The organism is Nonomuraea wenchangensis (genome assembly GCF_900111685.1).
GTDB classification, from domain to species: Bacteria; Actinomycetota; Actinomycetes; order Streptosporangiales; family Streptosporangiaceae; genus Nonomuraea; species Nonomuraea wenchangensis.
The window spans coordinates 49,986-495,156 of sequence record NZ_FOHX01000007.1 but is presented as its reverse complement, the minus strand read 5'-3'; the positions used below and the strand labels follow the sequence as shown (position 1 = coordinate 495,156).

General features: G+C 73.4%; 432 protein-coding genes, 3 pseudogenes and 2 riboswitches (1 of these 437 running past the window's edge). Of the genes and pseudogenes, 226 read left to right on the top strand and 209 right to left on the bottom strand.

The window, feature by feature from the left end; genetic code table 11:
* The 3 genes from BMW85_RS23975 to BMW85_RS23965 form a co-directional block, all read right to left on the bottom strand.
* Positions 1 to 1,185: the 5' portion of an RICIN domain-containing protein gene (locus BMW85_RS23975; protein ID WP_091085228.1), read on the bottom strand. 480 nt of this gene lie to the left of the window's left edge; the window shows 1,185 of its 1,665 coding nt (coding positions 1–1,185); its start codon is at positions 1,183 to 1,185; its stop codon lies beyond the left edge, outside the window.
* A gap of 99 nt (positions 1,186 to 1,284) precedes the next feature.
* Positions 1,285 to 2,160 carry a MurR/RpiR family transcriptional regulator gene (locus tag BMW85_RS23970; RefSeq protein WP_245775023.1) on the bottom strand — a complete coding sequence of 292 codons (876 nt, stop codon included), beginning with the start codon at positions 2,158 to 2,160 and terminating at the stop codon, positions 1,285 to 1,287.
* Positions 2,161 to 2,208: 48 nt separating this feature from the next.
* Complete coding sequence (locus BMW85_RS23965; RefSeq protein ID WP_091085222.1) at positions 2,209 to 2,961, bottom strand: sugar isomerase domain-containing protein; 753 nt, start codon at positions 2,959 to 2,961, stop codon at positions 2,209 to 2,211.
* Between the two features lie 109 nt (positions 2,962 to 3,070).
* On the opposite strand from BMW85_RS23965, the gene BMW85_RS23960 reads away from it, so the two are divergent.
* Complete coding sequence (locus tag BMW85_RS23960) at positions 3,071 to 4,015, top strand: N-acetylglucosamine kinase (RefSeq protein ID WP_091085220.1); 945 nt, start codon at positions 3,071 to 3,073, stop codon at positions 4,013 to 4,015.
* A gap of 242 nt (positions 4,016 to 4,257) precedes the next feature.
* Here the strand turns inward: BMW85_RS23960 and BMW85_RS23955 are convergent, their stop codons facing one another.
* Positions 4,258 to 4,785 carry a hypothetical protein gene (locus tag BMW85_RS23955; RefSeq protein ID WP_143082381.1) on the bottom strand — a complete coding sequence of 176 codons (528 nt, stop codon included), beginning with the start codon at positions 4,783 to 4,785 and terminating at the stop codon, positions 4,258 to 4,260.
* 167 nt (positions 4,786 to 4,952) lie between these two features.
* On the opposite strand from BMW85_RS23955, the gene BMW85_RS23950 reads away from it, so the two are divergent.
* The 4 genes from BMW85_RS23950 to BMW85_RS23935 all read left to right on the top strand — a co-directional run bounded on the left by BMW85_RS23950 (position 4,953) and on the right by BMW85_RS23935 (position 9,515).
* Positions 4,953 to 5,462: a SigE family RNA polymerase sigma factor gene (locus tag BMW85_RS23950; protein WP_091085214.1), complete on the top strand. Its 510-nt coding sequence runs from the start codon at positions 4,953 to 4,955 to the stop codon at positions 5,460 to 5,462.
* The gene (locus BMW85_RS23945; protein WP_091085212.1) at positions 5,459 to 6,547 is read left to right on the top strand and encodes a hypothetical protein; all 1,089 of its coding nucleotides are present in this window, start codon (positions 5,459 to 5,461) and stop codon (positions 6,545 to 6,547) included. Before BMW85_RS23950 ends, BMW85_RS23945 begins: the two co-directional genes overlap by 4 nt.
* 80 nt (positions 6,548 to 6,627) lie before the next feature.
* Positions 6,628 to 8,916, top strand: coding sequence for a polysaccharide lyase 8 family protein (locus BMW85_RS23940; protein ID WP_091085209.1), 2,289 nt, complete (start codon positions 6,628 to 6,630; stop codon positions 8,914 to 8,916).
* Between the two features lie 128 nt (positions 8,917 to 9,044).
* The gene (locus BMW85_RS23935; protein ID WP_091085207.1) at positions 9,045 to 9,515 is read left to right on the top strand and encodes a molybdopterin-binding protein; all 471 of its coding nucleotides are present in this window, start codon (positions 9,045 to 9,047) and stop codon (positions 9,513 to 9,515) included.
* Positions 9,516 to 9,536: 21 nt separating this feature from the next.
* Here the strand turns inward: BMW85_RS23935 and BMW85_RS23930 are convergent, their stop codons facing one another.
* The 7 genes from BMW85_RS23930 to BMW85_RS23895 all read right to left on the bottom strand — a co-directional run bounded on the left by BMW85_RS23930 (position 9,537) and on the right by BMW85_RS23895 (position 14,839).
* A complete protein-coding gene (locus BMW85_RS23930; protein ID WP_091085389.1) occupies positions 9,537 to 10,568 on the bottom strand; it encodes an ABC transporter ATP-binding protein in 1,032 nt (343 codons plus the stop codon).
* Positions 10,565 to 11,428: an ABC transporter permease gene (locus tag BMW85_RS23925; protein WP_091085205.1), complete on the bottom strand. Its 864-nt coding sequence runs from the start codon at positions 11,426 to 11,428 to the stop codon at positions 10,565 to 10,567. The genes BMW85_RS23930 and BMW85_RS23925 overlap by 4 nt, the downstream gene beginning before the upstream one ends.
* 5 nt (positions 11,429 to 11,433) lie before the next feature.
* On the bottom strand, positions 11,434 to 12,237 hold the full coding sequence (gene modA / locus BMW85_RS23920) for a molybdate ABC transporter substrate-binding protein (protein WP_425434363.1): 804 nt from the start codon (positions 12,235 to 12,237) through the stop codon (positions 11,434 to 11,436).
* A gap of 13 nt (positions 12,238 to 12,250) precedes the next feature.
* Entirely contained in the window at positions 12,251 to 12,661 is a 411-nt protein-coding gene (locus BMW85_RS23915) for a TOBE domain-containing protein (RefSeq protein WP_091085198.1), read from the bottom strand.
* Positions 12,662 to 12,870: 209 nt separating this feature from the next.
* On the bottom strand, positions 12,871 to 12,975 hold the full coding sequence (locus BMW85_RS23910; RefSeq protein WP_218155897.1) for a TetR family transcriptional regulator C-terminal domain-containing protein: 105 nt from the start codon (positions 12,973 to 12,975) through the stop codon (positions 12,871 to 12,873).
* A gap of 260 nt (positions 12,976 to 13,235) precedes the next feature.
* Positions 13,236 to 13,940, bottom strand: a complete 705-nt coding sequence (locus BMW85_RS23900) for an N-acetylmannosamine-6-phosphate 2-epimerase (protein WP_091085196.1) — start codon at positions 13,938 to 13,940, stop codon at positions 13,236 to 13,238.
* Positions 13,937 to 14,839: an ROK family protein gene (locus tag BMW85_RS23895; RefSeq protein ID WP_245775022.1), complete on the bottom strand. Its 903-nt coding sequence runs from the start codon at positions 14,837 to 14,839 to the stop codon at positions 13,937 to 13,939. Before BMW85_RS23895 ends, BMW85_RS23900 begins: the two co-directional genes overlap by 4 nt.
* Here BMW85_RS23895 and BMW85_RS23890 point away from each other — a divergent pair.
* Complete coding sequence (locus BMW85_RS23890; RefSeq protein ID WP_091085190.1) at positions 14,831 to 15,229, top strand: sialidase family protein; 399 nt, start codon at positions 14,831 to 14,833, stop codon at positions 15,227 to 15,229. The genes BMW85_RS23895 and BMW85_RS23890 overlap by 9 nt on opposite strands.
* Positions 15,230 to 15,234: 5 nt before the next feature.
* On the opposite strand, the gene BMW85_RS23885 is transcribed toward BMW85_RS23890, so the two are convergent.
* On the bottom strand, positions 15,235 to 17,076 hold the full coding sequence (locus BMW85_RS23885) for a SpoIIE family protein phosphatase (protein ID WP_091085188.1): 1,842 nt from the start codon (positions 17,074 to 17,076) through the stop codon (positions 15,235 to 15,237).
* 187 nt (positions 17,077 to 17,263) lie between these two features.
* Here BMW85_RS23885 and BMW85_RS23880 point away from each other — a divergent pair, with 187 nt between their 5' ends.
* From BMW85_RS23880 to BMW85_RS23865, 4 genes are all read left to right on the top strand, one after another.
* The gene (locus tag BMW85_RS23880) at positions 17,264 to 18,400 is read left to right on the top strand and encodes an aromatic ring-hydroxylating oxygenase subunit alpha (RefSeq protein WP_091085185.1); all 1,137 of its coding nucleotides are present in this window, start codon (positions 17,264 to 17,266) and stop codon (positions 18,398 to 18,400) included.
* A gap of 189 nt (positions 18,401 to 18,589) precedes the next feature.
* Positions 18,590 to 18,796, top strand: a complete 207-nt coding sequence (locus tag BMW85_RS23875; RefSeq protein ID WP_091085183.1) for a cold-shock protein — start codon at positions 18,590 to 18,592, stop codon at positions 18,794 to 18,796.
* A 151-nt stretch (positions 18,797 to 18,947) separates the two neighbouring features.
* The gene (locus tag BMW85_RS23870; protein ID WP_091085181.1) at positions 18,948 to 19,178 is read left to right on the top strand and encodes a hypothetical protein; all 231 of its coding nucleotides are present in this window, start codon (positions 18,948 to 18,950) and stop codon (positions 19,176 to 19,178) included.
* 172 nt (positions 19,179 to 19,350) lie between these two features.
* On the top strand, positions 19,351 to 19,644 hold the full coding sequence (locus BMW85_RS23865; RefSeq protein ID WP_091085179.1) for a hypothetical protein: 294 nt from the start codon (positions 19,351 to 19,353) through the stop codon (positions 19,642 to 19,644).
* 25 nt (positions 19,645 to 19,669) lie between these two features.
* On the opposite strand, the gene BMW85_RS23860 is transcribed toward BMW85_RS23865, so the two are convergent.
* Entirely contained in the window at positions 19,670 to 20,602 is a 933-nt protein-coding gene (locus BMW85_RS23860; RefSeq protein WP_091085177.1) for an alpha/beta hydrolase, read from the bottom strand.
* A 75-nt stretch (positions 20,603 to 20,677) separates the two neighbouring features.
* Between BMW85_RS23860 and BMW85_RS23855 the strand changes: the two genes are divergently transcribed.
* Both BMW85_RS23855 and BMW85_RS23850 read left to right on the top strand, forming a co-directional pair.
* Positions 20,678 to 21,247: a TetR/AcrR family transcriptional regulator gene (locus BMW85_RS23855; protein ID WP_091085175.1), complete on the top strand. Its 570-nt coding sequence runs from the start codon at positions 20,678 to 20,680 to the stop codon at positions 21,245 to 21,247.
* A 92-nt stretch (positions 21,248 to 21,339) separates the two neighbouring features.
* Complete coding sequence (locus tag BMW85_RS23850; RefSeq protein ID WP_091085173.1) at positions 21,340 to 21,654, top strand: hypothetical protein; 315 nt, start codon at positions 21,340 to 21,342, stop codon at positions 21,652 to 21,654.
* 11 nt (positions 21,655 to 21,665) lie between these two features.
* On the opposite strand, the gene BMW85_RS23845 is transcribed toward BMW85_RS23850, so the two are convergent.
* On the bottom strand, positions 21,666 to 21,869 hold the full coding sequence (locus tag BMW85_RS23845) for a hypothetical protein (protein ID WP_091085171.1): 204 nt from the start codon (positions 21,867 to 21,869) through the stop codon (positions 21,666 to 21,668).
* 72 nt (positions 21,870 to 21,941) lie between these two features.
* Complete coding sequence (locus tag BMW85_RS23840) at positions 21,942 to 22,382, bottom strand: MarR family winged helix-turn-helix transcriptional regulator (protein WP_091085169.1); 441 nt, start codon at positions 22,380 to 22,382, stop codon at positions 21,942 to 21,944.
* A 97-nt stretch (positions 22,383 to 22,479) separates the two neighbouring features.
* Between BMW85_RS23840 and BMW85_RS23835 the strand changes: the two genes are divergently transcribed.
* Entirely contained in the window at positions 22,480 to 23,364 is an 885-nt protein-coding gene (locus tag BMW85_RS23835) for an alpha/beta hydrolase (RefSeq protein ID WP_091085166.1), read from the top strand.
* 17 nt (positions 23,365 to 23,381) lie between these two features.
* Here BMW85_RS23835 and BMW85_RS23830 read toward each other — a convergent pair whose 3' ends face one another.
* The gene (locus BMW85_RS23830) at positions 23,382 to 24,131 is read right to left on the bottom strand and encodes an SbtR family transcriptional regulator (protein WP_091085163.1); all 750 of its coding nucleotides are present in this window, start codon (positions 24,129 to 24,131) and stop codon (positions 23,382 to 23,384) included.
* 82 nt (positions 24,132 to 24,213) lie between these two features.
* Here BMW85_RS23830 and BMW85_RS23825 point away from each other — a divergent pair, with 82 nt between their 5' ends.
* The gene (locus BMW85_RS23825) at positions 24,214 to 25,134 is read left to right on the top strand and encodes an NmrA family NAD(P)-binding protein (RefSeq protein ID WP_091085162.1); all 921 of its coding nucleotides are present in this window, start codon (positions 24,214 to 24,216) and stop codon (positions 25,132 to 25,134) included.
* A 9-nt stretch (positions 25,135 to 25,143) separates the two neighbouring features.
* On the opposite strand, the gene BMW85_RS23820 is transcribed toward BMW85_RS23825, so the two are convergent.
* From BMW85_RS23820 to BMW85_RS23775, 10 genes are read right to left on the bottom strand one after another with little or no spacing between them, the layout of a single operon-like run.
* Entirely contained in the window at positions 25,144 to 26,730 is a 1,587-nt protein-coding gene (locus BMW85_RS23820) for a dipeptide ABC transporter ATP-binding protein (protein ID WP_091085159.1), read from the bottom strand.
* The gene (locus BMW85_RS23815) at positions 26,727 to 27,566 is read right to left on the bottom strand and encodes an ABC transporter permease (RefSeq protein ID WP_091085157.1); all 840 of its coding nucleotides are present in this window, start codon (positions 27,564 to 27,566) and stop codon (positions 26,727 to 26,729) included. Before BMW85_RS23815 ends, BMW85_RS23820 begins: the two co-directional genes overlap by 4 nt.
* 22 nt (positions 27,567 to 27,588) lie before the next feature.
* The gene (locus BMW85_RS23810) at positions 27,589 to 28,494 is read right to left on the bottom strand and encodes an ABC transporter permease (protein WP_091085154.1); all 906 of its coding nucleotides are present in this window, start codon (positions 28,492 to 28,494) and stop codon (positions 27,589 to 27,591) included.
* Positions 28,491 to 30,101 (bottom strand): ABC transporter substrate-binding protein, encoded by a 1,611-nt coding sequence (locus tag BMW85_RS23805; RefSeq protein ID WP_091085152.1) that lies wholly within the window; start codon positions 30,099 to 30,101, stop codon positions 28,491 to 28,493. The genes BMW85_RS23810 and BMW85_RS23805 overlap by 4 nt, the downstream gene beginning before the upstream one ends.
* Entirely contained in the window at positions 30,098 to 31,177 is a 1,080-nt protein-coding gene (locus tag BMW85_RS23800) for an LLM class flavin-dependent oxidoreductase (RefSeq protein ID WP_091085149.1), read from the bottom strand. The genes BMW85_RS23805 and BMW85_RS23800 overlap by 4 nt, the downstream gene beginning before the upstream one ends.
* On the bottom strand, positions 31,174 to 32,244 hold the full coding sequence (locus BMW85_RS23795; protein ID WP_091085147.1) for an LLM class flavin-dependent oxidoreductase: 1,071 nt from the start codon (positions 32,242 to 32,244) through the stop codon (positions 31,174 to 31,176). The genes BMW85_RS23800 and BMW85_RS23795 overlap by 4 nt, the downstream gene beginning before the upstream one ends.
* Positions 32,241 to 33,422: an LLM class flavin-dependent oxidoreductase gene (locus BMW85_RS23790; RefSeq protein ID WP_245775021.1), complete on the bottom strand. Its 1,182-nt coding sequence runs from the start codon at positions 33,420 to 33,422 to the stop codon at positions 32,241 to 32,243. Before BMW85_RS23790 ends, BMW85_RS23795 begins: the two co-directional genes overlap by 4 nt.
* Complete coding sequence (locus BMW85_RS23785; RefSeq protein WP_091085384.1) at positions 33,419 to 34,741, bottom strand: NtaA/DmoA family FMN-dependent monooxygenase; 1,323 nt, start codon at positions 34,739 to 34,741, stop codon at positions 33,419 to 33,421. Before BMW85_RS23785 ends, BMW85_RS23790 begins: the two co-directional genes overlap by 4 nt.
* Entirely contained in the window at positions 34,738 to 35,652 is a 915-nt protein-coding gene (locus tag BMW85_RS23780; RefSeq protein WP_091085144.1) for a glutathione S-transferase C-terminal domain-containing protein, read from the bottom strand. Before BMW85_RS23780 ends, BMW85_RS23785 begins: the two co-directional genes overlap by 4 nt.
* 14 nt (positions 35,653 to 35,666) lie before the next feature.
* Complete coding sequence (locus BMW85_RS23775) at positions 35,667 to 36,179, bottom strand: flavin reductase family protein (RefSeq protein ID WP_091085141.1); 513 nt, start codon at positions 36,177 to 36,179, stop codon at positions 35,667 to 35,669.
* A gap of 409 nt (positions 36,180 to 36,588) precedes the next feature.
* Here BMW85_RS23775 and BMW85_RS23770 point away from each other — a divergent pair, with 409 nt between their 5' ends.
* The 3 genes from BMW85_RS23770 (at position 36,589) to BMW85_RS23760 (ending at position 39,252) form a co-directional block, all read left to right on the top strand.
* Positions 36,589 to 37,593 (top strand): hypothetical protein, encoded by a 1,005-nt coding sequence (locus tag BMW85_RS23770; protein WP_091085139.1) that lies wholly within the window; start codon positions 36,589 to 36,591, stop codon positions 37,591 to 37,593.
* Between the two features lie 495 nt (positions 37,594 to 38,088).
* Complete coding sequence (locus BMW85_RS23765) at positions 38,089 to 38,427, top strand: histone-like nucleoid-structuring protein Lsr2 (protein ID WP_091085137.1); 339 nt, start codon at positions 38,089 to 38,091, stop codon at positions 38,425 to 38,427.
* Positions 38,428 to 38,577: 150 nt separating this feature from the next.
* Complete coding sequence (locus BMW85_RS23760; protein WP_091085134.1) at positions 38,578 to 39,252, top strand: DNA alkylation repair protein; 675 nt, start codon at positions 38,578 to 38,580, stop codon at positions 39,250 to 39,252.
* An 8-nt stretch (positions 39,253 to 39,260) separates the two neighbouring features.
* On the opposite strand, the gene BMW85_RS23755 is transcribed toward BMW85_RS23760, so the two are convergent.
* On the bottom strand, positions 39,261 to 40,541 hold the full coding sequence (locus BMW85_RS23755; RefSeq protein WP_091085132.1) for a hypothetical protein: 1,281 nt from the start codon (positions 40,539 to 40,541) through the stop codon (positions 39,261 to 39,263).
* Between the two features lie 164 nt (positions 40,542 to 40,705).
* Here BMW85_RS23755 and BMW85_RS23750 point away from each other — a divergent pair, with 164 nt between their 5' ends.
* Positions 40,706 to 41,191 (top strand): hypothetical protein, encoded by a 486-nt coding sequence (locus BMW85_RS23750; RefSeq protein ID WP_143082380.1) that lies wholly within the window; start codon positions 40,706 to 40,708, stop codon positions 41,189 to 41,191.
* Positions 41,192 to 41,256: 65 nt separating this feature from the next.
* On the opposite strand, the gene BMW85_RS23745 is transcribed toward BMW85_RS23750, so the two are convergent.
* The 9 genes from BMW85_RS23745 to BMW85_RS23705 all read right to left on the bottom strand — a co-directional run bounded on the left by BMW85_RS23745 (position 41,257) and on the right by BMW85_RS23705 (position 51,516).
* The gene (locus tag BMW85_RS23745) at positions 41,257 to 42,129 is read right to left on the bottom strand and encodes an aldehyde dehydrogenase family protein (RefSeq protein WP_245775020.1); all 873 of its coding nucleotides are present in this window, start codon (positions 42,127 to 42,129) and stop codon (positions 41,257 to 41,259) included.
* Positions 42,122 to 43,543, bottom strand: a complete 1,422-nt coding sequence (locus BMW85_RS23740) for an aldehyde dehydrogenase family protein (RefSeq protein WP_218155906.1) — start codon at positions 43,541 to 43,543, stop codon at positions 42,122 to 42,124. The genes BMW85_RS23745 and BMW85_RS23740 overlap by 8 nt, the downstream gene beginning before the upstream one ends.
* A gap of 14 nt (positions 43,544 to 43,557) precedes the next feature.
* Positions 43,558 to 44,478: a deoxyribose-phosphate aldolase gene (deoC, locus tag BMW85_RS23735; RefSeq protein ID WP_245775019.1), complete on the bottom strand. Its 921-nt coding sequence runs from the start codon at positions 44,476 to 44,478 to the stop codon at positions 43,558 to 43,560.
* A complete protein-coding gene (locus BMW85_RS23730; RefSeq protein WP_091085122.1) occupies positions 44,471 to 45,469 on the bottom strand; it encodes an ABC transporter permease in 999 nt (332 codons plus the stop codon). The genes deoC and BMW85_RS23730 overlap by 8 nt, the downstream gene beginning before the upstream one ends.
* The gene (locus BMW85_RS23725) at positions 45,466 to 46,962 is read right to left on the bottom strand and encodes a sugar ABC transporter ATP-binding protein (RefSeq protein ID WP_091085120.1); all 1,497 of its coding nucleotides are present in this window, start codon (positions 46,960 to 46,962) and stop codon (positions 45,466 to 45,468) included. The genes BMW85_RS23730 and BMW85_RS23725 overlap by 4 nt, the downstream gene beginning before the upstream one ends.
* A complete protein-coding gene (locus BMW85_RS23720) occupies positions 46,959 to 47,894 on the bottom strand; it encodes a sugar-binding transcriptional regulator (protein WP_091085117.1) in 936 nt (311 codons plus the stop codon). Before BMW85_RS23720 ends, BMW85_RS23725 begins: the two co-directional genes overlap by 4 nt.
* Entirely contained in the window at positions 47,884 to 49,392 is a 1,509-nt protein-coding gene (locus tag BMW85_RS23715; protein ID WP_091085114.1) for an FGGY-family carbohydrate kinase, read from the bottom strand. Before BMW85_RS23715 ends, BMW85_RS23720 begins: the two co-directional genes overlap by 11 nt.
* A gap of 2 nt (positions 49,393 to 49,394) precedes the next feature.
* Entirely contained in the window at positions 49,395 to 50,459 is a 1,065-nt protein-coding gene (locus tag BMW85_RS23710) for a galactitol-1-phosphate 5-dehydrogenase (protein WP_218155896.1), read from the bottom strand.
* A gap of 67 nt (positions 50,460 to 50,526) precedes the next feature.
* Positions 50,527 to 51,516: a substrate-binding domain-containing protein gene (locus BMW85_RS23705; RefSeq protein WP_091085113.1), complete on the bottom strand. Its 990-nt coding sequence runs from the start codon at positions 51,514 to 51,516 to the stop codon at positions 50,527 to 50,529.
* A 309-nt stretch (positions 51,517 to 51,825) separates the two neighbouring features.
* Here BMW85_RS23705 and BMW85_RS23700 point away from each other — a divergent pair, with 309 nt between their 5' ends.
* Positions 51,826 to 53,415, top strand: a complete 1,590-nt coding sequence (locus BMW85_RS23700) for a pectate lyase family protein (RefSeq protein ID WP_091085110.1) — start codon at positions 51,826 to 51,828, stop codon at positions 53,413 to 53,415.
* Complete coding sequence (locus BMW85_RS23695; protein ID WP_091085108.1) at positions 53,412 to 53,645, top strand: hypothetical protein; 234 nt, start codon at positions 53,412 to 53,414, stop codon at positions 53,643 to 53,645. The genes BMW85_RS23700 and BMW85_RS23695 overlap by 4 nt, the downstream gene beginning before the upstream one ends.
* A 71-nt stretch (positions 53,646 to 53,716) precedes the next feature.
* On the opposite strand, the gene BMW85_RS23690 is transcribed toward BMW85_RS23695, so the two are convergent.
* From BMW85_RS23690 to BMW85_RS23665, 6 genes are read right to left on the bottom strand one after another with little or no spacing between them, the layout of a single operon-like run.
* On the bottom strand, positions 53,717 to 54,157 hold the full coding sequence (locus tag BMW85_RS23690) for a DUF8243 domain-containing protein (protein WP_091085106.1): 441 nt from the start codon (positions 54,155 to 54,157) through the stop codon (positions 53,717 to 53,719).
* A gap of 3 nt (positions 54,158 to 54,160) precedes the next feature.
* Positions 54,161 to 55,420, bottom strand: a complete 1,260-nt coding sequence (locus BMW85_RS23685; protein WP_091085102.1) for a hypothetical protein — start codon at positions 55,418 to 55,420, stop codon at positions 54,161 to 54,163.
* 6 nt (positions 55,421 to 55,426) lie between these two features.
* Positions 55,427 to 56,161, bottom strand: a complete 735-nt coding sequence (locus BMW85_RS23680) for a hypothetical protein (RefSeq protein WP_091085100.1) — start codon at positions 56,159 to 56,161, stop codon at positions 55,427 to 55,429.
* Positions 56,158 to 57,081 (bottom strand): DUF6895 family protein, encoded by a 924-nt coding sequence (locus BMW85_RS49670; RefSeq protein ID WP_091085097.1) that lies wholly within the window; start codon positions 57,079 to 57,081, stop codon positions 56,158 to 56,160. Before BMW85_RS49670 ends, BMW85_RS23680 begins: the two co-directional genes overlap by 4 nt.
* Complete coding sequence (locus BMW85_RS23670) at positions 57,078 to 57,689, bottom strand: hypothetical protein (RefSeq protein WP_091085095.1); 612 nt, start codon at positions 57,687 to 57,689, stop codon at positions 57,078 to 57,080. The genes BMW85_RS49670 and BMW85_RS23670 overlap by 4 nt, the downstream gene beginning before the upstream one ends.
* 5 nt (positions 57,690 to 57,694) lie before the next feature.
* Positions 57,695 to 58,015 carry a hypothetical protein gene (locus BMW85_RS23665; protein WP_091085093.1) on the bottom strand — a complete coding sequence of 107 codons (321 nt, stop codon included), beginning with the start codon at positions 58,013 to 58,015 and terminating at the stop codon, positions 57,695 to 57,697.
* A 218-nt stretch (positions 58,016 to 58,233) separates the two neighbouring features.
* On the opposite strand from BMW85_RS23665, the gene BMW85_RS23660 reads away from it, so the two are divergent.
* The 3 genes from BMW85_RS23660 to BMW85_RS23650 all read left to right on the top strand — a co-directional run bounded on the left by BMW85_RS23660 (position 58,234) and on the right by BMW85_RS23650 (position 62,348).
* A complete protein-coding gene (locus BMW85_RS23660) occupies positions 58,234 to 58,599 on the top strand; it encodes a hypothetical protein (protein WP_143082378.1) in 366 nt (121 codons plus the stop codon).
* A 165-nt stretch (positions 58,600 to 58,764) separates the two neighbouring features.
* Complete coding sequence (locus tag BMW85_RS23655; protein WP_091085089.1) at positions 58,765 to 59,916, top strand: hypothetical protein; 1,152 nt, start codon at positions 58,765 to 58,767, stop codon at positions 59,914 to 59,916.
* The gene (locus BMW85_RS23650; protein ID WP_091085085.1) at positions 59,913 to 62,348 is read left to right on the top strand and encodes a lanthionine synthetase LanC family protein; all 2,436 of its coding nucleotides are present in this window, start codon (positions 59,913 to 59,915) and stop codon (positions 62,346 to 62,348) included. Before BMW85_RS23655 ends, BMW85_RS23650 begins: the two co-directional genes overlap by 4 nt.
* Here BMW85_RS23650 and BMW85_RS23645 read toward each other — a convergent pair.
* The 10 genes from BMW85_RS23645 to BMW85_RS23600 form a co-directional block, all read right to left on the bottom strand.
* Positions 62,314 to 63,276 carry a helix-turn-helix domain-containing protein gene (locus BMW85_RS23645; protein ID WP_091085084.1) on the bottom strand — a complete coding sequence of 321 codons (963 nt, stop codon included), beginning with the start codon at positions 63,274 to 63,276 and terminating at the stop codon, positions 62,314 to 62,316. The two genes, BMW85_RS23650 and BMW85_RS23645, sit on opposite strands and share 35 nt — an antisense overlap.
* Positions 63,277 to 63,327: 51 nt before the next feature.
* A complete protein-coding gene (locus BMW85_RS23640; RefSeq protein ID WP_091085081.1) occupies positions 63,328 to 64,038 on the bottom strand; it encodes an SDR family NAD(P)-dependent oxidoreductase in 711 nt (236 codons plus the stop codon).
* Positions 64,035 to 65,081 carry a 2,3-butanediol dehydrogenase gene (locus BMW85_RS23635; RefSeq protein ID WP_091085079.1) on the bottom strand — a complete coding sequence of 349 codons (1,047 nt, stop codon included), beginning with the start codon at positions 65,079 to 65,081 and terminating at the stop codon, positions 64,035 to 64,037. Before BMW85_RS23635 ends, BMW85_RS23640 begins: the two co-directional genes overlap by 4 nt.
* Complete coding sequence (locus BMW85_RS23630) at positions 65,078 to 66,364, bottom strand: MFS transporter (RefSeq protein WP_091085076.1); 1,287 nt, start codon at positions 66,362 to 66,364, stop codon at positions 65,078 to 65,080. The genes BMW85_RS23635 and BMW85_RS23630 overlap by 4 nt, the downstream gene beginning before the upstream one ends.
* 33 nt (positions 66,365 to 66,397) lie before the next feature.
* Positions 66,398 to 66,931: a 2,4'-dihydroxyacetophenone dioxygenase family protein gene (locus BMW85_RS23625; RefSeq protein ID WP_091085074.1), complete on the bottom strand. Its 534-nt coding sequence runs from the start codon at positions 66,929 to 66,931 to the stop codon at positions 66,398 to 66,400.
* A 115-nt stretch (positions 66,932 to 67,046) separates the two neighbouring features.
* On the bottom strand, positions 67,047 to 68,993 hold the full coding sequence (locus BMW85_RS23620) for an ABC transporter ATP-binding protein/permease (protein ID WP_091085071.1): 1,947 nt from the start codon (positions 68,991 to 68,993) through the stop codon (positions 67,047 to 67,049).
* A gap of 85 nt (positions 68,994 to 69,078) precedes the next feature.
* Complete coding sequence (locus BMW85_RS23615; RefSeq protein ID WP_091085069.1) at positions 69,079 to 69,555, bottom strand: (2Fe-2S)-binding protein; 477 nt, start codon at positions 69,553 to 69,555, stop codon at positions 69,079 to 69,081.
* Positions 69,556 to 69,572: 17 nt separating this feature from the next.
* Positions 69,573 to 71,894 (bottom strand): molybdopterin cofactor-binding domain-containing protein, encoded by a 2,322-nt coding sequence (locus tag BMW85_RS23610; RefSeq protein ID WP_091085066.1) that lies wholly within the window; start codon positions 71,892 to 71,894, stop codon positions 69,573 to 69,575.
* Positions 71,891 to 73,099: an oxygenase MpaB family protein gene (locus BMW85_RS23605; protein WP_091085064.1), complete on the bottom strand. Its 1,209-nt coding sequence runs from the start codon at positions 73,097 to 73,099 to the stop codon at positions 71,891 to 71,893. The genes BMW85_RS23610 and BMW85_RS23605 overlap by 4 nt, the downstream gene beginning before the upstream one ends.
* A gap of 31 nt (positions 73,100 to 73,130) precedes the next feature.
* The gene (locus BMW85_RS23600) at positions 73,131 to 74,345 is read right to left on the bottom strand and encodes an oxygenase MpaB family protein (RefSeq protein ID WP_091085062.1); all 1,215 of its coding nucleotides are present in this window, start codon (positions 74,343 to 74,345) and stop codon (positions 73,131 to 73,133) included.
* 159 nt (positions 74,346 to 74,504) lie between these two features.
* On the opposite strand from BMW85_RS23600, the gene BMW85_RS23595 reads away from it, so the two are divergent.
* From BMW85_RS23595 to BMW85_RS23580, 4 genes are all read left to right on the top strand, one after another.
* Positions 74,505 to 75,185: a TetR/AcrR family transcriptional regulator gene (locus BMW85_RS23595; RefSeq protein WP_177240842.1), complete on the top strand. Its 681-nt coding sequence runs from the start codon at positions 74,505 to 74,507 to the stop codon at positions 75,183 to 75,185.
* A 219-nt stretch (positions 75,186 to 75,404) separates the two neighbouring features.
* A complete protein-coding gene (locus BMW85_RS23590) occupies positions 75,405 to 76,346 on the top strand; it encodes an arabinan endo-1,5-alpha-L-arabinosidase (RefSeq protein ID WP_218155895.1) in 942 nt (313 codons plus the stop codon).
* Positions 76,347 to 76,453: 107 nt separating this feature from the next.
* Positions 76,454 to 77,635, top strand: a complete 1,182-nt coding sequence (locus BMW85_RS23585) for an MFS transporter (protein ID WP_218155894.1) — start codon at positions 76,454 to 76,456, stop codon at positions 77,633 to 77,635.
* A 54-nt stretch (positions 77,636 to 77,689) separates the two neighbouring features.
* Positions 77,690 to 78,052, top strand: coding sequence for an anti-sigma factor antagonist (locus tag BMW85_RS23580; RefSeq protein WP_091085054.1), 363 nt, complete (start codon positions 77,690 to 77,692; stop codon positions 78,050 to 78,052).
* A gap of 16 nt (positions 78,053 to 78,068) precedes the next feature.
* Here the strand turns inward: BMW85_RS23580 and corA are convergent, their stop codons facing one another.
* Positions 78,069 to 79,070, bottom strand: a complete 1,002-nt coding sequence (corA, locus tag BMW85_RS23575; protein WP_177240840.1) for a magnesium/cobalt transporter CorA — start codon at positions 79,068 to 79,070, stop codon at positions 78,069 to 78,071.
* A 170-nt stretch (positions 79,071 to 79,240) separates the two neighbouring features.
* Between corA and BMW85_RS48550 the strand changes: the two genes are divergently transcribed.
* The 4 genes from BMW85_RS48550 to BMW85_RS23555 all read left to right on the top strand — a co-directional run bounded on the left by BMW85_RS48550 (position 79,241) and on the right by BMW85_RS23555 (position 82,003).
* Positions 79,241 to 79,735, top strand: coding sequence for a hypothetical protein (locus tag BMW85_RS48550; RefSeq protein WP_177240839.1), 495 nt, complete (start codon positions 79,241 to 79,243; stop codon positions 79,733 to 79,735).
* A gap of 36 nt (positions 79,736 to 79,771) precedes the next feature.
* On the top strand, positions 79,772 to 80,185 hold the full coding sequence (locus BMW85_RS23565; RefSeq protein ID WP_091085046.1) for a hypothetical protein: 414 nt from the start codon (positions 79,772 to 79,774) through the stop codon (positions 80,183 to 80,185).
* A gap of 82 nt (positions 80,186 to 80,267) precedes the next feature.
* Positions 80,268 to 81,098 (top strand): aldo/keto reductase, encoded by an 831-nt coding sequence (locus tag BMW85_RS23560; RefSeq protein ID WP_342743436.1) that lies wholly within the window; start codon positions 80,268 to 80,270, stop codon positions 81,096 to 81,098.
* A 68-nt stretch (positions 81,099 to 81,166) separates the two neighbouring features.
* Entirely contained in the window at positions 81,167 to 82,003 is an 837-nt protein-coding gene (locus tag BMW85_RS23555; RefSeq protein ID WP_091085042.1) for a hypothetical protein, read from the top strand.
* Here the strand turns inward: BMW85_RS23555 and BMW85_RS23550 are convergent.
* Together BMW85_RS23550 and BMW85_RS23545 are read right to left on the bottom strand one after the other, a co-directional pair.
* Positions 81,993 to 82,451 carry a hypothetical protein gene (locus BMW85_RS23550; RefSeq protein ID WP_091085040.1) on the bottom strand — a complete coding sequence of 153 codons (459 nt, stop codon included), beginning with the start codon at positions 82,449 to 82,451 and terminating at the stop codon, positions 81,993 to 81,995. The two genes, BMW85_RS23555 and BMW85_RS23550, sit on opposite strands and share 11 nt — an antisense overlap.
* A gap of 107 nt (positions 82,452 to 82,558) precedes the next feature.
* Positions 82,559 to 82,999, bottom strand: a complete 441-nt coding sequence (locus BMW85_RS23545; protein ID WP_091085038.1) for an SRPBCC family protein — start codon at positions 82,997 to 82,999, stop codon at positions 82,559 to 82,561.
* 241 nt (positions 83,000 to 83,240) lie between these two features.
* Here BMW85_RS23545 and BMW85_RS23540 point away from each other — a divergent pair, with 241 nt between their 5' ends.
* Positions 83,241 to 84,890 carry a hypothetical protein gene (locus BMW85_RS23540; RefSeq protein WP_091085037.1) on the top strand — a complete coding sequence of 550 codons (1,650 nt, stop codon included), beginning with the start codon at positions 83,241 to 83,243 and terminating at the stop codon, positions 84,888 to 84,890.
* Positions 84,891 to 84,907: 17 nt separating this feature from the next.
* Here the strand turns inward: BMW85_RS23540 and BMW85_RS23535 are convergent, their stop codons facing one another.
* Both BMW85_RS23535 and BMW85_RS23530 read right to left on the bottom strand, forming a co-directional pair.
* On the bottom strand, positions 84,908 to 86,173 hold the full coding sequence (locus BMW85_RS23535; RefSeq protein ID WP_091085035.1) for an NAD(P)/FAD-dependent oxidoreductase: 1,266 nt from the start codon (positions 86,171 to 86,173) through the stop codon (positions 84,908 to 84,910).
* Positions 86,174 to 86,201: 28 nt separating this feature from the next.
* Positions 86,202 to 87,080, bottom strand: a complete 879-nt coding sequence (locus tag BMW85_RS23530; protein ID WP_177240838.1) for an MBL fold metallo-hydrolase — start codon at positions 87,078 to 87,080, stop codon at positions 86,202 to 86,204.
* Positions 87,081 to 87,141: 61 nt separating this feature from the next.
* On the opposite strand from BMW85_RS23530, the gene BMW85_RS23525 reads away from it, so the two are divergent.
* Positions 87,142 to 87,714: a TetR/AcrR family transcriptional regulator gene (locus BMW85_RS23525; protein ID WP_091085030.1), complete on the top strand. Its 573-nt coding sequence runs from the start codon at positions 87,142 to 87,144 to the stop codon at positions 87,712 to 87,714.
* 2 nt (positions 87,715 to 87,716) lie between these two features.
* On the top strand, positions 87,717 to 89,453 hold the full coding sequence (locus tag BMW85_RS23520) for an SDR family oxidoreductase (RefSeq protein ID WP_091085029.1): 1,737 nt from the start codon (positions 87,717 to 87,719) through the stop codon (positions 89,451 to 89,453).
* Positions 89,454 to 89,476: 23 nt separating this feature from the next.
* On the opposite strand, the gene BMW85_RS23515 is transcribed toward BMW85_RS23520, so the two are convergent.
* Positions 89,477 to 89,944 (bottom strand): hypothetical protein, encoded by a 468-nt coding sequence (locus BMW85_RS23515; RefSeq protein WP_091085026.1) that lies wholly within the window; start codon positions 89,942 to 89,944, stop codon positions 89,477 to 89,479.
* 187 nt (positions 89,945 to 90,131) lie between these two features.
* Between BMW85_RS23515 and BMW85_RS23510 the strand changes: the two genes are divergently transcribed.
* Positions 90,132 to 90,923: a DUF1206 domain-containing protein gene (locus BMW85_RS23510; RefSeq protein ID WP_091085025.1), complete on the top strand. Its 792-nt coding sequence runs from the start codon at positions 90,132 to 90,134 to the stop codon at positions 90,921 to 90,923.
* Between the two features lie 143 nt (positions 90,924 to 91,066).
* A complete protein-coding gene (locus tag BMW85_RS23505) occupies positions 91,067 to 91,555 on the top strand; it encodes a hypothetical protein (RefSeq protein WP_143082376.1) in 489 nt (162 codons plus the stop codon).
* A 64-nt stretch (positions 91,556 to 91,619) separates the two neighbouring features.
* On the opposite strand, the gene BMW85_RS23500 is transcribed toward BMW85_RS23505, so the two are convergent.
* Positions 91,620 to 92,102, bottom strand: coding sequence for a MarR family winged helix-turn-helix transcriptional regulator (locus tag BMW85_RS23500; RefSeq protein ID WP_091085020.1), 483 nt, complete (start codon positions 92,100 to 92,102; stop codon positions 91,620 to 91,622).
* Between the two features lie 76 nt (positions 92,103 to 92,178).
* On the opposite strand from BMW85_RS23500, the gene BMW85_RS23495 reads away from it, so the two are divergent.
* The 4 genes from BMW85_RS23495 (at position 92,179) to BMW85_RS23480 (ending at position 96,626) form a co-directional block, all read left to right on the top strand.
* A complete protein-coding gene (locus BMW85_RS23495; RefSeq protein WP_091085372.1) occupies positions 92,179 to 94,317 on the top strand; it encodes an MMPL family transporter in 2,139 nt (712 codons plus the stop codon).
* 128 nt (positions 94,318 to 94,445) lie between these two features.
* Entirely contained in the window at positions 94,446 to 94,886 is a 441-nt protein-coding gene (locus tag BMW85_RS23490) for a hypothetical protein (protein ID WP_143082375.1), read from the top strand.
* 69 nt (positions 94,887 to 94,955) lie between these two features.
* On the top strand, positions 94,956 to 95,651 hold the full coding sequence (locus tag BMW85_RS23485) for a transglutaminase domain-containing protein (RefSeq protein WP_091085016.1): 696 nt from the start codon (positions 94,956 to 94,958) through the stop codon (positions 95,649 to 95,651).
* Positions 95,652 to 95,660: 9 nt separating this feature from the next.
* Positions 95,661 to 96,626 (top strand): GlxA family transcriptional regulator, encoded by a 966-nt coding sequence (locus BMW85_RS23480; RefSeq protein ID WP_091085013.1) that lies wholly within the window; start codon positions 95,661 to 95,663, stop codon positions 96,624 to 96,626.
* A gap of 15 nt (positions 96,627 to 96,641) precedes the next feature.
* Here BMW85_RS23480 and BMW85_RS23475 read toward each other — a convergent pair whose 3' ends face one another.
* The 14 genes from BMW85_RS23475 to BMW85_RS23415 all read right to left on the bottom strand — a co-directional run bounded on the left by BMW85_RS23475 (position 96,642) and on the right by BMW85_RS23415 (position 108,802).
* A complete protein-coding gene (locus BMW85_RS23475) occupies positions 96,642 to 96,854 on the bottom strand; it encodes a hypothetical protein (RefSeq protein WP_177240837.1) in 213 nt (70 codons plus the stop codon).
* Between the two features lie 26 nt (positions 96,855 to 96,880).
* Positions 96,881 to 97,492, bottom strand: coding sequence for a LysE family translocator (locus BMW85_RS23470; RefSeq protein WP_245775018.1), 612 nt, complete (start codon positions 97,490 to 97,492; stop codon positions 96,881 to 96,883).
* A gap of 57 nt (positions 97,493 to 97,549) precedes the next feature.
* A complete protein-coding gene (locus BMW85_RS23465) occupies positions 97,550 to 98,521 on the bottom strand; it encodes a helix-turn-helix transcriptional regulator (protein WP_091085008.1) in 972 nt (323 codons plus the stop codon).
* 46 nt (positions 98,522 to 98,567) lie between these two features.
* Entirely contained in the window at positions 98,568 to 99,332 is a 765-nt protein-coding gene (locus BMW85_RS23460) for a TSUP family transporter (RefSeq protein WP_091085005.1), read from the bottom strand.
* A gap of 94 nt (positions 99,333 to 99,426) precedes the next feature.
* Positions 99,427 to 100,656: a M20 family metallopeptidase gene (locus BMW85_RS49665; protein WP_177240836.1), complete on the bottom strand. Its 1,230-nt coding sequence runs from the start codon at positions 100,654 to 100,656 to the stop codon at positions 99,427 to 99,429.
* Positions 100,656 to 101,651: a ketopantoate reductase family protein gene (locus BMW85_RS49660; protein WP_177240835.1), complete on the bottom strand. Its 996-nt coding sequence runs from the start codon at positions 101,649 to 101,651 to the stop codon at positions 100,656 to 100,658. Before BMW85_RS49660 ends, BMW85_RS49665 begins: the two co-directional genes overlap by 1 nt.
* Positions 101,648 to 102,418, bottom strand: coding sequence for an SDR family NAD(P)-dependent oxidoreductase (locus BMW85_RS23450; protein ID WP_091085003.1), 771 nt, complete (start codon positions 102,416 to 102,418; stop codon positions 101,648 to 101,650). The genes BMW85_RS49660 and BMW85_RS23450 overlap by 4 nt, the downstream gene beginning before the upstream one ends.
* Entirely contained in the window at positions 102,415 to 103,716 is a 1,302-nt protein-coding gene (locus BMW85_RS23445) for an MFS transporter (RefSeq protein ID WP_091085000.1), read from the bottom strand. Before BMW85_RS23445 ends, BMW85_RS23450 begins: the two co-directional genes overlap by 4 nt.
* Positions 103,713 to 104,630 (bottom strand): polysaccharide deacetylase family protein, encoded by a 918-nt coding sequence (locus BMW85_RS23440; RefSeq protein ID WP_091084998.1) that lies wholly within the window; start codon positions 104,628 to 104,630, stop codon positions 103,713 to 103,715. Before BMW85_RS23440 ends, BMW85_RS23445 begins: the two co-directional genes overlap by 4 nt.
* On the bottom strand, positions 104,627 to 105,643 hold the full coding sequence (locus BMW85_RS23435; protein WP_091085367.1) for an Lrp/AsnC family transcriptional regulator: 1,017 nt from the start codon (positions 105,641 to 105,643) through the stop codon (positions 104,627 to 104,629). Before BMW85_RS23435 ends, BMW85_RS23440 begins: the two co-directional genes overlap by 4 nt.
* Positions 105,644 to 105,773: 130 nt before the next feature.
* The gene (locus BMW85_RS23430) at positions 105,774 to 106,391 is read right to left on the bottom strand and encodes an ATP-dependent Clp protease proteolytic subunit (RefSeq protein ID WP_091084994.1); all 618 of its coding nucleotides are present in this window, start codon (positions 106,389 to 106,391) and stop codon (positions 105,774 to 105,776) included.
* 2 nt (positions 106,392 to 106,393) lie between these two features.
* Positions 106,394 to 106,957 carry a ClpP family protease gene (locus tag BMW85_RS23425; protein WP_091084991.1) on the bottom strand — a complete coding sequence of 188 codons (564 nt, stop codon included), beginning with the start codon at positions 106,955 to 106,957 and terminating at the stop codon, positions 106,394 to 106,396.
* Between the two features lie 170 nt (positions 106,958 to 107,127).
* The gene (locus BMW85_RS23420; RefSeq protein WP_091084989.1) at positions 107,128 to 107,988 is read right to left on the bottom strand and encodes a DUF2268 domain-containing putative Zn-dependent protease; all 861 of its coding nucleotides are present in this window, start codon (positions 107,986 to 107,988) and stop codon (positions 107,128 to 107,130) included.
* 43 nt (positions 107,989 to 108,031) lie between these two features.
* Positions 108,032 to 108,802 carry a hypothetical protein gene (locus BMW85_RS23415; protein ID WP_245775017.1) on the bottom strand — a complete coding sequence of 257 codons (771 nt, stop codon included), beginning with the start codon at positions 108,800 to 108,802 and terminating at the stop codon, positions 108,032 to 108,034.
* Positions 108,803 to 108,857: 55 nt separating this feature from the next.
* Here BMW85_RS23415 and BMW85_RS23410 point away from each other — a divergent pair, with 55 nt between their 5' ends.
* The 9 genes from BMW85_RS23410 to BMW85_RS23370 all read left to right on the top strand — a co-directional run bounded on the left by BMW85_RS23410 (position 108,858) and on the right by BMW85_RS23370 (position 116,450).
* Positions 108,858 to 109,859: an AAA family ATPase gene (locus tag BMW85_RS23410; protein ID WP_091084987.1), complete on the top strand. Its 1,002-nt coding sequence runs from the start codon at positions 108,858 to 108,860 to the stop codon at positions 109,857 to 109,859.
* Positions 109,856 to 110,803 carry a DUF58 domain-containing protein gene (locus BMW85_RS23405; protein WP_091084985.1) on the top strand — a complete coding sequence of 316 codons (948 nt, stop codon included), beginning with the start codon at positions 109,856 to 109,858 and terminating at the stop codon, positions 110,801 to 110,803. The genes BMW85_RS23410 and BMW85_RS23405 overlap by 4 nt, the downstream gene beginning before the upstream one ends.
* A complete protein-coding gene (locus BMW85_RS23400; protein WP_091084982.1) occupies positions 110,800 to 111,747 on the top strand; it encodes a VWA domain-containing protein in 948 nt (315 codons plus the stop codon). Before BMW85_RS23405 ends, BMW85_RS23400 begins: the two co-directional genes overlap by 4 nt.
* Positions 111,748 to 111,758: 11 nt before the next feature.
* Positions 111,759 to 112,349 (top strand): class I SAM-dependent methyltransferase, encoded by a 591-nt coding sequence (locus BMW85_RS23395; RefSeq protein WP_091084979.1) that lies wholly within the window; start codon positions 111,759 to 111,761, stop codon positions 112,347 to 112,349.
* Positions 112,346 to 112,885, top strand: a complete 540-nt coding sequence (locus BMW85_RS23390; RefSeq protein WP_091084978.1) for a TrmH family RNA methyltransferase — start codon at positions 112,346 to 112,348, stop codon at positions 112,883 to 112,885. Before BMW85_RS23395 ends, BMW85_RS23390 begins: the two co-directional genes overlap by 4 nt.
* Before the next feature lie 39 nt (positions 112,886 to 112,924).
* A complete protein-coding gene (locus BMW85_RS23385; protein ID WP_177240854.1) occupies positions 112,925 to 113,722 on the top strand; it encodes a glycerophosphodiester phosphodiesterase family protein in 798 nt (265 codons plus the stop codon).
* Positions 113,723 to 113,798: 76 nt separating this feature from the next.
* Positions 113,799 to 115,232: an MFS transporter gene (locus tag BMW85_RS23380; RefSeq protein ID WP_091084972.1), complete on the top strand. Its 1,434-nt coding sequence runs from the start codon at positions 113,799 to 113,801 to the stop codon at positions 115,230 to 115,232.
* Positions 115,233 to 115,346: 114 nt separating this feature from the next.
* Positions 115,347 to 115,967: a hypothetical protein gene (locus BMW85_RS23375; protein WP_091084970.1), complete on the top strand. Its 621-nt coding sequence runs from the start codon at positions 115,347 to 115,349 to the stop codon at positions 115,965 to 115,967.
* Between the two features lie 138 nt (positions 115,968 to 116,105).
* Entirely contained in the window at positions 116,106 to 116,450 is a 345-nt protein-coding gene (locus BMW85_RS23370) for an RNA polymerase-binding protein RbpA (protein WP_091084968.1), read from the top strand.
* A gap of 56 nt (positions 116,451 to 116,506) precedes the next feature.
* Here BMW85_RS23370 and BMW85_RS23365 read toward each other — a convergent pair whose 3' ends face one another.
* The 4 genes from BMW85_RS23365 to BMW85_RS23350 all read right to left on the bottom strand — a co-directional run bounded on the left by BMW85_RS23365 (position 116,507) and on the right by BMW85_RS23350 (position 122,547).
* Positions 116,507 to 117,058 carry an FxsA family protein gene (locus BMW85_RS23365; protein WP_091084965.1) on the bottom strand — a complete coding sequence of 184 codons (552 nt, stop codon included), beginning with the start codon at positions 117,056 to 117,058 and terminating at the stop codon, positions 116,507 to 116,509.
* A 92-nt stretch (positions 117,059 to 117,150) separates the two neighbouring features.
* Positions 117,151 to 117,915, bottom strand: coding sequence for a polyprenol monophosphomannose synthase (locus BMW85_RS23360; protein WP_393181807.1), 765 nt, complete (start codon positions 117,913 to 117,915; stop codon positions 117,151 to 117,153).
* Positions 117,908 to 119,665, bottom strand: coding sequence for an apolipoprotein N-acyltransferase (gene lnt / locus BMW85_RS23355; RefSeq protein ID WP_245775016.1), 1,758 nt, complete (start codon positions 119,663 to 119,665; stop codon positions 117,908 to 117,910). The genes BMW85_RS23360 and lnt overlap by 8 nt, the downstream gene beginning before the upstream one ends.
* A gap of 530 nt (positions 119,666 to 120,195) precedes the next feature.
* Positions 120,196 to 122,547, bottom strand: coding sequence for a HelD family protein (locus BMW85_RS23350; RefSeq protein WP_245775015.1), 2,352 nt, complete (start codon positions 122,545 to 122,547; stop codon positions 120,196 to 120,198).
* 172 nt (positions 122,548 to 122,719) lie between these two features.
* Here BMW85_RS23350 and BMW85_RS23345 point away from each other — a divergent pair, with 172 nt between their 5' ends.
* Genes BMW85_RS23345 through BMW85_RS23320 form a run of 6 tightly spaced genes read left to right on the top strand, consistent with a single transcriptional unit; the run spans position 122,720 to position 129,338 of the window.
* Positions 122,720 to 123,919 (top strand): ROK family transcriptional regulator, encoded by a 1,200-nt coding sequence (locus tag BMW85_RS23345; RefSeq protein ID WP_091084957.1) that lies wholly within the window; start codon positions 122,720 to 122,722, stop codon positions 123,917 to 123,919.
* Positions 123,920 to 123,954: 35 nt separating this feature from the next.
* Positions 123,955 to 125,295 carry an ABC transporter substrate-binding protein gene (locus tag BMW85_RS23340; protein WP_091084954.1) on the top strand — a complete coding sequence of 447 codons (1,341 nt, stop codon included), beginning with the start codon at positions 123,955 to 123,957 and terminating at the stop codon, positions 125,293 to 125,295.
* A 2-nt stretch (positions 125,296 to 125,297) separates the two neighbouring features.
* Positions 125,298 to 126,239, top strand: coding sequence for a carbohydrate ABC transporter permease (locus tag BMW85_RS23335; RefSeq protein ID WP_245775014.1), 942 nt, complete (start codon positions 125,298 to 125,300; stop codon positions 126,237 to 126,239).
* Positions 126,236 to 127,069, top strand: coding sequence for a carbohydrate ABC transporter permease (locus BMW85_RS23330; protein WP_091084953.1), 834 nt, complete (start codon positions 126,236 to 126,238; stop codon positions 127,067 to 127,069). The genes BMW85_RS23335 and BMW85_RS23330 overlap by 4 nt, the downstream gene beginning before the upstream one ends.
* Positions 127,066 to 128,337: a family 4 glycosyl hydrolase gene (locus BMW85_RS23325; RefSeq protein ID WP_091084950.1), complete on the top strand. Its 1,272-nt coding sequence runs from the start codon at positions 127,066 to 127,068 to the stop codon at positions 128,335 to 128,337. The genes BMW85_RS23330 and BMW85_RS23325 overlap by 4 nt, the downstream gene beginning before the upstream one ends.
* Positions 128,334 to 129,338, top strand: coding sequence for an N-acetylglucosamine kinase (locus BMW85_RS23320; RefSeq protein ID WP_245775013.1), 1,005 nt, complete (start codon positions 128,334 to 128,336; stop codon positions 129,336 to 129,338). Before BMW85_RS23325 ends, BMW85_RS23320 begins: the two co-directional genes overlap by 4 nt.
* A gap of 15 nt (positions 129,339 to 129,353) precedes the next feature.
* Here the strand turns inward: BMW85_RS23320 and BMW85_RS23315 are convergent, their stop codons facing one another.
* The 8 genes from BMW85_RS23315 to BMW85_RS23280 all read right to left on the bottom strand — a co-directional run bounded on the left by BMW85_RS23315 (position 129,354) and on the right by BMW85_RS23280 (position 136,076).
* The gene (locus tag BMW85_RS23315) at positions 129,354 to 130,022 is read right to left on the bottom strand and encodes a FadR/GntR family transcriptional regulator (protein ID WP_091084944.1); all 669 of its coding nucleotides are present in this window, start codon (positions 130,020 to 130,022) and stop codon (positions 129,354 to 129,356) included.
* Entirely contained in the window at positions 130,019 to 131,146 is a 1,128-nt protein-coding gene (locus tag BMW85_RS23310; protein WP_091084942.1) for an L-talarate/galactarate dehydratase, read from the bottom strand. Before BMW85_RS23310 ends, BMW85_RS23315 begins: the two co-directional genes overlap by 4 nt.
* Positions 131,147 to 131,213: 67 nt before the next feature.
* Positions 131,214 to 131,681, bottom strand: a complete 468-nt coding sequence (locus BMW85_RS23305) for an Lrp/AsnC family transcriptional regulator (RefSeq protein ID WP_091084939.1) — start codon at positions 131,679 to 131,681, stop codon at positions 131,214 to 131,216.
* Positions 131,682 to 131,705: 24 nt separating this feature from the next.
* On the bottom strand, positions 131,706 to 132,299 hold the full coding sequence (locus tag BMW85_RS23300) for a GTP-binding protein (protein ID WP_091084937.1): 594 nt from the start codon (positions 132,297 to 132,299) through the stop codon (positions 131,706 to 131,708).
* A 715-nt stretch (positions 132,300 to 133,014) separates the two neighbouring features.
* Positions 133,015 to 133,524 (bottom strand): helix-turn-helix transcriptional regulator, encoded by a 510-nt coding sequence (locus tag BMW85_RS23295; protein ID WP_218155893.1) that lies wholly within the window; start codon positions 133,522 to 133,524, stop codon positions 133,015 to 133,017.
* Positions 133,525 to 133,822: 298 nt separating this feature from the next.
* Positions 133,823 to 134,092, bottom strand: coding sequence for an ATP-binding protein (locus tag BMW85_RS23290; RefSeq protein WP_091084935.1), 270 nt, complete (start codon positions 134,090 to 134,092; stop codon positions 133,823 to 133,825).
* Between the two features lie 71 nt (positions 134,093 to 134,163).
* Positions 134,164 to 134,943 (bottom strand): protein phosphatase 2C domain-containing protein, encoded by a 780-nt coding sequence (locus BMW85_RS23285; RefSeq protein ID WP_091084933.1) that lies wholly within the window; start codon positions 134,941 to 134,943, stop codon positions 134,164 to 134,166.
* A 38-nt stretch (positions 134,944 to 134,981) separates the two neighbouring features.
* Entirely contained in the window at positions 134,982 to 136,076 is a 1,095-nt protein-coding gene (locus BMW85_RS23280) for a M24 family metallopeptidase (protein WP_091084930.1), read from the bottom strand.
* Positions 136,077 to 136,244: 168 nt separating this feature from the next.
* Here BMW85_RS23280 and BMW85_RS23275 point away from each other — a divergent pair, with 168 nt between their 5' ends.
* On the top strand, positions 136,245 to 137,444 hold the full coding sequence (locus tag BMW85_RS23275; protein WP_245775012.1) for a PP2C family protein-serine/threonine phosphatase: 1,200 nt from the start codon (positions 136,245 to 136,247) through the stop codon (positions 137,442 to 137,444).
* Between the two features lie 5 nt (positions 137,445 to 137,449).
* Complete coding sequence (locus BMW85_RS23270; protein WP_091085355.1) at positions 137,450 to 138,346, top strand: 5'-3' exonuclease; 897 nt, start codon at positions 137,450 to 137,452, stop codon at positions 138,344 to 138,346.
* 30 nt (positions 138,347 to 138,376) lie between these two features.
* Here the strand turns inward: BMW85_RS23270 and menD are convergent, their stop codons facing one another.
* Positions 138,377 to 140,038 (bottom strand): 2-succinyl-5-enolpyruvyl-6-hydroxy-3-cyclohexene-1-carboxylic-acid synthase, encoded by a 1,662-nt coding sequence (gene menD / locus BMW85_RS23265; RefSeq protein WP_091084924.1) that lies wholly within the window; start codon positions 140,036 to 140,038, stop codon positions 138,377 to 138,379.
* Complete coding sequence (locus BMW85_RS23260) at positions 140,035 to 140,928, bottom strand: o-succinylbenzoate synthase (protein ID WP_245775011.1); 894 nt, start codon at positions 140,926 to 140,928, stop codon at positions 140,035 to 140,037. Before BMW85_RS23260 ends, menD begins: the two co-directional genes overlap by 4 nt.
* Before the next feature lie 100 nt (positions 140,929 to 141,028).
* Between BMW85_RS23260 and BMW85_RS23255 the strand changes: the two genes are divergently transcribed.
* The 3 genes from BMW85_RS23255 to BMW85_RS23245 all read left to right on the top strand — a co-directional run bounded on the left by BMW85_RS23255 (position 141,029) and on the right by BMW85_RS23245 (position 144,098).
* A complete protein-coding gene (locus BMW85_RS23255; protein WP_091084920.1) occupies positions 141,029 to 142,180 on the top strand; it encodes an AMP-binding protein in 1,152 nt (383 codons plus the stop codon).
* Between the two features lie 43 nt (positions 142,181 to 142,223).
* Positions 142,224 to 142,535 (top strand): hypothetical protein, encoded by a 312-nt coding sequence (locus tag BMW85_RS23250; protein ID WP_091084917.1) that lies wholly within the window; start codon positions 142,224 to 142,226, stop codon positions 142,533 to 142,535.
* A 174-nt stretch (positions 142,536 to 142,709) separates the two neighbouring features.
* Positions 142,710 to 144,098, top strand: a complete 1,389-nt coding sequence (locus BMW85_RS23245; protein ID WP_091084915.1) for an RNA polymerase sigma factor — start codon at positions 142,710 to 142,712, stop codon at positions 144,096 to 144,098.
* 100 nt (positions 144,099 to 144,198) lie between these two features.
* On the opposite strand, the gene BMW85_RS23240 is transcribed toward BMW85_RS23245, so the two are convergent.
* Positions 144,199 to 144,597 carry a hypothetical protein gene (locus BMW85_RS23240; RefSeq protein ID WP_177240833.1) on the bottom strand — a complete coding sequence of 133 codons (399 nt, stop codon included), beginning with the start codon at positions 144,595 to 144,597 and terminating at the stop codon, positions 144,199 to 144,201.
* Between the two features lie 114 nt (positions 144,598 to 144,711).
* Between BMW85_RS23240 and BMW85_RS23235 the strand changes: the two genes are divergently transcribed.
* Both BMW85_RS23235 and BMW85_RS23230 read left to right on the top strand, forming a co-directional pair.
* Positions 144,712 to 145,272: a TetR/AcrR family transcriptional regulator gene (locus BMW85_RS23235; protein WP_177240832.1), complete on the top strand. Its 561-nt coding sequence runs from the start codon at positions 144,712 to 144,714 to the stop codon at positions 145,270 to 145,272.
* A gap of 156 nt (positions 145,273 to 145,428) precedes the next feature.
* The gene (locus BMW85_RS23230) at positions 145,429 to 145,614 is read left to right on the top strand and encodes a DUF5999 family protein (protein ID WP_091084907.1); all 186 of its coding nucleotides are present in this window, start codon (positions 145,429 to 145,431) and stop codon (positions 145,612 to 145,614) included.
* A gap of 9 nt (positions 145,615 to 145,623) precedes the next feature.
* Here BMW85_RS23230 and BMW85_RS23225 read toward each other — a convergent pair whose 3' ends face one another.
* Positions 145,624 to 146,244 (bottom strand): alpha/beta hydrolase family protein, encoded by a 621-nt coding sequence (locus BMW85_RS23225; RefSeq protein ID WP_091084906.1) that lies wholly within the window; start codon positions 146,242 to 146,244, stop codon positions 145,624 to 145,626.
* 82 nt (positions 146,245 to 146,326) lie between these two features.
* Between BMW85_RS23225 and BMW85_RS23220 the strand changes: the two genes are divergently transcribed.
* A complete protein-coding gene (locus tag BMW85_RS23220) occupies positions 146,327 to 146,698 on the top strand; it encodes a hypothetical protein (RefSeq protein ID WP_091084903.1) in 372 nt (123 codons plus the stop codon).
* A 22-nt stretch (positions 146,699 to 146,720) separates the two neighbouring features.
* Here BMW85_RS23220 and BMW85_RS23215 read toward each other — a convergent pair whose 3' ends face one another.
* The 13 genes from BMW85_RS23215 to BMW85_RS23155 form a co-directional block, all read right to left on the bottom strand.
* Positions 146,721 to 147,521 carry a tetratricopeptide repeat protein gene (locus tag BMW85_RS23215; protein ID WP_091084901.1) on the bottom strand — a complete coding sequence of 267 codons (801 nt, stop codon included), beginning with the start codon at positions 147,519 to 147,521 and terminating at the stop codon, positions 146,721 to 146,723.
* A gap of 112 nt (positions 147,522 to 147,633) precedes the next feature.
* Positions 147,634 to 150,516, bottom strand: a complete 2,883-nt coding sequence (gene gcvP / locus BMW85_RS23210) for an aminomethyl-transferring glycine dehydrogenase (protein WP_218155892.1) — start codon at positions 150,514 to 150,516, stop codon at positions 147,634 to 147,636.
* A 56-nt stretch (positions 150,517 to 150,572) separates the two neighbouring features.
* Positions 150,573 to 150,686: riboswitch (glycine riboswitch) on the bottom strand.
* Positions 150,687 to 150,786: riboswitch (glycine riboswitch) on the bottom strand.
* A 49-nt stretch (positions 150,787 to 150,835) separates the two neighbouring features.
* On the bottom strand, positions 150,836 to 151,456 hold the full coding sequence (locus BMW85_RS23205) for a MerR family transcriptional regulator (protein ID WP_091084899.1): 621 nt from the start codon (positions 151,454 to 151,456) through the stop codon (positions 150,836 to 150,838).
* Between the two features lie 147 nt (positions 151,457 to 151,603).
* Positions 151,604 to 152,074 carry a bifunctional nuclease family protein gene (locus tag BMW85_RS23200; RefSeq protein WP_020539830.1) on the bottom strand — a complete coding sequence of 157 codons (471 nt, stop codon included), beginning with the start codon at positions 152,072 to 152,074 and terminating at the stop codon, positions 151,604 to 151,606.
* A 130-nt stretch (positions 152,075 to 152,204) separates the two neighbouring features.
* Positions 152,205 to 152,858, bottom strand: a complete 654-nt coding sequence (gene ftsR, locus BMW85_RS23195) for a transcriptional regulator FtsR (RefSeq protein ID WP_177240831.1) — start codon at positions 152,856 to 152,858, stop codon at positions 152,205 to 152,207.
* Positions 152,855 to 153,367: a double zinc ribbon and FHA domain-containing protein gene (locus BMW85_RS23190; RefSeq protein ID WP_091084893.1), complete on the bottom strand. Its 513-nt coding sequence runs from the start codon at positions 153,365 to 153,367 to the stop codon at positions 152,855 to 152,857. The genes ftsR and BMW85_RS23190 overlap by 4 nt, the downstream gene beginning before the upstream one ends.
* Before the next feature lie 292 nt (positions 153,368 to 153,659).
* The gene (locus tag BMW85_RS23185) at positions 153,660 to 156,164 is read right to left on the bottom strand and encodes a mannose-1-phosphate guanyltransferase (protein ID WP_091084891.1); all 2,505 of its coding nucleotides are present in this window, start codon (positions 156,162 to 156,164) and stop codon (positions 153,660 to 153,662) included.
* A gap of 4 nt (positions 156,165 to 156,168) precedes the next feature.
* The gene (gene clsA, locus BMW85_RS23180) at positions 156,169 to 156,750 is read right to left on the bottom strand and encodes a cardiolipin synthase ClsA (protein WP_091084889.1); all 582 of its coding nucleotides are present in this window, start codon (positions 156,748 to 156,750) and stop codon (positions 156,169 to 156,171) included.
* A 60-nt stretch (positions 156,751 to 156,810) separates the two neighbouring features.
* Positions 156,811 to 157,602 (bottom strand): GNAT family N-acetyltransferase, encoded by a 792-nt coding sequence (locus BMW85_RS23175; RefSeq protein WP_091084886.1) that lies wholly within the window; start codon positions 157,600 to 157,602, stop codon positions 156,811 to 156,813.
* A 30-nt stretch (positions 157,603 to 157,632) separates the two neighbouring features.
* Positions 157,633 to 158,226 (bottom strand): phosphoribosylanthranilate isomerase, encoded by a 594-nt coding sequence (locus BMW85_RS23170; protein WP_091084884.1) that lies wholly within the window; start codon positions 158,224 to 158,226, stop codon positions 157,633 to 157,635.
* 10 nt (positions 158,227 to 158,236) lie between these two features.
* Positions 158,237 to 158,647 (bottom strand): hypothetical protein, encoded by a 411-nt coding sequence (locus tag BMW85_RS23165; RefSeq protein ID WP_245775010.1) that lies wholly within the window; start codon positions 158,645 to 158,647, stop codon positions 158,237 to 158,239.
* A gap of 125 nt (positions 158,648 to 158,772) precedes the next feature.
* A complete protein-coding gene (locus tag BMW85_RS23160) occupies positions 158,773 to 159,444 on the bottom strand; it encodes a response regulator (RefSeq protein ID WP_091084882.1) in 672 nt (223 codons plus the stop codon).
* Positions 159,441 to 161,033, bottom strand: coding sequence for a sensor histidine kinase (locus BMW85_RS23155; protein ID WP_245775009.1), 1,593 nt, complete (start codon positions 161,031 to 161,033; stop codon positions 159,441 to 159,443). Before BMW85_RS23155 ends, BMW85_RS23160 begins: the two co-directional genes overlap by 4 nt.
* 128 nt (positions 161,034 to 161,161) lie before the next feature.
* Between BMW85_RS23155 and BMW85_RS23150 the strand changes: the two genes are divergently transcribed.
* Entirely contained in the window at positions 161,162 to 161,752 is a 591-nt protein-coding gene (locus tag BMW85_RS23150; RefSeq protein ID WP_091084880.1) for a class I SAM-dependent methyltransferase, read from the top strand.
* A 292-nt stretch (positions 161,753 to 162,044) separates the two neighbouring features.
* Here the strand turns inward: BMW85_RS23150 and BMW85_RS23145 are convergent, their stop codons facing one another.
* The 4 genes from BMW85_RS23145 to BMW85_RS23130 all read right to left on the bottom strand — a co-directional run bounded on the left by BMW85_RS23145 (position 162,045) and on the right by BMW85_RS23130 (position 165,504).
* A complete protein-coding gene (locus tag BMW85_RS23145) occupies positions 162,045 to 162,842 on the bottom strand; it encodes an enoyl-CoA hydratase/isomerase family protein (protein ID WP_091084879.1) in 798 nt (265 codons plus the stop codon).
* 13 nt (positions 162,843 to 162,855) lie between these two features.
* A complete protein-coding gene (locus tag BMW85_RS23140; protein WP_091084877.1) occupies positions 162,856 to 163,791 on the bottom strand; it encodes an alpha/beta hydrolase in 936 nt (311 codons plus the stop codon).
* A gap of 9 nt (positions 163,792 to 163,800) precedes the next feature.
* Positions 163,801 to 164,484 (bottom strand): gamma-glutamyl-gamma-aminobutyrate hydrolase family protein, encoded by a 684-nt coding sequence (locus BMW85_RS23135; RefSeq protein WP_091084875.1) that lies wholly within the window; start codon positions 164,482 to 164,484, stop codon positions 163,801 to 163,803.
* A gap of 159 nt (positions 164,485 to 164,643) precedes the next feature.
* On the bottom strand, positions 164,644 to 165,504 hold the full coding sequence (locus BMW85_RS23130) for an SDR family NAD(P)-dependent oxidoreductase (protein ID WP_091084872.1): 861 nt from the start codon (positions 165,502 to 165,504) through the stop codon (positions 164,644 to 164,646).
* Between the two features lie 88 nt (positions 165,505 to 165,592).
* Between BMW85_RS23130 and BMW85_RS23125 the strand changes: the two genes are divergently transcribed.
* Together BMW85_RS23125 and BMW85_RS23120 are read left to right on the top strand one after the other, a co-directional pair.
* On the top strand, positions 165,593 to 166,180 hold the full coding sequence (locus tag BMW85_RS23125; protein WP_091084870.1) for a TetR family transcriptional regulator: 588 nt from the start codon (positions 165,593 to 165,595) through the stop codon (positions 166,178 to 166,180).
* A 289-nt stretch (positions 166,181 to 166,469) separates the two neighbouring features.
* On the top strand, positions 166,470 to 167,582 hold the full coding sequence (locus BMW85_RS23120) for a globin domain-containing protein (protein WP_245775008.1): 1,113 nt from the start codon (positions 166,470 to 166,472) through the stop codon (positions 167,580 to 167,582).
* 27 nt (positions 167,583 to 167,609) lie between these two features.
* Here the strand turns inward: BMW85_RS23120 and BMW85_RS23115 are convergent, their stop codons facing one another.
* Complete coding sequence (locus BMW85_RS23115; protein ID WP_177240830.1) at positions 167,610 to 168,407, bottom strand: helix-turn-helix domain-containing protein; 798 nt, start codon at positions 168,405 to 168,407, stop codon at positions 167,610 to 167,612.
* Positions 168,408 to 168,700: 293 nt separating this feature from the next.
* On the opposite strand from BMW85_RS23115, the gene BMW85_RS23110 reads away from it, so the two are divergent.
* The 6 genes and pseudogenes from BMW85_RS23110 (at position 168,701) to BMW85_RS23090 (ending at position 171,932) form a co-directional block, all read left to right on the top strand.
* Complete coding sequence (locus tag BMW85_RS23110) at positions 168,701 to 169,780, top strand: WD40/YVTN/BNR-like repeat-containing protein (RefSeq protein ID WP_091084862.1); 1,080 nt, start codon at positions 168,701 to 168,703, stop codon at positions 169,778 to 169,780.
* Between the two features lie 3 nt (positions 169,781 to 169,783).
* A complete protein-coding gene (locus BMW85_RS23105) occupies positions 169,784 to 170,092 on the top strand; it encodes a ubiquitin family protein (protein ID WP_143082374.1) in 309 nt (102 codons plus the stop codon).
* 37 nt (positions 170,093 to 170,129) lie between these two features.
* Positions 170,130 to 170,411, top strand: a pseudogene (locus BMW85_RS23100) (recombinase family protein); the annotation flags it as partial.
* Positions 170,412 to 170,551: 140 nt separating this feature from the next.
* Positions 170,552 to 171,007 carry a hypothetical protein gene (locus tag BMW85_RS23095; RefSeq protein ID WP_143082372.1) on the top strand — a complete coding sequence of 152 codons (456 nt, stop codon included), beginning with the start codon at positions 170,552 to 170,554 and terminating at the stop codon, positions 171,005 to 171,007.
* Positions 171,004 to 171,237, top strand: coding sequence for a helix-turn-helix domain-containing protein (locus BMW85_RS50435; RefSeq protein ID WP_218155891.1), 234 nt, complete (start codon positions 171,004 to 171,006; stop codon positions 171,235 to 171,237). The genes BMW85_RS23095 and BMW85_RS50435 overlap by 4 nt, the downstream gene beginning before the upstream one ends.
* Complete coding sequence (locus tag BMW85_RS23090) at positions 171,234 to 171,932, top strand: transposase (protein WP_218155890.1); 699 nt, start codon at positions 171,234 to 171,236, stop codon at positions 171,930 to 171,932. Before BMW85_RS50435 ends, BMW85_RS23090 begins: the two co-directional genes overlap by 4 nt.
* Positions 171,933 to 172,080: 148 nt before the next feature.
* On the opposite strand, the gene thyX is transcribed toward BMW85_RS23090, so the two are convergent.
* From thyX to BMW85_RS23075, 3 genes are all read right to left on the bottom strand, one after another.
* Positions 172,081 to 172,863 (bottom strand): FAD-dependent thymidylate synthase, encoded by a 783-nt coding sequence (gene thyX, locus BMW85_RS23085; RefSeq protein WP_091084856.1) that lies wholly within the window; start codon positions 172,861 to 172,863, stop codon positions 172,081 to 172,083.
* Positions 172,864 to 172,951: 88 nt separating this feature from the next.
* Positions 172,952 to 174,226, bottom strand: coding sequence for an amidohydrolase family protein (locus BMW85_RS23080; protein WP_091084852.1), 1,275 nt, complete (start codon positions 174,224 to 174,226; stop codon positions 172,952 to 172,954).
* A 70-nt stretch (positions 174,227 to 174,296) separates the two neighbouring features.
* Complete coding sequence (locus BMW85_RS23075) at positions 174,297 to 176,423, bottom strand: anthranilate synthase component I (RefSeq protein WP_091084850.1); 2,127 nt, start codon at positions 176,421 to 176,423, stop codon at positions 174,297 to 174,299.
* A gap of 235 nt (positions 176,424 to 176,658) precedes the next feature.
* Between BMW85_RS23075 and BMW85_RS23070 the strand changes: the two genes are divergently transcribed.
* From BMW85_RS23070 to BMW85_RS23055, 4 genes are all read left to right on the top strand, one after another.
* Positions 176,659 to 178,095, top strand: a complete 1,437-nt coding sequence (locus tag BMW85_RS23070; RefSeq protein ID WP_091084847.1) for a glycosyltransferase family 39 protein — start codon at positions 176,659 to 176,661, stop codon at positions 178,093 to 178,095.
* Positions 178,096 to 178,230: 135 nt separating this feature from the next.
* On the top strand, positions 178,231 to 181,731 hold the full coding sequence (locus BMW85_RS23065; RefSeq protein ID WP_091084844.1) for a S8 family serine peptidase: 3,501 nt from the start codon (positions 178,231 to 178,233) through the stop codon (positions 181,729 to 181,731).
* A gap of 80 nt (positions 181,732 to 181,811) precedes the next feature.
* Positions 181,812 to 183,407, top strand: a complete 1,596-nt coding sequence (locus tag BMW85_RS23060) for a CocE/NonD family hydrolase (protein WP_218155889.1) — start codon at positions 181,812 to 181,814, stop codon at positions 183,405 to 183,407.
* The gene (locus tag BMW85_RS23055) at positions 183,389 to 184,333 is read left to right on the top strand and encodes a helix-turn-helix transcriptional regulator (protein WP_091084842.1); all 945 of its coding nucleotides are present in this window, start codon (positions 183,389 to 183,391) and stop codon (positions 184,331 to 184,333) included. The genes BMW85_RS23060 and BMW85_RS23055 overlap by 19 nt, the downstream gene beginning before the upstream one ends.
* Here BMW85_RS23055 and BMW85_RS23050 read toward each other — a convergent pair.
* Entirely contained in the window at positions 184,324 to 185,214 is an 891-nt protein-coding gene (locus BMW85_RS23050; protein WP_177240828.1) for an SDR family oxidoreductase, read from the bottom strand. The two genes, BMW85_RS23055 and BMW85_RS23050, sit on opposite strands and share 10 nt — an antisense overlap.
* A gap of 77 nt (positions 185,215 to 185,291) precedes the next feature.
* Between BMW85_RS23050 and BMW85_RS23045 the strand changes: the two genes are divergently transcribed.
* The 4 genes from BMW85_RS23045 (at position 185,292) to mctP (ending at position 188,553) form a co-directional block, all read left to right on the top strand.
* Positions 185,292 to 185,855 (top strand): VOC family protein, encoded by a 564-nt coding sequence (locus BMW85_RS23045; RefSeq protein WP_091084838.1) that lies wholly within the window; start codon positions 185,292 to 185,294, stop codon positions 185,853 to 185,855.
* Positions 185,855 to 186,496 (top strand): carboxymuconolactone decarboxylase family protein, encoded by a 642-nt coding sequence (locus BMW85_RS23040; protein ID WP_091084836.1) that lies wholly within the window; start codon positions 185,855 to 185,857, stop codon positions 186,494 to 186,496. Before BMW85_RS23045 ends, BMW85_RS23040 begins: the two co-directional genes overlap by 1 nt.
* Before the next feature lie 240 nt (positions 186,497 to 186,736).
* On the top strand, positions 186,737 to 186,946 hold the full coding sequence (locus tag BMW85_RS23035; protein WP_091084832.1) for a DUF3311 domain-containing protein: 210 nt from the start codon (positions 186,737 to 186,739) through the stop codon (positions 186,944 to 186,946).
* Positions 186,943 to 188,553 (top strand): monocarboxylate uptake permease MctP, encoded by a 1,611-nt coding sequence (gene mctP / locus BMW85_RS23030; RefSeq protein WP_091084829.1) that lies wholly within the window; start codon positions 186,943 to 186,945, stop codon positions 188,551 to 188,553. Before BMW85_RS23035 ends, mctP begins: the two co-directional genes overlap by 4 nt.
* Before the next feature lie 20 nt (positions 188,554 to 188,573).
* Here mctP and BMW85_RS23025 read toward each other — a convergent pair whose 3' ends face one another.
* On the bottom strand, positions 188,574 to 188,933 hold the full coding sequence (locus BMW85_RS23025) for a DUF6285 domain-containing protein (RefSeq protein ID WP_091084826.1): 360 nt from the start codon (positions 188,931 to 188,933) through the stop codon (positions 188,574 to 188,576).
* 68 nt (positions 188,934 to 189,001) lie between these two features.
* On the opposite strand from BMW85_RS23025, the gene BMW85_RS23020 reads away from it, so the two are divergent.
* From BMW85_RS23020 to BMW85_RS23000, 5 genes are all read left to right on the top strand, one after another.
* The gene (locus BMW85_RS23020) at positions 189,002 to 189,784 is read left to right on the top strand and encodes a CPBP family intramembrane glutamic endopeptidase (RefSeq protein ID WP_091084823.1); all 783 of its coding nucleotides are present in this window, start codon (positions 189,002 to 189,004) and stop codon (positions 189,782 to 189,784) included.
* Positions 189,785 to 189,847: 63 nt separating this feature from the next.
* On the top strand, positions 189,848 to 191,038 hold the full coding sequence (locus BMW85_RS23015) for an acyl-CoA dehydrogenase family protein (protein ID WP_091084820.1): 1,191 nt from the start codon (positions 189,848 to 189,850) through the stop codon (positions 191,036 to 191,038).
* Complete coding sequence (locus BMW85_RS23010) at positions 191,035 to 192,003, top strand: phosphotransferase family protein (protein ID WP_091084818.1); 969 nt, start codon at positions 191,035 to 191,037, stop codon at positions 192,001 to 192,003. The genes BMW85_RS23015 and BMW85_RS23010 overlap by 4 nt, the downstream gene beginning before the upstream one ends.
* A 45-nt stretch (positions 192,004 to 192,048) precedes the next feature.
* Positions 192,049 to 192,768: an ABC transporter ATP-binding protein gene (locus BMW85_RS23005; protein WP_091084815.1), complete on the top strand. Its 720-nt coding sequence runs from the start codon at positions 192,049 to 192,051 to the stop codon at positions 192,766 to 192,768.
* Positions 192,765 to 193,601, top strand: a complete 837-nt coding sequence (locus BMW85_RS23000) for an ABC transporter permease (RefSeq protein WP_091084812.1) — start codon at positions 192,765 to 192,767, stop codon at positions 193,599 to 193,601. The genes BMW85_RS23005 and BMW85_RS23000 overlap by 4 nt, the downstream gene beginning before the upstream one ends.
* Here BMW85_RS23000 and BMW85_RS22995 read toward each other — a convergent pair.
* The gene (locus tag BMW85_RS22995) at positions 193,555 to 194,178 is read right to left on the bottom strand and encodes a TetR family transcriptional regulator (RefSeq protein WP_091084810.1); all 624 of its coding nucleotides are present in this window, start codon (positions 194,176 to 194,178) and stop codon (positions 193,555 to 193,557) included. The genes BMW85_RS23000 and BMW85_RS22995 overlap by 47 nt on opposite strands.
* Positions 194,175 to 194,627 carry a hypothetical protein gene (locus BMW85_RS52015; protein WP_143082371.1) on the bottom strand — a complete coding sequence of 151 codons (453 nt, stop codon included), beginning with the start codon at positions 194,625 to 194,627 and terminating at the stop codon, positions 194,175 to 194,177. The genes BMW85_RS22995 and BMW85_RS52015 overlap by 4 nt, the downstream gene beginning before the upstream one ends.
* 138 nt (positions 194,628 to 194,765) lie before the next feature.
* Between BMW85_RS52015 and BMW85_RS22985 the strand changes: the two genes are divergently transcribed.
* Genes BMW85_RS22985 through BMW85_RS22970 form a run of 4 tightly spaced genes read left to right on the top strand, consistent with a single transcriptional unit; the run spans position 194,766 to position 199,455 of the window.
* Positions 194,766 to 195,539, top strand: a complete 774-nt coding sequence (locus BMW85_RS22985) for a hypothetical protein (RefSeq protein ID WP_091084804.1) — start codon at positions 194,766 to 194,768, stop codon at positions 195,537 to 195,539.
* A complete protein-coding gene (locus BMW85_RS22980; protein ID WP_091084802.1) occupies positions 195,536 to 196,696 on the top strand; it encodes a hypothetical protein in 1,161 nt (386 codons plus the stop codon). The genes BMW85_RS22985 and BMW85_RS22980 overlap by 4 nt, the downstream gene beginning before the upstream one ends.
* Positions 196,697 to 196,699: 3 nt before the next feature.
* On the top strand, positions 196,700 to 198,127 hold the full coding sequence (locus tag BMW85_RS22975; protein WP_091084799.1) for a hypothetical protein: 1,428 nt from the start codon (positions 196,700 to 196,702) through the stop codon (positions 198,125 to 198,127).
* The gene (locus BMW85_RS22970; protein WP_091085344.1) at positions 198,124 to 199,455 is read left to right on the top strand and encodes an AAA family ATPase; all 1,332 of its coding nucleotides are present in this window, start codon (positions 198,124 to 198,126) and stop codon (positions 199,453 to 199,455) included. The genes BMW85_RS22975 and BMW85_RS22970 overlap by 4 nt, the downstream gene beginning before the upstream one ends.
* Here the strand turns inward: BMW85_RS22970 and BMW85_RS22965 are convergent.
* Entirely contained in the window at positions 199,452 to 200,381 is a 930-nt protein-coding gene (locus tag BMW85_RS22965; RefSeq protein ID WP_091084797.1) for a GNAT family N-acetyltransferase, read from the bottom strand. The genes BMW85_RS22970 and BMW85_RS22965 overlap by 4 nt on opposite strands.
* Before the next feature lie 100 nt (positions 200,382 to 200,481).
* On the opposite strand from BMW85_RS22965, the gene BMW85_RS22960 reads away from it, so the two are divergent.
* The 6 genes from BMW85_RS22960 to BMW85_RS22935 all read left to right on the top strand — a co-directional run bounded on the left by BMW85_RS22960 (position 200,482) and on the right by BMW85_RS22935 (position 204,244).
* The gene (locus BMW85_RS22960) at positions 200,482 to 201,027 is read left to right on the top strand and encodes a TetR/AcrR family transcriptional regulator (RefSeq protein ID WP_091084795.1); all 546 of its coding nucleotides are present in this window, start codon (positions 200,482 to 200,484) and stop codon (positions 201,025 to 201,027) included.
* Positions 201,028 to 201,116: 89 nt separating this feature from the next.
* The gene (locus tag BMW85_RS22955) at positions 201,117 to 201,575 is read left to right on the top strand and encodes an ATP-binding protein (protein WP_091084793.1); all 459 of its coding nucleotides are present in this window, start codon (positions 201,117 to 201,119) and stop codon (positions 201,573 to 201,575) included.
* 73 nt (positions 201,576 to 201,648) lie between these two features.
* Entirely contained in the window at positions 201,649 to 202,194 is a 546-nt protein-coding gene (locus tag BMW85_RS22950; protein WP_091084790.1) for a helix-turn-helix domain-containing protein, read from the top strand.
* Positions 202,195 to 202,197: 3 nt separating this feature from the next.
* On the top strand, positions 202,198 to 202,560 hold the full coding sequence (locus BMW85_RS22945) for a hypothetical protein (protein ID WP_091084787.1): 363 nt from the start codon (positions 202,198 to 202,200) through the stop codon (positions 202,558 to 202,560).
* The gene (locus BMW85_RS22940; protein WP_091084784.1) at positions 202,557 to 203,450 is read left to right on the top strand and encodes an ABC transporter ATP-binding protein; all 894 of its coding nucleotides are present in this window, start codon (positions 202,557 to 202,559) and stop codon (positions 203,448 to 203,450) included. The genes BMW85_RS22945 and BMW85_RS22940 overlap by 4 nt, the downstream gene beginning before the upstream one ends.
* Positions 203,447 to 204,244, top strand: a complete 798-nt coding sequence (locus tag BMW85_RS22935; protein WP_091084783.1) for an ABC transporter permease — start codon at positions 203,447 to 203,449, stop codon at positions 204,242 to 204,244. Before BMW85_RS22940 ends, BMW85_RS22935 begins: the two co-directional genes overlap by 4 nt.
* Here the strand turns inward: BMW85_RS22935 and BMW85_RS22930 are convergent.
* Both BMW85_RS22930 and BMW85_RS22925 read right to left on the bottom strand, forming a co-directional pair.
* Complete coding sequence (locus BMW85_RS22930) at positions 204,216 to 204,509, bottom strand: hypothetical protein (protein WP_091084780.1); 294 nt, start codon at positions 204,507 to 204,509, stop codon at positions 204,216 to 204,218. The two genes, BMW85_RS22935 and BMW85_RS22930, sit on opposite strands and share 29 nt — an antisense overlap.
* A gap of 84 nt (positions 204,510 to 204,593) precedes the next feature.
* The gene (locus BMW85_RS22925) at positions 204,594 to 205,553 is read right to left on the bottom strand and encodes a Ppx/GppA family phosphatase (RefSeq protein ID WP_091084778.1); all 960 of its coding nucleotides are present in this window, start codon (positions 205,551 to 205,553) and stop codon (positions 204,594 to 204,596) included.
* Between the two features lie 221 nt (positions 205,554 to 205,774).
* Here BMW85_RS22925 and BMW85_RS22920 point away from each other — a divergent pair, with 221 nt between their 5' ends.
* Positions 205,775 to 206,590: a formylglycine-generating enzyme family protein gene (locus BMW85_RS22920; protein ID WP_177240852.1), complete on the top strand. Its 816-nt coding sequence runs from the start codon at positions 205,775 to 205,777 to the stop codon at positions 206,588 to 206,590.
* A 4-nt stretch (positions 206,591 to 206,594) separates the two neighbouring features.
* Positions 206,595 to 207,791 carry a UDP-N-acetylglucosamine--N-acetylmuramyl-(pentapeptide) pyrophosphoryl-undecaprenol N-acetylglucosamine transferase gene (locus tag BMW85_RS22915; RefSeq protein ID WP_091084745.1) on the top strand — a complete coding sequence of 399 codons (1,197 nt, stop codon included), beginning with the start codon at positions 206,595 to 206,597 and terminating at the stop codon, positions 207,789 to 207,791.
* Here BMW85_RS22915 and BMW85_RS22910 read toward each other — a convergent pair.
* From BMW85_RS22910 to BMW85_RS22885, 6 genes are all read right to left on the bottom strand, one after another.
* Positions 207,737 to 208,648: a hypothetical protein gene (locus BMW85_RS22910; protein ID WP_091084743.1), complete on the bottom strand. Its 912-nt coding sequence runs from the start codon at positions 208,646 to 208,648 to the stop codon at positions 207,737 to 207,739. The genes BMW85_RS22915 and BMW85_RS22910 overlap by 55 nt on opposite strands.
* 30 nt (positions 208,649 to 208,678) lie before the next feature.
* Positions 208,679 to 209,599 carry a hypothetical protein gene (locus BMW85_RS22905; protein ID WP_091084740.1) on the bottom strand — a complete coding sequence of 307 codons (921 nt, stop codon included), beginning with the start codon at positions 209,597 to 209,599 and terminating at the stop codon, positions 208,679 to 208,681.
* 11 nt (positions 209,600 to 209,610) lie between these two features.
* Positions 209,611 to 210,504 (bottom strand): hypothetical protein, encoded by an 894-nt coding sequence (locus BMW85_RS22900; protein WP_245775007.1) that lies wholly within the window; start codon positions 210,502 to 210,504, stop codon positions 209,611 to 209,613.
* Positions 210,505 to 210,604: 100 nt separating this feature from the next.
* Positions 210,605 to 213,442 (bottom strand): NACHT domain-containing protein, encoded by a 2,838-nt coding sequence (locus BMW85_RS22895; protein ID WP_091084736.1) that lies wholly within the window; start codon positions 213,440 to 213,442, stop codon positions 210,605 to 210,607.
* Between the two features lie 60 nt (positions 213,443 to 213,502).
* Positions 213,503 to 215,371 carry a propionyl-CoA synthetase gene (locus tag BMW85_RS22890; RefSeq protein WP_091084734.1) on the bottom strand — a complete coding sequence of 623 codons (1,869 nt, stop codon included), beginning with the start codon at positions 215,369 to 215,371 and terminating at the stop codon, positions 213,503 to 213,505.
* A gap of 72 nt (positions 215,372 to 215,443) precedes the next feature.
* Positions 215,444 to 216,373, bottom strand: a complete 930-nt coding sequence (locus BMW85_RS22885) for a GNAT family N-acetyltransferase (protein WP_091084731.1) — start codon at positions 216,371 to 216,373, stop codon at positions 215,444 to 215,446.
* Positions 216,374 to 216,503: 130 nt separating this feature from the next.
* On the opposite strand from BMW85_RS22885, the gene BMW85_RS22880 reads away from it, so the two are divergent.
* Together BMW85_RS22880 and BMW85_RS22875 are read left to right on the top strand one after the other, a co-directional pair.
* On the top strand, positions 216,504 to 217,442 hold the full coding sequence (locus BMW85_RS22880) for a hypothetical protein (RefSeq protein WP_091084728.1): 939 nt from the start codon (positions 216,504 to 216,506) through the stop codon (positions 217,440 to 217,442).
* 53 nt (positions 217,443 to 217,495) lie between these two features.
* Positions 217,496 to 218,011, top strand: a complete 516-nt coding sequence (locus tag BMW85_RS22875) for a hypothetical protein (RefSeq protein WP_091084726.1) — start codon at positions 217,496 to 217,498, stop codon at positions 218,009 to 218,011.
* A 12-nt stretch (positions 218,012 to 218,023) separates the two neighbouring features.
* Here the strand turns inward: BMW85_RS22875 and BMW85_RS22870 are convergent, their stop codons facing one another.
* Positions 218,024 to 218,830, bottom strand: coding sequence for a class I SAM-dependent methyltransferase (locus BMW85_RS22870; protein ID WP_091084725.1), 807 nt, complete (start codon positions 218,828 to 218,830; stop codon positions 218,024 to 218,026).
* A 135-nt stretch (positions 218,831 to 218,965) separates the two neighbouring features.
* Here BMW85_RS22870 and def point away from each other — a divergent pair, with 135 nt between their 5' ends.
* The 5 genes from def (at position 218,966) to BMW85_RS22845 (ending at position 222,427) form a co-directional block, all read left to right on the top strand.
* Positions 218,966 to 219,505, top strand: a complete 540-nt coding sequence (gene def / locus BMW85_RS22865; protein WP_091084722.1) for a peptide deformylase — start codon at positions 218,966 to 218,968, stop codon at positions 219,503 to 219,505.
* Between the two features lie 7 nt (positions 219,506 to 219,512).
* Positions 219,513 to 220,145 carry a helix-turn-helix domain-containing protein gene (locus BMW85_RS22860; RefSeq protein WP_245775006.1) on the top strand — a complete coding sequence of 211 codons (633 nt, stop codon included), beginning with the start codon at positions 219,513 to 219,515 and terminating at the stop codon, positions 220,143 to 220,145.
* Positions 220,138 to 221,544 carry a pyridoxal phosphate-dependent decarboxylase family protein gene (locus BMW85_RS22855; protein ID WP_091084718.1) on the top strand — a complete coding sequence of 469 codons (1,407 nt, stop codon included), beginning with the start codon at positions 220,138 to 220,140 and terminating at the stop codon, positions 221,542 to 221,544. Before BMW85_RS22860 ends, BMW85_RS22855 begins: the two co-directional genes overlap by 8 nt.
* A gap of 70 nt (positions 221,545 to 221,614) precedes the next feature.
* Entirely contained in the window at positions 221,615 to 222,031 is a 417-nt protein-coding gene (locus tag BMW85_RS22850; RefSeq protein ID WP_091084716.1) for a CBS domain-containing protein, read from the top strand.
* A 33-nt stretch (positions 222,032 to 222,064) separates the two neighbouring features.
* Positions 222,065 to 222,427 carry an MmcQ/YjbR family DNA-binding protein gene (locus tag BMW85_RS22845; RefSeq protein WP_091084713.1) on the top strand — a complete coding sequence of 121 codons (363 nt, stop codon included), beginning with the start codon at positions 222,065 to 222,067 and terminating at the stop codon, positions 222,425 to 222,427.
* Positions 222,428 to 222,451: 24 nt separating this feature from the next.
* Here BMW85_RS22845 and BMW85_RS22840 read toward each other — a convergent pair whose 3' ends face one another.
* Entirely contained in the window at positions 222,452 to 223,330 is an 879-nt protein-coding gene (locus tag BMW85_RS22840) for a hypothetical protein (RefSeq protein ID WP_143082370.1), read from the bottom strand.
* Between the two features lie 62 nt (positions 223,331 to 223,392).
* Positions 223,393 to 224,262 carry a D-alanyl-D-alanine carboxypeptidase family protein gene (locus BMW85_RS22835; protein WP_091084711.1) on the bottom strand — a complete coding sequence of 290 codons (870 nt, stop codon included), beginning with the start codon at positions 224,260 to 224,262 and terminating at the stop codon, positions 223,393 to 223,395.
* A gap of 102 nt (positions 224,263 to 224,364) precedes the next feature.
* On the opposite strand from BMW85_RS22835, the gene BMW85_RS22830 reads away from it, so the two are divergent.
* The 8 genes from BMW85_RS22830 to ptsP all read left to right on the top strand — a co-directional run bounded on the left by BMW85_RS22830 (position 224,365) and on the right by ptsP (position 231,090).
* Positions 224,365 to 225,126 (top strand): DeoR/GlpR family DNA-binding transcription regulator, encoded by a 762-nt coding sequence (locus BMW85_RS22830; RefSeq protein WP_091084708.1) that lies wholly within the window; start codon positions 224,365 to 224,367, stop codon positions 225,124 to 225,126.
* Positions 225,123 to 226,172 carry a 1-phosphofructokinase gene (gene pfkB / locus BMW85_RS22825; RefSeq protein WP_091084706.1) on the top strand — a complete coding sequence of 350 codons (1,050 nt, stop codon included), beginning with the start codon at positions 225,123 to 225,125 and terminating at the stop codon, positions 226,170 to 226,172. Before BMW85_RS22830 ends, pfkB begins: the two co-directional genes overlap by 4 nt.
* Positions 226,173 to 226,236: 64 nt before the next feature.
* Positions 226,237 to 227,364 carry a mannitol-specific PTS transporter subunit IIC gene (gene mtlA, locus BMW85_RS22820; protein ID WP_218155888.1) on the top strand — a complete coding sequence of 376 codons (1,128 nt, stop codon included), beginning with the start codon at positions 226,237 to 226,239 and terminating at the stop codon, positions 227,362 to 227,364.
* A gap of 3 nt (positions 227,365 to 227,367) precedes the next feature.
* Complete coding sequence (locus tag BMW85_RS50430) at positions 227,368 to 227,676, top strand: PTS sugar transporter subunit IIBC family protein (protein WP_218155887.1); 309 nt, start codon at positions 227,368 to 227,370, stop codon at positions 227,674 to 227,676.
* Entirely contained in the window at positions 227,669 to 228,097 is a 429-nt protein-coding gene (locus BMW85_RS22815) for a PTS mannitol transporter subunit IIA (RefSeq protein ID WP_091084703.1), read from the top strand. The genes BMW85_RS50430 and BMW85_RS22815 overlap by 8 nt, the downstream gene beginning before the upstream one ends.
* Positions 228,094 to 229,098 (top strand): zinc-dependent dehydrogenase, encoded by a 1,005-nt coding sequence (locus BMW85_RS22810; protein ID WP_091084701.1) that lies wholly within the window; start codon positions 228,094 to 228,096, stop codon positions 229,096 to 229,098. The genes BMW85_RS22815 and BMW85_RS22810 overlap by 4 nt, the downstream gene beginning before the upstream one ends.
* 17 nt (positions 229,099 to 229,115) lie before the next feature.
* A complete protein-coding gene (locus BMW85_RS22805) occupies positions 229,116 to 229,439 on the top strand; it encodes an HPr family phosphocarrier protein (protein WP_091084698.1) in 324 nt (107 codons plus the stop codon).
* Complete coding sequence (gene ptsP, locus BMW85_RS22800) at positions 229,432 to 231,090, top strand: phosphoenolpyruvate--protein phosphotransferase (protein ID WP_091084695.1); 1,659 nt, start codon at positions 229,432 to 229,434, stop codon at positions 231,088 to 231,090. Before BMW85_RS22805 ends, ptsP begins: the two co-directional genes overlap by 8 nt.
* Positions 231,091 to 231,117: 27 nt before the next feature.
* Here ptsP and BMW85_RS22795 read toward each other — a convergent pair whose 3' ends face one another.
* Both BMW85_RS22795 and BMW85_RS22790 read right to left on the bottom strand, forming a co-directional pair.
* Complete coding sequence (locus BMW85_RS22795; RefSeq protein ID WP_091084693.1) at positions 231,118 to 233,619, bottom strand: ATP-dependent Clp protease ATP-binding subunit; 2,502 nt, start codon at positions 233,617 to 233,619, stop codon at positions 231,118 to 231,120.
* Positions 233,620 to 233,712: 93 nt separating this feature from the next.
* Positions 233,713 to 234,357, bottom strand: coding sequence for an SDR family oxidoreductase (locus BMW85_RS22790; protein WP_091084690.1), 645 nt, complete (start codon positions 234,355 to 234,357; stop codon positions 233,713 to 233,715).
* A 22-nt stretch (positions 234,358 to 234,379) separates the two neighbouring features.
* Between BMW85_RS22790 and BMW85_RS22785 the strand changes: the two genes are divergently transcribed.
* Positions 234,380 to 235,072 (top strand): HAD family hydrolase, encoded by a 693-nt coding sequence (locus BMW85_RS22785; protein ID WP_091084688.1) that lies wholly within the window; start codon positions 234,380 to 234,382, stop codon positions 235,070 to 235,072.
* A gap of 80 nt (positions 235,073 to 235,152) precedes the next feature.
* Positions 235,153 to 236,577 carry an NADP-dependent phosphogluconate dehydrogenase gene (gene gndA, locus BMW85_RS22780; protein ID WP_091084685.1) on the top strand — a complete coding sequence of 475 codons (1,425 nt, stop codon included), beginning with the start codon at positions 235,153 to 235,155 and terminating at the stop codon, positions 236,575 to 236,577.
* Positions 236,578 to 236,591: 14 nt separating this feature from the next.
* On the opposite strand, the gene BMW85_RS22775 is transcribed toward gndA, so the two are convergent.
* Positions 236,592 to 237,371: a thioesterase family protein gene (locus BMW85_RS22775; RefSeq protein ID WP_091084682.1), complete on the bottom strand. Its 780-nt coding sequence runs from the start codon at positions 237,369 to 237,371 to the stop codon at positions 236,592 to 236,594.
* Between the two features lie 119 nt (positions 237,372 to 237,490).
* Here BMW85_RS22775 and BMW85_RS22770 point away from each other — a divergent pair, with 119 nt between their 5' ends.
* Complete coding sequence (locus tag BMW85_RS22770) at positions 237,491 to 238,309, top strand: helix-turn-helix domain-containing protein (RefSeq protein ID WP_091085338.1); 819 nt, start codon at positions 237,491 to 237,493, stop codon at positions 238,307 to 238,309.
* A 41-nt stretch (positions 238,310 to 238,350) separates the two neighbouring features.
* Entirely contained in the window at positions 238,351 to 238,782 is a 432-nt protein-coding gene (locus BMW85_RS22765; RefSeq protein ID WP_091084680.1) for a type II toxin-antitoxin system PemK/MazF family toxin, read from the top strand.
* Here BMW85_RS22765 and BMW85_RS22760 read toward each other — a convergent pair.
* Both BMW85_RS22760 and BMW85_RS22755 read right to left on the bottom strand, forming a co-directional pair.
* Positions 238,779 to 239,684 (bottom strand): DUF4184 family protein, encoded by a 906-nt coding sequence (locus BMW85_RS22760; RefSeq protein ID WP_091084677.1) that lies wholly within the window; start codon positions 239,682 to 239,684, stop codon positions 238,779 to 238,781. The genes BMW85_RS22765 and BMW85_RS22760 overlap by 4 nt on opposite strands.
* Before the next feature lie 284 nt (positions 239,685 to 239,968).
* Complete coding sequence (locus tag BMW85_RS22755; RefSeq protein WP_091084675.1) at positions 239,969 to 240,868, bottom strand: hypothetical protein; 900 nt, start codon at positions 240,866 to 240,868, stop codon at positions 239,969 to 239,971.
* 104 nt (positions 240,869 to 240,972) lie between these two features.
* Here BMW85_RS22755 and BMW85_RS22750 point away from each other — a divergent pair, with 104 nt between their 5' ends.
* The 6 genes from BMW85_RS22750 to BMW85_RS22725 all read left to right on the top strand — a co-directional run bounded on the left by BMW85_RS22750 (position 240,973) and on the right by BMW85_RS22725 (position 246,819).
* Positions 240,973 to 242,313: an NAD(P)/FAD-dependent oxidoreductase gene (locus BMW85_RS22750; protein ID WP_091084672.1), complete on the top strand. Its 1,341-nt coding sequence runs from the start codon at positions 240,973 to 240,975 to the stop codon at positions 242,311 to 242,313.
* 89 nt (positions 242,314 to 242,402) lie between these two features.
* Entirely contained in the window at positions 242,403 to 243,137 is a 735-nt protein-coding gene (locus BMW85_RS22745) for a DUF3152 domain-containing protein (RefSeq protein ID WP_091084669.1), read from the top strand.
* A gap of 118 nt (positions 243,138 to 243,255) precedes the next feature.
* Entirely contained in the window at positions 243,256 to 244,368 is a 1,113-nt protein-coding gene (locus tag BMW85_RS22740; protein WP_091084668.1) for an MBL fold metallo-hydrolase, read from the top strand.
* Between the two features lie 43 nt (positions 244,369 to 244,411).
* Positions 244,412 to 245,326, top strand: coding sequence for a pirin family protein (locus tag BMW85_RS22735; protein ID WP_091084666.1), 915 nt, complete (start codon positions 244,412 to 244,414; stop codon positions 245,324 to 245,326).
* Between the two features lie 86 nt (positions 245,327 to 245,412).
* Positions 245,413 to 246,054, top strand: coding sequence for an ArsR/SmtB family transcription factor (locus tag BMW85_RS22730; RefSeq protein WP_218155886.1), 642 nt, complete (start codon positions 245,413 to 245,415; stop codon positions 246,052 to 246,054).
* Positions 246,055 to 246,105: 51 nt separating this feature from the next.
* Complete coding sequence (locus tag BMW85_RS22725; RefSeq protein WP_091084664.1) at positions 246,106 to 246,819, top strand: SRPBCC family protein; 714 nt, start codon at positions 246,106 to 246,108, stop codon at positions 246,817 to 246,819.
* A gap of 76 nt (positions 246,820 to 246,895) precedes the next feature.
* Here the strand turns inward: BMW85_RS22725 and BMW85_RS22720 are convergent, their stop codons facing one another.
* Complete coding sequence (locus BMW85_RS22720) at positions 246,896 to 248,224, bottom strand: NAD(P)/FAD-dependent oxidoreductase (protein ID WP_091084662.1); 1,329 nt, start codon at positions 248,222 to 248,224, stop codon at positions 246,896 to 246,898.
* An 89-nt stretch (positions 248,225 to 248,313) separates the two neighbouring features.
* Between BMW85_RS22720 and BMW85_RS22715 the strand changes: the two genes are divergently transcribed.
* Positions 248,314 to 248,943 carry a TetR/AcrR family transcriptional regulator gene (locus tag BMW85_RS22715; RefSeq protein WP_245775005.1) on the top strand — a complete coding sequence of 210 codons (630 nt, stop codon included), beginning with the start codon at positions 248,314 to 248,316 and terminating at the stop codon, positions 248,941 to 248,943.
* Positions 248,944 to 249,026: 83 nt separating this feature from the next.
* The gene (locus tag BMW85_RS22710) at positions 249,027 to 250,838 is read left to right on the top strand and encodes a hydroxysqualene dehydroxylase (RefSeq protein ID WP_091084660.1); all 1,812 of its coding nucleotides are present in this window, start codon (positions 249,027 to 249,029) and stop codon (positions 250,836 to 250,838) included.
* Between the two features lie 81 nt (positions 250,839 to 250,919).
* On the opposite strand, the gene BMW85_RS22705 is transcribed toward BMW85_RS22710, so the two are convergent.
* From BMW85_RS22705 to BMW85_RS22690, 4 genes are all read right to left on the bottom strand, one after another.
* The gene (locus tag BMW85_RS22705; RefSeq protein WP_091084657.1) at positions 250,920 to 251,879 is read right to left on the bottom strand and encodes a coiled-coil domain-containing protein; all 960 of its coding nucleotides are present in this window, start codon (positions 251,877 to 251,879) and stop codon (positions 250,920 to 250,922) included.
* A gap of 150 nt (positions 251,880 to 252,029) precedes the next feature.
* On the bottom strand, positions 252,030 to 252,815 hold the full coding sequence (locus tag BMW85_RS22700) for a phosphotransferase enzyme family protein (protein ID WP_091084656.1): 786 nt from the start codon (positions 252,813 to 252,815) through the stop codon (positions 252,030 to 252,032).
* An 85-nt stretch (positions 252,816 to 252,900) separates the two neighbouring features.
* Positions 252,901 to 253,788: a hypothetical protein gene (locus BMW85_RS22695; RefSeq protein WP_091084653.1), complete on the bottom strand. Its 888-nt coding sequence runs from the start codon at positions 253,786 to 253,788 to the stop codon at positions 252,901 to 252,903.
* A gap of 44 nt (positions 253,789 to 253,832) precedes the next feature.
* Positions 253,833 to 254,600, bottom strand: coding sequence for a bestrophin-like domain (locus BMW85_RS22690; RefSeq protein WP_091084651.1), 768 nt, complete (start codon positions 254,598 to 254,600; stop codon positions 253,833 to 253,835).
* Between the two features lie 224 nt (positions 254,601 to 254,824).
* On the opposite strand from BMW85_RS22690, the gene BMW85_RS22685 reads away from it, so the two are divergent.
* Positions 254,825 to 255,163, top strand: coding sequence for an avidin-fold protein (locus BMW85_RS22685; RefSeq protein WP_245775004.1), 339 nt, complete (start codon positions 254,825 to 254,827; stop codon positions 255,161 to 255,163).
* A gap of 3 nt (positions 255,164 to 255,166) precedes the next feature.
* Here BMW85_RS22685 and BMW85_RS22680 read toward each other — a convergent pair whose 3' ends face one another.
* Positions 255,167 to 255,811, bottom strand: coding sequence for an Lrp/AsnC family transcriptional regulator (locus BMW85_RS22680; protein WP_245775003.1), 645 nt, complete (start codon positions 255,809 to 255,811; stop codon positions 255,167 to 255,169).
* Between the two features lie 108 nt (positions 255,812 to 255,919).
* On the opposite strand from BMW85_RS22680, the gene BMW85_RS22675 reads away from it, so the two are divergent.
* The 12 genes from BMW85_RS22675 (at position 255,920) to menC (ending at position 267,715) form a co-directional block, all read left to right on the top strand.
* Positions 255,920 to 257,506, top strand: coding sequence for an ABC transporter substrate-binding protein (locus BMW85_RS22675; protein WP_091084649.1), 1,587 nt, complete (start codon positions 255,920 to 255,922; stop codon positions 257,504 to 257,506).
* Positions 257,507 to 258,568 carry an ABC transporter permease gene (locus tag BMW85_RS22670; RefSeq protein WP_091084647.1) on the top strand — a complete coding sequence of 354 codons (1,062 nt, stop codon included), beginning with the start codon at positions 257,507 to 257,509 and terminating at the stop codon, positions 258,566 to 258,568.
* Positions 258,565 to 259,425 (top strand): ABC transporter permease, encoded by an 861-nt coding sequence (locus BMW85_RS22665; RefSeq protein WP_091084644.1) that lies wholly within the window; start codon positions 258,565 to 258,567, stop codon positions 259,423 to 259,425. The genes BMW85_RS22670 and BMW85_RS22665 overlap by 4 nt, the downstream gene beginning before the upstream one ends.
* Complete coding sequence (locus BMW85_RS22660) at positions 259,422 to 260,198, top strand: ABC transporter ATP-binding protein (RefSeq protein WP_091084642.1); 777 nt, start codon at positions 259,422 to 259,424, stop codon at positions 260,196 to 260,198. The genes BMW85_RS22665 and BMW85_RS22660 overlap by 4 nt, the downstream gene beginning before the upstream one ends.
* Positions 260,195 to 261,127 carry an ABC transporter ATP-binding protein gene (locus tag BMW85_RS22655; protein WP_091084639.1) on the top strand — a complete coding sequence of 311 codons (933 nt, stop codon included), beginning with the start codon at positions 260,195 to 260,197 and terminating at the stop codon, positions 261,125 to 261,127. Before BMW85_RS22660 ends, BMW85_RS22655 begins: the two co-directional genes overlap by 4 nt.
* The gene (locus BMW85_RS22650; protein ID WP_091084637.1) at positions 261,124 to 262,116 is read left to right on the top strand and encodes a M24 family metallopeptidase; all 993 of its coding nucleotides are present in this window, start codon (positions 261,124 to 261,126) and stop codon (positions 262,114 to 262,116) included. The genes BMW85_RS22655 and BMW85_RS22650 overlap by 4 nt, the downstream gene beginning before the upstream one ends.
* A 93-nt stretch (positions 262,117 to 262,209) precedes the next feature.
* A complete protein-coding gene (locus BMW85_RS22645) occupies positions 262,210 to 262,977 on the top strand; it encodes a DsbA family protein (RefSeq protein WP_091084634.1) in 768 nt (255 codons plus the stop codon).
* Positions 262,974 to 263,606, top strand: coding sequence for a vitamin K epoxide reductase family protein (locus BMW85_RS22640; RefSeq protein ID WP_091084631.1), 633 nt, complete (start codon positions 262,974 to 262,976; stop codon positions 263,604 to 263,606). Before BMW85_RS22645 ends, BMW85_RS22640 begins: the two co-directional genes overlap by 4 nt.
* 46 nt (positions 263,607 to 263,652) lie before the next feature.
* Entirely contained in the window at positions 263,653 to 265,239 is a 1,587-nt protein-coding gene (locus BMW85_RS22635; RefSeq protein ID WP_091085322.1) for a Na+/H+ antiporter, read from the top strand.
* Between the two features lie 45 nt (positions 265,240 to 265,284).
* The gene (locus BMW85_RS22630; protein WP_091084629.1) at positions 265,285 to 265,830 is read left to right on the top strand and encodes an acyclic terpene utilization AtuA family protein; all 546 of its coding nucleotides are present in this window, start codon (positions 265,285 to 265,287) and stop codon (positions 265,828 to 265,830) included.
* A gap of 53 nt (positions 265,831 to 265,883) precedes the next feature.
* A complete protein-coding gene (locus BMW85_RS22625; protein WP_091084626.1) occupies positions 265,884 to 266,618 on the top strand; it encodes a GNAT family N-acetyltransferase in 735 nt (244 codons plus the stop codon).
* Positions 266,615 to 267,715 carry an o-succinylbenzoate synthase gene (menC, locus tag BMW85_RS22620; protein ID WP_177240826.1) on the top strand — a complete coding sequence of 367 codons (1,101 nt, stop codon included), beginning with the start codon at positions 266,615 to 266,617 and terminating at the stop codon, positions 267,713 to 267,715. The genes BMW85_RS22625 and menC overlap by 4 nt, the downstream gene beginning before the upstream one ends.
* 4 nt (positions 267,716 to 267,719) lie before the next feature.
* Here the strand turns inward: menC and BMW85_RS22615 are convergent, their stop codons facing one another.
* Positions 267,720 to 269,036: a serine hydrolase domain-containing protein gene (locus tag BMW85_RS22615; RefSeq protein WP_091084623.1), complete on the bottom strand. Its 1,317-nt coding sequence runs from the start codon at positions 269,034 to 269,036 to the stop codon at positions 267,720 to 267,722.
* Positions 269,037 to 269,274: 238 nt separating this feature from the next.
* Here BMW85_RS22615 and tuf point away from each other — a divergent pair, with 238 nt between their 5' ends.
* Positions 269,275 to 270,435, top strand: coding sequence for an elongation factor Tu (tuf, locus tag BMW85_RS22610; RefSeq protein WP_091084620.1), 1,161 nt, complete (start codon positions 269,275 to 269,277; stop codon positions 270,433 to 270,435).
* Positions 270,436 to 270,498: 63 nt separating this feature from the next.
* Here the strand turns inward: tuf and BMW85_RS22605 are convergent, their stop codons facing one another.
* From BMW85_RS22605 to BMW85_RS22580, 6 genes are all read right to left on the bottom strand, one after another.
* Positions 270,499 to 273,237, bottom strand: coding sequence for a glycoside hydrolase family 2 TIM barrel-domain containing protein (locus BMW85_RS22605; RefSeq protein ID WP_091084618.1), 2,739 nt, complete (start codon positions 273,235 to 273,237; stop codon positions 270,499 to 270,501).
* 102 nt (positions 273,238 to 273,339) lie between these two features.
* Entirely contained in the window at positions 273,340 to 276,750 is a 3,411-nt protein-coding gene (locus BMW85_RS22600) for a phosphodiester glycosidase family protein (protein WP_245775002.1), read from the bottom strand.
* Between the two features lie 82 nt (positions 276,751 to 276,832).
* A complete protein-coding gene (locus BMW85_RS22595) occupies positions 276,833 to 279,073 on the bottom strand; it encodes a hypothetical protein (protein WP_091084614.1) in 2,241 nt (746 codons plus the stop codon).
* 67 nt (positions 279,074 to 279,140) lie between these two features.
* Positions 279,141 to 280,001 (bottom strand): sugar ABC transporter permease, encoded by an 861-nt coding sequence (locus tag BMW85_RS22590; protein WP_091084612.1) that lies wholly within the window; start codon positions 279,999 to 280,001, stop codon positions 279,141 to 279,143.
* Positions 279,998 to 280,981 (bottom strand): carbohydrate ABC transporter permease, encoded by a 984-nt coding sequence (locus tag BMW85_RS22585; RefSeq protein ID WP_091084610.1) that lies wholly within the window; start codon positions 280,979 to 280,981, stop codon positions 279,998 to 280,000. The genes BMW85_RS22590 and BMW85_RS22585 overlap by 4 nt, the downstream gene beginning before the upstream one ends.
* Before the next feature lie 3 nt (positions 280,982 to 280,984).
* Positions 280,985 to 282,280 carry an extracellular solute-binding protein gene (locus BMW85_RS22580; RefSeq protein WP_091084608.1) on the bottom strand — a complete coding sequence of 432 codons (1,296 nt, stop codon included), beginning with the start codon at positions 282,278 to 282,280 and terminating at the stop codon, positions 280,985 to 280,987.
* Positions 282,281 to 282,484: 204 nt separating this feature from the next.
* On the opposite strand from BMW85_RS22580, the gene pulA reads away from it, so the two are divergent.
* The 3 genes from pulA (at position 282,485) to BMW85_RS22565 (ending at position 287,801) form a co-directional block, all read left to right on the top strand.
* Entirely contained in the window at positions 282,485 to 285,976 is a 3,492-nt protein-coding gene (gene pulA, locus BMW85_RS22575) for a pullulanase-type alpha-1,6-glucosidase (RefSeq protein ID WP_091084605.1), read from the top strand.
* Positions 285,977 to 286,115: 139 nt separating this feature from the next.
* Complete coding sequence (locus BMW85_RS22570) at positions 286,116 to 286,877, top strand: hypothetical protein (protein ID WP_245775001.1); 762 nt, start codon at positions 286,116 to 286,118, stop codon at positions 286,875 to 286,877.
* Positions 286,878 to 287,075: 198 nt separating this feature from the next.
* Positions 287,076 to 287,801, top strand: coding sequence for a VIT1/CCC1 transporter family protein (locus BMW85_RS22565; RefSeq protein WP_091084604.1), 726 nt, complete (start codon positions 287,076 to 287,078; stop codon positions 287,799 to 287,801).
* A gap of 55 nt (positions 287,802 to 287,856) precedes the next feature.
* Here BMW85_RS22565 and BMW85_RS22560 read toward each other — a convergent pair whose 3' ends face one another.
* Positions 287,857 to 288,216, bottom strand: a complete 360-nt coding sequence (locus BMW85_RS22560) for a spore germination protein GerW family protein (RefSeq protein WP_091084601.1) — start codon at positions 288,214 to 288,216, stop codon at positions 287,857 to 287,859.
* A gap of 45 nt (positions 288,217 to 288,261) precedes the next feature.
* Positions 288,262 to 289,893, bottom strand: a complete 1,632-nt coding sequence (pgi, locus tag BMW85_RS22555; RefSeq protein ID WP_091084598.1) for a glucose-6-phosphate isomerase — start codon at positions 289,891 to 289,893, stop codon at positions 288,262 to 288,264.
* A gap of 187 nt (positions 289,894 to 290,080) precedes the next feature.
* On the opposite strand from pgi, the gene BMW85_RS22550 reads away from it, so the two are divergent.
* From BMW85_RS22550 to BMW85_RS22540, 3 genes are all read left to right on the top strand, one after another.
* Positions 290,081 to 292,384: a phosphoketolase family protein gene (locus tag BMW85_RS22550; protein WP_245775000.1), complete on the top strand. Its 2,304-nt coding sequence runs from the start codon at positions 290,081 to 290,083 to the stop codon at positions 292,382 to 292,384.
* Entirely contained in the window at positions 292,360 to 293,547 is a 1,188-nt protein-coding gene (locus BMW85_RS22545; RefSeq protein ID WP_091084593.1) for an acetate/propionate family kinase, read from the top strand. The genes BMW85_RS22550 and BMW85_RS22545 overlap by 25 nt, the downstream gene beginning before the upstream one ends.
* A 76-nt stretch (positions 293,548 to 293,623) precedes the next feature.
* On the top strand, positions 293,624 to 294,607 hold the full coding sequence (locus BMW85_RS22540; RefSeq protein ID WP_091084590.1) for a DUF1838 family protein: 984 nt from the start codon (positions 293,624 to 293,626) through the stop codon (positions 294,605 to 294,607).
* A gap of 12 nt (positions 294,608 to 294,619) precedes the next feature.
* Here BMW85_RS22540 and BMW85_RS22535 read toward each other — a convergent pair whose 3' ends face one another.
* Together BMW85_RS22535 and BMW85_RS22530 are read right to left on the bottom strand one after the other, a co-directional pair.
* Positions 294,620 to 295,669 carry a PAS domain-containing sensor histidine kinase gene (locus BMW85_RS22535; protein ID WP_091084587.1) on the bottom strand — a complete coding sequence of 350 codons (1,050 nt, stop codon included), beginning with the start codon at positions 295,667 to 295,669 and terminating at the stop codon, positions 294,620 to 294,622.
* Positions 295,670 to 295,781: 112 nt separating this feature from the next.
* Positions 295,782 to 296,429, bottom strand: a complete 648-nt coding sequence (locus BMW85_RS22530; protein WP_091084585.1) for a response regulator transcription factor — start codon at positions 296,427 to 296,429, stop codon at positions 295,782 to 295,784.
* Between the two features lie 156 nt (positions 296,430 to 296,585).
* Between BMW85_RS22530 and BMW85_RS22525 the strand changes: the two genes are divergently transcribed.
* The 3 genes from BMW85_RS22525 to BMW85_RS22515 are packed head-to-tail and all read left to right on the top strand — an operon-like array spanning position 296,586 to position 298,874.
* On the top strand, positions 296,586 to 297,077 hold the full coding sequence (locus BMW85_RS22525; protein ID WP_434094153.1) for a cation:proton antiporter regulatory subunit: 492 nt from the start codon (positions 296,586 to 296,588) through the stop codon (positions 297,075 to 297,077).
* A gap of 9 nt (positions 297,078 to 297,086) precedes the next feature.
* Positions 297,087 to 298,247 (top strand): cation:proton antiporter, encoded by a 1,161-nt coding sequence (locus tag BMW85_RS22520; RefSeq protein ID WP_091084580.1) that lies wholly within the window; start codon positions 297,087 to 297,089, stop codon positions 298,245 to 298,247.
* Positions 298,248 to 298,265: 18 nt separating this feature from the next.
* Positions 298,266 to 298,874, top strand: a complete 609-nt coding sequence (locus BMW85_RS22515) for a pentapeptide repeat-containing protein (RefSeq protein WP_091084577.1) — start codon at positions 298,266 to 298,268, stop codon at positions 298,872 to 298,874.
* Positions 298,875 to 298,892: 18 nt separating this feature from the next.
* On the opposite strand, the gene BMW85_RS22510 is transcribed toward BMW85_RS22515, so the two are convergent.
* On the bottom strand, positions 298,893 to 299,906 hold the full coding sequence (locus BMW85_RS22510) for a hypothetical protein (RefSeq protein WP_218155885.1): 1,014 nt from the start codon (positions 299,904 to 299,906) through the stop codon (positions 298,893 to 298,895).
* Positions 299,907 to 300,029: 123 nt separating this feature from the next.
* On the opposite strand from BMW85_RS22510, the gene BMW85_RS22505 reads away from it, so the two are divergent.
* On the top strand, positions 300,030 to 300,320 hold the full coding sequence (locus tag BMW85_RS22505; protein ID WP_091084574.1) for a hypothetical protein: 291 nt from the start codon (positions 300,030 to 300,032) through the stop codon (positions 300,318 to 300,320).
* 118 nt (positions 300,321 to 300,438) lie between these two features.
* Here BMW85_RS22505 and BMW85_RS22500 read toward each other — a convergent pair whose 3' ends face one another.
* From BMW85_RS22500 to BMW85_RS22480, 5 genes are all read right to left on the bottom strand, one after another.
* On the bottom strand, positions 300,439 to 301,566 hold the full coding sequence (locus BMW85_RS22500) for an FAD-dependent monooxygenase (protein ID WP_091084571.1): 1,128 nt from the start codon (positions 301,564 to 301,566) through the stop codon (positions 300,439 to 300,441).
* Between the two features lie 29 nt (positions 301,567 to 301,595).
* Complete coding sequence (locus tag BMW85_RS22495) at positions 301,596 to 303,170, bottom strand: MFS transporter (protein WP_091084568.1); 1,575 nt, start codon at positions 303,168 to 303,170, stop codon at positions 301,596 to 301,598.
* A gap of 157 nt (positions 303,171 to 303,327) precedes the next feature.
* A complete protein-coding gene (locus BMW85_RS22490; protein ID WP_091084565.1) occupies positions 303,328 to 304,728 on the bottom strand; it encodes an FAD-binding oxidoreductase in 1,401 nt (466 codons plus the stop codon).
* A 19-nt stretch (positions 304,729 to 304,747) separates the two neighbouring features.
* On the bottom strand, positions 304,748 to 305,050 hold the full coding sequence (locus BMW85_RS22485; protein WP_091084562.1) for a hypothetical protein: 303 nt from the start codon (positions 305,048 to 305,050) through the stop codon (positions 304,748 to 304,750).
* A gap of 75 nt (positions 305,051 to 305,125) precedes the next feature.
* Positions 305,126 to 306,061 carry a hypothetical protein gene (locus BMW85_RS22480; RefSeq protein ID WP_143082369.1) on the bottom strand — a complete coding sequence of 312 codons (936 nt, stop codon included), beginning with the start codon at positions 306,059 to 306,061 and terminating at the stop codon, positions 305,126 to 305,128.
* Positions 306,062 to 306,316: 255 nt separating this feature from the next.
* Between BMW85_RS22480 and BMW85_RS22475 the strand changes: the two genes are divergently transcribed.
* On the top strand, positions 306,317 to 308,029 hold the full coding sequence (locus BMW85_RS22475; protein WP_091084557.1) for a sialidase family protein: 1,713 nt from the start codon (positions 306,317 to 306,319) through the stop codon (positions 308,027 to 308,029).
* A gap of 31 nt (positions 308,030 to 308,060) precedes the next feature.
* Here BMW85_RS22475 and BMW85_RS22470 read toward each other — a convergent pair whose 3' ends face one another.
* The 3 genes from BMW85_RS22470 to BMW85_RS22460 all read right to left on the bottom strand — a co-directional run bounded on the left by BMW85_RS22470 (position 308,061) and on the right by BMW85_RS22460 (position 310,422).
* The gene (locus BMW85_RS22470; protein ID WP_091084555.1) at positions 308,061 to 308,426 is read right to left on the bottom strand and encodes a PRC-barrel domain-containing protein; all 366 of its coding nucleotides are present in this window, start codon (positions 308,424 to 308,426) and stop codon (positions 308,061 to 308,063) included.
* 160 nt (positions 308,427 to 308,586) lie between these two features.
* Positions 308,587 to 309,120, bottom strand: coding sequence for a DUF4142 domain-containing protein (locus BMW85_RS22465; protein ID WP_177240825.1), 534 nt, complete (start codon positions 309,118 to 309,120; stop codon positions 308,587 to 308,589).
* Positions 309,121 to 309,219: 99 nt separating this feature from the next.
* Positions 309,220 to 310,422 carry an erythromycin esterase family protein gene (locus BMW85_RS22460; RefSeq protein ID WP_091084549.1) on the bottom strand — a complete coding sequence of 401 codons (1,203 nt, stop codon included), beginning with the start codon at positions 310,420 to 310,422 and terminating at the stop codon, positions 309,220 to 309,222.
* Between the two features lie 242 nt (positions 310,423 to 310,664).
* On the opposite strand from BMW85_RS22460, the gene BMW85_RS22455 reads away from it, so the two are divergent.
* Positions 310,665 to 310,952 (top strand): HesB/IscA family protein, encoded by a 288-nt coding sequence (locus tag BMW85_RS22455; protein ID WP_091084547.1) that lies wholly within the window; start codon positions 310,665 to 310,667, stop codon positions 310,950 to 310,952.
* Positions 310,953 to 311,088: 136 nt separating this feature from the next.
* Here BMW85_RS22455 and BMW85_RS22450 read toward each other — a convergent pair whose 3' ends face one another.
* Positions 311,089 to 312,069: an acetylxylan esterase gene (locus BMW85_RS22450; RefSeq protein WP_091084544.1), complete on the bottom strand. Its 981-nt coding sequence runs from the start codon at positions 312,067 to 312,069 to the stop codon at positions 311,089 to 311,091.
* A 121-nt stretch (positions 312,070 to 312,190) separates the two neighbouring features.
* On the opposite strand from BMW85_RS22450, the gene BMW85_RS22445 reads away from it, so the two are divergent.
* Complete coding sequence (locus BMW85_RS22445) at positions 312,191 to 312,478, top strand: hypothetical protein (protein ID WP_177240824.1); 288 nt, start codon at positions 312,191 to 312,193, stop codon at positions 312,476 to 312,478.
* 7 nt (positions 312,479 to 312,485) lie between these two features.
* Here BMW85_RS22445 and BMW85_RS22440 read toward each other — a convergent pair whose 3' ends face one another.
* Positions 312,486 to 312,992: a methyltransferase family protein gene (locus tag BMW85_RS22440; RefSeq protein ID WP_091084540.1), complete on the bottom strand. Its 507-nt coding sequence runs from the start codon at positions 312,990 to 312,992 to the stop codon at positions 312,486 to 312,488.
* A 121-nt stretch (positions 312,993 to 313,113) separates the two neighbouring features.
* Between BMW85_RS22440 and BMW85_RS22435 the strand changes: the two genes are divergently transcribed.
* Complete coding sequence (locus BMW85_RS22435) at positions 313,114 to 313,689, top strand: type II toxin-antitoxin system prevent-host-death family antitoxin (protein ID WP_245775030.1); 576 nt, start codon at positions 313,114 to 313,116, stop codon at positions 313,687 to 313,689.
* On the opposite strand, the gene BMW85_RS22430 is transcribed toward BMW85_RS22435, so the two are convergent.
* The gene (locus BMW85_RS22430; protein ID WP_245774999.1) at positions 313,641 to 313,751 is read right to left on the bottom strand and encodes a DUF1918 domain-containing protein; all 111 of its coding nucleotides are present in this window, start codon (positions 313,749 to 313,751) and stop codon (positions 313,641 to 313,643) included. The genes BMW85_RS22435 and BMW85_RS22430 overlap by 49 nt on opposite strands.
* A gap of 62 nt (positions 313,752 to 313,813) precedes the next feature.
* On the opposite strand from BMW85_RS22430, the gene BMW85_RS22425 reads away from it, so the two are divergent.
* Positions 313,814 to 314,356, top strand: coding sequence for a GNAT family N-acetyltransferase (locus tag BMW85_RS22425; RefSeq protein WP_091085312.1), 543 nt, complete (start codon positions 313,814 to 313,816; stop codon positions 314,354 to 314,356).
* 1 nt (position 314,357) lies between these two features.
* Here the strand turns inward: BMW85_RS22425 and BMW85_RS22420 are convergent, their stop codons facing one another.
* Positions 314,358 to 315,023 carry a class I SAM-dependent methyltransferase gene (locus BMW85_RS22420; RefSeq protein WP_091084533.1) on the bottom strand — a complete coding sequence of 222 codons (666 nt, stop codon included), beginning with the start codon at positions 315,021 to 315,023 and terminating at the stop codon, positions 314,358 to 314,360.
* Positions 315,024 to 315,116: 93 nt separating this feature from the next.
* Here BMW85_RS22420 and BMW85_RS22415 point away from each other — a divergent pair, with 93 nt between their 5' ends.
* Positions 315,117 to 315,878 (top strand): SDR family NAD(P)-dependent oxidoreductase, encoded by a 762-nt coding sequence (locus tag BMW85_RS22415; RefSeq protein ID WP_091084530.1) that lies wholly within the window; start codon positions 315,117 to 315,119, stop codon positions 315,876 to 315,878.
* Between the two features lie 27 nt (positions 315,879 to 315,905).
* On the opposite strand, the gene BMW85_RS22410 is transcribed toward BMW85_RS22415, so the two are convergent.
* Genes BMW85_RS22410 through BMW85_RS22385 form a run of 6 tightly spaced genes read right to left on the bottom strand, consistent with a single transcriptional unit; the run spans position 315,906 to position 322,080 of the window.
* Entirely contained in the window at positions 315,906 to 317,087 is a 1,182-nt protein-coding gene (locus BMW85_RS22410; RefSeq protein WP_091084527.1) for a M20 family metallopeptidase, read from the bottom strand.
* On the bottom strand, positions 317,084 to 317,908 hold the full coding sequence (locus tag BMW85_RS22405; RefSeq protein ID WP_091084524.1) for an ATP-binding cassette domain-containing protein: 825 nt from the start codon (positions 317,906 to 317,908) through the stop codon (positions 317,084 to 317,086). The genes BMW85_RS22410 and BMW85_RS22405 overlap by 4 nt, the downstream gene beginning before the upstream one ends.
* On the bottom strand, positions 317,877 to 318,806 hold the full coding sequence (locus tag BMW85_RS22400) for an ABC transporter ATP-binding protein (protein ID WP_245774998.1): 930 nt from the start codon (positions 318,804 to 318,806) through the stop codon (positions 317,877 to 317,879). Before BMW85_RS22400 ends, BMW85_RS22405 begins: the two co-directional genes overlap by 32 nt.
* Positions 318,793 to 319,626: an ABC transporter permease gene (locus BMW85_RS22395; RefSeq protein ID WP_091084519.1), complete on the bottom strand. Its 834-nt coding sequence runs from the start codon at positions 319,624 to 319,626 to the stop codon at positions 318,793 to 318,795. Before BMW85_RS22395 ends, BMW85_RS22400 begins: the two co-directional genes overlap by 14 nt.
* A gap of 11 nt (positions 319,627 to 319,637) precedes the next feature.
* Positions 319,638 to 320,576: an ABC transporter permease gene (locus tag BMW85_RS22390; protein ID WP_091084516.1), complete on the bottom strand. Its 939-nt coding sequence runs from the start codon at positions 320,574 to 320,576 to the stop codon at positions 319,638 to 319,640.
* Positions 320,577 to 320,583: 7 nt separating this feature from the next.
* The gene (locus BMW85_RS22385) at positions 320,584 to 322,080 is read right to left on the bottom strand and encodes an ABC transporter substrate-binding protein (protein WP_091084514.1); all 1,497 of its coding nucleotides are present in this window, start codon (positions 322,078 to 322,080) and stop codon (positions 320,584 to 320,586) included.
* Positions 322,081 to 322,169: 89 nt separating this feature from the next.
* On the opposite strand from BMW85_RS22385, the gene BMW85_RS22380 reads away from it, so the two are divergent.
* From BMW85_RS22380 to BMW85_RS22370, 3 genes are read left to right on the top strand one after another with little or no spacing between them, the layout of a single operon-like run.
* On the top strand, positions 322,170 to 322,937 hold the full coding sequence (locus tag BMW85_RS22380; protein WP_091084511.1) for a FadR/GntR family transcriptional regulator: 768 nt from the start codon (positions 322,170 to 322,172) through the stop codon (positions 322,935 to 322,937).
* A gap of 29 nt (positions 322,938 to 322,966) precedes the next feature.
* The gene (locus BMW85_RS22375; RefSeq protein WP_091084510.1) at positions 322,967 to 323,920 is read left to right on the top strand and encodes an adenylate/guanylate cyclase domain-containing protein; all 954 of its coding nucleotides are present in this window, start codon (positions 322,967 to 322,969) and stop codon (positions 323,918 to 323,920) included.
* Between the two features lie 38 nt (positions 323,921 to 323,958).
* A complete protein-coding gene (locus tag BMW85_RS22370) occupies positions 323,959 to 325,476 on the top strand; it encodes an acyl-CoA synthetase (RefSeq protein WP_091084508.1) in 1,518 nt (505 codons plus the stop codon).
* A gap of 26 nt (positions 325,477 to 325,502) precedes the next feature.
* Here the strand turns inward: BMW85_RS22370 and BMW85_RS22365 are convergent, their stop codons facing one another.
* A complete protein-coding gene (locus tag BMW85_RS22365) occupies positions 325,503 to 325,862 on the bottom strand; it encodes a hypothetical protein (RefSeq protein WP_218155884.1) in 360 nt (119 codons plus the stop codon).
* 4 nt (positions 325,863 to 325,866) lie between these two features.
* Positions 325,867 to 326,898, bottom strand: coding sequence for a LysR family transcriptional regulator (locus BMW85_RS22360; RefSeq protein ID WP_091084506.1), 1,032 nt, complete (start codon positions 326,896 to 326,898; stop codon positions 325,867 to 325,869).
* 63 nt (positions 326,899 to 326,961) lie between these two features.
* Here BMW85_RS22360 and BMW85_RS22355 point away from each other — a divergent pair, with 63 nt between their 5' ends.
* Positions 326,962 to 328,272, top strand: coding sequence for an MFS transporter (locus tag BMW85_RS22355; RefSeq protein WP_091084503.1), 1,311 nt, complete (start codon positions 326,962 to 326,964; stop codon positions 328,270 to 328,272).
* Here BMW85_RS22355 and BMW85_RS22350 read toward each other — a convergent pair.
* The 6 genes from BMW85_RS22350 to BMW85_RS22325 all read right to left on the bottom strand — a co-directional run bounded on the left by BMW85_RS22350 (position 328,226) and on the right by BMW85_RS22325 (position 333,313).
* Positions 328,226 to 328,705, bottom strand: a complete 480-nt coding sequence (locus BMW85_RS22350; protein WP_091084500.1) for a sensor histidine kinase — start codon at positions 328,703 to 328,705, stop codon at positions 328,226 to 328,228. The two genes, BMW85_RS22355 and BMW85_RS22350, sit on opposite strands and share 47 nt — an antisense overlap.
* Before the next feature lie 92 nt (positions 328,706 to 328,797).
* Entirely contained in the window at positions 328,798 to 329,607 is an 810-nt protein-coding gene (locus BMW85_RS22345) for a transglutaminase family protein (RefSeq protein WP_091084498.1), read from the bottom strand.
* 85 nt (positions 329,608 to 329,692) lie between these two features.
* Complete coding sequence (locus BMW85_RS22340; protein ID WP_091084496.1) at positions 329,693 to 330,337, bottom strand: response regulator; 645 nt, start codon at positions 330,335 to 330,337, stop codon at positions 329,693 to 329,695.
* Positions 330,328 to 331,527, bottom strand: a complete 1,200-nt coding sequence (locus BMW85_RS22335) for a sensor histidine kinase (protein WP_091084494.1) — start codon at positions 331,525 to 331,527, stop codon at positions 330,328 to 330,330. The genes BMW85_RS22340 and BMW85_RS22335 overlap by 10 nt, the downstream gene beginning before the upstream one ends.
* 44 nt (positions 331,528 to 331,571) lie before the next feature.
* Positions 331,572 to 332,402 (bottom strand): hypothetical protein, encoded by an 831-nt coding sequence (locus BMW85_RS22330; RefSeq protein ID WP_091084491.1) that lies wholly within the window; start codon positions 332,400 to 332,402, stop codon positions 331,572 to 331,574.
* A complete protein-coding gene (locus BMW85_RS22325; RefSeq protein WP_091084489.1) occupies positions 332,399 to 333,313 on the bottom strand; it encodes an ATP-binding cassette domain-containing protein in 915 nt (304 codons plus the stop codon). Before BMW85_RS22325 ends, BMW85_RS22330 begins: the two co-directional genes overlap by 4 nt.
* A 152-nt stretch (positions 333,314 to 333,465) precedes the next feature.
* Between BMW85_RS22325 and BMW85_RS22320 the strand changes: the two genes are divergently transcribed.
* Positions 333,466 to 334,527, top strand: coding sequence for a DUF5685 family protein (locus BMW85_RS22320; protein ID WP_218155883.1), 1,062 nt, complete (start codon positions 333,466 to 333,468; stop codon positions 334,525 to 334,527).
* A gap of 6 nt (positions 334,528 to 334,533) precedes the next feature.
* Here BMW85_RS22320 and BMW85_RS22315 read toward each other — a convergent pair whose 3' ends face one another.
* A complete protein-coding gene (locus tag BMW85_RS22315; protein WP_091084486.1) occupies positions 334,534 to 337,368 on the bottom strand; it encodes a hybrid sensor histidine kinase/response regulator in 2,835 nt (944 codons plus the stop codon).
* A 157-nt stretch (positions 337,369 to 337,525) separates the two neighbouring features.
* On the opposite strand from BMW85_RS22315, the gene BMW85_RS22310 reads away from it, so the two are divergent.
* The 7 genes from BMW85_RS22310 to BMW85_RS22280 all read left to right on the top strand — a co-directional run bounded on the left by BMW85_RS22310 (position 337,526) and on the right by BMW85_RS22280 (position 343,719).
* Entirely contained in the window at positions 337,526 to 338,212 is a 687-nt protein-coding gene (locus BMW85_RS22310) for a response regulator (protein ID WP_091084483.1), read from the top strand.
* Between the two features lie 8 nt (positions 338,213 to 338,220).
* The gene (locus BMW85_RS22305; RefSeq protein ID WP_245774997.1) at positions 338,221 to 339,096 is read left to right on the top strand and encodes a glutamate ABC transporter substrate-binding protein; all 876 of its coding nucleotides are present in this window, start codon (positions 338,221 to 338,223) and stop codon (positions 339,094 to 339,096) included.
* 104 nt (positions 339,097 to 339,200) lie between these two features.
* Positions 339,201 to 339,944 carry an amino acid ABC transporter ATP-binding protein gene (locus tag BMW85_RS22300; protein WP_091084480.1) on the top strand — a complete coding sequence of 248 codons (744 nt, stop codon included), beginning with the start codon at positions 339,201 to 339,203 and terminating at the stop codon, positions 339,942 to 339,944.
* Between the two features lie 13 nt (positions 339,945 to 339,957).
* Entirely contained in the window at positions 339,958 to 340,785 is an 828-nt protein-coding gene (locus BMW85_RS22295) for a glutamate ABC transporter substrate-binding protein (protein ID WP_091084478.1), read from the top strand.
* Positions 340,786 to 340,790: 5 nt separating this feature from the next.
* A complete protein-coding gene (locus BMW85_RS22290; protein WP_091084475.1) occupies positions 340,791 to 341,459 on the top strand; it encodes an amino acid ABC transporter permease in 669 nt (222 codons plus the stop codon).
* Positions 341,456 to 342,250 (top strand): amino acid ABC transporter permease, encoded by a 795-nt coding sequence (locus tag BMW85_RS22285; protein WP_091084472.1) that lies wholly within the window; start codon positions 341,456 to 341,458, stop codon positions 342,248 to 342,250. The genes BMW85_RS22290 and BMW85_RS22285 overlap by 4 nt, the downstream gene beginning before the upstream one ends.
* A gap of 74 nt (positions 342,251 to 342,324) precedes the next feature.
* Complete coding sequence (locus BMW85_RS22280; protein WP_091084470.1) at positions 342,325 to 343,719, top strand: amidase; 1,395 nt, start codon at positions 342,325 to 342,327, stop codon at positions 343,717 to 343,719.
* On the opposite strand, the gene BMW85_RS22275 is transcribed toward BMW85_RS22280, so the two are convergent.
* From BMW85_RS22275 to BMW85_RS22270, 3 genes are read right to left on the bottom strand one after another with little or no spacing between them, the layout of a single operon-like run.
* Positions 343,689 to 345,836: an ATP-binding protein gene (locus tag BMW85_RS22275; protein ID WP_091084467.1), complete on the bottom strand. Its 2,148-nt coding sequence runs from the start codon at positions 345,834 to 345,836 to the stop codon at positions 343,689 to 343,691. The genes BMW85_RS22280 and BMW85_RS22275 overlap by 31 nt on opposite strands.
* 28 nt (positions 345,837 to 345,864) lie before the next feature.
* The gene (locus BMW85_RS52575) at positions 345,865 to 345,972 is read right to left on the bottom strand and encodes an MFS transporter small subunit (protein WP_425434358.1); all 108 of its coding nucleotides are present in this window, start codon (positions 345,970 to 345,972) and stop codon (positions 345,865 to 345,867) included.
* The gene (locus BMW85_RS22270; protein ID WP_091084465.1) at positions 345,969 to 347,342 is read right to left on the bottom strand and encodes an OFA family MFS transporter; all 1,374 of its coding nucleotides are present in this window, start codon (positions 347,340 to 347,342) and stop codon (positions 345,969 to 345,971) included. The genes BMW85_RS52575 and BMW85_RS22270 overlap by 4 nt, the downstream gene beginning before the upstream one ends.
* Positions 347,343 to 347,430: 88 nt before the next feature.
* On the opposite strand from BMW85_RS22270, the gene BMW85_RS22265 reads away from it, so the two are divergent.
* Both BMW85_RS22265 and BMW85_RS22260 read left to right on the top strand, forming a co-directional pair.
* Complete coding sequence (locus tag BMW85_RS22265) at positions 347,431 to 349,221, top strand: DUF2264 domain-containing protein (protein WP_245774996.1); 1,791 nt, start codon at positions 347,431 to 347,433, stop codon at positions 349,219 to 349,221.
* A 96-nt stretch (positions 349,222 to 349,317) separates the two neighbouring features.
* Positions 349,318 to 349,491, top strand: a pseudogene (locus BMW85_RS22260) (glycerophosphodiester phosphodiesterase family protein); the annotation flags it as partial.
* Between the two features lie 311 nt (positions 349,492 to 349,802).
* Here the strand turns inward: BMW85_RS22260 and BMW85_RS22255 are convergent.
* Complete coding sequence (locus BMW85_RS22255) at positions 349,803 to 350,612, bottom strand: DUF1206 domain-containing protein (protein ID WP_091084461.1); 810 nt, start codon at positions 350,610 to 350,612, stop codon at positions 349,803 to 349,805.
* Positions 350,613 to 350,705: 93 nt separating this feature from the next.
* Here BMW85_RS22255 and BMW85_RS22250 point away from each other — a divergent pair, with 93 nt between their 5' ends.
* The 4 genes from BMW85_RS22250 (at position 350,706) to BMW85_RS22235 (ending at position 355,546) form a co-directional block, all read left to right on the top strand.
* Entirely contained in the window at positions 350,706 to 352,097 is a 1,392-nt protein-coding gene (locus tag BMW85_RS22250; RefSeq protein ID WP_091084459.1) for a tetratricopeptide repeat protein, read from the top strand.
* Positions 352,098 to 352,374: 277 nt separating this feature from the next.
* On the top strand, positions 352,375 to 353,532 hold the full coding sequence (locus BMW85_RS22245; RefSeq protein WP_177240822.1) for a tyrosine-type recombinase/integrase: 1,158 nt from the start codon (positions 352,375 to 352,377) through the stop codon (positions 353,530 to 353,532).
* Between the two features lie 117 nt (positions 353,533 to 353,649).
* The gene (locus BMW85_RS22240; protein WP_091084454.1) at positions 353,650 to 354,474 is read left to right on the top strand and encodes a PIG-L family deacetylase; all 825 of its coding nucleotides are present in this window, start codon (positions 353,650 to 353,652) and stop codon (positions 354,472 to 354,474) included.
* A gap of 67 nt (positions 354,475 to 354,541) precedes the next feature.
* Positions 354,542 to 355,546 (top strand): carbohydrate kinase family protein, encoded by a 1,005-nt coding sequence (locus BMW85_RS22235; RefSeq protein ID WP_091084451.1) that lies wholly within the window; start codon positions 354,542 to 354,544, stop codon positions 355,544 to 355,546.
* A gap of 138 nt (positions 355,547 to 355,684) precedes the next feature.
* Here the strand turns inward: BMW85_RS22235 and BMW85_RS22230 are convergent, their stop codons facing one another.
* The 3 genes from BMW85_RS22230 to BMW85_RS50425 are packed head-to-tail and all read right to left on the bottom strand — an operon-like array spanning position 355,685 to position 362,714.
* Positions 355,685 to 359,782 carry a TIGR02680 family protein gene (locus tag BMW85_RS22230; RefSeq protein WP_091084448.1) on the bottom strand — a complete coding sequence of 1,366 codons (4,098 nt, stop codon included), beginning with the start codon at positions 359,780 to 359,782 and terminating at the stop codon, positions 355,685 to 355,687.
* Positions 359,779 to 360,987 carry a TIGR02678 family protein gene (locus tag BMW85_RS22225; protein ID WP_091084445.1) on the bottom strand — a complete coding sequence of 403 codons (1,209 nt, stop codon included), beginning with the start codon at positions 360,985 to 360,987 and terminating at the stop codon, positions 359,779 to 359,781. Before BMW85_RS22225 ends, BMW85_RS22230 begins: the two co-directional genes overlap by 4 nt.
* Entirely contained in the window at positions 360,984 to 362,714 is a 1,731-nt protein-coding gene (locus tag BMW85_RS50425; protein ID WP_218155881.1) for a TIGR02677 family protein, read from the bottom strand. The genes BMW85_RS22225 and BMW85_RS50425 overlap by 4 nt, the downstream gene beginning before the upstream one ends.
* Positions 362,715 to 362,854: 140 nt before the next feature.
* Here BMW85_RS50425 and BMW85_RS22215 point away from each other — a divergent pair, with 140 nt between their 5' ends.
* The 8 genes from BMW85_RS22215 to BMW85_RS22180 all read left to right on the top strand — a co-directional run bounded on the left by BMW85_RS22215 (position 362,855) and on the right by BMW85_RS22180 (position 371,307).
* Positions 362,855 to 363,274, top strand: a complete 420-nt coding sequence (locus BMW85_RS22215) for an SRPBCC family protein (protein WP_091084441.1) — start codon at positions 362,855 to 362,857, stop codon at positions 363,272 to 363,274.
* 195 nt (positions 363,275 to 363,469) lie between these two features.
* Complete coding sequence (locus BMW85_RS22210) at positions 363,470 to 364,813, top strand: alpha/beta hydrolase (protein ID WP_245774995.1); 1,344 nt, start codon at positions 363,470 to 363,472, stop codon at positions 364,811 to 364,813.
* 124 nt (positions 364,814 to 364,937) lie between these two features.
* Complete coding sequence (locus tag BMW85_RS22205; RefSeq protein ID WP_091084436.1) at positions 364,938 to 367,736, top strand: Na+/H+ antiporter subunit A; 2,799 nt, start codon at positions 364,938 to 364,940, stop codon at positions 367,734 to 367,736.
* Positions 367,733 to 368,536 carry a Na(+)/H(+) antiporter subunit C gene (locus tag BMW85_RS22200; protein ID WP_091084433.1) on the top strand — a complete coding sequence of 268 codons (804 nt, stop codon included), beginning with the start codon at positions 367,733 to 367,735 and terminating at the stop codon, positions 368,534 to 368,536. Before BMW85_RS22205 ends, BMW85_RS22200 begins: the two co-directional genes overlap by 4 nt.
* Positions 368,536 to 370,146, top strand: coding sequence for a Na+/H+ antiporter subunit D (locus BMW85_RS22195; RefSeq protein WP_091084430.1), 1,611 nt, complete (start codon positions 368,536 to 368,538; stop codon positions 370,144 to 370,146). The genes BMW85_RS22200 and BMW85_RS22195 overlap by 1 nt, the downstream gene beginning before the upstream one ends.
* Positions 370,143 to 370,688: a Na+/H+ antiporter subunit E gene (locus BMW85_RS22190; protein ID WP_091084428.1), complete on the top strand. Its 546-nt coding sequence runs from the start codon at positions 370,143 to 370,145 to the stop codon at positions 370,686 to 370,688. The genes BMW85_RS22195 and BMW85_RS22190 overlap by 4 nt, the downstream gene beginning before the upstream one ends.
* Complete coding sequence (locus tag BMW85_RS22185) at positions 370,685 to 370,957, top strand: MrpF/PhaF family protein (protein WP_091084425.1); 273 nt, start codon at positions 370,685 to 370,687, stop codon at positions 370,955 to 370,957. Before BMW85_RS22190 ends, BMW85_RS22185 begins: the two co-directional genes overlap by 4 nt.
* Entirely contained in the window at positions 370,954 to 371,307 is a 354-nt protein-coding gene (locus tag BMW85_RS22180) for a cation:proton antiporter (RefSeq protein ID WP_091084422.1), read from the top strand. The genes BMW85_RS22185 and BMW85_RS22180 overlap by 4 nt, the downstream gene beginning before the upstream one ends.
* Here BMW85_RS22180 and BMW85_RS22175 read toward each other — a convergent pair.
* The 4 genes from BMW85_RS22175 to BMW85_RS22160 form a co-directional block, all read right to left on the bottom strand.
* Positions 371,220 to 371,762, bottom strand: a complete 543-nt coding sequence (locus BMW85_RS22175) for a DUF6328 family protein (RefSeq protein ID WP_091084419.1) — start codon at positions 371,760 to 371,762, stop codon at positions 371,220 to 371,222. The genes BMW85_RS22180 and BMW85_RS22175 overlap by 88 nt on opposite strands.
* Before the next feature lie 66 nt (positions 371,763 to 371,828).
* Positions 371,829 to 373,859 carry a xanthine dehydrogenase family protein molybdopterin-binding subunit gene (locus BMW85_RS22170; protein ID WP_091084416.1) on the bottom strand — a complete coding sequence of 677 codons (2,031 nt, stop codon included), beginning with the start codon at positions 373,857 to 373,859 and terminating at the stop codon, positions 371,829 to 371,831.
* The gene (locus BMW85_RS22165) at positions 373,856 to 374,827 is read right to left on the bottom strand and encodes an FAD binding domain-containing protein (RefSeq protein WP_091084413.1); all 972 of its coding nucleotides are present in this window, start codon (positions 374,825 to 374,827) and stop codon (positions 373,856 to 373,858) included. The genes BMW85_RS22170 and BMW85_RS22165 overlap by 4 nt, the downstream gene beginning before the upstream one ends.
* Positions 374,824 to 375,312, bottom strand: coding sequence for a (2Fe-2S)-binding protein (locus BMW85_RS22160; RefSeq protein WP_091084411.1), 489 nt, complete (start codon positions 375,310 to 375,312; stop codon positions 374,824 to 374,826). The genes BMW85_RS22165 and BMW85_RS22160 overlap by 4 nt, the downstream gene beginning before the upstream one ends.
* Positions 375,313 to 375,419: 107 nt before the next feature.
* On the opposite strand from BMW85_RS22160, the gene BMW85_RS22155 reads away from it, so the two are divergent.
* Together BMW85_RS22155 and recD2 are read left to right on the top strand one after the other, a co-directional pair.
* Entirely contained in the window at positions 375,420 to 376,562 is a 1,143-nt protein-coding gene (locus BMW85_RS22155) for an acetate/propionate family kinase (protein WP_091084408.1), read from the top strand.
* A 28-nt stretch (positions 376,563 to 376,590) separates the two neighbouring features.
* Positions 376,591 to 378,762, top strand: a complete 2,172-nt coding sequence (gene recD2 / locus BMW85_RS22150) for an SF1B family DNA helicase RecD2 (RefSeq protein ID WP_245774994.1) — start codon at positions 376,591 to 376,593, stop codon at positions 378,760 to 378,762.
* A gap of 1 nt (position 378,763) precedes the next feature.
* On the opposite strand, the gene BMW85_RS22145 is transcribed toward recD2, so the two are convergent.
* Complete coding sequence (locus BMW85_RS22145; protein ID WP_091084403.1) at positions 378,764 to 379,330, bottom strand: riboflavin biosynthesis intermediates N-glycosidase; 567 nt, start codon at positions 379,328 to 379,330, stop codon at positions 378,764 to 378,766.
* 20 nt (positions 379,331 to 379,350) lie between these two features.
* Positions 379,351 to 380,325 (bottom strand): helix-turn-helix transcriptional regulator, encoded by a 975-nt coding sequence (locus tag BMW85_RS22140; RefSeq protein WP_177240820.1) that lies wholly within the window; start codon positions 380,323 to 380,325, stop codon positions 379,351 to 379,353.
* Between the two features lie 63 nt (positions 380,326 to 380,388).
* Between BMW85_RS22140 and BMW85_RS22135 the strand changes: the two genes are divergently transcribed.
* The 16 genes from BMW85_RS22135 to BMW85_RS22060 all read left to right on the top strand — a co-directional run bounded on the left by BMW85_RS22135 (position 380,389) and on the right by BMW85_RS22060 (position 397,233).
* On the top strand, positions 380,389 to 381,543 hold the full coding sequence (locus BMW85_RS22135) for an epoxide hydrolase family protein (RefSeq protein ID WP_091084399.1): 1,155 nt from the start codon (positions 380,389 to 380,391) through the stop codon (positions 381,541 to 381,543).
* Positions 381,544 to 381,598: 55 nt separating this feature from the next.
* Positions 381,599 to 381,841: a hypervirulence associated TUDOR domain-containing protein gene (locus tag BMW85_RS22130; protein WP_091084397.1), complete on the top strand. Its 243-nt coding sequence runs from the start codon at positions 381,599 to 381,601 to the stop codon at positions 381,839 to 381,841.
* Complete coding sequence (locus tag BMW85_RS22125; protein WP_091084394.1) at positions 381,838 to 382,170, top strand: DUF3140 domain-containing protein; 333 nt, start codon at positions 381,838 to 381,840, stop codon at positions 382,168 to 382,170. The genes BMW85_RS22130 and BMW85_RS22125 overlap by 4 nt, the downstream gene beginning before the upstream one ends.
* A 158-nt stretch (positions 382,171 to 382,328) precedes the next feature.
* Positions 382,329 to 383,681: a TrkH family potassium uptake protein gene (locus tag BMW85_RS22120; protein ID WP_091084391.1), complete on the top strand. Its 1,353-nt coding sequence runs from the start codon at positions 382,329 to 382,331 to the stop codon at positions 383,679 to 383,681.
* Complete coding sequence (locus BMW85_RS22115; RefSeq protein ID WP_177240819.1) at positions 383,674 to 384,336, top strand: potassium channel family protein; 663 nt, start codon at positions 383,674 to 383,676, stop codon at positions 384,334 to 384,336. The genes BMW85_RS22120 and BMW85_RS22115 overlap by 8 nt, the downstream gene beginning before the upstream one ends.
* 53 nt (positions 384,337 to 384,389) lie before the next feature.
* Positions 384,390 to 384,836, top strand: coding sequence for a CBS domain-containing protein (locus tag BMW85_RS22110; protein WP_091084389.1), 447 nt, complete (start codon positions 384,390 to 384,392; stop codon positions 384,834 to 384,836).
* Positions 384,837 to 384,967: 131 nt separating this feature from the next.
* The gene (locus tag BMW85_RS22105; protein ID WP_177240818.1) at positions 384,968 to 385,324 is read left to right on the top strand and encodes an STAS domain-containing protein; all 357 of its coding nucleotides are present in this window, start codon (positions 384,968 to 384,970) and stop codon (positions 385,322 to 385,324) included.
* A 110-nt stretch (positions 385,325 to 385,434) separates the two neighbouring features.
* Positions 385,435 to 387,777 carry a SpoIIE family protein phosphatase gene (locus tag BMW85_RS22100; RefSeq protein WP_245774993.1) on the top strand — a complete coding sequence of 781 codons (2,343 nt, stop codon included), beginning with the start codon at positions 385,435 to 385,437 and terminating at the stop codon, positions 387,775 to 387,777.
* Between the two features lie 22 nt (positions 387,778 to 387,799).
* Complete coding sequence (locus BMW85_RS22095; protein WP_091084381.1) at positions 387,800 to 388,768, top strand: hydroxyacid dehydrogenase; 969 nt, start codon at positions 387,800 to 387,802, stop codon at positions 388,766 to 388,768.
* Between the two features lie 54 nt (positions 388,769 to 388,822).
* On the top strand, positions 388,823 to 389,833 hold the full coding sequence (locus BMW85_RS22090; protein WP_281249597.1) for an aldo/keto reductase: 1,011 nt from the start codon (positions 388,823 to 388,825) through the stop codon (positions 389,831 to 389,833).
* Between the two features lie 133 nt (positions 389,834 to 389,966).
* Positions 389,967 to 392,612 (top strand): beta-glucosidase, encoded by a 2,646-nt coding sequence (locus tag BMW85_RS22085; RefSeq protein WP_091084379.1) that lies wholly within the window; start codon positions 389,967 to 389,969, stop codon positions 392,610 to 392,612.
* A gap of 77 nt (positions 392,613 to 392,689) precedes the next feature.
* Positions 392,690 to 393,709 (top strand): LacI family DNA-binding transcriptional regulator, encoded by a 1,020-nt coding sequence (locus tag BMW85_RS22080; protein ID WP_091084376.1) that lies wholly within the window; start codon positions 392,690 to 392,692, stop codon positions 393,707 to 393,709.
* Between the two features lie 135 nt (positions 393,710 to 393,844).
* Positions 393,845 to 395,128: an ArsB/NhaD family transporter gene (locus BMW85_RS22075; protein WP_091084373.1), complete on the top strand. Its 1,284-nt coding sequence runs from the start codon at positions 393,845 to 393,847 to the stop codon at positions 395,126 to 395,128.
* A gap of 92 nt (positions 395,129 to 395,220) precedes the next feature.
* Positions 395,221 to 395,610, top strand: coding sequence for an STAS domain-containing protein (locus BMW85_RS22070; protein ID WP_091084371.1), 390 nt, complete (start codon positions 395,221 to 395,223; stop codon positions 395,608 to 395,610).
* A gap of 105 nt (positions 395,611 to 395,715) precedes the next feature.
* The gene (locus BMW85_RS22065; protein WP_091084369.1) at positions 395,716 to 396,180 is read left to right on the top strand and encodes an OsmC family protein; all 465 of its coding nucleotides are present in this window, start codon (positions 395,716 to 395,718) and stop codon (positions 396,178 to 396,180) included.
* 93 nt (positions 396,181 to 396,273) lie between these two features.
* Positions 396,274 to 397,233 carry an Acg family FMN-binding oxidoreductase gene (locus BMW85_RS22060; protein ID WP_091084366.1) on the top strand — a complete coding sequence of 320 codons (960 nt, stop codon included), beginning with the start codon at positions 396,274 to 396,276 and terminating at the stop codon, positions 397,231 to 397,233.
* Between the two features lie 37 nt (positions 397,234 to 397,270).
* On the opposite strand, the gene BMW85_RS22055 is transcribed toward BMW85_RS22060, so the two are convergent.
* Complete coding sequence (locus BMW85_RS22055) at positions 397,271 to 398,116, bottom strand: universal stress protein (protein ID WP_091084364.1); 846 nt, start codon at positions 398,114 to 398,116, stop codon at positions 397,271 to 397,273.
* A 99-nt stretch (positions 398,117 to 398,215) separates the two neighbouring features.
* Positions 398,216 to 398,407, bottom strand: a complete 192-nt coding sequence (locus BMW85_RS22050) for a DUF1918 domain-containing protein (RefSeq protein WP_177240817.1) — start codon at positions 398,405 to 398,407, stop codon at positions 398,216 to 398,218.
* Between the two features lie 204 nt (positions 398,408 to 398,611).
* Here BMW85_RS22050 and BMW85_RS22045 point away from each other — a divergent pair, with 204 nt between their 5' ends.
* The 7 genes from BMW85_RS22045 (at position 398,612) to BMW85_RS22015 (ending at position 406,775) form a co-directional block, all read left to right on the top strand.
* On the top strand, positions 398,612 to 399,613 hold the full coding sequence (locus BMW85_RS22045) for a hypothetical protein (protein ID WP_143082366.1): 1,002 nt from the start codon (positions 398,612 to 398,614) through the stop codon (positions 399,611 to 399,613).
* A gap of 576 nt (positions 399,614 to 400,189) precedes the next feature.
* The gene (locus tag BMW85_RS22040) at positions 400,190 to 401,530 is read left to right on the top strand and encodes an extracellular solute-binding protein (protein ID WP_091084357.1); all 1,341 of its coding nucleotides are present in this window, start codon (positions 400,190 to 400,192) and stop codon (positions 401,528 to 401,530) included.
* A 57-nt stretch (positions 401,531 to 401,587) separates the two neighbouring features.
* A complete protein-coding gene (locus BMW85_RS22035) occupies positions 401,588 to 402,544 on the top strand; it encodes a carbohydrate ABC transporter permease (RefSeq protein WP_091084355.1) in 957 nt (318 codons plus the stop codon).
* Entirely contained in the window at positions 402,541 to 403,371 is an 831-nt protein-coding gene (locus tag BMW85_RS22030) for a carbohydrate ABC transporter permease (RefSeq protein WP_091084352.1), read from the top strand. The genes BMW85_RS22035 and BMW85_RS22030 overlap by 4 nt, the downstream gene beginning before the upstream one ends.
* Positions 403,368 to 404,777 carry a GH1 family beta-glucosidase gene (locus BMW85_RS22025; protein ID WP_091084351.1) on the top strand — a complete coding sequence of 470 codons (1,410 nt, stop codon included), beginning with the start codon at positions 403,368 to 403,370 and terminating at the stop codon, positions 404,775 to 404,777. Before BMW85_RS22030 ends, BMW85_RS22025 begins: the two co-directional genes overlap by 4 nt.
* Positions 404,758 to 405,756: a LacI family DNA-binding transcriptional regulator gene (locus BMW85_RS22020; RefSeq protein ID WP_091084348.1), complete on the top strand. Its 999-nt coding sequence runs from the start codon at positions 404,758 to 404,760 to the stop codon at positions 405,754 to 405,756. Before BMW85_RS22025 ends, BMW85_RS22020 begins: the two co-directional genes overlap by 20 nt.
* Positions 405,757 to 405,767: 11 nt before the next feature.
* Positions 405,768 to 406,775 carry a phosphotransferase family protein gene (locus tag BMW85_RS22015; protein ID WP_091084347.1) on the top strand — a complete coding sequence of 336 codons (1,008 nt, stop codon included), beginning with the start codon at positions 405,768 to 405,770 and terminating at the stop codon, positions 406,773 to 406,775.
* On the opposite strand, the gene BMW85_RS22010 is transcribed toward BMW85_RS22015, so the two are convergent.
* Both BMW85_RS22010 and BMW85_RS22005 read right to left on the bottom strand, forming a co-directional pair.
* Positions 406,719 to 408,977, bottom strand: coding sequence for a M64 family metallopeptidase (locus tag BMW85_RS22010; RefSeq protein WP_091085296.1), 2,259 nt, complete (start codon positions 408,975 to 408,977; stop codon positions 406,719 to 406,721). The two genes, BMW85_RS22015 and BMW85_RS22010, sit on opposite strands and share 57 nt — an antisense overlap.
* A 58-nt stretch (positions 408,978 to 409,035) precedes the next feature.
* Entirely contained in the window at positions 409,036 to 409,917 is an 882-nt protein-coding gene (locus tag BMW85_RS22005) for an anti-sigma factor (protein ID WP_091084344.1), read from the bottom strand.
* 119 nt (positions 409,918 to 410,036) lie between these two features.
* Between BMW85_RS22005 and BMW85_RS22000 the strand changes: the two genes are divergently transcribed.
* The 3 genes from BMW85_RS22000 to BMW85_RS21990 all read left to right on the top strand — a co-directional run bounded on the left by BMW85_RS22000 (position 410,037) and on the right by BMW85_RS21990 (position 413,603).
* The gene (locus BMW85_RS22000; RefSeq protein ID WP_177240816.1) at positions 410,037 to 411,254 is read left to right on the top strand and encodes an FAD-dependent oxidoreductase; all 1,218 of its coding nucleotides are present in this window, start codon (positions 410,037 to 410,039) and stop codon (positions 411,252 to 411,254) included.
* A gap of 61 nt (positions 411,255 to 411,315) precedes the next feature.
* Complete coding sequence (locus BMW85_RS21995; RefSeq protein ID WP_020540076.1) at positions 411,316 to 412,653, top strand: class II 3-deoxy-7-phosphoheptulonate synthase; 1,338 nt, start codon at positions 411,316 to 411,318, stop codon at positions 412,651 to 412,653.
* A gap of 179 nt (positions 412,654 to 412,832) precedes the next feature.
* Complete coding sequence (locus BMW85_RS21990; RefSeq protein ID WP_091084339.1) at positions 412,833 to 413,603, top strand: SAM-dependent methyltransferase; 771 nt, start codon at positions 412,833 to 412,835, stop codon at positions 413,601 to 413,603.
* A 49-nt stretch (positions 413,604 to 413,652) separates the two neighbouring features.
* On the opposite strand, the gene BMW85_RS21985 is transcribed toward BMW85_RS21990, so the two are convergent.
* Positions 413,653 to 414,027 (bottom strand): thioredoxin family protein, encoded by a 375-nt coding sequence (locus BMW85_RS21985; RefSeq protein ID WP_091084337.1) that lies wholly within the window; start codon positions 414,025 to 414,027, stop codon positions 413,653 to 413,655.
* A gap of 200 nt (positions 414,028 to 414,227) precedes the next feature.
* On the opposite strand from BMW85_RS21985, the gene BMW85_RS21980 reads away from it, so the two are divergent.
* On the top strand, positions 414,228 to 415,568 hold the full coding sequence (locus BMW85_RS21980) for a pentapeptide repeat-containing protein (protein WP_091084334.1): 1,341 nt from the start codon (positions 414,228 to 414,230) through the stop codon (positions 415,566 to 415,568).
* Positions 415,569 to 415,618: 50 nt separating this feature from the next.
* Here BMW85_RS21980 and BMW85_RS21975 read toward each other — a convergent pair whose 3' ends face one another.
* Genes BMW85_RS21975 through BMW85_RS21965 form a run of 3 tightly spaced genes read right to left on the bottom strand, consistent with a single transcriptional unit; the run spans position 415,619 to position 416,722 of the window.
* Positions 415,619 to 416,053 (bottom strand): SRPBCC family protein, encoded by a 435-nt coding sequence (locus BMW85_RS21975; protein WP_091084332.1) that lies wholly within the window; start codon positions 416,051 to 416,053, stop codon positions 415,619 to 415,621.
* Positions 416,037 to 416,372, bottom strand: a complete 336-nt coding sequence (locus BMW85_RS21970) for an ArsR/SmtB family transcription factor (RefSeq protein ID WP_091084330.1) — start codon at positions 416,370 to 416,372, stop codon at positions 416,037 to 416,039. The genes BMW85_RS21975 and BMW85_RS21970 overlap by 17 nt, the downstream gene beginning before the upstream one ends.
* Positions 416,369 to 416,722 carry a VOC family protein gene (locus tag BMW85_RS21965; protein WP_091084328.1) on the bottom strand — a complete coding sequence of 118 codons (354 nt, stop codon included), beginning with the start codon at positions 416,720 to 416,722 and terminating at the stop codon, positions 416,369 to 416,371. The genes BMW85_RS21970 and BMW85_RS21965 overlap by 4 nt, the downstream gene beginning before the upstream one ends.
* Before the next feature lie 109 nt (positions 416,723 to 416,831).
* On the opposite strand from BMW85_RS21965, the gene BMW85_RS21960 reads away from it, so the two are divergent.
* Complete coding sequence (locus tag BMW85_RS21960) at positions 416,832 to 417,506, top strand: permease prefix domain 1-containing protein (RefSeq protein WP_091084325.1); 675 nt, start codon at positions 416,832 to 416,834, stop codon at positions 417,504 to 417,506.
* A gap of 76 nt (positions 417,507 to 417,582) precedes the next feature.
* Here BMW85_RS21960 and BMW85_RS21955 read toward each other — a convergent pair whose 3' ends face one another.
* A complete protein-coding gene (locus BMW85_RS21955) occupies positions 417,583 to 417,918 on the bottom strand; it encodes a PadR family transcriptional regulator (protein WP_091084323.1) in 336 nt (111 codons plus the stop codon).
* Positions 417,919 to 418,028: 110 nt separating this feature from the next.
* Between BMW85_RS21955 and BMW85_RS21950 the strand changes: the two genes are divergently transcribed.
* The 8 genes from BMW85_RS21950 (at position 418,029) to BMW85_RS21915 (ending at position 426,039) form a co-directional block, all read left to right on the top strand.
* On the top strand, positions 418,029 to 419,195 hold the full coding sequence (locus BMW85_RS21950) for a cytochrome ubiquinol oxidase subunit I (RefSeq protein ID WP_091084320.1): 1,167 nt from the start codon (positions 418,029 to 418,031) through the stop codon (positions 419,193 to 419,195).
* A gap of 11 nt (positions 419,196 to 419,206) precedes the next feature.
* Positions 419,207 to 419,971: a cytochrome d ubiquinol oxidase subunit II gene (locus BMW85_RS21945; protein WP_091084317.1), complete on the top strand. Its 765-nt coding sequence runs from the start codon at positions 419,207 to 419,209 to the stop codon at positions 419,969 to 419,971.
* A 6-nt stretch (positions 419,972 to 419,977) separates the two neighbouring features.
* Positions 419,978 to 421,699 carry a thiol reductant ABC exporter subunit CydD gene (cydD, locus tag BMW85_RS21940; protein ID WP_091084314.1) on the top strand — a complete coding sequence of 574 codons (1,722 nt, stop codon included), beginning with the start codon at positions 419,978 to 419,980 and terminating at the stop codon, positions 421,697 to 421,699.
* Positions 421,696 to 423,390 carry a thiol reductant ABC exporter subunit CydC gene (gene cydC, locus BMW85_RS21935; RefSeq protein WP_245774992.1) on the top strand — a complete coding sequence of 565 codons (1,695 nt, stop codon included), beginning with the start codon at positions 421,696 to 421,698 and terminating at the stop codon, positions 423,388 to 423,390. The genes cydD and cydC overlap by 4 nt, the downstream gene beginning before the upstream one ends.
* Positions 423,391 to 423,472: 82 nt before the next feature.
* The gene (locus BMW85_RS21930; protein ID WP_091084309.1) at positions 423,473 to 424,096 is read left to right on the top strand and encodes a hypothetical protein; all 624 of its coding nucleotides are present in this window, start codon (positions 423,473 to 423,475) and stop codon (positions 424,094 to 424,096) included.
* Positions 424,093 to 424,416, top strand: a complete 324-nt coding sequence (locus BMW85_RS21925; RefSeq protein WP_091084307.1) for a winged helix-turn-helix domain-containing protein — start codon at positions 424,093 to 424,095, stop codon at positions 424,414 to 424,416. The genes BMW85_RS21930 and BMW85_RS21925 overlap by 4 nt, the downstream gene beginning before the upstream one ends.
* Complete coding sequence (locus BMW85_RS21920) at positions 424,413 to 425,306, top strand: ABC transporter ATP-binding protein (protein WP_091084304.1); 894 nt, start codon at positions 424,413 to 424,415, stop codon at positions 425,304 to 425,306. Before BMW85_RS21925 ends, BMW85_RS21920 begins: the two co-directional genes overlap by 4 nt.
* Entirely contained in the window at positions 425,299 to 426,039 is a 741-nt protein-coding gene (locus BMW85_RS21915) for an ABC transporter permease (RefSeq protein ID WP_091084302.1), read from the top strand. Before BMW85_RS21920 ends, BMW85_RS21915 begins: the two co-directional genes overlap by 8 nt.
* A gap of 78 nt (positions 426,040 to 426,117) precedes the next feature.
* Here the strand turns inward: BMW85_RS21915 and BMW85_RS21910 are convergent, their stop codons facing one another.
* The 7 genes from BMW85_RS21910 to BMW85_RS21880 form a co-directional block, all read right to left on the bottom strand.
* Complete coding sequence (locus BMW85_RS21910; RefSeq protein WP_091084300.1) at positions 426,118 to 427,359, bottom strand: S1C family serine protease; 1,242 nt, start codon at positions 427,357 to 427,359, stop codon at positions 426,118 to 426,120.
* Positions 427,360 to 427,526: 167 nt separating this feature from the next.
* A complete protein-coding gene (locus BMW85_RS21905; RefSeq protein ID WP_091084297.1) occupies positions 427,527 to 427,718 on the bottom strand; it encodes a hypothetical protein in 192 nt (63 codons plus the stop codon).
* A 249-nt stretch (positions 427,719 to 427,967) separates the two neighbouring features.
* A complete protein-coding gene (locus BMW85_RS21900) occupies positions 427,968 to 428,192 on the bottom strand; it encodes a hypothetical protein (RefSeq protein WP_091084294.1) in 225 nt (74 codons plus the stop codon).
* 55 nt (positions 428,193 to 428,247) lie between these two features.
* Complete coding sequence (locus BMW85_RS21895) at positions 428,248 to 429,783, bottom strand: acyl-CoA synthetase (protein WP_091084291.1); 1,536 nt, start codon at positions 429,781 to 429,783, stop codon at positions 428,248 to 428,250.
* Between the two features lie 88 nt (positions 429,784 to 429,871).
* Complete coding sequence (locus tag BMW85_RS21890; RefSeq protein WP_091084288.1) at positions 429,872 to 430,717, bottom strand: MetQ/NlpA family ABC transporter substrate-binding protein; 846 nt, start codon at positions 430,715 to 430,717, stop codon at positions 429,872 to 429,874.
* Positions 430,718 to 430,727: 10 nt separating this feature from the next.
* Positions 430,728 to 431,384, bottom strand: a complete 657-nt coding sequence (locus tag BMW85_RS21885; RefSeq protein ID WP_177240815.1) for a methionine ABC transporter permease — start codon at positions 431,382 to 431,384, stop codon at positions 430,728 to 430,730.
* Positions 431,381 to 432,334: a methionine ABC transporter ATP-binding protein gene (locus tag BMW85_RS21880; RefSeq protein WP_091084287.1), complete on the bottom strand. Its 954-nt coding sequence runs from the start codon at positions 432,332 to 432,334 to the stop codon at positions 431,381 to 431,383. The genes BMW85_RS21885 and BMW85_RS21880 overlap by 4 nt, the downstream gene beginning before the upstream one ends.
* Before the next feature lie 377 nt (positions 432,335 to 432,711).
* Between BMW85_RS21880 and BMW85_RS21875 the strand changes: the two genes are divergently transcribed.
* The gene (locus BMW85_RS21875) at positions 432,712 to 433,146 is read left to right on the top strand and encodes a MarR family transcriptional regulator (protein ID WP_091084284.1); all 435 of its coding nucleotides are present in this window, start codon (positions 432,712 to 432,714) and stop codon (positions 433,144 to 433,146) included.
* Between the two features lie 56 nt (positions 433,147 to 433,202).
* Here BMW85_RS21875 and lon read toward each other — a convergent pair whose 3' ends face one another.
* A complete protein-coding gene (gene lon, locus BMW85_RS21870; protein WP_091084281.1) occupies positions 433,203 to 435,560 on the bottom strand; it encodes an endopeptidase La in 2,358 nt (785 codons plus the stop codon).
* 176 nt (positions 435,561 to 435,736) lie between these two features.
* Between lon and BMW85_RS21865 the strand changes: the two genes are divergently transcribed.
* The gene (locus BMW85_RS21865) at positions 435,737 to 437,446 is read left to right on the top strand and encodes a sensor histidine kinase (protein ID WP_143082365.1); all 1,710 of its coding nucleotides are present in this window, start codon (positions 435,737 to 435,739) and stop codon (positions 437,444 to 437,446) included.
* A 308-nt stretch (positions 437,447 to 437,754) separates the two neighbouring features.
* Complete coding sequence (locus BMW85_RS21860; protein ID WP_091084276.1) at positions 437,755 to 438,417, top strand: response regulator; 663 nt, start codon at positions 437,755 to 437,757, stop codon at positions 438,415 to 438,417.
* 46 nt (positions 438,418 to 438,463) lie between these two features.
* On the opposite strand, the pseudogene tnpA reads toward BMW85_RS21860, so the two are convergent.
* Positions 438,464 to 438,806: pseudogene (tnpA, locus tag BMW85_RS48545) on the bottom strand (IS200/IS605 family transposase); the annotation flags it as partial.
* Between tnpA and BMW85_RS21850 the strand changes: the two are divergent.
* Together BMW85_RS21850 and BMW85_RS21845 are read left to right on the top strand one after the other, a co-directional pair.
* A complete protein-coding gene (locus tag BMW85_RS21850) occupies positions 438,792 to 439,037 on the top strand; it encodes a hypothetical protein (RefSeq protein ID WP_177240810.1) in 246 nt (81 codons plus the stop codon). The pseudogene tnpA and the gene BMW85_RS21850 overlap by 15 nt on opposite strands.
* A gap of 265 nt (positions 439,038 to 439,302) precedes the next feature.
* The gene (locus BMW85_RS21845) at positions 439,303 to 439,947 is read left to right on the top strand and encodes a biliverdin-producing heme oxygenase (RefSeq protein ID WP_091084272.1); all 645 of its coding nucleotides are present in this window, start codon (positions 439,303 to 439,305) and stop codon (positions 439,945 to 439,947) included.
* Here BMW85_RS21845 and BMW85_RS21840 read toward each other — a convergent pair.
* Complete coding sequence (locus BMW85_RS21840) at positions 439,931 to 441,079, bottom strand: Fic family protein (protein ID WP_091084271.1); 1,149 nt, start codon at positions 441,077 to 441,079, stop codon at positions 439,931 to 439,933. The genes BMW85_RS21845 and BMW85_RS21840 overlap by 17 nt on opposite strands.
* A 120-nt stretch (positions 441,080 to 441,199) precedes the next feature.
* Between BMW85_RS21840 and BMW85_RS21835 the strand changes: the two genes are divergently transcribed.
* Both BMW85_RS21835 and BMW85_RS21830 read left to right on the top strand, forming a co-directional pair.
* Entirely contained in the window at positions 441,200 to 441,832 is a 633-nt protein-coding gene (locus BMW85_RS21835; protein WP_091084268.1) for a TetR/AcrR family transcriptional regulator, read from the top strand.
* On the top strand, positions 441,829 to 443,229 hold the full coding sequence (locus BMW85_RS21830; protein WP_091084266.1) for an MFS transporter: 1,401 nt from the start codon (positions 441,829 to 441,831) through the stop codon (positions 443,227 to 443,229). Before BMW85_RS21835 ends, BMW85_RS21830 begins: the two co-directional genes overlap by 4 nt.
* Here BMW85_RS21830 and BMW85_RS21825 read toward each other — a convergent pair whose 3' ends face one another.
* Positions 443,230 to 444,459 carry a cytochrome P450 gene (locus BMW85_RS21825; protein WP_091084263.1) on the bottom strand — a complete coding sequence of 410 codons (1,230 nt, stop codon included), beginning with the start codon at positions 444,457 to 444,459 and terminating at the stop codon, positions 443,230 to 443,232.
* Between the two features lie 55 nt (positions 444,460 to 444,514).
* Here BMW85_RS21825 and BMW85_RS21820 point away from each other — a divergent pair.
* Positions 444,515 to 445,171 (top strand): FG-GAP and VCBS repeat-containing protein (locus BMW85_RS21820; protein ID WP_245774991.1); only part of this gene is annotated, 657 nt, incomplete at its 3' end.

Here is a 445,171-nt window from a genome sequence, read left to right as displayed (position 1 = left end):
GGTGGGCGCGGGGTCGAGGCCGTCGAGCAGTTCGGTCACGAACTCGCCCTTGCCGTCGGCCACCACGGCGCCACCGTCCCGGTTGTCCTTGATGGAGAGCTTCTTGCCCCCCGCCCGGTTGGCGAAGTTGGTCTTGTCCTGGCCGGCCTCCGGCAGCCACTGCTGGGACTTGTCCTTCTTCACGCACGCGGCCGTCACGACGGTGTCCGCCATGGCGAGGCAGCGGCCGGTGGCGGCGTTGCGGATGGTGAGGTAACCGTCGCCGTCGATGGCGCGCTGCCAGGTCTGCGCGGCGCCGTTCGCGCAGGTGCGCTGTACGACCTGGGTCGCGCTCCCGTCGAGGCACCTGCCGCCGTCCACGGCCTTGACGCGGAACTGCCACACCGGGCTCGGCTGGTCCTGGACGAGGTACGGGCTGAAGGCCACGTTCCTGATCTTCTCCAGGGCCGGCTGCTTGACCGGGGTCGGCTCGAAGTAGCGGAAGTCGTCGATCCGGCACGAGTCGAGGTGGTAGTTGGCCGCGAGGTCGCTCGTGCACTCCTTGCGGGTGCCCATGTCGCGGCAGACCGGGTCGTTGCCGTTCACCCCGCCGCCGTCGCAGTGGGAGAGCCCGAAGCTGTGGATCAGCTCGTGGGTGAGGCCGGCCTCGCTCCAGCACCAGCGCGGCAGGATGACGTTGCCGCCGCTCATCCCGGCGTTCGCGCCGCCGCCCGTGCAGGAGTCGGTGATCTCGTTGTCCCGGACGAAGTACAGCGGCTTGACCCGGTTGGCCTTCCAGAGGGTGCGCACCTGTGCCGGCTGGGAGTCGAGGTTCTCCTCCATCGCCTTGCCCATCTCGGCCCGGTTGCGGCCCTTCGTGAACGGCAGCCTTGCCACCACCGGGCGGCAGCCGGCGTCCTGCACGACCCGCAGCCGCCGGGAGATCCCGAACCGCTCGGCGCTGGAGTCCACCGTCTGGTCGGTCTCCCAGAGGGTGTTGAGCAGCGCGGCGCTGTCGGCCTCCCAGGCGTCCTGCCCCGGCTGGTGGACGTAGATCGGCAGCACCCAGCCCTTGTCGCCGGCGTCCGCGCCGTCGCAGGCGAACGGCGAGCGGGCCGCCGGCGCCGTCACGGCGACGGCGGGCGAGGGAACCACCAGAACCGCCGCCGCCATCGACAGCAGCAGCGTCATGAAGATCGATCTCATCGTGCTCAAGCAGAGCTCCTTTCCTTTCACAAGGGAGGAGTCCGGCTGCTCGCCTTGATTACGCGACTTCGCGAGATTTTTTCGGAAGTCTGCGCGGGGTCAGAGTTTGTGCGACTCCACGGCCTGCGACGTGAGGTCGAACGCCTCGGTGGTGCGGTCGAAGGTGCGCTGCGCGATCATCACGTACACCAGGTCGAGCACCACGAGCTGGGAGTGCTTGGCCGCCAGCGACTCCGGCCGGAACGTGGTCTCGCGGGCCGAGGTGGTCAGCACCAGGTCGGCGGCGTCGGCCAGCGGCGAGCGGGGGAAGCTGGTGAGCGCGACCGCCACCGCGCCGGCCGCCCGCGCCCGGCTCAGCACCTCGACCGTCTGCCGGGTGGTGCCCGAGTGGGAGACGCCGATCGCCACGTCGTCGCCGGTGAGCAGGGCGGCGCTGGTCAGCCCGCTGTGCACCTCGCACCGGGCCCAGGAGGCGATGCCGATGCGCTCCAGGCGGTACTGCATCTCCAGCGCCGACAGCCAGCTCCCGCCCACGCCGAACAGGTCCACCCGGCGGGCGCCCGCGACGAGGTCGGCCACCCGCTCGGCGACGCGCGGGTCGATCTGGGCGGCGGTCTCCTGGATGGTGCGCGCGTCGGCGCCGGCGATCACTTCGAGCACCCGCTCGGGCGGGTCCTGCGGGCCGATCTCGCGGCCGAGGTCGATCTCCCAGCGGGCCTGCTCGGCCCGCCCGGTCTCGGCGGCGATCGCGATGCGCAGCGCCCGGTAGTGGTCGTAGCCGATGGTCCGGCAGAACCTGGTGACGGTGGCCGGGGCCACGCGGGCCCGGTCGGCCAGCTCGACCAGGGCGAGCGTGGTCATCTCGGCGGGGTCCGCGAGCACCTGCTCGGCGACCCGTACGAGGGCGTTGGGCAGCGTCGGAAGCAGGGTGTGGATGCGGTTGAGCACCGGGGTCACGTCAGACAGCTGCGCCACGTACGTCATCCTTCCACGATGCTCCGCGGTGCAGAGGCATGGCGGGCGTCAGGCGCCGCGCCGGAGGCGGCCGGCGTAGCGGGCCTCCAGCGCCTGGTTGTGCGCGTCGCCCTCGGGGATGTTGGCCGACAGGTAGACCGGCGGGGCCTGGCCGGCCGCCAGCAGCCGGGACACCGTCTCGGCCACCATGAGCTGCGCGAGCAGCGCCGAGGTGATCGTCGAGACCGCGCCGAACGAGCCGCCGCCGGGCAGCTCCAGCACCGAGTCGCCGCGCGGCGCGCCGTTGTCGAGCACGACGTCGGCCAGCTCGAACAGCTTGCGGCCCGACGGATGCCGGGCCGGCACCGCCCGGCTGTGCCGCAGCGAGGTCAGCGCGATCAGGCCGTGGCCGCGCTCCTTGACCAGGGCGGCCAGCTCGACCACGCAGCCGTTCACGCCGGAGCTGGAGATGATCACGAAGACGTCCTGGGGCGCGACCGGGGCCAGCTCGTAGATGCGCCGCGCGATGCGCGGGTCACGCTCCAGCTCGGGGTCCTGGAGCACGCTGGGCGGCTCGCCGCCGAAGATCACCAGGTCGCGGAGGGTGAGGCGGTTCGTGGGGACCAGGCCGCCCGCGCGGCCGGCGATCTCCATCGCGATCGCCTCGGAATGCCCGGAGCCGAAGGCGTTGACCACGCCGCCGGCGCCGAGCGAGGCGGCGAGCAGGTCGGCCGCCCCGGCAATCTCCTTCTCCTGCTGGGCGGGCAGTTTCGCGAGCAGCTCCGTGACCACGGCCACGTAGTCCGCACCTGTCAGCGGCATGAGCGCTTCCCCCGGATCGTAAGTTTTTTTATGATTCGCCAGATACGGCGAAACTTGTATCACAGCGGATCCGGCCCCCGCCTTCCCACCCCCTCGGAGGAAGTGATCCATGGAACTGTTCCTCGGCATCGACGCCGGCGGCACCTCCACCCGCGCCCTGCTCGCCACGCGCACCGGCGAACGCGCCGGTCAGGGCCTCGCGGGCGGCGGGAACCCGGCCGCGCACGGCGTCGAGGCGGCGCTCGCCGAGATCACCGCCGCCGTACGGCAGGCGCTCGGCGACGTGGACCCGCGCCGGGTCGCGGACGGCGTCATCGGGCTGGCCGGGCTCGGGGCGCTGGAGGACCCGGCCGTCCACGCCGCGTTCGGGCGTGCGTGGGCCGCGTGCGGCTTACGCTTCCCGGTGCGCGCGGTCGAGGACCCCCTGCTCGCCTTCGTCGCGGGCACCCCGGAGCCGTCCGGGCACGTCCTGCTCTCCGGGACGGGCGCGGGCGCGCTGCGCGTCGAGGACCGGCGGGTCACCCGCGTCGGCGACGCCCTCGGCTGGCTGCTCGGCGACGCGGGCTCCGGGTTCTGGCTCGGCCGGGCGGCGGCGCGGGCCGCGGTCCGCCAGCTCACGGCGGGAACCCCGGGCGAGCTGGCCCGGCTGGTCGCCGAGGCGGTCGCCGGGCCGGGAGCGGCCCTGACCCCGCGAACCGCGGACACCGTCATCATCCGGGCGCAGGCCGCGCCCGTGCCCACGCTGGCCCCGCTCGCCCCGCTCGTCGCGCGGGCCGCCCTCGCCGGCGACCCGGCCGCCGCCGGGATCGCGGAAGCCGCCGCCGACCGGCTGCTCGGCACGCTGGCCGAGGTGCGCGCGCCGGACGAGACGACGCCGATCGTCCTCGCCGGCGGCGTCCTGACGGCGCCCGGTCCGGTCCGCGAGCACGTCCTGCGGCGGTGCGCGGCCCGCTGGCCCGCGCCGATCTCCGTCGCCGGCGACACCGCCGCCGCGGCCGCCTGGCTGGCCGCCGGAGCGGAGGCGCCGCACACCGCCTGGTTCCCGCGCCCCTGACCAGGGCCTGCTCACCCTCGCAAGATCGCACTCAGCCCGCTCATGAGGACGTCGCCTTCGCAAGCTCCTTCACGGGCGGCCTTGAGTGCGCAGCCGGCTCGCCGACGTGGCCGTCCTGCGCGCCTGGGCCGCCGAGCTCGACCGCGTGTACGGGACCGAGCTCGACCGGAGCGGGTCACTGTACGGCGGTCGGGGGGCGGGCCGCGTCTCGCTCCCGTTCCAGTGCCGCGATGACGACCGGCTCAGCGCGGCGGGCCGGCCGGGCCCCGGCACCGGCATCCGGCCAGGGCCCGGCCGGAGCGCCCGCCGGGCGGGCGCGCCGCCGGCCCGCCTGGGCACGAGCCCACCGGCGCGTAGCGGCGAGGAGGGACGCGCCGCAGCGCCGGCCGGGCCGGCGGCGGCTGCGGGGTGACCCGGCGCCGGTCCTGGCGCTGCCCGCCGGTGCGGGCGTGGCGGCGCACGATGCCGTAGAAGCCGCCGGACAGGCACATGGCGACGACCGCGACGAACCTGAGCACGTCGGGGACGCCGGTCACGATGAGCTCACCGGCGGGCTGGATGAGGAAGCCGGTGGCGAGGGTCCACACGACGAGGCCCATGACGGCGGCGGCCCGCAGGTCGGCCGCGAACGCCGCGTAGCAGCACCCCGCCAGCCCCATGACGGCGAAGCGCACCTCGAGCTGGCCGATGGGCACCACCAGGGCGGTGATCGCGCAGGCGGCCACCGCCGCGAAGAACCCCACCCCGATGCTGAGCTCGATGGAGGGCACGCGGCGGACCCGGGGGCTGCAGGAGATCACAGCTCCCCATTCAACGGCCAGGAAGGACGGCCGGGCAACACGATTGACGCGGTGATGGCTTTTCTCGCACCGCCCGCCCCTCGGGTGCAACCTTTCGCTCGCGCGGTCGCGTTGGCATGGGGCGAGAGGAGATCACATTGGATCGTCACGAGGGCTTCCGCGAGTTCGTGCTCGCCCGGCAACAGGCGTTGATGCGGACCGCGTACCTGCTCGTGGGCGACCGTCACCTCGCCGAGGACCTGTTGCAGAGCACGTTGACGAACGTCGCCAGGCACTGGCACAAGCTGGCGGCGGGCGGCAACCCGGAGGCGTACACCCGCAGGGCGCTGGTGAACCAGTACATCTCGTGGCGGCGCAGACCCCGCTTCGAGGTGCCGAGCGCGGAGCCGCCCGAACAGGGCGTCTCCTACGACGAGGCGACGCTCGACCGCGTCGTGCTGCGCCGGGCGCTGGCCAAGCTGACGCGCAAGCAGCGCGCGGTGATCGTGCTGCGGTTCTGGGAGGACCTGACGGAGGCCCAGACCGCGGAGGCGCTCGGCTGCTCGCTCGGCACCGTCAAGAGCCAGACCCATCACGCGCTGGCGCGGCTGCGCGCGCTGGCGCCGGAGCTGAGCGAGGACTTCGAGGCCCAGGAGGTGTCCAGATGAGCAGGCTGCGCGCGGCACTCGGCGAGCTGGCCCAGGAGGCGCCCGACGTGGCGCCGACGACGGACCTGGCAGCGCTCGCGGTGGCGAACCATCAACGACACAGGAGAAACATCACCATGGCAACGGCCTTTTTCGCGACGGTGGCGCTGGTGGGCGCGGTGACGGCGGGTGTGACGCTGACCGGGTCCGGCCAGGCCGCCCCGGCCACGTCGTCGGTGCCCGACCTGCCCTCGGGCAAGGTGGGCGAGCTCAGCTACGCGTACCGCACGAAGTGTGAGATCGACTTGCCACAGACGCCGTCTTTCGACTGTTCCGCGGTCGAGTGGCGAGTCGTCACCCGCACGGGCAGGACCTACCGGGTGCCGCAGGCGCTCGCCAACACCCCCGACCACACGCAGCCGCCGGTCGCGATCAGCAGGGACGGGCGGATGTTCGCCTACTACAGCAGGCAGGAGGGGGCGCACGTGGTCCACGACCTGGTGGCCGGCACCCAGGTCGTCTCGCGGGTTAAGGTGAAGGAGTCGCAGATCGGCCGCGGCTCGATGCTGGTCGTCTCCGACGACGGGCGCCACCTCGGCTTCGACCCGCGCGAGGGGAGCAAGTACCCGGGGCTGCTGATCGACGTGCGCACCGGCAGGACGACCACGCTGAACGGCAAGTACGAGGCGATCGGCATCAAGGACGGGCTGGTCGAGCTGATCCGCTACCGCAAGACCGACCTGTGGCTGATGCCGGTCACCGGCGGCGGCAAGCCGGTGCGCTTCCACGGCACGTACATCATGTTCAGCGAGCCCGCCCCGGACGGGCGCACGGTGGCCGCCGTGGAGTTCGAGAAGAGGAGGCTGACGCTGCTCGACACCAAGACCGGGCGGGTGGTGCGGAAGGTGACGGTCAAGGGCGCCCCGGTCAAGGGCGGACCGGACTCCGTGCGGATCTGGGCGAGCGCGTCCGAGGTGATGCTCGACTACCAGGTGAGAACGGAGCTGCGCAGCTACGCGGTGAACGTCGACACCGGGAAGGCCCGGCTGGTGCACAAGGTGTCCCTCGCAGACTCGCAGGACGTGAAGCTGCCGGCCGAGTGGTGACGGCGAGGGCGCGATGAGTGGTCCTCTGCCGACATAGGATCTTCTCATCTGTGATCAGCCCTCATGCCCGAAAGGCCGCCATGATTCACCCCCTCAGCCGGCGGTCCGCCCTGCTGGGCGCCTCGGCCGTGGCCGGTGCCGCCCTGTGGGAAAGGCCGGCTGAGGCGGTGAGCACCGCCGCGTTCGACGCCGCGCGGGAGCGCTGGGTGAGCCTGCTGGCCGGCGGCGCGTACGACCCCGCCCACACCGACAAGATCCAGGCCGTCGAGGGCTCGGCGAACGCGGTGCTGCGCAAGCTGAAGCCGGACCCGCGCCGCCCGAGCCTGTGGCCCGACCTGCCGCTGTCCAACCCACGTACGGGCGACTTCAACCGCTCCTACAACCGCATGCGCACGCTCGCGCTCGGCTGGGCCACCCCGGGCACCGCCATGCACGGCGACCCCCGGGTGGCCGAGACCGCGGTCAGGGCGCTGGACTTCCTGTACGAGCACGCCTACCACGAGCGCCTCGACCGCCGGGGCAGCAACTGGTACTGGTGGGAGATCGGCGTGCCGCGCGCGCTGACCGACACCTGCGCCCTGCTCTACGACGGCCTGCCGAAGGACCACCTCGCACGCTGGCTGCGCCCGCTGCGCCGCTGGTGCCCCGACCCGGAGCGGCGGATCAGCCACCCCGGCGTGACCGAGACCGGCGCGAACCGGGCGGGCAAGGCCATGGCCGTCGCGATGCGCGGGCTGCTCACCCACGACGCGCGCCTGGTCAGGCGGGCCAGCGACGCGGTCTCCGACCTGTTACGCCGCACGAAGGGGCCCGGCGACGGCTTCTACCACGACGGGTCGTTCATCCAGCACGACGTCTACCCCTACACGGGCAGCTACGGCGTGGACTACCTGGAGAGCGTGGCCAAGCTGATCGCCATGCTCGCGCGCTCGCCGTGGGAGATCCCCCGCATCGGCAACGTGTACGAGATCGTGGACCGCTCGTTCGTGCCGTTCGTCTTCGACGGGCTGATGATGGACTGCGTCCGCGGCCGGCAGATCTCGGTGCAGGGCCACCGCGACCACCATTCGGGGCAGAAGACCGTCGAGGCCGTTCTCACCCTGCTGGACAGCGCGCCCGAGCGGCACGCCCGGCGCTGGCGTCCGCTGGTGAAGGGCTGGCTGACCCGCAATCAGGCGATCCCGTACGGCACGCACGCACCGCTGGCGAGCCTCGCGCGGGCCGAGGCGCTGCTGGCCGACGACTCGGTGCCGGTCGGGCCGCGTACGACGGGCACGTACGTCTTCGCCGACATGGACCGCGTCGTGCACCGCCGCCCGGGCTGGGCCTTCGCGATCGCGATGAGCTCGGAGCGCATCGGCGCGGCCGAGGCCATGAACCAGGAGAACCTGCACGGCTGGTACACCGGCGACGGCATGACGTACCTCTACACCGACGACCTCACCCACTGGAACGACGACCTCTGGCCGACGATCGACCCGTACCGGCTGCCGGGCACGACGGTCGACACCCGCAGGCGCGCCGACCTCACGCACGGCACCCGCCGCCTGCCCCCCACTCCTTGGGCGGGCGGGGTGGCGCTGGACGGCGAGTACGGCGTCGCCGCCATGAAGCTGGTCGCGGGCGGCTCGTCGCTGCGCGCCAAGAAGGCGTGGTTCCTCCTCGACGACGCGGTGGTCGCGCTCGGCGCCGGCATCACCGCCTCCGACGGCCGCCGGATCGAGACGGTCGTGGAGAACCGCAACACCCACGCCGAGCACCCGCCGCTGACCAGGGGCGAGCGGTGGCTCCACCTGTCCGGCGTGGCCGGGTACGCGCTGCTGGACGGCGCTGAGATCAAGGTCACTCGCGAGCAGCGCACCGGCCGCTGGCGCGACATCGACAAGGGCGCCACCACCGGCGGCGACACGACCCCCGTCACCAGGCACTACACGACGATCGTCATCGACCACGGCGCCGATCCGCGTAAGGCGCGCTACGCCTACGCCGTGCTGCCCGGGGCCTGCCCCGAGCGGACCGCCGCCTACCGGCGGCAGGTCGAGGTCCTCGCCAACAACGGCACGGCGCAGGCCGTCTCCCGCGGCGACCTGATCGCCGCGGTGTTCTGGCGGGCGGGCAGCGTCGAGACCCCGCACGGGAAGCTCTCCGCCGACGGTCCGTGCGCGCTGGTGCTGCGCCGCGACCGCGGGCGGGTGCGGGTCGCCGTCTCCGACCCGTCCAGGACCGCCGACGAGGTGCGGATCAGGCTGCCGTGGGCGGTGCGCTCGGTCGTGAAGGGCGGCCGTGGCGTGCGCAGGTCCAAGAAGTCGATCAGGGTGGAGGTCGGCGGCACCCGCGGCCGCACCCACGCCGCTGTCGTACGCATCTGAGCACGTATTCCGCTGATCCCTCTGGCACCTGCCAGGAGGACAAGCTTCAAGCCTCGCATGTAAGTGTGAGCTCGATGGCCGCCGGGCATGGGCAGGGTCAGACGGTTGCCCAGGCGAGGAGGCGTCCCGTGGAGCCCACGTCGATCGAGCAGGGGACGAACGGTCCGGTCCGCCTGACCGGTGAGGTGCGCGAGCCCGCCTGGCTGAGCATGGCCGGGCTGCGGTCGATGCCGCAGCGGGAGATGACGGTGAGTTTCGAATGCCGTAGGTCCGGGTCGCGGCGGCACTTCTTCACCGGTCCCCTGCTCATCGACGTGATCGGCGCGGCCGGGCCGCTGTTCGACCCCGGCGAGCGCAAGGACCGGCTCCGCTTCCTGGTCGCGGTCCTGGGCAGGGACGGCCATCGCGCCGTCCTGTCGTGGGGCGAGCTCGACCCCGAGTTCGGCAACACCGCGGCGCTGCTGGCCGTCAGCATGGACTGCCGCGATCTGGACGAGCAGGGCCCGCACCTGGTGATGCCGGGCGACCGCTGCGGCGCCCGCCACATCAGCCAGGTCACCGACCTCAGGGTCTGCGCCGACGAGCGGTTATGGGGCTGAGTCCCCCGCCGGACCCGGCGCTCATGCCGGGTAGGCGTGGGTCTCGGTGGCCTTGACCGACGCCCAGATGCGCTGGCCCGGGGTCAGGTCGAGGTCGGCGACGGCGGCGGGGGTGATGTCGGCGAAAGCGGTGACGGGGCCGTCGAGGTGCACCCGTACGTTGTCGCCGTGCCGTTCGATGCCGCCGATCCTGGCCTGCCACAGGTTGCGCGGGCTGCCGTCGGGGCGGCTGCGGTAGAGCGCGACGGCGGCCGGCGGGAAGGCGACGAACGCCGGCCCCTCCAGGTTCTCGGAGGTGTGCAGCGGCCACTCGCCCACCTTGACCAGGGCCCCGTCGGCCACGCCCCGGTAGAGGTTGAGCCCGACCAGGCGGGCCACGTAGTCGGTGCGCGGGCGGCGGGCGACCTCGGCCGGCGTCCCCTGCTGGACGATCGTGCCGCCCTCGATGACGATCAGCCGGTCGGCCAGCACCATCGCGTCGAGGGGGTCGTGGGTGACCAGCACGGTGGCGCCGTCGAAGTCGGCCAGGTGACGGCGGAGCTGGGAGCGGATCTCCAGCCGGGTGTGGGCGTCGAGCGCGGCGAGGGGTTCGTCCAGCAGCAGCAGCTCCGGCCGTACGGCCAGCGCGCGGGCGAGCGCGACCCGCTGGGCCTGCCCGCCGGACAGTTCCCGGGGCCTCGCGGCGGCGCGGTCGGCCAGCCCGACCCGCTCCAGCAGGGCGGCGGCGGCGCGGCGGGCCTCGGCCTTCGGCACGCCCTGGCAGCGCGGCCCGAAGGCGACGTTGTCCAGGGCCGACAGGTGCGGGAAGAGCAGGTAGTCCTGGAACACCATGCCGATCGGGCGCTGCTCCGCGGCCAGGGTGTGCAGCGGCCGGCCGTCGAGGACGATCTCGCCCTCCGACAGCCCGGTCAGCCCGGCCAGGGCGCGCAGCGCGGTGGTCTTGCCCGCGCCGTTGGGGCCGAGCAGCGCGACCACCTCGCCGGCGGCGACGTGCAGGTCGAGATCGAGGGTGAACGCGGCCCGGGTGACCACCAGGCGGGCATCGAGGCTCACGCGGCGCTCACCCACCGGTCGCGCAGGCTGGCCAGGATGATCACCGACACGGCCAGCAGCACGAGGCTGAGCACGATGGCGGCCTCCGGCTCGGTCTCCAGGGCGAGATAGACGGCCAGCGGCATGGTGCGGGTGGTGCCGGGGAAGTTGCCGGCGAAGGTGATGGTCGCGCCGAACTCGCCGAGCGCCCGCGCCCAGCACAGGACCGCCCCGGCGACCACGCCGGGCATGACCATCGGCAGCGTCACCCGGCGGAAGACGGTCCAGCGGGAGGCGCCGAGCGTCGCGGCGGCCTCCTCGAAGCGCTGGTCGGCGCCGCGCAGCGCGCCCTCCACGCTGATCACCAGGAACGGCATCGCCACGAACGCCTCGGCCACGATCACCCCGGCCGTGGTGAACGGCAGCGTGACGCCGAAGCTCGACTCCAGCCACTGCCCGACGAGTCCGCGCCGGCCGAGCACCAGCAGCAGCGCCACGCCGCCCACGACCGGCGGCAGCACCAGCGGCACGGTGACCAGCGCGCGCACCAGACGGCGCCCGGGGAACTCCACCCGGGCCAGCAGCCAGGCGAGCGGCACCCCGAGCAGCAGGCAGCAGGCGGTGGCGACGGTGGCGCACGCCAGCGACAGCCGCAGCGCCTCCAGCACGTGCGGCTCGGCCAGTCGCTCCAGCAGCGTCGGCCAGGGGGCCCGGATCAGCAGCCCGGCGAGCGGCAGCACCAGGAAGACCAGGCCGGCGACGGCGGGCAGCACCAGCATCCACGGCAGCCGCCCGGCGACGCCACGGCCCGCGGCCCGCCGGCCGCCGGACCCGGCCGACGGGCCCGGCGGGCCGGCGTGCTCAGGTGTGGAGAAGTCCATGGCGGTCAGGGGGCCTCGAAGCCGGCCTTGGTCAGCACGTCCTTGCCCTGCTGCGACAGCACGAGGTCCACGAACTGCCCGGCCAGGTCACCGGCGGGGGCCTTGGCCAGCGTGGCGATCGGGTAGTCGTTGATCGCCTGGTCCGCCTCGGGGAACTCGATGCCGGTCACCTTGCCCGCCGAGGCGATCACGTCCGTCCTGTAGACCAGCGCCGCGTCCACCTCGCCCAGCTCGACCTTGGTGAGGGTGGCCTTGACGTCCTGCTCCAGGGTGACCGGGGTGACCTTCAGCCCGGCCGCGTCCAGCGCCTTGACCGCCGCCGCGCCGCACGGCACCTGCTCGGCGCAGAGCGCCACCTTCACCTTGGCGTCGGTGAGGTCCTTCAGCTCGTCCACCTCGGCCGGGTTGTCCTTCGGCACGGCGATCTGCAGCTTGTTGCGGACGAACGTGACCGGCGAGGCCGCCAGGGACGCGTCGGTGACGGTCTTCATCGTGGCCGGGCTCGCCGCCGCGAACACGTCCGCCGGCGCCCCCTGGACGATCTGCTGGGCCAGCGTCGCGCTGGAGCCGAAGTTGAACCTGACGGTCGTGCCCGGATGCGCGGCCTCGAAGGTCTTGCCGAGCTCGGTGAACGTCCCGGTCAGCGACGCCGCCGCGAACACCGTCACCTCCCCGGCCCCGCCACCGGCGGCCGAGGACGAGCCCGCATCGGGGGTCGCGGCCGGCTCGCCGGAGCCGCAGCCGGACAGGCCCGCCAGCGCGAGCGCGACGGGCAGGGCGATCGCCCATCGGGGAAGACGCCTTGACACCAAGGGGGGCTCCTCACAAGGTACTGGCCACGCGCTCGTGACCGGGGATCTCCACGACGACGTTGGTGGACTTGATCACGGCGACCGCCACCACCCCCGGCTCCAGACCCAGCTCGTCGGCGGCCTGACGGCTCATCAGCGACACCACGCGGAACGGCCCCGCGGCGATCTCCACCTGCGCCATCACCGCGTCGCGGATCACCTCGGTGACGATCCCGCGAAAGCGGTTGCGCGCCGACGAACGGCCGCCCTCGACCGTCTCGACCTGGGCGCGGGCGAACGCCGCCAGGTCGGCGCCGTTGACCTGCCGGTGACCGTGCTCGTCCCGCTCGGCGGTCAGCCGGCCCGCGTCCACCCACCGCCGGACGGTGTCGGAGCTGACCCCGAGCAGCGCCGCGGCCTCGCTGATCCGGAACGTCGTCACAAGCCCTCACCCTACCTTCCGCACATACAAGCCTGAAGAGCCACCTGCCACCGCAACAGCGGCCCGATCCTCCTGCCCACCCTGGCATCCACGAGCCGTACGAGATCCGCCGCCGCAGCGTCCGCCGATCCATCCTCCACCCGCCGGAGCACTCCCCGCGCGGAGGGCCGCCCGGGCTGCGGAAACCGGGGGCGGTGCGACGGGCCGGATCAGGCGAGCAACCGGTCCACCAACCCGTCGAGGTAGTCAGGGGTGAGCGGGCCCGCGCCGAACAGGAGACGGATGTAGATCGGCGCCAGGAGATGGTCCAGCACCTCCAGCGCGTCGCGCGGACGCTCGGCGCGGTGCTCGGCGTGGCGGTGCTCGGGGCGATCGTCACACGCGGGAGTCCGGCGGCGCCTCTTTCGAGTCGGCCCTCGACAGCGCCTTGCTCGCGGCGGGTGCCGTGACGCCGGCCTGCGCCGTCTTCACCGGCCGGTGGCTGACCGCCGAAGAGCCAGGAGGCCGTGCTGTCGGTGAGCCGCCGCTGACGGCCTTTCCCGGCCGGCTCACGTCTTGAGCCACGCCCAGCCGGTCAGGAGCGGGGCGTGGTGCTCGTGACGCGCTCGGCGAACCAGCGGGTGATCGTCGTGGGGTGGGTGATGGCGGTGCCGACGACGACGGCGTACGCGCCCGCCTCGACGGCCGCCCCCGCCTGCTCCGTCGTGTGGATGCGGCCCTCGGCGACCACCGGGACGGGCAGGTCGGCGGCCAGCCTGGCGAGCAGGTCGAGGTCGGGTCCGTCCGTCCTGCGGGAGTAGGGCGTGTACCCGGCCAGGGTGGTGCCGACGACGTCCGCGCCGGCCTCGGCGGCGGCGACGCCCTCCTCGTACGTGGAGACGTCGGCCATCACGAGCCGGCCGGTCCGCTCGTGCACGGCCGTCACGGTCCCGGCGAGATCGCGGCCGTCGGGCCGCGGGCGGCCGGTGCCGTCCACGGCCACGATGTCGGCGCCCGCCTCCGCGACGGCGAGGGCGTGCTCCAGGGTCGGCGTGATGTGGACGTCGGCGTCGCCGTCCTTCCACAGGCCGATGAGCGGCAGGTCCAGGGCGGCCCGGATGCGGCGGAGGTCCTCGACGCCCTGGGCGCGGATCCCGGCGGCGCCGCCCGCCGCGGCGGCCTCGGCGACGCGGCGCATGGTGTCGGGGTCGCGCATCGACTCACCGGGGTATGCCTGGCACGAGACCACGAGCCGGCCCCGGATCGCCTCCAGCACGGGATGAGCGGCGGTGGGAGTCATGGGTCCTTCCTGAGGGGTCGTTCGTCGTCGTCCGGGGTCAGGGCCAGGCGGGCGGCGCCGAGGAGGGCGGCGGTGGAGGAGAGGGCGGCGGCCCGGACCGGGACGTCCCGCAGGGCGGGCAGCGTCTCGGCGGCGACGGCCGCGCGCAGCGGCCCCCACCAGGGCTCGCCGCATCCGGCGACGCCGCCGCCGACGATCACGATCTCGGGGTCGAGGACGTTCATCAGCCCGCCGATCGCCTGGCCGAGCGCGCTCGCGCCGGCGGCCAGGACCTCGGCGGCCACCGGTTCGCCGGCCGCGGCCAGCCGGGCGACCTCGGCGAGGCCGCCGGTGGTCGCCGTCCCGGCCCGGCGGTGGTACTCGCGCAGCAGCGCGGGCCCGGACGCGACCGCCTCCACGTGCCCGTGGCCGCCGCACGGGCACGGCAGCCCGGCCGCCGCGGCCACGGGCACGTGCCCCGCGTGCCCGGCCACCGCGTGCGCGCCGTGCCGGACCCGCCCGCCGAGGACGAGCGAGGCCCCGACGCCGGTGCCGACGGCGACGAGCAGGACGTCGGCGTGACCGGCGGCGGCGCCGCGCCACTGCTCACCGAGCGCGTGCGCGTGCACGTCGTTGTCGACGGCCACCGGCAGGCCGAGCCTGCGCGACAGCTCGCCGCGCAGGTCGGTGCCGGCCCATCCGGCGAGTGCGCTGGTGGCGGAGACGACCATCCCGCGTACGGGGTCGATGACGCCCGCGCTGCCGACGCCGACGGCGGCGACGTCGTCCCGGAGGAGGGAGCGGACGAGGCCGGCGGCGGTGGCGAGGATCGCCTCGCGGCCCTCGGCGGCGGGGGTGGGCCCGGTCGCAGCAAGGCCGTCGAGCGCGCCACCGGCGCCGTCACCCAGAACATGCGGCACAACTCCGTCCGCTCCCGCCACCTCGCCACCTCCACCGACGGCGGCGCGACGTTCGGGGCGGCCACGGCCGGCGCGGTGCTCAACGACCCGCTGTGCAACGCCGACGAGCTGTCCTACCTCACGCCCGCGCAGCGCGGCTCGAACGGCGCGCCCGTGCGCACCGCGACGGCCCTCTACAGCGGCAACGCCCACGCGAGCGCCCGCAGCGACCTGACCGTACGCCTGTCCACCGACGACGGCGCCACCTGGCCCACCCGCGCGCTGATCAGGACCGGCACGGCCGGCTACTCCACCATGGCCGCGGGCCAGGTCGGCGTGCTCTACGAGATCGGCGACACCGGCGGCATCGTCTTCGCCCGCTTCACGCTCGACTGGCTGCGGACCGCCTGACGCGCCTACCCGTGCGGCACCCGGATGGCGAGCAGCGCGATGTCGTCGTCCGGGTGGTCCCCGGCCACCGCGGCCACGGCGTTCAGCAGGTCGGGCAGCGGCCGGTCCCTGGAGGCGGCCAGCACGGCGGCGACCTCGGCCGTCGCCTCGTCGATGGTGGTGCCGGGCCGGTCCACGAGCCCGTCGGTGTAGAGCAGCAGGACCGAGCCCGGCTCCAGGAACCGCTGGTGGTCGTGGCGCGGGCCGGGGTCCAGGCCGGGGAACAGCAGGACGCCGTGCTCCTCCAGGCACTCGGCGGGCGCGCCCGGACGCGCCAGCAGCGGCGGCGGATGTCCCGCGTTGGTCCAGGTGAAACTCCAGTTCCCGGACCTGGCGGCCGGGGCCAGGTGACCGAGGAGGAGCGTGCCGCTCATGTTCAGGCTCAGCACCCCGCAGGCCCGCTGGAGCGCGGTGACGGCCGCCGCGGGCCCCAGCCCCGGATGGTCGAGCACGGCCTGGCGCAGCATGGCGCGGGTCTGCCCCATGACGGCGGCGGCCTGCATGTCGTGGCCGGTGATGTCCCCGACCGCGACGGTCAGGGCCGAGGGCGCCGGGGTCTGGCCGGGCAGCGGGAAGGCGTCGTACCAGTCGCCGCCCACGAGGTCGTCGGCCGCCGCGGCCAGGTAGAGCGCGGCGAGGTCCAGGCCGGGGGCGGCCGGCAGGTCGGTCAGCATCGCGCTCTGCAGCTGGCGGGCGACGCTGACCCGCTCGTCCAGCACGCTGGCCCGCTGCACCGCCTGGCTGACGTAGCCGGCGATCGCGGTGAGCACCGCCCGCTCCGACGGGCCCGCGTGGTGCGGCTCGCCCCAGCCGATCAGCAGCACCCCGTGCACCTCGCCGGCGTGCGTCAGCGGCACGCACACCAGCGCGCGGACGTCCAGCAGGGCGAACGCGCCCGCGACGTCCTCGCCGTACGCGTGGGCCAGCTCGCCGGGGTCGGCGGCGGAGACCAGCCGCCGCTCGCGCGCCGCGTGGGCCAGCGGGTGGTTCTCGTCCAAGGCGCAGGAGAGCGCGGGGCCTCCGCCGGGCGGCACCGGCTCCGTCTCGGTGTCCGGCATCGGGCGCAGCCGGCCGTCCTGGATCAGGCTGAGGCTCGTGCGCACGGGCTTGAGCGGATCGCCGACCAGGTTGCGCAGCAGGTGCTGCACGTCGTCCAGCGTGGCCGCGCCCGCCAGCTCCTGCGAGGCGCGCAGCAGCAGCTCGGCGGCGTCCCAGCCGGCCTGGGCGCGTACGCCCGCCTGTTCGGCCGCCGCCCTGGCCCGCTCCGCGACGCGGTGGTCCCGCTCGGCGTGCTGCTGCGCCATCAGCGCGCTCCTCGCGGCGGCCCGCGACCGCAGCTCCGCCGAGCAGGCGGCGGCCAGGTCCGCCAGATCCGCCAGTTGCGCGTCGGTCCACGCCCGCGCGCTGGGACCGGCCGCGCACAACACGCCCAGCACCCGGCCGGAGACGGTCAGCGGCATGCCCGCGTAGGAGACCAGGCCCCATCGCCGTTCTGCGACCGGCGGCTGCGCGGCGAAGCGGGCGTCGTCCCGCACGTCGGTCACGATCAGCGGCTGGCCGGTCGCCGTCACCCGGCCGCACAGCGAACGTGACAGCGGCAGCCCGTGCAGGGCGTTCCGCCCCTCCTTGAGCCCGACCAGGCCGGGCAGCGCCAGCCGGTCCGCCTCCGCCAGCACCACCAGCGCCACGGGCACGTCCATGACGCTCGCCGCGAGCCGGGCGAACCGCTCCATCCCCACGTCGGGGACCGGCGCCGGACCGGCCCGCCGAGTGGCCGAATCGCGCATCTCCATCCGCTCGGTTCTCATCTCGATCTACGTACCATGGGGACAACGCCGTCCTACCCCGAACCCCGGCCACCCGATCGAAATTCCCCCAAAACCCCAGGTCAACGGGGTGCAGGAGGGTCAGGCGGAAGGCGGGTCTTGATGCGCCGCCGTCCTGATCATTAGTCTCCGACGAGGGCTCTGCGCACGTGCCCGCATTGGAGGTCCGGTGAGCCCGGATACGCCCCCCGACTTCGCGCGCGTCGCCGCCGGTTACGACCCGGATCCCGCGCTGTCGATGTCCCTGCACGCCGACGCCTACACCGATCCCGCCTGGTTCGCCGTCGACCAGCGGGAGATCTTCGCGCGCACCTGGCAGTGGCTGTGCCACGGGGAGAAGCTGCGCGAGCCGGGCGGCTACGTGACGGCCACGGTGGCCGGCATGCCGATCGTGGCGGTCCGCGACGAGGCCGGCGAGCTGCGGGCGTTCTACAACGTGTGCAAGCACCGGGCGCACGAGCTGCTGTCGGGCTCGGGGGTGCGGCGCAGCATCGTGTGCCCGTACCACGCCTGGACCTTCGACCTGACCGGCCGGCTGCGGCGGGCGCGTCACACCGGCGCCATGCCGGGCTTCGACGCCTCCGCCGTGTGCCTGGACCGGATCCAGGTGACCGAGTTCGCCGGCATGGTCTACGTCAACCTCGACCCGGCGGCGGCCCCGCTGGCGGAGCAGGCGCCCGGCCTGGAGGCGGAGATCCTGGCCCGCGCCCCGGACGTGGCCGGGCTGACCCTCGCCCGCCGGCTCACCTACGACATCGCCTCCAACTGGAAGAACGTCGTCGACAACTTCCTGGAGTGCTACCACTGCCACGTGGCGCACAAGGACTTCGTGTCCCTGGTGGACATGAGCACCTACAAGGTCACCACGTACGGGATCTACTCCAGCCACATGGCCAGCGCCGGCACGGCCGCGAACTCCGCCTACGACGTGTCGGGCGCGACGGTCACCGAGCACGCGGTCTGGTGGCTGTGGCCCAACACCTGCCTGCTGCGCTACCCCGGCCGCGGGAACTTCATGGTGCTGCAGATCATCCCCGACGGGCCCGAGCGCACCCGTGAGACCTGGGACTTCTACCTGGAGACCGCCGAGCCCGACGCGGCGGAGCTGGACAGCATCCGCTACATCGACGAGGTCCTCCAGGTGGAGGACATCGCCCTGGTGGAGAGCGTGCAGCGTGGCATGCGCACCCCCGCCTTCACCCAGGGGAAGATCGTGTACGACCCGGACGGGTCCGGCCTGTCGGAGCACGCCCTGCACCACTTCCACGGCCTGGTCCTCGACGCGTACCGGCGTGCCGGTGCGTGAGCACGTGGGGAGGGTGTGTTAGCCTGAGCGGGTTGCAGTTATGGTACCCATAGGACTTATGCGCGCCTGACAGAGTGATCTTCGGGCGCGTTTTTTGTTTGGCCGGTTCTCCGGGGGGTTCATTGCGGCGGCACGAGATTCACGAGGTGTGAATTCTCAGTTAAACGGCACTGTCTGAAGGAGATCGACATGGCCACCGGTACCGTCAAGTGGTTCAACTCGGAAAAGGGCTTCGGCTTCATCGCGCAGGACGGCGGCGGCGCCGACGTCTTCGCCCACTACTCCAGCATCGTCTCCAACGGCGGCTACCGCGAGCTGGTCGAGGGCCAGAAGGTGTCCTTCGACGTCGTCCAGGGCCAGAAGGGCCTGCAGGCGGAGAACATCGTCACCGCCTGACCCCGGCGCGCATCGCCGCCGACGCCCGCATGTGACGTGCGGGCGCCGGCGGCTCGCCACGCCCGGATGGCCGCCGGATCGCCAGTGCGGCGTCCGGCGCATTTTCCCAGCTGGCTCGCTTTATGCCCTGGATAGGCGCATACTTGTTCAAATGAGACGCACTGCGCCCACAGTCCGGCGACGCCCGCCCGGCAGCCCCTTCAACACCCCGGAAATCCCGGCTCAGCCGGTCGAGGAATACACGGTCGGCGACCGGGTCAGCCACGACAAGTACGGCCTCGGCCGGGTGCTCGCGGTCGAGCAGGACGTCGCCGTTCTCATCGATTTCGGCACCGCGACCTACCGCGTTCCCGCGCCCAACGCCAAGCTCGTGAAGCTGTGACGATCGTCGGCAGGCCGTCCTACGCTCCGGAGGACGCACCATCACCGAGCCACCAGGTCACCCTGTACGCCGTCGCGTAGTCGAAAGCGCCGTCTTCGGCGCCCGCGACCGGTCCGGCCCCGAGGCCGCCCACTGGACCTGCCCGCACGGGCAGCACGTCGGCCAGGGCTGTGTGACCTGCTACCACGCCGCGGCCGAGGCCGACCCGTCGCTGCCGCTGTGGGATGCCGTGGCGTGGTTCACCTCGCCGAAGCCGATCCCGATCAAGGTGCTGCACGACGTGCACCGCCACGACCGCCATTTCCTGCTCGACCAGCCCTCGACGCCTCTGGTGTTCCTGCTGAGCGGGCAGGCCCGCGCGGCTCGGGCGGTGGAGGCGGTGGCGGGGCTGATCGGGTTCCTCGTCGCGAACCGGAGCGTCGTCGACGACTTCACCGTGACGGAAGTGCGCGCCGTACGGTTCTGACCGTCCCCCGCCCACCGCCCCTCGATCAGAGGTGGGCGGCGAGGAAGTCGAGGATCTCCGCTCGCGCCGCCCCGGCCTGGGGCGCGAGGCCCGGCATGCTGAGGAAGGCGTGCCCCGCGCCGGCGTACTCGGTGAGCCGCGCGGGCGTCCCCGCCGCGCGCAGCCGTTCGGCGTAGCGGCGGCCGTGATCGGCCACCGGGTCCTCGGTCGGCACCACCACGAGCGCCGGGGCCAGCCCGCCCAGCTCGTCCGCGTGCAGCGGCGAGAGCGCGCGGGCGTCGGTCCCCGGCGGCACGGCGAGCCGCTGGACGAGCCGCAACTGGGGCAGGGAGAGCGCCGGGCTGCCCGCGTGCCGCTCGATCGAGGGATGGTCGAACATCGTCCCCGTCACGTCGGCCGCGGGGTTGACCAGCACCTGCGCCCGCAGGCCGAGGCCGGCCTCCCTGGCCCGAATGGCCGCCAGGGCGCTGATCAGCCCGCCGCAGCTCTCCCCGAAGACGGCGCCCCGCGCCGGGTCCACACCCCATTCAGCGGCGTGCTCCACCACGTGCCGCAGGACGTCCCAGCCGTCGTCGGCCGCCGCCGCCAGTGTGGTCCCGGGAGCGAGGAGGCGGTGCTCGACCGAGACGACGACCGCGGGCAACCGTACGGCGAGGTGGCTGTTCACCCAGTCGCTCTGCACCGCCGTGCCGACGAAGCCGCCCCCGTGCACGTGCAGCACGAACGGCAGGTCCGCGCGGCCGCCGTCGGGACGGTGGATCCGTACCGGGAGCTCGCGGCCGGGCAGGGACACCTGCCGCCAGCCGATCGAGGCGCCCGGTTCCGGGTCCCCGGTGATCACGCGGGCCGCGGGGGACGCCCGCAGCCGGTTCTCCGCCTCGCGGTAGGCGATCAGCTCCGCGTCCGTGACGGTGTCCCAGTCCGGCTCCGGCGGACGCTGCGCGGTGACCTCACTCATGACTCTCCCCTTGCCCTAGTTTCGCTACCTAAGGTTTCGATACCCAAGGTAGCGCAAACCGGTAACGTATGGGGCATGGCCTCCACTATCTCCGGCCGGCCGCCCGGCCGGCCCCGCGCCGGCCTCCACGACGTGGTCTTCGCCGCGACGCTGCGCACTGTCCACGAACTCGGCTACGCCCGCGCCACCGTCGAGCGCATCGCCGCCGCGGCCGGCGTGGCCAAGACGACGATCTACCGCCGCTGGCCGTCCAAGGGCGAGCTGATCGTGGACTGCCTTCTGGACGCCTTCGGCCCGGTGCCGCTGGAGGGCGCCGACCGGACCGAGCTGATGTCCTCCGCCGTCCGCTGGATCGCGGCGAAGATCGGCGAACCGGGGGTGGGCGACGCGTTCGCGGGCGTGTTCAGCGACGCCGTCAGCGACCCGGGCCTGCGCGAGGTCCTGGCCACGCGGCTGCAGGACCCCTACCGGCGCGCGCTCCAGGACGCGCTCGGCGAGCCCGAGAGCCGGGTCCTGTTCTTCATCGACGTCGTCGTCGGAGCCCTGCTGCACCGGATGGGCATGACCGGCGAGCCGATGGTCGACGCCGACGTCGCCGCCCTGACCGAGATGGTCCTGGCACACTTCGCCACCGGCCCGGCCTGACCGCGCGGACCGGGCGAGGGCGCGGTGAACGTTTCAGCCCCGAGGCCGAGCTGAACCGGCAGGCCGCGCAGGCGGGCGAGGTGTGTCCGAGCGTGTCCGTCTCGTCCAGCCTCGTGTACACGGCGCCGGACGGGTCGGCGTACGTCTACCAGGCCACCGCGTCCGGCACCTGCGTCACACAGACGCCGGCGCCGAGCTACCCGGTGCCGCGCAGCGAGACCCGGCAGGCCGGCGGATCCACCCCGTCGGCCGCCGCCCAGGCCGGCTCCCAGGCCGCCCGCGCGGCGATCCTCGCGGCGGGCGGGTCCTGCACGGGCTGGACCACCACGTCGGCCCTGGTGTGGGCGGCGCCCGACAGCAGCTGGCACGTCTACGACGTGACGGTCTCCGCCTCCTGCGCCAACTGACGGGCGCGGGCTCAGCGGTCGCGGCCGGTCAGCCGGCGCAGGCCGAGGAAGCCGAGCACCAGGCCCACCACGAGGACGATCGGGCCGATGACCGCCCAGGTCGTGACGCCGCTCATGACGCTGCCGCCAATGACGCCCAGCCCTTGCAGCGTCCACACGAGCCCGGTCAGGGCCAGCAGGACACCGGGAACGAGGAAGATCCATGCCTTGACCATGTGAACGCTCCTCACGCGTTTTCGCTCGATCCTGCCGTACGGGCCGGGCGACGCCCACCCCCGAGGCCGGGGTCAGGGCCGTTGTTCGGCTTCGAGCGCGGCCCGGATCGTGCGCAGGGCGTTCGCCAGCTCCTCCAGGGCGCCGGGCGACAGCAGGCGGGAGGTCCAGCGGGCGATCTCCTCCTCGTACGTCCGCCGCGCCCCGCTCAGGGCCGACACGCCGGAGGGTGTGAGTTCGAGGAAGGACGAGCGGCCGTCGGCGGGGTTCGCGACGCGGCGGCACCAGCCGGCCTCCACCAGCCGGTCCACCGCCTTGCTCGCCGCGCCGACGGTGATGGCGACCTCGTGCACGAGGTCGAGCACCCGGCACTCGTGACGCCCGGCGATCACCGTCAGCAGGTCGTACTGGCCCAGCCGGAGGCCGTGCTCGGCCCGCAGCCGGACGTCCACGGCGTTCCAGAGCCGGGTCTCGACGCGGACAAGGTCCACGAACAGCTCTCCGCTGCCGGCCATGACGACTTCCCTTCCGATCGCGGGAACAAGATTCCTTGGAATCTTGTTGCCAGGTGCATTCCAAGGAATCTATCCGACCTGACCTGGAGGGTCACTCATGAGCCGTCAACAGCGTGAAGCCCTGGACGCCCTGCTCCGCAACGCGCCCAAGAGCCCGGACGCCACGGTCGCGGAGGCGCGGGCGGGTTTCGACCAGATGTTCCAGGCGCCGGCGCCGGACGGCGTCACCGTCCGCGACACCACCCTCGGCGGGCGTCCCGCGCTGGAGCTGGAGCCCGCTGATCGGGCCGCCGGGACCGTGGTGCTCTACCTGCACGGCGGCGGGTACGTCGTCGGCTCCCCGCGCACCCATCTCGCCCTGGCGGGTGACCTTGCGCGCCGCGCCCGCACCAGGCTGGTCTCGCCCGACTACCGGCTCGCCCCCGAGCATCCGTTCCCCGCGGCGGTCGAGGACGGGCTGGCGGCCTACCGCGAGTTGCTCGGGCAGGCCGACAGCCCGTCACGCATCGCCCTGGCGGGCGACTCCGCGGGCGGCGGGCTGGCGATCGCGACGCTGCTGGCGGCGCGCGAGGAGGGGCTGCCCATGCCGGCGGCGGTCGCGACGTTCTCCCCCTGGACGGACCTCACGTTCAGCGGGGCGAGCATCGAGACCAAGCTCGGGATCGACCCCATCTTCGTCCGGTCCGACCTGGAGGGATATCGCACGCATTACCTGGGACAGCAGGACCCGTCCGCGCCGACGGCCAGCCCCGCGCTGGCCGACCTCGCCGGGCTGCCGCCCCTGCTCATCCAGGCGGGCTCGAACGAGCTCCTGCTGGACGACGCGGTCCTCCTCGCCGCCCGCGCGGCCGCGGCCGACGTGGACGTGACGTTGCGGGTCTGGGGCGGGCTGCCGCACGTCTTCCAGCACCACACGGCGCTCGTCGAGGAGGCGGGGCAGGCTCTCGACGAGGCGGCGAGGTTCCTCTTCCCCCACGTCTGAGCGGGAGGGGGCACCGTTCAGCCTCGCCCGGCGAGGCGGCGACGGTGGGCGCGCTGGCGGCAGGTGGGACCGCAGTAGCGGGGCGGCCGGCCGGTGGTGTGCACCCGCAGCACCGCGCCGCACTCCGCGCAGTGCAGTGGCCCGGTCGTTCCGTGACGCGCGGGGGCACCCGTGCCGTCACGGAACGGCTCAGGTTCCGTGACGGCACGGGTGCGCAGGCCGTCCAGCAGCAGCCGCACCAGCTGTGCGCCCCGCACCGGGTCCCGGCGCGCCGAGCGCAGGGCGACACCGCCGACGGCGAGCGCCGCCAGGTCGTCGGCCCGCAGGTCGGCGCGTATCGCGCCGGCCTGTCTCGCCTCGCGCAGCAGGCGCTCCAGTGCCTCGTGGAAGCGCCGGGCGCCGGCCGCCAGCACGGCGCGCGGCCAGCCGTGGTCCTCGCTGAGCGCGTCGCAGACGGGCCGGCGGCCCGCCGACCGGTCGATCGCCTCCAGCAGGAACCCGAACAGCGCGTCACCCGGCGCGGCCCGGGCCCGCCAGCGGCCTGCGGCGGCCACCATCTCCTCGACGTGTTCGGCGAGCACGGCCTCGATCAGGATCTCCTTGCTCGGGAAGTGCCGGTAGACGGTCCCTGCCCCCACCCCGGCGCGTCGCGCGATGCGGCCGAGTGACGCCCCGGTCCCCTCCTCGGTGAAGACCCGCGCCGCCGTACGGAGCACGAGTTCCCGGTTGCGGCGGGCGTCGGCGCGCCCGGCGGGTGCTGCTGTCACGTCACGAAATCCTTGTCTGCGGCGGCGAAGCGGGTGGAGCATCCCGGACCACGCCAGTATCCCCGTCCTACGGAGAGGGACCATGACCACCGCGACACCGAACATTTCCGACGCCCCCGTCCTCGTCACCGGAGCCACCGGCAAGCAGGGCGGCGTCACCGCTCGCCGCCTGCTCGCCGGCGGCCGGCGCGTACGCGCGCTGGTGCGCGACCTGACCACGCCCGCCGCCGCCGGGCTGGCCGCCGCGGGCGCCGAGCTCGTACGCGGCGACCTCGACGATCCGGCGAGCCTGCCGCCCGCGTTCGACGGCGTGGCCGCCGTGTTCGGCATACCGCCGGTGGCCTTCGGGCCGGACGGGCTGGACACGGATCTCGAGGTGGCCCGCGGCCGGGCGCTGATCGACGCGGCGGCCGGCGCGGGGGTCGAGCAGGTCGTGTTCAGCACCCTCGCCTCGGCGTCGGCCGCGTCGCGGGGGTCGGCGGGCAAGGCGCTGATCGAGGAGTACCTGCGCGAGCGCGTCGCGCTGCCCACCGTGCTGCGCCCGGTCCGGTTCATGACGAACTATCTCGCCTCCGGGATCGCCGGGATCGACGGCATCTTCGGGGGCGTCCACCGGCACCTCTTCCCGCCGGACGAGCCCATGCAGGTCATCGCGCTGGAGGACGTCGCCGAGTTCGCGGCGCTCGCGTTCGCCGACCCCGCCCGGTTCGCCGGACGGACCCTCGAACTGGCGGGCGACGATCCCACGCCGGTGGCCGCCGCCGCCACGATCAGCGAGGCCACCGGCATCCCGGTCCGGTACGAGCGGCTCACCGACGACGAGATCGCCCGGCTCGGTCCGGACATCGCCGACACCAGCAGGCGCTGGCAGGCCGGCCACCGCTGGCACGCCGACATCGAGGCGCTGCGCGTCATCCATCCGGGGTTGCGCACCCTCGCCGACTGGCTCGCCGAGTCCGGCGCCGCCGCCCTCCGCGCCCGCCTCGCCCGCACCCCGGCCTGAACCGGCCGCTCACGCCGCCGGCACGCCCAGCCGCGGCACCGCCGCGACCAGGGCCCGCGTGTACGGATGACGCGGCCGGATGAAGACGTCCTCCACGTCCCCCTCCTCCACCACCCGGCCGTCCTTCATGACCAGCACCCGGTCCGCGACGTGGTGCACCACGCCCAGGTCGTGCGAGATGAACACCATCGCGGTGCCGTACTCGGCCTGGACGTCGGCGAGCAGGTCGAGCACCTGGGCCTGGACGGAGACGTCCAGCGCGGAGACCGGCTCGTCGCACACCAGCACGTCGGGGCGCGGCCCGAGGGCGCGGGCGATGGCGACGCGCTGGCGCTGGCCGCCGGACAGCTCGCGCGGATGGCGGCCGGCCGTCCCCGGCGGCAGCCCGACGCGCTCCAGGAGGTCGAGCACCCGCTCGCGGCGTTCCCCGGCGGGCAGGCGCAGCGGCTCGGCGACGAGCCGGCCGACGGTGTGGCGGGGGTCGAAGGAGTCGAGCGGGTTCTGGGAGATGAGCTGGACACGGTGCCGGAGGGGGCGGCGGGCGCGTTCCGGCTGGTTGCTCCACTGCCGCTGGTGCAGGGCGACGCGGCCGTGCGCGGGTTCGAGCAGGGCGAGGGCGAGGCGGGCCAGCGTGCTCTTGCCCGAGCCCGACTCGCCGACGACGCCGAGCGTCTCCCCCTCGTGGAGGGTGAAGGAGACCTCGGCGACGGCGGGACGCCGGTCGTAGGAGTGGCTGAGCGCGGTCGCGGCGAGCACCTGCCCGGACAGGTTCGGGGCCGGGCGGGTGCGCGGCGTCCCGGTGGTGAGCCGGGTGCCTCGGGAGGCGGCCGAGGGCACGGCGGCCAGCAGCGTCCTGGTGTAGTCGTGCGCGGGCGCGGCCAGCACCTGCCGGACCGGGCCCTCCTCCACGACGCGGCCGTCCTTCATGACGAGGACGCGGTCGGCGACGGCGGCGACCACGGCCAGGTCGTGGCTGATCAGCAGCAGCGCCGTGCCGGCCGCCTTGCGCTCGGCGAGCAGGCGCAGGATCTGGGCCTGCACGGTGACGTCGAGCGCGGTGGTGGGCTCGTCGGCGATGATCAGGGCGGGGTCGGCGGCGATGGCGGAGGCGATGAGCACCCGCTGCCGCAGCCCGCCGGAGAGCTGGTGGGGGCGCTGCCCGGCGCGCAGCGCGGGCTCGGGCACGCCCACGGCGTCCAGCAGCTCCAGCACCCGCCCGGCGCGGCGGGCGCGCGGTACGACGTCGTGGACGGCGAGCACCTCGGCGATCTCGGCCGCCGCGGTGCGCAGCGGGTCGAGGGAGACCAGCGCGTCCTGCAGGACGAGGCCGGCGAACCCGCCGCGCAGCCGCCGCCAGTCGGCCGGGGTGAAGGCGAGCGCGTCGCGCCCGGCGACGTGGAACGACGCGGCGCGCACGGCGGAGCCCGGCCCGGCCAGGCCGAGCAGGGCGCGGGCGGTGACGCTCTTGCCGGAGCCGGACTCCCCGACGATCGCCACGCACTCGCCCGGCTCCACGGACAGGGAGACGCCGCGCACGACCTCGGCCGGGCCGAAGCCCACCCGCAGCTCCCGTACGTCCAGCAGCGGTGACGTCATGGGGTCCTCCCTTCGAAACGGCGCTGCAGGCGGCGCCCGGCGACGGTCAGGCAGACGACGGTGAGCGTGATCGCCAGGCCAGGGAAGACCGCCTCCCACCAGGCGACCCGCAGGTAGTTGCGGGCTTCGGAGAGCATCGCGCCCCACTCGGCGGCGGGCGGCTGCGGCCCCATGCCGAGGAAGCTGAGCCCGGAGCCGGCGATGATCGCCGTGCCGAGGCCGATCGTGGCCAGCACGGGGATCGGGCCGAGCACGTTGGGCAGCACGTGCCCGGCGATGATCGCCGCACGGGGGCGGCCGAAGGTGACGGCCTGCTCGACGTAGCCGGAACGGCGGACGACGAAGGTCTGGGCGCGGATCACGCGGGCGTAGTTGGGGATCTGGGCGACGGCGATGGCCAGGATGACGTTGCCCGTGCCGGGGCCGATGATCGCCACGACGAGCAGCGCGAGCAGCAGCTCCGGCAGCGTGGACAGCACGTCGAACGCGCGGGTCAGCGTCTCCTCCAGCCATCGCGGCGACAGCCCGGCGGCCAGGCCGAGCAGCACGCCGCCGGTGACGGCGAGCGCGGTGGCGGCCACGCCGATGCTGATGGAGTGCCGGGCGCCGTGGACGACCCTGGCCAGCACGTCGCGGCCGAGGTGGTCGGTGCCGAGCCAGTGGGCGCCGCCGGGCGGGGCGAGCGCGGCCAGCGGGTCGGCGGCCAGCGGGTCGGCGGCGGTGAGCAGGCCGGGCGCGGCCACGGCCACGCCGAGCAGGGCGAGGAACGCCACCGGCAGGAGCACCGCGACGGGCGGGATCCTCAGGGGCGGCGCGTTCCGGGTGAGCGCGCTCATGGCCGGACCTCCGGGTACGCCCTCATGTCCGGATCCTCGGGTCGATGGCGCGGTAGGCCAGGTCGAGCAGCGTGCTGATGGTCACGTACACGACGGCCGACAGCAGCACCACGGCCATCACGACGGGCATGTCGCGGCCGGTCACCGCCTGCATGGCCACCTGGCCGAGCCCCGGCCGCCCGAACAGGATCTCGGTGATCACCGCGCCGCCCAGCAGCGTGCCGGTGAACCAGCCGGCCAGCGTCACGGCCGGGATGAGCGCGTGCCGCAGGGCGTGCCGGGCGACCAGGGCGCGCTCGGTGAGGCCGCGCGCCCTGGCCGTGACCGCGAAGGGCTGCTCCAGCGCCTGCTCCAGCCCGCCGCGCAGCACCTGGCCGAGCACGCCGGCGATGGGCAGGCCGAGCGCGAGCGCCGGCAGCACCAGCGCCCGCGGCCCCTGCGCCCCCGAGACCGGGAACCAGCCGAGCGTGAACGAGAACACCGACAACAGCACGATCCCGATGAGGAACGGCGGCACCGACACCGCCACCAGCTCGGCGGCCGAGGCCGCGCCGCGCGCCCACCTGCCCCGCCCGGCGGTGGCGAGCGCGATGACCCCGGCCAGCACCACCCCGGTGCCCGCCGCGGCGAGGGTGAGCTGCGCGGTGGGCCCCACCTGGCCGGCCAGGATCTCGCCGACGCCGCGCTGCGCCTGGTAGGAGCGGCCGAGGTCGCCGTGCAGCAGCCGCCACAGGTAGGACACGTACTGGACGATCTCGGGCCGGTCGAGCCCCCACTCGGCGACGATCCGCGCCCGGATCTCCGGGGTGTCGGGGCCGTCGCCGACCAGGATGTCCACGGTGTCGCCCGGCGCCAGCAGCAGGGCGACGTACGAGGCGGTGGCGGCGGCCCAGAGCACCGCGAGGCCCGTGCCCAGCCGTCTGATCATGTGCCGATCCGCACGTCGTACGCGCTCGCGGGCGTGCCGGAGGCGGGCTCGAAGCCGAGCCCCTGCACGTTCCCGCTCGCCGCGATCTGGTCGGCCGGCACGTAGATCGGGAACACCACCGCGTGCTCCGCCACGGCGGCCCGCTGCACCTGGGCGTAGAGCTTCTTCCGCGCGGCCTGGTCGGACGTGGCCGAGGCGGCGGCCAGCCACTTGTCCACCCGCGGGTCGGCGAAGTGGGTGCGGTTGATGGCGGCCTTCGCCGGCAGGATGAGGTTGAGCGCGGCCCCGGCGTCGGCGTCGCCGCGGGAGTTGCCGAACAGCTCGTACGCGTCCTCCTCCAGGGCCTTCTGCGCGCTGCCCTGGTCGACGATCCGCACCTGGAAGTCGATGCCCGCGTTCTGCTTGACCTGGGCCTGGATGGCCTGGGCGAGGACGTCCCTGCGGTCGCGTACGAACGGGGCGGAGGCGACCTCGCGCACGGTGAGCCGCTCGCCGTCCTTGACGCGGTAGCCCTCGGCGTCGCGCCCGGTCCAGCCGGCGGCGTCGAGCAGGGCGTTGGCCTTGGCGACGTCGCCGCCGAAGGAGCCCTCCAGCGAGGCGTCGTAGAAGGGGCTGCGCCGGCCGACGACGCTCCACGCCCTGGTGGCGGTGCCCCGGTAGACCGAGCGCAGCACGGCGTCCACGTCCACGGCCTCGCGGAACGCCTGGCGCACCCGTTCGTCGTCGAAGGGCGGGTGCGAGGTGTTGAAGTAGTAGGAGTAGGAGGTGCCGGAGTTGAGCGACGTGTGCAGCGCCAGGGAGGGGTCCTTCTCGATCAGGGCGACCTCGGTGGCGGGCACTCCCTCGATGACCTGGACCTGGCCGGAGGTGAGCGCGCCGACCCGTACGGCGGCCTCGGGCAGGAACCGGTAGGTGATCTCGGCCAGGTGGGCGGGGCCCCGGTGGGCGGCTCCGGCGGGCGGCCAGCGGTAGGCGGGGTTGCGGCGGTAGTGGATCTCCTGGCCCTGGACGTACCGGTCGAGGATGAACGGCCCGGTCCCGACCAGGTCGGGACCGCCGAACTTGAGGTCCTTGGCGCTCTTGAGCGACTTCGGCGAGATCTGCCCCGCGTACGGCGAGGCGAGGAAGTCCAGGAACAGCGCGTCCGGCTCCTTGAGGGTGATCCTGAGCCGGTGCGGCGCGACGACCTCGGCCTTCTTGAAGGACCTGAGCTGGATGGCGGCCACGGCCGCGTTGTAGCCGGGCACGAGGAACTGGTCGAGGTTGGCCTTGACGGAGGCGGCGTCGAACGTCGCGCCGTCGTGGAAGGTGACGTCCTCGCGCAGGTCGAGCGTGTACGTCAGCCCGTCGTCCGACACCGTCCACGACTTGGCCAGCCAGGGGCGGTAGGAGCCGTCCTCGTCCTTGGCGAGGAGCGCGTCGAACTGGTTGAACACCAGCAGCCTCGCCTTGTTCTGCGACCACTGCTGGGGGTTGAGCGTGATGGGCTGCGTCTCGACGGCCCAGGTGAGCGTGGCGGGGGCGGCCTGCTCGGCGGCCGGCGCGCCACAGCCGGCCAGGACCGCCAGCAGGACGGCGGAAGCGGCGGCGGGGGCGAGGCGTCTCACGGGCGGTCCCAGGCGTCGGCGAGCAGCTCGTACGAGCGCACGCGGTCCTCATGGTCGTGGGTGATGGTGGTGACCAGCAGCTCGTCGGCCCCGGTCACCCGGCGCAGCACGCGCAGCCCGTCGGCCACCTGGCCGGGCGAGCCGACGAACCGGGTGTCGAGGCGGTCCTGGACGAGCGCGCGGTCGTCGTGGGTCCAGACGTGGGCGTCGGCCTCGGCCGCGCTCGGGTACGGGATCGCGCCCGAGCCGGTCCTGATGCTGCGCACCCACAGGTCGTAGCCCTTGGCCAGCTCGCGCGCCCTGCCCTCGTCCGGGGCGACGACCGCGTCCGCGGAGACCATGACGTACGGCTCGGCCAGCGTGGCGGAGGGCTTGAACGCCTCCCGGTAGGCCATGACGGCCTCCAGCACGCTGGAGGGGCTGACGTGGTAGTTGGCCGCGAACGGCAGCCCCCGCTCCCCGGCGACCCGGGCGCTCTGCCCGCCGCTGCTGCCGAGGATCCAGACCTCCAGGTCGGCGCCCTCGCCGGGCACGGCCCGTACCTCGTGGGTGCCGGCCAGGAAGGCGAGCACGTCGTCGATCTGGTCGGCGAAGTCCGGCGTCCGCGCGCCGGGCTGCTGCAGCAGGGTGGCGGCGTGGGCGAGGTGGGGGTGCTGCGCCAGGCGGGAGTAGTCGAACGGCGGCGGGATGAGCAGCCCGTCCACGACCTCGGCGGCGCGCGGCTCGGCGGTGAGTTCGGCGCGGCGCCGGCCGGAGCGGCCGATGCCGAGGTCGATGCGGCCGGGGTGCAGCGCGTCGATGAGGCCGAACTGCTCGACCACCGACAGCGGCGTCTGGTGCCCGAGCTGCACGGCCCCCGACCCGACGCGGATCGTGTTCGTGGCCGCGGCCACGAGGGCGATGAGCACGGCCGGGGCCGAGCTGGCCACGCCGGGCGCGAAGTGGTGCTCGGCCAGCCAGTAGCGGCGGTAGCCGAAGCCCTCGGCGCGCCTGGCCAGGTCGATGGTGTCGCGCAGCGCCCGCGCGACGGTGCCGCCCGACACGACGGGGGCGAGGTCGAGGATGGACAGCGTCACGCGGCACCCCCGGAGGAGACGGCGACCGGAGCCACGGGAACGGCGGCGGGGAACGGCCGGCTGGGGATCTCCGCGCGCAGCACGGGCGCGATCTCGGCCTGGAACAGCTCCAACGCCCGCCGGTGCTGCGCCTGGGTGAGCCCGTCGGCGTCGGCGTGCAGGTGCATCACCTCGTGGCCGAAGCGCTTGTGGTAGCGCAGCACCTTGTCGACGATCTGCTGCGGGCTGCCGACCAGGATGGAGCCGCGTTCGATGGCGTCCTCCAGGGTGGGGAAGACCACCGGCAGGCCCAGCTTCCGCTGGAACTCGACGCGGGCGTCGAAGACCGGCCGGTAGGTGGCGATCGCCTCCTGGGAGGTGGGGGCCGCGTAGTAGCCGGCGCTGCCGGCACCCACCAGGGCGTCGGCGGGGTCGTGGCCGTAATAGGCCCAGCGTTCGCGGTAGTGGTCGATCAGCTCGGCGTACGGTTCGACGGGGTGGGTGACGTTGGCCGAGAACAGCGGGTCGCCATACCTGGCGGCCAGGTCGACCGACTCCTTGCTGGTGGCGCTGCCGTGCCAGACCCTGATGGGCCGCTGCAGGGGGCGGGGCCAGGTCTCGGCGTCGGTGAGCGAGGGGCGGAAGCGGCCCTGCCAGGTGACCTTGTCCTCCCGCCACAGGCGGCGGAACAGCTCGTAGCCCTCCCGGTTGCGCTCCCACTGGTCCTCGGCGGTGACGTGGAACAGCTCGGCCTGGGCGGCGCCGTTGCCCTTGCCGATGATCAGCTCAAGCCGGCCGCCGGACAGGTGGTCGAGCGTGGCGTAGTCCTCGTAGGCGCGCACCGGGTCGAGCAGGCTCAGCGTGGTGACGGCGGTGAACAGCCGGATCCTGGAGGTGAGGGCCGCGATGTGGCTGAGCACGACGGGCGGCGAGGAGGAGATGAACGGCCGCTCGTGCCGCTCCCCCACCCCGAACCCGTCGAAGCCCAGCTCCTCGGCGAGCACCGCGTTGCCGACGACCTCGCGGAAACGTTCGGTGGGTGAGCGGTCGTCGTTGTGCACGATCAGCGTGATGAGCAGAAATTTCATGACACCTCCGCGTAGCGGTTGGAGGGGCGCGGCAGGCCGAGCAGCCCGCGCAGCGTCGCGGCCTCGTAGGCGTGCCGGAAGGCCCCGCGCCCGCGCAGCTCGGCCGTGAGCCCACGGGCGATCTGCTCCAGGTCGTACGGCAGCGCGCCCGGCCGCAGCCGGAACCCCTCGACGCCCGCGCGCCGCCACTCCAGGAGCACGTCCGCCAGCTCGGCCGGGGTGCCGGTGAAGATCGCGGCGTCGGAGACGAGCTCGGCCCCGTCCAGCTCGTCGAGGCGCGCCTTGCGCCGGGCCGCGTCCGTCCCCAGGAAGACGACCAGGTCGGCGAAGATCCTCAGGTCCGCCGACAGCCCCCTGACCTCCTCGACGACGGCGCGGGCGTGCTCGGCCGAGTGCGGGGTCACGTAGACCACGTCCGCGGAGGCGGCGGCGAACTCGTAGGGCAGCCGGGAGTGCGCGAGCGCGGTCACCACGGGCTGCCCCTGCGGCGGGCGCGGCGTGATCGACGGGCCCTTGACCGAGAAGAACGGCCCGGCGAAGTCGGCGTAGTGGAGCTTGTCACGGTCGAGGAAGCGGCCGGTGGCGACGTCGCGGATCTCGGCGTCGTCCTCCCAGCTGTCCCAGAGCCGCCGCGCCACCTCCACGGCGTCGGCGGCCTCGGCGAACAGCTCGCGTACGTGCGGGTGGGCGGACAGGTCCGCGCCGCCCGGCCGGTTCAGCACCTCCTCCAGCGGCGGGAACGCGCGGCGGCCGAAGTGCCGCGCCTCGAAGGACCGGGCGGAGACCTGCGGCCGCCAGCCGGCCCGTCCCCCGCTGACGTGGTCGAGCGTGGCGATGCCGACGGCGACGTGGAACGGCTCGGTGTGGGTGGTGGTGGCGGTGGGGACCAGCCCGACGTGGCTGGTGAGCGGGGCCAGCCGGGCGGCGAGCAGCACGGCGTCGAACCGGCCGCGCACCTGGTTGGCACGGTCGTCGGCGCCGTCGGTCAGGGTGGACTGGAGGCCGAGGGCGTCCTCGATGGTGACGAAGTCGAGCAGGCCGCGCTCGGCCTCGGCGACCAGGCCCGCCCAGTACCGCGCGGAGAAGACGTCGGCCGCGGACTCGCGCCAGGCGGCGGGGTGCCAGCCGGCGCCGTCCAGGGCCACGGCGAGGTGCAGTGCGGCGAGGTGCAGTGTCACGTGAGCTCCAGGTGTTCGCGCAGGGTGGAGCCGGTGTAGTGGGTACGGAACGCGCCGCGTTCGCGCAGGATCGGCACCACCCGGTCCACGAAGTCGTCCAGGCCGCTGGGCGTCAGGTGCGGCACGAGGATGAATCCGTCGGCCGCCTCGGCCTGGACGTGCTCGTCGATCTGCCGGGCCACCGTCTCCGGCGTGCCGACGAACGTCTGCCGCCCGGTGACCTCGATGACCAGCTCGCGGATCGACAGGTGCTTCTCCTCGGCGAGCGCCCGCCACTTGGCGGCCACGGCGGCGCGGTCCTTGATGGCCACCCGGCCCTGGGAGACGCCTCCGGACAGGTCGGGCTCGACGTCCGGCAGCGGGCCCTCCGGGTCGTACGCCGACATGTCCCGCCCCCACACCTGCTCCAGGAACGCGATCGCGGTCTGCGGCCCGACCTGGGCGCGGCGGATGGCGGCGGCGTTCGCGGCGGCCTCCTCCTCGGTGTCGCCGAGCGCGAACGTAGCACCCGGCATGATCTTGAGCTGGTCGGGCCGGCGGCCGTGACGGGACAGCCGGCGTTTGACGTCGGCGTAGAAGCGGCGGCCGTCCTCCAGCGAGCCGTGCGGGGTGAAGATGACGTCGGCGTGGGCGGCGGCGAACTCCCTGCCCTCGTCCGAGTCGCCCGCCTGGATGATCACCGGCCGGCCCTGCGGGGAGCGCGGCACGGTGGAGCGGCCCTCGACGTCGAAGTGCTCGCCGTGGAAGCGCACCTCGCCCACGGCGTCCGCGTCGCGCAGGAACCTGCCCGACGCGCGGTCCGCCGCGACCGCGTCCGGCGCCCACGACTCCCACAGCTCGCCGGCGAGCCGGACGAACTCGGCGGCCCGCCGGTAGCGGTCGGCCCGGTCGAGGTAGCCGCCGCGGCGGAAGTTCTCGCCGGTGAAGGCGTCGGAGGTGGTGACCACGTTCCAGGCGGCCCGGCCGTCGCTGAGGTGGTCGAGCGTGGCCAGGCGGCGGGCCAGCTCGTACGGCTCGTTGAAGGTGGCGTTGACCGTGCCGGCGAGGCCCAGCCGCTCGGTCACCGCGGCCAGCGCGCTCAGCACGGTGAGCGACTCCGGCCGCCCGGCCACGTCGAGGTCGTGGACGCGGCCCTTGAGCTCGCGCAGCCGCAGCCCTTCGGCGAGGAAGAAGAAGTCGAACGTGCCGCGCTCGGCGGTCCGCGCCAGGTGGACGAAGGAGGCGAAGTCGATCTGGCTGCCGGAGCGGGGGTCGGCCCAGACGGTGGTGTTGTTGACGCCGGGGAAGTGCGCGGCCAGGTGCACGCGCCTGCGGCTCATCGCCGCCACCCCGGCGGCGTGTCCCAGGACGCGGGCAGGCCCTCGGTCGTCTCGCGGAAGGCGGGCAGCCGGTGGAGGTCGCGGGCGTACGGCCACAGGTGCTCGAAGTCGGGCAGTTCGCGCTCGCTGATCAGGTGGCCGCGGTTGTGCTCGGCGTCGAACCTGGCCAGCGTCACCCACAGCCGCACGTCGGCCTCGGTGATCGTGTCGCCGGTGAGGTAGCGGCGCTCGGCCAGGCGCTCGTCGAGGCGTTCCAGCGCGGCGACGACGCGGTGCCGCTCCCGCTCGCGTTCGCGCTCGGTGGCGGCGCGGGCCACGCGGGTCACGCCGGCGTTGACGTCGTGGTAGATCCAGGCGTTCAGCGTGTTGATCTCGGGGCGCAGGGCCTCCGGGTAGAGGTCGATCGAGTCGCCGGCCCACTGCCCGAACTGGGTGGCCAGGTCGAGGGTGATGTCCGGGAAGTGGTTGCTGACGATGCGGCCGGTCTCGCGGTCCCACAGGACGGGGACGGAGATGTGGCCGCCGTACCCCTTCTCGGTGGCGTCGTACGCCTGCTCCAGCAGGGTGAAGCCGTTGACCGGGTCGGGGCCGCGGCGCTCGCGGAAGGCCCAGCCGCGGCCGTCGCGCTCGTCGTCCACGTACGACAGGGAGACGACGTCCTCCAGGCCCTTGAGCTTGCGGACGATCGCGGCGCGGTGGGCGTACGGGCAGACCCAGGCGGCGTAGAGGTGGTAGCGGCCGGGCTCGGCGCGCAAGCCGCTGGAGCCGTCGGCGGTGACGCGGCCCTGGAAGGGGTAGAGGGGGCGGTTCCAGTCCGGGGAGTGGTGCAGGCGGCCGGAGCCGTAGTGGCCGTAGGCGACGTGGTCGACGGGGCTCGCGTACACCGGCTGCCTGGTGCGGATGGTGGTCACGGAGAGGCTCCAGGTCAGGATTCGGGGTGGGCCAGGAAACGGCCGAAGCGGCCCTGGTGGTAGAGCAGCGGGCGGCCGGGGCCTCGCAGCTCCGCCTCGACGACCAGCCCGACGACCAGGATGTGGTCGCCGACCTCGGCGGTCTCGTACGGCAGGCACACCAGGTGCGCGGAGACGTCCTGGAGCAGCGGCGCGCCCAGGGGTCCCGGCCGCCAGCGGGTGGGCTCGGCGAAGCGGTCCACGCCCCTGCTGGCGAAGCGGGCGGCCACCTCGGCCTGGTCGTGGGCGAGCACGTTGACGGCGAAGTGGTCGGCGGCGCGCAGCGACGGCCACGTGGTGGAGGAACGGTCCACGTAGAAGGAGACGAGAGGCGGGTCGAGGCTGACGGAGGAGAAGGAGGTGGCGGTCAGCCCGGCGGGCCGGCCTCCGTGCTGGGCGGTGATGACGACGACGCCGCTGGCGTGCACGGCGAGGGCGCGGCGGAACAGGTCGGAGGTGACGGCGAGGCCGGACGGGGCCGCGGTCATGCCGCCACCCCCGTCCGTACGCGGGGCTTGGGGACGCTGACTGAAGAGATGATCACGAGAGATCCTCACGACGAACGGCATGCTCGCGCGCCGCCCGGGGTCGTCCGGGACGCGCGGCGTTGACCTGGATCGGCGGCGTGGGCTGCGGCGGCCACGCCGGGAACATGAAGACGGGGCGGGCTCGTACGGCCCGCCGACGATCGTGATCAGCGACACTGGGCGCTGGCGACGTGGCAGAAGTCCACGTGGGAGCGCCTGGTCAGGAGAAGACCCTGCCTCATGGATCAGACGCTAGGCCGACACCCGCGATAAGTCAATATTTCCTACTGGTATTGCCGGAAATCTGAAAGGCGAGCAGGGCGGCGTGTCAACGGGCGGGCGGCGGCCGTCGCGCGCTTAGCGTGAGCGCATGCGTGACCGGACGGGCCGGCGGTGGGCGGACTTCAAGGAATCACCGTTCCTCCCCGCGACCGTGCTCGTGGTGATCGTCGCCGCCGCGGCGGGACTGTTCGCCGGGTCCTACACCTACGCCATGGCCGCCCCGACCCCGCACCGCGTGCCGGTGGCGGTGGTGGGCACCACTCACCAGACCGTGCGCGGCAAGGCCTTCGCCGCCGGCCTGGAGCAGCGGCTGAACGCCTCGCTCGCCCTGTCCTTCGAGCCCGACTTCGAGCGGGCCCTGCGGGCGGTCGAGGAGCAGCGCGTCTTCGGCATCGTCGTGGTGCGCGGGAACGACGCCACCTTCTACGTGTCGAGCGCCTCCGGCGCGTCGGTGGCGCAACTGCTCACCGAGGCCGCGCCCACGGTCGCCCGGCAGGTCGGCATGCGGCTGACGGTGCGGGACCTGAAACCGCTGCAGCGGGGCGACCCGCGCGGGCTGGCGCTGTTCTACATCACGCTCGCGGCCGTGGTCATCGGGTTCGTCGGGGCCGTCCAGCTCAACGCGAACGCGGGCGGGCTCGCCCCGTGGGAGCGCGTCGCGTTCACGGGGGCGTACGCGGGGATGGGAGCGCTGGCCATCGTGGCCGCCGTCGACTGGGTGCTCGGCGCGCTCCGTCTGCCGCTGCCGGAGTCCTGGTTCATCCTGGCGCTGACCATGTTCGCGTCGGGGATGGTGTTCTCCATGTTCCGCACGCTCGTGGGGCGCTGGGCGATGGTGCCCACGTGGGGGCTGATGGTGCTGCTCGGCAACCCCTCGTCGGGCGGCGCGGTGTCCTGGCCGCTGCTGCCGTCGCCGCTGGGCGTGATCGGACGCTGGCTGCCGCCCGGAGCCTCGGTCAACGCCCAGCACACCGCCGTCTACTTCGGCGGGCATCAGCGGCTGATGCCGTTCCTCGTGCTGGGCGCGTGGGCGCTGGTGTCGTCCGCGGTCTTCCTGATCCGGGAGAACAGGAAGGGACCAGAACGCGGATGACGGGAGACATGAGGGTCTTGAAGTCCGATTCAATTTCGGATTCGGCGGAAACGGGACGGGATTGCCGCTCGCGGGCCGCGACGCCCGAAACTGGCGCGCCTTCCCGGATCCGTACGGGCGGGCGGCCCGCGACAGGCCCGTTTTCCCGCGTACCCCGCACGGGTGTGGGCCACGCGCCGCGCCCGCGCGGACGGAGGCGCCTGCCCGCCCGCCGGCCGCCCGCGCGTTTCCCCTGGTCATAGCGATCCTGCCGAACCTGCGTGGGCCGCGGCTCCGGCCGCCCGTGAAGGCCGGGGAAAGGCGAATCGGCGCGGCGGACGGACCGCGACGCGCGCAACGCCGAAGATCGCCGGTCAAGGGCGGACCGCGTCAAAGCGCGGGCCGGTGGGCCGTGCGGACCCGGTCCACTATTCGCGACATGGCATTTGTGAGGATGCGTGCGTCTCTGAAGGGGACTACAGTATCCGCAAGCAACATCGGGGTTTGGAGCACCTTATGGCGAAGCGCATCGTTGAATCTTTTCTCGACGACCTCGACGGCAGTGAAGCGGAGGGCACCACGCGGTTCGCTCTCGACGGCACCGCCTACGAGATCGACCTGTCCGGCGAGAACAGAGAGAAATTGGAGAAGGCTCTGGCGCCCTTCATCACCAAGGCGCGTGCCGTCCGCGCGGGCAAGGAGCGGGGCCGTCGCGGGAGCGCCGGTTCGGCCCGTGAGATGGGCAGGGAGAAGGCCACCGAGATCCGCAAGTGGGCCAAGGCGCAGGGCCTGCCCGTGAGCGAGCGGGGCCGGATTGCCGCGACTCTGATCAAGCAGTACGAGGCCGAGCATTAAGAAGTAACCGCATTTGCCGGCTACTCCTGTATCAGCTTCCGCGCCCTCGCCGCGACACCCCGGTCCCGGCGAGGGGCATCATCGAGAACCGCCGCGCATTTTCTGCGAAGAACCCGGGATTTGACGCCGAAACGACGGGAGGCCGGCCTGATGGTGGCCGAAGTGACGGTGGCCGAGGTGATGGCCGAACTGACCGCTCTGGAGGATCCGAAGATCCGCGCGGTCAACGCGAGGCACGGCGACGATCACGGCGTCAATCTCAGCGCGCTGCGCGCCCTCGCCAAGCGGCTCAAGACGCAGCAGGAGCTCGCGCGCCGGCTCTGGGAGACGGGTGACGCCGCGGCCCGGCTGCTGGCGCTCCTGATCTGCCGCCCGAAGGCGTTCGAACGCGACGAGCTGGACGCCATGGTGCGCGAGGCGGGCTCGCCGAAGGTGCACGACTGGCTGGTCAACTACGTGGTGAAGAAGAGCCCGCACGCCGAGGAGCTGCGGCCGGCCTGGCTCGCCGACCCCGACCCCGCGGTCGCGAGCGCCGGGTGGGCGCTCACCACCGAGCGCGTGGCGAAGAAGCCCGCCGGGCTCGACCTCGCGGGGCTGCTCGACGTCATCGAGGCCGAGATGAAGGGCGCCCCCGACCGCCTGCAGTGGGCGATGAACCACTGCCTGGCGCAGATCGGCATCGAGCACCCGGGGCACCGCGCCCGCGCCGTCGAGATCGGCGAGCGCCTGGAGGTGCTCAAGGACTACCCCGTCTCGCCGGGGTGCACGTCCCCGTACGCGCCCGTCTGGATCGACGAGATGGTGCGCCGGCGGCACGACGCGTAGGGCGTGCCTCAGCCCGCCGCCAGGGTCTGGGCCGGGCCGCCGATGTCCTGCCAGGCGCCGCCGGACCAGCGCAGGATCCGCGAGCGGTTCCCGCTCAGGACGTACACCGCTCGCCGGCCGACCGCCACCTCCGCCCCGGCCGGGCCGATGTCCCGCCACGTCTGGTCGGCGACGCCGTTGCCGGCGTCGGCGAGGACGCGCAGCCGGGAGCGCGACGGGTCGGCGGAGAACAGGCCCGCCCGGCCGCCCCACAGCTCCGCCGCCCCACCGGCCGCGTAGGCCCAGGTCGGCCAGGGCTCGGTCCGGTCGTCCGGCTGCCAGCGGTTGACCCGCGCCTGGTCGGGGGTGAGACCGTACAGGTCGTCGCCGGTGAGCGCGAACGACGCGCCCGCCGTGCCGATCCGCTGCCAGGTGAAGGGGTCGCCGGTGTAGCGGTAGATGAAGTCCGTTCCCGGCTCGGTCGCGAACAGGCCGGGGTCGCCGCCGTACAGCCGCGTCGCCGGGCCGCCGATCGTGGTCCACGACGTGCCCTCGCCGTCCCACGCGGCGACCGATCCGCCGTCGGCGGCCAGCCGGAAGACGTGCTCGCCGCTGATCGCGAAGTCGCGGCCCGGCTCGCTGATCAGCGACCAGCGGCCGGGCTCCCCCTCGTAGCGGTAGAGGCGGCCGTCGGAGCGGGTCGCGAACACGCCCGCGGGCCCGAGGTAGAGGCGCTCGGCCTCGTCGCCGATCCTGGTCCACCCGGCCGCGTCCGTGCCGTCCCAGCTGAAGACGCCGACGCCGGCCGGGCCGACGGCGAACACGGCGTCCTCGCGGGGCGGGCCCCATGTGAGCACCAGGACGAGCGCGGCGAGGAGCGTGAGCGCGGTGCCACCGGCCGCCAGAAGCAGCGGACGCGACCGCCGCCGCCCCGCCCCCACCGCCACGGGCGGGCCGCCGACCGCCGCCACGGGCGGGTCACCGGCCGCCTCGGCGACCGCCGCCGGTGCGGGCGCCGGCCGCTGGGCGGCGGTGGCCGCCGCGTGGAGCCGGGCTGCGGTCGCCAGTCGCGCCCGGCGGGTGTCCTCGTCCGGGGTGTGGTCCCGTACCAGCCGGTTCAGCAGCTCCAGCGGGATGATCTTCAGGCCCGCGCGGTACTCGCCCCAGAGCGTCTTGCCCACGTGATAGCGCGCGGCGAGCCCGCGCACGGTCGACCCGGCCGTGAGGGCCAGCAGGAACTCCGCCAGCGCGTTCGCCTGCTCCGTGCTGCCGCGAGGGCCGCCCTGGGGCCTGCCCGCCCTCCGGTTCATCCCAGCCGCCTCCTCCCCCGTTCCCTCCATCGATGATCAAGTCAACAGAAGGAGTTGTCCGCGGACAACACGTTGTCCGCGATCGATCAGGGGCTCTCCCGTACAACAACGGCGCCGGTCACCATCGGAGTCGCCAGATGATCAGCGTCCACGGGAGGATCTTCATGACCGTCATCGCGCGGCTCGCCACGGCGGCCGTACTCACCACCGCACTCGCCGCCTCACCCGCCGCCGCGGCCGGATACACCCCGGAACGGGCGTGCGGCAGCGGTTTTCAGGTCCTGAACGAGCACACCAGGCCGGTGACCGACCACACGAACACTCTCTACGGTCAGGTGTTCCTGCTCTACAACGGCCTGACCGGGGAGCACTGCGCCGTCACCATGAAGAGATACTCCGTCGGCACCCCTACCAAGACCTCGGTGACCCTTCGCGTGCACCGCGATCACTTCGTCGCCCAGCACGACGAGACGGACGAGGACGCCTTCAGGTACTACGCGGGACCGGTGAAGGTAAAGGCGAACGGCAGGTGCGTCGCCTTCAAGGGGACCACCGACACCGCCGGCGCCGCGGACGCCTCCAGCGGATGGGGCCGCTGGGTCGAGTGCGGCCGCAAGCAGGTCCTGGAAGGCGGCCTCCGCCGGTCATGACACCCGCCGCCGAGCGCTGTGCCGCCTCCCGGCCCGGCTTCCGGGAGGCGGTGAACGGAGGGCGGTCAGCGGCCGATGGGGTGCCAGACCGTCTTGATCTCCAGGAAGGGGCGGACGCGGGCGAGCCCGGGGTCGGCGTCGGCCCAGTCGTCCTCGGGCCCGGGCCGCAGGACGCGCTTGAGCGTGGTCGCCGCCAGCTCCTCCAGCTCGGCCGCGAGGCCGCCCGCGCCCGCCAGGTCCAGCGCGTTCACGTCGGCGTGCCCGGCGAGCGGCGGGGCCAGCTCGGCGAGGCGGCCGGTCAGGATGTTGGCCACGCCGCCCGGCAGGTCGGAGGTGGCGAGGGCCTCGGCGAGCGTGACCGCGGGCAGCGGGGCGCGCTCGTCGGCGACCAGCACCGCCGTGTTCCCCGACGTGATCACCGGGGCGAGCACGGAGACCAGCCCGAGCAGCGAGGAGCCGCCGGGCGCGAGCACGCCCACGACGCCGGTCGGCTCCGGCTCGGACAGGTTGAAGAACGGGCCCGCCACCGGGTTCGCGCCGCCCACCACCTGGCTGATCTTGTCGGCCCAGCCGGCGTAGTAGACCCACCGGTCCACGGCGGCCGACACCAGCTCCTGGGCCCGCGCCGCGCTCACGCCGTCGGCCGCGGCCACCTCGGCGGCGAACTGCTCGCGCCGCCCCTCCATCATCTCGGCGACCCGGTAGAGGATCTGGCCCCGGTTGTAGGCGGTGCGGCCCGACCAGCCGGGGAACGCCTTGCGCGCCGCCACCACGGCGTCGCGCACGTCCTTGCGCGAGGCCAGCGCGGCGTTGGCGAGGTGGGATCCGTCCGCCGACGTCACGGGGTAGGACCTCCCTGATTCCGAGCGCGGGAACGCGCCGCCGACATAGAGCTTGTACGTCCTGCGCACCGCGATGCGCGGCGGGGTCTCAGCCAAGGTAGGCCTCCAATCCGAGCAGTCCGCCCTCGCGGCCGTACCCGGACTCCTTGTAACCGCCGAAGGGGCTGGCGGGATCGAACACGTTGAAGGTGTTGGACCACACGACACCGGCGCGCAGCCGGCTCGCGGTCCAGAGCATGAGGGAGCCCTTCTCCGTCCAGACGCCGGCCGACAGCCCGTACGGCGTGTTGTTCGCCTTGGCGACGGCCTCCTCCGGCGTGCGGAAGGTGAGCACCGACAGGACCGGCCCGAAGATCTCCTCCCGGGCGATCCGGTGCGCCTGCGTGACGCCGGTGAACACGGTCGGCCGGAACCAGTAGCCGCGCTCGGGCAGCGGGCAGGCCGGCGACCAGCCCGTGGCGCCCTCGGCCTCGCCGGCGGCGGCCAGCTCGCGGATCCTGGCGAGCTGCGCGGCCGAGTTGATCGCCCCGATGTCGGTGTTCTTGTCCAGCGGGTCGCCCAGGCGCAGCAGCTCGATGCGGGCGCGCAGCCGCGGCAGCAGCTCCTCGGCGATCGACTCCTGGACCAGCAGGCGCGAGCCGGCGCAGCAGACGTGGCCCTGGTTGAAGAAGATGCCGGACACGATGCCCTCGACGGCCTGGTCGACGGCCGCGTCGTCGTAGACGATGTTGGCGCCCTTGCCGCCGAGCTCCAGCGTGAGCCGCTTGCGGGTGCCCGCGACGGCGCGGGCGATCTGCCGGCCCACCTCGGTCGAGCCGGTGAAGGCCACCTTGTCGGCCTCGGGGTGGGAGACGACGGCCCGGCCGGTGTCGCCGGCGCCGGTCACGATGTTGACGACGCCGGGCGGCAGGCCGGCCTCCTGGCAGATCTCGGCGAACGCCAGCGCCGTCAGCGGCGTGGTCTCGGCCGGTTTGAGCACGACCGTGTTGCCGGCGGCGAGGGCGGGCGCGACCTTCCACGCGAGCATGAGCAGCGGGAAGTTCCACGGGATGACCTGCGCGGCCACGCCGAGCGGCCTGGTGCCGAGGCCGGTGTGCGCGAGCTTGTCGGCCCAGCCGGCGTAGTAGAAGAAGTGCTGCGCGACCAGCGGCAGGTCGACGTCGCGGGTCTCCTTGATGGGTTTGCCGTTGTCGAGCGACTCCAGCACGGCCAGCTCGCGGGCGCGCTCCTGGATGATGCGCGCGATGCGGAACAGGTACTTTCCGCGCTCGGCGCCCGGCAGCGGCGACCACACCCGCTCGAAGGCGCGGCGGGCGGCGGCGAAGGCGCGGTCCACGTCGGCGTCGCCGGCGGCGGCCACCTCCGACAGCGGCTCCTCGTCGGCCGGGTTGACGGAGACGATGCGCCGGTCGCTCTCGGCCGCGACGAACTCGCCGTCGATGAACAGGTCGTACGACGGCCGGATGGACACGATGGCTCGTGACTCCGGCGCGGGCGCGTACTCGAAGATCTCCACGCCTCTCCCTAGTCGATGGTGTAGTAGTCGGGCCCGGAGTACTGGCCGGTGCCGAGCTTGGTCCGCTGCATGAGCAGGTCGTTCAGCAGCGTCGAGGCGCCCAGCCGGAACCACGCGGGGTCCAGCCAGTCGTCCCCGGCGATCTCCTTGACCAGCACGAGGTAGCGGATGGCGTCCTTGGTGGTGCGGATGCCGCCGGCCGGTTTCACGCCGGCCTGCCGCCCGGTGGCGGCCTGGTAGTCGCGGACGGCCTCCAGCATCACCAGCGTGACCGGCAGGGTGGCGGCGGGCGTGACCTTGCCGGTCGAGGTCTTGATGAAGTCGGCCCCGGCGTGCAGCGCCAGCCATGACGCGCGGCGTACGTTGTCGTAGGTGACCAGCTCGCCGGTCTCCAGGATGACCTTCAGGTGCGCCTCGCCGCACTGCTCCTTGACGGCGACGATCTCGTCGAACACCTTGGCGTAGTCGCCCGCCAGGAACGCTCCACGGTCGATGACCATGTCGATCTCGCTCGCCCCCGCCTCGACCGCGGTGGCCGTGTCGCTCAGCTTGACCTCCAGCGACGTGCGGCCCGCGGGGAAGCCGGTGGCGACCGAGGCGAGCCCGACCCCGGTGCCGGCCAGCGCCCGCGCCGCGGTGGAGATCATGTCGGGGTAGACGCAGAGCGCGGCGACCGAGGGCACGCTGGGGTCGGCCGGGTCGGGGCGCACGGCCTTGGCGGCCAGCGCGCGTACCTTGCCGGGGGTGTCGGCCCCTTCGAGCGTGGTGAGGTCGACCATGCGGATGGCGAGGTCGATGGCCTGCCGCTTGGCCGTGGTCTTGATCGACCGGGTGGCGAGGCCGGCGGCCCGCCGCTGGACGCCGACCTCGTCGACGCCCGGCAGTCCGTGCAGGTAGGCCCGCAACGAGCCGGGGATGGTGTCAGGCACGAGCGCCACGCCTCTCGATGAGCAGGTTGAGTACGAGGGCGACCAGCAGGATGAGGCCGGTCACCACCATCTGGAAGAAGGAGCCGAGGCCGAGCAGGTTGCACAGGTTGCGCAGCACCGACAGCAGCAGCACCGCGACGAACGTGCCGAACACCCCGCCCCGGCCGCCGAACAGGTTCGTTCCGCCGAGCACGACGGCCGCGATCGCGTCCAGCTCCAGCCCGTTGAACGCGGTGGGCTGGCCCACGGTCAGCCGGGAGGTGAGCAGCACCCCGGCCAGCGCGGCCAGCGCGCCCGACACGGCGAACACGGTCGTGATCACCCCGCGCACCGGCAGGCCGGAGAGCCGGGCGGCCTCCTTGTTGCTGCCGACGGCGTAGACGTACTCGCCGAAGGTGGTGCCGCGCAGCACCACGGCGGCGAGCACGGTGATCGCCACGAAGATGATGCCGACGATCGGCACGTAGCCGATGAACCCGCCGCCGAGGAGCTGGAACCCCTCCGAGCCGCCCGCCTCGGCGGGCTTGCCGTCGGTCAGCAGGTACGTGAGCCCGCGCACCGCCGTCAGCCCCGCCAGCGTGGTCATGAACGACGGCAGCGTCAGGTACGCCGACAGCCCGCCCATGAACGCGCCGAACACCGCGCCGGCCGCCACGCTGACGAGGATGGCCGGCAGCACCGGCACGCCTGACCCCATGAGCAGCGCGATCGTCATCCCGCCGAAGGCGGCCACGCTGCCCACGGACAGGTCGATGCCGGCCGTCAGCACGACCATGGTCATGCCGATGGCCACGATCCCGGTGAGCGAGGACTGCTGGAGCAGGTTGGCGATGTTGCGGCCGGTCAGGAACTGCGGCGCGAGCAGCGAGGCGACCACGCACAGGCCGAGGAAGACCAGCAGCAGGTTGGACTTGACGATCAGGTCCGCGCCACGGCGGGCGCGGGGGCGGCCTTCCTGGGCGGCGGTGTCGGCCACGGTGGAAGCTGTCATGGTGCGGCTCCTGTGATGACGGTGTGCGCGATGACGTTCTCGGGGCTGACCCGGGGGTCGAAGTGCGCGACGTTGCGGCCCTCGTACAGGACCTCGATCCGGTCGGCGTTGGCGGTCAGCTCGTTCAGCTCGCTGCTGGCGAGCAGGACGGCCACGCCCTGGTCGGCCAGGTGGCGCACCTGGCGGTAGAGGTCGGCCTTGGCGCCGACGTCGAGGCCGCGGGTGGGCTCGTCCAGCAGCAGGACCCTGATCCCGCCGCGGGTGATCCACTTGGCCAGCACGACCTTCTGCTGGTTGCCGCCGGAGAGCTGGCCGACGAGCTGGCCGGGGCCGGACGCCTTGACGCCGAGGTCGGCGAGCGCCGGCGCGGTCAGCCGGCGGCCGGTCCGGCCGGGCAGCAGCCACGGCGGCCGGCCGAGCGCGCCGACGGCGGCGTTGCGGCTCACGGACAGGCCCAGCATGAGGCCCTGTTCCTTGCGGCTCTCCGGCACCAGGGCGAGGCCGGCGCGGACGGCGGCGGCCGGGCTGGTGACCTTGAGCGGGCGGCCGTCCAGCCGGGCGTCCACCTGGGCCTTGAGGTCGCCGAACAGGGCGCGCAGCAGGGTGGTGCGGCCCGCGCCGCCGAGCCCGGCCAGCCCGACGACCTCGCCGGGCCGTACGTCGAGGTCGCGTACGTCGAGCAGCCCCGGCACGTGCGCCCGTTCGACGCGGAGCAGCGGCTCGCCCTTGGGGGCGGGCCGGTCGGTCGCGCCCACGAGCTCCCCGGCCTCGCCGATCATGGCGGCGACGAGCTCGTCCGGGCCGGTCGAGGCCAGGTCGTGCACGCCGACCGCGCGGCCGTCCCGCAGCACCGTGGCCCGGTCGCCGATCTCCATGACCTCGTCCATGCGGTGCGAGATGAAGATCACCGACCGGCCCTCGGCGGTGAGCGACCTGATGACCTCGAACACGGCCAGCAGCTCGCTCTCGCCGAGCGTCGCCGACGGCTCGTCCATGACGATCACGCGGGCGTCGGCCGTCAGCGCCTTGGCGATGGCGGTGAGCTGCTGCGCCGCGATCGGCAGGTCGCCGACGCGGGCGGTCACCGGGAAGGTCGCGCCCACCCGGTCCAGTGCCGCGCGGGCCAGCTTGGCGCGCTGCCCCCGCCGGACGAAGGGGCCGAGCCTGGGGGCCCGGCCCAGCAGCAGGTTCTGCGCCACGGTGAGGTCGGGCAGCAGGTCGAGCTCCTGGTAGATCACCGCGATGCCGGCCGCCAGCCCGGCGTGCGGGGTGGCCGGCGCGTACGGCTGCCCGTCCAGCAGGATCGTGCCCTCGTCCGGCCGGTACGACCCCGCGAGGATCTTCATCAGCGTGCTCTTGCCCGCGCCGTTCTCGCCGAGCAGGCAGTGCACCTCGCCGGGCCGCACGCTCAGCTCGACGCCGTCGAGGGCGACGGTGCCGGGGAAGCGTTTGACGATCCCGGTCATGCGCAGGCGTTCCGTGGTGGCCGTCATGCCGCCTCCAGCAGGTGTCGGGCGTTCTGGTCGTCGGTGATGAGCACGTCGCACAGCCCGCTCGACACCACCGCCCGGCACACCGCCCGCTTGGCCGTGCCGCTGACCAGTGCCACCGAGGTGGTGGCCGAGCGCAGCACGTCCAGGGACAGGCCGAGGGTGCGGCCGTCGAGGTCGGGGTCGACGATCTGGCCGCGCGCGTCGATGAAGCGGCCGAGCACGTCACCCACCGCCCCGGCGCGGGCGAGGCGGGCCAGGTCGTCCGCGTCGATCTGGCCGGAGTCCACCAGCACCGAGTCGCTGCCCATGCCGCCGGGGCTGTAGAGGAACAGGTCGGCCCGGGTGGCGAGGGCCAGCACGTCGGCGACGGCCCGGTCGCTCTCCAGCACCGCGCGGGTGCTCTGCTGCTGGAGGATCGCCGGCGCGGCCAGCAGTGTGGCGGTGCCGCCGCCATGGTGGGCGATCATGCTGGCCATGCTGTGCGCGCTGGTCGGCTGCCGTGAGCGGCTGAGCGCGCCGTTGATCTGCACCACGTGGACGCCGGTGGCCCAGCCGGGGGTCAGCCCGCCGGCCAGCCGGTCCAGGGTGCGGCCCCACGACACGCCGATCAGGCGGGGCGCGGGCCGCATCTCCATGAGGTGGTCGGCGCCGGCCGCGCCCACCCGGTCGCGGACCTGCTCGGGGTCGCCGTCGACCGAGACCACGACGGCGTCGCGGAGCGCGTACCGCTCCTTGATCGCCTGCTCCAGCGCGCGTACCCGGGAGCGCGGGTGCAGCACCTCGATGCGCACGATGCCGGCCTCTCGCGCCTCGGCCAGCATCCGGCCCACCTTCCAGCGGGTCAGGTGCAGGGCGTGCGCGATCTGCTCCTGGGTCTCGCCGTCCTCGTAGTAGCGCACGGCCACCTGGTAGAGCTGGTCGTCATCGCTCATGGCGGGCTCCGCTGAGCTTGTGGGAGATCTCCGTCGTGGCGGCCGTGGCCTCCAGGTAGTCGGCGTAGCCGGCCCGGTACGCCTGCGTGTGCGCGGCGGCCGGCTCGACGGTGCGGACCTTGGGCGCGTACGCGGCCGCCGCCTCCGCCAGCGAGGCGTGCCGCCCGGTGCCGGTCGCGGCCAGCACCGAGCAGGCCCGCAGCGTCAGGTTGTCGCCGGTGACCAGGTGGACCGGGCGGCCGAGCACGTCGGCGGTGGTCCGCAGCCACAGCTCGTTGTGCTGGATGCCGCCCGAGACGAAGATCTCCTCCACGGGGACGCCACCGGCGGTGAAGGAGTCGATGACCTGGCGGGTGCCGTACGCGACGCCTTCCACGGCCGCCCGGTAGACCTGCTCGGGGGTGCTGGCCAGGGTGAGGCCCAGCACCGCGCCCCTCAGCCGCGGGTCGCGCAGCGGGGTCCGGTTGCCCATGAAGTAGTCGAGCACGATCAGTCCGTGCTCGACCGGCGGCAGCTGCCCCGCCGCCTCGATGAGCCCGCCGATCTCGGCGCGCGGGCGGCCGATCAGGCCCTCACCGGTCCAGGCGAGGACCGAGCCGGCGCTCACCTGCCCGCCCTCGACCAGCCAGCGCCCGGTGCGCAGCGCGTCCGGGTACGGCCCCCACACCGTGGGCGGGAAGACCGGCTCGGCGATCTCGGTGACGAAGGCGTTGGAGGTGCCGCAGACGATCGACACCTGGCCCTCGTGGCCGCCGCCGATCGCCAGCAGCGACAGGTGGGCGTCGATCCCGCCGGACACCACCGTGGCCGGGCCGGTCACGCCCAGCTCCTCGCGGGCCGCCGCGGCGAGCGGCCCGACGGGGTCGCCGACGGGCACGATCTCGTCGGGGAGCTTGGCGGCCAGGTCGGCGACGCCGAGCTGCTCGTACAGGTCGTGCGGGAAGCCGGCGCCGCGCGGGTCGTAGTTGCTCTTGCAGACCGCGTTCATGCGCGAGCCGGCCCAGCGGCCGGTGAGCCGCCACACCATGTAGTCGACGGCCTCGACGATCCGCGCGGCGGCCCGGTAGGTCTCCGGCTCGTGCCTGGCCAGCCACATCGCCTTGGGCACCAGCCACTCGACGGCGTCGCTGCCGCCCGCGTAGCGGAGGACCGGGTGACCGGTCCGCGCGGTCAGCTCCGACTCCTCGCCGGCCCGGCCGTCCATCCACAGCAGCGCCGGGCGCAGCGGGCGGCCCCGCCCGTCGAGTACGGCCACCGTCGAGGCGGTGGTCGCCACCGCGACCCCTTCGACCTGCGGGCCGCCGGCCTCGGCGAGCGCCTGCCTGGCGGCCGACACGCTCGCCCGCCACCAGTCGTCCGGGTCCTGTTCGGCCCAGCCCGGCCGGGGGAAGCGGGTCGGGTACCGCTCGGCACCCGACCCCAGCAGCGCCCCCTCTGCGCCGTAGACCGCCGCGCGGGCGCCTTCGGTCCCCAGATCGAGGGCGAGGAAGGCAGCCATGCTCACTCCTCGTTCGGCAGGAAGAGAACCTTGGAGCTGAAGATGGAACGTTCCCCGAGAGCCGCCATGGTCTCCGGCAGGGCGTCCAGCCCCAGCTCGTGCGTGATCATGAACTTCCACGCCAGCTCGCCCGAGGCCAGCGCGCGGGCCGCGACCCGCCACTCCTCGCCGGGGAACGGCGCGGAGAAGGAGTTCCAGGCGCCGTGCAGGGTCACCTCGCGGCGCAGGAACGAGCTGAACGTGGCCTTCGGCAGCACCACGGGGTCGTGCGGGATGCCGATGAACACCGCCTCGCCGTGCCGGGCCGTCAGCGCCACCGCCTGATCAACCGTGGCGGGCACGCCGGCGGACTCGATCACGATGTCGTAGCCGTCGCCGGCCACCTCGGCGGCGGCCTCCGCGGCGGTCGCGGTGCGGGTGGCGCCCGCCTCGACCGCCATCGCGGCCTTCTGCTCGTTCAGCTCGACGACCAGCACGTCGGAGGCGCCGGCGAGCTTCGCCCACTGGACGGCGAACAGCCCGATCGGGCCCGCGCCCACCACCGCCACCCGGCGTCCGCCGCGCATCCTCGTCCGCCACAGCGCGTGCAGGGCGATGGCCGCCGGGTCCAGCATGGCCGCGGCCCGGGGGTCGAGGTCGGCCGGCAGCACCATGAGGTTCTCGTCGGGGACGGTGACGTACTGGGCGTACGCGCCGTCGCGGCGGCTGCCGAAGTAGCCGTAGTTCTTGCACAGGCTGAAGTGGCCCTGGCTGCACGGCTCGCAGGCGTGGCAGGGGATCAGCGGGGGGACCGTGACGAGGTCGCCCTCGCGTACCCGGCCCTTGGCGGCCAGACGGTCGCCGAGCCGGACGACGTGGCCCGAGAACTCGTGGCCGCAGATGATCGGGAAGTGGTAGGCCACTCCCGGGTGCAGCATGCGCGCGATGTCCGATCCGCACACTCCGCAGGCCGCCACCCGCACGAGCGCCTCGTCCGGGCCGGGCTCGGGGACGGGGACCTGCTCGACCCTGATGTCGCCCGGGGCGTGGAGCACCGCCGCCTGCATGGTTTCCGCCGTCTGGTACAACCGTCTCGCCTTCCTACTTTCGGATGCCTGGGCTCCGGGGCGCCCGGGTCGCGGGCGCCTCGGACCCCTACTTCGTGGATGCCTGGGCGAACTCGCCGTCGCCGACGTACCCGGCCGCGTTGGCCTTGTCGATCAGCTCGGTGCCCGCGTCGATGGAGGACTCGACCTGCTCGCCCTTCTGGACCTTGAGCACGGTCTCGATCGCCTTCGAGCCCAGGGAGATGGGGTCGTTGAGCGCGGTGGCCACGTACTGGCCGTCCGGGATCTGCTTGACCGCCTCCATGAGGCCGTCGACGCCGGAGACCAGGACCTTGTCCTTGCCGTTCTCCTTCAGCACCTGCATCGCGCCGAGCGCCATGTCGTCGTTGTGCGCGTACACGGCGGCGACGTCGGGGTGCACCTGGAGCAGGTCCTGCATCGCGGTGACCGCCTTGGAGCGGACGTAGTCCGAGTACGGGCCCTCCACGATCTTGATCTTGTCGTTGCCCGCGACGGCCTCGTGGAACCCGGCGCTGCGGTCGCGCGCGACGGCGCCGCCCGCGTCGCCGCGGATCTCGATGACCTTGCCGCCCTTGTCGCCGAGCGCCTCGCTCAGCCGCTTGCCGACGAGCGCGCCCATCGCCTTGTTGTCCCGGCCGACGTGCGCGACCGCGCCGTCGGGGACCGGCCGGTCCACGGTCACGACCGACACGCCGGCCGCCTTGGCCGCGGCGATGCCCGGCTGCACGCCCTGGGGGTCGACCGGGTTGACGAGCAGGACGTCGACCTGGCGGGTGATCAGGTCCTGGATGTCGTTGTTCTGCTTGGTCACGTCGCCGCCCGCGTCGGCGAAGTAGAGCGTGGCGCCCGCCTCCTTGGCGGCGGCCTCCGCGCCCTCGCGCAGTTGCACGTAGAAGGGGGACTGCTGGGTCGCCTGGCTGAAGCCGATGGCGACGGGGCCGGCGGACTTCTGGTCGCCCGCATCGGCGGACCCGCCGGGGTTCGAGGACACCGAGCAGGAGGTCAGCGCGGCGACCAGGAGGAGAGCGGGGATTGTGAGCAGCCGAAACTTACTCATAGGGGCCTCCGTATGTGACGTAGGTAACGCACCGTAAGTCGTGAATTAACCTCGATGCAACACTTGAGCCAAAGATTGCTCATATGAGCAGAGTTGGGGCCCTTGCCCTGTTCATCTGTTGATGGTCACAGCCGTTTTCGCAGGTCACAGCCGTATCGCCGGTCACAGGCGAGGCGCGGCATGAAAGTTTCATGGCGCGTTGACACTGAGGAAAGCGCTTTCCTACGGTGTGGGAGCGATGCGCACGCGCTGGGGGGACCCGGACGCAGGCCCACCGGGCCTGCCGGACCAGCAAGGAGTTCGGCTGTGATGAGCAAGTTCGACAGGAGAGCCGTGGCCGCCCGCGGGACGAGGACGAGACGGGCGGTCGTGGCACGGCTCGCCGCCGCACTGGCCGCGGTGACCGCCGCGGCCGCCGTCGGCACGGCCCTGCCCGGCCTCCAGGCGTCGGCGGCGACCGGCACCGTCACCGGCTACGCCAGCGCCAACGGCGGCACCACCGGCGGCGCGGGCGGGCAGACTGTGAGGGCCACCACGGGCACCGCGATCCACCAGGCCCTGTGCAACCGGGCCAGCAGCAGCACCCCGATCACCATCCAGGTCGAGGGGACCATCAACCACGGCAACACCGCCAAGGTGTCGGGCGGAAGCTGCAACACCGCCGCCGGCGTGATCGAGCTCAAGCAGATCAGCAACGTCACGATCGTCGGGGTCGGCGGCGGGGCCGTCTTCGACCAGCTGGGCATCCACATCCGCGAGGCCGGCAACATCATCATCCAGAACGTGACCGTCAGGAACGTCAAGAAGTCCGGCTCCCCCACCTCCAACGGCGGCGACGCCATCGGCATGGAGAGCGACGTGCGCAACGTGTGGGTCGACCACGTCACGCTGGAGGCGTCGGGCGGCGAGTCGGAGGGCTTCGACGGCCTGTTCGACATGAAGGACAACGTCCAGTACGTGACGCTGTCGTACAGCATCCTGCGCAACTCCGGCCGCGGCGGGCTCATCGGCTCCAGCGAGAGCGACCGCTCCAACGGCTACGTCACCTTCCACCACAACCTGTACGAGAACATCGACTCCCGCACCCCGCTGCTGCGCGGCGGCATCGCCCACATCTACGACAACCACTACGTGAACCTGCACGAGTCCGGCATCAACTCTCGCGCCGGCGGCCGCGCCAAGGTGGAGAACAACTACTTCGAGGACTCCAAGGACGTCCTCGGCACCTTCTACACCAGCGAGGCCGGCTACTGGCAGGTCGCGGGCAACATCTTCGACAACGTGACCTGGTCGAGCCCCGGCAGCGAGAACAACCCGGCCGGGCCGAACGTGCAGTCCAACACCTCCGTCAGCGTCCCCTACTCCTACAGCCTGGACACGGCGAGCTGCGTGCCGGACGTGGTGCGGCGGACGGCCGGGGCCAACAAGGGCCTGCAGGTGTCGAACGGCAGCTGCACGCCCCAGTCCCCCACCGCTTCGCCCACGTCGTCCCCGACGTCCACTCCCACGACGACCCCGACCTCGTCGCCCGGCGGGACCAACCTCAGCATCGGGGCCGGCTCCGACGGCTCCAGCAAGGCGAGCGGCACGAGCTACGGCAACGTGCGCGACGGCGACCTCAGCACCTACTGGTCGCCGTCCGGCTCGACCGGCGACATCTCGATCAAGTGGGGCTCGGCCACGACGGTCTCCAGGGTCGTCATCCGTGAGGCGGCCGGCTCCTCGGGCGCCATCGGCTCCTGGCAGCTCCTCAACGGCGGCACCGGCGCGGTGCTGAAGTCGGGCAGCGGCGCGGGCACCATCACCTTCACCGCCACCTCGCTCACCAAGATCACCTTCAGGATCACCGGCGCGTCCGGCACCCCGAAGGTCGCCGAGTTCGAGACCTACGCCTCGTGACCCGACCGGCCGGGGCGCGACACCGTCCCGCCCCGGCCGGCGCGCCGGCTCCCGACGAGTACGGGCCCGGCGGCTATCGGCAGGTGCAGGGGGTCTTCGTGACCGTCGACGTCCGCCACTGCAACGAGGAGCCGCCGAACGACGACCCGCACTACCCGTACAGCTTCCTCCTCGGCAGACGGTCGGACGGCGACCCGTGGAAAATCATCGACATGGGCGGGCTGGGCTAGCGGGTGCGCCTGACCGGTATTCCGCCTTCATCAGCTCGAATGGGCATGACGACTTGATTGTCGTTCCGGAGTCAGGCGTACAGGTAGTTGTGGGTCCAGTAGGAGCCGCTGAGGAATTCCCGGCCGCAGTTGAGGCAGGGCGCCGCGCGTCCTTCGTCGGCGAACTCGAAGAGATTGTGTTCACCGCTGAGGGTGTCGCGCAGCAGTTGCTCGTCGTGCAGCCGGCTCTCGACCGCGTGCACGACGAGATCGAGCGCGGTCGGCGTACGCCCGCAGGCGCATTCCGGGTGCCCCGAGGCGGGAATGACGAAGAACTCCTCGATCGAGAAGAGCGGCAGGCGCAGCAGGCCCTCGATGTAGCGGAGCTCGGCGGGCGGCGTCTCGACGACGATCGCCTGGCGGGCCAGCACGTCCGTGACTCGCCGCATCTCCTCGTCGTCGATCGTGACCGCGGATCGCGCGCCGCCGCGGCGGTGGTATTCCTTCAGCTCCTGAACAGCGGGGATGTTCATGGATCATCCTTTCCGGGGTCTCGCGCCGGCTTTTCTTCTCGCGAACGCCGCCGACCGCCACGCGGGCCGGGAAAGCGTCGTGACGGGGCCCGACAGTTCGCGGTGATGGACCTCGGCCTCGCGGTCCCCGTACAACATCGTGACGTTTATGCGGAGATTCTCGTACCCCGGGCGGAACCGCACCGCGTCGGTCGCGTGGAACAGGTCGGAATTGAAGACGACCGCGCGGTTCCGCCGGTACGGAATCGTCATGCTGCGCGCCCGCCGCTCCCGCAGGAAAGGCCGGATGAGGTCCGAACGGCCGTTGTAGGTGTCGAAGTCCCACGAAAGAGGCGCGTCGAGGTCGTGCACCACCAGCCCGCCCGATCCCGGGTCGAGATTGGCGCTGTCCGGGGTGATCCAGAAATTCACGTTGACGGCCGCGAAATCGGCGTGCGTGGTCGCGTCCGCGGGCAGTTCGGGGCCCGATTTGAAACCCCACATCTGGCGCAGCGGATAACGCTCGCCGATGAGCCTCGGCAACGCCTCGCGCAGCTCCTCGGCGATCTGCATCAGCAGCGGGCAGGCGAAGCCGTCCTGGAAGAACGCGCCCAGCCGGCCGTGCGCGTACCGGTTGCCGGACCAGATCGTCGAGTCCAGGCAGAAGCGGTACAGCCCGTCGAGGGCCTCGTCGGTGAGGAAACCGTCCACGAACACGACCCCCGGCGGGTTCGCCAGGTACTGTTCCTCGACCGCGGCGGGATCCCAGCGGGAGGACAGTGCGCGCGCCACCCGCGGCGTGTCCCGTACGTGGAGCAGGCGGTTGTAGGCGTCGGCGAGCACCGGGTCGGCGGCGGCGTCCAGCGGCTCGCGCGCGTCCGCGCCCCGGGCCGCGAGCCGGTCGTGCGCCCGCCGGTAGGCATCGATGACGGGCGCGTGCTCCTCGCCCAGTACGCCCTGGCGGCGCAGGTGGCCGAGCTGCTGCAGGTCGTGCCGGAGCTTGGGCACGCTCATGGGGACGGCCGCGCGCGGGGCCGGGCCGGAGCCGGCGCCCCAGCGCAGCTCGGCGGCGATCGCCGCGCACTCACCGGCCGCCGTGAGGTCGCGCCGCTCCAGCAAGGAGTGGAGCTGGTCCTGCATCCAGGCCAGACCGCTCTCGCCGGTGCTCAGCTCGGCCCGCCACAGGGGCAGCGCCTCGTCCCGCCGCCCCTCCTCCACCAGGCGCAGCGCCCGCTCCCTGCGGGAGGACGGGCCGCCCGCGTGGTCCTCGGTCCGGGTGCCCATGGGCGGTCAGCCGTACCCGAGGGCGCCGTTGTCCTGCAACTGCGCGGCGTAGCGGGCGAGCTCGTTGAGTGTCACCGCGGCGTACAGCGGGATGAAGGGGCCGATCACCGTCTCCTCCCGCTCGCGCATCCGCAGAGCGGTGAACGGGCTGCGGGTCGCGACGCCGGTGCCGGTCCCGGTGCCCGTCCCCGTGGTGTACGTGGTCCAGGTGACGGCGGTCAGCGTGCCCGCCACCTCGTCCCGCTCCACGGCGATGCTGTCGTGCTCCGCCTCCTCGGCGCTCGTCCCGTCGGCCACCTCCTCGTGCTTGAGGAACTGGGCCGCGTGCAGGTTGACGAGATAGTGCAGCAGGTCCTCGCTCAGCCCGCGCACGCCGGTCCCGGCCGCGCAGCCGGCGGCGAGCGCGGCCACGACGGCCCGGCCGCGGTGCTCGACGACCGCGTCGAGGAAGTCCGCGAGGAACACCTGCGTGGTCGGCACGTCGTCGATGTGGTCGTGCGCGTACTCCTGGAACCAGTGCAGCAGCTTCTTGTTCGCGAACACCGCGTAGATCAGCCGGTCGGTGACGGCCGTCTGGTCGGGCGCGAGCGCCTCGCCCGTCAGATACTCGGCCAGGATCTCAGAAGGCCCGGTGACGAACTGCTCGCGCAGCAGGAAGTCGCTCTCCATGGCCCGGAACAGCGCGTCGAGCCGCCTGACCCGGCCCGCCCTGGCGATGGTCCTGGAAGGTCTCTCGCTCATGTCCGCTCGCCTCCGATGAGCTCCGGTACGGGCGCGCCGCGCGTGGCCCACAGGCCGGTGGTGAGGGCGAGCAGCGTGACCAGGGTGGTGTGGTAGTCGCGCAGGAACCGCCGCCGCGGGTCGTCGCCGTCGGGCCTCGGCAGGTCGCCGCCGGCGCCCGCCGGGCCGGCGAACCCGCCGTCGGGCCGTGCGTGGGCCAGCAGCTCCGTAAGCTCCCGTTCCATGGGCGCGAGCCCCGCGCAGGCGGCGGTCATGACCAGCTCCGCGGCCAGGTCGTGGTTGCCCGACCCGCGCACGCACCGCCACCACCCGGGCAGCCACTGGGCCAGGTAGGCGACGGTGTCCGGGGGCAGCGCGGCCGGCCGCGCCCCGAAGTCCGTGAGGTAGAACACCTCGTGGGTCATCGGGTAGCCGGTGCCGTCGGAGATCGTCCAGGGCTCGGGCAGCGCGCCCAGCCAGCTCCCCCGCGCCGACGCCCGAGGCGGTTCCGCGAGGCCCAGCCTCGCCAGGTTGTGGCGCAGCGCGCTCTCGCGCCAGGCCGGGATCTCCAGCCCGCCGGCCAGCGCGGTGCCGGCCAGATGGGCGAACCAGGCGTGCAGGCGCTCGTCGTGGTGGCCGCACTCGTACGCGCTCGCGTACAATCCGACGCTCTCCACCAGCTCGGGGCGGGCGGCGGTGACGCGCAGCAGGCAGTCGCCGCGCTCGGCCTCGTCCCACGCCCACGTGACGAGGCGGTGGCAGCGCTCGCGCAGCGCCGGGTCGCGTCCGAGCAGCGAGGCCGTCAACGCCAGCTCGGAGAGCGGTTTGAGCAGCAGGACGAGCTCGTGCTCGTCACGCGCGTGCGCACGCACCCCGAACTGGCCGAGATGCCCTTCCACCCAGGAGAGCGCGGCCTCGGCCGGACCGCTCAGGGCCGTCATGACACGACCACCGTCGCCTCGCGCCCGGCAGGGTCACGTCCGGGGTCGCGTACGTACGCGAGCAGGCGCAGCTCCCACCTCAGCCCGGACGAGGAGAACGCGCCCGCCAGCGCGCCCAGGTGGGCGGCGGCCTGGTCGGCGAACCTCCGCACGGCCCGCTCCGCCCGGCCGTCCCCGCCGTCCCCGCCGCCCGCCGGCGCGCTGCCCGCCAGCACGGTGAGGGCTCGCGCGGCCGGCAGGTACTGCCCACGGTGCAGGAGCACGCAGGCGTCCCTGGCGACCTCGCACGGGTCCTGCCGCAGGGCGCCGTCCAGCGGGAGGCCGGCCGCGCGCGCCCGGCTGAGCAGACGGTACCGGTCGCCGTGCCCCTCGTCGTGGCCCTCGCCGGCGTCGTCGGGGATGCTCAAGGTCACGCCGAGGACCTGGTGGAGCAGCGTCCGCAAGGTCCGCCACTCCACGACGTGGGCGCGGGCCGGGGCCGCCAGCTCCCGGATCACGCGTTCCAGCGCTTGCCCGGCCGGCCGGTCCAGGCCCTCGACGCGCCAGCGCAGCAGCAGGTCGACGAGCCGGGCGAGCGGGGCGCCCTCCTCGGGCGCGTGCGGCACCACGCGCCCTATTCCTTCACCGACCGGCCGACGATGTGGACGTGCAGGCAGAAGTCGATGATCGGCCCGCGCACCTCGACTCCGGCGGACTGCAGTCCCACCTTGAGCCCGCGTACCGCCTCGAACTCGTCGCGGCTCAGCACCGCCTGCGCCGGGCAGTGCTCGTCGTCGTCCCGGCACTCCATGTCCAGCTCGCCGGCCTTGCCGACGAGCTTGGACAGGGCCTGGTCCTGCTCCTCGGTGAGGTCGAGGCGGCCGAGGTCCACGGAGAGCTCCGCGCCGCTCTCGAACCGCAGCGAGAGCTCCTGATCGTTCCGGCGAACACGCATGTCGTTCCACTCTCTAGAAGGGCCGGACCGGCCCTGACCGGCTATCTTGCCGACCGGGATCGGCCGGAAACGCGCCGCCGGAATGGTCTCGGGAAAGACTCGGGCAGGTGAGCCGGCGCTTCCGTCCCGAACGGCAAAAGAAGCGGGCGGCGCCCTGGCAGCGGCAGGAGAGGCGGGATAGCGTCACGAGTGACCGGCCGAGCATGGAGAGTGATCGCATGTCCTTCCGGGCGGACAGACTACGTGTTCAGCTTCCGTGCGGCGCGGAGGGCAGCCTCGTGGACGCCGCCGGAGACGAGGCCGCCCAGCCGGCGCTCGCCCGCGAGGGCACCTACATCTGCACGTGCTACCTCACGAACCTCGACTACTGCCACTGCTCGATCGTCATCACGCAGGAGCGGGCGCGACTGGTGAGCCCCGAGGCCCTGCCGCTGCTGAAGAAGCAGCTCGAACACCGCCTCGCGGAGGTGGATCTCCTGGCGGAGGCGGCCAAGAGACAGCTCCAGGCGCACCTCGACGACATCTCCCGCGCCGAGCAGGCGCTGCGTGAGCGCCAGGCGGAGGACCAGACCCACGGCGAGTGACCGCGACGAGCCGCCGTTCGTGCATCGGAGGGGTTCCCATGTCTTTCCAGGCGAGCAAACTGCGCGTGCAGCTTCCGGCCGACGGCGGGGACGAGCCGCCGGCGGCCCTGATGCACTCCGGCGCACTTGAACAGCGCCTGGCGGGGTCGTCGTCGTGAGAGCGTTGTGAGCGCCGGCCCCGTGGGGGAACGCACGTTCCGCGCCAACCCCCGCTACGAGCTCGTACCTGCCGAGCAGCCGCCCGAGGAGGACGACGGCGACTTCTACGGCGTCCTGCGGCCTCGGGGTGACTGCGGGCTCGCGGTGCGCTCGTGCTCGCCGGAGACGGCGCTGCTGTTCCTCACGCTCGCCGAGCCGGGCCGCGTTCCCGTGTTCGCCCGCAGGGCGCTCGCCGAGGACGGCGGGCGGGCCCTCGCCAGGCTCGTCGCCGACGGCGTGCTGGAGGTCCTGACCGACGAGGGCTTCCGATACGGGTACGCCGCCGCGGACGCGGTGCTGCCGGGGCGTTCGCGCGGCGGTCAGGGCCGGATCGCCGCGTTGTCCGTCGCGGCGCTGCGCTACGGCCAGGCGCTGGCGGACCTGCCGGCGGAGGCGCTGGCCGGCCGGCTCTACGGCTACGGTCACCAGCCCGTCTCGGCCGAGCTGCTGCACCGCCTGCCCGACGAGGCGGCCGTGGACGCCTATCTCGGAGGGGCGCCCGGCGGGCTGGGCGAGCGGGCCCGCACCGGCGGCTGGACGGAGACGACCGGCGACCTGGCCGGCCCGTCGCCCTGGCGGCACTGGTCCGTGGAGGCGGGGCGGCGCGGGTGGGGGCGGTCCGGGGTGACGTACAAGCTGTACGTCAGCCCTTCGGCCGAGGCGATGCCGGCGGCGCTGGCCGAGATCACCGGCGGCCTCGCCAGGACGCCGGGCGTGACGGGTTTCAAGACCGCTCGCGAGGCCGCGGGGATCTGCCGCCCCGACAAGATCGTCATCTATTTCGACCGGCTCGACGACCTGCGCGAGGGCGCGTCCCTGCTGGCCGGGCGGGTGGGCGGGATGGCCGCGCACGGCGTCGCGTTCAGCGCGGCGGTCACCCTCGACGGGCTGGTGTCCTGGGGCGCGGACCCGCCGCGCGCGGGCGCCCAGGCCACGAGCTGGCGGATGTGGGTGGCCGGCCGGCTGGCCGAACATCTGGTCACGGCGCGTACGGCGCACTCGGGCATGCCGCCCTGGCGGTTCGCCCTGGAGCGGCTGCGCCTGTCCGGCGTCGACACCGACACGTGGGTGCCGACGGACGGCATGTGGAGCGAAGCCGCGAGGGAGGGACACGGATGACGGTGCTCGGGCCCTTCGTGCTGCCGGGAGACGTGGTCGTGGCGCCGGTGGCCGGGCTGCCGCCCGAGCTGCGGGAGCGGATCGAGCACCGGCCGGGCGACTACTGCGTCACCCGGCCGCGCTCGCGCGCCACCACGAGTGTCATCGACGAGGGCACCGCCTCGCTCCTCGAACGCTTCCGCGAGCCGACCACGATCGTGGACGCCGTCATCACCTTCAGCTCGGCCACCGGGCTCGAACCCCGGCGAACGCTGGACGAGGTCTTCCCCGTCCTCGCCGGCTTCGTCAGGGACGGCCTGCTCCTGCCGGCCGGGTCCGCGCTGACGGAGCCCATCGAGGCGGCGCTCGGGCCCGGCGACGTCGTCGGGGACGCGGAGATCGTCGAGACGGTGCAGGTCCTGCTCGACACGGAGGTCCACCTGGCCCGCCTGCCCGGCGGCTCGCCCGCAGCGTTGAAGATCGCCAGGGAGGGCTCGGAGGGCGACCTCGTTCCCCTGCTGCGCCGCGAGGCGGCCGTTCTCCGTCTCCTCGACGGCCGCGCCGGGCCCCGGCTGCTCGGCTCCGGTGAGCACGCGGGCCGTCCGTACCTGCTGCTGTCCTGGGTCGCGGGCGTGGACGCGCACGACGCGGCGGACGAGGCCCGCAGGCTCGGCGGGCCCGAGGGCGTCGGCGCCCTGCTCGGCCTGGTGGAGCGGGTCGTGGCCGCCTTCGCCGCCCTGCACGCGCTCGGGGTGCTGCACGGGGACGTGCATCCCCGCAACGTCCTGGTAGGCCCTGATCAGGAGGTCGTGCTGCTGGACTTCGGCCTCAGCGCCCATCATGGGGCCGGTCCTGCGCGGCCGCGGGGCGGCGGCGTCGACTTCTTCCTCGAACCGGAGTCCGCCCGCGCCCGCCTGGCGGGGCGGTCCGGCGAGCCTCTGACGGCGGCCGGCGAGCAGTACGCCGTCGCCGCGCTCGCCTACCTGCTGCTGACCGGCGCCCACACCCACGCCTTCTCCCTCCATCCCGAGCACATGCTGCGCCAGCTTCGCGACGAGCCGCCGCTGCCGTTCGCGGGCCACGGCGCGGCGGAGCTGCCGGCGACCGAACGGGTCCTGCGCCGGGCGCTGGCGAAGAGCCCCGGCGACCGCTACCCGTCGCTCGCCGCCCTGTCGCGGGCCCTGCGGACCGCCGCGCGCGCGGACCAGACGGCGACGGGCCCGATGGCGGGCCGGGCGGCGGGCGGGCCTGAGCGGGCGCTGCTCGATCGGGTGCTCTCCCGGCTCGACGTGCCAGGCCCGCTGTTCGACGGCGGGCTCGTGCCGCCGACCGCGTCCCTCATGAACGGCGCCGCCGGCTTCGCCTACGCGCTGCTGCGGATCGCCGAGGCGCGGGCGGACGGGCACCTGCTCGCGCTCGCCGACGCCTGGGCGGTGCGCGCCGCGGCGGCCGCCGCGGCCGGCGGGGAGGCGGGTGCGGCGGCGTTCGTCAACGAGAGCCTCGGCATCGTGCCCGAGCTCACGGGTCGCGGCTCGCTCTACCACCAGGTCAGCGGCGTCCACCTCGTCCAGGCCCGCGTCGCAACGGCGCGGGGCGACGCGCGCTCGCGGGACGCGGCGGTGGAGGCGTTCCTGGGGGCGGCGGAGGCGCCCTGCCCCGAGCTCGACCTCGCCTTCGGCCGCTCGGGGCTGCTGCTCGGCTGCGCGACCCTGCTGGAAGGGTGCGTGGGTCCGGCCCTGGAGGGGAGGCTGCGGGCGTCGGGTGCGAGGCTCAGCGAGTCCGTACGCGCCGACCTGACCCGCGCCGCCCCCGTCGCGGACGGGCACCGGCTCGGGACCCTCGGCGCCGCCCACGGCTGGGCGGGCTGCCTGTTCGCCCTCCTGCGCTGGGCGCGGGCGTCGTCCTCGCCGCCGCCCGAAGGGGTGATCGGCTTCCTCGACCAGTTGGGGGCGCTCGCCCACCCCGCGGGCCGGGGCCTGCTCTGGCCGGTCAAGGCGGGCGGCCCGCGGCCGGATCCGCTGCTGGGCGCGAGCTGGTGCAACGGCACGGCCGGGCTCGTGCCCCTGTGGTGGCTGGCCCACGAGCTGACCGGCGAGCACCGGTACGAGGAATGGGCGCGGGGGGCGGCGTGGAGCGCGTACGAGGCGCCGCTGCCCGGCCCCGCCGACCTGTGCTGCGGCCTCGCCGGGCGCGCGTACGCGCTGCTCGCCCACCATGCCAGGACCGGGGACCCGACCTGGCAGGCCAGGGCCAGGCTGCTCGCGGCGCACGCGGCGACGCGGGTGCGCGAGGCCGCGCAGCGGCCCGACAGCCTCCACAAGGGCGAGGTCGGGGTCGCGCTGCTGGTGGCCGAGCTGGACACGCCGCGCTGGGCCCGGATGCCCCTCTACGAGGGCGACGGCCCGCTCTCGGGGGCGCTCACGCCGCCTCCGCGCGGGCCTCGCTCGGGGTGAGGCCGAAGCGGGAGCGGAAGAGCCGGGCGAAGTGCGCCTGGCTGGAGAACCCCCACCGGTGCGCGACGTCGGCGATCGTCGTCTCCCGCGCCCCGGGGCCGGTGAGCTCCTGATGCGCCCTGGCCAGGCGCCGCTCCGTGATGTGCCGGGCCGGGGTGCGCCCGGTCGGCTCGAAGATGCGCGCCAGATGGCGTACGGAGATGCCCATGACCCCGGCCACCTGCGCGGCCCCGAGACAGGGGTCGTGCAGGTGGCGTTCGATGTAGTCCTCGGCCACGATGAGCTGCGAGCGGTAGGAGTCGGGCCGGGGCCGGCCGCCCGTGCGCTCCTCGGCGAGCTGCCTGAGCAGGTCGAGCACGGTCCGCTCGGCGCCGGCGGGGTCATGGTCGCCGCGCAGCGCGGTCAGCCCGCCGAGCAGGGAGCCGAGCGCGGCCACGAGCGCGCCCTCCCGCGCCGTGCCGCGCCCGAAGAGCATCGGCCCCGGCAGCTCGCCGCCGACGCACGCCCGCGCGAACAGCCCGCGCGGCACGTCCACGAGGATCTGCCGCATCGAGGAGGAGAACCCGAACAGGTAGGGCCTGCGCGTGTCGTAGACGACGAGCTCCCCCGCCGTGGCCGCGAGGCAGCCGTTCTCGTGCAGGAACACGGCCTCGCCCTTGAGCAGCAGGGTCGCGAACACCGAGTCCTTGGGCGCCGACCTGACGGTCTGCGGGCTGCGCTCGATCGCGTGGGCGTTGCCGGTGATGTCGGCGAGCCGCAGCCCGCCCAGCCCGAGGTTGGTCTGCCTGGCGAGCAGGCCCTGCTCCGAGTACGAGGTGCAGGACAGGCCGACCAGCGCCTTGCGGTTGTATTCCTCCCAGTAGCCGATGCGCTCGCCGGGTTCGAGGTGCTCGGTGGTGGCCTGGGAGATCACGGAGAGGGCGGACATGCGACCTCCTGATGTTCGTGCATGTCAGGGGGACTTCAGCTTAGGGGACGGTCATCCGGCCAGGTAGCCTCCGTCGACGGGGACGACCGCGCCCGTGACGTACGAGGCCGCCGCCGAGCACAGGAACGCGACCACCGTGGCGACCTCGCGCGGCCGGCCGAGCCGCCCGGCCGGGATGCGGGCCAGCACCTGGGCCTTGGCCTCGGGGTCGTCGAGCACGCCGCGCGCGAGCGGGGTCACCACGAAACCGGGCGCGACGGCGTTGACCCTGATGCCGTCGGCGGCGTACTCGGCCGCCAGCGACTTCGTGAGCTGGGAGACGCCGCCCTTGCTTGCGCTGTAGGCGGGCCGGTCCCTGCTGCCGGAGAAGGCGAACATGGACGAGACGTTGACGACGGCGCCGCCGTTCTCGGCCAGGGCCGGGCGGGCGGCCTGGCAGGCGACCATGGTGGCGGTCAGGTTGATCTCGATGACCCGCTGCCAGCGGGCGAGGTCGTACTCCTCGCGGTCGTGGCTGACGCCCGCGCAGTTGACCAGGGCGGCTAGCGGCTCGCCCGCCGACAGCAGGCCGGCCAGCCCCGCGCGGTCCAGGACGTCGTGCTCGACGACGCGGACGCGGGGGTGGTCCGGCAGGTCGGCGGGCGGCAGGCCGAGCGCGGTCACCTCGGCGCCCAGCTCGGCGAGGAGCACGGCCGTGGCCGCGCCGATGCCGGACGTGCCGCCGGTGACGAACGCCCGCCGGCCCGCGAACTCCCCGCTCATGGCCGATCCCCCGGTCGTACCAGCACTTTGACCTCCTGCTCCGGTCCGCGCAGCAGCGCCTCGAATCCGTCCTTGACGACGTGTTCCAGGGGGATGACGGAGGTGACGACGGCGCTCAGGTCCTCGCCCTCCTCGGCGACCATCCGGATCAGCTCCGGATAGACGTCGCGGTAGCCCACGCTGGTCATGATCGTCTGCTCGTCGTTCACCAGGGCGAAGGCGTCCAGCGTGACCGCGCCGGTCAGCCCGAGGAACATCACCCGCCCGCCGCGCCGGGTGGCGGCCAGGGACGCCCGCAGGGTGTCCTGCGAGCCGACCGCCTCGAACGTCACGTCCGCGCCCTCGTCGCCCACCAGGTCGGCGAGGTCAGCGCCGGTGGCGGCGGCGCCCAGGCGGAGGGCCAGCTCGCGGCGGGCCGCGGACCGGTCGGCGGCGACGACGCGGCCCCCGTGCCTGGCCGCGTGCCGGGCGGCGAACCGGGTGACGAGCAGCCCGATCGGGCCGAGCCCGAGGACGGCGACGCTCTCGCCGGGCCGGAGCGCGGCCCGGCGCACCGCGTGCAGGGCGACGGCGGCCGGCTCGAACACCGCCGCCTGCTCAAGGGAGACCTCCTCGGGCAGCCGGTGCAGCATGTAAGCCGGCACGGTGGCCCGCTCGGCCAGCCCGCCGTGCCCCATGAGCCCGGCGAACCCGAAGTGCCGGCAGATGTTGTACTCCCCCGCCAGGCAGCGCGGGCAGCGTCCGCACCGGTAGTGCGGCTCGACCGCCACCCGGTCCCCCGGGGCGAGGCCGGTGACGCCGTCGCCGGTCTCGCTGACGGTCCCGCAGAACTCGTGGCCGAGGACGAGCGGCGCGGCCACGCCGGACTCCGGGTGCGGGTCGCCGACAGGGACGGCGTGCGGGCCGTCGGCGTACTCGTGCAGGTCGCTGCCGCAGATCCCGCAGTAGGCCACCTCGATCGTCACCTCGCCGGGGCCGGGCGGCCGGACCTGGACGTCCTCGACGCGGACGTCCCCGGCCCCGTGCCAGACGGCCGCCCTCATGCCGCGCTCTCAGCCGGTACGGCGGCGGCGCGGCGGCGCAGCACGGCGGGAGCCGTCTCCTTGAGCGCGAAGCAGAGCGCCACCACGGCCACGGCCCCGCCCGCGGCGATGAACATCGCGGACTGCAGCCCCCACTGGTCGGAGGCCCAGCCCGCGACCATCGGCCCGAGGAACCCGCCGGCCAGCTCGCCCACGCCCATGATCACGCCGAGCGCCGTGGCCAGCGCCGCGCGGGGCACCGTCTCGGCCGGAATCGTGGCCATGAACAGCGTGAAGCAGCCGAGCCCGGTATAGGTGACCACCATGATCGCGCCGAGCAGCACGGGGCTCTCGACGTAGACGACGGCGAGCGGGCAGCACACCGCGAGCACCGTGAACCCGATCAGCGCCGGCTTGCGCCCGATCCGGTCGGAGATGGCCGGGGTCGCGAACCCCCACAGCACCCACGCCACGCCCAGGCAGGTCATGACGCCGCTCATCGTGCCGGGGTCGAAGCCCTTGACCTCGGTCAGGTACGTCGGGGTGAAGGTGATGATGGTGACGAACCAGGTGAGGTAGCAGCAGGCGATGAGCATGCAGACGACGATGTTGCGCAGCTTGAGCACCTCGCGCAGCGGCACCTTGACCGCCGCCGCCCGCTGCTCCCGCGGCTCCCGTGGCGCCTCGGCGAGCGTGCGCGGCGACTTCTCGCGGACGAACCGCCAGATGAGCGCGGCGACGATCAGCCCGGGGATGATCGTGACGTAGAACGCGACCCGCCAGTTCCAGGTCTCCGCGATCCACACCACGGCGAGCGGCGCCACGATGCCGCCGAGCAGCCCCGCCGACGAGCCCTGCAGCAGGCCCATGTTGAAGCCCCGGCGGCTCTCCCGCGACGCCTCGACCATCAGCGACTGCGCCATCGGCAGCACCGCGCCCTCGGCCGTGCCCATCAGCGCCCGTGCCGCGAGCAGGCCGGCGAACCCGCCCATCAGCCCGGACGAGGCGGAGAACAGCGAGAACAGCACCACGGCCGCGACCAGGATCGGCTTGCGCCGGCCGAGCGCGTCCGACAGGCGGCCGGCGAACATGCCGGCCAGCGCCCAGGTGAGCGCGAGCACGCCGGACAGGGTGCCGAGCTGGGCGTTGGACAGGCCGAACTCCGCGTCCATGTACGGCGCAAGGAACGACAGCGCCTGACGGTCGAAGAAGACGAACCCGAACGACAGGAAGAGGATGACGAGGAGGCGGTTCTCGTACCGGTCGGCCGTCCGGGAGCCGGCCGCGGCGGTGGTGGCAGTCATGACGATCTCACTTAGGGGGTGTGCGCCGGGGGCTCAGCGGAACAGGGAGTTGACGTAGTCGGCGCCGATCCCGACCTTCTCGTAGTGCTCGCGGCACATCTTGATGTAGTCGTGGACGTCGAAGAAGCCGTCGGGCTCGCCGTTCTCGTCGAGCCAGATGAGCGGGCCCTTGACGATGAAGAACGTCTTCATCGGCTCGCCGCTGTCGTAGGAGACCAGCGTGTGGCCCTCGCCCGGGGCCTCGTAGACGAAGTCGCCCGCGGTCGCCGTCCAGGGCCGCTCCAGGTAGCCCCACTTGCCGGAGATCGTGTACGCGAACACCTCGTGCGGGTGGTAGTGCCGGTTGACCAGCCCCGCCTCCTTGGCCCGCAGGATGTCGGCCCAGCTGTTGTCCTTGACGTTGATCCACAGCGGGCGGGAGCCGACGGTGTCGGTGAACGGCACGTAGTAACGGTCGTCGTCGGTGGCGACCTTGGAGAGGTAGACCTCGGGGAGGGCGTCGGGCCGGAAGGAGTTCTCGATCGGCCGGAGGTCCTTCCAGAACTCACCGGTGGGCATGTCGGGCATGTGAACGGCCCCTTTCGTGGCGTGTTTCCCGGAAGTGAATCCCGGAGGGGCCGATGCCGTCTTTCCCGAAGCAGACCTCACCACTTGCAGATTTCGGACATTCCTCCACAAATGATCATGGGTGGGCCGGGCTGGACGGCCGGCCGAGGGAGTCGCCGTCGTCGGCGTTCAGCGGGGCGACGTGCCACTCGCCGTCGCCGAGCAGCCGGAGCTCCTGGGCGTGGTGCCGGTCGACGGTCGAGCGGTGGCTGACGCTGACCACGATGGTGCCGGGCAGCCGGGTCCGCACCAGCCGGTAGAGGACGAGCTCCAGGCCCTCGTCCAGCGCCGAGGTCGCCTCGTCGAGGAAGACCACCTTCGGCCTGGTCAGCAGGATCCGGGCGAACGCGACCCGCTGCTGCTCACCCGGCGAGAGGATCTTGGCCCAGTCCTGCACCTCGTCGAGCCGGTCGGCGAGGTGCGGCAGCGCGACGTCGCGCAGGGCGGCGCGCAGGCTCTCGTCGTCGGTGCTGCCCTCCTTGCCCGGATAGGTGACGACGGCGCGCAGGTCGCCGAGCGGCACGTACGGCAGCTGCGACAGGAACATCGTCTCGTTCGCCCCGCCCGGCCGGGTCAGCGTGCCGCTGGTGAACGGCCACAGCTCGGCGAGGCTGCGCAGCAGCGTGGTCTTGCCGGTGCCGGACGCCCCCGTGACGACCAGCGTGTCGCCCTCCTCCAGCCGCAGGTCGAGCGGGTCGATGAGCTGCCGCCCGTCCGGCGTGCGGACCTCGACGGCCGTCAGCTCGACCTCGGTGTCGGCGCTCGGCCGGGTGGTCACCTCCGGCAGCGCCCTCGCCTCCTCGTTGGCGACGACCAGGCCGTGCAGCCGGATGATCGCCGCCCGGTAGCCGGCGAAGGCGTCGTAGGCGTTGCGGAAGAACGACAGGCCGCTCTGGATCTCGTTGAACGCCGACGCCGACTGCGTGAGGTCGCCGAGGCGGATCTCGGCGGCGAACAGCCGCGGCGCCTGCAGGACGTAGGGCAGGGGCACGATGCTCTGGCTGATCGCGAGGTTCCAGCCGTTGAAGCCGATGGTCCGATTGAGGTAGCGCTTGTAGTTGGCGACGACGGGGGCGAACAGCCGCCGCAGCCCCGTGCGCTCGGCGACCTCGCCGCGGTAGAACGCGACCGCCTCGGCGGCGTCGCGCAGGCGGACCAGTGCGTAGCGGAAGGCGGCGTTGTACTTCTCGTTCCTGAAGGCCAGCCAGATGATCGGCCGGCCGATCCAGAACGCGATGACGGAGGCGAACATGACGTAGACCAGCCCGATCCAGAACATCGCCCGGGGGATCTCCGCCCCGAACAGGAAGAGCCTGCCCGACAGGTGCCACAGGATCGCGGTGAACGACACGATCGAGATGACCGCCGAGATCGCGCCGAACAGCAGCGTGCCGGCCGTCCCGCCGTTGCTGGGCAGGTTGGGCAGCGGGCCGTAGCCGGCGGTGAGCACGTCGATGTCGGACTGGATGCGCTGGTCGGGGTTGTCGATGGTGTCGTCGATGAACCGCGACCGGTAGTAGGCCTTCCCGTCGAGCCAGTCGCCGGTGAGCCGGTCGGTGAGCCAGGCCCGCCAGGCCAGCACGAACCGCTGGAGCAGGAACAGGTCCAGCAGCAGCCGGCCGATGTGGACGGCCGCGAGCACGCAGAAGATCCAGAGCGACGTCCAGAAGCCCTGCTCGCCGGAGTCGCGCACCGGGACCTTGCCGGTGGCGATGCCCTGGACCGCGACCTGGAGGCTGGAGAGCATGTCGTTGCCCTGGTAGCTGAACAGCACGTCCAATCGCACGCCGGTGACCACCGACAGCAGCAGGGCGCTGAGCCCGAGCCAGACCTTGACGCTGTCGCGGCCGGTGAAGTACCCGCCGGTGATGCGCCAGAACTGCCGCCCCCAGGTGGTGGTCAGGCCGATGAGGACGAGGGCGGCGAGGGTGCACGCCGCGGCGATCGCCCAGGCCCTGGCGATCCACAGCAGCGAGATCCAGAGCTCGGAGCTCCAGTCGAGCGTCGGGGTGAACAACTCCATTCCGGAAACGTATACGCACGGAGAGTGACGGGCGCGCGAATAAGCCCAACTCGGCGGCAGGAGTCGCCCGGCCGGGGTCCTGCCGTCACATGCTCTCGGCGCCTTTCCTGATGGCTTGGCGGATGCGGACGTAGGTGCCGCAGCGGCAGATGTTGCGGATGCCGTCGAGGTCGGCGTCGGTGATCGTACGGCCTTCCGCGGCCACCCGGTTGACCAGGGCGACGGCCGCCATGATCTGGCCGGGCTGGCAGTAGCCGCACTGCGCGACGTCCTGCTCCAGCCAGGCCCGCTGCATGGGGTGCAGCTCCTGGCCGACCGTGGCCGGCAGGCCCTCGATGGTGGTGACCTCGTCGGACGGCCGCAGGTCCTTGACGGGGATGGCGCAGGGGTTGACCGCCTTGCCGTTGAGGTGGCTGGTGCACGCCTTGCAGACGTTGATGCCGCAGCCGTACTTCGGGCCGGTGATGCCGAGGATGTCGCGCAGCACCCACAGCAGGCGTACGTCGTCGGCGACGTCCACGGTGACCTGCTCGCCGTTGACGCGGAAGGTGTGTTCGGGCACTCCTGGGGCTCCTCGGTTCAGCGGGCGTGGTCGAGGCCGTCGGTCGGGGACGGCGGGACCGGCGGGACGGTGGGCTTGGGGGTGAAGGAGAGCGTGCCGTGGTTGATCGGGAAGGTGGTGGGCATCGTGCCGGTCGCGCGGCCGTAGGCGCAGGCGACGGCGGCCATCGACCCGGCCACGGCCAGCTCCCCCGCGCCGCCCGGCTGCTCGGACGTGCTCGGCATGACGATGACCTGGAGGTCGAGCGGGGTGTTCCACTGCCGGGTGTAGAAGTAGTTGTCCCAGCTCGCCTCCAGGAAGTAGCCGTCGCGCAGGTGCAGGCTGGAGGTGAGGGCCAGCGCGATGCCGTCGGAGATGCCGCCCATCATCTGCGCCTCCAGCCCGCGCGGGTTGACGGCGAGCCCGACGTCCACGGCGAAGACGACCTTGGTGACGCGGGGTCCTGTCACGGCGTCGCGGACGGTCCTGTTGACGGTCTCGGGCCGGCAGTCGATCTCCACCAGGCAGGCGCTGACCGATTTGTACTCGGCGTGGAAGGCGATGCCCTGCGCGGTGCCCGGCGCCATCGCGCGGCCCCAGCCGCCCGCCTCGGCCGCCCGCGCCAGCACCGCCCGCGAGCGGTCGTCGCGCAGGAAGGAGTGCCGGAACCGGTACGGGTCCTTGCCCATCCGCGCCGCGAGCTGGTCCACGACGAGCTCGCGGGCGCAGGTGACGTCGGGCGAGTAGACGTTGCGCATGCTGCCGGTGTTGAAGTCCTTGTCGGTCTCGGCGAGCAGGTGGCTGCTGGCGCCGAAGTCGTACGACATGGCCTGGCTGAGGTGGAAGAACGTCTGGGAGAAGCCGACGTCGCCGACCGGGAGCCGGGCGGCCAGCGCGGTGAAGATCTCGCCGAGCCCGTGGCCGAGGTCGGTGGAGACGCTGGTGTGCCGCTGCTTGTAGCTGAGCACCGTCTGGCCGAGGTAGGCGGCCCTGACCCGCGAGGTGGCCATCGGGTGCACGCGGCCCTGGCGGGCGTCGTCGGCGCGGTGCCACATGAGCTTGACCGGCTTGCCGATCTTCTGTGACACCTCGGCGGCCTCCAGCGCGGCGTCGAAGAAGAGCTTGCGGCCGAAGGAGCCGCCGCCCTCGGTGACGTGCACGGTGACCTTGCCGACGGGCAGTCCGAGCTTGGCGGCGATGGCCTGCTGGGCGACGATCGGCGACTTCAGCGCGGACCAGATCTCGGCGCGGCCGGCCCGTACGTCGGCGATCGCGCAGTTGGGCTCCAGCGCGCTGTTGCCGCGGAAGTGGAAGGTGAACGTGGCCTCGACGGTGGGCGTCGGCGGTCTGAGCCCGAGCGGCAGCTCCGCGGCGGCCAGCTCGCGCAGCACGCTCTCGTCGGACTTGCCGGCCGCGGTCCCGGGTTTCCAGGTGACCCGCAGGGCGCGTACGGCGTCGATGCACTGCCCGAACGTCTCGGCGCGCACCGCCACGCCGGTGGCGATGACGACGGCGTCGGTGACGCCCGGCATGGCGCGGACCTCGGCGAGGTTGCTCACGGAGTCGACCTTGCCGTTGATGGTCGGCGGGCGGCAGACCATGGTCGGCTTGGCGTCCGGCACGTCGAGGTCCATGGTGAACTTCTTGCGCCCGGTCACCGCGGCGAGCGCGTCGATCCGGTTGTGGGGCCGGCCGATGACGCTGAAGCCGGCGCGCGGCGCGAGCTCCACGCTCACCTGCCGGGTGCTGGCGCTCGCGGCCTTGACGGCGAGCGCGCCGATGTCGAGCCGGCGGCCGGACGGGGCGACGACCGCGCCGCCCTCCAGTCGCAGCTCGGCGGCGGGCACGCCGAGCTCGGCCGCCGCCGCCTGCGTCAGCCGCAGCCGGGCGACGGAGGCGGCGACCCGGATCGGCGTGTACGTCGAGACGGTCGTGTTCGAGCCGCCGGTGAGCTGGTTGAACAGCAGCTCGGGCCGGGCGTCGGCGAGCGTGACGCGGACCCGCTCCAGGGGCACGGCCAGCTCCTCGGCGATCAGCATGGCCGTGGAGGTGGTGATGCCCTGCCCGACCTCGGCGCGCGGCAGCGCGAAGGAGACCATGCCGTCCGTGCCGACCTCGACCGAGATCAGGTTCGAGGTCGGCAGGGCGGCCGCGGTCATGACGTCGTTGAGGTCGAGGAGCTCGGTGAGGTCGGGCGAGGGCAGCCCGGCTGCCGCCGCGGCCTCCGGGGAGACGGCGGCGGCGGGTGTGGCGGCGGGTGCCGAGGGGACGAGCTCGGCGGCGGCCACCAGGGTCGGGGCCGCCACGACGTAGCCGAGGAACCGGCGGCGTCCGATGGTCTCGTCGGTCGGTCCGGTCATGTGCCGGGGCGGTTGGTCGTCGGGATCTCGATCTTGGTCTCCTTGCCCTTGGTGAGGAAGAACAGGATGTACTGCCGGACGGCCTCGTCGATGACCCAGGCGATCGAGGGCACCAGCGGCAGCGGGATGAGCCCTTCGCGGAACTTGACCAGCTTCGGCCAGGCGGAGCTGATCAGCGGGTCCCACACCGGCTCGCGCCGGATGCCGTCCCAGTCGGCCACCTGGTCGCCGACGAGGTAGCGGGCGAGCGCGTTGCACAGGGGCCGGCTGACGCTGCCGGGGCTGGTCTGCTCGGCGAGCTGGCCCAGCAGGATGTCGGTCAGCTCCACGCCCTCGGGCGTCGGGCCCATGTTGCGGGGCAGGATCTGGTCGGACTGGGCGTTGGCGGCGTCCCAGGTCATCGGGATGTACTCGTCCCTGATGCCGAGCATGTGCGCGGTCACCTGCCACACGTGCAGGTAGGCCGCCGACTCGGCGGGCTTGATCGGCACCTGCCATTCGAGCATCTTGCGCATGGCGTAGGTCGGCAGGGTGTGCCAGGTGACCAGCATGTCCTCCTGGCTGATGGGGATGTCGCCGCCCCAGTGGGGCGACTGCTGGAGCAGGTGCCGCACCGCCGCGTGCACCAGCCGCGTCTTGACGGACTGGACGATGCACGTGCCCTCGGGCCGGTAGGCGTCGAGCGCTCCGACGGCGAAGCCGAGGAGGCTCGTCTTGGCGACGCGGTCCTCCATGTCGGCCCCGCCCTTGGAGTAGTAGACGGCGCGGGCCTCCTTGGGGATCGCGGTGCTCAGCATGCCGCCGCCGACGCCGTTGAGCAGGTTGAGGTAGAGGCCGCGCGACTTGTTGAAGGTGGCCGCGGTCTCCAGCTTGGCGCGGTCCGCCCACGGCGGCAGCTGCCTGGCCTTGTCGATGAAGGCGACGAGGTCGCCCGGCAGGCCGGCGGGCAGGGGCTGGTCGTTGCGGTTCCAGTCCCAGAGGAGCCGGTTGACCTCGGGGACGGCGCCGCGGTCGAGCAGCGAGGCGGCGAGCGGGTCGGCCTCCTCGTCCCAGACCCAGCGCGGGTCGAGGCCCGCTCCGGCGCCCGCGACCGAGCCCGTGGGCGACCAGGTCCACGCCTGTGCCGGGCTCGCGATGCTCAGGGCGCCCATCGCCCCGAGGGCGCCACCCGTGATCAGCATCTTGCGCCTGCTCAGATCCGCCATGGGCGGGAGCTCCTTTCTCGGTGTCCTCGCGTCAGGAGGGGCGGTTGCTGTCCGGGATCTCGATGCTGATCGGCCGCGCCTCGGACAGGAAGAGCAGGGCCGCCTTGCGAAGGAACTCGTCGAAGAGCCAGTACGCCTCGGGCGCCAGCGGGAACGGCAGCAGGCCCTCGCGGACGGCGATGAAGGGCCCCCAGGCGACCTTGAGCAACGGGTCCCAGATCGGCTCCCTGCCGATCTTCAGCCAGTTCGCGATCTGGTCGCCCAGCATGAAGCGGGTGAACGCGCCGAGAATGGGCTTGCTGAGGATGCCGGCGTCGACCGACGAGCCGAGGTTGAGCAGGATGTCGGCCAGCTTGATGCCCTCGGGCGTCGGCGCCAGGATCGGGGTGAGCACCTGCGCGGCCTGGCTGTTGGCCTCGGCCCAGGAGGCGGGGATGTACTCGTCCTTGATGCCGAGCATGTGCGCGCCCACCTGCCAGGAGTGCAGGAAGGCCGCGGACTCGTTGGAGGGGATGGGCACCTTCCAGGCGACCAGCTTCTGCATGACGGTCGTGGGCAGGCTGTGCCAGGTGACCATCATGTCGCGCTGGCTGATGGGGATCTCCTCGTCGGCGACCTGCGACCAGTAGGGCGACTGCGGCAGCAGGTGCCGCACCGCCGCGTGCACCAGCCGGGTCTTGACCGCCGTCACGATCATCTCGCCGTCGGGGCAGTAGGCGTTGTTCGAGCCGATGTCGTAGCCGAGCTTGGCGGTCTTCGAGATGCGGTCCTTCATGTCGGCGCCGCCCTGCGAGTAGTAGACCGCGCGCGCCTCCTTGGGGATGACCGTGCTCATCATGCCGCTGGCCAGGCCGTACAGGACGCCCAGGTAGAGCCCGCGTTTCTTGTTGAACTCGACGGCGAGGTCGAGTTTGCCCTGGTCGGCCCATGAGGGCAGTTGCCGGGCGCGCTCCATGAAGTCGCGCAGGTCCGCGGGGAGGCCGGCCGGGAGCGGCTGGCCGTTCTTGGTCCAGGTGCGCAGCAGGGTGTTGACCTGGGTGACGTCGCCGCGGTCGAGCAGTGAGGCGACGAGCGGGTCGGCCTCCTCGTCCCAGACCCAGCGCGGGTCGAGGCCCGCTCCGGTGCCGGCCACCGATCCGGTGGGCGACCAGGTCCACGCGTGTGCCGGGCTCGCGATGCTGAGCGCGCCCACCGCGCCGAGCGCGCCACCCGCTTTCAGAATGTTGCGCCGGCTGAATCCGTCCATTGCCGCTGTTCCTCCTTCTCCCGAGGCCGGGGGGAGTGCCTTCTGATACGGTGAAACAACGTACGATTCTGCGTATCATCAGAGCACACCGTGAGCGACATCACAAGACCGCGACCGCGGCTGTTGGCGCTTGAGGCAGAATCAGGACAGGAGGTGATCGTGGAATCTGTGCTGTCCGGCCTCTCGACGCCGTCCGAGTCGGAGTCGTTGCTGGAGCGCGCCTATCTTGATGCGGTCGAGCAGGTCGGCGACACCGACGAGCTGCGCGGCCGCATCCTCGACGCGGCCTACGAGCAGTTCAGCCGCATGGGTATCCGCCGCTCCACGATGGAGGACGTCGCCCGGCGGGCGAAGGTCTCGCGGATCACCGTCTACCGCCGTTTCACCACCAAGGACGCGCTGGTGGAGGACGTCGTGCGACGCGAGTTCCGCCGCTACTTCGACCAGTTCCTCATCGACATCGAACGCGCGGACACCCCCGCCGAGCGGGTGGTCCTGGGCTTCGTGAGCTCCATGCGCGCGATCCGCGGTAATCCGCTGATCGGCGGGCTGATCGACGTGGAGCCCGACCTGCTGGTCCCCTCCATGGTCAGCGACGGGGGGCGGACGCTCGCCGTCGTCCGGCAGTTCGTCGCCGGCCAGCTCCGCCGCGAGCAGCGGGCGGGGCACGTGCCCGCCGACCTTGACATCGAGCTCGTGGCCGAGCTCATGGTCCGGGTGTCGGCCTCGTTCCTGGCGATCCCCAGCGAGATCGTCGACCTCGACGACGACGCGCAGCTCGCCTCCGTGGCCAGACGCTTCCTCGTCCCGATGCTGCAGCCGCCGCCGGACGGGGACTGACGGCCCCGTCATGAAACTTTCGGCCCGCGCGGGGCGGGCCGCACCCCGCGCGACCTCGGGCGGGGCGCCGATCCGGCGGGGCGGCCGGCCCGGCCGGGATTGACCGTGCCCGGCGACGGCTCCTAGCGTCTGCTCCTGCCCCCGGACCTCACACAGATGGGTGGAGTCATGAAAACCCTGCAGTCAATCCGACGCAGAATGTTAGCGCTAACATCACTGGTGGCGCTCACGCTCGGGCTCGCCCCGGCGGGGTACGCCGACGGGTACACGGCCGCCGCCTACCCCGGCCCCGGGGTGGTGACCGGCGACATCGGGGTGCACGACCCCTCGGTGGTCCGCCGGCCCGGCGGCGGCTACCTGCTCGCCCACACCGGCGACAACCTCGCGCTGAAGACCTCCGCCGACCGCACCGCCTGGCGCAACGCCGGGGTCGTGTTCCCGGGCGGAGCGCCCTGGACGACCTCCTACACCGGCGGCGGCCGGAACCTGTGGGCGCCGGACATCTCCTACCACAACGGGAAGTACTACCTGTACTACTCGGCGTCCACCTTCGGCTCGAACAACTCGGCGATCTTCCTGGCCACCAGCACCACCGGCGCGTCCGGCTCGTGGACGAACAACGGACTGATCATCTCCACCAGCTCCTCCAGCACCTACAACGCGATCGACCCCAACCTGTTCGTGGACGACCAGGGCCGCTGGTGGCTGAGCTTCGGCTCGTTCTGGACCGGGATCAAGCTGATCCAGCTCGACCCGGCCACCGGCAAGCGGCTCGACGGCACCGTCCGTGGCATCGCCCAGCGGCCGGGCAGCACCGCGGTCGAGGCGCCGTACATCTACAAGCACGGCGGCTACTACTACCTGTGGGTGTCCTTCGACGCCTGCTGCCGCGGCGCGGCCAGCACGTACCGGATCATGGTGGGCCGCTCGGCCAGTGTCACCGGGCCCTACCTCGACCGCAACGGCGTGGCGATGACCTCGGGCGGCGGCACCCAGGTGCTGGCCGGCCACGACTCGGTGCACGGGCCCGGCCACCAGGCGGTCTTCGGCGACGTCGACGGCGACATCCTCGTCTACCACTACTACGCCGACAACGGGACGGCGCTGCTCGGCATCAACAAGATCGGCTACGACGCGGCCGGCTGGCCGTACGTGTACTGAACCGGAGGCAGGGCAGGCGGGACGCGGTCAATTTGTCCCCGTTAATATTCATTCGTACGTCGATGCCCCGCCTGCCCCCCGGAGAGCCCTCCTTGATGGACCTTGCCATGCGCCGGCGCAGGCACGCGCTGTTCCTGCTGTTCTTCCTGCCGGGCGTCGCGACCTCCTCGTGGGTGACCCGCACCCCCGACATCCGCGACCGACTGGGGGCCTCCACCTCGCAGATGGGCTGGATCCTGTTCGGCCTGTCGCTGGGCTCCATGATCGGCATCCTCCTCTCCGGGCGCCTCACCTCCCGGTACGGCACCAGGCCCGTCATCATCACCGGCGCCCTGATGATCATCGCGAGCCTGGCCGTCATCAGCGCCGGCGTCCTGCTGGCGTCCGTGCCGCTGGTCACGGCCGGCCTGGCCGTGTTCGGCGCGGGCATCGGGGCCGGTGACGTCGCCGCGAACGTCGACGCCGCCGACGTCGAGCGCGTCACCGGCGTCACCACGCTGCCCACCCTGCACGGCTGCTTCAGCCTCGGCACCGTCGTCGGCGCCTGCGCGGGCATCGGGGCCACCGCCGCCCGCCTCGATGTCCACTGGCACCTGGCCGCCGTCACCCTGGTCTCGGTCGCGATCTTCCTGTACGCCGCCCGCTCCGTCCCCGCGGGCACCGGCCTCGGGACGCCCGGGGAGTCCGAAGCGTCCGGTCCGCGGCCGGCGGTGTGGAAGGACGGCAGGCTGCTGCTGATCGGCGCCATCGTGCTGGCCATGGCGCTCGCCGAGGGCGCCGCCAACGACTGGCTGCCGCTGCTCATGGTGGACGGGCACGGACTCGACACCGCGGCCGGGTCCCTCGTCTACGCCGGGTTCGCCGCCGCCATGACCGCGGGCCGCTTCGCCGGCACGTACTTCCTCGACCGGTTCGGCCGCACGGCGGTCATCCGCGCCAGCGCCGTCTCGGGGGCGCTCGGGCTGCTCCTGGTGATCTTCTCCGACAGCGCCCTGCTGGCCGGGGCGGCCGTGCTGCTCTGGGGGCTCGGCGCGGCGCTGGGCTTCCCCGTCGCGCTGTCGGCCGCCGGGGAGAGCGGGCCCGACGAGACCGCCCGCGTCAGCCTGGTGGCCGTCATCGGCTATGTCGCCTTCCTCGTCGGGCCGCCCGGCCTCGGGTTCCTCGGCGAGCACTGGGGGCTGCGCGCGGCCATGCTCGTGGTGCTCGGCTTCGTCGTCTCCGCCGTCTTCCTGGCTCCCGCCGTCGACACCCGTCGCCGTTCCGTCACCGATGACCTGCCTGTTCGGTAACGATCGGCCCGTCCCCGGATGCCGGGCGGGAGCGCGACCACTACGATGACAACCATGATCGCGCAGGACGGTGAGAGCGAGCGGCCCAGGAGCCTCACCCTGACCTCCAGGGTCGTCGACGGCATCACCGTGATCGCCGTCGACGGGCTGCTCGACGCCACCACGCGCGAGGAGTTCGCGGAGTTCCTGTCCCAGGCCGGCCCGGCGCTGATCCTCGACCTCGCCGGGGTGACGTTCATGGACTCGCGCGCCCTGGGGCTGATCGTGCACCGCTGGCAGACGACGCTCTCCTCCGGCGGCAGGTTCGCGCTCATCGGCGTCGACTACGCCCGCGCCCGGGTGATCTGGATCACCGGCCTCGCCGAGCGCCTGCCCCTCCACGACAGCCTGGAGGAGGCCCTGGCCGCCCTCGCCTGACGGCCTCCGGCCGGCTTCACAGCCAGCCGCTCCCGCGCAGCAGCCGGTACACCACGAGCACCGCCACCGCCATCGTCCCCAGACACAGCGGGTAGCCGTACGCCCAGTGCAGCTCGGGCATGTGGTCGAAGTTCATCCCGTACACACCGGCGATCAGCGTCGGGACGGCGATGATGGCCGCCCAGGAGGAGATCTTGCGCATGTCGGCGTTCTGCTGCATGGCGACCTTGTTCTGCTCGCTGCCGACCAGCGCCAGATGGGCGCTGAGCGCGCTGGACAGCAGCTCGTTGTGCTCGTCCACCTTGCCGTCCACCCGCAGCAGGTGGTCCAGGACGTCGCGGAACAGCTCCCGGTTGCTCGCGCACAGCTCCACCCGGCCCTTGACGATCTCCTCCAGGACCGGGATCAGCGGGTCCTGCGCGGTCCGGAACTCCAGGACCTCCCGCTTGAGCGAGTAGATGTCCGCGGTCACGTCGGACTGCTCGCCGCTGAACACCCGCCGCTCCAGCGCGATCAGGTCGTGCTCGACCTCGTACGAGACCAGGGAGTAGGTGTCGACGACCGCGTCGCAGATCGCGTACATGACGCCCGACGGCCCCGCGGCCAGCAGCTCGGGGTCCGACTCCACGCGCCGGCGCACCTCCTTCAGCGGGTTGGCGCCGCCGTGCCGGACGGAGATGACGAAGTCGTGGCCGAGGAACAGGTTGATCTCGCCGATCTCGATGTCGGAGGTCTCCTCGACGTACAGCAGCGTCTTGAGCACCACGAACAGGGTGTCGTCGTAGCGTTCGAGCTTGGGCCGCTGATGGGCCTTGATGGCGTCCTCCACCGCCAGCGGGTGCAGGCTCACCTCGCTGCTGATCAGGTCGAACTCCTCCTGCGTGGGCTCGTGCAGACCGATCCACAGGAAGCCGCCGCCCCTGGTGCGGGCGGCGCTCCAGGCGTCGCTGATGTCGCCGGTGATGGTCTCGCGCGTGCCGTCGCGGTAGATCGCCATGTCCACAATCACAGCGAGCATTCTCGCGCGGACCGTCGCCGCCCGCCCCTGCCAGGGGCGCGCGCAGATGGCGTCACATGCCCTTTTAGCCGGAATCAAGGCGTTCGCAGGTGAATGATGCGATCGGTAAGCAGGTTGAAATCGGTCCCGCGCATTCTGGGGTCACCGCCTCCCCAGGAAGGACGCTCCCCATGACCGCCACCCGCGCCCTCGCCGCCCTCGCCGTCACCGCCACCTCCGCCGCGATCCTGATGACCCCGGCCGCCGCCCAGGCCGCCACCGACACCACCACCGCTGCCGCTCAGTCGGCGCCCGTCGCCTGGGGCCCGTACTACGCGCCCGGCAAGGCGGCCAAGACCGCCGGCAAGCTGACCGCCACCGGCGAGGACCACGCCGACCTGCCCACCGCCGCCGTCGTCACGATCTCGGGCACGGTCGAGGACTCCACCAGGTCCGCGTCCTGCGGCTGGGCCGTCTTCCGCGTCACGTACCGCTCCGGCAACGAGCTGCCGAGCAGGAACCACTGGGTGCGCGACTGCTCCTACCGCACGCCGAAGCGCTTCTCCGTCAAGCACCACGACGTCTACCAGGTCGAGCTCAAGGTCTGCTCGGAGGCCAAGGCCGCCAAGCCGTCGCTGAACTGCCTGTACGCCGGCACCTGGAAGACCCTCTACCTGTCCAAGTGAGGCGTGGGACGGCCGTGGCCGGGTAGCCGCAGCAACGTGCATCACGACGGAAAGACGCGGCGCTTCGGCTTCGCCTTCGAGGACCGGTACCGGCCGCTGCTGCGCCTGCTGGGCATCAGGCCGGACACCTGCGAGCTGACGCTCGGCGACGATGTGCTGCGGGTCCGGTTCGGGCCGTGGCTGGTGCTGTCGCCGCGCGCGAACGTGGCCGGCGCCGAGTTGTCGGGGCCGTACTCGGCGGTCAAGGCGATCGGGCCGCACCTGTCGCTCGCCGACGGGGGCCTCACCTTCGGCAGCAACACCCGGCAGGGGGTGTGCATCCGCTTCCGCCGGTCGGTGTCGGGCGGCGAACCCCTCGGCGTGCTGCGCCATCCCGCGCTGACGGTCACCGTCGAGGAGCCCGCCCGGCTCCTCGACGAGCTGCGGGCCGGCCAGTGGGCCGCCACGTGAGCGCCGGATTTGACCTGGAGCGCGCTCCAGCGGACAGGGTGGTCCCATGCACAACGCCATGAGGACGCGTACCCTCGGAAACTTGCAGGTCGGAGCCATCGGGCTCGGCGCCATGCCGATGTCGGTGGCCGGCCACATGCCGGACGAGAACCAGTCGATCCGGACGATCCACGCGGCCCTGGACGCCGGTGTGACCCTGGTCGACACGGCGGACGCGTATACGCCCTCCCACACCGACGTGGGCCACAACGAGCGGCTGGTCGCCCGCGCCCTGTCCCTGTGGCCGGGCGACTCCGCCGCCGTGCTCGTCGCGACCAAGGGCGGCCACACCCGGACACCCGGCGGATGGGACGTGGACGGCAGCCCCTCCTATCTCAAGCGGGCCTGCGACCGCTCGCTGAAGGCCCTCGGCGTGGACGTCATCGGCCTCTACCAGCACCACCGGCCCGACCCGAAGGTGCCGTACGAGGAGACGATCGGCGCGCTGAAGGATCTGCACGACGCGGGCAAGATCCGCTTCGCCGGGATCTCGAACGCCGATCCCGAGCAGATCAGGCTCGCCCACGCCATCCTCGGCGACCGGCTGGTGAGCGTGCAGAACGAGTTCTCGCCGCGCTTCCGCTCCAGCGAGCCCGAGATCGACGTGTGCGCCGAGCTCGGCATCGCCTTCCTGCCCTGGTCGCCGCTGGGCGGGATCGGGCGTACCGGGGAGCTGAGCGGCCACCCCGCCTTCCACGCGATCGCCGGCGATCGCGGCGTCTCGCCGCAGCAGGTCTGCCTCGCCTGGGAGCTGGCCCGCAGCCCGGTCGTCATCCCGATCCCGGGGGCGAGCCGCCCGGAGACCATCCTCGACTCGGTCGCGGCGGCGGAGCTGGAGCTCACGGCGGAGGAGCTGGCCCGGCTCAGCGCTTGATCGACTTCGCGCCGGAGCGCCGATAGGGTGAGCGCCCGACCTCCGCTCACCCCCCTCGGAAGTGTCCCGTGCCGCCTCGCCGCCGCTCCACCCTGCTCGCCCTGATCGTGACGGGTGTCTATGTCGCCGCGGTGGCCGTGGCCGGCGTCGTCGCGGCGGCCACCGGCGACCTGGCCCTGCTGTGGCGGCTGACGATCATGCAGGAGCCGGACGCCGGCGCGACGGGCCAGGACGTGCTGATCGCCGTCCTGGCCTCCGTCCCCTGGGCCTGGGCCCTGTGGCAGTGCCTGCGCGGTCCCCTGGAGACGGCGTCCCGCGAGGAGGAGGAGCCGAGGGTCCGGCGGGCGCGGTTCGCCCTGTACGCCGCCGCGGCCACCACGCTGCTGCTCCACCCGCTCCCGGCGCCCTGGCCGTGGTGGGCGGACACCGTCAGCGCGCTGTCGATGTGGGCGGTCGCCGTGCTGATCCACCCGGTGCTGGTGCGCCCGGCGCTGCGGCCCCGCCTGGCGCGGGCGGAGACGATCAGGAGCGCGGGCGCGGTGGCGTTCGGGGGCATGACGGTCCTCGCGCTGCTGGGCCTGGTCGGCCTGCCCGAGATCGACCCGCTCTACCTGGTGGTCGGGGTGGCGACCCTGATCTGGACGGTGCTGGTGCTGCTGGCGCAGCGCGACCACGAGCGCTGGCGTCCCGTCACGGTCGCGTACGGCATCGCCGCCCTGGTGACGCCGTACGTGTCGGTGCTGGTGGCGGCCGTTCTCGTGATGTCGGGCACGCCGGTCGAGCCCGTCTCGGCCCCCGTCGGCGGCCTCGGGGCGCTCGCCGGGGCGCTGCAGGTGATCTGGCTGGCCCGTTCCGGCCACGACCTGGCGGCGCCCGCCTCCCGGCCGGTCCCCGTCACAGGATGACGCGGCCGACGAGCTGGCCGCCGTCGGCCCGGACCGCCAGGCAGTACGCGGTCCGGTGACGGGGCCAGTCCGCCTCCTCCGGCACCAGCGCGGCCACGGTGAGCCCCGACCTGCGCTCGGGCACGTACCGCATCCTGGGCGCGCATCCCTCGCGGGCGAGGGCGCCCAGCGCCTCCTCTCCCGGCCACGGCTGGTCGGGCACCACGTACGTGGTGGCGTACTCCGCCGCGTGCGGCTCCGAGCAGGACATGAGCGTCACGACGAAGCTCTGGGGCATCGGCGCGAGGCAGTCGCCGGGCCGCAGTTCGGAGGCGTGCAACTGCTCCACGCCGGGTTGCGCCGCCCCCGCGGGCGCGGGGACGGCCGAGGACGCGGGCGCGGGCGCGGCGGAGCAGCCCGCGAGCGCACCCGCCAGGAAGGCGGCCACGGTCAGGTGACGGGGGGTCATGAGGCCGGATCGTGGCAGGTGCACATCACGAGTTGATCGCCGTCGCGGCTCGGTCGGGTGGCCGTCACCGCACCGCCGCGTCCCGCGGCGGTGCGCCGGTCAAGGGTTCAGAGGGCTGGAGCGCGGTCGGCCAGGATGCCGGCGCGGGCGAGCTGCACCGCGCGGGCCTGGCGGGCGGCGTAGCCGAGCAGGGGGCCGAAGGCGGCCCGCAGCCGCAGCTCGTCGGCCACCTCGGTGCCGCCGTCGCGGGCGGTCAGGCCGAACCGGTAGGCCAGCTTGACCCCGCCGGGGCTGTCCACCTCGCCCTCGACGGCGTCCTCGGTGGAGCGCAGCGTGACCCTGAGCAGGTTGTCGTAGCGCAGGAAGCCGAGGAAGCGGAAGCGCTCCACGCTGACGTAGCGGACCAGATCGGCCTCGCGCCGAACGTCGCGCACCTCCACCACCAGCGGCGACAGGCCGATGTAGCTGGCCGGTTCGCTCAGATGGGCCCGTACCGCGTCGGGTGGGGCGGGAACGTGGAAGGTGTTGCGCAGGAGGGTCTCGGGCACCGCTCACCTCGGCTCGGCGGGAAGAGGTTCCCAGCTTGGCGGTGCCGCCGCCCCCTGTCCAGAAGGCCGCGCCAGATCGGCGGGCGTACGGGCGTTTTTTCGGCATCCTGCCCATGCCAGGAAAGAACGGCTACTACCCTGCTGTCGCGGTACGCAATCTCCCCGTCACCGTTGGTGAGGAGCAGCCTGTGCGACGGTCCGTCCGAGACAGCGGGAGCCTGGCGCGGCCGTACCGCGGCTGGTGTGGCTCGCCTACCTGGTCCTCCCGCCGTCCGCCGGGGAGGAGCGCAGGCTGGTGCTCGCGCACCGGCTCGCCGCCGCCGGGCTGGCCCGCCATCGCGGGCGCGACCAGGCGCGGCTGCGCCGTACGGTGCTGCGGCGGGCGCTGCGGGCCCGGATCCCGCCCTGGTCCGGCCGGTTCACGCGGCTGGAGGTGGTGCCCGCCGTCACCCGGGGCACCGACGCGGCCTTCACCGGGGAGCTGATGGCGTTACGGCCGGCGGCGCGGGCGGCGTACGCGCTGCTGCGGCTGGAGGGGCGGCCCGCGGGCGAGGTGGCCGCGATCCTGGCCGGCGCGCGGGTGAGCGATCCCGAGGGCGCGCTGGCGGAGGTCGCGGCGCTGGAGGGGCGGTTCGGCGACGGCGCGGCGGCGATGTTCCGTCCCTCCTCCGACCCGACGCTCGCCCGCTGCTACGGCCGGCTTCCCGGCGGCCGGCCGCGGGCCGGGCTGGTCGCCGGCGCGGTCGCGGCTGCGCTGGCGGCGGCGGTCGCGGTGCCGCTGCTGCCCGGCACGCCCGAGGTCGTCGCCGTCGGCGTGGCCGGCGACCGGCCCGGCCCCGCCGCCGTGTCGGCCGCGCCGGACGCCTGGCGGCGCAGCACCGAGCTGGACCTGTCCACGTGGGGGCCGCGCGGCGCGCTCACCGGCGACGCCGCCCTCGTCGCCCGCGCCCTGCGCGCCTGGGGACGGCCGACCGGGCAGCTCCTGTACGCCGGGCGGGTGGACGGCGCGACCGTGGTGCTCACACGTGACGGCGAGCAGGTCGCCCGCTACACCGAGGCGGGCGGGCCGGGCAGGCTGGAGGTGTTCCCCGCGCCGCGCGCCAGGCCCGGCGGGGCTCCCCCGCTCACGCTGCGCGCCACGGCGGCGGGCAGCCGTTACCTGGTGCCGCCGTGGGTGCGCGAGATGTCGGCCGCGCCGCTGTCCGGGCGCTCCCCGGTGTGGCGGGTGGTCGGGATCGAGGACGGGGTGACCGCGCCGGTGCCGGCGGCGGGCGGGCGGTGCCACCGGGGGCCGATGCTGCGGCTGCGGGCGCCGGAGATCGCGCCCGGCCTGCCGTACACGATGCTCGATCTCGGCGGGATCTCCCCCGCCGAGGCCCGCTACCGGCCGCCGGGCCCGGCGGAGGCGGGCGCGCTGGACGGGTTCGGCGTCTGGAAGGGGCTCGGCTGCGCGGTCGAGTGGCCGGCCGGCGGGGCCGAGGTGGCGACGGCGTGGGAATTCTGGCGCGGCGCGCTGCCCGAGGGGGCGCACGGGCGCTGGATCTGCCTGCGGCTGGCCGACGTTCGGGGCGGGAGCCTGGTGCGGGGCGTGCTGTTCACCACGCATGGCGGGCGCACGTCCGCCTGGCGCACCGGCGACCGGACCGGCACCTGGGACTGCAGCAGGCTCAGGCGCGACGTGGTGGCCGGGGCGTGGTGGCGGGCGCCCTCAGGGCGGCACTACTACGTCGCGGCCGGGAGCCGGGGGGTCACGCGGATCACGCTGGACCGGCGGGCGACGCCGGGCCGGTACGCGGCGACACGCACCCGCGCGCCCGCCCTGTCGGCGACCGGCGGGCCGGCTCTGTCGGCGACCGGCGGGCCGGGCCAGGAGGTCGCCGTCCTCCGCTGACGGCGCGGGCCGCGCGTTCAGCGGTGGCCCGCGGCGGGAGCGCGCTGGGGTGCCGGTGCGTGGAGGGCGGTCAGCACGGCGTGGGCCGTGCGCCGTCCCGAGACGAGGGCGCCCTGCTGGGAGCCGGTGTCGCGGTGGTCGCCGCAGACGTACACGCCATTGGGCAGCCGGACGGGGCTGCGCAGCGGATGCGGCGGCGGCATCGCGGGCAGCGCCTCCGGCACCTGGTACGTCGCCAGGTGCTCCCAGGACGAGGTGTCGCCGTAGATCTCGCTCAGCCGCTCGCGCACCGGGCGTTCCTCGCCGGTCACGCCGAGGACGGACGTGGAGATCAGCGCCCGCCCGTCGGCCGCGTACGTGCGCGCCGCGTCGGTGAGCACGATGGTGTCGGTGATCGCGCCGGTGGCGTCGATGACCTGGACGGGCTCGCCCAGCGGCGAGCGCGGCGCGACGTGGTAGAAGGTGGTGACCGCGCGCATCTCCGGCACCTCGATCCCCGGCAGCAGCCGGCCCGCCGTGCCGGGGTCGGCCGCCACCACCACCGCCGCGCCGTCGTACGTGCCGCCGCCCTCGACCTCGACCGCCCCGGACGCGACGCGGGTGACGCGGGTGCCGAGGGTGACGGTCCCCGGCGGCAGCCGGTCGGCGAGCTGGCGCGGGATCTCGCCCATGCCGAACGCGGGCACGCCGGTCCTGCCGCGCGCGAAGGAGCGCCACAGCAGGTGGAAGACCCGGCTGGAGGTCTCCAGGCCGCGTTCGAGCAGCACGCCGGCGAGGAACGGGCGCAGCAGGCCGTCGATCATCGCATCCGACATGCCCCAGGCGAGCAGCTCCTCCAGGGTCGTACGGTCGTGGCCGCGGCGCAGCCGGGAGGCGGGGAAGGCCACGTCGCGGGCGGTGATCGCGGCCAGCACGGCCTTGTCGCGCGGGGTGCCGATCCCGGACAGCAGCCCGCTGAGCGCGTGTCGGGGATGCCGCCACGGCAGCATCACCCGGGAGCGGACGCCGCCCGCGCCGCAGACGAGCAGTCCCGAGGCGAACGGCCGTACGTCCAGGGCGGCGAAATCGAGGACGCGGCGCGCCTCGGGGTAGCCGGTGAGCAGCACCTGGAAGCCGCGGTCGAGCCGGAACCCGTTCACGACGTCGGTCCGTACCCGGCCGCCGACGCCGTCGGACGCCTCCAGCACCCGTACCGGGATGCCGGCCTCGTGCAGGTGGACGGCGCAGGCCAGGCCGGCCAGGCCGGCGCCGACGACGATGACGGGCGCTTGTCGTTCGCTCATGGGCTCCGCCTACCCGCGAGCCTACGGATCAGGCCGAGGGCTCCGGGGTCCAGCGGAACGCGTCCCGGTGCCGCTCGATCCGGCCGAGGCCGGGGAAGGGCAGGTGGTAGGCGTGCACGAGCAGGTTCTCCGCGGCGGCGAGGGCGAGGAGGCGGCGGCGGCTGCGTACGGATCGGGCGGCGTCGCCGTCCCACGGGGTGCGCCAGGACGGGTGGCGGAGCTGGAGCGGGTCGTAGAAGGTGTCGCCGAGGCAGAGCAGCCGCTCGCCGCGCGAGCGCACCAGGTAGGCGGTGTGCCCGGGCGTGTGCCCGGCGGCCTCGACGGTGTGGAGGCCGGGCAGGATCTCGGCGTCGTACGTGAACGGCCGCAGCCGCTCCCCGAGGATCCGGATGGCCTCGCGCGCCGGTCCCCGCTGCTCGGGGAGCGCGCTCTCGGCGGCCGACGACCAGAAGGCGATCTCGGCGGCGTGCGCGTGCCCGACGGCGCCGGGGTAGGCGGGCTCGCCGGGCCAGACGGCGCCGCGTACGTGGTCCTCGTGCAGGTGGGTGAGGACGACGGCGGCCGGCTCCGGCAGCCCGGCCGCGCGCAGCCCGTCGGGGAGCCGGCCGACGAGGGGCCGGATGTGGGGGCCGTAGCCCAGGAAGTCCTTGCCGAGGCCGGTGTCGATCACGGCGAGGCCGTCCGGGGTCTCGACGCAGAGGCAGTTGTAGCCGCAGGTGAGCGTCCGCCTGCCGAGGCCCTCCGCGGCGACGGCGGCGGCCAGCTCGGGCTCGGGCACGCCGCTTCCCGGGGTGAAGAACGACGACAGCTCGGGCTCCAGGGGCGGTCCCGGCTGGCCGTCGCTGATCACCGCGCAGGCGAGGTCGCCGATTTGGAACCGGTGGATGAGCAGGCCGTTGTCGCGCACGTCCGCATTCTGCCCTCTTTCCGTTTCGCGCAAAATATATAGACCGGTCTATTATGTCACCATGACCGAACAGACCAAGGGCGGCCGGACGAGCGCCCGGCTGGTGGAGTCGATGCTGGAGCTCATCCAGGCACGCGGCTACAGCGGCACCGGCCTCGCCACCGTGACCGAGCACGCCCGCGCACCCAAGGGGTCGCTGTACTTCCACTTCCCCGAGGGCAAGGAGGCCCTGGGCGAGAAGGCGATCGAGCTGGCCGCCGAACGGTTCCGCGCCCTGCTGGCGGACGCGCCCGACGGGCCGCCCGGCGAGGTCGTCGCACAGGTCGTCGAGGTGCTGGCCGGGATGCTCGCCGACAGCGACTTCCAGCTCGGCTGCCCCGTGTCGGTGGTCGCGCTGGAGATGGGCGGGCAGAGCGAGCGGCTGCGGGAGGCGTGCGCGCGGGCCTTCGACTCCTGGATCGAGCCGGTCGCCGCCCACCTCGCCGCGCACGGCCGCTCCCCCGCCGAGGCCAGGACGCTGGCCACCGCCGTGGTGAGCACGGTCGAGGGCGCGATGATCGTCTCCAGGGCCCAGAGGTCGGTGGAGCCGATGCGCTGCGCCGCGCACGCCCTCGCCGTGCTGCTGGCGGCCTGAGCATGGGCGAGCGGCATGCCCTGGTGTTCGGGGCGGCGGGGTACGTCGGACGCTCCCTGGTCCTGGAGCTGGGCCGGGCCGGCGCGCGGGTGAGCGTGGCCACCCGCGGTCAGGAGTCGTACGAGAGGCTGGCCCGCTGGCTGGCCGCGCGCGGGCACGACCCGGCCCCGGCCGGCGTGCGCGCCGACTTCGCGGCCCCGTCGCTGCTGGCGGACGGGAGCTGGGACGACGTCACGGAGATCTACAACTGCGCCGGGGCCTACCGGTTCGGGATGACGGCCGAGCAGGCCCGCCGGGCCAACGTCGACAGCGTGCGGGCCATCGTCGCCTTCGCGGCGCGGCTGCCCCGGCTGCGGCGGCTGGTCCACGTGTCCGGCTACCGGGTGGGCGGGCAGGACCCGGGGGCGTGGAGCGAGGAGCGGCGGCGGGCGGCGTACGCGGCGCTCGGCGCGTACGAGGCGTCGAAGGCCGAGGCGGACGCCGTGCTCCAGGCGGAGGCGGACGAACTGGGCGTGCCCTGGTCGATCGTCAACCCGTCCAGCGTGATCGGCGAGGCCGGCCAGTACCTCGGGCTCGCGGCGAGCGTCGCCGAGATCTGGCGGGGGCGCCTGGCCGCGCTGCCCGGGAGCGGGCGGACGTTCGTGCCCGTGGTCGAGGCCGGTCACCTCGCCCGGTTCATGGCCCTGCTGCCGGAGGACCCGGGGGCGGTGCGGCGGGCGTACTGGGTGCTGGACGAGCGCACGCCCGCCCTGCCCGACCTGCTCACGCTCGTCGCCCGGCACTACGAGGTGCCCGCGCCCCGGCTGCGGGTGCCGGTGGCGCTGGTCAGGCGGCTGCCCTCGCGCCTCACCAGGACCGATCCCGAGACGCTGACGTTCCTGTCGGAGGAGCGCTATCCCACCGGGCCGGCGGCGGAGTTCGTCGCCCGGCACGGGCTCGACCGGCCGGACACCGCCGGCGCGATCCGCCGATGGGCCGACGAGCTGGCGGCGCACCGGTTCGGGGAGGCGCCGGAGGACGGGCGGCGGCGGTTCACGACGGTGGGCGGGGTGCGGACGTTCGAGCTCGGCCCGGCGGGCGCGCCCGCCGTGGTGCTGCCCGGGCTGCCGGTCAACGCCGACACGTGGGCGGGCGTGGCGGCGGCTCTGGGGGACGTACGGGTCGCCGACCTGCCAGGGCTCGGGCTGAGCGGCGGCGGGCCCGGCGACTGGGGTGCCTGGATGGCGGCGCTGGTGTCCGGGGGCGTGGACCACGTGGTGGCCCACTCGATCGGCGCGGCGGCGGCGCTGGAGGCGGGGGCCTCGGGGACGCCGGGCCGGCTCACGCTGGTCTCGCCGTTCTTCCTGCAGCCGCGTACGGCGTCGTGGGCCCCCGCCACCCGCCTGTACCTGCGGCGGGCCGGCGCCGAGACGCTGGCCCGGCGGCTCACCGGGGACCCCGCGCACGCGGACGCCCTCCGGACGAGCGCCGCCGACCTGCGGCGGCCCGGCGTCGCGGCCCGCGTCGCCCACGCCCTTGCGGCGGCCGGCAGCCGCCGATGGCGCGCTGACCTGCGGGAGCGGCTGCGCGCGTACGAGGGCCGGCTGCACGTGATCGTCGGCGACCGCGACCCCCTCACCCCGGAGGGCCGGACGCTCCTGAACGCCCTCCCCCATGCCACCGTCACCGTCATCAGGGGCGCGGGCCACCACCCACAGCTCACCCATCCGGAGGAGCTCGCCCACGCCATCAGCGGCTGAAACCGAACGAAGGCGGGCGTGGGTCAGGGGTGGGCGTCGGCCTGTTCCAGGCGGACGAATGTGGCGCCCGCCGCGGCGGCGCGCGCGCCGAGGACGTGGCCGTCGCACATGCGTGTCTCCGCGCCGGCCCGGTCGATGACCTTCCACGTCACCGGCTCCTCGCACGGGCGGCCGAACCGGTCGTGGCGCCACTCGCGCCGGCAGACCCGGCAGGTGGAGATCCCCGCGCGGGTGGAGAGGGTGTTGCCGTGCTCCGGGCAGACGCCCCACGGCATGCCGCACGGCCGCGCCTGGAGGGCGGCGAGGTCGCCGGCCGCGCGCCGCAGGTCCTCGGCGCCGGCGGACAGCCGCTCGCGGGCCTGCCAGGCCGCCCCGAGGTGGTCGTGCTCGGGCGTCCCTGCGGGAGCGCTCAGGCAGAGCTCGCGCACCTCGGCGGCGAGCGCGTCGGCGCGGCTCGCGAGGGCGCGCAGCTGCGCGGGGGTCACGGTCATGCGGGCTCCCCTCCCGACGACGGAACGGCTCTCCGGAGGCAGATCCTACGTCCGCGGGCCCGTCCCCGTGCGCCGTTCACGATCATGCCTCCTCCGCGCCCCCGCCGGGCGGCCTGACCTGGAAAACGCCTAGGCGCCCCGTTCCGGGGAACTTCGATGGTCTTCCAACGCATGACCGGAGGATTGTATGAGCGAGACGGAGACCCTGGCGCGACGGGCGACCGACAGCCCGGCCGTGGACAGGCTTGCGCGCGTCGGCCTGGTTTGCCGTGCGGTGCTGTACGCGCTGATCGGCGTGCTGGCGATCCAGATCGCCTTCGGCGGCAACGGTGGCCGCGAGGCCGACAAGAACGGCGCGATCAGCGAGGTGGCGTCGCTGCCGTTCGGCTCGGTCATTCTGTGGATCATGGTGGTGGGGTTCGCCGCCCTGATCGTCTGGCAGGTCGGTGAGGCCATCAAGGCCCACAAGCTCAAGGACCGGGTCGAGTCGATCAGCCGGGTCGTGGTGTACGCGTTCATCTGCACCGCGCTGCTGACCATGCTGCTGACCGGCGAGACGAACTCCGACGACGAGCGGTCCCGGGACATCACGGGCAAGCTGCTCGACCTTCCCGGCGGCCAGCTCCTGGTCGGCGCGGTCGGGCTCGGCATCATCGCGCTGGGCGTCTACTGGATGCACTACGGCTTCAAGAAGAAGTTCCGCGAGAACCTGAAGCCGATGCCGGCGAAGGCGAGCGCCATGATGGACCGGCTCGGCCTGGCCGGCTACCTGGCCCGTGGGCTGATCGCGGCGGGTGCCGGCGTGTTCGTGATCCAGGCGGCCGTCACCTTCGACCCCGACAAGGCGGGCGGCATCGACGCCACGCTCAGGGCGTTCGCCGACACCCCGGCCGGTCCTTGGCTGCTGGCGGTGGTGGCGCTGGGCCTGCTGCTGTTCGGCGTGTACTGCCTGGGCGAGGCCCGCTGGCGCCGTACCTGACCGGAACGCCGGAATACGATGTCCCGCGGGCGGAGCGCCCCCGCGGGACATCGGGCTGTCCGGGACCGGCCGCGCCGCTAAGTTGATCGTTTTCTCACGTGCGCTTGATCCACTGTTGAGGCCGCAGGCCGTAGGTTCCGAACATGCGTGCAGACATCACCTGGACGGACACGGCCGCCGTATGGGGCGCCGCCGGGATTCCAGCGGCGGGCATTCCGGTGACGGCCATCGTGACGCTGGCCGTGTGCGCGGTGGCGACGCTCGCGGTCGGCTGGCGGACCAGGGCGCGCGCGGTGCGCCAGGAGCACGCCCGCCGGGCGACCCAGGACCTCATCGCCGCCGTCGGCGACCTGCGCGCCGATCTCAAGGCGGCCGGCACGAGCGCCGAACGCGGACTCGCCGTCGCGCGGTGGCGTTCGCGGTGGATGCTCGGCGCCGCCCTGCTCGACCTCGTGGACCCCGGCTACGCCGACGCCGTGCGGGTCAAGGGCCGCCGGCTGTACGCCGATCTCATGGCCGCGGGGAAGGACGCCCCGCCGCGCGGGCTGCCGCGTACGAACATCGTCAGGGAGCTGGCCGCCCACCGCGCCCGCCGCATCCGCCCCACGGCCCGCCCACTCGTCCCGCGCTGACCGAAACGTCAGAGAACGCAACCGTTCCCGCCCCGCGCTCGAAGAGAAGAGCAGCAGGACACGGTCAGCGAGAGCGGGGCGCCGAGCGCAGCACGGCGAGCTCCTCGTTCATGGCGTCGAGGAAGGCGGCCACGGTGCGGAGCTCGTCGGGGTTGAAGCGGGCCAGCGCGTTGCCGGTGCTGCGCCCGAGCGGCCGGAAGAACGCGGCGGCGAACTCCTGCGCGGTGGCGAGGTAGTGCAGGTGGACCACGCGGCGGTCGTGCGCGTCGCGCACGCGGCGGATGTGCCCGGCCCGCTCCAGCCGGTCGAGGCAGGCCGTGACGGCGCCGGAGGTGATGTTGAGCTCGTCGCGCAGCCGGCTCGGGGTGATCGGCGTCGGCGCGTCGTAGATCATGATGAGCGCCTGGACGTCGGTCGTGTGCAGCCCGTGCTCGTTGGCGAACTCGTGGGCGATGCGGTTGAACTCGGCCGTCATGCGGCGCAGCCGCGCCGCGAACGCCTGGAGCCCGAGCTCCTCGCCGTCGCCCCCCTCGGTGTCGCCGTTCATGTCCCCATGCTACATTAACTCGATAATTGAGAGACTTAGTTATTGAGTTATCGCTCGTGACGGAGAGGTGATCGCCATGGCGCGGCGACATGTCCGCTGGCTCGTCCCGGCGCTGCTGGTGCTGGTGTGGCTGGCGGTGGGCGGCGGCCTCGGGCCGTTCGCCGGCAAGCTGGGCGAGGTGTCCACGAACGACCAGGCCGCGTTCCTGCCCCAGAGCGCGGAGTCCACGCGGGTGCTGGAGGAGCAGGAGAAGTTCCGGCAGGGCGAGGCGCAGCCGGTCATCGTGGTCTGGACGGCCGACGGCGGCGACGCCACCCTCACCGAGGCGCAGCAGGCCGCCGCCACCAAGGCGATCACCGCGCTGAACGGCGCGCGCGACGTCGTCGGCACGCCCTCCCCCGCCTTCCCCTCCGACGACAGGCGCGCCCTGCAGGGCGTCGTCCAGCTCAACCCCGAGCTCGCGAGCTCCGAGCTCCGCGACGCCCTCGACCGGATCGGCGACGCCGTGGCCGTGGACGGGCTGAAGGCGCAGCTCGCCGGGCCCGCAGCCTCCCGCGCCGACCTGGCCGGCGCCTTCGCCGGCATCGACGGTCTGCTGCTCCTGGTGGCGCTGGTGACCGTGCTGGTCATCCTGCTCGCGGTGTACCGGAGCGTGCTGCTGCCGCTGGTCATCATCGTCGGCGCGGTCTTCGCGCTCGGCCTGGCCTGCGCCGTCGTGTACGTCCTGGCCGACCGCGACATCGTCCGCGTCGACGGCCAGGTCCAGGGCATCCTGTCCATCCTGGTGATCGGCGCGGCCACCGACTACGCGCTGCTGCTGACCGCCCGCTTCCGCGAGGAGCTGGCCGCCGGCCGCGACCGGTACGCCGCCGGCCGGGTGGCGCTGCGGCGCTCGGTCGAGCCGATCCTCGCCAGCGCCGCCACCGTGGCCCTGGGCCTGCTGGCCCTGCTGCTCAGCAACCTGACCAACAACAAGGCCCTCGGCCCGGTCGGCGCGATCGGCATCGCCTGCGCCGCGCTCAGCGCCCTCACGTTCCTGCCCGCCGCCCTCGTCCTGCTCGGCCGGGCCGCACTGTGGCCGGCCAGGCCGCGCTCGGCGGAGGCAGGGGCGAGCGGGATCTGGAGCCGCGTCGCCGGCTGGGTGGACCGCCGCCCGCGCCGGCTCTGGGTCGCCACCGTCCTGCCTCTGGCCGCGCTCGCCCTGCTCGCGCCGCAGCTGGAGGCGCGGGGCGTGCCCCTCGACGAGACCTTCGTCGGCGAGACCCCCTCGGTGGCCGCCCAGGCGACGCTCAGCGAGCACTTCCCCGGCGGCTCGGGCCAGCCGGCCGTCATCGTCGCCCCGGCCGAGCGGGTGAAGGACGTGGTGGCCGCGGCCGAGGCCGTCAGGGGCGTCTCGGAGGCGGCGCCGGTCAGCGCGGACCGCCGGCCGGGCGGCGCCCCCACGGTCGTGGACGGCAAGGTGCTCGTGGAGGCCACGCTGCGCGACGCGCCGGACAGCGACGCCGCCCTGGACACCGTCGCCCGCCTGCGCGCCGCCCTCGACCGCGAGCAGGGCACCCTCGTCGGCGGCTACAGCGCTCAGCGCCTGGACACCACCGACACCGCGCGGGAGGACACGCTGGTCATCGTCCCGGTGGTGCTGGTGATCATCCTGCTCATCCTGGTCCTCCTGCTGCGCTCGCTGGTGATGCCGCTGCTCCTGGTGGCCACGGTGGCGCTGAACTTCCTGGCCACGCTCGGCGTCTCGGCGCTGGTCTTCACGCACCTGTTCGGCTTCACCGGCAGCGACGCCTCCGTCCCGCTGTACGGGTTCGTCTTCCTGGTCGCGCTGGGCGTGGACTACAACATCTTCCTCATGTCCCGCGTACGCGAGGAGACCGGGCTGCACGGGCCGCGGGAGGGCGTGCTGCGCGGGCTGGTCACCACCGGCGGGGTGATCACCTCGGCGGGCGTGGTGCTGGCCGCCACCTTCGCCGCGCTGGTGGTGATCCCGCTGTCCTTCCTGGTGCAGATCGCGTTCATCGTCGCGTTCGGCGTGCTGCTCGACACCCTGGTGGTGCGGTCGCTGCTGGTCCCCGCGCTGGTGCGGGAGCTCGGCGGCCGGGCCTGGTGGCCGAGCCGCCTCGGCCGCCTGGCGGACGCCGGGGCCGGCGATGCGGCGAAGGTGCCCGCCCTGGCCCGCTCCGACGACCAGCACCAACCCGGAGACGCCTGACCGCCCCGCCCTCCCGTTGCCGAAGCAGGCCGAACAGAAGCAGACTCAGCAGGGTGCCTCTGATCCCTGAGTCCATCCCCCGGGCCCCGTCCACACCGGCACCGCCGCAGAAGTCCGGACGTTCACGCATGGCTCGCCGGAGCGGCTGCCTGGCCTTGCTCCTGGTGCCGCTCCTGCTGCTCGCGGCGCGCGTCATGGTGCCGGTGTGGATCAATGACCAACGGCTGGCGCGGATGGTGGACCGCATCCGGGAGTATCCGCTGCCACCCGGGACAGGCTTCGGGTACTTCGACCCGCAGGTCGAGGTGAGCGGCGACTCCGGCGACTGCCTGTACACCATCCGCTTCGAGCTCTTCACCGAGCGGCGCGTCCAGGAAGTGCTGGACCACTACCGCCAGGCGAGGATCGAAGACCCCGACGGAGACCTCGGCGACTACGAGGTGGCGGCCTTCACGCTGTTCGACGAGCCCGGGGCCTCTGTGGACGGCACCTCCGGCACCAGCTCAGTGATCATCCATCTGGACGGCATGTACGACGACGACGGCTGGGCGGACAGGCGCTGCGACTGACGCGGCGGAGCCTCTGATTTCGCCAATGGTGTCTCTTCAGGGGCGGGGGCGTCCCTATGCTCCCGTTCCATGAGCATCTCGGGCGCGGAGAGCGCGCCGTACCTCGCCGCCACGCCGATCCTCGACCACGACCATCCGCGGGTGCTCGCGCTCGCCGCCGAGGCCCGCGCGGGCGGGGCGGCGGGACGGGGCCTGCTGGTCGCCGCGCACCGGCTCATCGCCGCCCGGGTACGGCCCGTGTACGCCCTGGACGACGAGCAGCCGGCGTCCCGCACCCTGCGCCGCGCCCGGGGGTCGTGCAGCCAGCGCCTGGCGGTGCTGGAGGCCGTCTCCCGGGCCTGCGGCATCCCCACCCGGGTCAGGGGCCTGCTGGTGGACGGCCGCTTCTGGCACGCCCGCTTCCCGCTGCTGCGCCCGGTGGTCCCCGACCTGGTGGTGCTGGCCTGGCCGGAGTTCCGGCCGGCGGACGGCTGGCTGCCGGTCTCGGAGCTCTACGGCGACCTCGACACGCTGCGGGAGGCCGCGCCGTTCACCAACACGGGCGCGGAGACGTTGTTCGACGCCGTGGCGCGCACCGCCGTGGACTGGGACGGCGGCGGCTGCGCGGCCTGCGACCTGTCCGGGCACGTACAGGCCGACCTCGGCCGGTACGTCTCACGGGACGCGCTGTTCCTGGAGCACGGGCAGACGGTGTGCCGGCCGGTCCGGTTCGCCGTTGACCCGGTCATGAGCCGGTACGCCGCTTCCGCCGGGAAAGCGAACTAGATTCGTCTCATGGACGTGCGCCGGATCGCGGTCGTCGGCTACGACGGCGCCGAGCTGATCGACATCGCCTGCGTCACCACGAGCCTCGGCATGGTCAGCGAGTACGGGCGCGCCCGCGTCCCGTACCGCACCGTGCTGCTGACGCCGGGTGGGCGCCCGATCAGCCTGCCCACCGGGCTGAGCCTGCAGGGCGGCCAACCGCTGGAGCGCGTCACCGGCCCGTTCGACACCGTGCTCGTCTCCGGCGGGCTCGGGCACGAGAAGGCCGCGGGCAACCCGCTGATCGTCGCCCACGTACGCCGGCTGGCCCGCGAGAGCCGCCGCATCGCCTCCATCTGCACCGGCGCGGGCATCCTGGCCGCCGCCGGCCTGCTGGAGGGGCGGCGCGTCACCACCCACTGGCGCTACGCCACCGAGCTGGCCGCCCGGCACCCCGAGGTGACCGTGGACGCCGACCCCATCTACATCCGGGACGGCAACGTCATCACCTCCGCCGGGGTGACCAGCGCGCTGGACCTGTCGATCGCGCTGATCGAGGAGGACCACGGCGCCGAGATGGCCCGGCTGATCGCCCGCCACCTGGTGATCTACCTGCAGCGGCCCGGCAACCAGGCGCAGATGAGCATCTTCACCGCCGCCCCGCCGCCCGGCAACGACGTGGTGCGCGGCGTGGTCGAGCACGTGCTCGCCGGGCTGGACGGCGACCTGTCCGCCGCCGCGCTCGCCGCCCGCGCGGGGATCAGCGTCCGGCACCTGACCCGGCTGTTCCTCGCCCACCTCGGCCGCACGCCCGGGCAGTACGTCAGGCACGCCCGCCTGGAGGCCGCCGCCCACCTGCTGGCCGGCACGTCCCTGCCGATGCCGGCCGTCGCGGCCCGCTGCGGCTTCGGCTCCGCCGAGACCCTCCGGCAGGCGTTCACCACCAGGTATGGCATCGCGCCGTCCCGCTACCGCCAGGTCCACGGAGGCCAGTGAGCGGCCGGTGAGCGGTCAGCGGCGGCCGTACTTCTTGTGGACGGCCTGCTTGCTGACCCCGATCGCGTCGGCGATCTGCGACCAGGCGAGCCCGGCGACGCGGGCCCGGCGGACCTGGCCGGCCTCCAGGCGTTCGAGCTCGCGGCGCAGCGCGGTGGTGGCCCGCAGGGCCAGCAGGGGGTCGTCGTCCTGCGTCTGCCGCATCAGGGTCGCCAGGTCGTCGGTCATGTCCTAACGGTAGTCCAGGCCGGTCGTCACCGGGACTCGGCGACCAGCCGTACGCCGAGGCCGATGAGCACAATGCCGGAGATCTGCTCCAGGCGGCGGCGCACCGCCGGCCGGCCGAGCCAGTCGGCGGCCCTGGCGACGGCCCAGATGAGCAGGCCGTACCAGAGCAGGTCGATGAGCACCCACACGACGGCGAGGGTGACGAGGGTGGCGGGCCCGGCCTGCCCGGCGGGGACGAACTGCGGCAGGAACGACAGCGCGAACACCGCCGCCTTGGGGTTGGCCAGGCAGGTGCCGAGCCCGGCGAGGTAGGCGGCCCGCCGTCCTGGGGCGGTGGCGACCTCGGGGGCCGGGGCGCCCTTGCGCGCCTGGCGGAGGGCCTGCACGCCCATCACGACCAGGACGACCGCGCCGGCGACGCGCATGACGTCGTACGCGAGCTGGGAGGCGACGAGCAGCGCCGACAGCCCGAACGCGGCGGCGAGGCCCCACAGCAGGATGCCGGTCTCGTTGCCGAGGGTGGCCGCCAGGCCGCCGCCGCGGCCGGAGCGGATGGTCTGGCGCAGGATGATGGCGGTGCTGACGCCGGGGACCATGGCGACCAGGACGCACGCGCCGGCGAACGCGAGAAGATACATGGCGGGCATCGTGACAGACCAGGGAGGCCGCACGCCGCCCCTTTTTACGCGGTCCCGTCAGCCGTAGAGCTTGTGCAGCTCGGCCACGGCCTCGCGCATGAGGGCCCGCAGCTCGGGCGGCTCCAGCACCTCGACGTCGGCGCCCATGCGCAGCAGCAGCCAGCGCGCGTGCGTGATCGACTCGACCGGCAGGGTGAGCGTGAGCCAGCCCTCCGGGTCGGGCTCGCCGGCGGCGGCCAGCGCGGCCTCGACGACGTCCCGGCCCAGGGTGAACGCCAGCAGCTCCCCCCGCCCGGGCGCGAGCTTGACCACGCACTCGGCGGTGTACATCCGCTCGCGGAACTCCTTGGCGTAACCGGTCCAGAACGCGGCCAGCTCGAAGCCCTCGGGCCGCTGGAAGTGCCCGGGCAGCGTCTCCAGGGTCAGCACCCGTGCCACCCGGTAGGTGCGGGGCGAGCCGCCCGGCGGCGCGGCCACGAGATACCAGGAGCCGCCCTTGAGCACCAGCCCGTAGGGGTGGACCACCCGGTCGACCTCCTTCTGCCCCCACCGCCGGTAGGTGATGTGGATCGGCCGCTGGTCCCACACCGCCTCGGCGACCTCGCCGAGGTGCGGCACGTCGTCGCCGGAGCGGTACCAGCTCGGCACGTCCAGCAGGAACCGCTCGCGCATCCGTGAGGCGTGCGAGCGCGGCTCGGGCGGCAGCGCGGCGAGGAGTTTCAGCTCGGCGGTGGCGACCACGTCGGCCAGCCCGAGCTCGGCGGCCGGTCCCGGCAGCCCGGCCAGGAACAGCGAGGACGCCTCCTCGGCGGTCAGCCCGTTGAGCCGGGTGCGGTAGCCGTCGAGGAGCTGGTAGCCGCCCGCCGGGCCGCGGTCGGCGTAGACCGGCACGCCGGCCGCCGACAGCGCCTCGACGTCGCGGTAGACGGTGCGGACCGAGACCTCCAGCTCGGCGGCGAGCTCGGGCGCGGTCATCCGGCCCCGCGTCTGCAGGAGCAGGAGCAGCGAGAGCAACCGGCTGGCACGCACCTTTCCATTGTATTGCCGCGCCCTTGCCGCGTTCAGAGGGAAAAGGTCAGCCGGCGAACTGCTGCCAGGCGAGCCTGACCACCATGGCGACCACCACGCACAGCAGCACCACCCGGACGAAGGCCGCGCCGCGCCTGATCGCCATCCGCGCGCCGAGCTGGGCGCCGGCGACGTTGCACACCGCCATGCCGAGCCCCAGCGCCCACTGCACGTGCCCCTGCACGCCGAAGACGAGGAGCGCGCCGACGTTCGTCCCCACGTTGATGATCTTCGCGGAGGCCGACGCGGAGACGAAGTCCAGCCCGAGGATGGTGGTGAAGGCGATGATGAGGAACGTTCCGGTGCCCGGCCCCATGATCCCGTCGTAGAAGGCGATCCCCACGCCGGCCACCGCGACGGCGGCCACGACCCGCCGGTCGGTCCGTAACCGCGGCTGCGGCAGGGCGCCGAGCGAGGGCCGCAGCGTCACGAACGCGGCCACGCCGAGCAGCACCACCATCACGGCCGGGCGCAGCACCTCGGTGGAGATCGCGGCGGCGGCCCAGGCGCCGAGTCCCGCGCTCAGCACCGCCAGCCCGGCTCCGGGCAGCGCCACCTGCCGGTCCACCTTGGTCGAGCGGGAGTAGGCCACGGCCGCCGAGGCGGTGCCGAACACCGACGACAGCTTGTTGGTCGCCATCGCCTCCACGGGCGGCAGCCCCGTGATCATGATGGCGGGCAGTTGCACCAGCCCGCCCCCGCCCACGACGGCGTCGATCCAGCCGGCGGCCGCCGCCGCGGCCAGCAGCACCAGGACCTGCTCCAGCGGCACGCGCCACTCCCCCGATTTCCCCCGAGAAACCCCAAGAGTGTACAAGCGCCACTTCAGGTGATGGCGGAGGGGCCCGGACGGGCCCCTCCGGGGATCAGCCGGCGGCCAGGGCGTGGAGCAGGCCCGCGGTCAGCGCGGACCGTTCCAGCATTCCGGCGACGCTCACGTGCTCGTGACGGGCGTGGGCCCCGTCGCCCACCGCGCCGAGCCCGTCCAGGACGGGCACGCCGAGCGCGGCGGCGAAGTTGCCGTCGCTGGCCCCGCCCACCGCGCACTCCCGCAGCTCGATCCCCATCCCGGCGGCCACCTCGCGGGCCAGGCCGAACAGCCGGGCGGTGCCGGGGCCGCGCTCCATCACCGGCCGGTTCCAGCCGCCCCGCAGCTCGAACGAGGCCCGCTCGTCGTGAGGCCGCAGCGCGGCGAGCGCCGCCCCGATCCGGTCCGCCTCGGCCTGGCTGGCCACCCGTACGTCCACCTCCGCGTGGGCCGCGCCGGCGACCACGTTGGAGCCGGTGCCGCCCGACACGACACCGACGTTGAGCGTGGTGCCGGCGTCGGGGTCGGCGAGGTCGTGCAGGTGGCGCACGACCCTGGCCAGCTCGTCGATGGCGCTCGCGCCCTTGGCCGGTTCGAGCCCGGCGTGCGCCTCGACGCCGGTGATGGAGAGGTGAAAGATGCCGACGCCCTTGCGCGCGGTCTTGAGCGCCCCGTCCGCGCTCGCCTCGAAGACGAGCACCGCGCCGGCGTTCTTGGCGGACTCCTCGATGAGCGGGCGCGACAGGGGGCTGCCGATCTCCTCGTCACCGTTGAGCAGCAGCCGCACCGGCGGGCGCGGCAGCCCGGCGGCGTCCAGCGCGCGCAGCGCCCACACGAGCTGGACCAGGCCGGCCTTCATGTCGAACGCGCCTGGGCCGGTCGCGAGGTCGCCGTCCACGGTGAACGGCCAGCCGGCCAGCGTCCCCGCGGGCCAGACCGTGTCGTAGTGGGCCAGCAACAGCACCGGCGCCTCGCCGTGGCCCAGGTAGTCGTTGACGCGGGCGTCGCCGTACACGGCCGGCTCGCCGCGTCCCCCGGCCCCGCCGTACGCGCCGCCGTCCAGCTTCTGGGTGGCCGACGGCGGCCCGAGCCGCTCCTCCAGCCAGCCGTCGAGCCAGCGCAGGCCCGCGTCGAGCAGCGCCTTGTCGTTGCTGGGCGTCTCCAGCGACACGTACGCGGCCAGGTCGGCGATCAGTTCCTCGCGATGAGCGCCGATCCAGTCGCGCAGCTCCACCGCGACGCCCTCCTGGTCGCTCTCCTCGTTCGCCGCCTCGTTCTGCGTGGTCATCAGGCGTCCTCCAGCGCGGCGAGGTGCTCCTCGCCCATCGGCGCGCGTCCGGCCTCGACGTCGGCCAGGCGGGCGAGCACGCCGCGCAGCAGCGGCGTGTCCACCTGCCCGGCCTCTGCCTCGGCCAGGACGGCACGGTAGTGGTCGTGAACCTCGACGGGACGGTGGCGGACGGCGATGTCGCGCCAGATGCCGCTGCGGTCCTTCGGCTGCGTGCGCAGCCATGCCGTCAGACGGTCCGTCGCCTCTTCACGTACCCGCTCGGGGGCCTCCGGAAGATAGGCGGCGGGCTCGAACGCGTCGAACGGCTCCAGCCGCAGCCCCAGCCGCCCGGCCACGGCGAACACCTCGGCCACCAACGCGTGCATCAGCGGCCGGTGCCGGTCGATGAGGTCGGCCATGGGGGCGTCGGCCAGCGCGGTCGCGGTCAGCATGGCGCCGAAGCCGAGCTTGGACCACAGGTGGCCGAGGACGTTGCCGGTCGCCTTGGCGCCGAGCGGCGCCAGGTCGGCCACCAGGTGGTCGACGCGGGGGCTCGCCGAGCCGTCCAGCTCGCCGATGACGAACGCCCCCGGGCCGCCGTCGCGGATCACGCCCGGCTCGACCACGTCGGCGAACAGGTTGACGAACGCGCCGATCACCCGTTCCCGACCGACGTGCTCGGCGATGAGCGGCTCGTTGAGCCCGTTCTGGACCGAGACGACGTAGCCGCCGGGGGCCAGGCGGGGCGCGATCCAGGCGGCGGCGGTCGCCGTGGCCTGGGCCTTGACGCACAGCAAGACTTTCGTCAGCGGCCCTGACACCTCCTCGAGGGTGGCCGCGTCCACCTCGGCCCGCTCGTCGCCGCCGGCCCGGCGCAGCACCAGGCCGCGCTCGCGGACGGCGGCCACGTGCGCGGCGTCGGCGTCCACGAGCCGCACCCGGTGCCCGCCCCTCGCCAGGTGGAAGGCGATGGTGCCGCCGATGGCGCCGCCGCCCACGACTGTGTAGCTCATGCTTGTTGTACCTCGCTCGTTCCCGTCCAGTGCAGGGGCAGGGCGGTCGTGCCGGCCGCGGCCCCTCCGTCGACGCGCAGCACCGCGCCGGTCACCCATTCCGCCTCCGGCCCGGCCAGCCAGCGCACCGCCCGCGCCACGTCGGGCGGCAGGCCGCGGCGGCCGAGGGGGTTGGCCGAGACGGCCGCGGCGTACTCCTCGGTGACCGGGTTGGCGGCGCTGTCCACCGTGACGAAGCCGGGGCTGACCGCGTTGACGCGCACGCCGAGCGGGCCGAGCTCGACGGCGGCGGCCTTGGTCAGCATCTCCAGCGCCGCCTTGGAGGTGCAGTAGTGCGCCGCGCCTGGGCGGGCGCGCAGCGCGGCCCCGGAGGCGATGTTGACCACCGACCCGGTACGGCCGCTCGCCGCGCAGGCCCGCCCGAACGCCGCCGTGATCAGCATGGGGGCGCGCACGTTGACGTGCTGCACGCGGTCCCACTGCGCGGCGGTCATCTCAAGGAACGGCGTCGCCGGGTAGATGCCGGCCGCGTTGACCACGACGTCGACCGGCCCGTACGCCTCCCAGGCCCGCCCGACCAGCGCCTCGGCGGCGCCCGCGTCGGCAAGGTCGGCGGCGAGCACCGCGGCGCCGGTGCGCCGGGCCAGCTCCGCCAGCGGTTCGGGGCGCAGGTCGGCGGCGGTCACGCGGGCCTGCCCGGCGTACAGCTCGCAGATCGCGGCCCCGATGCCGCCGGCCGCCCCGGTCACCAGGATGTGCCGGCTCATGTCAGCTCCTTGCCCTTGGTCTCCGGCATCGTGGCGTAGACGGCGACGCCGACCAGCGCGGCGGCGGCCACGTACAGCCAGACCTGGTCGCGGTGGCCGTTGGAGGCCATCCAGGTCGTGACGTAGGGGGCGGTGCCGCCGAAGATCGCCACCGACAGCGCGTACGGCAGCCCGATCCCGGTGGTGCGCACCTCGGCGGGGAACTGCTCGGCCATGATCACCGCGCAGTTGGCGGAGTAGCCGACGATGAGCACCATGCCGACGATCTCGATGGCGAGCAGCGAGCCGAACCCGCCGTCGAGGAACTGGAACGCCGGCCAGGCCAGCACCAGGAACCCGATCGCGAAGGCGAGCATCGTGGGCTTGCGCCCGATCCGGTCCGACAGCAGCCCGCCGAACGGCAGCAGCACCAGGAAGACCACCACCGCGATGGTGTTGGCGAGCAGCGCCCGGCTGAGCGGGATGCCGGTGGCGACGTGGGCGTAGGTGGGCATGTAGCTGACCCAGATGTAGTAGATCAGCGTCCCCGCCACGGTCACCCCGGCCACGCGCAGCGCGGCGCGCGGGTGGTCGCGGAGCATCGCGAGCAGCGGGTTGGCCCGGGTGCGGCCGGAGGAGGCGGCCTTGGCGAACGCCTCCGTCTCCGGGACCGAGACCCGCAGCCAGAGCCCGACCAGGCCGAGCAGCCCGCCGAGGCCGAAGGCGACCCGCCAGCCCCAGCTGTGCAGCGCCGCCTCGTCGAGGGTGGAGGTGAGCACGAAGCCGAGCGCGGAGGCGATGAGCACGCCGCCGCCGACGGACACCTGCTGCCAGGACCCGGCGAAGGCGCGCCGGCCGGACGCGGCCGACTCGATCAGGAACGCCGAGGAGGTGCCGAACTCGCCGCCCGCCGAGAAGCCCTGCACCAGGCGGGCGAGGACCAGCACGATCGGGGCGGCGATGCCGATGGTCTCGTAGCCGGGGCAGATCGCGATGACGAACGAGGCGCCCGCCATGAGCGAGATCGTCAGCGTCAGGCCCTTCTTGCGGCCGTGCCGGTCGCCGTACGCGCCGAGCACGGCCCCGCCGATCGGCCGCATGAGGAAGCCGACGGCGAAGACGGCCAGCGTGGACAGCAGCGCGGCGGTCTCGTCGCCGGTGGGGAAGAACTTCGCGGAGAACACCGACGCGAACGTGGTGTAGATCGCCCAGTCCACCCATTCGACGGTGTTGCCGATGGCGCCGGCCACGATCGCCTTGCGCTGCGCGGGGCTCAGCCGGGTGGACGGGGCGGCGCTGGTGGGGGTGGTGGTGCTCATCGGGCGTGCTTCCAGACGTGCTCGGCGACCTGGGCGTGGGTGGCGTACCAGATGCCCTGGTGGGCGGCGATGTGGTCGAGCAGCTCGGCCAGCGCCGCCATGCGCGAGCGGTGGCCGATGATGTGGGGGTGCAGGGTGAGCTGGAACAGCCCGCCCTCGGCGTAGGCGGCGTCGAACTCGTCACGCCAGATGCCGGCCACCTGGCGCGGCGGCGTGTACGGCCGCAGCGCCGCGTAGCGGTCCATCATCAGGTAGGGGGCGTCGTCCCTGATCCACTCCACCGGGATCTCGACGACGCCGGTGGGCTCGCCGTCGGCCAGCAGCTCGTACGGCTCGTCGTCGGCCATGAGCGAGGAGTCGTAGCGCAGGCCCAGCTCGCGGGTGATGGCCAGGGTGTGGTCGGAGAAGTCCCAGGACGGGGTGCGGATGCCGACCGGGCGGGTGCCCGACAGCTTCTCCAAAGTGTCGGCGGCGCGCAGCGCCAGCTCACGCTCGTCGGCGGCGCTGAGCAGCATGTTGCGCTCGTGGATCCAGCCGTGCATGGCGACCTCGTGGCCGGCGGCGACGTAGTCGCGCACCTCGCCGGGGTGCAGCAGCGCGGAGACGGCCGGCATGAAGAACGAGGCCGGGATGCCGTGCCGCTCCAGCAGGCGCAGCACGCGCGGGGCGCCGACGCGGGCGCCGTACTCGCCCTGGGAGAGCTTGCCCGGCCGGGTCTCGCCGTCGCGCAGCGGGATCGTCTCGTGGTCGGAGTCGAAGGACAGGGCGACGGCGGCGCGGGCGCCGCCGGGCCACGACCCGGGGCGCAGGCTGCGTCCGGCGCGCACCCGCGCGACGTGGCCGCGCCAGGTCTGCTCGTCCCACTGCCAGGGCTGCGGGGTGTCGGGGGCCGGGGCGTCGGGGGTTGCGGTCATGCGGGGTTCTCCGTTGATCGTGCGGCGGGCGTGGGGGCCCAGGCGCGTTTGAGCGTGGTGAGCTGGAGGGTGACGTCGGCGGCGCGCAGGCCGGGCAGGGAGCCGACGTCGTCGGTGAGGTAGCGGAACAGGGCGCCGTAGTGGCGCAGCGCGACCTGGGCGGCCAGGTTGAAGCGGCCGGTGGTGGCCGACAGGTAGCGGGTGCCGGGGTGGGCGGCGAGCTGCCGGCCGGCGCGTTCCAGCAGGCCGGGCTCGACCTCCAGCCAGAGCATGAACTCCAGCGCGTAGCCGAGCACCTCGGGCTCGGTGAGGGTGCGGAAGCGCAGGCAGCCGCGGCGCACCAGCGACTCCACGCGCCGCTTGACGGTGGACTCGCTGCTGCCGGCGACCTTGGCCAGCGCCTTGTAAGGCAGGCGGCCGTCCTCGCCGAGCGCCTGGACGATGACCTGCTCCAGCTCGTCCAGGCGGTCCGGCGGGCCCTCGCCGAAGAAGTCCTCGAACGGCGGCTCGGCCGCGTCGCGCAGCTCGGCGGTGGCCGCCTCGTCCAGGACGCCGGGGTTCCAGTCGTGGTTGGAGACGAACGTGCGCATGACGGCGTGCGTCTCGCTCTCGCTGACCCGGTCGCCGCCCCCGGGCACGTCGGCGATCATCACCCTGCCGATGGCGGCGTGCGTGGGCACCACGAACTCGGCCACGCAGTCGGCGCTGCCCGACACGACCGCCACGAACCTGGCCTCGGGGCGGGCCGCGATCGCCGCCGCCACGTCGTACGTGGTGCCGGGGCGGCAGCGGATGCGGCTGAGCACCGGGACGCCGAGGCCGCAGCGCAGCACGTCGACGACGCCGATGACGCGCAGGAGGCCGCGCTCGCCGAGGGCGGCGGCGCGGCGCACGACGGTGGACTCGCTCGCGCCCACGAGCCGCGCGACCAGGCTCCAGGGGGCCCGGCCGTTGAGCTGGAGTGCGGCGGCTATGGCCCGGTCCAGCTCGTCGACTTCGACGTCATCTTGCATGGAGACCATGCTCACTGACGGAATCCCCCGAGCGCAAGTAAAGAAATGACGCTATCCCCCTCACGGAGGCCCGGACATGGCGAAGGCGGCGCGCCGTGGGGGCGCGCCGCCTTGAGCGGATGGTCGGGGATCAGCGGGTGGGGGCGAGGACCCGCTTCCTGGAGGCGTAGATGTCGTCCACCAGCCGGTAGGTCCGCGCCTGCTCGGCCGTGAAGATCCGGTCGCGCTCGATGTCCTTGCGGATCTCCAGCGGCGACCGGCCCGTGTGCCTGGCCAGGATCTCCTCCTGCTGGTCGCGCATCCGCAGGATCTCCCTGGCGTGGATCTCCAGGTCGCTGCCCTGCCCGCGCCCGCCCTCGGTGTGCGGCTCGTGCAGCAGCACCCGCGCGTGCGGCAGCGCGGCCCGTTTGCCCGGCGCGCCGGCCGCCAGCAGCACGGCCGCCGCCGAGGCCGCCTCGCCGATGCAGACGGTGTGGATCTCCGGCCGGACGAACTGCATCGTGTCGTAGATGGCGCTCATCGCCGTGAACGACCCGCCGGGCGAGTTGATGTAGATGCTGATGTCCTGGTCGGGATCGATCGACTCCAGCGTCAGCAGCTGCGCCATCACGTCGTTGGCCAAGGTGTCGTCGATCGGCGCCCCCAGGAAGACCACCCGGTCCTCGAACAGCTTGTTGTACGGGTTGAGCTCCTTGATGCCGTAGGAGGTGCGCTCGGTGAACGACGGCAGCACGTAACGCCCGCTCATCTTCAGTTCATCCCTTCGGCGATGTGGTCGACGAAGCCGTACTCCAGGGCCTCCTGGGCGGTGAACCACCGGTCGCGGTCCGAATCGGCCTGGATGCGCTCCAGCGGCTGGCCGGTGTGCCGGGCGATGATCTCGGCCATCCGCCGCTTGGTGAAGCGCATGTTCTCGGCCTGGATCTGGATGTCGCTGGCCGAGCCGCCGATGCCCCCGAGCGGCTGGTGCATGACCACGCGGGAGTTGGGCATCGCGTAACGCTTGCCCTTGGCGCCCGCGCACAGGAGCACCTGTCCCATCGACGCGGCGAATCCCATAGCGACCGTCGCCACGTCGCACGGAATGAACTGCATCATGTCGTAGAGCGCCAGCCCGGCCTGCACGGAGCCGCCCGGGGAATTGATGTAGAGGGTGATGTCGCGTTTGGGGTCCTCGGCGGCCAGCAGAAGGAGCTCCCCGCAAAGCCGGTTGCAGATCTCATCGTCGACCTCCTGACCGAGAACGACGATGCGCTCCTTGAGCAGCCGCTGGCCGAGCTGGTCGGGCCAGGCCGCGTGCTTGGTCTCCGTCATGGGGGTCGCCTTCCTGGTGCGGTTGATCGCTGCGGAAAACGCTAGTCCCGGCCTTACCGAATAACGGAGATTTTTCGCTGGGGGCGCATTTCTCTAAAAGCGCATTCCACCCTCGGCGAATTCAGCTCGACATTCTTTCGCCAATGTGCGAGGCCCCCGGGAAACGCCGGTCAGCGCACGCCGCCGCGCCGCATCAGCTCGGCGGCCGGGAGCAGGGTCGCCTCCGCCGCCGTCAGCCCCGCGGCCTCCAGCGCGCGGTCCACCAGCCGCAGCCCCACCGCGTAGCCGGCCATGTCGGGAACGCCGCGCGGCTCCTGACCGAAGGCCCGCATCGCGCCGTCGCCCAGCACGTACGCCGGCGTGTGCCGCATCCCCTGCAGGTCGAAGTCCTTCATGATCAGCTCGTACGCCCGGTCGAACTCCTCCCCGGTCACCATCGCCGACCACGGCCCCATCGCCTCCGGCCCGGACAGCTCCCGCACGAACGCCTCGGCCAGCCCCTCCGCCACCACGTGCTCCCCCACGGTCACCGTCACCGGGTTCCACTCCACGTTCGTGAAGCGCACGTTGTGGTGGAACTCGTGCACCGCGCAGTGCGCGATCCGCCCGATCACCTCCTCGCCCGGCCAGGCCAGCAGGAACAGCCAGCCGGGCGAGCCGCCCATGCCGTAGTAGCCGCCCGAGCGCCCCATCAGGTTCTCGTCGTCGGGGTTGCCGAGCACGAACATGACCTGCAGCGACTCGGGCTGCGCGGCCCCGCTCAGCCGCTCGGAGGCGCGCTCCAGCTCCCGCCGCACCTGGCCGAGCACGTCGGCCTCGATCATCCGCTCGACGGCGGGCAGGTAGCGCGGGTCCTCGGCGTCGACGCGGAAGCCGCCCGCCTGATGGTGGATGTCCACGATGTCGCCCGGCATCGGGATCGCCGAACGCATCGGCGCGAGCATCCCGGCCACCGCCGCCGGCCGCTCGTCCAGGGGCCGCCGCAGCAGGGCGGCCATCGTCGTCAGGGTGTCGTGCACGATGAACTCCATGACGGCGACGCTAGAACCTCACGTCACGTGAGGGTCAAACGCCTTAGAGCGGCGACTCCTCGCCGTTGTCGTCCCCGGGTGACCTGCCCGGCGTGAGCGGCCCGCTGCGCGTCGGCGACGGCGACAGCGACGGCGAGGGCCGCGGCTCGGTCGTCTCCGGCACGGGCGGCGGCGTCGGCACGAACACCGTCGGCGGCAACTGCCGCGGCTGCGGCTCGCTGTCGCTGCGCCCGAGCACCAGGAGCAGCAGCATCGCCGTCACCAGGGCCAGCAGCAGCGCCAGCGCCAGCGCCGCCATCAGCACCCGCCGCCGCGTCTCGGTCAGCGGCCGGCGCCGCGTCACCGGCCCCGGCAGCGCGGGCGCGCGGTCGGTCAGCCAGTACGGCACGAAGTCCGGCCCGTGCGCCTGCCCGATGAGCGTCCCGCCCACCATCACCGGGTTCAGGAACCACTCCGCGCCCGGCTCCCCCGGCACGTACGGCGCCGCCACCCACGGCGCGCTGCCCAGATCGCTGTCCAGCACCTCGGGCGCCCCGTCCAGCACGGCCGTCCGCTGCCGGCCCGCCCGCCCGAACCAGGGGCGTCGGCCCGACCGCTCGCCACCCGCGCCCCTGATCGCGGTGATGAACCGCTCGCGCGCCGCGGCGTCGAACGCGGCGCCTCTCGTCAGCACGGCCAGCGACACCGCACGCCCGTCGGACGCCTGGCCGAGGTACACGAAACCGGCCGGCGCCTGGTGCAGGCGCGCCTGCACCACGAAGGGCCCCAGGCGGGGCGGATCGCCGTACTGCAGCGGACTTGCCACGTTTGCCATGAAAGCACAGACGTGGCGTCGTGCACGTTTGCGGCGCGTTTGGTGGAATGGCGTCATGAGCGTCGCCGAAGAGTTGCCAGGCGGATCCGACGCGGCCCTGCTGCGTCAGAGTCTCGACGAGGTCCGGCGGGTCATCGTCGGACAGGAGCACATGGTCGAGAGACTCATCGTGGCCCTGCTCGCGCGCGGTCACTGCCTCCTGGAGGGAGTGCCCGGCGTCGCCAAGACCCTCGCCGCCTCCACCCTCGCCACCGTCGTGGGCGGCACGTTCGCCCGGATCCAGTTCACCCCCGACCTCGTGCCGAGCGACATCATCGGCACCCGCGTCTTCCACCCGTCGAACGAGAAGTTCGACGTCGAGCTCGGCCCCGTGTTCGTCAACTTCCTGCTCGCCGACGAGATCAACCGCGCCCCCGCCAAGGTCCAGTCCGCCCTGCTGGAGGTCATGGCCGAACGGCAGGTCACGCTGGCCGGCGTCACCCACCCGCTGCCCAGGCCGTTCATCGTGCTCGCCACCCAGAACCCCATCGAGTCCGAGGGCGTCTACCCGCTGCCCGAGGTGCAGCGCGACCGGTTCCTCTTCCGGGTCCGCGTCCCCCACCCCAGCGCCCACGAGGAGCTGGAGATCCTGCAGCGGATGAGCGTCACCCCGCCCCTCCCCGAGCGGGTGCTCGAACCCGACCGGCTGCTCGCCCTCCAGCAGGCCGCCGAGGAGGTCTCGGTCCACCAGCTCGTCGCCGACTACGTGGTACGCCTGGTCATGTCCACCCGCGCCCCCGCCGAGTACGGCCTGGCCGACCTCGCCGACACCATCGAGATCGGCGTCAGCCCCCGCGCCACCCTCGGCCTGGTCGCCGCCGGCCGCGCCATGGCCCTGCTCCGCGGGCGCGACTACCTGCTGCCCGACGACGTGCGCGACGTCGCCGTGGACGTCATGGCCCACCGCCTCATGCTCACCTTCGACGCCCTGGCCGACGGCGTCGACCCCGAACAGGTCGTCAAGCAGATCCTGCACGCCGTCCCCCCGCCCCTCGTCGTCTGGAACCAGAGCCGTTGAGCGCCTCGACCGCCGAGCAGGCGCTGCGCAAGCTGGAGCTCACCGTCACCCGGCGGCTCGACGGGCTGCTCCACGGCGCCCACCAGGGCCTGCTGCCCGGCGCCGGCAGCGAGGCCGGCGACAGCCGCGTCTACGTCCCCGGCGAGGACGACGTACGCCGCATGGACTGGAACGTCACCGCCCGCACCACCGTCCCCCACGTCCGCGACCTCATCGCCGACCGCGAGCTGGAGACCTGGGCGCTCGCCGACCTGTCCGCCAGCATGGACTTCGGCACCGCCGGCACCGACAAACGCGACCTGGTGATCTCCGCCGTCGGCGCGATCGGGTTCCTGTCCAGCCGCCTCGGCGACCGGTTCGGCGCGCTCGTCATGCACGACGAGTTCATCCACCGCATGCCCGCCCGTACCGGCAGGCCCGCGCTCTACGGCCTCCTGCACTCCCTCATGGACGCCCCGCGCGGTGAGCCCGTGCCCGACCCGCCCGACCTGGCCGAGGGCATCGAGGTGCTGGCCGCGACGCGCCGCCGGCGCGGGATGCGGCTGATCGTCTCCGACTTCCTCGACGCCCGCCCCGAGCTCGACCCCGACGCCGAACGCCCCTGGGAGCGCCCCGTCAGGAGGCTCGCCGCCCGCCACCAGGTCCTCGCCGTCGAGGTCATCGACCCCCGCGAGCTCGAACTGCCCGACGTCGGCCGGGTCGCGTTCGCCGACCCCGAGACCGGGAAAGTACGCGAGGTGCACCTGACGCCCAAAGTCCGGCAAGCCTACGCGGAAGCCGCGGAGTTGCAGCGCGAGGGCACCCGCCGGGCACTGCGCCGGGCCGGCATCGCCCACCTCGTGCTGCGCACCGACCGCGACTGGGTCTTCGACGTCGCGCAGTTCGTCCTGCGCCAGCGGCGCATGAGCCACGTGGCTCGCAAGGCCCACGGGAAGGTGACATGACGTTCCTCGCCCCCGCCTGGCTGTGGCTGTTCGTCCTCGTGGCGCTGCTGGTGGCCGGCTACGTCGTGGCCATGTTCGCCCGCCGCCGCTACACCGTGCGCTTCACCAACCTCGCCCTGCTCGACCTGGTCGCCCCCGCCGGCCCCGGCTGGCGCCGCCACGTCGCCCCCGCGCTCTTCCTCGTCATGATGTCCCTGCTGGTCGTCGGCGCCGCCAAACCCGCCGACCAGGTCCGCGTCCCCCGCGACCGCGCCACCATCATGATCGCCCTCGACGTGTCGCTGTCCATGGACGCCGACGACGTCCAGCCCAACCGCATCGCCGCCGCCAAGGCCGCCGCCCAGAACTTCGCCCGCGAGCTGCCCGACCGCTTCAACGTCGGCGTCGTCTCCTTCGCCCGCTCGGCCAACGTCGTCATCTCCCCAACCACCGACCACCAGGCCGTCATCACCGCCATCGGCACCCTCACCACCCGCCCCGGCACCGCCATCGGCGAGGCCGTCTTCAACGCACTCGACTCGCTGCGCTCCTTCGACCAGCAGGCCGCCACCGACCCGCCACCCGCCGCCATCGTCCTGCTCTCCGACGGCGACAACACCTCGGGCCGCTCGGTCAACGAGGCCATCGAGGCCGCCCAGCAGGCCCACGTGCCGGTCTCCACCATCGCGTACGGCACCCAGGAGGGCACCGTCGACATCGACGGCCGCCCGGTGAACGTCCCCGTCAACAAGCAGACCCTGCAGTCGCTGTCCGACGGCACCTCCGGCCGCGCCTACACCGCCGAGTCCGGCGCCGAGCTGCGCGACGTCTACGAGCAGATCGGCACCTCGCTCGGCTACAAGCTGGTCAACCAGGAGATCACCCAGTGGTTCATCGTGGCCGCGATCCTGGCCGGACTGCTGGTGGCGGGCGCGGCGGTCATGTTCGGTACCCGTATCCCGTAACGTTTCACCACGTGGCCCACTACTTCTCCGAGCGGCCGGGCGCCGCCAGCCGGCCGGGCACGGTCGATCTCGTCCTGCCCGACCTGCACCTGCGGCTGGAGACCGACAGCGGGGTGTTCTCCCCCGAGCGGGTCGACGTGGGCACGCGGGTGCTGCTGGAGAGCGTCCCGCCGCCGCCCCAGGAGGGCGACCTGCTCGACCTGGGCTGCGGCTACGGCCCGATCGCGCTGACCATGGCCTCCCGCGCGCCGCGGGCCACCGTGTGGGCCGTCGACGTCAACCGCCGCAGCGTGGAGCTGACCGGCCGCAACGCTCAAGCCGCGGGCCTTGACAAAGTAAGGTCTGTGCATGTGGACGAGGTGCCGGACGACGTCCGCTTCCGGGCGATCTGGTCCAACCCCGCCATCCGCATCGGCAAGCAGGCCCTGCACGACATGCTCACCAGGTGGCTCACCCGGCTGACGCCCGACGGCGTGGCCTACCTGGTCGTCCAGAAACACCTCGGCTCGGACTCCCTGCAGCGCTGGCTCGGCGAGCAGGGCTGGCACGCCTCCCGCGAGGCCAGCCGGGCCGCCTACCGCATACTGAAGGTGACCCGATGAGAAGGCAGCTGCGCCCCACCGACGTCAAGCGGCTCAACCGCACCTGGCGCAGGAACACCGGCAACCGGCTGGGGATGATCCTGGAGTCGGTCACCGGCCCGTTCAACGTCGGCTCCATCTTCCGCAGCGCGGCCGCGTTCGGCGTCGACGAGATCTGGCTGGCCGGCAACGCCACCCCGCCCACCAACCCCAAGGCGGGCAAGACCGCGCTGGGCACCGAGCGCCTGGTCACCTGGCACGAGCCGGTGCCCGCCACCGAGGCGGTCAAGGCCGCCAGGGAGGCCGGCTACACCGTGCTGGCCATCGAGCTGACCGCCGAGGCGAGGCCGCTGCACCGGGCCGATCTCAACCGTGACGTGTGCCTCGTGGTCGGCAGCGAGGACCACGGCTGCTCCCCCGCCCTGCTCGACGCCGTCGAGGGCGCCTGCTACATCCCGCAGGTGGGGCGGGTGGGCTCGTTCAACGTGGCGGTGGCCGCCGCCATCGCGCTGGCCGAGGCCCGCCGCCAGGAGTGGCAGAATCTCGCCGATTCGTAACCTCAGCGTTCATCCCGAAAGGGCATACTTCTGGACGTGCTGAGCCGTCGATACCCCTTCCTCGACCATCCAGGCCCGCTCGCCTTCGCCCACCGAGGCGGCGCGGCGGAGGGCGCCGAGAACTCCGCGGCCGCCTTCGAGCGGGCGGTCGGGCTCGGCTACACCTATCTGGAGACCGACGCGCACGCCACGGCCGACGGCGTGCTGCTGGCCTTCCACGACCACACCCTGGACCGGGTCACCGACCAGCGGGGGCGCATCTCCGAGCTGCCCTACCGGGCGGTCCGGCGGGCCCGCATCGCCGGCGTCCACGAGATCCCCCTGATGGAGGACCTGCTCGGCACCTGGCCGGAGGCGCGCTTCAACATCGACGTCAAGGAGGCGGCCGCGATCGCCCCGCTGGCCCAGGCGGTGCGGCGCACCAACGCCTACGACCGCGTCTGCCTGACCTCCTTCTCCGACGAGCGGCTGGTGCTGGCCAAGGCGGCGATGGGCCGCGACGTGTGCTCCGCGCTCGGGCCGCGGGGCGTGGCCGCCCTGCGCGCCGCCGCCACGACCTCGGGCTACGGCCGGCTGCTGACCCGTCTGTCGCGCGCGGGCGTCCCCTGCGCCCAGGTGCCCGTGGGCTTCCGCGGGCTGCGCGTCACCACGGACCGCCTGATCCGCACCGCGCACGCCATCGGCATGCAGGTGCACGTGTGGACCGTCAACGACCCCGCCCGCATGGAGCGGCTGCTCGACCTCGGAGTGGACGGCATCATGACCGACAACGTCACCGGCCTGCGCGAGGTGCTCACGCGGCGCGACCAGTGGCACCCGGGCAGCCTGGCGGCCTAGCCGCTCCCCCGCCCCGAGCACTCAGCCATCACGACCCCCGGCCAGTGGTCCGGCCATCTAGGAGCGACCCGACATCATGCCCGTACCCGCACCCCCCGCGGCTCTGGACGAATCCCCCGCAGCGCGCCGGCGCGAGCAGCGCGGCTGGTACTTCTACGACTGGGCGAACTCCGCCTTCTACACCACGGTCATCTCGGTCTTCCTCGGCCCCTACCTGATCCCGGTGGCGCGGAGCGCGGCCTGCGCCCAGGACTTCCCCGGCGTGCCGGCCGAGCGGTGCTCGGCCGACTTCGACAACCTGATCGCGGCCAACCCCGGCCTCGGCTACGTGGACGTCCTCGGCGCCGACATCCGGCCGGCCGCCTTCTTCGGCCTGATCACGACGGTCGCGGTGTTCCTGCAGATCGTGCTGCTGCCGATCGCGGGCGCGCTGGCCGACCACACCGGCCGCAAGCGGGAGCTGCTCGGCGGGTTCGCCTACGTCGGCGCGCTGGCCGCCATGGGCCTGTTCTTCGTCGAGGGCGACCGCTACATGCTGGGCGGCGTGCTGTTCGTGCTGGCCAACCTGGCCTACGGCTGCTCGATCGTGGTCTACGACTCGTTCCTGCCGCAGATCTCCACGCCGGAGGAGCGCGACGGGGTGTCCTCGCGCGGGTGGGCCATCGGCTATCTGGGCGGCGGGCTGCTGCTGGCGCTCAACCTGGTGCTGTACCTGCAGCACGAGAGCCTGGGGCTGGCCGAGGGCGAGGCGGTGCGGATCTGCATGGCCTCCGCTGGGCTGTGGTGGGCGACGTTCACCATCGTGCCGCTGCTGCGGCTGCGCAACCGGCCGGTGCCCGCGCACGAGACGACGGCGCTGCGCTCGGTCGGCGGCAGCTTCCGCCAGCTCGGCCGCACTCTGTCGGAGCTGCGCCGCTACCCCCTGACGCTGCTGTTCCTGGTGGCCTACCTGGTCTACAACGACGGGGTGCAGACCGTGATCGGCAACAGCGCGGCCTTCGCCTCCGAGGCGCTGAAGCTGGACAAGACCGTGCAGATCACCGCGATCCTGATGGTGCAGTTCGTGGCGTTCTTCGGGGCGCTGGCGCTGGGCGGGCTGGCGCGGCGGTTCGGCACCAAGCGGACGGTGCTGGCGAGCCTGGTGCTGTGGACGGCGATCGTGGCGACGGCGGTGTTCGTCCGTGAGGGCGAGGCGCTGCAGTTCTACCTGATGGCGTTCGCGATCGCGATCGTGCTGGGCGGCACGCAGGCGCTGTCGCGCTCGCTGTTCTCGCAGGTCATCCCGAAGGGCCGGGAGGCCGAGTACTTCAGCCTGCTGCAGATCAGCGACAAGGGGTCGGCGTTCATCGGCTCGCTGACGGTCACCATCGCGCTGCAGCTCACCAACAGCTACCGCATCGCCATCGTGTCGATGGTGATCTTCTTCGTGGTCGGTTTCGTGCTGCTGGCGCTGACGAACCTGCCCAAGGCGATCCGCGCCGCGGGGAACGAGGTGCCGGCCAGGATCTGACGGGCGGGTGTCGGTGCGGCGCCCATAATCGAGAGCAGTGCTCTTGACGTATGACATCGCTCTGCGAGAGCATTGCTCTCGTCAGAGAGCGTTGCATCAACCAAGGAGCGCCGCATGCCCGTCCGTCTCACCTCCGCCGCCTTCGCCGGGTCCGGCGTGCTGTTCCTGCTCTATCCGCTGCTGCGCCCCGCCACGGACGACGCCGCCGCGATGGCCTCCGCCGGCTGGGTCGCCGGGCACGCGGCGGCCATGGGCGGCTTCATTCTGCTCGCGCTCGCCCTGCTCGGCCTGCACCAGGTGCTCGGCGACCGGCTGGCGCTGCGCGCGGCGGTGGTGACGTGGCTCGGCGCGGGACTGACGCTGCCCTACTACGGGGCCGAGGACTTCGGGCTCAACGTGATCGCCCAGCGCTCCCTGCGCGACGGGACGCCCGCGCTGATGGAACTGGCCGAGGAGTTTCGTTACGGGCCGGTCGCGGTGACCATGTTCGCCGTGGGGCTGGTGCTGCTCGGCGTGGGCACGGCGCTGGCCGCGGTCGCGGTGTGGCGCTCGGCCGCGCTGCCCAGGTGGAGCGCGGTCCCGCTGGCGGTCGGGTTCGCGCTGTTCATCCCGCAGTTCTTCGGGCCGTACTCGCTGCGGATCGCGCACGGCGCGCTCATCCTGGCCGGGGCCCTGTGGCCGGCGCTCGCGCTGGCCGTCATGGGGCGGCGCCGCACCGTCCCTGCGAGCGTGTGAAGAACCCGTGTGAAGAACCCGAGCCCTTCAGCGCGATTGGATCTCCCCGAGGGTGGGAATCCCATCACGGTACCAAGCGTTAGACACCGTGGGAGACAGACCCCCCACGCATGGGGGCCCTGTAGGAGGCATTGAGACATGGGCGAGCGCGCGCTTCGTGGCACCCGGCTCGGGGCAACCAGCTACGAGAACGACCGTAACACGGATCTGGCACCGCGCCAGGAGGTGTCCTACACCTGTCCTAAGGGCCATCGCTTCGATGTTCCGCTTGCCGCCGAGGCCGAGATCCCCTCGACGTGGGAGTGCCGCATGTGCGGCGTGACCGCGGTACGAGTGGACGGCGAGCAGCCGGAGTCGAAGAAGACGAAGCCCCCGAGGACACACTGGGACATGCTTCTGGAACGGCGATCCATCGAGGACCTTGAGGAGGTGCTCAACGAGCGGCTGGCGGTCCTGCGGGCCCAGCGCCGCAAGAGCGCCTGACATCCTCTCACGGTGAAACCCCCGGGCCCTTCCGGCCCGGGGGTTCCTTCGTGCGTTCAGGCCCTCGGCGGGCGTCCTAGCGCGCCGCGTGGCTCTTCGCCGCGTGGCTCTTCCTGGCCGCTGTGGCCCCGATCGTCGTGGTCCTCCTTGATCACCTCGCCGGTGACCACCCGGCCGCCCTGCGGCGCCTGCCCGCCCGGCGCCGGCGGGAACATGTCGGCGTACGGGGAGGCCGCGGCCAGGCGCTTGATCCGCCGCTCGAAGAACCACACCCCGAGGCGGCGCATCAGCGGCCGCGTCACCGGCAGCACGAAGGCGAGGCCGGCGAGGTCGGTGAGGAAGCCCGGCGCCACCAGCAGCGCGCCGCCCGTCAGCACGAGACCGCTGTCGGCCAGCTCACGCTCGGGCATCCGGCCCGACCGCAGCGACTCCTGCAGCGCCCGCCAGGCCCGCCGCCCCTCGCGTCGGATGATCCAGGAGCCGAGCAGGGCGCCGGCGATGAGCAGGGCCACGGTCGCCGGCCCGCCGATCGCGGACCCGACCTGGAAGAGCAGCCAGATCTCCAGCACGGGGACGATCAGGAAGCTCAGGAGGAGCAGCAGCCGCATCGTTCGTATCTCCGATTCCGCACGCGCACGCCAGGACCGCGTACGTCAGGAACAACGTCCGGCGGGCCCAGGACGTTCCTGACCGGGGGACGTCACCGGCCGCGCCGGCGCAGGCGTCCCGGCAGGCCCGTCACGCCCCACAGGCCGATCCGCCACAGCGCCTCGGACATGATCTTCCCGCTCATCTTGCTCTTGCCGGTGGTGCGCTCCACGAACGTGATCGGCACCTCCACCACCCGCAGCCCGTGGCGGGCGGTGCGCAGGGTGAGGTCCACCTGGAAGCAGTAGCCCTGCGACTCGACGCCCGACAGCCCCACCTTCTCCAGGGTGGCCGCGCGGTAGGCGCGGAAGCCGGCGGTCGCGTCGCGCACCGGTAGGCCCAGCATGACCCGGGTGTAGACGTTGGCGCCCTTGGACAGCAGCTCGCGCCGCTGCGGCCAGTTGACGACGCGGCCGCCGGGGACGTAGCGCGACCCGATCGCCAGGTCCGCCCCCTCCCCCAGCGCGGCCAGCAGCTTCGGCAGCTCCTCCGGCTGGTGCGAGCCGTCGGCGTCCATCTCCACCAGCACGTCGTAGCCCCGCTCCAGGCCCCAGCGGAAGCCGGCGATGTAGGCCGCGCCGAGGCCCTGCTTGCCGGGCCGGTGCAGGACGTGCACCTGCTCGTCGCCGTCGGCCAGCCCGTCGGCGACCTCGCCGGTGCCGTCGGGGCTGTCGTCGTCGGCCACGAGCACGTGCGCCTCCGGCACGGCCGCCCGGACGCGCTCGACGATGGAGGGCAGGTTGTCGCGCTCGTTGTAGGTCGGGACGACGACGAGCACCCTGCCGAGCGTCTCCATGTCCGGTCGTCCCTCACCCATCGGCTCGCCGCCTGCCACGCCATGCGGCGACTCCGGCCGCCGCCGCTCCCATCGTCATCAATGCCCATTCCGGCCAGGCGCCCACCTTGGTGGCGAGCGTCTCGCTGGTGCGTACGGGCACCTTCACCACGTTCATGTCCGCGACCAGCTCGCGGGTCTGCCAGGAGACCTTACCGTCAGGCGTGACGAACGCGGAGATCCCGGTCGTCGCGGCGGTCACGACGGCCCGGTTGTGCTCGACCGCGCGCAGCTGCGACATGGCGAGCTGCTGCGGCGGCAGGTTGGACAGGGCGTAGCTGGCGTTGTTGGTCTGCACGACGATCGGCGTGCCGCCGGCCCGGACCGTGCCGCGCACGGTGGCGTCGTAGGCCACCTCGTAGCAGTTGACCGCGCCGATGGTGACCGGGCCGAGCTTGAGGTCGCCGGGCCGGTCGCCGGGGACCGACTGGCGGCCCACCAGGCTCGCCCGCTCCCACAGGGCCAGCACGAGGTCCTTGAACGGGGTGTACTCGCCGAACGGCACCAGGTTCTGCTTGTCGTAGTAGGCGCCGGGGCCGGTGACCGGGTCCCAGGTGAGGCTGCGGGTGGCGCGGCTGTCGTCGCCGATGGCCACGACGGCCCCGACGAGCGTGGGCACGCCGACGTCGCTCACCGAGTCCTGGATGATCTGGCGGGCGGTCTCGTCACGGTAGGGGTCGATGTCGGTGGAGTTCTCCGGCAGGACGACGATGTCGGGCTTGGGCAGCTTGCCCTCGCGGACGGCCTGGGCCAGGCGCTTGGTCTCGCCGGCGTGGTTGCGCAGCACGACGGCGGGCTCGTCGCCCAGGACGTACATGCCGCGGCCGGGGACGTTGCCCTGCACGATGCCGACGTTGATCGAGCGGCCCTCGTCGCCGGGGCGCGGCACGGCCAGCGTCAGCAGGGGCACCGCCAGCGCCAGGAGCGCCGGAGCCGCCCGCAGCCACGGGCGGGCCGCCGGAGGCCGGACCAGGACGGCGTGGGCCAGCAGGGCCCCGCACAGGGCCACGGCGAACGACACCAGGGGCGCGCCGCCGAGCGCGGCGTACTGGGTGAACAGCGACTCGCCCTGGCTGAAGGCCACCCGCGCCCACGGGAAGCCGCCGATCGGCACCAGGCCGCGCGCCCACTCCATCGCCACCCAAAGGCCGGCGAACCACAGGGGCCAGGCGCGCAGCCGGAACACCGGAGCGGCCAGGGCGGACATGACGGCGTAGAAGACGGTCTCGGTGACGACCAGCATGACCCAGACGTCGTCGCCGATGGTCCGCACCCAGGCGAGGGCCGGGAACAGGAACACCGCCGCGGCGAGCGCGCCCACCCAGGCCGCGCGTCTCGGGCGGGCGCCGTACAGGGAGGCGGCGACGAGCGCGAGGCCGAGGGGCGCGAGCAGCCACCAGCCGAGCGGCGGGAACGCGGCGAACAGCGCCAGCCCGCCGGCCACGGCCGCCCCCGCGCGGCCCAGCACCCGACTCCGCGGCTCCCGGCTCCGCGGCTCCCCGCTCTGCGGCTCCAGGCTCCGCGGCTCGCGGTCCGGACCGTCACGGCGGCCGGAGTCCGCCGGCTCGCGGGCGAGGGGACCGGAAGCCCCGTTTCCTTCGCCGGCCTGCGCCTCGGCCGCGGACGGCTCGCCCTCGCCGGGGGTTCTGGCGCCCTCCGGCTCGGGGACCGGCGACGAGGAGGCGAGGCCGGGGCCCGTCGAGGGCGGCGGGCTCGTGCGTTCCTGAACCACTCCGGGTCTCCTCAGCCACCGTCGAACACCTGATTGCTCGCGAAAACGCTACCGCCCCGTGGCCGCGCTCATGCCAGCGCGCGCCCGCGCGAGGGGGATTTCAGGATGCGGAACGGGTGGCGGCAGGGTGATCCCGCGGCCGACGGGACCACCCGGCGCACTCGCAGGTCCGGCGCACGGGAGCGGGAAGAGGGCCCGGGAAACCCTTCGGACCGGACCCGTCTCGTCGGCGGCGAGCGCGGAATTCCGTTGTCTACTGGGCTCCCGGACCCGTCCCGGGTCCAACCCCCCGCCCGGTTGGGGTGCCCCGACTCGACGGACCGACGGCCCTGCACCTGGCTGTGTGGACGAAGTCACGCTCCGTCACGGACGCAGGATCCGGCGATGTCAGAGACGGCCAACCGGCCAAGTCCCGTGCTGGACTGCGCAGCAAACTACCGACTCCACCTCAGATGTCAACCGTGTCCCGATCAGCGGGAACATCAAGTTTCCGCAGGTGGGACATGCGGGGACGGCCACCGCAAAGCCGATCAAAGCCCGACGGAGGGTGCTCCCGGCCTGCTCGGCAGCCCGCGCAGGGGCGCGGGAAGCGGGCGTTCGTGGACGACGCCGAGCCGTTGCGTCGCTCGCGTGAGAGCAACATACAGGTCGCTGAGCCCGCGTGGCGACTGGGCGGCGATGAGCTCGGGCTCGGCCACCACGACGGAGTCGAACTCCAGGCCCTTGGCGTCCGCCACCCCCATGACCGCGACGGGGGCGTCCAGCGCCTCCGCTCCCCCGGCCCGGCCGGCTCCCGGCGTGACGACGACCGCGCCGGGCACGACCTCGGCGACCCGCGACCCGAGCCGGTCGAGCAGCGCGTCCGGCGCCACGACCGCGACCTTGCCGCCCTCCCCGACCTCGGCCTTGACCAGCTCGGGCAGCGCCGCCAGCGGGGCGGCCCACGGCTCGGCGCCGCTCTCGCGCACCGACATGGGTGCCTCCAGCGCGGGGTCGATCGCGGCGAGCACGCCGGCGGCGACCGCCATCAGCTCGACCGGCGTGCGGTAGTTGACGGTGAGCCGCTCCTGCCGCCAGCGCCCGGCCACGTACGGGTCGAGCACCTCGGCCCACGACCGCGCCCCGGCCGCCGAGCCGGTCTGCGCGATGTCGCCGACGATCGTCATCGACCGGGTGGGGCAGCGGCGCATGAGGGCCCGCCAGGCCATCGGCGACAGCTCCTGCGCCTCGTCCACGATGACGTGGCCGTAGGCCCAGGTGCGGTCGGCGGCGGCGCGTTCGGCGGTGGTGAGGTAGGGGCCGTCGCCGCGCTGGCGCTCGGCCAGCCGCTCGGCTTCCATGACGTCGGACAGGCCAGTCAGCTCCAGCACCTCGCGGGCGTAGGCGAGCTCCGCCTCGCGCTCGTGCTCCTCGGCCCGGCGGGCGGCGGCCAGCTCCTCCTCGGCCTGCATCGCGGTGGCGCGCAGCACCTGCTCGTCGATGTCGCCGAGCAGCTCGGCGGCCTCGTCGAGGAGCGGCACGTCCGACTCGGTCCACTCGCCGGCCCGTGGGCCCTCGCGGCGCAGCAGCGCCCGCTCGTCGGGCGTGAGGTGCGCGGCGGCGTGGCCGAGGCGCTCGGGCGAGCCGTAGAGGCCGAGCAGCAGCCGCTGGGGCGTCAGGTACGGCCACAGCCGGTTGAGCGCCGACTTGACGGCGGGCTCGGTGCGCAGCTCCTCGCGCAGGTCGGCCAGCTCGTCCTCGTCGATGAGCCCCTTGCCGATCTTGCGGGCCTGCTGGCGGGCGAGCGCGTTCAGCAGCGAGCGGACGAACACCGCCCGCGCCTGGTTGTGCGGCCGGCGCGAGCGGGCGGCCTTGTTCCTGGCGGCGTCCAGCATGGACCGGTCGACGGTGAGCGTGATCCGGCCGATGGTGATCTCGATCGGCTTGCGCGGCACCTTCTGCCGGTCGCGCACGGCCCGCGCGATGACCTCGACCATGCGCGGGTCGCCCTTGAGCGCGGCCACCTCGGGCCGTTCCCTGGCGGTGGCGGTCACGCCGGGGTAGAGCTCGCCGACGGTGGACAGCAGCACGTCGGTCTCGCCGAGCGAGGGCAGCACCTGCTCGATGTAGCGCAGGAACGTCAGGTTGGGGCCGAGGATGAGCACGCCGCGGCGCTCCAGCCGCTGGCGGTGGGTGTAGAGCAGGTAGGCGGCCCGGTGCAGGGCCACGACGGTCTTGCCGGTGCCGGGGCCGCCCTGGACGACGAGGACGCCGTTGAGGTCGCCGCGGATGACCCGGTCCTGCTCGGCCTGGATGGTCGCGACGATGTCGCGCATGCGGCCGGTGCGGCGCTCGTCGAGCGCGGCCAGCAGCGCGGCCTCGCCGTTGAGCGTGGCGCGGTCGTCGTCGCTGAGCGCGGCGAGGTCGAGCAGGTCGTCGTCGACGCCGATCACCGCGCGGCCCTTGGTCTGCAGGTGGCGGCGCCGGGTGACGCCCATGGGGGCGGCCGGGGTGGCGCGGTAGAAGGGCTGCGCCACCGGGGCGCGCCAGTCGATGAGCAGGCGCCGCTGGTCGTCGTCGGTGAGGCCGAGCTTGCCGATGTAGAGCCGGCCCTCCTCCTGGTGGTCCAGCCGGCCGAAGACGAGGCCGCGCTCGACCGCCCACAGCCGGGCCAGCCTGGTGGCGTACATCTCGGCGAACGTGTCGCGCTCCGACCTGTTCTGCATCGTGCCGACGGCTCCCGAGGCCAGCACCTCCTTGAGCTGCCGCTGGGTGCGCTCGCGCAGGGCGTCTAGCCGGTCGTAGAGCGCGGTGACGTACTCCTGCTCCTTGGCGAGCTCCGTTTGACGCGTTGCCGCCTGACCATTAATGTGGTTAATGGGACACTCCGGGCCATTCTGCATGTTGTTACGACAAACGATGACATTAGCATGCCGGTCGCGGCACTCCGCTCGGTTTTCCTTCCCTCTCCTCTCTCCGTTACGGCTTCGTATCGCCTCTTGACCGTTCGCGCCAGGGATCCTTATGTTCCTCGTGAGTTAGGAAAGTTTCCTAACTTCGAGTGAAGGAGACGCCGTGGACGGCCCGGTGCCGGGGACCCCCAGTCTGCTACGCGCCATCAACGACCGGGCGGCCCTGCGGGCACTTCTCGACCGAGGCCCGCTCACCCGCCCCGAGATCGGCGCGCTCACCGGCCTGTCCAAGCCCACGGCCTCGCAGCTCCTCGCCCGGCTCCAGGAGGCCGGGCTGGTGGTCCTGGACGGCGTGCGCGAGGGCCTGCCGGGGCGGACGGCGGAGGTCTACCGGATCAACCCGGCGGCGGCGTACGCGGGCGCGCTCGACGTCACCCCCGACCGCATCGAGGCGCGGATCGCCGACCTCACCGGCGCCGTCGTCGGCGAGCACACGCTGCCCACGACCCGCCGCCGCCCGGCCGGCGAGCTGGTGGAGCGGCTCGGCGCGGCGCTGGCGGGCGCGAACCCGCCGGACAAGCTGCGCCGCGTCGTCATCGGCGTGCAGGCCGCGATCGACCCGGCGACCGGCCGGCTGGGGTACGCCGCAGCCAAGGACGTCCCCGGCTGGCAGATCCCCGACCTGGTGCCCACCCTGTCCGCCGGCCTCGGCGTGCCGGTGGACGTCGAGAACAACGTCAACCTCGTCGCGCTCGCCGAGCAGGCGCACGGCGCGGCCCGCGACAGCCGGGACTTCGTGCTGCTGTGGGCCGACGAGGGCATCGGCTCGGCCGTCGTGCTCGGCGGGCGCATGCACCGGGGCGCGACCGGCGGCGCGGGCGAGGTGGGCTACATGCCCACGCCGGGCGCGCCGACCGCCCGCGAGGCCGGCCGCTACGCCAACCACGGCTACCAGGCGCTCACCGGCGGGCCCGCGGTGCTGAAGCTGCTGCGCTCGTACGGCGTGCGCGGCGCCGACTTCCGCCAGGCCGTCGCGAACGCCGTGCGTCTCGCGGCCGGCACCGGGCAGCGGGCCGACGACGCGCGGGCCGGGCTGCGCGACATCGCCGCCAGGCTGGCGGTCGGCCTGGCCGCCATCACCTCCGTCATCGATCCCGGGCTCATCGTGCTGACCGGCGGCGTCGTGCTGCCGGGCGGCGAGACGCTGCGCGAGCTCGTCGAGCACGAGCTGCACGCCCTGACCATCCCCCGGCCCCGCGTGCGGCTGTCGAGCGTCGAGGGCAACCCCGTGCTCGCCGGCGCGCTCGACCTGGCCCTCGACACCGTGCGTGAGGAGGTGTTCGGCTCCACCGTCCGCTCGTGACCCCCGTCACCCCCCCACCGCAGGAGGCACCCCCCGTGCGCTTCGTCCCTCTGGCGGCCGCCGCGGCACTGCTGTGCTCGGCCGCGCTGACCGCCTGCACCGCAGGTAAGGAGGCCGGGCCCTCGCTCGGCGCTCCCCGGCCCTCAGGATCCGCCTCGCAGGCCCTGCCCGCCGCCACCATCGAGCTCTGGCACGGCTTCTCCACCGACGCCGAGGTGAAGGCGTTCGAGGAGGCCATCGCGACGTTCAACCAGAAGTATCCGCAGATCACCGTCAAGGCCACCAAGGGCGTCCAGGACGACCAGATCACCCAGGCGATCCGCGGCGGCAACGCCCCCGACGTGGCCGCCTCGTTCACGACGGACAACGTCGCCCAGTGGTGCAGGTCGGGAGCGTTCCAGGACCTGACGCCGGTGATCGCGCAGGACGGGATCGACCTGTCGGTGCTGCCGGCCGCGGCCCGCTCCTACACCGCCTTCGAGGGCCGCCAGTGCACGCTGCCGCTGCTGGCCGACGCCTACGGCCTCTACTACAACAAGGCGCTGATGAAGGGCCACGAGCCGCCGCGGACGCTGACCGAGCTGGCGGAGCTGGCCAAGAAGCTGACCGTCCGCGACGCCGACGGCACCATCAAGGTCGCCGGGTTCATCCCGAGCGTCCAGTACTACGAGAACAGCCCGAGCCACCTCGGCCCGATGGTGGGCGCGAAGTGGTACAACGCCGACGGCACCTCGGCGATCGGCTCCGACCCGGCCTGGCGCGAGCTGCTGACCTGGCAGAAGGAGCTGGTCGACTGGTACGGCCACGACAAGCTGGAGAAGTTCAGGAAGAGCCTGGGCGACGAGTGGAGCGCCGAGCACCCGTTCCACAAGGGCAAGGTCGCGATGGTCCTGGACGGCGAGTGGCGCAACGCGATGATCGCCCTCGACGCCAAGGGCCTGGACTACGGCACCGCTCCCCTGCCGGTCGCCGACGACCGGCCCGAGCTCTACGGCAGCGGCTTCACCGCCGGGACCGTGATCGGCGTGCCGAAGGGCGCGAAGCATCCGCAGCAGGCGTGGGAGCTGGTGAAGTACCTGACGACCGACACCGGCTCGCTGGTGACGCTGTCGAACGCGCTGCGCAACGTCCCCACGACCAAGGCCGCCATGGACTCGCCCGACCTGGTCAAGGACGCCAACTTCCAGACCTTCCTCGACATCTTCGCCCATCCGAGGACCGCGACCCTGCCTGCCAGCGTGAACAGCGTCTTCAACCAGGAGGCGTTCGCCGCGTTCGTCGCCAAGTGGGAGCGGGGCTCGGTGAAGGACCTGGAGGCCGGGCTGAAGGACGTGGACCGGCAGATCAACGACAAGCTGAAGCTGTCCGGAGGCTGATCGTGACCTCCCCGCCCGCCGCGCCGCGTCCCCGGTGGTGGCACGGCGAGGGCGCGCGTGCCCTCCTGTGGCTGTCGCCGTGGATCGCCGGGGTGTCGGTCTTCTTCGTCTACCCGCTGCTGTCCACGGTGTACTTCTCCTTCCACCGCTACGACATGTACACCCTCGAGTTCGCCGGGCTCGACAACTACCGTTATCTGCTGCGCGATCCCCGGGTGGGCGTCTCGGCGCGCAACACGCTGTGGCTGGTGGCCGTGATGGTGCCGGCGACGGTGCTGTTCTCGCTGGCGCTCGCCCAGCTCGTGGTCCGGCTCAAGGCCGGGGCGGGGCTGCTGCGCACGGTGTTCTACCTGCCGTCGCTGGTGCCGATGACGGCGGGCACGATCACGTTCGTCTTCCTGCTCAACCCCGGCACCGGCCCGGTCGACCACCTGCTGTCGCTGGCAGGGGTGCGGGGTCCTGACTGGTTCGGCGACCCTGACTGGTCGAAGCCGAGCCTGACGCTGCTGTCGCTGTGGGGCTGCGGCCAGCTCATGGTGATCTTCCTGGCGGCGCTGCTGGACGTGCCCAGACACCTGTACGAGGCCGCGGCCATCGACGGCGCGGGAGCCTGGCGGCAGTTCCGCAGCGTGACGCTGCCGACGATCGCGCCGGTGCTGATGTTCGCCCTGGTCACGAACGTCATCTACGCCCTGCAGTACTTCTCCCAGGCGATGGTCGCCTCCCGGGTCGCCTCGGGCTCGACCGACTCGCCAGGCAGCTCGTTCTCGCCCGGCTATCCGGAGGAGTCTCTGCTCACGCTGCCGCAGTGGCTGTTCCAGGTGGGCTTCCGCGACTATTCGATGGGGTACGCCTGCGTGCTGGCGCTGCTGCTGTTCGCCGTCTCGATGATCTTCACGCTGGTGCTGCTGCGGCAGTTCCGCCGGGCCGAGGAGGCGTCGTGAGCGCCCGGAGGCGGCGGGTGCTGCTGTGGGTCGCCACGCACGCCTTCGCGGTCGCGCTGGCGCTGATGTTCCTCGCGCCGGTGGCGTTCATGGCGCTGACCGCGCTGATGACCGACGAGCAGGCGCTGACCAGCGACCTGTGGCCGCGGAGCTGGAACTGGGCGAACTTCGCCGAGGTCTTCGACCGGTCGCTGCTGCTGCGGTGGGCGGGCAACACGCTGCTGTACGCGGCGCTCGGCACGCTGTTCACGGTGGTGTCGTCGGTGCCGGTGGCCTACGCGCTGGCAAGGTTCCGCTTCCGTGGGCGGCGGACGGCGTTCCTCGTGGTGATCGCCGCGATGATGCTGCCGCCGCAGGTCGTCGCGGTGCCGATCTACCTCGTGTGGGCGCGGCTGGGGCTGACCGACAGCCTGTGGCCGCTGATCCTGCCGATGCTGCTCGGCGACGCGTTCTCCATCTTCCTGCTGCGCCAGTTCCTGGTCACGATCCCGCGCGACTACACCGACGCGGCGAAGGTGGACGGCTGCTCGGACCTGCGCACGCTGGTGCGGGTGGTGCTGCCGATGGCGCGCCCGGCGGTCGCGGCGGTCGCGCTGTTCCAGTTCTTCTACTGCTGGAACGACTACTACGGGCCGCTGCTCTACGCCGGCGTGCAGCAGGACCACCTGACGCTGTCGCTCGGCCTCGCGACCTTCAAGGCGTTCCACAGCGTGCAGTGGAACCTCACCATGGCGGCCACCCTGCTGGTGACCGCGCCGGTGATCGTGCTGTTCTTCCTCGCCCAGCGGGTGTTCATCGAGGGCGTGACCTTGACGGGGGTGAAGGGATGAAGGTGGCCGTGGTCGGGGGCGGCTCGACGTACACACCGGAGCTGGTGGACGGGTTCGCCCGGCTGCGCGAGGAGCTGCCGGTGTCGGAGCTCGCGCTGATCGATCCGGACCCGCGCCGGCTGGAGCTGGTGGCGGGGACGGCGCGGCGGATGCTCGCGCACGCCGGGCATCCCGCGCGGGTGCTGGCCACCTCCTCGGCCGCCGAGGGCGTGGCGGGGGCCGCGGTGGTGCTGTTCCAGCTCAGGGTGGGCGGGCAGGCGGCCCGCGAGCTGGACGAGACGGTGCCGGGGCGGTGCGGCTGCGTCGGGCAGGAGACGACGGGCGCGGGCGGGCTGGCCAAGGCGCTGCGCACGGTCCCGGTGGTGCTGTCGATCGCCGAGACAGTACGGAAGCACGCGCCGGACGCCTGGATCGTGGACTTCACGAACCCGGTCGGCATCGTCACCCGGGCGCTGCTGGACGCCGGGCACCGGGCGATCGGGCTGTGCAACGTCGCGATCGGGTTCCAGCGCCGCTTCGCCGCGTGGCTGGGTGCCGATCCTTCGCGGGTGTCGCTCGGGCACGTCGGGCTCAACCACCTGTCGTGGGAGCGCGCGGTGTTCCTGGACGGGGCCGACGTGCTGCCCGCGCTGCTGGAGCGGCACGGCGCGGAGCTCGCCGCCATGGTGGGGCTGCGGCCGGAGCTGCTGGCCCGGCTCGGCGCGGTGCCGTCCTACTACCTGCGTTACTTCTACGCCCACGACGAGGTGGTGCGCGAGCAGCGGACCGCGCCGTCGCGGGCGTCGGAGGTGGCGGCGCTGGAGGAGCGGCTGCTGGAGCTGTACGCCGACCCGTCCGTGGTGACCAAGCCCGAGCTGCTGGCCTGGCGGGGCGGGGCGTTCTACTCGGAGGCGGCGGTGGCGCTCATCGCGTCCCTGCTCGGCGACCGGCGGGACGTGCAGGTGGTGAACGTGCGCAACGGCGGCACGCTGCCGTTCCTGCCGGAGGAGGCGGTCGTCGAGGTGCCCGCGGTCATCGGGGCGTCGGGCGCCCGGCCGCTGCCGGTGCCGCCGGTAGAGCCCCTGTACGCGGGGCTGATCGGGCACGTCTCGGCGTACGAGACGCTGGCGCTGGAGGCGGCCAGGCACGGCGGCGCGGACCGGGTGCGGGACGCGCTGCTCGCCCACCCGCTGGTCGGGCAGGACGAGCTCGCGGAGGAGCTGACGGCGCTGCTGCTGGAGGCGGGCCGCGCGCACCTGCCGTGGGCGCGCGGGCCGGTGGGCGCGTGAGCGGGCGGCTGGTCCTGGCCGTCGACGGCGGCAACAGCAAGACGGACGTCGCCGTCGTGTCGGAGGACGGCCGGGTGCTGGCCGAGGCGCGGGCGGGGGCGTTCGCGCCGCAGCGGGACGGCGTCGCCGCCGCCGTGGACGTCGTCTCGGCGGCCGTCGCCGCCCTCGCCGGGGGCGGTGGGCGGTTCGACCAGGTGTCGGCCTGCCTGGCCGGGGCGGACCTGCCCGAGGAGGAGGAGGCGCTGGCGCGCGAGTTCGCCGCACGGGGGCTGGGCGCGGACGTGATGGTGCGGAACGACACGTTCGCGCTGCTGCGGGCGGGGGCGTCCGCGCCGTGGGGCGTGGCCGTGGTGTGCGGGGCGGGCATCAACGCCGTCGGCGTCTCGCCCGGCGGCGCGGTGGCCCGGTTCCCGGCGCTCGGCCGGATCAGCGGGGACTGGGGCGGCGGGCTCGACCTCGGCGAGGAGGTCCTGTGGCACGCCGTACGCGCCGAGGACGGCCGCGGCGTCCCGACCGTGCTCGCCGGGCTGGTCACCGCGCACTTCGGCACGGCGAGCGTGACGGAAGTGGTGCTCGCGCTGCACACCGGCCGGCTGGACGACGGGCGGCTGCACGAGCTGGCGCCCGGCGTGTTCGCCGCCGCGGCGACCGGGGACGCGGTGGCCGCGGCGCTGGTGCGACGGCAGGCCGAGGAGGTGGCGCTGATGGCCGAGGTGTGCCTGCGCCGGCTCGGCCTGCTGGGGACGCCGGCCGAGGTGGTGCTCGGCGGCGGCCTGCTGACGGCGCGCGACCCGCTGCTGACGTCCCTGCTGGAGGGCGAGTTCGCGCTGCGGATGCCGCTCGCGGTCCCGGTGGTGGCGGAGGAGCCTCCGGTGCTGGGCGCGGCGCTGCTCGGCCTGGACCGGCTGGGCGCCCCTGAGGCGGCCGGTGACCGCCTCAGGAGCCACTACCGGCACTCGGCCCTCCCTGACCCCCCTGGCGCCGCCAAGGCGGTCTTCTGAGGATCAGGGACGGGATCACGGGGAGTCGCGGAGGAGGCGGGCGCGGCTGTTGGCCAGATGGACGCGGACGGCCGCCCGCGCGGCCTCGGCGTCCCCCCGCTCGATCGCGGCGTGGATGTCGTCGTGCTCGGCGACGATCCTGGCGAAGGCGGCCGGGCCGGGATCGAGCCGGTCGCGCGGCACGACGATCATCGCGGGGCCGAGCGAGCCGAGCAGGCCGGCGTAGTACCGGTTGCCGGTGGCGAGGGCGATCCGCAGGTGGAACAGGTGATCGGCGTGGACCGCCGCGCCGGGGTTGCCCGCCGCCGCCGCGAAGGCGTCCAGCGCCTCGCGCAGCCCCGCCAGCGCCGCCTCCGTACGCCGGGCGGCGGCGAGCGCGGCCGACTCCGTCTCGAGCCCCATCCGGAAGTCCAGCAGGTCGAGCACCTCCTGCCGGGTACGGGCGGGCGCCGGGTCGAAGCCGGTCGCGCTCGGCAGGGCCAGCACGAAGCTGCCGCGCCCGTGCTGGGTCTCGACCAGCCCGGCGGCCTTGAGCCTGGCGACGGCCTCCCGGACGACGGTCCGGCTCACCCCGTGGGCGCTGATCAGCTCGCTCTCGGTCGGCAGCCGCTCCCCCGGCCGGATCACGCCCTCCCGGATGCGCGCCGTCAGGGTGTCGACGAGCTGCTGGGTGCGGCTGGTCACGGCGTCTCGAAGCGTTCGGCGGTCCACGCGGCGGCCCGCTCGCTCAGCGTGACGCCGATGCCGGGCCGCTCGGGGACGAGCATGCGCCCGTCGCGGATCTCCAGCCGCTCCTCGAACAGCGGCTCCAGCCATTCGAAGTGCTCCACCCACGGCTCCAGCGGGTACGCGGCGGCCAGGTGGAGGTGGATCTCCATGGCGAAGTGGGGGGCGAGCTGGAGGCGTTCGTGCCCGGCCAGGGCGGCCAGGCGCAGGAACGGGGTGATGCCGCCGATGCGGGGCGCGTCCGGCTGCAGGACGTCCGCGCCGCGGGCCCGGATCAGCCCGGCGTGCTCGTCGACGCTGGTGAGCATCTCGCCGGTGGCGATCGGGGTGTCGAGCGCGGCGGCCAGGGCGGCGTGCCCGTCGTGGTCGTAGGCGTCCAGGGGCTCCTCGATCCAGACCAGGCCGAGCTCTTCCAGCGCCCGGCCCATGCGGGCGGCGGTGGGGCGGTCCCACTGCTGGTTGGCGTCCACCATGAGCGGGACGTGGTCGCCGAGGTGCTCGCGCACCGCCCGTACCCGGGCGAGGTCGGCGCGGGTGTCGGGCTGGCCGACCTTGATCTTGACGCCGCCGATGCCGCGCTCCAGCGCCGCGGTGGCGTTCTCCAGCACCTGATCGAGGGGGGCGTGCAGGAATCCGCCCGAGGTGTTGTAGCAGCGCACGGAGTCGCGGTGGGCGCCGAGCAGCTTGGCCAGCGGCAGGGCGGCGCGCCTGGCCTTCATGTCCCACAGGGCGATGTCGAGCGCGGCGATGGCCTGCGTCGCCAGGCCGCTGCGGCCCACGGACGCGCCCGCCCAGCACAGTTTGTCCCAGAGGCGGGCGATGTCGTTGGGGTCCTCGCCGACGAGGTCGTTCGCGATCTCCTTGGCGTGGGCGTACTGGCCGGGGCCGCCGGCGCGCTTGGAGTAGGCGAAGCCGATGCCCTCGTGCCCCTGCTCGCTGGTGATCTCGGCGAACAGGAACGCGATCTCGGTCATCGGGCGCTGCCGGCCGGTGAGGACCTTGGCGTCGCTGACGGGGGTGTCGAGGGGCAGGTAGACGGACGAGAGCCGGACGCGGGCGACGCGGTCCGCTGAAGTCATCATGACGACATGCTAGGTCGTCATGATGACTTCAGCGATGCGGGGGTTCCCTCGCGCCTGTCGCCGGCGGTCAGGGGACGTCGGGCGCCGGTTCGGGGGCGACCTCGGGGGTGCGGTGCTCGTACGGCGTGCTGAGCACCACCGTCGTACGCGTCGAGACGTGGGCGGCGGCGCGGATCTGCTGCAGCAGGTCCTCCAGCGCCACCGGCGAGGCCACCCGCACCTTGAGAATGTAGCTCTCGTCGCCCGCGACGCTGTGGCAGGCCTCGATGGCCGTCAGGTGGGCGAGGCGTTCGGGGGCGTCGTCGGGAGCGGCGGGGTCGATCGGCTTGATCGACACGAACGCGGTCAGCGGCAGCCCGATCGCGTCGTGGTCGACGATCGCGGCGTAGCCGCGCACGACGCCGCGCTTCTCCAGGCGGCGCACCCGCTGGTGCACCGCCGAGACCGAGAGCCCGGTCTCCCTGGCCAGGTCGGTGAAGCTCATGCGGCCGTCGCGGGCCAGCAGCGTGACGATCCGGCGGTCGATCTCCTCCATCGGATCAAAGGTAGCCGGTCATGGTCACGACATGGTCCCGACAGGGGACGCTCCCCGGCGCATCGCGTGCTCGACGAGCGTGATGAGGACCTCCCTGCCGGAGTCGCGGCGGCGGGCGTCGCAGCGCACGATGGGGATGTCGGGCTCCAGGCCGATGGCGTCGCGCACCTCCCCGACGGTGAAGTGCTGCGTGCCCTCGAAGCAGTTGAGCGCCACGACGAACGGCTGGTCGCGCTTCTCGAAGTAGTCGACGGACGGGAAGCAGTCGTCGAGCCGCCGGGTGTCGGCGAGCACGACGGCGCCGAGCGCGCCCATGGCGAGCTCGTCCCACACGAAGAAGAAGCGTTCCTGCCCGGGTGTGCCGAACAGGTAGAGCATGTAGTCGTTGGCGATCGTGATGCGGCCGAAGTCCATGGCGACGGTGGTGGTGAGCTTGCGCTCGACGCCGGACAGGTCGTCGACGTGCGTGCCGACCTGCGTCAGCGTTTCCTCCGTCCGCAGTGGCCGGGTCTCGGACACGGCGCCCACCATGGTGGTCTTGCCCGCGCCGAATCCTCCGGCGATCAAGATCTTGATCGCCGTCGGCAGTCGCCAATGGTCAGAGCGACCGAATTCCATCCAGCACCGCCCGTACATCTCCCGCGCATGCGCGACCCCGCCTTGAGGTGCCGTGGTCAGTGGTACCTGTCAAGGTGTGTTGAGAGGGTCGATCCACATGCCTGGCATCGAGACACCCTAGCAACGCCACATTTTCCACTCAAGCCGCAAGTTTTTACAAGAAACCAAATGTCACGGTTTGTAGCGCTGAGCACTCTTATACGCCGCCTTACCACTCGATCAGTCAAGAAACGCTGTCAGGTGATCCGACAGACCCTTTACGCCGCTCCTCACAGTCCGAAAAGCCGTCGGGCCCTGACCAGGCAAGCGAGCCGCCACCGCAGGTGAGAACCGGTGCGGCGCTCTTTCGCCCCCGCACCGCGGGCGGCCCTTGAGGGGTCTGCTGGGGCGGTCGCCGGACGGGGACGCCGGGGGCGGACGGGGCGTCCGGACGCCCCGGTCGTGCGGCAGGCGCTCGAACGACTTCCGGCACCGGGCGTATCGGGGGACCGCTCCGACTTCCGGGTGCGTACGCCCTGAGCGTCCTCATCCCCCAAGCACGGCCCCGCCGCCCACCCGCGAGCCGATGCCGGCGGGGGTCCGTGCGCCACGAGCAGGCCGTACTACGTCCAACGGACGCCCGTACGCGCGCGATAACGGACGTGGGTTGCCGTCCCCGGCAGCCCGATTGCACGCAAGCACTTCCCACTCCGGGACGCCGCACCCGCGGATTCGGTCAGGGACGGCCGGCGCGGCCAGGAGGGCGAAATCCGGAGCGTGGCCTTCCTCCCCCATCCGCCGAGACCTTGGCGGCGAGGGCCACGCGGGACCCGATGCCGAGCTTGGTGTAGATCTTGCCGAGGTGGTACTCGACCGTCTTGACGCTGATGAGCAGTTCGGCGGCGATCTGCCGGTTGGTCAGCCCGTGGGCCACCAGTGTGGCGGTGCTGAGCTCCTGCGGGGTGAGCCCGAGTCTGGCCGTGGCGTGCGTCTCCAGCCCGCACGCCTCCAGCTCGCGCAGACAGTGTTCGGCCTGCGACCGGGCGCCGAGCCGGACGAAGACCGCCCGCGCGGCGGCCAGCCGCCCGGCCGCGGCCCGCCGCCGCCCCGTCCTGCGCAGCAGCCGCCCGAGGTCCAGCAGCACCCGCGCCTCCTCCAGCGGGCACACGCCGTGCTCCACCAGCGCCAGCGCCCGTACGAAGCTCTGCTCGGCCGGGCCGGGCTCGTTCCTGGCGGCCAGCAGCAACCCGCCGAGCCTGACCGCTCCGCCCGCCCTCGCGCCCCGGTGCTCCCAGCCTTGTCCTCCCCCGTGGCGGTCCGCCCCGGGCGATCACCCGTACCGGCCTCGAAGAGAGCGGCCAGGAGCCGTTCCGCCTCGGACAGGTGCCCGGCCGCGATCAACGCCTCGATGCGGCGCGGACGGGGATCGGGAACGAAGAGGCCGGCGCCGTCACAGGCCGGCGGCGCATCCTCGGCGCCAAGCAGGGCCAGCGCCACACCGGCCTGGGCCAGGCCGAACACGTGACGCCAACGGCGTGCCACGCTCATGGCGGCACGCGCGTGCACCAGGGCCTCCTTGTCCCTGCCCAGGGCGGCGAGGGGCGCCGCGCAGGCGGCCAGCAGGAGAGGCAGGAGCCATCGCTGCCCCAGCGCCGCCGCCTCGGCCAGCGCCGGACGAGCGCGGTCTTGCCGATCCCCTCGGGTCCGTCGATGACGACCGTCCTGGCGTGGCCCGCGATGGCCGCGCGCAGCTCGGCGTGCAGCAGGGCGAGCTCCGCCGTACGCCCGACGAACGCCGTACGCTCGACGAACATCGCCGTTCTCCCTCCGCCCCAAGCCCCCTACGACTGGGAAGAGGTGGGGCGGCCGGGCCAGATACCTGGGGTCAAGCCCTGGGGAGCCGGGCCCACATGGCGGTGGCGTCGTCGTGGAGCTTGCCGCGCATCGGCCCTCGGGCGGTCTCCAAGGCGCGCACCGCCTCGACGGCCGCTCGCGGGCCTCGGGTCTCCAGCTCAGCGGCCAGGTCGTCCCAGGTCCAGCCGTACCAGTCGACAAGCCGGGTGACGCCGTCGGTGCACAGTCCGGCCGCGCGCAGCTCGCGCAGGTCGACGCTGCCGTGTACGGCCTCGGCGGCGGCCTCGGGGCGGGCGGCGGCCACCCAGAATCCGCCGGGGGCGTTGCGCAGCCGCCGTACGAGCTCCAGCGAGTACGGACGCCCGCCCGGCAGCCGCTCCAGCCGGTCGTCGGCCACCACCCGCACCCCGCCGCCCGCCAGGCCGAGCAGCACCGGGGAGTCCCCCAGCACGAGATAGTCCAGCCGGCCGCCCGCGACCCGGACCAGGGCGACGGTCGCCGACGGCGAGTCGGGGTTGCCCAGGTCGCAGCCACCCCCGTGCGCCTCGGCGGTGATGGCGATGGCGTCCGCCAGCAGCGCGCGCAGCGGCGCGGGCGCCGGGGTGGGCGCATCGGCGGACAGCCGGGCCGCGAGCGCCCCGCCGAGCCGCGCCACCAGCCATGCGACGTCGTGCGCGCACCCGCTGTCCACCCCGGCCGGCGCCGTCGCCCCGTCGATGACGACGGCCCACGACGGCCCGGCGATGGCCAGGTCCTCGTTCGGCCGCGCGGCGTCGCCGGGAGCGCAGGCAGAGGCGATCTCGGTGAACATCTACGCCAGGAGGGACGGCGCGAGCCGCGGTACGCCGTTCAGACGATCACCAGCTCGCGCGGCGTGTTGTTGAGCCGCTCCCCGCCGCTCTCCGTGCACACGACGATGTCCTCGATGCGCGCGCCGTGCCGCTCCGGCAGGTAGATGCCGGGCTCGACCGAGAAGGCGTGCCCGGGCTCCAGCGGCTCGCCGTTGCCCGCCACGATGTACGGCTCCTCGTGCGTCTCGATGCCGATGCCGTGCCCGGTGCGGTGGACGAAGTAGTCGCCGTAGCCGGCGGCGGCGATCAGCTCGCGCGCGGCGGCGTCGACCGACTCGCAGGACACGCCGGGCCGGACCGCCGCGCACGCGGCCTCCTGCGCCTCGCGCAGCACCTCGTAGTAGGCGGCGAACTCGGCCGGCGGCTCGCCGACGCTGTAGGTGCGGGTGGAGTCGGAGCAGTAGCCGTTGTGGAGCTGGCCGCCGATGTCGACCACGACGGGCTCGCCCGGCCGGATGACCCGGTCGGACACGTCGTGGTGGGGGCTCGCGCCGTTGGGCCCGGAGGCGACGATCACGAAGTCGACGGTGGCGTGCCCGGAGGCCAGGATGGCCTCGGCGATGTCGCGGGCCACCTCGCGTTCGGTGCGCCCGGCGCGCAGCAGCTCGGGCACCCTCCGGTGGACGGCGTCGATCGCCTCCCCCGCCTCGCGCAACGCCGCCACCTCGGCCGGGGACTTGCGCATCCGCAGCTCCCGCAGCACGCTGCCGGCCAGCACCTGCTCGGCGCCGGGCAGCACCTCGCGGAAGCGCAGCGACGACATGGCCCACATGCGGTCGGCCAGCCCCACCTTCGCCACCTCGCCGAGGCGGGCCGCGGCGAGCGCGTAGGGGTCGTCGGTCTCGTCCCAGGCCACGAACTCCAGCCCGAGCCGCGAGGCGGGCGAGGCCTCGGCGGCGGGCAGCTCCAGGCGGGGCACCATCATGAAGGGCTCGCCGGACGCGGGCACCACGAGGCACGTCAGCCGCTCCAGCGGCTTGGCGTCGTAGCCGCTGACGTAGCGCAGATCGGGGCCGGGCGTGAGCAGCAGGGCGTCGAGCCCGCCCTTGGCGGTGGCCTCCTGGACGGCGGCCAACCGGGACACGGGATACAAGTCTGAGGACGTCACCAGGCCAATCTACTCTCGGCCGCCCCTCCTAAAATCCGCGGAAAGCTCTTCCCGGCATCTCGGATCGCTACAGACCGTGCCTAATCGATCACGTAGTGTGGGAACAATTGTCCAGATCCACTGCGCTTTGGAAGCGAGATTATGGTCGACGTCATGAGCTCGGCCGGGCTGCTAGGGCCGGACACCGACGCGGAGATGCTGGCCGCCAGGCTGGCTCACGCGCAGCGGCTCGGCAACCTGGGCTGGGCCGAGTGGCACTTCCGCACCGGCGAGACGACCTGGTCCGACCAGGTGTACACGATCTTCGGCCGCGACCCGGGCAAGGGTCCGATCGCGCTGCCCCGGCTGGCCGAGCACGTCGTGCCGGCCGACGTCGCCGCGCTGGACCGGCTGCTGTGGGCCGCGCTGCGCTGCGTGGAGCCGGTCCAGGCCGAGCTGCGCATCCGCCGGGGCGGCAACTGGAGCGACCTGCGCGACGTACGCCTGGTGCTGGAGCCCCTGATGGGCGACGGCGGGGCGGTCGGCCTGCACGGCGTCATCCAGGACATCACGGGCCGCCGGCGGGCCGAGCGCATGATGTCGGAGTCGCGCCGCCAGCTCCTGGAGGCGCGCGAGCGGGCCGCGGAGGAGCGCCACGTGATGCTGGCGCTGCGCGAGGCGATCCTGCCCGACCCGGCCTGCCCGCCAGGTCTGCCGCACATCCGGGTCGCGGTCCGTTACGTCCCCGCGGAGAAGACCGCGAACCTCGGCGGCGACTGGTTCGAGGCGTCCCCGGCCCCCGACGGCCGGCTGCTGCTGGCGGTCGGCGACGTCTCCGGCCACGGCCTGCCCGCCATCGCGCACATGGCCCAGCTCCGGCACGCCCTGGTCGGCCTGGCCATGACCGGCCGGCCCGCGCACCGGCTGCTCGACTGGCTCAACGAGCTGGTGCTGCACCAGATCAGGGACACCACCGCCACGGCGGTCATCGGGCATCTCGACCCGGAGACGCGGGTGTTCGCCTGGAGCCAGGCTGGGCACCTGGCGCCCGTCCTGGTCCGTGACGGGACCGCGACGCCGCTGGAACCGCCCCGGGGGGTGCTGCTGGGGGCGGCGGAGGGGCGGCCGTACGAGCTGGCCACGACCCGGCTGAAGCCGGGCGACGTGCTGCTGATGTTCACCGACGGGCTGGTGGAGCGGCGCACCCGCGACCTCGACGTCGGCCTCGACCTCGTCATGGCCGCCGCCCGCGAGGTGCCGGGCCGTGACCTGGAACACGACCTGGAGTCCGGGCTCGACAAACTGCTGGCCGACATCGGCGGCCCCAATCCCGAGGACGACGCGTGCCTGCTGGGGGTGGGCATACTGGGGTAGTGCTGATGCTCCTGGACACCCCGTCCCTCTACTTCCGCGCCTTCTTCGGCGTGCCGGAGACGATCAAGGCTCCCGACGGCACGCCGGTCAACGCGGTCCGCGGCCTGATCGACATGATCGCCACGCTCGTACGCGACCACTCCCCCGCCGAGCTGGTGGCCACGATGGACGCGGACTGGCGGCCGGCGTTCCGGGTGGCGGCGATCCCAACGTACAAGGCGCACCGGGTCGCCGAGGGCGACGCCGAGGAGGTGCCGGAGACGCTGGTGCCGCAGATCGCCGTGATCAACGACGTGCTGGACGCGGTCGGCATCGCCCGCCTGGAGTCGTCCGGGTACGAGGCCGACGACGTCATCGGCACGCTCACCCACCGGGCGGGACGCGGCGCGGTGGACATCGTCACCGGCGACCGCGACCTGTTCCAGCTCGTGGACGACGCCCGCCCGGTCCGCGTGCTCTACACCGCGCGCGGCATCCGCAACCTGCAGATCGTGGACGAGGCGTTCGTCACCGCCAAATACGGCGTCCCCGGCCGGTCCTACGCCGACTTCGCGACCCTGCGCGGCGACCCCAGCGACGGCCTGCCCGGGGTGCCGGGCGTCGGCGACAAGACCGCCGCCGCCCTCATCACCCGCTTCGGCTCGCTGCCCGCGCTGCTGGAGGCTCTGGACGCGGGCGGTGCCGAGGGCTTCCCGGCAGGCAGCCGGGCCAAGCTGGCCGCCGCCCGCGACTACCTGCGCGCCGCGCCCGCGGTCGTCAAGGTCGCGCACGACGCGCCCCTGCCGGACGCCGACCTCGCCGTGCCGGCCAAGCCGCGCGACCCGGAGGCGCTGGTGGCACTGGCCGACCGCTGGGGCCTGGACGGCCCGCTCAACCGGCTCCTCGCCGTGCTCGACCGCTGATCGGCCCGCCCGCCGGGCCCGCGTGGCGGGTCAGGCGGCCAGTGCGGCCCGGATCGCCGCCTGCGCGGCTTCGCGCAGGCGGGCGTGCACGCGTACGTTCTCCTCGCGGTCGGTGCGCACCTCGACGATCCGCGGCCCCTCGCCGCGCATGGCCTTGGGCAGGTCGGACAGGTCCGGCAGCAGCGTGTACGGCGTCCCGGTGGCAGCCGCGACGTATCCGAGGTCGACGCCGTGCGGCGTGCCGAAGACCCGCTCGAACGGGTCGCGCACCGCGGCCTGCGGCAGCAGCGAGAAGATCCCGCCGCCGTCGTTGTTGACCACCACGAAGCACACGTCGGGCCGCGGCTCGCGGGGCCCGAGGATCAGCCCGTTCTGGTCGTGCAGGAACGTCAGGTCGCCGAGCAGCGCGTACGACGGCCCGTTGTGCGCCAGCGCCGCCCCCATCGCCGTGGACACCAGCCCGTCGATGCCGGACGCTCCCCGGCTGGCCATGAGCCGGATGCCGCGCCGCGGCCGCATCGCCTGGTCGAGGTCGCGGATCGGCATCGAGGAGCCGCAGAACAGCAGCGCCCCGTTGGGCAGCGCGTCCACGAGGTCCCTGGCCAGGCGCGGCTCGCTGAGGCCCGAGGCGTCGAGCACGTCGTCGACGGCCGCCCTGGCGGCCCGGTCGGCGTGCCTCCAGTCGTGCAGCCAGCTGTCGTCGCCGGCCGCGACCGGGATCTCCACGGCCTGGGCGACCTGCGTGGCCGAGCGGGTCGGGTCGGGCCAGCGGCCGAGGTCGGGGGCGACCACGATGTGCTCGCCGGCCCGGCCCAGCCAGGACAGCAGCGGCCGGGACAGCCCGGGGCGGCCGAGCGTGACGACCACGTCGGGCAGGTGGTTGTCGGCGAACTCGGGCGTGCTCAGCAGGTGGTGGTAGGTGGAGACGGCGTGGTCGCCGTAGCGGGCGCCGCCGTTGGGCTCCGACAGCACTGGCCAGCCCGCCATGCCGGCGGCGGCGACGTAGCGGCGCACGTTGGCGGCGCCGTCGCCGACGACGAGCACGCCGCGCCGGGTGGGCGGGATGTGCAGGGCGATCGGCGGGGGCGCGACGCGGGCGCGCACCCAGGGGCCGTTCGCGCCGCCGTCCAGCGGCTCGCACCAGGTGGTGTCGCCGTCGGGGATCAGCGGCTCGCGGAAGGCCAGGTTGAGGTGGACGGGGCCGGGGTCGGACGGGCCGGTGGCGCGCTGGTAGGCGCGGCAGGCGAGCGAGCGCCAGTAGGCGACCTGGCCGGGGCGGTCCTCGGGGGCGCCGACCTCGGCGAACCAGCGTGTCGCCGAGCCGTACATCTTGAGCTGGTCGATGGTCTGGTTGGCGCCGGTGCCGCGCAGCTCGGGCGGCCGGTCGGCGGTGAGCACCAGCAGCGGTACGCCGGACTCGGCCGCCTCGATCACGGCCGGGTGGAAGTTGGCGGTGGCGGTGCCGGAGGAGCAGATGAGCGCCACCGGCCGCTCGCTCCGCTTGGCCAGCCCCAGCGCCAGGTACGACGCCGAGCGCTCGTCGATGCGCACGTGCAGCCGCACCCGCGACTCGGCGTGCAGCGCCAGCGCCAGCGGGGCCGAGCGCGAGCCGGGGGCGAGCACCACGTCGGTCAGGCCGCAGCGCACCAGCTCGTCGACGAGCACCGTGGCCAGTGCGGTAGCGGGGTTCAACGTGACGCCTCCTGCATCCGGCGAAGCCACTGGGGAGAATCAATCTCAAATGCCGACAAAAGCTGAAAATTCACCTCGGGACGGCGGACGGTCAGCTCGCCGTCCACGGGCACCAGCGAGTCGTCCACGACGTCGCCGTCGAGCAGCGCCATCGTGCCGAGCCCGCACGCGTACGGCAGCGACGGCAGCGCGGCCGCCAGCGCCAGCCCCGCCGCGAGCCCCACGGACGTCTCCACCGCGCTGGAGACCACGGCGGGCAGCCCGCACGCCTCCACCACGCGCAGCGCCTCGCGCACCCCGCCGAGCGGCTGCACCTTGACCACCGCCACGTCGGCCGCCTCGGCCGCGCGCACCCGCAGCGGGTCCTCGGCGCGGCGGATCGACTCGTCGGCGGCGATCGGCACGTCGCAGGCCCGCCGGACGGCGGCCAGCTCCTCCAGGGTGGCGCACGGCTGCTCGGCGTACTCCAGGTCGTACTTGTCCAGGCGCCTCAGCCGGGTGACGGCCTCGTCGACGCTCCACGCGCCGTTGACGTCCACCCGCAGCCTGCCCGACGGCCCGAGCGCGTCGCGCACGGCCTCCACCCTGGCCACGTCGTCGTCGAAGCTTTGACCGCGCTCGGCCACCTTGACCTTGGCCGTGCCGCATCCGGAGCGCCGTACGATCGCGTGCGCCTCCTCGGGGTCCACGGCCGGGACCGTGGCGTTGACGGGGACGCGCTCGCGCACCGGCGCCGGCCAGCCCTCGAAGGCGGCCTCGCGGGCGCAGGCGAGCCAGCGGGCGCACTCGCGCGGGCCGTACTCGGGGAACGGGGAGAACTCACCCCATCCGGCGGGGCCGCGCAGCAGCACGCCTTCCCTGACGGTCTGCCCCCGGAACCGTGTCCGCATCGGGATCCTGAAGACCACCGGAGCCTCGGGAGAACGCGCCACGACCCTCCCCCGCTTCCGCTGCGCCTTTGTCCGACCTGTCGCCATTAACCTTACGAGCATGTGGAGGAACCCGTCGCATCCGGACCGCCCGCTGCATGCCATTGTGCAGCCTCCCGGGCCCGCGCTCTTCGCCGCGATCCTCGACGCGCTCGACGGCAGCGGCCCCGCCGTCCTGCCGCTGGCGCCCGGCGGCTCCTCCGCCGCCGCGATCGCCTCGCTGCGTCCCACCCACGCGGGCGGCGAGCGGCTCGACGGCGGCGAGGGCGTCCCCGAGGACGTCGCCGTCGTGATCGCCACCAGCGGCAGCACAGGCGCGCCCAAGGGCGTCATGCTGTCGGCCACCGCGCTGCGCGCCTCGGCGGCGGCCTCGCTGCGCCGCCTAGAGGCGTCCAAGGGCGAGCGCTGGCTGTGCTGCCTGCCGGTCGCGCACGTCTCAGGGCTGCAGGTGCTGGTCCGCGCGCTGCTGTCGGGCACGGAGCCGATCGTCCACCCGCGCTTCGACCCGCGCGCGGTGCTGGAGTCGGGGGCCGAGCACGTCTCGCTGGTGCCGACGCAGCTTCACCGGCTGGTCGAGCTGGGGGCCGATCTGTCGGTGTTCCGTACGATCCTGCTCGGCGGCGCCGCGCCCCGCCCCGGCCTGCTGGACCAGGCCCGGGACCTCGGCGCCAGGGTCGTGACGTCGTACGGCAGCAGCGAGACCAGCGGCGGCTGCGTGTACGACGGCCTGCCCCTTTACAATGTAGATCTCAAGATCGGCGCGGACGGGCTGATCAGGATCGCCGGTCCCGTGCTGTTCTCCGGCTACCGCTTCGGCGCCCCCGAGGAGCCTTTCGACGGCGGCTGGTTCGTCACCTCCGACCTCGGCGAGCTGTCCGGCGGGCGGCTGCGGGTGCTGGGCCGGGCCGACGACGTCGTCAACACCGGCGGCGAGAAGGTGGTGGCCGGCGCGGTGGCGGCCGTCCTCGGCGAGCATCCCGGGATCGCCGACGTGGCCGTGATCGGCGTACCCGATCCCGAATGGGGCGAACGGGTCACCGCCATCGTCGTACCCGCCGACCCCGACACACCCCTCACGCTTGATCAATTGCGGGCGTACTCCCACGATAGGCTGCCCCCTTACGCCGCCCCCCGCGAGCTGCGCCTCGTCGCCGCCCTGCCCCTGCTGCCGAACGGCAAGACCGACCTGGTCAGGCTGAAGGCAGGAACCTGACGGAGTGCCGCTGCGTCATAGTGGGGAGAAGGAGGGAGCCTTCATGGACCAGACCCGCAAGATGTGGGCATCCGCGGCCGTCGTCGGCGTCATCGTCGCCGGGGGGATCTCCATCGCGGCGGCCGCCTCGGCGGGCAGGCTCGACCAGGCGGCCGAGGAGACGGGCGCGGTGGTGGAGGGCCGGCCCTCACCCGTGTCCTCCGACGGCGCCGGCGACGGCGTCGTGGTCTCCGAGGAGGTCAACCCCGATCCCGCCAAGGTCTTCGAGTACTGGAGCGACGACCGCATGGAGGGCGCCGAGCCCATGCCCATGCCGGCGGTCACCGAGGGTGGCGTCTTCCACATCACGGAGTGACGGCGAGGGGTTCCCGCGGCCTCGGCGCAATCTGTGCCTTTTCCGGCAGTTCGCCCCCTCGGGAACAAATGGCGGAAATTGGCGTTATTGATACTGGTGCGCCGTGCGGACAGCGAAGCCGCCCCGCCACAACCTGCCTGATCGCTTCTTACTCCGTACGGAGGAGGTGTCCTCATGCCCAGAACCGCCGAGGCGACCCCGCACGCGACTCTCGACCAACTGATCGAACGAGGACGTTACCAGGGTCACCTTTCTCTGGCGGAGCTGCGTGACGCGTTCGCCCAAGCCGGCGTCAGCCCTTCCGAGGGCCGTACGATCCTGCGCGAGCTCTCCGAGGCCGGCGTCAGCCTGGCCGCCGAGAACGAGCCGTCTCTCAGCAAGACCGCCCCCAGCAACACCCGCAAGACCACCGAGCCCGCGTCGGCCGAGGAAGACGCTCCCAAGAAGCCCTCGCCCTCGCGCACAAAGGCTACCGGCCGCAAGCCCGCCAAGGCAAAAACCGCTGTACGCAACGGCGCCGCCAAGAACACCGGCACGAGCACCGGGGGGCCCGTCGACGGCAAGCCGGAGCATGAGGAAGACGTCCCCGACGACATCGTGCTGGACGAGGCCGAGATCGAGCACGAGCAGGCCGACCTGGACGACACCCAGTCGGTCATGGGCGACTCGGTGCACACCTATCTGAAGTCGATCGGCCGCCGCACCCTGCTGACCGCCGCCCAGGAGGTCGAGCTGGCCAGGCGGATCGAGGCCGGCCTGTACGCCGAGTACAAGCTGGAGACCCACCCCGACCTGCCGGCGGACGTCCGTGACGACCTGCACCTGGTGGTGCAGGACGGCCGGCGCGCCAAGGACCACATGCTGGAGGCCAACCTCCGGCTGGTCGTGTCCGTCGCCAAGAAGTACACCGACCGCGGCATGTCGCTGCTCGACGTGGTGCAGGAGGGCAACCTCGGCCTCATCCGGGCCGTGGAGAAGTTCGACTACACCAAGGGCTTCAAGTTCTCGACGTACGCGATGTGGTGGATCCGGCAGGCCATCCAGCGCGGCTTCGCCGACTCGGCGCGTACGATCCGGCTGCCCGTGCACGTGCTGGAGATGCTCTCCAAGCTGTCGCGGGTGGAGCGGGACATGCACCAGCGCCTCGGCCGCGAGCCCACGCCGGAGGAGCTGGCCGTCGAGCTGGACAAGACCCCCGACCAGATCGAGGAGCTGCTGCGCACCAGCCGCCAGCCGATCTCGCTCAACGCGACGATCGGCGAGGACGGCGAGACCACGATCGGCGACCTCATCGAGGACGTCGACTCGCCCGAGGCGTCGGAGATCGTCGACCGCCAGCTGCTGGGCGACCAGCTGCGCGGCGTGCTCGACAACCTCTCGCCGCGCGAGTCGAAGATCATGGCGCTGCGCTTCGGCCTGGTGGACGGCAAGCCGCACACCCTGGACGAGATCGGCAAGCACCTGGGCCTGACCCGGGAGCGGATCCGCCAGCTGGAGAAGGAGTCGCTGTCCAAGCTGCGGCACCCGAGCAACACCCGCCCGCTGCTCGACTGGGCGAGCTGAACCCCCGCCCGGACCGCCTGAACATGCCGGAAGCCCCGGCGCGCCTCACCAGGAGACGCGCCGGGGCTTCCGCATGTCGTGCACCGACGCGGCGGGGCCGCTAGGCGGTCGCGGGGACCGGGCGCGGGACGCGCGGGATGCCCCACATGCGGTTTTCCTCGCGCAGGGTGCGCAGCCGGTCGACCTCGGCCGTCCACTCGCGCCCGCGCGGCGTCGCCTTGGCCTTGCGGCGCGCGATGCGGTCGTCGTAGGACTTGACCCCGAAGGTGGCCCGCTGGCCCGCCTCGGCGGCCCGCAGCGCCTCGGTCAGCGCCTGGTCGAACGCCCGGCCCGCGGCCAGCAGCTCGACCTCGTCGGCCGCCGCGGCCCGCAGCTCCCGCAACGTGCTCTCGGCCTGCCTGGCCCGCTCCAGCAGCTCGGGATAGCTCCTGGAGATCTCGCGGTCCGCGTGGTAGCGGACCTCGGCCTCCCGGCTCACCCGAGGACGGAAAAACGCCATGGACCCTGCCCCTTCACCAGCCGATAAGTCATGCCAGGCCCAAGAGTACGCCTCCTCGCGACACATGCGGGAATCACCCCGCCGCCGCGCCCTTTACGAAGTAAGATGATCTTCATGCCCGCCAAGAGACCACCGATCCCCCTCTCCCGCGAGCGGATCATCGAGGCCGCGCTGCACATCGCCGACAGCCAGGGGCTGCGCCGGCTCACCATGCGCCGGCTCGGCGACGCGCTGCAGGTCGAGGCCATGGCCATCTACCACCACCTGCCCCGGGGCAAGGAGGCGCTGATGGACGCCCTGGCCGAGCACGTGACCACCGTCCACGTCGAGCAGCGCCCCACCTGGCAGGAGACGGCCAAGGCGTGGTGCCGGGCGGAGCGGGAGCTGCTGCGCGAGCATCCCGGCGTGCTGGCGCTGGCGCTCACCAAGCCGCCCAAGGGCACCACGCTCATCGCCCTGGGCGAGCAGACCGAGCAGTTGGCCGACGGCGGCCTCGACGACGCCCCCGACGCGGTGCGGACGCTACGCGCGTTCGTGTACGGCAGCGTGGCCGTCGAGGTCCAGCGGTCCGGCTGGGCCGACCCAGAGGTCGACGAATGGATACGGCGGGACGAACGGGCCGATGCGGACTTCGAGCGCGGACTCGACGCTCTTCTCAAGGGTTTGCAAACGTGATGCGCGTGTCGTGCTTGGCCCGTTATCCTGCATAAGGCACCCTGTGTCGAAGGTCACACGTCACGGTGACGGCATCGCACCCTTGCCAAGAGAACAACCCGAGCCGCTCCCGCCCCTCACAACGGGAGCATTCCACGAGATATCGGAGGCACGCCGATGTGCCCGCACGTCCCGGCCTGTCCGGATGCAGAGGCGCCCGACCGCGAGGCGGCACGTACCCTCGCCTGCCATCCCGAGCAGGGGTGGAGCCTGCTCTGCAACGGCGTGGTCCTGTTCGAGGACACCGGGGAGCTCCTGCCGAGCGGCGCCTCCATCGAGCCGCACCGGCCGGTGGGCGTCTGAGCCCGCGGGCTAGGAGGGCTCCCCGCTCCGCCGATCAGCCAGCGCGTAGTGGCCCAGCCACTCCGCCACGATCCCGCCGACCCGGGCGGGATCCCGTTTGAGATCGTGCCCCTCACCGGGCAGCACCACCAGCCGCGCCGCGTCCGCGGCGTCCGGGACGCCGAACGGGTCGCGGTCGCCGTTGACGACCAGCACGTCCACCCCCGCACCGCGCAGCTCGCCGGCCCTGGACCTGTCGGGCCGGCCCGGCGGGTGCAGGGGGAAGGCCAGCGCCACGACCGCCGCCGCGCCCACCGCCGCCGCCGTACGGCAGGCCACCCGTGCCCCGTTGCTCCGCCCGCCCTGCACGAGGGGCAGGCCGGGCCGGTGCGCCCGCAGCTCCGCGAGGACGGTCTCCCACGCCTCGTCCTGACGGGCCGGCGAGCCGGGGGCCCGCGCCCCCGCCAGCCGGAACGCCTGCGTCACCCTGGCCACCCCGAACCCCGCCGCGAGCGCGGCGTCGCGCACGGCCAGCAGGTCGGGGGCGTCCACTCCCCCGGCGGAGCCGTGGGTGAGGACGAGCAGCAGCCGAGGGTCGGCCGGCTCCTCCAGGTCCACCCGCGCCGGCCCGCGCGGGGTCGTGATCTCCATGGCAGAACCGTACCTTCGGACGATCCGGCGGTGGCTCTCAGGGCTGATGACGGGCGTGCCGCGAGTAGAGCATGATGTCTTCATGCACCTCGAACGTCCACTCCGTGAGGACCTCAAGGCCACGCTCGACGCCCGTCGCGACCTCGGCCCCGACTACGAGAAGGCGCTCGTGGAGTCCTTCGCGGACCGCCTCGACGAGACGATCGCCGGGCGGGTGCGGGCCGAGCTGGCCGCGCAGGGAGCCGAAACGGCCGCGTACGGAGCCGGCCCCCGCCCCAAGGCCAAGAGCCCGGCCTCCACGATGACCCCGATCGTGCTGGGCTCGCTCGGCATCGGCGTCCCGCTGACCGCGATCGCGGCCGGCCAGGCGGGCCTGCTGGGGCTCGCCATCACCTGGATCGCCATCGTCGTCATCAACGTGGCCGCCGCGTCGGCCGTCATGCGCCGGGGCTGACCCCCGGCCGGGCAGGCGTGGGTCAAAACCCGCGCTCGTAGCGCAGGCGCACCTCGGCGGCCAGCGCCTCGTCGGCGTGCCCCAGCCCGTAGGACCACACCTGGTCGGCGTCCTCCGGCCGGCCGCGCAGCGGCAGCGTACGGGCCAGCAGCTCGATGGCCAGGGCGCTGGTCGGGACGTCGGCCCCGCCCTCCACGGTCTCGGCGAACTCGGCGCAGGCCAGCTCCAAGTGCGCGATGCCGAGCCGCACCCGCAGCCCCGGCACCTCGGACTCGGGGGCGATGCCCAGGGCCTCGATGAGCACGTCGGCGGCCGAGCCCGGCTCGCCGTGCTCCAGCAGCAGGTCGGCGAGCTCCCGCGCCGCCAGCGCCGCCACCTGCTCGTCGCCGGCCGCCACGCCCGACGACGTGGCCTCGCGCAGCTCCTTCTCGGCCTCACCCAGGGTCTCGGCCAGCCGGGCCAGCGCCAGGTGGGCGTGCGAGAGGTAGGCGGGGGTGCCGACGCCCAGCACGGCCTGCCAGGCGGCTCTGGCCTGCTCGGTGCGCCCCTCGCGCTCGAAGCCCTGCGCCAGGTGGCAGGCGGCCTGGGCGGCGTACTCGGGGTGGTTGGTGGCCAGGGCGGTGCGGGCGGCCGCGCGGGCCGCCTCGACCTCGCCGCGCTCCTCCAGCACCACGGCGAGCCCGACGGCGGCCTGCGCGCGGTCGGGCCCGTCGGGGTCGGCGACGAGCCGCCGCAGGATCGCCGCGGCGCCGTCGAGGTCACCGCTCTCGGCGAGCCTGCGGGCGGTGTCGAGGGGCGGGGTCTCCAGCTCCGATGACGTCAAGAGAGCTCCTTACGGCGCCGCTTGGCCTGGGTCGCACCGAAGCCTAACCACTTCCGGCGATCATGTCTGCCCACTTGACGATGCCGGACTGGTTCCCCGCCCCGCGATCCGCTCAGTCCTCGTACGCCTCCAGCGGAGGGCACGAGCAGACCAGGTTGCGGTCGCCGTAGGCCTGGTCGATGCGGCGCACCGGCACCCAGTACTTGCTCTCGCGCAGCGACGCGACCGGGTAGGCGGCCTCGCTCCGGGTGTAGGGGTGCGGCCACTCGTCGGCGGTGACCGACTCGGCCGTGTGCGGGGCGTTGCGCAGCGGGTTGTCGACCGGGTCGTACGCCCCCGACGCCACCTTGGCGATCTCCTCGCGGATGGCGATCATGGCGTCGGCGAACCGGTCGAGCTCGCCGAGGTCCTCGCTCTCGGTGGGCTCGATCATGAGCGTCCCGGACACCGGGAACGACATGGTCGGCGCGTGGAAGCCGTAGTCGATGAGGCGCTTGGCCACGTCGTCCACGGTGACGCCGGTCTCCTTGGTGATCTGCCGCAGGTCGACGATGCACTCGTGCGCGACCAGCCCGCCGCGCCCGGTGTAGAGCACCGGGTAGTGCGGGGCCAGCCGCCTGGCCAGGTAGTTGGCCGACAGGATGGCCTGCTCGGTGGCGGCGGTGAGGCCGTCGGCGCCCATCATCCTGATGTACGCCCACGAGATCGGCAGGATGCCGGCCGAGCCGTGCGGGGCGGCCGAGACCGGCCCGACCAGGGAGCCGTCCTTCAGCGGGTGGCCGGGCAGGTAGGCGGCCAGGTGGCCGCGGACCGCGACGGGGCCGACGCCGGGGCCGCCGCCGCCGTGCGGGATGCAGAACGTCTTGTGCAGGTTGAGGTGGGACACGTCGGCCCCGAACTCGCCCGGCTTGGCCAGCCCGACCAGGGCGTTAAGGTTGGCGCCGTCCACGTAGACCTGGCCGCCGGCCTCGTGCACCTTGGCGCAGACCTCGGTGATGCTCTCCTCGTACACGCCGTGGGTGGACGGGTAGGTGACCATGATCGCGGCGAGCGCGTCGCGGTGCTTGGCGATCTTGGCGTCGAGGTCGGCGAGGTCCACGTTGCCGTCGGCGTCGCAGGCGACGACCACGACCCGCATGCCGGCCATGACGGCGCTGGCGGCGTTGGTGCCGTGCGCCGAGGACGGGATGAGGCAGACGTCGCGGCCGTCCTGACCGCTCGCCCGGTGGTAGGCGCGGATGGCCAGCAGGCCGGCGAACTCGCCCTGCGAGCCGGCGTTGGGCTGCAAGGAGACCGCGTCGTAGCCGGTGACCTCGGCGAGCCAGCGCTCCAGCGTGCCGATCAGCTCCAGGTAGCCCTCGGCCTGCTCGACCGGCGCGTACGGGTGCACGCCCGCGAACTCCGGCCAGGTGATGGGCTCCATCTCGGTGCTGGCGTTGAGCTTCATCGTGCAGGAGCCGAGCGGGATCATCGACCGGTCGAGCGCGATGTCCTTGTCCTGGAGCCGGCGCAGGTAGCGCAGCATCGCGGTCTCGGAGCGGTGGTCGTGGAAGACCGGGTGGGTGAGGTAGCCGGACTCGCGCAGCAGCTCGGCGGGCAGCGCGTCGGCGGTGGACTCGACGTCGACGTCCCGCTCGGGCACGCCGAACGCGGCCTGCACGGCGCGCAGCTCGGCCGTGCCCGTCTTCTCGTCGCAGGCGACCGAGACGTGGTCGTCGTCGGCCCGCCACAGGTTGACGCCGCGCTCGGCGGCGGCGGCGACCACCTCGGCGGCCCGGCCGGGCACCCGGACGAGGACGGTGTCGAAGAACGCCTCGTGCACGACCTCCAGCCCGCCCGCGCGCAGGCTCCCGGCGAGGGCGGCGGCGTGCCGGTGGGCGCGCAGCGCGATGCGGCGCAGCCCTTCGGGGCCGTGGTAGACGGCGTACATGCCGGCGATGACGGCGAGCAGCACCTGCGCGGTGCAGATGTTGCTGGTGGCCTTCTCGCGGCGGATGTGCTGCTCGCGGGTCTGCAGGGCGAGCCGGTAGGCGGGGTCGCCGTCGGCGTCCACGGACACGCCGACCAGGCGGCCGGGGAGCTGGCGCTGCAGGCCCTCGCGTACGGACATGTAGGCGGCGTGCGGTCCGCCGAACCCGAACGGCACGCCGAAGCGCTGGGAGGAGCCGATCGCGATGTCGGCGCCCAGCTCGCCGGGCGCGGCCACGAGGGTGAGCGCGAGCAGGTCGGCGGCGGCCACGACGAGCGCCCCGGCCTCGTGCGCGGCGGCGGCCACGGCGCGGAAGTCGCGCAGCCGCCCGGAGGCGCCGGGGTACTGGACGAGCACGCCGAAGCACTCGGGCAGCGCGCTGCCGTCGAGCGGGTGCTCGGCGAGCTCGATGCCGAGCGGCTCGGCGCGGGTGGCGAGCACCCGCTTGGTCTGCGGCAGGGCGTCGGCGTCGACCACGAACACGTTGCTCTTGGAGCGGCCGGCGCGCCGGGCGAGGGTCATGGCCTCGGCGGCGGCGGTGGCCTCGTCCAGCAGGGACGCACCCGCGACGGGCAGGCCGGTCAGGTCGGAGACGACCGTCTGGAAGTTGAGCAGCGCCTCCAGCCGCCCCTGCGAGATCTCCGGCTGGTACGGCGTGTACGCGGTGTACCAGCCCGGGTTCTCCAGCAGGTTGCGGCGGATGACCGCGGGCGTGATCGTGTCGTGGTAGCCGAGGCCGATCATGGAGGTGAGCACCCGGTTGCGGCCGGCCAGGGCGCGCAGCTCGGCGATCGCCTCGCTCTCGCGGGCGGCGGCGGGGAGCGTGAGCCTGTCCTTGGCCCGGATGGCCTCGGGGACCGCCACGGCCACCAGGTCGGCGACGGACTCGAAGCCGACGGTCTCCAGCATGCGCTGCTGGTCGGCCTCGGACGGGCCGATGTGGCGGCCTGCGAACGGCGGCTCGGACAGGGACGTGGGCGCGGACGGCGGCGGGGATGCCGGCAGGGACTCTGACAGGGCGGTCATGGAAGGTGCCTCCCGAGGCTTATGGAGACCGGCGCCGGGGCGCGGGCGGATGCCGGATCTCCCCCTCTGTCAGCGCGGGCGTCACCGCGACCTGAGAGCTTCGCCTCGCTACGGAGGCTTGCACCGTCGGTGAGGCGCGCCTGGCGGGCGTGCCTGCTTTCCAGAGTTGCCTCGCCCGAGCGGTACAGGTTGCCTGAGAGATTCCGGGGAGGGTTGCTCCTTCGGCGCCCCGGGACCAGATGGTGCCGGGGACTCTCCCGCACGGGGTCGTCAGCCTTGCCTGTCCTAGGTTACTACTCTGGACGTTACGGGCGAATTACTACCCCAGGCGCCGGGCACGGCGGCGCTGGGCGAGCTCGTCAGCGGGGTGGTCGGCCGGGACGTTGTCCTCGACCGCCGCGCGTTCCCCCGGCAGCTCCGCGAGGCTTCCCTCGACCTCTCGCCAGACCCGGCCGAGCGCGATGCCGAACACGCCCTGGCCGCCCTGGAGCAGGTCGATCACCTCGTCGGCCGAGGTGCACTCGTAGACGCTGACGCCGTCGCTCATGAGCGTGATCTGCGCGAGGTCGGCGACCCCGCGGTTGCGCAGGTGCTGCACGGCCGTGCGGATCTGCTGCAGCGACACCCCGGTGTCGAGGAGCCGCTTGACGACCTTGAGCACCAGGATGTCGCGGAAGCTGTAGAGCCGCTGGGAGCCCGAGCCGTGCGCGGCCCGGATGGTCGGCTCCACCAGGCCCGTGCGTGCCCAGTAGTCGAGCTGCCTGTAGGTGATGCCGGCCGCCGCGCAGGCGGTGGGCCCGCGGTAGCCGATGTCGTCCGGCAGCGCCGCCGGACGCTCGTCGAAGAGCAGACCCTGCTCCCCGGCACGCTGCCGCGCGTCCTCGCGCCGCACCGGATCTTCCTGGCCGGCCGTCTTTCCCTCGCCGCTGCTGACCGCCACGCGGACCTCCGGCTTTCTCTCATCCCACGGCCTGATCTGGGGGTTCATATAAGGCGACCGCGGGTTTCACTTGCACCGTAGGACCGTCACCATGCTCAGTCAACGATCCGGCTCGGCGCGTCGTGAAGCGTAAATGCACCGAAATACCTACCCCGCCCTGCCGAAGTCCTCGGGAGTGATCGTGTCAAGGAACTCCCTGAACTTCTCCACCTCGTCCTCCTGGTCGTCCGGGATGACCACGCCGGCCTCCTGGACCACCTCCTCGCTGGCGAAGATGCGCGCTCCGGTGCGCAGGGCGAGCGCGATGGAGTCGGAGGGCCGCGCGCTCACCTCGACGCCGTTGGAGAACACCAGGTCGGCGAAGAAGATGCCGTCGCGCAGCGCGACGATGTTGACCGCGCGCAGGCCGACGCCCAGCGCGCTCAGCACGTCGCGGAACAGGTCATGGGTGAGCGGCCGCGGCGGAGGCTCCTCCGCCTGGGCGAGGGCGATGGCCGTCGCCTCGGTCATCCCGATCCAGATAGGAAGGAACCGCTCCCCGTGTGCCTCCTTGAGCAAGACGATCGGTTGATTTGTGGGCATTTCAACTCTTACGCCCACGACCTCCATCTGCAACACGGGCTGCTCCGTATTCCTGACCGGTGACCCGGCACAGCTCTTGGTTCGTCGCTTCTGCTGACTGGCTACTTCATTTCAACGTAACACCCGGAAGGCCCCGATTGCTCCCCGGGCACCAGCCGGGGTCTCCTCAGCGCCCCAGGACCGAACGTACCCCTGTGCGGACCAACGACGCGTGCAGGTCGAGCAGGAGGCTGGACAGCTCCCGAGCGGTCTCCTCGGCCTCGCCGATGGCGCCCGGGGCGCGGCGTTTCAGCACCGGCGCGACGCTCTGCTCGACCAGGCCGCACTCGCGCTCGGCGGCGGCCTTGACCGCGCGCAGGTGCCGGGCGCCGAGGCCGAAACGGGCCAGCGCGCCGACGGTGCGGGCGATCTTGAGCGCCTCCTCGTCGTAGCGGCGGGCCACCGGGGCCAGCAGGCCGTAGTCCTCGCACTCGGCGAGGGTCTCCTCGTCGATGCCGGCGGCCTCCAGCAGCTCCGCGCGGTCGAGCCTGACCTCCTGCTTGTCGGGCAGGGCCCGGGGGCGGCCGAAGCTCTCGGCCATGCGGTCCTTGATGACCCGCAGCGGCAGATAGTGGTCGCGCTGCTCGGTGAGGATGAAGCGGAGCTGCTCGACGTGCAGGTGCGTGAACTTGCGATAGCCGGAGGGGCTGCGCTCGGGCTCGATGAGCCCTTCGCCCTCCAAGAACCTGATCTTGGAGATCGTCACATCGGGAAACTCGCCCTGCAGCAGGGCGAGAACCTCCCCGATGCTCATGTGCGAGCGGGCCGCCTGGGAAGTCATGCGCTGTGGTTGCCTCGCATGAGGAAGACCAGGCGGAACTTGCCGATCTGCACCTCGTCGCCGGAGTGCAGCGGAACCTCCTCGATCCGCTCGCGGTTGACGTAGGTGCCGTTGAGGCTGCCCACGTCGCGGACGGAGAACTGGCCGCCACGGTGGCGGTAGAACTCCACGTGGCGGCGCGAGACGGTGATGTCGTCGAGGAAGATGTCGCTCTCCGGGTGGCGCCCGGTCGTGGTGAGGTCCTTGTCCAGCCGGAAGCGGCTGCCCTGGTTGGGGCCCCTGGTCACCGTGAGCAACGCCGTGCCGGGCGGGAGCTGCTCCACCAGCGCCCGCTCCTGCAGGAGCATGTCGCCTGTCTCAGCCTCGTACGCCTCGATTCCCGCCACGGAGATCGTCGAAGTGGTGTCCCCGGCGACCTCGTGTCTGGTCAGCGGTGACCCGCAGCGGGAACAGAAACGGGCATCCTCGGGGTTGGCGTGCCCGCACTGCGTGCAGTAGACGCTCGGCATCGATCGGCTCGGCCTCCTACCGCGAAGACGCGGCGACGGTGCTCAGGACGCGCCTCGCTTCGCTTTCTTCAAGTTTGCGAATGCCGCAACATACGCTGATCAGCGGCAAAGGTCAACTCGGGGCGCTGGACGGTGGTTTGGACGCAGACAAAGTTACCGCCGCTTCCGCCCCGTGGTCCATGCCGCCGCGCGTTTCTACATTACGATCTTGCGGCGGCCGGCGCGCATCTGGCAAGCGTGGTTTCTGCCACTTTCGCGCCGTTCACTCTCCGTGACATCTCCGGACGCCGGGTCAGCCGGCGGCCTGCTCGACCACCCGCGCCCAGCGCTCCAGGAGCGCCTGGGCGCCGTCCATGTCGGCCGCCTCGGCCCACAGGTCGGTGACGGGCTCGGTGGCGGCGGGCAGCACCAGCACCCAGCTCCCGTCGTCGCGGGCCACCCGCACCCCGTCGGTGGTGTCCACGCGGTAGCCCGCGGGCTCGGCCTCGGCGGCCTCGATGACCGAGCGCATGACCGCGCCCTTGGCCGCCCACGGCGTCGGCACCGTCCGGCGCAGCAGCTTGACCTCGGGGATCCTCGCGTCGATCTGGCTGAGCGAGAGCCGGGTGCGGGCGACCAGCCCGAGCAGGCGCATGAACGCGGCCAGCCCGTCGATGGCCGGGCTGAACTCCGGCACCACGAACCCGCCGCGCCCGTCCGCCGCGAAGATCATGTCGGGGCCCGCGACGGCCGCGGTGAGCGCGTCCAGCGCGGTGGAGGTCCACTGCACCTGCACGCCGTGGAAGCGGCACACCTGCTCGGCGACCCGGGTGGTGGTGACCGGCAGCGCCACCCGGCCGCCCCTGCGCTCGGCGGCGACCAGGTCGAGCACGACGAGCAGGGCGCGTTCCTCGTCGATGAGCTGGCCCATCTCGTCCACCAGGGCGATGCGCTCACCGACCGGGTCGAAGCGCACGCCGAAGGCCGCCCGCGAGGAGCTGACCAGCTCCGACAGCCGTTGCAGGTCGCGGCGGCGCTCGGCCAGCGTCTCGGTGGGCGAGACGTCGTCGAGGCGGGCGTTGACAGTGAGCACGTCCACGCCGACCCGGCCGAGCAGGGTGGGCAGCACCAGCGAGGAGGTGCCGCCCGCGCAGTCCACGACGACCTTCATGTCGCGTACGTCGCCGACGCCGACGTGGCGCAGCAGCTCGTGGGTGTAGTCCTCGATCGCGCGGGACGGATGGGTCAGCTCGGCGATCTCGCCGGGGAAGGCGCGGCGGAACTCCTGGCGGGAGAAGACCCGCTCCAGCTTGCGCTGCGCGCCGGGGGCGAGGTCGGCGCCGCGGGCGTCCATGAGGACGATGTCCACGCTCTGCGGGTCGCCGGGGGTGGTGCGCAGCGCGATGCCGCCGGCGGCGCCCTCCCTGCCGGTGTGGAAACGGGCCACCGGCAGCGGGGCCGCCTCCAGGTCGAGAACGTTGATCGCCCCGGCGGTGAGCGCGCCGTTGACCGCCCGCTTGAGCGCGCGGGCGGCGAGTGAGCAGTCGCGGGAGGTGACGACGTACTCGCCCTTCTTCAGTGTGGTGGCGTAGGCGCTGGCCAGGCGGACGCACAGCTCGGCGGTGATCTCGACGTTGACCAGGCCGCTCACGCCCCGGGGGCCGAACAGGCTGCGCTGGCCCCGCGACTCCCAGATGACGCTGGTGTTGACGACCGCGCCGGCCTCGATGGTCTTGAACGGGTAGACCTTGACGCCGCTGGAGACGTACGCCTCGGACTCGATGACGCACTCGTCACCGATGACCGCGTTCTCCTCGATGCGGGCGCCGGTCATGACGTCGGTGCTCTTGCCGACGACGCAGCCGCGTAAGTGGGCGCCGGGGCCCAGGTAGACGTTGTCGTGCACGATCGCGCGGTGCAGGAAGGCGCCTTCGCGCACCACGACGTTGCTGCCGAGCACGGTGTACTCGCGCAGCTCGGCGCCCGCCTCGACCTTGGCGTAGTCGCCGATGAGCAGCGGGCCCTTGAGCACGGCGTCGGGATCCACCGAGGCCGACTCGGCGACCCAGACGCCGGGCGAGAGCTCGAAGCCGCCGAGGTCCAGCTCGACCCTGCCGGACAGGGCGTCGGCCTGGGCCTTGAGATAGCTGTCGTGGGTGCCGACGTCCTCCCAGTAGCCGCCGGCGACGTGGCCGTAGATGGCGGCGCCGCGCTCCAGCAGGGCGGGGAAGACGTCGCCGGACCAGTCGACGGGCTCGCCGGTGGCGACGGCGTCGAGGATCTCGGGCTCCATGACATAGATGCCGGTGTTGACCGTGTCGGAGAAGACCTGGCCCCAGGTGGGCTTCTCCAGGAAGCGCTGCACGCGCCCGCCCTCGTCGACGATGATGATCCCGAATTCGAGGGGGTTGGGCACGCGCTTGAGTCCGATGGTGACAAGTGCCGAATTTTCCCGATGGAAACGGATCATTTCCGATAAATCGATGTCCGTGAGGGCGTCTCCGGAGATCACCAGGAACCGGTCGTCGCGCAGGCGGTCGGCGGCGTTCTTGACGCTGCCGGCGGTGCCGAGGGGGACGTCCTCGGTGGCGTACTCGAGGTGCATGCCCAGCTCGTCGCCGTCGCCGAAGTAGTTGCGCACCAGCGCCGCCAGGAACTGCACGGTCACCACGGTCTCGGTGATGCCGTGCCGTTTGAGCAGGCGCAGGACGTGCTCCATGATCGGGCGGTTGACCACCGGCAGGAGGGGTTTGGGCTGGTTGGCGGTCATCGGCCGCAGCCGCGTGCCCTCCCCGCCCGCCATGACGACCGCCTTCACCCGCTCACTCCTTCTTGGCCGAGACCACGAGCCGGCGCACCTGCACCACGTACAGCAATCCGGACCACCAGTACAGGCCCGTGCCCCAGAGGGCGAAGGCCCAGCCGACTATCCGGGCTATATCGGCATACCACCCGGAGTGGGAGGCAAGGAAGAGGAGGGGGAAGGCGTACATGAGGTTGAACATCGCGGCCTTGCCCAGGAAATGCACCTGAAGTGCCCGGTAGCCGTGCTTGCGGAGGACGGGGAAGGAAGCCGCGACGAAGAGTTCGCGCGCGAGGATGACCAGCACCAGCCACCACGGGATCACCTCGCGCAGCAGCAGCGCCAGGATCGTGGCGAAGACGTAGAGCTTGTCGGCGGCCGGGTCGATGAGCCGGCCGAGCTTGCTGGTCTGGTTGAACGCCCGGGCGATCTTTCCGTCGAGCCAGTCGGTGAAGCCCGCGACGGCGAGGATCCCGATGGCCCACCCGTCCGCCCGCGGCCCGAGGACGAGCCACAGGAACACGGGCACGCCGAGGAGGCGCAGGAAGCTCAGCAGGTTGGGAACCGTCCAGATCCGGTCCTCGGCGGAAGTTTCGCTCACGCAGCAGACCCTACTGAGTGCGCCGAACTCCCGCGCAGCCGGTCGGGCCCGGCCCCGCCGTCAGGAGCGCAGGAAGGAATGCGTGCGACCGACCCCGGCGAAACCGAGCCGGGCGTAGAAGTCCTTCGGCCAGTCCGCCGTGTCGGCGACCAGGAAGATCAGCTCGACGCCGGCCGCCTCGGCGAGCAGCGCGGTCAGCAGCGCGCGGGCGTGACCCCTGCCGCGGTGCTGCTCGCTCGTCCAGACGTCCTCGATCTGGGCGACGCCGCCGTGCAGGTAGAGGTCGGCGCGGGCGGCGAGCTCGCCGCCGGGGGCGCGCACGCCGCGGAAGAGCACCCGGTCGGCGCCCGCCACGCGGTTCTCCACGCGCCGGGCCAGCGCCTCGATCACCTCCTCGCCCGCCTCGGGCAGGCTGCTGCGCCACTCGCGGCGCAGCACCTCCACCAGCTCGGCCATCTCCAGGGGCTCGGCCGGGGGCGGGTCCTCGGGGACGGCGCCGCGGAAGGCCATCACGAGGTCGACCTCGTGGGCGTAGCCGGCGCGGGCGAAGGCTGGCGCGAACGCCTCGCCGAGGCGGTCGTCGCCGACCGTCACCAGCCGGTGGGCACGGCCGGCGAGGACCTCGTCGGCGGCCCGCAGCACCTCGTCCGGCTCGGCGGGCTCCCACACGAGGAGGCGGTTGTCGTCGTGGGAGCCGGGGTAACGCTCGTCGAGCACGGCCACCCCGCCGGGCACGGGCACCTCGCGCGGCGCCCGGCGGCGGGCGAAGCCGCGCAGGAACGCGAGCGCGCGGGCCAGGTCGGCCGCGTCGCTCGCGCGCCGTAAGGCGGACAGGTGGGCGACGTCGTCCATCACGCTCTCCCCGACCAGGACCGGCCCCGCTCAGCGGGCACCGCGCACCGCCTTGAGGAACGCCTCGATGAGAGCCGGGTCCTTCACCCCGGGCGCGACCTCGACGCCGCTCGACACGTCGACCCCCCACGGGTCGGCGGCGGCGGTCGCCTCGGCGACGTTGTGCGGGGACAGGCCGCCGGCCAGCAGCCAGCGGCCCGACGGCCGGCCGCGCACGGCCGCCCAGTCCCACGGCTGCCCGGAGCCGGCGTGCGGGGCGTCGACCAGGAGAAGGTCCTCGTCGTAGGCGCCGCAGCGCAGGTCGGCCCCGGAGTCGACGGCGCGGACCAGGGTGACGCCGAGGTCGCGCAGCGCGAGGAAGTCGGCGTGCGGGTGACGGCCGTGGAGCTGGATCGCCCGCACGCCGGAGGTCAGCGCCGCCGCCCGGACCGTCTCCGGGTCCTCGCCGCGGAAGACGCCGACGGTCAGGACGTGCGCGGGCACCAGCGCGGCCAGCTCGGCGGCGCGCTCGGGCGTGACGCGGCGCGGGCTGCGGGTCATGACGAACCCGATGGCGTCGGCGCCCGCCTCGACGGCGGCGGCCACGTGGGCGGGCTCGCTCAGGCCGCAGATCTTGACGTACACCCTCACGACCTTAGCGGCGCCTGGCGGCTGCCGGCGACCACGACCAGATCAGCAGCGCGAGGATCAGCCCGAACAGCGTCACCCCGTTGGGCAGGTGCGCCCCCAGGACCGCCCAGGTGAAGTGCTGGGCCATGCCGAGGACGAACAGCCCGAGGCTGGCCAGGGCGGGCCAGCCCGCGCCGCGGCCCGGCCGCCAGACGAGCACGGCCAGCACGATCTGCACCAGGGCGATGAGGTGGACCACCATCCCGGCCATCACGTGCGTCTCGGCCAGGGACTCGGTCTCGACCGCCTGCCCGGCGAACGAGGCCGCCACCAGCAGCGCGGCGGCCTGGGCGATGATCGCGACGCGGAGCGCGTACAGCAGGCCGGCGGAGACCTGGCCGGCCGCCGGCCGGTTCATGACGGTGGTGCTCTCCATCTCGGAGGTCCTTTCGCAGCAGGGTTCGGTGCGGGACCTCATGGTCGCGACGCGGGCCTCGGAGCGTCGTCAGCCTGCGGGATGAGAGCCGGTCCGCCCCGCGGCGGAGCACGTGGGAGCGCCGGTCAGGAATCGCGGCGGACAGGGCGGAAGGCGGCGTCCACCAGGCCCGCGCGGTGGGCGACCACGGCGGCCTGGATGCGGTTGCGCAGCCCCAGCTTGTCCATCGCGGCGGCGATGTGGGTCTTGACCGTCGTCACCCCGACGTGCAGCTCCTCGGCGATCTCGGCGTTGGACAGGCCGGTGCCGACCAGGGCGAGCACCTCCAGCTCGCGCTCGGTCAGCCCGGCGGGCACCGGGGCGGCGGCCTGCTCCTCGGCGGCGAGGAACCGTTCGACGACGCGGCGCAGCACGGACGGCGCGAGGAGCTGCTCCCCCGTGGCGGCCCGGCGCACGGCGTCCACCATCCGCTCCGGCTCGTCGTCCTTGACCAGGAAGCCGACCGCTCCGGCGCGGAGGGCGGCGTGCACGTTGGCGTCCTCGGCGAACGTGGTCAGCACGACGATCCTGATGCCCGGCCGCGCGGCCAGCACCCGCTTGATCGCCTCCAGCCCGTCCACCCGGGGCATGCGCAGGTCCATGAGGATCACGTCGGGCAGGTGCCGCTCGGCCAGCCGGACCGCCTCGGCGCCGTCCTCGGCCTCCCCGATGACCTCCATGTCGCCCGCGGCCTGCAGCAGCATGCGCACGCCCGCGCGGACCAGCGCCTGGTCGTCGGCCACCAGGACGCGGATCACGTGGCGCTCCTCGCGGGCAGGCTCGCGGCCAGCAGCCAGCCGCCCTCGCCGTCGGGGCCGGCGCTGAGGGTGCCGCCGAGTGCGCGCACCCGTTCGCGCATGCCGGCCAGGCCGCGCCCGGAGGACGGCAGGCGTTCGATGAGGGTGGGCGGGCGGCCGTTGCGGATCTCCACCGCCAGCCCCTCCCCTTCGGGGGCGACGGTGACGCTGACCCGGGTGCCGGGGCCGGCGTGTTTGAGCACGTTCGTGAGTCCTTCCTGGACGATGCGCGCCGCCGAGGCGCGAGCGGTGAGCGGGGCCTGGTCGGTGGCGGGGTCGAGGTGGAGGTCCACGACGAGGCCGGCGGCGGCCATGCGCTCGGCCGACTCGCGTACCACGTCGGTGGGGTCGGCCAGCAGGTGCGGCTGGCGCTCGGGCTCGCGCAGCAGGTCGAGCAGGTCGCGCAGGTCCTGCAGCACCTGGTGGCCGGTCTCGCGGATGTCGGTGAGCGCGTCGGCGACCGGGCCGTCCGGCGCGGTGTAGCGGGCGGCGCTGGCCCGCAGCACGATGGCGCCGACGTGGTGGGCGACGATGTCGTGGACGTCGCGGGCGATGCGCTCGCGCTCGGCGAGCTGGTCGGCCCGCACCTGGGCGACGGCGGCGCGGGCCGCCTCCTCGGCGCGCAGCCGCTCGGCGGCCGCGGCGGCCTGCCGCATGCCGAGGTAGCGGCCGATGGCGATGGGCGTGGCGACCAGCATCGTGAGCACGCCGACGCGGAACGGCGTGACCTCGGTGCCCTCGCCGACGACGGCGATGGCGGTCAGCATGCAGCCGGCGACGTAGGCCGCCACCAGCCACCACCACGACGCCACCCGCATGGCGAACACGCCGACGGAGACGAGCGTGAGGATCACGCAGGTGTTGACGGCCTCGTTGAGATAGGTGTCGGCGCACACCAGCAGCACGCCCTGGCCGAGGAGGACGAGGCCGGGCAGCCGCCTCGCCACGCCCAGCGACAGGCCGCCCACCACGGCCAGCAGGCCGACCACCCAGACGGGCTGGCTGCCGGAGTGCCAGGTGGTCCAGGTGCTCAGCACGGTGATGGCCACGCCGCCGGCGGCCAGCAGGGCGTCGGGGGTGACGTCGCGCTCCTCCAGCGGGTCGGCCGAGCCGCGCAGGTACGCGCCGAGCACGGCGGGGACGACCGGCAGCAGGACCGAGTACATCCAGCTGTTGACCGTGAGCGCGATGCCCGGGTCGGCGATGTTGACCGCGGTCGCGGCGATGGCGGCGGCCGTCGCCAGCACCGTGCCGCGCCGCCCGGAGCGGAACCCGGCCACGCCGACCGCGACGCAGAGCAGGATCTGCGCGGTGTTGGAGGTGTACGAGCCGAGCTGGTCGGTGACGACGAGCAGCGCGGCGAGGTAGAGGGTGACCGGCACCGGCCGGCTGCGGACGAACCCCATGGGCAGGCCGGCCAGCACCCCCATCGGCAGGTTCGCCTCGGCCGGCAGGTAGGTCGTGTCGCCCGCGTGGGCGGTGGTCAACAGGTCCAGTGCCACTCCCGAAACCGCCAGGAGGACATCCAGCGGCACACCGCGCCAACGCATGCACTCACGCTATCCGCACACCGTGAACCGCTGATCCTCCGGTCGAAGGATGCCGCCTCCTCCTACTGGCCGCAGGTACGCCCGGTGGGTGGAGCGGTGTAGGGGGATCTTGGCCGTACTTTCGACGCATGTCCAACGACACCGCACTTTTTCTCGGGCAGTTCCTGCGCTCCCCCGCCGTGATCGGCGCGGTCGCCCCCAGCTCGCGGCGGCTGGCCGCGGCCGTCTGCGCGCCGGTGCCGGAGCGCGGCGAGCCCACGGTCGTCGAGCTCGGGCCGGGCACCGGGCCCTTCACGGAGGAGATCCAGCAGCGGCTGGGCGGGCGCGGCCACCATCTGGCGGTGGAGCTGAACGCGCCGATGGCGCGGCTGCTCGCCGCGCGTTTCCCCTTGGTTGACGTGGCGCACGCGGACGCGGCCCGGCTGGGCGAGCTGCTGCGGGAGCGGGGGCTGCGGCAGGCGGACGTGGTGGTCAGCGGGCTGCCGTGGGCGGCCTTCCCCGAGCGGGCCCAGCGGGACCTGCTGGGGGCGGTGGCGGCGGCGATGGGTCAGGGCGCCGCGTTCACCACCTTCTCCTACATCCACGCGATCCCGCTCAGCTCGGCGCGGCGGTTCCGCGCGCTGCTGGCGGAACGGTTCGAGGAGGTCGTGCCGGGCCGGACGGTGTGGCGCAACGCCCCGCCGGCGTTCGTCTTCCACGCCCGGCGGCCCCGGGCGTGATCCCGCCCGAGCCGCGCCCGGTGAGAGGGCGGGTGCACCCGGGGCGGAGGAAGCTCTGGCTCAACCACCTCACGCCACAGGTGCTCACCCGCGCGGTGCGCCCGGGTGCCGATCGACCCCGCCTGCCCTCGCCTCGCCGATCACGCACGGGCCCTGGCGTGATCGCCGCGGGCGGCCCGTCCGCCGGGGCGGCGTTCTCGACCTCGCCGGACGGTCCGTCATTGACCTGCGACTACCCGGAGCGCGGGGAAGCACACGCCCTCATTGAGCCGCCCTCCTTCAACCGGCCTCGTCAGCCGAACGCCGGTGGGCGCTTCTCGCGCAGGGCGCGGACGCCCTCGGCGATGTCGGGACCGGTGAATCCGAGGAACTCCATGGCCAGCGAGGCGTCGAAGGACGGCCCGGCGAGGCGCAGCCAGTTGTTGAGCGCGTATTTGGTCAGCCTGATCGCCTCCTGCGCGCCGGACGCGAGCCGCACGGCGAGCTCCATGGCCCGCTCGTGCACCTGGTCGTCGTCGACGCAGACGCTGACCAGCCCCATGCGCTCGGCCTCCTCGCCGGTGACCGGCTCGCACAGCAGCAGGTGGTATTTCGCCTTGGCCAGGCCGCACAGCAGCGGCCAGACGATGGCGGCGTGGTCGCCGGCGGCGACGCCGAGCCGGGTGTGGCCGTCGATGATGCGGGCGGTGCGCCCGGCGACGGAGATGTCGGCGAGCAGCGCCACGGCCAGCCCCGCGCCGACGGCCGGGCCCTGGATGGCGGAGACGACGGGCTTGCCGCAGTTGAGCACGTTGTAGACGATGTCGCGGGCCTCGGCGAACACGCGCAGCCTGGTCGCGTGGTCGGCCATCATCTCCTCGATCATCGACAGGTCGCCGCCGGAGGAGAACGCCCGGCCCTCGCCCCTGATGAGGACGGCCCGCACGCTGTCGTCGCGGTCGGCGTCGCGCCAGATCTCGGCCAGCTCGCGGTGGGCGGCGGCGTCGACGGCGTTGAGCCGGGCGGGCTCGCTGATCGTGATGCGCAGCACGCCGTCGGCCGGGGTGTCGAGGCGCAGCTTCTCGTAGCGGGCGTAGGCGTCGTGCTTCACCGGTCCTCCTCGCTCACAGGGCCTGCCTGAGCCGGGTGGCCAGGTAGTCGCGGGCCTCGGCGCCCTGGTCGAACAGGCCGGGCAGGGCGGTGAAGCCGTGCAGGGCGCCGTCCCAGCGGCGGCACTCGACCGGCACGCCGGCCTCGGCCAGGCGGCGGGCGTACGCCTCGCCCTCGTCGCGCAGCACGTCGTACTCGGCGGTGACCACGGTCGCGGGCGGCAGGCCGGCCAGGTCGGGCAGCCGCAGCGGCGACAGCCGCGGGTCGGCGGGGTCGGCGTCGCCGGCGTAGAGGCGCACGGACCAGGCCAGCTCGGCGGCGGACAGGAGGTAGCCCTTGGCGTGGTCGCGGTGGCTGGGCAGCTCCATGGCGGCGTCGAGGAGGGGGCAGGCCAGCGCCTGGTGGGCCAGGCGCAGTCCGGCGTCGCGGGCCTGCCAGGCGGCCACGGCCGCGAGGTTGCCGCCCGCGCTCTCGCCGGCGACGGCCACGACGCCGTTGCTCTGGTAGAAGGCGGGCCGGGCGAAGATGTCGCGCACGACCGTCCAGGCGTCGTCGGCCGCGGCCGGGAACGGGTGCTCGGGGGCGAGCCGGTAGTCGGCCGACACCACCACCGCGCCGGTGCGGACGGCGAGGAAGCGGCCCATCGCGTCGGAGCGCCGGACGTCGCCGATGACGAAGCCGCCGGCGTGGACGAAGCCGCCGCCGTGGAAGTAGACGACGACCGGCAGCGGGGCGTCGCCGGGGTCGGCGCGGTAGACGCGGATCGGGACGGCTTCGGCCAGCTCGTCGCGGACGAAGGGCAGCGTGGTCAGCGGGCCGCGGTGCAGCACGTACGGGTCGGGGGCCGCGCGGGCGAGCTGGATGTCCTCCAGCGTGCGCGCGTCGGGGTCGGCGCCCTCGTCAGACCCGGCGGTGGCGAGGAAGGCCCGCGCCTGGGGGTGCAGCGGCATGATCGCAGCCTAGCGGGCCGCCTCCATGAACGCATCGAAGATCCTGGTGTCCCCGCCCCGCTCGGGATGCCACTGCACGCCCACGCCGAAGCGGTGTCCCTGCAGCTCCACGCCCTCGACGATCTGGTCCTCGGCCCAGGCCACGGCCAGCAGGCCGGTGCCGAGGCGGCGTACGGACTGGTGGTGCGGCGCGACCACCTCGACGCGGTCGCCGACGGCCTTGCCGAGCGTGCTGGTCACGCTCACCTGGATCGTGTGGGCGCCCGGCCCGGCGTGCCGGTCGCTGTCGAGGGAGTCGGGCAGCCACGGGATCAGGCTGCCGCCCTGGGCGACGTTGAGCACGTGCATGCCGCGGTCGATGGCGAGGATGGGCACGTCGGCGCGTACGGCGGCGCGGGCCAGCGCCAGCTCGAAGCGGTCGCGGTTGGGCTGCGGCTCGGGGACGCGGGCGTCCTGCTCGCCGTTGTAGGCGTCCGCCCCCACCTCGACGCCGCCGGCGAGGACGAGGCCGCTCAGCCCGCGTACGTAGTCCTCCACGGCGTACGAGCTGACCGGCGGCAGGACCACCGGCGCTCCGCCCGCCCGCAGCACCGCCTTGGCGTAGGAGGGAGGCGACAGGACGGCCTCCCTGACCCAGTCGCCCCAGCGGGCGGCCTCGTAGTAGGCGGTGATGCCGATCAGCGGTCGGGACATGCGCTCTCCCGGGGGGCAGGATGGAGTTGGTGCCGCCGCCGGCCCGTCAGCGCCGACGGCTTGACGCCCATCATGGCGTACGCGCTTTCCGGTATGTCACTTCTCCGGAAGATCCCACCTCATCGGACTTCGGGCTTTCGTCCGCTTCACTGCCGCCTGTCAGGCGACAACCTCCCGGGCCAGGCTCTCGCAGAGGGCCCAGACCGCGTCCTGGTTGCGCCGGTCGAGAGCGCTCGCGGGCCAGTCCACCCGGCGGCTCCTCATGCTGAAGTAGGCCCCGCTGACCCCCTCGACCTCGGGGCTCGAGGCCAGGTGGATGCTGGAGCGGGCGGGCTTGGTGAGGTCGCCGAACACGTACGGCGTGGCCAGCCGCAGCAGCGGGACGACCGGGCGGTAGGCGTACGGGAACGAGCCCATGGTCATCGACCGGTTCATCGGCGTGTGCCCGTGCCCCGGATAGGCGACGTTGACCGTGACGCCGGTGCCGGCCACCTCCTCGGCGAAGCGCAGGCTCATCGCCATCAGCATCGTCTTCGTGTGGTTGTACTGGCTGAACGTCCACCCCATGAAGCGGCGCTCCGCCTGGAGGTTGCCCAGGTCGATCGGCCCGCCGGGGATGCCTCCGGTGATGTTGACGACCCGGCCGCCGAGCAGGGGCAGCAGCAGGCGGGTGAGCGTGTACGGCGTCAGCACGTGGGCGGCGAAGTTGAGCTCCACGCCGTCCTCGGTGAGGGTGCGGCGCGGCGGGTTGACGCCGACGTTGTTGACCAGCACGTCCAGCCGGTCGCACCGGCCGGCCACCTCGGCGGCGAGCCTGGCCACCTCGCGCTGCCGCGTGAGGTCCGCGGCGACGGCCTCCACCCGGGCGCCGCCCGCGCCGAGCTCCTCGGCGGCCTGCCGGGCGCGTACGGGGTCGCGCCCGACCAGGATCACCCGGGCGCCGAGGGCGGCCAGCCCGCGCGCGGTCTCCTTGCCGATCCCGCCGGTGCTGCCGGTCACCAGCACGGTTTTTCCTCGCATGAGAACCTCCGGTCCCACAGTTCCTGGAGCAATGCCCTCAATATGACACTCAGTGCCACACCTGGCAACTGGTGTAGGCTCTCCTGCCATGGAGGGTCTGCGGGATCGCACCCGGCGCGCCGTCCGCGCCGAGCTGGCCGGACGGGCGCTGGAGCTGTTCACGACGTGCGGCTTCGACGAGACGACCGTCGACGACATCGCCCGCGCGGCCGGGATGTCCAGGCGCAGCTTCTTCCGCTACTTCCCGAGCAAGGAGGACGTGCTCTTCGGGCAGCTGGAGGCGATGGGCGAGCAGGTCGCCGGGGAGGTCGCCGCCCGCCCTCCGCAGGAGGGCCCCTGGGAGTGCCTGCACGCGGTGCTGCGCGGCTGGGAGGCCCGGATCAACACGCAGACCGAGGTGATGCGGCTGGTCGAGCGCACCCCCGCGCTGCGCGCGAGGCTCCTGCAGAAACGCGACGAGGCCCGCGCCCGGATCGTCGAGGCGCTGATCGGGCGGGGGGTGGCGGCGCTGGAGGCCGACCTCGCGGCGGCCGCCGCCGGGGCCGCGCTCGACACGGTGGCGCGCGAGTGGCTGCGCACCGACGAGAGCGCCGGCGAGGGCGCCGGCGGCGACGCCGATCGGCTGGAGCTGACGGACCGTGTCTTCGCCATGCTCCGCCCGGCGTTCCTGAGCTGACCCGCCCGGGTCACGCGCGCCACAAAAGGCGAACACGACTTTTGTTCGCGTTAATTGTCTTCCCGGAAAAAGAAAAAAGCGATCCCAGAGAAATTCGCACCGTATTGCGGCGAAACGGTTGTGACGCGTCAGGCGGGGTGTAAGACTCCTTTGCGAGCGCGTGGCAGCCGGGGCGCCGGCCACGCCGCTCGTCACCCGGAGCCGTCAGGGAGGTGGAACGACGAGGACCGGAGCGTTTCTCCGGTCAGCAAAGTGGGGTTGCGTACAAATGTCGTTGAATCCGCGCCTGGTGAAAGAGAGTTTCTCCGTCGTCGAGCCGCACGCAGATCGGGCCACCGCCTATTTCTACGGCCGCTTGTTCGCCGAGAACCCGCAGCTGCGCGCCATGTTCCCGCCCGCCATGGACGTCCAGCGCGACCGCCTGTTCGGCGCGCTGACCCGGATCGTCTGGAGCCTCGACAGCCCCGACGGCCTCGACTCCTACCTCGGCCAGCTCGGCAGGGACCACCGCAAGTACGGTGTCCTCGCCGAGCACTACACCGCCATCGGCAACGCGCTGCTGGCCACGATCCGCCGCTTCGCCGCCGACATCTGGGACCACGAGATCGAGGCGGCCTGGGTGTCGGCGTACACCGCCGCGGCCAACTCCATGATCCGCGCGGCCGAGGCCGACGCCGGCGTCTCCCCGCCCTGGTGGCCGGCCGACGTCGTCGACCACGAGCTGCGCCACCGCGACATCGCGGTCATCACGCTGCGGCCGGCGCAGCGGCTGCCGTACCTGCCCGGCCAGTACGTCAGCGTGCAGACCTCCCGCTGGCCGCGCGTGTGGCGGACGTTCTCCATCGCCAACGCGCCGCGCCCCGACAACACCATCCGCCTGCACGTGCGCTCGGTCCCCGGCGGCTGGGTGTCCACGGCGCTGACCCGGCACACAGGCGTGGGAGACACCGTCCTGCTGGGCCCGGCCATGGGCACGATGACACCCGACGACGAGAGCGGGCGCGACATCCTGTGCGTGGCGGGCGGCACCGGCCTCGCGCCGCTGAAGTCGATCGTCGAGCACGTCATCGCCTCCGGCCGGCGGCCCAACATCCACCTGCTGTACGGCGCCCGTACCGCCGCCGAGCTCTACGACCTGCCCGACCTGCTCAGGATGGCCGCCGCGTTCCCGTGGCTGCGGGTGGTGCCGGTGGTCTCCGGCGACCCGTCCTGGGTGGGGATGAGCGGCGGCCTGCCCGAGGTGACACAGCGCTTCCACTCCTGGACCGAGCACGACGTGTACGTGTGCGGCCCGCCCGGCATGGTCGGCGAGACCGTACGCCGCCTGCAGTCCGACGGCGTCCCCCTGTCCCAGATCCACCGGGACGTCGTCCACCGGGACGTCGCCCCCGCCCGGAGCTGACCCGCCGGGCGGGAGCGCGGGTGCCGGTCAGGCGCGGCGGAAGGCGGCGGCGGTCTCCTCGTCGCTCGGCCAGAACGTCTCGATGGCCAGCTCCGACACCGTCACGTCCAGCGGGGTGCCGAACGTCGCGATCGTCGTGAACATCGACAGCACCCGGTCGCCGTCCGCGATGCGCAGCGGCACGAGGATGTCGGCCGGGCCGGGCACGTGGGCCACGTTGAGGTCCACGCCGGGGTAGGTGTAGGAGGCCAGTTCCTCGTACAGCTCCGCCAGCCGCGGGTCGCCCGAGGTCTCGGCCTGCCGCCGGATCGGGGGCAGCAGGTGGGCGCGCACCTCCGCCAGGTTGAGCAGCCGCCCGCCCATGCCCTGCGGGTGCAGCGACAGCCGCATCACGTTGACGGGCTCCCGCAGCAGCTCGGCCGGCACGCCGTCCATGAACATCGCGGCCGCCGCGTTGGCCGCCACCAGGTTCCACGCGGCGTCCACCACGACCGCCGGGTACGGCTCGTGCCCGGCGAGGATCCGGTCCAGCGCCTGGCGCACGACCCCCAGCTCCGGCGCGCGTACCTCCCGCTCGGGGTACATCGGCGCGAACCCGGCGGCGGTCAGCAGCGCGTTGCGCTGCCGCAGCGGCACCTCCAGCTCCTCGGCCAGCCGCCGCACCATCTCACGGCTCGGCCGGGCCCGGCCGGTCTCCAGGAAGCTGATGTGGCGGGCCGACACCTCGGCCTCGATGGCCAGGTCGAGCTGGCTCACCCGCCGCCGCTGCCGCCACGACCGCAACAACTCACCAAAAGTCTCATTTCGTACGGCTACTGCTCCCATGCCGGAAAACCTATCGTTCCGAGGGAAGCGCCACGATTACCCGTCAGGTAATGAGCGGCCCGGCCGGCCAGGGACCGGGGACGTCACGGGGCGAATCCTCCAGTGGCCGGAAGTTGTCGGTCCCGCGTGGCACGATGGGCGCCAAGCCCGCCCAGAGCCGACCCGTCAGAGCCACTCCCGTCAGAGCCACCCCGTCCAAGTCACCCCGCCAGAGCCACGCCGTTCCCCTCCGCGCCCGCATCCTCCGCTCCCGCTCCCGCTCCGAGACCAGCTCGCACGCTGAAGGAGATCCGATGACTGACGCACTGCTCGCGATCGGCACCCGCAAGGGCCTGTTCCTCGCCCGCTCCCGCGACGGCGGCCCGTTCGAGATCGAGCCGATCCAGTTCTCCACGGTGGCGGTCCCCTCGGTGGCCGTCGACACCCGCGCCCCCGCCCCACGGCTGCTGGCCGGCATCGAGTACGGCCACTTCGGCCCGTCCGTCATGTACAGCGACGACCTGGGCCGCACCTGGAGCGAGGCCGAGCGTCCACCGATCGCCTTCCCCGAGAAGACCGAGACCACCCTGACCCGGGTGTGGCAGCTCGTGCCCTCCCCCAGCGAGCCCGACGTGGTGTGGGCCGGGGTCGAGCCGGGCGCGCTGTTCCGCTCCGAGGACCGCGGCGTGACCTACCAGCTGGTCGAGGCGCTGTGGGAGCACCCGCACCGCCCGCGCTGGGTGCCGGGCGGCGGCGGGCTGTGCCTGCACACGATCGTCTGCCACCCCACCGATCCACGCACCATGGGCGTGGCGATCTCCACGGGCGGCTTCTACCGCACCTCCGACGGCGGGCTGTCCTGGGAGGCGGCCAACCAGGGCATCAGGGCGCCGTTCCTGCCGGAAGGGCAGCAATACCCCGAGTTCGGGCACTGCGTGCACAAGGTCGCGCCCGACCCGGTCGACCCCGAGCGGCTCTACCTCCAGCACCACTTCGGCGTCTACCGCAGCGACGACTTCGGCGGCGCCTGGCACGACATCGGCTCCTCGCTGCCGTCCGACTTCGGCTTCCCCGTCGTCGCCCACCCCACCCGGCCGGACACGCTCTACGTGCTGCCGCTGCACGCCGACATGGACCGCACGCCGGTCGGCCACCGCTACCGCGTCCACCGCAGCGACGACGCCGGCGGCACCTGGCGGGCGCTGGACCGCGGCCTGCCCGAGGGGCCGGTGCACGCCGCCGTGCTGCGCGACGCGATGACCATGTCGGAGGCGGGCCTGTTCTTCGGCACCCGCGACGGCGAGGTCCACTGCTCCCGCGACGACGGCGAGAGCTGGACCCTGGTCGCCCGGCACCTGCCCGACGTCCTCACCGTGCGCGCGGCGGTGCTCTGACCCATGGCCGGATCGGTGACGATGGTGGTCTTCGTGCTGCCCAGCACGTTGCGGCGGTGGGTGAGCGGCCGGACCGAGGTCAAGGTCTTCGCCGTGGGGGCCGACCGCGACTCCCCGCCCACCCTGGGCTCGGCTCTGGAGTCGCTGCGCCGCGCCCATCCGCTGCTGGAGGAGCGGCTGCGCGACGAGTACGGACGCATCCGCCGGCACATCAGCATGTTCGTCTGCGGCGAGAACGCCCGGGGGCTCGGCGGGCTCGACTGCGCCCTCCCCCCGGGCGCGGAGGTCTACGTGCTGCCCGCCCTGACCTGACCGTCAGGCACCCTCCGGCACCTGGATCGTGGAAGAGGCTAGGGCTACATCCGGGCGGGCAATCGCGTACTGCCGCGTGTCCTCGGGCGATCAGAGGGGTGGCCTGGACCGGCAGGCCATCCGCGTCGTGGAAGGAGCGAACGCTGCCGGTCTCGCGGTCAGCGAGGTGGTCAAGGAGATCGGCTCTGGCCTGAATGGCAAGCGGCGCAAGCTGCACCGCGTCCTCGCCGATCCGAGTGCTGCCGTGATCGTGGTTGAGCACCGCGACCGGCTGGCCCGGTTCGGCGTCGACCACCTGGAATCCGCGCGCGGGCGCAGGTCGGCTAAGCGCCGGGCCGAACAGGCTGTGTCCATAGCGACAGCGAAGGGGGATGAGCGATAGTGCCGAAGACGAAACCTGATTCGCAGAAGAGGGCGGATCGCGGTCTGTGCCCGGCGCCTGCGGCGAACGTGATGCAGATGAAGGTCCACGTGATCGCGCGGTGGATGTGTTCCGCCGGTGTGACCGATCCATTGACCGTGCAGAACGCGAGAGCGTGGAAGGCCGACCCGTCCAGCGCGCCAGAGTGGTTCATCGCCCTGCTCGCCGAGCAGGCTGCACGGGCGTCTCAGCGGGCGCACCGGGAGCGTCAGGCCACCATTGAGCACGAGCACCGCATGATGGTCTTGCGGGACAAGGTCGAAAAGCAGCTTCTTGCCGGGGCAAGACGCTTCCGCAGCCCTGACGCGGAGCTGATCGCGCTCGACATCGCATTTCGGGCCGGCAAGGAACTCGTCAGGGGCTGTACAGATGTGTGCGGCGATACGACCCAAGAGTCTATGACTGATCTCGACACGGCCGCGCTGCGGTGGGCTGGCGTTGACCCGTCCAGCCATTTGACGTGGATTGTGCACCGGGGGGATTGCCCGGCATGAAAAAGTTCCAGCCGCAGCCCGGTTTCGTGGTGCAGGCGTACCGTTTCGCCCTGGACCCGAACGTGACCCAGGAGGCCGCGCTACGTTCGCACTGCGGTGCCGCCAGGGCCGCCTACAACTGGGCTGTCAGCAGGGAAAGCGGCAGGGCAGGCGCGTCGGCATGCCCCGGCGGCTCGCCTGCCGGTTCACCACCGGCGCCATCCGCGTCGGGCCTGACCGGCGACACGTGACGCTGCCCCGGCTCGGGACCATCCGCACTCACGAGAACACCCGCAAACTTCAGCGCCGCATCGGCAACGGGACCGCCCGCATCCTGTCCGCCACTGTCCGGCAGGAGCGGGGACGCTGGTTGGTTTCCTTCCAGGTGGAGGTCAAGCGGGAGATCATTCGCGTTTCCCGGCCAGGCGTGGCCGTGGGCGTGGACCTCGGAGTGAAGGTGCTGGCGGTAATGGCCGACAGCGCCGGGGAGATCCGCTACGTGCCGAACCCGGCCCATTACGACACTGCTTTGAAGGCGCTCAGGCGGCTGTCGCGTCGCGTGTCGCGCCGCCGGGGACCGGACCAGCGAACCGGTCAGCAGCCGTCCAAGCGGTGGCTGGCCGCCGACGCCGAACGCAACCGCGTCCACCATCGCGTGGCCAACCTGCGGGCCGACGCCCTGCACAAGCTCACCACCGGCCTAGCCCGCAAAATCGCCGACGCCGGGTTCGGGGAGATCCGCCGTCAGATCACCTACAAGGCCGGATGGGACAGTGGAACCGTAATCGTTGCAAACCGCTGGTACCCGTCCTCCAGGGCCTGCTCGTTCTGTGGCGCCCGGAGTGGCCGGAGACCTGGGCGCACGAGTGCCGAAACCGCGTGGAGCCGACCAGAAGACCCGCGTCAACCGGGCCAGCCGCAAGGCCGGTCCCGGGCGGGCAGGTGACGCAATCCTGCCGCACCGTCGGCAGGAGGAAACGCGAGACCGTCATCAGGACACCGGAGCGCGAGTTGCGCGCTCCGGTGACACCGTTACGGACCTTCCCGCCTGAAAGGTCGGGATTGCTGATATTCGACTACGGAATCAGCAACGGTCAGACCTTGCGCCAGCCGGGGACCCAGGCGCCGTCCTCGACGACGTAGTCGCCGAAGAGGGCGGGGGCCTCCTCGCGCATCAGCTCGCCGATGCGCTGGAACAGCAGGCGGATCTCCTCCTCCGCCCCCACGGCGGTGCGGGCCTCGATGGTGTGCCGCAGCGTGCGCACGTTGGCCGTCCACACCAGCCCGGTGGCCACGCCCTCGGGGGCGAACCTGCGCATGAACGAGGTGCGGTGCTTCTTCTCCGAGAACGGCACGCCCTCCTCGTCGAGCCCGAAGTGACCGGCCATCCAGAGCTGGAACTGCTCGAGCTGCTCCAGCACCGCCGTGGCCCGCTTCATCAGCTCCCCGTCGGCCTGCGCCCACTCGGGGAACCAGAACGGCAGCTCGTCGAGGCGCACGAACCGCAGCGACTCCTGGGAGATGGCCACCCCGGGACGGTGCCGGACCAGCTCGTGGGTGAGCACCCGGCTCACGTTGTGCAGCACGAAGCTGAAGCTGACGTGCTCCAGGACCGAGCCGTGCGCGCTGGCCAGGATGTTGCGCAGGTAGGCGTCCTGGTCCTCGCGGATGCGGACGACGTTGGGGTTGAGGCCCGGCTCGAAGGAGCGGTAGCAGAGCCGGCCGGCGAACTCGGCGAGGTTCTGCGCGTCGAGGTCGCCGCGGTCGAGCCGCTCCAGCCAGCTCCCGCCGCCGACCTCGGCGAGATAGCGGGCCAGCTCGTCGTAGTCGAGCGCCGGACGGGCGACGATGAAGACCTCGGGTTCGACACTGCGCATGTTTTCTTGAGCCCCCCGCTCGTTCGGGTATTCGGTGACCGCAGTCATGCATCCAACCAGGTGAGAGGCCGTTTGGGAAACGCGCCGGTCAGAGGCGGTAGACGCGGCGGGCATTGCCTGAGCCGATCATGTGGGCGATGCGGGCCGCGTCGGCGGCGCTCCACTCGCCGTCGCGGACGCGACCGGCCAGGGCCGTGCCGAGGGCGCGGCGGTAGTAGAGCGCGCCGAGCAGGCAGCTCTCGGCCAGGCCGCGGGAGCCGGAGCTGAACAGCAGCTTGTGGAAGGGGGCCAGCTCCAGCAGGTCCTCCATGACGCGGGCCGCCGCGGCGGCGGTGTGCGGCAGGGCGAGGCCGACGTCCACGTAGACGTGGGGGTGGAGGCCCGCGAGGTAGGCGGCCTGGCGGTGGAACGGGTAGCAGCCGAGCAGGATCACCGGCACGCTCAGGGGCTGCAGGGCGGCGATGAAGGCGCTCAGCCGGACCGGGTCGGCCCGGTGCGGGCCGGGGGGCTCCGGGGGCGTGACGAGGCCGCCGAGAAGCAGCTCGGACGCGCTCAGAGGGCGCCCGCCGCCACCCGCACGTGCGGGGTCGGCGTGATCGGGCCGGTTGGGGTCGGGGCGGGCCGGGACGGGGGCGGCGGAGGTGGGCAGGCCGGTGTGGAGCTGGAGGGGCAGGCCGCGCTCCCTGGCCACGTCCACGGCGCTCCACAGCAGGTGCCGCAGCAGCACCGGGTCGGTCAGCGGCTCCCTGGGCGCGGCGAGCCGGCGGTTGGCGGCGGCGATCACCGAGCCGCGGCTCGGCCGGGCCGGGTCGAAGTCGAGCCCGCACCGGGTGGCGACGACGGTCTTCAGCCCGACGGCGCGGGCGGCGCGGGCGGACAGCTCCTCGCCCAGCGTGTCGAGGTAGTCGACGGCGAGCGCGGCGCTCTCGGCGACGTCCTGCTCGATCTGCTCGACGCGGACCAGCTCGTCGGCGGCGGCGCCGCCGTGGCGGCCCATCTCGGCGGCCGACAGCAGGTCGAGGTCCTCGGTCCCGGTGTCGACCAGGAACGCGACCACCCCGGCGGCGGCCAGCAGCCGCCGGTTGACCTCGACGGCCCCGAGGTCGGCCCGGCGGGAGAGGTAGACGGCGGGCGGGGCGTGCGGCTCCAGGTCGAGCACGGGGGCGCACCAGCGCCGCACCGCCATCCCGTACGGCGTGTCGAAGTGCGTGGTGCCGGGCGGCGCCGGGGCCCCGCCCTCGCTGACGAGCAGCTCGAACCGGGCCCGGCTCAGGTCGTCGCGGTGCACCCCGTGGCAGTGGTGGTCCACCAGCGGGGCCTGCAGCGCGTCACGCACCGTGACGGGCAGTTCTACGGGGAGCATGCGGAGACTCTAAGGGAGCCCCGCACGCCCCCGCGGCTGTTTTCACAGAGCCGATTTCACAGAGCCGGCGTCACCGGCGGCACAGGCGCAGCACGTTCGCGATGACCTTGGCACCCGCGCCGCCCTCCTGGGTGAGGATCGACTCGGGGTGGAACTGCACGGCGAAGCGGCGGCGCTCGGTGTCCTCGATGGCCATGACGTTGCCGTCGGGCGTGAGCGCGGTGGCCGTGAAGCCGACCACCCCCGGCTGCTTGGCGTGCAGCGAGTGGTAGCGGGCGGCGGTGAACCGCTCGGGCAGGCCGTCGAGCAGGGCGCTGTCGCCGAGGCGGCCGACCTGGCCGCGCTTGCCGTGCTCGGGGTAGCCGAGCAGCTCCAGCGTGCCGCCGGCGTGCTCGACCATGGCCTGCAGGCCCAGGCAGACGCCGAAGACCGGCAGGTCGCGGGCGTAGACCTGGTCGAGCAGGGCGGACATCCCGAAGTCGGACGGCCAGCCGGGGCCCGGCGAGAGCACGACGAGGTCCGGCGCGATGTCGTCGATCATGTGGGGCGGGAAGCCGTGGCGCAGGGTCACGACGTCGGCGCCCTCCTGGCGGAAGTAGTCGGCCAGGGTGTTGACGAAGGAGTCCTCGTGGTCCACGAGCAGCACCTTCATGCCGAGCCCTGGCTGCGGGCGGGACTCGGCGACCGGGACGGCGCCGGGCTCGTTGACCGCGGCGAGGGCGCCGAGCAGGGCGCTGGCCTTCAGCTCGGTCTCGCGCTCCTCGGCCTCGGGGTCGGAGTCGAACAGCAGCGTGGCCCCGGCGCGGACGGTGGCCACGCCGTGCTTGATCTGGGCGGTGCGCAGGGTGAGCCCGGTGTTCATGGAGCCGTCGAAGCCGATGAAGCCGATGGCGCCGCCGTACCAGCGGCGGGTGGTGGCCTCGTGGTCCTCGATGAACTGCATGGCCCAGGTCTTGGGGGCGCCGGTGACGGTGACGGCCCACATGTGGGTGAGGAAGGCGTCGAGGGCGTCGAACTCGGGGCGCAGGCGGCCCTCGATGTGGTCGACGGTGTGGATGAGGCGCGAGTAGAGCTCGATCTGGCGGCGGCCGATGACCTTGACGGTGCCGGGGACGCAGATGCGCGACTTGTCGTTGCGGTCCACGTCGGTGCACATGGTCAGCTCCGACTCCTCCTTCACGCTGGACAGGAGGGTGCGGATGGCCTCGGCGTCCTCGACCGGGTTGCTGCCGCGGGCGATCGTGCCGGAGATGGGGCAGGTCTCGACGCGGTCGCCGCTGACCCGGACGTACATCTCGGGCGAGGCGCCGACCAGGTGCTCGCCCTCGCCGAGGCTGATGAGGAACTCGTACGGGGCGGGGTTGCTGCGGCGCAGCCCGCGGTAGAAGGCGGCCGGGTCGGTGCAGGCGGCGTGGAAGACCTGGCCGGGCACCACCTCGAACAGGTCGCCGCGCTTGAACTTCTCCTTGGCGGCGGCGACGACCTTGGCGTAGTCGCCCCTGACCGGGTCGGGAGGCAGCTCGCCGGGCTCGCGGAGCGGCGTGGATGACCCGGCGCGCTCCAGCCCGCGGGTGGTGGCGCCGTCGACGGTGAACTCGTAGCGGTATTCGACGCAGGTCTCGCGCTGGCGGTCGACGACGACGAGCCGGTCCGGCAGGTGGAGGACCAGGTCGCGCTGGTCGTCGGGGCGGACGAGCTCCTGCCGGATGGGCTCGAACTGGAAGGCCAGGTCGTAGCCGAAGGAGCCGTACAGGCCGAGGTGCGGGTCGTCGCCGCGGAAGGCGGCGATGACCTCGCGGATGGCGGTGAAGACGGTGGGCCGGCGGCTGCGCTGCTCCTCGGGGAGCAGGTCCTCCGACTCGGGGACGTGCACCTCGACCCGGTCGGCGGTCGGCTCGCTGACCGGCTTGCCGGCGGCCAGCAGGCAGGAGGCGACGGCGGGGAGCACGACGCGTCCGCGCTCGTTGAGCGCGGTGGCCGCGATGGTGCGGCCGCGGGCGACCAGTTCGAGGCACGGGTCGACGTAGCCGAAGGCCCATCGGCTGTAGCGGCCCGGGTAGTCCATGCCCGAGGAGAAGGCGCCGCCGCGGCGCTCTCCGAGGGCGGTCACGATCTCTTCGAGCGCCGCCTCGTCGACCTCGCGAGCCTCGCGCTCGACGCCGATCCCCCCGGCGGTGGTATATCCGCTCGTCTCCACTTGCTGCCCCTTACCACGTGAAATGATCGAGCCCCGGGGGCGGACACGAGAAAGGCCGCCTTCCGGGGCGGCCGTCCATGAGGAATGCGAAACTCGCGCCGCCTAGGAGCGGCGCCACCACTGGAGCTGAGCGCTGTTTCGCATGCCGACAGGTTAACCCCGCGACCAAGATCGCGCAACGCGGCCACGCCATCGTCGTGACAAACCGTGCGCTAAGGATCTAGCTTGGGCGTTCATGGAGCGGCCCTTGGCGTGGCGGTCGGTGACGGTGATCTCGGTCCTGCTGTTCGGGGTGCTGCTCGCGCTGAGCCCCTCCTACGGCTACCACCGCGACGAGCTGTACTTCCGGGTGCTGTCCGAGCACCCCGGCTGGGGGTACGTCGACCAGCCGCCGCTGACGCCGCTGCTGGCCGGGGCGGGCATCCACCTCTTCGGCGACACGATCACCGGCATCCGGGTGTTCCCCGCGCTGGCCATGGCGATCCTCGTGTGGCTGGTGGCGCTCGTCGCGCGCGAGCTGGACGGCTCACGGGCGGCCCAGACGCTGGCGGCGGCGGGCACGGCGACGGGTGCGTTCACCCTCATCGCGGGGCACTCGCTGCTGACGTTGAGCTTCGACCTGCCGCTGTGGATGGCGGCCATCCTGTTCCTGCTCAAGGCGCTGCTGCGGGAGCCGCGCTGGTGGCTCGCCGCCGGCGCGGTGATCGGGCTGGCCACCTACAACAAGCACCTCATCGCGCTGCTGGTGCTGGGCCTGGCGGCCGGGCTGCTCGCCGTGGGGCCGCGCCGGGTGCTCGCGAGCCCCTGGCTGTGGGCGGGTGGCCTGCTGGCGCTCGCGCTGGCCGTGCCGAACCTCCTCTACCAGGTGACCAACGACTGGCCGCAGCTCAAGATGGCGGCGGCGCTCAGCGCGGACAAGGGCGCGGAGCTACGGATGATGTTCGTGCCGATGCAGCTCACGCTGTTCGGGCCGGCGGTGTCGGTGATCGCGGCGTTCGGGTTCGTCCGGCTGTGGCGGGACCGGCGGGTGCGGGCGCTGGCGGTGGCCTATCCGGTGGCCGCGGCGCTGACGCTGATCGCCGGCGGGCGCTTCGACTACACCGGCGGGCTGATCCTGCTGCTGTTCGCGGCCGGCTGCGTGTCGGCCGCCGCGGCGGCCCGCAGAGTCCGGCTGGCGGCGGGCGTGGGCCTCGCGCTCAGCGCGCTGGGCTCGGCGCTCCTGGCGCTGCCGCTGGTGCCGGTGGCGGAGCTGGCGAGGACACCGGTGCCGCTGATCAACGAGGTGGCGCGCGAGTCGGTCGGCTGGCCCGAGTTCGTGGCGGCCGTGCAGAGCGCGCGCGCCGCGATCCCGCCGGCCGAGCAGGCGAGCGCGATGGTGTTCACCGGCAGCTACGGCGAGCACGGCGCGCTGGTGCGGGCCGGGGTGCCCCGCGTGTACTCGGCGCACAACCACCTCTGGCTGTACGGCCCGCCGCCGGACACCGCCACCACGGCGGTACTGGTCAACGTGGGGCCGCGGATCCGCGAGCAGTTCGGGACGTGCGAGCGGCGGGCGACGGTCGACAACGAGGCCGGCGTGGACAACGAGGAGCGGGGCCTCGTGGTGTGGCTCTGCCGGGACCTGCGCACCCCCTGGTCGGTCACCTGGTCGCGCTGGCGGCACTTCAGCTGACCCGTCCCCGCTTTTGTGGCTGACCGAATCTCCTATCTCTCTGTCATGTCACGGTTTACGACAAGTCTTGCTTTCCCGACATGCGCGCTTCACTCTTTCCGACAGAGGCGGAAAGATCACTCCGAAGGAGAGCGCGTGCTCATCACCCCCCGAAGGCGGGCGGCCCTGGCCGGGCTCGTCGCCGCCGCCCTGTTATCCCCGCAGACGTTGTTCCCGCAAGCCGCGGCCGCGGCCGAGCCGGGCAAGATCGACGCCGCCGTCCAGGCGGAGCTGGAGCAGGACGGCAAGGCCACCTTCTGGGTCCGGATGAAGGGGGCCGCCGACCTGAGCGGCGCCCGCCGGGCCGCCACCAAGCAGGCCAAGGCCGAGCTGGTGGTCGAGTCCAAGACCGAGCGTGCCGAGTCGGCCCAGCGGAGCCTGCGCAAGCTGCTGGACGCCCGCTCGGCCGACTACACCTCGTACTGGATCGTCAACGCCGTACGGGTCACCGCCGACGAGAAGCTGGCCACGGAGATCGCCAAGCTGCCCGAGGTCGAGACCATCGCCCCGGTCCGCACGCTCAGCCTGCCCAAGCCGGACAAGGCCACGGCCGAGGCGCGGGTGAACGCCGTCGAGTGGAACATCGACCGGATCGGCGCCCCGCGCGTGTGGAGCGAGACGGGCAACCGGGGCGAGGGCATCGTGGTCGCCACGATCGACTCCGGCGCCCAGTTCGACCACCCCGAGCTGGCCGCGAGCTACCGGGGCAAGAACCCCGACGGCACGGTCACGCACGACTACAACTGGTTCGACCCGGCCCGGGTCTGCCCGACGTCCGCGCCCTGCGACAACAACGGCCACGGCACCCACGTCATGGGCACCATGGTCGGCGCGAACGGCATCGGCGTCGCACCCGGCGCCCGCTGGATCGCCGCCAAGGGCTGCGAGCTCAGCACCTGCACCGACGCGTCCCTGCTCGCCGCCGGGCAGTGGATCCTCGCGCCCACCGACGCCGCGGGCCAGAACCCGCGCCCTGACCTCGCGCCGGACATCGTCAACAACTCCTGGGGCGGCGACGGCTACGACCCCTGGTACAAGGAGACCGTCGAGGCGTGGGTGGCGGCCGGCATCTTCCCGGCCTTCGCCAACGGCAACGAGGGCCCGGCCTGCGACACCTCCGGCTCCCCCGGCCAGTACGTCATCAGCTACAGCGCCGGCGGCTTCGACGTCAACAACGCCGTGTACGCCCGTTCCAGCAAGGGCGAGGGCGAGGGCGGCGAGATCAAGCCGAACATCGCCGCGCCCGCCGTCAACGTGCGCTCCTCCACCCCCGGCGGCACCTACGACAGCTACACCGGCACCTCGATGGCCTCGCCGCACGTGGCGGCCACGGTGGCGCTGATCTGGTCGGCCTCGCCCGCGCTGCAGGGCGACGTGGCGAACACCCGGCCGCTGCTCGACTCGACCGCCGTGGACGTCAACGACACGAGCTGCGGCGGCACCGCGGCCGACAACAACGTCTGGGGCGAGGGCCGGCTCGACGCGTACGCGGCCGTCAACGCCGCGCCGAGGGGCGAGACCGGCGACCTGAGCGGCACGGTCACCTCCGGCGGCGCGCCGCTCGCCGGCGCCACGGTCACCGTGACCGGGGCGGTGACCCGTACGGTCACCACCGGCGCGGACGGCGCGTACACGATCCCGCGCCTGCTGGAGGGCGACTACGAGCTGACCGCGGCGAAGTTCGGCTACGACACGGCGACCGCCCGGGTGACGATCGCCGCCGGGCAGAGCGCCACCGCGGACCTGCCGATGACCCAGAAGGCGGGCGGCACGGTGTCCGGCACGGTCAGCACGGCGGGCACGCCCGAGGCGGGCGCGACCGTCGCCGCGCGCGGCACGCCGGTGAGCGCCGTCACCGACGCGGCCGGCCGCTACAGCCTGACGCTGCCCGAGGGCGCCTACGAGCTGACCGTCACCCCGGCCTCCCGCTGCTCCACCCCGGCGACCGCCGAGGTCACCGTGTCCGGGAACGTCACCAAGGACATCGAGCTGCCGCTGCGCGGCGACGGGTTCGGCTACACCTGCAAGGGCGGGGCGCAGCCGTACGTGGCGGGGACCGAGAAGCTGGCGCTGACCGGCGACGACGACGCCGCGCAGGTGACGCTGCCGTTCCCGGTGCCGTTCTACGGGGCGGGACAGAGCCGGGCGTGGATCGCCACGAACGGGTTCCTCACCTTCGCCGACAGCCGGGTGACCACCGCGAGCAACGGCAACCTGCCCACCACCTCGACGCCGAACCACGCGGTCTACCCGTACTGGGACGACCTCATCGTGGACGCGCGGGCCGGGGTCTACACGGCGGTGACCGGCACGGCCCCGCACCGGGCGTTCGTGGTGGAGTGGCGCGACGTCACCTTCTACAACGACAGCGCGCAGCGGATCTCGTTCTCGGCGCTGCTGGGCGAGGACGGCTCGATCTCCTTCCGCTACAAGGACCTCGGCAGCGAGCGCGCCCGGGGCACCAGCGCCACGGTCGGCATCGAGAACGCGACCGGCACGGACGCGATGCGCTACTCCTACGAGGAGGCGGCGCTGGCCTCCGGGCAGGGCGTGACGTTCACCGCGAGCCGGCACGGCCTGGTGACCGGCGCGGTCACCGACGCCAACGACGGCGAGCCGATCGCCGGGGCGACGGTCAAGGTGGGCGACGTGGCGACGTTCACGACCGGCGCGGACGGCTCCTTCTACGGTCAGGTGCTGGCCGGCGACTACGACGTGACGGTGTCCAGGGAGCACTACGGCACCTTCACCAAGCAGGTCTCGATCGCGCCCGCCTCGGTGACCAGGATCGACACGAAGCTGGTGACCGGGCGGGTGAGCGCGTCGGCGGCGGAGCTGACCGTGGTCATGCCGGCCGGGGCCACCCGTACGCGGACGCTGACGCTCACCAACCTCGGCTCGGCGACGCCGTACACGGTGACGGGCGAGACGTGGGCGGCCGTGACGCCCGCGGCCGGTGAGCTGGCCACCGGGCAGCAGGTGACGCTCAAGGTGACGGTCTCCAGCGACGGGGTCGCGGCGGGCACGGTGCGCGCCGGCAAGATCCTGGTGAAGTCGGCGAGCGGGCGGCAGCCCACGATCGAGATCGCGGTCAAGGTCGTGGTGCCGAAGCTCCAGGTGGCGGTCGACGTCGGCGGGTCGAAGGCGGCGACCGACGCCGCCGGGGACGCCTGGACGCCCGACCGCAAGTACGCCCAGGGCTCCCACGGCTATGTCGCCACCTCCAGCAAGACGCTGAGCACGACGAAGACCATCGCGGGGACGACGGACCAGGCGCTGTTCAGGTCCGCCCGCGAGGGCATGCTGGAGTACCGCTTCGACGGGGTGCCGGCCGGGACGTACACGGTGGAGCTGGACTTCGCCGAGGTCAAGAGCACGCAGATGGGCAAGCGCGTGTTCGACGTGCTGGTCGAGGGGCAGCTCGCGATCCCGGCGCTGGACCTGGCGCTGGAGGCGGGCACCTACACGGCCGTGGCCAGGCAGTACACGGTCCGCGTGGACGACGGGCAGCTCAACGTGCGCTTCGCCACGCGGGTGGGGTCGCCGGTCGTGAACGCGATCCGGATCTCCGAGCGGCCCGACCGCACGGCTCCCTGACGGGGCTCCCGGGCCCGGTCCCCCTCCAGGGGCGGGCCCGGGCTACCGTGCCAGGACCGGCGTATGTTACTGAGTAGTACATGAGACGCGTCCGGCTCCAGCGCGACCTCCCGGTCCCGATGCCCGACGGTGTGCGGCTGCTGGCCGACCACTACGCCCCGGCCGGGGCGGGGCGGGCGCCCGTCGTCCTCGTGCGCTCGCCGTACGGGCGGCGCGGCCTGTTCGGGTTCATGTACGGCCGCGGGTTCGCCCGCCAGGGCCTGCACGTCGTCATCCAGAGCTGCCGGGGCGGCTTCGGCTCCGGCGGCATCCTGGACCCGCTCGGCGACGAGCACGAGGACGGCCTGGCCACCATCGCCTGGCTGCGCGAGCAGCCCTGGTACGGCGGCTCGTTCGCCATGTTCGGCCCTTCCTACCTCGGTTACACCCAGTGGGCCGTCGCCCCCTACGCCGGGCCGGAGCTGAAGGCGCTGGCGACCCAGATCACCGCCTCCCAGTTCCGCGACGCCGCCTACGTGGGCGGCGCGTTCGCGCTGGAGTCGGCGCTGAGCTGGACCACGCTCACCGACGGCATGTCGCGCCGGCTCGGCGGGGCCGCGGCGCTGACGGCGCCGCGCTCGACCCGCCGCGCGGTGCTGTCGGGGCGGCCGGTGGCCGAGCTGGACCTGCTGTCGGCGGGTCACCCGCTGCCGTTCTTCCAGGACCTGGTGGCCCATCACGCCGATCCGGCCGTGCCGTACTGGGACAAGCGTGACTTCTCCCCGAAGGTGGGCGAGGTGGACGCGGCCGTGACCATGCTGGGCGGCTGGTACGACGTCTTCCTGCCCTGGCAGCTCCAGGACTACGCGGCGCTGCGCCGGGCGGGCCGCCGCCCGTACCTGACGATCGGCCCCTGGTACCACATCGACGCCCGGCACGCCCGCCCCACCATGGCCGAGGCGTCGGCGTGGTTCCGCGCGCACCTGCTGGGCGACCCTTCCCGGCTGCGGCCCGACCCGGTGCGCCTCTACGTGACGGGCGCGGAGGAGTGGCGCGACTACCCCGACTGGCCGGTGCCGGGCGTGCGCGAGCGGCGCTGGCACCTGCAGCACGGCTTCGGCCTCGGCGAGGACGGCCCCCAGGAGGCCGATCCCGACCGCTTCCGCTACGACCCGGCCCGCCCGACGCCGGTCATCGGCGGGCCCGTGCTGCTCGGCGACTCCCGTCCGCGCGACCAGCGCAGGCTGGAGCAGCGCCGCGACGTGCTGGTCTACAGCTCGCCCGCGCTGCGCGCGGACATGGAGATGATCGGCCCGGTACGCGCCGAGTTGTTCGTCCGCTCCAGCACCCCGTACGTTGACGTCGTGGTACGGGTGTGCGACGTGGCGCCGGACGGGCGCTCGCTCAACGTGTGCGAGGGGGTGCGCCGCCTCGGGCCGGCAGGGCCGGCAGGGCCGGGGCCGGAGGGCGTGCGGCGGGCCGAGATCGACCTGTGGCCGATCGCGCACCGGTTCCGGCGCGGCCACCGCGTACGCGTGCACGTGGCGGCCGGGGCCTACCCGACGATCGCCCGCAACCCGGGCACCGGCGATCCGCTCGCCGCGGGCGGGCCGATGGTGCCCGCCGACGTCGAGGTCTTCCACTCCCCCGGGCTGCCCTCCGCCGTGGTGCTGCCGCTGTGCGCGCCGCAAGGCTGATGTCGCTGGTCCTGCTGCTGCAGGGCCGGGGCGGGATGACGGCGGCGGAGCTGGCGAAGGAGCTGGAGGTCTCGGAGCGGACCGTGCACCGCGACGTGCTCGCGCTCGCCGAGGCGGGCGTGCCGGTCTACGCCGACCGGGGGCGGGGCGGCGGCTACCGGCTGCTGGACGGCTACCGCACCCGGCTGACCGGGCTCGACCGGGCCGAGGCCGAGGCGCTGTTCCTGTCGGGGGTGCCGGCCGCGCTGCGCGAGATGGGGCTGCAGGACGTCGCGGCCACCGCCCGGCTGAAGGCCGCCGCGGCGCTCTCCCCCGGGCTGCGCGACGCCCCCGCGACCGCCGCGCAGCGCTTCCACCTGGACGCGCCCGGCTGGTTCGCCGGGGACGCGCCGCCGCCGGCCGCCCTGTCCGCGCTGGCCAGGGCGGTGTGGAACGACCGGCGGGTGCGGGCCCGCTACAAGGACCGTCTGCGCACGCTGGAGCCGTACGGGCTGGTGCTGAAGGGCGGGGCCTGGTATCTCGCGGCGCGGCTCGGCAGCCGCTTCCTCATCTTCCGCGTGCACCGGTTCGGCGAGGTGGACGTGCTGTCCGAGACCTTCGACCGCGAGCCCGGCTTCGACCTGGCCGCGTTCTGGGCGGAGCGGTCGGCCGAGTTCAGCCGCTCGCTGCTGCGCGCGGAGATCACGCTGCGGCTCAGCGAGCGGGGCCGGCGGATGCTCCGGCACGTCGCCGATCCGGCCGCGCTGGCGGACGCGCTCGCCTCGCTCGGGCCCGACGGCACCGTGCGGCTGGCGGTGGAGTCGCTGGAGGTGGCCTTCTCGCAGGTGCTGCGGTTCGGGCCGGAGGCGGAGGTGCTGGAGCCGCCGGAGCTGCGGGCGATGGCCGCCGAGGCCGCCGCCCGCACCGCCGCGCTCTATCAGCGGTAGTCCGCCGGGTCCGCCTCCTTCCCCTGCTCCAGGACCTCGGTGATGAAGCTCCACACCTGCGGGCGGCTGCCGTCCACGTCGGTGAAGCCGTACGCGTCGGCCAGCTCGCCGCTGGTCACCGAGCGGCCCGACCAGCGGCTCCGGCCGGGGTCGGCGGCGAGCGCGGCGACGGCGCGGCCGGCGTAGGCGGGCGTCTCGGACACCTGCCAGGCCGGGTCGGCCTTGGCCTCCCGCCAGGTCTCCTCCGTGACGCCGAAGTTGTCGAGCATGGCCTCCGAGCGCAGGAAGCCCGGCGTGATCGCCACGCCGGTGCCGCCGTGCGGGCGCAGCTCCTTCGACCAGGCGTACGCCAGCCGGTTCACCGCCACCTTGGCCAGGTCGTAGTAGACGTTGCCCCGGTAGCGGGTCTGGTTGAACTCCCAGGTGCCGTCGGTGACCTCGACGACCAGCCCGCCCTCGTGCCTGACGATCAGCGGCAGCAGGAACCTGGCGGTGACGAGGTGGGTCTCGACGGCCAGCCGCAGCAGCCGCAGCCCGTCGTCCAGGTCGTGCTCCCACACGGGGGTGTCCCACTTCCACAGGTGGTCGCCGCCCCAGATGTCGTTGACCAGCACGTCGAGCCGTCCCTGCTCGCGTTCGACTTGGTCGGCCAGCGCCGCCACCCGCCCGGGGTCCAGGTGGTCGGCGGGCACCGCGATCCCGGTGCCGCCGGCCGCGGTGACCAGCTCGGCGGTCTCCTCGACGGTCTCCGGCCGGTCCATCTCCGAGCGTGCCGCGCGGGTGCTGCGTCCCGTGCAGTAGACGGTCGCGCCGATCTCCCCGAGCGCGACCGCGATTCCTCGTCCCGTTCCGCGGGTGGCCCCCGCTACTACAGCGATCATGACGTCGAGCGTGCCCCGGAAAGAGGACATCTCATGTCATGTTTTCCGGCATGCCCCTGTGATAAGCCGGAATTATTATGAACAGCGAATTCGAGCTTCGCGGGGTCAACCACATCGCGCTGGTCTGCTCGGACATGAAGCAGACCGTCGACTTCTACTCCGGCGTGCTGGGCATGCCGCTGATCAAGACCATCGAGCTGCCGATGGGCTGGGGCCAGCACTTCTTCTTCGACTGCGGCGGCGGCAACGCCCTCGCCTTCTTCTGGTTCCCCGACGCGCCCGACGGCGTGCCGGGGGTCTCCGCGCCGCGCAACCTGCCCGACCGGGGCGAGCTGGTCTCGGCCGTCGGGTCCATGAACCACATCGCCTTCGACGTGCCGCCGGAGCGGATCGAGGAGTACCGCGAGCGGCTCGTCGCCAAGGGCATCGACGTGGGCGTGCTGCTCAACCACGACGACAGCGAGTTCGGCGTGGCCCCGGAGATGCACGACGGCGTGTTCGTACGCTCGATCTACTTCAAGGACCCCGACGGCGTCCTCGTCGAGTTCGCCGCCTGGACGCGGCAGGTCGGGCAGCCCGGCGACGTGCGCCACGAGCCGAGGACGGCCGCCGACAGGACCGTCCCGGGCGGGGCCGGCTGATGCCGCGCCTGCGCCGCGTGCCGCGCGCGGAGATGACCGACCCGCTCGTGACGCACTTCCACGACCGGCTGTTCTCCCCCGAAAGGGAGGGCACGGCGACCGGGTCGCCCGGCGACTGGTGGGAGGTCTTCGCGCTGGACCCGAAGATCTTCCGGCACTGCGTGAAGGGCTTCCAGGTCTACCGGGAGGCCACTCTGGACCCGGTGCTGCGCGAGCTGGGCCAGACCCGGGCCGGCTGGGCGCGGCAGAGTCAGTTCGTCTACTCCCAGCACTGCAAACAGCTCAGGGCGCTCGGCGTGCCCGAGGAGAAGGTGCGCGCCATCCCCGCCTGGCAGGTCAGCGACTGCTTCGGGGAGCTGGAGCGGGCCGTGCTGGCCTACGCCGACGCGCTGGTGCTGGACGGCGGCCGGGTGCCGGACGAGGTGTTCGCCGTGCTGCAGCGGCATCTGCCGGACGAGCAGATCCTGGAGCTGACGTACATCACCTGCATGTACGAGATGCACGCCACGATGGCGCGGGCGCTGCGGCTGGAGTTCGACGACCGGCCGGACCCGGTGACGGAGGTGCCGGCGCCCGACGGCTACGGCTCCCGGGACATCGCCGACGACCTGACCGGCGGCTTGACCGTTCGGCGCGATTAACCGACCACTCATCGATCATCACCCGGTGAACTACCGGCGAGTAACTAAGGTGCGAAGCCGGGAGCTGCGGTGACGCGCGCGGACGTCCCACATGTTGAGACAACTGCCTGCCATTTAGGCCGAACCGTAATATTAACGGCACTGGGTTTAATACCACCGCAAAAGTTAGTGTCCCTCCGTTGACGCCACCTGTCAGGACCGGTCACCACCGGTCCCTGGCCTTCGCGCATCGGAGGGTCGATGACCACCGGGGAACCCGGACAGCCACGCACCGACCGCAGCCCCTGGAACTGGCTGCTGGTCCTGCCGGTCGTGCTGCCCCTGCTCACGTTCCTGTTCAACGCCGACGAGCCCCGCCTGTTCGGCTTCCCGCTGTTCTACTGGCTGCAGATCGCCTTCATCGCCGTCGGCGTCACCTGCACGACGATCGTCTACAGGATGACCAAGTGAGCGGGCACACGACCGAGCTGGTCGTCTTCGTCGTCCTGTTCCTGGCCGTGACCGTCATGGGCTTCGTCGCGGCCCGCTGGCGGCGGCCCGAGAGCATCGACAGCCTGCACGAGTGGGGTCTCGGCGGGCGCAGCTTCGGCTCCTGGATCACCTGGTTCCTGGTCGGCGGCGACCTCTACACCGCCTACACCTTCGTCGCGGTGCCCGCGCTGGTGTTCGGGGCGGGCGCTCTGGGCTTCTACGCGCTGCCGTACACCGTGGTCGTCTACCCGCTGGTGTTCCTGGTGCTGACCCGGATGTGGTCGGTCTCGCACGTGCACGGCTTCGTCACGCCGGCCGACTTCGTCCGGGCCAGGTTCGGCTCGCCGACCCTCGCCCTCGCGGTCGCGATCACCGGGCTGGTGGCGACGATGCCGTACATCGCGCTGCAGCTCGTCGGCATCGAGGCCGTGCTGAAGTCGATGGGCATCACCGGCCACCTGCCGATCGTCATCGCCTTCGCGATCCTCGCGGCCTACACCTACCAGTCGGGGCTGCGCGCGCCCGCGCTGATCGCGTTCGTCAAGGACGCGCTCATCTACATCGTGATCCTGGTCGCGGTCATCTACATCCCGGCCAAGCTGGGCGGCTGGGGCTCGATCTTCGACGCGGCCGCGCAGAAGTTCGCCGCCACCCCCGCGAAGGGCGACGGCATCACGCTGAACGCCACCAACCAGCTCCAGTACGTGACGCTGGCCTTCGGCTCGGCGCTGGCGCTGTTCCTCTACCCGCACAGCCTGACCGGCGTGCTGGCGTCGAAGAACCGCAACGTCATCAAGCGGAACATGTCCGCCCTGCCCGCCTACAGCCTCGTGCTCGGCCTGATCGCGCTGCTCGGCTACATGGCCATCGCGGCCGGCACCAAGCCGGTCGTGGGCGCCAACGGCCGGCCGGACGCCAACACGATCGTGCCGCGGCTGTTCGACCAGGTCTTCCCCGACTGGTTCACCGGCGTGGCGTACGCGGCCATCGGCATCGGCGCGCTCGTGCCGGCCGCCATCATGTCGATCGCGGCGGCCAACCTGTTCACCCGCAACATCTACCGGGAGTACCTCAATAAGGACGCCACCGACGCCCAGGAGGCCAAGGTCTCCAAGATCGTCTCGCTGGTGGTGAAGGTGGGCGCGGTGCTGTGCATCCTGCTGCTCGACCCGCAGTTCTCGATCGACCTGCAGCTCATCGGCGGCGTCATCATCCTGCAGACGCTGCCGTCGGTGGCGCTCGGCCTCTACACCCGCTGGTTCCACCGGGGCGGCCTGCTCGCGGGCTGGGCGCTCGGCCTCGCGGTGGGCATGTGGATGCTCTACCTCATCCCCAACCCGGCCAACGGCAAGGCGCACTTCGGCGGGTCGGCGTTCGGCCTCGCCAGCCTGGGCTTCGACACCACGATGACGGTCTACGCCGGGTTCCTGGCGCTGATCGTCAACCTGGTGGTGGCGGTGCTCGGCACGCTGGCCTTCCGGGCGTTCAAGGTGGCCGACGGGCCGGACGCCACCCGGCGCGAGCACTACTTCGTGGACGAGGGCGACCCGCGGGTCAAGGACCTCGACCTCACCGGCTCGCACTGAGCTGCCTCACACTGGGCTGGTCAACCATGGAGGTGGGCGGGGTTGGCGACCTCCAGCTTCGCCCGCACCGCCTGCTCCAGGGCGCTCACCAGCGCGTGGTCGTCGGGCAGGCGGCCGTCGCGGACGGCGGCGGCCAGCTCGGCGTCGTCGGCCACGCCGAGCGCGGCCAGGCGGGCGGCGTGCTCCTCCGCCTGGGCCGGGCCCAGCTCGATCTCCCGCTCCACCATGCCGAGCACGTTGATCGCGACGCGGGTGTGGAAGCGCGTGCGACCCTCCACGGCCGGCAGCACGTCGCTCTCGAGGAAGTCGCGCACCGCGGCCACGAGCTGCGCGGCCGTGGGGACGTCGTGGAGACCCGGGGACGATCCGGTTCGCGTCATGGCTTCCTTCTAGCACACGCCTGTGCCCTTTATCCGGGTCCGATGGCGGTTACGGCTAATCTGCGCTCATGAGCACGCAGTCGCCGCCCGCGGCCCTTCCGGCACTCACGCCCCGGCTCATCGGGGCCGAGATCTTCGTCGTGATGTCGGTCTCGCTCGGCGCGAGCGGGCTGATCGCGCTCATCCGGCTGATCGGGGCGCTCACCGCGCCGAAGGAGCTGAAGAGCCAGCAGGCCGTGCTCGTCGGCTCGATGGCCCCCGGACGGCCGTGGTTGGACCTGTCGCTGCAGCTCGCCCAGATCGCCATCGCGGTGGCGCCGGTGGGGCTGGTGGCTTACCTGCTGGTGCGCTCCGGCGAGTCGCTGCGTACGATCGGCGCGGACCTGCGCGAGCCGCGCCGCGACCTGCTGCGCGGCGCGCTGCTCGCGGCCCTGATCGGCGGCAGCGGGCTGGCGTTCTACCTGGTGGTGCAGGCCGTCGGGGTCAACCTCACCGTCGTGCCCGGCGCGCTGCCGGAGGTGTGGTGGCAGGTGCCGGTGCTGCTGCTGGCCGCGGCGCAGAACGGCGTGCTGGAGGAGGTGCTGGTCGCCGGCTACCTGCTGCACCGGCTGGGGCAGGCCGGCTGGTCGCCGTGGCGGGCGGTCGTGGTGTCGTCGCTGCTGCGCGGGTCGTACCACCTGTATCAGGGGTTCGGCGGGTTCGTCGGGAACGTGGTGATGGGCGTGGTGTTCGGCCGGGCCTACCAGCGGTGGGGGCGGACGATGCCGCTGATCGTGGCGCACACGCTCATCGACGCGGTGGCCTTCGTCGGGTACGCCTTCCTGCGCGGCAAGGTGAGCTGGCTGCCCTAGACCGTTGCCCCTACCGTTGCCCCTGCCGTTGACTGGGCAACGATATTCGGCTGAGATCCATGCATGAGCTTCGCCGTGCCCGCGAGCGTCCGGCCCGTCCGCGACGCCGTCCACACGTTCATGACCGAGCGGGTCGAGCCCGCAGAGCCGGTGCTGCACGAGGGCGGGCCCGCCGCCGAGGCGGCGCTCGCGGACCTGCGGGCCGCGGCGAAGAAGGAGGGCCTGTGGGCGCTCGGCCACCCGCGTGAGCTGGGCGGCGGCGGGCTGCCGTTCCTCGACTACGTCTACGTCAACGAGGTGCAGGGACGCAGCGAGTTCGGCCAGCTCGCGCTCGGCACGTACACCCTCCAGGACTCGCTCATGCTGCACGAGCACGCCTCGCCCGAGCAGCGCGAGCGCTACCTGCAGCCGCTGGTGCGCGGCGACATCTCGCCCAGCTTCGCCATGACCGAGCCGGGCGTCTCCAGCTCCGACCCCACCCAGATCCGCACGAACGCCGTGCTCGACGGGGACGAGTGGGTGATCAACGGGCACAAGTGGTTCACCACCGGGGCCTCGCGGGCGGCGTACACGACCGTGATGTGCCGCACCGAGCCCGACGCGCCGCCGCACCTGGCCTTCTCCATGATCCTGGTGCCGACCGACACGCCCGGCTACACGATCGTGCGCGACACGCCCGTGCTCGGGCTGGACGGCGCGCACTGCGAGGTGCGCTACGACAACGTCCGGGTGCCCGCCTCCAACCTGCTGGGCGAGCGGGGCCGCGGCTTCGTCATCGCGCAGAAACGCCTCGGGCCGGGGCGCATCTTCCACTGCATGCGCTGGCTCGGGCAGGCGCAGCGGGCCTTCGACCTGATGTGCCGGCGGCTGCACGAGCGCACCGCGTTCGGCGAGCCGCTGGCGAAGAAGCAGCTCATGCGCCAGCACGTGTTCGACTCCTACGCCGAGATCCAGTCGGCCCGGCTGCTCACGCTCAACGCCGCCGAGGCGATCGACGCAGGCTCCGACGCCCGCGTGGAGATCGGCGCGATCAAGGTCGTCGGCGCGCGGATGCTGCACAACGTCATCGACCGGGCCATCCAGGTGCACGGCGCGGCCGGGCTGACCGGCGACACGCCGCTCGACCGGATGTACCGGCACGCGCGGGCCGGACGCATCTACGACGGGCCCGACGAGGTGCACATCGACTCGGTCGGCCGGCGCATCCTCGGCTCGTACGCGGCCGGCGGCAACTGGGAGTTCGGTCTCCGGTGAGCGGCGACACCGTCGCCGCCGTGGTGGCGGAGGTGTTCGGCCCGCAGGCCGCGCTCCCCCACCGGGTACGGCTCCCCGGCGGGGCGTCACGGGAGACCTGGGCCCTGGACATCGCCGCGCCCGGCGGCGAACGGCACGAGCTGGTGCTGCGGCTCGACTCGCCCGGCGGGGCCGGGGAGGCGGGCACCACGCTGGAGGCGGAGGCGCGGCTCATGCGGGCGGCGGCCGGGTCCGGCGTGCCGGTGCCGCGGATCGTCGCCGCCGGGTCGGTGGGCGGGGTGCCGTACGTGCTGATGGAACGGGTGGACGGGGAGACGATCCCGCGCCGGATCCTGCGCGACGACGCCTACGCCGCCGCCCGGCCGCTGCTGGCCGCCCAGTGCGGGCGGGCGCTGGCCGCCGTGCACCGGATGCCGCTGTCCAGCCTGCCGCCCGACCCCGGCGCCGGCGCCGACCCGCTGGCGCGCTGGCGGGACGTGCTCGACCTGCTCGGCGAGCCGCACCCGGTGTTCGAGCTGGCGTTGCGGCGGCTGGCCGCGTCCCGTCCGCCCGCCGGGCCGGCCGCCGTGGTGCACGGCGACTTCCGCAACGGCAACCTCATCGTCGGGCCTGAGGGCGTACGGGCCGTGCTCGACTGGGAGCTGGCCCACGCCGGCGACCCCCTGGAGGATCTGGGGTGGCTGTGCGTGAAGGCATGGCGGTTCGGCTCGCCGCTGCCCGTCGGCGGGTTCGGCGGCTACGACGAGCTGATCGCCGCCTATGAGGAGGCGGGCGGCGCGAAGGTGGACCGCGACGCGCTGCGCTGGTGGGAGACGTTCGGCGTGCTCAAGTGGGGCGTCATCTGCGTCATGCAGACCATGCGGCACCTGCGCGGCGGCGCCAGGTCGGTGGAGCTGGCGGCGATCGGGCGGCGGGTGTGCGAGACCGAGTGGGACCTGCTGCGGATGCTGCGCGAGCACACCTGAGAAAATGCGTTGCCGCCGCGCGGTCGTGGGCCGCACCCTTGAGCGGTGGCCATCCTGCGGGCGTCCCATCTGGTCAAGCGGTTCGGGCCGGTCACGGCCGTCCGCGACGTGAGCCTCACCGTCGGCGAGGGCGAGATCGTGGGTCTGCTCGGCCCCAACGGCGCCGGCAAGTCGACCACCCTCCACATGCTGCTGGGCCTCATCACTCCTGACGCGGGCAGCGTCGAGCTGTTCGGCATGGAGCTGGCCCGCCACCGCACCGAGGCGCTCAGCCGGCTCAACTTCGCCGCCAGCTACGTGGACCTGCCCGGGGTGCTGCGGGTGGGCGAGGTGCTGGACGCCTTCGCCCGCCTGTACGCCCTGCGCCGCCCGCGCGAGCGGGTCGCCGAGCTGGTCGAGCTGTTCGAGCTGGGCCCGTTCGTCAAGCGGCGGGTCATGGCGCTGTCGTCCGGGCAGCGCACCCGCGTGCAGCTCGCCAAGGCGCTGCTGAACGCGCCCCGGCTGCTGGTGCTGGACGAGCCGACGGCCAACCTCGACCCCGACGCCGGTGACCGCATACGCGGCCTGCTGACCCGGGTGGCCGCCGAGAACGGCAGCGCCATGCTCATCACCTCGCACAACATGCGCGAGGTGGAGCGCATGTGCGACCGGGTGCACTTCCTGTCGGGCGGGGTGATCGTGGCCGCGGGCAGCGCGGCGGAGCTGGCCGGGCACTACGGGGCCGAGGACCTGGAAGAGGTGTTCCTGAAGGTGGCCAGAGGATGAGCATGTCACAGGCTTCCACGCTGACGCTGCCGCCGCTCGGCCTCGCCGCCCGGCGCACCCGGGTCATGGGCGTGGTCCGGCGCGACTTCGCGGCGCTGCGGCGCAGCCCGGTCCGCGTCTTCGAGATCTTCTTCTGGCCCAGCGTGGAGCTGGTGCTGTGGGGGTTCATGACGCTGTTCCTGCGGGCGCAGCGGGTGCCGTTCGCGGTGACGTTCCTGCTGGGGGCGGTGCTGCTGTGGCAGGTGCTGCAGAAGGCCAGCAACGAGATCTCGATCGCCTTCCTGGAGGACATCTGGTCGCGAAACCTGCTGAACGTGCAGGTCAGCCCGCTGTCCAGCGCCGAGTACCTGGCCGGTCTCGTGCTGTTCTCGCTGGGCAAGGTGGTCTTCGCGCTGGCCGTGATGGCGGCGCTCGCCCTCGGCCTGTACGGCTTCGGCGTGACCACGATCGGCGTGGGGCTGGTGCCGTTCATGGGGGTGCTGCTCGTGCTCGGCTGGTCGCTCGGGCTGGTCGGCATCGCGGCGGTGCTCCGCTTCGGCGAGAACGCGCAGGTCATCGCCTGGTCCCTCGTGTTCATGGTGCAGCCGCTGGCCGGGATCTTCTACCCGGTGTCCGTGCTGCCCGCGCCGCTGCGGGCGGTGTCGGAGTTCCTGCCCGCCTCGCACGTGTTCGAGGGCATGCGCACGGTCCTGTCCGGCGGCCCGGTGCCGTGGGACCGGCTGGCCTGGGCGGCCGGGCTCGACGTGGTCTATCTGGCGGCCACGGTGGGGTTGTTCGCGTGGGCGCTCACGTACGCCCGGCGGCACGGGAAGCTGTCCCGCTTCGGCGAGTGAGCTCCGGCCCGGTGACGGCGGCCGTGATGACGTCGACCAGGCTTTCCACCACCTGGTCGCGGTCGAGGTCGGGCTGGTCCAGCCACCAGTCGCCGGTGGTCTGCACCATGCCGACGAAGGCGTGCCCGAGGACCTGCGCCCGCGCCGGGTCGGGCACCACCCCCTCGGCGGCGAGCACGCCGCCCAGCTCCTCGCCGAGGCTGCGGACGAGGGAGGTGACGCGGGAGCGGGCGCGGACGTCCTCGGCCCCGGCGCGGTGGAACAGGAAGCGGTAGAGGTTGAGGTTGGCGGAGACGAGGTCGAGGTAGGCGGTGATGGTGGCGCTCGCGCGGGCGCGCAGGTCTCCGCCTGCCTCGGCGAAGCGCGGCCGGAGCCGGGCGATCACGGTGCGCACGTGCCGGTCGGCGAGCGCCTCGTACAGGCCGCTCCGGTCGCCGAAGTGGCGGTAGAGGATGGGCTTGGTGACGCCCGCGGCGGCGGCGATGGCGGCCATCGACACGTCGGGGCCCTCGGCGGCGATGGCGCGGTCGGCGGCGTCGAGCAGCGCCCTGCGCCGGTCGGGGTCGCGTCCGCTCACGGGCCCAGGATAGATCGCCGGCCGCGCGGGAGGAGCGCCGAGAGCACGAGGACGACGCCGATGAGCGCGTAGAGGCCGGTGAGTCCGGCGATGGTGCCGGGCGGCTCGGCGGGCTCCGCCCAGGGGGCGGCGCCGGGCCGGGTCCAGGGCAGGCCGCCGGCGTACGGGAGGGTGGCCGCGGCCGCGATGGCGCCGGTGGAGTCGAGCGCGAACAGCGTGCCCGCCGCCGCGAGCGGCAGGCCGCAGGCGAGGGCCGCCGGGGGCCAGGCGGTGAGCATCGCGACGATCGCCGCGACGGCCAGGAGGCAGCCGAGGCCGACGGGTGACGGCCCGGCCGCCACCGTGCCCGCGCGCAGCGCCCGCGCGCCCGCCTCGGTGAGGTAGTAGACGGGGGCGAGGGCCGCCAGCCCGGCGACGGCGCCCAGCAGATGACGCAACCCACGGCTCACAGGGTCCAGTGTCCCCTGTTGGCCCGTCCTTTACTCGGCGTTGATCGGAAGAGGAGGGCCGGTCCCCTTTACGAAGTAGATTTCGGAAACGCCGCCAATTTACTGGAAAATGCTGGGACTGTTGGTACGCTCGCGCACATGAGTGACCGGCTGGACGAGCTCGAACGGCGCATCGACGAGCTGCGGGCCGGCGTGCGCAGGGCCATGCGCGCACGGGACGGCGGCGCCGCCCGCGGCCTGCGGGCCGAGCTGCGCGCCGCCGAGCGGGCCTGGGACGCCCTGGTGGGCGGCGAGCAGCCCGAGGAGCCCCCCGCGCGGACGGCCCCGCTGGTCACCGTGCGCGAGCAGGTGCACCAGGGGCTGCGGCTGCTCGGCGCGACCGCCCAGCCGCGGCTGGTGGTGGCGGTCAGCGAGGCGTTCCTCGGCGGCACGATCCGCAGCGCCCAGCTCACCAGCCTGCGCAGGGACGAGGAGCGTTCGTTCCGGTCCGCGCCGTACGGGCGCCCGTACTATCTGTGCGCCGCGCTGACCGACCGCCTCTCCCCCGCCCGCGGCCTGCTCACGCTGAGCGCCTGGCCGCTGGAGCGGCGCGTGGTCGGGCCGCTCAGCCCCCGCGTCGACTTCCTGACCTGCGCGATCGCCGTGGCCGGGCGCGAGCAGGGCGACCCGCGGGCGGCCCGGTTACTCCTGCGCATGGCCAGGAACATCCCCGGCGCCACCGACGGCTCGCTCGGCCCGCCCGACCCGGACCGGGTGATCGCGGCGGCCCGCGCCGAGCTGGCCGTGCACGCCCCGCGCGACACGCGCGACCGCGCGGAGCTGGCGCGACGCGCCGCGCGGCAGCTTGATGACGTCGCCCGCCTGTTCGGCGCCGCTACGCTGAGCACGATCAAGAAGGAGTACGCCACGTGAGCGGCTTGAAGCGCGAGGGCGACCCCGCGCACCGGCTCGACGCGCTGCGCGGCACCACGCCGCCGCGCCCCCACGACGCCCGCGCCATCGCGGCGCTCGCCGCCAACCCCGGCTGCGCCCGCCGCGCCCTCATGGACGGCGCCGGGCTCGACAAGGACGCCGCCGCCCGCCATCTCGGCTTCCCCGCGCCGTTCGGGCAGTCGCCGTTCGCGATCACCCGCGGCAACGCGTTCGAGGCGCTGGTCAAGGCCGACGGCTGCGCGGAGCTGCTGCGGATGCTGCGCGAGCTGCTGCGCCTGCCGGTCGCCGAGGTCGCCTACCACGACGTCGAGAACGTCGGCGAGAACGCCGACGCCCGGAGCGGCGCGCACCTGCGCCACGCCCACACCCGCTCCCTGATCGACCGGGCGGCGCGCGGCGAGGACGACGCGGGCACGCTCTACGACCATCCGCTGCTCGCCCTCACCATCGCCGGGCACACCGCGTTCCTGGAGCCCGACGTGGTGGCCTTCCAGCTCGGCGGACGCTTCCACATCGTGGAGATCAAGTCGTTCGCGGTGATCGACGGGCAGGCCGAGCCGTCGGCGGCGGCCGCGGCGGCCAGGCAGGCCGCGGTGTACGTCCTGGCGCTGCGCACCCTGCTGGAGGAGCTGGGCCACGACCCGCTGCGGGTCTCCCACGACGTGGTGCTGGTCTGCCCCGAGAACTTCGCCAACCGCCCGGTCGCCACCCTGGTGGACGTACGCCGCCAGCTCGCCGTGCTGCGCCGCCAGCTCGCCCGCATGACGACCCTCGACAGGCTGATGGCCGGCCTGCCCGAGGACCTCACCTTCGACCTGCGCCCCGGCGAGGACGGCCGGCCCACCCGGCCGGTCGCCGAGCTGGCCGACGCGGTGCGCAGGACCACCGCCCGCTACGCGCCGGACTGCCTGTCCACCTGCGACCTGTGCTTCTTCTGCCGGGACGAGGCCCGCCAGGAGGGCGCCTCCGACCTGCTCGGCCGTCAGGTGCGCGACGAGCTCGGCGGGGTGGCGTCCGTGGCCGAGGCCCTGGGCCTGGCCGACGGCAGCCGCGACCCGGCCGAGGGCCAGGAGGAGATCGCCCGGCTGCTGCGCAACGCCGAACGCCTGCGCAGGGAGTGCCTCGGGAGTGTGTGACAAGTGAGCCTGCTGACCTCGCTGGCCCGGCTGCGGGCCCTGGACGAGGGCATCGCCCAGCCGGTCGCGACCGTGCGGCACTGCCATCTGTCGGCGCGGCCGATGGTGTTCGTGCCGCTGCGGCTGTCCGGCGAGGCCGCCGCGCCGCTCGCCGCGATGCTCGGCGACGACCGCGACCGGCCGCGCCTGCTCGTGGTGCCCCAGCCGCGCAACCGTGACCTGCGCTTCGCGTGGGCGGCCGAGCTGGCCGGGGTGCTGCTGCCGTACGTGGAGAGCTTCACGGCCGACACCGAGACGGTCGAGCGGCGTGGCGGTGACCCGTACGAGCGGGCGCTCGACGCGCCGCAGCTCGTCGTGCCCAACACCGGCGGCGTGGCCTTCACCCGGCTGCTCGGCCGCTCCACCCGCTTCCGCCGCGCCGACGGGCCCTACCCGGTGCCGGAGTCGGTGCCGCTGCTCGGGCGGTGGCTGACGTACTTCGCCGAACGGGCCGCGTACCCGGGGTCGTCGCTCACACTGGCCGCGACCGAGGAGCTGGGCCGGCACTGGGCGAGCGGGCAGAGCGGGCTGGAGGACGGCAACCTCGCCTCCCTGGTCGCGTGGATCACCGAGGGGCCGCGCGAGGAGGCCGAGGACCCGCTGGTCTGGCCGCCCGCCGGTCCGGCGACGGACCCGGGGTTCGACGCGGAGGTGCTGGCCCCCGCCATCGACAGCGGCTCGGCCGAGCGGGTCACGGAGGCGCTGCGCACCCAGCTCGCGCCGACCTGGCGGCTGATGTGGCAGGCGCTCGACCTGCTGGCGGGGCTGGAGCCGGGGGCGAGCGTGGCGCAGCGGTGGGAGCAGGACCGGGCCTCGTTCAGCGCCATGGCCGAGAGCGTCGCGGAGGGCGGCCCGCCGCAGCCCCGCAGGGACGGCGCGGTGGCCGCCGCGGCCCGGCTGGCCCGCATGGAACGCGCCCAGGCCGCCTACGAGGTGCAGCGCGCCTACGACGACCCGCTGGTGATGGCCGAGTACCGCCTGACCGGCGAGGCGTTCGCCGGCGAGGTGGTGGAGACCGTCCCCGACAACGCCGAGGGCGAGGGCCGCTCGCGCAAGCTGCGTCCGCTGGTCGTGATCAAGACCGACGACCCGGTGCTGCTGCCGCCCGGCACGGCGCTCGGCACCCCGGAGCGCCGCGCCCAGGGCGGCGAGCTGGTCGAGGCGCACGAGGGCCTGGTCACCGTGAAGATCACCAAGGGCATGGGGAGGGGGAAGACGGCGGCTCCGGGGACGGTGCCCGACGTCGGCGAGCGGGTCTGCTACACCTCGCTCACCGGCGACTTCCAGGGCTCGCCAGGACTGCCCGACGCCGAGGCCACGCCGTGGACGCACGGCGGGCCGCCCCAGCAGTACGTGCCCGACGACGAGGACGCCCAGGAGGAGTGGTCGTGACCGCCGACCCAGGGACCGGCAGCCCGGAGCCCGGCCCGGAGCACAGCCCGGAGCAGGTCATCGCCGACGTGCTGGCCGACCTGCCCCGGCATCGGGGCGTGGTCGTGGACTCCCCGCCTGGCGCGGGCAAGTCCACGCTGGTGGTGCGCGCGGCGGCGCACCTGGCGGCCACCGGCGAGCCGCTGATGATCGTCGCCCAGACCAACGAGCAGGTCGACGACCTGGTGGTGCGCATCTGCGACAAGCACCCGCACCTGACGGTGGGGCGGCTGTCGGCCGGCGCGTACGCGCCCCCGCCGCGCCTGCTTGAGCTGGCCGGGGTCCGGGTCGGCACGCGGGTGCAGGACCTCGGCGATCCGGACATCGTCATCGCCACGGCCGACAAGTGGGCGTGGATCGGCGACAGGAAGTGGCCGTGGGCGATCGTGGACGAGGCCTACCAGATGCGCTCGGACAAGCTGCTGCGCATCGCGGGGCTGTTCGAGCGGGCGCTGTTCGTGGGCGATCCCGGGCAGCTCGACCCGTTCTCGATCGTCGACGGGGACCGCTGGTCGGGGCTGTCGTGGGATCCGCTGCAGAGCGCGGTGTCGGTGCTGCTGCGGCACAACCCGGACCTGCCGGTGCACCGGCTGCCGGTGTCGTGGCGGCTGCCGGCGACGGCCGCGCCGGTGGTGTCGCGGGCGTTCTACCCGTTCACCGGGTTCCGGTCCGGCACCGGGCCGGACGAGCGGCGCATGGAGCTGGTCACCGGCGGCCTCGGCACCCCGCACGACCGGGCGCTGGAGGAGGCGGCCCGCTCCGGGTGGGCGCTGCTGGAGCTGCCGGAACGGCACACCGTGCGCACCGACGGCGAGGCGGTGCGGGCGGTGGCGCTGCTGGCGGAGCGGCTGCTGCAGCGCGGCGCGGTGGCGGGCTCGGAGCAGGGCGAGCGGCCGGTCACCGCCGACCGGATCGCGGTCGGGGCCGCGCACCGCGACCAGGTGGCGGCGATCCGCGCGGCCGGCCTGCCGCCGGAGATCACCGTGGACACCGCCAACCGGCTCCAGGGCCGCGAGTACGACGTGACGATCGTGCTGCACCCGCTGTCGGGGCGGCGCGACGCGACGGCCTTCCACCTGGAGTCGGGGCGGCTGTGCGTGCTCGCCTCCCGGCACCGGCACGCCTGCGTGGTGGTCGCCAGGGCCGGGATCGCCGAGCTGCTGGACGCCCACCCGTCGGCCGAGCCGGTGCAGCTCGGCGTGCCGGTGAAGTTCCCCGACGGGTGGGAGGCGAACCAGGCGGTGCTGGAGCACCTGTCCCGGCACCGGGTCCGGGCGGACCGGGGCTAGAGCCTGCGGCGCCAGACGTCGATGGCCATCACGGGGCGCATGCCGGCCGACTCGTACAGGTCGAGCGCCGGGGTGGTGTTGTTGCTGTCCACGTGCAGGATCGTGCCCTTCCTGCCGCGGGCGGCGTCGGCGGCGAAGGCGTGCTGGAGCAGGAAGCGGCCGAGGCCCCGCCCGCGGAAGTCGGGCAGTACGGCGAGCGTGGCGACGTAGCCGCAGCCCTGGTCGGGCAGGAACTGGTCGCTGCCGATCATCACCCCGGCCGGGCGGCCGTCGATCCTGGCGAGGGCGAGCTGGCTCCAGTCGGTGGCGTTCTGGGCCTGGCGGCGCTCGTACCAGTGCTCGTAGGTGGCGGGGACGAACCCGAAGTGCTCGGCGAAGCCCTCCTGGTGGACGCGGTGCGCCTCGCGCCGCACCTCCTCGCTCTCCCCGGAGTGCAGCGTGAGCCCGGCGGGCGGGGCGGGCGGCTCGACGGGGCCGTCGAAGTCGATCCGCATGCGGTGGAAGCTGGTGCCCGGTTCGAAGCCGTGCTCCTTGGCGAGGGCCTGCTTGCCCCGGTCGGCGCGGTAGACGCCGATGTGGACGGTGACGCCGTCGTGGCCGCGCTCGGCGGCCAGCTCGCGGGCGCGGCCGAGGACCTTCTCCCAGAGGGGTGCGATCAGCTCCTCGGAGCCGGGCCGGACGATGACGTCCACGTCGACCAGGTCGCTGTCGCCGTTGGCGTAGGCCCAGGCGTTGGCGAGCAGGCGTCCGCCGGGCCCCTCGGCGACCCAGCCGTCGCGCTCGAGGTCGAAGCCGGGTTCGACGAGCTCGTCCTCGACGTCCTGGAGGGTCATGTCGGGCCCGCCGAGCACGGCGGTCTCGTACGCCGAGACGAGGTCGTAGAGGGCGGCCGCGTCGTCCGGGCGCGGTCGTCGGAAAGTGTGCATGGGGACAATTGTCGTCAAAACCCCCAGTGGGCACCTCTTCTTTTTTCGCCGAATAAACTGGACATCTCCTTACCGGCCGTCAAGTCGAAAATGGTGCACAGTGCGGGCAGACACACGGACCCGTATCCAGGAGGTCGCGCTGCGGCTCTTCACCGAGCAGGGGTACGAGGCGACCTCACTGCGGGAGATCGCCGAGGAGCTGGGCGTCACCAAGGCCGCGCTCTACTACCACTTCAAGACCAAGGACGACATCGTCGCGAGCCTGGTCGACCTGCGGGTGGCCGAGATCGAGGAGCTGGTGGAGTGGGCGCGGGCGCGCCCGAAGACGTCCGCGACCCGCCACGAGCTGCTGGAGCGCTACGCCGCGAACCTGACCAGGCCCAGCCACCTGGAGGTCACCCGGTTCCTGGAGCGCAACCAGACGGCGCTGCGCGAGCATCCGAAGCTCATCAAGATGCGTGAGGCGATGCTGGCGCTCAGGGCCGAGCTGAGCGAGCCTGGCGCGACGCCGGTGGAGCGGATCAGCCGGTCGCTGGCGCTGTTCGCGCTGCACGCGGGCAAGTGGATGACGGCGCAGGACGGCCTGACCGACGACGAGATCGCCGAGGCGTCCATGGAGGTGGCGCGGCGGCTCGCGGACATGTGACCACCGGGAAGGCCGGTTCTGCCGCCGACGATTGGGCTCCGCGATCTCGGGCAGAAGGTCGCCACGCGTTCCGCAGGGAGGGAGAAGTCGTGGAGGCCTCGATAGCGCTCCGGCTGCCAAGGGATGCCGCGAGCGTCCCGCTGATCAGGCAGATGCTGGACGGCACTTTGCGCTCGCTCGGCGTCGAGGGCGGGATCCGCGACGACATCGAGCTCATGCTCACCGAGGCCTGCTCCAACGTGATCCGGCACGCCGAGCCGAGCGACGACTACACCGTCAGCGCCACCGTCCACGACGACCGGTGCTTCATCCGGGTCGTCGACAACGGGCACGGCTTCGACCCCGACAAGCTGGAGGAGCCCAAGCCGGGGGCCGAGCACGGGCGCGGGCTGATGATCATGCGGGCGCTCGCCGACGACATCCGCTTCACCAGCAAACGCGAGAACGGGGCGATGGTGTGCCTGGAGAAGCGCCTCCGGTACGCGCCCGGGGCCGCCGGGCCCCACCTGATGTCCGCCAACCACCGCTCCTCCTCCGCCTCCCACTGACCCCTGCCCCCTGACACGGGGGCTTTATGGGCGGCCGTACATTCTCATTCTCGATAGTGATAACGTGTGGGATGTGAGGACATCCCCAGAGCGCTGGGCGCAGCTGGCGCTGCACCCCGTGCGCATCCGCATCCTGCGCGCCGCGGCCGGCGCCCGCCGCACGTCGTCCGACCTGGCGGGCCTGCTGCCCGACGTGCCGCAGGCGACGCTGTACCGGCACATCGCCACGCTGGCGCAGGCCGGTCTGCTGCAGGTGGTGGAGGAGCGCAAGGTCGGCGGCGCGACGGAGCGGGTGTACGCGGTGCCGGAAGGCGGGGTCGCCCCCTCCCCCGAAGCGCTGGCCTCGGCCTCCCCCGAGGAGCACGAGCGCTACTTCACCGCGTTCGTGGCCAGCCTGCTGTCGGAGTTCTCGCGCTACCTCGCCAGGGAGCACATCGACCTGGCGGCCGACGGCGTCGGCTACCAGCAGGTCGTGCTGCACCTGGACGACGAGGAGTTCGTACGTTTCGCGCAGGGTTTCGCCGGCCTCGTCCAGCCCCTGCTCGCCAACCAGCCGGGGCCGGGGCGCACACCCCGGCTGCTGGCGACGATGTTGCTCCCCCTGACGGAAGAAGGTTGAGGCATGGCGACGGTCATCATCGACGGCGGTTCGATCATCGTGGAGTTCGGTCCATGGGAGCGGTTCTTCGCCGGCCGCGCCCGGCACGTCATCCCCCTGGCGGCCGTGCGGGAGGCGGTCGCCACCGGACAGCCGCTGCGCGTCCCGCGCGGCGCGCGCAGCGGGCTGGCCGTGTCCGGCCACACCAAGATCGGCGTCTGGGGCCTCTACGGCGGCCCCAGGCAACTGGTCTCGGTCAACCGCCACCTGCCCGGCCTGCGGCTGATGCTGGACCGCGCGGGCTCGGGCGGCGAGTTCGACGAGGTCGTGATCTCGGTCCCCGGCGCCGACCGGCTCGCCGAGACCATCAGAGCGACGGCCGCATGAGCGGCGTCGAGGTCCGGGGCCTGACCAAGAGGTACGGCACGCTCACCGCCGTCGACGATCTCAGCTTCACCGTCAGGCCGGGAGCGGTCACCGCCTTCCTCGGCCCCAACGGCGCCGGCAAGACCACGACCATGCGCATGATGGTCGGCCACGTCGCGCCCACCTCGGGCGGCGTGACGATCGGCGGGCGGCGCTACCGCGACCTGCCGCGCCCGACCACCGTCGTGGGGGCGGCCTTCGACGGCGCCGCCTTCCATCCGCGGCACTCGGCCAGGAACCATCTGAGGATCTACGCGGCGATGGGCGGGCATCCGGGCCGCCGGGTCGAGGAGCTGCTCGGCCTGCTCGGCCTGGCGGCGGCGGGCGACCGCGCGACGGGCACCTACTCCACCGGCATGCGGCAGCGGCTCAGCCTGGCCACCGCCCTGCTGGGCGACCCCGGCGTCCTGCTCCTGGACGAGCCGGGCAACGGCCTGGACCCCGAGGGCACGGCCTGGCTGCGCGCGTTCCTGCGGGAGCTGGCCGGGGAGGGCCGCGCCGTGCTGGTCTCCAGCCACGCGCTGGGCGAGGTCCAGCAGGTCGCCGACGACGTCGTGGTCATCCGGCGGGGGCGGCTGGTGGCCGCCGGAGCCCTGGGCGAGCTCGCCGGTGCGGCGCACGTCGTACGGGTGAGCAGCCCCGACGCGGACCGGCTCGCCCGCGTCCTCGCGCCCGCCGCCCGAGCGATCGACCTCGACGGGCCCCACGACCTGCGGGTGCACGGGCTGGAGCCGGCCCGGATCGCCGACCTGGCCGCGGCGCACGAGCTGCGCGTCCACGGCTTGGCCGCCGACCGGCCCAGCCTGGAAGAGCTCTTCCTGGACCTGACCGGCGAACGGACGGACGCATGAGACCCCTGATCCACGCGGAGCTCCGCAGGCTGCTCGCCACCCGGATGTGGCTCGGCACCCTGCTCGTCGCCGCCCTCCTCGGCGGCGGCCTCATCGGGCTGCTGGCGCTCGTCGGGCCGGAGAACTTCGACCCTCCGATGCCGGGGCTGCACACCGAGGCAGGCGTACGGGCCGTCCTCGGCTTTCTCGGGTTCACCGCCTTCGTCCCGGCCGCCGTCGGCACCCTGGCCCTGACCTCGGAGTACCGGCACCGCACGATCACGGTCACGTTCCTGTACGCGCCGGACCGCTGGCGGGTGCTGGCCGCCAAGCTCGTCACGTACGGGCTGGCCGGCGTGGTCTACGGGCTCGTCCTGTCGGGCACCGCCGCCGTGTCGCTGTTCGGTGCCGCCGCGGCGCGCGGCGTCACCCTGGGCCTGCCCGCGGGGACCGTCGTCGAGCTCCTGGCCCGCCTGGGGGTCGCGATGGCCGCCTACATGGTGCTCGGCGTCGGCATGGGCGCGCTGATCCGCCACCAGGTCGCGGCGTTGTGCGTGGTGGTCGGCTACTTGTACGGGGCGGAGCTGCTCCTCGTCATGATCCCGGGCGTCCGCCACCTCTATCCCCTGCTGCCGGGCGGCGCGACCGCGGCGCTCACCGACTTCACCGCCGTGGCCGACGCCCTGGCCCAGCAGTTGTCCAGCGAGCCCGTCCGCCTGCTGTCCCCCCTGGCCGGAGCGCTGGTCCTGCTCGGCTACACGGCGCTGGCGAGTACGGCCGCGCTGCTCAGACCCCTGCGCCGCGACGTCGCCTGACCTCCAGGGGGTAGTGGCGGCGCAGGCGCGGGGTGCGGCCGCTCAGCTCGCCGCGCCGCCGCTCGGGGACGCTCTCGCCGCTCAGCTTCACCGTCAGCCGGCGCTCCCGCCCCGTCAGGCGCCGCCACAGCCGCGGCCAGGGGAGCATGGAGCCGGCCATGAACACGAACGCCGCCAGGGCGATCACGGCGATGACGGCGATCGCGCCGGCGAGGAGCAGCAGCACGACCAGCAGGGACCCGATGGCGCCGAGCACGTCCAACATCTGGCGGAAAGTTCCCGATCATCAGCCGGTTATGCCACATCATGCGGATACAACGCACTTACTCGACGCGAGAGCAGGGCGCGCTCAGTCCGCGACCAGCCCAGAATGGTCGAGCCGGCCCGGCAGCAGGTCGAGCCGGCGCAGGATGACGCCCTCGCGCAGCGCCCACGGGCACACCTCCAGGCTGTCCACCTCGAACAGGTCCATGGCCGCGTCCGCGACCAGCGCCCCCGCCGCGAGCTGCGCCGCCCGCCCCTCGGACACGCCGGAGAGCCGCGCCCGCTCGGCCGTGGTCATGCCGGCGAGCTTGGTCACCCAGTCGGCCGTGTCCTGCCGGGTGAGCCGGCGGAGCACGTACAGGCCGTCGCTGGTGGGCGCGGCCCCGGCGATCCTGGCGAGCTGCTTGAAGGTCTTGGAGGTGGCGACGGCGCGGTCGGGCCGGCCGTAGCGGGCGACGGAGCCGACGGTGCGGGCGATCTCGGTGCGTACGTGCCGCCGCAGCCTGCGCACCTCGTCGGCGGACGGCGGGTCGGCGGTGAACCAGTCGCGGGTCAGCCGCCCGGCCCCCAGCGGCAGCGAGGCGGCCACGTCGGGCTCCTCGTCCACGCCGGCCGCGATCTCCAGCGAGCCGCCGCCGATGTCGAAGGCGAGCAGCCGCCCCGACGACCAGCCGAACCACCGGCGCACGGCGAGGAAGGTCAGCCGGGCCTCGTCCCGCCCGGCCAGCACCTCGATGTGCACGCCGCAGCCGTTCTCGACGCGCGACAGCACCTCCTCGCCGTTGGCCGCCTCGCGCACGGCGGAGGTGGCGAAGGCGAGCAGGTCCTCCACGCCCTTGTCCTCCGCCAGCTCGACGGCCTCCGTGACGAACGCGCACAGCCGCTCGACGCCCCGCTCGGCGAGCCGGTTGTCCTCGCCGAGGTACTCCGTCAGGCGCAGCTCCTCCTTGTGCGAGTACGCGGGGATGGGCCGGGCGCCGCGGTGGGCGTCCACGACGAGGAGATGCACCGTGTTCGAGCCGATGTCCAGCACGCCGAGTCGCATGGGAAAACGCTACCGTTCTGCGGGATTCACGGCATAACGCAAGGGGTGACCAGCGGCGGCCGCGTGATCGGGGGCATGGCGTAAGGGCTACCCTTCCTTACTGGTATGACACGTTTGGGGGGACTTTGAGCGCTTGCTGTGGCCCGAGCAGGGAGGGCGCCGCCACGCCGCAGCCGCGGCCGGCCGTCCTGACCGCGCGGCGGTCGGCGCCGCCGCGCGGCATGGTACGCGTCCCGGGCGGCACGTTCCTCATGGGCGGCGACGACTGGGACGCCCGCCCCGAGGACGGGGAGGGACCGGTCCGCGAGGTGCGGCTGGACCCGTTCATGATCGATCCGACGTGTGTGACGAACGCCCAGTTCGCCACCTTCGTCAAGGAGACGGGCTACGTCACCGAGGCCGAGCGGATCGGCTGGTCGTTCGTGTTCCGCCAGTTCGCCCGCGCGGGCGTCATCGATGCGACCGTGCCCGGCGCGTCCTGGTGGGCGGGCGTCGAGGGGGCCGCCTGGCGCACCCCTGAGGGGCCGGGCTCGTCGATCGGCGCCCGGCAGAACCATCCCGTCGTGCACGTCTCGTGGAACGACGCGAACGCCTACGCCGAGTGGGCGGGCAAGCGGCTGCCCACCGAGGCCGAGTGGGAGATGGCCGCCCGCGGCGGGCTGGAGCGCAAGCGATTCCCGTGGGGCGACGAGCTGGCGCCGAACGGGCGGCAGCGGTGCAACATCTGGCAGGGCCACTTCCCCACCGCGCCGAGCAAGGGGACGATGCCGGTCAAGTCGTTCCAGCCGAACGGCTACGGGCTCTACAACGTCGCCGGGAACGTGTGGGAGTGGACCGCCGACTGGTGGGGCACGGCGTGGGAGCCGTACGCGGAGAACCCGGCCGGGCCGGACGAGGGCACGGCCAAGGTGATCCGCGGCGGGTCTTACATGTGCCACGACTCCTACTGCAACCGCTACCGGGTGGCCGCGCGGACCTCCAACACCCCCGACTCGGCGACCGGGCACACCGGTTTCCGCTGTGCGGCCATACTCTGATCGCATGTCTCGAACCCTGCGACTGTTGATCACCGGCGGCGGCACCGGAGGTCACACCTACCCGGCCCTGACGACGCTGTCCGCCTTCCAGCGCCGTGGGGTGCCGCACGACGTGCTCTGGGTCGGCACCGCGAGCGGCCTGGAGGCCAGGATCACGGCCGAGCACGGCATCCCGTTCAAGGCGATCACGACCGGCAAGCTGCGCCGCCGTCCCAACCTCCGGGAGCTGGGCACCAACATCGCGGACGTGTTCCGCATCCCGGTCGGGGTGTTCCAGGCGATCGGGCACGCGGCCCGCTACCTTCCCGACGTGGTGCTGTCGACCGGGGGTTACGTGGCGGTGCCCATCGGCGTGGCGGCCAAGCTGATCCGCCGCCCGCTCGTCATGCACGAGCAGACGACCGTCGTGGGGCTGGCCAACCGGATCCTGTCGCGCCTCGCCACCCGGATCGCGCTGTCGCACGAGTCGTCGCTGGAGCACCTGCCCGCCTCCGCCCGCGCCAAGGCCGTGGTGACCGGCAACCCGGTGCGGCCGGAGCTGCTGGCAGGCAACCGGGCGGCGGCCTACGACCTGTTCGGGCTGACGTTCGAGGTGCCGCTCATCTACGTGACCGGCGGCGCGCAGGGCAGCAAGCAGATCAACACGCTCATCGCCGAGATCCTGCCGCGGCTGCTGCCGCACGCGCAGGTCGTGCACCAGTGCGGGCCCAACTGGATCGAGCAGATGCGCGCGGTGCCGGTGCCCGCCGAGCTGGCCGACCGCTACCACCCCGTGCCGTACGTGGGGGCCGAGCTGGCCGACCTGTTCGCCGCGGCCGACGTGGTGATCGCGCGCAGCGGCGCGGGGACGGTGTCGGAGCTGACCGCGATCGGCAAGCCCGCCGTGCTGATCCCGCTCATCCCGACGGGCGGCGACGAGCAGCGCAAGAACGCCGGCTACCTGGCCTCGGCGGGGGCGGCGCGGGCGCTGCTGGAGCCGCGGCCGTCGGCCGACCAGCTCCTGGCGGAGCTGATGCCGCTGCTGGCCGATCCCGGGCTGCGCGCCGCGATGGGGCAGGCGGCGGCCAAGCTGGGCCGCGTGGACGCCGCGGACGCCCTGTGCGACCTGCTGCTGCAGGTGGCCCACACGGGAGCCCCCGGTGTGGGTCAGGGCTCGCCCGGGGCTCCCGGCACCTCTTTCGGCGCTCCCGGGTCCAGGTAGCGGAATGCCTCGCGGGCGGAGCTCACGCTCCGCCTGAGCGCCTGCTCCAGCCGGTCGGCGTCGGCCGCCAGCCGGTCCAGCTCGGGCACCGCGAAGCCGTCCGCGCCGGTCTCGGCCACGAGCTCCTCGTACTGGTGCAGCCGCCCGCGCAGCTCCTCGATCTGCTCGTGGGCGTGGTAGGCGCGCTCGGCCTCGGTGACGTTGGCGGCGTAGCGTTCCAGCGCCTCGACGCGGGCGAGCACGGCGTCCTCGCTGCCGTCGAGCGCGCGGGCCAGCGGCTCGGCGACGGCCTCGACCTCGGGCGTGAGGCCGCGCGAGACGGTCTCGCGGTGCTTGGTGCGCAGCGCCGACAGCTTGGCCAGCAGGCGGGCGATCTCCCACTCCTCGGCGGGCAGCATCACCGCGTTGCGGGCGTCGTCCAGCAGGCCCTCGGCGTTGACGCGGGAGCCGGTGACGGTGGCGACGGCCCGCTGCGCGCGGGCCAGCAGCCGCCGGGCGGACTCGTCGAGGTCGTCGAGGAGCACGTAGCGGCCCTCGTGCCAGCGGAGCAGCTCGTACGTCGCGCGCTCGGTGTCGTCCTCGTCCTCCCCGGACAGGTCCTGGCGGGCGAACAGCCCGATCACCAGGGGGAGGCCGAACAGCAGGAGCATGAACACGACCCCTCTGACCCCCGCCCCGAGGCCGAGCACCAGCCCGAAGAAGACCACTCCGGCAAGGATCCCCACCATGCCGCGGCTCGCGCCCGGCGAGGCGCGGCGCGACTGCGGCGCCCAGCCCTGGCGCATCTTGACCAGCACGCGCCGGGACTGCCTCAGCACCTGCGCGTCGTCCGGTGGTATCTGGGGATCGACCACCATATCCGCCACAAATTCGGATCCTAAGCCAAATCACCCCCCAAGATGGCGAAAAGCCTCGTGAGCCGAGCTGACGCTGTCGCGTAACGCCTGCTCAAGGCGGCCGGCCTCCTCGGACAATCCGTCGAGCTCCGGGACGGCCGCGCCGTCGGCGCCCGACTCCACGAGCAGCTCCTCGTAACGGGGCAGGCGGGCGCTGAGCCGCTCGATCTGCCGCCGGGCGCGGTAGGCGCGCTCGGCGTCGGCGACGTGCCCCGCGTAACGTTCCAGCGCCTCGACGCGGGCGAGCACCGCGGCCTCGCTGCTGTCGAGGGCCTCGGCGAGCGGCCCGGCCACGGCGGCCACCTCCGGCGTCACCCCCTCGGCGATCACCTCCTGGTGCTCGGCGCGCAGCGCCGACAGTTTGGCCAGCAGGCGGGCGATCTCCCACTCCTGCGCGGGCAGCATGACGGCGTTGCGCACGTCGTCCAGCAGGCCCTCGGCGTTGATCCGGGAGGCCATGACCTGCTCGACGGCCGTTCCCGCGCGGGCCAGCAGGGCGCGGGCGGGCTCGTCGAGCTGCTCGTCCAGGACGTAGCGGCCCTCGTGGCCGCGGGCGTGCTGGTGGACCTCGCGTTCGAGGGCGCGGCGGCGCTCGGTCGCGGCGTCGGTACGCGGCCGAAGCAGCACGGCGACGGTCAGCACGGCAGCGCCCGTCATGGTCATCGCGAAGGACGTGTAGCGCCCGGCGGCGAACAGGGCCAGGCCGTACAGGGCGAGCACCGCCGCGACCACGCCGGCGCCGACGCTCACGGCCAGGCCGAGCGTGGGGTCGGCGCCCTTGGGCGGGGGCCGCCAGCCCCCGTGGACGCGGGCCAGCAGGGCGTGGTTGGCGCGCAGCAGGTCGGCGACCTCGCGGGAGAGCGCGGGATCGACCACGACCTTCCCGTGGCGGCCGGGCAGGATGTCGGTCATGGGGGCGGCCGTCAGCTTTCCAGGTGACGGAAGGCCACGTGCGCGGACTCCACGCTGTGCCGGAGCGTGCGCTCCAGCGTGTCGGCGTCGCCGGCCAGCTTCTCCAGCTCCGCGAGCGCGAGCCCGTCGGCGCCCGACTCGGCCAGCAGCTCCTCGTAGCGCGGCAGCCGGGTCCGCAGCTCCTCGATCTGGGCGTGCGCGTGGTAGGCGCGCTCGGCCTCGCGTACGTGGCCGGCGTAACGTTCCAGAGCCTCGACCCGGGCGACCACCGCCGCCTCGCTGGCGGACAGGGCGCGTTCGAGCGGCTGGAGCACCGGGGCGACCTCGGGCGCGAGGCCGCGTTCGCGCAGCTCGCGGTGCTCGCGGCGGAAGGCGGAGAGCTTGGCCAGCAGGCGGGCGATCTCCCATTCCTGGGCGGGCAGCATGACGGCGTTGCCCGCGTCGTCGAGCAGGCCCTCGGCGTTGACGTGGGAGCGCAGCACCGCGCCGACCGCGCGCTGCGCGCGGCCCAGCACGAGCCGCGCCTCCTGGTCGAAGTCCTCGCCGAGGAAGTAGCGGCCGTCGTACAAGCGGGCCTGCTCGTAGACCTGGCGCTCGTGGGGGCGCTCGTCCTCGGGCGGCTCGCTCATGGAGGCGATCTTTACCAGGACGACGAAGACGAAGGTGCCGAGCAGCACGAACCCGGCCGGCGCGAACGGCGAGTCGAGCAGGACGGCCATGAGGGCGATCACCACCGGGGTGGCGGCCAGCAGCAGAGTGCTGGAGGGGCCGCGGCGCGGCCGGCGGGATCCGCAGGAGGGTCCGTGGGGCGTCCATCCGGCGCGGATCCTGGACAGCAGCGAGGCGTTGACGCGTAACATCCCGGCGACTTCCGGCGGAACCGCCGGATCGACCACCACACCCACGCTCTGTCCTGGCACCCTGGCGCCCCCCAAGCTCGGTATGTGGATATTACGTAACAATCCGCTCGTGTGTCAGCCTCGAATGTCGCCGGAGGTACGGATTTCAAACATCGTCCTGCTGGATCTCCCACAGCGCGGTCTCGGGGATGCCCGCCTTGACCAGCAGCTCCCAGGCGGCCCGCCGCTCGCGCGGATCGGCGAGCACGGCGCGCAGGAGGGGCCGCAGCCGCGCGTGGTCGGCGCCGCCCTCCGCCCACAGCGCGCCGAGCGCCTGGTGCACGGCCGGCGAGCGGACCGCGGCCGTGCGCAGCAGCTCCTCCAGGATGCCCACCCGGTCGCGGTACGGCAGGGGCCGCCCCTCCCCCAGCGCGCGCAGCAGCAGGTCGAGCAGGCGGCGGTGGCGGGGGCCGTACCCGGTGGCGACGGCGACGACCGCGTCCCCCATCCCCGTGGGGTCGTCGGCGCCGAGCACGACGTCCTCCTCGCCGTTCTCGACGACCCGCCGCGCCGACAGGGCGGTGACCAGGCCGTTCCATCCCTCCTCCCCGAGCTGGCCCTTCCACAGGTGCGTGAAGGAGGACCAGCGCTCGGGCGCGTCGGGCCCCGGCAGCAGCTCCGAGACGCGGACCGGCCCGTCGGCGGCGGCCACGACGAGCAGCGCGAGGTTCGCCGAGTACGCCGCCAGCCGCCGCGCCAGGCTGTGCCGCACCGGGCGGAAGCCGGTGAAATGGCGGCGCCCGCACTCGTGCAGGGAGCGGCGCAGCAGCCCGGACAGCTGCTCGACGCAGCGGGCCCTGATCTCGGGCGGCACGTCGTCGAGCAGGTCGATGACGAACCCGACGATCGGCCCGCGCTCGGCCAGGCAGGAGTGGGAGATGACGGCGTAGAGCAGGTCGTCGTCCACGCTCTGCACCAGCGCCAGGGGCTCGTCGCCGGCGAGGCTGCGCCTGCGGTCGAGGTCGCGCAGCGCGTAGACGGCCAGCCAGGCGACCAGGAAGTCGCCGAAGGTGGAGTGCAGGAAGGCGTGGCCGCCCCGGCGGACGAAGAAGAACCGCTCGGTGGCCCTGCGCGCCCAGCCGGCGGGGGCCGCCCGGTCGGGGTCGGCGTCCGCCGGGTCGTCCTCGCCGCCGTGGCACAGGGCGGGCAGGTCGCGTTCGAGCGCCTCGTCGGTGATGACCTGGCGGCCTCGGGCCAGCATGGACAGCGCCGCCGCGCCGAGCAGCACCAGCTCCTGGTCGATGACCACCCGGCCGGCGCCGCCGGTCTCGCGTTCGGTGAAGTCGCGCAGCAGCACCTCGTACAGGCGGGAGCGCTTGAGCGGGCGCCGCCGGGGGTCGTCCTGCTGCGCGGCGTTGCCGCCGGCGTCGTAGAGGGCGAGCAGGAGCAGCAGCAGCGGCTGGCGGGCCATCTCGCCGTGGGCGAGCGCGGCCTCGGCGGGCAGTGGCGTGAGGTCGCGGCGGGCCAGCAGGGCGCGGTTGGCCTGGTCCCAGATCTCCAGCCACTGGCGCACCTGGTCGTCCTCGAACGGCAGGAGCCGCAGCGCCAGCAGCCCGTCGGGGAAGCGGATGCGCTCGGCCACGACCGTGCGGCTGGTCACGATGACCGCGGCGGGACGGCCGAGCCCGGCCTCGCGGCGCTGGAACTCCTCCACGCGGGCGAGGTAGTCGTAGCGGCCGGCGCCGCCGAGCAGCAGCTCGTCCAGGCCGTCGAGGAGGATCACCGGCTGCGCCCCGCCGGCGGCCTCCACGAGGTCGCCGTAGGAGACCTCCTCGCCGAGCACGGCGGCGATGGCCTGCTCGATCTGCTCGGTGACGTCCGCGCGCGGCGCGACCCCCTGCAGGTCCACCCGGATCGGCAGGAACTCCGAGCGGGCCAGGCGGGCGGCCAGCACCTCGGTCAGCTTGGTCTTGCCCGAGCCCGGGTCGCCGAGCACGAGCAGCGGCGCCAGCGTGGCGCGCAGCGAGGTGAGGTGCCCGACGAGGAACGCCTCGGTGTCGGGCAGCAGCCGCTGGTCCTCCCACCAGCCGTCGAGCGCGGGCGAGGCGTCGCGGGTCAGCTCGGCCACCCGGCAGCGCGGGGTGAGGTAGCCCTCGCCGAGCAGCGGCAGGTAGACGTCCTCGGGCAGCTTGCCGGCCAGCAGGAGCGGCTGGTCGAGCAGGTTGGCGGCCATCCGGGCCAGGTGGACCATGGGGCGGTCGCCGACGCGGGGCGGCGCCAGCTCGGCCAGCAGCCACGCCACCCTGGACAGCGCGGTGGAGGGCTGGGGGCGCTCGGTGACCAGGCTGCGCACCCCGAACTCGTGGCTGTCGAGGGCCAGCGAACGGTAGTTCTCGTCGTAGAGGCGCAGGGCGTGGGCGGGCGGGCCCTCGGCGAGCATCCGGGGCAGCAGGATCTGGTCGTCGTGGCTCAGCTCGTCCCAGACGGGCAGGCCGGCGGCGTAGCCGGCCAGGGCCTCCGACATGCGCGCGTAGGCACGTTCCACCGCCTGGCGGGTCTCGCCGAAGGGGATGTGCGGCTCGGGGGTGGGCAGGCGCTCCAGCATGAGGGCGGCCATCAGGCGGGCGAAGCGCTCGGGCGTCGGCACACCCCGCGCGATCTTCTCGGTGCGGTCGAGCTGCTCCAGCGTGAACGGCAGCTTGGCCTCGCCGAGCGCCTCGAAGTACGCGGAGACGACGATGACGGCGTGCGCGGCGGCCAGGCGCTGGGTGCGGGTGTGCCGGTCGACGCCGCCGCGCAGCTCCGGCAGGCGGCCGAGGACGTCCTCGCCGTAGCGGACGACGGAGGCGCGCATGTCGGCCACGCCCATGACGAGCTGCCCGGCGCCGGCCAGCGGCCACCCGCTGCGCTCGGCCGCCGCGGCGAACCCGATCACCTTGGCCAGCCTGCCGTCCTTGCAGCCGAGGATCCGCAGGGCGTCGGCGTAGCTCGGGGTCTCGATCATGGCCTTCTCCCGGGGACTGGGGTTGTCCCGTCAGCGCTGGGTGCCGCGGTCACATTCCTTTCATGCCCGTTTCATCGCCTCGGCGATCTCCGGCAGGGCGGCGGGGTCCTCGATCGTGGACGGGGTGGTGTACGGGCGGTCGTCGGCGATGTCGCGCATCGTGCCGCGCAGGATCTTGCCGGAGCGGGTCTTCGGCAGCCGGGCGACCACGACGGCGCGGCGGAAGGCGGCGACCGGCCCGATGCGCTCGCGCACCAGGGCGACCAGCTCGCGCTCCAGCTCCTCGGGGTCGCGCTCGGAGCCGGACTTGAGCACCGCGAAGCCGACCGGGACCTGTCCCTTGACCTCGTCGGCCACGCCGATGACGGCGCACTCCGCGACGTCGGGGTGGCCGGCCAGGACCTCCTCCATGGAGCCGGTGGACAGCCGGTGCCCGGCGACGTTGATGACGTCGTCGATGCGGCCCATGACGTAGAGGTAGCCGTCGGCGTCGAAGTGGCCGCCGTCGCCGGTCAGGTAGTGGCCGGGATGGCGTTCGAGGTAGGAGGAGCGGAAGCGGGCCTCGTCGCGGTAGAGGGTGGGCAGGGCGCCGGGCGGCAGCGGCAGCTTGACCGTGACCGAGCCCTCGACGCCGGGCGGGCAGTCGTTGCCGGCGGCGTCCAGGACGTGCACGTCCCAGCCGGGCACGGGCTTGGTCGGGGAGCCGGGTCTGGCCGGCAGGGTCTCGATGCCGACGCAGTTGGCGGCGATGGGCCAGCCGGTCTCGGTCTGCCACCAGTGGTCGACGACGGGGACGCCGAGCAGGTCGGCGGCCCAGTGGTAGGTGTCGGGGTCGAGGCGTTCGCCGGCGAGGAAGAGGTGCCGCAGCCCGGACAGGTCCCACTTTTTCGCGAATTCTCCGGAGGGGTCCTCCTTCTTGATGGCGCGGATCGCGGTCGGCGCGGTGAACAGCGTCCGCACGCCGTGCGTGGCCACCACCCGCCAGTACGCGCCGGGGTCGGGGGTGCCGACGGGCTTGCCCTCGTACAGCACGGTCGTGCAGCCGGCCAGCAGCGGGGCGTAGACGATGTAGGAGTGGCCGACGACCCAGCCGACGTCGGAGGCCGCCCAGAAGACCTCGCCGGGGGCGGCGCCGTACACATTGGCCATGCTCCAGTGCAGCGCGACGGCGTGGCCGCCGTTGTCGCGCAGCACGCCCTTCGGCGAGCCGGTGGTGCCGGAGGTGTAGAGGACGTAGAGCGGGTCGGTGGCGGCCACGCTCACACAGGGGGCGGGCTCGGCGTCGCGCACGGTCGCGGCCCAGTCGAGGTCGCGGCCCTCGGTGAGCTCGGCGGGGCACTGCGGGCGTTGCAGGATCACGCACCGCTCCGGCCGGTGGGCGGCCTGCTCCAGCGCCGCGTCCAGCAGCGGTTTGTACGCCACCACCCGGCTCGGCTCGATGCCGCAGGAGGCGGAGAGCACGACCTTGGGCCGGGCGTGGTCGACGCGCACCGCCAGCTCGCGGGCGGCGAACCCGCCGAACACCACCGAGTGCACCGCCCCGAGACGCGCGCAGGCCAGCATGGCGACCACGGCCTCGGGCACCATCGGCATGTAGATCACGACGGTGTCGCCGGCGCCCACGCCGAGGTCGCGCAGCATGCCCGCGGTGCGCGCCACCTCGTCGAGCAGTTCGGCGTAGCTGAGCACGCGCACGGCGCCGGTGACCGGGCTGTCGTGGATCAGCGCCGGCTGCCCGCCGCGGCCGGCCGCCACGTGCCGGTCGAGCGCGTTGTGACAGGTGTTGAGCCGCCCGTCGGGGAACCAGCGGCCGTCGGGACCGAGGACCGTGGCCGGAGCCGTGTCCCAGTCGATGCCACGGGCCGCCTCGGCCCAGAACTCCTCGGGATGCCGGATGCTTCGCCGGTAAGCCTCGTCATAACCAGCCACTTATCGATCAGACCAGCCGCCGGGCCCATGGCGCAAGTGCCCGGCCCGGCGGCGGCCCGATCGTTTCGGCGGTCAGCCGGCCGACAGCACCAGCCGGATGGCGAAGGTGCGGTAGCCGGCCCGCTCGAACGCCTTCACCATCGGCGTGTTGCCGCGGTCGGTGTCGGCGGCGACGCGCTCCACGCCCCGCTCGGCGTGACAGCGGGTGATCTCGCCGAGCAGGTCGTCCACGTAGCCGTGGCCGCGGTGCTCGGGCACGACGCCGAGGTAGCCGACGACGGGCCCGGCGTTGTTGGCCGACGGCAGCGCGACGCCCACCAGGGAGCCGTCGGCGGCCGAGTACGCCAGCCGCCACAACGACCGGTCCCCCGGCATCTGCCGGTAGTCGGCGACGTCCTGGCGCGCCTGCTCCTCGGGGTCCATGGTGCGCAGGGAGAGCCTGGTGGCGTGGTCGAGCGTGCCCTCCGCCACCCGGCGGAACGCCGCCACGAACGCCTCGTCGTCGTCATCGCCGCGGAAGACCAGCCGGTCCGACGGCTCGGGCACGGGCTCGTCGGCCGTCCACGCGAGCCGCAGGCGCTCCAGCTCGTCGGTGAGCCCGGCGCGGCCCACGGCCTCCTTGCGCCAGGCGAGCGCGGAAGCGGCCTTCGGGTCCTCGCGCCAGCCCTCGGACAGGAACACGTGGTACGCCGGGCGGTCGCCGAACGCGGCGTGGCCGCGCTCCAGCAGCTCGGCGGCCAGCGCGACCCGGTCCCGGACGGACGGGTGGACGTGGACGCAGTCGAGGGCGAGCGGCCGCCCGTCGGGGAAGCCCCACCAGACGGCGCGGGCCAGGATGTCGCCGGTGTCCTCGTCGAGGGCCAGCCAGATGCGGTCGTAGCGGTAGTGTCCGCTCTCCAGGAACGACAGGAGGCGGTCAGGGTGGGCCCAGCTGACGGACTCGTCGACGACGCAGCCGAGCAGGCGGTCTAGGTCGTCGCCGACCGCGGTACGGAAAAGCACGATTCCTCCGAGAAGGGGAAGAGGGCGCGCGAAGCGCCCGGGGCAGTGCCGAACATCTCAGCGCCTCCTTTCTTCCGACTTTTCGGCGTCAGCGGGCACTCTATCGCAAAGAACGCGAAAGGATGGGCTCGTGAGGTCCTACGACGACGAGACGCTGCCCCTGCAGCCGCCCATCCGGCTGCCCGACGAGGCCACGCTGGCCGCGGCCGTCCGCGCCGCCCCGCTGGCCGATGAGCTGGGGGCGCTGGAGGCGGCGGGCGGCGACGCCGAGGTGCTGGCCGCCTGGGCGGACCACTGCAGGGAACGGCTGGCCGCCGACGAGGGGCTGCTGGTGGAGCTCATCCGGCTGTTCCTGTCCCGCGAGCCGGTCAAGGGGGAGGCGCCGAAGACGCTGGCGGGGCTCGGGCTGGTGCGGACGGCGGAGCCGTACACGCTGAGCTGGCTCGGCCTCTGGGCGGCCCGGCTGATCATCGCCGACACCACCGGGCAGGAGATCCCCGTCATGGGCTCGCTCGCCGACGCGGACGCGGAGACGCTGCTGCACGCGCTGCGCTCCTACCCGGAGGCCGAGCGCGACGAGGAGCTGGCCGGCTGGCTGAAGGGCCGCGACCGGGACGACGCCGTCGCCTCCCTGGCCGCCGCGCTCGCCACGGTGAGCCCGCTCAGCCGGGCGGTCGGCGTCGAGGTGCTCTCCCACGACCTCGGTGACGAGGGCCGGCACGCGCTGCTGCGGCTGCTGGAGGAGCCGAAGCTGGGCGCGGTGATCGCGGCCAGGACGGCGAACCCGCAGCGGCAGCCGGTGCCGGAGGAGATCGCGTGGGTGCTGGTGGACATGGCGGCGGCGCTGCTGGAGTTCGGCGACGCGCCGGACGAGGTGGTCAAGTCGATCGCCATGGGGATGAACTCCGAGGAGCAGGCCGCGACGATCGCGATCCTGGCCTTCGGCGACCATCCGTGGACCGGGCGGGTGCTCCAGGTCTTCATCGACCACCATCCGGACGAGCGGATCGCGGCCGCCGCCAGGAAGGCGCTGCGGCGGCTGCGCGGCCTGTCGGACTTCCGCGGGTGAGCCCGTGATCCGGCCGTGATCGGCGGGCCTCCGGTGGCGGTAGAGTCGGCTCGGTGACGAAGCATACGATCTCCCCGCAGAACAGCATCCTCGGTGAGGCGTTCGCCTGCGCGTGCGGCGTCATCCTCGGCGGCCGGATGACGGCCGAGCTCCACGCGGCCGAGAACAACCTGTGCTCGGCCTGCCTCGGCTCGGCCGAGGAGGAGGTGGCCCCGGGCCTGTCGCGCGGCTGCACGTCGTGCGCGGGCAGCGGGCGGCGCAAGGAGCAGATCACCTGGCAGCTCGCCCACGCCGAGGCGGAGAACCTCATCACCATGAGCGTCGTGCGCGGGATCGTGGCCCGCTTCGACGGGCCGTTCCGGCTGTCGGAGATCGCCGACACGGTGCGGACCGGCCTCGGCCTGCCCGCCGGGCGGCTGCCCGTGGGCCCGCGGGTGCGTGACCTGCTGCTGCAGCTGCAGGCCGCGGGCGAGATCGCCATGCTGTCGGCCCCCGACGAGATGCTGGGCACCGACATGGTCCTCTACCGCGACCCGCAGTGGCAGCGCGCCCGCACCCTCGGTCTGTGACGCCGCACTCCGTTACGGGCGGCAGATGAGCTCGCCGTGCGGGACGGACAGCCAGCCGTCCTCGGCCGCCGCCCAGGCGCGCCAGCCCGCGGAGATCCGCCGCAGGTCCGCCTCCGTGGCGGCTCCGGTGGCGCGGGCCTGGTCCGCCATGGCGGAGCCGAGGACGCGCTCCGCCCACATGCCGCCCCACCAGGCGCGGTCGTCGGGGGTGGCGAAGCACCAGGTGGAGGAGGTGGCGGTGACGTCGGAGAAGCCCGCGGCGCGGGCCCACGACAGCAGCCGCCGGCCGGCGTCGGGCTCGCCGCCGTTGCCCCGCGCGACCCGCTGGTAGAGGGCCAGCCACTCGTCCAGCTCGGGCAGCAGGGGCCACCAGGCGAAGGCCGCGTAGTCGCTGTCGCGGACGGCGACGTAACCGCCGGGCTTGGTCACCCGGCGCATCTCGCGCAGCGCGCGTACGGGGTCGCCGACGTGCTGCAGCACCTGGTGGGCGTGGACTACGCAGAAGGTGCCGTCCTCGAAGGGCAGGTCGTGCGCGTCGGCGACGGCGAAGTCCACGTTGGTCAGGCCGCGGGCGGCGATCTCGGCCCTGGACAGCTCCAGCGCGTCCGCGCTGACCTCCGAGGCCGTGACGTGGCCCGTCAGGCGGGCCAGGTCGGCGGTGATCGTGCCAGGGCCGCTGCCGACGTCCAGCACCTTCAGGTGCGGCTTGAGGTGGGGCAGCAGGTACGCCGCCGAGTTCTCCACGGTGCGCCAGCGGTGCGAGCGCAGCACCGACTCGTGGTGGCCGTGCGTGTAGACGGCGGTCGCCGGACGGTCCATCGCCAAACTCCTTCGTTCGCCTCGGATGCCGTCACCCTAGCGCGCATCTCACCATTCAAGAGAGAACGTCTTACTATCCGAGACACGACTCTCGCGGCCCTACACTGGGCGCAGGGAATCGTCACAGGAGGAACCGTGGGAGAGGTCCGGCCGATCGTGCACGTCGGCGACCCCGTGCTGCATCGTCCGTGCGAGCCGGTCACCCGGTTCGGCGAGGAGCTGGCGGCGCTGGTCGAGGACATGTTCGCGAGCATGTACGCGGCGGAGGGCGTCGGCCTGGCCGCCAACCAGATCGGCGTGCCGCTGCGGGTCTTCGTCTACGACTGCCCCGACGCCGACGGCGTGCGCCACAAGGGCGTCGTCGCCAACCCGGTGCTGGAGCCGCCCGGCCTCGGCGAGCGGCGGCTCGACACCGGCGACGAGGGCTGCCTGTCGGTCCCCGGCCAGTACGCCCCGCTCCCCCGCCCCGACACGGCCACCGTCCACGGCTTCGACGCGGCGGGCGAGCCGGTCACGGTGACGGGCACCGGCCTGCTGGCGCGCTGCCTGCAGCACGAGAGCGACCACCTCGACGGGCGGCTCTACCTCGACCGCCTGCCCGCCAAGCGCCGCAAGCAGGTGCTGGCCGCCTACCAGGCGGCACAGTCCGCGATAGCGGACAATTCATCGCTATAGTGGAGGAATGACGGGCGAAAGTGTGCTGTCCAGCGGGCTGTCCATGGCCGAGCTGGGGCAGCGGGTCCGCGCCGAGCGGCGGGCGCGCGGGCTGTCGATCGAGCGCCTGGCCGACCTGGCCGGCGTCAGCCGCAGCATGGTCTCCGACATCGAACGCGGCGCCAAGACGCCGACCGTGCTCGTGCTCGACCGGCTGGCCACGGCGCTCGGCACGTCCATCGCCCGGCTGCTGGACGAGCCCGCGCACGGCGCGATGCGGGTGCTGCGCCACGCCGAGCAGCGGGTGCTGCGCGACCCCTCCGGCTGGGAGCGGCGGGTGCTGTCGCCGGTGCTCGGCGACGTGGAGTTCGAGTTCATGCGCACCACCATCGGTCCGGGCGTGGACGCCGGCGAGTTCGCGCCGCACGCGCCCGGGTCGCGGGAGTACCTCGCGGTCGAGCGCGGCAGCCTGCGGCTGACCATCGACGGGCGGGCGCACACGCTGGAGGCCGGCGACTCGGCGTACTACCCCGGCGACCGCCGCCACGCCTTCGCCAACGACGACGCCACCGACTGCGTCTACTACCTCGCCATGGAGCTGGGCACCCCCGGCCACACGAACCACCACGAACCCTCAGGGAAGGGACAGCTCGATGACTGACCTGCGCGCCGCCGGTGAGCGGGCGGCCGCCCTCGTGGCCGCGCATCTCGCGGGCGTGCCGGACGGCCCGGTGTGGCAGCCGGTCCCCGACGGCGAGCGCGCCTGGCTGAGCGGCCAGGAGCTGCCCGCCGACGGCCGGCCGCTCGCCGACCTGCTCGCCGACGTCCGCGCGCACGTGCTGCCGCACCCGATGGGCAACGGCCACCCGCGCTTCTTCGGCTGGGTCAACTCCCCGCCCAACCCGGCGGGCGTGCTCGTCGAGCCGCTGGCCGCCGCGCTCAACCCGAGCTGCGCGGGCGGCGACCACGCAGGGCCGCACCTGGAGCGGGCCGTGGTGCGCTGGCTGGCCGAGCTGACCGGGTTCCCGCATCCGCCCGGCGGCGGGCTGCTGACCAGCGGGGCGTCCATGGCCACGATCGTGTGCCTGGCCGCCGCCCGGCAGCGGGCCGCCCGCGCCGACGGGTGGGACGCCCGCGAGGAGGGCCTGGCCGGACGGCCGCCGTTCGTCCTGTACGTCACCGAGGAGGGGCACAGCTGCCTGCACAAGGCGGCCCAGCTCCTCGGGCTCGGCGCGCGGAACGTACGGACCGTGCCGGTGGACGCCGCGTACCGGATGGACGTGGCCGCGCTGCGCGCCATGGTGGCCGAGGACCTGGCGGCGGGGCGGCGGCCGTTCTGCGTGGCGGGCAGCGCGGGCACCGTCAACTCCGGCGCGGTGGACCCGCTCGACGCGATCGCGGACGTGGCGGCCGAGCACGGGCTGTGGTTCCACGTGGACGGCGCCTACGGGGCGCTCGGCGTGCTGGGCGAGGACGCGGCGCCGCACTACGCGGGCCTGGACCGGGCCGACTCGCTCGCGCTCGACCCGCACAAGTGGCTCGGCGTGCCGGTCGGCTGCGGCTGCGCGCTGCTGCGCGACCCGGGGGCGGCGCGGGCCGCGTTCAGCCTGGTGCCGTCCTACCTGGTGGACGAGAACGCGGGCGACCTGGGCTGGCTCGCCGAGTACGGACCGGAGCAGACCCGCCCCTTCCGCGCGCTGAAGACGTGGGCGACGCTGTCGTCCCTCGGCCGTTCCGGCGTGGTCCGCCTGGTCGAGCACACGACGGGCCTGGCCCGCACGCTGGCGGAGATGGTGGAGCGGGCGCCCGACTTCGAGCTGCTGGCGCCGGTGGTCACCTCGATCACCGCCTTCCGGCACACGCCGGCGCGCAGCGGCGACCTGGACGGGCTCAACCGGGCGATCCCGTTCGCGGTGCAGGCGCGCGGGAACGCGTTCCTGACCGGCACCCGGCTCGGCGGCCGGGACGCGCTGCGGGCCTGCTTCCTGCACCCGGACACCACCGAGCGTGACCTCGAGATCCTCCTGGACGAGATCCGCGTGGCGGCCAAGGGCCTCTGAGCGGCCGGGGTGAGGCCCCGCCCGCACCGGGTAGGGGGCTCTGACATCCGATCCGCAGAAGGAGGTCCCCATGGCGAGGACCGTGGCAGACGTGATGACAAGGGACCCGGCGTCAGTCGAGGCCGAGCAGCCGGTGGCCGTCGCGGCGGCGCTGATGCGCGACATCGACGCGGGGGCGGTGATCGTCAACGAGAACGGGCGCATCCAGGGCATCGTCACCGACCGCGACATCGCGGTGCGGGTGGTGGCCGACGACAAGGGGCCTGAGACGCCGGTCCGCGAGGCGTGCAGCGCCTCTGTCGAGGCCGTCGGCCCCGACACGGAGATCGACCAGGCGGTCCAGCTCATGCGTACGCACGCGGTCCGCCGCCTGCCGGTGGTCGAGGACGGCCGCGCGATCGGCATCGTCAGCCTCGGCGACCTCGCCATGGAGCGCGACCAGAACTCCGCGCTCGCCGACATCTCCGCCGCCGAGGGCAACCGCTGAGAAACTGTCGGTCGCGGCGGTTAGCGTGGCCCCGTGATCACAGTCGAGGATGTACGACGGTTCGCGAGCACCCTGCCGCGCTCGTCGGAGCACCTGATCAGGGACCGCGTGAAGTTCCGGGTAGGCAAGATCGTCTACGTGGCGTTCTCGCGGGACGAGACGCTCATGGGCTTCGGGTTCCCCAAGGAGGAGCGCGAGGCCCTGGTGGCGGCGGAGCCGGCCAAGTTCCTGCTGCCGCGCGAGTCCGACCTGCGCTTCCACTGGGTGGTGGCCCGCACCGCCGCGCTCGACGTGGCGGAGATGCGCGAGCTGGTGCTGGACGCGTGGCGCATGTGCGTGCCCAAGAAGGTCCGCGCCGAACAGGAGCTCCTCACCGCCACCCGCCCAATCCCCTGACCACCCACAGCCGGCGGCGGAGGGTCAGGGGGTCAGGGTGAGGCGGTCGAGGCCGAGGGCGCTGATGAGGAGGCGTTCCTTGCGGTTGCCGAGCAGACGGGCCGTCCAGTCGGTGAAGCCGCCGTCGCCCACCTCCAGCCCGCCCGCGTACACCTTGAAGCACAGCCCGCTGTAGTAGCCCCGGCCGCTCTCCCGCCCCGGGTCCGGGGTGCCGCCGAGGGTCGCGGCGACGCGCTCGAACCGTTCGTCGAGGACCGTGATCCGGGCCTCGGGCTCCCCCGCGCCGCACGCGCGCACCGCGTCGCCCAGGATGGCCAGATGCTCGGCGGCGTGGCGACGTTCGAAGGCATGGTCGCCGGTGTCGCGACCGGCGGTCACCAGCGCGAACAGGGTGAAGTGCGCGAAGCGCGCGGCCCCTTCGACGTGCTGGGCGCGGACGACCCGCTGCACGGCGGCCAGCCGCACCGGCTCGGCCCCTCCCGCCGCGCGGCGGCGGACCGCCGCCTCCAGGGCGAGGGCGTTGGTGGGGTCGGCGGCGACCTCGCCGTTCCTGACGGTGGAGATCACCTTGTTCTGGTCGACGGTGGCGAGGGCCGAGCACGCGCCGAGCGGCGCGACCGGGGAGAGCACGACGGGCTCGAAGCCGGGCGGCAGCGCCGACAGCGCGGCGTCCTCGGCCCGCCGCAGGTCGCGGAACCCGACCGCGCCGGGCGCGGCGAAGCGGTCGTGGCCGTAGCGGCGCAGCACGTCGGCGGGTGAGAACGCGCCGGCCCTGCGCCGCATGACCTCCAGCAGCAGTGTGGTGAGGTCCGCCCCGGACAGCCGCCCGGCCAGGACGTCGAGGATCTCGGGCCCGCCCGCCTGTCTCAGGACGCGGTCGAGTGCGGTCGTTCGCTCAGCCATCCTCCATGCCTATCTGATCTTCGCCGGGGCCCGCGAACGCTTTTCCGCGCGCGGGGGCCGGGTCAGGACGTCACGTCGCGGTAGAGGCCCCTGGTGATGTCGGTGATGCGCTTGACGGAGGCGCTCCACGTGCCGCCCGCCGGGTGCGCGGTCAGCACCGCCATGACGTACCGCTCGCCCGGGCCGACCAGGCCGGTCGTGTGCAGCACGGGGCGGCCGTAGTCGGGCACGCCGGAGCCCGCGGCGCGCTGGGCGATCCACGAGACGGGCGCGCCGAGGGCCCTGGCGTCACGGCAGCGGGTGGGCGGCGTGGTGCCGAAGCCGGACCAGCCCTGCTTGACGGCGTACGGGCGGGGCACCGCGTCGGGGATGCCGAAGGTCTGGTCGAAGCCGTCGGCGCCGCACGGGGTGGCCCGGCGCAGGTGGCCGAGAATGAGGTCGCGGACCCGGGCGTCGGCCCTGTCGAGCAGGTAGCGGTAGGTGCGGACGACGTCGTACGCGCTGAGCGAGGTGTAACCCCAGAAGCCGGGCTTGGACGCGGGCGGCGGGGTGGTGTCGGCGAGGCCGAGCCTGCGCGCGGTGCGCACGATGATCTGCCCCTTGCCGCCCCGGTCCCAGAGGGTGGAGGCGGCGTCGTCGTCGCTGGCCCGCAGCATGACCTTGAGCAGGTCGGCGTCGGCCTTGGGCACGCTCCTGCGCCGTTCCAGGTAGTCGATCGCGATGAGGATCTTCACCACCGACGCCGAACGGTACTTGCGGTGGGCGTTGCGCGCCGCGACGAACCTGCCCGCCTGCCGGTCGAAGACGACCCACGCCGCCGTCGTCCCCACCGGCACACGCGGCGGCCGGGCGGTCACCGCGGCGGCGGGCGGTGCGAGGGCGGCGAGGAGGGGGACGGCCGCCACCGCGGCGGCGAGGGAGGTGATGCGCATTCGCCTATAACTACCAGATCTGGCACCGGCACCCTTGACCTTCCCACCGAAGCGGGTATAAACACAGAAGAAACCAACCCGAAACGGCGGTGAATCAACATCATGTACGCCGAGGAGCGGCAGCAGGAGATCCTGCGGAGAGCGCGCGCCGCCGGCCGCGTCGACGTGGTGACGCTGGCCGCCGAGCTCGACGTGACCACCGAGACGATCCGCCGCGACCTCACCGCGCTGGAGCGGGCGGGGGTGCTGCGCCGGGTGCACGGGGGCGCGATCCCCGTCGAGCGGCTCGGCTTCGAGCCGGCGCTGTCCACCCGCGACGAGGTGATGACGACCGAGAAGGAGCGCATCGCCAAGGCGGCGATCGCCGAGCTGCCCGAGGACGGCTCGGTCATCATCGACGCCGGCACCACCACGGGCCGCCTGGTGCAGGTGCTGCCCGCCGACCGCGAGCTGACCGTCGTGGTCAACTCGCCGCCGCTGGCGACGGCGCTCGCCGCCCGGCCCAACCTGCACGTGATCGTGCTGGGCGGGCGGCTGCGCGGCAACACGCTCGCCACCGTGGACGACTGGGCGCTGCGCCCGCTGGAGCACCTCAACGTGGACGTCGCCTTCATGGGCACCAACGGCTGCTCGCTGGACCGGGGCCTCACCACGCCCGACCCGGCCGAGGCGGCGATCAAGCGGGCGATGGTCCGGGCGGCGCAGCGCAGCGTCCTGCTCGCCGACCACACGAAGTTCTCCAACACCTACCTGGCCACGTTCGCCGAGCTGGCCGAGATCGACGTCGTGGTCAGCGACACCGGGCTCGACGCCGCGCTGGCCGCCGACCTGGCCGCCGCCGGGCCGGAGGTGATCCGGGCGTGATCCTGACGCTGACGCTCAACCCGAGCCTGGACCGCACCATCGAGGTCGCCGCGCTGCGGCGGGGCGAGGTGATCCGCGCCGCCGCGGCCCGCCTCGACCCCGGCGGCAAGGGCGTGAACGTCTCGCGCGCGCTGCTCGCCAACGGCGTGGCGGCGCGGGCGGTGGTGCCATTCGGCGGGGACGAGGGCCGCCAGCTCGTCGGCCTGCTCGCCGCCGAGGGCCTGGACATGGTGACCGTGCCGGTGACCGGCCGCACCCGCTCCAACGTCACGCTGGCCGAGCCCGACGGCACCGTCACCAAGATCAACGAGCCGGGCACCGCCCTGTCCCCCGCCGAGCTCGACACCATCGCCGAGGCGGTGCTCGCCGCCGCGCACACCGGCGGGCAGGGCGCGGACTGGGTGGTCGCCTCCGGCAGCCTGCCGCCCGAGGTGCCCGCCGACGTCTACGCGCGGCTGTGCCGCCGGTTCGCCGAGGCGGGCATCGAGGTCGCGGTGGACACCAGCGGGCCGGCGCTGTCGTACGCGCTCGGCGCCGGGCCCGCCCTGGTCAAGCCGAACCTGGAGGAGCTCGGCCAGGCCACCGGCCGGCCCATCGCGTGCCTCGGCGACGTGGTGGAGGCCGCGCGGGCACTGCGGGCCGCGGGCGCGCGGGCGGTCCTCGCCAGCCTGGGCGCCGACGGGGCCGTGCTCGTCGAGGACGGCGGCGTCTGGTACGGCCGGGCGCCGGCCATCGAGCCGCGCAGCTCCGTCGGCGCGGGCGACGCCATGCTGGCCGGGTTCCTCGCCGCGGGCGGGCACGGGCCGGAGGCGCTGGCCCGCGCGCTGGCCTGGGGCGCGGCGGCGGCCGGGCTGCCCGGCAGCCGCATGCCGGGGCCCGCCGACATCGATGCGGCGGTCACGACGGCCGGCCCGCCCGATCCGGCGTGCCCGCTCGCCGTCCCCTTCGTCCCGCCCGCCGATCCGCCCGCCGATCCACCCGCGGTCCTCTCCCCCGGGCCTTCCGCCGGCCCCTCCACCACGAACGCACCCGCTCCTCTGCCGTAGCCCGGCCGCCCCGGCCGGGCACCGGCTGCCGAACATCTGCTCAACCCCCCGAAGGAGCAAGTCCATGGCCGACACTTACACACCCCCGGTCGCCGGCACCGGCGTCAAGGCCACCATCCAGCGCATCGGCGGCCATCTGGCCGGGATGATCATGCCGAACATCGGGGCGTTCATCGCCTGGGGCCTGATCACCGCGTTGTTCATCCCGACCGGCTGGCTGCCCAACGAGACCCTCGGCAAGATGGTCGGCCCGATCATCTCGACCCTGCTGCCGGTCCTCATCGCCTATACCGGCGGCCGGATGGTGCACGGTCAGCGCGGGGCGGTCGTCGGCGCGGTGGCGGTGATGGGCGTCGTGGTGGGCACCGACGCGCCGATGTTCCTGGGCGCGATGATCATCGGCCCGCTCACCGCCTTGATCCTCAAATATGTGGACAAGTTCACCGAGGCCCGTACCCGAGCCGGCTTCGAGATGCTGGTGGACAACTTCTCCGCCGGCATCGTGGGCGCCGCGATGGCGGTGGTCGGCTTCCTCGCCATCGGTCCCGTCGTCCAGACCATCACCACCGCCGCCGGTCAGGCCGTCGAGTGGCTGATCACCAACAACCTGCTGCCGGTCGCGTCGCTGCTCATCGAGCCGGCCAAGGTGCTGTTCCTCAACAACGCCATCAACCACGGCGTGCTCAGCCCGCTGGGCGTGGCCGAGGCGGCCGAGACCGGCAAGTCGATCCTGTTCATGCTGGAGTCGAACCCCGGCCCCGGGCTCGGGCTGCTGCTGGCCTACCTGCTGTTCGGGCCGCGCGCCCTGCGCCCGAGCACGCCGGCCGCGATGATCATCCACTTCTTCGGCGGCATCCACGAGATCTACTTCCCGTACGTGCTCATGAAGCCGCGCCTCATCGCGGCCGTCATCCTGGGCGGCGCGGCCGGCGTGTTCACCTTCATGGTCACCGGGGCGGGCCTGGTCGCCACCCCGTCGCCGGGCAGCATCTTCGCCTACATCGCGGTCACGCCCAAGGGCGGCTGGCTGGCCTCCAGCCTCGGCATCCTCGTGGCCGCCGCCGTGTCGTTCGCCGTCGCCGCCGTCCTGCTGGGCTTCGGCAGGGGCGAGAAGAAGGACGGCGAGGACGACCCCGGCACCGCCGGCGCCGAGACCGGCGCCGAACCTCTCACCACCAGCAAGGAGGCCTGAACCATGGCCGGCATCGACAGCCAGGACATCCACAAGATCATCGTCGCCTGCGACGCCGGGATGGGCAGCAGCGTGATGCTCGCCTCCCAGCTCCGCAAGCAGCTCAAGGACAGCGGCGTCACCGTGGAGCACACGCCCGTCAACTCCATCCCGGACGACGCCGACGTGGTGGTCTGCCACACCGGCCTGGCCGCCCGCGCCCGCGCCGCCGCCCCAGGGAAGGTGCTGGTGTCGTTCCAGATCTTCCTCGGCGACCCGGCCGTGACCAAGCTGGTGAACACCATCAAGAACGGCGGCGTCGTCGATGCGTGAGGACCTGCTCGACCCGCGCGCGGTGCTGCTGCACGAGCGCGCGCCCGACCGCGAGGCGGCGATCCGCCGGTGCGGGCGGGCCCTGGTCGAGGTGGGGGCGGTCGCCGAGCCGTACGTCGCGGCGATGCTCGAACGCGAGCGGTCCATCTCGACCTACGTCGGCGAGGGGGTGGCCATCCCACACGGGACGAACGCCTCCAAGGACGACATCCTGCGCGACGCACTGTGTTTCATCCGCTTCCCGGACGGAGTCGACTGGGACGGCGAACGGGTCACGGTCTGCGTCGGCATAGCCGCCCGCGAGGGCGGGCACGTACCCCTGCTGGCGGCGCTGGCCGAGATCCTGATGGACCCCGACCGCGCCAGGACACTGCGCGAGGCCACCGAGGTGGCGCAGGTGATGAAGGAGCTCACGCTATGAAGGTCGCCAGGTTCCACGCCCCGGGCGACATCAGGATCGAGGACGCGCCCGAGCCCGTCGCCGGGCCCGGCGAGCTGAAGATCCGGGTCCGCAACTGCTCGACCTGCGGCACCGACGCCAAGATCTACAAGTTCGGGCACCACCACATCGTGCCGCCCCGGGTCATGGGCCACGAGATCGCCGGGGAGGTCGTGGACAGCGGCGCCCGGGTGCAGGTGATCGCGGCGATCCCGTGCGGGTCGTGCCCCGAGTGCCTGCGCGGCCGCCGTACGGTCTGCCCCAACCAGGAGTCGATGGGCTACCACTACGACGGCGGCTTCGCCGAGTACATGATCGTCCCGGCGAAGGTGCTCGCCGTTGACGGCGTCAACGCCATCCCCGAGAACGTCGGCTTCGCCGAGGCGTCCGTCGCCGAGCCGCTGGCCTGCGTGCTCAACGGCCAGGAGCTGGCCCGCGTCGGGCCGGGCGACGACGTGGTCGTGATGGGCGCCGGCCCGATCGGCTGCCTGCACGTACGGCTGGCGCGGGCCCGCGGCGCGGCCCGGGTGTTCCTCGTGGACGTCAACGCGCAGCGGCTGGCGATGGCCGAGGAGCTGGTGCGGCCGGACGCCGCGATCGACGCCGACCCGGTCGACCAGGTGCTCAAGCTGACCGGCGGCCGGGGCGCGGACGTCGTGATCACGGCGGCGGCGTCCGGGGCGGCCCAGGAGCAGGCGGTGCGGATGACCGCCCGCCAGGGACGGATCAGCTTCTTCGGCGGGCTGCCGAAGGACGACCCGGTCATCGCGCTGGACGCCAACCTGGTGCACTACCGCGAGCTCACCATCGTCGGCGCGAACGGCTCCAGCCCCGCACACAACGCCGCCGCGCTGCGGCTGGTGTCGGAGGGCGCGGTGCCGGTGGCCGACCTGATCACCCACCGGCTGCCGCTGCCGCAGGTGCTGGACGGGATCGATCTCGTCAGCCGGGGCGCGGCCATCAAGGTCACCATCGAACCCTGACAACGGGAGGCTTTCGTATGGCACAGCGAACCGTGGCCGTGGCCTCGGCGAGCGGGCTGCACGCCCGCCCCGCCAAGCTGTTCGTGCAGGAGGCGGCGCGCCTGGGCGTGCCGGTGACGGTGCGGCTCGGCGACAAGGCGGTGCCCGCGCGGAGCATGCTGGGCGTGCTGTCCCTGGGGGCCGTCCAGGGGACGGAGGTGACGCTGGAGGCGGACGGGCCGGGGGCCGAGGAGGCGCTGGACGCACTGGCGGCGCTGCTGTCGCGCGACCTGGACGCGGACGCGGAACCGGGCGGGAACTCGGGCGCGAAATCGGGCGCGGAAGAGGCTCTCGATGCCTGAGACGGGTTGGGCCGGGCCCGGGGGGCGGCTGAGCGGGCTCGGGGTCAGCCAGGGGCGGGCGGCCGGCCCGCTGGTGCGGATGGCCGGCCCGCCGAGCCTGCCCGCGCCGCGGCCGGTCGCCGACCCTGAGGCCGAGGCCGCCACCGCCGTCAAGGCGCTGGAGGCGGTGACCGCCGACCTCAACCGGCGCGCCGCCGCCGCCCGCACCGGCGCGAGCGCTGGCGCTGGCGGAGGTGGTGGCGCGGGCGCTGGCGGGGAGGCGGCGGAGATCCTGGAGGCGCTTGCCATGATCGCCGACGATCCCATGCTGCGCGAGGAGGCCGAGACCCGCGCCAGAGGCGGCGCCGACGCGGCCCACGCCCTGGAAGCCGCCTTCGACGGCCACCGGGACGCCCTGGCCGCCCTGGGCGGCTACCTCGCCGAACGGGCCGCCGACCTCGACGACCTCAAGCACCGGGCGGTGGCCGCCGCCCTCGGCCTGCCCATGCCGGGCCTGCCCGATCCCGGCCATCCGTACGTGCTGGTCGCCGGGGACCTCTCCCCCGCCGACACCGCCGGGCTGGGCCCGGACGTGCTGGCGCTGATCACCGAGCGGGGCGGCCCGACGAGTCACACGGCGATCCTGGCCCGCGCGCGCGGCCTGCCCGCCGTGGTCGCCTGCCCGGCGGTCGCGGACGTCCCCGACGGCACGATCGTCGGCGTGGACGGCGCGAGCGGCGAGATCGCCCTCGGCCTCACCCCGGAGCAGGCGGCCGAGGTCATGGAGCGCGACCGCGCCGAGCGGGCCAGGCTGGCCGCCGCCACCGGCCCGGGCAGGACCGCCGACGGCCATCCGGTCAGGCTGCTGGCCAACATCGGCTCGGCCGCCGACCTGCGGCCGGGGGCGGAGGGCGTGGGCCTGTTCCGCACCGAGTTCCTGTTCCTCGACCGCAAGCAGCCGCCCTCGCCGGAGGAGCAGACGGCCGCGTACGCCGAGGTGTTCGAGCGGGCCGAGGGCCCGGTGATCGTCCGGACCCTGGACGCCGGCACCGACAAGCCCCTGCCCTTCCTCGGCCTGCCCGAGGAGCCCAACCCGGCCCTGGGCGTGCGCGGGCTGCGGGTGGACCGCCTGCTGCCCGGCGTGCTCGACGCGCAGCTCGCCGCGATCGCCGAGGCGGCCCGCGCGACGGGCGCGGACGTGCGGGTGATGGCGCCGATGGTGACGACGCCCGCGGAGGCGGCCGGCTTCGCCCGCCGGGCCCGCGCGGCGGGCATCGCGCAGGTGGGCGTGATGGTGGAGGTGCCGGCCGCCGCGCTGCGGGCCGCCGAGCTGCTGCGCGAGGTGGACTTCCTCAGCATCGGCACCAACGACCTGGCCCAGTACACCTTCGCCGCCGACCGCCAGCATCCGGCCCTGGCCGACCTGCTCGACCCGCGCCAGCCCGCCCTGCTGGGGCTGATCGAGGCGTGCGCCGCCGCGGGCCGGGAGGCGGGCAAGCCGGTCGGCGTGTGCGGCGAGGCGGCGGGCGATCCGGCCGTCGCCCCGCTGCTGGTGGGCCTGGGGGTGACGAGCCTGTCCATGGCGCCGTCCTGCGTCCCGCTGGTCCGCGAGGCGCTGGCGGGGCTGACGCTGGAGGAGTGCAGGGAGCTGGCCCGCGAAGCGCTCGCCTGACCAGGCCCGCCGCCCCGCCGGGCCCGGCTAGCCGGCGGGCGCGGGTTCGTGGGCGCGGAGCTGGAGGGTGTCGCCGGTGACGTCCACCGTGACCTTGCCTCCCTCCGTGACCTCGCCGGTGAGCAGCATGGTGGACAGCCGGTTGTCCAGCTCGCGCTGCACGGTGCGGCGCAGCGGCCGGGCGCCGAACTCGGGCTGGTGGCCGCGCCGCGCCAGCCAGTCCTTGGCGGCGTCGGTGACCTCCAGCGTGACGTTCTGGCCGCGCAGCCGCTGCCGGGTGCGCTCCAGCAGCAGGTCCACGATCTGACGGAGCTGCTCGGGTTCGAGGCGCTTGAAGATGATCGTCTCGTCGATGCGGTTGAGCAGCTCGGGGCGGATGGAGCGGCGCAGCAGCTCCATGAGCCGGCCCTCCAGCGTGCCGGGGTCGCCGGCCGCCTCCAGGATGAGCTGCGCGCCGATGTTGCTGGTCATGATGACGACGGCGTTGCTGAAGTCGACGGTACGGCCCTGGCCGTCGGTGAGGCGGCCGTCGTCGAGCAGCTGCAGCAGGATGTTCATGACGTCGGGGTGCGCCTTCTCGATCTCGTCGAGCAGGATCACGCAGTGCGGGCGGCGCCGTACGGCCTCGGTGAGTTGCCCGGCCTCCTCGTAGCCGACGTAGCCGGGCGGCGCCCCGATGAGCCGCGAGACCGTGTGACGCTCCTGGAACTCGCTCATGTCGACGCGCACCATGTGGTCCTCGCCGCCGAACAGGGCCGCGGCCAGCGCCCGCGCCAGCTCCGTCTTGCCGACGCCGGTCGGGCCGAGGAACAGGAAGCTGCCGATGGGCCGGTTCGGGTCCGACAGCCCGGCGCGGGCCCGGCGGACCGCCTCGGCGATGGCGGTGACCGCCTCGTCCTGGCCGACGACCCGCTCGTGCAGGTGCTCCTCCAGCCGCATGAGGCGGTCACGCTCCTGCTCGGTGAGCTGGGTGACGGGGATGCCGGTGCGGCGGGAGACGACCTCGGCGATGTCCTCCACCATGACCTGCGGCACGTCGTCGTGGCCGCGCCGGGCGCGCTCCAGCTCGGGGCGGAGCTTGTCGATCTGGGCGGTGATCTCCTTGGCCCGGTCGAATTCGTCGGAGGAGACGGCCTGGTCCTTGTCGCGGCGCAGCGCGTCCAGGCGTCCCTCCAGCTCGCGTACGTCGCTGCCGGGCGTTCGGGAGCGCAGCCGCACCCGGGCGGCGGCCTGGTCCATGAGGTCGATGGCCTTGTCGGGCAGGAAACGGTCGGTGATGTAGCGGGCCGAGAGGGTGGCGGCGGCGTCGAGGGCCTCGTCGGTGATGCGGACCTGGTGGTGGGCCTCGTACGCGTCGCGCAGCCCGGCCAGGATCTCGACCGTCTGCTCCACGGTCGGCTCGGCGACCAGGATCGGCTGGAAGCGGCGTTCGAGCGCGGCGTCCTTCTCGATGTTCTTGCGGTACTCGTCGATCGTGGTGGCGGCGATGACGTGCAGCTCGCCGCGGGCCAGGGCGGGCTTGAGTATGTTGGCGGCGTCCATGCCGCCCTCGGCCGAGCCGGCGCCGACGAGCGTGTGCACCTCGTCGATGAAGACGATCATCTCGTCGGCGTGCGCGCGTACCTCGTCGACGACCTTCTTGACGCGCTCCTCGAACTCGCCCCGGTACTTCGACCCGGCGACCATGCCGGTCAGGTCGAGGGCGATCACCCGCCGGTCCTTCAGCGTGTCCGGGACGCCGCCGTTCACGATGCGCTGGGCGATGCCCTCGACGATCGCGGTCTTGCCGACGCCGGGCTCGCCGATCAGGCACGGGTTGTTCTTGGTGCGCCGCGAGAGCACCTCGATGGCCTGCTCGATCTCGTCCTCGCGGCCGACGACCGGGTCGACGCGGCCCTGCCTGGCCTCCTCGGTGAGGTCGCGGCCGTACTCGTCGAGGGCCGGAGTGTCGCCGTCGCGGCGGGCGCCCTCGCCGGGGCGGGCCGCCGCTGTAGCGAGGGCCTGCTGCAGCTCGTTGGCCGAGACGCCCTGCTCGCGCAGCAGGCGGGCGGCGGTGGAGTCGGGGTTGGCGGCCAGCGCTAGCAGCAGGTGCTCGGGCCCGATGTACGACGACTCCAGCGCCCGCGAGATCCGCTGCGCGTCCAGGATGGCGCGTTTGGCGGCCGGCGAGAGCGTGGTGGGCGGCTCGGTGGCCTGGCCTTGCGCGGCGAGCTCGCCGACCCGGCCGCGCAGCCGGTCCACGTCCACGCCGGCGGCAAGCAGCAGCGACCGGGTGGCGTCCACGTCCATGAGGGCGTCGAGGAGGTCGAGCACGTCCAGGTCGGGGGCGCCGCGCTGCCCCGCCCCCTCGACCGCCTGCCGCAGGGCGTCCCTGGCCGAGGCGCTGAGCAGCCGCCCGACGTCCACCCGCTGGACGCCGGGCCGGGACGGCGGCCAGCCCTCCATGCCGCCGAACACGCGGCCCGTCAGCTCCTCGAACCCTCTGAACGGGTCTCCGCCGAAAAATGACCTGAACGGCATGTCCGCCATGGATGTCCCCTTTCACGTTCCGAAAGGGGACCTAGCCACCCGCGCCGCGCCTCAATGCCAGCGTTCGGCAAAAAGCTGCGGCGGCGGGGACGGTCACTCGCTCGGCGCGACGAGATCGACGATCGGGGTGTCGCCGGAGACGAGCTCGTACGTGCGGTGCGCGGTGCCCGGGTTGTCCAGCAGCGCCACGATGACGGCGGCCACGTCGTCGCGCGGCACCGCGCCCGGCGGCACCTCGGGGGCCAGCCGGACCAGACCGGTGCCCGGCTCGTCGGTGAGGCGGCCGGGGCGCAGGATGGTCCAGGCCAGGTCGCGGCGGCGCAGGTCGTCCTCGGCCGCGGTCTTGGCCGCGATGTAGGCGGTCCACACCTCGTCGCGGCCGGGCGCGGGCGGCTTGCCCGCGCCCATGGAGGAGATCTGGATGAAGCGCCGCACCCCGGCCCGCTCGGCGGCGTCGGCCATGAGCACGGACGCGCCCCGGTCGACGGTGTCCTTGCGGGCCGCGCCGCTGCCGGGCCCCGCGCCGGCCGCGAACACCACGGCGTCGGCGCCGCGCAGGATGCCGGCCACCTGCTCGGTCGAGGCCGTCTCCAGGTCGCACACCACGGCCTGCGCGCCGGTGGCCTCGACGTCGGCGACGTGCGCCGGGTTGCGCACCAGGCCGACCGCGCCCTCCCTGAGCCGCGCGGCCAGGCGCAGCGCGATCTTGCCGTGGCCGCCCGCGATGATGATCCGCATCCGGCCATGGTGTCATGGAGCCATGACGGAGTTCCCGCACGCGCCGACCCCGGCGTTTCTGTTCGACCTCGACGGCACTTTGATCGACAGCGTCTATCAGCACGTGATCGCCTGGCGGCAGGCGCTGTCGGGAATGGGGATCGACCTGTCGGTGTGGCGGATCCACCGTCGCATCGGGATGAGCGGCGGGTTGTTCGTCAGCGCGCTGCTGCGCGAGACCGGGCTCAAGCTGTCGCGCGAGCAGATCGATCTGCTGCAGGTCGCCCACATGGAGGCGTACGAGCGGCAGGCCGACTCGGTCCGGCCGCTGCCCGGCGCGCCGGAGCTGCTGGCCGAGCTGACCTCGCGCGGCGTGCCGTGGGCCATCGCGACCAGCGGTTACGCCCGTACCGCGCGGCTCGCGCTCGGTCTGCTCGGCCTGCCGGAGGACACGCCGATGGTGACCCGCGACCTGGTGCGCAGGGCCAAGCCGGACCCCGACCTGTTCCTCGCCGGAGCGGCGCTGGTCGACGTGGACCCGGCCCATGCCATGGTGGTGGGCGACAGCGTATGGGACCTGCTCGCCGCCCGCCGGGCCGGCGCGCTCGGCATCGGCCTGCTGTCCGGCGGGTACGGCAGGGACGAGCTGGAACGCACGGGCGCGTTCAGGGTCTACGCCGACCCGGCGGACATGCTGGAGCGGCTGGACGAGCTGGGCGTGCGGCTCGACGACTGACACCCGGACGAGACGCGGCGGAACAAAAGGCCGAACTCCCGGGCTGGATCATGCGTATTCCCCGTAAGAGGAGCTTGATTATGGACTTGGCAGACATCGGCGTCACCGGCCTGGCCACCATGGGGCGCAACCTGGCCCGCAACCTCGCCAGGCACGGCTACGCCGTCGCCGTGCACAACCGCACGCACAGCCGCACGCAGCAGCTCGTCAAGGAGTTCGGCGGCGAGGGCACGTTCGTGCCGTCGGAGGACCTCGCCGGCTTCGTGGCCTCGCTCAAGCGGCCCCGGCGGGCGATCATCATGGTCAAGGCGGGCGCCGGCACCGACGCCGTCATCGACCAGCTCGCCGCGCTCATGGAGCCCGGCGACATGATCGTGGACGGCGGCAACGCCCACTACGCCGACACCCGGCGGCGCGAGGCCGCGCTGCGCGAGCGGGGGCTGCACTTCGTCGGCACCGGCATCTCCGGCGGCGAGGAGGGGGCGCTGCTCGGGCCGAGCATCATGCCGGGCGGCTCGGCGGAGTCGTGGGAGGCGCTCGGGCCGATCCTGCAGGACATCTCGGCCAAGGTGGACGGCGTGCCGTGCTGCGTGCACGTCGGCCCGGACGGCGCGGGACACTTCGTCAAGATGGTGCACAACGGCATCGAGTACTCCGACATGCAGCTCATCGCCGAGTCCTACGACCTGCTGCGGCAGGCGCTCGGCGTGACCCCGTCCGAGCTGGCCGGGGTGTTCCGCGAGTGGAACAAGGGCGACCTCGACTCCTACCTGATCGAGATCACCGCCGAGGTGCTGGAGCAGGTGGACGCCGAGACGGGCCGGCCGTTCGTGGACATCGTGGTCGACCAGGCCGAGCAGAAGGGCACCGGCCGCTGGACCGTGCAGAGCGCCCTCGACCTCGGCGTGCCGGTGACCGGCATCGCCGAGGCGACGTTCGCGCGGGCGCTGTCCGGCCACCCGGAGCAGCGGGCCGCCGCCGCCTCGCTCGCCGGGCCCGACCTGTCCGGCGTGGACGGGCGCGAGCTGGTCGAGGACGTACGGCAGGCGCTGTACGCCTCCAAGATCGTGGCGTACGCGCAGGGCTTCGACCAGATGGCCGCCGCCTCGCGGGAGTACGGCTGGGACCTCGACCTCGGCGCGATGGCGACCATCTGGCGGGGCGGCTGCATCATCAGGGCGAAGTTCCTCGACCGTATCCGCGCCGCCTACGACGCCGATCCGCACCTGCCGACGCTGCTGGCCGACCCGACGTTCGCGGGCGCGCTGGCGGCGGCGCAGGAGTCGTGGCGGCGGGTCGTGACCACGGCCGTACGGATCGGCGTGCCGACGCCGGGCTTCTCCTCGGCGCTCGCCTACTACGACGGGCTGCGCCGCGACCGGCTCCCGGCCTCGCTGGTGCAGGGGCTGCGCGACTACTTCGGCGCGCACACCTACCGCCGGGTCGACAAGGAGGGCGCCTTCCACGTCGACTGGTCGGGCGACCGCGCCGAGCGGCCCGCCTGATCGCCTGAGCGCCGCTATCTGCTGATGCGGGTGACCGGGTTGGCCACCGCCGTCACCAGGCAGAAGCCGAACGGCCCCGCCGTGTCGTGCATGGTGACCTGCCCGGTCGCGACGCCGCTCGCGCTGAGGTGGCCAGTCGCCTCGACGCCGATCAGCTCGCCCTCGGGCAGGCGGGCCAGGGTCAGCGTGTAGTCGGCGTTGATGAAGCCGAGCCCGCTCGTGCCGACGTTGGCGAGCGGGCTGGCGAAGTCGGCGGCCAGCGCGGCGCGCACGACCGGCGTCACCGGCTCGTCGTCCACCAGCGGGTACGTCTCGCGCATCCACACCCGCCCCGGGCCCGGCTCGCCCCATTCGGTGACCCGCCACAGGTCGAACGGCGGCTGCCAGCCATCGGCGGTGACCGGCTCGTGCTCGGGCGGGCGCTCGTCCCAGGCGGGGGTGACGATGCTCTGCTCGCCCTCGGGCTGCTCGCCCTGCCGCAGCAGCACGGCGGTGACCCGGCCGATCGGGCCCTGGTCGGTGGACAGGACGGCGTCGGCGACGCGGATCCGGCGCCCGTCCCTGACCAGGGCGGTCTCGACGGTGACGGGCAGCAGCGGGCTGTTGCGGAACAGGTCCACCGTCAGCCGGGCGAAGTGCATGCCCGGCTCGGCGTACCGCTCCTCCAGGGCGCGGGCGGCGAGCCCGCCGAGGAGGCGGCCGTGGAGCATGTCGGGGGACCAGGGGCTGCGGGCGTGGGGCGCGGGCACCAGCTCGCCCTGCTTCCGGGTGAAGAACGCTGTCGTCGGCGGCACAGAATGAGATTCTAGAGCAGGATCACCACCTGGCCCAGGGCGGGCCCCGATGCGTCTCCTCTCACACCGGAGGGGCGCGTCCGGCGGAACTGTCGGGGGCGGGGCGTAGGGTGCGGGGCGTGCGTTCGTCCGTCCGTATCGCCGCCGGGCCCGGATTCGTCCTCGACGCCGTCACCTGTGTCGACGACCACCGGGGGTGGTCGGCCGCCGAGCTCGGCGACCGGCACCGGATGGTGCTGGCGCGGCGGGGCACGTTCCTGCGCCGCGCGGGCGGACGCTCCGCGGTGGTCGATCCGACCCTCGCCTACCTCGGGCTGCCGGACGAGGAGGAGCGCTTCGCCCACCCCTCCGGCGGCGACGTGTGCACCTCGCTGACGCTGTCGCCCGGCCTGTGGCGCACGCTCGCGGGCGACGGCCCGCGGCCCGTCCGCCGCACGATCTACGTGGACGCCCGCCTCGACCTGGCGCACCGCCGGGTGCTCGCCGCGGCCCGCACCGGCGACGCGGCCTTCGCGCTGACGGAGTCCCTGCTGCCGCTCGTCTCCGCCACGCTCTCCCAGGTCACCGGCGGCGCCACCGACGCCACGACCGGGGGCGGGGCGGTGGGTGTGGTCGGGGCCGCGCGGGAGGTCATCGCCGCCGGCCATCCCGCCGCCGCCGGGCTGCTGTCCCTGGCCGCCCTGCTGGAGGTGTCGCCCTACACGCTGAGCAGGGCCTTCACCCGGGAGCTCGGCGTGTCGCTGACCCACTACCGCAACCGGGTCCGGGTCGGGCGGGCGCTCGACCGGCTGGAGTGCGGCGAGACCCGCCTGGCGGAGCTGGCCGCCGAGCTGGGCTTCGCCGACCAGGCGCACATGACGCGCACGGTCCGGCGGCACTGCGGCCACACCCCGGCGGCCCTGCGCCGCCTGCTCTCCCCCGACACCCAAACGCCATGATCAACTGGATTTCCGCCCGTCACGGGCCATAAGCTCACCCAATGCGTGATCTAGGTGAGGACCCCCGGCCCGCCCGTGGCGCCGTACGCGAGATCCACGTCCTCGACGGCCGGGTGACCCTGGCCTACGCTCCCGACCTGGACGGCCTGGCCGATCCGGGGGAGATCGTCTGGGCGTGGGTGCCGTACGAGGAGGACCCGTCCCGCGGCAAGGACCGCCCCCTTCTCGTCGTGGGCCGCACCGGCCGCCGGCTGCTCGGCATGATGCTCTCCAGCAAGGGCGACGACGGCCCGGAATGGCTGCCGATCGGCGCGTGGGGAAGCGACGGGCGGGCCTCCTACCTGCGGCTCGACCGGGTCTTCGTGCTGGATGAGGACGACCTCCGCCGCGAGGGCGCGGTCCTCGACGCCGACCGCTTCACCCGCGTGGCGGCCCGCCTCATGAAGCTCCACGGCTGGGACGCGGGCCGCTAGACGTCCAGGACGTCGAGGCCGTCACGCCGGCGTCCGGCGCGGGGGTCTGGGCCGCCGGTCCAGCCCGCCTGCTCCCCCGTGCCCGCCTGCTCCCCCGTGCCCGCCTGCTCCCCCGTGCCCGCCTGCTCGCCGGTGCCCGCCGCCGAGGTCCTGCCGCGCAGGGCTCCGAACGCCGTCCAGCCGTGCCAGGCGAGCACGTAGCAGGCGAGGACCAGCGCCGCCGCGTCCACGCCGCCCAGGATCGTGCTGCGTACCAGGTCGTAGTCGCTCACCGCGGCACGGTCCGACGCCGCCCCGGCCGCGCCCCCGGCGGCCGTGGCGAGCAACGCCCCCGCTACCACCACGGCGCGTGCCCGGCCCGTCAGCCCCGGCCACCGCCCGGGACGGACCGGGGCCCGCCGGTACCACAACACGAGCCAGCCGGCCAGGATCGCCAGGCCGCCCGCCGAGCTGACGTACATCAGAACGTTGAACACCCGGTGCGCGCCGACGACCGACTGCCGCAACGCCTGCCAGTGCGCCACCGCGAACCCGCCGGCCTGGGTGAAGGCGTCCCAGACCAGATGCGTGGCCATCCCGGCGAGCAGCGCGGCCACCACCGCCGCCACCGCCGGCCACGCCGCTCCGGCGCGGGGCGCGTCCGGCAGCCGGGCCCGCAGCCCGGCGGGGGCCAGCGCGGTCAGCGGCGCCCGCAGCACCCAGTGGAACACCACCAGCAGCACCATGCCCGCCGGCAGGCCCAGCAGCAGCGGCCCCCACCACGTGTGCGTGCTCGCCGACGAGAACGGCAGCGGCAGATAGTAGGGCGCGTCAGGCACCATCGCCCCGACGGCCAGCGCCGACGGCGGCAGCCACCGTCGCACCGGCAGGACGGCCACGACATGGCTCAGTGTGAAGGGCACGGTCCATTGTGGCCGTCCGCCGGGGCGCCACGGCGCCTCAGTTCTCGCCGGTGCTCCAGAAGCGGTAGTCGTGGTCGCCGGCGAAGTCGGCGCGCTTCCAAGCCCCGCTGCTCAGGGACCCGCCGTTTGGGTCTCACGTCCAGCGTGACAGCGCGCGGCTCGGTCTGCGCGGGGCCGGTTACCCGAAGCCGGGCTTCCCGGCCGCCGCCCAGCACATGGCGGAGCTGCCGTACCTGTTCGACCTGGCCCTGTTCGAGAAGCTCGGCGAGCGGGCCGGTTGGGGCTCAGAGGGTGATGATCAGTGCGTGTGCGGTCCCCGCCGGGAACGCCCATACGTGCTTGCCCGCCGCCACCAGCCGCGCGATCGGCGCGTCCAGCCCCACCGGGATCACGCGGAGCGGGGCGCCGGCGGCGGGGGCCAGCGCGAACAGCTCGCGCCCGCCGCCGACGAGAGTGCCGTTCGCGCAGACCAGGAAGGGCACCGGCCCGGCGGGCGCGGCCACGAACCGCCCCGGCTCCCCCGACCAGGTCGAGATCCGCAGCAGGCCGCCCGGCACGCTGATCCAGAGCGAGCCCGCGCAGACGGTCATGCCGCCGCGCTCGCCGTACCGTCCCAGATCGCCGAGGTCGATGTCCCTGGGCCCGCCGCGCAGGACGTCGTCGTGCCGGGACGTCCACCACAGGCGCTCGCCCTCCACCGCGCACGCGGCGAGGCCGGGCAGTTCGACCGGCGGGCCGAGCGTGCCGGGGCCGGTGAGTCTGCGCGCCCGCGCGCCCGAGACCGCCCAGATCTCGCCGCCGCCGGCGACGACCCGGCCGGGGCAGCGGGCGGTGGCGACCGGCGCGCCGTCCGGCGCGAGCCAGTGGACGCGGCCCTTCGCGGTGGCCGCGAGCGTGCCGGAGAGCGCCAGCGGCACCGGGATCGGCGCGGTCGCCAGCGTACGGGGCACCACGACGGTCTCCGGCAGCGTGCCGGGGACGCCCGCCGTCCCCGCCACGGTCCCGGGCACCGCGGCCAGCGACCGTAATCGCGGCAGAACGCCGCTGCCGCCAGGTGGGATGGGGGTGCCGGCGGCCGTGTAGGCGCGTACGCCGCGGGCGTCGGCGCACCACACGGTGACGCCGTCGGAGGCGGCCGCCGACACGGGCGCGGGCAGGTCGATCCTGGTGAAGGCGGCGTTCATGCGCCGACGATAGTCCCCGTACGCGGCCCGGCCCATCAGGGGGCGGCGCGGCGATCGGCGACCCGGCCGTCACCCCAGGTCCGGCGGGCTGCGACCATGGCCGTATGCGTGTTGTGGTGATCGGGGGCGGCATCGTCGGAGCCGCGGCGGCCTACTATCTGACGGGCCGGGGGGCGTCCGTGACGGTGGTGGACGGCGGCTACCAGGGTGAGGCGACGCAGGCGGGCGCGGGCATCGTGTGCCCGTGGGTGGACCATCCGGAGGACGACGACTGGTACCGCCTCAACCGCGAGGGCGCCCGCGCCTATCCGGGACTGGTGGAGGCGCTGGGCGAGGACTTCGGGTACGCCAAGGTGGGCGCGCTGCTGGTGGCCGAGGATCCGGCGGAGCTGGAGCCGGTGCGCTCGCTGCTGCACCGCCGGTACGCCGACGCCCCGGAGATGGGCGAGGTCGTGGACGTGCCGGCTCCGGCCGAGCTGTTCCCGCCGCTGTCGGACACCCTGAGCGCACTCCTGGTGCCGGGCGCGGCCCGCGTGGACGGGCGGTCGGTCCGCGACGCGCTGCTGAACGCCGCCGTCGCCCGGGGTGCGCGGATCCACGCGGGGGCCGCGACCCTCACACCCGACGGCGAGGTCCGCGTCCACGCGGCGGCGGGCGCCCCCTCAGGGGAAGGAGGGACGTGGACGCCGGGCGGCGGGACGGGCCAGGCCCGGAATGAGGAGACCGGTTCATGGCGCCAGGCCGCCCCCCGAGGCCCGGCAGCAGCGCAGGGCCCGGACGCGACGCAGGGCTCGCAGACCGGGCCGGGTCGGCAGGCCGGGCCGGGTCGGCAGGCCGGGCCGAGGCTGCAGGCCGCGCGCGGGTCGGAGGTGGTGCGGCCTGTTGCCGCTGGGGCGGGCAGGGTGTTCGCCGATGAGGGTGTCCCGGTGGAGGCGGACGCGGTGATCGTGGCGGGCGGTGCGTGGACCGGCGAGGTGTGCCGGCCGCTCGGCGCCGAGCTGCCGGTCTTCCCGAGGCGGGGCCAGATCCTGCACGCCACCCTCGAAGGCGTCGACACCGCGTGGTGGCCGATCGTGCTGCCCAGCGACGGGCCGTACCTGCTGGGGTTCCCCGGGTCGCGGGTGGTGATCGGGGCGACGGTGGAGGACGTCGGGTTCGCGCCGCGGGTGACGATGGGCGGGCTGGAGGAGGTGCTCCAGGCGGGGTTGCGGATCGCGCCGGGGCTGGCCGGGGCGACGGTGACGGAGACGCGGGTGGGGCTGCGGCCGGTGTACGCGCCGGGGCGGGCGCTGATCGGCCCGCTGAACTCGCGGGTGGTGGTGGCGACGGGCCTCAGCGCGTACGGCCTGACGGCGGGCCCGTACGCGGGCCGGCTCGCGGCGGCGCTCGCGCTCGGCGAGACCCCGCCCATCGACCTCACGCCCTACGCCCCCACCTGCCTCTGACGGCCGGGGCCACCCCTCCCCCTGAGCTGTCCGTTTGCCCAGCGTATGATCGGTTTCCTCCCCACCGTCGCGTTTCGTGGGGGACCGAGATGCCGCGCATCGCACCGCTGATGACGCCGTTCGTGCTGGCCGGGCTGCTGCTCGCCGCCGGATGCGGCGCGGACCCACCGGCCCGGCCCTCGATCCGGCCCGTGCCGCCGCCCGCACGCCTTCCCTCCCGCCCGCCCCCGCGCCCGCGCCGGGCGGAGCCGCCGCCCGCGGTCCAGGTGCCGTACGCGGCCTCCGGCTCGTACGCCGTCGTCCCCGGCGGCGCGCCCCCGCGACCCGGCCGCGGCCGGCCGGTGCGCTACCTGGTGGAGGTCGAGCGTGGCCTGCCGTTCGGGCCGCGCGAGTTCGCCGCCCAGGTGCACCGCATCCTGAACGACGTCCGCGGCTGGGCCCGCTTCCAGCGGGTGGACCGCGGCCCGGTACGGGTCCGGGTGGCCCTGTCGAGCCCCGAGAAGACGACCCGTGAGTGCCGGCCCCTCCGCACCGGCGGCGAGCTGTCGTGCTGGAACGGCCGCCGCTCGATCATCAACGCCCTGCGCTGGGCGGTCGGCGTCCCGCAGTACAAGGGCGATCTGGCCGCGTACCGCAGCTATCTCATCAGCCACGAGGTCGGGCACGCACTCGGCCACGACCACCGGCCCTGTCCCGGCCCCGGGCGGCCGGCCCCGGTGATGACGCAGCAGTCGAAGTCGCTGGGCCGCTGCCGCCCCAACCCGTGGCCGTTCCCCGGCCGCGCGCCCGCGACGGAGAGGCCACGCGGCGACGGGAAGCCCTGAGCCGACGGGGTGTCCGACGCGCGAAGAAGCGTCGCGATATATCGTACGGAGGGGAACACCGGGACCCCGTCCCGGTATGTGATGACCGATTTCCAGGGGAGTGTGGGCGATGGCGGGAATGCGGACGGCACGGAGGATCCTGGCGGGCGGCGCCGTCCTGGCGGCGGCCGGATGGGTGGTGCGCAACGTGCCGGCGGAGCTGGGGGTACGCCCGCTGGAGTCCGGCCCGGAGCGGGCGGGGCGCATCCAGCGCTCGAAGCAGTTCAGGGACGGCTCCTTCTACAACTCGATGCCCGAGCCGACCCACGTCATGAACACCCCGCCGGTCGGCCTGCTGGGCGAGATGGCGAAGAACAAGGAGCAGCGCCGTCCGGCCGGCCCGCTGCCGCTGCGCGTGCCGCCGACCGGGCCGGCGCCCGCCGACGGGCTGCGCGTCGTCTGGTACGGCCACGCCTCGACGCTGGTGGAGATCGAGGGCAGGCGGGTGCTGTTCGACCCGGTGTGGAGCCGGCGCGTCTCGCCGTCCCAGCTCGTCGGCCCCAAGCGGCTCCACCCCCTGCCGGTCGCGATCGGCGACCTGCCGCAGGTCGACGCCATCGCGATCTCCCATGACCACTACGACCATCTGGACCTGGCGACCGTCCGGTCGCTCGTCCGGACGCAGAAGGCGCCGTTCCTGGTGCCCCTGGGCATCGGGGCGCACCTGGAGCGGTGGGGCGTGCCGGCCTACCGGATCATCGAGCTGGACTGGGACGAGGAGGCCCAGGTGGCGGGGCTGCGCTTCGTCGCCACGGCGGCCCGGCACTTCTCGGGGCGGTCCCTGCGCCGCAACGACACCCTGTGGGGGTCGTGGGTGGTGGCGGGCGCGAACAAGCGGGTGTTCTACGCGGGCGACTCCGGCTACTTCGAGGGCTACCGGGGCATCGGGGCGGCGCACGGGCCGTTCGACCTGACGCTCATGCCCATCGGCGCCTACAGCCCCGCCTGGCCGGACATCCACATGAACCCGGAGGAGGCCGTCAACGCCCACCTCGACCTGGGCGGGAAGCTGCTGCTGCCGGTGCACTGGGCGTCGTTCACGCTGGCGCTGCACCCATGGGCGGAGCCGGTGGACCGGCTGTGGCGGGAGGCGAAGGCGCGCGAGGTCTCCATCGTCGTGCCGCGTCCCGGCGAGCTCGTGGACGCCGCCGCGGCTCCGGCGGTGGACGGCTGGTGGGAGACCCTGGGCTGACCGTACGACCCGGCGACGCGGCGGCCGGACGTACAGTGCGAGGGTGAGCAACCTGGAGCGTGAACCGCGGGAGATCCGCTGCGCCGGTGAGCCCGGCGCGGGCGGCGAGCTGCTGGAGGGGCGGGCGGTGCCGCTGGGCGGGCCGCGCGCGATGTCCGTGAGCAGGACCCTTCCCGGCGCCCGGCGGCGCATGATCGGCGCCTGGTGCTTCCTCGACGCCTACGGCCCCGAGGTGACCGCCATGCGCGTGCCGCCCCACCCGCACACCGGCCTGCAGACCGTCACCTGGCTGCTCGCCGGCGAGGTGCTGCATCGCGACAGCCTGGGCAGCCTCCAGCGCGTACGCCCCGGTCAGCTCAACCTCATGACCGCCGGCCGCGGCATCTCCCACTCCGAGGAGTCGGCCGAGACGACCCTGCACGGGGTGCAGCTCTGGGTGGCGTTGCCCGAGGAGCACCGCGCCGACGCGCCCTCCTTCGAGCACCACGCGAAGCTGCCGGTGCTGGAGGGCCCCGGGTTCGCCGCCACGGTGATCATGGGTTCCCTGGGCGGTGCGGTCTCCCCCGCCACCGCCCGCACCCCGCTGACCGGCGCGGAGATCGCGGTGGACGGCACGGGCGAGGTGCCGCTCGATCCCGGGTTCGAGCACGGGCTGCTGCTGCTCGACGGCGAGGTCGAGGGCCTGGAACGGGGTCCGCTGGCCTACCTGCCGCCGGGGCGGGCCGGGTTGAGGCTGGCCGGGCGCGGGCGGGTGCTGCTCGTCGGCGGCGCCCCGTTCGGCGAGGAGATCGTCATGTGGTGGAACTTCGTGGGCCGCTCGCACGACGAGATCGCGGCCTTCAGGAAGGAATGGGCGGAGGGCGAGGGGTTCGGCGTCGTCGAGGGGTTCGACGGCGCCCCGCTCCCCGCGCCCGTCCTGCCCGGCATCCGCCTCAAGCCGAGGGGACGCGTCAGGTGAGCCGCTGAGCCTCGCCGAGCAGCCGCCAGGCTCCCACCGCTGGCGCGCAATTGACAAAAAATACTGTCCAATGGTTCGATCACCTCATGGCCGCCACCGAGATGTCGCTCATGGACGAGCCCGAGCGCCTGCGCGTCGCCCTGACGCCCATCCGCAGACAGCTCCTCGCCCGCCTCCGCGAGCCGGCGTCGGCGGTCCAGCTCGCGGCCGAGCTCGGCCAGCCCCGCCAGCGGGTCGGCTACCACCTGAAAGTGCTGGAGCAGGAGGAGCTGATCGAGCTCGTCGAGGAGCGCCGCCGCCGCGGCTGCGTCGAGCGGGTGATGCGCGCCACCGCCAAAGCCTTCCTCGTCGACCCCGCCGTGCTCACCCCCACCGCGCCCACCCCCGCCGCGCCCACCCCCGCCGCGCTCACCCCCGCCGGGGTCGACGCCGGCTTCACCCGCATCGCCGACCGGCACGCCGCCGAGCACCTGGTCGAGGTCGCCGCGGGCACCGTCCGCGAGGTGACCCGGATGGCGGCGGAGGCCGACCGGCAGGGCGTCCGCCTGCTGACCTTCACGCTGGAGGCCGACGTGCGCTTCGCCGAGCCGGGCGACGTGCACCGCTTCACCGACGAGCTCGCCGAGGCCGTCTCACGCCTCGCGGCGCGCTACGACACCCCCGGCGGCAGGCCCTACCGCCTCACCGCCGGCGGCCATCCCGCCCCGCGCGCGGAGCCGGCCGGCTGACTCCCTCCCCGCGCCCGACGGCGGAGGTCCCCCCATCCCGCAGGAGTTTCGATGACAGACGAGCGGTTCACCGTGGAGGTCACCATCTCCGCACCGGTCGAGGAGGTGTGGCGGGCGCTGCGCGACCCGGAGCTCATCCGGCGCTGGCACGGCTGGCACTTCGACGGCCTCGACAAGGAGATCGAGCTCATCTACGCCCAGCAGGCCACCGAGTCGCCCGAGGAACACCGGGTGGAGGTCCAGGGCGGCGACAGGTTCGAGCTGACCGACGCCGGCGAGGGCCGCACCCACCTGCGCATGACCCGCGCCCCGCTCAGCGGCGACGCCGAGTGGGACTCCTACTACGACGACGTCAACGAGGGCTGGGTCACCTTCATCCACCAGCTCAGGTTCGCCCTGGAGCGCCATCCAGGCGCCGACCGGCGCACCGTCTTCCTCTCGGGCTCCGGCGCCGCCCCGCCCCTGGCGGCCGCCGGCCTGGCCGCGCTCACCGGCCTCGCCCCCGGCGCCCCGTACGAGCACGCCGCTCCCACCGGCGAGCCGCTCGCGGGCACGGTCTGGTACCGCACGGATCGCCAGCTCGGCCTCACCGTCGACGGCTGGGGCGACGGCCTGCTCGTGGTCGCCCACACCCCGCCCGCCGCGGTCCACCCCGAGGGGGTCGCCATGATGGTGCTGACCACGTACGGGCAGACGGACGAGGAGTTCGCGGCCCTGGATGCACGCTGGACCGCCTGGTGGTCCAGGGCCGTCCCGGCGGCCTGATCAGGCCGGACGCGCGAACTCCCGGCGCCCGCTGCCGGGCCGCGCGGGTGCCGGCGCCCGGCGCGCGTGACCGGCCTCATAAGGCCGGGTGGAGCAGCCGCTTGGCCTCGTCGTGGTGGCCGGCCATCTCGCGCAGCGCCTCGCCCGTCGCCTTCAGCACCGACAGGCGGGCGCCCGGGTTGCCGCGCAGGGCGCGCGCGACGGCCTTGACCATGCCGCCCATCGCCAGCGTCTCGCGCGGGTCCCGGATCCTGGAGTAGACCTCAAGGATCCGGCGCACCCCCTGCGGCCCCTCGGTCAGCCCGCGCAGCAGCTCGATCTGCACGTACGCGAGCCCGTCGCCGCGCCCGAGCAGGTTCGTCCAGTGATACATGATCAGGCACTGCCGGTCGCGCGACCGTTCCCAGTCGGCCGTCGCCTCGTCGAGGGCCGCGGGATCGTCCACCACGCCGGCGACCCGCTCGCCCAGCAGCCGCCCGAACTTCACGGCGTCGCGGATGCCCTGCGCCGTGACCGGGTCCTTGAAGTGCCCCGCATCGCCGACCAGCGCCCAGCCGGGGCCCGCCGAGGTGCGGAAGTACGACGGGTGCGTCGCGGAGCTGACGATCTTCGTCGCCCTGGTGCACCCCTCCAGGCGCTGGGCCAGCCCCGGAACGAGCCCGACGGTCCGAGTGAACTCCGCCTCCAGGTCTCCCCGGAAGTCCGCGGCCCGCTCGGCCGGCGGCATCAGCAGCACCATCGACAGCCCGCCGTCGCAGGGGAAGGCGTTGCCCAGCTCCCGTCCCGTCAGCCACATCGCCGCCGTGGTGCGCCACTCCTCACGCGGGTCCTCGTAGTAGGCGTAGTAACAGGCCCGGCCGTTGGCGTGGGACAGCCGGGGCTGCTCGGCGCCGACCAGGCGGGCGACGGTCGAGCGACGGCCGTCCGCGCCGACGACCAGGTTGGCGCGGATCTCGTACTCGCGGCCGCCGCGCTCGCTGACCTTCACGCCCACCGCCCGGCCTCCCTCCCACAGGAGGTCGACGACCCGGTGGCCCTCCCTGACCTCGGCGCCGGCCGCGCGGGCCGTGTCGACGAGAGCCGCGTCCAGCGCGGTCCTGCGCACGCACATGCCGTAGTCGATGCCGTCGATGGGCGTGTAGCCGCCGGCGGCGGCGTGGCCGGGGCCGCCGACGAAGGCACGGGAGAGCTTCGGCGCGCCGATCTTCTCGACGCGTTCCAGCGCGCCCGTCCTGGCCAGCTCGGCGACGCCCGAGGCGAAGAGCAGGTGGGTGGAGACCGTGGTGGACGGGAATCGCGCCGGATCCACCGCGATCACCCTGACCCCGCGCCGCGCCAGGGCGGCCGCGGTGGCGGAACCCGCGCAGCGCGCTCCGGCGATGACGACGTCTGCGTGCTCTGGCATCGGGCCTCCCGGCGCGCTAACCGACTCTAGCGTCGGTTCTATGCCTCGGAGAGGCGCGGCGTCAACGGGTCGGGGGTAGGCTGCCGGGCATGGCGATCCAGGAGCCGAAGAAACGCATGCGCGGCTCGGCCCGCCGGGCCCGCATCACCGAGGCGGCCCTGGAGGTCTTCGCCTCCCGCGGCTACCACGCGACCGCCATGGAGGAGATCGCGGCCGCGGCCGGGGTCACCCGCTCGGTGCTCTACGACCACTTCCCGTCCAAGCGGGTCCTGCTGATCACGGTCCTGCAGGAGCAGAACGCGCGGCTGGTCGAGCACATCGGCGCCCGCATCACCGGCACCGGCTCGCCGGGCCGGCGGCTGCGCGCCACGCTCGACGCCTATTTCAGCTTCTCAGAGGACCGGCCCGACGCGCGCCGCCTGCTGTTCGACCACACCGACGAGAACGACCCCGAGATCAAGGCGGTGCGCTGGGGCATCTGCGAGACCCGCACCCGCTCGGTCGCCGTGATGCTCGCGCGCGACCTGCGCAACCTCGGCCTCGACCCCGACAGCGACACCGCGCACGCCGTGGTCGAGCTGCTCCTCTCCGGCACCGACGGCCTCGCCCAGTGGTGGGCGAGAAACCCGTCGATGCCGCGCGAGCGCCTCGTCGACGCCGCCATGCTCGTGCTGTGGAACGGCCTGTCCCAAACGCCTGGGCGCACATTCACCGCTTGACAGAAGTGATCCACGGGTTCATCGTCTCGCCTAGCTGAACCAACAGCCGTGTCGGTTAGCTAACGGTGAGCGGAGGCCGCCCCATGGCAGAGCAGGAGATCCACGACAACGGTCAGAGCGGGATCAACCGGCGAAGGTTCGTCACCGGCGCGCTGGCCACCGCCGCGGGAGCGGCGACCGGGCCGCTATGGGCCGCGGAAGGCGCCAGAGCGGCCGCCCCCACCCTCCTCAAGGCCAGCGTCACCGGCCGCAAGGTGGCGGTCTTCGGAGCCGGCATGGGAGGTCTGAGCACCGCCCACGAGCTGGCCGAGCGCGGCTTCGAGGTCACCGTGTACGAGCGCAAGGTCCTCGGCGGCAAGTCCAGGAGCATCCCCGTGCCCGGCACCGCCGCCGGCGGGCGCAAGGACCTGCCCGGCGAGCACGGCTTCCGGTTCTTCCCCGGCTTCTACCAGAACCTGCCGGACACGATGAGCCGCATCCCGTTCGGCTCCGGCACCGTGCGCGACAACCTGGTCGCCGCCAGCCTCACGGCCATCGCCTACCGGAAGAAGTTCCTGCGCGTCCCCATCCCCAGCCAGCTCGGCGGCGGGCTCACCCCGGAAGCCATCCAGGACTACTTACGCAGCGCGCTCATCGCGGGCACCTCCATCCCGCTCACCCAGGTGAACTTCTTCCTGTCGAAGATGATCACGTTCATCACCAGCGGTCCCCGCAGGAAGCTCGGCCAGTGGGAGAACATGAGCTTCTCCGACTTCACCAAGGCCGACATCATGTCCGCCGAGTACCGCGAACTGCTGTCGAGGATGTTCACCGCCTCCCTCGTGGCAGCCCAGCCCGATCGGGCCAACACCCGCACGATCGCCATGATGTTCGAGGCGCTCCTCTACAGCGCCCTCGGGCTCGGCCCGTACGGTCCGCCCGACCAGGTGCTCAACGGCCCGTCCAACGACGTGTGGCTCGACCCCTGGATCAACTACCTGACCGGGCTCGGCGTCCAGTTCAAGGTCGGCTGGACCGCCACCGGCTTCGACTACAGCGGCGGCCGGATCACCGGCGCCCGGGTGACCGACCCCACCGGCGCCGCCGGCACCGTCACCGCCGACCACTACGTCGCCGCGATGCCCGTCGAGCGTCTCACGCCCATCCTGTCGAGCGCGATGAAGTCCGCCGACCCCCAGCTGGCCAGGTTGAGCCACCTGGAGACAGACTGGATGAACGGCGTCATGATCTACCTGAAGGAGCCCAGGCCGATCGCCGAGGGCCATCTCGTCTACGCCGGCACCCCGTGGGCGCTCACCTCGATCAGCCAGGCCCAGTTCTGGGCCACCGACTTCCCCGCCACGTACGGCGACGGCGTCGCGAAGGACTGCCTGTCGCTCGACCTGTCCGACTGGAACTCACCGGGCATCCTGTTCGGCAAGACCGCCAAGCAGTGCACCAGGCAGCAGATCGTCCAGGAGGTGCTGGCCCAGGTCCGCGCCGTCACCCCCAACGGAGACCAGCTGCTGCCGGACTCGCTCGTCCACAGCTGGTTCGTCGACCCCGCCATCACCGGCGAGGGCACCCCGGCGGCGGCCAACGACGAGCCCCTGCTGATCAACTCGCCGAGCTCGTGGGCGAACCGCCCCGAGTCCACCACCCGGATCCCGAACTTCTACCTGGCCGCCGACTACGTCCGCAACAACATCAACCTGGCCACCATGGAGGGCGGCAACGAGGCCGGCCGCACGACGGCCAACGCCATCCTCGACGCCGCCGGCTCCTCCGCGACCAAGGCCAAGCTGTACGACCTGTACCTGCCGCGCGAGTTCCAGTCGCTCTACGACCTGGACGACGTCCGCTACCAGCTCCGCCTGCCGAACAAGTTCGACCTCCTCGCCCCCTACTGGCCGTGACACGCCGGCGCCGGGCTTCCGTGCGGACGCCCCGTACGGAAGCCCGGCCCCCCGCCACCCGGGCCACGGACGCCCGCGGCCTCAGTAGACCGAGATGTGCGGGTGGTCGTAGTGGTTGGCGGTCGTGCCGCCGCGGTCGGACATGGCGCGCCAGACTCCCGTGCGCGTGTGCCAGATGCGCTGGCGGTAGATCACGTACATGATGCCGAGGCGGCGGGCGTTCTTGATGGCCCAGGCGGCGATCTGGTCGCCGCGGGCGCGCTCGGCCGCCGACGGCAGCGCGCCGCCGTGGCTCAGCATGAAGTCGCAGGCCCGGCCGAGCGGGTGCTCGCCGCCGTCCTGGATGGCGCGGTAGCAGCCGATCCCGAACGGCACCTCGAACCGTTCCTTCACGAGCTGCCTGACCAGCGCCATGCGCGGCGTGATGTTGTCCGCCCCCTGCGGGAGCTGCGGGACGAACGTGCCGTCCGGCCGCATGCCGGGCGCCCGGTAGAGCTGGTCGATCTTGTCCTTGATGCGCTCGATCTGCTTCTCGGCCTTCTTCTTGCGGCCCTCCAGCTCGCCGAGCGTCTGGTCGAGCTCCTCCGCACGGGCCGTGGCCTCCTCCTGCGCCCGCTGCCGGTCGTCGCGGACCTTGGCGTAGCCGCGCAGCTTGGCGTCCTGGAGTGAGACGAGGTGCTGGACGAGGGCCAGGCGGCTGAGCAGCGCCTCGGGGTCCTGATTTGCGACGAGCATGGCGGTCTGGTTCGGCTCGGCGCCGGTGTAGTGGGCGACGGCCAGCGCGCGCAGGTCGGTGGAGTGGCGGTCGAAGACCTCCTGAGCGGCGGTCAGCTTCTCGCGGGCCGCTTTCTCGGCCTTGTCCGCCTTCTGGTGGGCGATGCGGCTGCTGTAGTAGTCGGTGATGAGCCGGTCGGAGTCCTTCTGCAGGGCGGCCAGTTCCTTCTTGAGCTGCTTGACCGTCGGCTTCGGCGCCGCCTGGGCCGCGGGCGCCCCGGCGAGCAGTCCGGCGCAGACGGCGGCGAGGACCGGACGCCACCGCACCGATCGTCGCGGGACGCATGACCGCGGAGCGGGGGACTCAGCCGCCACACTTCTCCTTCTCCCGAGCCACAGGGCCGGGCCCTCTGTCCGAGGTGTGATGGTAGAGGATCACACGCGGCAGTATGCACTTTATGACGATTACGGGTACCCCTACGGGGCGTCCTGCGGGTGGACGCGCAACGCCCGGCGGAAGGTGTCGCGGTGCCGGGCGAGGTGCTCGTCGTCGGCCAGGTAGATGCGGTCGTCGCCGCGTTCGAGGTGGCTCGCGAACCCGGGATGCCCGGCCGCCGCCTGCTCGCGCATGTGCCTGACCAGGTGCGCGAGCCGGGCCCGCGCGGTGTCGACCAGCGCGTCACGTCCGGCCGGGTCCAGCCCGTACGCGTCCGCGAACAGCCGCAGCCTGCGCGCCTGGGCGTCCACCGGCTGGCCGTCCGGACGGCGGGGATCGGTGAGCGGGACGAAACGGTAGGCGGCGTAGGCCACGTCCCAGACCCGCGGACCGGGATGCGCGGTGTCGAAGTCGATGAACGCCACCGGCCGCCCGTCCCTGAACACGCAGTTGTACGGGGCCACGTCGCCGTGACAGACGACCTCCGCCGGGCTCACTGCCGGGAAGTACCACGTCAGCCCCGGATCCACCGGGAAGCCGGCGGTCGCGTCGTGGAAGTCGCGCAGCAGCCTGGCGACGCCTGCCGGCACGTCGTCCGCCAGTGCCCACGCGGGCAGCGGGTAGCCGGGGACGTCGCCGGGCACGTGGTCGAGGATCTCCCGCCCCCGCGCGTCGACGCCATGGGCGCGGGGCGCGCCCGTGAACCCGCGCTCGGCCAGGTGGGAGAGCAGCGCGTGCACGGCCGGCGTCCAGGGGCCGGTCAGCCGGCGTACGGTGTCGCCGACCCTGACGACCCGGTTGACGCTCCCCCCGAGCAGCTCCTCCACGGCCTCTCTCCCCGCCCGGCGCGTACCGACGACGGCCGGCGGCCAGTGTGCCACGCGCCGGCCGTGAACGGCGAGGGCGGCGGGGTCAGCGGCGGGCGCCGAAGGCGACGGCGGTGGTGGAGGCGATCGTGGTCACCAGGACCACCATGACCAGGACGGATCCCAGCGGGTTCTTGCGGCGGGCCGGCGGAGCGGCGGCCTGTCTGACGCGAGCCGGCGGGGTGAGGCTCGGCGCCGGGGTCGCGGCCGGGGTCGGCGTGGGCGTGACCGCCGCGCGGACCGGTACGACGGGCGGCGCGCCCGGCGGGCGGGGCGCGGAAGGGGGCGTGCCGCGCCGGGAGCACTGCCCCACCTGGACGTTGCCCTCGCACACGGCTCTGGGGTAGATCGTCATCCCCGGCACGGTGACCTTGGGGACGAGGTGCCCACCCGGCGGCCGGACGGCGATCGACACGTGCGGAACCGGCGCCTGGCCCACCCGCACCCCCGCCACCGAGCCGTTCCGCGACACCTTCCCCGCCCGCGCCCCGGGCACGGACCTTCCGTCGGGCACCTTGCTCGTCTTGATCTGTGGCATCGTCCCGGCGCGAGGCATCTTGTGGCCCCGCGTCCCCGGCACCGAGCCGCCGACCGGGACCTTGCCCGCGCGCCCACCCGGCACGGAGCCACCGACCGGGACCTTGCCACCCCGGACACCTGGCACGGAAGCGCCGACCGGGACCTTGCCGTCCCGGTTGCCCGGTGCCGACGCCCGGACGTAGACCTTCCTCGCCCCGATGCCGGCGTCCGCCGGCCTGGCGGCGTGCAGCGCGCCGTCTTCCAGACGCTCGGGCGGCTGCGCCGCGACCTGGGGGTACGCAGCGAGCGACGCCCCGGAGCGGGCCTCGTCGGCGACCACGGGGCCCGCGACCGCGGCGGCGAGCAGTGCGACGGCGAGCAGCGTCAACGACGCGACGCGGTATCCGCCCCCCACCGCACCCCCCTCGTCCTGGGGTGCGGCTTGCGCATCGTCGGTACTCACATGCTCCCGCCGATCCGGGAGAACTCCTGCAGCGCCGCCTGGAACGGCGCCGGCCCCACCGCCAGGGGGCCGGCGAAGGCGTGGGAGATGTCCCAGGTCAGGTAGACGCCGAAGCCGAGCAGGGCGCCCATGGCGAGCATCGGCAGCAGGGTGAGCCCGCGCGGCCGGGCCCCGGCCATGAAGGGGAAGACGAGCACCACGAGCCCCGTGAGGACGGTCAGGAACAGCAGGCCGTCGGGCGGCGTGGCGGCGGCGTCGGCCGCGCGCTGGGCCCGCGCGCTGGAGAGGGCGCCGAGGTGTGAGAGCAGGTCGGTCTTGGCGTCCTCCTGGTCGGTGCCGCTGACCGTCAGGGCGCTGACCCGGCCGCGCAGGGCGTCCATGCGGGCGGCGCCGACCGGGTCCATGTGGCCCTGGGCCATGAGGGGCCACTCGTCGCGGACCACGAAGGTGATGTAGTCGCGCAGGGCGGAGCGGACCTGGCGGGCGTCGTCAGGAGGCAGGGCGGCGGCGGCCCAGTAGGCGTTGACCGCGGCCTGGCTCTCGGCGTGGGTGTTCTGGCGGGCGGCGTCGGCGGTGGTCCACGGCACGATGATCGCGATGGCGAACACCAGCAGGAACAGGGCCGACAGCATCGCTCCGGCGTGACCGGCGGAGGGGCCGCCGGGATCTCGGTCGTCCTCCGCCCGGCGGACCTTGCGGAACAGCAGCGCGGCGAGCACCACCACACCGCCGGCCGCGAGGATCGAGAGCGCGTACGCCACCATAGGATCTCCCGAAAAACTCCGGATACGCAGTGTCACATTACTATCACACCGTGCAATGATGGCGTGAGGCCCGGAAAGGTAAAGCCGTGGCAATGCGTGCGAACGTGAGTCGGTGCGGAGCCGCCGCGGCCCGGCCGCTGGACGGATTTGCCGGCATGACCGGAGGCGCTGACCATTCGTCCAGCCGCGCGGTGATGTCCCGGAAATGTGTGGACCATGGGTCCGTGAATCTCAACGACCGTAAATTCGTGATGGTGAGCTCGACCGCGAGCGCGGTGGACCCGGACAGCCCGACGGAGTTCCACTACTGGGAGTCCGACGGGCTGGTGTGGGGCAGCTACACGGGCGACACCGTCATCCAGGGGCGCTTCGTGGGCACCCGCGAGGGTGAGGACGTGCGGATCTCGTACGTGCACGCGTTGAAGGCGGGCGGCACGGCGGGCGGCCGGAGCAGCAGCCGTCTGGAGACCGGCGAGGACGGGTTGCTGCGCCTGGTGGAGGAGTTCAGCTTCGAGGGCGACGACACGCAGCACGTCAGCGTGTGCACAGAAGTGGCCGGGTAGGCGTCAGTCGTCCTTGCGCAGGGCGGCCCGGCCCTCGGCGGCGCCGACGAAGCGCATCTTGCCGAGCGGCACGTCGTCCCGCTCCTCCGACGGGGCCGGGCGGCGTGCCTGCCTGGCGGCCTGACGGGCGTCGCCGGGCAGCACGTACGGCCGCCGCAGCACCTCGTCCAGGATGAACACCGTCTCGGTGGCCTTCACCGCCGGGATGTTGGCCAGCCGGTCGGTGACCATGCTGTGCACGGCCGCGACGTCCGCCACCCGCACCTGGATCATGGCGTCGTGCTGGCCGGTGGTGATGGCGCAGTACTCCACCTCGGGCATCCGGGCCAGCTCGGCCCGGAACTGCTTCCACATCTGCTGGCGTACGGTCACGAAGATCAGGGCGGTGATGCCGAGCCCGGCCCGCCCGTGGTCGATCTCGGCGGTGAAGCGCTTGATCGCGCCGTCCGCGCGCAGCGCCTCGAAGCGCGTGTAGGCGTTGGCCCGGGAGATGCCGACCCGTTCGGCCAGCGCGGCGACCGAGATCCTGCCGTTCTCGCGCAGGATCTCAAGGATCTTCAGATGGATGTCGTCCAGTTCGAGACCGATGCCGATCCGTCCAGGTTGACCGCTCCCGCTATGCCCATTTCTAGAAATATCACTCATCATTACCTCACTGACCTTTATATACGTCTCAGCGACCGCACAGTACCTGGACGATCTGCCGCACAATCCTCGGGATCTCCCCACTGAACGTCCAGATCTTGGAGGACCTCCATGGCGACCCGCTCGCAGAAGGCGGCCGTGCTGCTCGCCGGTGCGCTGACCCTCGCCGCCTGCGGTAGCGGCGGCACGTCGTCGCAGGCCCCCGCGGACGGCGGCGGTGGCGGCGGCAAGACGCTCGTCATCGACACGTCCTTCGACCTGAAGACCGCCGACCCCGGCCGCACGTACGAGCCGACCGGCCTCATCGTCGGCAAGGCCGTCTACGAGACGCTGCTCACCTTCGACGGCGCCGACGTGACCAAGCCGGTGCCCGCGCTCGCCGAGTCGTACGAGCTGAGCGAGGACGGCAAGACCCTCACCCTGAAGCTCAAGCAGGGCTCGACCTTCGCGGACGGCTCGCCGATCACCGCCGACGACGTGGTGTTCTCGCTGACCCGGGTGCGGGACATGAAGGGCACCCCGTCGTTCCTGCTGGACGGCGTCGAGGTGGCCAAGACCGACGAAACCACGGTCACGCTGACGTCGAAGACGGCCAACCCGGCGCTGCCGTACATCCTGCCGAACCCGGCGCTCGGCATCCTCAACAGCAAGCTCGCCAAGGAGCACGGCGCGACCACGGACGCGCAGGACAAGGCCGAGCAGTGGCTGAACTCCAGCTCCGCCGGGTCGGGCCCGTACACGATCGAGTCGTTCAACGTCAGCAGCCAGGTCACGCTCAAGGCGAACCCGAAGTACTACGGGACCAAGCCCGCCTACGACAAGGTGGTGCTGCGCAACGTCGAGGCCTCCACGCAGAAGCTGAACGTCCAGCGCGGCGACAGCCAGATCGCGCTCAACCTGTCCGGCGACCAGGTCAACGGCATGCCCTCGACGCTGCAGGTGAAGAAGACCGCCTCGGCGAACGTGCTGTTCCTGCTGGCCAACCAGGACTCCTCGATCAGCAAGATCACGCCGAACCCGAAGTTCGTCGAGGCCGTGCGCAAGGGCGTCGACTACGCGGGCCTGCTGGAGCTGGCCGGCGAGGGCGCCACGCAGGCGCCCGGCATCATCCCGTCGCAGCTGCTCGGCGCGCTGCCGCCGGAGCAGGCCCCCAAGCGGGACGTCGAGGGCGCCAAGGCGGCGCTGGCCGAGAGCGGCCTGTCGAACCCCACGGTGAAGCTGGAGTACCCGAGCGAGCTGACCGTGAACGGCCTGTCGTTCCAGCCGCTCGCCGAGCGTGTCCAGGCCAACCTCAAGGAGGTCGGCATCACGGTGGACCTGCAGCCCGCGCCGGTGACGACCGCGCTCGACAACTACCGCAACGGCAAGGAGGAGATGGGCCTGTGGTACTGGGGCCCTGACTACCCGGACCCGAGCGACTACCTGGCCTTCCTGCCCGGCAAGACGGTCGGCCTGCGGGCCGGCTGGAAGGAGGGCGCGGCCAAGGAGATCGAGGCCGCCGGCGTGAAGGCCGCCGAGGCCGTCGGCGACGACGCCCGCAAGAGCGCCTACGCCGAGATGCAGAACCAGCTCAACGCCGCCGGCCCGTTCGTCCCGCTCATCCAGGCGAGCCAGAACATCGTCAGCGCCGCCTCGGTGACCGGGCTGGAGTACCACCCGGTGTGGACGGTCGACGTCGCCGACCTCGGCGCGAAGTAGATGAAGCCGGACGCGACGCGCGAGCGGACCGGGCCGCGGGTTCCCCCGCTGGCCCGGTTCCTCGTGCGGCGGGTGCTGCTCGCCGTGCTCATGGCCTGGGGCATCACGCTCGTCACGTTCGTGCTGACGAACCTGGTGCCCGGCGACCCGGTGGCGGCCAACCTGGGCCAGCGGGCGCTCGGCGACCCGGCCATCGTGGCGCAGTGGCGGGCCGAGCACGGCCTGGACAAGCCGCTCTGGCAGCAGTACGTCCTGCACCTGCAGGGCCTGCTGCACGGCGACTTCGGCACCAGCCAGCAGAGCCACCGGCCGGTCGCCGACGACCTCGCCGAGTTCGTGCCGGCGACGCTGGAGCTGGCCGGCGCGGCGATCCTGGTGTCGCTGGTGCTGGGCGTGGCCTTCGGCGTGGTCGCCGCGCTGCGCAGGGACCGCCTGGCCGACCACACGCTGCGCGTGGTGAGCCTCATCGGCATCTCGGTGCCGACGTTCTGGCTGGCGCTGATGGCCTTCTACGTGTTCTTCTACCGCCTGCAGATCACCCCCGGCAGCGGCCGGGTGGACGTGGCGCTCGGCATGGCCCCGCCGGTGACCGGGCTGCAGACGGTGGACGCGCTGCTCGCCGGCCGGTGGGACATCTTCGCCTCGGCCGCCGGGCACCTGGTCACCCCCGCCCTGGTGCTGGCGCTCTACACGATCGGCCTGCTCACCCGCTTCACCCGCTCGGCGGTGCTGGAGGTGCTGGGACAGGACTACGTGCGGGCCGCCCGCGCGAAGGGCCTGCCCGGCCGGGTGATCCTCTTCCGTTACGTGCTGCGCTCGGCCCTGGTGCCGATCATCACGGTGGCGGGCCTCGCCTTCGGCTCCCTGCTGTCCGGCACGGTGCTGGTGGAGGCGATCTTCGCCTGGCCCGGCATCGGCCAGTACGCGTACAAGAGCGCGACCACCCTCGACCTGCCCGCCGTCATGGGCGTCGGCCTGGTCGTGGGCGTCGTCTACCTGGCCATCAACCTGGTCGTGGACGTCCTGTACGGCGTCATCGACCCCCGAGTGAGGTTGCAATGAGACGCGCGAGCCTCCTCGCGAGGCTGCCCGAGGCGTGGCGGCAGCCGCTGGCCGTCAGCGGCGCGGTGCTGGCGGCGGTCTGGCTGGTCGTCGTGCTGGCCGCGCCGCTGCTGGCCCCGCACGACCCGCTCGCCCAGGACCTGCCCAGGCTGGCCCCGCCGGGACCCGGGCACTGGTTCGGCACCGACCAGCTCGGCCGCGACGTCCTCAGCCGTGTCCTCTACGGCGCGCGGGTGTCGATCCCGCTGACGCTGCTGCTGGTGGTGCTGTCGGTGGCGATCGGCGGCCTGCTGGGCGCCTGCGCGGGGTACTTCGGCCGCTGGGCCGACGAGACGATCATGCGGGTGGCGGACCTGGTGTTCGCGTTCCCGACGGTGATCCTCGCCATGGTGGTGGCCGCGGCGCTCGGCGCGAGCCTCGCCAACGCGGTGCTGGCGGTGCTCGTCGTCGCCTGGCCCTCCTACGCCCGCGTCACCCGCGGGCTGGTGCTGGGGATCCGCGAGCGGGAGTTCGTGCTGAGCGGGCGGCTGCTGGGCTTCTCGGTGTGGCGCTCGCTGCGGGTGGACGTGCTGCCCAACATCACCGGCCCCGTGCTGGTGCTGGCCACCCTGGACATCGGCACCGCGCTGCTGCTGCTGTCGGGCCTGTCGTTCCTGGGGCTCGGCGCCAAGCCGCCGTCCCCGGAGTGGGGGGCGATGGTGGCCTCCGGCGTCGAGGTGTTCGACAGCTGGTGGGTGGCGACCTTCCCCGGCCTGGCGATCCTGACGGTGGTGCTGGCGTTCAACTTCCTCGGCGACACCCTGCGTGACGCGCTCGACCCGCGTACCGCCCGTGCGATCAAGGAGCGTGCGCTGTGACGGCACTCGACATCGCCGGGCTCAAGGTGACGATCGCGGGACGGGACGTGCTGCGCGGCGTGGACCTGCGGCTGGAGCCCGGCAAGGTGCACGGCCTGGCCGGCGAGAGCGGGTCGGGCAAGACGATGACGGGCCTCGCGGTGCTGGGGCTGCTGCCGCACGGCTCGCGCGCCACCGGGGCGATCCGGCTCGGCGGGCGCGACCTGCTGACGCTGCCGCCCAAGGAGCTCAACAAGGTGCGCGGCGGCGAGGTGGCCATGGTCTTCCAGGACCCGGCCACCAGCCTGCACCCCATGCTGACCGTCGGCCGGCAGCTCACCGAGCACATGCGCCACCACCTCGGGCTCGGCAAGGCCGAGGCGCGGGCGCGGGCCGTGGAGCTGCTCGGCAAGGTACGCATCCCGGGCGCCGAGGAGGCGTACCGGCGCTATCCCCACCAGTTCTCCGGCGGCATGCGGCAGCGCATCGCCATCGCCGTGGCGCTGGCCTGCTCGCCGAAGGTGCTCATCGCCGACGAGCCGACGACCGCGCTCGACGTGACCGTGCAGGCCGGCGTGCTGCGCCTGCTGCGCGGCCTGTGCGACGAGCTGGGCCTCGCGGTGCTGCTGGTCACCCACGACCTCGGCGTGATGTCGGCGGTCGCCGACGAGGTGAGCGTGATGAAGGACGGCCTGGTCGTGGAGTCCGGGCCGCGCGTTCAGGTGCTGCGCACGCCGGAGCACCCGTACACCCGGTCCCTGCTGGAGTCCCTGCCCGACGCGGAGGTGCGATGACCCCCCTGCCCACGACGACAGCTCCCTTGCTGGCGGTGGACGACCTGGTCGTCGAGCACCGCACTCCAGGCCGGCCCTCGGTGCGGGCCGTGGCGGGCGCGAGCCTGCGGGTCGGCCCCGGCGAGGTCGTGGGGCTGGTCGGCGAGTCCGGGTGCGGCAAGTCCACGCTGGCGCGGGCGGTGTGCGGGCTCGGCCCGGTCAGCGCCGGGTCGATCACCTTCGAGGGGGAGCCGGTCATGCCGCTCGGGCTGCGCAAGCGGCGGCACACCGGTGTCCAGATGGTGTTCCAGGATCCGTACACGTCGCTGAACCCGCGACGCCGGGTCGGCGACCAGATCGCCGACGGGCTGCGGACCGCGGGCGACACCGCCACCTCCCCCGCCGACCTGCTGGAACGGGTGGGGCTGCCGCGCGAGTTCGCCGGGCGGCACCCGCACGAGTTCTCCGGCGGGCAGCGGCAGCGGGTCGCGATCGCGCGGGCGCTGGCCGCCCGGCCGCGGCTGCTGATCGGCGACGAGCCCATCTCGGCGCTGGACGCCTCCGCCCAGGCGCAGGTGGCCAGGCTCATGCGCGACCTCGCCGTGGAGTCGGGCGCGGGGCTGCTGTTCATCAGCCACGACCTGTCCGTGGTGCGGCTGATCGCCGACCGGGTGGCCGTCATGTACCTGGGGCGGATCGTCGAGGTGGGACGCACCGAGGAGGTGTGGGCCGAGCCGCGGCACCCGTACACGAAGGCGCTGCTGGCGGCCATCCCGCATCCCGACGGGATGGGCGTGCTGCCCGCGGAGCTGCCGGGCGACGTGCCGGACCCGGCCGCGCCGCCCGCCGGATGCCGCTTCCATCCACGCTGCCCACTGGTCATGGACCGGTGCAGGGAGGAGGATCCGGCGTTCGGGCCGGTCGCCTGCTGGCTGCACGAGCCGAAGTGACGCCGCTGCCGGAGGCCGGGCGGGCGGCCAGGCTGGCCGCCGCCCGCGCCGCCATGGCCGCGGCCGGGGTGGACGCCCTGGTGCTGCGGCCCTCGCCGGACTTCCGCTTCCTCGGCGGCCGGGACGGGGCCGGCTTCCTCGTCGTGACGGGGGACGCGGCCGTCGAGACCGGCGACCCGGCCGCGCTGGTGCCCTCGGGCGCGCGGCGGGTCGGGGTGGACCCGGAGATGCGGGTGCGCGAGCTGTTCGGCATGACGATCGAGGCCGAGCTGGTGCCCGCCTCGGCGGTGCTCGCGCCGCTGCGGCTGCGCAAGGAGCCGCACGAGGTGGCCGCCGTCGAGCGGGCGGCGCTGCGCGCCGAGGAGGTGCTGCGGCAGGCGCGCGAGCTGGCCTGGTTCGGCGCGACCGAGCGGGCGATGGCCGCCCGGCTGCGGCTGCTCGCGCTGGAGTCGGGCTGCGAGGAGCTGCTGGCGCTGCGCGTGGCGGCCGGCGAGCACACGGCCAGGCCCGGGCACCTGCCCGGCGGCCGGGTCATCAACCCCGGGGACGCGCTGGCGGTGTCGGTGTGCGGCCGGTGGGGCGGCTACTGCGCGGAGGTCGCGCGGGTGTTCGCGGTCGCCGAGCCGCCGGAGGACTTCGAGGCCATGTACACGGTCGTGGTGGCCGCCCACCGCGCCGGCCTGGCGGCGGCCCGGCCGCCCGCGCCGGCCCGCGCCGTCGCCCGCGCCGTCAGCGAGGTCATCGACGCCAGCGGCTACGGCCACTTCGCCGCCGGGCACGCCGGGCGCGGCGTCGGCCTCGGCCCCGAGGAGGGGCCGTGGCTGGGCGAGGACGTCCCTCTCGCCGCCGGCATGACGCTCTGCCTGGAGCCGGCGATCTACGTGCCCGACCTGTTCGGCGCCCGCGTGGCGGACGTCGTGGCCTGTACGGACTCCGGGCCGCTGGTGCTGAGCGGCGGGCCGCCGCCGCTCCAGGTGCTCGACCGGTGACGGGGTAGCGCGCCCGATCCGGGACCAACGGCCTCAAGATCGGGACCCTTCGGCCCAGGTGCGCGACGGCCCCGATCCTCCAGGCTGGCAGCCATGAGCACCGAGGTACGGAGCAGGTCGCGCGAGCTGCGCGAGGCCCGCGCCGCCGCCGGGCGGCGCAGGAGGAGACGGATCCACCTGGTCGCGACCGGCGGCGGTCTGATCATCGCGGGACTGGTGGTGGCGATCGTGATCGCCCTCGTGAACGCGGCGGGGAGCGAGCCCTCCCCCGCCGCGGGGCCCGGTCCGGCCCCGGCGATCGCGACGGAGGGCGGCGCGATCGCCCTCGGCCGCGCGGACGCGCCGGTGAAGCTGGAGGTCTACCTCGACTACATGTGCCCGTTCTGCGGGCGCTTCGAGACGGCCAACGGGGCCGAGGTGGCGCGGCTGGTCGAGGCCGGCACCGTACGGCTGGAGCTGCACCCGCTGGCGTTCCTCGACCGGGCGAGCAGCGGCACCCGCTACTCCACCCGGGCCGCGAACGCCGTCGCCACGGTCGCCGACCGCGCGCCGGAGAAGGTCCTGGCGTTCAGCGCGGCCCTGTTCGCGTACCAGCCCGAGGAGGGCGGCAAGGGGCTGACCGACGAGCGGATCTCCGAGCTGGCGCGCGGGGCCGGGGTTCCGGCGGACGTGGTGAGCGCCTTCGGGCAGCGGACCTTCGAGGCGTGGGCGGCCTCCGCGACGCAGGCGGCGTTCGCGTCGGGCGTCACCGGCACCCCGACCGTGCGCATCGACGGGAAGGCGTTCCAGGGCGACCTTTACACCGCCGGCCCGCTGACCGAGGCCCTGACGGCGGCGGCCGGCGCGAAGGGAGCCAAGTGACCTCGCCTGTGGCCGGGGTGCTCCCCCGGCTGCACGCCTTACGGCACTCGAACGGCTGGCTCTACGGCACCATGCTCCTGTCGGCGTGCCTCAGCCTGACCGCGTCGTTCGTGCTGTCGGTGGACGCGCTGCGACTGGCCGCCGACCCGGCCGCCGACCTGTCCTGCGACATCAACAGCGTGGTGAGCTGCGGCACGGTCGGCAGCTCATGGCAGGCCCACCTGTTCGGCTTCCCCAACGCCTTCCTCGGGCTGATGTGCGAGCCGGTCGTCATCACGATCGCGGCGGCGGCGCTCGGCGGGGCGCGCTTCCCGCGCTGGTTCATGTTCGCGGCGCAGGTGGTCTACACGCTCGGGCTGGTCTTCGCGTACTGGCTGCTGTCGCAGTCGATGTACGTCATCGGCGCGCTTTGCCCGTGGTGCCTGCTGGTGACCGTCTCGACGACGCTGGTGTGGTCCACGCTGACGCACGTGAACATCCGCGACGGCAACCTGTTCCTGCCCCGCAGGGCGCAGGGGGCGCTGCGCCGGGCCGTCGCCGCCGACCTCGACGCGCTGGCCGTGACGATCTGGCTGCTCGCGCTCGCGCTGCTGATCGTGCTGAGGTACGGGCCCGCCCTGTTCGCCTGATCGGGCTCGGCTACGCTGGTTCGCGGTCGATCACATGGGGGTGGCGGTGGACCAGTTCGTGCTGCTCATGCTGGTGTTGCTGGGCGCGCTGGTCACCGTCCCGCTCGGCGACCGGCTGGGCCTGCCCGCCCCCGTGCTGATGACCCTGCTCGGCATCCTCATGGCGATCCTGCCCTTCGTGCCCAACGTGAACGTGCCGCCCGGCATCGTCCTGCCCCTGCTGCTGCCGCCGCTGCTGTACGCGGCCTCGCGGGGCACGTCGTGGCGGCAGTTCGCGGCCCAGTGGCGGCCGATCTTCCTGCTGGCCGTGGCGCTGGTGTTCGTGACGACGGCGGCGGTGGCGGCGGTGGCGCACGCGCTCGTGCCGGGCCTGCCGCTGGCCGCCGCCGTGGCGCTCGGGGCGCTGGTCGCGCCGCCCGATCCGGTGGCCGCGACGGCGGTGGCCGGCCGGCTCGGGCTGCCCCGGCGCATGGTGGCGCTGCTGGAGGGCGAGGGCCTGTTCAACGACGTGACCGCGATCGTGCTCTACCACGTGGCGATCGCGGCCGCGGTGACCGGCACCTTCTCCTGGCCGGGGGCGCTGGCGGAGTTCGCGCTGTCGGCGGTGGTGGCCGTGCTGGTGGGGCTCGGGCTCGGCTGGCTGAGCTCGAAGCTGATGGACCTGCTCGGCGACGCCACGCTGCAGGTGGGGTTGTCGCTGCTGGTGCCGTTCGTCAGCTACGCCCTGGCCGACGAGCTGCACGGGTCCGGCGTCCTGGCCGTGCTGACCAGCGCCTTCTACCTCGCCGACCGCACCCTCGACGCCGACGACGTGATGGGCAGGTTCGCCGCCCGTACGTTCTGGCAGGTCGTGGAGACGCTGGTGACGGGCGTGGCGTTCGGGCTGATCGGGCTGGAGCTGCACGCCGTGCTCGGCATCGAGGCGGACCGGCTCGGCCCGCTGCTGGGCTGGAGCGCGGCCGTCGTGGCGGCCGTGGTGCTGGTCCGGCTGCTGTGGCTGCTGCCGGCGGCCTGGGTGGCCAAGAAGACGGAAGGGCGGCGGCACGAGGACAGCGAGATCCCGCTGAGCTGGCGCGAGACCCTGGTGATGTGGTGGGCGGGCATGCGCGGGGTGGCGTCGGTGGCGCTCGCGCTGGCCATCCCGCTCACGCTGGCCGACGGCTCGCCGTTCCCGGAGCGGTCGGCGCTGGTGTTCATCGCGTTCGCGGTCATCCTGGTGACGCTCGTCGTGCAGGGGCTGACGCTGCCGTGGCTGGTGTCGCGGCTCGGCGTCCAGTCCGACACCGCGGCCGAGCGGGAGCTGGAGAAACGGCTGGCGCTCGCCGCGGCCAAGGCGGCCAAGCGGCGGCTGCGGGAGATCGACGAGGCCGAGGACCTTCCCGAGGACGTGCTGGAGCTGCTCAACCGGCGCATGCTGGGGTTCGGGCCGCGGATCAGCCCGGAGGCGGGCGAGGAGGAGCGGCGGGAGGCGTACGAGGCGCGGGCCCGGCGCGTCCGGCTCGTCCGGCGGGTGCAGGGCGAGATGTTGTCGGCCGCCCGCCAGGAGGTGCTGGAGGCCCGCCGCGACCCGCGCGCCGACCCGGCCGTGGTGTCGCGGGTGCTGCGCCGGCTCGACGTCTGGAGCCTGCGTTAGGCGTGACCGAGTGTCACCGGCCGTTCCGAAGGGTAGTCAATCTTCATGTTGCGCATCGGCACCTGGAGGTCGGCCGGCACCGCCGACCTCGTCGCCTGCGGGTGGCGCGACAGCGGCCCCGGCCCGTCGGAGCCGGGCATCAAGCTCATCTTCTCGGTCGGCGGCCAGGTGCCGCACTTCCCGGGGCTGCGCGCCGGCACCCGGGTCGCCCGGGGCGCCGAGGAGATCGCCGGGCAGCTCTTCCGCGGCATGGACGTCGTGCTCATCGAGCCGGGCTCCTGCCCGGCCGCGCCGGTGATGGCGGCCGGGATGTGGCACTACGGCTGGACCGGCGACGACCTCGGCGCCCTCGCCGGGGCGGCGGTGGCGGGGCTGGCGCTGGCCGCGCAGCCGGGCCCGTGCGCGGTCGAGATCGGCCGCGACGGCCGCAGCTCGCTCGACGGGCACGTGACGGCCGCGGCGGTGCGGGCGTCGCTCGCCGACCGTTTCGCCGGCGGCCGTTACCGCACGCCGCAGGTGACGGTGCCGCTCGACGCGGTCCGTCTCAGCCAGGAGGCCCCGCGCCGGGTCCGCATCGCGCCCATGGCGTAACGTCGCCATGAAAGCCCAGGTGGGCTGATCCGCGCGGGAAGGGGCGGCTGCGGGTGTTCGAGGTCAGGGAGCTGCGGGAGATCGCGGAGTTCGAGCAGGTGGACGCGCTGTTCGAGGCCATCTGGCGGTTCGGGCCCGCGGCTCCGCCCGTCACGGTCGAGCTGATGCGGGCGCTGACGCACGCCGGCGGGTACGCCGCCGGCGCGTTCGACGGCGAGCGACTGGTGGGGGCGTCGGTCGGGTTCCTCGCGTCAGGAGCCGCGCTGCACTCGCACGTCACCGGCACCGTCGTGCCCGGCGCGGGGCACGCGCTCAAGCTGCACCAGCGGCGCTGGGCCGGGGAGCACGGGCTGGAGCGGGTCACCTGGACCTACGACCCCCTCGTACGCCGCAACGCCCACTTCAACCTGGCCAAGCTGGGAGCGCGGCCGATCGCTTACCTGCCGGACTTCTACGGCGTCATGGCCGACGCGATCAACCGCGGCGACGAGTCTGACCGGCTGCTGACCGAGTGGCCGGTCGCGGAGTCCGCTCCCCCGGCCCGCGACCGGGCGGACGCCGTGGTGGCGCTGGCCGACGAGGGCGGGCGGCCCGTCACCGGGTCCGCGGACGCCGATACGGTGCTGGTGGCGGTGCCGGCCGACATCGAGCGGCTGCGCGGCGCCGACCCGGGCGCGGCCAAGTCCTGGCGGCACGCGGTGCGCGACGTGCTCGGCGGGCTCATGGCCGAGGGCCGCGCCGTGACCGGGTTCCGCGGCAGGACCTACTACGTTGTGGAGAGAGCGTGAAGATCACTGGAGTCGAGCTGCGGCGCATCGCGATGCCGCTGGTGGCGCCGTTCCGTACCTCGTTCGGCACCGAGACCTCCCGCGACGTCCTGCTGGTGCGGGTCGTGACGCCGGAGGCCGAGGGCTGGGGCGAGTGCGTGGCCATGTCCGAGCCGCTCTACTCCCCCGAGTACGTCGACGGCGCCGCCGACGTGATCCGCCGCTTCCTGCTGCCCGCCCTGCCGGCGAACGTGGACGCAGGCGCCGTCGGCCGCGCCCTCCACCCGGTCAAGGGGCACCGCATGGCCAAGGCGGCCCTGGAGACCGCCGTCCTCGACGCGCAGCTCAGGGCGTCGGGCGAGTCGTTCGCCGGGTTCCTCGGCGCCGCGCGCACGCGGGTGCCGTGCGGGGTGTCGGTCGGCATCATGGACACGGTCCCGCGGCTCCTCGACGCCGTCGCGGGCTACCTGGACGAGGGATACGTCCGGATCAAGCTGAAGATCGAGCCCGGCTGGGACGTCGAGCCGGTGCGAGCGGTGCGCGAGCGCTTCGGCGACGACGTGCTGCTCCAGGTCGACGCCAACGCCGCCTACACCCTGGCCGACGCGCCCCGCCTGGCCAAGCTGGACGCCTTCGACCTGCTGCTCATCGAGCAGCCCCTCGCCAACGACGACCTGGTGCAGCACGCCAGGCTGGCCCGCCGGCTGCGTACGCCGATCTGCCTGGACGAGTCGATCGAGTCGGCCGAGCACGCCGCCGCCGCGATCGAGCTCGGCTCGTGCTCGATCGTCAACATCAAGCCCGGCCGGCTCGGCGGCTACCTGGAGGCGCGGCGGGTGCACGACCTGTGCCGGGCGCACGGGGTCGCGGTGTGGTGCGGCGGCATGCTGGAGACCGGCCTCGGCCGGGCGGCGAACGTGGCGCTCGCCGCGCTGCCGGGCTTCACGCTGCCGGGCGACACCTCCGGGTCGCGGCGCTACTTCGCGACCGACGTGACCGAGCCGTTCGAGCTGGTGGACGGGCACCTGGAGGTGCCGGCCGGGCCGGGGCTCGGCGTCGAGCCGCTGCCGGAGGTGCTGAAGGAGGTCACCACCTCCACCGAGTGGATCGCCCTCTGATCGCTCACGCCGTCCTGGGGGTGGCGCGGGCGCCGAGATGCACGTACGGGGAGCCGTCCGGCAGCTCGTAGAAGACGGCGGAGGCCCAGGCGGGGCCACCGCCCGGCCGGCCGACGAAGGTGACCTCGTCCACCGCCACCAGGTCGTACTCGACGGGCTCCGACAGGTCGGCCAGCGGGCCGGTGTTCTCGCCGCGCAGCCGCAGGCCGCCGTCGCGGGCGGTCACCGTCAGGCGGGCGCCGGTCCGCTCGTACACGCCGGCGTGGCGGGCCGCGTCGACCTCGACCGGCGTGGCGGGTGGTTCGAGCTCGGGCGGCACCGTCAGCCCGTCGAGCCGCTCGAACAGCTCCGTCGCCACGGCCCGGGTGAAGGCGCCGGAGTGGCCGCCGTTGGCGGTGACGCACACGACCGTGCCGGTGCCGGGGACGGCCCAGAGCATGGCGTGCTGGCCGATCGTGTTGCCGCCGTGGGAGATCACCCGGTGGCCGTCCCACTCGTCGAGGATCCAGCCGATCCCCCACTGCGGGCCCAGCGTGTGGGGGTTCGGGACGTCCACCTGCGGCTCCCACATCGCGGCCGGGTCGGCGAGCAGGCCGCCCTCCAGGTGGGCGCGGGCGAAGGCGACGACGTCGGCGGGGCGGGCGCAGATGAGCCCGGCCGGTCCCATCGCCCGCATCAGGCCCCAGCGCGGGGCGGGCGCGCCGCCGTCGAGATGGCCGGTCGCGGCGCGGAAGCGGAGCACGTCCTCGGGCAGCGTCCAGGTGTGGGTGAGGCCGAGCGGTCCGGCGAGCTCCTCCCTCACCAGGTCGTCCCAGAGCTTGCCGGTCAGCCGCTCCAGCATCCGGCCGGCGATCACGAACCCGGAGTTGCAGTAGGACTGGGTGACGCCGAGCGGATGGTTCTGGGCCAGGCCGGCGCAGGCTTCGACGTATCTCGCCACGCAGTCGTCGCCGCGGCCGGTGTCGAGGAACAGGTCGCCGTCGATGCCGCTGGTGTGGGTGAGCAGGTGGCGGACGGTGACCGCCCTGCTGACCTCCTCGTCGGCCACCCGGAAGTCCGGCAGCACCTCGCGCACCGGGGTGTCCAGGGTGAGCCGGCCGCGCTCGGCCTGCAGCATGAGCAGGGTCGCGGTCCACACCTTGGTGATCGAGCCGATCTGGAAGAGCGAGTCCGGGGTCGCCTCGACGCCGGTGGCGGCGTTGAGTGTGCCGGCCGCCAGCTCGGTCAGCTCGCCGCGGTGCAGGTAGGCCAGCGCGGAGCCGGGCACCTCGTACGCGGCGATCAGCTCGGCGAGCCGTCCGTGGTCCATGACGTCGGCCACGCGGGGGTCCTCTCCTCGGGGGAATAATGCGTTGCGGTCGCGTGCTGATGATCGCACCATGGACCTCATGTTCCCGCACGTTCGCCCCGCGACGCCCGCACTGCCGGGCGCGCGCGAGCGTGCCCGCGGCGGCCTGGAGCGCTGACCTCTTCCCGTGAGTCCGAGGTGACCCGGCGGGGGGAGGTCGTCAGCCCCTTGGACGGGTCACACACCACACCGGGCAGTCGAGGAAGGAACCATGGCCAAGCAGGCCTACGTACGCAACAAGCCGCATCTCAACATCGGCACGATGGGGCACGTCGACCACGGCAAGACCACGCTGACTGCGGCCATCACGAAGGTGCTGGCCGAGCGCGGGCAGGCGACCTACACGCCGTTCGAGCGGATCGACCGCACCCCGGAGGAGGCCTCCAGGGGCATCACGATCAACATCTCGCACGTCGAGTACGAGACCGGCACCCGCCACTACGCCCACGTGGACATGCCGGGCCACGCCGACTACGTGAAGAACATGATCACGGGGGCGGCGCAGCTCGACGGCGCGATCCTCGTCGTGTCCGCGCACGACGGCATCATGCCGCAGACCCGCGAGCACGTGCTGCTGGCCCGCCGGGTCGGCGTCGAGCACCTGGTCGTGGCCGTCAACAAGGCCGACGGCGCCGACCCGGAGCTCATCGACCTGGTCGAGCTGGAGCTGCAGGACCTGCTGGCCGCGCACGGCTACCGTGACGTGCCGATGGTCCGGGTGTCCGGGCTGCGGGCGCTGGAGGGCGACCCGGTCTGGACCGCGTCCGTGGAGGCGCTGCTCCGGGCCGTGGACGAGCACATCCCCGTGCCGGTCCGGTACGTCGACGCGCCGTTCCTCATGCCGGTCGAGAACGTGCTGACGGTCACCGGCCGCGGCACGGTCGTCACCGGCGCCGTCGAGCGCGGCTCGGTGCGGGTCGGCGACCAGGTCGAGGCCGTCGGGTTCGGTGACGGGTTCACGGCGGTCGTGACGGGCGTCGAGACGTTCGGCAAGACGATGGAGCGGGGCGAGGCCGGCGACAACGCGGCCGTGCTGCTGCGCGGCGTCCGCCGCGAGCAGGTGCGGCGCGGCATGGTGCTGGCCGAGCCGGGCAGCCAGCGCGAGCGCACGTCGTTCCGTGCCCGCGTCTACCTCCTGACGCCGGAGGAGGGCGGGCGGCGGCGGCCGATCGCCTCCGGCTACCGGCCGCAGTTCTACCTGCGGACCACGGACGTGCCTTGCGAGCTGCTCCTGGACGGGCCGGCCGAGCCGGGCGAGACCGTCGAGGTCGCGGTCGAGCTGGGCCGGCCGGTCGCGCTGGAGCCGGGGCTCGGGTTCGCCGTCCGCGAGGGCGGGCTGACTGTCGGCGCGGGCACGATCCTCGCCGTCTGACTCCCGCCGGGTCCCGGGGGCCGGGTCCCGCCGTTCAAGGCGGGGCCCGGCCCCTTCGCCGGTTCAGGCCGGGGTGAAGCGGAGCGTGAACGTCGCGGGGCGGGCGTACAGGTCGTAGCGCGGCAGCGGGCCGGGGCCGCAGGTGGCCGTGCCGATGCCCTGGTGGGCGAGGTCCAGGTGCAGGTGGACGCGGTCGCCTGGCGTCAAGTCGGGGCGGTGCCGGGCGGCGGCCAGCTCGGCGGTGCTCCAGCGGCGGGCGGTCAGCCCGAGGACCGGCTCGCCGGAGACGCGGAACGGGCCGAGGTCGGCCCAGCGGACCTCGGCGCGGTGGCCGTTCTCCTGCGGGCGGACGTACGGGGTCTGCAGCTCCTCGACCGTGGCGCTCCAGCGGCCGACGCGGGCGGCGAGACCGGTGTCGGGGTACGCCTCGCCGGGGCCGCGGCCGAACCAGGTGATCCGGTCCACGGCCGCGCCGGGCAGGGTCATGCTGAGCCCTAGGCGCGGGATCGGGTCGCTCCAGTCGCCCTCGGGCTCGACGTCCACGCGCAGCAGCAGCGCGCCGCCGGCGGCGGTCCACCGGTAGGTCGCCCGCATCCCGAGGTCGCCGGCGGCGGGGGCGACGCGGGTGCGTACGGTCAGCGTGTCGCCGTCCCGCTCGACGGCGTCCGTACGGTGGGTGAGGCGGTGCAGGCCCAGGGCCCGCCAGCGGGCTTCGAGGCCGCTGTAGCGGTCGTTGTCGGTGGGCGCCCGCCACAGGTCGAGCCGCGGCCCCTCCACCTCCACCCCGAACAGCCGCGTCAGCCGCCCGCCCGCGAACACGGTCCCCGGGAGGTCGGAGGCCGCGTCCGCCGGCGCGGGCGTCTCCGAGGGGAGGCGGGTCTGGGACCAGGCGACCTCGTGGCCCGCGGGGGCCCAGGGCTGGTCGGTGGCGAGCAGGGCGCGGACGGTCAGCCACCGCTCCCCCGGTCCCGCCGGCGCGCCGGGCAGCCGCACCTCGCCGCCGTCCGGCGGCACCTCCAGCGGGTGCTCGGCGACGGCCTCCCCCTCCACTTCAACGGTGGCGGTGAACCGCAGGTGGGACAGGTCGCGGAAGCCGTGGCCGTTGACGACCCGCGCAACCCCGCCCTCGAAAGTGATCCTGACCGGCTCGAACGCCTTCTTCAGGTCGAGCAGCCCCGGCGAGGGCGTACGGTCGGGGAAGACCAGCCCGTCGATGACGAAGTTGCCGTCGTGCAGCGGCTCGCCGAAGTCGCCTCCGTAGGCGTAGCCGTGGGCGGGATGCTCGAGCCCGTGGTCGATCCACTCCCAGACGAACCCGCCCGCGAGCCGCGGGTAGCGCTCGAACAGCTCCTGGTACTCGGCCAGCCCGCCGGGCCCGTTGCCCATGGCGTGGGCGTACTCGCACTGCAGGAACGGCATCGCGCGCCGCCGCGCGTCCAGCTCCGGATCGTCGAGCGGGTCCTCCTCGCCCCGGCCGATGGCCTCGACCTCGGCGTGGGAGGCGTACATGCGGGAGTACACGTCGGTGTGGGCGCACGAGCGGTCGCCCTCGTAGTGGAGGGGCCTGGACGGGTCGCGCTCGCGCGTCCAGCCGGCCATGACGCCGAGGTTGCGGCCGACGCCGGCCTCGTTGCCGAGCGACCACATGACGACGCTCGGGTGGTTCTTGTCCCGCTCGACCATGCGGCGCATGCGGTCGAGCAGGGCGGCCTCGTAGCGGGGGTCGTCGGTGGGGTTGCCGCGCCAGCCGATGCGTTCGAAGCCGTGCGTCTCGAGGTCGCACTCGTCGATCACCCACAGGCCCAGCTCGTCGCACAGGTCGAGGAAGGCGGGGTGGGGCGGGTAGTGGCTGGTGCGGACGGCGTTGACGTTGTGCCGTTTCATCAGCAGCACGTCCTCGCGCATGGTCTCGCGGGTGACGGCGCGGCCCCGCCGGGGGTCGAACTCGTGCCGGTTGACGCCCTTGAGCAGCAGCGGGCGGCCGTTGGCGAGGAGCACGCCGTCCTCGATGGAGACGGTGCGGAAGCCGACGCGCAGCCGTACGGTCTCCTCGGGGAAGGTGACGGTCGCGTCGTACAGGCGCGGGGTCTCGGCCGTCCACGGCTCGGCCTCGACCTGGACCTCGACGCCCGGCTCCAGCCCGGAGACGCCGAGCTCGGGCAGGTCGAGCCGGCCGCCGGGCCCCTCGAAGCTGAGCCGGCCGTCGTGCGTGGCGTGCACGAACACGTCGGCCGCCGAGCAGGTGAGCGTGACCTCGCGGAAGATGCCGGGCAGCCACCACATGTCCTGGTCCTCCAGGTAGCTGGCGGCCGACCACTGGTGCACCCGCACGGCCAGCACGTTGCGGCCGGGACGCAGCCACGGGCCCGCGTCGAACTCGGCGGGCAGCCGGCTGCCGGTCCAGAAGCCCAGCTCGTGCCCGTTGAGCCAGACCCGGGCGAAGGAGTCGGCCCCCTCGAACCGCAGCCGGCCGCCGCTCCAGCCCTCGGGCAGGTCGAAGACGCGGCGGTGGTCGCCGGTGGGGTTCTCGTCCGGCACGTACGGCGGATCGACGGGGAACGGGTAGACGACGTTGGTGTACGCCGGGGCGCCGTGGCCGTGCAGCGGCCAGTGCGACGGCACGGGCAGCTCGGCCCAGCCGGAGTCGTCGTAGCCGGGGTCGGCGAAGTCCTCGGGCACGTCGGCCGCGGGCGACAGGCGGAAGCGCCACATGCCGTTGAGGTCGAGGGAGGGGGCGTCGGAGCGGAGGGCCGCGCGGGGCGCGAGCAGCCCGGAACCGGGGGCGAAAGTCACGAGTTCCATCGACGCGAGCCTAGAACGTCACGGACGTTTCGGGCAGTCGCCGATTTCATGGGGTGAGCCCCCGCCCGGAGGCGGGGGCTCGGTGGAACGGGGACCGTCGCGTCAGGCGGCGGCCCTGGCGGTCAGGGACACCGTGGCCTGGCGGGTGACGCCGTTGACCGTGACGGCGACCGTCACCTGCCCCTTGCGCAGCGCGGTCAGCGTCCCGGTGGCCGGGTCGAGGACGGCGACGTGCCACGGCTTGGCCGCGCCGCGCGCCCCGACGTGCAGGTTCGGCGAGCCGGACCACGACGCCGACGCCGGGTAGGCGGCGGGCACGGTCCGCGTCCCCTGCTTGACCACGGCGCTCACCTGCGCGGGCGTGCCGACCGCGACGCTGCCGGGCGCGGTGAGGATGAGCTCGTCCACGTGCGGCCGGACCTGCGTGCCGATCCAGCCGGGCGCGTCCACGAACCAGTTGCGCCGCACGTGCTCGGCCTCGGCCCGGGTGACCGGGTCGACGCCCCACAGCGACCAGCCGGTGAACCCGCCGTCGTCGGCGGCGGTGGCGGGGTTCTTGCCGGAGTTGCCGTTGATGAAGTACGGGACCGCGTCCACGTGCGAGGCGTGGAAGGTGCCCACGTGCGCCCCGATGTAGGCGGCGCCCTTGCCGGTCTCGCGCTGGAAGTCGGCGAGCCAGCCCTCGACCAGCGCGGCCTCCTTGCGGTCGCCGAGCTGGCTGCCCTTGCCGGGCGTGGGGTCGCGCGGCGGCACGTGGAACAGCACCGCGACCGAGCCGACGGAGCCGTCCTTCGCGGCCTTGTCCAGCTCGGCGCGGAGCGCCGCGACCTGGTCGTAGCCGCCGCCCCGCAGGGTGAGCCTGGAGGTGTCCAGCGTGATGAACCGGGTGCCCTTGTGGTCGAACGTCCGGTACGTCACCCCGAACGCGTTCCTGAAGTTGGCGATGTCGCCGCCCATGACCTCGTGGTTGCCGGGGACGTAGTAGTAGGGCAGCTCGCCGCCCAGCTCCTCGTCCAGCACCCGCTTGGCCAGCGCGAAGTCGTCCGGCGAGGCCTCGTCCACCAGGTCGCCGTTGATGACGAGGAAGTCCGGCCGGGCGGCCTTGATCTCGCGCAGCGTGCGGCGGGCGTTCCTGACGATGTCGCTGTCGGGGTCCCTGGCGACGAACTGCGCGTCGGACATGACCGCGAAGCGCCACGGCATCTCCGCCACCGACGCCTTGACCACGGGGTCGGCGATCCTGGGCGCGGGCGGGGCGGTCACGGTCGGCGGCACCTTGGCGACGAGCCCGTCGATGAGGATCTCGTTGTTGTACTTGGCGTCCGCCTTGGTCTCGGCGACGTAGAAGCGCCTCAGCTTGAGCGGGTAGTTGACGCCCGCGGGCACGGCGAACTCGACGTACTGCCAGCCGGTCCACGTCATGTAAGGCCCGCGCAGGATCTGCGACTGCCCGAGCGCGTCGTAGAACTCCAGGCTCGGCCACTCGCCCTTGCCGGTGGAGTGGATCCACAGGCCGAACGCCTGGGGCTGCCCGTCCACCACGAGCTGCTGCGGCGGGCTGGCGTAGGCGGCGCGGGTGGCGGTGGAGGTGGTGAAGTCGTAGGACAGCTTCAGCGCGTTCCCGCTCCGCCCGGGGGCGGCCGACAGCGAGCCGGTGGCGCGAGCCGCGGCGAACGTCCACGAGGCCGCGTCCTCGAAGTCGGCGACCGGCTTCTCCTCGAACCCGACGGTCACCGGCACGGCGGTGGTGATCTTGCCGACCTTGGCGGTGATCAGGCCGGAGCCGGTGGTCTTCTTCGCCTTGACGGTGAAGAAGCCGTGCTCGGCCGGGGTGACCTCCAGCAGGGCGCGGTCGTAGTCGAGGGTGAGGTCGGCGGGCTCGACGGGGGCGGAGTTGCCGTTGCGGTCGTAGCCGACGACGCCGAACGTGGCGCTGCCGTCGGCGCCGGAGATGCCGAGCCGGTCGGCGGTGGCGCCGAGCCGTTCCAGCGGCTGGAGCACGGTCAGCTCGATGGTGCCCTTGGCGGCGCCGCGCGAGGCGGTGACGGTGGTCTGGCCGGGCACGAGGGCGTGGAACGTGCCGTCGCGTACGACGCCGTGCACGGCGGGCTGGGCCCGCCAGGACGGGGCGCCGGCGGCGGGGCCGTAGGTCTCGTCGTAGCCGGCGGCGGTGAGCTTCCTGGTGAGACCGGGGAAGACCCGGTCGGGGCGGCCGCCCGCGACGGGGCCGACGCCGGGCGCCTTGGCCGGGTCGCTCGCGGTCTCCAGCCAGAAGCCCTTGAGCTTGCCGCTGCCCTCGGGCGCGTACAGGGCCAGGCCGTTCGGCACGTGCCGCTCGCCGCCGTCGGACGGGCTGTTCTCGACCTGCACCGCGGCCGAGCCCGGCTCGCGGGCGAGCAGGGTGGAGGAGCCGCCGCCGTCGAGGTTGAGCGCGTTCGCGGCGCCGAGGTCGGCCATCATGGCGGCCAGCTCGTTGAGCGTGACGCCGCGGCTGTCGGCCTGCCGGCCGTCCACGGTGAGCAGGTGCATCGTGCGGCCGTCGGCGGAGAAGCCGACGGCGGTGCGCGGGTGGGCGGCCGGGTCGGTGCTGTTCTGCACGACGCCGTCCTTGAGCAGCACCCAGTTGCCGCCGACGGCGGCCTGGACGGCGCCGCCGTCGTCCGGCTTGGGCCGGTACGTGACGTCCACGCGGTCGCCCGCCTTGAGCGCGGCCACGGCGGCGGCCCCCGCGTCGCGGCCGAGCAGGACGGTGGTGCCGGCGGGGATCGGCCCGGCGCCGGCGGCGTTCCTTACCTCGGTGACGACGCCGTCCACCAGGACGGCCTCGGCGACGGCGGTGGCGCCCTCGACGGCGCGGGCCCGCGTGTAGGAGCCCCACAGCGGCGTGAACAGCCCGGTCCCGTCGCGCTGCACGATCTGGTTGAACTGGGTGAGCTTGATCGGCGTGCCGCCGGCGGGGGTCGCGGTGCCCTCGAAGTACATCTTCAGCACGCGGCCGACGCCCTCGCCGGTGACGGCGACGGCGTTCTCGTGCCCGGCGACGGGCGACTGGACGAGCGTGCCGTTCTGGACGCCGATGCCCTGGGCTGCGCCGGAGTTGTTGATGTCGAAGAAGTCGCCGTTGACGGCGGCGACGGCGCGGCTGCGGCCGGCGGGGCCGGACAGCGGCTCGGTCTTGGTCACCTCGCCGGAGAAGACGTAGTCGGCCCGGTTGCCGCCGCTGCCGCCGCCGAGCTCGGCGGTGAGGGCGTCGGCGCGCAGCCAGCCGAGCTCGTCGTAGGTGTCGAACGAGGTGAGCGAGATGCCGGGCGCGACCGGCCGGGTGCGCTTGGCGGTCTCGAGCCGCCGCTGCCCCGCGGCGGCGCGGGACAGCAGCGTGGACGGCGGCGGGTAGGACGACGCCTGGAGGGCGTCCTCTGCGGGGGGTGCGGGTTCGGCCTGCGCGGGCGCGGAGGTCAGGGCCAGGGGGCCTAACACGAGCGCGGCGGCGGCCAGCATTCGGAGGGTCTGCACGACCGAACTCAATCGCTCGCGGTTATAACTTTCAAGACCGAAGGGTGAACTAAAAGAAAATTTCAGATCTTGGGAGGTCCGCTCAGGCGGGCGCCTTGATCCGGACCAGCCGGTCGAAGGCCGCGTCGTAGGAGGGTTCGAGCCAGTAGTCGGAGTGCCGGCGGGCCTCCGGCAGCGGCTCGCCGAGCGCGGGCCGGCGCGGGTCCCAGCAGTGGCGGTCCACCGGATCGTCGCTGACCGGGCCGTGGGAGACGACGGCGATCGGGTCGAGCCGCCGAAAGACCGGGCCGCCGATGGGGTCGCTCAGCCGGAAGAGGTTGTGCCAGGGCACCGCGGCCCGGACCGCCGCCAGCCCCTCGCCGCCGAACCAGGCGGGGAAGAAGGCCGAGTACAGGCGGCGCAGCGGCGAACCGTGGGTGAGCAGCGCGACCCGCCGCCGCAGCTCGGGCCTGAGCTGCAGCACCAGCGCGGCGGCGATGACGCTGCCCTGACTGTGGCCGGAGATGATCACCTGGTCCTGGTCGGTGCGGGCCAGCCGGCCCACCCGCGCCGCCAGCTCGGGGACGACCCGCTCGGCATAGCAGGGCGGGGCCAGCGGGTGAACGGCACGCGGCCAGAAGGTCGCGACGTCCCACAGGATGCCGACCGTCCTGCGCAGCCGGCCGTCGCGGTAGGCGCGCCGCCCGACCATCACCAGCCCCGCCGCGACGGCGACCAGCGCCCAGCTCCCGGCCGACGACAGGGCCCCGGCGAGGCCGCCCACCGGCGTGATCAGCCCGAGCCGGCCGGCCGCGGTCGCCGCCGCGACCCCGGCCACCCCGACGCCGGTCAGCACGCCCAGCACGAGCCCGGCGCGGTCGGTGAGCGCGGCGCAGCTCCAGACGGCGGCCACGGCCGGCGCGTTGCGCTCGCCGTAGTAGTGGGCCAGCCGCGGCGCCAGCCGGGCGCTCCCGGTGCGGCCGGCCCGCCACAGGACGGCGGCGACGGCGAGCGCGCCGAGCGCGAACAGCGGCACCAGGGCGGCCCGCCACCAGATCGTGTCGTCGAGGAAGAGCGTGCCCGGCAGCGGGTCGGGCGCGGCGAGCGCGGCGGGCTCGCCGAGGTAGTCGGCGGTCGAGAACAGCAGGCCGAGCGCGAGGACGTTCGCGCTGCCCGCGGCGAGCATGAGGGCGACCCAGGCGCCCAGCCCGCCGAGCGCGCGCCGCTCGACGGGGTCGTGGCCGCGCGGCCGGTCCATGACGGCGAGCGCGCCGACGGCGACCAGCAGGACCAGGCCGAGCCCGAGGACGAGCGCCTGCTGGAACGCGCCGGCGCCGACGCCGGGGAGCTGCCGCCCGGCCGCGCCCGGCCCCAGCCCTGCCAGGGCCGCGCAGCCGGTGGCGGCCAGCGTCAGCGCGGCGGCCGCCCGCAGCCCCTGGCACGACCAGGTGAGCCAGGCCGGCGCGGCGGCGCCGGTGTGCGGGTCGAGACGGCGGGCGATCGACGGCAGCACGGCCAGCACCGCGGCGGCGACCTGGACGGCGGCGTTGGCGACGGTCAGCGCGAGCCCGGCCCGGGTGGCGGCGAACGGCCCGGCCACCGCGAGCCCGACCGAGGCGGCCGCGAAGGAGACGTGCACCACGCGCAGCCGCCACACGGGCGCGCCGCCGTGCCAGAGGCGCGGCCGGGCCAGGAGGACCGGGGAGTGCGGCCCGCCGGGCGGGACGACGGTCTGCTCGTCGCGCCGCCAGGTGCGCCGCCCGAGCCACCACAGCAGCCCGACGACCAGCAGCGGCGCGAGCGCGGCGACGGCCAGCCGCCGCGACGGCTCCCCCGCCTGCGTCTCGGCCAGCCAGCGCGCGAAGGCGGGCGCGCCGTCGAGGGTGCAGGCGCGGCCGGGCGCGGTGCACTGCCAGCCGAACAGGTCGACGCTCGCCCGGGTGACCGCGCCGACCAGCGTGCCGGTCAGCAGCAGCGCGAACAGCCGCAGCACGGCCTCGGCCAGGTGGCGCAGCCACCTGCCGCGCGGCGGCCTGGGCAGCATGAAGTAGGCCAGGTTGACCAGCGAGAACGGCAGCAGCGGCAGCCACAGGGCGAGCGCCCGGCCGCCGGAGGTGAGCCCGCCCCAGGCGTAGGCCTCCCGGCGGCGCACGCCGGGCACGTCGGCGTCGCCGCCGGCCGGGCGGCCCTCGGGCCACCAGCGGCGGTAGAAGCCCGTGACGCCGTCGCCGGCCACCCGCCAGGGGTGCGGGTGGTGCAGGGTGGTCTGCGGCGGCGTGCCGTGCACGCCGTGCACGCGCAGCTCGGTGAGACCGCCGCAGGTGTCGTCGAGGAAGCCGTCCATGGCACCAGCATCCTGTACTGGCGCTTTCACGTACAGTGACTATTCCATGACGTTATGCAAGGAGGCTTTACGACTTCGTGGCGCCGGCCGTGAGACCGGTGACGAGGTGCCGCTGCACCAGCAGGAAGACCGCGCCGGCCGGGATGGCGATGAGCACCGCCGAGGCGGTCATCAGCCCCCAGTCCGACCAGTGCTGGCCGACGAACTGCTGCAGGCCCACGCCGAGCGTGCGCTTGTCCTCCTGCGACATGAACACCGTGGCGTAGCCGACCTCGCCCCAGGCGGTCATGAAGCAGTAGAACGCGGTCACCGCGATGCCGGGCCTGGCGAGCGGCAGCACCACCCGGCGGAACACCCCGAACGGCGTCAGCCCGTCCACCAGCCCCGCCTGGTCGATCTCGATCGGGACGGTGTCGAAGTAGCTCTTCATCATCCAGGCGCAGAACGGCACCGCGATCGTCATGTACGCGATGACCAGCCCCGGGATCTGGTTGAGCAGCCCGAGCCCGGCCATCAGGTTGTACAGCGGGACGATGAGGATGGCGACGGGGAACATCTGGGTGACCAGCAGCAGCCACATCACGCCCCGGTGGCCGGGGAAGCGGAAGCGGCTGACGGCGTAGCCGGTGGTGGCGGCCAGGAGGACGCCGGCCACCATGGTGAGGCCGGCGGTCAGCACGCTGTTGAGCAGCCAGCGCGGGAACTCGGTCGCGGTCAGCACGCGGGCGTAGTTGTCCAGCGAGGAGTCGTCGAACAGGCGCAGCTCGCTCGACAGCCAGCCGTCGCGCGGCTTCAGCGAGGTCAGCACCAGCCACACGACGGGGAACAGGCTGATCGCCACCGCGATCAGCAGGCCCGCGTGCAGGCCGATCGAGGCGAGGGCGCCGCGCTCGCCGCGCGGCCGGCCCCCGGATCGGTACGTGGTCACCAGGGATCTCCTTGCGAACGCAGCGTCCTTCTGTAGCCGAGGGCGAGCACGACCAGCATGAGCAGGATGATCACGCCCCAGGCGGCCGAGCCGGAGTAGTCGCGGATCCCGGTGAACGCCTCACGGAAGGCGTAGGTGACGAGGATCTCCGTCTCGCTGCCGGGGCCGCCCCGGGTGACGAGGAAGATGATGGGGAACATGTTGAACGTCCAGATGGTCCCGAGCAGGATCACCGTGGACGACACCTGACGCAGGCCGGGCAGCGTGATCGCGCGGAAGCGCTGCCAGGGCCCGGCGCCGTCCACCTCGGCGGCCTCGTACAGCTCCGCCGGGATCGACTGCAGGCCGCCGAGCAGGGCCACCATCATGAACGGCACGCCGATCCACACGTTGACGGCGATCACCGCGACCTTCGCCGTGACCGGGTCGTCGAGCCAGCCGACCGGGCCGAGCCCGGCCAGCTTCAGCATGCCGTTGATCACGCCGTAGTCGCTGTTGTAGAGGTAGCGCCAGACGAAGGCGGCCACGAACGCCGGCACCGCCCACGGCAGGATGAGCAGCACCCGGTAGACGGACCGGAAGCGCAGCTTCCTGTTGAGCATGACGGCGAGGGCCAGGCCGACGCCGTAGTGCAGGGCGACGCAGGCGACGGTCCAGATCACCGTCCAGAGGAGCTTGTCCCAGAACAGGTCGCTGGTGAGGATGCGCAGGTAGTTGTCCAGGCCGACGAACTCGTACGTGGAGGGGATGACGTTGACGCCGATGGTGCGGCCGATGTTGGCCTCGGTGGCGTCGGTCAGCGACAGGTACACCCCGCGCGCGAGCGGCCAGCCGATCAGCACCAGCATCACGGCCAGCACCGGCGCGACCATCGCCCACGCGTACCAGTGGGTGCCGAAGGAGCGCCGCAGCCGGCCGGGCACGGCACGGCGCCGGCCGCGGGCGTCCGCGGCCGGCGCGTTCCTGGTGGAGACCGCCACGGGTCAGCTCCAGTCCTTCATGATCCCGTGGTACTGCTCGCTCACCTTCTTGAGCATGTCCGCGGGGGCCGACTTGCCGCCGACGAGGTCCTGGTAGCCCTCCAGCAGCGGCTGGAAGAGCTGGCCGCCCTCCGGGATCCACGGCCGCGGCACCGCGGTGTCCATGATCGGCTTGAACACGGCGACGTCCTGGTTGCCCTGGACGTCGGGGTCGGCGTAGGCGGAGGTACGGGTCGGCAGCAGGCTGATCTCCTTGGCGATCTTCGCCTGGGCCTTCGCCGTCGTCATGAAGCGGACGAACTCGTACGCCGCCGGGATGTTCTTCGAGCCCGCGTAGATCGCCAGGTTCCAGCCGCCGGTGGGGGCCGCGGCCTTGACCGAGCCGGCCGGCACGGGGGCGATGCCGAGGTTCGCCTTGTCCTGGAACTCCTTGCCCTGGTAGATCTCCGACAGCGCCCACGGGCCGTTGTAGATCATCGCGGCCTTGCCCTCTTTCAGGGCGGTCATGGCGTTGGCGTAGCTCTCCGTGGTCGCGGGCTTGGCGGCGGCGCCGGAGCTGATGAGGTCGGCGACGGTCTGCATGGCCTGCACGTTCGCCGGGGAGTCGACGACGATCTTCTTGTTCTGGACGTCGAGGAGGTCGCCGCCCTCGCCGTACATGAAGGGGAGCAGGAAGTAGGAGTCGACGTTGAGCGCGAGCCCCTGAGCGCCGGTCTTGGCCTTGACGTCGAGCGCGGTCTGCTTCAGCTCGGCGACGGTCTTCGGCGGCTCCTCGTGGCCGGCCTCCTTGAGCAGCCGCTTGTTGTAGATGAGCGCGAGGGTGTCGGTCACCTGGGGGACGGCGTAGGTCTTGCCGTTGTACTTGGTGCTGCTCAACGGGCCCGGCAGGAAGTCGTCCGGCTGGTCCACCGCCCGGCTGCCGTCCAGCGGCTGCAGGTAGCCGAGCGAGGCGAACTGCGAGGTCCAGGCCACCTCGGAGCGGATCACGTCGGGCGCCCCGCTGCCCGCCTGGGCGGCGGTCTGGAACTGGTTCTGCGCCTGGTCCGAAGGCACGTTCACATATTTGACCTTGATGCCGGGATAGGCGGCCTCGAACTCCTTGATGAGGGCCTGGAACGTGGGGCCCTCGCTGTCGGGCCGGGTCGTGTCCCACCAGGTCACCTCACCGGTGATCTTCGCGGGGTCGGCGGCGGAGGTCGCGGGGGCGGCCGGCTCGCCTCCGCCTCCGCTCCCGCCGCAGGCGGCGACCGCCAGCGTCAGGCTCGCAAGGACGGTCGCGGCAGGTAAGAGTCGTCGCATGTCCTTCTCCTCACAGGTGGATCGGAGGGGGAGTCAGCCGGAGGTTACGCCGACGCGCGGCGCTCGGGTAGGGGCGTCCGTCAGGATTCTGCAAGTTGTTACATCCGCTGGGCCCCACATTTCTGAAATTTCCCGAAAGATTTGCAGGAGGTGTGAGGTGGGGCGGCTGTACGGCGGGACGGGAATCGCGTAAGCAAGGCAGAGATGAAGGACCTGCTGGTGGTGCACTACCGACGCGCCGACCCCGGCGGCTGGGGGCTGCACGTGTGGGGCGACGTGGCGGAGCCGGTCGCGTGGGACGCGCCGGTCCCGCTGGCGGGCGAGGACGCCTACGGGCGCTTCGCCTGGATCCCGCTGCGGCCGGGCGCCCGCCGCGTCGGTGTGCTCCCCCACCGCGGCGACACCGCCGACGGCGGCGGGCACCTCGTGGACCCCGCGTGGAATCCCGAGATCTGGCTGGACGAGGGCCGGGACGAGGTGTTCGGCTCGCGGGCCGCCGCCGACGGGCACGCCGTCATCCACTATCGGCGGCCGGACGGCTCGTACGACGGATGGGGCCTGCACCTGTGGGGCGAGGCGGTCGCCGAACCCGCGCTCACCGACTGGGCGCGGCCCCGGCCGCCGGACGGCGTGGACTCCTTCGGGGCGTGGTGGCGGGTGCCGCTGCGCGACCCGGCCGCCGCCCTGCACTTCGTGGTGCACGCGGGGCCGGTCAAGGATCCCGGGCCCGATCAGCGGATCGTTCCGGCGGAGCAGCCGGAGGCGTACGTGGACGCCGGCTCGCCCCACCTCCACCCGACCCGGGCCGCCGCGGACGGCGTGCTCGTGCTCCACTACCGCGGGCCACACGACGACGACCGCAATGACCTCGACGGGCCGACGCTTCACCCCGCGGACGGCGCGCCCGTACGCCCCTCCGGGTGGGACTCCTTCGGTGCGATCTTCCGCGTGCCGCTGCCGCCCGCCACCCGGACCCTCCGCTACACCCTCCACCCGGACCCCGCCGCCGCCACCCCCGGCGAGTGGTGGACGGTGGAGACGGGGCTCATCGGGCATGAGGTGTGGCGGGTGGCGGGGACGGCGGGGCACATCCTGCCGCGGCCCCCTGCCCCGGACGCCGACCTGCGGCACTGCCTGGCGCACTGGATCGACCGCGAGACCGTCCTCTGGCAGACGCCCGGCTCGCTCCGCCACGCCCTGGTCTTCAGCCCCGGCGCCACCCTCGCCTTCGACGACCCCGGAGGCCCCGGCGACCCCGACGGTCACGGCGGCGCGGCGGGGGTCCTGCGGCTCTCGCCCGGCGAGCTGACCGACGAGCAGCGCCGTGCCTGGCCGCATCTGGCCGGGTACACCGCGCTCAAGGTGGACCCGCGCGACGCCGCCCTGGCCCCCGAGGCCCTGCGCGGCCAGGTGGCGGCGGTGGCCAGGGACGAGGAGGGCAGGCTGGTCGCGGCGACGGGCGTGCAGCTCCCCGGCGTCCTCGACGACCTGTACGCCGCGGCCGCCACCGCCCCGCTCGGCCCGTCCGGCCGCCTGCGCCCGCGCCTCGCCCTGTGGGCGCCCACCGCCAGGAAGGTCGAGCTGGTCCTGTACGGCAGAGGCGGGCGCACCGTCCACCGCATGCGCCGCGACGACACGACCGGCGTGTGGTCGGCGCACGGCCGGCCGTCGTGGATGGGCCGCGACTACACCTTCCTCGTCACCGTCTACTCCCCCGCCGCCGGCCGGATGGTGACCAGCGAGGTCACGGACCCGTACAGCCTGGCCACGGCCCCGGACGGGGTGCGGAGCCGCCTCGTCAGGCTCGGCGCCGCAGCCTGCAAGCCGCCCGGCTGGGACGCCCTGGCCAAGCCCGCCCCCGTGCCGCCGCACCGGGCCGTCATCTACGAGCTGCACGTACGCGACTTCTCCGCCTCCGACGCCACCGTCCCGGAGGAGCTGCGCGGCACGTACGCGGCCTTCACCCGCGACTCCGACGGGACGCGGGAGCTGCGGGCCCTCGCCGCCGACGGCGTCACCCACGTGCACCTGCTGCCGGTCTTCGACCTGGCCACGGTGCCCGAGCGCCGCGAGGACCGCGTCGAGCCGGACTGCGACCTGGCCGCCATGCCGCCCGACTCCGAGCGGCAGCAGGAGTGCGTGGCCCGCACCGCGGCCACCGACTCCTTCAACTGGGGCTACGACCCGCTGCACTACACGGTGCCGGAGGGCTCGTACGCGACCGACCCCGACGACCGGATCCGGCAGTTCCGCGCCATGGTCGCCGCGCTCAACCGGGCCGGGCTGCGCGTGGTCATGGACGTGGTCTACAACCACACGCACACGGAGTCGGTGCTCGGCCCGATCGTGCCCGGCTACTACCACCGCCTGCTCGCCGACGGTTCGGTGGCGACCTCCACCTGCTGCGCCAACACCGCACCCGAGCACCGGATGATGGGCCGGCTCGTGGTGGACTCCGTCGTCACCTGGGCCAGGCAGTACAAGATCGACGGGTTCCGGTTCGACCTCATGGGTCACCATCCGAAGGACAACATCCTGGCCGTACGCCGCGCGCTCGACGCGCTCACCCCCGAGGCCGACGGCGTGGACGGCCGTTCGATCATCCTGTACGGCGAGGGCTGGAACTTCGGCGAGGTCGCCGACGGCGCCCGCTTCCCGCAGGCCACGAAGGAGGGCATGGCCGGCACCGGCGTCGCCACGTTCGCCGACGCCCCGCGGGACGCGGTGCGGGGCGGCGGGCCGTTCGACGCCGATCCTCGGGCGCAGGGCTTCGGCTCAGGGCTGGCCGGCGCGCCCAACGGCAGCCCCGCCAACGGCGACCCCGAGCACCAGCGGGCGTGGCTGGCCCGCTGCACCGACCTCATCAGGATCGGCCTGACGGGCAGCCTGCGCGACTACGTGCTGCCGTCCGGCCTCACCGGCGGGGAGATCTGCCACAACGGCGCCCCCGCCGGGTACGCCCGCGACCCCGGCGAGAGCGTGGTGTACGTGGACGCGCACGACAACGAGACGTTGTTCGACGCGCTGGCGTACAAGCTGGCCCCGGGGACGTCCATGGCGGACCGGGTGCGCATGCAGGTGCTGTCGCTGGCCGTGCCGCTGCTGTCGCAGGGGGCGGCGTTCGTGCACGCGGGCAGCGAGCGGCTGCGCTCGAAGTCCTTCGACCGCAACTCCTACGACTCCGGCGACTGGTTCAACCGGCTGCTGTGGGACTGCTCGCTGGGCAACGGGTTCGGCGGCGGCCTGCCGCCGCGGGCCGACAACGAGGTGCGCTGGCCGTACGCCCGCCCGCTGCTGGCCGATCCGGCGCTGCGGCCGGGCTGCGAGGCGATCGGCGCGGCCCGCGCCCGGGTCGGGGAGCTGCTGCGGATCCGCTCCTCGACGCCGGCGTTCGCGCTCGGGTCGGGCGAGAAGGTGCGGCGGCGGCTGTCGTTCCCCGCCGCGCCGGACGGCGTCATCGTCATGCACGTGGACACGGCCGGGATCGATCCGCGCTGGAGCGCGGTGACGGCCGTGCTGAACGCGACTCCGTACGAGCTGGCGCTGCCGGTGACGGCGCCGGCCGGGCAGGAGCCCGCGCTGCATCCGGTGCTGGCGGCCTCGGCGGATCCGGTGGTCCGCAGGTCGGCGTTCGACCGGGCGAGCGGCACGCTCACCGTACCGGGGCGTACGGTGGCCGTCTTCGTCACGCCCTGAGGACGTTTTGCCGTTCCGGCTCCGGGCAGCGGGCGCATGAACGGACGAAAGGTACACGGTCCTATACAGATCGCTGGAAATGCCGGAACTCACGGCGCAGACTGGAAAGACGGCGATCGCGTGGAGCAGTGGAGCACCCGTGGACAAACACCTTGAGCACATGCCGGTCCTGTCCCGCGGCAGACATCGCAACCCGAAACGCGGTGCCTGCTTCATGGAACTGGCCTCCTACCTTGCCGGGGAACGCTGGAGCGACCATCCGGCCTGCACGCACCCGCTGCTGGCCGCACTCGCCCGCCTGGTCAACGACAACGTCAACGACGAGAACCGGGCCGCGCTGGTCCCTCTCGTCCCGTCGATCATCGGGCTGACCGGCGACGACCTGCGCGTGGACGCGCGGATCGCGCTGCGCTGCGCCACGACGGCGCTGCCGGTGGCCGCGGCCGAGCGCCAGCTCGCGCTGGCGGTGTCGGTGCTCGCGGCCGAGGAGATGCTCGCCAGGCTGGACGGCGCGCCACCCGGCCGGCTGAGCGAGGCGAGCAGGCGGGCCCTGGACGAGGTCCCGCACGCGAGCGCGCAGGCCAGGCGCTTCAGCCGGGCCGCCAAGATCACCGAGAAGGGCTTCCGCAGGTACGCCGCCCCGAACGCGGTCCAGCTCGCGGTCGTGGGCATCGTGCAGGCGTGCGTCAACGACCCGGACGCGCTGCTGCGGCGGTTGCTGGAGGAGACGATCGCGGACTGCGCGGCCATGATGCACGGCACCACGCCACCCAACGACGCGACAACCACCTACGGCCCGACGACCGCCCGCGACTCGGCACCTGTCGGCGCATCCGTCGGCGTCACCGCCGATGGGCCCGCGCGGGTCGGGGCCGCTTCGGAGGCGGCGGTCCGCGTCTGATCCACCGGCGGGTCCTTAGGAACGCCATCCCCGCGGTCCCGTACCGCGGGGATCTTCACGCATCCGGCCGGTCACGCGACGTGACGAACACCTGGCAGAGCGGGTTTTCCGCAGGTCAGGCTAGCCTTTCCTTCGTTGCGGATCTTGTCGCAGAACCGTAGATTCTTGGACAAGAGCATCCGTAAGTGGAGGATTTCCATGACCATCGAGCTCGCCGAACCGCGCTCCCCCGAGCAGCACCACACGCACCGCGACGTGACCGGTGGCTGGCTGCGTCCGGCGGTGTTCGGGGCGATGGACGGGCTCGTGTCCAACTTCGCGCTGATCGCCGGCGTGGTGGGCGCGGCGGGCACCGGCGGTAAGGCCGCGGTGCTGGCCGGGTTCGCCGGGCTGGCCGCCGGGGCGTTCTCCATGGCGGCCGGGGAGTACACCTCCGTGAAGTCGCAGACCGAGCTGATGCGGGCGGAGATCGCCGTGGAGCGGCGCGAGCTGGCCCGCAACCCCGAGGGCGAGCGCGCCGAGCTGGCCGCGCTGTACGAGTCGCGCGGCCTCGACCCGGACCTCGCCCGCCGCGTCGCCGACGGCCTGTCGGCCGACCCCGAGCAGGCCCTGCGCGTGCACGTGCGCGAGGAGCTGGGGGTGGACCCCGACGACCTGCCCTCGCCGTACCTGGCGGCGGCCTCGTCGTTCCTCGCCTTCTCCGTGGGGGCGCTGGTGCCGCTGGCGCCGTTCCTGTTCGGGGCCTCCGGGCTGACGATGGCCGTCGTCCTGAGCGTGCTCGGGCTGTTCGGGTTCGGCTCGGCGGTGGCGGCGATGACGGCGCGGCCCTGGTGGGTGGGCGGCCTGCGGCAGCTCGCGCTCGGCGTCGGCGCGGCCACCGTCACCTTCGGCCTCGGCCACCTCCTCGGCGTAACCCTGACCTGACGCCCGTGACCTCTCCCCCACTGCCGGACGAGGGGTGGCCGGTGTGGGGTGGGGATCAGCGGCGGCGTCGGTGGCGGAGGAGGGGTTTGAGTATGGCGCGCACTGTCAGCAACAGCACGACGGCGACGACCTGGCCGCCGAGGACGATCCGGTTGACGTCCACGGCGGGGTGCCACTTCACCTCGCCGTTCTTGACGACGTAGACCCCGGCGGGCGTGGCGCCGTGACCGAAGCCGAGGCCGCTCCCGCCGCCCTCCTCCTTGTCCTTCCTGCCCTGCCCCTGGCCGGCCCCGCCGCCCTGGACGACCCGGGCCACGGGGATGACGACGACGTCGCCGTGCTGGATCGGCTCGCCGAAGACGCGCCGGACGGTGGCGGCGTCCTTGGACCGTTCGACCAACTCCATGATGTCCATGGGGCCATCCTCGCCCAGAAGCCGCGGGGCGACTACGCCGGGCGGCTACGGGCGCCGGCCGCGCAGCTCGCGGTAGCGGCGGACCAGCAGCTCGGTCGAGGGGTCGGGGAAGCTGGTGGGCGGCTCTTCGGAGGTGAGGGCGGGGGCGAGGTCGGAGGCCATCTTCTTGCCCAGCTCGACACCCCACTGGTCGAAGGAGTCGATGCCCCAGACGGTGCCCTCGACGAACACGATGTGCTCGTAGAGTGCGACGAGCTGCCCCAGCGTGGACGGGGTGAGCTTCGGCGCGAGGATCGTGGAGGTCGGCCGGTTGCCCGGCATGACCTTGTGCGGGACGATCTCGGCCGCGGTGCCCTCGGCCGCGATCTCCTCGGCCGTCTTGCCGAACGCCAGCGCCGAGGTCTGCGCCAGCAGGTTGGCGGTGAGCTGGTCGTGCATGCCCTCGCGGTCTTCGTAGGGCTCGGCGAAGCCGATGAAGTCGGCGGGCACGAGCCGGGTGCCCTGGTGGAGGAGCTGGTAGAAGGCGTGCTGGCCGTTGGTGCCCGGCTCGCCCCAGAAGATCTCGCCGGTCTGCGCGGTGACCGGGGTGCCGTCGGCCCGCACCGACTTGCCGTTGGACTCCATGGTGAGCTGCTGGAGGTAGGCGGGGAAACGGTGCAGGCGCTGGCTGTAGGGCAGGACGGCGCGGGTCTCGGCGCCGAAGAAGTCGGTGTACCAGATGCCGAGCATGCCCATGATCACCGGCATGTTCCGGTCGAAGGGCGCGGTGCGGAAGTGCTCGTCCATGGTGCGGAACCCGGCGAGCATCTCGCGGAAGCGCTCCGGCCCGATCGCGATCATGAGCGACAGGCCGATGGCCCCGTCGTAGGAGTAGCGGCCGCCCACCCAGTCCCAGAAGCCGAACATGTTGTCGGTGTCGATGCCGAACTCGGCCACCTTGGCGGCGTTGGTGGAGACGGCGACGAAGTGCTTGGCCACCGCGTCGTCGCCGAGCGCGCCGACCAGCCAGCTGCGCGCCACGCGGGCGTTGGTGAGGGTCTCCAGGGTGGTGAAGGTCTTGGAGCTGACCACGAACAGCGTGGTCTCGGGGTCGAGGTCGCGCAGGTTGCCGACGATGTCGGCGGGGTCGATGTTGGAGACGAAGCGGGCGGCGACGCCGGCGTCGGCGTAGTCGCGCAGCGCCTCGTAGGCCATCGCGGGGCCGAGGTCGGAGCCGCCGATGCCGATGTTGACGACGGTCTCGATGGGCTTGCCCGTGGCGCCCTTCCACTCCTTGCCCCGCACCCGGCGGGCGAAGGCGCTCATCCTGTCGAGCACGGCGTGCACGTCGGCCGGGACGTCCTGGCCGTCGACCACCAGCTCGGCCTCGCGCGGCATCCGCAGCGCGACGTGCAGCACGGCGCGGTCCTCGCTGACGTTGATGTGCTCGCCGCCGAACATGGCCTCGACGCGGTCGCGCAGACCCGCCCGCTCGGCCAGGGCCGCCAGCAGCTCGACGGTCCGGCCGGTGGCGCGGTGCTTGGCGTAGTCGAGATAGAGGTCGCCGGCGGTCACCGTCATGCGCTCGGCCCGGCCGGGATCCTCCGCGAACAGCTCGCGCAGGTGCCTGCCGGCCAGCTCCTCCTGGTGCTTGCCCAGCGCCGCCCACTCCTGGCTCTGGGTGATGTCGCCGTCCACGTGTCTCCTCCTCGCACCGCGAAAGCGCGGCGAAACGATCAGCGTCTGGTCCATCGTCCCGCAACCCCGTACCCATCGAGAATGATTCCGCGCACGGCGGAGCCGTGTCTTTGCGCCCTCAGTGGGAAAGTCCAATTCGCTCCCCCCGCCGTGGTTCAGCGCCGTCCGTGGAGGAATGGGGAGGGGCATGGAGCATATCGACGCGTACTGGCGCGCGGCCAACTACCTGTCGGTCGGGCAGATCTACCTGCTGGACAACCCCCTGCTCGCCGAACCCCTGCGGCCGGAGCACATCAAGCCCCGCCTGCTCGGCCACTGGGGCACCACGCCGGGCCTGAACTTCTGCTTCGCCCACCTGAACCGGGTGATCAAGGAGCGGGACCAGGACATGATCTACATCGCCGGTCCGGGGCACGGCGGCCCCGCGGCGGTGGCCCACGCCTGGCTGGAGGGGACGTACACCGAGCGCTACCCCGACATCACCCAGGACGTACAGGGCATGCGGGCGCTGTTCCGGCAGTTCTCCTTCCCCGGAGGCATCCCCAGCCATGTCGCGCCCGAGACGCCGGGCTCGATCCACGAGGGCGGCGAGCTGGGCTACGCGCTGGCCCACGCCTACGGCGCCGCCTTCGACAACCCCGACCTCGTGGTGGCGTGCGTGATCGGCGACGGCGAGGCCGAGACCGGCCCGCTCGCCGCGAGCTGGCACTCCAACAAGTTCCTGGACCGCCGCCGCGACGGCGTCGTCCTGCCCATCCTGCACCTCAACGGCTACAAGATCGCCAACCCGACGATCCTCGCCCGCATCCCCCACGACGAGCTGACCAAGCTCATGGAGGGCTACGGCTACCGCCCCCACCTGGTCGGCCCCGACCACGAGGAGATGGCCGCCACCCTGGACGTCTGCTGGGACGAGATGGCCGCCTACAAGGCCGGCGACGCGCCGCGGCTGCCGATGATCATCCTGCGCACGCCGAAGGGCTGGACCGGGCCGAAGGAAGTGGACGGCAAGCCCGTCGAGGGCACCTGGCGGGCCCACCAGGTGCCGCTCGCCGCCGTACGGGACAACCCGGCGCACCTCGCCATGCTGGAGGAGTGGATGCGCTCCTACCGGCCGGAGGAGCTGTTCGGTTCGGACGGCCGCCCGGTGCCCGCGCTGACCGGGACCGTTCCCGAAGGGCCCCTGCGGATGAGCGCCAACCCGCACGCCAACGGCGGCGAGCTGCTGGAGCCGCTGCGCCTGCCCGACTTCCGCAAGTACGCGGTCGAGGTCAAGGCGCCCGCCGCCCAGCTGACCGAGCCGACCCGCGTCCTCGGGACGTTCCTGCGCGACGTGATCGCCGCGAACCCGAGCACGTTCCGGCTGATGGGCCCGGACGAGACCGCCTCCAACCGGCTGCAGGCCGTCTTCGAGGTCACCGACCGGGCCTGGGACGCCGAGCTGCTGCCCACCGACGAGAACCTGGGCGCGGGCGGCCGGGTGATGGAGGTGCTGTCGGAGCACCTGTGCCAGGGCTGGCTGGAGGGCTATCTGCTGACCGGCCGGCACGGGCTGTTCAACTGCTACGAGGCGTTCATCCACATCGTGGATGCGATGTTCAACCAGCACGCCAAATGGCTGGAGACTGCCCAGAAGATCCCGTGGCGGCGTCCTGTGGCGTCGCTGACGTATCTGCTGTCGTCGCACGTGTGGCGGCAGGACCACAACGGCTTCAGCCACCAGGACCCCGGCTTCCTCGACGTGGTGGTCAACAAGAAGGCGTCGGTGGTGCGCGTCTACCTGCCGCCGGACGCCAACACGCTGCTCTCCGTCGCCGACCACTGCCTGCGCTCCCGCGATTACGTCAATGTCATCGTGGCCGGCAAGCAGCCCGTGCTCGACCTGTTCACGATGGACGAGGCCATCGCGCACAACACCCGCGGCCTCGGCATCCTGCCCTGGGCCTCCACCGACGACGGCTCCGACCCCGACGTGGTGCTCGCCTGCGCCGGCGACGTCCCCACCCAGGAAACGCTGGCCGCCGCCGCGCTGCTGCGCGAGCACCTGCCCCAGCTCAAGGTCCGCGTCATCAACGTCGTGGACCTCATGCGGCTCCAGCCGCCGTCGGAGCACCCCCACGGCATGCCCGACGCCGAGTTCGACACCCTGTTCACCGTGGACAAACCGATCATTTTCGACTTCCACGGCTACCCGTCGCTGATCCACCAGCTCGCCTACCGCCGCAACGGCCACGCCAACCTGCACGTACGCGGCTACAAGGAGGAGGGCACCACCACCACACCGTTCGACATGGCGATGCTCAACGACATCGACCGTTACCACCTCGTCATGGACGTCATCGACCGCGTCCCGGGACTCGGCTCCAAGGCCGCCCACCTGCGCCAGCGGATGAGCGACGCCCGGCTGCGGGCCCGCGCCTACACCCGGGAGCACGGGGAGGACCCCGGCGAAATAAGCTCCTGGACATGGCCGGCCACATTCTCGTCCTGAACACGGGATCCTCATCGATCAAGTACGAGCTGGTGGACGTCCTGACCCACGAGCGCCCGGCCAGAGGGCTGATCGAGCGCATCGGCGAGCGGTCGGGACGGCTCACCCACCACGCCGGGGACGGGCCGCCGTACGTGCGGGAGCGGCCCTTCCCCGACCACGGCGACGGCCTGGACGCGATGATGGAGGCGTTCGCCGCGGCCGGTCCCGCGCTGGACCCGGTCGCGGTCGGGCACCGCGTCGTGCACGGCGGCGTACGCTTCGACGGGCCCGTGCTCGTGGACGACGAGGTGGTGGCCGTGATCGAGGAGCTGGCCCCGCTCGCGCCGCTGCACAACCCGGTCAACCTGGCCGGCATCCGGCTGGCGCGCAAGGCGTTCCCCGGGGTGCCGCAGGTGGCGGTGTTCGACACGGCCTTCCACCGGACGCTGCCGCCGGAGGCGTACACGTACGCGGTGCCGCGCGACTGGCGCGAGGAGCTGGGCGTGCGGCGCTTCGGCTTCCACGGCACCTCCTGCGCCTACGTCTCGCGCCGCGCCGCCGCCGTGCTCGGCCGCGACCTCGCCGAGCTCAACCTGATCGTGCTCCACCTGGGCAACGGCGCCAGCGTCACGGCGATCTCCGGCGGGCGCAGCGTCGACACCTCCATGGGCCTGACCCCGCTGGAGGGCCTGGTCATGGGCACCCGTTCCGGCGACGTGGACCCGGGGCTCGCCGGCTACCTCGCCCGCACCTCCGGCGCCGACCCGCAGCAGGTCGAGCAGGACCTCAGCCGCCGCGGCGGCCTGCTCGCGCTGGCCGGCACCCTCGACATGCGGGAAGTGCGCGCCCGCGACGACGACGAGGCCCGCCTGGCGCTGCGGATCTACACCCGGCGCATCCGCAAGTACGTCGGCGCCTACTACGCGCTGCTCGGCCGGGTGGACGCCCTCGTGTTCACCGGCGGCGTGGGCGAGCACGACGCCGCCACCCGCGCGGAGGCGCTGGCCGGGCTCGACCGGCTCGGCATCGCCGTGGACCCCGCGCTCAACGCGGCCGGCGACGGCGAGCGGGCCGTCTCCGCCGCGGGCGCGGAGGTGCCGGTGCTGGTCGTGCCGACGGACGAGGAGTGGGAGATCGCCAGCCAGGCGCTCACCCTGATCTCCGGCGGCTCCCAGGGCTGATCTCCGAGTGGACATCACCGGCGCGTTCGTGATCACAATTGGCGGTCCGAACCCCCCATATCGACGGAGCACACCCATGCCGAAACGCCGTCTGACCGCGCCGGTCGCCCTGGCCGCGCTGTTCCTCGCCCTCACCGCCCCCGCGTCGGCGGCAGCGGACGGCAGGACGACCGACGCCACGCTGCCGGGCCCGGTCTTCAAGACGGTCACCGACAAGAACGCGCTGCTGTCACTCCAGACGTTCGGCCGTCCGGACGGCAAGGACATGGTCTTCCGGATCTCCGGCAGCGTCTACGCCAACGTCGAGGGCAACGCCCTGGAGCCGGGGCTGCGGCACGGTCAGAAGTTGTTCGGCATCGAGGGCTACAACATCCGCCGCCTCTACCGGGAGCCCGGCACCACCAAGCTCTACCAGCTCTCCCGCGAGATCGTCTTCTACACCGACCCCGCCGATCCGACGAAGATCCTGCGGGAGTGGAAGAACCCGGTCGATCTCAAGACCTATCCGGTCGTCCCCATCAACAACGACACGGTGAACTTCGGCCCGTTCGACGTCACCCCGTCCTACGCCGGCCCGCCCACCCGCCGGCTGCACGACGAGACCGTCTGGACCAGCGACATCCCGGTGCGCACCGACTTCGGCAGCACGCTGGGCGAGCGGTTCGGCCTGGTGGGCGGCGTGTACGCGGCCCAGGAGATGTTCGACTTCTTCGTGGACGACCGCGAGGTGGCCGCCCGCACCGTGCCGGGCAAGGTGCCCTCGGGCGCGATGAAGACGAAGATCGCCTGGAGCCGGACGAGCCCGTGGGCGCCGTTCATGTGCCTGGCCGAGAGCGAGGTGCGCGGCCAGCTCACCTACCACGCCCGGAGCTGGTCCCTGAACTCCTACGCCGACGTCGAGCCGTGGATCCGCGCGGAGGTCGACAAGAACCACCCGCTCTACCGGAGCGCCCCCAGCGCGCCGGGCGCCAGCGAGAACTCCTGGAGCTCCTTCCACACCAAGCAGCTCCACAAGGGCGCCACCACGTGGGCCTCCTGGTGCGCCGCGAACGCCGGCTGAGCCTCCGGCGGCTCAGGGCAGCCGGCGGGGCACGGCCGGCACCCAGAACTCGACCGTGGTGCCCGCGCCCCGCTCGCCCTTGACGTCCCACCAGCCGCCGGCGGTCTCGGCGCGCTCGCGCATCTCGACCAGCCCGAAGTGCCCGGCCTGGCCGCCGGGCCTGGCCAGGCCTACGCCGTCGTCGCGCACCCGTACGTGCACGCCCCGGTCGAGCGAGACCAGCGACACCGTGACGGAGGCCGCGCCGGCGTGCCTGGCCACGTTGGTCAGCGCCTCCTGGCAGATGCGGAAGACGGTGATGGCGGCCTCGGCCGGCGGCTCGGCGTCGAGGTCGGCCGCCAGCTCGCACCGCACGCCGGTGCCCGCCATGACCGTCTCCATGTACGCGGCCAGGCTCGCCACCAGGCCCTCCTCCGGCGGACGCAGCCGGAAGGCGAGCTCGCGCAGCCGGTCCGCGGCGGCGTCCACCGCCTCGTCGATGCCGTGCACGGCGTCGGCGTACTCGCCGGGCAGCGGCGAGTCCCGCAGCCGGGACTCCAGCAGGCGCAGCCGCATGCCGACGGCGACCATGGACTGGATGGTGTCGCCGTGCACGTCGTTGGCGATGCGGCGGCGCTCCCGTTCCTGGGCCTCGATGAGGCGGGCCAGCAGCATGCCGCGCTCGTCCAGGGCGCGGGCCATGCTGCGCCGCTCGGTGAGGTCGCGGGTGACCTTGCCGAAGCCGCGCAGGCCGCCGTGCTCGTCGCGCAGGGCGGTGATGACGACGCCGGCCCAGAAGCGGGTGCCGTCCTTGCGGACCCGCCAACCCTCCTCCTCCCACTGGTCGTCGGCGGCGGCGACCGCCAGCTCGGTGGCCGGGCGGCCCGCCGCGACGTCGTTCGCGGGGTAGAAGACCGAGAAGTGCCTGCCGATGATCTCCTCGGCGGCGTAGCCCTTGATGCGCTGGGCGCCGGCGTTCCAGCTGACGACGCGGCCCAGCGGGTCGAGCATGAAGATGGCGCAGTCGCGGATGCTCTGGACGAGCAGCCGCATGTCCTCGGCGGGGCGGTCGCGCTCGGGCATGAGGAGGCAGCCTCCCACGGCCGGTCGGGAACCAGGAGCCACCCGACCTTATCGCCCCCGCCAGCGCGGCCGTCATCCTCCCCGGGCCTCCTGGGGCGACGGCGCCGCCGCCTCAGTCCAGCAGCCCTTCGCGGCGGGCGACGGCGACCGCCTCCAGCTTGGAGCGGGCGCCCAGCTTCTCCAGCACGTGCTGGACGTGGTTGCGCGCGGTGGTCCTGGCCACGCCGAGGCGCTCGCTGATCTCGACGGTGCCGGCGCCCTCGGCCAGGAGCAGCAGCGTCTCGCGTTCGCGAGGGGTGAGCCGGGACCCCGGGTGGCCGGACCGCCCGGTGAGCCGGTCGAACACGCCGGGCAGCAGTCCCGGCGGGAACACCATCCCGCCCGCGGCGACCTCGCGTACCGCCGACTCCAGCTCGTCCAGCCGCGAGGACTTCACCAGCAGTCCCGCGCCGCCGGACTGCACCACGCGGACGGCCACGGCGGCGGTGGCCTCGCCGGTCAGCACCAGCACCCGGGCCCGCGGCGCGGCGGCGGCGAGGCGGCCGATGACCGGGATGCCGTCGCCGTCGGGCAGCCGGCGGTCGAGCACCACCACGTCGGGCTGCGTCCTGGCCGTCTCGGTCAGGGCGGCGGCGATCGTGGCGGCGTGGGCGACCACGGCGATGCCGGGGGCGCGGGCCAGGGCCAGGGCGATGGCCTCCGCGACCATGGCGTGATCCTCGACCAGCACCAGCCGGATCAGGGGTGAGGCGGTCGGCATGGGCGTTGGCTTTCTCGGTCGTGCCGGCGCGGTCCGGTTCGGGGCGATTCGGCCGGTGTACGCGGGGCTGTCGCAGGTGGACGGTCCCAAAAGGGGGTGAAGGACAGGTAACGTGCCACTGGTAAGGTTGTCCGGAAATTTTACGCTTTCGAACGGGTGGGACAGGTGGAGGTCGAGCAAACAGCGCTGCCGGGAATCGGACTCAGACACGACTTCACCACCCGGACCGGACAGCGCGTGGGAGTCGTCTCCCACCGCACCGGACGCCGGGACCTGGTGATCTACGACAAGGACGACCCCGACCGCGCCTGTCAGACGGTGAAGCTGAACGACGAGGAGGCCGACGCCCTGGCCGAGCTGCTCGGCGCCCCGCGCATCGTGCAACGGCTCAACGCCCTGCACCAGCAGGTCGAGGGCCTGGTCAGCGTCCAGCTCCCGATCCCGGACGGCTCCCCGTTCGCGGGCCGGCCCATGGGAGACGCCCGGGTGCGCACCCGGACCAGCGCCTCCATCGTGGCCGTGGTCCGCAGCGGACAGGTGTTCGCGAGTCCCGGACCGGACTTCGTGTTCGGCACGGGTGACGTCGTGGTGGTAGTGGGCAGCGAGGACAGCACCGCCGAGGTGGCCGACATCCTGGCCCGAGGGTAGGGGCGCGGGTTGCACGAAACCGCGATCCTCTTCCTCGAATTCGGAGCGGTCCTTCTTGGTCTCGGCGTTCTCGGCGCACTGGCGTTGCGCGTCGGCATCTCCCCCATCCCCCTCTATCTGATCGCCGGTGTGGCGTTCGGCACCGGCGGGGTGCTGCCCCTCGCGACCAGCGAGGAGTTCATCTCCGTCGGCGCCGAGCTCGGCGTGGTGCTCCTGCTGCTCACCCTGGGCCTGGAGTACAACGCCGACGAGTTGATGACCAGCCTCACCGGCAACGCCCGCGCCGGCATCGTGGACCTGGTGCTCAACGCTGCGCCGGGCGCGATCTGCGCGCTGCTGCTCGGCTGGGGGCCGGTCGCCGCGGTGGCGATGGCCGGCGTCACCTACGCCACCTCCTCGGGCATCACCGCGAAAGTGCTGTCGGACCTCGGCTGGATCGGTAACCGCGAGACACCGACGGTGCTGTCGCTGCTGGTCTTCGAGGACCTGACGATGGCGATCTACCTGCCGGTGCTGACCACCATGCTGGCCGGCCTCAGCCTGCTCAACGGCGCCATCGCGGTGGGCATCGCGCTCATCACGGTCAGCATCGTGCTGATCGTGGCGCTGAAGTTCGGGCGGCTCATCGAGGCGTTCGTCTCCAGCCCGAACTCCGAGGTGCTGCTGCTGAAGGTGGTCGGGCTGGCGCTGCTGGTGGCCGGTCTGGCCCAGCAGCTCCAGGTGTCGGCGGCGGTGGGAGCGTTCCTCGTCGGGATCGCGCTGTCGGGCGAGCTGGCCGAGGACGCGCAGGCGCTGCTGGCGCCGCTGCGCGACCTGTTCGCCGCGGTGTTCTTCGTCTTCTTCGGGCTCCAGACCGACCCGGCGAAGATCCTTCCGGTGGCCGGGCTGGCCGCGCTGCTGGCGCTGGTCAGCATGATCACCAAGCTGCTCACCGGCATCTACGCGGCCCGCCGGGCGGGCATCGGCAAGGCCGGCCAGGCGCGGGCGGGCATCGCGCTCATCCCGCGCGGTGAGTTCAACATCGTCATCGCCGGTCTCGCGGTCGGCGCGGGCGCGCATCCCGACCTGGGGGCGCTGGCGGCGGCGTACGTGCTCATCCTGGCGGCGTTCGGCCCGCTGGCGGCCAAGCTCGTGCAGCCGTTCATCACGGCGATCGCGGAACGGGCCTGATCCGCTAGCTTTGTCGGCATGGGCACCAGACGAGCGGCGTTCCCCATCGAGCGGACGATCGGCGCGGACGACTGGGACGCGCCGGAAATCACGGGAGCTGATTTCCGGCGCGTCCTGTTCCAGGACGTGGATCTGACGGAGCTCGTCGACCGCGGCTCCTCCTTCGAGGAGTGCACGTTCGGCAACGTGCGCTTCAACGTCTCCGAGCACACCGACGCGCGCTTCCTCTCCTGCCTGTTCGCTAGCTGCTCGTTCTTCGACGCGACGTTCACCGGCTGCAAGATGACCGGCAGCGTCTTCGACGGCTGCACCTACGGGCTGCTGAAGATCAGCGGCGGCGACTGGTCGTACGTGCAGCTCCAGGGCGCGGACCTGCGCCGCAGCACCATCGAGGACGTACGCCTGCGCGAGGCCGACCTCGGCGGCGCCCGGCTGGAGGGCGCGGCGCTGCGGCGCTGCGACCTGTCGGGCGCGTGGCTGCGCGGGGCCGACCTCACCAAGTGCGACCTGCGCGGCAGCGACCTCGGCGGGCTCGACCCGGCCGACGTCACGCTCAAGGGCGCGATCATCGACCCGGTGCAGGCGACGGCCGTCGCCACGGCGCTCGGCCTGGTCGTCCGCCCCTGAGCGCCACGCCCCAGGCCGTCAGGCCGGGGCGCCCGGCGGGATCAGGGAGACGGCCGTCCGCCGCAGGGCGGGCAGGGCGGCGAGGACGCGGTCGGCGCGGCGGCGGCGGTCGGCGGGCGTGCCCGCCCCCAGGTCGTCCAGCAGCTCCAGCAGCCCGTCCTCATATCCACTCAGCCCGGCCGCGGCGCGCTTGGCCAGGCAGCGGGCGTAGGTGGCGGCCAGCCAGAAGACCGCCTCGCGGTGCAGGCCGCGGGCGACGAGCTCCCGGCCGCCGTCGATGGCCACCGGCCGGGCGGCGGGCGTGAGGTCGGACGCGAACGGGTAGTCAGGGGCGTCCACCTGCGCGGCCGCGTCGAAGACGACCTCCAGCGTGGTCAGGTGCCGCGACACCCTCGCGGGGCTCATCCCGGCGCAGCCCAGCAGCTCCAGCAGCTCCTCGTGCAGGTCGAGGCGGCCGTGCGCGGCGAGCAGGTCGCGCACGGCGGCGTACCGCCTGCGCACGGTGGGGTTGCGCAGCGCGGCCACCAGCGGCACGTGCGCGGTCACGCCGGTGCCGAACAGCCACGCCACGACCTGCGCGGGCAGCGGCGCGGCGGCGTCGAGGCCGCCGAGCCGGTCGCGGATCCTGGCCAGGGCGTCCTCGCAGCGGGCGAGGACCCATCGGCGCTCGGCGAAGCCGCGGGCGACCAGCCGGTGCAGCCGTTCCAGGCGGCCGGTGGGGTCGGCCAGGACGCCGGGCAGGTGCAGGTTGCCGGCCAGGTGGTAGTCGCCGAGCACCTCGCGTACGCCGCCGATCCCGGGGATGGCGGAGACCTCCAGCAGGACGCCCTCGTAGCGGAACTTGCCGATCCTGACGGGCGGGTCGGCGATCACCATGACGTCCACGTCGGAGGTCGCGGGGAGCTCGTCGGACGGGTCCGCCCACAACGTGGAGCCGGTCAGGAACGCGCCCCCGAACCCCGGCAGCGCGGCTCCCTCCTCACGCACCCACCTGCGCGCCAGCCGCCTGGCCTCCTCGACCCGCATCCCCATCCCCTCTCTCCGTCCCCGCCGGTCTCCCCTGATGATGACGCGGGAGACACAACCCGCATTCTCCGGCGGAACAGTGGCCCTTTCGCGCGTTCGCGGCCGGGCGGAGGGGGGCAACGCTTGCTCATGAACGACGCCTCGAACGCGGGCCCGGACCTTGAGCTCCTGGTACGCCGGGAGCTGACGGAGGCTGGTTTCACCGTCGAGCCGTCCCTGCTGTCGGCGGACGGCGGGCTCGGCGTCTGGCACGATCCGGCGCGCGGGGTGATCGTGACGTGGGGCACCGCCGCCGACCGCCTGGTGAAGTACGCCACGGTCCGCACGGCGGTCCGGCTCGCGCTGCGCACCGTCCTGGTCCGTGCCGGGCACGAGGTGCGCGAGGACCACGACGGCACCGAGCTGGTCATCACCTCCTGACGTCAGGAGCACGGCGGGCATGACGACGCCCCCGCCGCCTGGGTGATCGGGCTGCCCACCACTGGGCGGCCTTCATCGGTTGTGGGAATGGCGGGCGGCGAGGGCGTGGCTCTGGACGTCAGATGAGCTGGAGCGCGGGCTCGGCGGCCTCACCCCGGGTGTGCAGGTCCTCGCGGAAGGCGGCGAGGTAGGCGTCGCGGTCGTGGAAGGTGGCGGCGAGGGCGTCGCCGTAGTCGATGAGCATGCGGTGTTCGTTCCCGCGAGGCTCGTAGCGTTCGTGCATGAGCTGGTCCAGCAGGGCGGGGTCGCCGCCGGCCGAGCAGATGACGTCGGCCAGGATCTCCGCGTCGCGCAGGGTGTAGCTCATGCCCATCCCGGTCATGGGGTGGCAGGCGAACGCGGCCGAGCCCAGCAGGGCGGCGTTGCCGCGATGGTAGGCGGCGACCCGCATGGCCGAGACCTTGATCCGCTGCCACGCGGCGGACTGGAGGCTGTCGAAGACGTCGGAGCTCTCGGAGACGAACTTCTTCAGCTCGTCCACGAGGGTCGGGATGCCGTCCTGGAAGACCTCCTCGTCGCTCTCGGGCGGCAGGCCGACGAACACCCTGGCCTGCTCGGCGCCGAGCGGGTAGAAGTAGGCGAGCCAGCCGTCGGAGCTGAAGTAGAGCCGGTTGAGCCTGGCGACGCTCTCGGTCAGCGGCACCGTGGCCACGCGCATGATGAGCCGCTCGTACGGCAGCGTGACCTGCTCGATGCCGAGCGCCTGGCGCACCAGCGACCTGGTGCCGTCCGCGCCCACGACGACCCCGGCCCGCAGCCGGCGGCCGTCGGCGAGCGTCAGCTCCTCCACGCCTCCCCCGCCGACGGCGATGTCGCCGATCTCGGCGCCGAACCAGAACTCCACGCCCTCCATCGCGCAGCAGGTGTAGATGAGCTCGACCAGCTCGCGGTAGGGCCGGATGACGAAGCCGCCGTCGGGGAAGCGGCAGTCCTGGATCGGGTCGCCGTCGTGGTAGTAGCGGATGTGGTCGCGCCTGAGGCCATGGCGCCCGACGAGGTCCGCCAGCCCGTGCCGGGCCAGCACCCGCAGTCCTGGGGGCTTGAGGAAGTCCGCGCCCGCGCTGGGGATCGACGGTCCCTGTTCGATGACGACGACGTTCTGCCCGCGGCGGCGGAGGAGCATGGCGAGGAAACAGCCGCCGAGCCCGGCGCCGACGATGGCTACGTCGCACGATGTGGTTGCCATGACGAGGAGCCCTTTCGGTGGTTCTGGATCTAGTTCGGATTCCCGCGGGTGCTCGCGAGCGGGCCGGAGTCGGCCGCGCGAGGCCGCGGGACGGCGTGGACGGGCGGGTTGGCGGGTGAGTGGACGGGCGCGCCGGCGTTCTGGCCGGCGTGCGGGTCCATGGGCAGGGCGCGGGTCTCGGCGGGCAGCAGCGCGTCGGCCTCCGCCGCCACGGTGGCGAGGGTCATGCGCAGCTCCAGCAGCATCCGGCGGGGCACCTTCACCATGACGTCGCCGGGGTCGGTCCGGACCCGGGTGATCTTGGTGAGGGCGAGGGCGCCGGTGAGCACCGAGATGGCGACGCAGATCGCGATCGCGCCGGCCAGGCCGCCGAAGCCGCCGATCAGCGCCGGGTGGTCGATGACGAGCGAGACCACGGCGACGCCGACGGCCCCGCCGACCATGCGGGCCATGGTGGCCGCGCCGACGGCGGAGGCGTACTGGTGGGGGCGGGCGGCCAGGGTGGTGGCCACCGAGGTGCCGGGCGCGAGCGCGCCCACGCCCATGCCCACGACCACGCTGGCGATCAGGCCCCAGACGGTGGGGCCGACCTGGGTCAGGACGAGCACGCACGCGCCGCCGCAGAGCAGCGACCCCGCGTAGATGAGCCCGTACGGGCCGATGTGCTTGACGAGCTTTCCGGCCAGATAGCTCGTCACGACGACCGCGACGGACGTGGGCGTCAGCCACATGGCCACCTCCAGCATGGGGTAGCCGAGGTGGAGCAGGTAGAGCGGCTGCACGGTCAGCAGCCCGTACGACAGCGCGCCGAACCCCCAGGTGGCCAGCCAGCCCCAGACGAACCTGGGCCGGCGCCACAGCGCGAGGTCGATGGCGGGCAGCCGGTGGTGGCGGGCCTGGGCGAGCGCCCCGCCGATCAGCAGGAGCGCGGCCAGCCCCAGCCACGCCACGTCCGTGCCCCAGGCCATGGCCTTGGAGATGGCGAGGACGACGACCGCGATGCCGGCCGCCAGCAGCCACGCGCCGAGCACGTCCGGCAGGCCGCGCGCGCCGGCCCGCTTGCCGGGGGGCAGCGCGAGGCAGGCGACGAGGAGCACGACGCCGATGACGACGTCGGGCACGAACAGCATCCGCCAGTCCACGGCGGCGGCCAGCCAGCCGCCGCCCGCCTGCATGAGCAGGCAGCCCAGCCCGGAGGCCGAGCTCCACAGCGCGATCGCGCCGCGCCGCTCGCTCTCCGGCAGCTCGCCGAGCAGCAGCCCGAGGCTGGCGGGGATCATCGCGGCGGCGCCCGCGCCCTGGACGGCCCGCGCCGCGAGGACGAACGACCAGGAGTCGGCGGTCACCGTGGCGATGCCGCCCAGCACGAACACCACCAGCCCGACGGCCAGCACCCGGCGGCGGCCGAACAGGTCGGCCCAGCGGCCGGCCGTGGCCAGCAGCGCCGCGATCGGGATGAACGCCGCGCTGGTCAGCCAGACGAGGTCGCCGAGGGGCATGCCGGCCCCTGCCGGTGTGTAGCGCAGCACGCCGACGGCCAGGGTGGTGGCCGTGGTGTCGGCCATCACGGTCAGCATGACGCCCGCGCCTACCAGGCGCAGCATGACTCCCTGGCGGCGGCTCAGGACGGCCGTGCTCGTCCCCCGTGCCGGTGACGAACGCACGTGGTCACCTCCAACTTACTATCAGTGGTCCTCGCCGGCCGCGCGGGCCGGCGGGATGGGCGGGTTCGTGGTACGGGTATGTGCGGGTTCGCGTGACTCAGGCGCCGTAGCGGCCGGGCGAGAGCAGGCCGTCGGGGTCGAGCGCCGTCTTGAGCCGGTGGAGCATGCCGAGGCTGGCGGTGCTGGTCTCGGACCAGACGTCGGCGGCGGCGTGGTCGATGTCGGAGCGGTAGATGGCGCAGCCGTTGCCGCGCAGCACGCAGTTGCCGTCGTTGCGGAGCTGGTGGGCGCGGTAGGCGCCGTCCGGGCGGGAGCGGTCGAAGAAGATCTGGATGACGCCGTTGGCCATGTGCCGGCCGACGACGTTCCACTCGGCCATGAGGGCGGTGGAGTGGGCGTCCACGGCGCTCTGCAGGGCGTCCACGATGTGCCCGATCCTGCGGGCGTCGGTCGGCATGAGCGGCATGAGGGCGAGGAAGCCGAGCCCGGTCGCGTCGACCTGCTCACAGGAGGCGACGCCGAGCGCCTTACGCACGCCCGCGCACGTGGGGATGCCCTGCGACATGAGGGCCCGGGCGTAGAGCGGGTCGTCCGGCTTGACCTCGGTGGGGTCCACCACGAGCAGTTCCTCGGAGCCCTCGACCTCCGCGAGCGCCTTGCGCAGCAGCTCCTCGGCCAGCTCGACCGCCGCGGCGGTGCCGAGCAGCGGCCCCATGACGGCGAAGCGGTCCAGGTCGACGCCGGCGGGCAGCGTCCAGTCGCCGTGGGACGGGGTGAGCGCCAGCTCGCGTACGCGGAGCATGCCGTCGGCGGGGTTGCCGCGGCGGACGAACCCGGCCACCGCCTCCAGCGCGACCGCGGCCTGGTGGCGCGGCAGCCGGCCGTACACCATGCCGATGGACTCGGGGCGGGGCACCAGGGCGATCGCCATGGCGGTGACGATGCCGAGGTTGTGCTGGACGAACGCGGCGGTGAGGTCGGGCCCGGCGACCCTGCCGTGGTAGCGGCCGGCCGGGTCGAGCCCGCCGGTGGTGACCACGCTGCCGTCGGCGAGCACGGCCTCGAGGCCGGCCACGTCGTGGACGCGGGAGCGGAAGGTGCCGTCGCCGCGGTCGAGGGCGTTGCCCACCACGGAGGTGTCGGCACAGGAGTTGGTGACGTTCAGCATCCACGGGGTGTCGCGCAGCGCCTCGGCGAGCTGCCGCTGCGTCACGCCGGGCTCGATGACCGCGAAGCCGGTCTCCAGGTCGATGCCGCGGATGCGGTTCATGCCGCTGAGGTCGACGACCACGTTGTCGTCGGTGACCGGCATCCCCGAGCCCATGCCCCAGTTGCGGCCGGTGCTGATCGGGTAGAGGCGGTGCCGGGTGGCGCCGGCGGCGCGGACGAGGGCCCGGACCTGGTCGAGGGTGCGCGGGGACTCGGTGCCGGTGATGGAGCGTGGCTGGTGACCTCCGACGTCACGCGGCATCAGCTCGACTCGCGTTAGCTCCTGCATGGTCGTCCTTCCGTTCCTCTCAGGCGGTGTGCTGGAGCAGGTCGTCGATGGAGCCGATGGCCTGGTGGGACATGTCCCTGATCTCGAGCAGGCGCTGCTCGGCGAACGGGTCGGGCGCGGGGATCATCGCGGGCTGCGGGGCCTGGACGGGGAACTCGCGCAGGGCGTAGGGGTGACGCCGGGGGCGCGGGACGCCGTGACCGGAGTCGTCACGGAAGTCGTGGGAGTCACGGAAGTCGTGGCTGTCACGGAGGTCGTGGGTCTCGCGGGGGTCGTGCGTGTCGGGCCTGGCGGGTCCGGGCAGGTGCGGGGGGGTTCGCATGACGGGGCCTTTCCTACCGGATGTGGGCGGGGTTTCTTCCGGGGTGGCCGCTCGCCGTCGAGCGGCGGTCTGCGGTCAGCCTGCGCCCTCCTCGTGGCCGGCGTATCCGGCCAGGGGAGCGGCGGCGACGGCCGCGGGGGTGGCCCGCGGGACGCCGTGGTCGATGACGTTCTCGATGACGCCGTGGTTGATGACGCTCGCGGCGATCCGGCGCTCCGCCAGCCCCATGTGGGGGCGGCCGGCGCCAGGGGTGCTCGGACGGGCGGCCGAGCCGCGGATCATGGAGCTGGCGTGCACCCAGCGGCGGGTCTCGGCCAGCACGTCGCGCTGGGCGCGGCGCAGGTCGCCGTGGCGGGAGTAGTGCTCGCACACCGCGCCGGCGAGCACGCGCGCCATGACGAGGTGCTCCTCGCAGGCGGCGGCGACCTTGGCCTCCAGGCCGATGACCTGGGCCAGCAGGAGCTGCAGGTGGGCCAGGCCGGAGCTGCGCTCGTAGCCGTGGAGCTCGGCCAGCCGCTCGGGCCAGCGCAGCCGGCGCTCGATCGAGGCGCAGGTGGCGGCGACGATCTCGGCGGCCGGCGCGTCGGCGGGGTCCTGGCCTTCGAGCTGGACGGCGCGCTGGGCGGTCTGCTCGAAGCCGGTCAGGCGGCGCAGGCCGCTCTGCAGCAGGCGTACGCGGTTGTGCAGGCAGGCGGCGCTCCAGCCGAGCACCAGCAGCCGGTCCTGGTCGGCGTCGCAGTGCCAGCCGACCAGCGACACCTCGCGGGCCATGCGGTGGTGCAGCACCCACGCCTCCTGCTCGGCGGGCGGCACCGGGGTGTCGATCCACACCTGCAGGCCGCCGGGCGGCAGCTCGCCGACGCCGATCTCCACGCCCTCGGGGGCGACCCTGGCGCAGATCCGGTGAACGACGCGTTGCTGCGCCGCCGTCTCGGGCGCCAGGGGCGCCGTGCCGTCCCAGAGAGGCGGCATTCGCTGTGGGGCCACTTCCGCCCTTGGCTCGACGCTCATCTGAGGCCACCTCCTGACCCGCGGGCCGAATCGGAGCTCTGTAAATTCACACTTAATAGTGCCGCTCTGATCGTGGGCATGACGAGCTTTTCTGTCAACTGGTACTTTACGCATCCAGTATGTTTGCGGCGCCGCAGACGCGGAAAGCGCGACGCGACGGCGAGTTCCCGCAGGTGAATCCCGAGTTGCGGGTGATCAGTGATCTAGAGTCCGAACCAGTGCGTAAGCGAGGACAACAGGACGAGGAGCGCAATCATGCCGGTGCCCAGAGCCGTGGTCGCGGCCGTGGTCGCCACCTCGGCGTTGCCCGCCACGACGGGCTCGCCGCAGGCGGGAGGCGGCTACTGCGCGCTGCCCGACCACTCCCAGCTGTCTCCCCCTAACCTGATCGCCACTGCTTCCTCACTCGGCTGGATCCATCCCAACCCGCCGCCCGCCGGGCGGGAGCCGACCGACCTGGAGCGGCTGGACTTCGCGGGCTTCCCGAACGTGTCCGTCCTCGACGTCATCGGGACGGACGGCCGGCCCGCGCAGAAGGTGATCACCACGTTCACCACGAACGTCGACAAGGTCGTCACCCTCACCAGCGAGGCCGCCCTGTCCACCGACGGCGGCGTCACGTTCGGCCCGTCGGAGGCGACGCCGCTGCGCGAGTCGCCGGTCGAGCTGCTCGACGGGCGCTACTTCGCCACCGAGTACTACCCGAAGCGCACCGGGCCGCACACGGCGCGGCTGGGGGTGCTGACCTCGGCCGTCGCCGACGACGGCGAGGACTGGCTGCGCTCGGTGGCGACCCTGCGCACCCCGGACGAGCTGCGGTCCGGCGGGGCCGCGCACGGCACGCCTGTGCAGCTCGCCGACGGCACGATCCTGATCACCGTCTACGCCCGCTACCAGGGGAGCGACGGCTTCCAGGCCGAGGTGTACGCCAGCACCGACGGCGGACGCACCTTCGAGCGGCGCGGCGTGATCGCCCGCCCGGACGAGGCCGGGTACGGCTACACCGAGGCCGCGCTGGCGCAGGTCATGGACGGCACGCTGGTGGCGGTGATCCGCCGCGACGGCGGCACGTACGCGACGCTGAGCCAGGCCCGTTCGGCCGACGGCGGCCGGACCTGGACGAGCCCGGCCGGGCTGCGCTTCGCCGGGATGGACTGCGTGGTGCGTGGCGTCGCGCCCCGGCTGCTGCTCATGCCGGACGGGAAGCTCGTGCTGAGCGCGGGCCGGCCGGACAACTGGCTGGCCGTCTCCCGCGACGGCCTCGGGCACGAGTGGCTGGAGCCGCGCGTGACCTACCACAACCGGGACGGCGTGTGGGACGCCCACGGCTCCTCCGGCTACACCGGCATCGCGGCGGTCGGGCCGCACCGGCTGATCCAGGTCTTCGACAACTGCAAGATCGCCGGGGTGCGGCCGGACCACTCGCTCGACGAGACCGCCTGCCCCGCGCACGGCCGCTTCGAGCAGGGCGGCTGGTACGCGATCAAGCGCGGCCTGTACGACCTCGCCCCGCCCGCGCCCGGCCGCCTCGACCTCGCCGCGCTGCTCAGGAAGGGCGACCTGAGGATCTCCACCACCATGCGCTGGACCAGCCGCGACCGGCCGCTCACCCGCCCGGAGGCCGCCCTGGACGGCAGCACCGGCTACTGGTCGAGCGCGGTCGCCGCGGGCCGCTCCGGCGAGTACGTGCTGCACCTGGACCGGCAGTACCGCTTCACCATGGCCGGGCTGAGCCTGCGCCCGGGGCATCGGGCCGGAGCCCGCGTGTACGTCTCGCGCGACGGGCGCTCGTGGGGCGAGCCGGTGCTCACCATCGACGACCGTACGGATTACGCGCTGCGTTATGAGCCGATCTCGGCACGGGGCCGGCACGTGAAAATCGTGGTCGAGCGTTCCGACGATTGCGACAGAGAAATAGGGCCGTCGTGCGCGATGCTCAACGAGATCGAGCTGTACGCCGCGACCTGACTTATTTGTTTTCCAGCCGTCGGATGTGGTGTCAGATGTCCAGGTCGAGCCGGTCGTGGTCGCCCGTTCGCGGTGCCGGGACGGTGTGCCCCATTCCGTAATGGCGGTGCAGCAGGATTTCCTCGCGGGCGGTCAGCAAACCGTCCACGGCGACGTGCGGCGCCGCCCTGACTTTCGCGCTGTCGAAGGCGATGGTGATTTCGTCGCCCGTACGGCTGCTGCCGGCGAGCGGCACGAAAGTCTGCCGCATGCCGAGGAATCCGCCGCACACGGTCACCCACTCCGCGCGGCCGGTGCGGTCGTTGAGATAGACCTGTCCGACCCTGCCGAGCTGCTCGCCGTCGCAGCCGACGACGTGGCACTCCAGCAGCGTGCGGATCTCCGCCTGCGTGGCCACGACCTACCCCCTGATGTGGCGACCCTTGCATCGAACTGGACAGATACCCCATATCTCCACAAAACCACACCTCGTGGAGATGAGTTTCCGCCCCGCTTCACGCCGCGTGGGCCGGGCGCGGCGCGCCCGGCCCACGGCCGTTCCAGGGAGCGCCGGCGGATCAGCCGCCGTGCGCCTTGCGCAGCGCCTCCAGATGCTCCTTGAGCTGGGGATCGGCCTCCTTCGCCAGCGCAACCACCTCCGGCGAGGTGCCCTTGTCGATCTCCTGCTTGGTGATCCTGATCGCGGCGACGTGAGCCTTCGTCATCCCGGCCACGAAGTCCTGGTCGAAGTCGGAGCCGGTGTCCGAGCGCAGCTTGTTCGACAGCTCCTTCTGGGCGGCGGTGGGCGAGCTCGGCAGGTCGACGCCGAGCCGACCGGCGAGCTGGGTGACCTTCTCGTCCAGCGCGGTGTGGTCGTCGACCAGCACCTTGCCGATCGTCTTCACCTGTTTGGCGGTGCCCTTGGCCTCCGCCAGGTGGCCGGCCTGGATCTCGGCCATGTTGCCCTGGTGGATGGTACGCAACCAGGTCTTGTCCATTTCGGACGGCGGGGCGCTGGTCTGCGGCGCCACCCCCGCGGTGTTCGTCGGTGCGGTCCCGCACCCCACGAGGGCGGCGGCGGCCAGCAAAAGGGTAAGGCGGCGAGTACGCATGAGCATTTCCTATGTCGATGGCGACACTGATCCACTACGCACAGTAACCGCCGACGCCCTCACGTCCCCGTATTGCGCCGTCCGGCGCGTCCCCCGGCGCTACGCCCGCGGCAGGTCCCTGACGAACACCAGCCCGTCGATCAGGTCCAGATGGGCCGGGTCCAGGGGGAAGTAGCCGAAGTACGGGGACTCCCTGGCCGCGGGCGGAGCACCGGCGAGAGCGGCGGCCAGGCCGCGCGCGTCCACCAGGAACCGGTCCTCCGGCATGGCGTGCAGCAGCCCTTCGACCGTGCCGGCCGGCGGGGTGTCCACGCCGTGGTGGCGGATGGTGCCGACGGCGGTGGCGAGGACGGCGTAGTCGGCGCCGAGGCGGGCGCGGACGAGCGCGCCCGCGCTCCACCACCGCACCGGGCCCTGCTCCATCCGCATGGTGCCCGCCGCCGGCGTGAGGTGCAGGTTGTGGGAGAAGACGAAGGTGGGGCGGCGTTCGGCGAAGGCGAGGAGGTTGGCGGCCATCACGGCGGACCGTGTCGCCAGCAGCCGCAGCATCCTCGCCGGTCCCGTGTCGGCCAGGTGCGCGTGGTAGCGCAGCAGGCCGACGGCGGCCCGGCCGTACAGGCGGGCCCGGTCCCAGTCGTCCTGCGCGGTCGCGGCGAGCAGGTGCGGCGTCTGCGCGTCGAGCAGCACCACCAGGTCGTCGGCGAGCAGCCGCAGCTCCGCCGCCTCGGCCGAGCGGCCCACGGACCGCGACGGGTCCCGCATGGCGCCCTGGTCGCTCCAGCGTTCGTCGGCGCCGATCAGCCGGTCGAGCGTGTCGGCGGTGCACGGGAGCAGGGCGGCGTCCACATGGGCCGCGAGGTAGCCGTGCAGCGCCATGAGCGCCTGCCGGGGGCTCTCCGCGTGGGTGATCTCCGTCGGGCTGTCGAAGGCGGTGAAGCGCACCTGCTCGTCCGCCGGCCGGCCGGCGTTGTGGTCGCGCATCCAGCGGACCAGCTCGCGGTTGCCCTCCAGGGCGCCCCACTCGTGGCTGAAGCCGCGCTCCATGACCTCGTCGAGGGCGCCGGCGCCCGAGGTGACGTGGTCGTCCACGACCAGGCCCCGCAGGCAGTCGCTCTCCAGCGCGATCGCGCGGTAGCCCTCCCGCTCGACGAGCTGCCGGAACAGCTCGTTGCGTACGTCGAGGAGGGTCTCCTCCAGATGGGTGGGCTCGCCGAGGGCGAGCACGCGGGGGCGGCCCGGGAGCAGGGCCATGACGGAGGCCGCGTCGAGGGGGCGGGTGACGTCCTTGATGCCAGTTGTCATGACTTCAACGGTATCGTTGAACCTCCGGTTGAAACTTTGACGCGATTTTGGTGCTTCTCCGGCGTCCCGCCTTCAACCAGGAGGGGACAGGGCGGGAGCGCCGCTTGACCCGCGCGGTCCGCGGCACGCCGTCCGCGCCGCCGCCGCGGGTTCCGGGTAAAGAAGCGGGTGGCGATGGTTGAGCCCGGACAGAGGGGGAAGGGTGGCTGACTCCTGAACGTCGACCGTGAGGAGGAGCCGTAGTGCTCACCCTGACAGCCAACGCAGCCCAGGCGATCCGCGATCTCACCGCGACCGCGCCGGAGCCCACACAGAGCGGGATCCGGATCTCGTCGGAGGGTGAGGGCGCCAGCGCGCTCACCCTGTCACTGGCCACCGCGCCGGAACCGGCGGACGCGGTCGTGGAGTCCGAGGGCGCCCGGGTCTACCTCGACCCTGTGGCCGCGACCGTCCTGGACGACAAATCTCTCGACGCCGGAGCAGACGACCAGGGCAGTGTGTCGTTCCTGGTCACCGAACAGGCGATGTGAGGCGCGCCCCCGCCGGGCTCCTTGAGCCGCGGCCCGGCGGGGGGCGACCCCACGCGCCCGGTCAACCGGGCGCGCCATCCGGCTCGCTCAGCCGGGCGCGTCTTGCCGGCTCAGCCGGGCGCGCTGTCCGGCCGGCTCAGCCGGCGGCGAGCAGCTTGTGCAGGTAGCGCACCTGCTCCTCGCTCTGGTACCCGCCGCCGCCTTCGTGGTTGTTCCAGGGCCACACGACGATCTCCTTCGGGCCCTGCCAGTGGTTGTAGGCGGCGAAGACCGTGGACGGCGGGCACACGTCGTCCATGAGCGCCACCGAGTAGAGCGCGGGCACCTGGCCCCGCGCCGCGAAGTTCATCCCGTCGAAGTACGCCAGGGTGCGGAAGACCTGCTCGGCGCTGTCCCTGCGGGTCGCCATGAAGCGGACCAGCTCCTGGTAAGGATCCTTCCCGGTGATCTCGACCGCCCGCCGGAAATGGGTCAGGAACGGCACGTCCACCAGCGCAGCCTTGACCGCCGGGTGCAGCGCGGCCGTGGCCTGCGCGATGCCGCCGCCCTGGCTGCCGCCTGAGACGACGATGCCGCTCCCGTCCACCGCCGGGTGCTCCAGCGCGGCGTCCACGGCCCGGACGGCGTCGGTGAACACCCGCCGGTAGTAGTAGTCCTCGGGGTCCAGGATGCCCCGGGTCATCATGCCGGGGGCCTGCGGGTTCGCGCCGCCGTGCGGGTCGGGCGTGGTGCCGGGGCTGCCGACGTTGGCGCCGCCGTGGCCGCGGGTCTCCATGACGAACACCGCGTACCCGGCCGTGGGCCACAGCAGGTGGTCCTTGGGGAAGCCGCGCCCGCCGCTGTAGCCGATGTAGTGCATGACGCACGGCACCGGGCCCTCGGCCCCGCGCGGCAGCAGGAACCAGCCGTTGATGCGGTGGCCGCCCCAGCCCGCGAACGACACCTCGTACACCTCGACGGTGGCGAGGGGCAGTTCGTAGGGCGTGTAGGTGGCCGCCAGGTCGTGCTGCCTGGCCTCGGCCAGCGTGCGGGCCCAGAAGTCGTCGAAGTCGGCGGGCTCGTCGCGGTCGGGACGGTAGTCGCGAAGCTCGTCGAGCGGCAGATCGAACAGTGGCACGGATGCTCCCATAGCTGACGGAACGATGGTGATATTTCACCCCATAAGCCAGGAAAGCGATATCCCGCCCCCGGGATGGTGACGTGCCTTGTCCGCGCCGGTGTGGGTAGTGGCTCTCCTCGTGAGCGAACACGCCAGCCAGTACGTCATCGCCGTCCCCCACTCCCACCTGTCTCCGGGCCTCATCCTGGACGCCCCCGCAGGCGCCGACGACTTCCTCGTCGTCTTCGGCGACGACACCGAGTCGCGGGCGCAACTCCTGCACGACGATGCCGGGCGCCCGGTGCTGCGGGTGGGCGGCTACATGACGGCCCGGGGGACGGTGGTCGACGAGCGGCTGTGGAGCGTGCGCGAGGCCGCCCGCCACGGTGACCGGCTCCGCCTCCGCCTCGGCCACTCCCTCCCCTGAGCCGGCCTCAGGGACGGAACGGGCGCAGCCGCGGCCACCAGCCTGGCACGTGCGCGCGATAGTCGTCGTACGCCGCCCCGAATCGCCTGCGCAGGTCCGGCTCCTCGTACCAGTGCACGAAGGACCACACGACCAGGGCCACGGCGACAGCGTAGAACAGCAGGCCGCGATCGCCGAAGACCATGGCCTGGCCGATGATCGCGGTCAGGATCGCGACGTACATCGGGTTGCGGACATACCGGTACAGCCCGCCGACGACCAGCCGCTCGGGCGGCGCGACCGGCATCGGCGTGCCGAGCCCCTCCACGACGAAGCGGACGAAGGCGTGCACCAGCACCACCAGCCCGGCCGCGACCAGGATCGCCCCCGCCACCCGGAGCGGGACCATGATCTGTACGGGGAACGGCTCGTGCGTCCGCCAGCCGCCGACGAGGTAAGGCCCGAGGGCGGCGACGGTGCCGGGTGCGGCGGCGAAGAAGAGTGCGCTGACGACCGCGGCGGGATTCCTGCGCATGGGGTGCTCCTCACCCAGAATTCACTGTTTGATGAGTTTAGGCGGCAGGCTCCGGCACCGTCAACGCCCTGGCGGGTTGGCGAACTTCTGTAAGGAGCCTTACGATTCACCGGTGATCAACATGGAGCGGCCCTCGTACGAGGAGCTCGTGGCCCGTCTCGGCACGCCGGTCGCCGTCGAGGACGCGCGCGCCCGCTGGGGCTCGCTCGTGGACGCCGCCAGGAACGGCCGGGTCAGCCTGATCACCCGCGAGCGCTGGGAGTGGGCGGCGCTGGTGCCCCTGTCACGGGTGGCCGGAGTGCTGACCGGGCTGCCGGTCGTGTCGCTGTCCACGGCCCGCTCGAAGCTCGGCGACCTCGTCCGCCAGGTGGCCGGCCCGTACGACGACGAGCCCGTGCTCCTCACCCGCCACCGCACCCCCGTCGCGGCGCTGATCGCGGCCCGCCTGCTGCTGGAGCCGCCCGCCGCGCCGCGCCGGCCGGACGCCGACGCGCTGCTCGCCGACGGCCACACGGTCACGCTGGCCCGCGACCCGGTGGGCGGGCTGGTCGTCGCCATCGCCCGCGACGCCGGCGGCACGCAGGTCGCGGCCGGGTCGGGGCACGACGCCGCGCAGGCGCTGCGCTCCCTCGCCGGGCCGCCGCCGGGTCAGCCGGACGGCTCTCCCGGCAGGACCACCGCGTCGGGGCCCGGGTAGACGAACTGCGTGTGGCCGTCGCCGAAGCGTACGACGTAGGGCGGCCTGCTCCCGCAGTGCACCAGCGCGGCCGTCCGGGAAAACCGGTCGATGACCGGACATGTTGCTGGCTACCGTGTGCCCGGTGGACACCCCTTTGGAGACTTCGCGGCTGGTCCTGCGCCCCTTCACGGCCGCCGACGCCGAGCAGCTGATCGCCCTGCACAACGACGCCGAGGTCATGCGGTACCTCAACGGCGGCAAGCCGGTCCCGCGCGAGCGGATCCTCGGGGAGACCCTGCCGCGGTTCGTCCGCGGCGACTTCCTCGCGGCCGTCGAGAAGGCGTCGGGCGGCTTCGTCGGCTGGTTCCACCTGCGCCCGCCCGAGGGCGGGCCGGCGGACGAGCTTGAGCTGGGCTACCGGCTGCACCGCGCGGCCTGGGGCAAGGGGTACGCGACCGAGGGGTCGCTGGCGCTCATCGACCACGCGTTCGGGGAGCTGGGGGCGCGGCGGGTGTTCGCGCAGACGATGGCGGTCAACCTAGGGTCGCGGCGGGTCATGGAGAAGTGCGGGATGCGGTTCGTGCGGACGTTCTTCGAGGACTGGCCGGACCCGATCGAGGGGGCGGAGCAGGGCGAGGTCGAGTACGAGCTCCGTCCCGAAGACCGGCACCCCGCCTCCCCCTGACCTACGCGTCCGGTCGGGTCGCCGTCACCGTGTAGCGCTCGTCGGTGATCTCCTTGCCCCACAGCAGCGGGTCGGTGAGCGGCTCGACGCGGACGTCCGTCAGCGGGACCGGAAGGCGTCGCAGCGCGGCCATCAGCTCGGCCGCGGGGACCCCGCCGTCCCAGGGCGTGCCCTCGCGGCGGGGGACCGTGCCCCAGCGGCCCTCGACGAGGACGAGCCGGCCGCCGGGGCGCAGCAGCCCCGCCCAGCGGGCCAGCGCCTCCTCCGGCCGGGGCAGGGCCCAGACGAGGTGGCGGGAGAGCACCACGTCGAAGCGCCGCTCCCCCACCGGGGGCGCGGCGGCGTCGCCCACCGTCACGACGGCGCCGGTGCCCGCGAGCTTGGCCCGCGCCCGCTCCACCATGCGCGGCGCGAGATCGACGCCCGTGACGCGGTGACCCGCCTCGGCCAGCAGCAGCGACAGCGACCCCGTGCCGCACCCGAGGTCGAGCGCGTCGAGCCGCCCGTCGCCCGGCGGCAGCCAGGCGGCCAGGCGAGCGGCCCAGGCGGCGCGGACGCGCGGGTCGCGCAGGCCGTGGTCCGCCTCCTCGTCGAACGTGTCGGCGGCGGCGTCCCAGAACGCCGCGGTGCCGGGGTGCGCATCGGGGTGAGTGTCGGAGTGCTGCATGCGGGTCATCCTGCCGGACGGCACCGACAGTTCTCCGCACGCGCCCGCCGGACAACCTGGTGCACTGGTCAGACCGGTCGCTAGGGTGCCCTCATGGGATATGACGGGCTGTTCCGCCTGGACGGGCGGCGTGCCGTGGTGATCGGGGCGGGCAGCGGCATCGGCAGGGAGGCGGCGCTGGCGCTGGCCGCGCACGGCGCGTCCGTCGTCTGCGCCGACCGCGACCTGGACGCCGCCCAGGAGAGCGCCGCCGCCTGCGGGGGCGCCGCGCGGCTGCTGGACGTGCTCGACCCCGACGCCGTACGGTCGGCCGCCGCCGAGCTGCCGGCCGACGTGCTGGTGTTCACCGCCGCCACGAACGTGCGCAAACGGCTGCTCGACTACACCGGCGAGGAGTTCGACCGGGTGGTGGGGCTCAACCTGCGGGGGTCGTTCGACGTCGTACGGGCCTTCGGCGCGGGCATGGTGGAGCGGCGGCGCGGCTCGATCATCGGGTTCGCGTCCATCCGCGCGTCGGTGACCGAGCCGGGGCAGAGCGCGTACGCGGCCACGAAGGCGGGCCTGGTGCAGCTGCTGCGGACGGCCGCCGCCGAGTTCGGCCCGTACGGCGTGCGCGTCAACGCCATCGCGCCCGGCGTCGTCGAGACGCCGCTGACCCGCCAGATCAAGGACCATCCCGACTGGTACGCCGCCTACGCCGCCAAGTCCGCCCTCGGCCGCTGGGCGTCGGCGGAGGAGATGGCCGGGGCCGTGGTCTACCTGGCCGGTGACGCGGCCAGCTTCGTCACCGGCTCGGTGCTGTACGTGGACGGCGGCTGGACCGCCGTGGACGGCCGCTTCGACCCGCCCACCTGACCCGCCCCCGGCCCGGGGACCGGCGGGTCAGTGGTCGCCCGTGAGGAAGCGGCGGGCGGCCTCGGCGAAGACGCGGGTGCAGCGGACGATCTCCTCGATCTCGACGAACTCGTCGGCCTGGTGGGCGATCCACTTGCCGCCCGGCCCGTACACGACCGACGGGATGCCGCCCCAGTGCGTGAGCACGGTGCCGTCGGTCGAGCCGGGCACCCCGCCGTACACGGGCTCCTCCCCGGTGACCGCCCGGTGGGCGGCGGCCAGCGCGGCCACCACCGGGTCGGTCACGGGCACGTCCACGGGCGGCCGGTCCACCAGCACCGACACCTCGGCGGCGATCCCGTCGCGGGCGGCGCGGGCGGCGAGCGCGGCCACCTGGTCGGCGACGTCCTTGTGCTCGACGCCGGGCACCGTCCGCACGTCCACGAAGACGGAGGCGGTGGCGGGGATGACGTTGACCTGCTCGTGCGAGCCGGCCCGCAGCACGGTCGGCGTGACGTACACCTCGCCGAGGTGCTCGTGGGCCGGATGCCGGCGCTGCAGCTCCTCCTGCAGCCCGGCGAGCCCCACGAGCAGCGGCCCGGCGGCGGCGATCGGGTTGCGGCCGTGCTGCGGCATCGCGCCGTGCGCCATCTTGCCGGTGAGGTCCACGCGCAGCCGGAGCGCGCCCTTGGCGACGGCGCAGATCTCGCCGGCCTCGGGCTCGGCGACGATGGCGCCGTCCACGTCGGCGGCGAGCCCTTCGGCGACGAAGTGGTGGGCGCCGATCATGAGCCCTTCCTCGTCGGCCAGCGCGCACACCTTGATCCGGCCGGGGAACGGGCCGGCGAGCTGCAGGGCGCGGGTGGCGTACAGGGTGGCGGCCAGGCCGGACTTCATGTCGGCGCTGCCCCTCCCCCACAGCCGGCCGTCGCGGAGCTCGCCGCCGAACGGGTCCACGGTCCACTCCGACAGGTCGCCCTCGGTGACGACGTCGGTGTGGCCCTCGAACATCAGCGTCGGGCCGTCGCCGCCGCCGCCCTCGACCACGGCAACCACGTTGGGCCGGTCGGGCTCGACCTCGTACCAGGTGGGCTCCCAGCCCCACGAGCGCATCCGCGCGGCGACCAGCTCGGCGGCGGCCCGCTCGCGCCGCCCCGGGTCGTTGGTGCTGGGGACGCGCACCAGCTCCCGCGTGAACTCCACCACTCCGGCGGCGTCGACCTCGATCACGTCAGATCCTCCAGCGTCGGTACGGCCTCCAGCAGCGCCCGCGTGTAGGGGTGCGCCGGCGCGGCCCACACCTCGTCCACCGGCCCGCTCTCGACGATCTCGCCGTGGTGCATGACCGCGACCGTCTCGCACACGTGGCGCACCACGGACAGGTCGTGCGAGACGAACACGAGCGTCAGCCCGAGCTCGTCGACGAGGTCGGCCAGCAGGTTGAGTATCTGCCCGCGTACGGAGACGTCCAATGCGCTGACGGGCTCGTCGGCGACCAGCGCCTTCGGGCGGGGCGCGAGGGCGCGGGCGATGGCGATGCGCTGGCGCTGCCCGCCGGAGAACTGGTGGGGGTAGCGGTCGGCGGCCCCGGCGGGCAGGCCGACCGCGTCCAGCAGCTCGGCGACCCGCCCGCCGACGGGCAGGCCGAGGGCGACGAGCGGCTCGGCGACGAGGTCGCGCACCCGCATGCGGGGGTCGAGCGAGCTCATCGGGTCCTGGAAGACGATCTGCAGGTTCTCCCGCAGGAAGCGCAGGTCGCGCTCGGGCCGGCCGGTGACCGGCCGGCCGTCGAAGGCGATGGTGCCTGCGGTGGGCCGGTCGAGTGCGCACAGCAGGCGCAGCAGCGTGGACTTGCCGGAGCCGGACTCGCCGACGATGCCGTACCGTTCGCCCCTGCCGACGGTCAGCGAGACGTCGCGCAGCGCGTGGACGGCGGCGCCCGGCCGCAGCAGCGAGGTGCGGGGGCGGCGGTAGACGCGGCTCAGCCCGCGGGCCTCGATCAGCGGCTCGCCGGGGTTTTCAGCCCGCGGGGTGCCGGCATGCGTGGGCATGGCCTTCTCCTGTCAGCGCGGGGACCGTCTCGCAGAGCGCGTCGGCGTGCGGGCAGCGGTTGCCGAACACGCAGCCGCCGGGGAAGTGCCCGGCCGCGGGGACGCTGCCGCTGATGGTGGGCAGGCGGGTGCCGCGCGGGGTGAGCCGGGAGGCGGCCAGCAGCCCTTCGGTGTAGCGGTGGCGGGGCCGGGTGAACACCTCGCGGATGGGGCCGGACTCGACGACGCGGCCGCCGTACATGACGAGGACCCGCTCGCAGACGGCGGCGACCACGGCGAGGTCGTGGGTGATGAACAGCAGCGCGGGCGCGACCTCGGCGATGAGGTCGAGCATCCGCTTCTGCACGGTGACGTCGAGCGCGGTGGTGGGCTCGTCGCAGATGAGCAGCGCGGGCTCGTTGGCGAGGGCGATGGCGAGCATGACGCGCTGGCGCTGCCCGCCGGAGAGCTGGTGAGGGTAGGCGCGGGCGAGCTGCTCGGGCTCGGGCAGCCGCACCCGTTCCAGCAGCTCGACGGCGCGGGCGCGGGCCTCGCGGCGGCCCCGGCCGTGCAGGGTCATGACCTCGGCGACCTGGGCGCCGACCCGCATGAGCGGGTTGAGCGCGGTCATGGGCTCCTGGAAGACCATCGACAGGTCACGGCCGCGCAGCCGCTTGAGCCGGCTCTCGGGGACGCCGATCAGGTCGCGGCCGGCGAGCGTGGCGCGGCCGGTGGCGGTGACGCCCTCGGGCAGCAGGCCCATGAGCGACAGCGCGGTCAGCGACTTGCCGGAGCCGGACTCGCCGATCAGCCCGACCCGCTCGCCCGGCCCGATCGAGAACGACACCTCGCGCACCAGCTCGGTGTCGCCTGCCCGCACGCCGAGCCCGTCAACCGTGAGCCCGTCAACCGTCAGCACGGATCCTCCTCAGCTTCGGGTCGAGGAAGTCGCGCAGGCCGTCGCCGAGCAGGTTGAAGCCGAGCACGGCGAGCGCGACGGCCAGGCCGGGCCACAGCGCGAGGCGCGGGGTGGAGAACAGCAGCTCCTGCGACTCCTGGAGCATCCGCCCCCAGGAGGGGGTGGGCGGGCGGGTGCCGAAGCCGAGGAACGACAGCGCCGCCTCGGCCAGGATGGCGATGGCGAACGACACCGACGCCTGGACGATGAGCACGGAGGAGATGTTGGGCAGCACGTGCCGCAGCGCGACGGCGCCGCCGCGGCGGCCGGCGGCGCGGGCGGCGAGTACGTAGTCGGTGACCATAACCTGGAGCGTGGCGGCGCGGGCCACCCGGGCGAAGGCGGGCACCGTGGCCACCCCGATGGCGATCATTGCGGTGAGCGTACCGGCCCCGTAGACCGCGCCGAGCATGACGGCCAGCAGCAGCGCGGGGAAGGCGAAGACGAGGTCGTTGACCCGCATGACCAGCTCCGACAGCCAGCCGCGCGGCGTCATCCCGGCGAGCACGCCGAGCGGCGTGCCGAGCAGCGCGGCGATGCCGACGGCGACGATGCCGACGTAGAGGGTGGTGCGGGCGCCGACCATGAGCTGGCTGAGCGTGTCGCGGCCGAACTTGTCGGCTCCGAGGAGGTGGCCGCCGCCGGGCTCGTGGAGCTTGGCGGCGGCGTCGACGAGAGTGGGGTCGTACGGCGTCCACACGAACGACACCAGCGCGGCCAGCACCACGACGGCGACGAGCGCGCCGCCGGCGACGAGCCCCGCGTTGAGCCGGCCTCTCATCGCGAGCCCTCTCATCGCAGCCTCGGGTCGAGCAGGTGGTAGGCCACGTCCACCACGAAGTTGATCAGCAGCACGGCCGCCACCAGCACCATCACCACGCCCTGGACGAGCAGCAGGTCACGCCCGGCGACGCCGTTGAGCAGCAGGTCGCCGAGGCCGGGGATGACGAAGACGCGCTCGACCACGACCGCGCCGATCAGCAGCGTGGCCAGTTGCAGCCCGAGCACGGTGACGACGGGCACGGAGGCGTTGCGCAGGCCGTGCCGCCACAGCGCGCCGGTGCGGCCACGGCCCTTGGCGCGGGCGGTGCGCAGGTAGTCCTCGCGCAGGACGTCGAGGACGGCGCTGCGCACGTACCGGGTCAGTACGGCGCCCTGCACCAGGCCGAGCGACAGCCACGGCAGCAGCAGGCTCCGCAGCCACTCCCCCGGGTCCTCGGCGAGCGGGACGTAGCCGCCGGAGGGCAGCACCTGGGCCCGTACGGCGAAGACGAACACCAGCAGGATGCCGGCGAGGAACGCGGGGACGGCGATGCCGACCTGGCTGAGCGCGCTGAGGGCCGCGCCGAGCGGGTCGCGGTGGTGGACGGCGGCGTACGTGCCGAGCGGCACCGCGACGGCCAGCGCGACGGCCATGCCGCCGAGCACGAGCACGGCGGTGACGCCGAGCCGGTCGGAGATCTGCGGGCCGATGGGGGCGCTGGTGACGTAGGAGGTGCCGAAGTCGCCCTGGGCGAGGCCGCCGAACCAGTCGAGGAACTGCGTCACCGGCGGCCGGTCGGTGCCGAACTGCGCGCGCAGCTCGGCGACGGCCTCCGGGGTGGCGTTGACGCCGAGGGCGATCTCGGCCGGGTCGCCGGGCAGCAGCGCCATGAACGCGAAGACGACGACCCCCGCCACGGCGGTGCTCGCCACCAGCACCGCCAGGCGTCTGACCAGGTAGAGGGTCATGCGGGGGTCACTGCTTGGCGAGCGCGGTGAAGTCGAAGGACTCCGCGATGGCGTTCTGGGGCAGGCCGGTGACGCCCTTCTTGGCCACGATCAGGTTGGGGAACAGGAAGAGCCAGTCGGCGGCGGCGTCGTCGGACAGCAGCTTGGCGGCCTGCTTGAGCGCGTCGGTCTGCTCCTGCTCGGTGCCCTCGTCGGCGGCGGCGAGGAGCTTGCCGAACTCGGGGTTGTCGTAGCGGAAGTAGTAGGACTTGTCGGCGAAGATGCCCATGTCGCGAGGCTCGACGTGGTTGATGATGGACAGGTCGTAGTCGCCCTTGCTGAACACCTGGTCGAGCCAGCGGGCGGGGAACTCCAGCGGCTCGATGTCGGCCGTGATGCCCACCTGCGCGAGCTGCGACTTGACGACCTGGGCGCTCGCCACCGCGTACGGCAGGTTGGGGATGCGCATCTTGACGGTGTAGGTCTTCCCGCCGAGCAGTTCCTTGGCCTTGGCCGGGTCGTAGGGGTAGTCGCCGGTGCGGTCCTCGTACCAGGGGTCGGTGGGCGGCGTCATCGAGCCGATGAGCTGGCCGCGCCCGGCCCAGGCGGTGTCGAGCAGCGCCTTGTGGTCGATGGCGTGCCGGACAGCCTGGCGCACGCTCTTGTCGTCGAACGGCGGGCGGCCGTTGTTCATCGACAGCACGACCTCGCCGTTGGTAGTGCCCTCGATGACCTGGAAGCGGCCGGGGTCGGCGAACTGCTGCAGCGACTCGGGGGCCTGGACGCTGGAGATGACGTCGATGCCGCCGGTGAGCAGGGCGTTGTTCATCGCCGTGGCGTCCTTGAAGTACTTCAGCGTGACCGACGACAGGGCCGGCTTCGTCCCCCAGTAGGAGGGGTTGGCGTCGAGCCGGAGCGAGTCGCCGCGCCGCCATTCGCCGAGCACGTACGGGCCGGTGCCGACGGGCTTGTTGGGCAGGTCGGCGACGCCGGTGCGGCTGAACATCGCGCCGAGCCTGGTCGCCATCGCGTACAGGAAGCCGTTGCTGGGGCGCTTGAGCGTGACGACGGCGGTCGTGTCGTCCTTCTTCTCGACCTTGTCGACGACGTCGAGCTGGGCCTTGATCTTGAGCTTCCAGTCGCTCCTGACCCGGTCGAGGGAGAAGACCACGTCGTCGGCGGTGAACGGGGCGCCGCTGCTGAACTTCACGCCGGGGCGCAGGGTGAAGGTGTAGGTCCTGCGGTCGCCGGAGACGTCCCACTTCTCGGCCAGCAGAGGGACGATCCTGCCGTTCTGGTCGAGCTTGACCAGGCCCTCGTAGACGTTGACGAGCAGCGCCTGCGGGATCGCGGCGCCCTCGGTGGAGGTGAAGTCGAGGTTGGCGGGCTCGGCGACGGCGCCGACCGACAACGACGCGGCCTTGGGGGTGCCCCCGGTGCCCGGACCGCCCCCGGAGCCGCCGCCGCACGCGGCGGTGCCCAGCAGGAGACCGCCCACGGCGATCCAGATCCCGATGCGCCTCATGCTCTTGCCGCCTCCTGGCTAGTCCACTGGTCTGACCAGTAGGCTACGCACACTGCCAGTGTGCGGCGGTTCGGGTCAAGGGGGCGTCCATGGGTGGTCCGCGGTTCGAGCCGGTGCGCGCCGTGCGGGCGTACGAGCGGGTGGTGGAGCAGATCGAGGAGGCCGTGGAGAGCGGGGCGCTGACCCCGGGCGAGCGGCTGCCGAGCGAGCGGGAGCTGATGGTGCAGTTCTCGGTCGGCCGCTCCACGGTGCGCGAGGCGCTGCGGGTGCTGCAGGCGCGCGGCCTGGTCCGTTCGCGGCCCGGCGACCCCAACGGCGCGGAGGTGCTGCCGTTCTCCCCCGTCGTGCTGAAGAAGTCGATGACCACGCTGGCCCGGGTGTCGGAGCTGTCGCTGGGCGAGCTGGCGCAGTTCAGGATGGTGCTGGACGCGACGGCGGTGCTGCTCGCCGCGCGCCTGCGCACCGAGGAGCACCTGGCGGAGATGGCGGCGGCGGTGGAGGACATGAAGGCGGCCGGCGCCACCGGTTTCGGCGCGGCTGACGTCGCCGGTTTCGGCGCGGCTGACACTGCCTTCCACGACGCGGTGGCGCGGGCCGGCGGCAACAAGCTCATCCAGGTCTGCACGGACGTGGTCCGTGCCGTCATGGCCGGCCTCGTCGAGGACCGGCTCGCGCGGGCGCCGGACCGGGAGGCGCTGATGCGCCGCGGCGTCGCGCACCACGAGGACGTCATCGCCGCCCTGCGCGCCGGCGACGGCCCGCTGGCCGCCCGGCTGACCCGGCAGTGGACGTACGACTCCTACGCAGGCCATCTCCCCGCCGACGAACGCGCCGCCCTGCGAGCCCTTCTGGAGTGATTTGCCCCACAGGGTGTTATGTTTCCCCCGTGGGGCGCGTGGATGGGGACGGGCTGATAGAGGCGTTTCTGCGCGAGCCGCGCCGATACACCAGCCATCAGGTCGCCGAGATGGCGGGGGTTCCGGTCTATCGCGCGCGGCGGTTCTGGCGCGCCCTCGGCTTCGCCAACGTGGCCGACGACGCCGTCGAGTTCACCGACTCCGACGTCGAGGCGCTGAAGACCATGATCGGCATGGTCAGCTCCGGCCTCTACGACGAGGAGCACGTGCTGCTGCTGGCCCGCTCGCTCGGCCGGGCCACGGCGCGCCTCGCCGAGTCGCAGGCCGAGCTGGGCGTGGAGGAGCTGGACCAGGCCGGGGTGCCGCTCGCCGACCGGCCGCGGGCCTGGCGGCGGCGGGCCGAGAAGGTGGTGCCGGAGCTGGCGCGGCTGCTGGTCTACGCCTGGCAGCGGCAGCTCGCCGCCGCCGCCGGCCGCATCGCCGAGCAGGACATGAGCGCGGTACGGCTGTCGGTGGGCTTCGCCGACCTGGTGGCCTTCACCCGGCTGAGCCGGCAGATCACCGGCAGCGAGCTGGCCCGGCTGATCGACAGGTTCGAGGGCACCTCGGCCGACATCGTCACCTCCGGCGGCGGGCGGGTGGTCAAGACGCTCGGCGACTCGGTGCTGTTCGTCTCCGACAAGGCGCACGTGGTGGCCGAGATCGCGCTGCGGCTGGTGGAGCACCCGCGCGCCAAGGGCATGCCGGAGCTGCGGGTGGGACTCGCCACCGGGCCGGTGGTCTGGCGGATGGGCGACGTGTTCGGCACCACGGTCAACCTGGCCAGCCGGCTGACCGCGCTGGCGCTCCCTGGAACGATCCTGGCCGGGCCGGAGATGGCCGAGGAGCTGGAGGGCGACCGGGCCTTCCAGTTGCGGGAGGTCAACCGGCTGTCGGTGCGGGGACTGGGTGAGCTCGCGCCGTTCACGGTGACGCGGGGTTAGGATCACCGAACATCGTTCTGCCCATTGAGGGGTGCCCCTTGACCACTCGCCAGCATGCCATCGGTGACCTGCTGCGGCGCTCGGCCGCCCGTCACCCCGCCAAGACCGCCCTCGTGCACGGCGACCGGCGGCACAGCTACGCCGACCTCGACCGGGCCGTCAACCGGGTGGCCAACGCCCTCGCCGCGCGCGGCGTCGGGAAGGGCGACAGGTTCGCCGTGCTCAGCCACAACAACGACGCGTTCGTGATGGCGTACTTCGCGCTGGCCCGGCTGGGGGCCGTCTCCGTGCCGATCAACTTCATGCTGAAGTCCGACGAGGTCGGCTACATCCTGGAGCACTCCGGCGCGATCGGGCTGCTCGTGGAGGAGGCGCTGGCCCCGGTGGCCGCCGCGGCGGCGGGCGAAGGGGTACGGGTGCGCGGGGTCATCGGCTCGTACGCGGGGTGGGAGCCCTTCGCCGAGTGGGCGGCGCACGACGACGACGGCGAGCCGTCCACCGAGATCGCCGACGACGACCCGATCCAGCTGATGTACACCAGCGGCACCGAGTCGCGGCCCAAGGGCGCGACGCTGTCCAGCCGCGGCCTCATCGCCCAGTACGTCACCTGCGCCGTGGACGGCGAGATGCGCCACGACGACATCGAGGTGCACGCCCTGCCGCTCTACCACTGCGCCCAGCTCCACTGCTTCCTGACGCCCGGCATCTACCTCGGGGCCACCAACATCGTGCTGCCCGGCGCCGACCCCGGCGCGATCCTGGCCGCCGTGGAAGCCGAGCGGGCGACCAAGCTGTTCTGCCCGCCGACCGTCTGGATCGGCCTGCTGCGCCACCCCGACTTCGACCGGCGCGACCTGTCGTCGCTGCGCAAGGGCTACTACGGCGCCTCCATCATGCCCGTGGAGGTGCTGAAGGAGATCGCGGCCCGGCTGCCCCAGGTGCGGCTGTTCAACTTCTACGGCCAGACCGAGATGGCGCCGGTCGCCACGATCCTCGGCCCCGACGAGCAGCTGACCCGGCTCGGCTCGGCGGGCCGGCCCGCGCTGAACGTCGAGACGAGGATCGTCGACGACGAGGACCGGCCGGTGCCGCCCGGCGTGGTGGGCGAGATCGTGCACCGCAGCCCGCACGCCATGCTCGGCTACTGGAACGACCCGGACAAGACCGCCGAGGCGTTCCGCGGCGGCTGGTTCCACAGCGGCGACCTGGGCGTCATGGACGCCGACGGCTACCTGTCCGTGGTGGACCGCAAGAAGGACATGATCAAGACCGGCGGCGAGAACGTGGCGAGCCGGGAGGTCGAGGAGGCCATCTACCAGCATCCTGCGGTGGCGGAGGCGGCCGTGTTCGGGGTGCCGGACGAGCGGTGGATCGAGGCGGTGACCGCCGCCGTGGTGGTGCGCGACGGGGCCTCGCTCACCGAGGAGGAGCTGGTGGCGTTCCTGCGGGAGCGGCTGGCGCCGTTCAAGACGCCGAAGCGGGTGACGTTCGTGGCGGCGCTGCCGAAGAACGCCTCGGGCAAGGTGCTCAAGCGGGAGCTGCGCGAGGCGTTCTGAGGCCCGCCCCCGTCACGGGCGGCGGGTCACGGGCGGCGGTCGAGGGCCTGCACCCACTTGACGGCGACGGCGGCGACCTGGACCAGCTCGGCGCGCAGCCGGCCGGGGTCGGTCTCGGCGAACGCCTCCAGCACCTCCTCGGCCAGGATGTGCCGCCAGGTGAGCGTGCCGGCCCGGTCCGCCGCATCCGTCTCGTCGCGGGCCTCGGCCGAGCGGTCCGCCGCGTCGGCGCCGCCGGTGCCGTCGGGCAGCTCCTGCATGCCGAACCTGGCGTCCTGCGCGGCCCGCTCGGCGGCCACGTCGCCGAGCGCCCGCGCCAGCGAGCCGGGGATGCCCGCGTCCCCGTCCTGCGCGTCATGGGTGATGGCCGAGGTGTCGTGCGTCATGTGATCAGTCTGGCGTGCCCGGGACGGTGGGCGGGCGGAAGCCCGGGCCGAGGTCCAGGGGCGCGGCGCAGGCGTGGTCGCGGAAGGCGCGGGCGGCGGGGGTCAGGCGCTCGCCGGCCACCCAGCACACCCCGATCGTCCGGAACAGCGGCGGCGACATCGGAACCTCCACGACCCCGGCGACGGCCGAGGTGGAGTCGGTGCGGGCCGGCGCGCCCAGGCCGGGGTCGGTGCGGGCCGGCGCGCCCAGGCCGGGGTCGGTGCTGGGCAGGACGGCCACGCCGAGGCCCGCCGCCACCAGGCCGCGTACGGTCTCCGACTCCTGGCCCTCGAAGGCGATGCGCGGCTCGAACCCGGCCGCCGCGCACAGGTCGTCGGTGATCTGACGGAGCCCGTACCCGTGCTCCAGCGTCACCAGCTCCTCCCCCTCCAGCTCCGCCGCCCGCACCCGCGCCCGCCCGGCGAGGCGGTGCCCCGGGGGCACGGCCAGGACCAGCTCCTGGTCGGCGAGCGGCCGCCCGGCGAGGTCCGGGTCGCCGAGCGGCATGGGGGCGACGAAGACCAGGTCGATGTCCCCCTCGCGGAGGGCGCGCAGCATGTCCTGGCGCGAGCCCTGCGCCAGGCTGAAGCGCACGCCGGGGTTGCGCTCGCGGAAGCGCCGGATGAGCGACGGGACCAGCGTGCGGCCGAGCAGGTGCAGGAAGCCGAGGACGACGCGCCCGCTGGCCGGGTCGATCTCCTCCCGCACCTCGCGGGCCGCCGTGGCGAGCGCGCCGAGCGCCCGGCCGGAGGCGGCGGCCAGCGTACGGCCCGTCCTGGTCAGCCGGATGCCGCGGCCGGACGGGAGCACCAGCGGCGCGCCGACCAGGTCGGAAAGGGCGGCGAGGCGGCGGCTGGCGGTGGGCTGCGGGATGCCGAGCTGCTCGGCGGCGCGGGTCACGTGGCCGGTCTCGCCGACGGCGGCGAGCAGGGCGAGTGCGGGCGCCAGGCGGGCGGCCAGCCGGTCGTCGGCGGCCTCCGGCGATTCATACGTCACGGTATGAATTATCGCTCATCTCGGTATTGGACGCATTTATTAGCTTTGCTTAGCGTTGGCGGCATGGTCCTTCACGAGCGGCAGCAGGTACGGAACGACGCCGTGCCCATCGGCACCACGCCGGGCACCCGCGGGACGCGGCGGGTCAGCGCGGCCGTCGCGGCGGGCGGGCTGTCGTCGTTCGCGCTGCTCTACGCGCCGCAGCCGGTGCTGCCGCAGCTCGCCGAGGGGTTCCGGCTGGACCCGGGGAGCGCGTCGCTGGCCGTCGGCGTGGCCACGGGGGCGCTCGCCGTCGCGGTGCTGCCGGTCGCGGCGCTGGCCGAGCGGATAGGGCGGCGACGGGTGATCGTGTGGTCGGTGCTCGTGTCGGCGGTGCTCGGGCTGCTGCTGCCGCTCGCGCCGACCTTCCCGGTGCTGCTCGGCATGCGGGCCGTGCAGGGGGTGGCGATCGCCGGGTTCGCGGGGGTGGCGGCGGCGTACCTGGCGGACGCGCTGGGGACGAAGCGGCTCGCGGCGGCGGTCGGCGCGATGATCGCCGGGAACTCGGTGGGCGGCATGCTCGGCCGGCTCGGCACCGGCTTCGCCGCCGCTCCCCTGGGCTGGCACGGATCCCTGGCCGTGGTGGCCGCGGTCGCGCTGGCGTGCGCCCTGTTCGCGGCCCTGACCCTCCCGAGGACGGGCGCGGGGACGGGCGGAGGGACGGGCGGGGGGACGGGTACGGGCACGCCCGCCGTCCCGCAGGAGCGCGTCTCGGGCGAGCGGCGGGGGCCGATCGGGGCCGGGGTGTGGGTGCCCTGCGCGGTGGGGGCGCTGGCCATGGGGGCGTTCGTGGCGCTCTACAACGCGGCCGGGTTCCGGCTGGCGGCGCCGCCGCTGTCGCTCGCCCCGGCCGCGGCGTCCCTCGTGTTCCTGTCGTACGCGATGGGCACCATGTCGTCGGCGGCGGCCGGGCGGCTGGCGGGGCGCTTCGGGCGGACGGCGGCGCTGGTGACCGCGCTGCTCGTCACCGTCGCGGGGTCGGCGCTGACCCTGCACCCGGCGCTGCCGGTGATCGCCCTGGGGTTCGCCGTGCTGACGGCCGGGTTCTTCGCGGCGCACGCCATCGCCAACGCCTGGGTGACCGCGCAGGCGTCGCCCCGCACCAGGGGGCGGGCCGCCGGGCTCTACACGCTCTGCTACTACCTGGGCAGCGGCGCGGGCGGCACCGTGGGCAGCGTGGTGTACGGCGGCGCGGGCTGGCCGTGGCTCATCGCGCTGACCACGGCCTGGCTCCTGCTCGCCGCCCTCGCCGTCCTCCTCACCAGCGGCCGGGCCCGCGCCACGGCGCTCACGGACGGCGGCGGCCGGGTCGCCGCGGAGGCAGCACGCCGGTGACGGTCGTGCCCTCGCCGGGCACCGCGCGCACCGAGATCGTGCCGCCCACCGCGGCGAAGGCGGCCCGCATGGCCATGACCTCCGGCCCGCTCTCGTCCACGGGCAGGCCCGCGCCGTTGTCGCTGACCGTCATGCGCAGGCCGCCGGCGCCGCCGGTCACCGCGACCGACACCAGCGAGACCGCCGCCGTCTCGCGTCCGGCCAGCGTCAGGGCCTCACGGATCGCGGCCGGCACGGCGCGGGCGGCCCGCAGGGGGACCTCGCCCGCCGGCAGCGCCCACGTCTCGACGGCGATCCCCGTCCGCCGCGACCACTCGTCCAGGCAACGCCGCAACGCGACCGCGAAACCGCCGTCCGCGGCTCCGCCGGTCGAACCGGTGGCGAGCCCGCCCCCGCATGTGCTCGCCGGTCCGTTCGCGATCTTGCCGATCATGGTGGCCTCCTCTACGCCGTTCCCCCGCTCCCGGAGGTGCTGCGGACAGCATGCGCGGCACGGCGTTGAGAAAGTGTTGAGCCGGTGTGCAGCTAAGCCGGCGCAAGCCGGGTGAGGGTCACCGTGACCTCCTGGCGGCTGCCGGCCGGGCCCCGGTGCACGCCCTTGAGCGGCGGCACGTCGGAGTGGTCACGTCCTCGGGCGACCACGACGTGCGCCTCGCCGACGTGGCCGCGACCTGCCGGGTCGAGCGGCAGCCACTCCCCGGCCCAGTACTCCACCCAGGCGTGGCTCTGCCCCTCCACCGGCTCGCCGACGTCCGCGTCGGGCCGGGGGTGCAGGTAGCCGGAGACGTAGCGGGCGGGCAGCCCGGCGGCGCGCAGCAGGCCCGCCGTCAGGTGGGCCAGGTCCTGGCAGGCGCCCTCGCCGAGGTCCCACGCCTCCCGCGCGGAGGTCCGCACGCCCGCCGGGCCCGGCAGGCACGTCACCCTTGCCGCCACCATCTCGCCGATCGCCCCGGCCGTCCCTTGGGGGTCGCGTCCGAGCGCCTGGACCCTGGCCAGCTCCTCCAGCTCGGGGCCGACGGCGGTCATCGGGGTCGTACGCAGCAGCTCCTTCAGCGACGGGTCGTAACCGGCCGCCACGCGCCGGGGCGGCCCGCCCGTCTCGACCCTGCTCACGGCCTCGACCGTCAGCGACGTGTGCGGCTCCATCACGTCGAACGAGGTCACCTTCGTCCCCCAGTAGTCCTCGTAGGTGAAGACGGGAACGTACGGGGTCACGGTGACCCGGCTGGAGAGCACGTTGTGCGCCGGGGTCATCCTGACCTCGTTGTAGGAGGAGTGCGCCTCGCCGTCGTACTCCACGTGCGTCACGTGCGAGACCTTCAAGCGCCAGCCCATGCCATCGCCTCTCTGTTGCCCGCCTTGCGGCGGAGGGTAGGAGAGGCATGTTTCGCCGGGCGGCACCGGATGTTACGAGCGGTCCTCAGCCGCCGAGGTAGCGCAGGACGGCGAGCACCCGGCGGCTGTATCCGGGGTCGCGGGGCAGGTCGAGCTTGTCCATGACGGCGTTGACGTGCTTCTCGACGGTGCTGAGCGAGACGTGCAGGCGCTCGGCGACGGCGGCGTTGGTCAGGCCCTCGGCGAGGTGGCGCAGCACCTCGGCCTCGCGCGGGCTGAGCCGGCTCAGCGGGTCGGCGCGGGTGGCGCGGGCCAGGAGGCTGCGGACGACCTCCGGGTCGAGTGCCGTGCCGCCCGTCCGGACCCGCTCCAGCGCGCCGAGGAACTCGGCCACCTCGGAGACCCTGTCCTTCAGCAGGTAGCCCAGCCCTTCGGTGGAGCCGGCGAGGAGCCGGGCGGCGTAGTGCTGCTCGACGTACTGGGACAGGACCAGCACGCCGATCTCCGGGTGGCGCTCGCGGATCTCCAGTGCGGCCCGCAGCCCCTCGTCGCGGTGGGTGGGCGGCATGCGCACGTCGATCACGGCCACGTCGGGACGGTGCTGTTCGACGGCGTCGAGCAGCGCGGGCGCGTCGGCGACGGCGGCGACCACCTCGTGGCCGGCCTCGTCGAGCAGCCGCGTCAGCCCTTCGCGCAGCAGCACGGAGTCGTCGGCGAGGATCAGCCGCACGCGGGCGCCTTGGGCAGGGTGGCGGTGACCTTCGTGGGGCCGCCGGGCGGGCTGTGCACGCTCAGCTCGCCGTCGAGGGCCCGCACCCGCCTGGCCAGGCCGGACAGCCCGCCGCCCGCCGGGTCGGCGCCGCCCCTGCCGTCGTCCGAGATGGCCACGCTCACCGTCCGCTCGTCCTCGCTCAGCACCACCAGGATGTCACGGGCGGCGGCGTGCTTGACCGCGTTGGTGATCGCCTCGCGGGCCACGAAGTACAGGGCGGTCTCGACCTCGGCGACCGGCCGCCCGGCCAGCCCGTAGTGCACGGTGACCGGCACCCCGGCCCGTTCGGCGGCGCCGTCGAGCGCGGCCCGCAGCCCCAGCTCGTCCAGGGCGGTCGGGTAGATGCGCCAGGCCACGCCGCGCAGCTCGTCGAGGAGGCGGCGGGACTCGGTGTAGGCCTGGTCGATCAGCTCGGCGGCGCGGGCCCGGCCGGCCTCGCCGGAGGCGGCCCCGTCCGAGGCGATCTGGTGGCGGGCGCGGCCGAGGAGCATGGCGAGGGCGACGCCGCGCTGCTGGACGCCGTCGTGCAGGTCCCGCTCGATGCGGCGGCGCTCGTCGTCCACGGCCCTGACGATGCCGGTGCGGGACGCGGTCAGCTCGACGACGCGGCGGCGCAGCCGTTCCTGGCGGTCGGGGCCGAGGAAGCGGGCGGCGACGGCCCGGTCGAGCGCGGCGGCGGCCAGGGTCAGCAGGGCGGTCAGGGTGAGCGCGGCCAGCCCGGCGGTCAGGCCGAGCGCGCCGCTGCTGGTCACGACGCGTACGCCGGGCAGGGTGACCGGCACCGGCTCCGAGCCGCCCCGCACGAGGTCCCACAGCCCGCCGAGCAGCAGCAGGACGGCGAGGAACAGCGCGTTGAAGCAGGCGTACCCGGCGAACGTGCCCACCAAGGCCCGCGCGGCGACGAATGCGAGCCCGCCCTCCCCCGCGCTCTCGTGGCCGTACCAGCGGGCGAGCCTGCGCCGTTCGAGCGCCGCCAGCCGCGCGACGACCCGCCCGGCGGCGGGACGGGCGGCGGGGACGAGGAGCGCGGGCCAGCCCAGGCAGATCAGCGCCAGCCCGGCGGCCCCCGTGACCGTGCCGAGCAGCACGCCGACGGGCGCCCGCGCCGGGGAAGGCCGACCGGCTGCCGTGCTCGCACCCCGCGTCACCTGCTCACTCCCTTGCTCCATGAAGGGGACGGCCCCGGCGCAGTCTAGGCGTCACGGCGGCGCAGGACCGCGTGGCCGGTGGCGAGGGACGCCGCCGTCCAGGCGAGGAGCCAGGCCAGGCCCTCCCCCGCCGAGTACGGGATCGGCCCCCCGGTCATGTTGTCCGCGCTGCCCATGAACGCCAGCCCCGCGAACAGCGGCATCCGCAGCGACATCGCCACCGCCGGCCCGCTGCCGGTCATCATCAGCAGCAGCGGCAACCCCATCAGCAGCATGAACACGACGGTCAGCGTCCCGGCCGCGCTGCGCAGGGCCGCCCCGGCGCCGAGGGTGAGCACCGCGATCAGCGCGAAGTACACCCCGACGCCGGCGAGGTCCCGCACGACCTCGCCCATCGGCAGGACGACCAGGCCGCCGAACACGTCGAGCGACAGCAGCGCGTACACGGCAGCGGTCGCCGCCGCGCCCGACAGCACGCCCGTGGCGGCCATCACGGGCGCGAGCACCAGCGCCTTGGCGGCCAGCATCACCCCGCGTACGGGGACGGCCTGGAGGGTGACCCGGATCGAGCCCGAGGCGTACTCGGCGGTGATGGTCAGCATGGCCAGCGCCACCAGGGCGAACTGGGCGAACGACGTCGCCGACACGGCCGCCTCGCTGGCCGGCACGGGCGCGGCGGACGACGGCCCGGCCGGGCGCAGGGCCTCGGTGGCGGACGCGCCGCCGAGGGTCACGGCGGCGAGCACCATGAGCGCGAACGCCCCGGCGAGGCACCACCACGTGGACCGCACCGACCACAGCTTCGCCCATTCGGCCCCGGCCGCCTGCCACAGGACGCGTACGCCCCCGACGTCCTGTCCCGTCGTCGCGCTCACGCGCCTCTCCTTCCCGCGCCGTACTCGACGTCGCCCTCGGTCAGCTCGTGGTAGGCCTGCTCCAGCGACGCCTCCCTGACCCGCAGCCCGTGCAGCCTGACGCCGGCCTCGTACGCCAGGTCGCCGACGCGTTCGACGGGCGCGCCGGTCGTGACCAGCTCGTTCTCGCCCGACCTGGTCACCTCGACCCCGGCGGCGCGCAGCAGGGCGGCCAGTTCCCTGGCGTGCGGGGTGCGGACGACCACGGCCGTCAGCGAGCTGCCCGCGATGACCTCGGCGAGCGGCGCGTCGGCGATGAGCCGGCCCTTGCCGATCACCACCAGGTGGTCGGCGGTGAGCTGCATCTCGCTCATGAGGTGGCTGGAGACGAACACCGTCCGGCCCTCGCCGGCGAGGGAGCGCATGAGCCCGCGCACCCACCGCACCCCGTCCGGGTCGAGCCCGTTGACGGGCTCGTCGAACAGCAGCACCTCGGGGTCGCCGAGCAGCGCCGCCGCGATGCCGAGCCGCTGGCTCATGCCCAGCGACAGCGCCCCCGCCCTGCGGTGGGCCGCGCCCGCGAGGCCGACCGTCTCCAGCACCTCGCCGACCCGCTTGCGCGGGATGCCGTTGCTCCGCGCCAGCGCCACCAGGTGGGCGTGGCCGGTGCGGGCCGGGTGCAGCGCCCGCGCGTCCAGCAGCGCGCCGACCGTGCGGAGGGGGTTCCTGATCCGCCGGTACGGGACGCCGCCCACGAGCGCGGCGCCCGCCGTGGGCCGGTCGAGGCCCAGGATCAGCCGCATGGTGGTCGACTTGCCGGCGCCGTTCGGCCCGAGGAAGCCGGTCACCGCGCCGGGCCGGACGTCGAGGGTCAGGTCGTCGAGGGCGAGGCGGTCGCCGTACCGTTTGCTCAGTCCCGTCAGTCTGATCACGCCGCCTCACGGTAGGCGGGCGGGCGGGCCCCGGCCATGGGGGCGGACCGCAGACTTCGATGGCGGTAAACCCCCATGGTGGGGATGCCGGGGAGCGGCGGCAGGCCCTACGATGCGCGCCAGCCGGAATGTTCATCCCTGAGTGAGGTCTTGTGTTCGGAATTCTCCGCCCGTGCGCGGCGCACGGCTGCCCGTCCTTGATGCAGGCGTGGCGGGCGCATCTGTGCGGATTGTGCCTGACGTTACGCGACGGGCAGGGTCACGGGGCGCGGCTGGCCACCAACTACGACACGCTGGTCGTGTCCGTCCTGACCGAGGCCCAGCTCCCGTCCGGCACGGGGCCGCGCCGGACGGCGGGGCCGTGCGCGCTGCGCGGGTTCCGCCCGGCCGAGGTGGTGGACGCGCGGGCGGGCGGGGCCCGGCTGGCGGCGGCGGTCTCGCTGGTGCTGGCCGCGGGCAAGCTGCGCGACCACGTGGCCGACGGGGAGGCCGCCTTCGGCACGGTGGCGGCCCGGCGGAGGCTGGCGGCCCGCTGGCAGGAGGGCGGGGCCAGGCTCGCGGCCGGGGTGGGCTTCGACGCCGTCGCGCTGGCCGCCACGGTGGACCGCCAGCTCGACGTGGAACGCTCCGCCGGGCCGGCGACGGGCGTGCTCACGCTGACCGCGCCCACGGAGGAGGCGGTGGCGGCGGCGTTCGCGCACACCGCCGAGCTGGCCGGACGGCCGGGCAACGCGGCCGCGCTGGCCGAGGCGGGCCGGTTCTTCGGCCGCCTCGCGCACCTGTTGGACGCGGTCGAGGACCGCGCCGCCGACGAGGCGCGCGGCGCGTTCAACCCGCTGACCGTCACCGCCACCCCGGCGCGGGAGGCGCGGCGGCTGTGCGAGGACGCGGCCCACGGGCTGGAGCTGGCGCTGCGTGAGGCCGCGTTCGAGGACCGGCACCTGGTGGACGCGCTGCTGATCACCGAGGTAGGGCGGGCCGTGGACCGCGCCTTCGCCGAGACCGCCTCCTACAAGCGGCCGGGCTGGATCAGGAAGTCGGCGGCGGGCGTCGCGACGTTCTTCACCTGCGGGATCTGGCGTCCGCGCTGGAGCAAGCGCGCCGGCCGCCCGTGCGAGCAGCGCTGCTACTTCGGCGACGGGAGCTGCTTCGAGGTGTGCAACTGCTGCAACTGCTGCACGTGCTGCAGCAGCTGCGACGGCTGCGGCAACTGACGCCGCTCAGCCGAGCATCCACTGGGGCGTCTCCTTGAGCAGCTCGTCCAGCTCCTCGACGGCCTCCCGCTCGACGGCGCCGGCCCGCGCCAGGTCCTCGACCCGGCGGCACAGCTCGGCCTCCCGGGTCGCGCCCACGGTCGCGCAGCTCCCCATGAGCCGGTGCGCCAGTGCCTCCAGCCGCGCGTGGTCGCCGGCGTCCGCGGCGGCGCGCAGGTCCTCGAAGGTGCGCCGCGCGGTCGCCAGGTACGCCTGCGCCACGTCCGCGACCGCCTCCGGCGACAGCCCGGCCAGCTCCGGCGGCAGGCTGCCGTAGGAGGCCCACTCGGGGATCCTGGCCAGCACCCGGGGCCAGTCCACCGGTTTGGCCAGGTGGTCGTCCATGCCGGCCTCCAGGCAGCGGACGCGGTCGTCCGGCATGGCGGCGGCGGTCATGGCGATGATGGGGGTGCGCGTCTCCTCGCGCCGCCGGATCTCGGCGGTGGCGGCGAGGCCGTCGAGCACGGGGAGCTGGCAGTCCATGAACACCAGGTCGTACCCGCCGGTCAGGACGGCCCGCACCGCCTGCGCGCCGTCGTCCACGGTGTCCACCTCGTGCCCGGCCTGGCGCAGGACGAGCATGGCGACCTGGCGGCTGACCTCGTCGTCCTCGGCGACCAGGATGCGTACGCCGCCGGGCTCCGCCGCCGGGTCCTGGACGAGCTCGCGCGGCTCCCCGGGGCAGCCTTCCGCGACGCCGAGGGCGTTCTCGACGGCGGCGAGCAGGCGGCGGCGGCTGAGCGGCCGGGTGATCGACTGCACGGCCCGCTCGCCGGCGGCGGCCGGCCAGGCGAAACGGGCCCGGCCGGGCGTGACGACCACGACCACGCTGGTGCTCTGGAGCAGCGGGTCGCTGAGGATGGCGTGCGCGAGCGAGCCGCTTCCCTCGGCGCCGAGGTCGAGGGCGACGACGGCCAGCTCGTACGGGCCGCCGCCGGCCGCCGCCGTGCGCAGCAGCACCAGCGCCGAGCGGGCGTCCCTGGTCTCCTCGACGGCGAGCCCGGCCTCGGACAGGTAGCGCCCGGTGAGCGCCCGGTCCTCGGGGCGGGCGTCGGCGACGAGGGCCCGCCGCCCCTGCAGCGCCCCGGCTCCCGGTTCCGACCAGGTGAGCACGTCCATCGGCAGCCGCACCCAGAACCGGCTGCCGACGCCCTCCACGCTGTCGAGCCCGATCTCGCCGCCCATCAGCTCGGTGAGCTGCCGGGCGATGGCGAGGCCGAGGCCGCTGCCGCCGGTGCGGCGGGTGATGGGCGAGTCGACCTGGCGGAAGACGCCGAAGACCCGCTCGCGGTCGTCCGGCGGGACGCCGACGCCGGTGTCGGAGACGGCGAAGCGCAGCGTCACCCGCGGCTCGCCCGGCTCGCCCTCCTCCAGGGAGACGTGCAGGTCCACGCCGCCCTGGACGGTGAACTTCAGCGCGTTGCCGACCAGGTTCACCAGGATCTGCCGCAGCCGCGCTGGGTCGCCGGCGACCTGGCGGGGCACGTTCTCGTCGAGGCGGAGCGTCAGCCAGAGTCCCTGCTCGTAGGCGAGCGGCGCGAGCGGCGCCACCACCTCGTCGCACAGGCGGGGCAGGTCGAACGGGTCGTCCTCCACCTGGAGGTGGCCGGCCTCGATCCTGGACAGGTCGAGGAAGTCGTCGAGCAGGCGCAGGACGTTCTGGGCGGACTCCTGGGCGGTGCTGGCGTAGTGGCGCTGCTCCTCGTCCAGGCGAGTGCCCATGAGCAGGGAGTTCATGCCGAGCACGCCGTTGATCGGGGTGCGGATCTCGTGGCTGATCTTGGCCAGGAACTCCGACTTGGCGCTGGAGGCGCTGACCGCCTCGTCCCTGGCGGCGGCCAGTTCGGCGGCGTAGCGGGCGAGCGTGGCCTGGGCGCGGCGGCGGCCGCGGGTGGAGTGGATCTGGATGCCGAGGCCGATGAGGATGAGCAGGGCGAGCAGGCCGGCGACGGTGACGACGGTGCCGCGCAGCTGCTCGGCGGAGGCGAGCGCCTCGGACGCCGACACCTCGGCGGTCACCGTCCAGCCGATGCTGGGGATGGGCTCGGAGGCCGACAGGACGGTGCCGTCGATGCCGCGGAAGCTGCCGTTCCAGGTGCGGCCGGCCAGCGCCGCGTCCACGCGCGGGTCCTCGCGCAGCGAGGTGAGGGCGTACAGCTTCCTGCCGGGGTCGGCCACGAGCACGCCGGCCCGGTCGGTGATGAGCAGCCGGATGTTCTGCGCCTTGGCGGCCTCCTCGGCGAAGCGCTGGATGGCGTCCAGGCTGTAGACGACGGTGAGGATGCCGAGCATGCGCTCGCCGTCGGCGCTGGGGATGGGCGCGGCGACGGCGACGGCGCGGGAGACGTCCCGCATGGTGGGCGTGTACGCCTGCGAGACGTGCGCCTGCCGGCGGTCGCGCACCGCGCGGTACCAGTCGGAGTTGCCGATGTCCTGGGGCAGGGCGCTCGGCGGCTCGGCGCCCAGCATCTCGCCCTCGGACGAGGTGAGGATGAGGCCGCTGACGCCGTCGTCGCGGCTGCGCTTGAGCTCGGCGAGGTAGCCGCGCAGGGTCTCGGCGTCGGCGTCCTTGACGGCCTCGCGGACGCGGGGCTGCTCGGCGAAGGCGACGACGAGCTGCTTGAGCGAGCCCATCTGCTGCTCCACGACGACCCGGCTCACCGAGGCGGTGGTCTTGACCCGGTCGCTGACCTCGTTGCTCATCGCCTGCTCGGACAGGCTGATGCTGGAGGAGGTCAGCAGCGCCAAGGGCAGCAGGCCGAGCAGTGTCCACAGGGCCGTCACCGCGAGCAGCCATCTCACCGGCGTCCGTCTCCTCCCGATCACCCGGCTCCAGACTAGGAGGGATCAGCCGCCGGTGGGAGGATCAGCTTGAGCAAAATGCGCTAAAGTCGATCTTTATTAGCAAAAGCCACCTAAGCTGCACTGAACCTCTGTCAGATGGAGCGAGGAGCGTGCGGTGCCTCAGTCCAGGGACATCACCGTACTCATCGTGGACGACGACCCGGTCGTGACGGCCGCCTTGCAGGCGCAGGTCAACCGGGTGCTCGGGTTCAGAGTGGTGGGCATCGCCCACAGCGGCCACGCGGCGCTCGCCGCCGCCACCCGTTTCGCGCCGCGCCTGATCCTGCTCGACCTGCACCTGCCCGACCTGCCGGGGCTGGAGGTGGCGCACCGGCTGAGACGCCCCGAGCAGCCGCCCGCGGACGTCATCGTCATCTCCGGCCGCAAGGAGTCGGCGACCGTACGCGCCGCCATCCAGCGCGGCGCCCTCTACTACCTGGTCAAGCCCACCCGCACCGGCACCCTGGAGCAGACGCTGCTGCGCTACGCCGCCACCGCCGAGCAACTGGAGGCGAGCGGCCGCTTCGCCGAGCAGCAGGAGATCGACCGCATCTTCCGCTCGCTCCACACCGACCAGCCGTTCCGGCCGAAGAGCATCTCCGCGGCCACCGAGCAGACCGTGCTGGACGCGCTGGCCGAGGTCGCCGAGGACGTCTCGGCGCACGAGCTGGCCGCCAGCATCGGCGTCAGCCGCGCCACCGCCCGCCGCTACCTGGAGCACCTGGTCGACCGGGGCCTGGTGGAGACCCGGCCGAGGTACGGTCCCACCGGCCGGCCCCAGCACCGTTACCGCGCCAGATGACAGGCCGCATGACCAGCACGACGACCAGCCGGATGACCAGCACGATGAACCCGATCACCCGCCCGCTCGCCGCGCTGCTGTGCCTCGTACTGTGCCTGGTGCCGGCCGGCTGCGGGCAGGCCGACCCGTTCCCCGAGGGCTCGACCATGGCCCGCATCAGGGATCGCGGCGTCCTGGTCGTCGGCATCAAGTTCGACCAGCCCATGTTCGGCTACAAGGACCCCGCCACCGGGCGGATCACCGGCTTCGACGCCGAGATCGCCCGCCTGGTCGCCCGCGACCTCACCGGCAGCGAACGCAACATCCGCTTCGTCGAGACCGTCTCGCGCGAGCGGGAGAACTTCATCTCCCAGCGCATCGTGGACCTGGTCATCGCCACCTACTCGATCACCCCGGCCCGCGCCCGCCTGGTGACCTTCACCGACCCGTACTACTACGCGGGCCAGGACCTGCTCATCCGGGCGGCCGACACCCGCATCCACGGCGTGGCCGACCTCGACGGCAGGACCGTCTGCACGGCCATCGGCTCCACCTCCGTGGACCGGCTGCGCACCGAGGTGTCCGGGGCCCGCCTGGAGATCACCGACACCTACAGCGTGTGCGTGCCGGCCCTGCTGTCCGGCCGCGTGGACGCGCTCAGCACCGACGACACGATCCTGCTCGGCCTCCAGGCGCAGCATCCCGACGCGCTGCGGGTGGTCGGCAAGCCGTTCGGGCGCGAGCCGTACGGGATCGGCATCCGCAAGGACGACCTGGCCTTCCGCGACTACCTCAACGGCCTGATCGACCGCTGGCTGGCCGGCGGCGAGTGGGAGCGCGCCTACCGGGACACGATCGGCGTGTCCGGGGCCACCTCGGAGAGCTCCAAGCCGTCGTCCCGCTGAGCACGATCCGGCCCGATTCCTGAGCAGAAGGATCACAAGCCCTTCCGCGCGCCACGCGGCTCCTACGGTTACGCCATCGCGGACCGAGACAAGGAGCGTGACGCATGACACAGGAGGCCCTGATCGTCCTGGACCGGGTCAACAAACGCTTCGGCGACCACCACGTGCTGAGGGACGTCGATCTGACCGTCTCCAAGGGCGAGGTCGTGGTGATCATCGGCCCGTCCGGGGCGGGCAAGTCGACCCTGTGCCGTGCCATCAACCGGCTGGAGACCATCGACGCGGGCACGATCACCGTGGACGGCACGCCGCTGCCCGCCGAGGGCAAGGCGCTGGCCCGGCTGCGGGCCGAGGTCGGCATGGTCTTCCAGTCCTTCAACCTCTTCGCGCACAAGACCGTCCTGGACAACGTCGTCCTGGGCCAGGTGCACGTGCTGAAGAGGCCGAAGGACGCCGCCGAGCGCAAGGCCCGCGAACTGCTCGACCGGGTGGGGATCGGCGGCCAGGCCGCCAAGTACCCCGCCCAGCTCTCCGGCGGCCAGCAGCAGCGGGTGGCGATCGCCCGAGCCCTGGCCATGGACCCGAAGGTGATCCTCTTCGACGAGCCCACCTCGGCGCTCGACCCCGAGATGGTCAACGAGGTCCTGGAGGTCATGACCGCGCTGGCCCGTGACGGCATGACCATGGTCGTCGTCACCCACGAGATGGGCTTCGCCCGGCGGGCCGCCGACCGGGTGGTCTTCATGGCCGACGGCGAGATCGTCGAGCAGGACACCCCTGACGGATTCTTCACGGCGCCCGGCAGCGAGCGCGCCCAGTCCTTCCTCGCAAAGATCCTCACGCACTAAAGGAGCGCACGTCATGTTCGGAAGGTCCCTCTACGCGGTGTTCGCCGTCATGGTCCTCGCCACCGCCTGCGGCGGCGGTCAGGACAGCTACGACTCCGTGGTGGACAAGGCGAAGAACGAGAAGAAGCTGGTCATCGGGGTCAAGGCGGACCAGCCCGGGCTGGGGCTGCGCACTCCCGACGGCGCGTTCACCGGCTTCGACGTCGAGGTCGCCAAGTACGTCGCCAAGCAGCTCGGCGTCGAGCCCGACGGCATCACCTTCAAGGAGACGGTGTCGGCCAACCGGGAGGCGTTCATCGAGCAGGGCCAGGTGGACCTGGTCGTGGCCACGTACTCGATCACCGACGCCCGCAAGCAGAAGGTGTCCTTCGCCGGGCCGTACTTCGTGGCCGGGCAGGACCTGCTGGTCCGGGCCGACGACTCCTCGCTGACCGGGCCGGAGACGCTGAACGGCAAGAAGCTGTGCTCGGTCGCCGGCTCCACCCCCGCGCAGAAGGTCAAGTCGGAGTACGCCAAGGAGGTGCAGCTCCAGGAGGAGCGGACGTACTCGGCGTGCGTGGACCGGGTCCTCGGCGGCCAGCTCGACGCGATCACCACCGACAACGTCATCCTGGCGGGCTACGCCGCGCAGCACAACGGCAAGCTCAAGGTCGTCGGCAAGCCGTTCAGCACCGAGAAGTACGGCATCGGCCTGAAGAAGGACGACACGGCCGGCCGCAAGGCGGTCAACGACGCGCTGGAGAAGATGTTCGCCGACGGGAGCTGGACCAAGGCGCTGCAGGCCAGCGTCGGCGCCTCCGGCTTCGCCGTCCCGCAGGCTCCGCAGCTGGAGCGGTACTGATCGGTATGGAAGCCCTGCTGATCGAAGGCGACACGATCCTCGCCGCGTTCTGGATGACGATCAGGCTCACGGCGGTCAGCGCGCTCGGCTCCCTGGTGCTGGGGACGCTGCTGACCGCCATGCGGGTCGCGCCGCTCGCCGCGCTGCGGGCGGCGGCGGGCACGTACGTGTCGGTGGCCCGTAACACCCCGCTCACGCTGGTGCTGCTGTTCACCGGCCTCGGCGTCGGCGCGAACCTGGGCGTGGAGCTGTCCGACGACATCGCGACCAACAACTTCTGGCTCGCCTGCATCGGGCTGACCGCCTACACCTCGGCGTTCGTGTGCGAGGCGCTGCGCTCCGGGCTGAACACGGTGCCCGTCGGGCAGGCCGAGGCGGCCCGCTCGCTCGGGCTCGGCTTCGTCAAGACGCTCCGGCTGATCACGCTGCCGCAGGCGTTCCGCGCGGTGGTGGCGCCGCTCGGCAGCATCCTCATCGCGCTGACCAAGAACACCACGATCGCCCTGGTGGTGGGCGTGAGCGAGGCGTCGGTCCGGATGCGGGAGATGATCGAGACGTACGGGGACCAGGTGATCCAGATCTTCCTCGGCTTCGCCGCCGGGTTCGTGCTGCTCTGCCTGCCGATGGGCCTGCTGTTCGGCTGGCTGTCGCGGCGGATGGCGGTGGCCCGATGAGTTACGCCAACCTCTACGAACCTCCCGGCCCGCGCGGCGTGCGCCGCAACCGCGTGCTGGCCGGGGCGGTCACGCTCGTCCTGCTCGCCATCGCCTACGTCGTGTACGTGCGCTTCGACGAGAAGGACCAGTGGGCCGCCGACAAGTGGCTGCCGCTGCTGCGCGGCGACGTGTGGGCCACGTTCATCCTGCCCGGCCTGGCCGGGACGCTCGGCGCGGCCGTGGCCGGGGTGCTGCTGGCCGGGCTGTTCGGGCTGGTCTTCGCGGTGGCGAGGATGTCGGAGCACGCCTGGATCCGGGTGCCGGCGGCCGCCGTGGTGGAGTTCTTCCGTTCGGTGCCGCTGCTGCTGCTGATCTTCTTCGCGTTCTTCGGCTCGTACATGGTCATCGGGGTGAACATCTCGGCCTTCGCCGCGGTGGTCTTCGGGCTCACGCTCTACAACGGGTCGGTGATCGCGGAGATCGTCCGGGCCGGGGTGCTGAGCCTGCCGAAGGGGCAGCGCGAGGCGGCGTACGCGGTCGGCATGCGCAAGAGCCAGGTCATGCGGCTGGTGCTGCTGCCGCAGGGCGTGCGGGTGATGCTGCCCGCGCTGGTCAGCCAGTTCATCGTGCTGCTGAAGGACTCGGCGCTCGGGCTCATCGTCGGCTACGACGAGCTGGTGGACCGGGGACTGAACGGCATCGCCGCGAACTTCTCCAACGTCATCCCGGCCGCGATCCTCATCGCGGCGATCTTCATCGCCATCAACACCTCGCTGGACCGCCTCGCCCACCGGCTGGGCGCGGCCTGACCTGCCCATCCGCCGGGAGCCCGCACACAGGGGTCGTGTGCGGGCGGCTCCGGCGGTGGTACCACAATGGCCCCATGACGACCCCCTCTGCCGGCCCTTTCACCGGCCCTTTCACTGGGCGCACCCTCGACGACCTGGGGCGCGACCTGCGCGCCGGGCGTACGACCGCGGCCGAGCTGACCGCGCTCGCGCTCGACGCGATCGCCACCGGCGGCGCCGAGCTCAACGCCTTCGTCACCGTGGACGCCGCCGGGGCGGCGGAGGCGGCCAGGCGGGCCGACGAGGAGCTGGCGGCCGGGATCGACCGGGGGCCGCTGCACGGCATCCCGGCAGGCGTGAAGGACCTCATCATGATCGCCGGGATGCGGGTGACGATGGGGTCGCGGCACTTCGCCTCCCACGTGGCGGACGCCGACGCGGCCTGCGTGGCCCGGCTGCGGCGGGCCGGGGCGGTCGTCGTGGGCACGACCACCACCCACGAGTTCGCGTACGGGCCGACCGGCGACCGCTCCGCCGGCGGGGCCGCCCGCAACCCGTGGGATCCCTCCCGCATGACGGGCGGCTCCAGCGCGGGCAGCGGCGCGGCCGTGGCGGCGGGGCTGGTCCCGCTGGCGCTCGGCACCGACACCGGCGGCTCGGTCCGCATCCCCGCCGCCCTGTGCGGGGTGGCCGGGTTCAAGCCCGCCTACGGCGCGATCCCGGCGGACGGCGTCTTCCCGCTCTCCCGCACACTCGACCACGTCGGCGTCCTCGCCGCGACCGCGTCCTGCTGCCTGCTCGCCTACGACGCCCTGGCCGACTCCCCCGTCCCGGTGGACTCGGTGGACTCGGTGGACTCGGTGGACTCGGTGGGCGAGGTCCGGGTGGGGTGGCTGGAGCCGGACAGCCTCTTCCCCACCGATCCGCGGGTCGCCGGGACCGCGCGCTCCGCGGCCGGGCCGGTCGCGGGCGAGGTGCGGATGGCGCCGGAGGTCCTGGAGCTGTTCCGCGAGACGTACCTGGCCGTCCAGAGCGGCGAGACGGCGGCCGTGCACGCCGACCGGCTGGCGGCGGCGCCCGGCCTGTTCGACCCGGAGGCGCTCGACCGCCTGCGCCAGGCCGCCGAGCTGCCCGCCTGGCGCTACCTGCGGGCCATGGAGGCGCGGCAGGCGCTGGAGGAGCACGCCGAGGCGCTGTTCGGCCCGTACGACGTGCTGGCGACGCCGACCGTCCCGATCCTCGCCCCGCCGATCGGCGCGCGGGAGAGCGAGGCCGGCGGCGAGCGGATCCAGGTGCGCGCGGCGCTGCTGGGCATGACCAGCCCGTGGAACGTGCTCGGCCGCCCGGCGCTCACCGTTCCCGCCGGGCTCGTGGACGGACTGCCGGTCGGTCTGCAGCTCATCGCCCGCCCCGGCGGCGAGGCCCGGCTGTTCGCCGCGGCCCGGCAGGTGGAGAGCGGTCAGGACCGGGGAGCGGGGCTGAGGGCGTAGACGACGCCGGCGTCGAGGCTCGTCCCTGAGCCGGCCAGGTAGGCGGCGCGGAAGGCGTCCTCGCCGACGGCCGCCCGCGCCTGCCGCTCGGCGACGTCCCGCGCGGCCACCCACGGGGAGATGCCGAGCTGCGCCTGCCCGATCTCGCGCCAGAGCCGCCGTCCCATGCCGAGCAGGCGGGCGGCGTGCTCGCCCTGCCCGGAGGCGGCGGCGGCCCGGGACAGCACGTCGAGGGCGAGCGCGACGCCGAGATTGTCGTGCAGCCGGTGCTTGACGCCGAGCGCGACCCGCGCGTGCTCCTGGGCGCGGTCGGCGTGGCCGAGCTCCAGCTCCGCCATGCCGCGGAACAGGTCGGCGTAGGCGCGCATCCAGCGCTCGCCGTGCCGGTCGCACGCGGCGGACATCTCCTCCAGCGTCCTGAGCGCGTCCTCGGGCCGGCCGGCGGAGACGTGGACGTGGCTCAGGGTCAGCCAGGCCAGCAGGGCGGGCAGCGTCAGGCCCTCCTCGGGCCGGTGGACCGCCAGCATGGCCTCGGCCAGGGCGGTGGCCAGCCCCAGGTCGCCGCGCAGGACCGCGGCGGCCATGATCATGGCGCGGGCGGCGACGGCCGCCTCGCCGTCGCCGAGCAGGCCGGCGGCCTCGTCGCACTCGGTGGCCCAGGCCAGGCCGCCGGCCGCGTCGCCCTGGACGACGCGGGTCAGGGCGCACACCCACAGGGCGCGGTTGCGCATCCGGCTCGGCGTGACGTCCAGGCGGAGGGCGCGCTCCAGGTAGTGCTGGCCCTCCTTGAGCAGGCCGCAGGGGTACCAGAAGAACCAGAGCGCGGCGGCCAGCTCGACCGCGGCGTGGTCGCCGGGCTCGGCGAGGCTGTGCTCCAGGGCGGCGCGGAGGTTGTCGTGCTCGGCGGTGGTGCGGTCGTTCCAGGAGATCTGGTCGGGGCCGAACCAGGCGGCGTCGCCGCGGCGGGCCAGGGAGAGGTAGAAGTCGCGGTGGCGGGCGCGCAGGTGTTCCTGCTCGCCGAGGTCTCGCAGCCAGAGGGCGCCGTACTCGCGGATGGTGTCGAGCATGCGGTAGCGCTCGCCGCCGCCGGTGGGGGCCCAGGTGAGGACGGACTTGGCGACCAGGGCGTCCAGCAGGGCGGGGACGTCCCCGGCCGACAGCAGGTCGTCGGCGCAGATCCGGGTGACGGCCTCGTCGTCGAAGCTGCCGGAGAAGACGGAGGCGCGCGCCCACAGGAGCCGCTCGCCTGGCGCGCAGAGCTGGTGGCTCCAGCCGATCGCGGTACGCAGCGCACGGTGCCACGGCGGCGCCCCGCCGCCTCCCGGTCCGGCCGCCGCGCCACCTCCCGCCCCGGCCTGCTCGCCGCCCGCCGGCTCGCTGTACTCCAGGGCCGCGAAGCGGTCCTCCAAGAGATCGCACAGCTCGGACACCGGCAGCTCGCGCAGCCGGGCGGCGGCCAGTTCGATGGCCAGCGGCAGGCCCTCCAGCCTGCGGCACAGGCGGACGACGTCGGCCCGGTTGGCGTCGGTGACGGCGAACCCCGGCACGGCGGCGGCGGTCCGCTCGGCCAGCAGCAGCACCGCGTCCTGCGGCCCGCCGCCGCCGGGCTCGGGCACCGGCAGCGGCTCGATGACCAGCACCTGCTCCTCGGGCAGGCCGAGCGGCCGGCGGCTGGTGGCGAGCACGGTCAGCCCGGGGGCGGCGTCCAGCAGGGTCCTGACGATGGCGGCGACGGAGTCGGCCAGGTGCTCGCAGGTGTCGAGCACGAGCAGGAGCCGCCGCCCGGCGAGGTACTCGGCCAGCACCTCGGTCATGGCCCGCGTGCTGCGGTCGGCGACCGGCAGCGCCTCGGCGATGGTGTGCGGCAGCAGGATGCCCTGGTCGAGCGCGGACAGCTCGACGAACCACGCGCCGTCGGCGTGGCCGGACTCCAGGTCGGCGGCGGCCCGCAGGGCGAGCCTGGTCTTGCCGACCCCGCCGACGCCGGTCAGGGTGACGAGCGGGGAGCGCGCGCACGCCTGCCGGACGAGCGTCAGCTCGGCACGGCGCCCGACAAGGCTGGTCAGCTCCGGCGGCAGGTTGCCCACCTGCCTCAGCTTGCCGTACCCCGGGCGCATCCGCCACGAAAAGTGAGAAACTGACTACTCAGGCGAAGAGCTGGGCGAGCTTGAGCAGCAGGTTGTACACGCCGTAGGCGAAGGGCAGGCCGACCCAGGCCCACGCCAGCGCCATGAGTGCGGTGCGCCTGCTCATACGGTCTGTCCCTTCTCCTCCGTGACCGTCCCCCGGGACGGGTGCTCGTGATACTTGTCCGCCACGGGCCGGATCAGCTCGTTGGCGAGGAAGCCGACCGCGAGCAGGCCGATCATGACGTACAGCGAGGTGGTGTAGAGGGCGGGGCCCGAGCGGCCGGCGGCCTTGCCTGCGTCGGCGACCGCGTTGACGATGAGCGGCCCCAGCACGCCCGCGGTGGACCAGGCCGTGAGCAGCCGGCCGTGGATGGCGCCCACCTGGTAGGTGCCGAACAGGTCCTTCAGGTACGCGGGGACGGTCGCGAAGCCGCCGCCGTAGAAGGACAGGATGCCGAGCGCGCACACGATGAACACCGGCTTGGAGGAGGCGCCGGCCAGCGCGATGACGAGGTACAGCAGCGCCCCGGCGCCCAGGTAGACGCGGTAGACGTTCTTGCGCCCGATGAGGTCGGAGGTGGAGGACCAGACGAAGCGGCCGGTCATGTTCGCCAGCGACAGCAGCGCGACGAACCCGGCCGCCGCCCCGGTCGCGACGGCGGCGGGCGTGCCGGCGAAGAAGTCGGTGATCATCGGCGCGGCCTTCTCCAGGATGCCGATGCCCGCGGTGACGTTGCAGCACAGCACCACCCACAGGCAGAAGAACTGCGGGGTGCGGATGGCGTTGCGGGCCGAGACGTCGGCGTCGGTGACCAGCAGGCGGCGGCCCGCGGCGGGCGGGGTCCAGCCGCGCGGGTGCCAGCCGTCGGGCGGCACGCGGACCAGCAGCACGCCCATGGTCATGAACGCCGCGTAGGCCACGCCGTGGACGAGGAACGTCAGCGCGATCCCGCCGGTGTCCGTGCCGAACGCGCCGAGCATCTGCGCCGACCACGGCGAGGCGATGAGCGCTCCCCCGCCGAAGCCCATGATCGCGATGCCGGTGGCCATGCCGGGCCGGTCGGGGAACCACTTGATCAGCGTGGAGACCGGCGAGATGTAGCCGATGCCGAGCCCGATCCCGCCGACGACGCCGTAGCCGAGCACGACCAGCCAGTACTGCCGGGTGGCCACGCCCAGCGCGGCGAGCAGGAAGCCGGAGGAGAAGCAGGTCATCGAGACGAACATGGCCCAGCGCGGCCCGTTGCGCTCCACCAGCGTCCCGCCGAAGGCGGCAGAGAGGCCGAGCATGACGATGCCGAGCTGGAACGGCAGCGCGCTCTGCGTGCCGGAGAGCCCGAGCGCGGACTCCAGCGGGGGTTTGAACACGCTCCATGCGTACGCCTGCCCGATGGCGAGGTGCACCGAGAGCGCCGCGGGCGGCACGAGCCAGCGGCTCCAGGAGGGATCGGCGACGGTCCGGGATCGGCTGAGGAAACCTGCCACGCGCAACATACTGTATGCGGTATTGCGGATGCGGCGAAACTTTACGGCGAGCGGTCAATTCTTGTCGGCGAACGGCATCCCCGTGTTTGCTGGACTGGTGATCTCCCCCTACACCGGCTGGACCAGGGAGCACTGGGCCGCCCTCGCCGACCGCCTGCTCCTCGCCGCCCGCGCCCACGCCTCCCCCGCGCACGCCCGCATCGCCTTCCCCGGGCCACCTGGCGGGTACGGCCCTGACGTCGACGCCCTGGAGGGCTTCGCCCGTACGTTCCTCGCCGGCGGGTTCCGCGTCGCCGGCGAGGACGGGCGCGACCCGCTCGGCCTCATGGAGTGGTACGCAGAGGGCCTGGCCGCCGGCGTGGACCCGGCCTCGCCCGAGCGGTGGCCCCGGCTGGACGAGCACGACCAGGCCAAGGTCGAGGCCGCCTCCGTCGCGCTCGTGCTGCACCTGACCCGGCCGTGGCTGTGGGACCGGCTGCCGCCGCGGGTCCGCGAGCAGGTGGTGGACTGGCTGGCGCCCGCGGTCGGCGCCGCCTACCCGCCGATCAACTGGGTCTGGTTCCAGATCGTCACCGAGCAGTTCCTGGCCTCCGTGGGCGGCCCGTACGCGGAGGAGGACATCGAGGCGGGGCTCGCCCTGGCCCGTACGTTCGAGCGCGCCGACGGCTGGTACGCCGACGGCCCCGAGCGCGCCTACGACCACTACAACGGCTGGGCGCTGCACCTGTACCCGCTGCTGTGGAGCGAGATGGCCGGCCGGGCGCCCGACCCCGCTTACCTGGCCCGGCTGGAGCGCTTCCTCGACGACGCCGTGCACCTGGTGGGCGCCGACGGCTCGCCGCTCGTCCAGGGGCGCAGCCTGACCTACCGGTTCGCCGCGGCGGCGCCGTTCTGGGCGGGGGCACGGGCCGGGGTCGGCTCCCCCGGGCTGCTGCGCCGGGCCGCCTCGGGCATCGTGCGGCACTTCGCCGAGCGCGGCGCGCCGGACCACGACGGGGTGCTCACCCTCGGCTGGCACGGGCCGTGGCGCGGGATCGCGCAGAACTACTCGGGGCCCGGCTCGCCGTACTGGGCGGCGAAGGGCCTGCTGGGGCTGTCGCTGCCGGCCGGTCATCCCGTGTGGACGGCCGTCGAGGAGCCGCTGCCGGTCGAGACCGGGGACTTCACGCGGGTGGTGCGGGCCCCCGGCTGGCTGGTCAGCGGGACGCGGGCGGACGGGATCGTCCGGGTCGTCAACCACGGCACCGACCACGCGCGGCCGGGCGCGCGGCTGCCCGACGCGCCGCTGTACGCCCGCCTCGGCTACTCCACGGCCACCTTCCCGCTGCTGTCCGGCGATCCGCTCGACCAGTCGGTGGCGGTGCTGGACGAGAACGGGCGGGCCTCCCACCGGACGGGGTTCGCGTCGGGGCCGATGTCCGCGCTGCCGTCGGGGACGCTGGTCGGCTCGTCGCGGTGGCGGGCCCGCTGGGGGGACCAGGGCCCCGGCCCGGACCACGGGTACAGCCGGCCGGGCGGCGAGCTGCGCGACGGGCCGGAGGTGGAGGTCGTCTCGGCGGTGCGCGGCCCCTGGGAGGTCCGCTTCGCCCGCCTCCCCGCCGCACCGGGTGGCCGGCTGTGTCTCGGTGGGTGGCCCGCGCCCGAGGGCGGGCCCGCGACCCGGGTGGTGGGCGGCCCCGGGCTGACGGAGCATGGCGTCGCGGTCGAGGCCACGCCGCTCGCCGGGCGCACGCTGGTCCCCTGGTGCGCCACCCCGGGCCCGGCCGAGCCCGGCCGTTGGTACACCGCCGCGCTCCTGCTCGGGGCGGGCGACGAACCCCCGGTGGTGAAGGAGAACGTGATCACCTGGCCGGACGGCGTCACCGACGAGATCCCCTTGCCCGTCTGACGCCGTGCGCGCCGGGCGGCGGTACGGTCGCCCTCGTGATCCAGACACCGCCCGCCGCGGCCGAGCGCCGCCGCCACGAGCCCGTCGTGATCGGGCACCAAGGACCACGTGCTGGTGGCCAGGCACGAGAACGAGATCTCCGGCACGACGGACGTGGCCGGGCGGCCCGAGTTCGCCGCCCGGCGCGTCACCAGGACCATCGACGGCAGGCCGGTCACCGGCTGGTTCACCGAGGACTTCACGCTGGCCGAGCTGAAGACGCTGACGGCGCGCCCTACGACTGGGTCGCCGCCGGCGCCCCCCGCTCCTACAAGGACCTGGTGACGCCGGACGGCCTGCGCGAGATCGCCGGGTACGCCGACGGCATCGGCGTCGACACCCGGCTCGTGGTGCCGCGCGACGCCGACGACCGTACGCTCGGGCGGGCGACCCGGCGAGCCCGGCCTACCCGCGCGACCGGCGACGTCACGGGCTGGCTGGCCAAGCTGCTGGACGCGGGGATCGACCGGCGCGTTCTGCGACGACCCCGGCACGGCCCGCGCGGTGCTCGCCGAGCGGGCCCGCCACCGGCGCTGACCGGCTCACGTGCGACGCCAGCGCGCCTCGCCGAAGCAGTAAGCGGCGAACAGCAGCAGCCCCAGCGCCACCACCACGAGCAGCCACGGCCCAGCGGGCGTGCCGGCGAACTCGCGCAGCGCCGCGTCGATGCCGCCCGCCTCGTCCGGGTCGAACGTGACCGCCGCCCGGCAGACGAGGATCCCGGCCAGCGCGGCGACCGCACCCCGGGCGACGAACCCGCCGAGGCCGAGGTGGTCCATGACGGCGCGGGCGGGCGCGGGCATGTCCGCCCGGTCGAGCTCCTTCCTGAACCCCTTGGTGAGGCCCTGGCGCACCCAGTACCCGCCGAGCACGACCAGCCCGAGCCCGATCGCGCCCACGATCACCGGCCCGCCGGGCAGCTCGAGCAGCGTCGCCGTGAGGTCTCGGGACTTCTCGTCGTCGGACGACGCCTTCCCCTTCGTCAGCACGCTGATCAGGCTGGCCACGACCAGCGCGTACACCGCGACCCTGGCGACCGCCTCGGCCCGCTCGATCGTCTCCCCGCCCCCGAACAGCGCCTCCGAGACCTGCCACAACGCCAGCGCCACGAACCCGACCATCATGATCCACAGCAGTCCCGCGCCGAAGGGCAGCTCGGCGACCGTCTCGATGGCGCCCGCCTTGTCGGCCTCCTTCGACCGCTCGCCCAGGCCGATCTGCACCGCCACCGCGCCGACCAGCGCGTACAGCACGCCGCGGCAGGCCAGGCCGATGCGCGTCGCCACGTCCATGACGGGGTGGCGGGCCGCTCTTCGCGCCGCGCCGCGTACCTCGTGTCCCGCCGTGCTCATCGTTCCTCCAGGGGGTTCGGAGGACTTACGAAGTGCCCGGAAAACGGCGTTGCAGACCTCCGTACCGGGCGGCGCCGTCGTTACGCTGATCAGGTGAGGACCGACCAGCACGGACTCCCCATCAGCGGCGCGAGCGCCGCCGCGGCCCGCCACTACGACCGCGCGATCGACGAGCTGCTGCACTTCCGGGCCGAGGTCGACGCCGAGGCGAACGCGGCGCTGGAGGAGTCGCCCGGCTTCCCCATGGGTCACGTGCTCGCCGCCTATCTCGGGCTGCTGACCACCGAGGCCGAGGACGCGCGGACGGCGCGGGTGCGCTTCGGCGCCTTCCTCCGGCGCGTGGACGTGACGTCCCTGCCGCCGCGCGAGCGGGCCCACGTCGCGGCCGTACGGGCGCTGCTCGCCGGCGACTTCCTGACCTGCGGGGCGCTGCTCGCCGAGATCACCGCCGAGCATCCGCGCGACGCGCTGGCGCTGATCGCCGGGCACCACGTCGACTTCTTCACCGGCGACGCCCGCTCGCTGCGCGACCGCGTCGGCGGCGCGCTCACCGCCTGGGGTCCCGGCGACCCGCACTACGGGCAGGTGCTCGGCATGTACGCCTTCGGGTTGGAGGAGGCCGGGCACTACGACCGGGCGGAGGAGGTCGGGCTGCGCGCGGTCGAGCTCGACCGGCGCGACGTGTGGGCGATCCACGCGGTGACGCACACGTACGAGATGCGCGGCCGCTTCGGCGACGGGCTGCGCTATCTCGACGCGCGGGTGCCCGACTGGTCCGCCGGTACGTTCCTCAACGTGCACGCCTGGTGGCACTACTGCCTGTTCGCGCTGGAGGCCGGGGACGTGCCGCGGGTGCTGGCGATCTACGACGCGGCGCTTGCCGACGGGCAGTCGTGCATGGAGCTGCTGGACGCCGCCGCCCTGCTGTGGCGGCTCCACCTGGAGGGGTCGGAGCAGCCCGCGCGGTGGCGGGCGCTGGCCGACGCCTGGCGGACGCGGGTGGCCGAGCCGTTCTACGCCTTCAACGACATGCACGCGGTCATGGCGTACGTGGGCGCGGGGCGGCTGGGCGAGGCGGAGAAGCTGATCGCCTCGCGGGAGGCGTACGTGGCCGGGGCGCCGCCCGGTGTCACCAACGTGGACATGACGCTGCGGGTGGGGCTGCCGGTGTGCCGGGCGCTCGTCGCGTTCGGGCGGGGCGACCACCGGGCGGCGCTCGACCTGCTGTACCCGATCAGACACCGGGTCAACGAGGCGGGCGGCAGCCACGCCCAGCGCGACGCGGTGCAGCGGACCCTGCTGGAGGCGGCGCTGCGGGCCGGGGCGCGGGACGTCGCGCGGACGCTGGTGAGCGAGCGGATCGGGGTGCGGCCGTGCAGCCCGTACAACTGGCTGAAGCAGGCGGCCGTGGCGGAGGCGTTCGGCGACCGGGCCGCGGCGGCGGCCGCGCGGACGCGGGCCGGCGAGCTCACCCGCGCCCTCTGACCGGGCGGCTCGACTGAGTCATGACTCAGGGGCAAGGGGTGTGACCGCCGATTCGCAAGGGACTGCCGTGGCCGTCGAGGTCTTCAGGAGGCGGCGTTCGTGAGAAGATCGAGATCATGATCGGTCTGCCAGGCTCGGGTCGTCGCGCTCGCCGTGCCGCCGCGACGGCCACCCCCGTGATCCTCGTGCCCTGCCCAAGGACGCCCGCCGTCACCGACGCCCCACCCGGTCGCGCCATGCGCTCGCGCACCCGGCCCCTGCCGATCACATGCTGACCATGCGCGAAGGCGACCCCCTCACCGGCACCTCCCCCGCGCCCGCCCCCGCCTCCACCTCCGCCGACGAGCAGGGCGCCCCGATCCGCCGGGAGACCGGCCTGCCCCGGCGGGAGACCGTACGCGGCGTCCCCCGCGTCACGCCGGCCTCGCCCGCGGCGCCGGTCACGCCGTCGCCGGACGCCGGCCCCGCGCCGCACGACCAGCGCTTACCGGCCGCGACCCCTGACAGCGGCCGGGCGGAGGACGCCGCGCCGGGGAGCGTCGGGGAGATCCCCGGGCTCCGGCCGCGCCGCCGCCCCAAGGACGGGGGCGAGGTGCCCGGCGCCGACGTGGACCTGGTGGACGCCCTCGACCCGCTCGCCCGCCGTACGGTCTCCGCCTGGCTGTGCGACAAGCCGTCCGCCGCCGCCCGCCAGGTGGCCCTGCAGGTGGTCGCGTCGTTCCTGCGCTGGCTGCAGGTGGCCGAGCCGGGCGTCGAGCTCCTGGCCGTCACCGGCGCCCATCTGGAGGCGTTCTGCGAGGCCGCCCGCACCGGCGGCGTCCCCCGAAGCCCCGGCAGGCCGCTCACCAGCAAGACGGTGAGCCGCAAGCGGGCCGCCCTGATGTCGTTCTACTCCTACGCCTGGCGGTGCGGCGTCGTCCGGCACAACCAGGTCGCCGGCGCCACACCGGCCACGCAGGCCCGCTCGGGCAACGGCCACGCGGTCACCCCGGAGGAACGGCGGCTGCTCCGGGAGGGCGTCGCCCGCCTCGCCGCGGACGGCCGCACCACGGAGGCGGCGGCCGTCGCGCTGCTGGAGCTGACCGGCGCCGCCGTGGAGGCCCTGGCCGGGCTGACCCGGCAGGACGTACGCACCGTGCCCGACGGCACCGCCGGGCAGCCGGCGGTCGTCACCGTCAACCACGGCCGGGACGACGTCGCCGCCTTCCTGGTCACGCCGCTGGCCCGCCCGCTGCTGCGCGTCCTGTGCGCCAGCAGGCCGGCGGGCGAGCCGCTGATCCGCCGCCCGGACGGCCGCGCCCTCGACACCGCCTGGCTGGGCACGGCGCTCACGGCCGCCGCCCGCGCCGGGGGCGTCCCCGAGCACCGCGCCCGCCTGCTCACCCCGGCGATGCTCCGCGCCACGAACGTCACCGACCTGCTGAACACCCGCTAACCCCCTTCCCCGTCCCCTTGCTCCCGGCCCCGCCCCGCCCCAGCCTGAGTTGAGGCGGGGCGCCCGGGCCGGGAGCCGGGCCGGGAATGTCGGTGGGGCCGGGTAGGGTTTCGCCCCATGGATCGGGAACTCACGCTCATGGTCGTCCACGCCCACCCCGACGACGAATGCCTCAGCACCGGCGGCATCCTGGCCCGCTACACCGAGGAGGGCGTCCGCACCGTCCTGGTCACCTGCACCAACGGTGAGCAGGGCGACGGCGAGGGCGGCGTCAAACCGGGCGACGACGGCCACGACGACGCGGCGGTGGCCGCCCGTCGCCTGGCCGAGCTGCGCGAATCGGTCGCCCACCTGGGCATCGACCACCTGGAGCTGCTCGGCTACCGCGACTCCGGCATGGACGGATGGGCGGGCAACGGTCATCCCGACGCGTTCGCCAACGTCCCGGTGGAGGAGGCGGCGGGCAGGCTGGCCGCCCTGATCGAGCGCTACCGGCCGCAGGTCGTCGTGACCTACGACGAGACGGGCGGCGGCGGCTACGGCCACCCCGACCACGTCCAGACGCACCGGATCACCGCGGCGGCCGTCGAGTCGACCGGCATCCCCGACAAGTTCTACTACACCGCGATGCCGCGCTCGGCGATGAAGCAGATGTTCGAGCTGATGCGCGACAGCGGCATGGACGTGGGCGACTTCGAGCTCCCCGACGACTTCGGCACCCCCGACGAGCGGGTCACCACGGTCATCGACGTGGCCCCCTACACCGAGCGCAAGCTCAAGGCGCTGCGGGCCCACGAGAGCCAGGGCGAGAACATCTTCCTGCTGCGCATGCCGGAGGAGACCCAGCAGCGGGCGTTCTCGCACGAGGCGTTCGAGCGGGTGCTGTCCAAGGTCCGGACGCCCACCCACGAGGAAGACCTGTTCACGGGCCTGCGCCACTAACCTGGCCAGGTGCCCGGTAAGGGAAGGCGGGGCGCGGCGCCCGGTCCCAGCTGAGAAAGGCGGCCCGATGATCGCTGTCCTGGGTGAGTGCGTCGCGGACGCCTTCACCACCACCCACCCCTCCACCTCCACTGACGGCAGGGGCGGGGGTGGCGACCGCAGCGGGGGCGGCGGCTACGACGGTGGCAGAGGCGGGCTGGGGTTGCGGGTGCTGCCAGGGGGCGGCCCCGCCAACACCGCCGTGGCGCTGGCCCGGCTCGGCACCCCGGCGCGCTTCCTCGGCCGCCTCTCCGGGGACGTCTTCGGCGGCCTGTTCCGCGAGCATCTGGCGGCTTCCGGCGTGGACCTGTCGGGCTGCGTCGAGGCCGCTGAGCCGAGCACGCTCGCCGTCGCGGCCCTCGACGCTGGCGGAGGGGCCGACTACACCTTCTACGCCGAGGGCGCCGCCGACTGGCAGTGGAGCCGGGACGAGCTGGCCCCGGCCAGACTCGGCGCCGCCACCTGCCTGCACACCGGCTCGCTCGCCCTGGTCAGGGCTCCAGGGCGGGCGGCGGTCGAGGAGTTCGCGCGGGCCGCGTCCAGGCACGCCACGATCTCGGTCGACCCGAACGTCCGCCCCAGCCTCGCCGCCAAGGGCGACTACCAGGTGGCGCGCTGGTGCTCGTGGGCCGACATCCTCAGGCTCAGCGACGACGACCTGGAGTTCCTGCTGCCGGGGGTGTCCCCGGAACACGCCTGCGACACCTGGCACGAGGCGGGAGCCCGCCTGGTGGTCGTCACGCGAGGGGCCGCCGGGGCGCTGGTCTCGCTGAACGGCGAGCGCGCCACCGTACCCGCCCCGAAGGTCGAGGTCGTGGACACGGTCGGCGCGGGCGACTCCTTCACAGCCGGCCTCCTGCACCACCTGCACGCCGGCGGCCACCTCGGCGGGCGACTGGACGGCCTGGACCTGGAGACGGCGGTGGAGGCGGCGGCGTTCGCGGCCCACGTGGCAGCCCTGACCTGCTCGGTCCCCGGCGCCAACCCACCCTGGCCCGCGCAACTGACCGCTCCCCCTGCGCCGCACAACTGACCGGCTGGGGGAGCTGCTCAAGGTCGCCGCGGACCGAGCGGGCGGGCGGGCGAGGGGACGTGCCCGGGCTGGCGGAGGTGGCGGCCCGCAAGGGTTCCAGCCTTCTCGGGTACGAGGCCCGCCGCCTGCACCGCCGACTCATGGCCGGCTGAGATCGGTGGGGGCGGTGCGGCGGCCGTTCCAGACGAACCGGGCCGTCGTCACGGCGTCGTCACCGTCGCCGGTGATGAGCTGGTGGATGGCGATCCCGTCGAGCTCGCGATATTCGCACCATTCGTGGTCGGAGGTCAGCACGAGGTCCAGCCCCAGGTCCACCAGCAGCTCGAAGACCTGGCCGCGGTTCGTCCGGTCCACGCCCACGAACACCTCGTCCAGCAGGATGAACCGGGGGCATCCCGGATCGGTCTGGTAGTGCGCGGCCACGGCGGCGAACAGCGGCAGGTGCAGCGCGATCGCCTTCTCCCCGCCCGACAGCGCGCCGTGCAGCTTCCTGGTGAGGTCCTGCCAGCCCTCGCCGTCGCCGCGGTCGAGCCGGACCGTGAACCGGTGCCAGGAGGTGTAGTCGAGCACCGTCGCGAGCTGGTCCTCCCAGCTCGCCGGGGAGCCGTCGGCCCGAGCCTCCTCCACGCGGTCGCGGAAGAAGGCGTACAGGGTCTCGCGGGCCGTCTCGTCCAGGTCGGCCGGGTCGCGCAGCAGCAGGTCGCGGGCGTTCCGGGTGCCCGCAGGCTGGGCCGGGTCCACCTGCCAGGCCAGCCGGACCGCGAGCCGGGAGGCGGTCCGGACGCGTTCCAGGCGCCGGTTCATGTCCTCGACCAGGGCGGTCGCCTGCCTGATGCGGTCGGCCAGGTGGCGGCGGGCGGCGCCGCTGAGCATGCGGTCGAACAGGTCCCGCTCCGCCTGCCCGCTGCCCGACCGGCGCGCCTCCAGCTCCGCGCGCAGCGCGTCGGCGAGCGCCGCCACGCCGGTCCGCGCGCCGCCGGTGCTCGCGGTGAGCACCTGGACGTCGTCGTCGTCGCGGGCCAGCTCCAGGGTCGCGCGGTGGGCGAGTGCCTCCCTGGCGTGGTGGACGGCGTCCCGCAGGCGGGCCTCGGCCTCCCGGAGGTGGCGCGGCTCGTACGGCACCGCGTCGAGGTGCCCGGCCAGGCGCCGGGCCGCCTCTACCGGCCCCATGGCGGGGGCCGGGGCCGCTTCGGGCGGCAGTGCGGCGTCGTGCGGGAGGTGGCCGGAGGTGAGGCGGTGGAGGTGCGCGCCGGCGGTGTCGTACGCGCGTTCCGCCTCGGCGTGCTTCTCCTCGGCCACGGCCAGCTCGCCCTGGAGGCGGCCGAGGCGGGCGTTGAGGCGGGCCAGGCCCTCGTTGAGCGACTTGACCAGGCGGCGGGAGGAGCGGTGCGCGGCTTGGACGTCGTGGAGCTCTTCCAGCACCCGTAGGCGGCCGGCGTCGTCCCCGCGGCCGGGGGCGGACTCGCCCCTGGTACTGGTACTGGCGGTGGAGTCTGCGACGGGTCTTGTGGTGGACTCGATGGCGGAGAGGCGTTCGGCCAGGGTGACGGCCGAGGCCGCCGCCTCCTCCGCCCGTTCGACGGCGCGTATCGCCAGGTCCTCGTACTCGCGGGCGGTCTCGGCGGCGTACGCGGCCAGCTCGTGGGCGGCGCGGGCGTCGGCGCGGCGCTCGTGCCGTACGGCGGCGGCGGTCTCGGCGGCGCGCAGCGCCTCCTCCAGGCCGTCCAGGTCAGGCAGGGCCGTCGGGAGGGCGTGCGCGGCGGCCTGTTCGGTGACCCGCCGCAGCGCGCTGACGACCTCCGCCTCGCGTCCGCGCAGCCGTTCCTCGCCGGCCTGAAGCCGGTCCTCCAGGAGCGCGGCCTTCGCGACCGCCGCGTCCAGGGCGCGGGCGGCGGCGTCGTACGGCCCGCGATCGGGTCTGCGCCGCAGCTCGGCGGCCAGGGCGTCGCGGTCGCCGGCGAGGACGGCGAGCAGGTGCCCGCACTCGGCGATCAGCCCCGCCACGTCGCCCAGCCGCTCGTCCAGCTCGGCGATGCGGCGGCGGCGGGCCCGTTCGCGGGCGGCGGCGCCGACGTACGAGGGCTCCGGCTTGGCCCACCGGCCGGCGGCGGGGCCGAGCCGCCAGGTGCCGTCCGCGCCGATGACGGCCGGATGGTCGGCGCCCGGCGCGGTGGGCGCGTACGCGACCGCGGCCAGCACCGCCTCCGCCGGGGCCGGGGAGCCGGGCTCGGCGAGCAGCACGTCGGCGAGGCTGGGGCCGGGCGCGGGGCGCGACAGCGCGGTCACGGCGAACGCGTCGTGCTCGTCCGCGGCGAACCCGCCGTCCGGCAGCAGCCACAGGTCGAGCAGTCCCGACGCCTCCAGCGCGGCCTCGACCGCGGCCTGGACGCCGGGGTCGACGCCGGGCCGGAAGCCGACCGCCCGCCACAGCGGCGTTCCCGGACGTCCCTCGCGGGCGGACCTGGGGCGGCTGCGGGGGGCGGGCGGCTCCAGGACGGCCCGCTCGTCGAGGGCGCGGCGTTCCGCGGTCAGCTCGGCCTGCTCCTTCACCAGGTTGTCGCGTACGGTCGTGAGCTGGTGCTCGCGCGCCGCCATCCGTACGGCGGCGCCGATCCTGGCCTCGGTCACCGCCTCGTCGGCGGCGCCGGGGTCGCCGGCGAGGGCGGCGAGACGGCCGGGGTCGAGGCGGAGGTGGAGGCAGCCGGCGGCCCACTCGGCGAGGGCGGCGGCCAGGTCCTTGAGGCGTTCGTCGCACAGGCGGCCGGTGCGTTCGCCGGTCTCGCGGGCGGCGTCGAGCGCGTCCCTGGCCTGGTCGCGGTCCCGTTCGGCGGCGGTGCGCCGGCCGACCGCCTCCTCGTGCGCGAGCGCGGCGGCCCTGACCTCGCGGATCTGCGCGGCCCGGCTGCCCACCGCGACGCGTACCAGCTCGCGTGCCGCCTGCGCCCCTTCCCGTTCGGAGGTGCCTTCGGTGAAGAGGTCGTCGGCGCTGAGCAGGCCGGCTCGCCGCGCGGCGTCGCGGGCCTCGGCGCGGGCCCGGTCGGCCAGCGCCGCCGCGGCGCGGGCGGCCGTGCCGGCGCGGAGCGAGAGGCGTTCCCTGGCCGCCGCCGCCCGGGCCGCCGCGCCCGCCTGGTCGCGCAGCGCCGCCGCCGTCTCGTGGGCGCGCCGCGCCTCCTCGCGCAGCCGGTGCAGGCCGTTCCCGCCGCGGTACGCCTCGCTCTCCTTCAGCCCGTCGATCCGCGCCGCCAGCGCCAGCTCCCGCGCCTCCTCCTCCCCCAGCCGCAGCGTCGCCGCCCGCAGCTCCTCCTCGGCCTCCCGCAGCGCCGCGCGCCGGGCGGCGGCCTCCTCGGCCCGCGCGTCCAGCTCGGCGCGGGTCTCCAGGACGCCGGCGGCGGCCGACCGCAGGACGCGGCGGGCGTAGTCGCGCTGCCGGCCGGCGAGCCGGTCGGTCTCCGCCACGTCCCGGTCGAGCAGCCGCAGCTCCTCGCGTTGCCGTTCCAGCCGCTCGAACCCCTCGGCGAGGTCGCGCAGCTCGTGGTCGCCGAGCGGCGGCAGCGCGCTGGACAGCAGGTCGGACAGCAGGCCGGGGTCGAGGCGTTCGGACAGCTTGGGGGTACGGAGCTGGCGCAGCGCGGTCAGGAGCGCGTCGTAGCGCTGCTCGTTCAGTCCGGGGTAGAGGGCCCGGCGCACCACGGTCCGGTACGTCCCGGCGGACTCGTGCACCGTGCCCGCCTCGCCCAGCTCCTCGGCGAGCTGGAGCCGGGTGAGCGGGTGTCCCTCGTCGCCGGTCAGCCGGATCCCGCCGGGCACGCCGATCCTGGCCCCGGTGAGGGTGAAGTAGGAGGCGGTGACGTTCGTGGTGTGGACGGTGGCCTGGAGCCGGGCGCCGCAGGTGAACCAGCGGCCGTCGGCGTGGCGGAACTCCAGCCACACGAAGCCCGCCCTGGTGACGCCGCCCGCGCCGTCGCCCATGAGGTTCCAGTGCATGGTGCGCTCGGTGCCGCCGAACGTGGACAGCCGGCTCGGCTTGAGGCTCGCGTCCAGCACGTACGGCAGCAGCAGCTCCAGCACCTTGGACTTGCCGCTGCCGTTGGGGCCGCGCAGCAGCAGCCGGCCACGGTGGAACTCGAACACCTCGTCGTAGTAGCGCCAGACGTTGAGTATCCCGGCGCGCTCGGGCGTCCAGCGGGCCTCGCCGCCGCGCGCGGCCCGCGCCTTGGTCAGCTCGGTGACGGTCATGCGTGCTCCACCAAGTCGGCGTGGTCAGGGGCGACGCGGTAGCGGGCGGCGGCGGGCAGGGCGGTGACCCGGTCCCCCGTACGGCGGGCCAGTCCGAAGCGGGCGAGCACCTCCAGCGCGTCGGCGGCCAGGCGGGCGGCGCCGTCCTGCGACTGGTAGGACCTGGCCCACCGGGGGAAACGGCGCAGCAGGCCGGCGGCCTCGTCCGCCAGTCGCGCGGTGGTCAGGGCGCCGCCGGTGATCAGCGGGTCGAGCAGGAGCAGGGCGGCGACCTTGGCAGGGCTGCCGTCGTCGGGGAAGCGGCTGTCGGTGGCGATGGCGTCGGGGTCCACGAGGAGGAAGCCCTCGGCGCGTTCCTCCAGGACGAAACCGGCCTCCTCGGCGGCGCGCCGGATGGTGCGGCGGCCGGTGGGTGAGGCGGCGTAGGCGTACTGGTCGGGGGTGAGATCGTCGTGGTAGACGACCGGCTCGTCGAGGAGGCGGCGGACGAGGGAGTGGCGGGCCCACAGGACGCGCTGGGTCCCGTTCGGCTCGTCCCCGCCGTAACGGGGCTCGGCGGTGAGCGCGGCGAGGTCGGCTGCCTGGAGGGCGGAGGGCGGGACGGGGGTGGTGAGCAGCCGGATCACCAGGGTGGTGTCGGCTCGGTAGAGCACGTCGGCGTCCTGCCCGGTCTCCTCGCCGACGGAGCCGGCGTCGGGGGCGGGGGATTCGTGGAGTGCGGTGAGGGCGCCGTACTGCTGCAGGAGGGCGAGGGCGTCGGCGAACGCGGCCCGCTCCTCCCCCCGTACCGGGTCGAACGGCGGCACGCCGGGCTCGGTGGCGGCGGCCCGCGCGACGCGCCGGGCCAGCAGGCCGACCGTGGTGACGGGCGCGGCTAGCAGTTCGGCCGCGCACAGGCACAGCAGCGTGTAGCGGCGGCGGTCGAACGGGGCCCCGGAGCCGCGCGTACGCCGGGCCGGCCGGGTGGCGTCGGCGCGCGGGGAGACCTTGGCGAGCCGGGCGTACCCATGGCCGGGCTCGACGACCAGCCGCCAGCCGCAGAAGTAGTCGAACCACTGGACGAGCGGCCGGCGGCGCTTCCTGATCAGGTCGAACGCGGCCGGGTCGGCGTGCCGGGACACCAGGGGGCGGCCGAGCAGCGTCCTGACGGCCCGCGCGATCTCCTCCTTCTCGGCCCGGACGAGCTGGTTGGCGCGGCCGGTCACGCCCCTACCGCCCGGCCGTGGGCGGCGGGGGTCGCCTCGCGGCCTTGGCCGGGGGCGCGCAGGTCGATGAGGTAGTCGGGGCCGCGGAAGCGACCCTCCGGGGTACGCAGCTCCGCCACCGCGCCGTCCTCCGGGTCGCGCAGCACGATCTCGATCCGGCCGTCGGCGGTGACGGCGCGGCGGAACCCGGTGGAGTCGGGGGGCTCGGCGAGGGCGCGGCCGAGGAGGTCGAGCAGGCGGCCGAGGCCGTCGTGGTCGAGCTCGCCCAGCCGCGACAGCCGCATCGCCCCGATCCCGGAGGGCCCCGCGCCACCGGCTCCCGCCGCCCCCAGCGCGCTGCCCCCGGACAAACCCGGCCCACCGGCCCCGGACGACGGCGGCCCGTCCGAGGGCGGTGACGCGGGTGCGACGGCGGAGGGTGGGCCGGCGCTGCCGGTGGTGGTCAGGGAGGACCAGGCGGCCTCCAGGGCGGCGCGTTCCCTGGCGGCGCGGGCGCGGCGCTCGGCGCGCAGGGCCGTCACGTCGCGGACCCTGCCGGTGCGCCCCATCCGCTCGGTACGCCCCCGCGACCGCAGCAGCGCCGACACCTCGACCGGCTCCGCCCGCGCCCACGGCACCCCTGCGGGCACCAGCTCGGGGTCGGCGTGCCCGAGGTGCGCGTGCCGGGCGGGGCCGAGCCCGAACGCGGCGTCCCACAGCCGGTGGGCGTCGTCCTCGGTGGGGGCGGCGGCGAACCAGCGGGCCAGCGCGCGGAAGTCGGCGGCGGCGCCGGACGGGCGGCGGCGCGCGGCGGCGATCCGGTCGAGCGACTCCAGCAGCGCGACGACGGCCTGCCGCGCCACGTCGTGCAGCCTGCGCGCTCCGCCGTCCTCGGCCGCGAACCACGCCCGCAGCGCCTCCCACCGCGCCGCCCGCTCCTCCAGCCACGCGGCCACCGGGTCCTGTCCGGCCCGGGGCGGGGGGAGGTCGGCGCCGGCGAGGGCGCGGGTGCGCAGGAGGTCCACGCCGTGCCGGGCGACGGCCTCCAGTGCCTGTGCGACGGCGTCCCGCCGCCGGTCCAGGCCGGTGACGTACTCCTGCAGGTACGCCACCGTCTCCCGCAGGTACACGACATTCGCGTCCGGCTCGGGCCCGCCGGGGCGCAGGAGGCGCCGCAGCCCGGCGGTGAAGCGGGCGGCGTCGGCCCGGAGGCCGTCGAGGTGGCACTCCAGCTCGCGCAGGGCGGTGAAGACCCGCCGGTCGCGTCCGGGGTCGGGGTCGGGGTCGCGGAGCAGGTCGTCGAGCTCGCGCAGGCGTTCGGCGACGGCGTCGAGTACGGCGGTGTGCAGGGCGCCGGAGGACGGCAATGACGAGGGACCGGAGGACGACCCTGACGACGACAGGGCCGCCGTGGCGTGCCGGAGCCCGGCGAGCGCGGCCTCGCCGCGCTCGGTCAGGGCGTACTGGACGCTCTCGCGCTGGTACGCCTCGGCGCTGCCGAAGCCGCTCGCGTGGTCGAAGACGGCGTCGAGCAGCCCCCAGGCGGTGAGCTTGCGGAGCGCGGCGGCGAGGTCCCGTTCCCCGCACGCACCGGCGGGGAGGAGGGTGCGCAGCCCGGCCGGCGTGAGCGCGGTCTCGAGGCGGCCGGCGGCCTCGGCGAAGGCGTGGAGGACCGCGGTGTGCAGGTCCGCCCGTTCCGTCGTGGCGAACCGGAAAAGCTCCGGCGGCATCCTCGGCGGCTCAGCCATCGCCCCGCTCCCCTCGCGCGATTTCCGGACGACGCCACGGTAGCGGTGAACCGCCGCCGGAAGGTCGCGGTTTGCGAGCGGATCACCCGGGTACGGCGGCAGATTGGAAACAACCCAGGAACGCATATCGGAGGGTCGAAATGGCGGAATTCGAGGCATCTCGGGGCATGCCTGCCGAGAGCACGATCGTGTTCGGTGTGGCCTCCGACGTCGCCGTGATGGACCGCTGGTTGCCGCGCGGCCTGCACGTCTCCGACGCGGGCCCCGACCGGGTGGAGGCCGAGGGCGATCTGGTGCCGGGCGAGGGGACCCACGAGGGGCTGTTCCGCGCCCAGGAGGACCAGCTCCGCGTCGAGTGGGGCGGCCGTGACCACCCCGACTACGCCGGCTGGCTGCAGGTGTCCGACTCGGCGAGCGGGACGAGCGAGGTCACGGTGCACATCTCACTGCTGGACGAGCCCGAGGGCGGGGCGCGGTCGGCGGAGGTCCGCGAGCTGCTCGACCGCTCGCTCGACCGGCTGGCCGACGAGGTGAACCGGCGCGTCGAAGGCTCGGGCTGAGCTTCGACTCAGCTCCGGCCGAGCTCTGAAATCCCCTTTTTAGCCGCCCCGCCGGATTTTTCCGATCACTGCTCTTATTCTTGCAAATGATCTAATACAGCATCATTAAAGGGCATCGCAAGCTTTCACGTTCAGCGTTTGAGCATGCGACGCTCAATCCTTGTCATTTCAGCGGCCCTCACCGCTTTGCTCGCCATGACCGGTCTCGCCGGCGCCACCAGCGCCCCCACCTACTACGGCCAGCGGCCGGCGTGGACGTCGTGCGGCGGTGGCTTCCAGTGCGCCACGTTGCGGGTCCCGCTCGACTATGCGAAGCCGGGCGGCCGGCAGATCAAGATCAGTCTGATCCGGCTGCCCGCCACCGGGAAGAAGCTCGGCTCCGTGGTCCTGAACTTCGGCGGCCCGGGAGCGTCCGGCGTGGACCTGCTGCGGGCCGACAGAACGGTCCTGTCGGCCGCGCTGCGGCAGCGTTTCGACGTGGTGTCGTTCGACCCGCGCGGCGTGGGCCGGTCGGCCCCGGTGCGCTGCCTCGGCACGCTCGGCATGGACGCCTACCACGCCGCCGACGAGACCCCCGACGACCGGCGTGAGCGCGCCGCGCTGAAGGAGTGGGGCAAGGCGCTGGCCACGTCCTGCGCCGCCGGCTCCGGCAAGGAGCTGCTGCGGCATGTCGGCACCTACGAGGCCGCCCGCGACCTGGACGTGATGCGCTCCGCGCTCGGCGACGCCCGCCTGACGTACCTGGGCTGGTCCTATGGCACCTACCTGGGCGCCAGGTACGCCGACCTGTACCCGAGGCGGATCCGGGCGATGGTGCTGGACGGCGCCGAGGACCCGCAGCAGACGGGGGCCGAGTTCCAGCGCTCGCAGGCGCAGGGGTTCCAGGTGGCGATGAACGCGTTCCTGCGCGACTGCTTCAAGCGCGCGGACTGCCCGTTCAAGAAGCACACGCTGACGGCGGCCGGCAGACGCCTGGACACGCTGCTGAAGCGGGCCGACCGCGCCCCGCTGCGCAACACCATGGACGGGCGGCAGGTCACCGAGTCGATCGTGCGCACCGGCATCATGGCCGCCCTCTACTCGGCCGACTCCTGGAAGTACCTGCGCGGCTCGCTGGCCATGGCGTTCAAGGGTGACGGCACGGCCCTGCTGATCCTCGCCGACTTCTACAACGGCCGCCGCCAGGACGGCACCTACAAGAACGAGTCCATGGCCCGCCTGGCCATCTCCTGCGTCGACCACCCCGAGACGCCGTGCCCGTACTGGCCGGTCAAGGGACGGAAGTTCACGAAGAAGGTGACGGCCCCCGGCTCGCCGCCGATCGTGGTGGTGGGCACCACCCGGGACCCGGCGACGCCGTACGCGCTGGCCAGGTCGCTGACCGGGCAGCTCGACAACGGCGTGCTGCTGACCAACGACGGCGACGGCCACACGGCCTACCACGGCGGTTCGTCCTGCGTGGAGCGCCAGGTCGACCGCTATCTGATCACGGGCCGTGCGCCGGCCCGCGGGGCCTGCCACGCTTCCGCCAAGGTCTGATGCCGTCAGCCCCTCCCCCTGGTGAGGGACTGGTCAACCCCGGCCGTGCCTGCGCGGCCGGGGTTGCGGCGTGGGCGAGATTGGGCGGACGAGACCGGTATGCCCGCCCCCGCCTGAGGAGCCCATGGAGTCGCTGCTGATCCTGCACGCGGTGGCGGCGGTGTGCGCTCCCTGGCTGGCCCGCCGGATCGGCGGGCGCCGCGCGCTGCCGGTGCTGGCGCTGGCTCCGGCGGCGGGGTTCGGGTACACGGTGTGGCTGGGGCTGAGCGGGCGGGTGCCGGCCGAGGAGGTCACCCGGTGGGCGCCGTCGATGGGGCTGGCGCTGGCCTTCCGCGCCGACGCGCTGGCGATGCTCATGATGGCGCTGGTCACCGGCGTCGGCGTGCTGGTGCTGGTCTACAGCGCCCGCTACTTCTCCGCGGACGACGAAGGGCTCGGCCGCTACGGCGGCGTGATGGTGGCCTTCGCCGGGTCGATGCTGGGCCTGGTGACGGCCGACGACCTGCTCCTGCTGTACGTCTTCTGGGAGCTGACCACGGTCTTCTCGTACCTGCTGATCGGCCACGACCCGGAGAGCCGGATGAGCCGGCAGGCGGCGATGAAGGCGCTGACGGTCACCACGTTCGGCGGCCTGGCGATGCTGGCCGGGTTCGTGCTGGTGGGGGCGGCGGCGGGCACGTACCGGATCTCCGAGGTCGGTCCCGGGGACGTCGGGCCGGCCGCGGTCGCGCTGATCCTGACCGGCGCCCTGGCGAAGTCGGCGGTGTTCCCGTTCAGCTCGTGGCTGCCGGCGGCCATGGCCGCGCCGACGCCGGTCTCGGCGTACCTGCACGCGGCGGCGATGGTGAAGGCGGGCGTGTACCTGGTGGCGCGGCTCGGGCCGGCGGCCGGGGACCTGACGGAGTGGCGGGCGCCGGCGGTGGCGCTCGGGCTGCTGACGATGGTGCTGGGCGGCTGGCGGGCGCTGCGCGAGAGCGACCTCAAACGGCTGCTGGCCTACGGCACGGTCAGCCAGCTCGGCTTCCTGACCGCGCTGTTCGGGTACGGCACGCGGGGGGCGGCGCTCGCGGGCGTGGGCATGCTGCTCGCGCACGCGCTGTTCAAGGCGGCGCTGTTCCTGCTGGTGGGCGTGATCGACCACGCGGCCGGCACCCGGGACCTGCGTGAGCTGAGCGGGCTCGGGCGGTCGATGCCGTGGGTGTGCGCGGCGGCGGTGCTGGCGGGGGCGTCGATGGCGGGGGTGCCGCCGCTGGCGGGGTTCGTCGGCAAGGAGGCGGCGTTCGAGGCGCTGAGCGGCGCCCCGTGGCCGCTGGCGGGCGTGGTGGCGGGGTCGGCGCTGACGGCGGCGTACACGCTGCGCTTCCTGTGGGGGGCCTTCGCCGCCAAGCCGGGGGTGGAGGGGCGGCCGGTGGAGCGGCCGGCCGCGGCGACGTTCGTGCCCGCGGCGCTGCTGGCGGCGCTGGGGCTGGTGCTGGTGCCGTTCTCGTCCTGGTACGGCCACGCGATGGAGACCGGCTACGCGGCCTTCTTCCGCGACCCGGGGCACGCCGCCCATCTGGCGGTGTGGAGCGGGGTCGGCCTGCCGCTGCTGCTGTCGGCGGTAGCGCTGGCGGGTGGGGTGGCGCTGTTCCTGGTCAGGGAGCCGGTCGCGAGGATGGGCGCGCGGCTGCACCTGGTGGACTCCGGGCAGGCGTACTGGGCGCTGATCCGCCGGCTCGACCGGCTCGCCATCCAGGTCACCGGCGTGATCCAGCGCGGCTCGGTGCCGGACTACCTGGTGCTCGCGCTGCTGGCCACGATCGGCGTCGGCGTGTTCTCCGTCACCTACGGCGGCACGCCCAGCCTGGTGTCGCCGGTCGTGTGGTGGGAGCGGCCGGAGCAGCTCGTCGTCGCGCTGCTGACGATCTCGGCGGCGGTGGTGGCGCTGTTCGCCCGCGCGTCCATCTTCCTGGCCGTCATCGTGGGCTTCACCGGGTACGGCACGGCGCTGCTGTTCCTCGTGCACGGCGCGCCCGACCTGGCGCTCACCCAGTTCCTGGCCGAGACGCTCAGCCTGGTGATCTTCGCGCTGGTGCTGCGCCGGCTGCCGATCGACCCGGCCAGCGGGCGGCTGGCCCTGCCGCTGCGCGCGGCGCTCGGCCTGGCCGTGGCCGTGGTCGCGATCGGCGCGGGCATGGAGGCGAAGAACGCGCGCAGCGCCGCGCCGGTGGGCGGGCTCATGGAGGCCGCTTCGCGGGAGGCGGGCATCGCCAACATCGTCAGCGCCGTCATCCTGGACATCCGCGCCTGGGACACCCTGGGCGAGAGCTCGGTGCTGATCGTGCTCACGCTGGGCGTGACGAGCCTCGTGTTCCTGCGGCGGCGGTCGTACGCGATCGAGCGGGGCGAGCCGCCGCCCGCCGAGCGTACGCACTGGCTGGCCTCGGCGCGGCCGGCCGGCAAGCGGCAGGTGCCGTTCGAGATCGCGGCCAGGCTGACCTTCCACACGGTGCTGCTGCTGTCGGTGTTCCTGCTGTTCATCGGGCACAGCGGGGTGGGCGGCGGGTTCGCAGGCGGCATCGTGGCCGGGCTCGCGATCACCGTGCGCTATCTGGCGGGCGGCCGCAACGAGCTGGCCGTGGCGCTGCCGGTGCACGCGGGCGTGCTGATGGGCGTCGGGCTGACCCTCTCCGCGGGGACGGCGCTGATCGGGCTGCTGGCCGGGCAGGCGGCGCTCGACATGCTGTCCACCGACGTGACGCTGCCGGTGCTCGGGCACGTGCACCTGTCCACGGGGCTGCTGTTCGACATCGGCGTCTACCTGTCGGTCATCGGGATGGCGCAGGACGTGCTGCGCGGCCTCGGCGCGGAGCTGGACCGGCAGATCGACGCCGGGGAGGGCGCGGAGACCGACGCCCGCGCGGGCGCCGGGGAGGAGGGGTGACCGCGCCGCTGCTGCCCTTCGCCGCCTCCGGCGCGCTGGTCGCGGCCGGGGTGACGCTGCTGCTGGAGCGGAGCCTGGTCCGGGTGCTGGCCGGGGTGATCATGCTGGGCAACGGGGTGAACCTGCTCATCGTCACCTCCGGCGGCGACGCGGGCGTGCCTCCGTTCGTCGGGGCGGCCGGCAAGGCCGATCCGCTGCCGCAGGCCATGGTGCTCACCGCGATCGTCATCACGCTGGGCGTGACCGCGTTCGTGCTGGCCATGGTGCACCGCTCGTGGCAGGTCACCGGCAGCGACGAGGTCCAGGACGACACCGAGGACCGGCGGGTGCGGCTGCGCGCCCGGCGCGGCGCGCTGGTCCAGGCCCTGCACCGTCGCAACGTCGCCTACCGGCGGCTGATCGCCGAGCAGCGGGCCGAGCTGGCCCGGCTGGAGGCCGAGCAGGCCGAGCGGGAGCGGCTGGAGGAGGTGGACCTGGAGCGGCGCATCGACCGCGTCCACGTCGAGCTGGAGGAGTGGGCGCGGCGGCTGCGCGAGCGGGGCGCCACGGAGGAGGAGCTGCAGCGCCGGCTGGAGGAGGCGGCGCTGCGCGAGCCCGCCGTGGACAACGCGCTGCGCATCGAGGAGCTGCGGGAGGAGCACGAGCGGCGCCGCGTCACGCAGGCGGCCAGGGAGCGCGAGCTGCGCAGGCAGCTCAAGGCGCGGCAGCGGGAAGCGCGCAGGGAGCTGCGCGCCGCCATCCGGCGCGAGCTGGAACGGCAGGCGCTGGCCCAGGACCCGGAGCTGGAGGGCGAGGACTGATGATCCCGGCGACCCTCCTCCTCCCGGCGGGCATCGTGATCCCCGTCAGCAGGGCCGTGCTGGAGGGGCTGGTGTGCGTGCCGGTGCTGCTGCCCCTGCTGGCCGCCGGGGTGAAGCTGGCCATCGGCGGGCGGCTGCGGCGGCTGCAGTCGCTGCTCAGCATCGGCACGATGAGCGTGACGCTCGCGGTGTCGGCGCTGCTGCTGATCGCGGCCGACTCCGGCGGGCCGCTGGTGACCGACCTCGGCGGCTGGCCCGCGCCCGTCGGGATCTGCCTGGTGGCCGACCGGCTCTCCACGCTGGTGCTGGTCGTGTCGTCGGCGGTGACGCTGTGCGTCATGGTGTACTCCATCGCCAACGCCTACGACGAGCAGGAGCACGACGCGCCGATGGCGATCTTCCATCCGGCGTTCCTGGTGATGGTGGCGGGGGTGGCCGACGCGTTCCTGACGGGCGACCTGTTCAACCTGTTCGTGGGCTTCGAGCTGCTGCTCAGCGGCTCGTACGTGCTGCTGACCTTCGGCGGGACCGAGGCGCGGATCCGGGCCGGGGCGACGTACACGCTGATGGCGCTGGCCTCGTCGATGTTGTTCCTGATCGCGCTGGCGATCACGTACGCGGCCACCGGCACCCTGTCGCTGGCCCAGCTCGCCACGCGCTTCACCACGCTGCCGGACCAGGTGAAGCTGCTGGTGGAGCTGACGCTGCTGCTGGTGTTCGCGATCAAGGCGGCGCTGTTCCCGTTGTCGGCCTGGCTGCCCGACTCCTACCCGACCGCGCCGGCCCCGGCGACGGCGGTCTTCGCCGGCCTGCTCACCAAGGTCGGCGTGTACGCGATCATCCGCCTGGAGGCGCTGCTGTTCCCCGGCGGCCCGGTCTCGACGCTGCTCATGTGGGTGGCGCTGACCACGATGCTCACCGGCGTGCTCGGCGCGGTGGCGCAGACCGACATCAAACGGATGCTCTCCTTCACGCTGGTCAGCCACATCGGATACATGGTGTTCGGGGTGGCGCTGTCCACGGTCGCGGGCATGGCCGGCGCGATCTTCTACGTGGTGCACCACATCACCGTGCAGACCAGCCTGTTCCTGGTGACGGGGCTCATCGAGCGGCGAACCGGGACGACGTCGGTGAACCGGCTGGGCGGGCTGATGAGGACGGCGCCGCTGATCGCCGTGCTGTTCTTCGTGCCCGCGATGAACCTGTCCGGCATCCCGCCGATGTCGGGCTTCCTGGGCAAGCTGATGCTGGTGCAGGCGGGGCTGGCGCACGGCGGGCCGCTGCCGGTGGCGCTCGTGGCGGCCGGGCTGGTGACGAGCCTGCTCACCCTCTACGCCGTCGCCAAGACATGGGGCAAGGCGTTCTGGCGGACGTCCCGGGAGGAGCGGGCGGGCACGGTGGTGGAGAGCGAGGAGGACACCGGAGAGGAGCCGACGGTCACGACGACCACGCTGCCGGCGGCGCTGGCGGGGCCGGTGGCCGCGCTGGTGGCGCTCGGGCTGGCGTTCACAGTGCTGGCCGGGCCGCTGTCGGCGCTGACCTGGCGGACGGCCGGCGAGCTGCTGGAGCGCGAGCCGTACGTCTCGGCGGTGCTGGGAGACCGGCGGTGAACGGGCGGCCGCTGGCCCCGCGCGTCCTGGGCCGCAGGGTGCCGCTGCCGCTGGTGGCCTGGCTGACGCTGGTGTGGGTGACGCTGTGGGGCGACATCTCGCCGGCCAACGTGCTGGGCGGGATCGCGGCGGGCACGGTCGTGTCGTGGCTGCTGCCGCTGCCCGCCCTCGACCCCGGCATCAGGGCCAGGCCCGTCGCGCTGGCGCGCTTCCTGCTGTACTTCGGATGGGACCTGTTGATCTCGACGGCGCGGGTGGTGTTCTACGTGTTCCGGCCGGGGCCGCCGCCCGCGCAGCTCATCAGGGTGCAGCTGCGCACGTCGTCGGAGCCCATGACGGTGCTCATCATGACGGCGCTGTCGAACGTGCCGGGCAGCATCGTGGTGGACGCCTACCTCGCCGAGCGGTGCCTGATGCTGCACGTCCTCGGCATCCCCGGCGACGCGACGGAGAAGGTGCGCGGCGACGTGACCGCGCTGGAGTCGCGGGTGGTGGCCGCGTTCGGCACCCGCGCGGACCAGGAGGAGCTGAGGACGCCATGACTGTGGTGTACGCGCTGACGCTGGCGCTGCTCGGCGTGGCCGCCGCGCTGATCCTCTACCGGGCGGCGCGCGGCCCGTCGATGCTGGACCGGGCGGTGTCGCTGGACGCGATGACAGCGGTGTCGATGTGCGGCGCGGGCGCGTTCGCGGTGGCCAGGGACGACTACTCCGACCTGCCGATCCTGCTGGTGCTGTCGCTGCTGGGGTTCGTCGGGTCGGTGTCGCTGGCCCGGTTCTTCACCGGCCGGTCCGGCAGGAGGCCCCGATGAGCGCTCTTGATCCGCTCGCCGGGGCCTGTCTCCTGCTGGGCGCGGTGCTGGCGCTGTCGGCGGGGGCCGGCCTGGTGAAGTTCCGTCACACGCTGGAACGTATGCACGCCGGGACCAAGCCCCAGGTGGCAGGGGTGCTGCTGGTGCTGCTCGCCATGTGGCTGCACCGGCCCACCTGGGCGACCGCCGGGCCGCTCGCGCTGGTCGGGCTCTCGCAGGTGATCACCGTGGCGGTGGCGGCGTACACGGTGGCGCGGGCCGCCTACGCCCGGGACTCCTCACGGGAGGACGAGGACGACGGGACGTCGCTGCCGCCGGAGGAGCCGCCCGGCTCCTCGCCCAAGTCCTGATCCTCGCCGTTGGCCCGGTCGACGGCCGCCTGGCCGAACCAGGTCCAGAGGGCCAGGACGGCGATCGCGCCGGCGACGGGCCAGGCCAGCCGGGGCCCGAACAGGTAGTCGATCACCAGCCCGGTGGCCGCCGTCATCGACACGATCAGCGCCAGCGCGCCCAGGATCCCGTAGAAGTTGGAGCGTCGTACCAGCAGCTCCTTGCGGCCCTGCCGGAACAGCACCCGGTGCTGGGCCGTGGGCGCGATGTAGCAGATCGAGGCCACCGCCGCGCCGACCAGCGCCGCGAAGAACAGCCACCGGTCGGCCGGGGCCAGCCTGTCGAACTGCTGCGAGAACGGCACCGTCAGCAGGAACGCGAACAGCACCTGCACGCCCGTGACCGCGACGCGGGCACCCTGGAGGAGCTCCACGAAATTGCGGTCCGCCCGCTCCTTGTCCGATTCTCGGCTCACACGCCCTCCCGTGCCGTCGCCGCGGTACGCGGCGTGAAGAGCGCTCTACTTCCACGTAAAGAAGCGTCAAAACCTGGCCATGACGATCTTGGCCGGGGTGATCGGCAGCTCCCTGACGCGGTGGCCCGTGGCGTGGTGCACGGCGTTGCCGATGGCGGCCGCGGTGCCCACGATGCCGATCTCGCCGATGCCCTTGCTGCCCATCGGGTTGAGCCGCTCGTCCTCCTCCTCCAGCCAGACCGCCTCGACGTCCGGGACGTCGGCGCAGGCCGGGATGTGGTACTGCGCGAGGTCGCGGCGCAGGAAGCCGCCGAACTCCTCGTCGGTCAGCGTCTCCTCCATGAGCGCCATGCCGAGGCCCATCGTCATGCCGCCGATGAACTGCGAGCGGGCGAGCCGGGCGTCCACGATGCGGCCCGCGGCGAACACGCCGAGCAGCCGCGACACCCGGATCTCGCCGGTGACGGCGCTGACCCGTACCTCGGCGAACTGCGCGCCGAAGGCGTGCCTGGCCAGCTCGGAGTCCTGCCCGACCTCCTCGGCGGTGTCCGCGCGGCCCTCCCTGCCGTCCTTCTTCAGCTCCTCGCAGGCACGTACGACGGCCGACCCCCAGGAGGCGGTGCCCATCGATCCGCCGGCGACCGGCGCGGCCGGCAGGTCGCTGTCGCCGAGCTCGACGTGCACCCGGTCGGGGGCGACGCCCAGCGTCTCGGCGGCGATCCTGGTGAGCGCGGTGCGCGCCCCGGTGCCGATGTCGGCCGCGGCCACCTGGACGAGGAAGCCGCCGTCGCGGACGCACGCCACGGCCTGGCACGGGCTCCGCTTCGACGGGTAGGTGGAGGCGGCCACGCCGGTGCCGATCAGCCACTCCCCGTCGCGCCGGACGCCGGGCTCCGGGTCGCGCCGCTCCCAGCCGAAGCGGCGAGCGCCCTCGCGCAGGCAGCCGGCCAGGTCGCGGGAGCTGAACGGCAGGCCGCTGCCCGGCTCGGTCTCGGGCTCGTTGCGCAGCCGCAGCTCGACCGGGTCGATGCCGGTGGCGCAGGCCAGCTCGTCCATGGCCGACTCCAGGGCGTACATGCCGGGGCACTCGCCCGGGGCGCGCATCCAGGACGGCGTGGCGACGTCCAGCCGGACCAGGCGGTGCGCGGTGCGCAGGGCCGGGGTGGCGTACATGACGCGGGCCGGGACGGCCGTCTGCTCGGCGAACTCCTTCAGCGTCGAGCTCTGCTCGTAGGCGACGTGCTCCAGCGCGGTGAGCCGGCCCTCGCCGTCCGCGCCGAGGCGCAGCCGCTGGATGGTGGGCGTGCGGTAGCCGGTCACGTCGTACATCTGCTGCCGGGTCAGCGCCACCTTGACCGGCCGGTCCGTGACACGCGCGGCGAGGGCGGCCAGCACGGCGTGCGGCCGGGTGGTGCCCTTGGAGCCGAAGCCGCCGCCGACGTGCCGGGCGACCACCCGGACCCGGCCGCGCGGCAGGCCCAGCGTCTTCGCGATCATGTCGCGGTCCGTGGTGGCGCCCTGCGTGGAGTCGTAGACCAGCAGGGTGCCCTCGGCGTCCCACACGGCGAGCGCGGCGTGCGGCTCCATCGCGTTGTTGTGCAGGACGGGCGTCGTGTACGTGACGTCCACGACGGCCGCCGCCTGCGCCAGCCCGGCCTCCAGGTCGCCCTGCTCGGTGTCGGAGGGGAAGTTCGGGTTGACGACCTCGGGACGGTACAGGCCCGGGTGGTCGGCGCGCAGGCTGACGTCGTGGTCGGCGGGCTCGTACTCGACGCGGACGGCGTCGGCGGCGGCGCGCGCCTGGTCGTAGGTCTCGGCCACGACGGCGGCGATGATCTGGCCGCGGTAGGCGACCTCGCGCCGCTGGAACAGCGCCAGCTCGGCGTCGGCGTCCTCGGCCAGCTCGGGCGGGTCGGCGACGGACAGCACGGCGAGCACGCCGGGCAGGTCGAGCGCGGCGGCGGCGTCCACCCGGGCGACCCGGCCCTTGGCGATGAGCGACTGGACGGGGTAGGCGTACGCGACGCCCTCGACCGGGTACTCGGCCGCGTACGTGGCCAGCCCGGTGACCTTGACGCGGCCCTCGACGCGATTCACGGTGCCAGCTCCTCCAGCGTGTTGACGATCAGGTCGCGGGCCATCGGCACCTTGTAGGCGTTGCGCGGCAGCGGCCTGGCCTGCTCCAGCTCGGACTCGGCGGCGGCCAGGAACGCCCCGCCGGTCGCCGGGCGGCCGATCAGCTCCCGCTCGGCGCGTTCGGCCCGCCAGGGCGCGTGCGCGAGGCCGCCGAGCGCGATGCGGCACCCGGCGACGGTCCCGTCGGCGGCGACGTCGAGGACGGCCGCGATGGACACGAGGGCGAAGGCGAACGAGGCCCGCTCGCGCACCTTGCGGTAGAGGGACGCGCCGGGCGGCGGCGGGGGCAGCTCGACGGCGGTGACGAGGTCGCCCGGTTCCAGCACGGTGTCCCGTTCGGGGGCGTCGCCGGGCAGGCGGTGCAGGCCGGGCATGGGGATGATGCGGTCACCTCCCGGGCCGGTGACGTGCACCTCCGCCTCCAGCGCGGCCAGCGCGACCGCCATGTCGGACGGGTGGGTGGCCACGCACGCGCCGGAGTGGCCGAGCACGGCCAGGTTGGAGTGGTCGCCCTCGATGGCGGGGCAGCCGGAGCCCGGCCGGCGTTTGTTGCACGGCCTGCTCACGTCCTGGAAGTACGCGCACCGGGTGCGCTGCAGCAGGTTCCCCGCCACGGTGGCCATGTTGCGGATCTGGCCGGAGGCGCCGGTCAGCACCGCGCGGGCCAGCATCGGGTAGCGGGCGCGCACCAGGGGGTGGACGGCGAGGTCGGTGTTGCGCACCGCCGCGCCGACGCGCAGCCGGCCGCGGACCTCCTCGACGGCGTCGAGCGGCAGCCGGCTGACGTCCAGCAGGTGCTCGGGTCGGGCCACGCCGAGGCGCATGAGGTCGACGAGGTTGGTGCCGCCGCCCAGGTACATGGTGCCGGGGCGGTAGCGGCGCACGGCGTCGGCGGCGCTGGCGGCTCGGGCGTAGTCGAACGGCCTCATCGGGCGACCTCGGAGATGGCGCTGACGATGTTGACGTACGCGCCGCAGCGGCACAGGTTGCCGCTCATCCGCTCCCTGATCTCGTGCGGGGTGAGCTCGGGGTCGTCCAGGAGGTTCTCGGTGACGGCGCTCGGGCCGGGCTCGCCGAGCATGCCGGCCGCCGAGCAGAGCTGGCCCGGCGTGCAGTAGCCGCACTGGAAGGCGTCGTGCTCGATGAAGGCGGCCTGCAGCGGATGCAGGTGCTCGCCGTCGGCGAGGCCCTCGACGGTGGTGACGGAGAGACCGTCCATGGCGACCGCCAGCGCCAGGCAGGAGTTGGCCCGCCGCCCCTCGACGAGGACGGTGCAGGCGCCGCACTGCCCGTGGTCGCACCCCTTCTTCGAGCCGATCAGCCCCAGCCGCTCGCGCAGCAGGTCGAGCAGCGACATGCGGGGATCGACGTCGAGCGTGTGCGGCCTGCCGTTCACCGTAAGGCGGATGTCCATGAGCGCTCGCTACCCGACCTGATCGCCGGGCAACCTCCGGGGGCGGTAAAGCGCCTTCGTCCCTAGCCGTCCGTTTTGCGCGGGCGGTGCCGGGTAGCCGGGGGCGCATGGGCCTGGCGTTCGACGAGCTGATGAGCGAATCGGCGGCGGTGCTGACCGTCAACGCGGGCTCCTCCAGCCTGCGTCTCGACCTGGTGCAGGGCGGCTGCGTCCTGGACAGCGTGCACGCCGAGCGGGCCGCCGACCCGGCCGCGGCGCGGGAGGAGCTGGCCCGGTTCCTCGGCGGGCACTTCGACCGGGACATCCGGGCGGTGGCGCACCGCCTGGTGCACGGCGGTGAGGCGGTGCGCGCCCCGGCGGTCGCCGACGACGAGACGGTGGCGGCGCTGCGCGGCGTGACGAGCCTCGCGCCGCTGCACCTGCCGCCCGCGCTGGCGCTGCTGGAGGCCGCCCGCGAGCAGCTTCCCGCGGTGCCGCACGTGCTCTGCCCGGACACCGCCTTCCACGCGGAGCTGCCGGAGGAGGCGGCGACGTACGCGCTGCCGCGCGAGTGGCGCGAGCGGCACGGCCTGCGCCGCTACGGCTTCCACGGCCTGTCCTACGCCTGGGCCGCCGACCGTACGGCGGAGCTGCTGGGCCGGCCGCTCGCCGAGCTGGAGCTGCTGATGGCACACCTGGGCGGCGGGTGCTCGGCGTGCGCGCTGTCGGGCGGGCGCAGCGTGGACACCTCGATGGGGTTCACGCCGCTGGAGGGCATGCCCATGAGCAAGCGCTCGGGCAGCGTGGATCCCGGGATGCTGACCTGGCTGCTGGCCGAGGGCCGGCTGACCCTGGACGAGCTGAGGGAAGGGCTGGAACGGCGCTCCGGGCTGCTCGGCCTGTCCGGACGCTCCGGCGACACCCGCGAGCTGGTCGCCGCCGAGCGCGACGGCGACCGGGACGCCGGGCTGGCGCTGCGCGTGTTCGCCCACGGGGTGGCGCGGGAGATCGCCGCCGCGGCCACGTCGCTGCCGCGCGTGGACGCACTGGTGTTCACCGGCGAGATCGGCTGGGACCAGCCCGAGGTGCGCGAGGCGGTCTGCCTGCGGCTCGGGCCGCTCGGGATCGAGCCGCCCGCGCTCGGCAACCGCCGCGACGACGGACCGGTCAGCGCCGAGGGGGCCGCCGTCCCCGTCCTGGTGGTGCAGGTGCGCGAGGAGCTGCAGCTCGCCCGCGAATGCCTGCGCGTGCTCGGCGAGGAGGACCCCTGACCCGGACACCGGCCCTGGGGGTTTGTCGGTGCGGGATGGTTGGATCGTCCCTGTGGAGGCGTCGGTCGAGCAGCTCGTCTACGTCCGCGAGGACTCTTACACCGTCGCGCGCATGAGCGCCGACGGCGAGCCCGGCTTCGTGGCGACCGGCCGGGCGCTGGCCGGGGTGCAGCCGGGCGAGACGCTGCGCCTGCACGGCGAGTGGGGCCGGCACGCCCGCCACGGGCGGCGCTTCGCGGTCTCCGGGTGCGAGCGCGTCACGCCGTCGTCGGTCCGGGCCATCCGCATCTACCTCGGCTCGGGCCTGGTCAGGGGCATCGGGCCGCGGCTGGCGCACGCGATCGTCGAGCACTTCGGCGAGGCCACGCTCAAGGTCATCGACGCCGAGCCCGGCCGGCTGACCGAGGTGGTCAACATCGGGCCGCTGCGTCAGGCGCAGATCGTGGAGGCGTGGCGGGAGCAGAAGGCCATCGCCGCGCTGATGGTGACGCTGCAGGGGCTCGGGGTGAGCCCGCTGCTGGCGGCCAAGATCTACCAGGCGTTCGGGCAGGACGCCGACGAGGTGCTGGCGACCGACCCCTACCGGCTGATCGGGCGGGTGCGGGGCATCGCGTTCCGGGTGGCCGACCGCATCGCGCTGCAGTCGGGAGTGCCCGAACGCAGCCCGCAACGCGTCAGGGCGGCGCTGCTCGACCGGCTGGAGGCGGCCGGGAGCCGCGACGGCCACTGCTACCTCCCGGTCGCCGCCCTGGTGCGTGAGACGGCCGAGCTGATCGAGCAGGACCAGGACCTGGTGCACCCGCAGCTCGACGCGCTGGTCGCCGAGCGCCGCCTGGCGGTGGAGACCTCGCCGGCGCAGCCGGGTCAGCTCGTGGCCTACGCCAAGCACGTGCACGCCCGCGAGCAGGCGCTGGCCACGCACCTCGCCCGGCTGCTCCGGGCCCGCTCGACGCTGCCGCTGCGCGCCTTCCGCGAGGACGACTCGCTCCACGACGACCAGCGGGCGGCCGTCACCATGGCGCTGACCAGCACGGTCGCGGTGATCACCGGCGGGCCCGGAGTGGGCAAGAGCCACACCGTCCGGGCCATCGCGACCGCGGTGCGGCAGGCGGGCGGCACGGTCACGCTCGCCGCGCCGACCGGCAAGGCCGCCAAACGGCTGTCGGAGCTGACCGGGCTGCCCGCGATGACCGTCCACCGCATGCTGGCCCAGCAGTCCGACCCCGAGCCCGGCACGCTGTTCGACGAGCGGCCCTCGCGGGCCGACCTCATCGTGGTGGACGAGGCGTCCATGCTCGACCTGCACCTGGCCACCCGGCTGGTGGCGGCCGTCCCGTCCGGCAGCCACCTGCTGCTCATCGGCGACAGCGACCAGCTCCCGAGCATCGGCCCCGGCGACGTCCTGGCCGACCTGCTGCGGGTGCCCGGCGTCCCGCGCATCCAGCTCACCCACGTCTTCCGGCAGGCGGGCGGCAGCGGCATCGTCGAGGCGGCCCACCGCATCCGGGCCGGGCGCATGCCGGTCACGCCGGGCCGGGGCGGCTTCTGGTTCGAGGAGCTCGACGACCCCGACCAGGTCGCCCAGCGGGTCGCCCACCTCGCCATGGTCGCGATCCCGCGCAAGCAGGGCGTCGAGCCCAGCCAGGTCCAGGTGCTGTGCCCGATGCGCAAGGGCGAGACCGGCGCCACCGCGCTCGGGCGGCTCATCCAGGACCGGCTCAACCCGGCCGCCGACGACAAGCCCGAGCACTGGTCGGGAGCCACCGTGTTCCGGGTCGGCGACCGTGTCATGCCGATCCGCAACAACTACGACAAGGGCGTCTTCAACGGCGAGACGGGCACGGTGACGGCCGTGACCCCGGCCGAGCGCACGATCACCATCCGCACCGACGACGGCGAGAGCGTCGCCTACGGCTTCGACGAGCTCGACGACCTCACCCACGCCTACGCGATCAGCGTGCACCGCTCGCAGGGCAGCGAATACCCGTTCGTGGTGGCGCCGATCGTCGCCGAGTCCGGCGGCATCATGCTGCGCCGCAAGCTCCTCTACACCCTGGTCACCCGGGCCAGGGCGTGGGTGGTGCTGGTGGGGCAGCGCGAGGCGCTGGAGCTGGCCGTCCACCGCATCGGCTCCCGCCGCAACACGGGCCTGGCCCGCCGCCTGTCCCTGACCCTGGAGGCCCCGGCGGCGGAGACCTGACCTACCCCTGGAGCGTGGCGCGGACGGCCATGAGCGCGAAGCCGAGCAGGTTGAGTCCCTGCCAGGCGGCCGGGGAGGCGGCGCGCTCGTCGGCGGCGGCCAGGCCGATGCCCCACACCCGGTCGCGGGGGCTGGCCTCGACCAGCACCCGCCCGGAGGTACCGAGCAGATAGGCGCCCAGGTCGGCGTGCTGGCCGAACTTGGCGGCGTTGCCCCGGGCCACGACGGCGAAACGCTCCTCGGCCCAGGTGTCCTCGTCGAAGCCGCGCACACCACGGCCGAGGTCCTTGGCCTCGGCCGGGTGCCCGGCGGCGAGGATCCTTTCGGCGGTCTCGCCGTCGCCGAACAGCCACGCCTTGTGCGCCATCATGTAGTGCTCGGCCGAGGCGTAGACGTGGCCGTCCTCGGTGAACGTGACCGGCCACCACTGGCTGAGGCAGCCCGGCCCGACGCCGCCGCCGCGCGGCGGCCGGTGGCCCCAGAAGTAGAGGTACTTCAACCGGAGACCGGCCCGCTCTGCGGCGACGGCCTCCTCGACGGTCATGGGCAGGGCGGGTTCGTCGGACATGAGGGTGACTGTGCCACAGATCACGGTTGTTCCGCTGAGCGGTCGGCGGCGCGGTGCAGGCGGGTGGCGAGGGCGCGGAGGGTGGCCGCCAGTTCGGGCGGGTCGAGCACCTCGAAGTCGAAGCCCTTGGCGGCGACGTACGCGGCCAGCTCGTCAAGGGAGTCGGCGCCGGCCGTGAACAGGCAGCGCTCGCCGTCCACCGGCTCCAGCCGGCCCGCCCCCGGCGAGGTACGCGGGGCGACGGCGGCGAGCGGGGCGTGGAAGAGGATCCGGGCCTGGTGCCGGTAGGGGGCGGTGGTGATGCCGCGCGAGACGTACGACGCCGCGTCGTCCTCGGGCGGCGTGCGCGGCGTGAACCGGGCGCCGGGCAGGCCCAGCAGCTCCTCGACGCGGTCCATCCTGAACGTCCGCCAGTCGCGCCTGCCGACGTCCCACGCCAGCAGATACCAGCGGCGCGGCGTGTGGACGAGCCGGTGCGGCTCCACCTCGCGTTCGCCGGCCCCGTCGCGGCCCCGGTAGCGCAGCCGCAGCCGCCGGTGGTCGCGGCAGGCGGCGGCGACGGCGGCGAGCAGGTCCGCGCCGACGCCGGGGATGGCGGCGCCGGCCAGCGGGACGGTCGCGGCCTCGAACGCCGACACCCGGTGCCGCAGCCGCGACGGCAGCACCTGCCGCAGCTTGGCGAGGGCGCGCAGCGCGGCCTCCTCCAGCCCGGCGACGCTGCCGGTGGCGGCGGTGCGCAGGCTGATCGCGACGGCCACCGCCTCCTCGTCGTCGAGCAGCAGCGGCGGCAGCGCGGCGCCGACGCCCAGCCGGTAGCCGCCGGCCACGCCGGGGGTGGCGTCCACCGGGTAGCCGAGCTCGCGCAGGCGCCCGACGTCGCGCCGCACCGTGCGCAGGCCCACGCCGAGCCGGGCGGCCAGCTCGGCGCCGGTCCAGTCGGCCCGGGATTGGAGGAGGGACAGCAGGCGGAGCAGCCGCGCCGAGGTCTCCAGCATGGCCGCCATTCTGCCGCGCATCGGTGCCCGGACCTGTCACCGATTCCTCCTAACGTGCTCCGCATGGAAACCCCGCGCATCGCGCCGTACCGCATCGACATCCCCCAGGCCGACCTTGACGACCTGCGCGACCGCCTGCACCGCACCCGCTGGGCCCCGGAGCTGCCCGGCACCGGATGGGAGCGCGGCGTGCCGACCGGCTATCTGCGGGAGCTGGCCGCGTACTGGGCCGACGGCTTCGACTGGCGCGCCCAGGAGGCGGCGCTCAACGCCTTCCCGCAGTTCACCACCACGATCGACGGCGCGAACGTGCACTTCCTGCACGTGCGCTCGGCCGTGCCCGGGGCCACGCCGCTGCTGCTCCTGCACGGCTGGCCGGGATCGGTGGCGGAGTTCCTCGACGTCATCGGGCCGCTCACCGACCCGGTCGCGTACGGGGGCACAGCGTCCGGCGCCTTCCACCTGGTGATCCCGTCGCTGCCCGGCTACGGCTTCTCCGGCCCGCTGCCGGACACCGGCTGGACCGACGGCCGCACCGCCGCCGCGCTGGCCACGCTCATGGACCGGCTCGGCTACGACCGTTACGGCGTGCAGGGCGGCGACGTCGGCGCCTTCATCGCGCCGCTGATCGGCCGGGCCGCGCCGGAGCACGTCATCGGCGTGCACGTCAACGCGCTGCTGACGTTCCCGAACGGCGACCCCGCGATCATGGGCGCACTCACGGAGGCCGAGCGGGCGCGGCTGGCCGGGATGGAGGAGTGGCAGCGCGAGCTGGGCGCGTACATGAACCTGCAGGGCACCCGCCCGCAGACGATCGCGGCCGCGCTGCACGACTCCCCCGCCGGGCAGCTCGCCTGGATCGTGGAGAAGTTCAAGGACTGGACGGACCCGGCGGCGAAGCTGCCCGAGGACGCCGTGGACCGCGACCGCATCCTGACCGACGTGAGCGTCTACTGGTTCACCGGGACGGCGGGCCCGGCCGCCCACACCTACTACGAGCGCTTCAACGACGCCGCCGCGTGGGCGCCGAAGCCGCGCGGGACGGTGCCGACGGGCGTGGCGGTCTTCCCGACCGACTTCTCGGTACGGCCGCTCGCCGAGCCGGTGCACAACGTCGTGCGCTGGTCGGAGTTCGACCGCGGCGGCCACTTCGCCGCGCTGGAGGCGCCGGACCTGCTCGTGGCCGAGCTGCGCGCCTTCTTCGCCGGGCTGCGGTAGCGGGGGCGGCTCTGACCTGCGGTTATCCCCCCATGGTGAGGGTAGCCGCAGGTGCATGCCGAAGAAGAAGGACCAGCCGAAGAAGGACGCGCTCGCCAAGGGCGACCGGGTGAGCTGGCGCAGCCACGGCGGCACCGCCGAGGGCGAGGTGGAGAAGAAGATCACCAAGCGGACGAAGGCCGCCGGCCGCACCGTCGCCGCCTCCCCCGAGGAGCCCCAGTACGTGGTCCGCAGCGACAAGAGCGGCGGCGAGGCCGTGCACAAGGCGTCGGCGCTCAAGAAGCGGAAGAAGAGGTGAGCGACGACCGCGACGAGATCGCCGCCGAGTTCCACCGGGCCGTGAACATGACGGTCAGGGAACTGGAGCACTGGCTGACCACCGAGGAGTCGAAGTCGGCCGGGCAGAAGGCGGACGGTGCGAGCGAGTCGACCGGCCACGAGTCCGGCCGCCGCATCGTCGCGCTGCTGCACCGCGGAAAATCCGACTGGGGCGACGACGACTACGCCCACATGAGGAAGGTCATCGGGTACGTGCACCGGCACCTCGCCCAGCGCCCTTCCGGCGACGTCAGGGAGACGCGGTGGCGCTACTCCCTGATGAACTGGGGCCACGACCCGCTCAAGTGATCGGGCTCTCCCGGCTGTTGGCGCGCATCGGCGACGAGCCCCCGCAGACGGGAGGTATGGTGGGGCGCGGTGAGCCGGGAAGTCTGGTCGGCTTTGGATCGGCGACCGAAGTGTCCCGGAGGGTGTTGCGCGATGCGCTGGAGTGATGGCGGCGATCGATGATGCGCGCGACCTCGACGCTCTTAGCGAGATTCCAGCATCCGGCCCAGGTCGTGGCCGCCGGGTTCGCCGTCGCGATCGGGCTCGGGGCGCTGCTGCTGTCGATGCCCGCCGCCACCGCCGGTGACGTGTCGGCGGGATGGTTGAACGCGCTGTTCACGGCCGCCTCCGCGGTCTGCGTGACCGGGCTGGTGCTGGTCGACACCGAGGCGCACTGGTCGGTCTTCGGCGAGGTGGTCATCGCCGGGCTGGCCCAGGTGGGCGGCCTCGGCATCATGACGATGGCCACGGTCTTCACCCTGCTCGTGTCGGGCCGCCTGGGGCTGCGCGCCCGGATCGCCGCCCAGACGGAGACCAAGTCGCTCAGCATGAGCGACGTACGCCGCCTCGTGCTCAAGGTGGTGGCCTTCAGCCTCGTCTGCGAGGCGGTGACCGCCGCCGTGCTCACCGGCCGGTTCGTGCTCGGCTACGGCGAGTCGTTCGGCCGCGCCCTCTACCTGGGGGTCTTCCACGCGGTCACGGCGTTCAACAGCGCCGGGTTCGCGCTGTGGCCGGACAGCCTCATGCGCTTCGTCACCGACCCGTGGATCTGCCTGACGATCGCGATCGCGGCCATCATCGGCGGGCTGGGGTTCCCCGTGGTGTTCGAGCTGGCCCGCCTCTGGCGGCAGCCGCGCAAGTGGACGGTGCTGACCAGGATCACCGTCGGCACCAGCGTGATCCTGCTGGTGTCCGGCACCCTCGTCTTCCTGGCGACCGAGTGGCGCAACCCGGCCACGCTCGGCGGGCTCGACGACGGGCACAAGCTGATGGCCGCCTTCGTCACCGCCGTCATGCCGCGTTCGGCCGGGTTCAACGTGCTGGACGTCGCGCAGATGTACCCGTCGAGCTGGCTGGCGACCGACCTGCTGATGTTCATCGGCGGCGGCAGCGCCGGCACCGCGGGCGGCATCAAGGTCACCACGTTCGGCATGCTGGCCTTCATCGTCTGGACCGAGATGCGGGGCGAGAGCCGGGTCAACATCGGCAGGCGGCGGCTGCCGGAGACCACCCAGCGCCAGGTCGTCACCATCACGGTGCTGGGGGTTACCCTGGTGGCGGTCTCGACGTACGTGCTGCTCGCACTCACCCCCTACAAGCTCGACCAGGTGCTGTTCGAGGTCATCTCGGCCTTCGGCACGACCGGGCTGTCCACCGGCATCACCGCTGATCTCGGCACCCCCGGCCATGTGCTGCTCGCCGTACTGATGTTCATCGGCCGGATAGGGCCGCTCACCCTGGGGTCCGCGCTGGCGCTCAACCGGCGGGCCCGCCGTTACGAGCTACCCGAGGAGCGAGTCATCGTTGGCTGACTACAAGAGCAACCCCGTCGTGGTCATCGGGCTGGGCAGGTTCGGCACCGCGCTGGCGCTGGGGCTGACCCGGCGCGGCACCGAGGTCCTGGCCATCGACCACCGGCCCAAGATCACGCAGGCGCTGGCCGGGCAGCTCACCCAGATCGCCACCGCCGACGCCACCGACATGGAGGCGCTGCGCCAGCTCGGCGTCCCCGACTTCTACCGGGCGGTGGTGGCGGTCGGCAGCGACATAGAGGCCAGCATCCTCACCACGTCGCTGCTGGTCGAGCTGGAGATCAACGACATCTGGGCCAAGGCCGTCAGCTCCCAGCACGGCCGCATCCTCGACCGGATCGGCGCCCACCACGTCGTCTTCCCCGAGCACGACATGGGCGAGCGGGTCGCTCACCTGGTCAGCGGCCGGATGCTGGACTTCATGCAGGTCGACGGGGACTTCGCGCTCGCCAAGATCAAACCGCCGAAGGAGTACGTGGGCGTGCCGCTCGGCGAGTCCAACCTGCGGCGCAAGCGCGGCGTCACGATCGTCGCGGTCAAGCCGCCGGGCGAGGCGTTCACGTACGCGACCGCCGAGACCGAGCTGTCCTACGGCGACGTCATCCTCGTGTCGGGGCGGACGGAGGAGGTCGAGCGCTTCGCCGAGCTGCCGTGACCGGCGCGTCCGGCGGCGCCCTCATTGGCTAGGCTTTGGCAGGGAGGACACCGATGCGCGCACACGAGCTCGCCGTCGACTTCCCGACGGTCACCCCGGACACCCCGGCGCTGGAAGCGGCCAGGCTGCTGGCCGACCGCGACCTGCCGGGCCTCATCCTGGCCGACGGCGACGGCCGGCCGATCAGCATCCTGCCCGGCACCCAGGTGCTGCGCCTGGCGGTGCCGCCCTACTGCCGGGACGACCCGGCGCTGGCGCGGGTGGTGGACGAGGCCCACGCCGACCAGTTCCTGCGCCGGCTGGGCGAGCGTACGGTCCGCGAGTGCCTGCCCGAGCAGCCCCGCGAGCTGCCGGTCGCCGACCGGAAGGCGACGGTGCTGGAGCTGGCCGCGCTGATGGCCCGTACGCACAGCCCGCTCGTCGCGGTCGTGGACGGCGACGGGCGGCTGGTGGGCGCGGTCACCTTGCAGGGCCTGCTCGACCACGCCCTCCAGCTCTGACCGCGCGCAGCGGCGTCGTGGGCTTCCTCTCCCCCGGAGCTTCCTGCTCGATGCGGGATGTCAGGGACGCCTCCCGCCCACTATCCTTCATTGATGGTCCCGAACCGCCGGCGAAACCGGTGAGGAGCTGGATGCCCACTTTGACGCTGGCCCACGAGCGCCTGCCGGGGGTCACCGTGATCACGGTGCGCGGCGAGCTGGACGCCACCAACCGCGAGCAGCTCGACGACTACGTCCAGGACCTGACGGATGCCCGGCTCGTGTTCGACCTGTCCCGGGTGCCGTTCATGGACAGCTCCGGCCTGCACGTGCTGCTGATGTGCGAGGTCCGCTGCCGGCGCGCCGGCGGGTCCGTGCACCTGGCCGCCGTGCAGCCGCTGCCGGCCCGCCTGTTCGAGATCACGGGCGTGCTGGCCAACGTGCCGGTGCACCCCACGGTCGAGGAGGCCGTGACGGCGGCGCTCGGCCGCGCGCAACGCTCCGTCTGACCCCCGCGCGGCTGACGTACGGGACGCCCGCGGAGGGCTAGTCTCTGCGTCACCTGAACCACCGGCCCCGGAAGTGTCGATCGGGCGGACCCGTGAGGAGGGCGGAGCGCGTGGACGACACAACGGCCCCCGCTGGCGAGGCCACCGGCGACCTCGCCAGGCTCGCCGCGACCGTCGAGCGGCTGCGGCGCGAGCTGGCCGGCTCGCGCCGCGCCGCCGACGACCGCGCCCTGGTCGAGCTGGCCAAGGGCGTGCTGGTCGGGCGGCTGGGCTGCGGCCCGGCGCAGGCGGCCGAGCAGCTCACCACGCTCGCGGGCCGGAGCGGCCTGTCGCCGGTCGAGGTGGCCGCCGACGTGGTCAACGCGGCCGCGCACGACCGCGTCAGCGTGGCCGCGCGGGCCGAGCCGGAGGCCGCCGTGCCGCTGCGCGCCGCCGAGAGCGCCGCCCTCGACGCCGGTGACACCCAGGCCGTGGCCCGCTCCCTGCTGGAGCACGCGCTGCCGGCGCTCGGCGCGACGGCCGTGGCGGTGTGGGCGGCCGGGACGGACGGGTCGCTGACGCTGGCGGGGTACGCGGGTTTCGGCCCGGAGGAGGCCAGGAGCTGGCGGCACGTGCCGCCCGGCGTCGACACCATGGCCCGGCGGTCGCTGGCCGGGCGGCGGACCATCTGGCACTCCGGCGACCTGCCGTCGATCGGGCGCCGCCCCGCCGACCCCGGCGGCCGGGTGACCATGCCGATGACCACGGGCGGGCGGGTGCTCGGCGTGCTGGAGATCTGCTGGCCGGACGCGCCGGGGGCGGGGTCGGCCCGGGTCGAGCGGCAGATCGAGGCGCTGGCCGAGCTGTGCGCCCACACGCTGACCGCGCCACCCGCGCCACCCGCGCCGGGCGCGCGCACCGGGCCGGGCACATCGACCGGGCCGGACGAGCCTGGCGCGCCGCCCGGAGGGCCGGACTCCGGCCTGCTGGAGCTGATCGGCCTGGCCGACGCGCTGCCCGATCCCGCGCTGGTGCTGCGGGCGCGCCTGGACGCGCGCGGCGGCCTGGCCGACTTCGAGGTACGGCACGTCAGCCGGCGGCTGCACGGGACGCCGGCGCTGGAGGCGCACCCGTTCAAGGCCGGCGGGCTGCTGCTGGAGGCGTTCCCGCAGGCGGCGGGCGGGCTGTTCGGGCGGGTCGAGCGGGTGCACGCGACCGGCGAGCCGTTCCGGTCCGAACGTATGCCGCTGGCGCTGAGCATGACGGGTGTGGCCGACGTCAGCCTCACCCGGCACGGCGAGAACGTGCTGCTGGTGTGGCGCGACCACGACGAGGACGCCCGCCTGTCCGGGCTGCTGGAGCACGCCCAGCGGCTCGGCCGCATCGGCGGGTTCGAGGAGAACGCCGTCACTGGCGAGGTCACCTGGACCGCCCAGCTCTACGCGCTGTACGGCCTGCCGCCGGGCGAGCCGCCGGTGCCGCTGGAGCGGCTGCGCGAGCACGCCCACCCCGACGACGGGGTCACCGTCGGCCGGTTCCTGCGTACCGTGCTGCACCACCGCCGTTTCGCCGCCGCCGCGTTCCGGCTGCGGCGGCCGGACGGCGGGGCCCGGCACCTGCGGGTGGTCGCCGAGCCGGTCTTCGGGCCGGACGGGCGGCTCATGGCGACGCGGGGGGCGTACCAGGACATCTCCTCGCAGCACTGGACGGAGGTGGCGCTCGCCGTCACCCGGGACCAGCTCGCCCACAGCGAGCGGGAGTCCGCCGAACGCAACCGGCTGGCGCTGCAGCTCCAGCACGCGATCATGCCGCCTTCGCACGGCACGACGCGCTCCGACGGGCTGCGCATCGCCGTGCGCTACCGGCCCGCGCAGAAGGACCACCTGGTCGGGGGCGACTGGTACGACGTGGTCACGCTGCCGTCCGGGCGGATCCTGCTGTCGGTCGGGGACGTGGCCGGGCACGGGATGGAGGCGGCCACCGGCATGGTGGTGCTGCGCAACGCGCTGCGCGGCCTGGCCGCCACGGGCGCCGGGCCCGCCCAGCTCATGTCGTGGCTCAACCTGGTCACCTGCCACCTAGCCGGTCCCATGACCGCGACGGCGGTGTGCGGCGTGTACGACCCCGCCAGCCGGGTCCTGTCCTGGGCCAGGGCCGGTCACCTGCCGCCGATCCTGCTGCGCGAGCGGGACGGCAGCGAGCTGCCGATGATCAAGGGTCCGCTGCTGGGGGCGTTCACCGACGCCGCGTACGAGGAGGGGCGGGTGCAGTTGCACGTCGACGACACGCTGCTGCTCTACACCGACGGCCTCATCGAGCGGCGCGACCGCAACCTCCGCCACGCGCAGGACCGCCTGCTCGCCATCGCCACCCGCGGCGCCGCCACCCTGGACCGTCTCCTGGACGACCTGCTCATCCGCTGCGGCTCCGACACCGACGACGACACCTGCCTCATCGGCGTCCAGCTCACCTGAGACGATCAAGAGCGTGACCCCCATGCGCGCGATCCTCGTCTTCGACCCGCCCTCGCAGGTCGGCCGTTTCTTCACCCCTGAGCTGCTGGCCGAGCTGCGGCGGCACGTCGAGCTCGATCCCACGCTCGTGCTCACCCGGTACGAGGGCCCGGCGCTGGCGCGGGCCGAGATGCTGATCACGGGCTGGGGCGCTCCCCCGCTGGACGCCCGCGCCCTGGAGAACGCGCCGCGCCTGCGGTACGTGGTGCACACCGCCGGGACGGTGAAGGGGCTGGCCGGGCCGGCGGTGTTCGCCCGCGGGATCCAGGTCAGCTCGCAGGCGGCGGCCAACGCCGTGCCGGTCGCGGAGTACACCCTCGCCATGATCCTGCTGGCGAACAAGCAGGTCTGGCAGCTCTCCCGCGCCTACACCGAGAGCCGCCGCCCGCCCGGCCTGGAGGCGATCTGGTCGGCGGGCGGCAACGCGGGCCGTACGGTGGGCGTGATCGGCGCCTCGGCGGTCGGGCGGCGCGTGCTGGAGCTGCTGCGCCCCTTCGACCTGCGCGCCCTGCTGTACGACCCGACTCTGGCCGGCGCCGAGGGGCTGGACGCCGAGCTGGTCGGGCTGCCGGAGCTGATGGCGCGCAGCGACGTCGTCACCGTCCACGCGCCCGCGCTTCCCGAGACCCGGCACCTGGTGGGGGCGGCCGAGCTGGCGCTGATGCGGCCCGGGGCGACGCTGATCAACACCGCCAGGCCGTCGCTGGTGGACCAGGACGCGCTCGCGAAGGCGGTCGCCCGGGGCCGGATCTACGCGGTGCTGGACGTGATCGAGCCGGACGACGTGCTGTTCGACCTGCCGGGGGTGCTGCTCACGCCGCACGTGGCCGGGTCGGTGGGCACCGAGCTGCACCGGCTGGCGGCGGGGGCGGTCGCGGAGGTGGCCGCCGCGGCGGCGGGCCGGCCGCTGCGGCACGCGGTGGACCCGGCGACCCTGCACCTACGGGCCTGACGGGTGTACGGGCGGTGCCCGCCACCTTCAAATGGCGGCGCGGTAACGTGGCCGGTGAAACGATTCATCGCGATCACGCGGAAGGTCACCTTGGACTACGAACGCCAGCCGTACCGCAGGTGCGGCCGCAGCGGACTCCTGCTCCCCGCCGTCTCGCTGGGCCTGTGGCACAACTTCGGCGAGGGCAAGCCCGTCGAGAGCCAGCGAGCGATCCTGCACAAGGCCCTCGACCTGGGCATCACCCACTTCGACCTCGCCGACCGCTACGGCCCGCCGATCGGCGCCGCCGAGGCCGCGTTCGGCCGCATCTTCCCCGCCTCCCTGCGGGACGAGGTGGTCGTCACCACCAAGGGCAGCAACCCCATGTGGGACGGCCCGTACGGCAAGGGCAACTCCCGCAAGCACCTGCTCGCCACCCTGGACCGCTCCCTCACCCGGCTCGGGCTCGATCACGTCGACATCTTCTACCTGCACCGCGACGACGAGGACACGCCCCTGGAGGAGCAGGCCGCCACGCTCGACCACATGGTGCGCACCGGCCGCGTGCTCTACGCCGGGGTGTCCAACTTCTCGCCGGAGCGCACCGCCGAGATCGCCCGGCTGCTGCGCGGGCTCGGCACCCCGCTGCTGGTGCACCAGCCGCCCTACTCCCTGCTCAACCGGGGCATCGAGGACCGGCTGCTCGGGGTGCTGGAGGCCGAGGGGGCGGGCTGCGTGGTGTACTCGCCGCTGGCGCAGGGGCTGCTCACCGACCGCTACCTCGACGGCATCCCGGCCGACTCGCGGGCGGCCGAGGGCCGGTTCCTCACGGCCGACCGGGTGACGCCCGAGGTCTTGGCGTTCGTACGGGCCCTGGCCGGCATCGCCGCCGGGCGGGGGCAGACGGTCGCGCAGCTCGCGCTGGCGTGGGCGCTGCGCGACCCGCGCGTCACCTCGGTCCTGGTCGGGGCGTCGAGCCCCGAGCAGTTGGAGGCCAACGTGGCCGCCGTGGACAACCTCGCCTTCACGGACGACGAACTGGCCGCCATCGACCGGGCCGCCAAGGAGGCCGGGGTCACGGGATAGCAGCGGGCCTGGCAGGGGCGCGGAGGGTAAAAGTCGGGCCGGGAAGTCCTCCGTTCAACGGCGAGCGCGGGGACCCGGCCCCCGCCGCGGCTCTAGGTTTCGGGACTCAGCGCACCCGCGAAGGAGCTGCCCCATGCCCGAAACGCCCGCGACGCCCGCGTACGGACCGTACGCGCCCGGCTCGTCCCTGTCCATGACGCGCCGGGAGGCGGCCCGTCTGCTCGCCGCGGCGGGGGCCGTCGTCGCGTTCGCCGGGCCCGTACGGGCCGAGGCCGCGCCCGTACAGGCCCGGGTGAGCGCTTTGCTGCGTGAGCTGACGCTCCAGGAGAAGATCGCGCTGCTGCACGGTGCCACCGACCCGGCGGCCAAGGGCGCGGCCGGGTACGTCCCCGGCGTGCCCCGCCTCGGCATCCCCGAGCTGCGCCTGGCCGACGGCCCGGCCGGCGTCCGCGGCACCACGCAGGCCGGCGGGCGGACCGCTGGGCGGGCCACGGCGCTGCCCGCGCCGGTCGCGCTCGCCGCCACGTTCGACCCCGACCTGGCCCGCCGGTACGGCGCCGTACTCGGCCGCGAATGCCGGGCCCTCGGCATGGACGTGATCCTGGCGCCGATGGTGAACCTCGTCCGCGTCCCGCAGGCGGGCCGGAACTTCGAGACCCTGGGCGAGGACCCGCTGCTCGCCGCCGCCCTGGCCGCCGCCGAGGTGCGCGGCATCCAGGGCGAGGGCGCGATCGCCACGGTCAAGCACTACGCGGCCAACAACTTCGAGAACGAGCGCCAGCACGTCGACGTACGCGTGGACGAGCGGACGCTGCGCGAGATCTACCTGCCGGCGTTCGAGGCGGCGGTGGCGGCCGGCGCGGGCGCAGTCATGGCGGCGTACCCGCGGGTCAACGGCCGGTACTGCGCCGAGAACCGGCACCTGCTCACCGAGATCCTGCGGGACGAGTGGCGCTTCACGGGCTGGGTGATGTCCGACTGGGGCGGCACGCGCAGCGACCTGCCGTCGATCGAGGCCGGGCTGGACATGGAGATGCCCTCGGGGGCCCGCTTCTCCGGCCTGGCCCAGGCGGTGGCCTCGGGGCGGCTCGCCGGGTCCGTCGTGGACGGGTCGGTGCGCAGGATCCTGCTCCAGCTCGACCGCTTCGGCCTGCTCAGCGAGCCGTTGAACGGCCCGACGGACGGGCTGCCCGGCGGGCTGACGGGCGGACTGTCCGGCGGGCCGGCGGGCGGAGGGCGGGCGCGGCCGGTGTTCGACGGGGTGGCCGGGGCGGTGGCGGCGCGGGAGGTCGCGCTGGCCGGGGCGGTCCTGCTGCGCAACGAGGGCGACCTCCTCCCGCTCCGCCGCGCCGACCTGGCGGACCTGGCCGTCATCGGCCCCACCGCCGCCGCGCCGCTGGCCGGCGGGGGCGGCAGCGCCCGGGTGCTGCGCTCCGGGACGGAGAGCCCGTACGCCGCCCTGCACCGCCGGGCGGGCGCGACCGCGCGGGTGCGTTTCGCCACCGGCGTGGACCTGGACGGCGTCCCGGTCCCGGCGAGCGCCCTGTCCCTGACCCGCACCCGCCGGGGCGGCGGCGGCCCGGAGGCCGTGACGCGGGTGGACCACACCGGCGCAGGAGCCCTGCCCGCGGGATCGTCCTGGACCTGGACGGGCACCATCACCGCCCCCGCGACCGGCGACTACGACCTGCGCGTCCAGGGCGCCGGCGCCCCGCCGTCGTCCGGCGGCTCGATCACGCTCACCGTGGACGGGACCAAGATCGGCGCGGTCGAGGCGCTGCTCGGCGGCAACAGCAGCCTCATCGCGACCGCGGACGGCCTCATCAACGCCGGGGCGGTCGTCCGACTGGAGGGCGGGCGACCCACGCCGTTGCGGATCTCCGCCACCGGGGTCGCGGGGACGCCGCTGGAGGTCCGGCTGGCCTGGGTCACGCCGGCCCGGCGGCAGGAGGCGCGCGAGGCGGCGGCGGCGCTGGCCCGCGGCGCACAAGCGGCCGTGGTGTTCGCCTTCGACGAGGGCACGGAGGGAGCCGACCGGACGAGCCTGGCGCTGCCGAAGGAGCAGGACGCGCTGATCGCGGCGGTGGCGGCGGCCAACCCGCGGACCGCCGTCGTGCTGAACACCGGGCACCCGGTGCTCATGCCGTGGCTGGCGGACGTGTCGGCGGTGCTGCAGATGTGGTACCCGGGGCAGGAGGGCGCGGACGCGACCGCCGCACTGCTGCTCGGCGCGGCCTGCCCCGGCGGGAAGCTGCCGGTGACGTTCCCGGCGCGGGCCGAGGACGCGCCGGCCGCCACACCGGAGCGTTACCCCGGCGTGGCCGGCACGGCGGTCTACGACGAGGGCGTCTTCGTCGGCTACCGGCACTACGACGCGTACGGGGTCGAGCCGCTGTTCCCGTTCGGGCACGGGCTGTCGTACACGCGGTTCGCGTACGAGGGGCTGTCGGTGCGGCCGTCCGGTGACGGGCTGAGCGTGACGTTCACCCTGGCCAACGTGGGGCGGCGGGAGGGCGTGGAGGTGGCGCAGGTGTACGTGACGCCGCCCGCGGACCCGCCCGTGCCGATGCCGCCGCGCGTGCTCGCGGCCTTCTCCCGGGTCCGGCTCGCCCCCGGCGAGCGGCGGCGGGTCACGGTGACGGTGCCCGGCCGGGCGCTGCGGCACTGGGGCGGCCAGGGGTGGGTGCTCGCCGCCGGGAGGCGGGCGGTGCAGGTCGGCTCGTCGTCCCGGGACCTGCGGCTGCGGCGGGAGGTCACGGTACGGCGAGCAGCCGGATGAATCGTTTCAGCGTGTCCGTTGATCGCATAAGCTAGGGCGACGCCGCTGGACGCGGTGGCGACTGACACTGAGGAACGATGTCGAGCATCAAAGAGGTCGCCCGCCTCGCCGGGGTCTCCGTCGGCACCGTGAGCAACGTGCTCAACCGTCCCGACCTGGTCGCGCCCGAGACCCGCGAGCGCGTGCAGGCCGCGATCACGCGGCTCGGCTACGTCCGCAACGGCTCGGCCCGGCAACTGCGGGCCGGGCGCAGCAGGACGATCGCCGTCGTGGCGCTCGACCTGGCCAACCCGTTCTTCATCGACGTGCTCAGCGGCGTCGAGAGCGCCGCGCAGCGCGACCGGCTGACCGTGATGGTGTTCAACAGCAGCAAGGACGCCGGGCGGGAGGAGCGGCTGATCGAGGAGCTGGCGGAGCAGCGGCCGCTGGGCGTGCTCATCACGCCGGTCAACGACCAGGGGCAGCGGGAGCGGCTGGAACGACTGGAGTCGCGGGGCATCCCGGTCGTCGTGTTCGACAACTCCTCCCGGTTCAGCCACGGGTGCACGGTGGCGGTGGACGACGTGCTCGGCGGCCGGCTGGCCGGGCGGCACCTGCTGGAGCGCGGGCACCGGCACATCGCCTACGCCGGCGGCCCGTTCACGGTCCGGCAGGTGGAGGACCGGCACGACGGGCTGGCCGCCGTGCTCGGCGAGCGGGAGCGGCTGACCGTCATCCGGCTGCCCGACCTCAACGTCGCGACCGGCCGCACGGCGGGCAGGGAGATCGCCGAGCTGTCGCCGGAGGCGCGGCCGACGGCGGTGTTCTGCGGCAACGACCTGGTCGCGCTGGGGGTGCTGCAGGAGCTGACGCAGCGCGGGCTGCGGGTGCCCGACGACGTGGCGATCCTCGGCTACGACGACATCGACTTCGCGGCGGCGGCCGCCGTGCCGCTGTCGTCGGTCCGGCAGCCACGCGAGCAGATCGGCGACACCGCCGCGCAGATGCTGCTGGAGGAGTCCGGCCGGGTGCCGGGTCACCAGCACCGGCGGGTGATCTTCCAGCCGGCGCTGGTGGAGCGTACGTCCACGGCGGCGCGGGCTCCGCTGCCCTCCTGATCGGGGCTCGGCACCACGCGCCCGTGGCGGTTCTTGATACGTTGTGGAGTGGTGTGCCGGGAAGTCTGGTCGGCGAGTCGTTCATCCGTTTTGAGCGAAGGATGTGTCTGTGCGCCTCACTGACCGGTCTCCCGCGTGACCGCGCTCTCCTGGGCGAGCGTGGCGGTCTTCCTGGCCGCGTACGCGCTGATCGCCACCGAGAAGGTCCACCGGGTCGCGGCCGCGCTCGGCGGGGCGGGGATCATGCTGCTGATCCACGCCACGGGCGCCGAGGCGGCGTTCTTCTCCGAGCGCACCGGCGTCGACTGGAACGTCATCTTCCTGCTCCTCGGCATGATGATCATCGTCGGGGTGCTGAAGGAGACCGGCGTCTTCGAGTTCCTGGCGATCTGGGCGGCCAAGCGGGCCCGCGGGCGGCCGTTCCGGCTCATGGCGCTGCTGGTGATCATCACCGCGTCGGCCTCGGCGCTGCTCGACAACGTGACCACGGTGCTGCTCATCGCGCCGGTGACGTTCCTGGTGTGCGAGCGACTGGCGCTGCCCGCCGCGCCGTTCCTCATCGCCGAGGCCATGGCCTCCAACATCGGCGGCGCGGCCACCCTGATCGGCGATCCACCGAACATCATCATCGCCAGCCGGGCCGGCCTGACCTTCAACGATTTCCTCGTGCACATGGCGCCGATGGTCGTCGTGCTGATGGCGGTGTTCGTCGGGTTGTGCCGGCTGATGTTCGGGCGGCACTTCCGGCACGACCCCGAACGGGCCGCGGAGATCATGGCGCTGGACGAGCGGGAGGCGCTCGGCGACCGGACCCTGCTGTGGCAGTCGCTGAGCGTGCTGGTGCTGGTCATGGCGGCGTTCGTGCTGCATCCGGTGCTGCACTACGAGCCGTCGGTGGTCGCGCTGCTCGGCGCCGGGGTGCTGGTCGCGGTCACGAAGGTGACCACCGAGCGGGCCATCGCCGAGGTGGAGTGGCCCACGCTGGTGTTCTTCGCCGGGCTGTTCGTCATGGTGGGCTCCCTGGTGGAGACCGGGGTCATCGGCGCGCTGTCGAAGGCCGCCGTGGAGGCGACCGCGGGGCGGCCGGAGCTGACCACCCTGGGGCTGCTCGGCGTGTCCGGCGTGCTGTCGGCGATCGTGGACAACATCCCGTACGTCGCCACCATGAGCCCCATCGTCGAGCAGCTCGTCCACGCGAACGGCGGCGACCAGACGCTGTGGTGGGCGCTGGCCTTCGGCGCCGACCTGGGCGGCAACGCCACCGCCGTCGGCGCGGCGGCCAACGTGGTCGTGCTCGGCATCGCCGCCCGCAACGGCACCCCGATCAGCTTCTGGCAGTTCACGAAGTACGGCCTCGTCGTCACGGTGGTCACCGTCGGCCTGGTCGCCCCCTACCTTTGGCTGCGCTACCTGCTGTGATGTTCGTCATCGGCAGCCGGTAGTGTCGTCGGCGAGGTGCCGGGAAGACCGGCCGGTGATGCTTCCGTAGCGTTCTGGAGAGCCAGCGACCGATGACCCCGACCGCGCCCGCCGACCCGGCCGGTTCCTCCGCCGCCCGCGACTTCTCCCTGCGGATCCGCGACCGCGGCGAGGTCCTGCTGATCGAGCTCGGCGGGCCGTTGTCGGGCGCGCCGGTGGAGATCCTGCGGATGTACCTCGTGAGGACGCTCGCCACGCTGGCGGTCCCGGCGCTCGTCGTGGACCTCTCCGGGCTGACCGGCCTGGACGCGGCCGGGCTTGAGGTCCTGCGCTCGGCCACCCGCGACGCCAGGGCGGCGGGCGGGCGCCTGGTGGTCACGGGCGGCCTGCCGCTGCTCGACGCGGCCGACACCGCCGGCCTGGACCTGCTGCCCACGATCGAGGCCGGTCTCGCCGCTCTCGACCCGCCCGGCACGCCCTGATCCGGGACGGCGGCGGGTGAGGGGTTTGGGCCCTCCCCCTTCTTCCTCCCGGGGGTCAAGGTGGAGGGTGGCCACCGTGCTCCCTGGCGAACGAAGGAGATCACCATGGACACCCGCCACGCGACGATCCCGCTCCAGGCCCCCGCGCCGCCGTCCGCTGCCGACCTGCCCGAACGGGTGGAGGTCGCGCATGCCGGAGGCGAGTCCTACCTCATCACCGTACGGGGCCACACGCTGGTGACCGGGCAGCCGGAGCAAGGGGGCGGCGACGACGCCGGCGCGACCCCGACCGAGCTGTTCGTCGCCTCCCTCGCCTCCTGCGTGGCCTACTACGCCGGCCGCTTCCTGTCCCGCCACGGCGCCTCGCGGGAGGGGCTGCGGGTGAGCGCCGAGTTCGGGCTCGCCGCCGACCGGCCCGCCCGGGTCGCCGCCGTACGGCTGCGCGTGGCCGCGCCGGGCCTGCCCGCCGAGCGGCGGCCCGCGTTCCTGGCCGTGATCTCGCGCTGCACCGTGCACAACTCGCTACGCCGGCCGCCTGAGGTGGTCATCGAGCTCACCGACGACGCATGACCTGGCCCGGCGCGGGGGCGGGGACCTTCGGCAGGACCTCCGGCCCTACGCCGCGCCCGGTGGGTGGGCCAGCGTGGGCTCAGGAGGTACGTCATGATCACGTCATATCCCACCGCCCACCCCACCGACCTCGCCGTCAGGCGGCTGATCGTGGCGGCCGGGCAGGCGGCCTCGGTGAACAACACGCAGCCGTGGCGGTTCAGGGTGCTGCACGGCGAGCTGGTCGAGCTGCTGGCCGACTGGGACCGCTGGCTGCGGGTGAGCGACCCGCGCGGCCGCTCGCTCCACGTGAGCTGCGGGGCCGCGCTGCTGAACCTGCGCGTGGCCGCGCGGGCGGCCGGGCGGACGCCGGGCGTTCGGCTGCTGCCCGACCCGGACCGGCGGCCGGACCTGCTGGCCGTGACGCAGATCGGGCTGCGGGGCCGGCCCTCGGCGGAGTCGCGGGAGCTGTACGACCTCATCCCGGTGCGGCGAACCAACCGGATGCCCTTCCTCGACCGGCCGGTCCCCGCGCCGGTGCTGGCGGAGCTGCGCGCGGCGGCGGCACTGGAGCGGGCCAGGCTGATCACGCTGGACCGGCGCGCGGCCATGGACGTGCTCGACCACGCCGCGATCGCCGGGGACGAGCTGGCCCGCGACGAGGAGTACCTGGCGGAGCTGCGGGCGTGGACGGGTGGGCGGGGCGTGCCCCCGTACGTGCAGGGCCCGATGGCGGGCGGCCGGGTGGACCCGGTCCGCGACTTCGGCCGCCGCCGCGGCGAGGCGGGCTTCGAGCCGTACCCGGGGCTCGCGGTGCTGACCACGGCCGGGGACGGGCCGCTCGACTGGCTGCGCGCCGGGCAGGCGCTGCAGCGGGTGCTGCTCGTCGCGGCCGGTCGCGGGGTGTCGGCGTCGTTCCTCAACCAGCCGCTGGACCTGCGGGACATGCGGCGTCGCGCCGACCCGCGCACCCGGCACGGGCATCCGCAGATGATCCTCCGGCTGGGGTACGGGCCGGTGGTGGCCCGCGCGCCGCGACGGCCCGTGGGCGACCTCGTCATGGCGGAGAGCTGACCCGGCGTGCCGCTCCGCCGAGCGTCTCCGTCACCCGTCACCCGTCACCGGGACGTGGCCTGACCACCGCGACCGGGCAGGTCAGGCGGTGCAGGACCGCGTGGCCGACGGACCCGAGCAGGGCCGAGGCGAACCCGCCCCGCCCGCGCGAGCCCACGACCACGAGGTCCGCCGCGCGGCCCGCCTCGATGAGCGCGTTCACCGGGTGCCCGTGCACCTGCGCGTCGGTGATCCGGACGTCGGGGTCGCTCTCCCGCCACGCCGCCGCCCGCTCGGCCGCGGCCCGCGTCAGGTATTCGTAGCCCTCCTGCGTCAGCGTGTCGAACGCCGCCGCGTACGGCGAGTACACCGGCGACTGCCAGGCGCAGACCAGGTGCAGGGTGACGCGGCGGGCCCGCGCCTGCTCGATCGCGTACGCGACGGCCGCCGCCGCCTGCTCCGAGCCGTCGTCGCCCACGACCACCCGGCCGTGCCGCACCACGGACGTCTCGCGTACGATCACGACGGGCCCGGCGGCGTGCCCGGCCACCCCCATGCCGACCGAGCCGAGGAGCATCCCGGCGAACCCGCCGAGCCCCCGGCTGCCCAGCACCACGCTGTCCGCCGACACCGACGCCGACTCCGCGAGCAGGGCCTCGACGACGTCGCCGGTCAGCAGGGCGGCCTCGACCTCGACGTCGCGGGTCAGGGCGAGCGCCCGGTCCCGCGCCACGGCCAGCGTCTCCTCGCAGGGCTCCAGGCCGTCCTGACCAGGGGGCCGCCGCTCGCACACGTGCACGATGCGCAGCGCGAGCCCTCTCTGCTGGGCGTCGGCCGCGGCCCATTCCACGGCGGCGGCGGCCGGCGCGGAGCCGTCCACCGCGACCATGACGGGCCCGGTCATCGCACGCCTCCTCCTCCGCCGCCGCCGGGCCGCCGCCGCGGGCCGGGCACCCGGATCATCCGTCCGGCGCGCCACGCCCCGGAGCCGGCGGCACCGCGGTCACCGGGCTCCGGCCACGACCCGCGCGTCGGGGCCGGGGAACACCAGGGTCTCGTGCCCGTCCTCCAGCCACCGCACGATGTACGGCGGCGACCCGTCGTCGTGCTCGACCCGCACGATGATGCCTTCCTTGCGGAGCTCGCCCCCGTACGTGCCCTCGACCACCAGCCGATCTCCCACACTCGCCCTCATCGCAGACCTCCTCGTCCCGCAACGGCCCTCGTTCTCCCAGGTCAGATGCCCCGTACGAGCCCCTAGTCACGGGAAAGACCGGCTCCGTTCTGCGGAACGTCCAGGGCCCCGGCGGACTCGGCGATCCGGGCCGGCCCGACCCGGCGCGGACGGGTTTCGGGAGGCGCCTGCCCGGCGATGGGACGGGGGAAGGAGGGCCGCGAGGTGACTCAGAGCCGGGACGAGGTGCTGCGGCGGCTCGTACGCGAGGGCGTGCTGACGGCCGCGCAGGCGTTGGCCGTGCACCAGGCGCTCGACGAGGCGGAGCGGCCCGCGCGGGCACGATGGGCGGAGGTGGCCGGGTACGTCGGCGGCGCGCTGCTGCTGGTGGGCGCGGTGTCGCTGGCGGGGACGTCGTGGCCGGTCCTGTCCGCGGCGGCCCACGTCCTGATCCTCCTGTCCGCCACCGTCGCGCTCCTCGCCGCCGGTCTCCTCCTCGCCGGTCTCGGCGTCCGCCTCCGCGCCGGGGAGCGCCGGCGGGCCTGGCGGGCCTGGCGGGAGGGGGTCGAACGGGCCGGTCCGGTGCGGCGGCGCACCGGGGGCGTGGCGCTGGCGCTGGCGTCCGCGACCGGGGCACTCGCCGCCGCCGAGCTCTCCGCCGCCGTCACCGGGACGCGGCTCCTGGCCGCCGCCGTGACGGGGCTGGTCCTGGCCGCCGCCGGGTACGCGGCGCTGCCGGGCGGTCCCTGCGCGGTGGCGGCCGCGGGGTTCGCGGCGCTGACCGCCGAGGCCGTCGCCGGCGAGCTGACCGGCTACGACTCCATGGCCGTGGGCCTGACGCTGGTCGGCACGGGCGTCGCCTGGACGGCCCTGGTGAGGACCGGGGTGATCAGGCAGCGGCGGCTCGGGCTGGGTCTCGGCGCGGCGGTGGCGTTGTTCGGCGCGCAGCACGGCCTCGGGACCGGCGCCGACCTGGCCTGGTCGTACGTGACGACGACCGCGGTCGCGGTGGCCTGCCTCGTGCTGTACCGGTGGGAACGGGCCTGGGTGCTGCTCGTGGCGGGCGTCGCCGGGCTCACCCTGGCCGTGCCCGAGGCGGTGTGGGACTGGACGGACGGCGCGGTCGGCGGCTCGATCGCGTTGATGATCGCGGGACTGGTGCTGGTGGCGTCGTCGGTCCTCGGCCTGCGGCTGCACCGCGCCTCCCGCCCGGACCGTTCCCCGTGAACGCTGCCCGTGGCCGCCACCCATAGCCGGTCCCCGTGGGCGCCCGCGCGGAACGCCCGGCTTTCCGATCCGGCCGGCCGGGCGTTCCCGTGTGAGCGGTTTCAAGCGGCCGCGGTCACGGCCCGCTCTCAGGACCCCGAGCGGCGTCACCGCACCCGCTCATCCGGGCGCAACGGTATCGATCACCTCCTCCGGGGGTCGGGTGTCCGAGTCCACCATCATGTGGCTGCAGCTCACTTGGATCTTCTTTGAGACCCAGTTGGAAGCCTCGCGCCGCCGCTGACTGGGAGCGATGACCAGCGGCAAGCCCCCTGGGTACGGGCGACATGCCCTTCATCCGACACATAACGTGTCTGATGTGATGGGAGCGCTCCCAATCCTCCCTTTGCGCGCTTCATCCCCTTAAATCCTCTTTCACGGTTACAAATCACCCCATCGGTAACGTTTGCGTTTCGGTGGATTGACGTGAACAGCGGGCAAGTGCACCCTTTGTGGGAGCGCTCCCAAAGACTCCCACCGCGGCGGAGCGTGTGCCGCGGTGCACTCCCCCAACATTCACCCGAGAAGGGGTCCACCATGATGATCAGCAAGCGTCGCGGCGGTCTGGTCGCGGCCTCGGTGCTGGCCGCGGCGGCGCTGACCGTCGCGTCCTGTAGCTCCGGCGGCGGCACTTCGCAGTCCAGCGCTCCCGCCTCGTCCGGAGCGGCCGAGCCGGTCACGATCCGGGTTCAGACCTTCGGCGGCGGCACCAACTTCGGCTACAAGAACGCCATCGAGAAGTGGAACGCCGAGCACAAGGACATCCAGATCAAGGAAGAGCACCTGACGGACCAGTTCGAGCAGCAGTACTGGCCGCAGATGATCCAGTGGCTCACCTCCGGCACGGGCGCGGGCGACGTGGTCGGCATCGACGAGGGCGGCATGGGCCTTGCCAAGGCGCACCCCGAGTGGTGGGCCGATCTGAAGGAGTTCGGCCTGGAGTCCCGCAAGGCCGACTTCCCCGCCTGGAAGTGGGAGAACGGTGTCAGCGCCGACGGCAAGCTCTTCGGCCTCGGCACCGACATCGGCGGCATGAGCCTCTGCTACCGCGCGGACCTGTTCAAGCAGGCCGGCCTGCCGAGCGAGCGCGACAAGGTGAGCGCCCTGTGGCCGACGTGGGACGACTTCATGAAGGTCGGCCAGCAGTTCCAGGGCAAGGTCAAGGACACCAAGTGGGCTGACGGCACCAACACCCTGTACCAGGTGTACCTGTACCAGGAGGCCGCCAAGAACGGCAACGTCACCTACTTCGACCAGCAGAACAACCTGATCGTCGACAAGAACCCGGCGGTCAAGAACGCCTTCGACTTCGCCTCGAAGATGAGCCAGCAGGGCCTGACCGCCAAGCTGCGCAACTTCACCGAGGAATGGGCCGCGGGCACCCAGAAGGGCGCCTTCGCCACGGTCGGCTGCCCGTCCTGGATGCTCGGCGTGGTCAGCGACAACGCCGGCGACGGCGGCAAGGGCAAGTGGGACGTGGCCTCGGTGCCCGGCGGCGGCGGCAACTGGGGCGGCTCCTGGCTGGCCGTGCCCAAGCAGTCCAAGCACCCGAAGGAAGCGGCCATGGTGGCCGACTACCTGACCCAGGCGCAGACCGAGGCGAGCATCTTCACCGACTTCGGCAACATGCCGAGCAACACCAAGGCTCAGCAGGACCCGGCCGTCCAGGGCGCGAAGAACGAGTTCTTCAACGACGCCCCCATCGGTGAGATCTTCGCCAAGTCCGCCTCCTCCCTCCAGCCGGTCTTCCTCGGCGTGAAGCACGCGCAGGTGAAGAACGCCATCGAGTCGGTCGTCCAGGGCATGGACGACGGGTCGGTGGCCTACGACAAGGCCTGGCAGCAGCTGGTCGACGACGCGGTCAAGGCCGCGGGCTGATCCTTCCGCCCGGCCCGCCACGAGCGGGCCGGGCACTCTGCCGCCGAAAGGTCTGTTATGAGCCTTGACACCCTCCCGCGGGCGACACGGAGCAACCACCGCCGTGTCCGCCCGCCCGGCCGCCGCTGGGCGTCGCGATTCGACGTCAAGGGCATGCCGTACGCCCTGGTGTCTCCGTACTTCCTCCTGTTCGCCGCCTTCGGGCTCTTCCCGTTGGCCTTCACGCTCTACTACTCGCTCTACGACTACGACCTGGCCGGCACCACGGAGTGGATCGGCCTGGGCAACTACACCGCGCTCCTCGGCGACGACGCCTTCTGGCGCGCGGTGATCAACACGGTCGGCATGTTCCTCCTCGCCACCGTGCCGCAGATGCTGCTCGCGCTGTTCCTGGCCAACGCGCTCAACAAGCGCTTCCGCTTCCGCCTGGCGATCCGGATGAGCGTGCTGCTGCCGCTGGTCACCTCGGTGGTCGCGGTCGCGGTCGTGTTCACCCAGCTCTTCGCCCGCGACTGGGGCCTGATCAACTGGATCCTCGGCTCGGTCGGCGTGGACCCCTTCAACTGGCGGGCCGAGCGCATCCCGTCCTGGATCGCCATCGCGACCATGGTCGACTGGCGCTGGACCGGCTACAACGCGATCATCTTCCTGGCCGGCATGCAGACGATCCCGCGCGACCTGTACGAGGCCGCCGCGATCGACGGCGCCTCCCGCCGCCGCCAGTTCTGGCAGATCACGCTGCCGATGCTGCGCCCGACCATGATCTTCGTGGTGCTGAACTCCACGATCGGCGGCCTGACGCTGTTCTCCGAGCCGACCACCTTCTACGGCGGCAACGTCGACGGCGGCTCACAGGGTCAGTTCCAGACGGTGGCGATGTTCATCGTGAAGGAGGGCTTCCGCGAGTTCGACTACGGCTACGCCGCCGCGGCCGCCTGGCTGCTGTTCCTGCTCATCCTCATCGGTGCCGCGATCAACTTCCTGTTCGTGCGCAGGATCGGAGGCACGAAATGACCAACTGGTCTCCGACCGTCTTCACCCGGGTCATGCTGGGGCTGGCGGTGTTCCTGTCGGCGTTCCCGCTGTACTGGATGGTGGTCATCGCCTCGCGCACGAACTCCGACGCGGTGTCCATGCCGCCGCCGCTCCTGCCGGGCGGCAACCTCGGCGAGAACATCGTCGCGGTGCTCAACAACGAGGACGCGAAGTTCCTGCTGGGCCTGACGAACTCGTTCATCGTCGCCGCCACGGTGACGGTCTCGGTCGTCATCATCTCCACGCTGGCCGGCTTCTCGTTCGCGAACCTGCAGTTCAAGGGCCGCAACGTGCTGCTGGTGCTGGTGCTGCTCACGATGGCGGTGCCGCTGCAGCAGATGGGCGTCGTGCCGCTCTACCGGCTCATGGTGAGCCTGGAGTGGACGGGCACCCTCAAGGCGGTCATCCTGCCGTACCTGCTGAACGGGTTCGGTGTGTTCCTGATGACGCAGTACACCCGCCAGGCCGTGCCGATGGAGCTCGTCGAGGCGGCCCGCGTGGACGGCGCGGCGACGCTGCGCATCTGGTGGAACGTCGTGCTGCCGGCCGTGCGGCCGGGCATGGCGGTGCTCGGCATCAACACGTTCATGCTCATGTGGAACGACTTCATGTGGCCGCTGATCGTGCTCACCCCGGACAACCCGACCGTGCAGATCGCGATCACGTCGCTCAACGCGAGGTTCTCCACGAACTACACGTTGATCTTCGCGGGCACGGCGTTGTCCATCATCCCGCTAGTCGCTGTATTCATCGCATTCGGCCGTCAGATCGTGGGCGGACTCATGGAAGGTGCGGTCAAGGCGTGACGACACAAGAGGAACAGACGCGTTCCGGGCTCCGCTTCCCCACGGGTTTCACCTTCGGCGCGGCGACCTCGGCGTACCAGATCGAAGGGGCCGTCGCCGAGGACGGGCGGGGCACCTCGATCTGGGACACCTTCGCCAGGACGCCCGGCAGGATCCTGAACGGGCACAACGCGGACGTGGCCATCGACCACTACCACCGCTTCCGCGACGACGTCGCGATCATGGCGGACCTGGGCCTGACCGCGTACCGGTTCTCGGTCTCCTGGCCGCGGATCCAGCCGACCGGCTCCGGCAAGATCAACCAAAAGGGCCTGGACTTCTACAAGCGCCTGACGGACGAGCTGCGCACGCACGGCATCGACCCGTGGCTGACCCTCTACCACTGGGATCTGCCGCAGGAACTCGAGGACAAGGGCGGCTGGCCCAACCGGGACATCGCCTACTGCTTCGCCGAGTACGCGGCGACCGTCCACGAGGCGATGAAGGATCACGTCCACACGTTCAGCACGGTCAACGAGCCATGGTGCGCCGCGTTCCTCGGCTACGCCTCCGGGGAGCACGCCCCCGGCAGGCGCGAGCCGGAGAACGCGATCAGGGGCGCGCACCACCTCAACCTCGCGCACGGGCTGGCCGTCCAGGCCATGGGCGCGCGCCGGGTCGGCGGCTGCGTCAACCTGTACGCGATCACCCCGGAGACCGACAGCGCCGAGGACCTGGACGCGGCCCGGCGCATCGACGGCCTGCAGAACCGCTTCTTCCTGGACGCGCTGCTGCTCGGCCGCTACCCGGAGGACGTACTCGCCGACCTGCCCGGCGACGCGGACTTCATCCAGGACGGCGACCTGAAGGTCATCAACGCGCCCATCGACGTGCTGCTCGTCAACTACTACAGCCGCTTCACGGTCTCGGGAGCACCAGGCGGCCGGCAGTCGGCGGCGGCGGCCCCCACGGACGCGGGTTCCCCGTGGGTCGGCAGCGAGCACGTGTCGTTCGCCAACGGGGGCCGCCCCGTGACGGCGATGGGCTGGGAGATCGACGAGGGCGGCCTCGTGGAGGTCCTCACCCGCGTCGCCCGCGACTACCCGCCGATCCCGATGGTGGTCTCCGAGAACGGCGCCGCGTTCGACGACGTCATCCAGGACGGCCGCGTGCACGACGGGCAGCGGCAGGCGTACGTGGAGGCGCACCTCGGCGCGTGCAAGGCGGCCATCGAGGCCGGCGTGCCCCTGGAGGGGTATTTCGCCTGGTCGCTGATGGACAACTTCGAGTGGGCGTGGGGCTACGGCAAGCGGTTCGGCCTGGTGCATGTGGACTTCGAGACCCAGGAGCGGCTGCTGAAGGACAGCGCGCTCTGGTACGCGGAGATCATCCGGCAGAATAGGACCCATGAACCGACCGACTCTTGAGGCCGTCGCGGCCCGCGCGGGTGTGGGCCGGGGCACGGTGTCGAGAGTCATCAACGGCTCGCCCAATGTCAGCGCCAAGGCCCGCGAGGCCGTCGAGCTGGCCATACGCGAGCTGGGCTACGTGCCCAACCGTGCGGCGCGCGCCCTGGTGACGCGCCGCACGGACACGGTGGCGCTGGTGGTGTCGGAGTCGCAGCTCCGGGTCTTCGACGAGCCCTACTTCGCCGGCACCATCCGCGGCATCGGCTCGGCGCTGGCGGAGACCGGGCTGCAGCTCATCCTCGCGATGGCGCGCACCCCTGAGGAGCACGCGCGGCTGGAGCACTACCTGACGGGGCAGCACGTCGACGGCGTGCTGCTCCTGTCGCTGCACGGCGCCGACCCGCTGCCGGGGCGGCTGGAGGCGATGGGCGTGCCGACCGTTCTCGGCGGCCGCCCCGTCGGCCTCGACCCCTACAGCTACGTCGACATGGACAACAGGGCCGGGGCCCGGCAGGCGGTCAAACACCTGCTGAGCCTCGGCCGCGGCGCGATCGCGGCCATCGCCGGCCCCCAGGACATGGGCGTGGGCGTCGACCGTCTGGCCGGCTACCGCGACGCGCTGCTGCCCTCCGGCCTGCCGGAGATCGTGGCCTTCGGCGACTTCTCCGAGCAGAGCGGCTCGGCCGCGATGATCGAGCTGCTGGAGCGCCATCCCGAGCTCGACGCGGTCTTCGCCGCCTCCGACCCGATGGCGCTCGGCGCCATGCGGGTGCTCAAGGCGGAGGGCCGCCGCATCCCGCGCGACGTCGCGGTGATCGGCTTCGACGACTCCAAGGCCGCGCTGCACGCCGACCCGCCGCTGACCACCGTCCACCAGCCGACGGAGGCCATGGGCCGGCAGATGGCGCGGCTCCTGGTCGCCCGCATCAACGGCGAGGAGCTGCGGCAACCCGTCGTCATCCTCGACACCCACCTCGTCCGGCGGGAGTCGGCCTGAGAGGAGCCCCCGTGGACAGCAGGACCAAACGCCGCTTATCGGCGGCCGAGCTCGACGCGCTGGCCCGGCGGGCCCTCGGCGCGGGGGTCACGGCGTCCGCCGAGCTGACCGACGGGTTCGCCAACGCCGTGTGGCGGCTGTCGCTCGACGACGGCCGCGAGGTGGTGCTGAAGCTGGCGCCGCCGCCCGAGCTGGAGCAGCTCAGCTACGAGCGCGACCTGCTGCGCATGGAGGCCGCCGCCATCGGGCTGGCCGCCGCGGCGGGCGTGCCGGTGGCCGGGCTGCTGCACGCCGGGTTCGACGATCCGGTGCTGGGCGGCGACTACCTCATGCTGGCCGCGCTCGACGGGGTCTCCTGGAACGCCTGCAAGGACGCGCTGCCGCCGGGCTGCGGCGACGACCTGCGCCGCGAGCTGGGCCGCCACCTCGCCAGGCTCAACGGGGTGACCGGCGAGGTGTTCGGCTATCCGCACGCCGGCATCACCGGCGCGACCTGGCGGGAGGCGTTCCTCGCGATGGCGCGGGCGCTGGTGGGCGACACCGAGCGCTACCCGACGCCGCTGCCGCGTCCGGCCGGGGAGATCCTGGCGGCGTTCGAGGCCGCCGCGCCCGCGCTCGACGAGGTGACGACCCCCCGCCTGGTGCACTTCGACATCTGGGTGGGCAACGTCTTCCTGGACCTGCGGGGCACGCCGCGGATCCAGGCGCTCATCGACCACGAGCGGGCGTTCTGGGGCGATCCGCTCGCCGAGTTCGTCACGCCGACGATCTTCGGCGAGCTGCGCGAGGACGATCCGCTGCTGGCCGGCTACCGCGAGGTGACGCCGCTGGAGCTCACGCCCGCCGCGCTGACCAGGCTCGACCTCTACCGTGCCTACCTGTCGCTGATCCTGCTGGTGGAGAACGGACCCCGGCAGTACCCCGAGGAGGAGTACGCCGGGCTCCGCGACGCGGCCTACTCCTCACTCACCGAGGTGCTGGACCGCCTCGTACGCGCCTCCCTTGACACCGTGGGCTAGCTTCGCGCACTGCCCGGCGCCGGCGCCGGACAGCTCGTTCGGCACTCCGAGGTCGGCGGGGACGGCGGTGTTGCCCGAGCAGGCGAGCGCGCCCTTCACCGTGGTCCCGGACAGGATCGGCGCCGTGCTGCCGGTGAGCAGCGCGGCCCCTCGCAGGTCTGCCCCGACGATCACCAGCTCCTTCGCGCCGGAGACGGTCACCGCGCCCTGGACGCCGGTGCCGAGCAGGTGGACGGCGGCCGGGTTCGCGGCGGACAGCGCGCCGGTGATCCGGCCGCCGGTGGCGACCAGCGCGGCGCCCGCCCGTACCGTGACGGGTCCGGTGACCCGGGCCTCGTCGAGGCAGGTGACGCCGTCGGCGACGACGAGCGGGCCCCGGTGCTCGCCGGTGACCGTACGGGTGCAGGCGGGCGGCGGGGCGATCGTGGTGACGGTGAAACTCCCCGCCTTGCCGATGTTGCCGGCCGCGTCGATCGAGCGGTACTCGACGGTGTGCCGGCCGCGAGGCAGCTTGCCGTACACCAGGGAGTCGATGACGGTGCCCTGCTCGGAGAAGGTCCACGGCAGCTCGGAGGAGGTGGGCCAGCCGAAGTAGTTGAACCAGCCGTCGCCGTCCACCCGCGACTCCGAGACCACGTAGCCGTCGCGGTCGTCGTCGCCGGTCAGGCGCATGGTGAACGGGCCGTTGTAGACGTAGGTGTCGCCGGCGCGGGCCAGGGGGCGCGACAGCTCGTACGCGGTGGCCGGGAGCTCGGCGTCGACCTCCCAGGTCAGCGTCCGGCCGCCCGCCGTGGCGGTGAGCGTGTGCGCGCCGGCCGTCAGGCCGAGCGTGCCGAGGTCGATGGCGCTGCCGCCCTCGGCCTGCTCGACCTGCTCGCCGTCGAGCCGCCACACGATCCGCGGGACCTCGGCGGCCGGGTGGGTGGTCTCGACGTGCACGACGTCGGTGCGGCCGACCGGCCGGTCCGTGGGCGTCGAGGAGACGATCTCGACCGCGACCCCGTCGGGCGGGGTGGTGAGCGCGGTGTCCACCGTCCAGGTGCGGGTGCCGGTGAGCGCCGCCCTGATCGCCGGGTCGCGGACGAAGCCAGTCGGGTCGGCGACGGTGGCGGTGACCGTGTGCGTGCCCGGCGCGAGGCCGAGGGTACGCAGGTCGAGGGTGTCGCGGTCGCCGGGCAGCGCGCGGCCGTCCACGCTCCACGTCGTGGTCAGCGAGTGGCTGACCGGGCGCATGGGCTCCACCCAGAGGACGCGGTCCGCGCCGACGGGCGCGGCCGTGGGCGTCGCGTCCTGGATCACGGCGGTCTTGGCGGTGATGCGCTGCGTCATGACCTCGCGGCCGACCTGGTCGTAGTAGTAACCGAGGGTCTTCATCATCGAGTGCTCGCTCGGCCGCCACACGCCGCTGGTGTAGTAGAGGCCGCCCTCGTGACGGCCGATCAGGCCTCCGGACTCGCTCGGCTCGCCCAGCCAGCGCCACCACTTCCTGCGCTGCTCGCGCATCTGCTGCTCGGTGAGCAGGGTGTGGTGGGCGCTGCCCGGCTCGCCGCCGGTGTAGGCGCCGCCGGGGACGCCGCGCTGGTAGTAGTCGTACTCGTCCTGCAGGCCGCCCAGCGAGTGGCCCAGCTCGTGCGGGCTGATCAGGGCCGACATGCTGTTGCTGCCGGAGGCGGTGGCGTAGGAGCCGCCGGCGCCGCCGTACGTGCCGCTGTTGGCCAGGGCGAGGATCTGCCGGTTGCCGGACGTCGTGCCGGTCACCATGTCGGCGTAGCGGGTGGCGGCGGCGTTGTCCATGGTGATGAGGCGCTGCACGCTGCCCGGGTTGCAGCGGCCCCAGAAGCCCATGCTCAGCGGCGTGGTGCGGCGGGGGGCATCCAGGCCGGGGTCGCAGCTCACGCCGGACTCGCCGGAGACGATGTCGATGCGGTAGACGTTGACGTAGTTCCGGTAGGACTTGAACGGCTCGATCGACCACATGACGTTGAGGTGCCGGTCCACGTCGGCACGGAACTTCGCCTGCTCGGCCTCGGTGTAGCCGTCGCCCATGACGACGAGGTTGAACCGTTTGGCCGGCGGGCCGGTGACCTGCACGGGAACGACGGTGGCCGCGCCGGGGGCGGCGGCTGCGGCCACGGCGGGGGTCGCGGCGACGGGGACGTGCAGCAGGGCGGCGGCCGTGATCAGGGCCGCTAATTTACGCATGTCCTGCACTATCTCCCACAAGACCATCTTTTGCCCAGATCCTCCTTTTTCGGATTTCTCAGGTCGTGGGGAGGTCGGCGAGGAGGATGGGGTCGGTGGTCGGGCGTGGTGAGCCGCGCGCCGGCTCGATCGTGAGGGCCACCCGCTCGTCGCCGCGCAGCGGCTCCACCACGACGGGAGCGGTGACGCCGTCCTCGGCGCGGCCCAGCAGCCCGGCGGGGCGCGGGCCGTCCCGGCCCATCAGCCACAGCTCGTACCCCCGCGACTCCGGCAGCGCCGGCAGCCCGGACGAGGTGAACAACAGGCGGCCCGCCGACCGGGACACCACGAGGGTGGCGGTCCCGCCGGAGGCGACGGGGCGGCGCAGGGTGCGAGCATCGGGCGCGGCCAGCAGCGCGGCGACCTGCCGATTGAGGCCGCTGAGCCGCTGATTGGCCTCCGCCAGTTGCTGGTTGGACTCGGCGAGCCGGCGGTTCTCTGCGACCAGGCCACCGGAGTCGCGGCGCACGTCCACCGCCACCGCGCCGACCCCGACGGCGACTGCCGCACACACGGCGGCCAGCCCCGCCAGCACCCTGACCGGCCACCCCCGCCCCTGCTGCTGCCGCCCCCTCCCCCATCCCTGTCCCCACTTCCGCCGCCGCCCGTTGAGGGCAGGACGGCCCGGGGACCGGGCGGCGGGGGTGTCGCCGAGCGGTGGGGGTGCGACGCGCGGGGAGGAGCGGCGGTCGTGCGCGGCGGCGAGCAGGCGCGTGCGCAGCCCGGCCGGCGGTTCCACCGCCACGGCCCCGGCCAGCCGGGCGGCCGTCTCGCGCAGCCGCCGCACCTCCGTCCCGCACCCGGCGCACCGGCGCAGGTGCTCCTCGAACAGCACCCACTCCGCGTACGGCAGCGCGTCCACGGCGTAGGCGCCGGAGAGGGCGTGGAGGTCGTCGTCCATTGATCACTTCCGGGGCGAGAGGCGGCTCACGCATGTACTTCGGCCGCTCGGGCACGCCGGATGGCTCAGGCCCTTGCTTCTTTCCGCGGACGTGAGACAATCTCACCAGGTGATGAATTATGACATGTGTGATCGCGGGCGGCGGCCCGGCGGGCGCGATGCTCGCCCTGCTGCTGGCCAGAGCGGGCGTGGAGGTCACGCTCCTGGAGAAGCACGCCGACTTCCTGCGTGACTTCCGTGGGGACACCATCCACCCCTCGACCCTTCAGGTGCTCGACGAGCTGGGCCTGGCGGGCGAGCTGCTGAAGCTGCCCCACCAGGAGGTGCGCGAGGTCGGCCTGGTCACCGACGCCGGCGAGGTCCGGCTGGCGTCGCTGCGCCGGCTGCCCCGCCCGTACGACTACATCGCGTTCGTCCCCCAGTGGGACTTCCTCACGATCCTCACCTCGGCCGCCCGCCGCTACCCCGGGTTCCGGCTGCTGATGCGGGCGGAGGCGTACGACCTGATCCGCGAGGGCGGCGCGGTGCGCGGGCTGCGTTATCGCGACGAGTCCGGCGATCACGAGCTGCGGGCGGACCTGACCGTCGCGGCCGACGGCCGGCGCTCGGCGCTGCGCGAGCGGGCGGGCCTGGTGCCGCGCGAGCTGGGCGCGCCGATGGACGTGCTGTGGTTCCGGCTGCCCTGGCACGACGGCGACCCGGAGGACACGTTCCTGCGCGTCTCGAGCGGCCACATGATGGTGGGCATCAACCGGGTGAGCTACTGGCAGCTCGCCTACCTCATCCCGAAGGGCGGCCACGACCGGCTGGTCGGCCAGGGCATCGAGGCGCTACGCCGGCCTGTCGCGCGGCTGCTGCCGTTCCTCGCCGACCGGGTCACGGAGATCGAGGGCTACGACGACGTCAGCGTGCTCACCGTGGCGGTCAACCGGCTGCGCCGCTGGCACCGGCCCGGCTTCCTGTGCGTCGGCGACGCCGCGCATGCCATGTCGCCGGTGTTCGGGGTGGGCATCAACCTGGCCGTGCAGGACGCGGTGGCCGCCGCCAACGTGCTCGCCGCCCCGCTGCGGTCGGGCGGGCCGGTCCCCGAGTCGCTGCTGCGCCGGATCCAGCGGCGGCGCACGCCGCCCACCGTGATCACGCAGACGGCCCAGCGCGTGGCCCAGAACCTGCTCGTCCGCCGGGCCCTGCGCGGGAGCTTCGACCCGGGTGCGCTGCCACGCGATCTGACGCGGGTGCCGCTGCTCAACAGAATGCTTCCGCGCCTGGTCGGCATGGGTGTCCGGCCCGAACACGTGGCGACGGAGGAGGTCTGTGGGGAGGCTACGCATCGGTAATGGCCAAAACGTGGACAACGGGGTCGGTAGGTAGGGGCTCCTTGGCATACCCTCGTATCTCGTGAGCAGCAATCTACTGGATCTCGATTCCTGGCGAGCCCTCCCCGCGGCCCAGCAACCCGACTGGCCCGATCGCAGCGAGCTCGACAAGGTCGTCGCCGAACTCGGCGGCCTGCCCCCCTTGGTGTTCGCGGGTGAGTGCGACCAGCTGAAGGACCAGCTGGCCGCCGTGGCCCGCGGTGAGGCGTTCGTCCTGCAGGGCGGCGACTGCGCCGAGACCTTCTCCGGCGCGACCGCCGACAACGTCCGCAACAAGCTCAAGACGTTGCTGCAGATGGCGATCGTGCTGACCTACGCGGGCAAGGTGCCGGTCGTCAAGATCGGCCGGGTGGCCGGGCAGTTCGCCAAGCCGCGCTCCAAGCCCACCGAGGTGCGCGACGGCGTCGAGCTGCCCGCCTACCGGGGCGACATGGTCAACGGGTTCGAGTTCACCGCCGAGTCGCGCACGCCGGATCCGTGGCGGCTGCTCAAGGCCTACCACTCCTCGGCCGTGACGCTCAACCTGGCGCGCGCCTTCACCAAGGGCGGCTACGCCGACCTGCGGCAGGTGCACGCCTGGAACCAGGACTTCGTGTCCGGCTCGCCGGCCGGCCGCCGCTACGAGCAGCTGGCCAGGGAGATCGACCAGGCGCTCGCGTTCATGCGGGCCTGCGGCGCCGACCCCGAGGAGTTCCACACCGTCGAGTTCTACTCCTCGCACGAGGCGCTGATCCTCGACTACGACCGGGCGCTCACCCGCATCGACTCGCGGACCGGCCTGCCGTACGACGTGTCGGCGCACATGGTCTGGATCGGCGAGCGCACGCGCCAGCTCGACGGGGCGCACGTCGACTTCTTCGCCCGCATCCGCAACCCGATCGGCGTGAAGCTCGGCCCGACGACCACGCCGCAGGAGGCTCTCGACCTGGTCGAGCGGCTCAACCCGGCCAACGAGGCGGGGCGGCTCACGTTCATCACCCGCATGGGCGCCACCAAGATCCGCGAGCACCTGCCCGCGCTGGTCAAGGAGGTCACGGCGGCCGGTGCGCAGGTGGCGTGGATCTGCGACCCGATGCACGGCAACACCTTCGAGGCGCCCAGCGGGCACAAGACGCGCCGCCTGGACGACGTCCTCGACGAGGTGGCCGGCTTCTTCGAGGTGCACCGCTCGCTCGGCACGCATCCGGGCGGCATCCACATCGAGTTCACGGGCGACGACGTGACCGAGTGCGTGGGCGGCGGCCACGGCATCGTCGAGACCGACCTCGCCACCCGCTACGAGACGGCCTGCGACCCCCGTCTCAACCGCAGCCAGTCCCTTGACCTGGCCTTCCGCGTCGCCGAGCTCTACCGCGGCTGACGCGCGCTCACTCCCCCGGCGGCGGGCCGCTCCCGGTCCGCCGCCCGGCGGTGTCGTACGCGCTCCTCGATCAGAGTGATCTGCGTCTCAGTGGCCGATGAGGCCGAACGGAATTCACGTTATATGTGAGGTTCCGCCGCTATGATCACCCGAAAGAGGGCGAAAGCTTGGAGCCAATCGTGGACAGTGGTGCCCCGGAAGGGGTCGACCCCAACGTCCCCAACGTCGCGCGGATGTATGACTACTACCTCGACGGCAAGGACAATTTCGCGGCCGACCGGGCGGCGGCGGAGCAGATCCTGAAGAACTTCCCCCACACCAAGGAGGGGGCCCGCGCCAACCGCGAGTTCCTGCGGCGCGCGGTGCGCTACCTCGTGGACCAGGGTGTGCGGCAGATCGTGGACCTGGGCGCCGGCCTGCCGACCCAGGGCAACACCCACGAGATCGCCCCGGAGGCCCGCGTCGTCTACGTCGACTACGACTCCGTGGTGTGCGTGCACGGGCGGGCGCTGCTGGCCAGGAAGGAGAACGTCGACTTCCTCCAGGCCGACGTGCGCGAGGCCGACGTGCTGCTGGACAAGCTGGCCGGGCTGGTCGACTTCAAGCAGCCGGTGGCGTTCCTGGCGCTGGCGCTGCTGCACTTCATCCCGGACGAGACCGCGTACGACGTGGTGGCCAAGCTGCGCGAGGTGAGCATCCCCGGCAGCTACCTGGTGATCAGCCACGCCGTGGACCCCACGCCGGACACCACCCCGCAGGCGCTGGAGATCTACCGCAAGGCCACCGCCGCGCTCAACCTGCGCGACCGCGAGGGCGTCCTGCGCTTCTTCGAGGGCTACGAGCTGGCCGAGCCGGGGCTGACGTTCCCGGCGGGGTGGCGTCCCGACGATCCGCTGGCGCCGGGCAACAGCGTCGACTTCGGCTACGTGGGCGTCGGCCGCAAGGCGTGACACCGTACGAGAAAAGCCCCGCCTGCGGCGGGGCTTTTTCTTCGGCCGGTCAGTTCTGCTCGGCCTGCTTCAGCTCCTCGCTGAGCTCCTGCCTGATCGCGTCCATGTCGAGCGCCCTGACCTGACGGATGAGGTCGTCGAGCGCGGGGGCCGGGATGGCGCCGGCCTGCGCGAAGACCACGATCCCGTCGCGGATGGCCATGAGCGTCGGGATCGAGGTGATGTCGAAGCCCTGCGCGAGCGCCTGCTCCGCGTCGGTGTCGATCTTGCCGAAGGTGATGTCGGCGTGCTGCTCCGAAGCCTTCTCGAAGATCGGCCCGAACTGCCTGCACGGCGGGCACCAGGTCGCCCAGAAGTCCAGCAACACGATGCCCTTGTCGGCGATGTCGTTGAAGTTCTTCTCGGTTACTTCGATGGTCGCCACAAGTGGCTCCTCGCTGGTCGTCGTCATTGTCGTGAGGTAGAACCCATACCCCGTCCGTGGCATTCCAGCTCCGGCCGGGGCCGGCCGGGTGCGGGCGCGCCCAGGGAAGAGGGTTTTCGACTGCGTATATCCGCGTAAATGCGGATAGAACATTTAAACACCGATCCTTGACGGTCGGCGTACGCGGGTATGAGCAGTGCATGGACTGGGTCACCTGCGCGTATTCGGCTGCCTGCACCGGAGTCGCCACCCGGCCGTCCGGCCTCTGCCTCGCCCACCTGTCACCTGAGCAGCTCTCGGAAACGCTCGCCGGCGTGTCCCCCGGCCGCCTGCTCGACCTGCGCGGCACGACGCTCACCGGCGACCTGCTCGGCAGGGTGCTGGAGGCGACCGGCGGCCGGCTCGGGCGGGCGCGGATGGAGCGGGCCAGGTTCACCGGCGACGTACGCCTGTCGGGCGTCACCTTCGGCGGCGACGTCTCGCTCGACGACGCCCGTTTCGACCGGCTGGCCTCGTTCTTCGGCGCCCGTTTCGAGGGGAACGTGTCGCTGGCCGGCGCCCGTTTCGCGCGGGAGCTGTCCTTCCACGGCGTCGCGGTACGCGGCCACGTCTCGCTCGACCGGGCCGTGATGTCGCGCGACGCGCTGTTCAGCCAGGCCGACTTCGGACACGGGCTGTCGTGCGAGCGGGCCAGGTTCGACGGCTACGCCACCTTCGACGGCGCCCGTCTCGGCGCGGGGGCCGCCTTCCGCGGCGCGCGCTTCGGCCGCACCCTGTCCTTCCGCAAGGTCAGCGGCAACGCCGCGTTCGAGGCGGCGCACTTCGCGGCGGACGCCTACCTGTCGGCCACCGGGCGGCTGTCGCTGGCCCGCGCCCGCGCCGACGCGACCCTGGACGTCACCGTGGCCCGCTGCGGCGTGGACCTGCGCGGCGTGGAGGTGGCCGGCGCGACGGCGGTCAAGCTGACCGACTCCTCCGCGGACCTGGAGGGCGCGGTGCTGCGCGGCCCGGCCGTGGTGAGCGGCCGGGGCCGGTCGGGGGTGAGCTCGCTGCGCGAGGTCCAGGCGGCCGACCTGACGCTGCACGGGCTGGACCTGTCGGCCTGCCGGTTCGCCGGGCTCGCCCATCCGGCGGGGGTGCGGGTCAAGGACTGCGTCTTCGCGCTCACGCCGCGCGGGGTGCAGGTGAGCCTGCGCTGGCCCGTGCTGCGCTGGTTCTCCCGGCGCAGCGTCCTCGCCGACGAGCGCGGCGCGGCCGGCGAACCGGTGTCCGGCGAGCCGGGCGTCTCCCCCGAGACCCTGGCCGCGCTCTACGCCGGGCTGCGGCCCAGCGACCGCGCCACGGCCGCCGACTTCGCCTTCGCCGCCATGGAGATGCGCCGCCGGGCCGGCCGGCACTGGTGGCCGCCGGCGTCGTGGCTGCTGCTCGGCTACGGTCTGCGGGTCGGCAGGACCGCGGGCTGGTTAACCGCCCTGGCCACGGTCGCCGTGGTCGCCGTGCTGTGGGCGTCGGCCGGGCACGCCTCCGCCGTACACCCCTGACCGCCCGGCCCGTCCCGCCCCCATCTCAGAGCGCGTCTCAGGAGCGCGTCTCAGAGCGCGGCGACGACCTCGGCGATGCGCATCGAGCGCCAGCCGCCGCCCATGATCCGGCGCGACCGCTGCTGCAGCTCGTCATCGGGGTCGAAGCCCTCGTGGTCGAGGAACATCCGGGTGCCGCGCCCTTCGGGCTCCAGCCGCCAGGTGACGGTCCAGTCGGCGTTCTTGCCGTCGCTCCAGCTCAGCTTCAGCAGCCGCTCCGGCTCCAGCTCCAGCACCTCGCAGTGAACCACCCCGTCGAAGCCGACGGACTTCTTCGGTGCGGTGCGGAAGGTGAAGCGGTGCCCGACCTCCGGCCGGAAGTCGCCGGGCATGAGCCATTTGGCGATCAGGTCGGGCTCGGTCAGCGCGCGCCACACCTTCGCGGGCGGATGCGCGATGAACTGGTCGAGCCTGATCGCGGTGCGCTCCTCATCGGGAGCCGTCATCGTCGTCCTCCATCTCGTCGAGCAGGGTGCTCAGGGCGGCGAGCTTCTCGCGCCAGAAGCGTTCGTACGGGCCGAGCCAGTCACGGATCTCCATGAGCGGCGCGGGCTCCAGCCGGTAGAGCCGTTCCCTGCCCTTCCGCGTCTCGGCGACCAGCCCGGCGTCCCTGAGCACCTTCAGGTGCTCCGAGACGCTGGGCCGGCTCATGTCGAACCGTTCGGCCAGCCGCCCGGCGGGCTGGCCGCCCTCCTCCAGCAGCAGGCGCAGCAGCTCGCGCCGGGCGGGGCTGGCGAGGGCGGCGAACACGTGGTCGGCGCTCATGCCTGACTGACGACGAAGCCGTTCCCGAAGGGGTCGTGGAACAGCAGTTGCCGCCCCCAAGGCTGCTCGCTCGGGCCCTCGGCCTCGACGCCGTGCTCGCGCAGCCGCGCGGCCAGCTCGTCGAGGTCGGGCGCGGCCACGACGAGGCCGCCGATCGGGGCCATGTCGGGGAACCAGGAGGCGAGCAGGAGCGTGGTCTCGCCGCCCTTTGGGGCGACGGTGAGCCAGCGGCCCATGGGGAACGGGTTGTCGGTGCGCACCTCGAGGCCGAGGACGCCGGCGTAGAACTCCAGTGCCCGCTCCTGGTCGGCGACGGGCACGGTGACGGTCTGGATCGCGGAGATCAGCATGTCCGCCACTATATGTAGGATTTTTCCTACATGACAAGTCTCCCCGGCCCGGCATCTCAGGGAACTCCCGGAGTGACCGGCGGCGGGGGCTCTTCGTACAATCGGGATCATGGGCATCGACGAGTACGTGGCCGAGCTGAACCGCGCGCTCGCCGGCCCGCCCGGTCCCAGGCGGGACCTGATCGTCGAGGCGCGCGACAGCCTCACCGACGCCGCCGACGCGCTGGAGGCCGAGGGCCTCGACCGGGCGGAGGCGGAGCGGGTGGCGGTGGCCGGGTTCGGGCCGGTCGAGGAGATCGCCCCGGGCTACCAGGCGGAGCTGACCTGCGCCTCCGGGCGGCGGCTCGGCACGCTGCTGTTCGTCAGCGTGCCGATCACCGTGCTCATGTGGTCGGTGCTGTGGCGGCTCTACCCGGGGGCCGAGACCGCCTGGCTGAGCAAGCCCTCCTGGTATGCGCCGGTCTCGCGGCTGCTCGACGTCGCGCAGCTCGCCGTCGGCCTGTACGGCGGGCTGGTGCTGCTCGCGCTGGGCCGGGGCGCTCGGTGGATCCGCCGGCCCCGCCTGCTCACCAGGTCGCTGGCGGTGGCGGTGTGGGTCTCGCTGCCGGTCACGGGCGGGCTGGGCCTGCTGCTGACGTACGGCTCGGGCCAGCCCGCCACGCTCGCGGCGCTGCCCGCGCTGCTGGCCAACCTGGTGACCGCCGCGCTGTGGGGGCTGCAGATCTATGGGGCGTCCCGCTGCCTGCGCGTCACCCGCCCCGTCGTGGCGCCCTGCCCGTCGTGACGCCCCGCCCCTCCTGACGCCCTGCCCGTCCTGGCCCGCCGCCCGTCCTGGCCCGCTGCCCGTTGTGAACAGCCCGTCAGCCTGAGGCCGGGGACTCGGGACGCAGCACGCCGCCGATGACGCCGGCGAACTCGCGCCAGGCCGAGCGCTCCCCTTCGAGCTGCTTCCTGCCCGAGTCCGTCAGCCGGTAGGTGCGCCGCTTGCGCCCGCCCACGGTCGCCCATTCGCTGGACAGGTGGCCGATGCGCTCCAGCCGGCGCAGCGCGGGATAGACCGTGCCCGTCGGCACGGTCAGCGCGCCGCCGCTGCGTTCCTGCAGCGCCTCGATGATGGCGTAGCCGTGCAGCGGCTCGCGCTCCAGCACCGCGAGCAGCAGCGCGTCCAGGTGCCCGCGCAGCGCGTCCGGATTCATGTCTCAGATCTTAGGCAACCGATCGTCACGTAGCCAGCCTACATGTAGGCAGTCTACATGTAGACTGTCTACATGTAGGCAGACACAACTGCGATCGGACCGGAGCCGGAATGGACTTACTCGACCTTGCACGCACGCAGTTCGCCGTGACCGGCGGGCTGCACTTCCTGTTCGTCGTGCTCACGCTGGGGATGGCGCCGCTGGTGGCGCTCATGCACACCCGCTGGGCGATGACGGGCCGGCCGCACCACGAGGCGATGACCCGCTTCTGGGGGCAGATCTACGTCATCAACTACGCGCTCGGCATCGTCACCGGGCTGGTGATGGAGTTCCAGTTCGGCCTGGCGTGGAGCGGGCTGTCCCACTACGCCGGTGACGTCTTCGGCGCGCCGCTCGCCATGGAGACGCTGCTGGCCTTCTTCCTGGAGTCCACGTTCCTCGGGCTGTGGATCTTCGGCTGGGGCCGGCTGCCCCGGTGGCTGCACCTGGCGTGCATCTGGCTCGTGACGCTCACCGCGTACGCGAGCGCGTTCTTCATCATGCTGGCCAACTCGTTCCTGCAGAACCCGGCCGGGTCCGTCGCCCGCGACGGCCGGCTGGAGCTGGTCGACTTCGGCGCGCTGCTGACCAACAAGGCGCTGGTGTTCTCCTTCCCGCACGTCGTGGCGGCCGGGCTGTTCACCGGCGGCATGGTGCTGGTCGGGGCGAGCGCCTACATGCTGCGGCGGCGTACCGAGCAGGTCGAGTTCTTCACCCGCTCGATGCGCCTCGGCGTGGTGACGGCCGCGATCGGCGTCACGTTCACGATGGGCTTCGGCTACGCGCAGTTCGCCGGGGTGCAGGACGGCAAGTGGGACAACACCGGCGCGGCGCTCGCGCTGGCCCTCATGATGGAGGTCGGGCAGCTGCTCGGGCTGGTCGTGCTGCTCGTCATGCTGCCGCTGATCCGTTTCCTGCCGCGCTGGCGGTGGGCGCACCCGCTGCTCGTCGCGATGACGCCGCTGCCGTTCGTGCTGTCCATCGCCGGGTGGGTGGCGAGGGAGGTCGGGCGGCAGCCGTGGATGGTCTGGGGCAAGCTGACCGTGGCCGACGCCATGACGCCCGGACTCACGGCGGGCATGGTCACCGCCTCGCTGGCCGGGTTCGCGGGCGTGCTGGGGCTGCTCGCGGTCGTCGACTACGTGCTCATCGCGCGGGCGATCAGGCGCGGGCCGCGCGAGCCCGACCTGGGCGCCGGCGTGCCCGGCGAGACGCGCACCCCCGCGCTGAGCCTTTAGGGAGGACTGACATGGACGTGATCTGGTTCGCCTTCTTCGCGGTGCTGCTGGTCGGCTACTTCGCGCTGGAGGGCTTCGACCTCGGGGTCGGGGTGCTGCTGCCGGTGCTCGGGCGCACCCGCGACGGGCGCGACCGCATGGTGGCGGCGATGGCGCCGTACGTGCTGGCCAACGAGGTGTGGCTGGTGGCCGTGGCGGGGACGCTGTTCGGGGTCTATCCGGCGCTGGAGGGCGAGGTGCTGTTCGCGCTCTACCCGGTCGTGGTGGCGATGCTGCTGAGCTGGGTGCTGCGCGACGCCGGGCTGTGGTTCCGCCGCCGCGCGGACGGGCCCGGGTGGCGCGGCTTCTGGGACGCGATGATCGCCTTCGGGTCGCTGGGGCTGTCGTTCGGATGGGGCATGGCGCTGTACGCCGCCGCCACCGGGTTCACCGCCTCGCCGATGCACCCCATGGGGCTGATGCTGGGCATGGTGGTGACGCTGCTGTTCGCCTGGCACGGGTGGACGTTCCTGGCCTGGCGGACGCCGGGCGACTTCGGCGCGGTCCGGAGCGGGCGGGCGCTGGTGGTGTCGGGGGCCGTGGCGGCGCTGCCCGTGGCGGGGGTGCTGGCCGGGGCGATGCCTTACCTGGTCGAGCACACCGTGTCCGCGGCTAGTTTGAATGTGCTCAGTCTCATGGTCCTGCCGTTCGCACCCATCATGCTGGGCGCGCAACTATGGGTATGGCGCACTTTCCGTCCAGGGAAGGACGCCTTCCGGCTCCCGTCGTTCTTCTGAGGGCACGTGCACAAGGATCTTCTGCGGCTCATGCGGGCCGAGCGGGCGGTACGCCTCCATCTGGCCGTCACGCTGGTGGCGGCCGTACTGGCCGGGCTGCTCGTGCTGGTGCAGGCCGAGCTGCTGGCCGGCGTGCTGTCCGGCCGCTTCACCGCCGCCGCGCTCGGCGCGCTGGCCGCCGTCGTCGGCGTGCGGGCGCTGCTCGCCTGGGCCCAGGGCATCTTCGCCGGGCGCACCGCGACCGGCGTGAAGTCGGCGCTGCGCCACCGGCTGCTGGCCCGGCTGCGCGAGCTGGGGCCGGGCGGGCTGGCCGCGCACCGCTCGGGCGAGCTGGTCACGCTGACCGGGCGCGGCCTCGACGGCCTGGACGCCTACCTCACCGGCTACCTGCCGTCGATCGCGGTGGCCGCGGTGGTGCCGATCGCCGTGCTGGTCCGGCTGTTCGCCGCCGACCTCGCCAGCGCGGTCATCGTGCTCGTCACGCTGCCGCTCATCCCGATCTTCGGTGCGCTCGTCGGCATGACGACCAAGGCGGTCACCGAACGTCAGTACCTCGCGCTGTCGCGGCTCGGCGGGCACTTCCTCGACGTCGTACGCGGCCTGCCCACGCTGCGCGCCTTCGGCCGGGCCCGCTACCAGGCCGGCGTCATCCGGGAGGTGGCCGAGGCCCACCGGAGCGCGACCATGCGGACGCTGCGGGTGGCGTTCCTGTCGTCGCTGGTGCTGGAGCTGTGCGCGTCGCTGTCGCTGGCGCTGGTGGCGGTGCCGATCGGGCTGCGGCTGCTCGGCGGCTCGCTGGACCTCACGACGGCGCTGCTGGTGCTGCTGCTGGCGCCGGAGGCGTACCTGCCGCTGCGGGCCATGGGGACGCGCTTCCACGCCTCCATGGAGGGCGTGGCGGCGGCCGACGCGGCCTTCGCCGTGCTGGACACGGAAGGGGACGCGCGGCGGGAAGGCGCAGGCCGGGCCGCGCCGCCGTCGGCGGGCCCGCCGGAGATCCGGCTGGAGAACGTCACCGTACGCTACCCAGGGCGTGAGGCCGCCGCGCTGGAGGACGTCACGCTCACCATCCGGCCCGGGGAGCGGGTGGCGCTGGTGGGCGAGAGCGGCGGCGGCAAGAGCACGCTGCTGCACCTGCTGCTCGGGTTCGTGCAGCCGGCGACGGGCCGGGTGCTCGTGGACGGTGCCGACCTGCGGGAGCTGGACCCGGCGGCGTGGCGGGCGCGGCTGGCGTTCGTGGCGCAGCGGCCCCACCTGTTCGCGACGTCGGTCGCCGACAACATCCGCCTCGGCGCGCCCGGGGCCTCCGACGAGGACGTACGCCGCGCCGCCGAGGCCGCGCACGCCGACTTCGTGGCCGCGCTCCCCCAGGGCTTCGCGACCGTGGTCGGCGAGCGGGGCGCGAACCTTTCGGCCGGGCAGCGCCAGCGGGTCGCGCTGGCCCGCGCCTTCTGCCGGCCGGAGGCGTCCGTGCTGCTCCTGGACGAGCCCACGGCCCGCCTGGACGGGCGCAGCGAGGCCGCGGTGGTGGCGGGCACGGCCGAGCTGGCACGGGGCCGCACGGCCGTCATCGTCGCCCACCGGCCGGCGATGATCGACCTGGCCGACCGCATCATCCGCCTGCACGCCGGCCGCGTCGTCGCCGACACCGGCGCACCCGTCGAACCCGGCGGGCGGCAGGGTGAGCGCGTGGCGGCCGGTCATGGCGAGAGCGGGGGCGAGGCATGAGGCGGGTCATGGGCAAGCGGCTGGTGTGGGCCGTGCTGGCCGGGGCGGCGGCGGATCTGGCCGGGCTCGGGCTGATCGCGGCGGCGGCCTGGCTGATCACCAGGGCCGCCCAGCAGCCGCCACTGGCCGCGCTGAGCGTGGCGATCGTGGCGACCAGGGCGTTCGCGACGGGCAAGGGCGTCTTCCGGTACGTCGAGCGCCTCACCGGCCACGACGTGGCCCTGCGCGCCCAGGCCGGCACCCGCGAGGACCTCTACGGCGCGCTGATCCCGCCGCAGCGGCCCCGCCACGGCGGCGCCGACCTGCTGAGCCGCATGGTGGACGACACCGAGGCGGTGCAGGACCTGCTGGTGCGCTGCCTGCTGCCGGCCGCCGCGGCGGCGGTGGCCGGGCTGGCGGCCGTGGTGGTCGGGCTGACCATCCTGCCTCTGGCGGCGCTGGTGCTGGTGGCCGGGCTGGCGCTGGCCGGGCTCGCGCTGCCCGCGGGCACGGCGGCGGCCGCCCGCCGCTGGGCGGCCAGGATCGCGCCGGCCCGCGCCGAGCTGGCGGGCCGGGTGGCGGACCTGGTGCACGGCTCGGCGGACCTGGCCGCGTACGGCGCCGACGAGGCGGCCCTGCGCCGGGCGGAGGCCGCCGACGAGGCGCTGGCCGCGCTCGAACGCCGCCAGGCCCGCGTGCACGCCGCCGCGCTCGCCGGGGGCACGCTGCTGCAGGGCCTGACCGTCGCCGCCGTCGTGCTGCTCGCCCAGGGCGCGCAGGTGGGCTCGGTCGGCACGGCGGTGCTCGCGCTGACCGCGCTGGTGTCGTTCGAGCCGGTGCTGCCGCTCGCGGCGGCGGGCGAGCGGATGGCCGGCATCACGGCGGCGTTGCGCCGGCTGCGCGAGGTACGCGCCGCGGCCCCGGCCGTCGCCGAGCCGGCCGCCCCCGCGCCGCGCCCGGAGTCCCCGCTGACCGTCGAGGTCGAGGACCTGGTCGTCCGCCACTCCCCCGCCCCCGCCGGGCGGGAGACCCGGCCCGCGCTGGACGGCGTGTCGCTGCGGCTCACGCCCGGCAGGCGGGTCGCGATCGTCGGGCCGAGCGGCGCGGGCAAGAGCACCCTGCTGGCGGCGCTGATGCGGCTGGTGGAGCCGGAGTCCGGGCGTGTCACGGTCAACGGCGCGGACGTCCGCGACCTGGCCGGCGACGACGTGCGGACGCTCATGACCGGGCTCACCCAGGACCCGTACATCTTCCGTACGACGCTGCGCGACAACCTCCGCCTGGCCGGACCCGACGCGGGCGACGAGCGGCTGCGCCGGGCCGTGGACGACGCCCGGCTCGGCGACTGGGTGGAGCGCACCGGCTGGGACGCCGAGCTGGGCGAGGACGGCAGGACCGTCTCGGGCGGCCAGCTCCAGCGCCTGGCCCTGGCGCGGGCCCTGCTGTACGACCCGCCGGTGCTCCTGCTGGACGAGCCGGCCGAGGCCCTGGACGAGGAGACCGCCGACCGGCTGATGGCCGACCTGCTCGACGTCACCAGGGACCGTACGACGTTGCTCGTCACCCACCGGCTCAAGGGCCTGGAGTCGGTGGACGAGGTCGTGGTGCTGGAGGAGGGCCGGGTCACCCAGCGCGGCCGGCACGACGAGCTGGTGGCCGTCCCCGGCTACTACCGCGACCTGTGGGAGTCCGAGGTCCTCACCCGGAGATAGCCGGTCCCGTACGGCCGGACGTTGTGTTGGCGGCGCAATCTGGTTTATGATTCAAACCAGTTTGGCCGACCGAGGAGTTTGCATGCTTGAGGACGACGAGCGGCCCCCCAGCCCGGAGGAGACGCTGCGTGTCATCGAGGCGCAGCAGGCCGCCGCGGCCCGGCACATCTACATCGACCCGCTGCTGCTCTACCTGCCGTGGGGCGTCGCCTGGCTGATCGGCTTCACCGCCCTGTTCTTGCACATCGGGCTCGACGGGCGCTCCTACGCGCCGATCAGCCAGGGCGCGGCGGTGTCCCTGCTGACCGCCGCCCAGCTCGTGGCCGGCGGGGTGGCCGCCTACGGCATCACCCGCGCCAACCGGCAGGTCCGCGGCGCGACCAGGGACCGGGGCTCGATGTACGGCTGGTCGTGGTTCGCCGGGATCGCGCTGACGGCCGTGCTCGACGTCCGGCTCGGGCCCCTGTTGCCGCCGGCGGAGAGCCAGCTGCTCTGGGGCGGCTCGATGCTGACGATCGTGACGGTGCTCTACATGGTGGGCGGCGCCGTGTGGTCCAGCCGCCAGATGTTCTCCGTCGGCGTCTGGACCGCCGCCGTCAACCTGCTGGGGATCCTGCTCGGCCCCGGCTGGCACGCGCTGCTGACGGCGGTGCTGCTGGGCGGCGGGTTCATCGTTGCGGGCCTGTGGTGGAGGCGCCGCTCATGACGGCGGACAAGGGGCCGCCCGAGCTGGACCCGGTCATCCACGCGCAGGCGAGGCTGCGGGTGGTCGCCGCGCTCAACGTCCTCGGCGACGGGGACGAGATGACCTTCGGCTCGCTCAAGGACCTGCTCGGCATGACGGCCGGCAACCTCTCGGTCCACCTGACGAAGCTGGAGGAGGCGGAGTACGTCCGCATCACCAAGACACACAAAGGCCGCACCCCGGTCACGTACATCGCGCTGACGAGGCGCGGACGGCTGGCCTTCGAGGATTACACCAGGGCGATCCGCGCCCTGCTCGACCCCGCTGGAGGGACTTCATGACGATCCTCGCCAGGGCCGTCGAGGCCGGCCGCCGCTACGGCGACGTGCTGGCGCTCGACCGCGTCTCGCTGGACATCCGGGCCGGTGAGCTGGTCGGACTGCTCGGCCCGAACGGCGCGGGCAAGTCCACCCTGATCAACCTGTTCGTCGGCCTGCGCCGCCCGTCCTCCGGCACGGTCGAGCTGCTCGGCGGCTCGCCGACGGACCCGGCGCGGCGGCGCGCCATCGGCATGACCCCGCAGGAGACCGGCCTGCCCGAGTCGTTGAGGGTGGGCGAGATCGTCGACTTCGTCTCGGCGCACTTCCCCGACCCGGTGGAGCGGGGCGAGCTGCTCGCCAGGTTCGGCCTGGAGGACCTGGCGCGGCGGCAGGTCGGCGGCCTGTCGGGCGGGCAGCGGCGGCGGCTGGCCGTGGCGCTCGCCTTCGCCGGCCGCCCGCGCCTGGTCTTCCTGGACGAGCCCACCACCGGCCTCGACGTCGAGGCCAGGCGGACGCTGTGGGACGGCATCAGGTCCTTCCAGCAGGAGGGCGGCACCGTGCTGGTGACCAGCCACTACCTGGAGGAGATCGAGGCCCTGGCCGAGCGGGTCGTGGTCATCGGCCATGGACGGGTGCTGGCCGACGACACGGTGGCCGCGGTACGCGACTTCGTGGGCGTACGCAAGGTCTCGCTCACCGCCGCGGACCTGCCCGAGCTGCCCGGCGTCCTCGGCTCCGAGCACCGCGACGGCCGGATCGAGCTGCTCACCACCGATCCCGACCGGCTGGTGGTCGAGCTGGTGCGCAGCGGGGCTCCGTTCTCGGGGCTGGAGATCCGGCCCACCACCCTGGAGGAGGCCTTCCTGGCCCTCACCGCCACGTCCGGCCAGAAGGAGACCGCCCATGCCTAGCCTCGTCGCCGCACACACCCGCTATCTCCTGCTGGAGCAGATCAGGGTCCCGATCGGGCTGCTGGCCAGCTCGTTGTTCCCGGCCGTGTCGATGGTGGCGTTCGTGGTGCCGTTCGCCGGCCAGGACCCGGTGGCGGCGACCACCGCGACCGGCTCGCTGATGTTCTTCGGCGCGATGTCGGCGGCGCTGATCGGGCTCGCCGTCTCGGTGTCGCAGGACCGCGAGCTGCCATGGAACCCCTATCTGCGTACCCTGCCTGCCGGGCCGTTCCCGCGCTTCGCCGGGCGGATGCTGTCGACGCTCGCCGTGATGCTGGTGTCGGTGGTCCCCGTGATCGTGGTGGCCGCGCTGTTCACCGAGGCGACGATCACGCCGGGGCGGCTGCTGCTCGGGCTGGGCGCGCTGATCGCGGGGAGCGTGCCGTTCATGCTGATGGGGCTGCTCATCGGGCTGCTGCTGTCGTCGAAGGCCGCGATGGCGGTGGCGCAGGTGCTGTTCTTCCCGATGGCGATCGTGGGCGGGCTGCTGCTGCCGCCGCAGATCCTGCCGGGGTTCGTGCAGGTCGTCTCGCCGTACGTGCCGACCAGGGGCGCGGCCGAGCTGATCTGGTGGGCGGTCGCCGGGACCGCTCCCGGCACCGTGCCGCTGGTGATGCTGGCGGTCTGGACGGCCGCGACGGCGGTGGCCGCCGCCTGGGCGTACCGGCGGGACGAAGGCCGGCGTTTCTCCTGATCCCCGCATGAATTGGGGGGGTGTGCCGCCGAGTCCGCAGCGATCTCGACGGCACACCCGTCCAAGAGGGGGTCCTTGTTATTTCTTCTCGACGAGGGTGACGGTGGCGTCGTGGGCCTGCCCGTCCCTCATATATGTGATCTTGACCGCTTGACCGGGTTTGAAACCTCTGACCTGTCCAACAACCGTATCGCCCCCGTCAACCGCCTTGTCGTTGATTTTGGTGATGAGGTCGCCCTGCCGCAGACCGGCCTTCTCCGCGGGGCTTCCGGCGGTGATCTCCCTGATCAGGGCGCCGGGAACGTCGCCTGTCGCGTCCGTCACACTGACGCCGAGGAAGGCGTGGGTGACCTTGCCGGAACTGATGAGCTGGTCGGCCACCTGCTTGGCGGTGTTGACCGGGATGGCGAAGCCGACGCCGCCGCCGGCCGCCTCGGAGGCGATCGCGGTGTTGATGCCGATCAGCTCACCGGCCGCGTTGACCAGCGCGCCGCCCGAGTTGCCCGGGTTGATCGAGGCGTCGGTCTGGATGGCGCCGCCGATCGTGGTCGGCTCCTCGCTCTGGCCCTGCTGCTCCTGGCCCCAGCCGGGCGGGAGCTGCCGGCGCTGCTCGCCGCCGACCGTCAGAGTGCGGTCCAGGGCGCTGACGATGCCCCTGGTGACGGAGCCGTCGAGACCGAGCGGGCTGCCGATGGCGAGCACGTCGTCGCCGACCTTGAGCTGGTCGCTGTCGCCGAGCGTGGCCTTGGTCAGCCCGGAGGCCCCCTCGGCGCGGATGACGGCGAGGTCGGTGGCCGGGTCGGTGCCGACCACACTGGCCTTGGCCGTCTTGCCGTCGCTGAACTTGACCGTCATCTGCCCGCCGCCCTGGCCGGCCCCGACGACGACGTGGTTGTTGGTCAGGATGAGGCCGTCCTCCGACAGCACCACCCCGGAGCCCTCACCGCTCTGGCCCTGGATCATCACCACGCTGGGCTGCACCTTGGCCGCCACCTCGGCGACGGTCAGGTCACTGGAGGCGGTCTTGAAGACCGGGCTCGGCGCGCCGGGGTTGGAGGTGGTGGTGACGGAGACGGGGTCGGGCTGGAACGCGTTGACGACGGCACCACCGACGATCCCGCCGCCGATGGCCGCTGCCGCCAGCGCGAGCCCGGCGACGGCCTTGCCGCCGTAGAAGGGCTTCTTCGGGGGCGCGGGGGGCGGCGGGGGCGGCTGCTCCATGACGATCGTGTCCCGCCGGGGAAAGCCCCCGGCGGCCGGCGGGGTGGCGCCGAACTGGCTCCAGCCGGTGCCCTGCTCGCGAGGCTCGTTCGCGTCCATCTGTCATCTCCTCGAGGGTTCTCTGACTCAAGGGTGCCAAGGCGCGCGTAAGACCTGGTTAAGCCGGTGATCAGAACTCCATGAGAAGACCGGTCGCGGCTGGAGGCGCACGCAGGGCGCAAGGCGCTGATCCGCGACAACCTGGGCCGAACAGGTGAGGACTTGGCTCACCGAGGCTTACGGGACTGCAGCAACTTCAGCACCGTCAACGCCCGGTTCCCGCGCTCCTTGTCCTTCGCCAACACGGCGACCACGCCGGCGAGCAGGCGAAGGATCACATCCGGCCCATAGCGGAGTGTCAGCACCAGGACGACAAGAGAGACCGGGAGTGTCGTGAGGGCGGTCGTGAGCATGGACATAGGCGCAGTTCTCCCAGAGGTGAGAACGGCGCCTATGCACCAACCAGCTCCCCAGCTGCGGTCTCTTGTTGAGACGGAAGCCAGGGGCTGGAAAATGCACAGACATCGACGATGAGATGTCTCCCCCGCCCGCCCTGATCATGAACTTACTCAAGGGCTATCACGCTGTTACCCGCGCTCTGCGAGCGGGACACCTTCCGAGCGTCGACGTTCGCCCGCAGATCCTGGGACGGGTGTGAACGCTGAAGGCTAGGGCGTAAGCGGTGGCAGGACGCCGATCCCGCGCAGAACGCCCACCAGCAGGATGAGGGCGAAGCCGGTGAAGAGCGTCCAGATCCACAACTGCCGGTAGAGGCGGCTCAACCGCCGCACCTCACGCCCTTCGCGATCGTGGGCGCGCTTGTCGCGTAAGCGGGCGATCTGGGCGCGGCTCGTGACCTTCAGCCTGCTGCGGTCGATCTGTGGTCCCGGCATGATCCCATCATGGCAGGGCGGGGCGGCCCTGGGAACGGGCCGCCCCGCACGGGGTTCAGGAGCGGGCGGGCCAGTACTCGTCGCGCAGCAGGCGCTTGTAGAGCTTGCCCGTGGGGTGGCGGGGCAGTTCCTGGCGGAAGTCGATCGACTTCGGGCACTTGTAGTGGGCCAGGCGCTCGCGGCAGTACGCGATCAGCTCCGCCTCCAGCTCAGGCCCCGCCTCGTCCATGGAGACCGGCTCGACCACGGCCTTGACCTGCTCGCCCATCTCCTCGTCCGGCACGCCGAAGACGGCCACGTCGGCGACCTTGGGGTGCACCGACAGCACGTTCTCGGCCTCCTGCGGGTAGATGTTCACACCGCCGGAGATGATCATGTACGAGCGGCGGTCGGTGAGGTAGAGGAAGCCGTCCTCGTCGAGGTAGCCGATGTCGCCCAGGGTGGTCCAGCCGCGGCCCTTCGGGTCCTGCGCGGCGCGGGTCTTGTCCGGGTCGCCGTGATACTCGAAACGGCCGCCGTTCTCGAAGAAGATGGTGCCGTGCGTGCCCGCGGGCACGTCCTCGCCCTCCTCGTCGCAGATATGCACGACGCCGAGCAGGGAGCGGCCGACGGTGCCCTTGTGCTTGAGCCAGTCCTCGGGGCCGACGTAGAGGAAGCCGTTGCCCTCGGTGCCCGCGTAGTACTCGTGGATGACCGGCCCCCACCAGTCCATCATCTGCTCCTTGACGGGCACGGGGCAGGGCGCGGCGGCGTGGATGGCGTACTTGAGCGAGGACAGGTCGTACCGGGTCCAGGTCTCCTCGGGCAGCTTCAGCATCTTGATGAACATGGTCGGCACGAGCTGCGAGTGCGTGACCTTGTGGCGCTCCACCAGCGCGAGGTACTGCTCGGGGTCGAAGCGTTCCATGACCACGACCGTCGCGCCGAGACGCTGGAACGTCATGCAGTAGCGCAGCGGGGCGGCGTGGTAGAGGGGCGCCGGCGAGAGGTAGACGCTGTCGGCGGAGGGCGCGAACAGCGCCGAGATGAGCTGGAGCAGCATCCCGGGCTCTTCCAGGGGGCCGTGCGAGGCGGGCACCTTGACGCCCTTCGGGCGGCCGGTGGTGCCGGAGGAGTAGAGCATGTCGGCGCCGGTGCACTCGTCCTCGACCGGCGTCACCGGCTGCGCGGCGACGGCCTCCTCGTACGAGCCGAAGCCCTCGGCGACGCCGTCGATCATCAGGCGCAGCTCGACCTTGGGCGTCGCGTCGGTGATCGAGGCGGCCACGTCGGCCAGGTCCGCGCTGGAGATGAAGACCCGCGCGCCGCAGTTGTCCACGATGTACGCCAGCTCGTCGGTCTGCAGCCGGGAGCTGATGGGCGTGTAGTACAGGCCCGACCGGTGCGCCGCCCAGGCGACGGACAGGAAGAGCGGGTGGTTGGTGAGCATGAACGCGATGTGGTCGCCGGGCCGTAGCCCGGCGGCGCGGAACAGGTGCGCCAGCCGGTTCGACTCCTCGTCCAGTTCGCGGTAGGTGACGATCCGCCCGGAGCCCGCCATGACCACAGCGGGCTTGTCGGGGGTGACTGCTGCGATGGCTCCCGGATGCATGACCAGAACGATATTCGGTGGGCGGGCGGGCGCGCCAGCACGCGGACGCCGCCCGCCCGTCATCCTTCCCGGTCAACCCCGGGGGGACCTACTCGGCCGGGATGACCGAGCCCTCGTACTTCTGCTGGATGAACTCCTTGGTCTTCGGGTCCTGCAGCAGCTTGCCGAGGGTGACGAGGCCGGCGTCCTTCTCGTGGCCGGCCTGCACGACCAGGCCGTTGACGTACGGGTTGCCCTCGGTCTTCTCCAGCGCGAGCGCCTGCGAGGCGGGCTTGAGCCCGGCCTCGAGTGCGTAGTTGCCGTTGATCACGGCGGCGTCCACGTCGTCCAGCGAACGCGGGAGCTGCGCCGCCTCCAGCGCCTTGAACGTCAGGTTCTTGGGGTTGTCGGCGACGTCGCGCTCGGTGGCCGCGGTGCCGACGCCGTCCTTGAGCGTGACCACGCCGTTGTCGGCGAGCAGCTTGAGCGCGCGGCCGAGGTTGGTGGCGTCGTTGGGCAGGGCCACGGTGGCGCCGCTCGGCAGCGCGGACAGCTCGGTCACCTTCTTGGAGTAGAGGCCCAGCGGCTCCAGGTGCACGGGGGTGGCGAAGGCGAGCTTGGTGCCCTTGGAGGCGTTGAAGTCGTCCAGGTACGGCTTGTGCTGGAAGAAGTTCGCGGCGAGCTGCCCCTCGTCGAGCTGCACGTTCGGCTGCACGTAGTCGGTGAACTCGACGATCTCCAGCTTCAGCCCGGCGGCGGGGGCCAGGTTGTCCTTGACGAAGTTCAGGATCTCGGCGTGCGGCACGGGGGTCGCGCCCACCTTGAGCACGGTGTCGGCGGACTCGGCGGTCTTGCCGCCGGCCTCCGGCGCGGCGTCCGTCGCGGACTGCGACGTACCGCATGCGGCGAGCGACAACGACAGGGCGACGACGCCCAGGACACGGCGGATATTCATGATCTCTTCCTTACTTGTGCGATAGGCGCCGGGCGACCCAGTCGCCCAGGCTCTGCAGGAGTTGCACGATGACGATGAGCAGCACGACGGTGACGATCATCAGCAGCGTCTCGAAGCGCTGGTAGCCGTAGCGGACGGCGAGGTCGCCGAGCCCGCCGCCGCCGAGCGTGCCGGCCATGGCGGAGTAGCCGATGAGCGCGACGACGGTCACCGTCAGCCCGGCGACCAGGCCGGGCAGCGCCTCGGGCAGCAGGACCTTGCGCACGACGGTGGCCCGGCTCGCGCCCATGGCCTGGGCGGCCTGGACGACGTCCGTACCGACCTCGCGCAGCGCGGTCTCCACCAGCCGGGCGAAGAACGGCACCGCCCCGACGGTGAGTGGCACGACGAACGCGGCGGTCCCGATGGTGGTGCCGACGACCAGCCGGGTGAACGGGATGATCGCGATCATCAGCACGATGAACGGCAGCGACCGCCCGATGTTGACCACGAACCCGAGCACCGCCCTGAGCGCGGGCGCCGGCCGCAGCCCGCCCCGGTCGAGCACGACGAGCGCCACGCCGATCGGCAGCCCGAACAGCACGGTGAACAGCGTGGACCAGCCCACCATCTGGGCCGTCTCCACCGTCGCCGGCCACAGCAGCGGCAGCATCTCTTCCCAGGTCACGCGGCCTCCTCCACGATCAGCCCGGACGCGCGCAGGTACGCGAGCGCCGCCCCGGCGTCCGCGCCCTCCAGCGCGACGCGCAGCCGCCCGACCGAGTCGCCGGCCAGCTCCTCGATCGAGCCGCCCAGGATGCTGAGGTCCACGTCGAACTTGCGCACGACCTCCGACACCACCGGCCGGCCCGCCTGCCCGGCGAACGTCAGCGTCACGGAGCCGGCCGGCGCCGGCTCGGGCAGCGGGAAGATCTCCCTGGTCAGGCGGGATCCGGGGGTGCGGACGAGGTCGGCGATGGTCCCGGACTCCTCGACGCGCCCGCCGGTCATGATGGCGACGGAGTCGCAGACGCTCTTGACCACGTTCATCTCGTGGGTGATGAGCAGGATCGTCAGGCCCAGCTCGGCGTTGAGCCGCTTCAGCAGGGCGAGGATCTGCTGCGTGGTGGCCGGGTCGAGCGCGGAGGTGGCCTCGTCCGACAGCAGCACCGCCGGGTTGCCGGCGAGCGCGCGGGCGATGCCGACGCGCTGCTTCTGCCCGCCGGAGAGCTGGTACGGGCGGTGCCCGCCGCGGCCCTCCAGCCCGACCAGCTCCAGCAGCTCGCCGACGCGGCGCTCGCGCTCGGCCCTGGGCACGCCCATGATCTCCAGCGGGAACGCCACGTTGCCGGCGACGGTGCGCGAGGACAGCAGCGCGAAGTGCTGATGGATCATGCCGATGCGGCGGCGGGCCTGGTTGAGCTCGGCCTCGCGCAGCGCGGTCAGGTTCTGGCCGGCGACGGTGACGGTGCCCGCGTCGGGGCGTTCGAGCAGGTTGACGCAGCGCAGCAGCGTGCTCTTGCCCGCGCCGCTCTGGCCGAGCACGCCGAAGATCTCGCCTTCGCGCACGTCGAGGTCGACGCCGTCGAGCGCGACGACGTCGCCGTACTGCTTGCGCAGGCCGGAAGCCTGGATCACGGAAGAACTACCCCACGACTGAGGGCGGCCGGGGCCGCGGAGATGGACGACGACGGGCGGAGGAACCGGCCGGCGTCAGCGGGTGCCCGGAGGGAACGGCAGATGCGTCAGCCTGCGCAGCACGAACACGGGGGCGATCATGAGGACCTTCGGAAGGAGAACGGGCGGGCGGTCGGTCGGGGTCAGCGGGCCGGCATTCGTCCCATGCGCATGCGACAACACAGGGCCGCGCCGTGGGCGCCCTGGTTCTTCGCGCATGCCTCGTTCACGCCCGTGAGAACGGCCGGTGAGGAGCGCGTATTCCGGACCGCTCACGTGATTCACGTCACGCCGATCATATCGGTAGAGATGCATCGGTGGCGATGTAATATCCGACCATGAACATCGCGAGGATGCGCAGACTCGGACGGCGGCTGGTCGAGCTCGCCAAGGCCACGGAGAACGAGGCGGACGGGCCGGTGCTCACCCCCGGCGAGGAGGCCGTCTTCGTGGACGTGCTCCGCCATCCGGACAGCGCCGTGCGCGAGATCCAGGCCCGCACCGGCTTCGCGCAGAGCCATGTGTCGGCGTCCGTGGCGCGCATGCGCGAGCGCGGCGTCCTGGAGACCAGGCCGGACCCGGCCGACGGCCGGCGTACGCAGGTGCGGGTGGCCGACCGGACCGTGCACGCGCTGTTCCGTCGGGCGACCAGCCCGGTGGACGAGGTGGTCGGGGCCGCCCTTCGCGACCCCGCCGACACCGCGCGGGCCGTCGCGCTGCTGGCCGAGCTGGAGTCGTTGCTGATCACCGACGAGTCCCACGGCGCCGGCTGAAACCGGAACGCCCGCCGTCCCTCGTCGAGGGACGGCGGGCGTGGCCTGGGGCGGGGTCAGGCCGCGACGGTGGTGCCCACCTGGGCCGGCGTCAGCGCGATGTCCAGCACCTCGCGCACGTCGCTGACCGCGTGGATGGTCAGCTCACCGCGGACCTCCTCGGGCACGTCGTCCAGGTCCGGCTCGTTGCGGGCCGGGATCAGGACGGTGGTGATGCCCGCCCGGTGCGCGGCCAGCAGCTTCTGCTTGACGCCGCCGATCGGCAGGACCCGCCCGGTCAGCGAGATCTCACCGGTCATGGCCACGTCGCCGCGGACCTGCCGGCCGGACAGGAGCGAGGCCAGCGCGGTCGTCAGCGTCACACCCGCCGAGGGACCGTCCTTCGGAACGGCGCCCGCCGGGAAGTGCACGTGCACCGACCGGTCCTTCAGCGCGGTGACCGGCAGCTCCAGCTCCGCGCCGTGCGAGCGCAGGTAGGACAGCGCGATCCTGGCCGACTCCTTCATCACGTCGCCGAGCTGGCCGGTGAGCGTGAGCCCGGTCTCGCCGGTCTCCGGGTCGGCCAGCGACGCCTCCACGTAGAGCACGTCTCCCCCGGCCCCCGTGACGGCCAGGCCCGTGGCGACGCCCGGCACCGAGGTGCGCTGGGCGGCCTCCGGCAGCGAAGACTCCGGCACGAACCGCGGCCGGCCGAGGTATTCGACCAGGTCGGACTCGCCGACCGTGACCGGCAGCTCGTCCTTGGCGGCCACCTTGCGCAGCACCCGGCCGACCGCCCGCTCCAGCGAGCGTACGCCCGCCTCACGGGTGTACTCGGCGGCCAGCCTGCGCAGCGCGGCCTCCTCGACGACGACCTCCTCGGCGGTCAGCCCGGCCAGCTCCCGCTGCCTGGGCAGCAGGTGGTCGCGGGCGATGGCGACCTTCTCGTCCTCGGTGTAGCCGTCGAGGGTGACGACCTCCATGCGGTCGAGCAGCGGGCCGGGGATGGCCTCCAGGACGTTCGCCGTCGCCAGGAAGAGCACGTCGGACAGGTCGAGCTCGACCTCCAGGTAGTGGTCGCGGAAGGTGTGGTTCTGCGCCGGGTCGAGCACCTCCAGCAGCGCGGCCGTCGGGTCGCCGCGGTAGTCGGCGCCGACCTTGTCGACCTCGTCGAGCAGGACGACCGGGTTCATCGAGCCGGCCTCGCGGATGGCCCGGACCACGCGGCCGGGAAGCGCGCCGACGTACGTGCGGCGGTGGCCGCGGATCTCCGCCTCGTCGCGTACGCCGCCGAGCGCCACCCGGACGAACTTACGGCCCATCGCGCGGGCCACGGACTCGCCCAGCGAGGTCTTGCCGACCCCGGGAGGGCCCGCGAGAGCGAGAACGGCGCCGCTGCGGCGACCGCCGACGACGCCGAGGCCGCGCTCCTGGCGGCGCTTGCGCACGGCCAGGTGCTCGATGATGCGGTCCTTGACCTCCTTCAGCCCCGTGTGGTCGGCGTCGAGCACGGCCCGCGCGCCGGTGATGTCGTAGTTGTCCTCGGTGTGGACGTTCCACGGCATGTCGAGGACGGTGTCGAGCCAGGTGCGGATCCAGCCGGTCTCGGGCGACTGGTCGGGCGTGCGCTCAAGCTTGTCGACCTCCTTGAGCGCGGCCTCGCGTACCTTGTCGGGCAGGTCGGCGGCCTCGACGCGGGAGCGGTAGTCCTCCTCCTCGGTCTCGGCGTCGCCGTTGAGCTCCTTGAGCTCCTTGCGTACGGCGGCGAGCTGCTGGCGCAGCAGGAACTCCCGCTGCTGCTTCTCCATGCCCTCCTGGACGTCCTTGCGGATCGTCTCGGCGACGTCCAGCTCGGCGAGGTGGTCGCGGGACCACTCGATCAGCCTGGTCAGCCGGTCGGCGGGGTCGGCCGCCTCCAGCAGCTCGACCTTCTGCGCCGTGGACAGCCAAGGGGTGTAGCCGGAGCTGTCGGCGAGCACCGACGGGTCGTCGATCTGGTTGACCTGGTCGACCACCTGCCAGGCGCCGCGCTTCTGCAAGATCGTGGTGGCCAGGGCCTTGTACTCCTTGGCCAGCTCGTGCGCGCGCTCGCTCGCCGGGACGGCGTCGATCGTGTGCGCCTCCACCCAAAGGGCGGCGCCGGGACCGGTCGTGCCCGTGCCCACCCGGACGCGGTCGACGCCGCGGACGACCGCCGCGGGCTCGCCGCCGGGGAGCCGCCCGACCTGCTCCACCACGGCGCGGACGCCGGTGGCGCCGTAACGGCCGTCGATGCGGGGAACGAGGAGCACCCGCGGCTTGTTGCCACCGGATGCACGGGCCGCGTCGATCGCCGCGCGCACCTCGGAGTCGGACAGGTCCAGCGGGACCACCATGCCCGGCAGGACCACCTCGTCGTCCAGCGGCAGGACCGGGAGGGTCAAGCTCTCACTCATGCGAACTCCAAAGGGTTGAGTTATACCGACTCAATCAATCGGAGCCGACTGTTGTTCCCTTAGTTGGTGATGTTCGCTCAGGGCGATCGTAATTATGTAAGCGGTACCTGGGTTTGAGGAAGGATCAGACCTCGGGGGGACGCGGGCCGGGCGGCGGTGTCCGTAGCCTTGACCACGTGATCCACCGCTCCCGCCGCCCCCACACCTCCTCCCCGCCGCCACCAGCACGGACCTACGAGGCCCACGACGGCGACCAGGGGGCGGCGGACACGCGCGGGATGGACGAAGCCGGTGACCCCACGCCGACAGGAGAGAACTTCAGCAGCCGCACACCCACGCCTGGGGACCGTGGCGACCACGAGCCCCCGCCCGAGGAACCTGACCACCACGAGCCCGCCGACGGAGCCCCTGCACCCGGACCTGCGTCCGCCGCCAACCACGACCCTCGGGCGGCGACCCACGCCACCGGCGACCCCCAGGCTGCCGCCCACGCCACCCACACCCCTCAGGCTGCCGCCCACCACCCCCAGACGGCGGGCGGCGGAGCTCGGGCGGGGCGGCGGGCGGGGCCGTGGCGGTGGCGTGAGCTGGGGGCGGTGGCCCTGCAGCCGTTCGCGCTCGCCCTGTTCCGTGGCGACGCCGACCCCCCGCCCCGATCGCGCCGCCTGTCGATCCCCGTGCCACGCGGGCTCCGGGTGCTGATCCCGGCCGAACGGCTCAGCCTGGTCCGGACGGCCGAGCTCCTGATGGCCGTCATCCTCTTCCTCACGACCCAGAACATGGCGAGGGACTGGACGATGCAGGCCGCCGCGAGCGGCCGGATGTGGGTGCCGCTCCCGGAGACGTTCGCGTTGCTCTGCGGCGTCGCGGCCTCGCTGCCGGTGGCGCTGCGCGACCGGTGGCCGCTCGCGGCCTGGCGTACGGCCTTCGTGCTGCTGCCGATCTCCCTGTGGACGAGCCTGCATGGCAGCGAACCGCCCTACCCGGCGACCACCGTGCTGTCGTATCTGCTGGTGCTCTACTCCGTCGCCGTGCGCTGCGACCGCCGGATCACCCTGGCCGTGTGGGTCCTCACCGTCCTGACCGCGTGGATCGTGCACCCCAACTCGATGGCCATCGTCACGGTCGTGGCGGCCGTGATCGTGCTGTTCGGCTACAACGTACGGGTGCGGCGCACCGCGACGTCCCGGCTGGCCGAGGAGGAGCGGCGCAGCCGGCTCGCGGAGGACGCGCAGGCGGTGCTGGAGGAGCGCGCCCGCATCGCCCGCGAGCTGCACGACGTGGTCGCCCACCACATGTCGGTGATCGCGATCCAGGCCGAGGCGGTGCCGATCAGGGCGGCCGGTGACCCGGTGCAGCTGGAGGCGGGCCTGGCGGAGATCCGCAACCTGTCGCTCGAGGCCATCGCGGAGCTGCGGCAGGTGCTGGGGGTGCTGCGCGACCAGGACGGCCGCACCGAGACGACGCCGCAGCCGGGCCTCGACCGGGTGGACGAGCTGGTGGCCAACGCCCGCTCCGCAGGGCTGGCGGTGCTGGTCAAGCGGTCCGGGTCGCTGGACGGACTGGGGCCGGCCGTGGAGCTGTCGGCGTACCGGATCGTGCAGGAGTCGCTGAGCAACGCCATGCGGCACGCGCCCGGAGCGGCCGTGGGCGTGGAGCTGGTTCGCGAGGGTGACGAGCTACGGCTCCGCGTGGCCAACAGCCGGGGCACTGGCGACGGCGGGCCGCCAGGGGCCGGTCAAGGGCTGGTGGGCATGCGGGAGCGAGCGTCGCTGCTGAACGGCACGCTGGCGGCGGGCCCGACGCCGAGTGGCGGCTTCGAGGTGGCGGCGACCCTGCCGATCACCGCCGCGAGGACCGGCACGAACGAGGCGGACGACAGGTGAGCAGAAGCGAAGCCCGGCGATCGGGGCCCAGCGACGGACCTGGCGACCGGGAGAATGGTGTCCGGAGCCGGGGAACGAAGCCGGTGCCAGGAGAAGACGGCCAGCGGGCAGACGGGCAAGGACGGTCTCAGGCGGACAAGAACGGTCAGCGGGCAGGCGGAAAGGCCGGCGGGCCGGCGGGCAAGGGCAGTCAGCGGGCGGGCAGGGAAGGCCGACGGGCCGGCAGGGAAGGCCGACGGGCGGGCAAGAAAGACCGGCGGGCAGGCGGGGAAGGAATGACCGGTGAGTGGGCGGGAGAGGGGTGACGGGTGATCCGGGTTTTGATCGCTGACGACCAGGGGATGGTGCGCACCGGGTTCACGGTGTTCCTGAGCGCGCAGCCGGACATCCAGGTCGTGGGCGAGGCGGCCGACGGCCGGGAGGCGGTCCGGCGGGCGGCGGAGCTGGCCCCCGACGTGGTGCTCATGGACGTCCGCATGCCGGTCATGAACGGCCTGGAGGCCACCAGGGAGCTGCTGGCCGGCGGCGGCAGGTCGCCGAAGGTGCTGATCCTGACGACGTTCGACCTCGATGACTACGTCTACGAGGCATTGCGCGCCGGAGCCAGCGGCTTCCTGCTGAAGGACGCCTCGGCGGCGCAGCTCGCCGAGGCGGTGCGGGTGGTGGCGGCCGGGGACGCGCTGCTGGCTCCGCAGGTCACCCGTCGGCTGATCCACGAGTTCGCCCGGCTGGGCGTGCCCCGGCCGGCGGCGGCGGGCCGGCGGCTGGCCGAGCTGACCGAGCGCGAGACCGAGGTGCTGACGCTCGTCGCGCAGGCGCTGTCCAACCAGGAGATCGCCGACAAGCTGTTCGTGGCCGAGCAGACGGTCAAGACGCACGTCGGGCGGGTGCTGATGAAGCTCGGGCTGCGCGACCGGGCCCAGGCCATCGTCTGGGCCTACGAGAACGGCCTGGTCCGCCCCGGGGAATGACCGCCCCGGCAGGGCGACCGGGGATGCAGGCGGAGGGTGCGCCGGGAGGCCGGAGATCGTACCCCCGCAGATACTTGCGGACGTGAGTGTCGTGCTCCTTGCGCAGATAACGGGCCGAGACGCTTTTGAGGGAGTTGACCAGGACGCTCAGGGCAACCTTGGGTGGAGTTCGCCAGCAGGTGGACGTGGTCGTCCTCGCCGTTGAACTCGGCCAGGACGACCTCGAAGCTCGCGCAGACGTCCCGCATGATCTCCTCGCAGCGGGTCAGCATCGGCGCGGTGAACAGGCCCCGCCGGTATCCGGTCACGAACACGAGGTGGACACTGAGTTCGTGAACGCAATGCCGTCCCCTGCGTAAATCAAGGGTTGGTCCGTGACACCGAACGATACGATCGCCGGCGTGGAGGGGGAGAAGCGGGCCCGGGCGCACGTGGCGCGGCTGGCCCTGAACCGGGCGCAGAGTGCCGCCCTGGACGGTCAGGCGCACCTGCTCCGCCTCAACAGCGAGTTCGCGGCCTACGTCCCGCCGCACCGCCGGCGGCCGGACATCCAGCTCCGCGAGACCGGCGACCCCGACTATTTCCCGCCCGGCGCCAAGCACCGCTACACCCGCGGCTGACCGGTCCACCCGTGCACCCTGGCCGTCGCCGCGATCAACAAGTCCGTCGTGGGGAGCGGGCGGACGGCGTTCATGCGGTCACCGAACTGGCGGTGGAGAGTGTGCAGCCGGCGTACAGCGGAGGTCGCGACGACTCGCACGCACGTCAGTGGGTACAGGAGGAGAGAACCAGGGCTTTGATGACACGGTGTCATCAAAGGGTTGACGTGCCCTCCCAGTGTTTGTGACACTTCGTCATGAAAGTACCGTGCGATTGAGGTGGGCCGTGACGACGTCGTTCTCCGAGACCTTGAGGAACGCCACCTGGGGCGACCACCAGTCCGCCGAGGCCGAAGGCTACCTGACCGAGCTCATGGCAGGGCGCCTGACCGAGCACGAGTACGGCGAGATGGTGGCCCAGCACTACTTCGCGTACGTGGCCCTCGACGGCGTCTCCCGCGACCTGGCCGACCATCCCGTCGCCGGCGCCTTCGTCTTCCCCGAGCTGTACCGCGAGCCGGCGCTCGAACGCGACCTGGCGACCATCTACGGCCCGTCGTGGCGCGACCGCGTCACCCCTTCCAGGTCCACGACCGCGCTGGTCGACCGGATCCGCAAGGTGGCCGACTGGCCGTGCGGCTACATCGCCCACCACTACACCCGCTACCTCGGCGACCTGTCCGGCGGCCAGTTCATCCGGATGGAGCTGCAGAAGATCTACGGCTACGACCGGGGCGGCGGCGTCGACTTCTACTTCTTCGACGAGCTGGGCAGCCTGCCCCGCTTCAAGAACGACTACCGCTCCCGCCTGGACGCCCTCGACCTGGACGAGCGCGAGCGTCAGCGGATGATCCGCGAGGTGCGGCTGGCGTACCGGCTGAACGCGGACGTCCTCACCGAGCTGCTCGACGTCGTCAGGACCGCCGCCTGACCTCCCGTCGGTACGGGTCCCGCAGCGGCGTGACGCGCTCGGCGAACTCCTCCTTGAGCCGCGCCAGCCTGGGGCCCGCCGTGTAGTGGCGGCCCTTCGTCTCGCCGTACGGCTGGAGCCAGCGCTTCGCGGTGAGGTCGCGCAGGTCGCGGGCGGCCTGGCCCTGGCTGAGGTCCTCGTCGGCCTGGTAGCGGCTGCGGCGCACCCGGCGGCTGACGAACGCCTCGTACAGGGCGGACACGCAGCGCGTGTTGAGACCGTCGCGGTCCACCTCGCCTTCGAGCAGCGTCCACACCTCGCCCGCCTCGGCGAGGCGCTGGCGTACGCGCTGGGCCTGCAGATGGTGGGCGCGCAGGCAGAAGCGCACCCACGCCAGCGTGTCGCCGTGCGGCTGCCAGCGCCGGCCGCCGACCGCAGCCAGCACGTCGTAATAGTCGACGGTGACCCGATGCTGCCCCAGCCACTCCTCGATCGAGGAGAACTCCGGCGTCGTGATCTGCTCGCGGCCCAGGACGAGGGTCTGCAGGGCGCGCGACATGCGGCCGTTCCCGTCACGCCAGGGGTGGATCTTGACGAGGTTGAGGTGGGCCATCGCGGCCCGGACGTAGCTCGGCAGGTCCAGGCCGCCGTCGTTGAGCCAGCCGATCAGCTCGTCGAGGAGGTCGGGAACGAGGGCGGCTTCAGGGCCCTCGTACACGACCTCGCGGGAAAGGGAGTCCCGGATGTAGATGGGACCGGGGCGTACCAGTCCGGGGGTCTTGTGGCGGTGATGGCCGATCATCATGAAGTTGAGCGCGTTGAGCACGCCGAGGTCGTAGCGGAAGAACGGGGCCTTCGACAGGAGCGCGATGTAGGTGAGCGCCTGCTGGTAGCCGCCGATCTCCTTGGCCACGGCGTCGGAGGCGTCCAGCGGCTCCTCGCCGGCCATGATCGACTGGATGTCCTCCACGCTCGCCTGGTAGCCCTCTATGGAGTTCGAACCCTGGATGGCGCGGGCCTGGAGGTGGCGCCGCAACTGGCCGTCCCATCGGTGCGTCTCGGCGAGACGGTACCTCAGGTCCTGCCGCATGTCCTCGATCTCGTCGAGTACCTCCACGTCCGCCGCTTCAAGGACGGGTGTGCCGTACAGCATGGAGCAATGAAAACATGAACTAATCATCTGCTCAAACGCATGGATGATTTGCGCATTTTGTCACCGGGGCGTCGGGCAAGAGCATCCGCGACAAGGGTGGTGCGGGCCTACCATGGGCCTATGCCCAGGATCTCGGCCGCCACCATCGGTGAGCATCGTGCTCAGACGCGCGACCGCATCCTCCAGGCCGTCTCGCGCCTGTCGAGGACGCAGGGCATCGACGCGATCTCCATGACCGACGTGGCGAGCGAGGCCGGCATCACCCGCACCGTGCTCTACAACTACTTCCCGGACAAGGCGGCGCTGCTGCTGGCGTTCACCGAGCGGGTGACGCGCTACTTCATCGACAGCTACGAGCGTGAGCTGCCCGGCGACGCCTCGCCGGCCGAGCGACTGCGGGCGTTCGTACGGCTGCAGTTGGAGGGCCTGCTGGCGCATCCGCACCCGGGGGCGGCCGATCTCGGCGCGGCGCTCGGGCCGGACGCCTACCAGCAGCTCGCCGAGCACGTCGCGCCCATGCAGCGGGTGCTGGCCGGCATCCTGGAGAGCGGGGCCGCCGCGGGCGACTTCCGGGTGGTGGACGTCGCGGCGACGGCGCGGATGATCCTGGCGGTGATCGGTGCCGAGCGGGTGCCGCTGATCAGCGGGAGCGTCACCGTCGAGGCGGCGGCGGCACTGGTGTCCGAGTTCGTCCTGCGGGCGCTGGGCAGTCCGGCGGACCCTGGCATCCCTGACAGTCCGGTGGAGCGGTGAGCGGTCCGTCTCAGGTCGGGGAGCATCTGGAGCTGAAGTCCGCGCGCGGCCGGTGGGTGCTGCTCGCGACCGTGCTCGGCTCCGGGCTGGCCCTGCTGGACAGCACGATCGTCAACGTCGCGCTGCCGTTCCTGGGGCGCGAGCTGAACGCGGGCATGGCCGGGCTGCAGTGGACGGTCAACGCCTACACGCTGACGCTGGCCGGGCTGATCCTGCTGGGCGGCTCGCTCGGCGACCGCTACGGCCGGCGCAGGGTCTTCGTCATCGGCACGATCTGGTTCGCGATCGCGTCGGCGCTGTGCGGGCTGTCGCCGAACATCGAGTTCCTGGTCGCCGCCCGCGCGCTCCAGGGCATCGGCGGGGCGCTGCTGACGCCGGGCGCGCTGGCGATCATCCAGGCGTCGTTCGCCCGCGCGGACCGGCCGCGGGCGGTCGGGGCGTGGTCGGGGCTCGGCGGCGTGGCCAGCGCGGCCGGGCCGCTGCTCGGCGGCTGGCTGGTGCAGAGCGCCGGATGGCGGTGGGCGTTCCTGGTCAATCTGCCGTTCGCGCTGCTGGTCGTCGTGGTGGCGGTGCGGCACGTGCCGGAGTCCAGGGACGAGCAGGCGGCCGGGCGGTTCGACGTGCTGGGCGCGGCGCTGGCGGCGCTGGCGCTGGCCGGGATCACGTACGGGCTGATCCAGGGGGGCGCGCCGCTGCCGCTGACCGTGGGGCTGCTGCTGGCGGCGGCGTTCGTGGTGGTCGAGGTGCGCCGGTCGCCGGAGGCGCTGGTGCCGGTGGGGCTGTTCAGGAACCACGTGTTCACGGCGGTCAACGTCGTGACGCTCGTCATGTACGCCGCCATGGGCGTGGCGTTCTTCCTGCTGGTCGTGCAGTTGCAGGTGGTGTCGGGGTTCTCGCCGATCGCGGCGGGCCTGGCGATGCTGCCGACGACGATCCTCATGCTGCTGCTGTCGGCCAAGGCCGGGGACGTCGCCAAGCGTTACGGCCCCCGCTGGCCGATGACGATCGGCATCCTGCTGGCGGGGGCCGGGTTCGTGGCGATGAGCACGATCGGGTTCGGGGCGTCGTACCCGCTGCGGGTGCTGCCGGCGGTGACGTTGTTCGGGCTCGGGCTGTCGGCGGCGGTCGCGCCGCTGACCGCGACCGTGCTGGCCACGGTGGACGAGCGCTACGCGGGCACCGCCAGCGGCGTCAACAACGCGGTGGCCCGCACCGGGGGCCTGCTGGCGGTGGCCGCCGTGCCGCCCCTGGTGGGGCTGGTGGGCGAGGCGTTCCAGAACCCGCCGGTGTTCGACGCCGGGTTCAGGGCCGCGATGCTGGTCAGCGCCGCGATGATGGCGGTGGCGGCGCTGGTCACGTTCGTGACCATCCGGACGAACGTGCTCGCCCCCGAATGATCAGAACGTGAAGGGCTGGCTGCGGACGCTGTTGTCGAAGTTGGACAGCAGCAGCTCCGGCTCGCCGGTCGCGCGCAGGTCGGGCAGGCGGGTCAGCAGCTCGCGGTACATCGTGCGGATCTCCTGACGGGCGAGGTTGGCGCCGAGGCAGAAGTGCGGCCCGGGCCCGCCGAAGCCGACGTGCGGCTTGGTCTCGCGGGTGATGTCGAAGGTGTCCGGGTTGGGGAAGACGCTCTCGTCGCGGTTGGCGGAGCCGTAGAAGAGCACGACCTTGTCGCCCTTCTTCAGCTCCAGCCCGCGCAGGGAGTAGTCCTCGGTGACCGTGCGGCGGAACTGCATGATCGGCGAGACGTAGCGGACCATCTCCTCGATGGTGTTGCCGATGTGCTTGTCGAAGTCGCTCATCAGCAGCTCGCGCTGCGCCGGGTTGTCGGTGAGGATCTTCAGGCCGTGGGCCATGGTGTTGCGCGCGGTCTCGTTGCCCGCCACCAGCAGCAGCGAGAAGAACGAGCCGAGCTCCTTGTCGGTCAGCTTCTCGCCGTCGACGTTGGCGGTGACCAGCAGCGAGACGAGGTCGCCCTTGGGGTCGGCGGCGCGCTCGTGGCCGAGCTTGATGACCATGCGCTGGAGCGCGAGCAGGGCCAGCATGTTCTGGCCGGCCATCTGGACGCTGCGGGCCAGGCTGGGCCGCACGCCGGTGTAGGCGGTGGAGATGTCGACGTGCTGGTGCACCTTGTCCCGCAGCTCCTGCGGGATGTCCAGCATGTCGCAGATGACGTGGATCGGCAGGCGGGCGGCGACCTGCGACACGAAGTCGCGGGGCCCCTCGCTGACGACGTCGTCCACGATGCGGGCGCAGGCGGCCTCGATGTCGCTCTGCAGGCCGACCAGCATCTTGGGGCTGAACGAACGCGTCACGATGCGGCGCAGCCGGGCGTGGCGGGGGTCGTCCATGTTGACCATCGACTCGCCGAACACCTGCTTGATCCAGCCGGGCGGCTCGGGGTTGGTGACCGCGGGCTCGCTGGAGAAGATCTTGGCGTTGCGGCTGGCCTCGACCACGTCCGCGTGCCGGACGAGGGCGTAGAAGCCTTTGCCCGAGCGCAGGAGGGGCACTTTCTTCTCCGGGAAGAACACCGGATGCTCCAGCTGACGGAGCCGGGCGAAAGCCTCGTGCCGCTCTTTCAGCGGTCTGCGCCAGAAGTCCAAGTCCGCGAGGTCGATGTCCACGCGACTATCCTGGCACGTTCCCACCGCGTTAAGACCGAGTTCGTGCCGGGAGGACATGACTGGTCGTATGAACGCGCTGCTCGCCGTCCTCCTGGCGCTTCCGCTCGCCTCCGGCACGGCTCCCGCCGCCCGCTCGTGCGGCGGCCACCCGCTCGACTTCGACGGCGACGGCCGTCCCGACCTCGCCGTCGCCGCCCCCTACGACCGCGACCGGGCCGGCTCGGTGGCCGTGCTGTACGGCTCCGGCACCAAGGTCACCCTCACCCAGGGCGACGGGGCCGAGCCGGGCGACTCGTTCGGCTCGGCGCTGGCCGTCGGCGACTTCGACGGCGACGGATGCGCGGACCTGGCCGTCGGCGTGTCGGAGGAGTTCGTGGGCGAACGGGTGCCCGGCGGCGACGGCAACGGGGTCGTACAGCTCTTCCGCGGCTCCCCCGACGGCCTGGTCAAGGGCGAGGAGCTGGCCCTGCCCGAGCCGTCCAGCGACCGGTTCGGGGCCGCGCTCGCCGCCGGGGACCTCGACGGGGACGGCAAGGACGAGCTGGTCGTCGGCGCGCCCAGCCACCGCTCGGGCGGCGCGGTGGCCGTGTACGGGCTGAAGGGCCGCGAGCCGTACGTGATCACTCAGCGGACGAAGTGGGTACGGCAGGCCGCGCAGGTCACCGACCAGTGGGGCGCCGCCCTCGCCACCGGCGACTTCGACGGCGACGGC

What these genes read in the sequence shown, in the direction of transcription:
- BMW85_RS23965 (WP_091085222.1), bottom strand. Translation starts at nt 2,961, where the DNA reads ATGCCGCTGACAGGTGCGGACTACGTGGCCGTGGTCACGGAGCTGCTC.
- BMW85_RS23960 (WP_091085220.1), top strand. Translation starts at nt 3,071, where the DNA reads ATGGAACTGTTCCTCGGCATCGACGCCGGCGGCACCTCCACCCGCGCC.
- BMW85_RS23945 (WP_091085212.1), top strand. Translation starts at nt 5,459, where the DNA reads ATGAGCAGGCTGCGCGCGGCACTCGGCGAGCTGGCCCAGGAGGCGCCC.
- BMW85_RS23940 (WP_091085209.1), top strand. Translation starts at nt 6,628, where the DNA reads ATGATTCACCCCCTCAGCCGGCGGTCCGCCCTGCTGGGCGCCTCGGCC.
- BMW85_RS23925 (WP_091085205.1), bottom strand. Translation starts at nt 11,428, where the DNA reads ATGGACTTCTCCACACCTGAGCACGCCGGCCCGCCGGGCCCGTCGGCC.
- BMW85_RS23900 (WP_091085196.1), bottom strand. Translation starts at nt 13,940, where the DNA reads ATGACTCCCACCGCCGCTCATCCCGTGCTGGAGGCGATCCGGGGCCGG.
- BMW85_RS23890 (WP_091085190.1), top strand. Translation starts at nt 14,831, where the DNA reads ATGCGGCACAACTCCGTCCGCTCCCGCCACCTCGCCACCTCCACCGAC.
- BMW85_RS23885 (WP_091085188.1), bottom strand. Translation starts at nt 17,076, where the DNA reads ATGAGAACCGAGCGGATGGAGATGCGCGATTCGGCCACTCGGCGGGCC.
- BMW85_RS23875 (WP_091085183.1), top strand. Translation starts at nt 18,590, where the DNA reads ATGGCCACCGGTACCGTCAAGTGGTTCAACTCGGAAAAGGGCTTCGGC.
- BMW85_RS23870 (WP_091085181.1), top strand. Translation starts at nt 18,948, where the DNA reads ATGAGACGCACTGCGCCCACAGTCCGGCGACGCCCGCCCGGCAGCCCC.
- BMW85_RS23860 (WP_091085177.1), bottom strand. Translation starts at nt 20,602, where the DNA reads ATGAGTGAGGTCACCGCGCAGCGTCCGCCGGAGCCGGACTGGGACACC.
- BMW85_RS23855 (WP_091085175.1), top strand. Translation starts at nt 20,678, where the DNA reads ATGGCCTCCACTATCTCCGGCCGGCCGCCCGGCCGGCCCCGCGCCGGC.
- BMW85_RS23845 (WP_091085171.1), bottom strand. Translation starts at nt 21,869, where the DNA reads ATGGTCAAGGCATGGATCTTCCTCGTTCCCGGTGTCCTGCTGGCCCTG.
- BMW85_RS23840 (WP_091085169.1), bottom strand. Translation starts at nt 22,382, where the DNA reads ATGGCCGGCAGCGGAGAGCTGTTCGTGGACCTTGTCCGCGTCGAGACC.
- BMW85_RS23835 (WP_091085166.1), top strand. Translation starts at nt 22,480, where the DNA reads ATGAGCCGTCAACAGCGTGAAGCCCTGGACGCCCTGCTCCGCAACGCG.
- BMW85_RS23825 (WP_091085162.1), top strand. Translation starts at nt 24,214, where the DNA reads ATGACCACCGCGACACCGAACATTTCCGACGCCCCCGTCCTCGTCACC.
- BMW85_RS23820 (WP_091085159.1), bottom strand. Translation starts at nt 26,730, where the DNA reads ATGACGTCACCGCTGCTGGACGTACGGGAGCTGCGGGTGGGCTTCGGC.
- BMW85_RS23815 (WP_091085157.1), bottom strand. Translation starts at nt 27,566, where the DNA reads ATGAGCGCGCTCACCCGGAACGCGCCGCCCCTGAGGATCCCGCCCGTC.
- BMW85_RS23810 (WP_091085154.1), bottom strand. Translation starts at nt 28,494, where the DNA reads ATGATCAGACGGCTGGGCACGGGCCTCGCGGTGCTCTGGGCCGCCGCC.
- BMW85_RS23795 (WP_091085147.1), bottom strand. Translation starts at nt 32,244, where the DNA reads ATGAAATTTCTGCTCATCACGCTGATCGTGCACAACGACGACCGCTCA.
- BMW85_RS23785 (WP_091085384.1), bottom strand. Translation starts at nt 34,741, where the DNA reads ATGAGCCGCAGGCGCGTGCACCTGGCCGCGCACTTCCCCGGCGTCAAC.
- BMW85_RS23775 (WP_091085141.1), bottom strand. Translation starts at nt 36,179, where the DNA reads ATGACCGCGGCCCCGTCCGGCCTCGCCGTCACCTCCGACCTGTTCCGC.
- BMW85_RS23770 (WP_091085139.1), top strand. Translation starts at nt 36,589, where the DNA reads ATGCGTGACCGGACGGGCCGGCGGTGGGCGGACTTCAAGGAATCACCG.
- BMW85_RS23765 (WP_091085137.1), top strand. Translation starts at nt 38,089, where the DNA reads ATGGCGAAGCGCATCGTTGAATCTTTTCTCGACGACCTCGACGGCAGT.
- BMW85_RS23760 (WP_091085134.1), top strand. Translation starts at nt 38,578, where the DNA reads ATGGTGGCCGAAGTGACGGTGGCCGAGGTGATGGCCGAACTGACCGCT.
- BMW85_RS23755 (WP_091085132.1), bottom strand. Translation starts at nt 40,541, where the DNA reads ATGAACCGGAGGGCGGGCAGGCCCCAGGGCGGCCCTCGCGGCAGCACG.
- BMW85_RS23750 (WP_143082380.1), top strand. Translation starts at nt 40,706, where the DNA reads ATGACCGTCATCGCGCGGCTCGCCACGGCGGCCGTACTCACCACCGCA.
- BMW85_RS23730 (WP_091085122.1), bottom strand. Translation starts at nt 45,469, where the DNA reads ATGACAGCTTCCACCGTGGCCGACACCGCCGCCCAGGAAGGCCGCCCC.
- BMW85_RS23725 (WP_091085120.1), bottom strand. Translation starts at nt 46,962, where the DNA reads ATGACGGCCACCACGGAACGCCTGCGCATGACCGGGATCGTCAAACGC.
- BMW85_RS23720 (WP_091085117.1), bottom strand. Translation starts at nt 47,894, where the DNA reads ATGAGCGATGACGACCAGCTCTACCAGGTGGCCGTGCGCTACTACGAG.
- BMW85_RS23715 (WP_091085114.1), bottom strand. Translation starts at nt 49,392, where the DNA reads ATGGCTGCCTTCCTCGCCCTCGATCTGGGGACCGAAGGCGCCCGCGCG.
- BMW85_RS23705 (WP_091085113.1), bottom strand. Translation starts at nt 51,516, where the DNA reads ATGAGTAAGTTTCGGCTGCTCACAATCCCCGCTCTCCTCCTGGTCGCC.
- BMW85_RS23700 (WP_091085110.1), top strand. Translation starts at nt 51,826, where the DNA reads ATGAGCAAGTTCGACAGGAGAGCCGTGGCCGCCCGCGGGACGAGGACG.
- BMW85_RS23690 (WP_091085106.1), bottom strand. Translation starts at nt 54,157, where the DNA reads ATGAACATCCCCGCTGTTCAGGAGCTGAAGGAATACCACCGCCGCGGC.
- BMW85_RS23685 (WP_091085102.1), bottom strand. Translation starts at nt 55,420, where the DNA reads ATGGGCACCCGGACCGAGGACCACGCGGGCGGCCCGTCCTCCCGCAGG.
- BMW85_RS23680 (WP_091085100.1), bottom strand. Translation starts at nt 56,161, where the DNA reads ATGAGCGAGAGACCTTCCAGGACCATCGCCAGGGCGGGCCGGGTCAGG.
- BMW85_RS49670 (WP_091085097.1), bottom strand. Translation starts at nt 57,081, where the DNA reads ATGACGGCCCTGAGCGGTCCGGCCGAGGCCGCGCTCTCCTGGGTGGAA.
- BMW85_RS23665 (WP_091085093.1), bottom strand. Translation starts at nt 58,015, where the DNA reads ATGCGTGTTCGCCGGAACGATCAGGAGCTCTCGCTGCGGTTCGAGAGC.
- BMW85_RS23660 (WP_143082378.1), top strand. Translation starts at nt 58,234, where the DNA reads ATGTCCTTCCGGGCGGACAGACTACGTGTTCAGCTTCCGTGCGGCGCG.
- BMW85_RS23650 (WP_091085085.1), top strand. Translation starts at nt 59,913, where the DNA reads ATGACGGTGCTCGGGCCCTTCGTGCTGCCGGGAGACGTGGTCGTGGCG.
- BMW85_RS23645 (WP_091085084.1), bottom strand. Translation starts at nt 63,276, where the DNA reads ATGTCCGCCCTCTCCGTGATCTCCCAGGCCACCACCGAGCACCTCGAA.
- BMW85_RS23640 (WP_091085081.1), bottom strand. Translation starts at nt 64,038, where the DNA reads ATGAGCGGGGAGTTCGCGGGCCGGCGGGCGTTCGTCACCGGCGGCACG.
- BMW85_RS23635 (WP_091085079.1), bottom strand. Translation starts at nt 65,081, where the DNA reads ATGAGGGCGGCCGTCTGGCACGGGGCCGGGGACGTCCGCGTCGAGGAC.
- BMW85_RS23630 (WP_091085076.1), bottom strand. Translation starts at nt 66,364, where the DNA reads ATGACTGCCACCACCGCCGCGGCCGGCTCCCGGACGGCCGACCGGTAC.
- BMW85_RS23625 (WP_091085074.1), bottom strand. Translation starts at nt 66,931, where the DNA reads ATGCCCGACATGCCCACCGGTGAGTTCTGGAAGGACCTCCGGCCGATC.
- BMW85_RS23620 (WP_091085071.1), bottom strand. Translation starts at nt 68,993, where the DNA reads ATGGAGTTGTTCACCCCGACGCTCGACTGGAGCTCCGAGCTCTGGATC.
- BMW85_RS23610 (WP_091085066.1), bottom strand. Translation starts at nt 71,894, where the DNA reads ATGACCGGACCGACCGACGAGACCATCGGACGCCGCCGGTTCCTCGGC.
- BMW85_RS23605 (WP_091085064.1), bottom strand. Translation starts at nt 73,099, where the DNA reads ATGGCGGATCTGAGCAGGCGCAAGATGCTGATCACGGGTGGCGCCCTC.
- BMW85_RS23600 (WP_091085062.1), bottom strand. Translation starts at nt 74,345, where the DNA reads ATGGACGGATTCAGCCGGCGCAACATTCTGAAAGCGGGTGGCGCGCTC.
- BMW85_RS23585 (WP_218155894.1), top strand. Translation starts at nt 76,454, where the DNA reads ATGCGCCGGCGCAGGCACGCGCTGTTCCTGCTGTTCTTCCTGCCGGGC.
- BMW85_RS23580 (WP_091085054.1), top strand. Translation starts at nt 77,690, where the DNA reads ATGATCGCGCAGGACGGTGAGAGCGAGCGGCCCAGGAGCCTCACCCTG.
- corA (WP_177240840.1), bottom strand. Translation starts at nt 79,070, where the DNA reads ATGCTCGCTGTGATTGTGGACATGGCGATCTACCGCGACGGCACGCGC.
- BMW85_RS48550 (WP_177240839.1), top strand. Translation starts at nt 79,241, where the DNA reads ATGACCGCCACCCGCGCCCTCGCCGCCCTCGCCGTCACCGCCACCTCC.
- BMW85_RS23550 (WP_091085040.1), bottom strand. Translation starts at nt 82,451, where the DNA reads ATGACCCCCCGTCACCTGACCGTGGCCGCCTTCCTGGCGGGTGCGCTC.
- BMW85_RS23535 (WP_091085035.1), bottom strand. Translation starts at nt 86,173, where the DNA reads ATGAGCGAACGACAAGCGCCCGTCATCGTCGTCGGCGCCGGCCTGGCC.
- BMW85_RS23525 (WP_091085030.1), top strand. Translation starts at nt 87,142, where the DNA reads ATGACCGAACAGACCAAGGGCGGCCGGACGAGCGCCCGGCTGGTGGAG.
- BMW85_RS23520 (WP_091085029.1), top strand. Translation starts at nt 87,717, where the DNA reads ATGGGCGAGCGGCATGCCCTGGTGTTCGGGGCGGCGGGGTACGTCGGA.
- BMW85_RS23515 (WP_091085026.1), bottom strand. Translation starts at nt 89,944, where the DNA reads ATGACCGTGACCCCCGCGCAGCTGCGCGCCCTCGCGAGCCGCGCCGAC.
- BMW85_RS23510 (WP_091085025.1), top strand. Translation starts at nt 90,132, where the DNA reads ATGAGCGAGACGGAGACCCTGGCGCGACGGGCGACCGACAGCCCGGCC.
- BMW85_RS23505 (WP_143082376.1), top strand. Translation starts at nt 91,067, where the DNA reads ATGCGTGCAGACATCACCTGGACGGACACGGCCGCCGTATGGGGCGCC.
- BMW85_RS23500 (WP_091085020.1), bottom strand. Translation starts at nt 92,102, where the DNA reads ATGAACGGCGACACCGAGGGGGGCGACGGCGAGGAGCTCGGGCTCCAG.
- BMW85_RS23495 (WP_091085372.1), top strand. Translation starts at nt 92,179, where the DNA reads ATGGCGCGGCGACATGTCCGCTGGCTCGTCCCGGCGCTGCTGGTGCTG.
- BMW85_RS23490 (WP_143082375.1), top strand. Translation starts at nt 94,446, where the DNA reads ATGGCTCGCCGGAGCGGCTGCCTGGCCTTGCTCCTGGTGCCGCTCCTG.
- BMW85_RS23485 (WP_091085016.1), top strand. Translation starts at nt 94,956, where the DNA reads ATGAGCATCTCGGGCGCGGAGAGCGCGCCGTACCTCGCCGCCACGCCG.
- BMW85_RS23480 (WP_091085013.1), top strand. Translation starts at nt 95,661, where the DNA reads ATGGACGTGCGCCGGATCGCGGTCGTCGGCTACGACGGCGCCGAGCTG.
- BMW85_RS23475 (WP_177240837.1), bottom strand. Translation starts at nt 96,854, where the DNA reads ATGACCGACGACCTGGCGACCCTGATGCGGCAGACGCAGGACGACGAC.
- BMW85_RS23470 (WP_245775018.1), bottom strand. Translation starts at nt 97,492, where the DNA reads ATGTATCTTCTCGCGTTCGCCGGCGCGTGCGTCCTGGTCGCCATGGTC.
- BMW85_RS49665 (WP_177240836.1), bottom strand. Translation starts at nt 100,656, where the DNA reads ATGACCACGCAGAACGAGGCGGCGAACGAGGAGAGCGACCAGGAGGGC.
- BMW85_RS49660 (WP_177240835.1), bottom strand. Translation starts at nt 101,651, where the DNA reads ATGAGCTACACAGTCGTGGGCGGCGGCGCCATCGGCGGCACCATCGCC.
- BMW85_RS23450 (WP_091085003.1), bottom strand. Translation starts at nt 102,418, where the DNA reads ATGAGCCGGCACATCCTGGTGACCGGGGCGGCCGGCGGCATCGGGGCC.
- BMW85_RS23445 (WP_091085000.1), bottom strand. Translation starts at nt 103,716, where the DNA reads ATGAGCACCACCACCCCCACCAGCGCCGCCCCGTCCACCCGGCTGAGC.
- BMW85_RS23440 (WP_091084998.1), bottom strand. Translation starts at nt 104,630, where the DNA reads ATGACCGCAACCCCCGACGCCCCGGCCCCCGACACCCCGCAGCCCTGG.
- BMW85_RS23435 (WP_091085367.1), bottom strand. Translation starts at nt 105,643, where the DNA reads ATGCAAGATGACGTCGAAGTCGACGAGCTGGACCGGGCCATAGCCGCC.
- BMW85_RS23430 (WP_091084994.1), bottom strand. Translation starts at nt 106,391, where the DNA reads ATGAGCGGGCGTTACGTGCTGCCGTCGTTCACCGAGCGCACCTCCTAC.
- BMW85_RS23425 (WP_091084991.1), bottom strand. Translation starts at nt 106,957, where the DNA reads ATGACGGAGACCAAGCACGCGGCCTGGCCCGACCAGCTCGGCCAGCGG.
- BMW85_RS23420 (WP_091084989.1), bottom strand. Translation starts at nt 107,988, where the DNA reads ATGGAGTTCATCGTGCACGACACCCTGACGACGATGGCCGCCCTGCTG.
- BMW85_RS23415 (WP_245775017.1), bottom strand. Translation starts at nt 108,802, where the DNA reads ATGGCAAACGTGGCAAGTCCGCTGCAGTACGGCGATCCGCCCCGCCTG.
- BMW85_RS23410 (WP_091084987.1), top strand. Translation starts at nt 108,858, where the DNA reads ATGAGCGTCGCCGAAGAGTTGCCAGGCGGATCCGACGCGGCCCTGCTG.
- BMW85_RS23400 (WP_091084982.1), top strand. Translation starts at nt 110,800, where the DNA reads ATGACGTTCCTCGCCCCCGCCTGGCTGTGGCTGTTCGTCCTCGTGGCG.
- BMW85_RS23390 (WP_091084978.1), top strand. Translation starts at nt 112,346, where the DNA reads ATGAGAAGGCAGCTGCGCCCCACCGACGTCAAGCGGCTCAACCGCACC.
- BMW85_RS23380 (WP_091084972.1), top strand. Translation starts at nt 113,799, where the DNA reads ATGCCCGTACCCGCACCCCCCGCGGCTCTGGACGAATCCCCCGCAGCG.
- BMW85_RS23375 (WP_091084970.1), top strand. Translation starts at nt 115,347, where the DNA reads ATGCCCGTCCGTCTCACCTCCGCCGCCTTCGCCGGGTCCGGCGTGCTG.
- BMW85_RS23370 (WP_091084968.1), top strand. Translation starts at nt 116,106, where the DNA reads ATGGGCGAGCGCGCGCTTCGTGGCACCCGGCTCGGGGCAACCAGCTAC.
- BMW85_RS23365 (WP_091084965.1), bottom strand. Translation starts at nt 117,058, where the DNA reads ATGCGGCTGCTGCTCCTCCTGAGCTTCCTGATCGTCCCCGTGCTGGAG.
- BMW85_RS23360 (WP_393181807.1), bottom strand. Translation starts at nt 117,915, where the DNA reads ATGGGTGAGGGACGACCGGACATGGAGACGCTCGGCAGGGTGCTCGTC.
- BMW85_RS23350 (WP_245775015.1), bottom strand. Translation starts at nt 122,547, where the DNA reads ATGCAGAATGGCCCGGAGTGTCCCATTAACCACATTAATGGTCAGGCG.
- BMW85_RS23325 (WP_091084950.1), top strand. Translation starts at nt 127,066, where the DNA reads ATGAAGGTGGCCGTGGTCGGGGGCGGCTCGACGTACACACCGGAGCTG.
- BMW85_RS23310 (WP_091084942.1), bottom strand. Translation starts at nt 131,146, where the DNA reads ATGATGACTTCAGCGGACCGCGTCGCCCGCGTCCGGCTCTCGTCCGTC.
- BMW85_RS23305 (WP_091084939.1), bottom strand. Translation starts at nt 131,681, where the DNA reads ATGGAGGAGATCGACCGCCGGATCGTCACGCTGCTGGCCCGCGACGGC.
- BMW85_RS23300 (WP_091084937.1), bottom strand. Translation starts at nt 132,299, where the DNA reads ATGGAATTCGGTCGCTCTGACCATTGGCGACTGCCGACGGCGATCAAG.
- BMW85_RS23290 (WP_091084935.1), bottom strand. Translation starts at nt 134,092, where the DNA reads ATGTTCGTCGAGCGTACGGCGTTCGTCGGGCGTACGGCGGAGCTCGCC.
- BMW85_RS23285 (WP_091084933.1), bottom strand. Translation starts at nt 134,943, where the DNA reads ATGTTCACCGAGATCGCCTCTGCCTGCGCTCCCGGCGACGCCGCGCGG.
- BMW85_RS23275 (WP_245775012.1), top strand. Translation starts at nt 136,245, where the DNA reads ATGAGCTCGGCCGGGCTGCTAGGGCCGGACACCGACGCGGAGATGCTG.
- BMW85_RS23270 (WP_091085355.1), top strand. Translation starts at nt 137,450, where the DNA reads ATGCTCCTGGACACCCCGTCCCTCTACTTCCGCGCCTTCTTCGGCGTG.
- BMW85_RS23260 (WP_245775011.1), bottom strand. Translation starts at nt 140,928, where the DNA reads ATGCGGACACGGTTCCGGGGGCAGACCGTCAGGGAAGGCGTGCTGCTG.
- BMW85_RS23255 (WP_091084920.1), top strand. Translation starts at nt 141,029, where the DNA reads ATGTGGAGGAACCCGTCGCATCCGGACCGCCCGCTGCATGCCATTGTG.
- BMW85_RS23250 (WP_091084917.1), top strand. Translation starts at nt 142,224, where the DNA reads ATGGACCAGACCCGCAAGATGTGGGCATCCGCGGCCGTCGTCGGCGTC.
- BMW85_RS23245 (WP_091084915.1), top strand. Translation starts at nt 142,710, where the DNA reads ATGCCCAGAACCGCCGAGGCGACCCCGCACGCGACTCTCGACCAACTG.
- BMW85_RS23240 (WP_177240833.1), bottom strand. Translation starts at nt 144,597, where the DNA reads ATGGCGTTTTTCCGTCCTCGGGTGAGCCGGGAGGCCGAGGTCCGCTAC.
- BMW85_RS23235 (WP_177240832.1), top strand. Translation starts at nt 144,712, where the DNA reads ATGCCCGCCAAGAGACCACCGATCCCCCTCTCCCGCGAGCGGATCATC.
- BMW85_RS23230 (WP_091084907.1), top strand. Translation starts at nt 145,429, where the DNA reads ATGTGCCCGCACGTCCCGGCCTGTCCGGATGCAGAGGCGCCCGACCGC.
- BMW85_RS23225 (WP_091084906.1), bottom strand. Translation starts at nt 146,244, where the DNA reads ATGGAGATCACGACCCCGCGCGGGCCGGCGCGGGTGGACCTGGAGGAG.
- BMW85_RS23220 (WP_091084903.1), top strand. Translation starts at nt 146,327, where the DNA reads ATGCACCTCGAACGTCCACTCCGTGAGGACCTCAAGGCCACGCTCGAC.
- gcvP (WP_218155892.1), bottom strand. Translation starts at nt 150,516, where the DNA reads ATGACCGCCCTGTCAGAGTCCCTGCCGGCATCCCCGCCGCCGTCCGCG.
- ftsR (WP_177240831.1), bottom strand. Translation starts at nt 152,858, where the DNA reads ATGACTTCCCAGGCGGCCCGCTCGCACATGAGCATCGGGGAGGTTCTC.
- BMW85_RS23190 (WP_091084893.1), bottom strand. Translation starts at nt 153,367, where the DNA reads ATGCCGAGCGTCTACTGCACGCAGTGCGGGCACGCCAACCCCGAGGAT.
- BMW85_RS23175 (WP_091084886.1), bottom strand. Translation starts at nt 157,602, where the DNA reads ATGGACGACGTCGCCCACCTGTCCGCCTTACGGCGCGCGAGCGACGCG.
- BMW85_RS23165 (WP_245775010.1), bottom strand. Translation starts at nt 158,647, where the DNA reads ATGGAGAGCACCACCGTCATGAACCGGCCGGCGGCCGGCCAGGTCTCC.
- BMW85_RS23155 (WP_245775009.1), bottom strand. Translation starts at nt 161,033, where the DNA reads ATGCGTTGGCGCGGTGTGCCGCTGGATGTCCTCCTGGCGGTTTCGGGA.
- BMW85_RS23150 (WP_091084880.1), top strand. Translation starts at nt 161,162, where the DNA reads ATGTCCAACGACACCGCACTTTTTCTCGGGCAGTTCCTGCGCTCCCCC.
- BMW85_RS23140 (WP_091084877.1), bottom strand. Translation starts at nt 163,791, where the DNA reads ATGCCGCTGCACCCCCAGGCGCGGGCCTTCCTCGCCACCGCCGGGTCT.
- BMW85_RS23135 (WP_091084875.1), bottom strand. Translation starts at nt 164,484, where the DNA reads ATGTCCCGACCGCTGATCGGCATCACCGCCTACTACGAGGCCGCCCGC.
- BMW85_RS23130 (WP_091084872.1), bottom strand. Translation starts at nt 165,504, where the DNA reads ATGCGAGGAAAAACCGTGCTGGTGACCGGCAGCACCGGCGGGATCGGC.
- BMW85_RS23125 (WP_091084870.1), top strand. Translation starts at nt 165,593, where the DNA reads ATGGAGGGTCTGCGGGATCGCACCCGGCGCGCCGTCCGCGCCGAGCTG.
- BMW85_RS23115 (WP_177240830.1), bottom strand. Translation starts at nt 168,407, where the DNA reads ATGGGAGCAGTAGCCGTACGAAATGAGACTTTTGGTGAGTTGTTGCGG.
- BMW85_RS23110 (WP_091084862.1), top strand. Translation starts at nt 168,701, where the DNA reads ATGACTGACGCACTGCTCGCGATCGGCACCCGCAAGGGCCTGTTCCTC.
- BMW85_RS23105 (WP_143082374.1), top strand. Translation starts at nt 169,784, where the DNA reads ATGGCCGGATCGGTGACGATGGTGGTCTTCGTGCTGCCCAGCACGTTG.
- BMW85_RS23095 (WP_143082372.1), top strand. Translation starts at nt 170,552, where the DNA reads ATGAAGGTCCACGTGATCGCGCGGTGGATGTGTTCCGCCGGTGTGACC.
- BMW85_RS50435 (WP_218155891.1), top strand. Translation starts at nt 171,004, where the DNA reads ATGAAAAAGTTCCAGCCGCAGCCCGGTTTCGTGGTGCAGGCGTACCGT.
- thyX (WP_091084856.1), bottom strand. Translation starts at nt 172,863, where the DNA reads ATGCGCAGTGTCGAACCCGAGGTCTTCATCGTCGCCCGTCCGGCGCTC.
- BMW85_RS23080 (WP_091084852.1), bottom strand. Translation starts at nt 174,226, where the DNA reads ATGCTCCCCGTAGAACTGCCCGTCACGGTGCGTGACGCGCTGCAGGCC.
- BMW85_RS23070 (WP_091084847.1), top strand. Translation starts at nt 176,659, where the DNA reads ATGGAGCGGCCCTTGGCGTGGCGGTCGGTGACGGTGATCTCGGTCCTG.
- BMW85_RS23060 (WP_218155889.1), top strand. Translation starts at nt 181,812, where the DNA reads ATGAGACGCGTCCGGCTCCAGCGCGACCTCCCGGTCCCGATGCCCGAC.
- BMW85_RS23050 (WP_177240828.1), bottom strand. Translation starts at nt 185,214, where the DNA reads ATGATCGCTGTAGTAGCGGGGGCCACCCGCGGAACGGGACGAGGAATC.
- BMW85_RS23045 (WP_091084838.1), top strand. Translation starts at nt 185,292, where the DNA reads ATGAACAGCGAATTCGAGCTTCGCGGGGTCAACCACATCGCGCTGGTC.
- BMW85_RS23040 (WP_091084836.1), top strand. Translation starts at nt 185,855, where the DNA reads ATGCCGCGCCTGCGCCGCGTGCCGCGCGCGGAGATGACCGACCCGCTC.
- BMW85_RS23035 (WP_091084832.1), top strand. Translation starts at nt 186,737, where the DNA reads ATGACCACCGGGGAACCCGGACAGCCACGCACCGACCGCAGCCCCTGG.
- BMW85_RS23025 (WP_091084826.1), bottom strand. Translation starts at nt 188,933, where the DNA reads ATGACGCGAACCGGATCGTCCCCGGGTCTCCACGACGTCCCCACGGCC.
- BMW85_RS23020 (WP_091084823.1), top strand. Translation starts at nt 189,002, where the DNA reads ATGAGCACGCAGTCGCCGCCCGCGGCCCTTCCGGCACTCACGCCCCGG.
- BMW85_RS23015 (WP_091084820.1), top strand. Translation starts at nt 189,848, where the DNA reads ATGAGCTTCGCCGTGCCCGCGAGCGTCCGGCCCGTCCGCGACGCCGTC.
- BMW85_RS23000 (WP_091084812.1), top strand. Translation starts at nt 192,765, where the DNA reads ATGAGCATGTCACAGGCTTCCACGCTGACGCTGCCGCCGCTCGGCCTC.
- BMW85_RS22985 (WP_091084804.1), top strand. Translation starts at nt 194,766, where the DNA reads ATGAGTGACCGGCTGGACGAGCTCGAACGGCGCATCGACGAGCTGCGG.
- BMW85_RS22965 (WP_091084797.1), bottom strand. Translation starts at nt 200,381, where the DNA reads ATGCACACTTTCCGACGACCGCGCCCGGACGACGCGGCCGCCCTCTAC.
- BMW85_RS22945 (WP_091084787.1), top strand. Translation starts at nt 202,198, where the DNA reads ATGGCGACGGTCATCATCGACGGCGGTTCGATCATCGTGGAGTTCGGT.
- BMW85_RS22940 (WP_091084784.1), top strand. Translation starts at nt 202,557, where the DNA reads ATGAGCGGCGTCGAGGTCCGGGGCCTGACCAAGAGGTACGGCACGCTC.
- BMW85_RS22935 (WP_091084783.1), top strand. Translation starts at nt 203,447, where the DNA reads ATGAGACCCCTGATCCACGCGGAGCTCCGCAGGCTGCTCGCCACCCGG.
- BMW85_RS22930 (WP_091084780.1), bottom strand. Translation starts at nt 204,509, where the DNA reads ATGTTGGACGTGCTCGGCGCCATCGGGTCCCTGCTGGTCGTGCTGCTG.
- BMW85_RS22925 (WP_091084778.1), bottom strand. Translation starts at nt 205,553, where the DNA reads ATGCGACTCGGCGTGCTGGACATCGGCTCGAACACGGTGCATCTCCTC.
- BMW85_RS22920 (WP_177240852.1), top strand. Translation starts at nt 205,775, where the DNA reads ATGGTACGCGTCCCGGGCGGCACGTTCCTCATGGGCGGCGACGACTGG.
- BMW85_RS22915 (WP_091084745.1), top strand. Translation starts at nt 206,595, where the DNA reads ATGTCTCGAACCCTGCGACTGTTGATCACCGGCGGCGGCACCGGAGGT.
- BMW85_RS22910 (WP_091084743.1), bottom strand. Translation starts at nt 208,648, where the DNA reads ATGGTGGTCGATCCCCAGATACCACCGGACGACGCGCAGGTGCTGAGG.
- BMW85_RS22905 (WP_091084740.1), bottom strand. Translation starts at nt 209,599, where the DNA reads ATGACCGACATCCTGCCCGGCCGCCACGGGAAGGTCGTGGTCGATCCC.
- BMW85_RS22895 (WP_091084736.1), bottom strand. Translation starts at nt 213,442, where the DNA reads ATGATCGAGACCCCGAGCTACGCCGACGCCCTGCGGATCCTCGGCTGC.
- BMW85_RS22870 (WP_091084725.1), bottom strand. Translation starts at nt 218,830, where the DNA reads ATGGACCGTCCGGCGACCGCCGTCTACACGCACGGCCACCACGAGTCG.
- BMW85_RS22860 (WP_245775006.1), top strand. Translation starts at nt 219,513, where the DNA reads ATGACGGGCGAAAGTGTGCTGTCCAGCGGGCTGTCCATGGCCGAGCTG.
- BMW85_RS22855 (WP_091084718.1), top strand. Translation starts at nt 220,138, where the DNA reads ATGACTGACCTGCGCGCCGCCGGTGAGCGGGCGGCCGCCCTCGTGGCC.
- BMW85_RS22850 (WP_091084716.1), top strand. Translation starts at nt 221,615, where the DNA reads ATGGCGAGGACCGTGGCAGACGTGATGACAAGGGACCCGGCGTCAGTC.
- BMW85_RS22840 (WP_143082370.1), bottom strand. Translation starts at nt 223,330, where the DNA reads ATGGCTGAGCGAACGACCGCACTCGACCGCGTCCTGAGACAGGCGGGC.
- BMW85_RS22835 (WP_091084711.1), bottom strand. Translation starts at nt 224,262, where the DNA reads ATGCGCATCACCTCCCTCGCCGCCGCGGTGGCGGCCGTCCCCCTCCTC.
- BMW85_RS22830 (WP_091084708.1), top strand. Translation starts at nt 224,365, where the DNA reads ATGTACGCCGAGGAGCGGCAGCAGGAGATCCTGCGGAGAGCGCGCGCC.
- mtlA (WP_218155888.1), top strand. Translation starts at nt 226,237, where the DNA reads ATGGCCGACACTTACACACCCCCGGTCGCCGGCACCGGCGTCAAGGCC.
- BMW85_RS50430 (WP_218155887.1), top strand. Translation starts at nt 227,368, where the DNA reads ATGGCCGGCATCGACAGCCAGGACATCCACAAGATCATCGTCGCCTGC.
- BMW85_RS22815 (WP_091084703.1), top strand. Translation starts at nt 227,669, where the DNA reads ATGCGTGAGGACCTGCTCGACCCGCGCGCGGTGCTGCTGCACGAGCGC.
- BMW85_RS22810 (WP_091084701.1), top strand. Translation starts at nt 228,094, where the DNA reads ATGAAGGTCGCCAGGTTCCACGCCCCGGGCGACATCAGGATCGAGGAC.
- BMW85_RS22805 (WP_091084698.1), top strand. Translation starts at nt 229,116, where the DNA reads ATGGCACAGCGAACCGTGGCCGTGGCCTCGGCGAGCGGGCTGCACGCC.
- ptsP (WP_091084695.1), top strand. Translation starts at nt 229,432, where the DNA reads ATGCCTGAGACGGGTTGGGCCGGGCCCGGGGGGCGGCTGAGCGGGCTC.
- BMW85_RS22795 (WP_091084693.1), bottom strand. Translation starts at nt 233,619, where the DNA reads ATGGCGGACATGCCGTTCAGGTCATTTTTCGGCGGAGACCCGTTCAGA.
- BMW85_RS22790 (WP_091084690.1), bottom strand. Translation starts at nt 234,357, where the DNA reads ATGCGGATCATCATCGCGGGCGGCCACGGCAAGATCGCGCTGCGCCTG.
- BMW85_RS22785 (WP_091084688.1), top strand. Translation starts at nt 234,380, where the DNA reads ATGACGGAGTTCCCGCACGCGCCGACCCCGGCGTTTCTGTTCGACCTC.
- gndA (WP_091084685.1), top strand. Translation starts at nt 235,153, where the DNA reads ATGGACTTGGCAGACATCGGCGTCACCGGCCTGGCCACCATGGGGCGC.
- BMW85_RS22765 (WP_091084680.1), top strand. Translation starts at nt 238,351, where the DNA reads ATGCGTGATCTAGGTGAGGACCCCCGGCCCGCCCGTGGCGCCGTACGC.
- BMW85_RS22755 (WP_091084675.1), bottom strand. Translation starts at nt 240,868, where the DNA reads ATGAACGCCGCCTTCACCAGGATCGACCTGCCCGCGCCCGTGTCGGCG.
- BMW85_RS22750 (WP_091084672.1), top strand. Translation starts at nt 240,973, where the DNA reads ATGCGTGTTGTGGTGATCGGGGGCGGCATCGTCGGAGCCGCGGCGGCC.
- BMW85_RS22745 (WP_091084669.1), top strand. Translation starts at nt 242,403, where the DNA reads ATGCCGCGCATCGCACCGCTGATGACGCCGTTCGTGCTGGCCGGGCTG.
- BMW85_RS22740 (WP_091084668.1), top strand. Translation starts at nt 243,256, where the DNA reads ATGCGGACGGCACGGAGGATCCTGGCGGGCGGCGCCGTCCTGGCGGCG.
- BMW85_RS22730 (WP_218155886.1), top strand. Translation starts at nt 245,413, where the DNA reads ATGGCCGCCACCGAGATGTCGCTCATGGACGAGCCCGAGCGCCTGCGC.
- BMW85_RS22725 (WP_091084664.1), top strand. Translation starts at nt 246,106, where the DNA reads ATGACAGACGAGCGGTTCACCGTGGAGGTCACCATCTCCGCACCGGTC.
- BMW85_RS22720 (WP_091084662.1), bottom strand. Translation starts at nt 248,224, where the DNA reads ATGCCAGAGCACGCAGACGTCGTCATCGCCGGAGCGCGCTGCGCGGGT.
- BMW85_RS22715 (WP_245775005.1), top strand. Translation starts at nt 248,314, where the DNA reads ATGGCGATCCAGGAGCCGAAGAAACGCATGCGCGGCTCGGCCCGCCGG.
- BMW85_RS22710 (WP_091084660.1), top strand. Translation starts at nt 249,027, where the DNA reads ATGGCAGAGCAGGAGATCCACGACAACGGTCAGAGCGGGATCAACCGG.
- BMW85_RS22690 (WP_091084651.1), bottom strand. Translation starts at nt 254,600, where the DNA reads ATGGTGGCGTACGCGCTCTCGATCCTCGCGGCCGGCGGTGTGGTGGTG.
- BMW85_RS22680 (WP_245775003.1), bottom strand. Translation starts at nt 255,811, where the DNA reads ATGATGAGTGATATTTCTAGAAATGGGCATAGCGGGAGCGGTCAACCT.
- BMW85_RS22675 (WP_091084649.1), top strand. Translation starts at nt 255,920, where the DNA reads ATGGCGACCCGCTCGCAGAAGGCGGCCGTGCTGCTCGCCGGTGCGCTG.
- BMW85_RS22670 (WP_091084647.1), top strand. Translation starts at nt 257,507, where the DNA reads ATGAAGCCGGACGCGACGCGCGAGCGGACCGGGCCGCGGGTTCCCCCG.
- BMW85_RS22665 (WP_091084644.1), top strand. Translation starts at nt 258,565, where the DNA reads ATGAGACGCGCGAGCCTCCTCGCGAGGCTGCCCGAGGCGTGGCGGCAG.
- BMW85_RS22655 (WP_091084639.1), top strand. Translation starts at nt 260,195, where the DNA reads ATGACCCCCCTGCCCACGACGACAGCTCCCTTGCTGGCGGTGGACGAC.
- BMW85_RS22645 (WP_091084634.1), top strand. Translation starts at nt 262,210, where the DNA reads ATGAGCACCGAGGTACGGAGCAGGTCGCGCGAGCTGCGCGAGGCCCGC.
- BMW85_RS22630 (WP_091084629.1), top strand. Translation starts at nt 265,285, where the DNA reads ATGTTGCGCATCGGCACCTGGAGGTCGGCCGGCACCGCCGACCTCGTC.
- tuf (WP_091084620.1), top strand. Translation starts at nt 269,275, where the DNA reads ATGGCCAAGCAGGCCTACGTACGCAACAAGCCGCATCTCAACATCGGC.
- BMW85_RS22605 (WP_091084618.1), bottom strand. Translation starts at nt 273,237, where the DNA reads ATGGAACTCGTGACTTTCGCCCCCGGTTCCGGGCTGCTCGCGCCCCGC.
- BMW85_RS22595 (WP_091084614.1), bottom strand. Translation starts at nt 279,073, where the DNA reads ATGGACGGCTTCCTCGACGACACCTGCGGCGGTCTCACCGAGCTGCGC.
- BMW85_RS22580 (WP_091084608.1), bottom strand. Translation starts at nt 282,280, where the DNA reads ATGCGACGACTCTTACCTGCCGCGACCGTCCTTGCGAGCCTGACGCTG.
- pulA (WP_091084605.1), top strand. Translation starts at nt 282,485, where the DNA reads ATGAAGGACCTGCTGGTGGTGCACTACCGACGCGCCGACCCCGGCGGC.
- BMW85_RS22565 (WP_091084604.1), top strand. Translation starts at nt 287,076, where the DNA reads ATGACCATCGAGCTCGCCGAACCGCGCTCCCCCGAGCAGCACCACACG.
- BMW85_RS22560 (WP_091084601.1), bottom strand. Translation starts at nt 288,216, where the DNA reads ATGGACATCATGGAGTTGGTCGAACGGTCCAAGGACGCCGCCACCGTC.
- BMW85_RS22550 (WP_245775000.1), top strand. Translation starts at nt 290,081, where the DNA reads ATGGAGCATATCGACGCGTACTGGCGCGCGGCCAACTACCTGTCGGTC.
- BMW85_RS22545 (WP_091084593.1), top strand. Translation starts at nt 292,360, where the DNA reads ATGGCCGGCCACATTCTCGTCCTGAACACGGGATCCTCATCGATCAAG.
- BMW85_RS22540 (WP_091084590.1), top strand. Translation starts at nt 293,624, where the DNA reads ATGCCGAAACGCCGTCTGACCGCGCCGGTCGCCCTGGCCGCGCTGTTC.
- BMW85_RS22535 (WP_091084587.1), bottom strand. Translation starts at nt 295,669, where the DNA reads ATGCCCGAGCGCGACCGCCCCGCCGAGGACATGCGGCTGCTCGTCCAG.
- BMW85_RS22530 (WP_091084585.1), bottom strand. Translation starts at nt 296,429, where the DNA reads ATGCCGACCGCCTCACCCCTGATCCGGCTGGTGCTGGTCGAGGATCAC.
- BMW85_RS22515 (WP_091084577.1), top strand. Translation starts at nt 298,266, where the DNA reads ATGGGCACCAGACGAGCGGCGTTCCCCATCGAGCGGACGATCGGCGCG.
- BMW85_RS22510 (WP_218155885.1), bottom strand. Translation starts at nt 299,906, where the DNA reads ATGGGGATGCGGGTCGAGGAGGCCAGGCGGCTGGCGCGCAGGTGGGTG.
- BMW85_RS22505 (WP_091084574.1), top strand. Translation starts at nt 300,030, where the DNA reads ATGAACGACGCCTCGAACGCGGGCCCGGACCTTGAGCTCCTGGTACGC.
- BMW85_RS22500 (WP_091084571.1), bottom strand. Translation starts at nt 301,566, where the DNA reads ATGGCAACCACATCGTGCGACGTAGCCATCGTCGGCGCCGGGCTCGGC.
- BMW85_RS22495 (WP_091084568.1), bottom strand. Translation starts at nt 303,170, where the DNA reads ATGCTGCGCCTGGTAGGCGCGGGCGTCATGCTGACCGTGATGGCCGAC.
- BMW85_RS22490 (WP_091084565.1), bottom strand. Translation starts at nt 304,728, where the DNA reads ATGCAGGAGCTAACGCGAGTCGAGCTGATGCCGCGTGACGTCGGAGGT.
- BMW85_RS22485 (WP_091084562.1), bottom strand. Translation starts at nt 305,050, where the DNA reads ATGCGAACCCCCCCGCACCTGCCCGGACCCGCCAGGCCCGACACGCAC.
- BMW85_RS22480 (WP_143082369.1), bottom strand. Translation starts at nt 306,061, where the DNA reads ATGAGCGTCGAGCCAAGGGCGGAAGTGGCCCCACAGCGAATGCCGCCT.
- BMW85_RS22475 (WP_091084557.1), top strand. Translation starts at nt 306,317, where the DNA reads ATGCCGGTGCCCAGAGCCGTGGTCGCGGCCGTGGTCGCCACCTCGGCG.
- BMW85_RS22465 (WP_177240825.1), bottom strand. Translation starts at nt 309,120, where the DNA reads ATGCGTACTCGCCGCCTTACCCTTTTGCTGGCCGCCGCCGCCCTCGTG.
- BMW85_RS22460 (WP_091084549.1), bottom strand. Translation starts at nt 310,422, where the DNA reads ATGACAACTGGCATCAAGGACGTCACCCGCCCCCTCGACGCGGCCTCC.
- BMW85_RS22440 (WP_091084540.1), bottom strand. Translation starts at nt 312,992, where the DNA reads ATGCGCAGGAATCCCGCCGCGGTCGTCAGCGCACTCTTCTTCGCCGCC.
- BMW85_RS22435 (WP_245775030.1), top strand. Translation starts at nt 313,114, where the DNA reads ATGGAGCGGCCCTCGTACGAGGAGCTCGTGGCCCGTCTCGGCACGCCG.
- BMW85_RS22420 (WP_091084533.1), bottom strand. Translation starts at nt 315,023, where the DNA reads ATGCAGCACTCCGACACTCACCCCGATGCGCACCCCGGCACCGCGGCG.
- BMW85_RS22415 (WP_091084530.1), top strand. Translation starts at nt 315,117, where the DNA reads ATGGGATATGACGGGCTGTTCCGCCTGGACGGGCGGCGTGCCGTGGTG.
- BMW85_RS22405 (WP_091084524.1), bottom strand. Translation starts at nt 317,908, where the DNA reads ATGCCCACGCATGCCGGCACCCCGCGGGCTGAAAACCCCGGCGAGCCG.
- BMW85_RS22395 (WP_091084519.1), bottom strand. Translation starts at nt 319,626, where the DNA reads ATGAGAGGCCGGCTCAACGCGGGGCTCGTCGCCGGCGGCGCGCTCGTC.
- BMW85_RS22390 (WP_091084516.1), bottom strand. Translation starts at nt 320,576, where the DNA reads ATGACCCTCTACCTGGTCAGACGCCTGGCGGTGCTGGTGGCGAGCACC.
- BMW85_RS22385 (WP_091084514.1), bottom strand. Translation starts at nt 322,080, where the DNA reads ATGAGGCGCATCGGGATCTGGATCGCCGTGGGCGGTCTCCTGCTGGGC.
- BMW85_RS22380 (WP_091084511.1), top strand. Translation starts at nt 322,170, where the DNA reads ATGGGTGGTCCGCGGTTCGAGCCGGTGCGCGCCGTGCGGGCGTACGAG.
- BMW85_RS22365 (WP_218155884.1), bottom strand. Translation starts at nt 325,862, where the DNA reads ATGACGCACGACACCTCGGCCATCACCCATGACGCGCAGGACGGGGAC.
- BMW85_RS22355 (WP_091084503.1), top strand. Translation starts at nt 326,962, where the DNA reads ATGGTCCTTCACGAGCGGCAGCAGGTACGGAACGACGCCGTGCCCATC.
- BMW85_RS22350 (WP_091084500.1), bottom strand. Translation starts at nt 328,705, where the DNA reads ATGATCGGCAAGATCGCGAACGGACCGGCGAGCACATGCGGGGGCGGG.
- BMW85_RS22345 (WP_091084498.1), bottom strand. Translation starts at nt 329,607, where the DNA reads ATGGGCTGGCGCTTGAAGGTCTCGCACGTGACGCACGTGGAGTACGAC.
- BMW85_RS22305 (WP_245774997.1), top strand. Translation starts at nt 338,221, where the DNA reads ATGACCAGCACGACGACCAGCCGGATGACCAGCACGATGAACCCGATC.
- BMW85_RS22300 (WP_091084480.1), top strand. Translation starts at nt 339,201, where the DNA reads ATGACACAGGAGGCCCTGATCGTCCTGGACCGGGTCAACAAACGCTTC.
- BMW85_RS22295 (WP_091084478.1), top strand. Translation starts at nt 339,958, where the DNA reads ATGTTCGGAAGGTCCCTCTACGCGGTGTTCGCCGTCATGGTCCTCGCC.
- BMW85_RS22290 (WP_091084475.1), top strand. Translation starts at nt 340,791, where the DNA reads ATGGAAGCCCTGCTGATCGAAGGCGACACGATCCTCGCCGCGTTCTGG.
- BMW85_RS22285 (WP_091084472.1), top strand. Translation starts at nt 341,456, where the DNA reads ATGAGTTACGCCAACCTCTACGAACCTCCCGGCCCGCGCGGCGTGCGC.
- BMW85_RS22280 (WP_091084470.1), top strand. Translation starts at nt 342,325, where the DNA reads ATGACGACCCCCTCTGCCGGCCCTTTCACCGGCCCTTTCACTGGGCGC.
- BMW85_RS22275 (WP_091084467.1), bottom strand. Translation starts at nt 345,836, where the DNA reads ATGCGCCCGGGGTACGGCAAGCTGAGGCAGGTGGGCAACCTGCCGCCG.
- BMW85_RS52575 (WP_425434358.1), bottom strand. Translation starts at nt 345,972, where the DNA reads ATGAGCAGGCGCACCGCACTCATGGCGCTGGCGTGGGCCTGGGTCGGC.
- BMW85_RS22270 (WP_091084465.1), bottom strand. Translation starts at nt 347,342, where the DNA reads ATGTTGCGCGTGGCAGGTTTCCTCAGCCGATCCCGGACCGTCGCCGAT.
- BMW85_RS22255 (WP_091084461.1), bottom strand. Translation starts at nt 350,612, where the DNA reads ATGAGCACGGCGGGACACGAGGTACGCGGCGCGGCGCGAAGAGCGGCC.
- BMW85_RS22245 (WP_177240822.1), top strand. Translation starts at nt 352,375, where the DNA reads ATGCGCGAAGGCGACCCCCTCACCGGCACCTCCCCCGCGCCCGCCCCC.
- BMW85_RS22240 (WP_091084454.1), top strand. Translation starts at nt 353,650, where the DNA reads ATGGATCGGGAACTCACGCTCATGGTCGTCCACGCCCACCCCGACGAC.
- BMW85_RS22235 (WP_091084451.1), top strand. Translation starts at nt 354,542, where the DNA reads ATGATCGCTGTCCTGGGTGAGTGCGTCGCGGACGCCTTCACCACCACC.
- BMW85_RS22230 (WP_091084448.1), bottom strand. Translation starts at nt 359,782, where the DNA reads ATGACCGTCACCGAGCTGACCAAGGCGCGGGCCGCGCGCGGCGGCGAG.
- BMW85_RS50425 (WP_218155881.1), bottom strand. Translation starts at nt 362,714, where the DNA reads ATGGCTGAGCCGCCGAGGATGCCGCCGGAGCTTTTCCGGTTCGCCACG.
- BMW85_RS22215 (WP_091084441.1), top strand. Translation starts at nt 362,855, where the DNA reads ATGGCGGAATTCGAGGCATCTCGGGGCATGCCTGCCGAGAGCACGATC.
- BMW85_RS22210 (WP_245774995.1), top strand. Translation starts at nt 363,470, where the DNA reads ATGACCGGTCTCGCCGGCGCCACCAGCGCCCCCACCTACTACGGCCAG.
- BMW85_RS22205 (WP_091084436.1), top strand. Translation starts at nt 364,938, where the DNA reads ATGGAGTCGCTGCTGATCCTGCACGCGGTGGCGGCGGTGTGCGCTCCC.
- BMW85_RS22195 (WP_091084430.1), top strand. Translation starts at nt 368,536, where the DNA reads ATGATCCCGGCGACCCTCCTCCTCCCGGCGGGCATCGTGATCCCCGTC.
- BMW85_RS22185 (WP_091084425.1), top strand. Translation starts at nt 370,685, where the DNA reads ATGACTGTGGTGTACGCGCTGACGCTGGCGCTGCTCGGCGTGGCCGCC.
- BMW85_RS22180 (WP_091084422.1), top strand. Translation starts at nt 370,954, where the DNA reads ATGAGCGCTCTTGATCCGCTCGCCGGGGCCTGTCTCCTGCTGGGCGCG.
- BMW85_RS22165 (WP_091084413.1), bottom strand. Translation starts at nt 374,827, where the DNA reads ATGAGGCCGTTCGACTACGCCCGAGCCGCCAGCGCCGCCGACGCCGTG.
- BMW85_RS22160 (WP_091084411.1), bottom strand. Translation starts at nt 375,312, where the DNA reads ATGGACATCCGCCTTACGGTGAACGGCAGGCCGCACACGCTCGACGTC.
- BMW85_RS22155 (WP_091084408.1), top strand. Translation starts at nt 375,420, where the DNA reads ATGGGCCTGGCGTTCGACGAGCTGATGAGCGAATCGGCGGCGGTGCTG.
- BMW85_RS22145 (WP_091084403.1), bottom strand. Translation starts at nt 379,330, where the DNA reads ATGTCCGACGAACCCGCCCTGCCCATGACCGTCGAGGAGGCCGTCGCC.
- BMW85_RS22140 (WP_177240820.1), bottom strand. Translation starts at nt 380,325, where the DNA reads ATGCTGGAGACCTCGGCGCGGCTGCTCCGCCTGCTGTCCCTCCTCCAA.
- BMW85_RS22135 (WP_091084399.1), top strand. Translation starts at nt 380,389, where the DNA reads ATGGAAACCCCGCGCATCGCGCCGTACCGCATCGACATCCCCCAGGCC.
- BMW85_RS22130 (WP_091084397.1), top strand. Translation starts at nt 381,599, where the DNA reads ATGCCGAAGAAGAAGGACCAGCCGAAGAAGGACGCGCTCGCCAAGGGC.
- BMW85_RS22120 (WP_091084391.1), top strand. Translation starts at nt 382,329, where the DNA reads ATGATGCGCGCGACCTCGACGCTCTTAGCGAGATTCCAGCATCCGGCC.
- BMW85_RS22110 (WP_091084389.1), top strand. Translation starts at nt 384,390, where the DNA reads ATGCGCGCACACGAGCTCGCCGTCGACTTCCCGACGGTCACCCCGGAC.
- BMW85_RS22105 (WP_177240818.1), top strand. Translation starts at nt 384,968, where the DNA reads ATGCCCACTTTGACGCTGGCCCACGAGCGCCTGCCGGGGGTCACCGTG.
- BMW85_RS22095 (WP_091084381.1), top strand. Translation starts at nt 387,800, where the DNA reads ATGCGCGCGATCCTCGTCTTCGACCCGCCCTCGCAGGTCGGCCGTTTC.
- BMW85_RS22085 (WP_091084379.1), top strand. Translation starts at nt 389,967, where the DNA reads ATGCCCGAAACGCCCGCGACGCCCGCGTACGGACCGTACGCGCCCGGC.
- BMW85_RS22080 (WP_091084376.1), top strand. Translation starts at nt 392,690, where the DNA reads ATGTCGAGCATCAAAGAGGTCGCCCGCCTCGCCGGGGTCTCCGTCGGC.
- BMW85_RS22070 (WP_091084371.1), top strand. Translation starts at nt 395,221, where the DNA reads ATGACCCCGACCGCGCCCGCCGACCCGGCCGGTTCCTCCGCCGCCCGC.
- BMW85_RS22065 (WP_091084369.1), top strand. Translation starts at nt 395,716, where the DNA reads ATGGACACCCGCCACGCGACGATCCCGCTCCAGGCCCCCGCGCCGCCG.
- BMW85_RS22060 (WP_091084366.1), top strand. Translation starts at nt 396,274, where the DNA reads ATGATCACGTCATATCCCACCGCCCACCCCACCGACCTCGCCGTCAGG.
- BMW85_RS22055 (WP_091084364.1), bottom strand. Translation starts at nt 398,116, where the DNA reads ATGACCGGGCCCGTCATGGTCGCGGTGGACGGCTCCGCGCCGGCCGCC.
- BMW85_RS22050 (WP_177240817.1), bottom strand. Translation starts at nt 398,407, where the DNA reads ATGAGGGCGAGTGTGGGAGATCGGCTGGTGGTCGAGGGCACGTACGGG.
- BMW85_RS22040 (WP_091084357.1), top strand. Translation starts at nt 400,190, where the DNA reads ATGATGATCAGCAAGCGTCGCGGCGGTCTGGTCGCGGCCTCGGTGCTG.
- BMW85_RS22035 (WP_091084355.1), top strand. Translation starts at nt 401,588, where the DNA reads ATGAGCCTTGACACCCTCCCGCGGGCGACACGGAGCAACCACCGCCGT.
- BMW85_RS22030 (WP_091084352.1), top strand. Translation starts at nt 402,541, where the DNA reads ATGACCAACTGGTCTCCGACCGTCTTCACCCGGGTCATGCTGGGGCTG.
- BMW85_RS22020 (WP_091084348.1), top strand. Translation starts at nt 404,758, where the DNA reads ATGAACCGACCGACTCTTGAGGCCGTCGCGGCCCGCGCGGGTGTGGGC.
- BMW85_RS22010 (WP_091085296.1), bottom strand. Translation starts at nt 408,977, where the DNA reads ATGCGTAAATTAGCGGCCCTGATCACGGCCGCCGCCCTGCTGCACGTC.
- BMW85_RS22005 (WP_091084344.1), bottom strand. Translation starts at nt 409,917, where the DNA reads ATGGACGACGACCTCCACGCCCTCTCCGGCGCCTACGCCGTGGACGCG.
- BMW85_RS22000 (WP_177240816.1), top strand. Translation starts at nt 410,037, where the DNA reads ATGACATGTGTGATCGCGGGCGGCGGCCCGGCGGGCGCGATGCTCGCC.
- BMW85_RS21980 (WP_091084334.1), top strand. Translation starts at nt 414,228, where the DNA reads ATGGACTGGGTCACCTGCGCGTATTCGGCTGCCTGCACCGGAGTCGCC.
- BMW85_RS21975 (WP_091084332.1), bottom strand. Translation starts at nt 416,053, where the DNA reads ATGACGGCTCCCGATGAGGAGCGCACCGCGATCAGGCTCGACCAGTTC.
- BMW85_RS21970 (WP_091084330.1), bottom strand. Translation starts at nt 416,372, where the DNA reads ATGAGCGCCGACCACGTGTTCGCCGCCCTCGCCAGCCCCGCCCGGCGC.
- BMW85_RS21965 (WP_091084328.1), bottom strand. Translation starts at nt 416,722, where the DNA reads ATGCTGATCTCCGCGATCCAGACCGTCACCGTGCCCGTCGCCGACCAG.
- BMW85_RS21960 (WP_091084325.1), top strand. Translation starts at nt 416,832, where the DNA reads ATGGGCATCGACGAGTACGTGGCCGAGCTGAACCGCGCGCTCGCCGGC.
- BMW85_RS21955 (WP_091084323.1), bottom strand. Translation starts at nt 417,918, where the DNA reads ATGAATCCGGACGCGCTGCGCGGGCACCTGGACGCGCTGCTGCTCGCG.
- BMW85_RS21950 (WP_091084320.1), top strand. Translation starts at nt 418,029, where the DNA reads ATGGACTTACTCGACCTTGCACGCACGCAGTTCGCCGTGACCGGCGGG.
- BMW85_RS21945 (WP_091084317.1), top strand. Translation starts at nt 419,207, where the DNA reads ATGGACGTGATCTGGTTCGCCTTCTTCGCGGTGCTGCTGGTCGGCTAC.
- cydC (WP_245774992.1), top strand. Translation starts at nt 421,696, where the DNA reads ATGAGGCGGGTCATGGGCAAGCGGCTGGTGTGGGCCGTGCTGGCCGGG.
- BMW85_RS21930 (WP_091084309.1), top strand. Translation starts at nt 423,473, where the DNA reads ATGCTTGAGGACGACGAGCGGCCCCCCAGCCCGGAGGAGACGCTGCGT.
- BMW85_RS21925 (WP_091084307.1), top strand. Translation starts at nt 424,093, where the DNA reads ATGACGGCGGACAAGGGGCCGCCCGAGCTGGACCCGGTCATCCACGCG.
- BMW85_RS21920 (WP_091084304.1), top strand. Translation starts at nt 424,413, where the DNA reads ATGACGATCCTCGCCAGGGCCGTCGAGGCCGGCCGCCGCTACGGCGAC.
- BMW85_RS21915 (WP_091084302.1), top strand. Translation starts at nt 425,299, where the DNA reads ATGCCTAGCCTCGTCGCCGCACACACCCGCTATCTCCTGCTGGAGCAG.
- BMW85_RS21910 (WP_091084300.1), bottom strand. Translation starts at nt 427,359, where the DNA reads ATGGACGCGAACGAGCCTCGCGAGCAGGGCACCGGCTGGAGCCAGTTC.
- BMW85_RS21905 (WP_091084297.1), bottom strand. Translation starts at nt 427,718, where the DNA reads ATGTCCATGCTCACGACCGCCCTCACGACACTCCCGGTCTCTCTTGTC.
- BMW85_RS21900 (WP_091084294.1), bottom strand. Translation starts at nt 428,192, where the DNA reads ATGCCGGGACCACAGATCGACCGCAGCAGGCTGAAGGTCACGAGCCGC.
- BMW85_RS21895 (WP_091084291.1), bottom strand. Translation starts at nt 429,783, where the DNA reads ATGCATCCGGGAGCCATCGCAGCAGTCACCCCCGACAAGCCCGCTGTG.
- BMW85_RS21890 (WP_091084288.1), bottom strand. Translation starts at nt 430,717, where the DNA reads ATGAATATCCGCCGTGTCCTGGGCGTCGTCGCCCTGTCGTTGTCGCTC.
- BMW85_RS21875 (WP_091084284.1), top strand. Translation starts at nt 432,712, where the DNA reads ATGAACATCGCGAGGATGCGCAGACTCGGACGGCGGCTGGTCGAGCTC.
- lon (WP_091084281.1), bottom strand. Translation starts at nt 435,560, where the DNA reads ATGAGTGAGAGCTTGACCCTCCCGGTCCTGCCGCTGGACGACGAGGTG.
- BMW85_RS21840 (WP_091084271.1), bottom strand. Translation starts at nt 441,079, where the DNA reads ATGCTGTACGGCACACCCGTCCTTGAAGCGGCGGACGTGGAGGTACTC.
- BMW85_RS21835 (WP_091084268.1), top strand. Translation starts at nt 441,200, where the DNA reads ATGCCCAGGATCTCGGCCGCCACCATCGGTGAGCATCGTGCTCAGACG.